Raw genomic sequence first — 458,325 nt, 5'->3', positions numbered from 1 at the left:
GAAGAATCGTAGACGCCGGCGCGCAGGGCAAGAGAGAAAGCGGCAGATAAACGGCAAAAAACGTCATTCAGTGGTTTTTCTTCGGTAAGCCCCCCGGATTCCTGCCCGGCAAAATACCTGTGGGAGCGGGCTTGCCCGCGATGAGGTCAAATCAGTCGACATCCATGCTGAATGTCAGGCCGCCATCGCGAGCAAGCTCGCTCCCAGAGGTTCATGGTGGCGTAGAATCACCACCCTGAATCAATGTTGAGGTTTTCAGTGGTGGATTTACCGCAGGGCTTTGTCCTGACCCGGCATTGGCGCGATACACCGACCGGTACGCAAGTCGAGTTCTGGCTGGCGACCGACAGCGGTCCCCGGCGCATCCGCCTGCCTCATCAGCCATCGGTGGCGTTTATTGCGGCCAGCCAGCGCGAGCAGGCCGAGGCACTGCTGCACGACGAAAAAAATGTCGAACTGCGGGAATTGGCCTTGCGGGATTTCGAGCACCGTCCGGTGCTGGGGCTGTATTGCTCGCAGCACGGACAATTGATGCGCCTGGAAACGGCCCTGCGCAGGGCCGGGGTCGAAGTGTATGAAGCTGACGTGCGCCCGCCGGAACGCTACATGATGGAGCGGTTCATCACCGCCCCTGTGCGCTTTGGCGGTACGCCGGATGCCGAGGGCCTGTTGCTCGACGCACAGATGAAACCCGATCCGCACTATCGGCCAAGCCTCAAACTGGCGTCCCTGGACATCGAAACCACCGCCCAGGGCGAGTTGTATTCCATCGCCCTGGAGGGCTGCGGCGAGCGGCAGGTGTACATGCTCGGCCCACCCAATGGCGATGACAGCGAGGTGGATTTCCAGCTCGAATACTGCGACTCGCGCACCCTGTTGCTGAAAAAGCTCAATGACTGGTTCGCCCGGCACGATCCCGACGCGATCATTGGCTGGAACGTCGTGCAGTTCGATCTGCGGGTGTTGCATAAACACGCCAGGCAACTGGGCGTGCCGCTGAAGCTGGGGCGTGGCGGCGAAGAGATGCAGTGGCGCGAACACGGCAACGGCAACCATTATTTTGCCTCCGCTGCCGGCCGGCTGATCATCGACGGCATCGAGGCGCTGCGTTCGGCGACCTGGAGTTTTCCGTCGTTCAGCCTGGAAAACGTCGCGCAAACCCTGCTGGGCGAAGGCAAGTCGATCGACAACCCCTACCAGCGCATGGACGAAATCAATCGCATGTTCGCCGAGGACAAACCGGCGCTGGCCAGGTACAACCTCAAGGACTGCGAACTGGTCACCCGAATTTTCGCCCACACCCAATTGCTGACCTTTTTGCTGGAACGGGCCAGTGTCACCGGGTTGCCGGTGGATCGCATGGGCGGTTCAGTGGCGGCGTTCACCCACCTCTACATGCCGTTGATGCATCGCCAGGGCTTCGTCGCGCCAAACCTCGGCGGGCGCCCGCCACAAGCCAGTCCCGGCGGGTTTGTCATGGACTCGCAACCGGGCCTGTACGAGTCGGTGCTGGTGTTCGACTACAAAAGTCTTTATCCCTCAATCATCCGCACGTTCCTCATCGACCCCGTGGGCTTGATCGAAGGGCTCAAGCACCCCGAGGACAGCGAGTCGGTGCCCGGCTTCCGGGGCGCCCGGTTTTCCAGAACCCGGCATTGCCTGCCCGCTATCGTGGCCCGGGTCGCCGAAGGCCGGGAAACCGCCAAGCGCGAGCACAACGCGCCGCTGTCCCAGGCACTGAAGATCATCATGAACGCCTTCTACGGGGTGCTCGGTTCCAGCGGATGCCGGTTTTTCGATACGCGCCTGGCATCGTCCATCACCCTGCGCGGGCACGAGATCATGCTGCGCACCCGTCAGTTGATCGAAGACCAGGGCCATACCGTGATTTACGGTGATACCGATTCCACCTTCGTCTGGCTGCGCCGCGCCCACGGCCAACAGGAAGCGGCACAGATCGGCGAAGCGCTGGTGGATCACGTCAACCAGTGGTGGCGCGAGCATGTGCGGCAGGAATTTGGCCTGGAGAGCGCGCTCGAACTGCAGTTCGAAACCCACTACAAGCGGTTCCTGATGCCGACCATTCGCGGTGCGGAGGAGGGCAGCAAGAAGCGTTATGCGGGGTTGGTGACGCGGGCCGATGGCACGGACGAGATGGTCTACAAAGGCCTGGAAACCGTGCGCACCGACTGGTCGCCGCTGGCCCGCCAGTTCCAGCAGGAACTATACCTGCGCATCTTCAACCGCAAACCCTATCAGGACTACGTGCGCGACTATGTGCGCAAGACCCTGGCCGGAGCGTTCGATGAGCGCTTGATCTACCGCAAGCGCTTGCGCCGCACCCTCGATGATTATCAACGCAACGTGCCGCCGCATGTGCGGGCAGCGCGTATCGCCGATGACTACAACGACCGGCAGGGTCGTCCCCGCCAGTACCAGAACGGTGGCTGGATCAGTTACGTGATCACCGTCGCCGGCCCTGAACCACTGGAGATCCGCAGCGCACCCATCGATTACGAGCATTACGTCAGCAAGCAATTACAGCCTGTGGCCGACGCGATCCTGCCGTTCGTCGACGACGATTTTTCAACCCTGATCGGTGGGCAACTGGGCCTGTTTTGAGTCCATCAGCGACAACGTCCAGTCATCCAGAATGCCGTGGAAGTATTGATTCAGGGCTTGATGGAACAGGCTGTCGTCAGGTGCGACCTGGGCGAACAGCGTCATCGACGAATGAAATTTCAGGTCATCGGGATGGCCGAAGATCTCCCTCACCGAGCGCTGCTGGATGTTCAGCACCTCTTGGGTGCACGTGCGCAGCCGCGCGCCCAGCAATGGGTGCTCAAGATAGGCTCGGGCTTCTTCGCGCGAACCGATCGCGAAGCGTTTGGACATGTCGCTGCCACCCAGCCCGGCAAACTGCGGAAAGATGAACCACATCCAGTGGCTACGCTTGCGGCCGGCATTCAATTCGGCCTGAGCCCGGTCGAACACCGGGTCCTGCGCCTGAATGAAGCGCTGCAGGTTAAAGGTGTCCAGCCGATCGGTGCTTCTCATGCGCAAGTCCTCTGACAGACTGCGATGGCTCAGACCATGGCCAACCGCTGTTTGCGTTGTGGCGCACGAAACGCTTGGTCCAGCGCCTTCAGATCCCCAGGTTCAAGCACTAACTGCGCCGCGCGTGCGTTGAGTCGCACATGCTCGGGCCGTACCGCCTTGGGGATGGCAATCACCCCGTCCTGGCGCAAAAGCCATGCCAGCGCCACCTGGGCAGGCGTGGCATCGTGACGGGCGGCCACTTGCCGGAGCGTGACGTTGCCCAGCATGTTCCCGCCCTGGCCAATCGGGTAGTAGGCCATGACCGGCATCCTGCGCTGCTGACACCAGGGCAGTAAATCAAATTCTATGCCGCGCTCTTCCAGGTTATAGAGCACTTGATTGGTGGCGCAGGCCGGCGCGGCCAGTTCCTGCAAATCATCGACGTCGAAGTTGGACACGCCCCAGCGACCGATCTTGCCCGCCGCGCGCAGTCGCTCGAAGGCCTCGACCGTTTCCTCCAGAGGATACTGGCCGCGCCAATGCAGCAGGTACAGATCGATATGGTCGGTGTTCAGGCGCCGCAGACTGCGTTCGCAGGCCTGGGGAATGCCTTGGCGGCTGGCGTTGTGCGGGTAGACCTTGCTGACCAGAAACACCTCGTCGCGCCGGCCGGCGATGGCTTCGCCCACCACTTTCTCGGCGCCACCCTCGGCGTACATTTCGGCGGTGTCGATCAGGGTCATGCCCAACTCGATCCCCAGGCGCAACGCCGCAACCTCCTCATTGTGCCGGGAGCGGTCCTCGCCCATTTGCCAGGTGCCCTGGCCGATGACCGGTACGTTGACGCCGGCCAATTCGAGAGAACGCATGCAAATCTCCTGTAAACACCCAAGCCATATTGCTATTGGCACTCAGCATAGCTTTCGGGTTCCGCGCTTAGATCAAAAGATCGCAACTTGCCGGTGATCGATTGGTGACGGCATGACTGCACTTTTGCAAAATCAATGGCTCTACTTTTGGGCAGCCTGCGGCGATCCCCTCTGCCGGCCCATGCCCAAGTTCAAGAACCCATGGCTCGAGCGTTACCTTTCAGTATCACCTCAATCCGCCGCCATTGCCTGATGCTGGTTGGCCTGTCGACGTTCTTCGTCAGCGGATGCAGCCATCAGGATGGTAACGACCTCTTGACCCAATTGCGCGAAGGCAAACCCCAGGAATTTCTGCAAACCAGTGTCGACCGCATGGCCACCCTGACCATGCGCGACAACCTCGACAGCCTCTATCTGCTGATGAGCAAGCTGTACCTGCGCAACCCCGACGAGCTGAAAAAATCCGGCTTCCTTGACGCACGCATCGCCGGCAAGCAAGTACGCATGGCCATCGAACAGCAGCAGCCGCTGCCAACGCTTGGCGGTAAAAAGGACCTCGCGGCGCTACGGTTTGCCATGAGTCCGGAATTTCTGGGCGACCGGGTCGGTGCGTTCATCTATGCCATCGGCAGCATGCTGGTCACCGCCCACGGCAATCGCCTGGAGTTCTACATGACGGACGCGATCAACCCGACGTTCGTCAGCAACGCTGCACGCAACATCGAGATTGCGACCTGGATCCTGAGTCAGCGACAAAACAAGAACGGCGAACCCATGCTGTTCTCCAACGAAATCTCGGAAGAGGGCAGCAACCTGAGCTTTGCCGTGGAGTTCGGCAAAATAGTCGCGCGCCTGGATTTGCTGACGCAGATGCTGGACGAGCGCTACCGGCGCATCGGCCTCAACTACGCCCAGAGCCTGCTGTTCCTGAATTTCCTGCCGGTGCAATAGAACGGCGGTGACTCTCCAACAAGGGTGATAGTGCATGTAGGGAATAAAGATAGATCGCATCGATATAACTGGTTATAAGAAAAATCGCTATGCTGCGGGCCAGATTTCCCTTGCAGTCTTTGTGGGCGTATCGATGGATTTAGTGAATATCGGGTTGGTCGTAGCCGGGCTGGTGGTCGGTTTCATCGTCGGCATGACGGGCGTGGGCGGCGGGTCGTTGATGACGCCGATCCTGCTGTGGTTCGGCATCAACCCGGCAACGGCGGTGGGCACCGATCTGCTGTACGCGGCCATCACCAAATCCAGCGGCGTGCTGGTTCACAAAAAGAACGACAACATTGACTGGGCCATCACCGGCTGGTTGACGCTGGGCAGTGTGCCGGCAGTGGCGTTGACCCTGTGGTTCCTCAGCAGTCTGCACAGCGCCCCCGAGGCGATGAACGCCATCATCAAGCAGGCGTTGGGTTTTGTCCTGTTCGCCACGGCGCTGGCGATCCTGTTCAAGAAGCGCCTGCTCGATTTTGCCCACAAGCGTGCCGGCGGCAACTACAACCCCAGCGGTACGCAGTTGAATGTCCTGACGGTCGTTACCGGTCTGGTGCTCGGCACCATGGTCGCGCTGACCTCCATCGGCGCTGGCGCGCTGGGCACCGTGGCGCTGTTCATTCTCTATCCGCTGCTGCCGACCCGCCGCCTGGTCGGCACGGAAATCGCTCACGCCGTTCCCTTGACCCTGGTCGCCGGTCTTGGTCATGCGAGCATGGGCAACATGGACTGGCATGTCCTTGGTTACTTGCTGGTCGGTTCGCTGCCGGGGATTTACCTGGGCAGCCATTTGACCGGTCGTATTTCCGATGAACTTCTGCGTCCTTGCCTGGCGACGATGCTGGTACTGATCGGTTACAAACTGGTGTTCTAAAATGCCGCACCGACAAAAAAGCCCCTGATGGCCAGGGGCTTTTTCTACTGAACAGCTGATTTTCGTAAAGGAAGCTTCCTTCCGGCTTTAAAGACACTTCCTACATCCATCTGTTTTTTGCCTTGTTAGTGTGCCCGCCAGTTTTCGCGAGCACGAACCAGGGACGGTTTGGACATCGCGCTCTTTTCCTCCTTTGCTTAAGGATAAGCGTATGTTCCGGTCGGCCAATGCAGCGCATTTCGTGTTGCAGATTCCTGCTATCCGTCACGACTTCAAGGTGCTGGCCTTCAATGGCACTGAAGCCATCAGCACGCTTTACAGCCTCCACATTGAACTGGTCAGCGAGTATCCGGATTTCGATCTGGAAAGCTTGCTTGGCCAACCCGCGTTTCTGCAATTCGGCCTTGATGGCGAAGGCATACATGGGCATATCGAAGATGTGCTGATGGGCGAGTCGGGTAAACGCCTGACTCGCTATCACCTGACCCTGGTACCGGCGCTGCACTATTTGCAGTTCAGCCACGATCAGCGGATTTTTCAGGGCATGAACGTGCCGCAGATCATCACCAAGGTGCTCAAGGGACATGGCATTCAGGCCGATGCCTTTACCTTCCATGTCAGCACCAGCGCGCCGCGCGAGTATTGCACTCAATACGGGGAGGACAATTTCACATTTCTCCAGCGCCTGTGCGCCGAGGACGGCATTGCCTGGCATCACCAGCACTCGGCGGACGGTCATTTGCTGGTGTTCACCGATGATCAGGTGTTCCTGCCCAAACTCGGGGCCACGCCTTATCAGCAGGACTGCGGCATGGTGGCCGAGCATCCGGTGGTCAGCCGCTTCAGCGTGCGTACCCGTACTCGCACCAGTACCGTCACCCGGCGCGACTATGATCTGAAACGCCCGAGCCTGTTGCTCGAGAGCCGTTTCAGCGCCGAATCCACCCCGGAACTGGAGGATTATCGTTACCCATTGTTGCTGGGGAACGAAAAACGCGGCGACCACCTTGCCCGTCAGGCGCTGGAGCGGCATCGCAGCGACTATGAACTGGGCGAGGGTGAGAGTGATCAGCCACACTTGCGTTGCGGCCATCTGTTCGACCTGGCCGACCACCCCCGGAACAAGTGCAACGACTTGTGGCTGTTGCTCAGTGTTTCCCACGATGGCCGACAACCCAATGTGCTCGAGGAAGCGTTCACCCATGACGTCAAGGGCGCCGACGGTTTCACCCAAGGCTACCGCAACACGTTCCGCGTGATTCCCGCACAGGTGGTTTTTCGTCCACCGCTACCGCCGCGTCGTCCTCCATTGGTCAGCCAGACGGCGCGGGTGACCGGGCCTGAACACGAAGAGATCTACTGCGATGAGTTCGGCCGGGTGAAGTGCGAGTTCCCGTGGGATCGCGCCGAACTCAACAGTGAACGCAGCAGCTGCTGGATCCGCGTTTCATCGAGTTGGGCCGGGGAAAACTTCGGTTCGGTGACCCTGCCGCGCATCGGCATGGAAGTCGTGGTGACTTTTCTGGAGGGCGATCCGGATCAACCGCTGATCACCGGCTGCGTGGCCAACAAGGTCATGTCCGCGCCTTATCCCTTGCCCGAGCACAAGACCAAAAGCGTGCTGCGCAGCCGCAGTTCGCCGCACACCGGTGGGTACAACGAACTGATGATCGAAGACCGCGCCGGTCAGGAAAAAATCTACCTGCGGGCCGAGCGCGATGTCGAACAACTGATCCTCAATGACAGCCACAGCCAGATCCGCCGCAACCGCGTCGAGCAGGTTGACGCCAACAGCACCAGCCTGATCAAGGCGGATGAACGGCACACCACCAACGGCACGCGCAACACCGTCATCGGCACCCACGACCTGCTCAACATCGCTGGCAACAGCAGTACCACGGTTGAAGGCACGTGGGTGATCCAGGCCGGTCCACAGGCGCGAGTCACCGCCAGCCAGGTGGTGATCGATGCCGAGGCGAGCCTGACGCTGTCGGCCGGCGGCCATCACCTCGTGATCCATTCGGGCGGGATCTTCAGCAGCGTGGCCATAGTCGAGGGCGGTGTGCCGATGGCGGGTGTGGCGGCGCAGGCCGCGTTGTCGGTCGCTGCCGAAGATGTGGTTGTTGAATCAATTCCGATGGAAGCCCTGCTCAAACAAGCCATCGTTTTTCGCGAGGCCGATACCGGCATTTGTCCTATATGCGATGCCGCCCGGAGGGCTGAGGCATGAACCCGGATAACTCGGACAAAGGGCTACTCCTGCTCGACGGAGGCCGTTATGCGGACGCGATGAGTTGGCTGCACGAGCACTACGGCGCGGACAATCCCCAGTCGCTGTTCAACGGCACCGCTTACGCGCCGATTAGCGCCACCGGGCCTTTTTTGCTTAACGCTTCACTCGGCAGTGCAGCGCATAACGCATGGTGGAGCGGTGCCGATCTGCAGCATGGCGTGTGGCTCGCTTCGCAAAAAAACGCCCAGCAATTGCTTCCGATGCTGCGACGCCGGATACGGATTTTTGATGAGCAGCGACAGGAATTCTGGTTGCGTCTGGCCGATGGTCCGGCATTGACCTGGGCCTGGCTGGCAGGTGCGCAATGGCCGAAAGGTTTTTGGTGCGGCGTCGAAAGCGTCTGGTTACGACACGGCAACGGGGCTGCCTGCGCTTGGGAAAACCGGCATCCGGAATACGATTTGGCGCCACAGCCCAAAGGGCTGGTCGCGCAAATAACCCTGTCTGAGTCACTGCTGCTGGCGCTCAGTCTGCCATCCCATCCGGAGACAAACCGATGAGCGCCCGCGACAATAACCGCTTTGGCACTTGCCCGCTGCTCGCTGCCGTTCTGCCCCTGCGTTACGCCGTTGGCCCGACAATGGCTGTTACTACGGATGCTTATGGTTTGCCTGCGCTGAATGGGCAGTTCCCCGAGCTTGGGCCGCGCCATCCCGACCTGACTGAACATCCCCTCAACTACACCTCTCGTTTGCTGCGTGACGGCTGGCTCTACGTCTGGGAAAGCAGGCCATCCCGACTGGTGGAGTATCAAGTCGAAAATGCTTTGCTCACGCAAACCCCGCGCGCGGGCAAAGTCATCGACACCCGGGTCAAACCGCATTTGCTGCTTCGGGCCGGTGACCCTGCCGGGCTGGTGTGGTCCCCCGTGCGTTGGAGCGAGCCACAATACGTCGCAGCCAGGACCGATGCCGCCGTGCGTCAGCGCATCATGCGCAGAGTTGTCCCAGGCGTGGCACCGTTCAGCGGTCCGGTCGAAACCGTCGCCCGGAAAATTGGCGAGTACGCCGATGCCACACGCTACGGTTGGAGCGCCCGGCCTGAAACGGAGCACGCACCTGATTGGCTGAAACTGCAGCGACAGATGAACGCGTGCGAACAACAGACCTTCGCGATGATTGATGATGCGTGGGGCGTGCTGCTCGACCTCGCCGCGCTGATCCGTGCCCGCAAGACCGCGTTCGACAGCTATCAGGAGCATCACGCCGACGATTGGGCGCTGGCCGGTGTTCTCAAGTCCCTGAGCGAAAGCGACCATCAGTTGCATGCACAACTGCCGTCCATCACCCGCTTCGACGAACTCCGGCGAACATGGAAGGATCAAGAGGCGCAGAACGAGCGATATACCGCCGACATGCGGCGCCTGGCTCAATTTTGGGTGGCGTGGTTCAACACTCAGCGAGTGAGCGGCCCATCGAGCATGGACACGGCTTGCGGCCATTTCGACATTACCCAGGCGATTGCCCGTGAAGCCTTGGAGCTGCATTTCGCCGGGGCCTGCCTGGGGCCGGCGAGTACCAGTATCGGGGCTGAGGCCATCACCCTAAGCCTGGAAGGCGACAGCGCCGGCAAGCCATGGCTGCTTTGGGCGTTGCTCGGGCTAACGTCACGATTGGGCATTGGCGAAATCAAATACCTTGTGGATTTCAGCGATCTGGCGCGCGACAACAAGGCGGCGGTGCAAGAGGGCGCCGACAGACTGGCCAGGGCCTTTGCTCATGCTGATGGGCTGAACAAAGCCGCCGACAAACTCAGGCAGCACAATCCGGCAGCCAGTATTGAACCACTGTTCCTGGCCGTCGCCCCCGTCGCCGCTCTGCAACTGCACCAGACGGACAATGCCACCGGCAACGCAGGTCCACTGTACATGGCTGCGGCGCTGGCCCGCAGCGATCAGCGCATTCAGACATTGAGCGTTACGTCGCGCCAACTGGGTGAGTGGTACAGCGATCTGATGGGCACTCGCCAGACCCCGCCCGCTCATTTGAACGTCGCCTCGCTGGCCAGCGGCGTGGCTGCGGGTATCCCGTTCATGCATCTGGTGCCGGTCAGTACAAGACTACCGCCGCTGCCGGTGAATCTCGCGGCGGGAACGGATCTGAGCAGTGTGTTTGATTTGAAAGGGGCGTTGAGTAAGGCGCCGATCAAGGTTTTGGTTGCGTTGGTTGCGGGGGGGAATTTTGTTTGGGCTGGGAATGCGTTTACTGATAATAAGGCGACCAAGAGTGGCTTGGTAGCGGTCGGAGCAGGACTTGGCACTGGTGCAGCCGTTGCTGCCGTCGCTCAGCGAGTGGCAGAGGTTAATTGGGCTTTGTCTGTTCGCCAGAGCGGAGGGGCTTCAGTACCCGCGAGGCTACTTCTTGTTAGAGCGCTGGGCGTTGCAGCGGCGGTTGCAGTGGCGCAGGCAGTTGTTCTCAGCCTTGATGCCATTGTCTATGGCATGGAAGCATTTGAGGCGTATCAGGCGGGCGACTTTGATTCCACGGTTACGAATCTGGCAATCGTCGGCGCCGAAGTGTCCAGCGTTGTGCTCTATGTAAAGCTCTTTCGGGCTTACCGTGCCGCTCAGGTGGCTGTATTGCTCGGCGAGGCTTCAGCCATTGCAGCGGGAATGGACGTTGTGCCGCATGCAGGCATAAAAATACTGGGCCTCACCGTAGTGATTGTCGCGGGCGTTATCGCCCGGCTCTACACAACAGACTCACCGTTGGAGCAGTGGGTAAAACGCGGTCGTTTCGGCATCCGCCCGGACGATACCTGGTCGAGCAGCTACACCCTGTCCATGGACAGGCTCTACCCCATCCTTTTCCCCATCAGCTTTGAAGCTTGGCGATTGTCGGAAATGCACCCGTATCAGGGCCAAGTCACTTCCACGTATCTGATGCTGAAACTGCCCGGGGAAGATGTATCGCTCACCGAGGGGATGATTCACTTCAAGGGCATCGAAGTCTGGGGCGATACCATTGGCTACCATCCCGACAAGATCAAAAAGGTCGAATGGACAGGCAAAGACTTTGCACGACATGGCGGAAGCCGCATTCCCGTTTCAAAAGGCATTACCCCTTATCGCCGTGTGTACCACGAAGATGGAGTACGAGACTTGAGGCGTATCGAGGGTGAGTTGATCTATTCCCCACAAGAAGGTCTGACGCTGCCAGCAGTTACCATCGTGGAAAGAGCATGGATATGAACAAACTGGAACAACCAGGAAGCACTAATCCGTCCACGGTATTTCTGGAAGCCGGAAAGCCCACGGGCGAACAGCCAATGGAGCTGTTTATTACCGATGAGCACACCGAATATTATTTGACGCTGCAATCAGGAGGTGATTCGGGGCGGGGATTGTGGTCAGGAATTTTGGGGGGGATGGGAGCGATTCCTTCGATAGGGCTCGGACTTTTCAGTTTCTTACAGAGTGGTGAACCGGACGGGTTGTTTATCATGCTTTGGATATGTATCCCTCCCTGCATGGCCACATTTTTATGGGAAACCATGCGTCCGTTACCGCTGCCCATCCTGTTCAATCGCCGCACCCGCGAAGTGTATTTCGATCACGACGGCGAACTGTTCCACACCCCATGGGATGGCATCTCGGCTGCAGCCAACGAATTTCAACTCGTCGGCACCCATATCGGTGGCATGCAAAGCGCTTCGCTGGAAATTCGGGTGTGGAAATTCGAAGAACCGCAAACAGCGCTCATGGTCAGTCTCGGCGCACCCTTTGGTAAAAGCCTGGAAATGCAAAAAGGCTTTTGGGAGTACATCCGCTCGTATATGAACAACGGCCCATATTTCGACGAGCAGGGAAATCACAGTGAGTCGGATGCTTTTGTAAAAAACCAGTTGGACGTGAAGCCCAATATGAGCGGCTGGTTCAAGGACACCCTCGATGACATCAAAAAGGCCAGGGACGAAAATGCTGGAAAAAACTACTTGGGTGGCACTGATGTAGTGATGGCTGTGTGTACATTTCTTCTTTACCCCTGTTTTCGAATCCAGGAACTCACCTACAGCGTTGCCAAACGCCGTTCCCGCAACCGGTGGCCCAAAGTCGTCTCTGAGCGCCTGAAAGCCGACGGCCCTGTCACGCGCCTGGTCGACCTGGAACAAGCGCAGGGATTTGGCGTATCGAGCGCCAGTTGATTCATTCCCAAGAGGAAGGGCTGATGCTGTCTCGTTGTCATTGATTCATCAGCGCCCAAGTGTCGTGTTCGGTTCTTTCCATGACCACCCGTTAAATCGAGAAGACCGCAGCCCGACGCGTCTCGATACGTTCTGGCTTCAGGGCTGCTGGTCGGGGGAGCCTGAAGAGGCATGAGTTTAGTCCGGCCTGTTGCGCTTCGACCGCCCTGACCTAAGCTTTGGACAAGGCGAACAACATTTGCGGAGCGTCACCCGGAACGATCGCCGCGATGCGCAATCATTAGAGCGTGGATATCAAAAGGAGATGCGCATGCTCATCAGGTCACTGACCCTGGCTACCCTGCTGGCAGTTGCCGGTCCCTTGTTCGCCGCTGATGGCGACTCACCGCTGGACATGGACAAGGGCAGGTCCCGGCCACTGATCGTCATCGCTCCCAGCACGGTCGACCCGACGTGGGTCAGCCTGAAAAAGTCGCTGGAAGAGCCGGATAACAAAAAGGGGTTCACCGAGCGAAACCTGGTGTTGTACACGGTGCTCAATCTGATGGGTCAACGTGATGGCAAAGACCTGGGGCCACAAGACACGGCAGCGTTGATTCGTTCACTCAAACTGGGTGCCGGGGCCAAGACCAAGGTGATTCTGGTGGGCAAGGACGGCGAGAAGAAGCTTGAACAGTCCGGGCCCGTCGAGTTGAAAGAAGTCTTTGCTGCGGTCGACCAACTCCCGGCGGCCGAGAAGGAAACGCCACCACCAACGGTAGCGCCCGCTGCCGAACCCGAGCCAAGCGCCAAGGGCGCCAAAGGCGAAAAAAACGGCAAAGCGGCCAAGCCCGCGAAGCCCGCCAAGCCGCCGGAAATGCCGGATGATTGACTTACCCCAACTCGGTGGCGAGTGAGCAGCCCCCCTCGCCACAGGTAAGCTACGTGGGGATTACTGGCTCAGCGCACTCAAAATCTGGTGAGCGATCTTGACCCGCTCTGCAATCGGGTAGTTCTTGTTGGCCAGGATCACGATGCCAATATCTTTCGACGGCACAAACATGGCGTAGGCACCGAAGCCACCGGTCGACCCGGTTTTGTTCAGCAGCAGGTTTTTCGGTTGCGGTTGAGGCGGGTTGAGCCACTGGACCTTGTGCGCCTCCATGGCCATCTGCGGCGAGTTGCCCGCCAGCAACTGATCCAGGGTGACCGGGTACTGATAGAGCTCCCATCCCAGGCCCTGGGTCATCTCGCCGACGCGGTAATAACCGGTATGGGTCAGGGCGATTGCCTGTTGTAACGGTTTTTCCAGGGAGGCGGGTTGCAGGTTCGCTTGCACATAGCCGATCAGGTCCGAGGTGCTGGTTTTCACCCCGTAAGCCTCGGAGTCCAGCGCCCCCGGCCCGACGCGCACCGGCTTGTCGTCCTTGTTGTAGCCCTGTGCATAAAAGCCCATCTGCGCCTGCGGCACTTTGAGGTAGGTGTGCTTGAGGCCGAGTTTGGGCAGCAGCGTGTGTTCCATCAATTCATCGAATGGCTGGCCCATGCTTTGGGCCGCAAGGTAGCCGAATAAACCGAGGCTCGGATTCGAGTACTGCCGGTGGGTGCCAGCGGCGTAGGTCGGCTGCCACTGCTTGAAATAGCCGAGCATCTTGTCCGCCGAGTCGGCGGCGTCGGGGAATTGCAGGGGCAGACCGCCTGCGGTGTAGGTGCCCAGTTGCAGCACGCTGATGTGATCGAACGCACTGCCGCGCAATGCGGGCCACACCTGGCTGGCCTTGTCGGACAACGACATCTTGCCGCTGGCCTGGGCGTAGGCAGCGAGGGTGGCGGTGAAGGTTTTGCTCAGGGAGCCGATTTCGAACAGGGTGTTTTCAGTGACCGGTTGCGCGTTTTCTTTCGACGCTACCCCGTAGTTGAAGTAGTGCGGCTTGCCGTTGACGGTCACCGCCACGGCCATTCCGGGAATGCCCTGGGCTTGCATGACCGGGCGCACGGCGGCATTCACCAGCGTCTCCATTTGATCCTGTGCGATGCACTGGCCAGCCGCGAGCGCCGCCACGCAAACCGCGAAGATTTTCAGTCTGTCCATGGGAATGTCGTCCTTCATCGATTCAGTTGCGCATCATGTTAGGGGGTTAATCGCTCCACTCCGAATGGTTTTTGAGCCCTGCCGGCCATCGGCGACAGGGCGGGTTGTTGGGGGGGCGTGTATCCGTCAGATCAGCGCACCAGGCACGGCCGCTTGTTGTCGAATGTCCACCCCGGAATCAAAAACTGCATCGCCACACTGTCATCCCGCGCGCCCAGCCCCATGCCTTTGTACAGTTCATGGGCCTTGGCCACCTGATCCATATCCAGCTCGATGCCCAGCCCCGGTTTCTGCGGCACCTGCACGCAGCCCTCGACGATTTGCAGTGGGGCTTTGGTCAGGCGCTGGCCGTCCTGCCAGATCCAGTGGGTGTCGATCGCCGTGATTTCACCCGGTGCGGCTGCCGCGACATGGGTGAACATCGCCAGGGAGATATCGAAGTGGTTGTTGGAATGCGAGCCCCAGGTCAGGCCCCATTCATGGCACATCTGGGCCACGCGAACCGAGCCTTGCATGGTCCAGAAGTGCGGGTCCGCCAATGGGATGTCCACCGACTGCAACTGGATCGCGTGACCCATTTCCCGCCAGTCGGTGGCAATCATGTTGGTCGCGGTTTTCAAACCCGTGGCACGCCGGAACTCGGCCATGACTTCACGTCCCGAGTAACCGTTTTCCGCGCCGCAGGGATCTTCGGCGTAAGCCAGTACCTGATGCTGGTCGCGGCACAAGCGAATGGCCTCCTTGAGGGACCAGGCACCATTGGGATCGAGAGTGATGCGTGCGTCGGGGAAGCGTTCGGCCAGGGCCGTCACTGCTTCGATTTCGGCATCGCCGCTGAGTACGCCGCCCTTGAGCTTGAAGTCCTTGAAGCCATACCGGGCGTGGGCCGCCTCGGCCAGGCGCACCACGGCGTCGGCGGTCATGGCTTTTTCGTGACGCACCCGGAACCAGTCATTGTCGGCATCCGGCTCGCTACGGTAGGCAAGATCGGTTTGCTGGCGGTCGCCGACATAAAACAGATAGCCGAGCATTTTCACTTCATCACGCTGCTGGCCTTCGCCGAGCAGGGCGGCGACGGGAACGCCCAGATACTGCCCGAGCAGATCGAGCAGCGCCGCCTCCAGCCCCGTGACGGCATGGATGGTGATGCGCAGGTCGAAGGTCTGCAGGCCACGGCCGCCGGCGTCGCGGTCGGCGAAGGTCTGGCGCACTTGATTGAGCATCTTCTGGTAGGTGCCGATCGGGCTGCCGACCACCAGGCTGCGGGCGTCTTCGAGGGTCTGGCGAATACGCTCGCCACCCGGTACTTCGCCGACGCCGGTGTGGCCGGCGTTGTCCTTGAGGATCACGATGTTGCGGGTAAAAAACGGCCCGTGGGCCCCGCTCAGGTTGAGCAGCATGCCATCGTGACCAGCCACCGGAACAACTTGCATGCTGGTGATGATCGGGGCTTTGGCGGTTTCTTGTTGGGTCATGTTCTTATCCTTTTAAACCGTGTTCTTGAAAAGTATTCAGGCGTGGTGGGGCGCCGGTTTGGCCGTTGTGGTGATGGACGCGGCCTTGGGTGTGTTGCGTGCGGCGAAGACGATGATCGCGGCGATGATCGAGGTTGCGGCCAGGCCATACAGGCCGCCCTGAATGGAGCCGGTGCGTTCTTCCAGCAGGCCGAAGGTGGTGGGCGCAACGAACCCGCCAAGGTTGCCCACCGAGTTGATCAACGCGATGACGCCAGCGGCGATGCGCGCATCCAGATAGGCCTGGGGAATTGGCCAGAACAGCGATGACGCCGATTTGAAACCCAGTGCGGCGAAGCAGATCGCGACAAAGGCGAAGACCGGCCCACCGGTGGTGGACATGAACATCCCGGCGGCGGCGATCAACAGCGCGGCGGCGACCCATGCTTGCTGGTGTTTCCATTTGGCCGACAGCGAGGCAAAGGCGTACATGCCGACAATCGACAGCAACCACGGAATCGAGTTGAACATCCCGACCTGGACGTCGCTCAAGTCGCCCATTTTTTTGATGATGCTCGGCAGCCAGAAAGTGGCGGCGTAGATGGTCAGTTGAATGAAGAAGTAGATCAGGCAGAACAGGATGATCTGGCGATCCTTGAGCAGTTTGCCCAGGGACGGTTTGATCGGCGTCGCGGCTTCGCGGGCCAGTTGCTCATCATCGATGGCCTGGACCAGTGCGTCTTGCTCGTCCCGGGTCAGCCATTTCGCGTCGTGGGGCCTGGAATCGAGCCAGAACCAGACAAACACACACAGCCCGACCGAAAACATCCCTTCAATGAAGTACATCCACTGCCAGCCGTGCATTCCGAAGCCGGTGATTTGCAGGAGCAAACCGGACAGCGGGCCGGAAATCAGCGACGCAACGGCCGAGCCACTGAGGAAAATGGCGATGGCCTTGCCGCGCTCCACACCGGGCAACCAGCGAGTGAAGTAGTAGATCACGCCAGGGAAAAACCCGGCTTCGGCCACACCCAACAGAAAACGCAGGACGTAGAAGTGGGTTTCGTTCTGGATGAACGCCATGCCTGCGGCGACCAGGCCCCAGGTCAGCATGATGCGGGTCAGCCAGAGGCGAGCGCCGACTTTCTGCAGAAGGATGTTGGAGGGCACTTCGAACAATGCGTAGCCGATGAAGAACAGACCGGCGCCGAGGCCGTAGGCGGCAGCGCCAATACCCAGGTCGTGTTCCATGTGGGCGCGGACGAAGCCGATGTTCACGCGGTCAATGTAATTGACGATGAACATGATCACGAACAGCGGCAAGACGTGACGTTTGACTTTCGAGATGGCGGACTTCAGCACCGAATCGGCGCCATCGTCCATGGCTGATATGGATGTTTTCACTGCGTTTTCTCCCACTCGTTATTTTTATGCGGGGTGCGGCTGGGTGTTGCGATGTTGATAGACATCATACAACTGCTTTTTTTTGTCCTGCAATAGCGTTCGCCGAATAAAATGGCGCGATGTCGGCAATTTTTATTCCTTTCGCTGTGACTTTTTTTCGTTTGATTGAGCTTCTATTGGCGTTTTGTTGAGTGTTGTCATACAAGTTGAACGGTGTTTTCTTGAGTTTGCAGGCGATCGCAGTGCTACGATTGCGCTAGTTCTGCTTTTGGATGAGCGCCATGCAAGAAGATCTCGACGCACCTGCCCGCAAGCGCAGCCACAACCTGGCCCATGACCTGGTGGCCAAGCTGACCCAGAGCATCCTGCTCGGCCAGATGCTGCCCGGCGCAAAGCTGCCGTCGGAGAACACGATTGTTCAGGAGCACGGTGTCAGTCGCACCGTGGTGCGCGAGGCGATTTCGAAGTTGCAGGCCTCCGGGCTGGTGGAAACCCGGCACGGCATCGGCACCTTTGTGCTGGAGCGTGCGCCGGAACAGGGCTTGCGACTGAATGTCGACACTGCGCTAGGGGTGCGCAGCATTCTGGAATTGCGCATGGGCCTGGAAACCCAGGCCGCCGCACTGGCCGCCACTCGCCGCAGCGATCAACAGTTGGCGCAGATGCGCGAGGCGCTCGACGACTATCAGCGTCTGCTGGCCAACAATGACAGCTGTGTCGAAGCGGATCGGCGCTTCCACCTGCTGATCGCCGAAGCCACGGGCAATGTGTGCTTCACCGAGATCATGCAGCACCTGGGTAGCGCCATGATTCCGCGAACCCGGGTGAATGCCGCCGAGCGCGGCGCGGTGGACCTGAGCAAGCTCGGAGAACTGGCCAACCTCGAGCATGAGGCGATTCTCAACGCCATCAAGCGCCAGGACCCGGACGCAGCGCGGGCAGCGATGTGGCTGCATTTGACCAACAGTCGCGACCGGTTTTCGCCTGCCAGCAGTTGATCCTGGTGCCGCCGCAACCCCTGTGGGATCTTCAGTGTTCAGGCGTTGGCCACTTGAACGACCACTCGCCGCTCCAGGTTCAACGCCAACACACTGATCAACACCACAACCGCTCCAACCCCAACCATCAGCGTCGGCCTTTCGCCCAGCGCAAACGACGCAATGGCCATCGCCATCGGCGGTACCAGATACAGCGTCATCGTTGCCCGACTCAAATCCACATGTGCCAATACATAGGCCCAGGCCAGATACGCCAGGGCACTGGGGAATATCCCCAGGGCAAACACTGCCAGCTGCGCGCGCAGCGGTGCCACGGCGACCTGCTCCACAAGGCCTGGCAGAAAAACCACTAACAGTAACGTCCCGGACCAGACCGTGTAACAGACCAGGGTCAAGCCGTCATAACGCCCGGTGTGGTGCTTTTGCAGGGCGAAATACAGACTCCAGGACAGCGCCGCCAGCAAGATCAGCAAGCCGTGGGCGTCGATGCTGCCCAGGCCATGATCGCCCGCCACCACGATCACCACGCCGAGCAGGCCCAATAAAATGCAGCCCCAGCGCCAGAGGCTGACCCGGTCCTTGAACGCGAAGCGCGCGAGCAAGGTGCTGAACAACGGCGTGGTTTGTGCCAGCACACTGGAAGCGCCAGCGCTGACGCCTTGCTGGCCGAAGTTGATCGCCACGTGATGCAGACTGACGGCAAAGAAACCCAGCCCGAACAGCAATGGAACATCGCGCAGTCCTGGCAGGCGAATGCCCCTGCATAACGCAACCACGGCCATGAACACCGATGCCAGCAGGAAACGCAAAAGCGCCAGATGCACGGGGTCGTAGGCGAGCAGGCCGATATGGATGCCGGTCGGGGAATACCCCCAGCAGGTCACGACAAACGCCATGGCCAGGATGATCTTCAAGGGCGAAACGGGGGCGTGTGTGAGCGGCTTCATGGTCGTGCACCGGTAGGCAGGTGCTCTGAGTATCTGAACCTGAACCATTCGCCACAACTGACTTATACTGCGCTAACCGTTCACTTTGGGTGATGTATGGAGTTGGCGCAGATTCGCATGTTCAAGACCGTTGCCGAACTGGGCAGCATCGCCCGTGCGGCAGAAGTGCTGCATTGCGTGCCGTCGAACATCACGGCGCGGATCAAGTCGCTGGAGGCGGAGTTGGGTGTCGCGTTGTTTTTGCGCGAGGGGCGCGGGCTGCGCATCAGTCCGTCGGGTCAGACCTTTCTGGCCTACGCCTCGAAAATCCTGGCGTTGACCGCGGAGGCGAAGCGGGCGGTGGACCCCGCGGCCGAGCCTTCCGGGCCGTTGCGCATCGGCGCCATCGAGTCCTCGGCCACCGGTCGCTTGCCGCGACTGCTGGCCAAATTCCACAAGCGCTTCCCGCAAGTGGCGCTGGAACTGACTACGGGCACTTGGGGGCAATTGCTGGATGACACCCTCAATCATCGGCTGGATGGCGCCATAGTTGCGGTGGATGTCGAGCGCTCGCACCTCAAGCGCACGCCGATGTACCGCGAAGACCTGTTGCTGATTGCCTCGACATCGCTGGGGCCGGTGCGTGACATGGCGGATCTGCATGACAAGACCGTCTTCATGTGGCCCCAGGGTTGTCCGTATCGGGCGGCGCTGGAACATTGGTTGTTGCGCCAGGGGCAGGCGTTGCCGATTGTCAGCCTGGCCAGTTACGGCGCGATTGTCGGGTGCGTCAGCGCCGGGGCCGGCGTGGCGCTGGTGCCCAAAGGCGTGTTCGATCAATACGCCAAGGGCGCAGGGTGCGTGGGTTACGAGTTTCCCGAGCTGACGGCGATCGAGAACTTGTTCTACTGGCATGAAAACGCCGGGGTACACCCGGCGCGAGAGGCGTTCGTGGCAATGTTGCGCGAGGAATTTGCTTAAGCGAACTGGTAGCCGTGAACGCGGATTGATCAGCTCACGCATACATCCCGCATCAACAACCCGAAACTCAAATCCACCGCATCCGGAATCGGCAGGTACACCGTATGCCCATCCCCCGGCGCGACCTCGATCGCTTCACCCCGGATGTTGTGCAATTGATGCAGATCGAAGTGGAAGTTGCCCTTGGGCGTCATCAACTCCATGTGATCGCCCAGGCCAAACCGATTCTTCACCTTCACTTCCGCCAACCGCTCACGTCGCTCGCCGGTCAGTTCACCGACGAACTGTTGCCGCTCCGACACCGAGCTGCCGTTCTGGTAGTTCTGGTACTCGTCATGCACATGCCGACGCAGAAAGCCTTCGGTGTAGCCGCGCTGAGCAAGGGATTCGAGGTCGGTCATCAGGCTGCGGTCGAAATCGCGGCCGGCCACGGCATCATCGATGGCCCGTCGGTAGACCTGCGTGGTCCGGGCACAATAGAAATGCGATTTGGTCCGGCCTTCGATTTTCAATGAGTGCACACCCATCTGCGTCAGGCGCTCGACATGCTGTACGGCGCGCAGATCCTTGGCATTCATGATGTAAGTGCCATGCTCGTCTTCGAAGGCCGGCATCAGTTCGTCGGGGCGATTGGCCTCTTGCAGCAGGAACACCTGCTCGGTGGGCGCGCCGAGACCCAGGGTCGGTTCCGGTTGGTACTGTTGGACGATTTCGCCCAGGGTGTTTTCCGTGGCCTCCTGCGCCGAATACTTCCAGCGGCAGGCGTTGGTGCAACTGCCCTGGTTGGCGTCACGCTTGTTCATGTAGCCCGACAGCAGGCAGCGACCCGAATAGGCCATGCACAGCGCACCGTGCACGAACACCTCCAGTTCCATGGCGGGAACCTGTTGGCGGATTTCGGCGATTTCTTCCAGAGACAGTTCCCGCGAGAGGATGATCCGGCTCAAGCCCTGCTGCTGCCAGAACTCGACACTGGCCCAGTTCACCGTATTGGCTTGTACCGAGAGGTGGATCGGCATCTGCGGGAAGTGCCGGCGCACCAGCATGATCAGGCCGGGGTCGGACATGATCAACGCGTCCGGCGCCATGGCGATCACGGGTTCCAGATCCTTGAGGAACGTCTTGAGCTTGGCGTTGTGCGGCGCGATGTTCACCACCACGTAGAAGCGCTTGCCCTGCGCCTGCGCTTCACGAATGCCGCGGGCCAGGTTGGCGTGATCGAATTCGTTGTTGCGCACGCGCAAGCTGTAGCGTGGCTGGCCCGCGTACACGGCATCGGCGCCGTAGGCGAAGGCATAACGCATGTTTTTCAAGGTGCCGGCGGGGGCGAGCAGTTCCGGAGCAATCTGGTTCATGGTGGGATCGATCGCAAAAGCCGCCGAGCGTATACGCCTTGCTCCGAAGGTTTATTGATCTGGATCTATGCTTGATGAAAAAAACGATGGCACTCGCGCGAGCCATGGTGGCCTAAGCATCAGGGCGCAACATTGCGTTCCGGCGGACTGACATGGATCGGACATGAACGAAGAGACATTACAAGACAAGTCACTGACGGTGTTGCTGGGGCTGGTGAGCATCGCCTTCGTCTGGATTCTGTTGCCGTTCTACGGCGCGGTGTTCTGGGCAGTGATCCTCGGCATCCTGTTTGCGCCCCTGCAGCGTCGACTGCAATTGAAGTTCGGCTGGCAGCGCAACATCACGTCGTTGCTGACGCTGAGTGTTTGTCTGGTGATCGCGATCCTGCCGGTGATCATCCTCGGTTTCTTGCTGGTTCAGGAGGGGGCGGCGCTCTACAACAGAATTGAAAGCGGCGAGTTGGACATCGCAGGCTATGTGACGCACTTCAAACACAGCCTGCCGCCGTACTTTCAGCACTTGCTCGATCGGTTCGGGATCGGCGAGTTGAACGGCCTGCGGGAGAAGATCATCAAGAGCGCGGTGACGGGCAATGAGTTTGTCGCCACGCAGGTCTTCAGTTTTGGTCAGGGCACTTTCGATTTTGTGGTGAGTTTTTTCATCATGCTCTACCTGCTGTTCTTCTTTCTGCGGGACGGTGCCGAACTGGCGCGCAAGGTTCGCTCCGCCGTACCGCTGCAGGAACACCAGAAACGTCGTCTGCAACTCAAATTCAACCGTGTGGTGCGGGCCACGGTGAAAGGCAATCTGCTGGTGGCGATCACGCAAGGCGCATTGGGTGGTTTGATTTTCTGGTTTCTGGACATCCCGAGCGCGTTGCTCTGGGCCGTGTTGATGGCGTTTCTGTCCCTGTTGCCAGCGGTGGGGGCGGGTATCGTCTGGGCGCCGGTGGCGGCGTTTTTTCTGTTCACCGGGGCGATCTGGCAGGGCGTGGTACTGGGGTTGTTCGGGGTTTTTGTGATCGGACTGGTGGACAACGTGCTGCGACCGATCCTGGTGGGCAAGGATACCAAGATGCCGGATTATCTGATCCTGATCTCGACCCTGGGCGGCCTGGCGATTTTCGGCCTCAACGGTTTTGTGATCGGTCCGCTGATTGCCGCACTGTTCATGTCGAGCTGGGCGATCTTCATCGAAACCAAGCCGCGGGTTCAGCTGCCTTAAGCGCTGAATTTGCCCGTCTGGCCAGTGCCGATACGCTCAGACAATGCCTGGGCGGCCGGCAGCGAAGTGAGCGGGCCGCTGATCTGTTCGCCATCCTGTACCAGATACCAGCAGGCGAGCAGTCCCAGCTCTCTGAGAGGGGCGGGAACGGCGCTGCCGATAACGGACATAATATGAACCTGAGACATCATCAGTACCTCCATCGATCTATGGAGATACCTTACGGGGCGGGTGCTTTTGCGGACAATCACCGTTTTCGATAGTGGTCATTGACGCCAGTGGGTGCAAATGACCGTTTGTCGGTCACCGCACCTGTCAATGTTCCTGCTGGCCGGCGATAACGTTTTCGAACGCGTCATCGCCAGCAAGCGGGCCCCTGCGGACTGTGTCAGTAGTGACCGTAACGCGGGCCATAGTAACCACGGGGTGGGCCGTAATAACCACGGGGTGGTCCGTAGTAGACCGGCGCCGGACGGTAGTAGATCGGTTGCTGCACATAGACCGGAGCCGGCTGGTAGTAAACCGGTGGCGGTGGTGCGGCATACACCGGTGCGGGTTGGGCGTAGACCGGCTGTGCATAAACAGGTTGCGGCTCGACATACACCGGCCGGTTGGCGTTGATCAGGGCCGAGCCGACGATGGCCGTACCGACGATCGCTCCAAATACCGCCGCGTCATTACCACCACCGTGGGCTTGCGCCTGTCCTGCGATAGCGAGCGCGCCGATCAGCAAGGCTACTGTGGGGATTTTACGGATCATGATAATTCCTCGGTTCTTCGACCCGGCGCTTGTGTCTGCAATAGACCCAGGGATCGTCGCGGGGATACTTCTAAGACAGCGTTTTTTTCAAAATCAGCACAGCCGTTAGGTAAATTTTGTGTAAGGTCTGTACCGGCTTGCTTACGGTCGCCCGATGCCATAAGCAGGCCCTGGAATATGATTGATCAGAACACCCTGGACTGGCTAAGCCCGTCCATCTGAAAGTGCACTGGAAGGAGATTCACATGCAGATGAACCCCAACAGAGACACCCGGCTGTGCATGTCCCTCTCCGGACGCCCCGGCAACTTTGGCTTGCGATTTCACAACCATCTGTATGAACAGCTGGGGCTGAATTTCTACTACAAAGCCTTCAGCAGTCAGGACTTGCCGGGCGCTGTCGGCGGTATTCGTGCCTTGGGCATTCGCGGCTGCGGCGTATCGATGCCGTTCAAGGAAGCCTGCATTGCGCTGGTCGATGAGTTGGACGCGTCCGCCGCCGCCATTCAATCGATCAACACCATCGTCAATACCGACGGTCATCTCAAGGCCTATAACACCGATTACATTGCGATTGCCCAACTGCTGGAAACCCACGCCGTGCCCAAGAACACCACCTTTGCCCTGCGCGGCAGCGGCGGAATGGCCAAGGCGGTGGCCAGTGCCTTGCGCGATGGCGGTTACACAAACGGCCTGATCGTGGCCCGCAACGAGCGCGCAGGCCGGGCCCTGGCTGAGTCCCTGGGCTATTCATGGCAAGCGGAGCTGGGGGAGAAACGGCCGCAAATGCTGATCAATGTCACGCCGGTCGGTATGGATGGCGGCCCGGAGGCCGGTCAGTTGGCATACGAAACCGAGGCCATTGCGGCTGCTGATATCGTCTTCGATGTGGTGGCGATTCCCTCGGAAACGCCGCTGATCGTGCGTGGTCGTGCCGAGGGCAAGCAAGTGATCACCGGACTGGAGGTGATCGCGCTCCAGGCGTTGGAGCAATTCGTGCTTTATACCGGTGTGCGGCCGACGGATGAGCAATTTCAGCAAGCGGTGGCGTTTGCGCGCAGTTGAAGGTCTTTTGCCTGCCTTAAAACAAGGTCAAGGAGGTACCCATGCATCCCCCCATTCTCAACCTGAACCAGGTCGAACTGGAGCCCCTGCCCGAAGCCTTGGCGCCCACCGGTGAAACCGCCGGCCGCTATCGGCAACGCATGGCCCGCGTGGGTCAGCAACTGGGGGCTCAGAAGCTCGGATATCGCCTGTACGTGCTGGAACCGGGGATGCGTGGCAGTCCGTTTCACAGTCATCGGGTCAACGAGGAGATGTTTTACGTCGTGGCCGGGGAGGGGGAGATCCGTCTTGGCGCCGAACGCTTCCCCATTCGCGCTGGCGACGTGATCGCCTGCCCGCCGGGCGGTCCTGAAGCGGCACACCAGATCATCAATACCAGCCTTGCAGAGTTGCGTTACCTGGCGGTCAGCACCCAGCAGTCACCGGAGATCTGTGAATATCCGGATTCCGGCAAGTATGCGGTGATGGATGACTTCAAGGTCGATGCGCAGGGTAATGCTTCGGGGTTTGTCGCGGTTGCCCGGCAGGCGGATGGGGTGGATTACTGGGACGGGGAGTGAACGGTTCCGAGATCGAGTCGGCAAAGGTGTAATTGTGGCGAGGGAGCAAGCTCCCTCGCCACAGGGTTATTTGTTCAAGTTAATGATGTTTACTCAAGCCGCGCCAAACGCTCTTCCAGTGCCGCAATCCGCGCCTCGAGCTCTTCGATGCGCTCAACCGAAACAGCGCTGCCACCACCACGTTCGACCGGGTTCTGCCGCGCCGCGAGAATCGCGTCGATATCCGCCGGGTCGCCCAAGGCATGCATATACCGGTCTTCCCGCTGCCCGGCCTGGCGCGGAATCAGCAGGGCCAGGCCACGGGCAATCAAGCGTTCAAGCTGATGCACCACCTGGTCGGTATCTTCGAAGTCATGCATGCGGCCGCTGCGGGTCAGCAACTCATTGACCGTTTGTGGGCCGCGCAGGAACAGCAGTCCCGCCAGCACCACCTGAGCCGGCACCAGTTCCAGTGCCTTGTCGACCCTGTGCTCCCAGCGATCCGCACGGCTGCCCATCACCAGTTTGGTGAAGCCGCGTCCCTCAAGGGCGCGCAAGCTCTGACCGACCTGACCCTGGGTCAGGTTCATCACCGGCTCGCGGCTGGTCTTCTGGTTGCAGGCGATCACCAGCGCATTGAGGGTCAGCGGGTAGGTTTCCGGGCTGGTGGCCTGTTTTTCGATCAGAGAGCCCAGAATACGGATTTCCGTGCTGTTGAGTCGCGGCTCGTCATAGGTCGTCTCTTGCTCGGTGATCATGGTTCTGCGTCCTTACCCGGTTCAGGTTTTCACTTGCGTGGATGCACTTTAGATTGGTGTGCGTCAATGGCAATAGAATTTGCGAACTATCTGGGCTGTTTAATGAGGCATTAACGCAATAGTAACGAATTTTTTACAATCGGATGGGCACCGTATGCGGGGCCATGGACAGGATGTCCTTGAAGTGGGGGATTTACACGTTTCTTGCATCGACAATGTCACCGGCCTTAAGCAATGGAAGATGGAGTAAGGCATGAAGTTGATGTTGGTATCAGCCAAACAAGATGTGCTCGATAGCACACGATTCGCATGACTATTTTGATTACCGGCGCTGCCGGATTCATTGGGTTTCACACCGCCCGGCGTCTATGCCTGGACGGGCATGAAGTGGTCGGCATCGACAACCTCAACGACTATTACGACGTCACGCTCAAGCGCGCACGACTCAAGGAACTGGAGTGCTTGCCGGGCTTTCGTTTCGAGAAAATGGACATAGTCGATAAGCCGGCGTTGATGGCGTTGTTTCGCGATCAGCCGTTTAGCGAAGTGGTGCATCTGGCCGCACAAGCCGGAGTGCGCTATTCGCTGGACAATCCCGACGTGTACGCGCAATCGAATCTGGTGGGCTTTCTCAATGTGCTGGAGGCCTGCCGGCACCATCGCCCTGAGCATCTAATCTACGCCTCGAGCAGCTCGGTGTACGGCAGCAACAGCAAAATGCCGTTCAGTGTCGAGGACGCGGTCGATCATCCCATTTCCTTGTATGCCGCGACCAAACGCGCCAATGAGTTGCTGGCCGAGAGTTATTGCCATCTGTACGGACTGAAGGCCAGTGGGCTGCGTTTCTTTACGGTTTACGGACCGTGGGGGCGGCCGGACATGGCGTTGTTCAAGTTTACCGAGGCGATGCTCAAAGGCCGGCCGATCGATATCTATAACCAGGGCCAGATGGCACGGGACTTCACGTACATCGATGACATCGTCGAAAGCATCGCCCGATTGCGCACGCGGCCACCGGTATCGACCGGGGCGGGCGAAGGTGTCAACCGGTTGTTCAATATCGGTCGCGGCCAGCCAGTGGCGCTGCTGGAGTTCGTCGACTGCCTGGAAGCGGCGCTGGGTATGCAAGCCCAACGCAACTATCTACCGCTGCAGGCTGGCGATGTGGTCAAGACCTGGGCCGATGTGTCGGCCCTGGCAGAGTGGGTCGATTTCAGTCCGCAGGTGCCGGTTGGCACCGGCGTCGGGGAGTTTGTGAAGTGGTATCGGCAGTTTTATCAAATTTGAAACGTTCGCCTTTGACAGCGGAAAAACCACAAGGCGAGGGAGACACCATGAGCCAGGACATTTTTGTATCGGTACTGATCCCCGCGAAGAACGAAGCGAACAATCTCAAGCCCTTGCTTGAGGAAGTCCGCGTGGCGCTGGCCGACGAGTCTTATGAAATCATCGTCGTCGACGATGGCAGTACCGACGCGACCTTGCACGAACTGCAGCAGGCCAAAAACAATGGTCTGAGCCAGTTACGCATCCTGCATCATGATCGCTCGCTGGGCCAAAGCACGTCGCTGTACCACGCGGCACAGGCGGCTCGCGGGCAGTGGCTGGCCACGCTCGATGGCGACGGGCAGAACGACCCGGCGGACATCCCGGGCATGTTGGCACTGGTGCGTAACCCGCGTGGCAGTGGCGACTTGCAGCTGGTGGCGGGGCACCGGGTCAACCGCCGCGACACCGCGAGCAAGCGCTGGGCCTCGCGTTTCGCCAATGGCCTGCGCAGCCGCCTGCTCAAGGACGCCACGCCCGACACTGGCTGTGGCTTGAAACTGATTCAACGCGCGGCGTTTTTGCGCCTGCCGTACTTCGATCATATGCATCGGTACATTCCAGCGCTGATCCAGCGCCACAATGGCCGAATGGTCGTCCATCCCGTCAACCACCGGCACCGCACCGCCGGCGTGTCCAAGTACGGCAATATCGACCGCGCCCTTGTCGGCATTCTCGACCTCTTCGGGGTGTGGTGGTTGATCAAGCGTACTCGCCTGAATACTCAGGCTCGGGAGGTTCAGGAATGAACCTTTCCCGCGAATCCTTGTGGTTGGTGGTCGGCTTTGCCGGCCAGCTCGCGTTCACCGGCCGTTTCGTCCTGCAGTGGCTGTACAGCGAATACAAAAAACGCAGCGTGATCCCGACCAGCTTCTGGTACCTGAGTATCGTCGGCAGTGCCCTGCTGCTGATGTATGCCATTTACCGGCAGGACCCGGTGTTCATTGCCGGCCAGGCTTTTGGCTTTATTGTTTATCTGCGCAACCTGCAACTGATTGCAAAAAGCAAAAACCTCAAGGAGTAAGTCATGCGCAGATCGTTGTCGCCCAGGGTCGAATGCCTGGGGTTGATGTTGCTCGCCCTGCTTTTGGTCGGTGCCGGTCTGGGCCTGCGTCAAGTGCAGAACGTCGATGAAGAACGTTTCCTCGGCGTGGCCCTGGAAATGCTGCACAACGGTTCATGGCTGATTCCCCATCGCGCCGGGGAGATCTACGGCGACAAGCCGCCGATCTTCATGTGGACGGTGGCGTTCTTCGCCTGGCTGACCGGCAAACCCAACCTTGCCCTGTTCATACCCGGGCTTTTTTCCGCGGTGACCGTCACGGCGATGGTCTATGACTTGGGCCGCCGGCTGTGGAACCAGCGCATCGGGCGCATTGCCGCGCTGTTGTACCTGGCGACCTACCAGACCTACAGCATCCTGCGCACCGGGCAGATCGACAGCTTTCTGATTCTGTTCACCACGCTGGGCCTCTACGGCCTGGCCCGTCATCTGTTGCTGGGGCCGGCATGGCGCTGGTTCTATGTAGGCTGTGCGGGCATGGGCATCGGGGTGATCACCAAAGGCGTGGGCTTTCTGCCGGCGCTGATGCTGATCCCTTATGCCTATGCGGTACGCAAGGATTGGTCGGGCGTGGTGGCCATGCCGGGCCAGGCGCGCAAATGGTGGCTCGGGTTGCTGGTGATGCTGGCGGCGATCGCGGTCTGGCTGTTACCCCTGACCTTGTCCATCGTGCTCAACGGCTCCGCTGACGAAGTGGCCTATGCCCGGGAAATCCTCCTGCGCCAGACCGCCGGACGCTACGCCGCTTCGTGGGACCACCGTGAACCGTTCTGGTACTTCTTCACCAACGTCATTCCGCAATACTGGTTGCCTTTGGTACTGGCCTTGCCATGGCTGGTGCCAGCCTGGCGCCGTCAGCTGCAAAAGCGTGACGGTCGGGTGCTGGTGCTGCTCGGCTGGGTTGCGCTGGTGGTGCTGTTCTTTTGCATCAGTGCCGGCAAACGCAAGTTGTACATCTACCCGGCGCTGCCTGGCCTGGTACTGGCCGCCGCGCCGCTGATTCCCTGGCTGCTGCAACGCTGGTTCAAGCAGCGCCCGCGCCTGCGCCGGGCATTTCCGGCCCTGGTGGCAGGCTGGTTCGTGTTGTGGTTCGCCCGTGGGTTTATCGAGCCGATCACGGACGGCGCCAATCCACACGTAGCCATCATGGAGCAAGCCGCGTCAATGACCCACGGTGCTGACCTGGTACTGGTCAACTGGCGCGAGGGACATTGGTTGTACGCCCGTCAGCCGATCGTGCATTTCGGTATGGCCGAGTCGACGGTCGAGCAGGCTGCACAATGGCTGCGCGATCACCCCAACACTTATGCATTGGTCCCGGACGAGTTGCTCGGCCAGTGCTTCGCCCCCGAGGCTGCACATGAACTGGGCGAAACGTCCCGTGCCGAGTGGTCGATCGTCGGCGCCGATGCCGATAACGGCAAATGCCATCCGGGGCAGCCTGGGCATGTCTATCGTTTCACTTGGGATTGAGAAAAATAATAATGAGCAAGGCAAGGAAAGCGGGGCTGTTGGTTGTCGTTATCGCGTTGGCACTGGTGATCACTACAGGCGTGCGTTCTGCCTGGTTCTCGCAGTTGTACGGACACTGGCACAACCAGTGGTACGGCAATCAGGCACCGGACAAAAATATCTGGGTGCCTGACTATAAGGCGGTGATCCAGGCCAAACCTGTGGAGGGTGTCACCAATTTGTCCGGCATCGCTTACGATTACGATCGTGATCGCCTGCTGGGAATCACCAATGGCGAGCACATGGGAATCGTGGTGTTGAGCCGCAACGGCGACTTGCTCGGACGCTACCCGCTGATCGGCTTCGAAGACACCGAAGGCATCGCTTACATCGGCGGTGGACGGGTGGTGATCGCCGATGAAAGACTGCAGCAACTGGACATCGTCACCTTGCCCGACACCCCTGCGCCGATCCATGTCGAACAAGCACAATTTGTTGCCATCGGCGTCAACCTGAGCCCGCACAACAAAGGGTTTGAAGGTGTGACGTACGACCGGGCCAATGACCGTGTCTTCGCCATCAAGGAGCGTGATCCGCGGCAGCTGTATTCGGTGACGGGCATGCTCCCTTCCATGGGCGGCCCTCTACAGATCCGTATCAAGGACTTGACGTCCTGGGTTAACCGCAGTGTCTTCAGCCGAGACCTCTCCGATGGCTACTTCGATCCGAAGAGCGGGCACCTTTTGTTGCTCAGTGATGAGTCCGCCAATATCACCGAGCTGGACGGGAAGGGGGACTTCGTCAGCATTCTCTCCCTGCGCAGCCAGGCGGGCGATCTTAAGCATTCGGTGCCGCAGGGCGAGGGTATGACGATGGACACCGATGGCGATCTGTACGTCGTCAGCGAGCCCAACCTGTTCTACCGATTCAGCAAGACCAAAACGCTCAAGTAACTGCTGTGGAGTAACCTTGATGGGTGTGAGCCTGACTCGTTTGTCGAACCGCAATGTCGCCTTGCTTGCGGCCATAGCCATTGCGCTGCTGTTTTTCTGGGGGCTGGGCAGCGTACCGTTTTTGAGTGTCAACGAAGCCCGGCGCGCGGTCACCGTCCGCGAAATGCGAGAAGCGGGGAGCTGGTTGCTGCCTTATATGAACGGCGATCTGTACCTGTCCAAGCCGCCGTTTTTCTACTGGGCCGGTCTCGTTTCGACCGCCGTGGTGGGCAGCTTGTCCGAGTGGAGCATGCGCCTGCCTTCGGCGCTGGCCGCAACCTTGTGCTGTGTCGGCACTTATCTGTACGGCGTCAGGCAGGCGGGGCGCCAGGTGGGGCTGTTTGCGATGGTGTTCCTGGCCGCGAACGGGGCATTCAGCCTGTTCGCCCGTCGCTCTGAAATCGAGATGCTGCTGACCCTGCTGTGTTTCGGCGCGCTGTTGGCAGCCTGGCAATTCATATTCCAGCAGGGCCGGGCCGTTTGGAGTCGACTCAGCTACGTCCTCATCGGCTGCGCGTTGTTGACCAAGGGGCCGGTGTGCCTTCTGTGGGTGACGGCGCCGATTCTGGCTTATGCCTTGATCTATCGCGATGCCCGGGCCAAAGCCTATCTGTGTGACGGTTGGGGCTGGCTCCTTGCATCGGTTCTGGGTGGTTCCTGGTATCTGGCCGTGTCCATCAACCAGGGTTGGGGTGTCTGGGCGTCGATCATCAGCGAAGACATCGTGAAGAAGATCGACGGGCAAGGCGCCGAGGCCTGGTATGCCTACCTGTTGTACCTGGCCGGTGATTTCTTCCCGTTCTGGCTGATTGTATTCGTGCAGCCGCGAAAGTTCTGGGCAATGATCCGTTCGCGCCGCGAGGCGGCCATGTTGCTGTGTTGCAGTCTGCTGCCACTGTTGGTCTTTTCTTGCTTCACCGAAAAACACGGCAAGTATTTGCTGCCGATTTACCCGTCCATGGCGCTGCTGCTGGCCATGCACTGGGCGGCCGTGCTTGACGACGCGAAGGGCCGCTGGCGTGCCTGCCTGGCCACGGTTCCCTACGTGATGCTGGCCGGCTTCGTGGTGTTTTATGCGTTCGTCGAGGCGCGGGTGCTGTCTCACCGCGTCGCTGGCCTGGAGCAGGTCGCCACGTTGGCGGCGGGGCAACCGGGCCAGAAAGTCTACACAATCGGTGAGCCGGATATCCGCCTGGTCTACTACATGGGCCGACCGGTCGCGCCACTGACGATTGATCAGTTGCAAGGGGACGCCCGGCCAGCGGGGCTGCTGTTCGTGCCGGAGCCTCTGGATCCGCAATTGCAAAACCTGGCGTCGTGCAAGGTCGGAGAAATCGATACGTATCTGAAACCGGGCCGCTCGGCGCTGTTGATCCGCATGGGCGGCGATTGCCACTGATCGGCAATCGTGATTCGCAGACTTCGTCTGCTGGTGGCCGGCTTTTACGGCTCAATGCTTGTCGCGCCTTTGCTCATGTACTCGAAGCCAGGCAGTCGAAGGCGACTGCCTGATCCGTGCGCAACAAAAGACAAGTCGCAGAAGGGGCGGTCATGGCTATAATCGGCGCACGTTCCAAAACCGATCACCTGTGGGAGCGAGCCTGCTCGCGATGGACTCAAGCGCAACGCGTTTGTCCAGAATCAACGCGTTATCGTTAACGTCCATCGCGAGCAGGCTCGCTCCTACAGGTGGTCGAAGTTTCCCTCCGACATCACACGAGACTGCCATGACCATTTCCCTGTACGACGCTTCCGTTCCTGTTTTCAAACAAATGCTCAACGCTCTGAGTGACGTGCTGAAGAAGGCCGAAGCCCACGCGACTGAAAAGAACATCGACCCGAATGCGTTCCTGCAAGCGCGCCTGTACCCGGACATGTTCCCGCTGGTGCGTCAGGTGCAGATCGCCGTTGATTTCGCCAAGGGCGTTTCCGCCCGTCTGGCCGAAGTTGAACTGCCGAAGTACGACGATAGCGAAACCACTTTCGTCGAGCTGCAAGCCTTGATCGCCAAGGTCCTGGCCTTCATCGGCGAGATCAAGCCGGAGCAGATCAACGGCAAGGAAGGCATCGAAATCGTCACGCGTCCAGGCACCCCTAAAGAGAAGCGCTTCAGTGGCCAGGCATACCTGCTGAGCTATGGCTTGCCGCAGTTCTTCTTCCATGTCACCACCGCTTACGCCTTGTTGCGTCATAACGGCGTGGAAGTGGGCAAGCGCGACTACATGGGCGCGTTCTAAACCGTCCAGATACAAAAAAGCCCCCGCAGCCTTGGGTTGCGGGGGCTTTTTCATGTGCGCGCATTTATACGCGTCACCACGAACCCTGTGGGAGCGAGCTTGCTCCCACAGGTTTTTTGTCAGGCCAAACGCTCGGCTTTCTGCTCTTTACCCAGGCAAGCCGCCGCCGTGAACAGCACATCAGTGGATGAATTCAACGCCGTCTCCGCCGAGTCCTGCAATACCCCGATGATGAAACCGACCGCTACCACCTGCATCGCGATTTCACTCGGGATGCCGAACAAACTGCACGCCAGTGGAATCAGCAACAACGAACCGCCCGCCACACCCGAAGCGCCACAGGCGCAGATCGCCGCGACAACGCTGAGCAGAATGGCGGTCGGGATGTCCACGGCAATGTTCAGGGTATGCACCGCTGCCAGCGCCAGTACGGTAATGGTGATGGCCGCACCGGCCATGTTGATGGTGGCGCCAAGCGGGATCGACACTGAGTAGGTGTCTTCGTGCAGGCCCAGGCGCTTGCTCAGTTCCAGGTTGACCGGAATGTTCGCCGCCGAGCTGCGGGTGAAGAAGGCAGTGATGCCGCTTTCACGCAGGCACATCAACACCAGCGGATACGGATTGCGACGCAGTTTCCAGAACACGATGGCGGGGTTCATCACCAGCGCCACGAACAGCATGCAGCCGAGCAGCACGGCCAGCAGATGTGCGTAGCCGATCAAGGCACCGAAACCGGAGGTGGCCAGGGTCGAGGCCACCAGGCCGAAGATCCCCAGCGGTGCGAAGCGAATCACCACGCGCACGATCACGGTGACGCCATTGGACAGGTCGCCCAGCACTTCGCGGGTGGTGTCGCCGGCGTGGCGAATGGCGACGCCCATGCCGATGGCCCAGGCCAGAATGCCGATGAAGTTGGCGTTCATCAGTGCGCTGATCGGGTTGTCGACCACGCTCAGCAACAGGCTTTGCAGGACTTCGCCGATACCGCCGGGCGCGGTGACCGCAACGTCATGGGTCGACAGCACCAGGCTGGAGGGGAACATCATGCTCGCCACTACCGCGACCACGGCGGCGGCGAAGGTGCCCAGCAGATACAGGAACAGAATCGGCCGGATATGGGTTTCCTGGCCGTGCTTGTGGTTGGCGATCGACGCCATGACCAGCACGAACACCAGAATCGGCGCGACCGCTTTCAGCGCGCTGACGAAGACCTTGCCGATAAACGCCGTGGACTTTGCCGCTTCCGGCGCGAACAGGGCCAGGGCAATCCCGGCGATCAAACCGATGATGATTTGCGTGACCAGGCTGGTGCGTTTGAGGTGTTGCCATAGAGAAGGGGATGAAGCGGTCATAAAACGGCATCTCTGATTTTTTGTAAGTGCATGGTTTCGCAGGTTTGCAGCAACAAGCCGGGCAGGCCGCAGGCCGGAAACCGTAAGGAGAAACGCGGGGGTGTAATGTCATTCAACGTGTAGAAACCTTGTGGGAGCGAGCCTGCTCGCGATGACGGTGGAACCGTCAACATGAGTGTTTGCTGACACTCCGCCTTCGCGAGCAGGCTCGCTCCCATAGGTTTTGTCACTTGAATGAGCAGCATCGAACACAGGGTGTACGTTTTTCAGGGCGCGGACTTTATCACAGCGCAGGGCCGATCCTTCAGACCTGTGACGAACTGACGCCCTGGCGTTCAACGCGATATGCAGGTTCGTGCAACCGCATCCGGAAACACTCTGTTAAGATTCGCCATCCTCTTTTTCATGTCTGCCAGTGAGCCTTCGGGCTATCGCTGGTGTTGTCGTTTTTCTGGAGTTTTGCATGCGGTTGTTGCCCATCCTTCTGTTGTCCGCCGCCGGTTTCACGGTGTTGACCACGGAGTTCATCATTGTCGGCCTGCTGCCGGCCATCGCCCGCGACCTCGAGGTCAGCATCCCGCAAGCGGGCTTGCTGGTGACCCTGTTCGCTTTTACCGTGGCCGCCTTCGGGCCATTTCTCACCGCGTATTTCGCCCGGTTCGAGCGGCGCAAGCTGTTCATCAGCGTGTTGATCATGTTCGGCCTGGCCAACACCCTCGCGGCGTTGGCGCCCAATATCTGGGTCATGGCGCTTGCTCGCTTGATTCCGGCGTTGGGCTTGCCGGTGTTCTGGGCGCTGGCCAGTGAGACGGCCGTGGACATTGTCGGGCCGGATTACGCCGGACGCGCCATCGCCAAAATCGGCTTCGGCATTGTCTGCGCCACGGTGTTCGGTATTCCGGTGGGCACCCTGATCTCCGATGCATTTGGCTGGCGCAGTGCTTTCGGCATCCTCGCGGTCATCGCGTTTGCCAAGGCGCTTTTGCTGTTCATCTATCTGCCGAAAACCAGTCTGCATCAGCATCAGGTCAGTTTCCGTTCACAGTTCAAGATTCTGCGCAGCCCCGTGATGGTCGGCCACGTACTGCTGTCGATCGTTGTGTTCAGCGGCATGTTCACCGCCTACACCTATCTGGCGGACATCCTCGAACGTTTGGCCGGATTCGATGGCTCGGTGGTTGGCTGGTGTCTGATGGGCTTTGGCGCGGTCGGGTTGATCGGTAACTCGCTGGGGGGCCGTGCGGTGGATCGGCATCCGCTGATCGCGTCGATGATGTTTTGCGCGTTCATGATTGCCGGGCTGGTGGCGCTGGTGCCGAACATCCATTCGCCTGTCGGTCTGGCGGCGGCGATGGGTATCTGGGGCATCACTCAGGCAGCACTGTTTCTGGTCAGCCATGTGCGCTTGATGAAAGCCGCACCCGAGGCACCGGCATTCGCGGCCTCGCTGAACATCGCCGGGGCCAACCTGGGGATTGGCCTGGGCGCCATGATCGGCGGCCGGGTGATCGACAGCGTTGGCCTGCAAGGCCTGGGGTTTGCGGCGGCCGCTTTTATTCTGGCATCGATCCTGTTGGCGCTTGCCCTGATGACTTTCAAACCCCGCGAAGTCTTCGCCTGAGGCTTCATAGTTCGGTAAACAATTCGCGGCGGGCACCTTCGGTAATGGCGACAATGCCGGGGTGCTTGACCTTGCGTTCCACCGAAATGGCATAGAACGACTCGCTCACCGCGTCGGTCTGGCCAATCACCTCCACGCCGTATTGGCGCCGCACTTCATCGGCGATCACGCTCGGGCCGATGAAAATCCCGCTACCGGACTGCCCGAAGGCTTGCATCAAGGCGCTGTCGTCGAATTCGCCAAGGATGCGCGGCTGGATCTGTTGCTCGGCGAACCAGCGTTGCAAGCGGCTGCGCACCACGGTTTCCGGCCCGGGGATCAGCAGCGGAGCGCCGTTGAGGCTGCGGGGGAAGTCCCCACCGTAGAGCGCTGCCAGCTCAGCGGTCGCGAAAAAACTGATCCCGCATTCACCGAGTTTCTGGCTGTAGCCCTTGATGTCCAGGTGCGACGGCATCGGGCTGTCGGAGATCACCAGATCCAGACGCTGGATGGCCAGGTCGGCGAGCAGGCGTTCCAGCTTGTCCTCGCGACAGGTGATGCGCAGGGGGTCGCTCAATTCCATGGTGGGCGCGATCAGGCGGTAGACGATGGATTTGGGGACCACATCGGCCACACCGACGCGGAACAGAATCTGCTGCTCATTGGGTTGCGCTCGCAGCATCAATTCCAACTCTCCACCCAGCTGAAACATCTGTTCAGCGTAGGGCAGGGTTTGCCGGCCAGCCTCGGTCAGCTCCAGTTGCCGACCGACCTTGCGAAACAACTCGATGCCATAGGTCTGTTCGAGCAGCGAAATCTGCCCACTGATGGTCTGGGGCGTCAGGTTCAGTTGCTCGCAGGCACGCACGATGCTGCCGGTCTTGGCCACGACCCAGAAGTAATGCAGTTGTCGATAGTTGAGCATGGGAACCTACAGTTCGTAAAAACCGAAGTATATACGCTGAAAATACGAATTTTCCTGAAGTGTTCATCTCCCTAGAATGCGTCGCTATCAACGGGCCATCGTCTCGGCGCCGTTTGTTCTATTGAAGGAGGCAACATGAAGCTTAAGACCACGGCATTGCTGATCACGTCTTTACTGGTACTGGCCGGCTGTGACCAGGCCGAAAAAAGTGCCCAGCAACTGATGGGCAAAGCCGCCGAAAGCGCCAAACAGGCCATCGACGACACCCATAAAGCCGCCGAACAAGCGCTGAGCGATGCCACTGGCGGGTTGATCAGCAAAAAAGAATCAACGGAAAAAGACGCGGAAAAAACCGAATCTTCCTCCCAGGAAATCTAAACCGTCTTACAGCGAGTCAGGACTGACCCATGGAATACCTTTTACAACTAGCTGCCAGCCCCACCGCGTGGGTTGCCCTGGCCACCCTGGTGGTGATGGAAATCGTGCTTGGCATCGATAACCTGATCTTTATTTCGATCCTGACCAACAAGCTGCCTGAGCAACATCGACAGAAAGCACGGCGCATCGGTATCGGCATGGCGTTGATTTTGCGACTGGGCCTGCTGAGCACCATTGCGTTCATCGTCCAGTTGACGGCGCCTGTCATCGAAGTGTTTGGCCAGGCCTTCTCCTGGAAAGACATGATCCTGATTGCCGGTGGCCTGTTCCTGTTGTGGAAAGCCACCACCGAGATCCATCACAGCATGGACCCGGCTCCGGAAGATCCGACGTCGGCGACCTCGACCGTGACCCTGGGCTTCGCTGCGGCGATTGGTCAGATCCTGATGCTGGACATGGTGTTCTCCATCGACAGCATCATTACCGCTGTCGGCATGACCGAGCATTTGCCGATCATGATCATCGCGGTGGTGGTGTCGGTGCTGGTGATGTTGCTGGCGGCTGATCCGCTGGCCAAGTTCATCAACGACAACCCGACGGTGGTGATGCTGGCCCTGGGCTTCCTGATCATGATCGGCATGACGCTGATCGCCGAAGGCTTCGGCGCCCACGTACCGAAAGGTTACGTCTACGCTGCCATGGCGTTCTCGGCTGCGATCGAGGTGTTGAACATGATGTCCCGCCGCGCCCGGCAGAAGCGGGTCTCCGCTGAAGCTTGATTGGCGCTGAACGAAACGGCCGCCTGCACTCGAAAGAGTCCAGGCGGCCGTTTTTTTGTAGGGGCCCAACGCTTCGATTAATGGGCTGTGGCGTGGCTCGTGGCCGGTTCTTCGGCTTTCACCAGGGGCGCCGGTTGAGCAGGGTGGTGATGGTGCCGACGAGTAATGCGCAGAACTCCCCATAGCATGGCGGTGGCAACGGCCAGCCAGCCGGAAATCAACATCACGATTGTCATTGTCAGGCTCATCGATGCCTCCTCTTTGCCCTGCGGCGGGCACACACGACTTGCAAGTGACAGTCTAGACGCTGCGGTGTTGCAGGCTATTGACCAAAGGTCGACCCGGATCAACCAGTTCGCTCTATCCAATGCAATCAACTACCGGTTAAGGCTATACCGCTGTCGCGAGGCATCCTATGATCGACGGCCAAGCCGGGAGTGCGATTGCCTGGCGTCTGAACGAAGAGAGTGATGATGGTGCGGGTAATTTCTCGAATTCTATCGGCGGCACTGATTGTGGGGTGCGTGGCTGGTTTGGCAGGTTGCGCGGGCAGTGTTGCACCTGAGATCAAGCGTCTGCCGGAGCGCGTCGAACTCAGCGGCCGCTTCTATAAGGGCGTAGCCAATCAAAGCGGGCCTCAAGTGTTGGCGAGCATGCTGTCCCAGCAGGGCGTTGTGATTACCCCGGGCTTGCTCGACAAGCCGTTGCATTTGCCGGGTGCCGAAGCGCAACTGCAACAGAACATGCAGAACCTGGCCCGTGAATACGGGATGATGGTCTATCCCCTCGACAGCAATCTGCCTGCCTTGCTGACTCAGGTCGCTGCCGGATATCCGGTCATGGTGCGCTTCACTGAGGGTTCTGCGCTGTGGGCCGAGCCGCGTTATGCCATTCTCGCCGGGTACAACCGGCAGAAACAGACGGTACTGCTGCGCGCCGGCATGAGTCAGAGGACGTTGATGAGTTTCAGCTCGTTTGAGTCGTCTTTCAAGGATGCCGGTGGCTGGGCGGTTTTGATTCAGGCGCCGACACAGGTTCCGGCCAGCGTCGATCGGCAGCGCTGGTTAAAGGCTGCAAGCGACCTCGCCCAGGCCGGCCAGGAGCAAGCGGCCGCCAGGGCGAAAAAAGCCTTGGGCGCACAGTAAGCCCGTTCGTCACCCCCATGGCACCACTGCGCATTGCCAGCCTCTGATGATTGAAGCCCGAGTTTCTCGGGCCGCGACCAGGAGGCGTTCATGGCTCATTTCAATACTCCCGCCGGTCCGCACTCGTCTGAGCATTCGTCTGGCGACGAGTTGGGGTTCGACCCCGACTCTCCGGATCTCGCCGACCCTCAGGTCGATCCCATCGGTCCGGCAAAGGCGCCACGGGATGTAAAGCCGGGCGACAATCCCAAGGCTCCGGCAAAGCCTTACGATCCACTCGGTGATCTGAAACCCTAGGTCTCATTGCCAGGTCTCATTGGAGGTGCGTATGTCTACTGATTCGAGCTTTGACGATAAACGTCCGGAAAACGTCCCGACCACCCCTGAGCAAGACGTGGATCCGGTGATGGATCCGGATAGCCCGATGAGGGATCCTCTGGCTCGGCCAACCGTGGTGTCAACCGAACATCCGAAACCCTGGAGAGACCCGAGTACCGGCGACGGGATTCCGGATGATGACCAGATGCCGCTGCCCAATGATTAAGGCGGAAAGCAAAAGCCCCGAATGATCGGGGCTTTTGCTTTCTACTGTCGTGCCGTTATTTCGACGCTTCAACCACGCCGCTTTGGCGATGTTTGAGGTTCTTTTCGGATTTGTATTGCAGGGCTACAGAGGGTACGTCTGCGCTGTGGCCGGTTTCGACCCAATTGCGGATGCGAGTGGCGTCGGCAAAGTGAGTGTACTTGCCATAAGCATCGAGGATCACCAGTGCTACCGGGCGGTTAGCCATATGGGTCACCAACACCAGGCAGTGACCCGCTTCGTTGGTGAAACCGGTTTTCGTCAGTTCGATGTTCCAGTTCGGCTTGCCCACCAGATGGTCAGTGTTGCGGAAACCCAGGCTGTAGTTGGGTTTGCGGAACGACACGGTTTTTTCCTTGGTGGTGCTCAGTTGCGTCAGCAGAGGGTATTTGTGTGCCGCGACCAGCAGTTTGCTCAGGTCGCGGGCTGTGGACACGTTGCGTGGCGAGAGGCCGGTCGGCTCGACGAAATGGGTATTGGTCATGCCCAGCGCCTTGGCTTTGGCGTTCATGGCAGCAATGAACGCCGCGTAGCCACCCGGATAATGGTGCGCCAGGCTCGCGGCGGCACGGTTTTCCGAAGACATCAAGGCGATCAGCAGCATCTCCCGTCGCGGCATTTCGCTGTTGAGCTTGACCCGGGAGAACACGCCTTTCATTTCCGGCGTATTGCTGATGTTGATATTGATGTATTCGTCCATGTTCTGCCGGGCTTCGACGACCACCAGGCCGGTCATCAGTTTGCTCACCGAAGCGATGGGGACAACGACGTCGGGATTGCTGGCGTAAATGACTTTGTTGGACTGCAAGTCGACCAGCAATGCGCTGCCGGAAGCGATCTTCAGGTGTGAGGTGTCTCGAGGCGCGGCGGTGGTTTCGCCAGCGCTGGCGATTGGCGTGATGAAAGTCCCTGTAACTGCAAAAAATAGGCTCAGGATGGAAAGACGGATTTTCACGCTGGCAGACTCATAAAATGTTGATAAGCCGTTTTGTAACGGGCTATTTCGTAAAAAGCGCGACATTCTGGAGTATGGCTGAATAACTGTCGATGGTTGTTCCGGGAAGTGGTTAAAGTCCTTTGAAACATGAAAAAAATGTCATTTTCCGGCAGGTGGTCGACATTTATCTGCGGGCAAAAAGAACCCCGCCATGGGCGGGGTTCCTTGACTTGTTGCCAACGCCGGAAACGGGACTCAGCTGTGCAGGGTTTCGGCCGCGTACAGTGTGTTTTCCAGCAGGCATGCGCGAGTCATCGGACCGACGCCGCCGGGCACTGGAGTGATCCAGCCGGCGCGGGGCAGGGCGGTTTCGTAAACCACGTCGCCGACCAGCTTGCCGTCTTCCTGACGGTTGATGCCGACGTCGATCACGATTGCGCCTTCCTTGATCCATTCACCCTTGACCAGGCCCGGCTTGCCGGCGGCCACCACGACCAGATCCGCGCGACCGACGTGGCCGGCCAGGTCTTTGGTGAAGCGGTGGGTGACGGTCACGGTGCAACCGGCCAGCAACAACTCCATCGCCATCGGGCGACCCACGATATTGGAAGCACCGACAATCACGGCATTCATCCCGTACAGATCGGCACCGGTGCTTTCCAGCAAGGTCATGATGCCTTTAGGGGTGCACGGACGCAGCAGCGGTATGCGTTGGGCCAGGCGACCGACGTTATACGGGTGGAAGCCGTCGACGTCTTTATCCGGACGAATGCGCTCCAGCAACTTGGACGCGTCCAGGTGTTCCGGTAGAGGAAGTTGAAGCAGAACACCGTCAATTGCCGGATCGTCATTGAGGCGATCGATCAGATCGGTCAGCGCTTCTTGAGTGGTTTCGGAAGGCAGGTCATAAGCTTGGGAGAGGAAGCCGACCTCTTCACAGTCTTTACGCTTGTGCGAGACATAAACCTGAGAGGCAGGATCGCTGCCGACCAGGATCACCGCGAGTCCGGGCGTACGCAGGCCTTGCTGGCGACGCTCGTTGACCCGTTGGGCGATCTGCTGGCGCAGGCTGGCGGCGATCGATTTGCCGTCGATTAGTTGTGCAGTCATTGCGCGTGATTAACCATCGAGAGGGGAAAAAAAGAGAGCGCATTCTCGCATGTCATGAGGTGAGGGCAAAGGCGCTTGGTCTGCAAATTCCCCTAACTCCTTTAATTAAATGAATTTTTTTTAAAAAGGATTTGACGACCCTCGGGGGGCTCTATACTATTCGTCGCACTTGTCGGGCACAGCCTAGCACTGGTTAAGAAGGTCGAGCGGAATCAAGGTTCTGCAAGGCTGGAAAGCATTTAGTTTGTAGTCCTCCAAGGTTACAGATTAACAAGGCGCCCGTAGCTCAGCTGGATAGAGCATCCGCCTTCTAAGCGGATGGTCGCAGGTTCGAGTCCTGCCGGGTGCGCCATTAGGCAGCTTTGGCACAAGTAGCGCGATATGGTGGGCGTAGCTCAGTTGGTAGAGCACGGGATTGTGACTCCCGTTGTCGTGGGTTCGATCCCCATCGTCCACCCCATATTTCGAAAGGCGCCAGATTAAAAGTCTGGCGCCTTTGCTTTAACAGCTTCAACCCGCGGATGTGGTGGAATTGGTAGACACACTGGATTTAGGTTCCAGCGCCGCGAGGCGTAAGAGTTCGAGTCTCTTCATCCGCACCAAATAAAGCTTCAGTCATGCCGCTTGGCTTGTTTGGGGCTGACTAAAGAAGTTGTTTGGCTTCTTTGTCATGCAATATGGTGGGCGTAGCTCAGTTGGTAGAGCACGGGATTGTGACTCCCGTTGTCGTGGGTTCGATCCCCATCGTCCACCCCATATTTCGAAAGGCGCCAGATTGAAAAGTCTGGCGCCTTTTTTGTTTCAGCGGTTCGAGTATTCAGCGGCTGCAGGTTCTGGGTCGCAGGGGCAGGGCGTTTCGTCGTATTTATGTTTCTCGATGATGCTGCGCTGCCCGCCGGCCTTGCTCGCAAGATCGGCTGTCAGGGAGATGATTGGCTGCCTCTTCTATATATAGAAGGGTTGGCGCAGAGCCCTGGCGTGATTGGCTGTATTTGCCACCGGGGCGAGGTGCATCCGTGCATTCGCACCTATAAATTGCCAGCTGCTTTTTTACCCGTTTTCAGTAGGGTGACTTCTTGAGTTTGACCCACTAGAATGCATGCCCTTGATTCTGGGGTCGGAAACGGCCGGCTAACGTCTGTGCAACGAGGAATATCCATGCAAGTTTCTGTTGAAAATACTTCTGCTCTTGAGCGCCGCATGAGCATCACCGTGCCGGCTGAGCGCATCGAGACTCAGGTCAACAAGCGTCTGCAGCAGACCGCCCAAAAGGCCAAGATTGCTGGCTTCCGTCCAGGCAAAGTGCCAATGAGCGAAATCAAGCGCCGTTTCGGCGCTGAAGCTCGCCAGGAAGCTGTAGGCGACGTGATCCAGTCCTCTTTCTATGAAGCTGTGGTTGAGCAGAAGCTGAACCCGGCTGGTTCGCCTTCGATCGAGCCTAAGTCGCTCGAAGCTGGCAAGGACCTGGAATACGTTGCTGTTTTTGAAGTGTTCCCTGAGTTCACCGTTGCCGGTTTCGAAGGTATCACCGTAGAGCGTCTGAGCGCTGACGTGGCTGATGCCGATCTGGACAAGATGCTGGACATCCTGCGCAAGCAGAACACCCGTTTCGAGGTGGCCGATCGCGCTGCTCAAAACGAAGACCAGCTGAACATCGATTTCGTTGGCAAGGTCGACGGTGAAGTGTTCGCTGGCGGTTCCGCCAAGGGTACTCAGCTGGTTCTGGGTTCCGGTCGCATGATCCCTGGTTTCGAGGACGGCCTGGTTGGCGCCAAGGCCGGCGAAGAGCGCGTTCTGAACCTGACCTTCCCGGAGGACTATCAGAACCTGGACCTGGCAGGCAAAACCGCTGAGTTCACCGTTACCGTAAACACCGTTTCCGAGCCAAAACTGCCAGAGCTGACCGAAGAGTTCTTCGCTCAATTCGGCATCAAGGAAAGCGGTCTGGAAGGCTTCCGCACCGAAGTTCGCAAGAACATGGAGCGCGAGCTGCGTCAGGCGATCAAATCCAAGGTCAAGAATCAGGTCATGGATGGTCTGCTGGCCACCAACCCGATCGAAGTGCCTAAGGCTCTGCTGTCCAACGAAGTTGACCGTCTGCGCGTGCAGGCTGTTCAGCAGTTCGGCGGCAACATCAAGCCTGATCAATTGCCGGCCGAGCTGTTCGAAGAACAAGCCAAACGCCGCGTAGTACTGGGCCTGATCGTCGCTGAAGTGGTCAAGCAATTCGACCTCAAGCCTGACGAAGCCCGCGTTCGCGAGATGATTCAGGAGATGGCTTCGGCTTACCAAGAGCCTGAGCAGGTTGTGTCCTGGTACTACAAGAACGACCAGCAACTGAACGAAGTCCGTTCGGTTGTGCTGGAAGAACAAGTTGTGGATACTGTTCTGCAGAAAGCTAGCGTGACCGACAAATCGGTCTCTTACGAAGAAGCGGTCAAGCCGGTAGAAGCTCCACAAGCCGACTGATTGTTTTTGCGGTAAGAAGCACACACCATAAGCCAGCCTTCGTGCTGGCTTATGCGTATTCAAGACATAACTATTTGGGAGTGACTGCAGAGCATGTTCCGTAATTCGTATATTCAGCAGAACTCTGATATCCAGGCCGCAGGCGGCCTGGTCCCGATGGTTGTCGAGCAGTCTGCTCGTGGCGAGCGCGCCTATGACATCTACTCGCGTCTTCTCAAGGAGCGAGTGATCTTTCTGGTAGGTCCGGTAGAGGACTACATGGCCAACCTGATCTGTGCGCAACTGCTGTTCCTTGAAGCGGAAAACCCGGACAAGGACATCCATCTCTATATCAACTCCCCGGGTGGTTCGGTGACGGCGGGCATGTCGATCTATGACACCATGCAGTTCATCAAGCCAAACGTGTCGACCACCTGCATTGGCCAAGCGTGCAGCATGGGCGCGTTTCTTCTGACGGCTGGTGCTCCTGGCAAACGTTATTGCCTGCCGAACTCACGTGTGATGATTCACCAGCCATTGGGCGGTTTCCAGGGCCAGGCTTCGGATATCGAAATCCACGCCAAGGAAATCCTCTTTATTCGTGAGCGTCTCAACACGCTGATGGCCAAGCATAGTGGTCGCACTCTTGAAGAAATCGAGCGAGACACAAACCGCGACAATTTCATGAGTGCGGAAGCCGCGCGTGAATATGGGTTGATCGATGAAGTGATCAGCCAGCGCCCTGCTTAAAATAAGCAGCTCAAAATAAGGTTGGTCGGCGGGTCCGATCACCTGCGGGCTTGAAAAAGCCCGCAATAGCCTTCATCTTGTGTTGCAAGCCTATCGGATTTGGATCGAACGAATGACTGACACCCGCAACGGCGAGGACAACGGCAAGCTGCTCTATTGCTCCTTCTGTGGCAAAAGCCAGCATGAAGTACGCAAATTGATTGCCGGCCCCTCGGTCTTTATCTGCGACGAGTGCGTCGACCTGTGCAATGACATCATCCGTGAGGAGGTGCAGGAAGCCCAGGCCGAAAGCAGCGCGCATAAATTGCCTTCGCCTAAAGAAATCAGCGGCATCCTTGATCAGTATGTGATTGGTCAGGAGCGTGCGAAAAAAATTCTGGCCGTAGCGGTGTACAACCACTACAAGCGCCTGAACCAGCGTGACAAAAAGAATGACGATGTCGAACTCGGCAAGAGCAACATCCTGCTGATCGGCCCGACAGGCTCGGGTAAAACCCTGCTTGCCGAAACACTGGCCCGCTTGCTGAACGTTCCGTTCACCATCGCCGACGCAACCACCCTCACCGAGGCGGGTTATGTGGGTGAAGATGTCGAGAACATCATTCAGAAGTTGCTGCAGAAATGCGATTACGACGTGGAAAAAGCCCAGATGGGCATTGTCTACATCGATGAAATCGACAAGATTTCGCGCAAGTCTGACAACCCGTCTATTACCCGGGACGTTTCCGGCGAAGGCGTGCAGCAGGCCCTGCTCAAGCTGATCGAAGGTACAGTCGCTTCCGTTCCGCCTCAAGGTGGTCGCAAGCACCCACAACAGGAATTCCTTCAGGTCGACACCCGTAACATCCTGTTCATCTGCGGTGGTGCATTTTCCGGTCTGGAAAAGGTTATTCAAAACCGTTCCACCAAGGGCGGCATTGGTTTCAACGCAGAAGTGCGCAGCAAGGAAGAGGGCAAGAAAGTCGGTGAATCCCTGCGTGAAGTCGAGCCTGACGATCTGGTCAAGTTCGGTCTGATCCCGGAATTCGTTGGTCGTCTGCCGGTTCTTGCCACACTGGACGAGCTCGATGAAGCTGCTTTGATGCAGATCCTCACCGAGCCGAAAAATGCTCTGACCAAGCAGTACGCCAAGTTGTTCGAGATGGAAGGCGTGGACCTGGAATTCCGGGCTGACGCACTGAAATCGGTTGCGAAACGCGCGCTGGAACGCAAAACCGGCGCTCGTGGCCTGCGTTCGATTCTCGAAGGTGTATTGCTCGACACTATGTATGAAATCCCCTCGCAGTCCGAGGTGAGTAAAGTAGTGATCGATGAAAGCGTTATAGAAGGCAAGTCCAAGCCACTGTATATCTATGAAAACAGTGAGCCTGCTGCCAAGGCCGCGCCAGACGCATAAACGTCACGCAGCCGGTACAAAGAAGGGGCCTTCGGGCCCCTTTGCTTTTGTGACAGTGGGTCTGTCGGATCGCCGCGTCGCTGCGAAGGGGACATGCCAGCCAGCCTGCCTGGTTTTTTCGCTGTATCCGGGCCCCACAGTTGCGGCCGCAAGAAGCGATCTTTTAAGTCGTACTTTTATCCGCTTGTTTTTTTCCAGATCAGCCCCCATCTTGGTTTCAAGCTTACTTCCATCTGTTTACGGCCTTATGGCCGCCGTAGAGGCGAAATCATGAAGACAACCATCGAATTGCCTCTCCTGCCATTGCGTGATGTCGTGGTTTATCCGCACATGGTTATCCCGCTGTTCGTGGGGCGCGAGAAATCCATCGAAGCCCTTGAGGCTGCGATGACGGGCGACAAGCAGATCCTTCTGCTGGCACAGAGAAACCCTGCAGACGACGATCCCGGCGAAGATGCGCTTTATCGCGTAGGTACGATTGCCACCGTTCTGCAGTTGCTGAAGCTGCCTGACGGCACGGTCAAGGTTCTGGTCGAAGGCGAGCAACGCGGCGCCGTGGAGCGTTTCAGTGAAGTGGACGGCCATTGCCGTGCTGAAGTCTCCTTGATCGACGAAGTCGACGCGCCTGCGCGCGAGTCGGAAGTGTTCGTGCGCAGCCTGCTGTCGCAGTTTGAACAATATGTGCAGCTGGGCAAGAAAGTCCCGGCTGAGGTCCTCTCGTCGCTCAACAGCATCGATGAGCCTGGGCGCCTGGTCGACACCATGGCCGCGCACATGGCCCTGAAGATCGAGCAGAAGCAGGAAATTCTCGAAATCATCGATTTGTCGGCCCGGGTCGAGCACGTTCTGGCGCTGCTGGATGCCGAGATCGATCTGCTGCAAGTCGAAAAACGCATTCGCGGTCGTGTCAAAAAGCAAATGGAGCGCAGTCAGCGCGAGTACTACCTGAATGAGCAGATGAAAGCCATTCAGAAGGAGCTCGGCGACAGCGACGAGGGGCACAACGAAATCGAAGAGCTGAAAAAGCGTATCGATGCCGCTGGCCTGCCAAAAGACGCGCTGGCCAAGGCTACGGCCGAACTGAACAAGCTCAAGCAAATGTCGCCAATGTCCGCGGAAGCGACCGTGGTGCGCTCGTACATCGACTGGCTGGTTCAGGTGCCGTGGAAGGCTCAGAGCAAAGTGCGTCTGGATCTGGCGCGCGCCGAAGACATTCTCGACGCCGATCACTACGGTCTGGAAGAAGTCAAAGAACGAATTCTCGAATACCTCGCCGTTCAAAAACGCGTGAAAAAGATTCGTGGCCCGGTGTTGTGCCTGGTGGGGCCTCCTGGGGTGGGCAAAACCTCCCTGGCGGAGTCGATTGCGCACGCCACCAACCGTAAATTCGTGCGCATGGCCCTCGGCGGCGTACGTGATGAGGCGGAAATTCGTGGTCATCGCCGTACTTACATCGGTTCGATGCCAGGAAGATTGATTCAAAAGATGACAAAGGTGGGTGTTCGCAACCCGCTGTTCCTGCTCGATGAAATCGACAAGATGGGCAGCGATATGCGTGGCGACCCGGCGTCGGCTTTGCTGGAAGTGCTCGATCCCGAGCAGAACCACAATTTCAACGATCACTATCTGGAAGTCGATTACGACCTGTCCGATGTGATGTTCCTGTGCACCTCGAACTCCATGAACATTCCGCCGGCGCTGCTGGACAGGATGGAAGTGATTCGTCTGCCGGGCTACACCGAAGACGAGAAGATCAACATCGCGGTCAAATACCTTTCGCCCAAGCAGATTACGGCCAATGGCCTTAAGAAAGGCGAGCTGGAATTCGACGCCGAAGCGATCCGCGACATCATCCGCTACTACACCCGCGAAGCCGGTGTACGGGGGCTGGAGCGGCAGATTGCCAAGGTTTGCCGCAAGGCGGTCAAAGAGCATGCACTGGAAAAACGCTTCTCGGTGAAGGTCACCGCAGACATGCTGGAACACTTCCTGGGCGTGCGTAAGTTCCGCTACGGCCTCGCTGAACAGCAAGACCAGATCGGTCAGGTCACCGGATTGGCGTGGACTCAGGTGGGCGGTGAATTGCTGACTATCGAAGCCGCCGTAGTACCGGGTAAAGGCCAGCTGATCAAGACTGGTTCCTTGGGTGACGTGATGGTCGAATCGATCACCGCTGCCTTGACCGTTGTCCGTAGCCGCGCGAAGAGCTTGGGGATCCCCCTGGACTTCCACGAGAAGCGTGACACGCACATCCATATGCCGGAAGGGGCGACCCCGAAAGACGGCCCTAGCGCCGGTGTGGGCATGTGCACGGCGCTGGTTTCGGCGCTGACGGGTATCCCTGTGCGCGCGGATGTCGCCATGACCGGTGAAATCACCTTGCGTGGTCAAGTGCTGGCGATCGGTGGCCTGAAAGAAAAACTGTTGGCCGCTCACCGTGGCGGGATCAAGACCGTGATCATTCCGGAAGAGAATGTGCGCGATCTGAAGGAAATTCCCGACAATATCAAGCAAGATCTACAGATTAAACCGGTTAAATGGATTGACGAGGTCCTGCAAATTGCGCTGCAATACGCGCCGGAGCCCTTGCCAGATGTGGCTCCGGAGATCGTCGCGAAGGATGAAAAACGCGAGTCGGATTCCAAGGAAAGAATTAGCACGCATTAGTACGTATTTGCCTGAAGGGCTTCCTTGACAGCTTTTTAGAGCCCTTGTTATAAAGCGGCTCTTAAGTGTCTGTAGGCCATTCAGCACTCGTTTTTGCTTTCACCAAAAAAACTTAGAATCATACTCAAATAGATATAAGGGGACTTAGAGTGAACAAGTCGGAACTGATTGATGCTATCGCTGCATCCGCTGATATCCCGAAAGCTGCTGCTGGCCGTGCGCTGGACGCTGTAATCGAATCCGTCACTGGCGCTCTCAAGGCCGGCGACTCTGTTGTTCTGGTTGGTTTCGGTACTTTCTCCGTAACTGATCGTCCAGCTCGCATTGGTCGTAACCCACAGACCGGTAAGACTCTGGAAATCGCAGCAGCCAAAAAACCAGGTTTCAAAGCCGGTAAAGCTCTGAAAGAAGCTGTCAACTAAGTTCGATTCAGGTTTTTGCCTATCCGGGTCGGGGTCATGCCTGACCTGGCAGCGGAGCGGTAGTCCAGTCGGCAGGTGCCGGTCCGAGACGCCGAGGCTCGCAAGTTCGAGTCATCGGTCCGCTCCGCCAGTTACGAGAAGGCGCATCCTCGGATGCGCCTTTCTTCTATCCGGATTCTACCCACGCTCCACGGTTGCCTAATTTTGAAGTTCAACCGTTTATGGGGGACGCATGCTGCAGAATATCAGGGACAATTCACAAGGCTGGATTGCCAAGACCATTATCGGGGTCATCGTTGCACTGATGGCTTTGACCGGTTTCGACGCCATTTTCAAGGCCACGACGCACAACAATGAAGCGGCAAAGGTCAACGGCGAACAAATCAGCCAGAACGAGCTGAGCCAGGCGGTCGATATGCAACGCCGTCAACTCATGCAACAGCTGGGCAAGGATTTCGATGCTTCCTTGCTCGACGAAAAAATGCTGCGCGAATCGGCCCTCAAAGGCTTGATCGACCGCAAACTGCTGCTGCAAGGCGCAGAGAGCTCGAAATTCGCTTTCTCCGAAGCGGCATTGGACCAGGTCATCCTGCAAACACCTGAATTCCAGGTGGATGGCAAGTTCAGTCCAGAGCGTTTCGATCAGGTTATTCGTCAGCTCGGCTATAGCCGCCTGCAATTCCGTCAGATGCTGGCTCAGGAAATGCTGATCGGTCAATTGCGCGCCGGCGTTGCGGGCAGCGGTTTTGTCACCGATGCACAGGTCCTGGCTTTCGCCCGTCTGGAAAAACAGACCCGCGATTTCGCTTCCCTGAACATCAAGGCTGACCCGGCGGCTGTGAAGTTGACCGACGATGAAGTCAAAGCCTATTACGACGAACACGCCAAGGAATTCATGACGCCAGATCAGGTGGTCATCGATTACCTGGAGTTGAAGAAGGCCTCCTTCTTTGATCAGGTCAGCGTCAAGGACGAAGACCTGCAAGCGGCGTATCAGAAAGAAACCGCGAACCTGTCCGAGCAACGTCGGGCGGCGCACATTCTGATCGAAGTGAACGACAAGACCACTGAGGCGCAAGCCAAGGCCAAGATCGAAGAGATCCAGGCCCGTCTGGCCAAAGGCGATAAATTCGAGGCTCTGGCCAAGGAATTCTCCCAGGATCCGGGTTCGGCCAACAACGGTGGCGATCTTGGCTACGCGGGGCCGGGTGTCTATGATCCAGCGTTCGAAAAAGCATTGTATTCATTGGCCAAGGATCAGGTTTCCGCGCCGGTTCGCACCGACTTCGGTTTCCACCTGATCAAGCTGTTGGGTGTGGAAGCGCCGGAAGTGCCGACCTTCGCCAGCTTGAAAGACAAGCTGACTCGCGAACTGAAGGCCCAGCAGGTCGAACAGCGCTTCGTCGAGGCAACCAAGCAACTGGAAGACTCTTCGTTCGAGGCGTCCGATCTGGCTCAGCCGGCGCAGGACCTGAAGCTGACCGTTCACACCTCCAAGCCGTTCGGCCGTGAAGGTGGCGAAGGTGTTACGGCCAACCGTGCCGTGGTGACCGCAGCGTTCAGCCCTGAAGTACTCGATGAGGGTGCCAACAGCACTGCCATCGAGCTCGATCCGGAAACCGTGATCGTCTTGCGCGCCAAGGAGCACCTCAAGCCTGCGCAGTTGCCGCTGGAAAGCGTCGCCGGCCCGATCCGCGAGCAATTGACCAAGGAGCACGCCAGTGCTGCCGCCAAGACCAAGGCTGACCAGCTGATCGCCAGTCTGCGTGATGGCAAGACGCCGTTGGACAAGGCGATCGACGGACAGAACTGGAAAGTCACCGCCGGCGCGACTCGCGCTCAGGAGGGGGTTGACCCAACCGTGCTGCAAGCGCTGTTCCGTATGCCGAAGCCTGTCGCGAAAGACAAGCCAGCCTTCAGTAGCGTGACGTTGCCTGACGGCAGCCTGATGATCGTGCGCCTGAACGGTGTCAACGAAGCCGCAACGCCAACCGAAGAAGAGAAGGCTCAGTACCGTCGCTTCCTCGCTTCGCGCGTTGGCCAGCAGGACTTTGCGGCTTACCGCAAGCAGCTGGAAAGCCAGGCGGACATCAAGCGTTTCTGATGCCCGACTGAGTTTTGCGCTTATCAAGAACCCCGGCCGAAAGGTCGGGGTTTTTTGTTTGTGCAATTGTCATCAATCTTCCGGGATCTTTTGCCTAATATCGGGATCAACGGACCTGTAACTGTTTTAAGACACAATCGTTGCGCCGCTAAGCATCGATCTGTTGCACAATACGCCCCGAACCGATTTCCTCAGGATGTTCAATGTTTAAATCATTTCCCATGCGTGTTGCCGGGCTGGCGCTGGTGCTGGCCGTTGCGGCCGGGTGCTCGTCGAAAAAAGCCGCCATCTACGAGCATGAGAACTTCGCCGACTCCGGTACGTTTTCCCGGAACTATCCGGTGACTGATGCGCAATCCTGTGAAGCCGCCCGTCGGGCGTTGCTTAGCCAGGGCTACATCATCACCAGCAGCGATCCGAAACTGGTCAGTGGTCACAAGAGCTTCCAGCAGACCGGTGAGACCCACATGGAGATCAGCTTCAGTGTGGTGTGTACCGATGATGGTAGCGAGGGGCACCACGCGACCATGTTCGCCAATGCCCTGCAGGACCGCTATGCATTGAAGAAGACCAACAACTCCGCCAGTCTCGGTGTCGGTGTGTTGGGTTCGGTGTCGATGCCAATAGGCTCGTCTGACGATTCGATGGTCAAGGTCGCCAGCGAAACCGTATCGTCGGCCAAGTTCTATGAGCGTTTTTTCACGCTGGTCGAGCTGTTCCTGCCACCGGAGGCGAAGAAGGCGGCACACATCACCGAAAAACCGAAAACCGATCTGGGAGTGCCTGAAGTCAAGGCTGCTCCGGCTCCGTTAGCAGCGACCCCGGCACCGGCAGCAGAACCTGCACCCGTAGCGGCCCCAGTGCCCCCTGCGCCCGCTGAAGCCGCTCCCGCAGCCTCTGAACCGGTTGCGCCGCCGGAAACCGCGCCAGTTGCGGCGACCCGGAGCGAAGAGCCGGCCGCGTCCTCGGAAACCATTGCGCCGCCGACCCATTCAAGCGACATGCCGCCGCCGACAGAACCGATTCCGGCGATGCCTGTTACCGGCCAATAGCGGGTTGCAGCGTCGCGGGTGTGAAAAACCGCTCCCTTTGCGCTGCACAGATTGACCCACGTCAAACCAGGCTGCTGTTCTGCGGCCTGTCTCGAAAAAAACGCTGATAAATGCCTGACCGCCTGCTACGTTTTATCGTAGAGCGAAGGCGTGTCGTGGCTGCGTCATTTTTCTTTCATGCGCGGACTTTATGCTCAAGTTGCTGGTCATTTATTCAGACAATTTTCAATGAGCCGTGGGGGATTCAAAATGGACGATTATCAGGAAGAGCTGCTCGAGTATCAGGCGTTTGAACTGGACCCGCTGGAACCAGCCGAAGACGCGACCGAGCTGTAAGCGTCAGGCTAACTGACGGTGGCTGCGGCGAAATTCGCCGGGGGTCTGACCGTTCCAGCGCTTGAAAGCGCGTTGAAAGGCTTCGGCTGAGGCAAAGCCCAGCAGATAGGCGATTTCTCCGAATGCCAGTTCGGTATCGCGAATGTAGGTCATGGCCAGGTCGCGACGTGTGTCGTTGAGAATTGCGCGAAATTGCGTGCCTTCCTCGGCAAGTCTGCGACGCAAGGTCCAGGTGGGCAGCTTCAGGCGTGCCGCCACTTCTTCCAGGTCGGGTTCCCGGCCGCCATTGAGCAACGGCCCCAGCAACTGAGTGATACGTTCACGCAGGCTGCGGGTGCGTGTCAGTTGCTCCAGTTCCCGCTCGCACAGTTGCAGCAAGTGTCGCCAGGTGCTTGGACAATGTTCAGGGTTTCGCTGAGCGAGACTCTCCAGGCCCAGGCGCAGCTGATTGTGTTCGCAGCCGAACTGGATCGGGCAGTCGCCCAGCACTTCATAGTCCGCGCGGTAATCGGGGGCTTCGAACTCGATCTCGATGCGCTCGGCGCGCAGTGGAGCGGGGCTGACACTGGACAATTGCTGCAACCAGCCGGCAATGATCGAGTCGACCACAAAGCGGTTATAGCTGTTGTAAGGGCTGATCGAGTAGAACCTCAGCCAGGCACCCTGGGGGTCTTCGTGAAAGCTTGACTGTCCGCGATAGTTGGAACCATACAAGGCTTCAAAACGGATCAGGCAACGTGCCGCTTCGCGCACGGTCGGCGCCTGGGAGGCGGTAACTCCGGCGAGGCCCGCCTGGCTCAAGCGACTGTATCGGCCCATGCGCAGGCCGAGTGCCGGGTTATCGGTCAACTGAATTGCGCCATGGCCCAGGCGCATGTAGCGGGGTATCGAGAGTCGGGCACACGCTTCGCCGAGTCGGGCTGCGTCGAGGCCGTATTGTTCGAGCAAGGGTTGCGGGTCTACTCCGTGGCTGCGTATGGCGTCGGCCAGACTGTGAACAAAACCCACTGACAGGTCGCCCAGACGCATCGGAAGGGATTTCATGCGCTACAACCAGAGATTCAGCAGGCGCGCACCATGCGCGTTGGCATCGACGAACTGCTGGCCGCTGCTGCTGATGAAGCTTTGTCCGGCGCTGCCCTGATCCCAGAATTGCCCGCGCAGAAACACGCTGACCCCGGCGGTGGCCTGACTGGCCGGTGCCTGCGTCGTGAGGGTCAGGTGCTGCCACGCCTGGCCTTCGCTGAGCTCTCCTGGCTTGAGGTTGACAGAGGCTGGCGTCGACGAGCCCCGGTATCCTCGCCACGGTTGATCCCAGGTGCCGCGCCCGGCCAAATAGGCCGGAACCGCAACCAGTTGCACGCGCAGATCGTCGAGCTTGCGATAATTTTCCGGATACCAGCTGTCGCGACCGATCAGCACGCCCAAGCGTCCGGCCGGTGTGTCGACCACATTGAGCGAATGCTCGCCACTGGCCTTGACCCCATCCTGCTTGGCAAACATCGGGTGCATCTGGCGTTGCGGTTGTCCGATTGGCAGGCCATCGCGGCTAAACACCACGCTGCTGTTGTAAAGCGCACCGTGGCCGATTTTCAGGGTGCCATCGATGATGCTCGGCTCGGGCAATACAATGGAACCTGCCACCAGTGTCACGTTGAATTCTTTCGCCAGGCCGCCAAACAACGCCTGGTAATCCTTGGCCATGCCTTTTGCTTTCATGCGCAGGTGAGCATCGTCCAGGCGGTTGCCGCCTTCGGCGCTGATCAAGGCACGGACAAATTTCAAGGGGTTGCTCACGGCCAGCCAGTTCATGGCTTCCTTCAACGTGCTGGCCTGATACAGCTCATCCTTCTCGCCGCTGACCATCAGCCAGGTGCCGACATGCTCCGGCAGGACCACGATGGTTTTCTCGTTCAGCAATCCCTGGTCCTTGGCTTTCTGCAAGTAGGCCGCGAGTTTGCGGTGCAGGCGTTCAGGGCTCTGATAGTCGGTGGGAAAGAGTTCGGGCTGGATGCCCAGCAGATTGCCGCGATCGGCAGGCGTGCCCTGATCGACGGCCAGGTTGATCCGCAAGTCCGAGAGGTAATGCCCCGCCGGGCGATCCGCGGCCCACATGGCGTAGGTCGTCAGGACAGCAATCAGCGCCATGGAGAAGGTCAGGTACAAAAGTTTGCGCATGGGGAAACAGTCAACGGCCGCGAGCAGGATTCGTCGACTAGGGTATGGCCCATGTCGACGCTTGCCAAGGGGTGCTGCGCATTTGGATCAATAAGTTGTCAGTTATGGTCATTGAGTGACAACGACTCGGCTCTTAGTCTGTCGAACATGACTGACGGGGGCCACGAGAGCTTCCGCATTTTTCCCGTGATCGCTCGATGTGGAGTTTCCGATGACCGCCGCCCATTACCCGCACCTGCTGGCCCCGCTGGACCTGGGTTTCACCACGTTGCGCAACCGTACCCTGATGGGGTCGATGCACACCGGCCTCGAAGAAAAACCGGGTGGGTTCGAGCGCATGGCGGCCTATTTCGCCGAGCGTGCCCGTGGGGGTGTCGGCTTGATGGTCACCGGTGGCATCGGTCCGAACGACGAGGGCGGGGTGTATTCCGGCGCCGCCAAGCTGACCACCGAAGAAGAAGCGCTCAAGCACCGGATCGTGACGCGCGCGGTGCACGAGGCGGGTGGCAAGATCTGCATGCAGATCCTTCACGCCGGCCGTTATGCCTACAGCCCGAAACAGGTCGCGCCAAGCGCCATTCAGGCGCCGATCAACCCGTTCAAGCCTAAAGAGCTTGACGAGGACGGCATCGAGAAGCAGATCCGCGATTTCGTCACCTGTTCGACCCTGGCGCAACAGGCCGAATACGACGGCGTCGAAATCATGGGCTCCGAAGGGTATTTCATTAACCAGTTCCTCGCCGCTCATACCAACCACCGTACCGACCGCTGGGGCGGCAGCTACGAAAACCGCATGCGCCTGCCGGTGGAAATCGTCCGCCGGGTGCGCGAAGCGGTCGGTCCGAACTTCATCATCATTTTCCGCCTGTCGATGCTCGACCTGGTGGAAGGCGGCAGCACCTGGGAAGAAATCGTGCAGTTGGCCAAGGCCATCGAGCAGGCCGGTGCGACCCTCATCAACACCGGGATCGGCTGGCACGAAGCGCGGATTCCGACCATTGCCACCAAGGTGCCGCGTGCGGCGTTCAGCAAGGTCACGGCCAAGCTGCGTGGGGAGGTAGGCATTCCGTTGATCACCACCAACCGCATCAACACCCCGGAAGTCGCCGAGCAGATTCTGGCCGAAGGCGATGCCGACATGGTCTCGATGGCGCGGCCGTTCCTCGCCGACCCGGACTTCGTCAACAAGGCCGCTGAAGGCCGCGCCGACGAAATCAACACCTGCATCGGATGCAACCAGGCGTGCCTGGACCACACCTTCGGCGGCAAGTTGACCAGTTGCCTGGTCAACCCGCGTGCCTGCCACGAAACCGAACTCAACTATGTGCCGGTCAAGCAGATCAAGAAAATCGCCGTGGTCGGTGCCGGTCCTGCGGGATTGTCCGCCGCGACCGTAGCGGCCGAGCGCGGCCATCAAGTGACGCTGTTCGATTCGGCCAGCGAAATCGGCGGCCAGTTCAACGTCGCCAAGCGAGTGCCGGGCAAGGAAGAGTTCAACGAGACCCTGCGTTACTTCAACCGCAAGTTGCAGACCACCAACGTCGAACTGTGCCTGAACACCCGTGTGGATGTGGCAAGACTGGTCGAGGGCGGTTACGACGAGATCATCCTGGCGACCGGCATTGCGCCAAGAACCCCGGCGATTCCGGGTGTCGAGAATGCCAAGGTCCTGAGTTACCTGGACGTGCTCCTCGAGCGTAAGCCCGTGGGCAAACGTGTCGCGGTGATTGGCGCCGGTGGTATCGGTTTCGATGTGTCGGAGTTCCTCGTTCACCAGGGCGTGTCCACCAGCCTGAACCGCGATGAATTCTGGAAAGAATGGGGCATCGATACGCACCTGGAAGCGCGCGGCGGTGTCGCCGGGATCAAGGCCACGCCCCATGCCCCGGCCCGTGAAGTGTTCCTGCTGCAACGCAAGAAGTCCAAGGTCGGCGACGGCCTGGGCAAAACCACCGGCTGGATTCACCGTACCGGTTTGAAGAACAAGCAGGTGCAGATGCTCAACAGTGTCGAATACCTGAAGATCGACGACCAAGGTCTGCATATCCGCATCGGCGAAACCGGCGAGCCGCAAGTGCTGCCGGTGGACAATATCGTGATCTGCGCCGGGCAAGACCCGTTGCGCGAGTTGCAGGAAGGCCTGGTCGCGGCGGGGCAGAACGTGCATTTGATTGGTGGTGCGGACGTCGCGGCGGAGCTGGATGCCAAGCGGGCGATCAATCAGGGTTCGCGGTTGGCCGCTGAGTTGTAATCGCAGCTGCTAAGATGCCGGCTCTTTTTCCTGGGCCGGCATCAATGCTTTCTCCTCCCGCAAACTGGCGACCCCAAGCCCCCCTCGAACCACTGCAACTCGACTGGCTCAGCATCGCCAGAATCGAAGTCGCCATCCTGCGCCTGGATCAGATCGACCCGCTGATCAGCGGCAACAAATGGTTCAAGCTCATCGAACACCTCAATGCCGCTGACCGGGCGGGTGCCGAGGGCATCATCAGCCTCGGTGGTGCGCATTCCAATCACCTTCACGCGCTGGCCGCCGCCGGCAAGCGCCTGGGTTTTGCCACGGTCGGCCTGCTGCGCGGACATCCTCAGCAAACGCCCACCGTGAAAGACTTGCAGGCGTTCGGCATGCAGCTGCACTGGCTCGGTTATGGCGGCTATCGCGCGCGGCATGAAGCGGGTTTCTGGCAGCCGTGGCAATCCCTCTACCCGACACTGCACCCGGTACCGGAAGGCGGTGGTGGTTTGCCAGGCGCGCTCGGCTGCATGTCGCTGAGAGGGCAGGTCGCTGCGCAGCTGGCCAGTGTCGGCTGGAGCGACTATGACGGTTGGTGGCTGGCCTGCGGAACGGGCACGACCCTGGCCGGCCTGGTGCTGGCTGAAGCGGGGGATCATCCGGTCTACGGCGCGTTGGCGGTGCCCGACGATCATGGGGTCGCGCAGCAGGTCGAGAGGATCGTTGAAGAAGCGGGTGAAACCACAGCAGTTTATGAACTGTTCGACGCCAGTCGTGGCGGTTTTGCCCGCGTCGATCCGCCGTTGCTCGAATTCATCGAAAAGACCGGGCAAACCAGCGGCATTCCTCTGGAACCGCTGTACACGGGTAAGGCGTTGCTGGCGCTCAAACAGCAAGTCGAGGCGGGCCGGTTTGCTCCCGGGACGCGACTGATCTTCATCCATACCGGTGGCTTGCAGGGCCTGCGAGGGTTCGGTTCGCAGCACTGAAGGGCATCAGAAACCAGTGTGGGAGCAAGCTTGCTCCCACATTCAGGTATTGCGGGTCTCAGGAATTGCGGCTCACCGTTTGGGCATCATCCGCAGCAAGGTGTTATCGCCGACCACGTAGTGATGATAAAGCCCGGCCAACGCGTGCAGGCCAATCAGCCAATAGCCGATGGTTGCGCCCAGTTCATGCCAACCCTGGATTTGTTTGGCCAGTGCTTTGTCTTCAGCGATCAGCATGGGCAGGTCGATACCATAAAACATCACTTGATTGCCTTTGGCACTGGTGACCAGCCAGCCGAGAATCGGCATGGTGATCATGAAGAGGTACAGCGCCCAGTGCATCAGCCTGGCCATCACCGTCTGCCACCGAGGGGAGGCCGGGAAGATTTGCGGCGCCGGGCCCAGGCTGCGAGCAAACAAACGCAACCAGACCAGAACGAACACGGTCAGGCCGAGCATGAAGTGCAATTCCACGATCAGTGTTCGCCCGCCACTGCCCTTGGGAAAAATCCCGCGAAATTCTATGCAGGCATAAACCAACGCCAGCAAAACCAACATCAACCAATGCAGCGCTATCGAGACGGTGCTATAGCGCGAATCGGAATTTTTCCATGGCATACGGTGTTCCTCACAGGTCAGCTCAAGCCACCGTTCTTCTTCGACGGTGTGCTTTTACTGTAATCCTGTTTCACCGTGTTTGCCTGTGGCGATCGGTCACGGGAGCACTGGTTCATCTGATTGACAGCAAAAAGCGCCGGTTCCGTTCAGACACTGGCGCTGTTTTTGGAGGTATGGCAATCAGTGGGCTTGTGGCATTTCACCGTTGGCCAGGCGCTTGTTGATATCGGCGATCACGGCCGGCAAGTCAGTGATGGTGTCGATCATGTAATGCGGGCGCGAGCCTTCGAACAGCGCATGGATACGCTTGCGTTCGCTGTCGAGTTTATCGCTGTCCAAGGCGCGATAACCCTCGTAGTCCAGGCCCAGGGCGTTGCCCGAACAGATCAGCGCCACGGTCCACATGCCGGCGCGGCGACCTTCGAGAATGCCTGGCACGGTGTCGTCGATCTTCACGCAGGCGGCGACATCGTCGATGCCCAGGGCTATCACGTTGGCCAGTGCCTGTGCCGGCCATGGGCGGCCATTCGGTACCTCGTCGGTGGCGACCACGTGATCGGCCACGTAACCGTTGGTGGCGGCCAGTTCGACCACCTTGTCCATGACCTGTTTCGGGTAACCGGAGCACGAGCCGATCTTGATCCCTTGCTGGCGCAGGTGGGCGATGGTGTCCAGTGCACCCGGGATCAGCGCCGAGTGCTCGGCGATTTTCTCGATTTGCAGCGGCATGAAGCGTTCATAGATGGCGGTGACGTCATCGTCGGTGGGCGTGCGGCCAAACACAGTGCGGTAGCGCTCGGCGACTTCCGGCTGATTGCACAAGGTGCGGATGTGGTCCCACTTGCCCATGCCCATTGGGCCACGGGCTTCATCGATGGACACCTGGACGTCGAACTCGGCGAAGGCCTCGACAAAGATCTGCGTCGGCGCGAAAGAACCGAAATCGACCACGGTGCCGGCCCAGTCGAGGATGGCGGCCTGGAGTTTGTTTGGGTTGGTGTAGTTCATGGTGATCAAGTCCTGTGGCAACTGGCTAATAGGGGCGATGCGGTGACTGTGGGAGCGAGCCTGCTCGCGATTGGGTCTGACATCCACTCATGAAGTCGACAGACAGGGCCTCATCGCGAGCAAGCTCGCTCCCGCAGGGGAAGGCGGTGTGGCTTAGATCTCTAACACTTCCATCTCGCGCAGCACGTCGCCAATCGCCGCCACCGCTTCGCGCATCTGCGCCGGGGTGACATGACCGATGCAGCCGACGCGGAAGGTTTCGACCTGGGTCAGTTTGCCGGGGTAGAGGATGTAACCCTTGGCCTTGACCCGTTCGTAGAACTCCTTGAACTGGTAGCGTGGGTCTTTCGGTGCGTGGAACGTGGTGATGATCGGTGCCTGGATGGCGGCCGGCAGGAAGCTGCGCAACCCCAGTTTGCCCATCTCTTCCATCAGCGCCTGGCAGTTGGCGGCGTAGCGCTGGTGCCGGGCCGGCAGGCCGCCTTCTTCGTTGTATTGCAGCAGGGCTTCGTGCAGCGCCGCGACCACGTGGGTCGGCGGGGTGAAGCGCCATTGGCCGGTCTTGGCCATGTAGGAGTGCTGGTCAAACAGATCCATCGCCAGCGAATGCGAGTTGCCGGCCGCGTTGGCCAGGGCTTCCTTGCGAGTGAAAACGAACCCCATCCCAGGTACGCCTTCCAGGCATTTTCCGGAAGCGGCAATCAGCGCATCGAACGGTATCTGTTGCGCGTCGACCGGCAGCGCGCCAAAGGAGCTCATGGCGTCGATGATCAGGCGTTTGCCGTGTTGCGCAACGATCCGAGCGATTTCCGGCAGCGGGTTGAGGATACCGGTGCTGGTTTCGCAGTGAATCAGCGCGACGTGGGTGATGCCGGCATCGGCTCGCAGCAGGCGCTCGACATCGGCGGCGGTGGTGGGTTCGTCTTCGGCGGTTTCGAAGGTGCTGAACGAGCGGCCGAGCACTTCGCAGATTTTCGCCAGGCGTTTGCCGTAGGCACCGTTGATCAGCACCAGCACTTTGCCGTCGCGCGGTACCAGCGTGCCGATGGCCGCTTCGACCGCGAAGGTGCCGCTGCCTTGCAGGGGCACGCAGTGATGAGTGGCGCCCCCGTTGATGATTGCCAGCAGTTGTTCGCAGAGGCTGGCGGTCAACTGGTTGAAGCGCTCATCCCATGAACCCCAGTCGACCATCATCGCCTGACGGGTGCGTGCTGAAGTGGTCAGCGGACCAGGGGTGAGCAGGATGGGGGCGGCAGTACTCATTCTCGTGTCCTCGCAATCGATGGGATGAAGCTACGGGGCCTAAATTGCAATTTGCCGAGTTATCAATCAAATTGTTTGTTGTTATGCCAGCCATCAGTGAGGCTTATTCATGAATCTGTTTCAGCTGCGTGCTTTCGACGCCGTGGCCCGCGAGGGCAGCTTTACCCGGGCGGCCGCACGGCTGTTCATCAGTCAACCGGCGGTCACCGGGCACATCAAGGCGCTGGAGGAGCACTACCAGATCAGCCTGTTGCGCCGCACCGCGCGACGGGTGGAGTTGACGGAAGAGGGCACCAAACTGGCGGCGATCACCCGGGCCATGTTCGGCCTGGCCGAAGAAGCACAGGCGATGCTGGAGGCCAACCGGCAGTTGCTGACCGGGCGCCTGGAAGTGGCGGCGGACGGCCCGCATATGGTTATGCCGATGCTCGCGAGCCTGCGGGCGCGTTATCCGGGCATCACGGTGAACCTGCGCCTGGGCAATGCTCAGGAAACCCTGGCGGCGCTGTTGTCCGAACATGCCGACGTGGCGGTGCTGACCGAAGTCGAGCCGCGCAAGGGGCTGCATCTGCAAGCGCTCAGCGAGTCACGCATTTGCGCACTGGTGCCCGACGGTCATCCGTGGGCGCAACGGTCCAATGGCGTGACACTCAAGGAACTGGATCAGGTGATCATGGTGTTGCGTGAGCCGAGTTCGATAACCCGGCGCACCTTTGATCAGGCGTGCGCCCATGCCCAGGTCAACCCAAGGGTGTTGCTGGAGCTGGACAGTCGCGAAGCGGTGACTGAAGCGGTGGCCGCCGAGTTGGGCGTGGGCGTGGTGTCTTCGGTAGAGGTGAGCCACGATCCCCGGGTGGCGGCGGTGCCGATCATTGGCGAGGGGTTGGTGAACCGGCACATGATGGGGTGCATGGAACGGCGCCGGGATTTGCGTTTGATCCAGGCGTTTTTTGAGTTGGTGCCAGGCCGATAAACCGCGATGGGGCCAGACCTGCCTACCTCAGGCTCTCGCGCACCATTTCCAGAAACGTCGCCACCACCCGCCGCGAACTCTGCTCGCGCAAGCACACCAGCGTCTCGGTCAACCGCCGTTTGCAATCGGTAATCGGCAATGCACACACACGCGAGTCCGCGCCGAACTCGGCTGCCGACACCACGCCGACACCGATCCCGACCACCACCGCTTCTCGCGCCGCCTCCCGCCCTTCGACCTGAATGGCCGGGCGGATGCGGAAGCCAGCGCCAGCCATTTCTTCTTCCAGCGTTTGCCGCGTCACCGAACCGATTTCCCGCAGCACCAGCGGCGTATCGTCCAGGTCCGCCAGGCAGATGGACTTGCGATCGGCCCATGGGTGATTGCGCGACACGAACGCCACCATCGGGTCGTTGCGCAGGGGCAACGAGAGCAGACGTTCATCACTGACATCACGGCCCAGTAACGCCAGATCGGCTTGATAGTTGAAGAGCCGCAAGAGCGACTCATCGGTGTTGCCGGTTTCGATCTTCACGCTGATCCCCGGATAACGCTCACAGAATCGGGCGATCTGCGGCAGCACATGCACCGGCGCGTCCACCGCCAGAACCAGGCTGCCGGTCTGCAAGGCCTGGGAGTCTTGCAACAGCTCCTGGGCTTCGGCTTCGATCACGAACAATTTCTGCGTGACGCCGAGCAAGCGTTCGCCCAGGTCGGTCAGGCGCACGGAGCGCTTGTTACGGTGGAACAGCAGCACACCGTAGCGCTCTTCGAGTTTGCGCACCTGGTCGGAAATGGCCGGTTGTGTGAGAAACAGTCGTTCGGCAGCTTTGGTAAAGCTTCCGTACACGGCCACGGCGTGGAAGGCTTTGAGTTGGGCGTGGGAAACCGACATGCGAATCTCCAGTAACAAGCTGAGCTTATTTTTGAAATACGATAAATCGATTTCACTTATTAATCAGTAATTGTTTTTATCCACCTCAGCCCCGGTGACTGGTCAATCGAACAGCAGCGGGTGCCATGAGCCTGTGCGTGCAACAACAGGACTCATCTGACCGGAATCGCCCACAGGGACAAGGTGATTTCGCAGTGCTCAACAATAAAAAACACAGGCGTTTTCTTTCAATTCTGCCGGCACACTCACACCCTGAGGTCAGAACCACAATGAACAAGCACATCGGCACCATCAAACGTTGGCGCGTGCAGATCTTCGCGATCACCTGGCTCGCCTACGCCGCTTTCTACTTCACTCGCAAAGCATTCTCTGTTGCAAAACTCGGGATTGGCGAAGACCCGACGTTCATGCTCGACAAAATGGCCATGGCCAACCTCGATGCTATCTATCTGACCGCATATGCCATCGGGCAATTCACCTGGGGCATCCTGGCCGATCGCTTCGGCCCGCGGGTCGTGGTGCTGGGCGGCTTGCTGATTTCTGCGGCGGCTGCGCTGGTGATGGGCAGTTTCGCCACGTTGCCGATTTTCGCCACTTGCATGTTGATTCAAGGCCTGGCGCAGTCCACCGGTTGGTCGGGGCTGTGCAAGAACCTCGGTAGTTTCTATCCCGCCGAGCAGCGCGGGCGAGTGCTGGGCCTGTGGAGTTCCTGCTACGCCTTTGGCGGTCTGGTGGCATCGCCCTTTGCCGGTTGGTGGGCCTATACGCTCATCGGCAGCTGGCATGCGGCGTTCATTTCCAGTGCGGCGGTGGTTGGGCTGGTCGCCGTGCTGTTTTTTATTTTTCAACGCAACAAACCCGAAGACGTCGGTTTGCCGGCTGTGGAGCCCGAGCCCGAGCTGACCGCTGAAGAGGCACAGGCTCAAAGCAAAATCAGCGTCCTGGAGCCGTTAAAGGAAATCCTGCGCAATCGTACGGTGCTGGTGCTCGGCCTCGCGTACTTCATGCTGAAGCCGGCGCGCTATGCGATTCTGCTTTGGGGCCCGGTGATCGTTTTCGAACAGATGCCTTCGGTGGGCAAGGTCGGCGCGGCGATCATTCCGACGGCGTTCGAACTGGCCGGGTTGCTCGGACCGATCATGATCGGCCTCGCCTCCGACAAAGTGTTCGGCGCCCGACGTATGCCCGCCTGTGTGCTCAGTCTGCTGGCGCTGACCGTGTCGCTCGCGCTGTTCATGGGTGCCCTGCACACCGGCAGTGTGCTGCTGGTAGTGGCGCTGCTGTTTGTCATGGGCCTGACGCTTTATGGACCGGATTCGATGATCAGCGGCGCGGCCGCCATCGACTTCGGCACTGCCAAGGCCGGTGCGACCGCCGCCGGTTTCGTCAACGGTTGCGGCTCGGTCGGGGCGATTCTTGGCGGGTTGCTGCCTGGTTATTTCGACACCGTGACGGTGTTCATTGTCTTCGCTGGCTGCGCGATGTTCTCCGCACTGGTGTTGATCCCGCACTGGAACAGCCGCCCCGGTGGCTTGCGAACCCACTATCCCCTCGTGCCTAACCGGCCGATAAGCGTCAAATCCCTGCGTACCTGAACCCTGTCCGTCGCCGCCTGCTGCGTTTGCGGCAGGCTGGCGTGTGGACTATCGAATGGAGAGTGATCCCATGAGACCCTTTTGGCTGGAGCAGGCCTTGAAGACCGAGACGTGCGAAACCTGTCCGGCGCTGCAAGGCGACATCCGCGCCGCCGTCTGTATCGTCGGCGGCGGTTACACCGGGTTATGGACCGCCATCATGCTCAAGGAGCAGAACCCCGGCCTGGAAGTGGTGCTGATCGAAGCCGATATCTGTGGCGCCGGCGCCAGTGGCCGCAACGGTGGTTGTGCGCTGTCGTGGTCGGCCAAGTATTTCACCCTTGAACGCCTGTTCGGCGCTGAAGAAGCGGTGCGGCTGGTCAAGGAATCCGAGCGCAGCATCCACGCGATCGGGGCCTTCTGCGAACGGTATGCGGTGGACGCCGACTACCGCCTCGATGGCACCCTCTACACCGCGACCAACCGTGCTCAGGTCGGCTCGACCGACGCGGTGATCGCCGCGCTGGAGCGCAACGGCATCAACTCCTTCAGCCAGCGGCCGCTGGTCGATGTACAGCGCATGGCCGGCTCTACCAGGCACCTGGAAGGCTGGTTTTCCCCGGCCGCCGCCAGCGTGCAGCCAGGCAAACTGGTGCGCGGTTTGCGCCGGGTGGCCTTGCAGCTTGGCGTGCGGATTCATGAAAACACCGCCATGACCGGGCTGGAGGAAGGTAAGCCGGCCGTCATCCAGACCGCCAATGGCAGCGTTCGCGCCGACCGTGTGGTGCTGGCGATGAATGCCTGGATGGCACGGGCATTCCCACCGTTCGAACGCAGCGTGGCGATCGTCTCCAGCGACATGCTGATCACCGAACCACGACCCGATCTGCTCGACGAAATCGGTTTGACCAGCGGTGTCACTGTGCTCGATTCGCGGATTTTCGTGCACTACTACCACAACACACCGGACGGCCGGATCATGCTCGGCAAGGGCGGCAACACGTTCGCCTACGGCGGGCGCATGTTGCCGGTGTTCGATCAGCCATCGCCTTATGCCGGTCTGCTGCGCAGCAGTCTGACGGACTTCTTCCCGGCGTTTGCCGACGTCAAGGTCGACGCAACCTGGAATGGTCCGTCGGATCGCTCGGTCACAGGGTTGCCGTTCTTCGGGCAGATGAGTGCCAGCGGTAACCTGTTCTATGGTTTTGGCTATTCCGGCAGCGGGGTAGGGCCGTGCCACATGGGCGGGCAGATTCTGGCTTCGATGGTCCAGGGCCTGGACAATCCCTGGACGCGCTCGCCACTGGTCAACGGACCGCTGGGCTTCTTCCCGCCGGAGCCGATTCGTTACCTTGGCTCGCTGATGGTGCGCAACGCCATTCGCCGCAAGGAGCGCGCCGAGGACCACGGGCGGCGGCCCCGGCATCTGGACGTGCGCCTGGCCAGGTTCGCGGCGGCGGCCGGCAAGGCTGACAAGGGGTGAGGCTCAGGACTCGGCATCGGTGGGGTCGATCAACCAGTCGAGCAGCAGACGGCTATCGTTCCGTGGCTCATGGCGCCGGGCGGGTCGAGGCGTGGAACGGTGTCCCGTGCTGGCGCAGAACACCGGGCGGTCGGGATCGCTGTCGAGGAAACTGACCCAGCCGTCGCTGCCGGCCATGGGCAAGCGGCCCGGATCGATGCGGGCGCCCGTCATCGCGACGGGCAGCCAGAGGCCCACGCCTTCTGCGGTTTCATTGTCCGTAGCAGGCCACACACTCACCTGTATGCGACCTTGCTCATCCAGCGCCGACTGCTGCCCGGTCTGGCCCAGCACCCGCGCTGGCTGATAACCGGGGATACGCGGCCTGGGCTGTTCGAGCGCCGGACGAAACACCGTTGACCAGGGAATCGCGCTGAATTGATTGCGGTAACGCCTGGGTGCGCCCGAGGTGCCGTGCTGCAGAATCGAACCCTGCTCGCCCTGATGACGCGCCTGGGTCACCAACCATTGATCGTTGAAACCGGTTAGTGGGTGCTCAGTCACCTGCACGATGCAGCCGCTGCGCAGTTCGCCGTGATTACTTTGGCCGTGAATCTGCATTTGCCGGCATCGCAAGCGCTCCAGGTGCCGGCGAGCGAGTTGATCGCGGTGGCGCTGTTCGGGAGCGGGGCGGGCCATGGGCGCCATGGCTTGGGTAAAGACATGATTGGCCGCGCCGTCGTCGGTGTCCATGGCGCCGCGGTCTCGGGTATCCAGCCTTGGCGAGAAGGGCCGTGAATCGTGACGCTGGAACAGCTCGCTGATTCGCCATGGGTTGCTGTCATCGGGTGCATCGCTCCGGAACGGCATCAACAACGGTTCCTGAGGGAAACTCAGGCTGTCGTCGGCGAACACCAGAACGTGCCCGTGACGGTGGTGTTCGAAGTGATAGTGAATGCCTTCCTCCTCGCACAGCCGTTGCAGCAGGGCCAGGTCGGTTTCTTCGTACTGAATGCAAAACGGTCGCAGAGGATAGTGGCCATTGGTCAGTTCGAAGCGATAGCTGTTATCGGGTAGCTCATGTTCGGCCAGCAACTGCTGCAGGATCATGGGCACGCTGGACGGCTCGAAAATGCGTCGGCAACGATGTCGGTCCAGCGATTGCAGGGAGGGGCCCAGCACCAGTTTGTAGCCGACCCGGTGCGGGCCGCGATGTTCGCGACTGACGTTGTGCAGTACGCCGTGAATGCCCTGGCCATGCCCAAGGCTCAGGAACGCCGCTTGGTGCAGTAGCTGTTGCAGCGGCATGGCCGGTGCCAGGCCAATCACTTCAATCTCGAATCGATAGGGTTGGTTGAGGGCTTCTCGGCCACTGAACTGCACGACCTGCAGGCTCAAATCGTCGTCAAGCAGTGTCAGGGTGAAGGGACTTTCCTTGTCGTTATGCATCGGACGCGCTTCTGCCATGGAGTACGGCTGCAGAGGGTACGAAACCACAGCCCTTAATGGTCATCGCAAACAGGAGTTTCAGAATCGCCCTACAACTGCCGGTGAACTTGTCGATTCGAGGTCAGAATTTTTGGTCGATTGCCAACTTTAGGCCGGGTAAACTTGCGCGATGCGTCGGCCAATAGATGTCTCGGCGCCACAGACAAGAGAGTGAGTAATGGGCGCACAGTGGAAGGTTAAACACAAAGAAGCGGCAGCCAACGCCAAGGGAAAGATCTTCGGCAAACTGGTGAAAGAAATCACCATTGCTGCGCGCAACGGCGCTGATGTCGCCACCAACGCACACCTTCGCCTGGTGGTTGAACAGGCCAAGAAAGCTTCGATGCCCAAGGAAACACTGGATCGCGCCATCAAGAAGGGTGCGGGCCTGTTGGGCGAAACCGTGCAATACCATCGTGTGACGTATGAAGGCTTCGCACCGCATCAGGTGCCGCTGATCGTTGAATGCGTGACTGACAACATCAACCGTACCGTCGCTGAAATCCGCGTCGCATTCCGCAAGGGCCAGTTGGGCGCTTCCGGTTCGGTGGCCTGGGACTTCAACCACGTGGGCATGATCGAAGCCTCGCCGGACACCCCGGACGCCGATCCGGAAATGGCCGCCATCGAAGCGGGCGCTCAGGATTTCGAGCCGGGCGAAGACGGCGCGACCCTGTTCCTGACCGAGCCTGCGGATCTGGACGCAGTACAGAAAGCCCTGCCGGGACAAGGCTTCACCGTACTGTCGGCCAAGCTGGGCTACCAGCCGAAGAACCCGGTCAGCGGCCTGAGCGACGAGCAGATGGCTGAAGTCGAAGCCTTCCTCGAAGGCCTCGATAACCATGATGACGTGCAAGACATGTTTGTCGGGTTGGCGGGTTAAGTTGTAATTCCAGTAACACCGCCATCGCGGGCCAGCCCGCTCCCACAGTATTTGTGTCGTTCGTAAAAATGCGTACGACGCTGAACACTGTGGGAGCGGGCTGGCCCGCGATTGACCGCGCAGCGGTCATCAATCTTTCAGCAGTTGAATAACCTCGTCGAACCCCGGTCGCGCCAGTACATCAGGCTGACAGCAGCGCTGCTGCAAATCCTCCAGCCGCAGACGCCCCTCGGCGCTCAACCCCGAGTCGGTCCGCTCCAGCAATTCCCCCAGCAGAACCCCGAACGCTCTGACTTCGATGCGTTGCAGTGCACGGCTTTCCAGGGTGTCCTGCGTGGCATGGAAAGACGCCGCGCCAAAGTCCCCCAACAGGCAATCACCCTGCGCGTTCCACAGAATATTGTGGCCGTAGAGGTCGCCATGGGTAATGCCCTGGCGGTGCAAGTGCTCGGCGACCGAGGCGATACCACGGGCAATGCGCAAGGCGACATCGGCCGTGAACCGGGTATCTTCGGCGTAGACATCGCGGCTGCAGGTCGCCAGGCTCGGCAGCGCGGCAAGGTTGCGGTAGCTCGGTTCGATCAGTTGCATCACCAGCCCGGCGGTGTCTTGCGGGTGATCGACTACCCGGCCTTCGACCCGGATCAGGTTGGGGTGAAGGCCAGCGGTAATACAGGCGTTCATTTCATGCAACGGCGAGCCATCACTGGTCATTTCGCCCTTGTAGAGTTTGACCGCGACTTGCGTGTCCGCGTGGCCCGGTCGTGCCCATGCCGCCCGATGAATCAACCCCGAAGCGCCTTCGCCCAGGAGCTGCTCCAGACGCAACTGCGACCAGGGGATGCTCGCCGTGGCTGCCAGGGCGGCCGCGTCGGCTTCGGTTTCCAACGGGTTACCGGCGTACGCCAGCCAGGTCAGGCTCGGCAGCGCGAGCAGCCATTCGGGTAATTGGCTGATCTGGTTGGCGGCGATGCGGATCAGCTCCAGCCGATGGCAATTGCGCAAACTTTCCGGCAAGCGTTGCAGCCGGTTACCCGCCAGCATCAGTTTTTGCAGGTAGGGGCGCTCGCCCAGCTCCGTCGGCAGTTCGCCGATGCAGTTGTCGGTCAGGATCAGCCAACGCAGGAGCGGTGGCAACGCGGCGCCCGGCACGTGCTCGATGCGGTTGGCCTTGAAGCCGATCATGGTCAGCGCCGCGCACTGGCCCACGCAGGCCGGCAGTTCGGTAAACAGATTGTCCGAGCAGAACAACACGCGCAAACGGGTCAGGCGATGCAGGTCGTCCGGGAGGCTGCTCATGGCATTGCCACTGAGGTTGAGCACTTCCAGGGAGTCCGCCAGGTCGAAGATTTCCCGGGGGAACTCTGTCAGGCCGCAGCTGAGGTCCAGACGGGTAATGCCTGCCAGTGTACCGGCGCGCAATTGTGCAAGGGTGTGCATGAACGGGGCTCGCCATCGATCAAATGAATGGCCGGCATGATAACGGGAATGAGTGTTGTCGGTCAGACCGCTTTCGCGAGCGAGCCCGCAGTCGACCCAGTTGTTTAATCGAGCGCGGACCCAATGTGGGATTGATCAGGCCGGCTCCCGGACCTCCACCAACTGCCCCAGGCGGCTGCGGGTACGTGCCAGGTCGATGGCATCGCCGTCCAGGCTTTCGCGCAATGAATGCTGCCCCATCAGCACCAGATGCTTGTCCTGGTCGTACAAAACGTCCACCAGATTGATGAAGCGTTGCTGGGCGGCGATTGAACAGTCGGCCAGGTTGGGCAATTCGTCGATGATCCAGTGATCGAATCGTCGGCACAGCTCCAGGTAATCCATGACCGCCGTGGGCTGCTCGCACAGATCGGTGAAGGTAAAACCGATGGTGCGGTCTTCGCAGAAACGGGCGGGCAGGTGGCGAGGGCCGACCGGCAGCGCAATGGCCGGTGCGTCGGCGGGTGGCAGGTTGGATGCCTGACGCTGCGACGCTGTGCCGGGCCAGATGTATTGACCCTGGGTAAACAGTTGATGCGTGTGAGTTCTGGCCTGGCTGCGGTAGTCGTGTGGCCCGCCGACCTCCATCACCTGCATGCGCGCGTTGATCAGGTCGATCACCGGTTTGAAGCGCGCGTGGTACAGCGGATTGGGCAACAGACCCTCCGGCGGGTAATTGGAGGTGACCAGCAGCAGAATGCCTCGACGGAACAGCGCTTTGAACAGGCGCGTGATCAGCATCGCGTCGCCGATGTCATGAACATGGAATTCGTCGAAACACAGCACCCGGCAATCGCACAGCAAATCATCCAGGGTGGTCGCCAGCGCGTCCGGTTGATCGCGATGGCTGAACATCCCCTGATGCAACCGGGCAAAAAACTCGTGGAAGTGCAGGCGCTGTTTTTGTTCGAGGGGAATGGCCTGGAAAAAGCCGTCGAGCAGCCAACTCTTGCCGCGACCCACGGCGCCGTGCAGATAGAGGCCGGGCAAGGGGGGCGCCGCGCTGCCCAGCAGTGCTGTGGCGTGTTGCGCCATGCAGTCGATCACGCGCTGCTGACTGTGACTGAGGGTGTAGCCCTGCGCATGAGCCTTGCGGTGAAAGTAATCGTGGATGACCCGGCCGGTTGCGGTTCCATGGGCGGGCGCAGCCGAGGCCTTGCCGAACAGGCGGCGCAGCGACGGCCAGCGCGGTGCGAGACGCGAACGGTTGGGCGGTCGAACGGCCACTGTGATGTCACCCCATACTCTTCAGGCCGGCTCCCGCGCGGCGGCGCCATAGTGTACCCAGAGGGGAGAATTTGCTTCCAGTTATGTCGATGGAATGCTGGTTTTTTTTTTGGACGGATTACTGCGGTGTGTACAACTTATTTTGAGTTGGAGTTCTGTAGAAAATCGATATAGGCCCTACAAAATCAATTCAATTGGGCGTGGATACATTTTTGTCTGGGCCGTCAGGTGGTCCACTGCAACGCGAAGATCTACGTGGGCAACGCTGAAAGAGAAAACGTATGCGAAACCCGGCAGACGCTGCCAGGCCAGCGTCTACGGGATTGATGTGGCGCTCAGAACTGAGTTGTCTGTTGGAGCATCTGCGCCGCCGGCGTATCCGCCGGGCTGACCATCGCATAGTTGTAGCCGCCCCCTGACCAGTACTCGGCCTGCAAGCCGTCATCACGCCGACTGCCCCGTGGCAGCAGGAAGTTTTTCGGCCCCGGCGGGCGCACGTAGAAGCTGATTTTGTGCCCGCCCTGATCCTCATAGACCACCATCGCCGCCGGCCCTTGCTCGGTGCTGAGCAAACGCCCGCTGACCGGTTTGAACCCGGCGCCCGAGAGATCGGGCAGGCGATTGGCCTGGGTGAAGTAGCGGTCGAGCCAGCCTTGCATGTCGCCGTCGGTGCTGACCTTGTAGTCGGCTGGCAGGATGCCTTGCTGGGCAATCAGTCGGTAGGCCTGCAGGGCATCGGTCATGGGCAGCGGGGCGCTGGCGAGGGTCATCTCCCGTGCCTGCCAGCCGCTGACCCCGCCGATGCCGACGGCGATCAGCAATACAGCGGCGCTGGCCAGGTGACGACGGGACTGGCGTTTGAGGCGTTGACGAATCATCACCGGATCGAGGTCCGGGTTGGCCGGTTGCTGCAGGGCGCCGCTCAGGGCTGCGCGCAGTTGCTGGGCGTCCTTTTGCCAGGCGCGCACCTGCTCGGCAATGGGCGCGTTGCCGGAGAGATAAGTCTCCACCAGGCGTCGGTCGTCATCGCTGAGTTGGTGGTCGACATAAGCGTGCAGATCACGCTCGCTGGGGGGCATGCTGATCATTTGAGTCTCCGCAGGGAAGGGCGGTTGATTTCACCATCGCTGAGTTGGCGCAAGGCCTGGCGGGCCCGGGACAGACGGGACATCACCGTGCCGGTGGGGACATCGAGAATCTCGGCGACCTCTTTGTAGCTCAGGCCTTCCACCGATACCCAAAGCAGCAGTGCGCGCTGTTCGGTGGGCAGTTGGTCGAAGGCGTTCAGTGTCGATTGGGCGATCACCGTGCGCTCTGCCGAGGGCTGCGCATCGTCGCGTCCGGTGAAGAACTCGAGCATTCGTGCATAGCGTCGGGAGCGCCGGTGAGCGTCGAGGAACTGCCGATAGAGAATCGAAAACAGCCAGGCACGCAGGTCTCCCTCGGGCCGCTTGTCGCCCCAGGCCGACAGTGCCCGCTCGAGGCACGACTGCACCAGATCGTCGGCACTGCTGGGATTTCGCGTCAGCGATACGGCGAAGCGGCGAAGCCTGGGAATAATTTCCCGCAATTGTTCGTCGATATCATTCATGAAGTTCTGACCAGTCACTACGCTGTGGTGAGTGTCCAGGAAGACGCATGGCAATCGAGGTTATTCCACGCCGGAAAAAATAAATACCGAACGATGGAATAAACCCTCGGGGGGATCGTCTGTCTGGTTCTTCTCACTTGTGGCCGATGGCCCTGGAGTCCTTCATGGTAGATCGATCAACACCGCCCACCCGGCCACCCCTGAGTACCGCGAGCCTGATGATGCGCCTGGCGGGCATTGCCGTGGTCGTCGCTGTTGTGGCTGGGGCGTTTGCCTACGTCAACGGCACCCTCGACCCACAACGGCTGACGCCGAAAAAGCTGATCAATGTGCTGGAAACCAACAACGGCGTGCACCCAGGGTTCCGGCGCAATCACTCCAAAGGCGTGTGCGTGATCGGCCATTTCGAGAGCAGCGGCGAAGCGCGCAGTTACTCCTCGGCACAGGTGTTCAACGAAGCGCGGACCCCGGTGGTCGGGCGTTTCGCCTTGCCGGCGGGTAATCCTTATGCGCCGGACAGTGCCGTGCCAATCCGCAGCCTGGCGTTGCGCTTCACCCAGGCCAACGGCCAGCAATGGCGCACCGGGATGAACAGCATGCCGGTGTTTCCGGTGGGCACGCCCGAGGCGTTCTATCAATTGCAACAAGCCCAGTCGCCAGACCCGGCCACCGGCAAGCCGAACCCGGCGGCGGTGCCGGCGTTCTTCGGCTCGCACCCTGAAGCCGCACCGTTCCTGGCCTGGATCAAGACCGCCAAGCCGTCGGCCAGTTACGTGACGGAAACCTACAACAGCGTCAACGCGTTTTACCTGGTGAACGCCGCCGGACAACGGCAGGCGGTGCGCTGGAGCATGGTGCCGGTGGCTCAAGATGCACCGGGCGCGACGGCCCCGGAGGGCAGCGATTATCTGGAAAAAGACCTGGTTCAACGCATCGCCGCAGGGCCGTTGCGTTGGCAATTGAACATCACCCTGGCCAACCCCGGCGACCCGGTCAACGACGCGAGCAAGGCCTGGCCCGACGGACGCAAGGTGCTGAACGCCGGCACCCTGGTCCTTGAAAGCACCCAGCCGCAGCTCAGTGGCGAGTGCCGTGACATCAACTACGACCCGTTGGTATTGCCAGCCGGGATCGAAGGTTCCGACGACCCGTTGCTCGCCGCACGTTCGGCCGGTTACGCCAATTCCTACCTGCGCCGCACCAGCGAAGTCAGCCAGTTACCCGCCGCCAAACAGGAGGCCAAGCAATGAGCGCCCAACCGAACCATTTCGCTCCCCTGGCGCGGCTGCTGCACTGGCTGATGGCGCTGATGATCATCGCCATGCTGTTCATCGGCGCAGGCATGGTGGCCTCGGTGTCCGAGCGTCATGAATGGCTGATTCACCTGCACAAACCCTTGGGCGTCGCCATTCTGCTGTTGGTGATCGTGCGTCTGCTCGTGCGGTTCTCCACGCAACAGCCGCCGTTACCCGCGGACTTGCCGGGTTGGCAAGCGCTGGCGGCCAAGGCCTCCCACGTGCTGCTGTACGCCCTGATGTTGATATTGCCGCTGCTGGGCTGGGCGATGATTTCGGCCTCGGGCGAACCGGTGATGCTCAGCAGTTCGTTGCAATTGCCGTCGATCCTGCCGGCCAACGCGCAAGTATTTGCCTTCCTGCGCAAGGCCCACGGGTATCTGGCTTATCTGCTGTTCTTGACGGTGTTGCTGCATTTGGCTGCGGCGCTGTTTCATGGCTGGGTGCGTCGGGATGACGTGCTGGACAGCATGTTGCGGGGCAAGGATCGCGGTTAGTCGCAGTTTGAAAAAAGCTCTTCCGAATGCAGTCCAAGCCTCCGGCAGCTCAGAAGAATATGGATACCTGAGCTGCCGGAGGCTGCGATTTTTTTGATATTAAAAATTATCAGCGAAACGTAACTTTGGTTGGTGGTGCCAAGGTGAATGTTCGTTAGGGATTTTTATTGCCAAACAGTATAAATAAAATATAGGGCACTGTTACTTTTGACAGGTTCTTTCTTTTACAAATGCTGATCCAATGGTTTTTAACTGCTGTGTGAATAGCGGTGTGGCTTCAGATAATTTGGATACAAGAAGGAATATGATCATGTTTGGATTAACACGATGGACGAATGCGAAGTGCGCTCTGAATATACTGTGGGTTGTTTCAGTAGCTGTATTGGTGGGGGGATGTTCATCTGTTAATCAGTCGAAATCCGTGCCGTCTTTGGCGCCAAGCCCCGAGGCCAGTAATGTGAGCCAGACTATCGTATGGCTCGGTCCTCTTGAACATCCATTTACTGTGTCATGCATGGGCAACAGCGGGGTGATGGCCGGCGACAAGTATGAAGCGCTTCGCGAAAAATACTTTGTCGGGTGTGTGACGCCTCAGTTTCAAGGTCAAAACTTGCGTCCTGCTGACTCAGAACGAATCTCTGGCGCTATGTCGATGTGTCCCGATAATAAGGTTCAAGCCGGGGAGGCAATTACATTTAACCTAAGGGGAATCATCTGCGTAAGTCTTATACAGTCGGACTCCACACCCGTGCTAATTCCAGATACAAGCCATATACCTCCCACGGGCGATATTGACCGCACCTACGTTTGCCCAGAGGGCGAATATATACGAGGTCGGCGGGTGGTTGGAGGACGAGTGGCTTACATCTGTGGGCGTCCCGAGTATGGCCCACCTCCGGCGCCAACAGAATTTCGGAAAACAGGTTCAACGGCCACCTCTATTTCGTTCGCCTGGCAAGCCTTAACACAACCAAGCGTCCGTTATGAAATTTATAAAATGAATACTATGATTCCATCAGGAACTAAAATTGGCGACACCACCGGGTTGGTCTTTACCACGAGTAAAAGTAGCAGAGAGTGGATTTACTATGTTAAAGCGGTAAGTCCCGCTGGAGTGGTTTCTCAGCGCAGTAATGTAGTTGTTGATTAACTATTATAATTTTTACTGTGACATGACTCATAAAAAGTGGAATGGCTGCATGCAATGCATGCAGCCAACGAGTTGATCAGCGCAACGTATCAACCATCTCGGCCACCGTGGTCAACACATCTTTCCCCAACTGCTTCGACCGCTTGCCCGACCAGCCTGTCAGCGGGTTCGGATGATCATCATTATCCTTGAACGGCATTTCCAGGGTCAGCGACAGGCAATCGAATTTCTCACCCACGCTGTTGCACGCCAGCGTCATGTTGGCCTTGCCCGGTTCGTCGCGGGTGTAGCCATGTTTGGTCTGGAAGTCCTTGGTCAGGTGCTTCAGATGATTGCGAAAGTGCTCTTCCAGTTTTTCGATTCGCGGTGTGTAGCCTGGATTGCCTTCGCAGCCGGCGGTGAACACGTAGGGGATTTCTTCATCGCCGTGAATGTCGAGAAACAGGTCGACGCCGTACTTTTCCATCTGTTGCTGTACAAAAAAGACTTCGGGGCTGATTTCCGGGCTGGCGCTCTGCCAGGCGCGGTTCAGGTCCTGGCCCATGGCGTTGGTGCGCAGGTGACCGTGGAAGGCACCGTCCGGGTTCATGTTCGGCACCAGGTACAGGTCGGCACTGGCCAGCAGCTTGTTCAGTACCGGATCATCGTGTTTTTCCAAACGTTCGATCACGCCTTCCATGAACCATTCCGCCATATGCTCGCCGGGATGTTGCTGGGCGATCATCCACACCTTGCGCTGGCCTTCGGCGCCCGAGCCTTTGCGCAACAGCTGAATGTCCCGACCTTCGACGCTCTTGCCGGTGGCCAGCAGTTCCGTGCCGGCCTTGGTCAGCGCCTGCTCGATCAACCAGTCGTGACGGCCACGGCTGTAGGGTTCGAAGTAGGCGAACCAGGCGTGGGTCTGGGTCGCTTCAAGACTGAAACGCAGGCAGTCGCCTTCGAAGATGGTCGGTACGCGAAACCAGTTCACATGATCGTAGGACGCCACCGCCTGATAACCGTCCCAAGCCTTGTTGTAAGAGGACTTACTGGCATTGTTCAGGCGAAACCAGTGCTCCTGTCCGACATGCAGGCCGCTGGCTTTGAAGTGGAACCATTGAAAATGCTGGCTGCGGGTGTCGGGCTTGATGGCCAGCAGCGCCTGCAGCGGGTTGCTGATGTCCAGCACTTCAATGTTGCCGCTGTCGAAGTTGGCACTGATGTCGAGAGAGGATTTAGCCACGGTTGGGTTCCTGTTTAGATTTTATGGCGGCTACTTTACACGCAAGAGAAGGGGGTTAGGAGCGACTGAAAAAACGTTTCACCCTTCCTGCGGGGCCCGTGTCCGCCACGAAGCGCTCCTTCTCAGCGTAGCGATCATCCGTGTTACCACCAGCACTGTTTTGAGGCTATCGAGTTGCAGAATGGGGGCATTTCTACGCGTTCTTCGTTTGGTGCGCTCCATGCAGCCTGCCCCTCTATATAGCCGGCCCCGATCTCAACCCGCTTTGGCGCCGTGGGCATGAGGTGTGCGGCCTGACCCGTTACGGGCGGATTCGCATATCGTGGTGTATTGAGGTCAGGAGGGCGAGGGTGTTGCATCCTCGCCTGCATACCCGCTTCAACCTGAGGGTGACGGCAAGACAGGTCATCGCAGAGACAAGGAACGGGGGGCAGACAGATGATGTAAAACGGGGGCGTCTTCCTTGACGCTGTCGCAGCTTAGAGACTGTGGAATTGATTCTCAAGTGCTATTTTTTGGTGGTGCGCCCCAATGATGCCGGGCTGCCCATGCCAGCGGACATTCTTCTGATATCGTCCGCGCCAGTGCGTGTATGCGGCACTTGAAGACCAGATCGCCAGAAAACGCGCAAAAAAAAGACCCGGCAATAAGCCGGGTCAAAAACCGTGATTAGCCTGATGAGGAGATAGACCAAAAGTCCGACCTGAGGTCCCTTGATCCATCGACTGATCTCGCGACCAGATGACGCAATAATAATCATTCTCGTTTAAGGGTCAAGCTTTTTTTGTCTTGGCATCGGAAAGTTCTTTCCGATCCTCTGTCAGCGCCTTCCTCTTATGCTTTCTGGTGCCCCTCCAGGGAGCGGGTGACCATGGCTTTGGCCATATCGATCATATGCACTGCCGAAAACGCCAGGTCCCGACTGGCGCCCTGCAGGTGATTGGCTGACTCGTAGGCGATGGCTGCGGCACAACGCAGCAGATCGGAAGCATGGACCAATGCCTCTTCACTGCTGATGTTGCGGTTCACATCAAAGAAGCGCTCCTCGACCTCGTTCTCTGAAACCGCCGGCTTCAAGTAGTAGTCCAGCGCCCGCTGGGCGGCGGCGGAGCCTTGGGGCGAGGTGAGGGAGGTGTCGATTTGCATGTCGGGCAGTTCGTTGGCCGGTTGTTGGGTCATGGTGATGGCAAGCTCCGTGATAGGTTCAGATCCGTGAGCTCATCCTAGTACGATTTGTATTTGTGACCATGGGTTTAATACTACAATTTGTGTTTTGATGGCCGGAGTTGCCCCAGTATCGTGCCGCCCATGGATAAATGGATCGAATTGGTCAAGGCCAAGATGAGTGAACTCAAAGTCACTCAGGAAATACTCGCTGAACGCCTCGGGATGTCCCAGGGCGGCATTGGCCATTGGCTGAATAAACGTCGCGAGCCGGGTGTCGAGAACATGAATCGGGTGTTGAAGGCGCTCGGCATGGACTTTTTGGAAGTGGCGCTGGTGATCCGCGAAACCACGGACGCGAAGGACGACGAAGTTTCCCTGACGCAAAAGTACAATCCGTACTTTCGTTACCCGGTCAGTGACTGGAAGGCAACCGCTGAAGTGCGCGACGGAGAACGGGCGCAGTACCGTTTTGAATTGTCGGACTACCACGCCCAAGGCTCGGCATTCTGGCTGACGGTGACCGGCGACGCGATGACCGCTCCCAGTGGCCTGAGCATTGGCGAAGGCATGTTGATTCTGGTGGACCCGGACGTGGCAGTGGAGCCTGGCAAACTGGTCATCGCGCAATGGCCGGACAGCGCCGAGGCGATCTTTCGCAAGCTGATCGAAGAGGGCGGGCAGCGTTACCTGGTCCCGCTCAATCCGACGTATCCCAAAGCCCTCTACACCGACGACTGCCGAATCATCGGCGTGGTGGTTCAGGCGACAGCCAAGTTCTGACCGGATCGGTCCTCGCAAGGCGCAGGACCGATCTTCATTTCACGCTTCTTCGAGTTCGACCAGCGCACTGCCTTCGCTGACCATCTCGCCTTCCTGGCAATACAGCGCCTTGATCACCCCGGCGTGTGGCGCACGAATGCTGTGCTCCATCTTCATCGCTTCGAGCACCACCAGTTGCGCCCCGGCTTCGACCGTTTGCCCGGCCTCTACCAGCACTCGTACGATGCTGCCGTTCATGGGAGCGGTCAGCCCGCCCTGATGGCTGTGACTGGCTTCGACGGCGCTGATCGGGTCATAGGCTTCGATGCGGCGCAACTCGCCATCCCATTGCAGATAGACCCGCTCACCACGGCGGATGGTCCGATGCTGGCGTCGCACGCCGTCGTGCTCGGTGAGCAATTGCTCACCCTTGAGTTGCGCGCCCTGGGCGTTGATGGCGCCCAGCGTCAGCGCGCGGTCCTGGCCTTCGCAACTCAAGTGCAGGGTGATTTCCGATGGCAATCCGGCGCGGAAACCGTTGCTGGCGGCCCAAGGCGAACTCGGGTCATCGAAGCGCGGTGAACGAGGCTGGCTCTGGGCAAATGCCTGGGCGGCGGCTTGCCAGAAGTCGTCGCTGAGCGCCGCCGGCGCCGGCAATAGTTGCTCCTGATAACGCGGAATGAACCCGGTATCCAGTTCCGCTGCGGCGAACGCCGGATGGGCAATGATTCGACGCAGGAAGTTGATGTTGGTCTTGAGTCCGCCAATGGCGAACTCATCGAGCATGCTCAGCAGGCGCAGACGCGCCTGTTCACGGTCCTCGCCCCAGGCAATCAACTTGCCGAGCATCGGGTCGTAGAAGGGTGAAACCTCATCGCCTTCCTCAACGCCGCTGTCGACACGACGCCCCGGTCCCTCGGCCGATTCACGATACAACTCCAGGCGCCCGGTCGCCGGCAGGAAGTCATTGCCCGGGTCTTCGGCATACAGCCGCACTTCAATGGCATGGCCGATCAGCGGAACCTGATCCTGGGTCATGGGCAGTGCTTCACCGCGCGCGACGCGAATCTGCCAGGCCACCAGGTCGAGGCCGGTGATGGCTTCGGTGACCGGGTGCTCGACTTGCAGACGCGTGTTCATTTCCATGAAGAAGAACTCGCCGCGCGCATCCAGCAAAAACTCCACGGTGCCGGCGCCGACATAACCAATGGCCTGGGCCGAGCGCACGGCCGCTTCGCCCATGGCACGCCGCAGTTCCGGGCTCAGGCCTGGTGCCGGTGCTTCCTCGACGACTTTCTGGTGGCGACGCTGAATCGAGCAGTCACGTTCGTTGAGGTACAGGCAGTTGCCGTGTTGATCGGCGAACACCTGGATTTCCACGTGGCGCGGCTTGAGCAGGTATTTCTCCACCAGCATCCGCGAATCGCCAAACGACGATTGCGCTTCACGCTGGGCCGAGGCCAGGGCTTCGGCCAGTTGGCTGACGTCCTCGACCACTTTCATGCCCTTGCCGCCACCACCGGCCGTGGCTTTGAGCAGCACCGGGTAACCGATGCGCTCACAGGCCGCGCGGAAGGTCTCGAAGTCTTGCGCTTCACCGTGATAACCGGGCACCAGCGGCACGCCAGCGGTTTCCATCAAGGCTTTGGCGGCCGACTTGCTGCCCATGGCGTCGATGGCCGAGGCGGGCGGGCCGAGGAAAATCAGGCCGGCCGCTTCGATCGCACGGGCGAACCCGGCGTTTTCCGACAGAAAGCCGTAACCGGGGTGGATGGCCTGGGCGCCGCTGGCCTTGGCGGCGGCGATCAGTTTGTCGATTTGCAGGTAGCTGTCGGCGGCTTTGCTGCCACCGAGGTCGACGCGAATATCGGCTTCGCGGCTGTGGCGGGCGTCACGGTCAGTGGCGCTGTGCACGGCCACGGTGGTCAGGCCCAGGGCCTTGGCGGTACGCATGACCCGGCAAGCGATTTCGCCACGGTTGGCCACCAGCACAGAGGTGATAACAGGTGCGCTCATCAACGGGGCTCCTTGGTGGTGGTTTCGGCCTGCCAGCTCGGCGGACGTTTTTGCAGAAAGGCGCGCAGGCCTTCCTGGCCTTCAGGGCTGACGCGGATGCGGGCAATGGCGTTCTCGGTGTAGCGACGCAATGCCGGGTTCAGCGAGCCATCGCCGACTTCACGCAGCAGATCCTTGCTGGCACGCATGGCGGCGGGGCTGTTGAGCAGCAGGTTGTCGATCCACTGTTCGACCTTTTGCTCCAGATCGATCAGCGGATAGCTCTCCGACAACAAACCGAGTTCCCGCGCCCGTTGCCCGCCGAAGCGTTCAGCGGTCAAGGCATAACGGCGGGTGGCCCGTTCGCCGATGGCTTGCACCACGAACGGGCTGATCACCGCCGGTGCCAGGCCGATGCGGACTTCTGACAGGCAGAATTGCGCGTCATCGGCACCGATGGCCATGTCGCAGCAACTGATCAGGCCCAGCGCGCCACCGAAGGCGGCGCCTTGCACCACCGCCAGGGTCGGCACTTTCAGTTTGGCGAGGTTGTACATCAACTCCGCCAGTTCCCGGGCGTCGTCGAGGTTGGTGTGGTAATCGAGTTCGGCCGATTGCTGCATCCAGGCCAGGTCGGCTCCGGCGCTGAAATGCTTGCCGCGGCCACGCACCAGCAGAAAACGCAGGCTGGCGTCGTTCGATACCTTGTCCAGCGCGAGGATCAATTCGCGGATCATCTCGGCGTTGAACGCGTTGTTCTTTTCTTCGCGGCTGAGCCACAGGGTGGCGAAACCCCGAGGGTCGGTCAGCAATTCGAGGGTGTTGAAGTCGCTCATTTTTTATTCTCCACGGCACTTGCAAGAGCGAGCCAGCTCGCGATGGACTGAAGGGCGACGCGTTTATCCGGAACACACGCGTTATCGTTAACGTCCATCGCGAGCCAGCTCGCTCCTACAGGGTCGGATCACATCCGGAACACGCCGAAGCGGCTCGGTTCGATTGGCGCGTTCAACGACGCGGACAAGGCCAGGCCCAGGACATCGCGGGTCTGCGCCGGGTCTATGACGCCGTCGTCCCACAGCCGTGCGCTGGAATAGTAGGGGTGGCCCTGTTCCTCGTATTGGTCGAGGATCGGTTGCTTGATCTCGGCTTCCTGCTCGGCGCTGAAACCCTGGCCACTGCGCTCGGCTTGCTCGCGCTTGACCTGCACCAGCACGCCAGCCGCCTGCTCGGCACCCATCACGCCGATGCGCGCGTTCGGCCACATCCACAGGAAACGTGGGTCATAAGCACGGCCGCACATCCCATAGTTACCGGCACCGAAGCTGCCGCCGATGATCACCGTGAATTTCGGCACTTTGGCGCACGCCACGGCGGTCACCAGTTTTGCGCCGTGCTTGGCGATACCGCCGGCCTCGTATTTCTGCCCGACCATGAAGCCGGTGATGTTTTGCAGGAACAGCAACGGGATGCCGCGCTGGCACGCCAGCTCGATGAAGTGCGCGCCTTTTTGCGCGGCTTCGGCGAAGAGGATCCCGTTGTTGGCGAGGATCGCGATCGGATAACCGTGCAGGTAAGCAAAACCGCACACCAGCGTGGTCCCGAACAGCGCCTTGAATTCGTCGAACACCGAACCGTCCACCAACCGGGCAATCACTTCGCGCACGTCGAACGGTTGCTTGGCATCGGCCGAGACCACGCCGTACAACTCGTCGCTGCTGTAGAGCGGGGCGATCGGTGTGCGTTGCTGAACCTCGCCCTGTTTGCGCCAGTTGAGGTTGGCGATGCTGCGGCGGGCCAGGGCCAGGGCGTGCTCGTCGCTCTCGGCGTAATGGTCGGCCACGCCCGAGATCTTGCAGTGCACATCGGCCCCGCCCAGGTCTTCGGCGCTGACCACTTCACCGGTCGCGGCTTTCACCAGCGGTGGGCCGGCGAGGAAGATCGTCGCTTGCTCGCGGACCATGATCGCTTCGTCGGCCATCGCCGGGACATAGGCGCCGCCAGCGGTGCAGGAACCCATGACCACGGCAATCTGCGGAATGCCCATGGCGCTCATGTTGGCCTGGTTGAAGAAGATCCGCCCGAAGTGCTCGCGATCCGGAAACACTTCATCCTGGCGCGGCAGGTTGGCGCCGCCGGAGTCCACCAGGTAGATGCACGGCAAGCGGTTTTGCTGGGCGATGGTTTGGGCGCGCAGGTGCTTTTTCACGGTCAGCGGGTAGTACGAGCCACCTTTCACGGTGGCATCGTTGGCGACGATCATGCATTCGACGCCTTCCACACGGCCGATCCCGGCAATCACGCCAGCGGCGGGAACGTCTTCGCCATAAACCCCGTAGGCGGCCAATTGGCTGATTTCGAGAAACGGCGAGCCTGGATCGAGCAGGCGATTGATGCGCTCACGGGGCAGCAGTTTGCCCCGCGAGGTGTGGCGTTCTTGCGCTTTCGGTCCGCCACCTTGCGCCACTTGGGCGAGCAGGGTGTGCAGGGCGTCGACCTGTTTGAGCATCGCCGCGCTGTTGGCGGCGAACTCCGCCGAACGGGGGTTGAGCTGGGTATGCAGGATAGCCATGGACAGCTCCGTTTAGCGGGTTTCGTTGAACAGTTCGCGGCCGATGAGCATGCGACGGATCTCACTGGTACCGGCGCCGATTTCATACAGCTTGGCGTCACGCAGCAGACGACCGGCCGGGAATTCGTTGATGTAGCCGTTGCCGCCAAGAATCTGGATCGCGTCGAGGGCCATTTGCGTGGCGCGTTCGGCGCTGTAGAGGATCACGCCGGCAGCGTCCTTGCGCGTGGTTTCGCCGCGCTCGCAGGCCTGGGCCACGGCGTACAGGTAGGCGCGGCTGGCGTTGAGTTGGGTGTACATGTCGGCCACTTTGCCCTGGATCAGCTGGAATTCGCCGATGCTTTGGCCGAACTGCTTGCGGTCGTGGATGTACGGCACGATCAGGTCCATGCAGGCCTGCATGATCCCGGTCGGGCCACCCGAGAGCACGACGCGCTCGTAGTCGAGACCGCTCATCAGCACTTTCACGCCGCCGTTGAGCACGCCGAGGATGTTTTCTTCCGGGACTTCGACGTCATCGAAAAACAGTTCGCAAGTGTTCGAACCGCGCATGCCGAGCTTGTCGAATTTGTTGCTGCGGCTGAAGCCTTTCCAGTCGCGCTCGACAATGAAGGCGGTGATGCCATGGGGGCCTTTTTCCAGGTCGGTCTTGGCGTAGATCACGTAGGTGTTGGCGTCCGGACCGTTGGTGATCCAGGTCTTGCTGCCATTGAGCACGTAGTGATCGCCGCGCTTGTCGGCGCGCAGCTTCATCGATACCACGTCGGAGCCGGCGTTCGGTTCGCTCATCGCCAGGGCGCCGATGTGCTCGCCGCTAATCAGTTTCGGCAGGTATTTGGATTTCTGCTCGTGGTTGCCATTGCGGTTGATCTGATTGACGCAGAGGTTGGAGTGCGCGCCGTAGGACAGTGCAACCGAAGCCGAACCGCGGCTGATTTCTTCCATGGCCACCACGTGGGCCAGGTACCCCAGGCCAGCGCCGCCGTACTCTTCCGGCACGGTGATGCCCAGCAGGCCCATGTCGCCGAACTTGCGCCACAGGTCGGCGGGGAACAGGTTGTCGATGTCGATCTGAGCGGCGCGCGGGGCGATCTCTTTGGCGACGAAGGACTGAACCTGATCGCGCAGCATGTCGATGGTTTCACCGAGGGCAAAGTTCAGGGATGGATAGCTCATGGGGCACCTTTTGGCTTTTTTGTTGGGTGGGGAGGGCAGTGATTCAGCTCTCACCTTTACGTTAACGTAAGCCTGTGACGAATGGCTGTCAATCGCCCTTTACGTTAACGTCAACTTGAGCGAGAGTAGAGTTGTTCTTACAGACTGGCGTCGCACTCTGTGGCGAGGGAGCAAGCACCCTCGCCACACATGCCGCGCACCAACAATAAAGACAATAGGGGTCGTCATGGATCAACCCAGTGCACATCCGCAGCGCAGCTACACCCGCGGTTCCCAGGACAAAGCCTTGCTGGCGATGACCATTGGCCAGGTGTTCGACAACACCGCCGCGCAGTACCCGGACGGCGAGGCGCTGGTCGTGCGCCATCAACAGCTGCGCTACACCTGGCGGCAATTGGCGGACGCGGCGGACCTGCACGCCAGAGCCCTGCTGGCGCTGGGCCTGCAGACCGGGGACCGCCTGGGGATCTGGGCGCCGAATTGCGCTCAGTGGTGCATCAGTCAGATCGCCAGCGCGAAGATCGGCGTGATCCTGGTCAACATCAACCCCGCCTACCGCAGTTCCGAACTGGAATACGTGTTGAAGCAATCCGGCTGCCAATGGCTGGTCTGTGCCGGGGCGTTCAAGTCCTCCAATTACCACGCCATGCTGCAAGGCCTGGTGCCGGAACTGGCGGAGCAATCCATTGGCAAGCTGCAGAGTGATCGCTTGCCGGCGTTGCGCGGCGTCATCAGCCTTGATGCGCAGCCACCCGTCGGTTTCCTGCCCTGGTCGCAGCTGAGCGATCTGGCGGCCGGGGTGTCGGTCGAGCAATTGCACGAGCGCCAGGACAGCCTGCATTTCGACCAGGCGGTGAACATCCAGTACACCTCCGGTACCACCGGGTTTCCCAAAGGCGCGACCCTCAGTCACTACAATATTCTCAACAACGGTTACATGGTCGGTGAAAGCCTTGGCCTGACCGCCGCCGATCGCCTGGTCATTCCGGTGCCGCTCTATCACTGCTTTGGCATGGTCATGGGCAATCTGGGTTGTATCACCCACGGCAGCACCATGATTTACCCCAGTGACGCCTTCGATCCGCTGCTGACCCTGAACACCGTCGCCGAAGAGAAAGCCACTGCGCTGTACGGCGTGCCAACCATGTTCATCGCCATGCTCGATCAGCCTCAACGCAACGATTTCGATCTGTCGACCCTGCGCACGGGGATCATGGCGGGCGCGACCTGTCCGATTGAGGTGATGCGGCGGGTCATCAGCGAAATGCACATGAGCGAAGTGCAGATTGCCTACGGCATGACGGAAACCAGCCCCGTGTCCTTGCAGACCGGGCCGTCAGATGACCTGGAGTTGCGCGTGACCACCGTCGGCCGAACCCAGCCGCAACTGGAAAGCAAAATCATTGATGAGGCGGGCAACCTGGTGCCGCGCGGCACCATCGGCGAACTGTGCACCCGCGGTTACAGCGTGATGCTCGGCTACTGGAACAACCCCGAAGGCACTGCCGAAGCAATCGATCAGGCGGGCTGGATGCACACCGGGGACCTGGCGAGCATGAACGACGAGGGTTACGTGTGCATTGCCGGGCGCAACAAGGACATGATCATCCGTGGCGGCGAGAACATTTACCCACGGGAGCTGGAAGAGTTCTTCTTCACCCACCCGGCCGTGGCCGATGTGCAGGTGATCGGGATTCCTTGCTCGCGCTATGGCGAGGAGATTGTTGCCTGGATCAAATTCCACCCCGGTCACAGCGCGACCGAGCAGGAACTGCAAGCCTGGTGCAAGGAGCGCATCGCGCACTTCAAGACACCGCGTTACTTCAAGTTCGTCGAGGAGTTTCCGATGACGGTGACCGGCAAGGTCCAGAAATTCCGGATGCGCGAGATCAGCATCGAGGAGTTGCGTAGCAATAACGACTAACGCAAACCCCTGTGGGAGCGAGCCTGCTCGCGATGGCGATAGCACATTCAACTTGGATGTCGACCGACCCACCGCTATCGCGAGCAGGCTGCTCCTACAAAGGGCGGTGAAAATACCGAATGCCAGACAGCACAAAGGGGAGCCGAAGCTCCCCTTTAATTTTTCGTTGCGCGTGCTCTTTTTTTATTATTGAGGGGCGGTCTGTTGTTGTTTTTGGTGACCGTGACCCTTTACCGCTGTTTTTTTCGATCCCCATCCGGGATCAAGAGCAAACGTATTTTTTTGAGCGCTGATCTACTTTCTCGCTGAGCGATCCAACCGATTCGGGAGCTACCTGAAGGTAGTTTTATTGTTCTCTGCCCGGTTGCGGGTAACTCCGAAAAGCACCCTGAAAAGCACACCTTCTCCAAAAAAATCTGTTAGCTGCGTCTCTGCCGTGTTGTTTTTGTTATGTCAGAGTCGTTACGTCTTGTTTTTATTGGTTGTGCCGCTTTTTTTATTCTTGTTATGCCATAGAGATAGCAGGTGTCGTGCCAACTTTTAAAAATCATTTAAAATCAACGGCTTAATAAAAGTGTAGGGTTTTTCCCTCAGGTAAACCCCGACAATTTGTTTCCGTGTTACTCGCTTTTGCCCCACGCCCAGCCGCAGCGGTAACACCCGGACACAACCGCGCCCTCACTGAGCGCTACGTGCCTTGGCCACGCGCGAACCGGTGGGCCGCCCCAGCACTGTGCAGATTTGCTGGCCGGCGAGGATCAGGGCGTCCAGGTCGATTCCCGTGTCGATACCCAGCCCATTGAGCAGGTACACCACATCTTCCGTGGCGACGTTACCGCTGGCGCCCTTGGCGTAAGGGCAGCCGCCGAGGCCGGCGATGGAGCTGTCGAATACCGAGATACCTTCCAGCAGGCTGGCGTAGATGTTGGCCATGGCCTGGCCGTAGGTGTCGTGGAAGTGCCCGGCCAGTTTGTCCCGTGGCACGACAGCGGAAACCACGTCGAACATCTTGCGGGTGGCGCCCGCGGTGCCGGTGCCGATGGTGTCGCCCAGGGATACCTCGTAGCAGCCCATGGCGTAGAGCTCGCGGGCGACCCGAGCGACTTGTTCCGGTGCGACGTTACCTTCATAGGGGCAGCCCAGCACACAGGACACGTAACCACGCACGGTCACGCCGTGTTGTCTGGCCGCCTCCATGATCGGCACGAAACGCTCCAGGCTTTCGCTGATCGAGCAATTGATGTTGCGTTGGGAAAACGCTTCGGAGGCCGCCGCAAACACCGCGACTTCCTTGACCCCGGAGGCGATGGCGTCTTCAAACCCTCGAAGGTTGGGGGCGAGCGCGCCGTAAGTCACCCCGGGTTTACGCTGGATCTGCGCGAAGACATCCGCAGAGCCCGCCATCTGCGGTACCCATTTGGGCGAGACGAAACTGCCGACTTCTATATAGCCCAGGCCGGCAGCCGTCAGCGCGTCGACCAGTTGTACCTTGTCGGCAACGCTGATGGGTTGGGCTTCATTTTGCAGACCGTCGCGCGGGCCGACTTCGACAAGGCGTACGTGGGTGGGGAGGGACATGGCATTGGACCTGTGCTGATTGTTCGGAGAACCCTGTAGGAGCGAGCCTGCTCGCGATGGGCTCCCAGGCACCGCGTTTATCCAGCAAACACGCGTTATCGTTAACGACCATCGCGAGCAGGCACGCTCCCACAAGGGGATTGTGTTGTCTTATTGAACCGATTCCTGGCTTTTGAGGGTCTGCTCCAGCGCCTGGACGCAGCGTTCTTCCGCCGTATCGAGTTCGAGTTTCATCTGCTCGATGTCCAGCAGTTGCTGTTCCAGCTGTTCCCGACGCTCGCTGATTTTCGCCAGCATGCTGTGCAATTGCTTGGTGTTACCGCTGGAAGGGTCGTAGAGCTCGATCAGCTCGCGGCATTCGGCCAGGGAGAAGCCGATGCGCTTGCCTCGCAGGATCAGCTTCAGGCTGACCTTGTCGCGGGGCGAATAGATGCGTTCCTGACCTCGCCGTTCGGGGCTGAGCAGGCCTTGCTCTTCATAGAAGCGAATCGCCCGGGTGGTGATGTCGAGCTCGCGGGCGAGGTCGGAAATGCTGTAGGTCTGGCTGCTCATGGAAGCGCTCGCAAAAGGTCATGGCGCTAAGCTAATGGCAGGTTGACGTTTACGTCAAGGGGCAGGGGATGACTGCTGTTTTTGCTGGCCCCATCGCGAGCAGGCTCGCTCCCACAACGTTTTTCGGCGTACACAATCAAGTGCATGACAAATTGACCTGTGGGAGCGTGGCTTGCCCGCAATGAACGATGACGCTGTAAAACTTCCTACGCCTTTTCCAGCTTCTTCTCGTGCGCCGTCACCTGCTGGCACAACTCGATCATCTGCTCGCGCATCCAGCGGTTGGCCGGATCCTGGTCGGTGCTTTCGTGCCAGTACAGGTGGGTTTCCACCGGCGGCACATCGTTGACCGGCAAGCTGAAGGCGTGCAGATCGTTACGACGGGCGAAGCGCTCCGGAACGGTCATGACCATGTCGGTCTGCTGCAGCACTTGCGATGCCATCAGGTAATGCTGTGAGCGCAGGGCGATCTTGCGCTGGATGCCCATCTTGCCGAGGGCCAGGTCGACATGCCCCAGACCGCTGCGGCGGCTGGAAATATGGATGTGGGTCAGGCCCAGATAATCATCGAGGGTGAATTTTTCCTTGCCCGCCAACGGATGCCCCTTGCGCATGGCGCATACATAGCGGTCTTCCATCAACTTGACGTGGCGCACTTGCGGGTCGGTGTTGAGCGGCGCATCCACCGCAAAATCGAGGCGACCGGCGGCCAGTTCCTTGGTGGTCTCGCGGCGCTTGGACAGGAAACTCTCGATGATCACCGTGGGGGCGAGACGGCGCAGGCGCTGGAACAACGGTGGCAGAATCACCGCCTCGGTCAGGTCGGTCATGCTGATGCGGTAGGTCTTGACCGCCTGCAACGGGTTGAAAATGCGGCTTTCCTGCACCGATACCCGCAGCAGGGAAAGGGCGTTGCGTACCGGGCCGATGATGTTCTGGGCCATCGGCGTCGGCACCATGCCCTGGGCGGTGCGCACGAACAAAGGGTCGTTGAAGGTTTCGCGCAGGCGGGCCAGTGCGTTGGATACCGCCGGTTGGGTAATCCCGACGATCTGCCCGGCGCGGGTCAGGTTGGCTTCGGTGTAGATCGCGTCGAAGACGATGAAAAGGTTGAGATCGACCTTGCTCAGATTCATTACGCGGCTCTCTTATTGTGTGGGCGGCTGGCCTTGAAGATCAGCCGATCATATATCGGTGATGAATGTTAATACACGCCGAGAATAGGCTAGGTAAATTTTCGTAGCTGTTCTAGCATCGATTGCATGATCTAAACAACCTCCCCCAAGAAGGTATCTTGCTCATGGATTTCGCTTATTCGCCCAAGGTTCAGGAACTGCGTGAGCGCGTGACAGCGTTCATGGACACCTACGTCTATCCCGCTGAAACCGTGTTCGAGCGCCAGGTTGCCGAGGGCGACCGCTGGCAGCCGACCGCGATCATGGAAGAACTCAAACTCAAGGCCAAGGCGGAGGGCCTGTGGAATTTGTTTCTGCCTGAGTCAGAGCTCGGTGCCGGCCTGACCAACCTCGAATACGCGCCCCTGGCCGAGATCATGGGGCGCTCGCTGCTGGGGCCTGAGCCGTTCAACTGCTCCGCGCCCGACACCGGCAACATGGAAGTGCTGGTGCGCTACGCCAACGAAGAACAGAAGCAACGCTGGCTCGAGCCGCTGCTGCGCGGCGAAATCCGCTCGGCATTTGCCATGACCGAACCGGACGTCGCATCGTCCGACGCCACCAACATGGCCGCCCGTGCCGTGCGCGATGGCGACGAGTGGGTGATCAACGGCAAGAAATGGTGGACCTCCGGGGCCTGCGATCCACGCTGCAAAATCCTGATCTTCATGGGCCTGAGCAACCCTGATGCACCGCGCCATGCACAGCACTCGATGATTCTGGTTCCGGTGGATACCCCCGGCGTAAAGATCCTGCGTCCGCTGCCGGTGTTCGGTTATGACGACGCGCCCCACGGTCACGCCGAAGTGTTGTTCGAAAACGTGCGTGTGCCGTACGAAAACGTGCTGCTGGGTGAAGGACGCGGCTTCGAAATCGCTCAGGGTCGCCTCGGCCCGGGCCGGATTCACCACTGCATGCGTTCGATCGGCATGGCCGAACGTGCCCTGGAATTGATGTGCAAACGCTCGGTGAACCGCACGGCGTTCGGCAAACCCCTGGCGCGACTGGGTGGCAACATCGACAAGATCGCCGATTCGCGGATGGAAATCGACATGGCGCGCCTGCTGACGTTGAAAGCGGCGTACATGATGGACACCGTCGGTAACAAAGTGGCGAAGAGCGAAATCGCGCAGATCAAGGTGGTGGCGCCGAACGTGGCGTTGCGGGTGATTGACCGGGCGATCCAGATTCATGGCGGGGCAGGGGTCTCCAACGATTTCCCGCTGGCCTACATGTATGCGATGCAGCGCACCCTGCGCCTGGCCGACGGCCCGGACGAAGTGCACCGTGCGGCGATCGGCAAGTTCGAAATCGGCAAGTACGTGCCAAAGGAAATGATGCGTAGCGGGCAGTAACAGGCACCGAGTCATCGTTCATCGCGGGCAAGCCCGGCTCCCACAGGTTTAGTGTGATCCTTGTGGGAGCGGGCTTGCCCGCGATGGCGTCGGCCCATTCAACACATCTACATCAAATTCAATACACCCAAACCTCAACCCGCCGATTCTTGATCCGCCCCTCATCGGCGCTATTGGCCGCCACAGGCATTTCGGCGCCAAACCCGCGAACGTCGCGCAGCACCACGCCACTTTTCACCAGTTCGCGCCGCACCGCCATGGCCCGCAGTTTTGACAGCAGGTCAGCGCGGGCCGGGTCGCTCTTGGCATCGCCAAACCCTACCAGTGTGACCTGCCGATCGGTTTTGCCGTGCTGCTTTATATAGTCGAGCACTCGGGACAGGTCCTGTCGCGCCTTGTTGTCCAGGCTGGCGCTGCCTTCCTCGAAGCGAAAGTTAACGGTCAGGCGCTGGGCGTGGCGGCTGAGTCCCTGGTAGGCCTCGGGCATCAGTGCGTTGGGTGTGACGGTCATGGCCTGCACGGTCTGGGCGATAAACCCGTTGGCCGCGACAATCGCCTGACCCTGGCCGCTTTGCGCGAACGTCACCAGCGCGTCGGCCCAGGGATTTTTCCCGTTGGGCGGCAGGTAGAGGAACAAGCGGCGGGACAGGGGATAGTCTTCCGTGGCGATCAGGCTGTTGAGCGGCAGCATGGCCTGGGATTGGCCGTCGACAATCGCCACCGGTTTGGCCGAGCGCACGTACGGCAGGCCAATGAAGCCGATGCCTTGTGGATCGAGGCTGACCGCGTCCGACAATTGCTCGCTGGACTCGAAACGTTTCGCTGCACCGCTCAGGGTTTTCCCGCGACGGCTGAGGACCAGTTCCTTGAAGGTGTCATAGGTGCCGGAGTGATCATCCCGCGCATACAGATGAATGGCGCCGCCACGGCCGCCGAGTTCTTCCCAGGTTTTGACCTCGCCACTGAAGAGGCGTGCCAGTTGCTCGGTATCGAGTTGGTTCAGCGGGTTTTGCGGGTGAAGGATAATCGCCAGGCCGTCGATGGCGATGACCTGCTCGGCGGCCGCGCTTTTCAGATCACCCAGGGATCGGAGGTCAACCAACTCGCTGTCCTTGATCGGGCGCGATGAAGCGGCCAGATCGGCCCTGCCGGCCTTCAGTGCGCTGAAGCCGGTGCTGGAGCCGTGGGCCGCGAGTTCGACCTCGACCCGGCGTCCTTGCGGGGTTTCACCGACAATCCGCAGTTCGTTGGCCTTGTCCGGCGCTTCGCTGTGCACCTTGAGCAAGCCCTGTTCGCGCAACAGTCCTTCGACCAGCGCCGGACCGAGTGCCGCTCCGATGGTATTGGAGCCCTGGATGCTTAGCACCGGGCCATGGTCGGGCACCGGCAAACTGTTGGCCGAGGTCATCAGCGGCAAGCAGGTGCACAGCATCAACAGGAACAAACCGCGCAGCGTCATGCCGGCACCTTGAATGGCTAAAGGAGGTGCCGGGAGAATAAGTCAGTAGGGTTTCAGAGAGATGACAGTTTTCCAATGTGGGAGCGAGCCTGCTCGCGATGAGGGCCTGGCATTCAATTTTCAGTTGGATGACAGTCCGTCATCGCGAGCAGGCTCGCTCCCACAGAAGAGGGTAATCAGCTCAACTCAAGCCAGATCGGCGCGTGATCGGAGGGTTTTTCCATGCCGCGCAGTTCGTAGTCCACGCCCGCGTCCTTGACCCGCGGCAACAGGCCATGGGACGCCATGATCAGGTCGATGCGCAGTCCGCGCTTGGGCTCGTCTTCAAAACCGCGGCTGCGGTAGTCGAACCAGCTGAACATGTCGGTCACCTCCGGGTTCAGGTGACGGAAACTGTCCACCAGGCCCCAGTTTTTCAGGCGGGCCATCCACTCGCGCTCTTCCGGCAGGAAGCTGCATTTACCGGTTTTCAGCCAACGCTTCATATTGTCCGGGCCGATCCCGATGTCACAGTCTTCCGGTGAAATGTTCACATCGCCCATGACCACCAACGGCTGATCGTTCCGGAACTGGCTTTCCAGCAGTTGCTGCAGATCGCTGTAGAAACGTTCCTTGGCCGGGAATTTGGTCGGGTGGTCGCGACTTTCGCCTTGAGGGAAATAGCCGTTCATGATGGTCACCGGCACGTCATTGGCGTCGGCGAACGTGCCCCAGATAAAGCGCCGCTGGGCATCTTCATCGTCGGTGGCGAAGCCTTTGTGCAGCACCAGCGGTTCTTTGCGCGACAGCAGGGCGACGCCGTAGTGACCTTTTTGTCCATGGAAATACACGTGATAGCCCAGGGCTCTGACTTCATCGAGCGGAAACTGGTCGTCATGGACCTTGGTTTCCTGCAGGCCGATCACGTCGGGCTGGTGTTTGTCGATCAGCGCCGCCAGCTGATGGGGACGGGCACGCAGCCCGTTGATGTTGAAGGAGACGATCTTCATGGTCGGCAGTCCTGGCAAAAGGGCGATGCTAGCTGACATGTCGGCATCGGGCCAGTGTCGGTGCAGCCGGCTTTTACATTGACTGACTGATCTGCGAGTCTGGTCTATACCTGTGGGGGGGAACTGTGTTGCCACCCAAAGGCTCCTACCAACGAGAGCACAGCCGTTCGAGCTGTGCCGGGGAGAATGACCGTCATGCCCGAAACGTCCACCGCCATCGCCGATATTCACATGCTCGACAGGGGCTATTCCCGCGAAGCACGTTCCCTGTTGTACCAGGCTTACCGGCACGAGCCGACATTCGGCTACCTGTTCGAAGCCGAGCGCCCCGGCTATGAACAGCGGGTGCGCGCCACGGTGCGTGAGCTGGTCAAGCAGCACTTTCTCCAGGATTTGCCGGCCATCGGCCTGCTGGTCAACGATCGCTTGATCGGCATCGCCCTGATCGCGCCGCCGCAACGGCGCCTGGGCATCACTGAAAGTTGGGCCTGGCGCCTGCGGATGGTGCTCAGTACCGGGTTTCGCTGCACCCGTCGTTACCTTGAATATCACGATGCGGTGATGGCTTGCGTGCCGTCCGACTCGGTGCACCTGCTGCCATTGCTGGGGATTCATCCGCAATTCCAGGGCAAGCACTTCGGCGAACAACTGCTGCAAGCGGTGCACAACTGGTGCGCGGTGGATGAACATTCTCAGGGTGTGGTGCTCGACACCGGCAATCCGCGTTATCTGGAGTTCTATAAGCGACAGGGTTATGAGGAAATTGGTGAGGTCGCTGTAGGACCGATCCGCGAACACGTGTTTTTTCACGCCAATCCTCAAGTCGTACAAACCGCAACGGCATAACCGTCGAACTTTTGGGGCGCACCGGGCTCTATCACGCTCCCATGTTCATCAAGCATGCTCGTGATAGCATCCGCGCCTATGAAGTTTCCAGGAAGAATTACCAGTGGCGTGCTGATGCTGATTTCCAGCTGCGCGGCACTGGCCCAAAGTGAATTGGATGTTCGGATCAAACCGTCCAACGATGAACTGAAAGCCAATATAGAGGGCTATGTCGGCAGTCTCGGCGATCGTGACGAAGAGGCCTTGCTGCGCTTCAGTCGGGGCGCCGAGGAACAGGCGCGCAAGGCCGCCCAGGCCTTGGGTTATTACCAGCCGCACATCGACAGCGACGTGAAGGGCGGCAAGACGCCACGCCTGATACTGAACATCGACCCCGGCGAACCGGTGCATCTGCGCAACGTCACCATCCGCATCGACGGCCCGGCCGCCTCGCTCAAATCCTTTCGTGTGCCCAATGACCATTCGCTGAAAACCGGTGCGGTGCTCAACCATGGCCATTATGAAGATGCCAAGCGGCTGATCCAGAACCAGGCCTCGCGCTATGGCTTTTTCAGCGGGCGTTTTACCCGTTCGACACTGTCGGTGGACCCGCGAGCCGGCGTGGCCGATATCGAGCTGGTCTATGACAGCGGTCCGCGTTACGCCCTGGGCAAGGTCAGTTTCGAAGGCGACACGCCCTTCGACGAAGACCTGCTGCAACGCATGGTGCCGTTCAAGGCGGGTGCGCCCTATGACTCCGAGCTGATTGCCGAACTCAACCAGGCCCTGCAAACGAGCGGTTATTTCGAGGGCGTGCGGGTGGACGCGGCGCCGACCGCGTCGAGGGACAACGTGATCCCGGTGGACGTCAGGCTCGAAACCCGCAAGCCGCGGACCATGGGCCTTGGCCTGGGTTACTCCACCGATGTCGGCCCGCGGATCAAAGCCAACTGGACGCGGCACTGGGTCAACCCGCAGGGGCACAGCTATGGCTGGGAAACCGAAGTCTCGGCGCCACGGCAAAACGTCGGGGTGTTCTACGACATTCCGCTGGACCCGCCACTGACGGACAAACTGCGTTTCGCCGGTGGCTATCAGAATGAAGAAATCGCGGACAGGGACAGCCTCAGCAAACTCCTGACCATCGGTCCCGAATGGCACAGCAAGTTGCCCAGCGGATGGCAGCGGGTGGTGTCGCTCAAGTGGCAACGCGAGGAGTACCGGCTCGGCGACGACTCGGGACTCAGTAACTTGCTGATGCCCGGCGTGAGCTATTCGTACCTCAAAAGCGATAACCGCATCGACCCGCACAATGGCTATCGCCTGCAATTCGAAAGCAAGGTGGCCAAGGAAGGTCTGGGCTCCGATAACAACCTGCTGTACGGCACGGCGCTGGTGAAGGGCTTGACCACAGTGTTCGACAAACACCGCTTCCTCGGTCGGGTGCAGGTCGGCGGCAGCGCCACCAACGGCTATAAGTCGGTGCCACCGTCGCTGCGCTTCTTCGCCGGTGGCGATCAGAGCGTGCGCGGCTATGACTATCAGAGCCTGTCCCCGGAAAACAACGAGGGTGACCGCATCGGTGGCCGCTACATGGTCGCCGCCAGCGCGGAGTATCAATATTCCATCGCCGAAAAATGGCGTGTCGCCACGTTCATCGACCAGGGCAATTCCTTCAATACACTTGAACTGCCGAATCTGAAGACCGGTGTCGGTATCGGTGTGCGCTGGGTTTCGCCAGTGGGGCCGATCCGCCTCGACCTGGCCCATGCGCTGGACGACGATGGCGGCATTCGACTGCACTTTTCCATGGGGCCCGAGTTGTGAAGCGTGGTTTGAAAATATCGCTGCTGGCGGTCCTGACGCTGCTGATGCTGGTCGCCCTGACCCTGGCCACGGTGTTGGGCACGGCGGCGGGCAGTCGCTGGGCGCTAGGCTTTGTGCCGGGTTTGACCCTGGACAACTTCCAGGGGCGCCTGGGCGGGCAATGGAGCGCCGACCGCGTTGTGTGGCAGCAAGACGTCAGCCAGGTCGAACTGAACAAGGTGATTTTTGCCTGGTCGCCGCTGTGCCTGACGCGAATGACCTTGTGCATCGAGCAATTGCAGGCTGATCAGGTCAGCCTGCAATTCCCGCCGGGCGGTGAAGAACAAAGCAGCGGGCCGATCAGCCTGCCGGATTTGAAATTGCCGGTGGCGCTGGAACTGGGTGACGTGCAGGTCGGCAGCTTGCGGTTCAACGGCAGCGAGCAGCTCAAGGGCTTGAAACTGACGGCGCACTGGACCGAGAAGGGGATGCAGATCGACTCGGTGAAACTGCAGCGGGACGATCTGAGCCTGAATTTGACCGGGCAGTTGCAACCTAGCGGCAACTGGCCGCTCAGCGCTGAGGGGCAATTGACCCTGTCGACGCCTGCGCCCTGGACGCTGGCCCTGAAAATCGACGGCGATTTGCTCAAGACCCTCAACCTGAAAGCCGACAGCAGCGGATACCTCAACGGCCAACTGACCGGTCAACTGCAACCCTTGGTGGAGAACCTGCCGGCCAAGGTGCGCATCACCGCTGACGGTTTCAAGCCCAGCGCCGACCTGCCGGACACCCTGCAACTCAATCAGCTTGAACTCACGGGCGACGGCGACCTGAAAAACGGCTACGCGCTGCTCGGCAAGGCCACGTTGCCGGCCGAACAAGGACCTGTAGCGCTGGTGTTGCAAGGCAAGGTCGACGCCAATGGCGCGCAGATTGCCGCGCTCGACCTGACGGCCAGCGACAAGCAAAACCTAAAACTCACGGGGCAAGTCGACTGGAGCAAAGGCCTGAGTGCCGAGGCGAAAATCGATTGGCTGGACTTTCCGTGGCACCGCCTCTATCCGCTGATCGATGAGCCGCAAGTGGCTCTGCGCAGCTTCAATGGCGAAGTTTCCTACACCGACGGCCAGTACCTCGGCCATTTCAACGCCGCGCTGGACGGCCCGGCCGGGGCGTTCAGCCTGACCAGTCCGTTCGCGGGTGACCTGACGAAAATCTACCTGCAACAGATTCAGCTCACGGCCGGCCAGGGCAAGGCCGAAGGGCATCTGAACCTGCAGTTCGCCAATGGCATCGCCTGGGATACCGCGCTGGATTTGTCGGCGATCAACCCGGCGTACTGGGTGGCGGAATTGCCCGGAACCCTGGCCGGCCCATTGCGCAGCCAAGGGGAAATCAAGGATGAAAAACTCAGCCTGAGCGCCGACCTCGATTTGAAAGGCAAACTGCGTGGCCAGCCTGCGGTGATCCAGGCCAAGGCCAATGGCGGCGGCGAGCACTGGAACCTCGATGCGCTGCAGATTCGCCTGGGCGACAACAGCATCAGCGGCAAGGGCAGCCTGCAACAGAAGGTCGCCGGGCAGATCGATATCAAGCTGCCGCGTCTGGCCCAGCTCTGGCCGCAATTGCGCGGCCAGCTCAATGGCCGGATCGATGTCGCCGGTACGCTCAAGGCACCGCAAGGCAAGCTGGACCTGCAAGGCACTCAGCTGGCGTTCGCCGACAATCGGCTGCAAAGCCTGAACCTGGACGCCACCCTCGACAGCGCACAACGGGCGAAAATCGACCTCAAGGGCAGCGGGATCCAGGCCGGCGACACCTCCCTCGGCACCCTGACCGCCAGTGGGCAGGGCGATATCAAAAACCAGAAACTGACCCTCGATCTGCAAGGGCCGAAGCTGAAACTGGCCCTCGGTCTCGACGGCATCCTGGACAAAGGCAACTGGCGCGGACGCCTGGCCAGCGGCGATATCCAGGCCGGTGGCCAGGACTGGAAGCTGCAAGGCCCGGCAAAACTGGAGCGGCTCGCGGACGGCAAGATCAACTTCGGTGCCCATTGCTGGCAGTCCGGCCCTGCCAGTTTGTGCGGCGAAGACCAGCGTCTGATGCCTGATCCGAAACTGCGCTATCACCTCAAGCAGTTCCCCATCGAAAGCCTCGCGCAGTGGTTGCCCAAAGACTTTGCCTGGCAGGGTCGACTCAACGCCGACGTGCAACTGGATCTTCCAGCCAGCGGCCCGAACGGCCAGGTCAGCCTCGACGCCAGCGGTGGCCTCTTGCGCATGCGCGAGAAAGACCAGTGGCTGGACTTCCCGTACCAGACCCTGAAACTCACCAGCAAATTCACGCCAAAACGCATCGACACCGACCTCAACTTCGTCGGCGGCAAGCTCGGCGAACTGATGGTGCAGGCGCAGATCAACCCGCTGCCCAAGAACAAACCCCTGAGCGGTTCCTTCCGCTTGAGTGGCTTGGACCTGTCGGTGGCGCGACCGTTTGTGCCCATGGTCGAAAAGCTGACTGGCCGTTTGAATGGCAGCGGTACGATTTCCGGTGGGCTGCTGGCGCCCCAGGTCAATGGCAATCTGTTGCTCAGCGATGGCCAGGTTTCCGGGCCGGAACTGCCAATGGAGATCGAGGCGTTGCAACTTCAGGCCGTCATCGCCGGCGAAACCGTGCAATTGAACGGTGGCTGGAAAAGCGGCAAGACCGGACACGGCAGTTTGAGCGGTAGCGTTGCCTGGGGTCAGGCGCTGGTGGTGGACCTGGCGCTCAAGGGCACGCAGTTGCCGGTCACCGTCGAGCCCTACGCCAAGCTTGAAGTGGCGCCGGACCTGAAGATATCGATCAAGGACGACAAGCTCGCGGTTGCCGGGAAAGTGCACGTGCCCAAGGGCGAAATCACCATTCGCGAGCTGCCGCCATCGACGGTCAAAGTCTCCGATGACACGGTGATCGTCGGCCAGCAGACCGAACAGGGCAAGCCGCCGATGGCCACGCTGATGGACATCGATGTGGTGGTCGGCGAAAACAAACTGAGCTTCGCCGGGTTTGGTCTTACGGCCAACCTGCAAGGCCACGTTCACATCGGCGACAACATGGACACCCGGGGTGAACTCTGGCTCAACGACGGCCGTTATCGCGCCTACGGTCAGCGGTTGACCGTGCGCCGGGCGCGATTGCTGTTTGCCGGCCCGATCGATCAGCCGTACCTCGACATCGAAGCCATTCGCAAGACCGACGACGTGATCGCCGGCATTCGCTTGAGCGGCAGCGCGGAGCAGCCGACCACGCAGATTTTCTCCGAGCCGGCCATGAGTCAGGAACAGGCGCTGTCCTACCTGGTGTTGGGCCGTCCGCTGAGCAGCAACGGCGAGGACAACAACATGCTCGCCCAGGCGGCCCTTGGTTTGGGGCTGATGGGCAGTTCCGGGGTCACCAGCGGGCTGGCCAAGAATCTGGGTATTCAGGACTTCCAGCTCGACACCCAGGGCAGCGGCAACACCACCAGCGTGGTGGCGAGTGGCAACCTCTCCGAGAAGCTCAGCCTGCGCTATGGCGTGGGCGTGTTCGAACCGGCGAACACCATTGCCTTGCGTTACAAATTGAGCAAAAAGGTCTACCTCGAAGCCGCTGGCGGCGTGGCCAGTTCGCTGGACATCTTCTACAAGCGGGATTTCTAGGTCCCGTTCTCTCCAAAACCTGCTCTCAACCTTCGCTGGCTTGCCAGCGAAGGCCTCACCGCGTTCGCCGTTAATATCCGACGCCGTTAGTCAACTAATTACAAAGCATGCTAACTATTGCGTTGACATTCGCTGCCTAGGCAGTAATATCTCGACATACATTCACTGCCTAGGCAGCTAACTGGTGTCCAGATGAAACATTTCACCCCAGACGATTTCCACAATTGCCACCTTGGCCTGCTGCTCGGACGCGCTGCGCTGCTCAAGGACCGGATTATCGACACCCACATGGAGCCCCACGGCATCACCGCCGCGCAGTTCAAGGTGCTGATCATCATGGCCCAGTTCGGCGTCGATACCCCGGCCGAGCTGTGCCGGCACCTGTCGTTGGACAGCGGTTCGATGACCCGGATGCTCGATCGTCTGGAACAGAAAGGTTTCCTTGCCCGCCAACGCTCCGAAGCCGATCGCCGGCAGGTCCAGCTGGTGTTGACCGAAGAGGGTCAGAAGCTGGCCGCTCTGTTGCCGCACATTGGCGCCGAAGCCATGAACGAACTGGCGGGCGGCATCACCCCTGAAGAGTTGAAGACCCTGGAACAGATCCTGAAGAAAATCCTGGTGGCAGCCGGTGACGCGATCACCTTGCTGCGGGTAGGTGACAAATGAGCAGCAAAACCCTGCGTACCGGTTTCAGCCTGGTGCTGTTGGCCATGACGCTCGCCGGCTGTGCCAATTACAGCGGCCTGAATACCGAAGGCGTCAGCCTCGAGGCGAAAAACCTCAAGGCCGGGCAATCCCTTAGTGGTGTGACTCTGTCGCCGGCGGCCTGGCCGAAAAGCGACTGGTGGAAAAGCCTCGGCGACCCTCAGCTCGACGGCCTGATTCGCGAAGCCCTGCACGACAGCCCTGACATGCAGATCGCCGACGCTCGTGCCCATCAGGCCAGCGCTGCCGCTTATGCCGCCGATGCCGCGCGGATGCCGACCCTCGATGCCAGCGCCGGCGTGACCCGTTCGCGTCTGGCCCGTGATCAAGACCCGAGCGGGCAGGGCGACAACTACTCCACCCTGCGTAACATCGGCGCCAGTTTCAATTACAACTTCGATCTCTGGGGTGGCCAGCGAGACGCCTGGGAAGCCGCATTGGGCCAGGCCCGTGCCGCTGAAATCGATCAACAGGCCGCGCAGTTGACCTTGTCCGCCGACGTGGCCCGCGCTTACAGCGATCTTGGGCAGGCGCACATCGTTTACGACCTGTCCGCCGAAGACCTCAAGCGCACCCGGCAGATGCTCGATTTGAGCCAGCGCCGCCTGAGCGCCGGGATCGACAGTCAGTATCAGTTCCAGCAGACCGAAAGCCTGGAGGCCACCTCTGAAGCGAACCTGATCGACGCCGAAAAACGCCTGCAAAGCGCCAAAATCGCGCTGGCCGTGTTGCTGGGCAAGGGCCCGGACCGTGGTAACGAGATCGCCCGGCCGAAAGTCCTTCAGGCCAGCGCCGTGGCGTTGCCGTCGGTGCTGCCGGCCGAGTTGCTCGGTCGTCGTCCGGACCTGGTGGCCGCGCGCTGGCGGGTTGAGGCGGCCAGCAAGAACATCGACGCGGGCAAAACCCGGTTTTATCCCAACTTGAACCTGAGCGCGGCGGCCGGTGCCCAATCTTTGTTGGGCGATGCGATGTTCGGTTCGGCCAGTCGTTTCTTCAATGTCGGGCCGACGATTTCACTGCCGATCTTCGATGGCGGCCGCCTGCGCGCCGACCTCGATTCCCGCGATGCCGATTACGACCTCGCGGTGGCGCAGTACAACAAAAGCCTGGTGAAGGCGTTGGGGGATGTCAGCGACAGCATCAACCAGTTGCGTGATATCGGTCGGCAAATCGCCGCCCAGCAACACGCCACGGACATCGCCCAGGACTCTTACAACACCGTGGTCCAGCGGTACGGTTCCGGCATCGGCAACTACCTGGACGTGCTCAGCATCGAGCAACAGTTGCTCCAGGCCCAGCGGCAGCTGGCCAACCTGAACGCCGAGCAGATCGACTTGTCGATCCAATTGATGCAGGCGCTGGGTGGCGGGTTTACGCCCGACAACCTCGTGTCTGCCAACACATCGCCAGCCACGCTGAGCCACTAATTCAAGGTATTTGCCATGGCCACTGCCGATACAACTCAAACTGCTGAAAACACTCCAGGCAATCCCAACGCGGGCAAGCGCAAGTTCATGCTGCTGATTCTCGCGGTGGCAGTGGCGCTGAGCGGGGCGGGCGTCTGGGCCTACCACGAGTTTTACGGTCGCTGGAGCGAGAGCACCGACGACGCCTATGTGAACGGCAACGTGGTGGAAATCACGCCGCTGGTCACTGGCACCGTGGTCAGCATCGGCGCCGATGATGGCGATCTGGTGCACGAAGGTCAGGTATTGGTGAACTTCGACCCGAACGATGCCGAAATCGGTTTGCAAAGTGCCCAGGCCAATCTGGCCCGCACCGTGCGTCAGGTGCGCGGCCTGTACAGCAACGTCGACGGCCAGAAGGCGCAGGTCAACGCCCAACTGGCGGAAGTGCAAAAAGCCCAGGACAACTTCAATCGCCGCAAGAACCTCGCGGCGGGCGGGGCGATTTCCCAGGAAGAACTGTCCCACGCCCGTGATGACCTGACCTCGGCGCAAAACGCCTTGGCCGATGCGAAGCAGCGACTGAAAACCACCAGCGCCCTGGTGGATGACACCGTGGTGTCGTCGCATCCGGACGTGATGGCCGCCGCCGCGCAATTGCGTCAGGCGTACCTGAACAACTCGCGCAGCACCTTGATTGCACCGGTCACCGGTTATGTGGCCAAGCGCACCGTGCAGCTCGGTCAGCGTGTGCAGCCGGGCACGGCCCTGATGGCGGTCATACCGCTGGACCAGTTGTGGATCGACGCCAACTTCAAGGAAACCCAGTTGCGTGACATGCGCATCGGCCAGCCAGTGGAAATCGAAACCGACCTTTACGGCAGTGCCGTGAAATACAGCGGCACCATCGACAGCCTTGGCGCCGGTACTGGCAGCGCGTTCGCCCTGTTGCCCGCGCAGAACGCCACCGGTAACTGGATCAAGATCGTGCAGCGCGTGCCGGTGCGGATTCACGTCAACGCCGATGAGCTGGCCAAACACCCGCTGCGGGTCGGCCTGTCGACCGTGGTCGATGTGAACCTGCATGACCAGAGTGGCCCGGTGCTGGCGCAACAGCCACCGCAAAAGGCGTCGTTCAGCACCAACATCTATGACCGTCAGTTGGCCGAGGCCGACGCGATGATCACGCAACTGATCCACGACAACAGCGCCGCGGTCAGCAAAACCGCGCAGCGCTGATTCGCCTGTGTGCAGCACGCCGCCCCTCTGTGGGTGAGCTTGCTAGTGATGGCGGTTTGCCAGTCAATGACTGTGTTGAATGTTCATTCGCTATCGCGAGCAGGCTCGCTCCCACAGGGTCAGCGGTGTCTGTAACAGACGCAGCGCCAACAAGGTTTCAAAGGATTCGCGATGAGCAATAACGCGTCTTTCACACCCCCCAGCCTGGTGCTCAGCACCATTGGCTTGTCGCTGGCGACCTTCATGCAGGTGCTCGACACCACCATCGCCAACGTGGCGCTGCCGACGATTTCCGGCAACCTCGGGGTGAGTTCGGAGCAGGGCACCTGGGTCATCACTTCGTTTGCCGTCAGCAACGCCATTGCCTTGCCGCTGACTGGCTGGCTCAGCCGGCGGTTCGGTGAGGTGAAGCTGTTTGTCTGGGCGACGCTGCTGTTCGTGCTTGCTTCGTTCCTGTGCGGTATTTCCACCTCCATGCCGGAACTGGTGGGCTTTCGCGTGTTGCAAGGGGTGGTGGCGGGGCCGTTGTATCCGATGACCCAAACACTCTTGATTGCGGTCTACCCCCCGGCGAAACGGGGGATGGCGCTGGCGTTGTTGGCGATGGTCACGGTGGTGGCGCCGATTGCCGGGCCGATCCTCGGCGGCTGGATCACCGACAGTTACAGCTGGCCGTGGATTTTCTTCATCAACGTGCCGATCGGTTTGTTCGCCGCGTGGGTGGTCACCCGGCAGATGAAGAAACGTCCGGTGGTCACCAGCCGCCAACCCATGGATTACGTGGGTCTGATCGCGTTGATCATCGGTGTCGGCGCATTGCAGATTGTTCTCGACAAAGGCAACGACGCCGATTGGTTCGAGTCCAGTTTCATCGTTATCGGCTCGGTGATTTCCGTGGTCGCCCTGGCGTTTTTCGTGATCTGGGAAATGACTGATGAGCACCCGGTGGTGAACTTGCGGCTGTTCGCCCACCGCAACTTCCGCTTTGGCACCCTCGTGTTGGTGCTGGGCTATGCCGGATTCTTCGGGATCAACCTGATCCTGCCGCAATGGTTGCAGACCCGCTTGGGCTACACCGCGACCTGGGCCGGTTTTGCCGTGGCGCCGTTGGGCATTCTGCCGGTGCTGCTGTCGCCTTTCGTCGGCAAATACGCACCGCGATTCGACATGCGGGTGCTGGCGGGCGGGGCATTCCTGGCCATCGGTCTGAGTTGTTTCATGCGTGCCGGCTTCACCAATGAGGTGGATTTCCAGCACATCGCCCTAGTGCAATTGTTCATGGGTATCGGCGTGGCGCTGTTCTTCATGCCGACCCTGACCATCCTGCTGTCGGACCTGCCGCCCAGCCAGATTGCCGACGGTTCGGGGCTGGCGACGTTCCTGCGGACACTGGGCGGCAGCTTCGCCGCCTCACTGACGACCTGGATCTGGATTCGCCGCGCCGACCAGCACCATGCCTACCTGACCGAAAGCATCACCCCGTTCGACCCGGCAACCCGCGAGGCATTGCATCAATTGGGCGGGGCAGGGGCCAAGGCTTATACGCAGATGGACCAAATGGTGATCAGCCAGGCGTACATCATGTCCACGGTGGACTACTTCACGCTGCTGGGCTGGATGTTCATGGGGCTGATCCTGATCGTATGGCTGGCCAAGCCACCCTTTACCGCCAAGGCTGGGCCGGCGGCCTCTGCCGGCCATTGATACAAACGCAATCCCTGTGGGAGCGAGCTCGCTCCTACAGTTTTTTTGTTGTGCAAATTAGTTGGCGGGGGCAGCCAATTGCGGCGGCGGGGCGAAATCGAACGGCGCCAACGCAAACCCGTGATCATCCACTTGCAACGCCCAACCCTGGCGATCCCAATCCCCCAGCACAATGCGCCGCGCAGCTTGATCGCCCAGTTGCAGCTTGTGCACGGCGGGGCGATGGGTATGGCCGTGAATCAGGGTTTTCACCCCGTATTCCTGCATGATTCGCGGAATTTCTTCGGGGGTGACATCAACGATGTCGTTGGCCTTCATCCGCGTTTGCGCACGGCTTTCACTGCGCAGCTTGCGCGCCAGTTTATGCCGGGTGCGCAGCGGCAGATGGCGCAGGATGAACAACGTGACGGGGTTGCGCAGGTAGCGACGCAGCTTCATATAGGCTTCGTCGCGGGTGCAGAGGCTGTCGCCGTGCATCAATAGCACCGGCTCGCCTGCCAGTTGCACGACACTCGGATCCTTCAGCAAGGTGCAGCCGGCCTGTTTGCAAAAGGCCTGGCCGAGCAGGAAGTCGCGATTGCCGTGCATCAGAAAGATGGCCGTGCCGCTGTCGCTGAGGTCGCGCAGGGCCTGGCAGATGGAGCGCTGGAACGGCGTCATGGCATCGTCGCCAATCCATGCCTCGAAAAAGTCGCCCAGAATGTACAGCGCACTCGCCGAGCGGGCGCGTCCGGCGAGCAAATCCAGAAACGCCCGGGTGATGTCCGGGCGCTCCTCTTCCAGATGCAAGTCTGAAATCAGCAATATCACTCAATGATCTCGGCTTTCTCGATGATCACGTCGTCTGCTGGTACGTCCTGGTGGCCGGCCTTCATGGTGGTGGAAACACCCTTGATCTTGTCGACAACGTCGGTGCCTGCAACGACTTTGCCGAACACGGCGTAGCCCCAGCCCTGAGTGGACTTGGCGCTGTGGTTCAGGAAGCTGTTGTCAGCCACGTTGATGAAGAACTGGGCGGAAGCCGAATGCGGCTCCATGGTGCGCGCCATGGCCACGCTGTACTTCTCGTTCGGCAGACCGTTGTCGGCTTCGTTCTGGATGCTTGGGCGCTTGTCTTTCTTTTCTTTCATGCCAGGCTCGAAACCGCCGCCCTGGATCATGAAGTTACCGATGACGCGGTGGAAAACAGTGTTTTCGTAGTGACCGGCTTTGACGTATTCGACGAAGTTGGCCACGGTGATCGGGGCTTTCTCGGCGTTCAGTTCCAGGACGATGTCGCCATGGTTGGTGGTCAGTTTGACTTGGGTCATGATTACTACTCATTCAGGGAATTCGTGGATTTCGGGACATTGCGGTCCCTTCACCGGTTCAGCCGTTTTCGGCCAAGATGCGCAGTTTAGCGTGCCAGACGCGAATTTCGAGGCTGTTTTTCATTTACGCCCCATTAAATGCGACCGTTTGCAGGCCTGCTCTGTCAGCTGCTTGACGGCATCGGCTATGATAGCGGCTTTGTTTTGTCCGGCCTTTATTACGGCCACGCACTTGTACGTTCAAGGATCCTATGAGCAAGCCCACTGTCGACCCTACCTCGAATGCCAAGACCGGCCCTGCCGTGCCGGTCAATTTCCTGCGGCCGATCATCCAGGCAGACCTGGACTCGGGCAAGCACACGCAGATCGTCACGCGTTTCCCGCCTGAGCCCAACGGCTACCTGCACATCGGTCACGCCAAGTCGATCTGCGTGAACTTCGGCCTGGCCCAGGAGTTCGGCGGCGTCACGCACCTGCGTTTCGACGACACCAACCCGGCCAAGGAAGACCAGGAATACATCGACGCAATCGAAAGCGACGTCAAATGGCTGGGCTTCGAATGGTCCGGTGAAGTGCGCTATGCCTCGCAGTATTTCGACCAGTTGCACGACTGGGCCGTCGAGCTGATCAAGGCCGGCAAGGCCTATGTCGACGACCTGACCCCGGAACAAGCCAAGGAATACCGTGGCAGCCTGACCGAGCCAGGCCGCAACAGCCCGTTCCGCGACCGCAGCGTCGAAGAGAACCTGGACTGGTTCGCCCGCATGCGCGCCGGCGAATTCCCGGACGGTGCACGGGTGCTGCGAGCCAAGATCGACATGGCCTCGCCGAACATGAACCTGCGCGACCCGATCATGTATCGCATCCGTCACGCCCACCACCACCAGACCGGTGACAAGTGGTGCATCTACCCGAACTACGACTTCACCCACGGTCAGTCGGACGCCATCGAAGGCATCACCCACTCGATCTGCACCCTGGAATTCGAAAGCCACCGTCCGCTGTACGAGTGGTTCCTCGAGAACCTGCCCGTGCCGGCCAACCCGCGCCAGTACGAGTTCAGCCGCCTGAACCTGAACTACACCATCACCAGCAAGCGCAAGCTCAAGCAGTTGGTCGATGAACAGCACGTCAATGGCTGGGACGACCCGCGCATGTCCACGCTGTCGGGTTTCCGTCGCCGTGGCTACACGCCGAAATCGATCCGCAACTTCTGCGAGATGATCGGCACCAACCGTTCCGACGGCGTGGTCGACTTCGGCATGCTCGAATTCAGCATCCGCGACGACCTCGACCACAGCGCCCCGCGCGCCATGTGCGTACTGCGTCCGCTGAAAGTCGTGATCACCAACTACCCGGAAGGCCAGGTCGAGAACCTCGAACTGCCATGCCATCCGAAAGAAGACATGGGCGTGCGCGTCCTGCCGTTCGCCCGTGAGATCTACATCGACCGTGAAGACTTCATGGAAGAGCCGCCAAAAGGCTACAAGCGCCTGGAGCCAAACGGCGAAGTGCGCCTGCGCGGCAGCTACGTGATCCGTGCCGACGAAGCGATCAAGGACGCCGACGGCAACATCGTCGAGCTGCGTTGCTCGTACGACCCGGACACCCTGGGCAAGAACCCCGAAGGCCGCAAGGTCAAGGGCGTGGTCCACTGGGTGCCGGCCGCTGCCAGCGTCGAGTGCGAAGTCCGTCTGTACGATCGTCTGTTCCGCTCTCCGAACCCGGAGAAGGCCGAAGACAGCGCGAGTTTCCTGGACAACATCAACCCTGATTCGCTGCAGGTACTCACCGGTTGTCGTGCTGAACCCTCGCTGGGCAATGCACAGCCGGAAGACCGTTTCCAGTTCGAGCGCGAAGGCTACTTCGTCGCCGATATCAAGGATTCGAAACCAGGTCAGCCGGTATTCAACCGTACCGTGACCCTGCGTGATTCGTGGGGCCAGTGATTTAGCGTCAAGGAATTAACGTGCTTACGATCTACAACACGCTCACCAAGAGCAAAGAAGTCTTCAAGCCGCTGGATGGCAACAAGGTGCGCATGTACGTGTGCGGCATGACCGTGTACGACTACTGCCACCTGGGCCACGGCCGCAGCATGGTCGCGTTCGACCTGATCACCCGCTGGCTGCGTTTCAGCGGTTACGATCTGACGTACGTGCGCAACATCACCGACATCGACGACAAGATCATCAATCGGGCCAACGAGAACGGCGAGTCGTTCGAAGCCTTGACCGAGCGCATGATCGCGGCGATGCACGAAGATGAAGCGCGCCTGAACATCAAGAAGCCGGACATGGAGCCGCGCGCCACGGATCACATCCCTGGCATGCACGCCATGATCCAGACCCTGATCGACAAGGGTTACGCCTACGCTCCGGGCAATGGCGACGTGTATTACCGCGTCGCCAAGTTCATGGGTTACGGCAAGCTGTCGCGCAAGAAAATCGAAGACCTGCGCATCGGCGCGCGGATCGAAGTCGGCGAGTCCAAGCAGGACCCGCTGGACTTCGTGCTGTGGAAGGCCGCCAAGCCGGGCGAACCAAGCTGGGAATCGCCGTGGGGCGCCGGGCGTCCGGGCTGGCACATCGAATGCTCGGTGATGTCGACCTGCTGCCTCGGCGAGACTTTCGACATTCATGGCGGCGGCAGCGACCTCGAGTTCCCGCACCATGAAAACGAAATCGCCCAGAGCGAAGCGGCCACCGGCAAGACCTACGCCAACGCGTGGATGCATTGCGGCATGATTCGTATCAATGGCGAGAAGATGTCCAAGTCCTTGAACAACTTCTTCACCATTCGCGACGTGCTGGAAAAGTATCACCCGGAGGTCGTGCGTTACCTGCTGGTGTCCAGTCACTACCGCAGCGCGATCAACTATTCGGAAGACAACCTCAAGGACGCCAAGGGCGCGCTCGAGCGTTTCTACCACGCGCTGAAGGGCCTGCCGAGCGTGGCTCCGGCTGGCGGAGAAGCGTTCGTCGAGCGCTTCACCACGGTGATGAACGACGACTTCGGCACGCCTGAAGCCTGCGCCGTACTGTTCGAGATGGTGCGCGAGATCAACCGCCTGCGCGAGAGCGATCTCGATGCGGCGGCCGGTCTGGCGGCGCGCCTGAAAGAGCTGGCCAGTGTGTTGGGCGTGTTGCAGCTTGAAGCCGACGACTTCCTGCAGGCCGGTGCCGAAGGGCGCGTGGATGCCGCTGAAGTGGAAGCGCTGATTGCTGCGCGTCTGGCGGCTCGTGCCGGGAAAGACTGGGCCGAATCCGACCGCATCCGCGACCAGCTCACCGCCATGGGCGTGGTGCTGGAAGACGGCAAGGGTGGGACGACCTGGCGCCTGGCTGACTGATTGCTTGATCGGTAAAAAACAAAACCCGCCTTGTGCGGGTTTTTGTTTTTAGGGGGCTGCTCGCTGATTCTGCGCTGACAGGACGGGCGTCATCGCTGGCAAGCCAGCTCCCACAGTGTCCGTGTCGTACACAAAGTCTATGCAGCCCGCTGCACCTGTGGGAGCTGGCTTGCCAGCGATGGGGCCCATCCGGGCAATCCATCATTCCGTCTGGCGAAGTCGTTTGTAGAGGGTGTTGCGACTTACGCCAAGCCTGCGCGCCAAATGCGAGATGTTCCCCCCAACCGCCTGCAACTGCCGACTCAACTCATCGGCATCATCAAGATCCACCGCCAACGGCTCCGGCGCCTCCACCGGCTCCATCTCCAGGTCGACAAAGAAATCATCCGGCAAATGCTCCGGCCGCACCGGTTGTTCCTCAGCCATGGCCAGCGCCACCTGCATCACGCTGCTGACCTGGCGCAGGTTGCCGGGCCACGGATGACGGCTGAACAGCTCCAGAACTTCATCGCTAAGACCCGCCCATTGGGTGGGCTCCCGATGCTGCTCCCACAAACGCTTGAACAGTGCCTGCTTGTCACTACGCTCGCGCAGCGGCGGCAACTCCAGGGTCAGGCCGCCGATGCGGTAGTACAAATCTTCGCGAAAACGCCCCAATTGCACCTGCTCGCGCAAGGAGCGGTTGGTCGCGGAGATGATGCGGATGTCCACCGGAAACAAGTCACTGCTGCCCACCGGTTGCACGCAGCGCTCCTGCAACACCCGTAGCAAGCGGGCCTGGGTCGGCAGCGGCATGTCGCCGATTTCGTCGAGGAACAAGGTGCCTTTGTCGGCCTTGCGGATCAGGCCGATGCTGCCTTTCTGGTTCGCTCCGGTGAACGCGCCTTTCTCGTAGCCAAACAGCTCGGACTCTACCAGTTCGGCGGGGATCGCAGCACAGTTGACGGCAATGAACGCTTGTTTATGGCGGGAGCTGGCTTGATGCAGGGCCTTGACGAAGACTTCCTTGCCGACCCCGGTTTCCCCGTGAATCAACAGCGGAATGTCTTTCTCCAGCAAGCGCTCGGCCTGGCGCACGGCCTTTTCCACGCGACTGTCGCCAAAGTGCAGGGTCTTCAGGCTGATGGTGGCGGGTTTAGCGTCCGCCACGGCGCTCTTGGGGTCAGCACGTTTGCTTTCAGAAAACAGCCGCGGCTGAATCGTTGCCTGCTTCGGCCGTTTCAACAGGCACTGGAAGCGGTTGCGTCCGCGAGTCTGCAGGGCGAAGGGCAGGCCTTCGGGCTGATTCAGCAGTTCCAGCAGCGAGACGTTGAACAGGCTCTCCACACTGACTCGCGACAGGCGGATACCCAACAGGTTGTCAGCCCGGCGGTTGGCGGACAGCACCTGGCCATTTTCATCGAAAATCAGCAACCCGGCCCACTGGCTGTCGAGGTTGTTCAGGCCCGTGTTGAAGGTCAACTGGAAATGCTGGCCGTGGAACAGGTTGAGGATCAGCCGGTTTTCCACGGTCTGGCTCATCATCTTGACCATGCCCAGGGTGTGGGACGGCGGCAGGTAGCTGTCGCTGGAGACATCCAGCACGGCAATGACCTTGCGCTCAGCGTCGAAAATCGGCGCGGCGGAACCGGTCATGAAGCGGTTGGCCTTGAGAAAGTGTTCATCGTGTTCGATGTGCACCGCTTGTTCGCAGGCCAAAGCGGTGCCGATGGCGTTGGTCCCGCTGCAGTGCTCCAGCCAACTGGCGCCGGCGCTGAAACCGCGGGTCAGGCTCGGTTCGATGAAGCGCTGGGTGCCCCATGACGTCAGCACCTGGCCCTGATTGTCGGCGAGCATGATCAGGCAATTGGAGTTGCTGAGGATGTTCTCGTAATACGGCAGGACTTCCTGGTGGGTGGTCTGCACCAGCGAGTGCTGGCTCTCGAGCAACTGCGCGATGCCTTCGGCGGGCAACTGATCGAACGCCGGAGCGCTTTGATGATTGAGACCGAACGCGCGGCAGCGGGACCAGGAGTCCTGGATGATGGCGTCGTGAGACAGCGGCAGGGCAGGTGGGGCCATTACAAGTCAGCCTCTGATTAACGCTTTTATTGTTGTTATCGGTTTTCCTTGTGGGAGCGAGCCTGCTCGCGAAAAGGGCTTGTCAGGCGACATGAATGTTGCCTGATCCAACGCCATCGCGAGCAGGCTCGCTCCCACAGGTTTTGCGTCCGTTTCAGGGTGCGTGAAACGGTCTGTAGAGTGTTGTTCACTAATGTTCATTGTCAATCGGTGAACTGTTCAATTGTTCACTTTCGATTGTTCATTTGTGTTCATCAACGAACGTGACTCGGTAGTCACGCTCAAGGATTTTTATCCAAATCAACGGCTTGTGATTTTTGGCATGGTTGTCGCTATGTAGCTCCGGTCGCTTGACTCCAAAAATAAAAAAGGCCGAGCCATGTCATTAACCCTGGAGCATGTCAGCCGTACCGTCGAGGGCCAGACCTGGATCGACGATGCGTGCCTGAGTTTCGAACCCGGTTCCTTCAACGTATTGCTGGGGCGCACGCTGTCCGGCAAAACCAGTCTCATGCGCTTGATGGCCGGGCTGGACAAGCCTGATACCGGGCGCATTCTGATGAATGGCGTGGATGTCACCCAACGCCCGGTGCGCCTGCGCAATGTGTCGATGGTGTATCAGCAGTTCATCAACTACCCGACCATGACGGTGTTCGAGAACATCGCTTCGCCGTTGCGTCAGGCCCGCGTGTCCAATGAGCAGATCCAGAGCAAGGTGCTGGAAACCGCCAGGATGCTGCGCATCGAGAAGTTTCTGCAGCGTTATCCGCTGGAGCTCTCCGGGGGCCAGCAACAGCGGACGGCCATGGCCCGGGCGCTGGTCAAGGACGCCGAACTGATCCTGTTCGATGAGCCACTGGTCAACCTCGATTACAAACTGCGCGAGGAACTGCGCCAGGAAATGCGCGAGCTGTTCAAGGCCCGCCACACCATCGCGATCTACGCCACCACCGAACCCAACGAGGCGCTGGCCCTCGGCGGCACCACGACCATTCTTCACGAGGGTCGGGTGATCCAGAGCGGCAAGTCTTCTGCGGTCTATCACCAGCCGCAGACCGTGCTGGCGGCCGAGCTGTTTTCCGAACCGCCGATCAACCTGATGCCGGGGCGCATCGCCGGTAACGAAGTGAGTTTCGCCAATTTCGTGCATTTCCCGCTGAACGTCGATTTGCGGCCGGTGGGCGAGGGCGAATTTCGCTTCGGCGTGCGGCCCAGCCATATCTCGCTGGTGCCGAGCAACGACGACGACCTGGAATTGGCAGTAACCGTCGAAGTCGCGGAAATCAGCGGCTCGGAAACCTTCCTGCACGTGCGCAACGAGCATTTCCTGCTGGTGCTGCACTTGCCCGGTGTCCACGAATACGACGTCGATGCGCCGATCCGCATCTACATCCCGACCCATAAACTGTTTGTGTTCGATACGCAGGGGCGGCTGGTCCAGGCGCCGGGCCGGCGTGTCGCGAGGGTTGCCTGATGGCCGAAATCCGTTTGCAGAACCTCGCCCACAGCTACACCAAAACCCCGGGCGGACCCGAGGATTACGCGATCCGCGAGATGGACCACATCTGGGAGCAGGGCGGAGCCTATGCCTTGCTCGGCCCGTCGGGGTGCGGCAAGTCGACCTTGCTCAATATTATTTCCGGGTTGCTCAGCCCGTCCCAGGGCCATGTGTTGTTCGATGGCAAAGCAGTCAATGACCTGACCCCGGAGAAGCGCAACATCGCCCAGGTTTTCCAGTTTCCGGTGGTCTACGACACCATGACGGTGTTCGACAACCTGGCGTTCCCGCTGCGCAATCAGGGCATGGCCGAGGCGAAGATTCACACCAAGGTGCAGGAAATCGCTGAAGTCCTCGACCTGCAGAACCTGCTGAGCAAAAAGGCGCGCAACCTCACCGCCGACGAAAAGCAGAAAGTGTCCATGGGCCGTGGACTGGTGCGCGATGACGTGTCGGCGATTCTCTTCGATGAACCGCTGACCGTGATCGACCCGCACCTGAAGTGGAAGCTGCGGCGCAAGCTCAAGCAGATCCATGAGCAGTTCAACATCACCATGGTCTATGTCACCCACGATCAACTGGAAGCCTCGACCTTTGCCGACAAGATCGCGGTGATGTACGGCGGGCAGATCGTGCAGTTCGGCACGCCACGGGAATTGTTCGAGCGGCCGAGCCACACCTTTGTCGGTTACTTCATCGGCAGCCCGGGGATGAACCTGATCGAGGTGCAGCCGCAACCGGGCGGCGTCGGTTTCGCTTCGACCCATTTGCCATTGTCCGCCGCCATGCAGCAACGCATCGCCGAGACCGAATGGAAAACCCTGAAAGTCGGTATCCGACCCGAGTTCGTCCATGTGTGGGAAGAGCCATTCGATGACGCGATGCGGGCTCACGTCGTACACGTCGAAGACCTCGGCACCTACAAGATCATGACCCTGAACCTCGATGGCGTGTCGCTGAAAGTACGCCTGGCCGAAGACAAACCGGTGCCTGAGGGCACGGCCTACATCAGTTTTCCGGGCCAGTGGCTGATGGTCTACGCCGACGAATTCCTGCTGGAGCCCCATGCCGTCAACGAAGCAATGGCCAATGAAGAGGCGCAGCCATGAACAAGGTGCAGAACAACAAGGCCTGGTGGCTGGTGCTGCCGGTGTTCCTGCTGGTGGCGTTCAGTGCGGTGATCCCGATGATGACCGTGGTCAACTACTCGGTGCAGGACATTTTCGACCAGTCCAGCCGCTACTTCGTCGGCGCCGACTGGTACCGGCAAGTGCTGCTCGATCCACGCCTGCATGACTCGCTGCTGCGCCAGTTCATCTACTCGGCCTGTGTGTTGCTGATTGAAATTCCCCTGGGCATTGCCATCGCCCTGACCATGCCGACCAAGGGGCGCTGGTCGTCGGTGGTGCTGATTGTGCTGGCGATCCCGTTGCTGATTCCGTGGAACGTGGTGGGCACCATCTGGCAGATCTTCGGCCGCGCGGACATCGGTCTGCTGGGTTCTAGCCTCAATGCCATGGGCATCAGCTACAACTACGCGGCGAACACCATGGACGCCTGGGTCACCGTGCTGGTGATGGACGTCTGGCACTGGACGTCACTGGTGGCGCTGTTGTGTTTCTCCGGTCTGCGGGCGATTCCGGACGTGTATTACCAGGCGGCGCGGATCGATCGGGCTTCGGCCTGGGCGGTGTTCCGGCACATTCAGTTGCCCAAGCTCAAGAGCGTGCTGCTGATCGCGGTGATGCTGCGCTTCATGGACAGTTTCATGATCTACACCGAACCGTTCGTGCTCACGGGCGGCGGGCCGGGTAATGCCACGACCTTCCTCAGTCAGACATTGACCCAGATGGCCGTAGGGCAATTCGACCTGGGCCCTGCCGCGGCGTTTTCGCTGGTGTATTTCCTGATCATCCTGTTGGTGTCGTGGCTGTTTTATACCGCCATGACTCACTCTGACGCCAACCGCTGAGGCCCGCCATGAGCAAGAGAAAGCTGATTCCGCTGCTGCTCTACATCCTGTTCCTGCTGGTGCCGATCTACTGGTTGCTGAACATGTCCTTCAAGAGCAACACCGAAATCCTCGGCGGCCTGACGCTGTTTCCCGCGGATTTCACCCTGCATAACTACAAGGTGATCTTCACCGATCCGAGCTGGTATACCGGTTACCTCAACTCGCTGTACTACGTGAGCCTGAACACGGTGATCTCCCTGAGTGTGGCGCTGCCGGCGGCCTATGCGTTCTCGCGTTACCGTTTCCTCGGTGACAAGCACCTGTTCTTCTGGCTGCTGACCAACCGCATGGCACCGCCGGCGGTGTTCCTGTTGCCATTCTTCCAGCTGTATTCGTCGATCGGGCTGTTCGACACCCACATAGCCGTCGCCCTGGCGCACTGCCTGTTTAACGTACCGCTGGCGGTGTGGATTCTCGAGGGGTTCATGTCCGGCGTGCCCAAGGAAATCGACGAAACCGCCTACATCGATGGCTACAGTTTTCCCAAGTTCTTCGTGAAGATTTTCATCCCGCTGATCGGCTCCGGCATCGGTGTCACGGCGTTTTTCTGCTTCATGTTTTCCTGGGTCGAACTGCTGCTGGCGCGCACCCTGACGTCGGTGAACGCCAAACCGATCGCGGCGGTGATGACCCGCACGGTCTCGGCGTCAGGCATCGACTGGGGCGTGCTGGCGGCGGCGGGGGTGTTGACCATTTTGCCGGGCATGCTGGTGATCTGGTTTGTTCGCAACCACGTGGCCAAGGGCTTTGCCCTGGGCCGGGTATGAGGAACTGATGATGGAATGGATGAGTTGGACGGTTCCCACCGCGGCGTTCTTCGTCGTCATTGGCCTGATTCTGGTGGGCATGACGACTTGGGAGTTGCGTTCGCCGAGCATTCTTCGGCGTGGTTTTCTGCCGATTGCCACCACCCGTGGCGACCGGCTGTTTATCGGTCTTCTCGGTAGCGCCTACCTGCATCTGCTGGTCATCGGCGTAACCGACTGGAGCATCTGGGTCGCCTTCGCGTCGTCCCTGGTGTGGCTGTTGGCTGTGATGCGTTGGGGCTAGTCGAATCGCTCGGCAATGTTGCTCCGAAACCCTAAAAGGAGGTCTCTATGTTCGACAAAAACAATAAGCTGCGACATAGCATTTCATTGGCAGCCATGCTGGCACTCAGCGGTTTGAGCGCAACGGCCTGGGCCGATGCCTATGAAGACGCTGCGAAGAAATGGATCGGCAGCGAGTTCAAACCGTCCACCCTGACGGCTGATCAGCAGCTCGAGGAGTTGAAGTGGTTCATCAAGGCCGCCGAGCCGTTTCGCGGGATGGACATCAAGGTCGTTTCCGAAACCCTGACCACCCACGAATATGAATCCAAGGTGCTGGCCAAGGCCTTCACCGAGATCACCGGGATCAAGGTGACCCACGACCTGCTGCAAGAAGGCGATGTGGTGGAAAAACTGCAGACCGTGATGCAGTCGGACAAGAGCATCTATGACGGCTGGGTCAACGACTCGGACCTGATCGGTACGCACTTCCGATACGGCAAGACTGAAGCCATCACCGACCTGATGGCCAATGAAGGCAAGAACTTCACTTCGCCGACTCTGGACCTCAAGGACTTCATTGGTACTTCTTTCACAACGGCCCCGGACGGCAAGCTCTATCAACTGCCCGATCAGCAGTTTGCCAACCTGTACTGGTTCCGCGCCGACTGGTTCGAGCGCCCGGACCTCAAGGCCAAGTTCAAGGAGAAATACGGCTACGAGCTGGGCGTACCGGTGAACTGGTCGGCCTATGAAGACATCGCCAAATTCTTCAGCGAAGACGTCAAGGAAATCGACGGCAAGCGTGTCTACGGGCACATGGATTACGGCAAGAAAGACCCATCCCTGGGCTGGCGTTTCACCGATGCCTGGTTCTCCATGGCCGGTGGTGGCGACAAGGGCTTGCCCAACGGTTTGCCGGTGGACGAGTGGGGCATTCGCGTCGAGGATTGCCACCCGGTGGGCTCCAGCGTGACCCGCGGTGGCGACACCAACGGCCCGGCGGCGGTCTTCGCCACCCAGAAGTACGTCGACTGGATGAAGGCCTACGCTCCACCGGAAGCGGCGGGCATGACCTTCTCCGAATCCGGCCCCGTGCCTTCCCAGGGCAACATCGCCCAGCAGATCTTCTGGTACACCGCGTTCACGGCCGACATGACCAAGCCGGGTCTGCCGGTGGTGAATGCCGACGGCACGCCGAAATGGCGCATGGCACCGTCGCCGCGCGGCCCGTACTGGGAGGAGGGCATGAAGCTGGGGTATCAGGACGTGGGTTCCTGGACGTTCATGAAGTCCACGCCTGAGAAGCAGAAACTCGCCGCCTGGCTCTATGCGCAGTTCGTGACGTCGAAAACCGTGTCACTGAAGAAAACCATCGTCGGCCTGACGCCAATCCGCGAGTCGGACATCAACTCGCAAGCCATGACCGACCTGGCGCCGAAGCTCGGTGGCCTGGTGGAGTTCTACCGCAGCCCGGCCCGCGTGCAATGGACCCCGACCGGGACCAACGTGCCTGATTATCCTCGCCTCGCGCAGTTGTGGTGGAGCCACATCGCCGAAGCGGCCAGCGGCGAGAAAACTCCGCAGCAGGCACTGGACGGTCTGGCCAAGGACCAGGACGCCATCATGTCCCGCCTGGAACGTTCGAAAGCGCAAACCACCTGCGCGCCGAAGATGAACCCGGAACGCGACGCGCAATACTGGTTCGACCAGCCGGGCGCACCGAAACCGAAACTGGCCAACGAGAAGCCTAAAGGGGAGACCGTGAGCTACAACGAACTGCTGAAGTCGTGGGCAGATGCGCGTAAGTAAATGACTGGAGAGTGAAAGGCGAACGGCACCGGAAGGTGCCGTTTTTTTTGCTGGCTGTGCCACCGCGTTCGCCGGCAAGCCGGCTCCTGCAGATGCAGCGCCGGCCGAAGCCCCACGATCCTTTGTAGCTGGCTTGCCAGCGATGGCGTCGTGTCGGTCAGCACGGAATGGTGAGGACAGCGCTGCCGGTCCAGCAACGGCCAGAATGCAAAAACGGCACCCGAAGGTGCCGTTTCTGTTTGCTACCGATAACGCTAAGCGATCAACCCGCCAGGCCCGATTGTTGAACCAGGCTCAGCAGCGGTTGTGGGTACAGGCCGAGGAAGAATGCCAGTACCGCGATGGCCAGCAGCATCACGCCGCCTGCTTTCTGTTCCCAGTGCAGTTGCGCATCGTGGCGACGCAGGTTCGGTTCGATCAGGTACAGGGTGACCATCACACGCAGGTAGTAGAACACGCCGATGGCGCTGCCCAGTACCAGCGAGCCGACCAGCCACCATTGCTGGGATTCGACACCGGTGGCGATGATGTAGAACTTGCCGATGAAGCCCGCGGTCAGCGGGATACCAGCCAGGGACAACATCATCACGGTCAGTACGGCAGTCAGGTACGGACGGCGCCAGAACAGGCCGCGGTATTCGTACAGGGCGTCCGCGTCACGGCCTTTGTACGGCGAGGACATCAGGGTGATCACGCCGAAGGCGCCGAGGCTGGTGATCACGTAGGTGACCAGGTACACGCCGATAGCTTCCACGGCCATGCCTTTGCTCGCCACCAGGGCGATCAGCAGGTAACCGAAGTGGGCGATGGACGAGTAACCCAGCAGACGCTTGAGGTTGCTCTGGGTCAGGGCCAGCAGGTTACCGAACAGGATCGACGCGATGGCGATGATGGTCAGTACGTTGCTCAGCACACCGCTGCTTGCCGCTGGCGAGATCTGGAACAGACGCACCATCACGGCAAACACGGCGACCTTGGAAGCGGTTGCCAGGAACGCTGCGACCGGCGCTGGAGCACCTTCGTAAACGTCCGGGGTCCACAAGTGGAACGGTACCAGCGACAGCTTGAACGCCAGGCCGATCAGCATCATGCCCAGGCCCAGTTGCGCCAGCGAGCTAGGCAGACCGGTAGCCGCCAGCGCCTGACCGATACCGACGAAGCTCAGGGAGCCGGAGTCAGCGTAGAGCAGGGCCATACCGAACAACAGGAACGCGGAACCGGCTGCCGACAGCACCATGTACTTGATGCCGGCTTCCAGCGAACGCTTGTTGAAGAAGGCGTAGGCCACCAGACCGTAGACCGGCACCGACAGCAGCTCCAGACCGATGAACAACCCGGCCAGGTGCTGCGCGCTGACCAGAACCAGGCCACCGGCGGCGGCCATCAGGATCAGCAGGTACAGTTCTTCACGGTTGCCCGGGTAACCCGAACCGCCCTCGCCGAGGTAGGCGTGGGCGAGGGTGACGCAGGCGAGGGTGGCGACCAGGATCAGCGCCATGTACAGGCAGGCAAAGGTGTCGATTTGCAGCAATGGCGTCACGGCCAGGGGCGTGACTTTCAGGGCTGGCAGGATCGACAGCAGTGCCAGGTTCAGACCCGCCACGGAAATCAGGAAGGTCTGCGAGTGGTTGCGGCGCCAGGCGATCGCCAGCATCGCCACGATGATCGTGGCGCTGGTGATCAACAACGGCGCAAGCGCGATAAAGTGTTGAGTCGTGAATTCCATAGCGCTCTTACCGTGCCGAAGCGAGTTGAGTGAAGGCGGTGCCGAGCCACTGCTGCACGCCATGCATCGTCGCGGCAGAGGTGTCGAGGAACGGTTGCGGGTAGACGCCGATGTAGACCAGCAGCGCTGCCAGACCGACCACCATGATCAGTTCGCGAGCATCCATGCCTTGCAGGACCGCGTCCGATTTGGACGGGCCGAAGTAGGCACGGTGGATCATGATCAGCGAGTAGACCGAACCGAACACCAGGCCGGACGTCGCGATCACGGTGACCCATGGAGCGCTGGCGAAGGTGCCGATCAGGATCAGGAACTCGCCGACGAAGTTACCGGTACCCGGCAAGCCCAGGGACGCGGCTGCAAAGAACAGGCTGATGGCCGGCAGGTAGGCGATCTTCGACCACAGGCCACCCATTTCACGCATGTCGCGGGTGTGGGTGCGTTCGTACAACTGACCGCTGAGGATAAAGAGTGCCGCGGCCGACAGACCGTGCGCCAGCATCTGAATCACCGCGCCCTGCAGCGCCAGTTGGCTGCCGGAGTAGATGCCGATCAGTACGAAGCCCATGTGGGAAACGGACGAGAAGGCGACCAGACGCTTGATGTCGGTTTGCGCGAACGCCAGGAACGCACCGTAGAAGATCCCGATCAGACCCAGGGTCATGGCGATCGGCGCGAACTCGGCCGACGCATTCGGGAACAGCGGCAGGGCGAAACGCAGCAGGCCGTAGGCAGCGGTTTTCAGCAAGATACCGGCCAGGTCCACGGAACCTGCGGTCGGCGCCTGGGCGTGAGCGTCAGGCAGCCAGGAGTGGAACGGTACGACTGGCAGCTTGACCGCGAAGGCGATGAAGAAGCCGAGCATCAGGACGTACTCGGTGGTCATCGACATCTTGGTTTTCAACAGGTCGGCGTAGTTGAAGGTCATCACGCCGGTGTTGCTGAAGTTGACCAGTACCAGACCCAGGATCGCCACCAGCATGATCAGGCCGGAAGCCTGAGTGAAGATGAAGAACTTGGTCGCCGCGTAGATCCGGGTTTTCTTGCCGTCCGAAGAACTGTGACCCCAGAGCGCGATGAGGAAGTACATCGGCACCAGCATCATTTCCCAGAAGAAGAAGAACATGAACAGATCGAGGGCCAGGAACACGCCGACGACACCGCCCAGGATCCACATCAGGTTCAGGTGGAAGAAGCCGACGTGGCGCTGGATCTCTTTCCACGAGCAGAGTACCGAGAGGACACCCAGCAGGCCGGTCAGCAGGATCATCAACAGCGACAGGCCGTCGAGGGCCAGGTGCACGTTGATGCCGAAGCGCTGGATCCAGACATGCTTGAATTCAAGCGACCAGGTCGGATCGGCGCCAGGCGCCGGGGCAAATGAATAATCACCGTGGGCCCACAGCCAGAGGCCGAGAGCGAGTTCCAGGGTCATGGTCAACAGCGCAATCCAGCGGGGGAGGGTGGCGCCGAAGCGCTCACCCATCCAGCACAGCAGGCCGCCGATGAAGGGGATCAGGATTAGCCAAGGCAGAATCATGACGGGCTCAATTCCTTTCGCAAGTTCGCAAGGTTCATATCAGACCGCTACCAGCACGACGGCGCCAATTACCAGCACGGCACCAGCAGCCATCGAGGCGGCATACCAACGCAGTTGACCGGTCTCGGTACGGCTCAGGGCGGTGTTGCCGCCTTTGGCCATGCGCGGGATCAGACCGATGGTCTGGTCGAGCGGGTCTTTGCGCAGGATGTGGCTGATCGCCAGGTAAGGCTTGACGAACAGTTTGTCGTAGATCCAGTCGAAGCCCCAGGCCGCGAACCACCAGGCCGACAGGAAACGGCCGATGCCGCTGTTGGCAATGGCAGTCACGAAGCGACGCTTGCCGAGGAACAGCAGCGCGGCCAGCAGGATACCGGCCAGGGCGATGGCGCCCGAAGCGAGTTCCAGACTGTGCTTGGCTTCGCCGCCGGCATGGCCGACGCTTTCCGGCAGCACGCCGTGCAGCGGTGGAACGATCATTGCGCCGACGAAAGTCGACAGGACGATCAGCACCGACAGCGGCAACCAGTGAGCAATGCCGTGACCGGCGTGGGCTTCAGTCTTCGCTTCACCGTGGAACGTGATGAAGATCAGGCGGAAGGTGTACAGGGAGGTCATGAACGCGCCGACCAGACCGGCGTAAAGCAGACCGTGGTTGCCGCTGGCGAACGCTTCCCAGAGGATTTCGTCCTTGGAGTAGAAGCCTGCAGTCACCAGTGGCAGGGCCGCCAGGGCCGCGCCGCCAACGATGAAGCTGGCGTAGGCCAGAGGCAGTTTCTTCCACAGGCCACCCATCTTGAAGATGTTCTGCTCGTGGTGGCAGGCAACGATCACCGCACCGGAGGCAAGGAACAGCAGGGCCTTGAAGAAGGCGTGGGTCATCAGGTGGAAGATCGCGCCATCCCAGGCGCCAACGCCCAGGGCCAGGAACATGTAGCCGATCTGGCTCATGGTCGAGTAGGCGAGGATACGCTTGATGTCGGTCTGTACCAGTGCGGCGAAACCTGCAAGCACCAGGGTCACGCCACCGACGATGCCCACCAGGTGCAGGATTTCCGGCGCCAGGGTGAACAGGCCGTGAGTACGGGCGATCAGGTAGACACCGGCGGTTACCATGGTCGCGGCGTGGATCAGTGCCGAAACCGGAGTAGGACCGGCCATCGCGTCCGCCAGCCAGGTTTGCAGCGGCAGTTGCGCGGATTTACCGACAGCGCCACCCAGCAGCATCAGGGTAGCCAGGACCATCCAGAAGTTGCCGGCCTGGAATTTCTGTGGTGCCAGCACCAGCAGTTCCTGGATGTTCAGCGTGCCCAGTTGAGCGAACAGGATGAACAGGCCGATGGCCATGAACACGTCACCGATACGGGTCACGATGAAGGCCTTGAGTGCCGCGTTACCGTTGTTGCGGTTGCTGTAGTAGAAACCGATCAACAGGTACGAGCACAGGCCCACGCCTTCCCAGCCGAAGTACAGGAACAACAGGTTATCGCCCAGTACCAGGAACAGCATGCTGGCGATAAACAGGTTGGTGTAGGCGAAGAAGCGCGAGTAGCCGTCTTCACCGCGCATGTACCAGGACGCGAACAGGTGGATCAGGAAGCCGACACCCACCACCACGCCGAGCATGGTGATCGACAGGCCGTCGATGTACAGGGCGAAGTCAGGCTTGAAGCCTTCGACCGCCATCCACTTCCACAGCACCAGGGTGTAGTGACCACCCTCGGGTGGCGCGACATTGAATTGCCAGATCACGTAGGCCGCGACCACGGCGGACAGGCCGATGGAGCCGACGCCGATCAGTGCCGAGAGGTTTTCCGAGAAGCGTCCGCGGGAGAACGACAGCAGGAGAAACCCGATCAGGGGAAATACGAAAGTCAGAAAGATCATGTTCATCCGCGCATCTCACTGGCAGCGTCGATATCGAGCGTGTGGAAGCGGCGATACAGTTGCAGCAGGATCGCCAGGCCGATACTGGCCTCGGCGGCAGCCAGGCTGATCACCAGGATGAACATGATCTGTCCATCCGGCTGCGCCCAGCGGCTACCGGCAACGATGAACGCCAGGGCGGAGGCATTCATCATGACCTCCAGGCTCATCAGCACGAAAAGGATGTTGCGGCGGACCATCAGGCCGACCAGACCGAGGCAGAACAGGATGCCGGCGACCGCCAGACCATGCTCCATGGGGATAGCAGGCATCGTCATTGCTCCTTGGCTTCGTTGCGGCCCAAGTGGAACGCCGTGACGGCTGCGGCGAGCAGCAGCATCGAGGCGAGTTCGACCACCAGCAGATAAGGACCGAACAGGCTGATGCCCACGGCCTTGGCGTCCACGGTGGTGTGGCCGATGGCCTGGCCGCTCTGGTGGGAGAACAGCACATACAGCAGTTCCACCAGCAGCAAGGCGGCGAGGGCGACCGGGCCGCCCCATATGCCGGGCTTGAGCCAGACGCGCTCTTGCTGAACCGAGGCCGGGCCCAGGTTCAGCATCATCACCACGAACACGAACAGCACCATGATGGCGCCAGCGTAGGCGATCACTTCCAGCACACCGGCAAACGGCGCGCCAAGGGCGAAGAACGTCATCGCCACGGAGATCAGCGAAATGATCAGGTAGAGCAGGGCGTGCACGGGGTTGGTGTTGGTGACCACGCGAAGCGTGGAGACCACAGCGATACCCGATGCGAAATAGAAAGCGAATTCCATCTTTCTTCCTTAAGGCAGCAAGCTCTTCACGTTGATCGGTTCGGCTTCATTCTGCGCGGAGCCTTTTGGCTTACCGGCAATCGCCATACCTGCAACACGATAGAAGTTGTAATCAGGGTTTTTGCCGGGGCCGGAGATCAGCAGATCTTCTTTCTCGTAAACCAGGTCCTGACGTTTGAACTCGGCCATTTCGAAATCCGGCGTGAGCTGGATCGCGGTGGTCGGGCAGGCTTCCTCGCAGAGGCCGCAGAAAATGCAGCGCGAGAAGTTGATGCGGAAGAACTCCGGGTACCAGCGACCGTCTTCGGTTTCAGCTTTCTGCAGCGAGATGCAACCGACCGGGCAAGCCACGGCGCACAGGTTGCACGCTACGCAGCGCTCTTCGCCGTCGGGGTCGCGGGTCAGGACGATACGCCCACGGTAGCGCGGCGGCAGGTAGACCGGTTCTTCCGGGTACTGCAGCGTGTCGCGCTTGCGGAAGGCGTGGCCGAAAATCATCACCAGGCTGCGAAGCTGGGTGTAGAGGCCATGCACGATGTCAAAAATGTACTTCATGATTCTCTATCCTCACTGAGCCGCGACGGCGGGCGTGTTGAGCAACACGATCGCAGCGGTCACCAGCATGTTGACGAGGGTCAGCGGCAGGCAGAACTTCCAGCTGAAATCCATCACTTGGTCATACCGTGGGCGCGGAATCGAAGCGCGCAACAGGATGAACATCATGATGAAGAACGCGGTTTTCAGCGCGAACCAGATGAACGGGATCTGCGGCAGGATGCCGAACGGACCGTGCCAGCCACCGAAGAACAAGGTCACCAGCAGTGCCGAAATCAACACGATGCCGATGTACTCGCCGACGAAGAACATGCCCCATTTCATGCCGGCGTATTCAATGTGGTAACCGTCGGCCAGTTCCTGTTCCGCTTCCGGCTGGTCGAACGGGTGACGGTGAGTCACGGCCACGCCAGCGATGAAGAAGGTCAGGAAACCGAAGATCTGCGGAATGATGAACCACAGGTGCTGGGCCTGGTAATCAACGATGTCGCGCATGTTGAACGAGCCGACCTGGATCACGATGCCCATCAGCGACAGGCCCATGAACACTTCGTACGACACGGTTTGCGCCGAAGCCCGCAAGCTGCCCAGCAGGGCGAACTTGTTGTTGCTCGACCAACCGGCGAACAGCACCGCGTAGACCGACAGACCGGCCATGGCGAAGAAGAACAGGATGCCGATGTTCAGGTCCGCCACGCCCCAGGTCGGGGTGACCGGGATGATCGCGAAGGCAATCAGCAGGGCGCTCATGGCCACGACCGGTGCCAGGGTGAAGATCATCTTGTCGGCGAACGGCGGCGTCCAGTCTTCCTTGAAGAACATCTTGATCATGTCGGCGGCGATCTGGAATGCGCCGAACGGACCGACGCGGTTCGGACCGTAACGGTCTTGCCAGAGGGCGAGCAAGCGACGCTCGACCCAGCTCAGCAGTGCACCGCAGACCACCACGGCCAGCAGAATCACCACGGCCTTGAGGACCGCGATGATGATGTCGATCACTTCAGGAGTGAACAAGGTCATTGAGCTGCCTCCTGCAGACCGTCAACGGATTTGCCGAAGATCGCTGGCGGAATGCCGGCGATGCCCGCTGGCAATGCCACCAGGCCGGCGCCCAGTTCTTCATTGATGCGCAGTGGCAGACGCAGGGTCTGGCCAGCCACGTTCAGGCTCAGCAGTGCGCCGTCGTTGACACCCAGACGGTCGGCTTCGGACTTGGCCAGGGAGACGTAGGCCGCCGGGATGCGTTCCTGAACCGGAGCGGCTTTCGAAGAGGTTTCTTCGCTGCCGAACAAGTGGAAGAACGGCACAACCTGCCAGGTGCCCTGGGCCGGGTTGAACGCGCGCGGAACGTTGGCGAACCACTTCAGCGAATCACCGGTGCTTTCGATCAGGCGGGTGCCCGGGTCGCCAGCGCGGATGTGACCACCGACTTCGTCCTGGAACTTGTTCCAGGCTTGCGGCGAGTTCCAGCCCGGAGACCAGGCGAATGGCACTTGCTGACGGGGTTCGACTGAACCCGAGTAACCTTCCATCGAGAAGGCGAACGCGGTGTCCTTGTCCTGCGGCGTGCGGGGCTCGTGCACGCTGATGTCGGCACGCATGGCGGTACGACCGGAGTAACGCAGCGGTTCGCGCGCCAGTTTCAGGCCCTTGATGCGGAACGCGGCGGACGGTGCCGCGTCGACGATGGCCGACAGTTGTGGAGTGCTCGAGGCGACCGCAGCGGTGACGTGGTCCAGCTGCGTCCAGTCGATCGGCTGGTTCAGCAGGGTCGAACGCAGGGCATGCAGCCAGCGCCAGCCTTCGTGAACCAGGATGCTGGCGTCCATGTATTGCGGGTCGAAAACCTGGAAGAAGCGCTGGGCACGGCCTTCCTGGCTGACCAGGGTACCGTCGCCCTCAGCGAAGCTGGCAGCCGGCAGGACCAGGTGCGCGCGATCGCTGGTGGCGGTCTTCTGATGGTCCGCCACGATCACCACTTTCGCGGCGGTCAGGGCGGCATCGACCTTGGCTTTGTCGGTACGGGTGTACAGATCGTTTTCCAGCACGACGATGGCGTCGGCCTTTCCGTCGATCACCGCTTGCAGGGCTGCATCGACCGATTCGCCACCGAGCATGGCCAGGCCGAGGCTGTTGGCCTCTGGCACGATCAGGCTGATGGAACCGTTCTTCTCGCGCAGCTTCAGGGCCTTGGCGATGTTCGCGGCGGCTTCGATCAAGGCTTTGGAGCCCAGGGACGTACCGGCGATGATCAGTGGGCGCTTGGCGGCGAGCAGGGCGTCGGCGATGCGCTTGGCCAGCTCGAGGGCTTCGGCGTCCAGGCCCTCAACGGCAGGAGCGCTGGCATCGAGGGCGTGAGCCACGGCGAAACCGATGCGGGCCAGGTCGTCCGGCGCGGCGTGAACGCACTCTTCGGCCACGTCGTCGAGCTTGGTTTCAGCCAGGCTGGCGATGAACAGCGGGTTCAGCGCGTGCTGACCGATGTTCTTCACCGCGGCGTCGAGCCAAGGCTGTACGCGCATGGCTTCGGCCATGTCTTCGGCCTTGCCCTTGACCGATTGGCGCAGGGCCAGGGCCATGCGTGCAGCGGTCTGGGTCAGGTCTTCACCGAGGACGAACACGGCGTCGTGGTCTTCGATGTCGCGCATGTTCGGTACAGGCAGCGGGCTGTCTTTCAGCACTTGCAGGACCAGGCGGATGCGCTCCAGTTCGGAGGCTTCGATACCGGAGTAGAAGTGCTCGGCACCGACCAGTTCGAGCAACGCGTAGTTGCTTTCGAGGCTGGCGCGGGGCGAACCGATACCGACGATGTTGCGGCCGCGCAGCAGGTCGGCGGCTTTATCCAGCGCCTCGTCCAGACCCAGCTTGGTGCCGTTGGCCAGCAGTGGCTGACGCGGACGGTCTTCGCGGTTGACGTAGCCATAGCCGAAACGGCCACGGTCGCACAGGAAGTACTGGTTTACCGAGCCGTTGAAACGGTTTTCGATACGGCGCAATTCGCCGTAGCGTTCGCCCGGGGAGATGTTGCAACCGCTGGAGCAGCCATGGCAGATGCTCGGCGAGAACTGCATGTCCCACTTGCGGTTGTAGCGCTCGGAGTGAGTCTTGTCGGTGAACACACCGGTCGGGCAGACCTCGGTGAGGTTGCCGGAGAATTCGCTTTCCAGGGTGCCGTCTTCAACGCGACCGAAGTACACGTTGTCGTGGGCGCCGAACACGCCGAGGTCGGTGCCGCCGGCGTAGTCCTTGTAGAAGCGCACGCAGCGATAGCAAGCGATGCAGCGGTTCATTTCGTGGGAAATGAACGGGCCCAGTTGCTGGTTCTGGTGGGTACGCTTGGTGAAGCGGTAACGGCGCTCGTTGTGGCCGGTCATTACCGTCATGTCTTGCAGGTGGCAGTGACCGCCTTCTTCACAGACCGGGCAGTCGTGAGGGTGGTTGGTCATCAGCCATTCGACAACACTGGCGCGGAAAGCCTTGGATTCTTCATCTTCGATGGAGATCCAGGTGTTGTCGGTGGCAGGGGTCATGCAGGACATGACGATACGACCACGGGTGTCGTTCTCGTCGGTGTACTGCTTGACCGCGCACTGGCGGCAAGCGCCAACGCTGCCCAGGGCAGGGTGCCAGCAGAAATAAGGGATATCGAGGCCTAGCGACAGACATGCCTGTAACAGGTTGTCTGCCCCATCGACTTCGAGCTCTTTGCCGTCTACGTGGATAGTGGCCATGGTTCAAAGTTCTTCGTTGGCCCGGTGTCAGCGGGCGTGGCTAATGGAATCTTGTTGTTCGTCCGAATCCAAACAGCCCTTGAAAGGCGTCATCGAACGAAAGACGAAGGGCACGGACCCTTCGCCTTTTTAAGCATTTACGCGCCGACTACGATCGGCCTTGCCAGAGGCGGGACGGCGGCGCTGGTGGGCGCGATGCCGGCTTCGAACTCTGGACGGAAGTATTTGATTGCGCTGCCCAACGGCTCCACGGCGCCCGGTGCGTGAGCACAGAAGGTCTTGCCCGGGCCGAGGAAACCGACCAGACCCAGCAGGGTCTCGATGTCGCCTGGCTGACCCTGACCGTTCTCGATGGCCATCAGGAGCTTGACGCTCCATGGCAAGCCATCGCGGCAAGGGGTGCAGAAACCACAGGATTCGCGAGCGAAGAACTGCTCCATGTTGCGCAGCAGGGACACCATGTTGACGCTGTCGTCGACCGCCATGGCCAGGCCGGTACCCATACGGGTGCCCACCTTGGCGATGCCGCCGGCGTACATTTGTGCGTCCAGGTGCTCAGGCAACAGGAAACCGGTACCGGCGCCGCCAGGCTGCCAGCACTTGAGCTTGTAACCGTCGCGCATGCCACCGGCGTAGTCTTCGAACAGTTCGCGAGCGGTTACGCCGAATGGCAGTTCCCACAGGCCTGGGTTCTTGACCTTGCCGGAGAAGCCCATGAGCTTGGTGCCCATGTCTTCGCTGCCTTCGCGGGCCAACGACTTGTACCAGTCCACGCCGTCGGCAATGATCGCCGGCACGTTGCACAGGGTCTCGACGTTGTTCACGCAGGTCGGCTTGCCCCAGACGCCAACGGCGGCGGGGAAGGGCGGCTTGGAGCGCGGGTTGGCGCGGCGGCCTTCGAGGGAGTTGATCAGTGCGGTTTCTTCACCGCAGATGTAACGCCCGGCGCCGGTGTGGACGAACAGCTCGAAGTCGAAGCCGCTGCCGAGGATGTTCTTGCCCAGCAGGCCCGCGGCCTTGGCTTCTTCCACTGCACGGTTGAGGTGCTTGGCGGCGGTGGTGTATTCGCCGCGCAGGAAGATGTAGCCACGGTAGGTTTTCAGTGCGCGGGCACTGATCAGCATGCCTTCGATCAGCAGATGGGGCAGTTGCTCCATCAGCATGCGGTCTTTCCAGGTGTTGGGTTCCATTTCATCCGCGTTGCACAGCAGGTAGCGGATGTTGATGGATTCGTCTTTTGGCATCAGGCCCCACTTCACGCCAGTGGGGAAGCCTGCACCGCCACGACCCTTGAGGCCGGAGTCCTTCACGGTCTGGACGATGTCGTCCTGGGCCATGTCGGCGAAGGCCTTGCGGGCAGCGGCGTAACCGTTCTTGGCCTGGTACTCGTCGAGCCAGACGGCTTCGCCGTCGTCACGCAGACGCCAGGTGAGCGGGTGAGTCTCGGCCGAACGCTTGATGCGGTTGGCCGGACCGAAGGAAGTCAGGGTCATACGTAGCCCTCGAGCAATTTGGCAACGCCTGCTGGCTGCACATCACCGAACGTGTCGTCGTCGATCATCAACGCCGGTGCCTTGTCGCAGTTGCCGAGGCAGCAGACCGGCAGCAGGGTGAAACGACCGTCGGCGGTGGTTTGACCCAGGCCGATGCCGAGCTTGCTCTGGATTTCGCTGACCACGGACTCGTGGCCGCCGATGTAGCAGACCATGCTGTCGCAGACGCGAATGATGTGGCGGCCAACCGGTTGACGGAAGATCTGGCTGTAGAACGTCGCCACGCCTTCAACGTCGCTGGCCGGAATGCCGAGGATCTCGCCGATGGCGTACAGGGCGCCGTCCGGCACCCAGCCACGTTCCTTCTGGACGATCTTCAGGGCTTCGATCGACGCCGCGCGCGGGTCTTCGTAGTGATGCAGCTCGTGCTCGATGGCCGAGCGCTCGGTTTCGCTCAGGGCGAAACGGTCTGTCTGGATAAGCGTGCTGTTCATGCTTAGCGGTCCACGTCGGCCATAACGAAATCGATACTACCCAGGTACGCGATCAAGTCCGCGACCATGCTGCCTTTGATCACCGAAGGGATCTGCTGCAGGTGCGGGAAGCTTGGGGTGCGAATCCGGGTGCGGTAGCTCATGGTGCCGCCATCGCTCGTCAGGTAATAACTGTTGATGCCCTTGGTCGCTTCGATCATCTGGAAGGATTCGTTGGCCGGCATCACCGGGCCCCACGAAACTTGCAGGAAGTGCGTGATCAGGGTCTCGATGTGCTGCAGGGTGCGCTCTTTCGGTGGCGGCGTGGTCAGCGGGTGATCCGCCTTGTACGGGCCTTGCGGCATGTTGCGCAGGCACTGGTCGATGATCTTGATGCTCTGGCGCATCTCCTCGACGCGCACGATGCAGCGGTCATAGGCATCGCCGTTGGCGGCCAGCGGCACTTCGAATTCGAAGTTCTCATAGCCCGAATATGGACGCGCCTTGCGCAGGTCGAAGTCGCAACCGGTCGAACGCAGGCCGGCACCGGTGACACCCCATTCCAGGGCTTCCTTGGTGTTGTAGGCCGCGACGCCGATGGTACGGCCACGCAGGATGCTGTTGTCGAGGGCGGCTTTCTGGTATTCGTCCAGGCGCTTTGGCATCCATTCGACGAAATCCTTGACCAGTTTTTCCCAGCCGCGCGGCAGGTCGTGGGCGACGCCACCGATGCGGTACCAGGCCGGGTGCAGACGGAAACCGGTAATGGCTTCGATCACCGTGTACGCCTTCTGGCGGTCGGTGAAGGTGAAGAACACCGGGGTCATGGCGCCGACGTCCTGGATGTAGGTACCCAGGAACAGCAGGTGGCTGGTGATCCGGAAGAACTCGGCCATCATGATGCGGATGACGTCGACCTTCTCGGGCACCTTGATGCCGGCCAGCTTCTCGACCGAGAGCACGTACGGCAGGTTGTTCATCACGCCGCCGAGGTAGTCGATACGGTCGGTGTACGGAATGAAGCTGTGCCAGGACTGACGCTCGGCCATCTTCTCGGCGCCACGGTGGTGGTAACCGATGTCCGGTACGCAGTCGACGATCTCTTCGCCGTCCAGCTGCAGGATGATGCGGAACGCACCGTGCGCCGAAGGGTGGTTCGGGCCGAGGTTGAGGAACATGTAGTCCTCGTTCGGGCCGGAACGCTTCATGCCCCAGTCTTCAGGCTTGAAGCGCGCGGCTTCTTCCTCGAGCTGTTGCTTGGCCAGGGTCAGGCTGTACGGATCGAATTCGGTGGCGCGCGCAGGGAAGTCCTTGCGCAGCGGGTGACCTTCCCAGGTCGGCGGCATCATGATGCGCGACAGGTGAGGGTGGCCTTTGAAGTCGATGCCGTACATGTCCCAGACTTCACGCTCGTACCAGTTGGCGTTCGGCCAGATGCTGGTGACGGTCGGCAGGCTGAGGTCGCTCTCGGAGAGGGCAACCTTGATCATGACGTCGCTGTTACGTTCGATCGACATCAAGTGATAGAACACAGAGAAGTCGGCGCCGCTCGGCAGCCCTTGACGCTTGGTGCGCAGACGCTCGTCCACGCCGTGCAGGTCATAGAGCATGACGTACGGCTTGGGCAGGTTGCGCAGGAAAGTCAGGACTTCGACGAGTTTGGCACGGGCAACCCAAAGCACCGGCATGCCGGTGCGGGTAGGCTGGGCGGTGAACGCCTCGGGGCCAAAACGGTTGTTCAGTTCGACGACCACATCCTGGTCGTCTGCCTTATAAGGCGGGATGTACAGAGCACTGCCTGTAGTCATGATTTTTTTATCGCTTTCGGTCAACGTAAAGAATGAAGCCAGCTTCTCGTTTCTTTGAAACAGCAGATCTGGATCAGACTTCGTCGGGGCTGCGCAGGTTGGTTACCTGAATACGCTGTTCGCGGCGCTTTTCCTTCTCGGAAGGCATCTCGGCGCGGTAAACGCCTTGATCGCCAACGACCCAGGAAAGTGGGCGACGCTCCTGGCCAATCGACTCCTGCAACAGCATCAAGCCTTGCAGGAAAGCTTCAGGGCGGGGCGGGCAGCCAGGCACGTAGACGTCCACGGGCAGGAACTTGTCCACCCCTTGAACGACAGAGTAGATGTCGTACATGCCACCGGAGTTGGCGCACGAACCCATGGAGATGACCCATTTAGGTTCGAGCATTTGCTCGTACAGGCGCTGAATGATCGGCGCCATCTTGATGAAGCAGGTACCGGCGATAACCATGAAATCCGCCTGACGCGGTGATGCCCGGATAACCTCGGCGCCAAAGCGCGCGATGTCGTGGGGCGCCGTGAAGGCGGTGGTCATTTCCACGTAGCAGCACGAAAGGCCGAAGTTATACGGCCACAGGGAGTTCTTGCGACCCCAGTTGATCGTGCCGTTAAGCACGTCTTCGAGCTTGCCCATGAAAATGTTTTTGTGGACTTGATCTTCTAACGGATCGGAAACGGTTTCCCGTTCGCCAATCGGATACTGCTCGTTAGGAGCATCGGGGTCGATCCTGGTGAGATTGTATTGCATTGCCAAAGCCTCATTGTTTCAGCTTCGCTTGCCGCTTGCGCCGAGCTTCCGGAGCCCAGTCAAGGGCGCCCACTCGGAATAGGTAGACAAGACCTGCCAACAGAATTGCTATGAAAACGAGAGCTTCGACGAATCCGGTCCAGCCGCTTTCGCGGACGGACACAGACCATGCAAAGAGAAAGAGGGCTTCGATATCGAAGATCACGAAGAGCATCGCGACCAGATAGAATTTGGCAGAGAGCCGCAAGCGGGCGCCACCTGTGGGTAGCATGCCGGACTCGAACGGTTCGTTTTTGCTGCGGCCCCAGGCTTTTGACCCGAGGAGGCTGGAGACGCCGAGCATGAAGGCACAGAGGCCGACTACGCCCAGAAGGAAAATGGCAAAGCCCCAGTTGTGGGCCATGAGTCCTGTCGCTTCGGGCATGCTGGTAATCCTTAACAGAGAGCAAAGGTCTCTGAGCTTGAAAAGAAACAACGCAGTGACGATATGTCGCAGCAATCAATCGCGCTGATTTTATGGCTAAACACTCGGCAAGTAAAATTCCTATAGCGAAATTATTTACCGAAATAAGGACATAGCGAGTGGCAAAAGCGCTGTGGCCCTTGCGTTACGGGCATTAGGTGGCATTTCGTCAATTATGTTTTGTAGGGATTGTAACGAACATAGTTTCATCTGAATGATAATCAATATTATTTGCGTTGGTTTTGAATCTGTTTAACGGGTCAGTGTTCGTTAAGTTGTCTTATATGCGCGTTACTTGAAGTAGCGGCGGTGATCTTTTTAGCGGATTTTTCCGATGTTGATGCCGCTCTGGATCAGTATTTTTCCAGATCGCCACCAGCCCCTGTAGGAGCGAGCTTGCTCGCGATGGTGGTCAGCGATGACGCCGGGGGCCTGACACCCTGCGGCGCCCTCGGGGTCATCGCGAGCAGGCTCGCTCCTACAGAAGGGGGCGTTCATTGAAACGCAGGCAAAAAAACGCCCCGAACCAGTCGGGGCGTCAGATGTGCAGCGCTGCGGTTAGCTTTCTATCCGGTCCGCAGCGGCTGTCATTTCAGGTGAAGCAGATCAGTGGAACTGTTCTTCTTCGGTCGAACCGGTCAGCGCGGTTACCGAAGACGAGCCACCCTGGATCACGGTGGTCATGTCGTCGAAGTAGCCGGTGCCCACTTCCTGCTGGTGAGCCACGAAGGTGTAACCCTTGGCGGCGTCGGCGAATTCCTGCTCCTGCAGTTTCACGTAGGCAGTCATGTCGTTGCGGGCGTAGTCGTGCGCCAGGTTGAACATGCTGTGCCACATGTTGTGAATGCCGGCCAGGGTGATGAACTGGTGCTTGTAGCCCATGGCGGACAGTTCACGCTGGAACTTGGCGATGGTCGCGTCGTCCAGGTTTTTCTTCCAGTTGAAGGAAGGCGAGCAGTTGTACGACAGCAGCTGGTCCGGGTATTCCTTCTTGATCGCTTCGGCGAAGCGACGAGCTTCTTCCAGATCAGGCTTGGCGGTTTCGCACCAGATCAGGTCGGCGTACGGCGCGTAGGCCAGGCCGCGAGCGATAGCCTGGTCGAGACCGGCGCGCACTTTGTAGAAGCCTTCCTGTGTACGTTCGCCAGTGACGAATGGCTGGTCGTACGGATCGCAATCGGAAGTCAGCAGGTCAGCAGCGTTAGCGTCGGTACGGGCCAGGATGATGGTCGGAGTACCGGCAACGTCAGCGGCCAGGCGAGCAGCGATCAGCTTCTGTACGGCTTCCTGGGTCGGTACCAGTACCTTGCCGCCCATGTGGCCGCACTTCTTCACCGAAGCCAGCTGGTCTTCGAAGTGAACGCCGGCGGCGCCTGCTTCGATCATGCTCTTCATCAGCTCGTAGGCGTTCAGTACGCCGCCGAAACCGGCTTCAGCGTCAGCCACGATTGGCGCGAAGTAGTCGATGTAACCTTCGTCGCCCGGGTTCTTGCCGGCTTTCCACTGGATCTGGTCAGCACGACGGAACGAGTTGTTGATGCGCTTGACCACGGTTGGAACCGAATCCACCGGGTACAGCGACTGGTCCGGGTACATCGATTCGGCGGAGTTGTTGTCCGCAGCTACTTGCCAGCCCGACAGGTAGATCGCCTGGATGCCGGCCTTGACTTGTTGCACAGCCTGGCCGCCGGTCAGGGCGCCCATGCAGTTGACGAAATCTTTCTCAGGACGGAAGGCTGGCTTGGCACCTTGGGTAACCAGGTTCCACAGCTTTTCGGCGCCCATTTTTGCAAAAGTGTGCTCAGGTTGAACCGAGCCACGCAGGCGGACGACGTCAGCAGCGGAGTAAGTGCGTGTCACGCCTTTCCAGCGCGGGTTTTCAGCCCAGTCTTTTTCGAGGGCTGCAATTTGCTGTTCGCGTGTCAGTGCCATGGAGATAAACCTCGTCGCATAGGTCTTGGGGTGGAAAATTCCTGCTCCTGCCACGTACGCATCCTGAAATTGGCGTAAGAGGCTGCTCGCTGACCAGAAGCTTAAGCGGTCAAGTCGGGTTCGGCGGGGGAGGCGACGGGATGAACGATGGGCTCGAGGGGAAGTGAGCAGGTACGGGCGGACTGCGGGCGCATTCGGGCGTCGTGGGCCTTGGTGCGAACATCAGTGTGGTGCCGGGTTACCTAATTACGCTTCCGTCCCTCGGGACAACTTCGTTCCAGTCGACAACCTCGTCAAACACACCTTGTGGGCGGTACAGACACGAATCGGCTTGCGTGGGGTAAGTTGCAAGCGGCGACTCGAAGGCCCTTGCCGGGGCCTCTGATTAGCGGGAGCGAGGCCATCATGCCTTCGGTTTTTTGGCTCGTCAAACACTTTGTAGTGCTTTTTTTCAAGCACTACATCTTTGGTCTAATACGACTTGCCAGTCAGTTTTCGGTGACTTAGTCCAAAGTATCGACTTTCACCCGTAGCGTCATGTCATCCCGGCCTTGAGTCGAGTAGCTGCGGGTATGGCCCTGTTTGTCGGCCTGTGTCTGGCTGTTCACGCCAGCCAGCAGGATCCATTCGCCCAAGTGTCCGGTGACGGTTGTGTCGGTACTTTGTACGTTCACTACATCGGGACGTTCCTGACTCATGCGGTCATGGTTGGTGCTGATCGACAGGTGAACGATGTCACCGGTGACGCTGGCGGTGACATAGAACCCCTGAGTGACGTTGCGGTATTCGGTCTGGCTGCGCAGGTCGCCGTAGGAATCGGTCTGGCTGGTGGTGAGCGGTACGCTCTGGCCGACCTGGATCAGTGCTGGCGTGCCTTCGCTGGCCTGGACTTGCTGAATGCCACCATTACGGCTGGCGGTGTTGTAACTGATGATGCGGGTCTGGTTGGGCTTGGCGCCGTTCACCGAATATCCCTGGTCGCCCTGGGTGTTGTTGTCACTGGTATCGACCGTGATCAGCAGGCGTTTTGGCGCCGTGTCGAGCTGGGAAAGAAGGGCTTTAAGTTCGTCGATCTTGCGCTGATCAGCGTTGACTATAAGCTGATTCCCGTAAGCGCTGACCTGGCCGTCCTTGCCGATGAAATCCTGTGCGACCGGCAACATGTCGGCGCTGGTGTGGTAGTTCAATGGCACGATTTCGGTGGCTGCCATGACCGAAAAACTGCAGGTCACCAACAGCGTGGTGAGCAGGGTGCGTAGGGACATATCCGTTATCTCCGCAATCAAAGGCTTGATAGTGCCACTTTGTCGGCCCGTAATGGGGCAAGTTGAATCGTAGACAGCAAAACGCCCCGGCATCCGAAAATGGCGAGGCGTTTTGTGGTGTTTGCGTGTTGCTTTTGTGGTGAGGGAGCAAGCTCCTTCACCACAGGTATCAAGCCGAATGGCGAACCATATCGACATGCGGAATCCCTGCTTCCAGGAACTCCTCACTGACCATGCTGAAGCCCAGGCGCTCATAGAACGCCGTGGCTTGGACCTGGGCGCTGAGCATCTGCTGTTTTAGCCCGCGCTTTTCGGCTTCGCCGATGACCGCTTGCATCAACGCATCGCCGACTTTCAGGCCGCGCCAATCCTTGAGTACCGACACTCGGCCAACGTGACCGTCAGGCAGCAGGCGGGCGGTACCGATTGGAAAGTCGCCTTCGAATGCCAGGAAGTGCACGGCAGTCGCGTCGTCGGCATCCCACTCAAGTTCAGGTGGAACGCATTGCTCGGCGACGAACACCGTCTCACGAATGCGCCGGATCTCGGCGTTGTCCTTTTGCCAGTCTGCGACACGTACGTGAATCTTATTCATCGGCAAACCCCAGGCTACCTTGCTTGACCAGCTCGCACAGCAGGCTGCGGCCATCTTCGTCGCTCAGCCATTGGTCGAGGTTGTCGCTGTGCAGTGCATCGGCGGCGCAGATCATCTTCAGCAGCTCGCGCAATTTGCCCGGCAGATAACGGCTCTGGCCGCTGGCGAACAGCAGCAAGTCATCATCAACTTCCGACCAGGCCAGGCGTGCGCTTGGGTTGCGGATCAGTACGGCGCCCTGTTCGAGTGCGCTGAGGACGTCTTCCTCTTCGACGTCTTCCGGGCCGACGACCAGTTCCGGATAGCGTGGCTCGGTCATGAACTGGCCGAACCAGGTCAGCAGCAGGCGTTCGTCGCTCATGTGTTCGGCCAGCAGGCCTTTCAGGCGGTCGAGGGCGTCGTGCTGGATCTGGTGCGGATCGACCGCAGGCAGGGCGTCGGCGTCGGTGTAACGCTCTTCGTCAGGCAGGAACTGGCTGAGGAAGTCAGTGAAGTGGGTCAGCACTTCAGCAGCGCTCGGTGCGCGGAAGCCGACGGAGTAAGTCAGGCAGTCATCGACCGCGACGCCGCAGTGGGCCAGGCGCGGTGGCAGGTAGAGCATGTCACCCGGTTCCAGCACCCACTCATCGGTCGCTTCGAATTCGGCGAGGATGCGCAAGTCCGCGTGCTGCAGCAGCGGGCTTTCGGAGTCGCACATCTGGCCGATCTTCCAGTTGCGCTTGCCGTGGCCTTGCAGCAGGAACACGTCGTAGTTGTCGAAATGCGGGCCGACGCTGCCACCTGGTGCCGCGTAGCTGATCATTACGTCGTCGATGCGCCAGCTCGGCAGGAAGCGGAAGTGCTCCAGCAGTTCGCCGACTTCCGGTACGAACTGGTCCACGGCTTGCACCAGCAGGGTCCACTCACGTTCCGGCAGTTTGCTGAATTCGTCCTCGGCAAACGGGCCGCGACGCAGTTCCCAAGGGCGCTCGCCATGCTCGATGATCAGGCGCGATTCGACTTCTTCTTCCAGCGCCAGGCCGGCCAATTCGTCGGCATCGAGCGGGCTTTCGAAGTCCGGGATGGCCTGACGGATCAACAGCGGCTTTTTCTGCCAGTAGTCGCGCAGGAACTCCCGTGCCGTGATGCCGCCCAAAAGTTGAAGAGGAATGTCAGGATTCATGTGTAACCTATTGAAAAAATGCACTTTTCATACGGGAATAAAAACGCCCGGCGCGGCCGGGCGTCTTAAAAGGGTCAAGCGGTCGATCAGATGCGTCTGGCTTGCTCTGCAGCGTTACCGATGTAGTTTGCCGGGGTAAGCAATTTCAGTTCGGCCTTGGCGGCGGCTGGCATGTCCAGGCCGTCGATGAAAGTCTGCAACGCTTCAGGGCTGATGCCCTTGCCGCGGGTCAATTCTTTCAGCTTCTCGTACGGGTTTTCGATGTTGTAGCGGCGCATCACGGTCTGGATGGGCTCGGCCAGGACTTCCCAGCACGCGTCCAGGTCGGCGGCGATTTTCTGCTCGTTGAGCTCCAGCTTGCTGATGCCTTTGAGGCTTGCTTCGTACGCGATCACGCTGTGGGCAAAGCCGACGCCGAGGTTACGCAGGACGGTGGAGTCGGTCAGGTCGCGCTGCCAGCGGGAGATTGGCAGTTTGCTCGCCAGGTGCTGGAACAGTGCGTTGGCGATGCCCAGGTTGCCTTCGGAGTTTTCGAAGTCGATCGGGTTGACCTTGTGCGGCATGGTCGACGAACCGATTTCGCCTGCGATGGTGCGCTGCTTGAAGTAGCCCAGGGAGATGTAGCCCCAGATGTCGCGGTCGAAGTCGATCAGGATGGTGTTGAAGCGGGCAATCGCATCGAACAGCTCGGCGATGTAGTCGTGCGGCTCGATTTGCGTGGTGTACGGGTTGAAGCCCAGGCCCAGCTCGTCTTCGATGAAGGCGCGGGCGTTGGCTTCCCAGTCGATCTCAGGGTAGGCCGACAGGTGTGCGTTGTAGTTGCCGACGGCGCCGTTGATCTTGCCCAGCAGCGGAACGGCAGCGACTTGAGCGATTTGACGCTCCAGGCGGTAAACCACGTTCGCCAGCTCTTTGCCCAGGGTGGTCGGCGAAGCCGGTTGACCGTGGGTGCGCGACAGCATTGGCACGTCAGCGAAACGGATGGCCAGTTCGCGGATGGCGTTGGCGGTCTGGCGCATCAGCGGCAGCATCACGTCATCGCGGCCTTCGCGCAGCATCAGGGCGTGGGACAGGTTGTTGATGTCCTCGCTGGTGCAGGCAAAGTGGATGAACTCGCTGACCTTGGCCAGTTCCGGCAGCTTGGCCGCTTGCTCTTTGAGCAGGTATTCGATGGCTTTTACGTCGTGGTTGGTGGTGCGCTCGATCTCTTTGACGCGCTCGGCGTGCTCCAGAGAGAAGTTTTCCGCCAGGGTGTTCAACACCGCGTTGGCTTCGGCGGAGAACGCCGGCACTTCGCTGATGGCAGGGTGAGCGGCCAGACGCTGGAGCCAGCGTACTTCAACCAGAACGCGGGCACGGATCAGGCCGTACTCGCTGAAAATTGGGCGCAGGGCCTGGGTTTTGCCGGCGTAGCGGCCGTCAACAGGGGAAACCGCAGTGAGCGAAGAGAGCTGCATGGGGTGTTCTCGGACAGTCGGGCAACGAAATGGGGCGCGTATCATACATGAAAAAATCCGCCGGTCCGTTGCCAACTGACCAGCGTATTACGCGTTACTGACTACAAAAGGGTGTTGCGGATGCGCCTCAGCTGGCGCGCATCAAGGGATAAAGCTCTTTCAGCAATTTGCGCCGGCTGATCACCAACTGCCAGCGATGGCCGCCCAGCTGCCGCCACAGGCGTGCAGAGCGAATGCCGGCCAGCAATAGCGCGCGAATTTTCGACGCGTTACTCGGTTGCTGCAGGTTGCGCATGTCGCCGTGGACCTGGATGCGTTGGCGCAAGGTGCTCAGGGTGTCCTGGTACAGCGCGCCACACGCGGCGATCACGTTTTCATGGGCCGGGCCGAAGTGTTCGACCTGGGACTGAATCTGGGGCAGACGTTTGCCGATGATGTCCAGCATGTCGCTGCGCTTGGCCAGTTGGCGCTCAAGGCCGAGCATGGCCAGCGCGTAGCGCAGCGGTTCGCGCTGCAGGGCGCTCGGATCGCGTTCGAGGGCGCCGATCAAGGCGCGATAGCCTTCGCGCAGATTGATATCGTCGCCGCCGTAGACTTCCAGGGTGTCCTTGGGGTCGCGGATCAGCAGGCTACCCAGCATGCAGGTCAGGCCAGCCTCGTTGGTCTGGCCGGTCTTGGCAATTTTATCGACCAGCACGGCGGCGAGAAACACGCCGCCCAGTGCCGTCAGTTGCTCCTGGGTCGGGCTCATTGGGGCTTCCCTTTGCCGGTGCTCTTGCTGGTCCAGGGTTCCGCCACTTCGATCACTCCGCCACCCAGGCAGATTTCACCGTCATAGAACACCACGGACTGGCCTGGAGTGACCGCGCGTTGCGGGTCGTCAAACGTGGCGCGGTAACCGGTGGCGGTTTTTTCCAGGGTGCAGGGCTGGTCGCTCTGGCGATAGCGGACCTTGGCGGTCAGTCTGCGCGGCTCGCTCAGGTCGATCGGATTGACCCAGTAGATGTCCGAAGCGAGCAGGGCGCGGGAGAACAGCCACGGGTGGTCATTGCCCTGGCCGACGATCAGTTCGTTATGTTCCAGGTCCTTGACCAGCACGTACCACGGCTCGTCGCCGGCGTCTTTCAAGCCGCCGATGCCCAGGCCCTGGCGCTGGCCGATGGTGTGATACATCAGGCCATGGTGGCGGCCGATGACTTCACCTTCGGTGGTCTTGATCTCGCCCGGTTGTGCCGGCAGGTACTGCTTGAGGAAGTCGCTGAAGCGACGTTCGCCGATAAAGCAGATCCCGGTGGAGTCCTTTTTCTTCGCGGTCGCCAGTTCGTATTTCTCGGCAATCGCGCGTACTTCCGGCTTTTCCAGCTCGCCGACCGGGAACAGGGTCTTGGCGATCTGTTCGCCGCCGACGGCGTGCAGGAAATAGCTCTGGTCCTTGTTCGCGTCCAGGCCCTTGAGCAATTCGGTGCGACCGTCGATGTCACGGCGGCGCACGTAGTGGCCGGTGGCGATCAGGTCGGCGCCCAGCATCATGGCGTAGTCGAGGAACGCCTTGAACTTGATTTCGCGGTTGCACAGGATATCCGGGTTCGGCGTGCGGCCGGCCTTGTATTCGGCCAGGAAGTGCTCGAAGACGTTGTCCCAGTACTCGGCGGCGAAGTTGGCGGTGTGCAGCTTGATTCCGATCTTGTCGCACACAGCCTGGGCATCCGCCAGGTCATCCATGGCGGTGCAGTATTCCGTTCCATCGTCTTCTTCCCAGTTCTTCATGAACAGGCCTTCCACCTCATAACCCTGCTCGATCAGCAGGAGGGCGGAAACGGAAGAGTCCACGCCGCCGGACATGCCGACAATGACGCGCTTCTTTTGTGTGTCAGAAGGGGCTGGATCACGCATAGGGATTCAATGAGTGTCTTGAAAAAGGACGCGATTCTAACAGGCTGGAGCCCGCAAGGCTAAAGAGAAGGGCGGATCAATTCGAGACCGAACTGTTTGCCGTCCAGATAGTCGTCGATACAGCGGATAATCAGCTCGCTGCGCCAGCTGTCCCTCTGCTCGATTAATTCGTCGCGGGTCAACCACTTGGCGCCGACGATGCCGTCGTCCAGCTGGTAGTCCGGGTGGTGTTTGAGTGGCTTGGCGATGAAGCAGACCCGTTGGTAGGTCACACCGTTGCTGGGAGCGGTATAGAGATAAATGCCCAGCACGCCGGTCGGCTCGACGTCCCAGCCGGTTTCCTCGAGGGTTTCGCGCACGGCGGCCTCGGTCAGGGTTTCGTTCGGGTCGAGGTGGCCGGCGGGCTGGTTGAGCACCACGCGTCCGTGCTTGAGTTCCTCGACCATCAGGAAGCGGCCGTTGTCTTCGACGATGGTGGCGACGGTGATGTGGGGTTGCCAGTCCATGAAATGCCCTCAATTTTCAAAAGGTGAAACACTATCCCTGTGGGAGCTGGCAGACCAGCTCCCACAGGGTTTTGATTCGACCATAAATCCCAAAAACACAAACCCCGGCACAGGGCCTAATGCTGTTCACTTAAGCGGAGCAGCCTTACGGTCCACCGGAAATCGGGTTTTTGAAATTTTCACCGTCCTTGGCCTTGAAGGCCTTGGGCGGTGATCCAGAAACAGCCCGGCAACGCCTTTTCTTAGTTCTGCTAACCGTCTACCCGTCGCCGAAACGGGATTGGCCGCAGCCATCACGATCAACTGCACGGCGATGTACTGGCAAGCCGGCTTGAATCGGATGTCCGACGGTGCTCGGCCAAACGCCACTGCTGCCTGACTCGCCTCCCGGCGAATCACGTTGTAAGCCAGCAACAGCCCCCATACTTCCTGGTAGATCAGGTCGACTTTTTTGCTGCGCAAGGTCACTGCGTTCTGCTGCATTGAGCTTTTGATATCCCTGAAGCCCAATTCGATTTCCCAGCGTTCTTGATACAACGCGGCAACGGCCTTTGTGCTGTAGGTCTTGGCCGGCAACGATGTCATGACTGTTTTTACTTTGCCTTGAATTTCATAACTGACTTCACGCGCCTCCCAGTGTGTAGGAAGAGTCGGATTTCGCTTTCTGGCTTGCGGCGACACTTTCATACGCACCAAACGATCGTTGTGGTTGTAACGAGCTACCTCCTCGCAAACCAATCCCTTTTTTGCCGGAATTAGCCAATGGCGGTGATTGCCGTCGCCGCTCAGGCTGAGCATGAGATCGGCGCTCCAGAATCCCTTATCGAACAGCGTCACGGAGTGGTCGGGAATCTTCTGCAAAAACTCATCGGCCAGACGCATTTCGCTGCGTCGGTAAGGGCTAAGTTGTGCATCCAGGATCAGGTGCGAACGCACATTCATCAGCGCCACCAGGCGCAGCATGGGAAAGGGAGTCTGGCGGTCGGTCGAGGTGTTTCCAGAACCGAAATGGTCTCGCAACTCAGGTGTATCCGGCGTGCGCAGAAGCGCACCATCGACCGCAAATACTTGCAAGTCCTGCCAGGCATCATCGGGATAGCGCTGCGCGCCCCATTGAGTGCCAGTTTTGCGAAACAACCACTCAACCGGGTCGGCCCCAAGCCGCTTGCGGGCCTCGGTCACACCGCTACGGGCCAACAGATGGTCAGAAGCCAGACCTTGGGCGCAGATGTTCAAACGCCGGGCGACTTCATGAACAGGTTCGTCGCGAAACAATGCCATTCCGAGCACCAGCCAGAGCACTTGGTCGGCAGGCAAGCGACGCCGCCGGATAGTGGCCTGGCTGGACAAATCCAGCGCAGACGCGACCCACTCGATGGGAATATTTTGAGTGAAAGTGCTCAAGTCACAGAAGTTGAAAAGGTCGCCGAGGTCGAGCAAGTCCTGTTGAACAGACATAAAAAATCCGATGCCAGAGGTCTGGCATCGGATTTTCTAGGAAGCCCGGCTTTGACTCAAATGCTTAAGTGAACAGCATTACGGCACAGGGCCGGGGTTTGTGATGTTCCTTGCAGCCTTAAACCAGCGCAGCAATCGCCGCGTTGAACGTGGCGCTCGGACGCATGGCCTTGCTGATCAGTTCGGCATTGGCGTGGTAGTAACCGCCGATGTCCACTGGTTTGCCCTGAACGGCATTGAGCTCGGCAACGATGGTTGCTTCGTTCTCGGTCAGGGTTTTGGCCAGGGGCGCGAACTGCGCTTGCAGGGCCTTGTCTTCGGTCTGGGCAGCCAGGGCTTGAGCCCAGTACAGCGCCAGGTAGAAGTGGCTGCCGCGGTTGTCGATGTTGCCGACTTTGCGCGATGGCGACTTGTTGTTGTCCAGGAACTGGCCGGTGGCCTGGTCCAGGGTCTTGGCCAGAACCAGCGCCTTGGGATTGTTGTAGGTCACGCCCAGGTGTTCCAGGGACGCAGCCAGTGCCAGGAATTCACCCAGCGAGTCCCAGCGCAGGAAGTTTTCTTCCAGCAGCTGTTGAACGTGCTTCGGTGCGGAACCGCCAGCGCCGGTTTCGAACAGGCCGCCGCCTTTCATCAGCGGAACGATCGACAGCATCTTGGCGCTGGTGCCCAGTTCCATGATCGGGAACAGGTCGGTCAGGTAGTCGCGCAGAACGTTGCCGGTCACCGAGATGGTGTCCTTGCCTTCGCGGGTGCGCTTGAGGGTGTACTTCATCGCGTCGACTGGCGCCATGATCTGGATGTCCAGACCGGTCGTGTCGTGATCCTTCAGGTAAGCCTGAACTTTCTCGATCACTACACCGTCGTGGGCGCGCATCGGGTCCAGCCAGAAGATCGCTGGTGTGTTGCTTGCGCGGGCACGGTTGACGGCCAGTTTGACCCAGTCCTGGATCGGCGCGTCTTTGGCCTGGCACATGCGGAAGATATCGCCGGCTTCAACCGATTGTTCCAGCAGCAGGGTGCCCTTGGCGTCGGTCACACGGACAACACCGTTGGTCTTGATCTGGAACGTCTTGTCGTGGGAGCCGTACTCTTCGGCTTTTTGCGCCATCAGGCCAACGTTCGGCACGCTGCCCATGGTGGTTGGATCGAAAGCGCCATTGGCCTTGCAGTCTTCGATCACTGCCTGGTAGATGGTGGCGTAGCAGCGATCCGGGATCACGGCCTTGGTGTCGTGCAGCTGGCCGTCGGCGCCCCACATTTTGCCGGAGTCACGGATCATGGCTGGCATCGAGGCGTCGACGATGACGTCGCTCGGCACGTGCAGGTTGGTGATGCCTTTGTCGGAGTTGACCATCGCCAGCGGTGGGCGAACAGCGTAGACCGCTTGAATGTCGGCTTCGATCTGAGCTTGTTGCTCGGCCGGCAGGGTCTTGATGCGCGCGTACAGGTCGCCGATGCCGTTGTTCAGGTTAAAGCCGATCTGTGCCAGCACGTCAGCGTGCTTGGCCAGTGCGTCTTTATAGAACTCGGCAACGATCTGGCCGAACATGATCGGGTCGGAAACCTTCATCATGGTGGCTTTCAGGTGAACCGACAGCAGCACGCCTTTGGCTTTGGCGTCTTCGATCTCGGCGGCGATGAAGCTGCGCAGAGCGTTTTTGCTCATGACCGCGCAATCGAGGATCTCACCGGCTTCTACGGTGGTTTTTTCTTTCAGGACGGTGGTGGTGCCGTCTTGAGCGATCAGTTCGATTTTCACAGCGCCAGCGGCGTCGATCAGGGCTGCTTTTTCGCTGCCGTAGAAATCGCCGGTGTTCATGTGCGCGACATGGGACTTGGAGTCGGCAGCCCAGACGCCCATTTTGTGCGGGTGTTTGCGCGCATAGTTCTTGACCGACAGCGGAGCGCGACGATCGGAGTTGCCTTCGCGCAGAACCGGGTTCACGGCGCTGCCCTTGATCTTGTCGTAACGGGCCTTGGCTTCTTTGTCGGCTTCGGTGGTCACGGTTTCCGGGTAGTCCGGCAGGGCGTAGCCCTGGGCTTGCAGCTCTTTGATCGCGGCCTGCAGTTGCGGAACCGAGGCGCTGATGTTCGGCAGCTTGATGATGTTCGCCTCAGGCGTAATCGCCAGGGCGCCCAGTTCGGCGAGGTGGTCGGCTACGGCTTTGTCGCCCAATTGCTCGGGGAAGCTGGCCAGGATACGCCCTGCAAGAGAGATATCGCGGGTTTCAACGGCGATATCAGCCGAGGCGGTGAAGGCCTCTACGATAGGCAACAGTGAATAGGTGGCGAGGGCGGGAGCTTCGTCGGTGAAGGTATAGATGATCTTCGAGCGGGTGGGCATATTCGGATTAACTCTCTCTTCTTTGCTAAAGCGTGCGCAGAAACTCGAGGGCGCCGGGTAAGCGCGTTCGTTCAAAGTCATCCATGAGCCGAATATCGAGGTTTCGTTGCTGTGATGTTGGGTGCATCAGTAGAGCGACAAGCAAGCGGGCTGCGGTAACAGACCGACTTATGCGGCGGAAAGGCTCATCATGGAGCAGTTCAGTCGTCGTGACTCTGTGGTCAGCGGGCAGCATTATACATAGGTAGCTGGCAATCTGCCGATGGTTCATACGCGACGATTGTCGTCCATTGGTCTAAAGGTCGCAGGGGCGCGTGGGGCGTAGAGTCATTCGTCGTGCTGTAGTTTGGCGCTTTTCCCTTTGCTTTCAGGCTTGTAGGCCGCCAGTTGTGCAGCTTTGCGGCACGTGGATGGAACATAGGGTTTGCGCGCAGATTTAACTGGGTTACGCTCGAATGAAGCCAGATGTTCAATCCAATCAATGGAGTTCAGCATGGGTTACAAGAAGATTCAGGTTCCAGCCGTCGGCGACAAAATCACCGTCAATGCAGACCATTCTCTCAATGTTCCTAATAACCCGATCATTCCCTTCATCGAAGGCGACGGCATTGGGGTTGATATCAGCCCCGTCATGATCAAGGTTGTCGATGCTGCCGTGAAGAAGGCTTACGGCGGCGAGCGCAAGATTTCCTGGATGGAAGTGTACGCCGGGGAAAAAGCGACTCAGGTTTACGATCAGGACACCTGGCTGCCCCAGGAAACCCTGGACGCGGTCAAGGACTACGTGGTTTCCATCAAGGGTCCGCTGACGACCCCGGTCGGTGGTGGCATTCGTTCGCTGAACGTGGCGCTGCGTCAGCAACTCGATCTCTATGTCTGCCTGCGTCCGGTGCGCTGGTTCGAAGGCGTGCCGAGCCCGGTCAAGAAGCCTGGCGACGTCGACATGACGATCTTCCGCGAGAACTCCGAAGACATCTATGCCGGTATCGAGTGGAAGGCCGGTTCGGCCGAGGCCACCAAAGTCATCAAATTCCTTAAAGAAGAAATGGGCGTCACCAAGATCCGTTTCGACGAAAACTGCGGTATCGGCATCAAGCCGGTTTCCCTGCAGGGCACCAAGCGCCTGGCGCGCAAGGCGCTGCAATATGTGGTCGATAATGACCGCGATTCGCTGACCATCGTGCACAAAGGCAACATCATGAAGTTCACCGAAGGTGCCTTCAAGGAGTGGGCCTACGAAGTGGCCGCCGAAGAGTTCGGCGCGACCCTGCTCGATGGCGGTCCGTGGATGCAGTTCAAGAACCCGAAAACCGGCAAGAACGTCATCGTCAAGGATGCCATCGCCGACGCCATGCTCCAGCAGATCCTGCTGCGCCCGGCCGAGTACGATGTCATCGCGACCCTGAACCTGAACGGCGACTACCTCTCCGACGCCCTGGCGGCGGAAGTGGGCGGTATCGGTATCGCGCCAGGCGCCAACCTGTCCGACACCGTGGCGATGTTCGAAGCCACCCACGGTACTGCGCCGAAGTACGCCGGCAAGGACCAGGTCAACCCGGGTTCGTTGATTCTGTCCGCTGAAATGATGTTGCGCCACATGGGCTGGACCGAAGCGGCTGACCTGATCATCAAGGGCACCAACGGCGCGATTTCCGCCAAAACCGTGACCTACGACTTCGAACGCCTGATGGACGGCGCCACGCTGCTTTCGTCTTCGGCCTTCGGCGATGCCCTGATCTCGCACATGTAAGCGAATCCAGGCTGCAAAAAAACGCCCGGCTCAATTGAGTCGGGCGTTTTTCATGGCTGGGGCGGTCAGCTCAGAGCTGTGCCGTGGGTGCTGGTGGAGGCGGTAGTGGTAGTCGCGGTGGTGGTTTTGGCCAGGGCGTCGTTGATCTCGACCGCATGCAGCCCCTTGGGCCCCTGGATGATGTTGAAGGTCACAGCCTGTCCGGCCTTCAGGGTTCTATAGCCATCCATTTTGATGGCCGAGTAGTGGGCAAACAGATCTTCTGTCTTGCCGTCCTCGTTGATGAAGCCGTAACCCTTGGCGTTGTTGAACCACTTGACCTTGCCGACTGCCATACACATATCCCTCTGCAACAGACTCCATCACTGGAGTATCATCCAGTTCATCCGCAGTCGCCTTTTCGAAAAAAGTTGACTCCGCGGACCTTTTTTACCCACTGTGGGCTCTATTGGTTGTAACACCGTTTTGCTGATAGTCAAGGTGACCCGGCAGTCGGAGTTGAAATTGGCCATAGCTGCCCCCACCACTGTATTTGCACAACTGACGAACCTTTCTTTCCATGCATGCAATCAGCCAGATTCGACTAACATTCAATCAGGATCGCCCTGATTTACACGACGACGATTCCGCAGGCATTGCTGTTCAGGAGGCCAAGCCTGCTCTACAGGCGCCGCCGATGTACAAGGTGGTTTTGTTCAATGATGACTACACACCGATGGATTTCGTCGTCGAAGTGCTCGAGGTGTTTTTTAACCTGAATCGCGAGCTGGCGACCAAGGTCATGCTGGCCGTCCATACAGAAGGGCGGGCAGTATGTGGAGTGTTTACCCGCGACATCGCCGAGACCAAGGCCATGCAGGTCAACCAGTACGCCAGGGAAAGCCAGCATCCGCTACTCTGTGAAATCGAGAAGGACGGTTAATCGCCGGACACTTGGGTATGAGGTGAAGCTATGTTAAACCGCGAGCTCGAAGTCACCCTCAATCTTGCCTTCAAGGAGGCTCGTTCGAAGCGTCATGAATTCATGACCGTCGAGCATCTCCTGTTGGCCCTATTGGACAATGAGGCTGCCGCCACCGTTTTGCGTGCCTGCGGCGCAAACCTCGACAAACTCAAGCACGACCTGCAGGAGTTCATCGACTCCACCACGCCGTTGATCCCCGTGCATGACGAGGACCGCGAAACCCAGCCAACCCTGGGCTTCCAGCGTGTACTGCAACGTGCTGTGTTTCACGTACAGAGCTCGGGCAAACGTGAAGTGACTGGCGCCAACGTGCTGGTCGCGATCTTCAGTGAACAAGAGAGTCAGGCAGTGTTCCTGCTGAAACAGCAGAGCGTTGCCCGTATCGATGTCGTCAACTACATCGCCCATGGCATTTCCAAGGTGCCAGGGCACGGCGATCACTCTGAGGGCGAGCAAGATATGCAGGACGACGAGGGCGGTGAGTCTTCTTCTTCAGGCAACCCACTGGATGCTTATGCCAGTAACCTCAACGAACTCGCGCGCCAGGGTCGTATCGATCCGTTGGTCGGTCGTGAGCTGGAAGTCGAGCGCGTTGCGCAGATCCTGGCGCGTCGTCGCAAAAACAATCCGCTGCTGGTAGGCGAGGCGGGCGTGGGTAAAACCGCGATTGCCGAAGGCCTGGCCAAGCGCATTGTCGACAACCAGGTGCCGGACCTGCTGGCCAATAGCGTGGTTTACTCCCTTGATCTGGGGGCCTTGCTGGCCGGGACCAAATATCGCGGTGATTTCGAGAAGCGCTTCAAGGCGTTGCTCAATGAACTGAAAAAACGTCCGCAGGCGATCCTGTTCATCGATGAGATCCACACCATCATCGGTGCGGGTGCAGCGTCCGGCGGCGTCATGGACGCCTCTAACCTGCTCAAGCCGCTGCTGTCGTCGGGTGATATCCGGTGCATTGGTTCGACGACCTTCCAGGAATTCCGCGGCATCTTCGAGAAGGACCGTGCCTTGGCTCGGCGCTTCCAGAAGGTCGATGTATCCGAGCCTTCGGTGGAAGACACCATCGGTATCCTGCGCGGCCTGAAAGGGCGTTTCGAGACCCATCACAATATCGAATACAGTGATGAAGCCCTGCGCGCCGCTGCCGAACTGGCCTCGCGCTACATCAATGACCGGCACATGCCGGACAAGGCCATCGACGTCATCGACGAGGCGGGTGCCTACCAGCGCCTGCAGCCGATCGAGAAGCGCGTAAAGCGCATCGAGGTGGCTCAGGTCGAGGACATCGTCGCGAAAATCGCGCGGATTCCGCCAAAACACGTCACCAGTTCCGACAAGGAGCTGCTGCGTAACCTTGAGCGTGACCTGAAGTTGACGGTGTTTGGTCAGGATGCTGCGATCGACTCCCTGGCGACCGCGATCAAGCTGTCCCGAGCCGGACTCAAGTCGCCTGACAAGCCTGTCGGTTCGTTCCTGTTCGCCGGTCCCACCGGTGTCGGTAAAACCGAAGCGGCGCGTCAGCTCGCCAAGGCCTTGGGTGTCGAGCTGGTTCGTTTCGACATGTCCGAGTACATGGAGCGCCACACCGTATCGCGTCTGATCGGTGCGCCTCCGGGCTATGTCGGGTTCGATCAGGGCGGCCTGCTGACTGAAGCCATTACCAAGCAGCCTCACTGCGTGCTGTTGCTCGATGAAATCGAGAAGGCGCATCCGGAAGTCTTCAACCTGCTGCTGCAGGTCATGGACCACGGTACGTTGACCGATAACAACGGGCGCAAGGCGGATTTCCGTAACGTGATCGTCATCATGACGACCAACGCCGGTGCCGAGACCGCAGCCCGTGCCTCGATTGGTTTCACCTATCAGGATCACTCTTCCGACGCGATGGAAGTGATCAAGAAAAGCTTCACGCCGGAATTCCGTAACCGCCTGGACACCATCATTCAGTTTGGTCGCCTCAGTCACGAGGTCATCAAGAGCGTGGTGGACAAGTTCCTCATCGAGCTTCAGGCGCAGCTGGAAGACAAGCGTGTGCTGTTGGAGGTTTCCGATGCGGCCCGCAGCTGGCTGGCAGCCGGTGGTTACGACGCAGCGATGGGTGCTCGACCAATGGCTCGCCTGATCCAGGACAAGATCAAGCGTCCGCTGGCGGAGGAGATTCTCTTTGGCGAACTGGCCGAACATGGCGGTGTGGTGCACATCGACATCAAGGACGGCGAGCTGACCTTCGAGTTCGAGACCACGGCCGAAATGGCCTGAGGTTAAACCGTTGCAAAGCAGAAAGGCGCCGATTGGCGCCTTTTTGCTGTCTGCCTGAAGCTCGCTCCCCGCACAAACAAAAACGCCCGGCAATGCCGTAATGCTGTTCACTTAAGCGGAGCAGCCTTACGGTCCACCGGAAATCGGGTTTTTGAAATTTTCACCGTCCTTGGCCTTGAAGGCCTTGGGCGGTGATCCAGAAACAGCCCGGCAACGCCTTTTCTTAGTTCTGCTAACCGTCTACCCGTCGCCGAAACGGGATTGGCCGCAGCCATCACGATCAACTGCACGGCGATGTACTGGCAAGCCGGCTTGAATCGGATGTCCGACGGCGCTCGGCCAAACGCCACTGCTGCCTGACTCGCCTCCCGGCGAATCACGTTGTAAGCCAGCAACAGCCCCCATACTTCCTGGTAGATCAGGTCGACTTTTTTGCTGCGCAAGGTCACTGCGTTCTGCTGCATTGAGCTTTTGATATCCCTGAAGCCCAATTCGATTTCCCAGCGTTCTTGATACAACGTGGCAACGGCCTTTGTGCTGTAGGTCTTGGCCGGCAACGATGTCATGACTGTTTTTACTTTGCCTTGAATTTCATAACTGACTTCACGCGCCTCCCAGTGTGTAGGAAGAGTCGGATTTCGCTTTCTGGCTTGCGGCGACACTTTCATACGCACCAAACGATCGTTCTGGTTGTAACGGGCTACCTCCTCGCAAACCAATCCCTTTTTTGCCGGAATCAGCCAATGGCGGTGATTGCCGTCGCCGCTCAGGCTGAGCATGAGATCGGCGCTCCAGAATCCCTTATCGAACAGCGTCACGGAGTGGTCGGGAATCTTCTGCAAAAACTCATCGGCCAGACGCATTTCGCTGCGTCGGTAAGGGCTAAGTTGTGCATCCAGGATCAGGTGCGAACGCACATTCATCAGCGCCACCAGGCGCAGCATGGGAAAGGGAGTCTGGCGGTCGGTCGAGGTGTTTCCAGAACCGAAATGGTCTCGCAACTCAGGTGTATCCGGCGTGCGCAGAAGCGCACCATCGACCGCAAATACTTGCAAGTCCTGCCAGGCATCATCGGGATAGCGCTGCGCGCCCCATTGAGTGCCAGTTTTGCGAAACAACCACTCAACCGGGTCGGCCCCAAGCCGCTTGCGGGCCTCGGTCACACCGCTACGGGCCAACAGATGGTCAGAAGCCAGACCTTGGGCGCAGATGTTCAAACGCCGGGCGACTTCATGAACAGGTTCGTCGCGAAACAATGCCATTCCGAGCACCAGCCAGAGCACTTGGTCGGCAGGCAAGCGACGCCGCCGGATAGTGGCCTGGCTGGACAAATCCAGCGCAGACGCGACCCACTCGATGGGAATATTTTGAGTGAAAGTGCTCAAGTCACAGAAGTTGAAAAGGTCGCCGAGGTCGAGCAAGTCCTGTTGAACAGACATAAAAAATCCGATGCCAGAGGTCTGGCATCGGATTTTCCAGGAAGCCCGGCTTTGACTCAAATGCTTAAGTGAACAGCATTACGGCAATGCCGGGCGTTTTGTGTTGACTTGATTAGCGAGCGGACGCTGTCTTTGCAGGAGCGAGCCTGCTCGCGATGGTCGTCAACGATGATGCGGGGAGTCTGGCTTGACGCGGTACCCTCAGGTTTTTCGCGAGCAAGCTAGCTCCTACCTTAGCGAGCGCGGTAAGTGATGCGCCCTTTGCTCAAGTCATAGGGCGTCAGCTCGACGCGCACTTTGTCACCGGTAAGAATACGAATGTAGTTCTTGCGCATCTTGCCGGAAATATGCGCGGTTACGACGTGCCCATTTTCCAACTCCACACGAAACATGGTGTTGGGCAGGGTGTCGACGACAGTGCCTTCCATTTCGAAGCTGTCTTCTTTCGACATGCAGTAAAGCCCTCGGTGTCCAATGAATGGCCCGGTGCAACTGCGCCAGGCAAAAGCGGCGTGCATTGTGCCCGAAAAGTGGGGTTCAAGCCAAGGGGTTTAGGCCGTGCTCTAGTTCAGGGCAACCCAGCGCTGGTTAATCAGCAGTTCAATGGGTCGATATTGCGTCTTGTAGCTCATTTTTTTGCAGTTCTTGATCCAGTAACCCAGGTAAACCGCGTCCAGCCCCAGGCGCCGGGCCTCGCCAATCTGCCACAGGATCGCGAAACGCCCCAGGCTTCGGCGGTCTTCGGCAGGCTCATAGAAGGTGTAGACCGCGGACAGACCGTTCGGCAGAAGGTCGGTGACAGCGATGGCCAGCAGCCGCCCGTCGAGGCGAAATTCATAGAAGCGCGAGAAAGGCAGGTCACGTACCAGGAATGTCGAAAACTGATCGCGACTCGGCGGATACATGTCGCCATCGGCATGACGCTGTTCGATGTAGCGCTGGTAAAGGTCGAAATACTCTTCACTGAAACCTGGCTTGGCCGGGCGTACTTGCAAGTCGGCATTGCGTTTGAAAATGCGCTTCTGCTGACGGTTGGGGGTGAATTGTCCTACAGGGATGCGTGCAGGCACGCACGCATTGCAGTTTTGACAATGCGGCCGATAGAGGTGATCGCCACTGCGACGAAAACCCATTTCCGACAGGTCCGCATAGACATGCACATCCATGGGCTGGCTAGGATCGAGGAACAGGGTTGTAGCCTGCTCCTCTGGCAGATAACTGCAAGAGTGGGGCTGAGTGGCATAGAACTTCAAACGCGCCAACTCGGTCATGATCAACCCTCGGGATAAACTTTTAATTAGGGGGCGTCTCTAAGTGTAAGCCACGCGCGCGAAAGTCGCTCAGCAAACCCAGGTCGCACGGCTGGGATGGTCCAGGTACTGCGACAGATAGCCGGCAAACGCGCTGCGGGGAATCGCTCGCGCACCGAGGCTATGCAGATGGTCGGTCGGCATCTGGCAATCGATCAGCACGAAACCCCAGTCTTTCAGGTGTTGCACCAAGGTGGCAAAGCCATACTTGGAGGCGTTGTCGGCGCGGCTGAACATGGACTCGCCGAAAAACAATTGCCCCATTGCCAGGCCATACAGCCCGCCAACCAGTTCACCCTGATCCCAGACCTCCACCGAATGCGCATAACCGCGCTTGTGCAGTTCCAGGTAAGCGTCCTGCATGGCTTGCGTGATCCAGGTGCCATCGGCGTAGTCGCGCGGCGCTGCGCAGGCACGGATGACGGCGGCAAAATCCTGGTCGAAGGTCACCTGATAGCGTTGTTGGCGCAGCAATTTGTTCAGGCTGCGCGAGACGTGCAGTTCGTCGGGAAATAGCACGGTGCGCGGGTCCGGCGACCACCAGAGAATCGGCTGGCCTTCCGAGAACCAGGGAAAGCAACCGTGCCGGTACGCCCGGATCAGCCGATCGGCGGACAGATCGCCGCCGGCGGCCAGCAGACCGTTGGGGTCGCGCATGGCTTTGTCCAGCGGCGGGAACGTCAGGGTATTGCGTTGTAACCAAGTCAGCATGGCGTCCGGGCTTGCAGAGAGGGGAGGGTAGTGGCGATTGTCGGCCCACCACCCAGTGTGCCGTCAAGCGATGGGAATGTCGTCGAGGTATTTTTCCGCGTCCAGCGCCGCCATGCATCCTGCTCCGGCGGAAGTGACGGCCTGGCGATAGACGTGGTCGGCCACATCGCCAGCGGCAAATACCCCGGCGATGGCCGTCGCAGTGGCATCGCCTTCGCTGCCTCCCTTGACCAGCAGGTAGCCGTCACGCATTTCCAACTGGCCGGTGAAAAGGTCAGTGTTGGGTTTGTGGCCGATGGCAATGAACACGCCAGCGAGCGGCAGCTCCTGGGTGGCTCCGGTGAGGCTGTCGCGCAGGCGCGCACCGGTGACGCCACTGGCATCGCCCAGCACTTCATCCAGATGCTGGTTCCAGTGCAGGCGGATATTGCCATTGGCGGCTTTCTCGAAGAGTTTGTCCTGAAGAATCTTCTCCGAGCGCAACTTGTCCCGACGGTGAATCAGGTGCACTTCCCTGGCAATGTTGGACAGGTACAACGCTTCTTCAACCGCCGTATTGCCGCCACCGATCACGGCGACGACCTGATTGCGATAGAAGAAGCCGTCGCAAGTCGCGCAAGCCGAAACCCCTTTGCCGGCAAACGTCTCTTCCGAGGGCAGCCCCAGGTATTGCGCGGAGGCCCCGGTGGCAATAATCAGCGCATCGCACGTATAGGTTCCGCTGTCTCCCGTGAGTTCAAACGGGCGCTGTTGCAACTTGGCCGTGTGGATGTGGTCGTAGACGATCTCTGTGTCAAAGCGTTCGGCGTGTTTTTGCATGCGCTCCATCAGGGCAGGGCCGGTGAGGCCTTCGACATCGCCGGGCCAGTTATCGACTTCGACGGTGGTGGTGAGCTGGCCACCTGCCTGTATGCCGGTAATGACAACGGGTTTGAGGTTGGCGCGGGCGGCATACACGGCTGCGCTGTAACCGGCGGGGCCGGAACCCAGAATGATCAGGCGGTGATGCTTCGCTTCGCTCATAAAAACACCTCATAAGCCTTTGTCACAAAAGAGAATGCGTGCTCAAATTGAGTCGCACGTAATGTGCTTTTGACTATGCTGAAACCTAAGGTTTCAAGCATGGCATCGGACGAACAAACCCGTACAATGCGTGGCTGTCACAGTGTTTGTAACAAAATAAGCAGTGCGTTTCGTGTTTATAAAAACCGAGGCGCAATGTTAAAAGTAGTACTTGTTACGCCCGTTAACTTTTTACCTGCCTGGATTGGGCAGTTTTTTTGGCAGTTTTTATAGTCATTCAACAGATGGACGCGCCATAGGCGCAGGAAAAGAAGCGTTTTGAAGAAATCCACCGCAGCACCTAAACCAGCCGTCGTTCCGCTCTGGCGTCAGCATTTGCACTACCGACTCAAGGAAGGTGCATTGATCGCCATTGGTGCCTTGTGCCTGTTCCTGATGATGGCCTTGTTGACCTATGGCAAGGACGATCCGGGGTGGAGTCACAACAGCAAGATCGACGACGTACAGAACTTCGGCGGGCCGGCGGGCTCCTACAGCGCCGATATCCTGTTCATGGTGCTCGGTTATTTCGCCTACGTCTTCCCGCTGCTGCTGGCGATCAAGACCTACCAGATATTCCGTCAACGCCACGAGCCATGGCAGTGGAGCGGCTGGCTGTTTTCCTGGCGGCTGATCGGCCTGGTGTTTCTGGTGCTGTCCGGCGCTGCGTTGGCGCACATCCATTTCCATGCCGCGACCGGGTTGCCGGCCGGTGCTGGCGGCGCGCTGGGGGAAAGCCTCGGCGATCTGGCAAAGAACGCCCTGAACATCCAGGGCGGAACGCTGCTGTTCATTGCGCTGTTCCTGTTTGGCCTGACGGTGTTCACCGACCTGTCCTGGTTCAAGGTGATGGACGTCACCGGCAAGATCACCCTCGACCTGTTCGAACTGTTCCAGGGCGCGGCCAATCGCTGGTGGGCGGCCCGTACCGAGCGCAAGCAACTGGTCGCGCAGTTGCGTGAAGTCGATGATCGCGTGCATGACGTGGTCGCGCCGACTGTCACCGACAAACGTGAGCAGGCCAAGGTCAAGGAACGCCTGATCGAGCGTGAGCAGGCGCTGAGCAAGCACATGTCCGAGCGCGAGAAGCAGGTACCGCCGGTGATCGCACCGGCCCCGGTCAAGGCGCCCGAGCCAAGCAAGCGCGTACAGAAAGAGAAACAGGCGCCGCTGTTCGTCGACAGCGCCGTGGAAGGCACCTTGCCACCGATCTCGATTCTCGACCCTGCGGAAAAGAAACAGCTCAACTACTCACCGGAGTCCCTGGCGGCGGTCGGTCACCTGCTGGAAATCAAACTCAAGGAATTCGGCGTCGAAGTTACCGTGGACTCGATCCATCCGGGTCCGGTGATCACGCGTTACGAAATCCAGCCGGCGGCCGGGGTCAAGGTCAGCCGTATCGCCAACCTGGCCAAAGACCTGGCGCGCTCCCTGGCCGTGACCAGTGTGCGGGTCGTGGAAGTGATTCCCGGCAAGACCACGGTCGGTATCGAGATTCCCAACGAAGACCGCCAGATCGTGCGTTTCTCCGAAGTGCTCTCGACCCCCGAGTACGACAATTTCAAATCGCCGGTCACCCTGGCCCTGGGCCATGACATCGGCGGCAAGCCGGTGATCACCGACCTGGCGAAAATGCCTCACCTGCTGGTAGCCGGTACCACCGGTTCCGGTAAGTCGGTGGGCGTGAACGCGATGATCCTGTCGATCCTGTTCAAGTCCGGCCCGGAAGACGCCAAGCTGATCATGATCGACCCGAAAATGCTGGAACTGTCGATCTACGAGGGCATTCCGCACCTGCTTTGCCCGGTGGTCACCGACATGAAGGACGCCGCCAACGCCCTGCGCTGGAGCGTCGCCGAGATGGAGCGACGCTACAAGCTGATGGCGAAAATGGGCGTGCGAAACCTGTCGGGCTTCAACGCCAAGGTCAAGGAAGCCCAGGACGCCGGCGAGCCGTTGAGCGATCCGCTGTACAAGCGCGAAAGCATCCACGACGAAGCGCCGCTGCTGCAAAAGCTGCCGACCATCGTGGTGGTCGTGGACGAATTTGCCGACATGATGATGATCGTCGGCAAGAAGGTTGAAGAACTGATTGCCCGTATCGCGCAGAAGGCGCGTGCCGCCGGTATTCACTTGATCCTCGCGACCCAGCGTCCGTCGGTGGACGTGATCACCGGCCTGATCAAGGCCAACATCCCGACCCGCATGGCGTTCCAGGTATCGAGCAAGATCGACTCCCGGACCATCATCGACCAGGGCGGCGCCGAACAACTGCTGGGCCACGGTGACATGCTGTACATGCCGCCGGGCACCAGTCTGCCGATTCGTGTCCACGGTGCGTTCGTTTCCGATGACGAGGTTCACCGGGTGGTCGAAGCGTGGAAACTGCGCGGTGCGCCGGAGTACAACGACGACATTCTCAACGGTGTCGAAGAGGCCGGTAGCGGCTTTGAAGGCAGCAGCGGTGGTGGCGACGGCGATGATCCCGAAGCTGACGCGCTGTACGACGAGGCGGTGCAGTTCGTCCTGGAGAGCCGTCGCGCGTCCATTTCCGCGGTTCAGCGCAAGCTGAAAATCGGCTACAACCGCGCTGCGCGCATGATCGAAGCCATGGAAATGGCCGGGGTCGTGACGTCCATGAACACCAACGGCTCGCGTGAAGTCCTGGCCCCCGGCCCGGTGCGCGACTGACCTGATTTTTGAAGGACGGCGTCTTGAGGCGCCGTCCGTACTCCCACGAATGTTATGAGGACTCCCATGCGTCTTATCCGCATGCTGCTGCCGGTACTGGCCTTGACCACGCTCTCGGCCCACGCCGATGAAAAGGACGTGGCGCGTCTGACCCAACTGCTGGAAAAATCCCAGACCCTGACCGCACGTTTCTCCCAGTTGACCCTCGATGGCACAGGCACCCAATTGCAGGAAACGGCCGGTGAAATGTCCCTGCAACGCCCGGGATTGTTCTACTGGCACACCAATGCGCCAGCCGAGCAGACCATGGTCTCCGACGGCAAGAAAGTGACCCTGTGGGACCCCGATCTGGAACAGGCCACCATCAAGAATCTCGACCAGCGCCTGACCCAGACCCCAGCGCTGCTGTTGTCCGGTGACGTGTCCAAGATCAGCCAGAGCTTCGACATCAGCGCCAAGGAAGCCGGCGGCGTGATCGACTTCACCTTGAAGCCGAAAACCAAGGACACCCTGTTCGACAGCCTGCGTCTGTCGTTCCGCAATGGCCTGGTCAATGACATGCAACTGATTGACAGCGTCGGTCAGCGGACCAATATCCTGTTCACCGGCGTGAAGGCCAACGAGCCGATCCCGGCCTCGAAATTCAAGTTCGACATCCCCAAGGGTGCGGACGTGATCCAGGAATAAGACACAACACCCTTGCAGGAGCGAGCCTGCTCGCGATGGGCGTTAACGATAACGCTGGCGGCCTGACACCCAGCGGTGCCCTTGAGTCCATCGCGAGCGAGCTCGCTCCTACAGAATCGGCATCAGACCCAATGAGGTTTCTTAATTAGTGATGGACCTGTTTCGCAGTGCCCCGATTGCCCAGCCATTGGCCGCCCGTTTGCGTGCGACTAGTCTGGACGAGTACGTCGGTCAGGAACACGTGCTCGCTCGCGGCAAGCCATTGCGCGAAGCCCTGGAGCAGGGGGCCCTGCATTCGATGATCTTCTGGGGGCCGCCGGGCGTGGGCAAGACCACCCTGGCGCGTCTGCTGGCGGAAGTCTCGGACGCGCACTTCGAAACGGTGTCGGCGGTGTTGGCCGGGGTCAAGGAAATCCGCCAGGCCGTGGAAATCGCCAAGCAACAGGCCGGGCAATACGGCAAGCGCACCATCCTCTTCGTCGACGAGGTGCATCGCTTCAACAAGTCGCAGCAGGACGCGTTCCTGCCGTACGTCGAAGACGGCACGCTGATTTTCATCGGCGCGACCACGGAAAACCCCTCGTTCGAACTCAATAACGCCTTGCTTTCCCGCGCCCGCGTCTACGTGCTCAAGAGCCTTGACGAAGCGGCGCTGCGCAAACTGGTACAGCGTGCGCTGACCGAAGAGCGTGGTCTGGGCAAGCGCCAGCTGACCTTGAGCGATGAAGGCTTCCAGATGCTGTTGTCGGCCGCCGATGGCGATGGCCGGCGCCTGCTCAATTTGCTGGAAAACGCCTCGGACCTTGCCGAAGACAACAGCGAGATTGGTGTCGATCTGCTGCAAAGCCTGCTGGGCGATACCCGTCGGCGTTTCGACAAGGGCGGCGAAGCGTTCTACGACCAGATTTCCGCACTGCATAAATCGGTACGCGGCTCCAACCCCGACGGCGCGTTGTACTGGTTCGCACGAATGATCGACGGCGGTTGCGATCCGCTGTACCTGGCCCGGCGCGTGGTGCGCATGGCCAGCGAAGACATCGGCAATGCCGACCCGCGTGCACTGAGCCTGTGCCTGGCGGCGTGGGAGGTGCAGGAACGCCTCGGCAGTCCCGAAGGCGAACTGGCGGTGGCCCAGGCCATCACCTACCTGGCCTGCGCGCCAAAAAGCAACGCGGTGTACATGGGCTTCAAGGCCGCGATGCGCAGCGCCACCGAGCATGGTTCCCTGGAAGTGCCGCTGCACCTGCGCAATGCCCCGACCAAACTGATGAAACAGCTGGGCTATGGCGACGAATACCGTTATGCCCACGATGAGCCGGATGCCTACGCCGCCGGCGAAGACTACTTTCCGGAAGAGCTCGAACCTCAACCCTTCTATCAGCCCGTACCACGCGGCCTGGAATTGAAGATTGGCGAGAAGCTCAACCACCTGGCGCAACTCGACCGTTTAAGCCCCCGGCAGCGGAGAAAATAGTGGTTCCCTTGATCATCGCGGTTTCCGTCGGCGGGATCGCCGGCACGCTGTTGCGCTTCGCCACCGGTAACTGGGTCAACGCTAATTGGCCGCGGCACTTCTATACCGCGACGCTGGCCGTTAATATCGTGGGCTGTTTGCTGATCGGCTTTCTATACGGTCTGTTTTTGATACGCCCGGAGGTGCCATTCGAGGTGCGCGCCGGGTTGATCGTCGGCTTCCTCGGAGGGCTGACGACTTTTTCATCCTTTTCACTGGATACGGTGCGCCTGCTCGAAAGCGGGCAGGTGCCGCTGGCCCTGGGCTATGCTGCCATCAGCGTATTCGGCGGGCTGCTCGCCACCTGGGCTGGCCTGTCCTTGACCAAACTTTGATAACGAGAGACCGACATGCTCGATTCCAAACTGTTACGTAGCAACCTTCAGGACGTAGCGGACCGCCTGGCATCCCGTGGCTTTGCCCTGGATGTCGCGCGCATCGAAGCGCTGGAAGAACAGCGCAAGACCGTCCAGACCCGCACCGAAGCCCTGCAGGCTGAACGTAATGCGCGCTCCAAATCCATCGGTCAGGCCAAGCAGCGCGGCGAAGACATCGCGCCGTTGATGGCGGACGTCGAGCGCATGGCAGGCGAGTTGAGTGCCGGCAAGGTCGAGCTGGACGCGATCCAGACCGAGCTGGATTCGATCCTGCTCGGTATTCCAAACCTGCCGCACGAGTCCGTGCCGGTCGGCAAGGACGAAGAAGACAACGTCGAAGTGCGCCGCTGGGGTACGCCGACCGCATTCGATTTCCCGGTTCAGGACCACGTGGCCCTGGGCGAGAAATTCGGCTGGCTGGACTTCGAAACCGCCGCCAAACTGTCTGGTGCGCGTTTCGCCTTGCTGCGCGGCCCGATTGCCCGCCTGCACCGCGCCCTGGCGCAGTTCATGATCAACCTGCACGTCACCGAGCATGGCTATGAAGAGGCCTACACGCCTTATCTGGTCCAGGCCCCGGCGCTGCAAGGTACCGGTCAACTGCCGAAGTTCGAAGAAGACCTGTTCAAGATCGCCCGCGAAGGTGAGGCCGATCTGTACCTGATCCCGACCGCCGAAGTGTCCCTGACCAATATCGTGGCCGGTGAAATCGTCGACTCGAAACTGCTGCCGATCAAGTTCGTCGCCCACACCCCATGCTTCCGCAGCGAAGCCGGTGCGTCGGGTCGCGACACCCGCGGCATGATCCGCCAACACCAGTTCGACAAGGTCGAGATGGTGCAGATCGTCGAGCCATCGACCTCGATGGAAGCGCTGGAAGGCCTGACCGCCAACGCCGAGAAAGTCCTGCAGTTGCTGGAGCTGCCATACCGCACCCTGGCGCTGTGCACCGGCGACATGGGCTTCAGTGCAGTCAAGACCTACGACCTGGAAGTGTGGATCCCGAGCCAGGACAAGTACCGTGAAATTTCGTCGTGCTCCAACTGCGGCGATTTCCAGGCCCGTCGCATGCAAGCACGCTTCCGCAACCCGGAAACCGGCAAGCCTGAACTGGTCCACACCCTGAACGGTTCCGGCCTGGCAGTCGGCCGTACCCTGGTGGCGGTGCTGGAGAACTACCAGCAGGCCGACGGTTCGATCCGTGTGCCTGACGTGCTGAAACCGTACATGGGTGGCCTCGAGGTCATCGGCTAAATGAACTATCTGCCGCTGTTCCATAACCTTCGCGGCAGTCGTGTGTTGGTCGTCGGCGGGGGGGAGATTGCCTTGCGCAAATCCCGCCTGCTGGCCGATGCCGGTGCGCTACTGCGGGTGGTCGCACCTGAAATCGAAACCCAATTGAGCGAACTGGTCACCCTCAGCGGTGGCGAGTGCGTGCTGCGTGGTTACGTCGAGGCGGACCTGGACGGTTGCGGGCTGATCATTGCCGCCACCGATGACGAAGCGCTGAACGCGCAAGTCTCCGCCGATGCCCATCGGCGTTGCGTGCCGGTCAATGTGGTGGACGCGCCGGCCCTGTGCAGCGTGATCTTCCCGGCCATCGTCGACCGTTCGCCGCTGGTGATTGCCGTGTCCAGCGGCGGCGATGCGCCGGTTCTGGCACGCTTGATCCGCGCCAGGATTGAAACCTGGATTCCCTCCACCTACGGTCAACTGGCCGGTCTGGCCGCACGTTTCCGTAATCAGGTCAAAGGCCTGTTCCCGGATGTGCAACAGCGTCGGGCATTCTGGGAGGACGTGTTCCAGGGACCGATTGCCGATCGCCAACTGGCCGGGCAGGGCGCCGCCGCCGAGCGTTTGCTGCAAGCGAAAATTGACGGCGAAGCGCCCGTGGCGACTGGTGAGGTGTATCTGGTCGGCGCCGGGCCGGGTGATCCCGACTTGCTGACCTTCCGGGCCCTGCGCCTGATGCAGCAAGCCGATGTGGTGCTGTACGACCGCCTGGTGGCGCCGGCGATTCTCGAACTGTGTCGGCGTGATGCCGAGCGGGTTTATGTCGGCAAGCGTCGCGCCGATCACGCCGTGCCGCAGGACCAGATCAACCAGCAACTGGTGGATCTGGCCAGGCAAGGCAAGCGTGTGGTGCGGTTGAAGGGCGGCGATCCGTTCATCTTCGGCCGTGGCGGTGAAGAGATCGAGGAACTGGCGGCCCAAGGCATCCCGTTCCAGGTCGTGCCGGGCATCACGGCGGCCAGCGGTTGCGCGGCGTATGCCGGGATCCCGCTGACTCACCGTGATTACGCGCAGTCGGTGCGCTTTGTCACGGGGCATCTCAAGGACGGTTCCACCGATCTGCCGTGGGCCGATCTGGTTGCACCGGCGCAGACCCTGGTGTTTTACATGGGCCTGGTAGGCCTGCCGATCATCTGCGAACAGTTGATCAAGCATGGTCGCGACGCCAATACCCCGGCGGCATTGATCCAGCAGGGCACCACGGTCAACCAGCGTGTGTTTACCGGCACCCTGGCCGATCTGCCACGGCTGGTGGCGGAGCATGAAGTGCATGCGCCGACGCTGGTGATCGTGGGTGAGGTGGTGCAACTGCGCGAGAAACTGGCGTGGTTCGAAGGGGCTCAGGCGCAGGTCTGAAAACCGGGTTCCTCAATCGCGAGCAGGCTCGCTCCCACAGGGGATTTGTGAACGACACAAATCAAAATGTGGGAGCGAGCCTGCTCGCGATTACGGCCTGAAAAAACCGCAAAATTCAGATCAGACTCCGGCCCTGCGCCAAACCCCTTTGCCGCTCAACCGCTCCCGATCATGGGGCACGGTGAAGTCCTGTTCCGGGCCTTTGGGCACGATGCCGGTCGGGTTGATGGTCTTGTGGCTACCGTAGTAGTGATTTTTGATGTGGGTGAAGTCCACCGTCTCGGCAATCCCTGGCCACTGATAAATCTCCCGCAGCCAGTTCGACAGGTTCGGATAATCGGCAATCCGCCGCAAGTTGCACTTGAAGTGCCCGTAATACACCGCGTCGAATCGAATGATTGTGGTGAATAGACGGATATCCGCTTCGGTCAGGTATTCCCCGGTCAGGTAGCGGTTGGCCCCCAGCAATTGCTCCAGCCGATCCAGTTCGGCGAACAATCCATCAAACGCTTCTTCATAAGCCTGCTGCGACGTGGCAAACCCGGCACGGTACACGCCGTTGTTGACCGCCGGATAAATCCGCTCGTTCAGCGCATCGATCTCGCTGCGCAGTGGCGCCGGGTAGAAGTCCAGGTCGTTGCCGGTCAATGCGTCGAACGCGCCATTGAACATGCGGATGATTTCCGCCGATTCATTGCTGACGATGCGCTGCTGTTGCTTGTCCCACAGTACCGGCACGGTGACGCGGCCGGTGTAGTCGGCGGTATCGGCGGTGTAGCGCTGGTGCATGAAGTCGAAGTGATCGAGCTTGTCGCCGGTTGAGCCGTGGGACTTGTCGAAGGTCCAGCCGTTTTCCAGCATCAAGTAGCTGACCACCGACACGTCGATCAGCTTTTCGAGGCCCTTGAGTTTGCGCAGGATCAGCGTGCGATGGGCCCACGGACAGGCCAGGGAGACATAAAGGTGATAACGACCGGCCTCGGCCGCAAAGCCGCCGACACCGGTGGGGCCAGGCTGGCCGTCGGCCGTGACCCAGTGACGGCGCTGCGCCTGTTCGCGCTGAAACGCGCCGTCCTTGCTGCTTTCGTACCACTTGTCCTGCCAGCGGCCTTCGACTAACAAACCCATGCTCAGACTCCTCAACCAATAATCGTTGGAGTGGAGTCTATTCCCATGAGTTCGAACAAAAAGCGCAAAGGTTGGGCAGTTATGATCGATTAAATCGATTTGTCCCGGGCATCCCAGTAACGCTGGGCGGTTTCGAACGCTTGCTCCCGGCTCTGTCCGAGGCCGCGCAACGCCAGGGCCATGGTGGAAATCAGGGCCATCTGCGGATAGCTGTCGACCACATCCCCGCGCCAGACGGCTTTAAGGTGCTCGGGGTCGAGGCTGGCCGGTTTGACATGGCGCTGGCTCGACAGCTGTGGCCATTCCTCGTCCCAGCTCTCGCCGCCCGTGGTGCCATACAGGTGGCTGTCGGCGTCCGGGTTGATCTCGATTTCGCCACCGTCGCCCTTGATCACAATCGCGGTGTCGCCGAGCAGGCCGCTGGCATCGCGGTGCACCGCCTGATAACCGGGATGGAAAATGCTTTGCAGGCCGCAGCGCGCACCCAGCGGATTGAGAATGCGCGTCAGGGAATGGATTGGCGAGCGCAGGCCCAGGGTGTTGCGCAGGTCGATCATGCGTTGCAGCTGCGGCGCCCAGTCCACCAACGGCATGAACGCCAGGCCGCCGTTGTCGAGCGCCTCGCCGACCTGCTGCCAGTTGCGGCACAGCGGGATCTGCAAAGCCCCCAGCAATTGTTCGCTGTACAGTCGACCCGCCGTGTGGGCGCCGGCGCCGTGCATGAAGATGCGTACGCCGTTCTGCGCCAGGCATTTGGCCGCCAGCAAATACCACGGCAGATGACGCTTCTTGCCGGCATAGGTCGGCCAGTCCAGATCCACCGCCAGTGAGGGTGGCTGCAAGCGCTCACGCAAGGCTTCGGTGAAGCCAGCCATTTCCTCGGCGCTTTCTTCCTTGTGCCGCAGCAGCATCAGGAACGCGCCGAGCTGGGTGTCTTCGACCTTGTCGTCGAGCACCATGCCCATGGCTTCACGGGCTTCCTCGCGGGTCAGGTCGCGGGCGCCGCGCTTGCCTTTGCCGAGAATCCGCACGAACTGGGCGAACGGGTGTTCGGCGGGGGTTTCGAGGGTCAGCGCTGGGTAGTCGGTCATAAGCAATTCGTCGGTTTGGGCAGGCCCGCCAGTTTCGCGGCGAGTTTGGCGGGGGTGCCTTTGAACAGTCGGTTCAGGTGCAGGCTGTTGCCTTTGGTCGGGCCGAGTTTCAAGGCGGTGTATTTGATCAGCGGACGGGTGGCCGGCGACAACTGGAATTCGGCGTAGAAACTGCGCAGCAATTCGAGAACTTCCCAGTGCTCGGGGCTCAACTCGATGTCTTCGGCCGCCGCCAGGGCGCTGGCGACTTCGGCAGACCAGTCACTCAACTCGACCAGAAAACCGTCCTTGTCCAGCTCGATGGTGCGGGCGCCGACTGTCAGGGAATTCATAGCCACGTGTTGACCTTGTCGTGTTGGATCGACAGCTCGACGAAGGCCGGGTAATCGATGGTCCTGGCCCAGTCTGGAACGTCGATGGCCCGGGCCTGGGCATCTTCGGCCAACACGTAGAGTTTCAGGCCACGGGTTTGAAGCGTGGCGAAAGGCACTGTGCCCGGCTGCAAGGCATAGGCCGCGTCGCCGGACAGCAGCAGCGCGTCGTTGGCGCCGATCACGCGCAGGCAACTGCTCAGGCGCGAGTCGCCGAAGGGGGAATGAGACAACACATGCAAAGTCGACATCAGAGGGTAATCACCTGATCGTAACGGTCAATGAGCGCAGTGATTTCGTTGGCAGTCAGCACCTGGGCTTCTTCCAGCGACAGGGCACTGGCGTCCAGGCCACGTTCGGCGGCGCTGTCGGCACAGAAAAACAGCTCCTCGACACCGAACATCGGCAGGGCCTGCAGGTTGGCGCTCAGGTCTTTCTGTTGCAGGGATTTTGCGTCCTGTCTGGCGGCGAGCTGGAACACGCCGTCATCGAGAAACAACAGGCCGATGGGCAGGTCGAAGGCACCGCCGGCCAGCACGATGTCCAGCGCTTCGCGCGCGCCGGGACCGGACCAAGGCGATTGGCGGCTGATGATCAGCAAGGATTTAGCCATCTCAAGCGCCTCCGAAACAGATCAGGCGGTCGGCATCTTGAACCGCGTCATGCAACTGACCGAGGCCGGACAATTCCCATGGTGCCTCGACGGCGACCGCTTCACGTTGATAGCGCCTGGCTTCTTCTTCGTTCAACACTCCACGGCGCAAGGCGGCGGCGATGCACACCACCGCATCGAGTCGGTGCTCGGAAATAAAGGTGCGCCATTGCTTGGGCACGTCCTGCTCGTCCTGGGGCGTGACCACGCCGCTGGAGGCGTTGTACACGCCGTCCTGGTAGAAAAACAGCCGGACAATTTCATGCCCGCCGGTCAGCGCGGCCTGGGCGAACAGCAGGGCACGGCGCGAGGAGGGCGCATGGGCAGCGGAAAACAGCGCGATGGCGAACTTCATGACGGACTCGATCAGCGAAACTGCGGCCATGATAAAGCTTTATCGGTGGGGCGGCTAAATCGATCTTGCCTAAGCGGGCCTCATCGCGAGCAGGCTCGCTCCCACAAGGGGGCGGTGTCGCCTATAAGATTGGAATCCGGCACAAAACTAATGTGGGAGCGAGCCTGCTCGCGATAGCGTCCTGACAGACGGCGCCAAACTCAGCGCGGCATGTAACCCAACTGCCAGCGCCGCGGGATCTTCAGCGACAGAAACCCCAGTCCCGCAGCGAGCAGGCCGCTGGCGTACAGCGCCTTGAGCCCCAGATGATATTCGAGCACGGCGCCCAGTACCGCACCGGCGAACATGCCGGTCCACGGAATCAGTTGCACACGCCAGCCGTTACGGCGCTCACCGAGCATCCAGCGACCCAGTCCGCGTCCGAAGCGCGACAGGGCGCCGGTGACATACGTCAGGCCCACCGGCAGACCATTGACCTCTTCCACGGCGGCGTTGAGCATGCCCATGGCAATAATGGCCGCGAGCAGGGCTGGCAGCTGTGAATCAAAAGGCCAGGCGGCGGCAGCACATAGCAACGCGGCGATGATCAGCAATAGTGGCAGCGCCCGGCGCCCACCCAGCCGGCTGACGATGATGCCCAGTGCATTGCCGACAATAAAGGTGGCGACAAGCAGCGCCAGGCGCAAGGTCAATCCCGCATCGCCAGCGCTGATGGCGACCGCCATCCGGGTGGTGTTGCCGCTCATGAACGAAACGAAGTCACCGCTGGCCATGAAACCGATGGCGTCGGTCATGCCGGCCAGCACCGAGAGCAACGCCACCAGGGTCAGGCCGATGCGCCCGCGCCATTTCTGAGTGTGCAAATGTCTGGAACTGGCGTGGGTACTTGAAGACGAAGGCAGCATCGGCAGCGGCATCCTTGAACGAGACGTTATGGGGTTAATCCATATAACTCGCAATACTCCTGCCAGTCTAGCCCGGCCATTTCCGCGACTTCCCTGTGCACGTCCAGCCGCTGGGCCTGATAATCCTCGGGTGTGGCGGCGGTCAACAGCAGCGTCAGTTCCCAGGCAAACAGACCGAGGCGCTCGGCTTCGGCCTCGAAGGCCTCATGTAACCGCTCGTCGCGATACTGCGCGAGGGTCTCGCCCTTTACCTGAGCGAGCAATGGATTCAGGTTCTCGAGTTTGACACGCAACTCGGGGCGTTCTTCGAGAAACCGCTTCAGTGCCTGTTCGTGTTGCTGCCCGGATGCCGCCATGGTCACTCCTTGGGTAGGGATTGCGAAGCCTGTTTCTTGCTGGCCTTGGCCGCTGCCGCCAGGCACTCCAGGGCAAACTGCTCGGTGTAGGTCATCTGGATCGGCGTGGTTTCACCCTTGACGGTTCTTTCGCCGTCGAGGATGTAACGAATCCGCTTGTCGGTCACGCCGATGCGCTTGGCGATCCAGGAGGGGGTCTGACCGATCTGACTGATCAGCTTGTCGGCGTATTCAGTGGTGGGTTTGTAAAACTCGGCGTTGGGTGTCATTGGGCTTCCACAATAGAGGTCGATGGGACGCGAAGGGCGCGACAGGGTGCGCGAATCGTCGCGCGGTGTCGCGGTATAAATGCAGTAAAGCAGAACGAAACGCCGTGCCACGGTGATACAGTCCGCTTTTTCCTGATGAGCGACTGCAATGCGAATTCTGATGGTAGCGCTGGCCGTGACGTTGCTGGCCGGTTGCGCGGGCTCGGTGATGAGCGATGCCCGCAGCAAACCTCCGTACAAAACCCTCAACTCGGACAAACCGGCCAGGGACGTCGCCCAGTGCGTGCAGTTTTCCTGGCAGGACGAAGCGGTGTTCGGTGTCGATGCCGCAGCTTACCTGCAGCCGGGCGAGAAGGGCGGGACGACCGTCTACACGCGTTCGGCGGAGTCGTTCGTCGACGTGACCACCGATGCCTCGGGCACCGTGTTGAGCTACTACGCGCAGCATGATGACTTTGTCGCCAAGCGGCGCCTGGCGGCGTTGGCGACCTGCCTGTGACTTGATGCACGCCCGTGCAGGAGCGAGCCGGAGTCCATCGCGAGCCGGCTCGCTCCTACACCAGGCGTGTTGATTCAGTTGTTCAGGCGCTTCTGGAAAAAGAAGTGCTTATACCCCGGCGGGTAGTCGGCAATGTGCCCGATCTCGCTGTAGCCGCATTTCTTGTAGAACTCCGGTGCCTGGAACTCGAACGTGTCGAGCCACAGGCCGATGCATTTTTTCTCCCGCGCCAGGTCTTCAGCCATCTGCATCAGCTTCGTACCCATGCCCTGTCCCCGTGCCTGCTCCGGCACCGACAGCAGGTCGATGAACAACCACTGGTAGAACAAGCGGGCGTAGAGCCCGCCGAGGATTTCGTCGTTGTCATCGCGCACCAGCAACGCAATGTGCTCGGGCACGGCACCTTCGGCCTTCGAGGCGTTATAGGCGCGCAGGGGCAGCAGGATGGCCTGGCGTTCTTCTTCCGTGGGGTTTTGCGACAGCTCGATACGCAGGGTCATGGCTATGTCCTTATGGCAGTGAAGCCGCACAATATCTTGGTCGCGGCGATTGATCTATCCCCCGGCACACGTGGAACCGTCGCCCGCGCGCAGATGTCTAGCCTCAGAGAGCGTTAATCCAGAACGCCGCCCATGAGGACACTCCGTGAATATTTTCGAAGCCTTGCGCGAAAGCCACGAACGCCAACGTACCTATGCCAAAGCGCTGATTCGCACCAGCGGCGACACCCCGGAGCGGGTCGAAGCCTACAAGCAGCTCAAGTCCGAACTGCAAGCCCACGAAACCGCTGAAGAGCGGCATTTCTACATCCCGTTGATGGAGTTCGACAACGGCGTCGACCTCAGCCGCCATGCGATCGCCGAACACCACGAGATGGATGAAATGATGGAAGCCCTGGACGAGACCGAGATGTCCAGCCCGGCCTGGCTGGCAGTCGCGAAGAAGCTGTCCGAGAAGGTCCATCACCACCTCGAAGAGGAAGAGCAGAAATTCTTCCAGATGGCCGGCAAGTTGCTCGACGATAAGCAGAAAGAGACCCTGGCCGGTGCCTATGTGAAGGAATACAAGGCTCAGCTTGTTTGAAGGATCAAACGCCGGGCGTTTTCACCTAAGATGCACAATCTCGAAAGAACAGGATGCGTTGTCATGTCGAACACAGCCGAGCGGGTCAATATTCTTGAGTCTCAGGTGTTGTCCCACGACTGGTATCTGCTGCGGAAAATCACCTTCGATTATCAACGCAACAATGGTGATTGGCAGCGCCAGACCCGCGAGGTCTATGACCGTGGCAATGGTGCGGCGATCCTCCTGTACAACCGCGAGAAGAAAACCGTGGTCCTGACCCGGCAGTTTCGCTTGCCGGTGTTCGTCAACGGCCACGATGGTCTGTTGATCGAAGTGGCGGCAGGGCTGCTGGAAGGTGCTGCGCCGCAAGAACGCATTCGTGCCGAAGCGGAAGAGGAAACCGGTTACCGCGTGCACCATGTGCAGCCAGTGTTCGAGGCCTATATGAGCCCGGGCTCGGTGACGGAAAAGCTGCACTTCTTCATCGCCGAATACGATGCGGCGTCGAAGGTCAGCGAAGGCGGCGGGCTGGAGGAAGAGACGGAAGAACTGGAAGTGCTGGAATGGGCCTTCGATGAAGCGCTCGAGGCGTTTTATCGCGGGGAAATCTGCGATGCGAAGACCATCATGCTGTTGCAGTATGCGGCGATGAAAAACATCTTCGCGGCTTAAGCCTTAACCCTTCTTTGGCGAGCGAGCTTGCTCGCGTCGGGCTGCGAAACGGCCCCGAACATCTCGGGGCCTGGCGAATATTTGCCAGCGCTGCGCACTGGAGCGGGAGCAAGCTCCCTCGCCACAGAGAACGGTGTTTACCCGAACAGGTCAGCGGTTATTCCGGCTCCGCACCATTGAGCACCTTCCAGCGTCAGCAGCTTCTCCTTCGCCTCAAGCCCCCCGGCAAATCCCGTCAGCTTCCCCGACGCACCAATCACCCGATGGCACGGCGCGATAATCGAAATCGGGTTCTTGCCATTCGCCGCACCCACCGCCCGGACCGCACTCGGGTTGCCGATCTGCTCGGCGATCTGGCGGTAGCTGCGGGTCTCGCCGAACGGAATGGTCAACAGCGCCGCCCAGACCTTTTTCTGGAATGGCGTGCCGACAAACTCCAGATCCAGCTCGAAATGATGGCGGCCGCCGGCGAAGTATTCGCGCAGTTGTTGCGCCGTGCGCAGCAGAACCGGATTGTCCGGCGCTTCGATCATCGGGCCGAGCCGCACCCGGCCTGGTTTGTCGTTTTCCCAGAGGATGGCCACCAGTCGCGAGCCGTTCGCAACCAGCTTCAACTCACCGACCGGGGACGCCAGGGTGCTGCAGGTGTAAGTCATGCCGAAGGCCACGCCGAATGGTTGAACGGGCGTTAAGGATACTGCCTCGCCGGGGAGGCGCAATACGCAATCGCGACCATACTTGCCTACGGCTCCTGAAGCGTTCCCCCTGTTCAATGACAAGAAGAGACCGACTGATGAAGTACGAACCTTTTGCCAAATCGCTGATAGCGACCTCATTGGCACTCAGCTGCCTGATGGCCCATGCAGCCTCCGTAGCCCCCGTCGCGGCCGAAAACGGCATGGTGGTCACGGCCCAGCATCTGGCCAGCCATGTGGGCGTGGATGTGCTCAAGAGCGGCGGCAATGCCGTCGACGCCGCCGTGGCGGTGGGGTACGCGCTGGCGGTGGTCTATCCCGCCGCCGGTAACCTGGGCGGCGGCGGTTTCATGACCATTCAACTGGCCGACGGACGCAAGACCTTCCTCGATTTCCGCGAAAAAGCCCCGCTGGCCGCCACCGCCGACATGTACCTCGACAAAGAGGGCAACGTTGTTCCGGACCTGAGTACTCGCGGCCACCTGGCCGTCGGCGTGCCGGGCACCGTGTCCGGGATGGAACTGGCCCTGAGCAAATACGGCACCAAGCCACGCAAGGAAGTGATCGCTCCGGCAATCAAGCTGGCCGAAGACGGTTTTGTGCTGGAACAGGGTGACGTCGATCTGCTGGACTACGCCACCGACGTGTTCAAGAAGGACATCAAGGATTCCGGTTCGATTTTCCTGAGCAACGGCGAGCCGATGCAGGTCGGACAGAAGCTGGTGCAGAAGGACCTTGGCAAAACCCTGCGGACCATCTCCGAGAAGGGCGCCGACGGCTTCTATAAGGGCTGGGTCGCCGACGCCATCGTCACCTCCAGCCAGGCCAACAAGGGCATCATCACCCAGGCCGACCTGGACAAATACAAGACCCGCGAACTCGCGCCGATCGAGTGCGACTACCGTGGCTACCACGTGGTCTCGGCCCCGCCTCCAAGCTCCGGTGGCGTGGTGATCTGCCAGATCATGAACATCCTCGAAGGCTACCCGATGAAGGATCTGGGCTATCACTCGGCCCAGGGCATGCACTATCAGATCGAAGCGATGCGCCACGCGTACGTGGATCGCAACAGCTACCTCGGCGACCCGGACTTCGTGAAGAACCCAATCGCCCACCTGCTGGACAAGCACTACGCGACCAAACTGCGCGAAGCCATCAACCCGCAAAAGGCCGGTGTGTCCCGCGAGCTCAAGCCTGGGGTCGCGCCCCATGAAGGCAACAACACCACCCATTACTCCATCGTCGACAAATGGGGCAACGCAGTGTCGGTGACCTACACCCTCAACGACTGGTTCGGTGCCGGGGTCATGGCCAGTAAAACCGGGGTCATTCTCAACGACGAAATGGACGACTTCACTTCGAAGATCGGTGTGCCGAACATGTATGGCCTGGTCCAGGGTGAAGCCAACGCCATCGCCCCCGGCAAGGCGCCGCTGTCATCCATGAGCCCGACCATCGTCACCAAGGACGGCAAAGTGGTGATGGTGGCCGGCACTCCCGGCGGCAGTCGCATCATCACCGCAACCCTGCTGACCATGCTCAACGTCATCGACTACGGCATGAACATCCAGGAAGCGGTCGATGCACCACGTTTCCACCAGCAATGGCTGCCGGAGGAAACCAACCTCGAAGCCTTCACCACCAGCCCGGACACGGTGAAGATCCTCGAAAGCTGGGGCCACAAGTTTGCCGGGCCTCAGGACGCCAACCACCTGGCGGCGATTCTCGTCGGCGCACCGTCCCTGGACGGCAAACCGGTGGGCAAGAACCGCTTCTACGGCGCCAACGATCCACGGCGTAACACCGGGTTGTCGCTGGGTTATTGAGCCTTGTGCTTGGACGGGGACGGACTTATGTTCGTCCCTGTTCCACTGACTTCTCAAGGAAGGAACCATGACTACCGCACTGTTAATCATCGACGTCCAGCAGGCCTTGTGCTCCGGCGAGTATGAGTGCTTCCAGATCAAGCGCGTCATCGACAGCATCAATGGCCTCAGCGCTAAAGCCCGACATAAAGGGCTGCCCGTGGTGCTGATCCAGCATGAAGAAAAGGACAGCCCCCTGGCGCACAACGCCGAAGGCTGGCAACTTGCCGAAGGGTTGCAAACCGCGCCTCAGGACCTGCGCGTACGCAAGACCACCCCGGATTCGTTCTACCACACCCACTTGCATGACCAGTTGCAGGAGCTGGACGTCAGCCGCCTGATCATCTGTGGTCTGCAAACCGATTATTGCGTCAACGCCACCGTGCGCCAGGCACTGAAACTGGGTTACGACGTTGTGCTCGCGGCCGACGCCCACTCCACCGTCGACAACGGCAATATGGCCGCTGAAGACATCATCGCCGAGCACAATAAAGATCTGGCGCACCTGACCAGTGCCGTCGCCCGGATCGACGTCGTCCCGGCCAACGATATCCGACCCTGAAGCCACCACATTCCCTGTGGGAGCGAGCCTGATTGGCCTAATAATTCCGGACACCTCTTAAGCGCGCCACGACATCTCGGCCCTGGCCCTCTCGACCGAGCAGCGTTCAAACGCCTGGACCGGTCCCCGTTTCAACGTCCGGGGAGGTTCAAGCGGGCGCGTAATTGCTCGTATTGTTCCTCGGGCATTTGAATCAGCAGGGGTGCCTGGCTTGTGTCCAGCCAACGGAACAGCCGAGCGATGTCGGCTTGATCCATGGCCGTACAGCCCTGCGTCGGTGAGGCAGGGCTGCGCCAGATGTGCAAGAAAATGCATGAACCCGCTGCCGGGGCGGCCGGCATGTTGTGTTCGATGACGATGCCTTTTCGATACAGCTCATCCATGCTGCGCATGTGTTCGGAGCTGCTCCAGTCCTTCGTTGTCTTCGCGCCATCGACGATCTGGTTGTAGCGTTGGGAGTGGCTGTCATCCACGCATTCAATGGTGGAGGTCAGCGCGAGGTAAGGCAGCCGGGTTTCAGCCGTCGTGTCGTAGCCAAACGCCGTCCCCAGTTTGAATATCCCGGCCGGCGCTTTTCCATCGCCTTCCTGTTTGATGGGCCCGTCGCGCTGGTCAACGGGGCCCAGGCCCTTGCCCCAGGCCAATCCGTTCTTGCCCAGCACCACATCAAACGCGGCCTGGTATTTGCCAAAGCTGTTGCCCTGTCGTTCATAACGCTGCGCGGTCGCGTGGGTGTCGGTCCAGTTGTGGCTGGTGACCACAATCAGTTGATTGCTGGTCTTGATAACGTCCTCCAGCGCCAACGGCGTAATGGGGAAATCCATGACGTCTTTCAGCGTCGCATCACCGCTGTAGGTGAAGTGCCACCACTCGGCCGAGTAGCCGCTGAAGCCTTCTTTCTCCATAGCGCGGGTGAGTCGCTGGCGATTGGCCTTGGCCGTGGCACTGATCTGCGTTGAGTCGGTGTGCGCGCGCTCATCGAAGCAGTCGAAACCGGTGCCCATGTCCACGGCACCGTCGTGCCAGCGCTGGTCGTACGGTGCCGTGCAATCGACGGCGGTGGCGGTGGGCGTCCAGGTGTCGGCGGGCAGGGCGTCCGGGCCGGTCATGGTCAGATCGACGGTGCTGCCCCTGGAGTGATTGGATACCCGGGCCACATAGCCCAGGCGCCAGAAGTCCTGCTTGTCCACCCGTGGGTAGAACTCGGCCTTGCGTGGGTCGCCCGGCTCGGTGGCGAAGCGCCCCATGTCGGCGACCGCGCGGCTGGGTCGATAGCAGTCGAAGACCTTCAAACCGTAGCCTTCGGCGCGCAAAGCCGCTTGCACCCGGGACAGGGCCTTGGCGGCGTTGACCGACAGCAGGCATTCCGGCGCCGCATAACCGTCGAGCGGGTGCCCGGTGAAGTTGTGGGCGCTGGCGTAGCGGATATCCTGCGCGATGCCCGGATCGATCGTGCGCAAGTACACCATGTGTTCGGGCCTGGTTTTGGCCGCCTCGCCGGCACCGACGAGGCAGGGCAGGGTGAGGCTCAGTGACAGGAGCAATGTTCGAACTGCAAAGGGCATCGGGCCGGGCCTCCGAAATGCATGGCAAGTCAGCCCATCATGGCGTGAATCCCGCCGCACCTCCATGCAGTTGTTGATCGGCATGATAGGACGAACGCACCAGCGGCCCGGAGGCGACGTTCTTGAAGCCCATCCGCGCGCCTTCCTCGGCGAACCGGGCAAACACGTCCGGGGGGACGAAGCGCTGCACCGGCAAATGCCCAGCATCAGCCCGGATTTGGTCAGTACGTTCGGCACCCGGTGCTTGAAGTTGCGCAGCAGGTCCAGCGACCACTCGAAATCCGAACCCGGTCGCGCGGCCTTGTACAGGCGCGGGACGGTCTCCAGGTTGTGGTTGAAAACATCGGGCGGCTCACTGGCGGTGATCGCCAGGGCCACGTCCATGCGCGGCAGCAGGGTTTCCAGTTGTATGCCCGGCGACCGTTTGCGGATCTCCTGCAGGCAATCGACAAAGTGCTGGGCGCCGCTGTCGCGCAGGTCATCGCGAGCAAGCTCCCACTGTTCATCGGTACATGGCAAAGATTTTCCGTCTGCGTTCCATTGTGGTTGCTAGGCTATAGAACCTTGAGACCGCAAAAGAGCACCCTCATGGCTATTCAGGCCCTGCGCGCCGACGCTTCCCACATCGACAAGATCGCCCCGTTATTCGACGCCTATCGCGGCTTCTACGGTCAGCCATCGAACCTGCCGCAATCCCGTGACTTCATCGCCGAGCGCATCGCCCGCGACGAATCGGTGATTTTCTACGCCGAGGACGCCAGCGGCGAAGCCCTGGGTTTCGTGCAGATGTTCCCGACCTTTTCCTCCATCAACGCACATCGCACCTGGTTGCTCGGCGACCTGTTCAGCGCGCCCGCCGCTCGCGGCAAAGGCGTCGCCACCCTGTTGATGAACACCGCCCGCGACTTTGCCCGGTTGAGCGGCGCCAAGGGCATGACCCTGGAAACCGCCACCGACAACCTCACCGCGCAGCGCTTGTATGAGTCTTTGGGGTATGTACGTGATCCGGGTTACTACACCTATTGCCTGGACTTGAAGCAGGGCTGAGCCCGGCGCTTCAAGTCGCGGATGTTCCCTAACCGAACACCGGCCGGAAGAAACTGCGCTCATAGCTGAGGATGCAGCGGGTTTCTTCGGCGTACTTGAACGCGGCAATGCACGCCGGGTCGTTCATCGACTGTTGGCGATAGGTTTCATAGGCCGCCAGGCTGGGGAAGGTGAACATCGCCAGGGCAATATTGCTGGCACCCTCGGACGGCAGGAAGTAGCCGTGATGCTGACCACCGAATTTCTCCACCAGTGGAATCCACAACTTGCCGTAGTGCTCGAACGCTTCGAGCTTGTAGGGGTCGAGTACGTATTTCAGGTAGCAAGTGACCATCTGTTTTCTCTCCTTGAGTGACATTTTCATTGCTTGCAGCAATTACCGGGCGACGCAGCATCCGGGCTCGTTTTTACCGGTTGGCGCGAACAAACTCAATGAACGCCTTGAGCGGTGCCGGAACATGGCGACGGCTCGGTCAATAAAGGTGCAATCCGGGGTAGTAGGGGCACCAGTCGGCGAGCACCTTGCCCTCGGAACTGGGGGAGTGGAATGAGCTGGCGCTGTCTATCGATTTCAAGGACTGAAGTCGGCGTTCAAAAAAACAGGCCAATCAGGGTAGGCGCCGACTTTTTGGTGATATCCAATGGCCACTATCTCCATTAGAATGCGCGCCGCCCGAGAGATGGGTCCCGGGCGCTTTCTCATGGAGTTGTACAGTGAAATACCTCAGTAAAGTCGTTGCCGGTGCCCTGTTTGGTCTGATTCTGGCAGGTTGCAGCGGCACACCGATGAACACCCGGCATTACGACAGCAGCCAGTACACCGTTCTGGGCCACAGCGAAGCGAGCGCCACGGGACTGATGCTGTTCGGCGTGATCCCGATTCGGCAGAACAGTCGTTTTGTGCGCGCACAGGACGAGGCGATCAAAGCCAAGGGCGGCGACGCCATGATCAACACCCAGGTGCAGGAACGCTGGTTCTGGGCGTGGGTCCTGAACGGCTACACCACCAAGGTGTCCGGTGATGTGATCAAGCTGAAAAACGTTCAGTAAGCACGGTAGCCAAAAAAAATCCGGCGTCCTGTAACAGGCCCCGGATTTTTTGTTTTTGAGGGGGCCGTCGCCGGTCAGTGGCATGAGGGTGGACGCGGATTTCGATGAAAGTCTTCGGTCCGTCGCCCAGTCATGATGAAATAGCCGCCACTTTTTGCTGTGCGCAAGACCCGGAGCGGTGATGAAGAAAGCTGTCTTGATGACCTTCGTGTGCATCCTCGGTGCAGGATTGCTCGCTACACAAGCCCAAGCAGCCGGCGATGCCGAGGCCGGGGGCAAACTGTTCAAGCGTATGTGTGGCGGCTGCCACCAGATCGGAGAATCGGCGCGGGCATTTTTTGGCCCGCAGCTCAATGGCATCGTCGGCCGCGCGGCCGCAAGCACCACCGATTACCAGTACTCCGACGCCATGAAGTCATCGGGCGTGGTCTGGACCCGGGAAAAGCTCGCCGCGTATATCGAAGATCCAAAGGCGGTGGTTTCCGGCACCCGGATGATTTTCTGGGGCATCAGCGACCAGGAAAAAATCGACGATCTGCTGGCGTATCTGGAGACCTTTCCGGCGCCGTGATCGGCCCGAGAAATTGCACCCCACTTGAACACCTGTTTGCGTTCGACCCGACTACCGATTGCATCGGATTTGACCCGCACGCTTTGTAACCATGATCGGCAGGGAACGGCCGGAAGCGGGTTTTCAGCCGATCAGAAAAGGACGACTGAGGCATGTGCTGATTCACCATGGGGTGACTGAATTGGGCTACCTTGTTGACGCATTGACTCATCGCTCAGGGAGAGCGCCATGGCTGTAGAAATCAAGCTATCGGAAAACGCCACTGAAGAAGAGCGGTCAGGCATTTTGACCCCGTTGCGGGCCCATAATTTCGCCAACCCTTTGACATGAAGTACACCGCCCCGGTGGAAAAATTCTCGGCTGCGCAGCTCAAACGCTATGCGCAGGTGTGCGGATGGACACTGGCCAGGGCGCATGCCAAGTCCGGAGACGCAGCGAGCATCAGCGGTTATCTGGGGGGGAGCGATACATTTGACCTGGCTCTGGCGGCGTTTGCCCAATCCTATGCGGATGAGGCCGAGCGCGATCATGCGGCCCTGGTGGAAGCTGTACGCGCGGGGCGGATACACGCGCAGATCAACGAGTAGCCCGCTTTGGTCATTGGCGGGTCAACGCAAAGGACCTTGACTGACCCCCTGTCGGGCTGACGCTCTTGAGCATAGTGCACCGAGAATCCCGGCAGTTTCCTCGGTGACCCACGCACCTGACAGCGCCGTCAAGCCCATGCAATGACACGCGGCCGGCCCTTTTGCATTTCCGCTCACTGACGCAACGACGCGCAATGATCCTGTTCCGGTTGAGCCGCCGTGTACCACACGTAATCAGCGTTCTCGGCGCTCACGGTCTTGCCCGCTTCGGCCAACACCAACACCACGTAGCCCTGGGCGGCGCCGAGGTCTTTGAGGTGCAACGGCACCCCCAGGTCCTTGCGCACATGGAACGCCCCGGCCAGCAACAGGGCAGGGGTTGGCGCGGCCAGCAGGCGCTCGGCCATGCGCCGGTCGCGCTGCTGTTGCACCGCGAGCATGGCCGGCAGCAGCGCTTCAGGCAGCAACCCGCAATGGGACCCTCGGATGTCGTCCAGCAGCGTGGCTTGAACCTGTGGCGTGGTGGAGGCTTCGCCACTCAGCGTCGGGTGCTGTTGGTAGATCTGCAGGATCTGCGAGCGGTCGAGGTTGGCCGCCAGCAGCGGGTAGGGTTGACGCAGCGCGTAGTTGACCACTGCCCCGTAAACACCCCAATCCCAATTGGCTTGCCAGGCCAGCGCCTGATAAGGATCGGCCGGCGGTTGACCGGCACGGCTGGCGGCCTGAGCCGCATCGACCCTGGCTTGTTGGTCGGGGTTGAGCATTTCCAGCAGCAGACTGCCCTGGGGACGTTGCGCCGCCAGTTCGCGCAGCAGCCAGAGTTGCAGCGCGTGGTGATCGGGGTTGTCGTGTTGTTCACCCACCAGCAGCCGGGGTGCGCCAGCCAGGTGTTCGACCAGTTCCTGCGGGGTCAGGGCGCGGCCGGTGGCCAGTTCACGGATCACCCCGAAATCGGCGTGATCCCGGCCTTGCGGAGCAATCGGTGCCGGTGGCGCTGCGGCGTGATGGGTTTGGCAGGCAGCCAGCAGGCTGAACAGGCAAAGCAACAGAATGCGCATCGGTTTTCCTTATCAGGGCCCTTGATTCACCCCCTGAGGATGGGTGATCAGCGCGCGATAATCAAAGGATGGCCACGTTCCGGGTGGCGCTGAATCAGTACCTGCAAGCCATAGACCGCTTCCAGCGCTTCGGCGGTCAGGACTTCGTCCGGGGTGCCGTAGGCGTGGGGGCGACCGTCCTGTAACAGCAGCAGGTGATCGCAATAACGCGCGGCAAGATTGAGATCGTGCAGGATCACCAGCACCGCCGCGCCGCGCCCGGCGAAGTCGCGCACCGCTTGCAGGATGGTGTGCTGGTGCAGCGGGTCGAGCATTGACGTCGGTTCATCGAGCAACAGGGTCTGCCCCTCGGCGCCCGGCCACAATTGCGCGAGCACCCGTGCCAGGTGCACGCGCTGGCGCTCACCCCCGGACAGCGCCAGATAACTGCGTCCGGCCAGGTGCAAGGCGTCGGCGGCACTGAGCGCCTCGGCGACGATTTGCGCATCGCGTACCCGGCCACTGGCATGGGGCAAACGGCCCATGCCCACGACGTCATTGACCGAAAAGGCGAAGTTCAGGCTCGAACTCTGGGGCAACACCGCCAGGCGTCTGGCCCGCTCCTGACCCGGCCAGTCGCTCAGCTTTTGCCCGTCAAGGCTGACCGTGCCCTCGCTGGGCGCAAGCTCATCGCACAAGGCCGCGAGCAAGGTGCTTTTGCCGGCGCCGTTCGGTCCCAGGACGCCGAGGACCCGGCCCGGATGCAACTGGACATCGATGCCCGCCAGCACGGTGCGACTGCCGCGCCGTACCGCCAGGTTGTTTGCGCGCAACATCAGGAACGCCCCCGCACCAGCAAGTAAAGGAAGAAGGGCGCACCGATGAGTGCCGTGACGATGCCGATCGGCAATTCGGCCGGCGCCAACAGCAAACGGGCGACCAGATCCGCCAGCAGCAACAGGCTGGCACCGGCGAGCAATGACGCCGGCAACAACACCCGATGATCCGGACCGACCAGCAGGCGCATCAGGTGCGGAACCACCAGGCCGATGAAGCCGATCAACCCCGCGGCGGCCACGGCGGCACCGACGCCCAGCGCCGTGCACAACACCAGTTCCCGTTTGATCCGCTCAACGTTGAAGCCCAGGTGACGCGCTTCCGACTCGCCCAGCAGCATCGCATTGAGTGCCGCCGCGCGACGGGGCAACCACAACGCCACGCCCACGGCCACGATCAGCAACGGCCACAAGCGTGAGTAACTGGCACCGTTGAGGCTGCCCAGGTTCCAGAAGGTCAGGGTGCGCAGCGTGGCGTCATCCGCCAGGTAGGTGAACAGCCCGACCCCGGCGCCGGCCATCGCCGTCATGGCCACGCCTGCCAACAGCATGGTCGCGACGTCGGTCTGACCATTGCGGCGCCCGAAGCGATACACCACCGCCGTGACGATCAGGCCACCGATGAACGCGCTGACCGACAGCAGATAAGGTTCGATGGCTGGCGGCAGTCCACCGATCAGGCTGCCGCCGACAATGGCGAGGGCCGCGCCCAGCGCCGCACCGCCGGACACGCCGACCAGACCCGGATCAGCCAGCGGATTGCGAAACAACCCCTGCATGGCCACGCCGGACAAGGCCAGCACCGAACCGACCGCGATGCCGAGCAAACTGCGCGGCAGACGGATTTGACCGAGGATCAGCTGCGCCTGCTGGTTGTCGGCGCCGTGAACCGGCAGTCCGAACAGCCGCAACCCGGCCAGCAAGGTATCGCTCAGCGGCAGGCTCACCGGGCCCAGGGCCAGGGACAGCCAGAACACCAGCACCAGCAACAGGCCGAGGAACGTCAGCATGGGGCGCGGCCGGACGATCGCCGTCATCGGCTGACCCCGGCTGTCTGGGGCGATGCTGACGGGTAGAACGCGTTCGACAGTGTTTCCAGTGCGTCCGGCACGCGCGGGCCAAGGCCGCCGACCAGCAGTGTCGCGTCGATCTCCAGCACCCGGCCTTCGCGACCGGCCCGGGTTTGCGCCAGGATCGGGTTCTGTTCCAGCAGGGCCGCCTTCGCGGCATCGCCTTCAAGACGGCTACTGGCGATGAGGATCACTTGTGGGTCCAGGGCCAGCATGGCCTCGTTGGACACGGGCTTGTAGCCGTTGTGTTCGGTCAGGTTCTGCCCGCCGGCCTGGGCAATCATCCAGGCCGCCAGCGTGTCCTTGCCAGCGGCCTGAAGGTTGCCGCCGGCATGGCTGAGCAGCATCAGCACCCGAGGCGCAGGCTGTTGCTGTCGTGCCTGTTCGACCCACGCGGCCTGGCGTTCCAGACGCTGCTGATAAGCGGCCATCAGCCCCTGAGCTTCTGTCTCCTTGCCGAGCCATTGCCCGATCCGGGCCAGGTTGTGTTGCAGCGACGGCACGTCCGGCTTGGCCGCGAGCAGTTCAATGCGCACCCCGGCGGCCTTGAGTTGCGCCAGCACCGGTGGCGGCCCCGTTTCGGCGCTGCCCACCAGGATGTCCGGTTTCAACGCCAGAATGCCCTCGGCCGCCAGTGCCCGCTGATAGCCAATGCTCGGCAGGCTGCGCAATGAACGCGGGTACTGGCTGGTGCTGTCGACACCCACCAGTTTGTTCTCGCCGCCAAGGGCCACCACCCATTCGCTGAGTGCTCCACCGGCGCTGACCCAGCGCTGGGGCAGGGCGTCGGCGACGGCCATCTGGCTGAGGAGCACACCGGCACAGGCCAGCAGTGTTTTCATACGCATCGGGGGGACTTCCTTGGTCGATCGGTGGCGGTATCTGCCAGGACGCCGAACAGCTGGATGAGCCGTTCAGGCACCGGAACCTTCGTAACGGGTGATGATGCCATCGACACTCGCCTTGCGCACACGTCACCGCGAGGCCACGCCGGGTTTTGAGCGGCGGGTTGAACAGACGGTCGATAACAGATTGCGCATGATAATTATTAGCAGTTGCGCGTCAAGTCGTTATCTTCATGCCCGACTGAGTCAAATGATTGCAGTCAATGCAGCGCTCACCCTCGCATCAATCGATTTCCCTGTGGCGGCGGGCTCGCCCCCACAGGTTGGGTGTGTGCTACCGATCGAGAGCGGCCAGCGCCCGGGAAACCCCTGCGCCGTAGAACGGGTCGGCCTTCGTGCAGTGGTTGATGTGGCGCTGTTGAACCGCTTGGGATACGCCGCTGAGCGAACGCGCGGTGTTTTCGAACAGCGCTTGTTTCTCCGACTCGGTCATCAAGCGGAACAGCTTGCCGGGTTGCTCGAAGTGGTCCTCATCCACACGATGATCCCAGTGCCCGGCCGCCCCCGACAGGTGCAACGGTGGCTCGCGCCAGTCGGGCTGGTCGGCCCATTGGTCCTGGCTGTTGGGCACATAGGCCAACTGTCCGCCGTAGTTGCCGTCCACGCGCATGGTGCCGTCCCGGTGGAAGCTGTGCACCGGGCAACGGGCGGCATTGACCGGAATCTGATGATGATTGACGCCCAGGCGATAGCGCGCGGCGTCACCGTAGGCGAACAGGCGCGCCTGCAACATCCGGTCAGGTGAAAAGCCGATGCCGGGCACGACGTTCGACGGGGAAAATGCAGCCTGTTCGACTTCGGCGAAGACGTTTTCCGGGTTGCGGTTGAGCTCGAAGTCACCCACCTCGATCAACGGATAATCCTTGTGCGGCCAGACTTTGGTCAGGTCGAACGGGTTGACGGCGTGGTCCCTGGCTTGTGCCTCGGACATGACCTGGATGTAAAAGGTCCACTGCGGAAAGTCGCCCGCTTCGATGCTGTCGAACAGATCCCGATGATGACTTTCCCGATCCCGGCCAATGAGATCCTGAGCTTGTTCATCGCTCAGGTTCTCGATGCCTTGCCGGGATTTGAAGGTGAACTTGACCCAATGCCGCTCGTTGTTGGCGTTGATCAGGCTGAACGTGTGGCTGCCGAAGCCGTGCATGTGCCGGTAGCTGCGCGGAATGCCGCGCTGGCTCATGACAATCGTCACCTGGTGCAAGGCTTCGGGCAGTGACGTCCAGAAATCCCAGTTGCTTTGCGCGTTGCGCATGCCGGTACGGGGATCACGCTTGACCGCGTGGTTGAGGTCCGGGAAGCGCAGCGGATCACGGAAGAAGAACACCGGGGTGTTGTTGCCCACCAGGTCCCAATTGCCTTGTTCGGTGTAGAACTTCAAGGCAAAACCCCGGATATCGCGCTCGGCATCGGCCGCGCCACGTTCGCCGGCAACCGTCGAGAACCGGGTGAAAATCGGCGTTTGCTTGCCCACTTCCGAGAACAGGCGGGCCTTGGTGTAACGCGTCACGTCGTGGGTCACGGTGAAGGTGCCGTAGGCACCGGAGCCCTTGGCATGCATGCGTCGCTCAGGGATCACTTCGCGGTCGAAGTGCGCGAGCTTTTCCAGCAGCCAGACATCCTGCAACAAGGCGGGGCCGCGTGGGCCGGCTGTCTGGATATTGAAGTTATCGGCGACAGGGGCGCCGTTGATCGAGGTTAGTTTGTTTTTTGGCATGGACTGGTCTCTTCAAGTTGATGTTTAAAGTTGCGCGGAAGATAGTCGGTTGTAACTAATTGAAGGTGTGGAAGATCCGGGTCGGTTATACGAAAGTGTTAAAGGTTGCTTGTTCTTGAAGTTGGAGGCAGAGGCTCAAGTGCGGCGTTTTTTCAATGCATTTTCAATGCACGCCACCAGTGCGTCCGTGTGGAAAGGTTTGGAGAAATATCCTTCGGGCTTTCGCACACGGGCGCTGAATGCAGGCGGCAAACCGGGCTTTCCGGTGATGAACAGCGTGGGGATATGGGTGTTTCGCGCCGCCAGCGCTTCGTACATCTGTACGCCGCACATGCCGGGCATCTGGATATCCGAAATCAGGCAGTCGGTCTGTTCAGGTCCGCTGGATTGAAGAAATGCATAGGCACTGGCGTAGGTTTTTACCGTGTAACCATAGGAACGCAATAAACTGTCCAGCGCGATAAGAATGAGTTCGTCATCATCAACAACTGAAATGATAGCTGAGTTGAACATGTAAAAACCTTGCGTCATTGCGAGTGGCGCGAAGTGGCGCCCGCCATACCGGCAAGATACGCGCTCAAAAAAAGCGGAATAGTATACTTGGGTATGTTTAATGGCTTTTCACGGGAGCAGTACCGAAGACTGCGATCATTTGAATTTCTATCGATCCTGATTCGTCTGACTATCAAAAGATCGCAGCTTGCAGCAACTTGTTGTTTGCATTCTGAAAAAGCCACCCGGGTTGTTCAGCGCAAAAGATTGTTCTCGATCAACGCGAGAAAGTACCCGTTGCGCCGAGTGCATTCTTCAAAGAAGCGTTTGCTGGCGCTGTCCTTGTTGGCGACGGCGCTCTCGCGGTAATCACGCAGCAAGGCATCGACGGCGCGCAGTCGAAGCGTCCCTTGGCCGATGCTCGCCAGGCAATCGGAAAAACACTGGGGCTCGCGAATGTCATTGAGGCTATAGAGCGCAGAGGTTTCGGTGTAGCCGCCCAGGTCGCCGATGCCGGTGGCGAGGAAGTCGGCGTAATCGGCATTGGCGCGCACCAGGCGGTTGAACAGCTGTTGGACTGGCAGGAAGCTGACGTTACGCAACGTCTGCCGTCCCCGTTCGAGCTGCGCGAGGAGGCTCAGTGCGGTGCCCATTGCGTCGGTCAATGCCTCGATGATTTCCACGCGCTCGGCCGCCGACAGGGAGGTATGCGCGCCATAGCGGCTGATGCGCAGCGGATGACTGACGATGTGCAGTTTCGATAATGCGTTCATGACAACCGTCTCCTGGCCAGCGCATCGGCGCGGTGAGTTGATCCGTTTGATGTGGCCAGCGTAAATCGACGCGTCCTCGATGACACTCCTACCTCAAGACAGCGGGCTAGCCCATGGGGCCAGGTCTTTCATACCAGGGTATGGACGATTGGCGCCCGCGAGGGTGACCTGCCGCAATGTCGATCAGGTGTTGGCGGGATACTGCGATTGCAGCAGCGGACTCCATTGTTCCTGATTGTCCGGGCGTCGGTAGTGCACCACCAGTCGCCGGGCGACCTGCATCGCCAACTCACGGCCGTCATCGGCCTCGATCAGCGCCAGGGCCAGGTCGATCCCGGCACTGACCCCGGCGCTGGTCCACACCGAATCCTGCCGGACGAAAATGGCCCCTCGGTCGAGTTCGACCTGGGGGAACAGACGCTCGAACAGGTCGGCCATCGCCCAATGGGTGGCCACGCGCAGGCCATCGAGCAAACCGGCCCGAGCCAGCAAAAAGCTGCCGCTGCACACCGACGTCGTGCGCCTGGCGGTGGCTGAAGCAATGCGCAACCAGTCCATCAACGGCGCGCTGTCGGCCATGACCTGGCGAATGTGCGCGGAGCCGGGAACGATCAGCGTATCGATCGGGCGATCGACCCACTCGTCCAGGCGTCGGGTTTCCACCACCAGACCCTCGCCGGTCTGAATCGGTCCGCCGTCCAGACTCGCGGTGTGCAGGGCATAACCGGGCAAGCCGCGTTCGTTCAGGCTGCGGGTCGCGACCCAGAAAACGGTCTGGGCACCGGTCAGGTCCAGCAGGCCCATTCGCGGATAGGCCACGAACACGACGCTGCGCGGTTGTGCTTGTGCGAGCTCGGTGCGTTCAGGGTTGCAGCTCATTGGATAGATCGACACTACAGGGTCTCCATGTCGCCGGCTCGCGGCATCGGGTGTGGATGAGGGCTATTGATCGTGTCTCAGGGCCGTCAGCGGAATCGCAAACAGGAACTGCGTCCCGACCCCCACCGTGCTGCTGACCCAGATCCGGCCGCCATGGAACTCAATGATCGAGCGACAGATCGAGAGCCCCATGCCCAGACCGTTGTGCTTGGTCGTGAAGAACGGGTCGAACAGCGACGGAAGAATGTCTTCGGCAATGCCGGTGCCGGTATCGGCGACTTCCAGCACGACTTCGTGGTCCTGCACCGAGGTGTGAATCCGCAGGGTTCGCGCTCGGTCATGCACGTTGGTCATGGCCTGGCAGGCATTGATGATCAGGTTGATGATGACCTGTTGCAGTTGCACCCGGTCGCCTTTGACATACGCGCCGGCAGCCCCCAGATGCACGTTCGGCCGCACCTGATGATTGGCGGTGTCATGTTGCATGAGAGTCAGCGAATCGTTGACGATCTCATCGAACACTTCGGCCTTGCGCTGCACATCGCTCTGGCGCGACAGCGCCCTGATGCAGGCGATGACTTTCGAAGCCCTGGTGGAGTTCTGGATGATCCGGTCCAGTGAGCGACGCGCCTCTTCGAGATTCGGTTCGGGGCGATTGATCCAGCGTTTGCAGGACTCCCCGCTGGTGCTCACCGCCGCCAGGGGTTGATTGATTTCATGGGCGATGGAAGCAGCCAGCTCGCCCATGGACGTCACCCGCGTCACATGCGCGAGTTTTGCCTGGGAGTGAAACAGCGCCTCTTCGGACTGTCGGGAAGCGGTCACGTCCATCAGCGCACCGACATATTCAAGGCGGCCACCCTGGTTTGACAGCGGGTTGGCGATCATCTGCACATGCTTGATCCGCCCATCCGGCATCAGCAGTCGATGCTCCACTTCGATCAGGTTTTCCTTGCGCGCAGCCTGTTCGAAAACGCTTTCGACAATGCTCAGGTCTTCGGGGTGGGTGCGCGCCCTGATCATGGTGGCCGTCGGTGTGACATCCATCGGGTACTCGAAAATTCGTGTGGTTTCGTCCGACCACCACACGGTTTCCTTGTCATCGAAGGTAAAGCCGATGCTGCCGGTATGGCTGAGTTTCTGGGCGCCCAAAAAGAGGGCTTCCTTGCGGCGCAACGTGTCGGTCGCGCGCTTGCTGCGCAGGGCCAGCAGGGTGATGGTGGTCAGTGCGATCAGGCAACGCACGAAACCGACGATGAGGCGGTGATCACGATAGCCTTCCTCGACAACGAAACTGGCGCTCAGCATGGCGATGCAACTCAAGGCGACAGTGAGGAAGACCGGCACAGAGAAAATGTTCGCCGACATGAATACCAGCGTGATGTAGAAGAGGGTCGGTGCGATATCCAGATCGAGGTACGAGTTGGTAATGAAAATCATGCTGCCTGCCGCAATGGCGGCCAGAAAGGCTAAGGCATCGGATAAAAAAAGTTGTTTGCAACGTTGAGTGATAGACATTTGTACTTCCAGTGTTTGCTATCGAACGGCAACTCGCACGGCCTATACCGGCAAACTCTTTGTGAGGGGCGTGAGGGGGGTGGAGCAATGGCACTACTGAAATGGGCTGTTCATCCGTCCTTTGGCGCAACTGTTCATCGGGGTTTGCGGGCGATCTGGCTTGAGAAAAAACGCCCGCCAGAAAAAACAGTGGCGGGTGCTTGGGAAAATCCCCGATCCAGCAAGGAGGGGGCTGGTCGGGATACAGGCATTGAGCTTCACATCACCGGGCGATGCCCGGCGGGTGAATGACAGACTGGCGTCGCAGCCGGTTGATCATCAGCAAGCGCAGCACGTAACCGAGTTTGATGGCTGTCGGACCGAGGATCGTCATGGCATGGGCCGCCACCAGGCTGGGCAGCGATAGATACGGGTCCAGACCATAGGCGAGCGTTGCCCCGACGAGCAGTGCAATCAACCCACCCAGCAGCAGCGCGTGGGACACCTTCAACAGCCGATGCGGATTCTCGAAAAAACCATTCATACCGGTTACCTGGGGGTTTGCGTCATGAGCTGGCGTGAGTGACCACCGCGGACGGGTTGCCGGTATGCGCCCCGGCAACCCCGCGAGGTCTGCGTCTCAAGCCACCGGAATCAGCGGGTCGGCGGCGGCCAGCGCTGCGGCACGATCAGCCGCCGGCGGATAGATCCACACGGTGTTGATCTGGGTCTTGAGTTCCTTGGCCTCGCGGCCCAACAGCTTGACCTGGCGATCCCAGCCCTCGGTGAACACCGCGCCCCAGGCACCCAGGTCCAGACAGGTCACGTACTTGGGTTGGCTGTAGGGGATCGGCGCCACGCCCAGCAGTTCGGCTGCGACGTTGTTGCCGGCGTAGCGGCCCAGGGCAATCGCATGCTGGCAGGACATCGCCGCGAAGTTGCCCAGGTCATCGGTGGCGGCATAGGCGACGTCACCGGTGGCGAACACATCGGCGTGGCCGCGCACTTTCAGGTGCTGGTCGACATGCAAGCGACCCTGATGATCACGGGTGCCCTGGATTTGCCCGGTCAGCGGGCTGGCGCGGAAGCCGACGGTCCAGATCACTGTCTTCGCCTCGATGCGCTGGCCATCGGCGAGCGTCACGCCGTTGGCATCGACCGTCGCCACGGTTGCATCGAGCACCCAGTGAATTCCCAGGTGTTGCGATGCCTCGACGATCGAGGGACGAATGGCGTCGCCCATCGCGGCGGCGATCTGTGGGCCACGGTCGACGACGATCACCCGGATATCGGCGTCGTCACCCAGGGCCTCACGCAGGCGGGCCGGCATTTCGGTCGCGGTTTCGATACCGGTGAAACCGCCGCCGGCCACCACCACGGTGTTGCGTGCCGCGCTGACCGGCAGATTCTTCAGCGACTTGATGTGGGCTTCCAGGCGTGTTGCCGCTTCAATCGAGTCAACGTCGAACGCGTGCTCAAGCATGCCATCGACCGGTGGGCGCATCAGGTGGCTGCCGGCGGCCAGCACCAGGCGGTCGTAGCTCAACTGACGCTGAACACCCTCGGCATCGGTGAAGCCGACCTGTTTGTTTTTCTCGTCGATCACCTCGGCCGAGCCCTGGACGAACTTCACCCCCACGGCGTCGAACAATTCATTCAAGGGCGCTTTCATGTTGTGCACGTTGGGTTCGTAGAAACGCGGGCGAATCCGCAACTCGGCCTGAGGAGCCAACACGGTGATCTCGACGTCATTTCGATCGTGCTGGTCCAGCAGGCGGGCAGCGCTCAGTGCGCTCCAGACACCACCGAATCCCGCACCAATTATCAAAATATGCTGTTTCATTGTTTGGCTCCTGAAGAACAAAAGGTGTTGCGATGTCAGCGCGACCGCTTTGTTTGAATGGTTGCGAAGTAACCAGGCAAAACAAAACAGACGGCCTCGGCTTGATCTGAAACAGATGTTATTAGAGGGGATATGTATCTGGCACTTCTACAAAGGGTCAGCCGGAGTATGACTAGGCATTAATAAGTTATACCAAGGTGTTAGTTGTTCGGGGTGGTCGATGTTAGTTGCATCGGCTCAAGGCCGTTTCGATACACTCGAGCAACTTTTCGGTGGAAAAGGGCTTGGGGAAAAAAAGCGATCGGTTTCATCGCGCCGGCGCTGATCGGGCGTTGTGCGTCGGGGTTTCCGGTGATGAAGATGACCGGAATGTGAAAGCCCAGGGCCGACAGTACTTCATACATTTTTATTCCGTCCATTACCGGCATCTGGATATCGGAAATCAAACAGGAAGCAGCCTCTGGACCATCGGAGAACAGGAACTCGTGGGCACTTGCGTAGGTGTGCACGCTGTATCCGCTGGAACGCAATAAACTGTCCAGTGACATTCGAACCGATTCATCATTATCGACAACGGCAATGATTTCCTTATTGCGCATAGTTGTGTCCTGCGTGGCAGCGGTAGCACTTAGAGACTGTCCGCCATCATCGCAAGATACGCCGTCCTGAATGGGTGCGCAGTATACGTGCGTATAGTCACCTGATTGCCGGCGAAGCGGAGACCACTTCGGCCATGCGCACCAGGTCGGCGAATGATCGCGCGCCCATCTTGCGCATGGCCTGGCCGCGATGGATCTTCACAGTGATTTCGCTCAAGCCGATTTCTCCGGCAATTTGCTTGTTCATCAAACCCGACGCCGCCAACGCCATGACCGTTTGCTCCCGTGCAGTCAGGGTCTGATGGCGCACACGCAAATCCTCGGCATGACGCTGGGTTTCGCGACGTTGTTTGTCTTGGGCATGGGCGGCGCACACGGCGTCGATCAAGTCCTGCTCGCGGAAGGGCTTGGTCAGGAAATCCACCGCGCCGGCCTTCATCGCCCGCACCGTCATGGCGATGTCGCCGTGCCCGGTGATAAACACGATTGGCACATTAATGCCGGCGGCGGCCAATTCCTTTTGAAAGTCCAGGCCGCTACTGCCTTGCAGCCGGACATCCAGTACCAGGCAACTGGGCGTGTCCGGTCGCTTACACTTCATGAATTCGGCCACCGAGCCGAACAACTCGACCCGCAGGCCAATGGAGCGCAACAGGCTGCCGAGGGATTCGCGCAGGGGCGCGTCGTCGTCAACGATAAAAACCATGGATTCGTTGCAGATGCTTTTATTCAGGGGATGTTGTTCGTTCATTGTTGATTCCCAAGGGAAGTGGACATACAACCGCCCTGCCGTGTTCCTTGCGATGGGCGCTACATTAAGTGCAGGCGGGGCTTGAGACACTCATACCTGTGGGCAGCCACGCCACGCCTTGGCGTGCCCCGGTCATACCTTTGTATCAGATGGCCGCTGCGTAGCCGGCGTCGTTGGCGACCCGTATCGGCAGGGCAAACAGAAACGAGCTGCCCTGGCCGGCGGCGCTGGTGGCCCAGAGCCGCCCTTCGTGGAAATCGATGATCGAGCGGCAAATGGAAAGCCCCATGCCCAAGCCGTTTTCCTTGGTGGTGAAGAACGGCGTGAACAATTGCGCCAGCACATCGGAGGCGATGCCCGGGCCTTGATCGGTCACCTCCAGCACCGCCTCGTTGTCCCTCACCCAGGTGCGTATGCACAGCGCCCGTTCGTTGGGGTCGATGGCGTCCATGGCTTGGCACGCGTTGATGATCAGGTTGATGATGACTTGCTGCAGCTGGACGCGATCGGCACTGACCTGGGCGCCGAAAGCGGCGAGCTCGATTTGCGGGGTGATCTTGTGGTGGGCCAATTCGTATCGGACCAGGCCCAGGGTCTCGCTGACGATGTCGTTGAGCGATTCGTTGCGCCGCAGCGGGTCGCACTGGCGGGCCAGGGCCCTGATCCGGCGCGTGACCTCGCTGGCGCGGTTGGCGCTGGCGATGATCCGCTCCAGTGCCAGGCGTGCTTCGACCAGATCGGGCTGCGGTCGGCTCAACCAATTGCGGCAGGCTTCGCCGCTGCTGTTGATCGCCGCCAGCGGTTGATTGACTTCATGGGCGATGGACGCCGCCAACTCGCCGAGCGACGTCACACGGGTGACATGGGCCAACTGGGTCTGGGCACGGCAGAGTGCTTCTTCAGCTTGCCTGCTGGCGGTCACGTCCATCAACGCGCCCAGGTATTCAAAACACCCGTGCCGGGTCAAGAGCGGGGTGGCGAACAGGTGCAAATGCTTGATGCGCCCGTCGGGCATCAACAGGCGGTGTTTGACCTCGATCAGGGTTTCATGGCGTGCAGCCTTTTCGAAACCGGCCAATAGAAGGGGCAGGTCATCGGGGTGCGTGCGCGACAGCAACAAAGGCACAGAAGGGCGCGCGTCCACCGGAAACTCAAGTATCTGCGCGGCCTGTTCCGACCAGGAAATTCTCCCAAGGTCTGCGCGAAAGCCGAAACAAGCGGTCTGGGTCAGGCGCTGGGCACCGACCATGTAGACCTCCTTGTGACGCAGGTTGTCGGAGACCTGTTTGCTGCGCAGCGCCAGAAAGGTAATCGCCGCCAGTACGGCCAGACTGTGCAGCAATTGCGTGGTCCAATCCCAGCTGTGAAACCCGCCCTGATAAAGGTACATCGACGTCAGCACCCCCATGCAGAACAACGCGACGATGATCACCGCGCTGATCGAAAACAGGTTGATGACCATCAGCAGTAACACGATGTAAAGCGTAGTGGCGGGGAGGTCAGTCCGGGTTTCGGCGTTGCTCAATATCCCGCTCGCCACCATCAGACCCAACAGCCACACCAGCGTGTGTTCCAGCGGCTTGAGGTTGATGCCGGTCAGTAGGCGAGAAGTCCTTTGGCCTGTTTTGTACAGCATCTTGCTGCAGGTTCCTTTCAGGAAGAGATGCGCGCTGCGTGCATGGGCAGGCTTTTCGGTTCGGGTTTCGATCATGCGCGCCTCGGTTTTTTTTCGGCTGGGGGCGGAGAATCGGTTCAGTATCCTAGGAGCGCGCCCGCCCATTCCGTTAGGACAAAAAACCCGAAAAAACTGCCATGACGATGTCGCGCCTGCCGTTCGCTGAGTTCGTGCAAGTCATTAATCACATTGGTTTTTTTCGTTGACGCTATACCGGGGTATCAGCGTGCCCACCTAACGCATGATCGTGATGTCCCCCTGTACGACAGACGTTTTTCATCCGCCGCCATAACCTGTTCACGCCACTTCCCGAACTCAATGGCCACGTGCCGGGTAGTAAACCTCATGAACAGAAACGACCTGCGTCGTGCCGATATCAACCTTCTGGTGGTCTTCGAGACAATGATGCATGAGCGAAATGTCACCCGCGTCAGCAAAAAACTGTTCCTCGGGCAACCCGCCATCAGCGGCGCCCTGAGCCGTTTGCGGGTGTTGTTCGATGACCCGTTGTTCATTCGTTCGGGACGGGTGATGGAGCCGACCGCACGGGCCGAGGAAATCTTCGCCAATCTGGCTCCGGCCCTGGACGGCATCGCCTCGGCATTGAGCCGTTGCCAGTCCTTCGATCCGTTGACCAGCGACGCGAGCTTTCATATCGGGCTTTCCGACGACGTCGAATACGCGCTGTTGCCGCGACTGTTACGACAGCTGCGTGTCGAGGCGCCGAACAGCACCTTGATCGTGCATCGCGTCGATCAGCAGCAGATGTCGCAACGGTTGACGAATGGCGACATCTCCTTGGGCATCAGCCACATCCTGGATCTGCCGGCCAACGCGCACCGCAAAGGCTTGCGGCCGATCCGGCCGATGTTGCTGCGGGCCGACACCCGATCCGGTCCGCTGGGCCTGGAGGAGTTTTGTCGCCGGCCTCATGCGGTGGTGTCGTCCATGGGCAATGCCATGGATGGCACCGACCACGCCCTTGGCCTGCTGGGCCGGCAACGCAAAGTCGTGCTGACCGTCCCGCAGTTCAGCACATTGCCGGTGTTGCTGGCGCAAAGCGACATGCTGGCCGTGGTGCCGGATTACGTCGCCAGAGCCATGACGTCTGTCGGGGGGATGAGGGCCGAGTCGGCGCCGCTGTCACTGCCGACCCGGGAACTTTCCATTGCCTGGCGCGCGGCGGTGCACAACGATCCTGGCCAGCGCTGGTTACGCTCGCGTTGCTGCGCGTTTCTTGGCGAACCGGTCGAATTGCAGGTGGTGCCGACCTATCGACCGGCGTTGCGCCATGATCAGGCCTTGCTGGCGGCCAGGTAAGCGCCCAGGCGTCGTCCCATTTCCTCGCCCAGGGCCTGCAAGCCACTGAGCGGACGAACCATCACCTCGAACTCAACGATTTTTCCCTGCTCGTTGAAGCGGATCAGGTCGATGCCTTTGAGCTGTTTCTCGCCGACCCTGGCGCTGAATTCCAGCACCACATTCAAGCCGTCGGCGGTGGCCAATTCGCGGTGGTAGGCAAAGTCCTGAAAGACGTTGAACACCGTGTTGAGAATCATCGAGACCACCGGTGCCCCGGGATACGGCGTGTGCGCCATGGGCGAGCGGAACACCGCGTTGGGGTCGAGCAAACCGGGCAGGGCACTGAGGTCGCCGCTGCGGATCATCGCGTGCCACTGCTCCAGGGACGCGGCGGCGTCGGCTTGCAGTTTCAGTTCAGACATTTTCAACTCCTTTTTTTGTTGTTGTTCAAACCTTGCCTGATGCGGTTTCTCGACGGCGCCGGGTAATGGCCTCGACGGCATCGTCCGCCCACACACTGTAGATCGCCGGGCCGGGATGAAAACCATCCCGCGCCATCGAACCGGCCACGGGCGCCAGGCGGGTGGTCAGCATCGTACAGTGATCGTTGCCAGTCGCCAGCCCGGCGAGCCGTGTATTGAAACGCGCCGCCCGATTGCCCAGGTACCAGCGCAGCGGCTGCGGCAATGCTGGAAACAGGTGCATGGGTGGAAGAGGGGACATGACGACCTGCGTCGCCGCGAATTTATCGCGCAGCACATCGATCAACCGCTGTTGCAGGGTGATCCACTGATCGACCGACAACGTGCTGGTGACATCGTTGACGCCAATGGACAGCAGCACCACATCGAAGGGTTGCGGCGGGTGCTGTTCGAGCAGATCCAGCAGCGTCCGCGAGTCCAGGCCGGAGCGCGCCCAGAGCTTCCAGAGCACCCGATGATCCTTGGCCAGACGGCTGACCACTTGACCGCTCAGGGCTTCGGTCTGAGTCGATGCGCCGACACCGGCAGCGGCGCTATCACCCAGAATCAGCACACGAAGGTCCTTGCCGGAGCCCGCCACACCTTCGCGCTCGCCCTCGGCCTCCGGGAGCTTTGGCGTAACCCGCCGGGTGTGCGCACCCTGCATGAGTAACAAGGGGCCGAGCAGGATGTGGGCCAGCGTTTCAATCTTGCTCATGCCGAGGCTCCTGAGAGAAGAGCCATAGATTCGCTTAAAAATCGCCCACGAAAAAGCCCGGCTGATCAGGCCGGGCTTTTTGCGGGTATTGCGGTGAGGCGATGTGTTCAGGCGACGGTGTTGCCTTGCAGACGGTCGGAGCCATCGGCAGCGACAGTGTTGCCTTGCAGACGGTCGGAGCCATCGGCAGCGACAGTGTTGCCTTGCAGACGGTCGGAGCCATCGGCAGCGACGGTGTTGCCTTGCAGGCGGTCGGAGCCATCGGCGGCGACGGTGTTGCCTTGCAGACGGTCCGAACCATCGGCGGCGACGCGGTTTTCGATCAGGCGGTCAGAGCCACCTTCAGCCACACGGCTTTCAATCAGGCGATCCGAGCCGCCTTCAGCGACTACAGGTTGAGCAGAGGTGGCGGCAAAAGCGTTCACTGCAAAGATCGAAAAAGCGATGCTGAGGATGGTTTGGCGTTTCATGATCGTGTGCTCCAGGGGTGTTGTTTGTTGGGTATGGAGCCCATGTTACGCCGCGGATTTTTTAAGAGAACTTCATTGAGTCAATGGTGACTATCGACGCAGTCAATGAATGGACCAAGGCGCTTTGTGCAGTCACTGGCTTGCCGGCGATGGCCATCTCAAGGGCGCCATCGCCATCCCGCTGGATATCGCTGGCCTCATTGCTCAGCGATACAAAGCTCCCCGGTGGCGCGTATCAGCGCCTGGCCATGCAGCGCATCCTTGATCAGGCCGGAACGCTGGGCGGCCAACCAGGCCGGGCAGTCCGGGTCCACGCGATAAGGCGCGAAATCGGCGTATTGCTGCAACAGTCGGTTTTGCAATTCGTCCAGTTGTGGCCTGATTTTATTGAGGTCCGGCCGTGGCACGTCAGGCGCCTTGCTCGCCGCTTGCCACTGCGCCAGCAAGCCGTACTGCACCAGTTTGTTGGCTTCGATCTGGGCGGCGATCAACTCGGCTGCGTCCTCCGGGTCCACTTTGTGTTCGATCGCCTGCCGGCGGGCATTGGCGATGACCAGCGTCTCCCGGGCGGTATCCTGGATCGGCTTGCCACTGTCCCATTTGGTCAGTGCCACCTGATCAGCAAGATTCAAGCGCTCGTTGATCGTGGCCAGCAGCGGTTGCAACGCATCGGGTGCCGGGGTGGGAGCAGCGGCCTGGGTGCCGCTGGCGAGAACGCCAAGCAGGGCTCCCGTCAGCAACTGTGAAAGGCGTGGAAAGTGGAGCATAAGCAGACCTCATCGGGCGCGGAGTTCATACAGAGGTGTTATGTAGCACAGGCGCGCCGAACGAACGAGTGGTCGCGGCGCAATCAAGCGGACTCAGGCCCGGCCAGCCGCCGCTCAATCTGCGCCAGTTCCCAAGTGCTGAGCAGACTCACCGGGTCGGTGCCGTAACGCTGCCAACCGGCGAGCGTCCGACCGTCCGAGCTGAGGCAATGCAGGCAGTGGCGCAGCTGATGCGCCTCGACCTCCAGCGTCAGGCGCCAACCCTCGATGTCTACCTGCAGCTGGCCGGCCACGGCTTGTTCGTCCAGGCGCTTTAATGTGCGAATGCCTTGGGCGACGTCACGTAATTGCTGATAAACCTCGCGGGCGGTCAAGGGGGGCACAAGTGTCTCCGACAGATACAGGGCAGGGGGGAATGGGGTGGCACAGGATAATCGATCAAGCACAAAACGGGTGCCCATGAAAAAGCCCGGCTGATCAGGCCGGGCTTTTTGCGGGTATTGCGATGAGGCGATGTGTTCAGGCGACGGTGTTGCCTTGCAGACGATCCGAGCCATCGGCAGCGACAGTGTTGCCTTGCAGGCGGTCGGAGCCATCGGCAGCGATAGCGTTGCCTTGCAGGCGGTCGGAGCCATCGGCAGCGACAGTGTTGCCTTGCAGGCGGTCGGAGCCATCGGCAGCGACAGTGTTGCCTTGCAGGCGGTCGGAGCCATCGGCGGCGACGGTGTTGCCTTGCAGGCGGTCGGAGCCATCGGCAGCGACAGTGTTGCCTTGCAGGCGGTCGGAGCCATCGGCAGCGACGGTGTTGCCTTGCAGACGGTCGGAGCCATCGGCGGCGACGGTGTTGCCTTGCAGACGGTCGGAGCCATCGGCAGCGACGCGGTTTTCGATCAGGCGGTCCGAGCCACCTTCAGCCACACGGCTTTCAATCAGACGATCCGAGCCGCCTTCAGCGACTACAGGTTGAGCAGAGGTGGCGGCAAAAGCGTTCACTGCAAAGATCGAAAAAGCGATGCTGAGGATGGTTTGGCGTTTCATGATCGTGTGCTCCAGGGGTGTTGTTTGTTGGGTATGGAGCCCATGTTACGCCGCGGATTTTTTAAGAGAACTTCATTGAGTCAATGATGACTATCGACGTAGTCAATGACTGTACGGCGGCGCTTTATGCAGGCGTCGGCTCGTTTTTTTCAAGTGCCCCCCGGTACAGATATCACCGCGCAATCGCCAACTACGAGTACCCGTCAACAACCTGCCGCGCATGACACCTGAATCAATCCGGCTGCTCGTCATCCGCAGGCACCAACTTCCAACTGTCATCCGGATCAAACAGCTTCATCGACTGCGCCAGCTTCTCACCGTCGGGTCCCAGGTCTTTCTCGAATACCTGACCGTCATGGCTGATCATGAAACTCATCACGCCGCTCTCGCCGTACTTCGCCGGCCAGGCGATCAGTGCAAAGCCCCGGCTCATCTTGTCGCCGATCAGGTAGCTATAGGCGCCGCCCGGCGCCGAAGGGCCCTGGCCATCGAGGATGCGGAAGCGGTAGCCATGCCAGTCCTGGCCGGCAATGGTCTTGCCGAACTCGGGGCCCAGCGGGCTGATCTGACCACTGTTGTCGTCCGCCCAGTAGAGCCCGTCGTGCTGGCCCGGGGTACTGAAGATTTTCTGCGCGTATTCAAGTGCGCCGTCACCGTCACGGTCCACTGACGCGTAGTCCATCTGGGCGTCGTGATAAGCCAGCGCCGATTGCACCGCGGCGAGTTCGTTGCGACCAATTTGACGAGCGCGGATCTCGGCGTTGCCGGCCTTGATGTCGAAGCGCCAACCCTGCGCGCTTTTGACCAGGGGAATAGGCAATGTCCAGTGGTCACTTCCTACCGACAGAATCGCCTTGCCGTCGCTGGTTTTCTCAATGCTGTGTTGCTCGCGGTAATGCTTCAAGAACGCATCCACATCCTTGCGCTCCGCGCCTTCGCGCGGGATGTAGGTGCGCCATTCGTTGCCCAGCAGCTCGGTCAGGCGTTTCTGATCGGCGTGTTTTGTGCCCAGGGCTTCGACGAACGCCTGGGCGGCCTTTTCCGGGGTCGGAAATGCCTGCTGCGCCATGACCATGCATGACCAGGCCAAACCGGCCGTGATCGCCAGGGCATGACCCAGCAGGCCCTTGAAAACCGGTACTCGAGGATGGTTATTCAACGGCGGCCCCCCCTTTGACGCGCTGGTGGAGTGGACGGCCGACTGATCTGTTGACCGGCTGAACGCGAAGCGCTGGGACGCTGGACGGATGCCTGACTGGCCCGGCCACGACTGGCTTGCTGGTTGGCCTGGGACGGCGAGCGCGCGCCGGCGAAGGCATTGTCGCGGGCACTGCCCCGGCTGGCGGGCTTCGCGGCCGGCCGGTTTTGCGTGGTCTGGCGTGCCTGTGCATTGCCCTGTGCGCGTTGATTGCCTTGCGCGTTCTCTTTTCTGGGCTGCTGATTGTCCCGAGTATTCCTGGCCGTGCCCTGGCTTCTGTCAGCCGCTTGCGGTCTATCCGTGGCCTTGGACCTGTCGGCTGCCTTGGGCCTGTCTGCACCGGCTTGCAACCGATTGCCCGAGTCTCGCGCCTGGGCTTCGCGGGCCCGATCCCGGGCTTCGAGGTTGCTGGTGGCGGGGCGTTCGATGCCGTGTTTGTCCATCGAGCTACGGGCCTTCTCACGCGCCTGGGCACGCTGGGCATCGTCCCCCCGGTAGGCCTGACGCTGATTGGCACCGTCCAGTTGACGGCCGTACTGTTCGCGGCTTCTGGTGTCTCGATAGGGCACGCCATTGCGATGCACGGGGTTGTGCTGCCAGCTGTTATTGGTGATTCGGTTGTTGCCGTTGATGTTGTTGTAGCGATTGACGTTGATGTCGACGTCGTTATTGCCCCAGTCGCATTCCCCCCACAACGCGCCGACGATTGCCACACCGGTCCCGAACGCCAGCCCGGCCATCAACGCCTGACCGGGGTAATAGGCCGGTGGCGGTGGATAGTAGGCCGGCGGCGACGCTGGATAAGGCCAGGTGCCGTAGGTGGTGGTCGGGTTATAGGTGGGGACGTACACCACCTGCGGATCGGCGGGCTGAATGATGATGGTGGAGCTGCTGGCAGGGGCCGGAGCGGGGGCCGAACTCGTCGCGGCGGGTGCCGGTGCCGGGGCGGGTGCCGCCACATTCTGGATCGTCACGTTCTGATACTGGTTGCTCTGCAGGTTGCCGGCGGCTTGCGCCTGACGACGCAAGCGTTGCACCCCCTCCATGACCTCGTCCGGTTGTGCCAGGAAGGCATCACCCAAGCGCTGAACCCACACCGGGTCCTGTCCCAGCGTCGCCAGCACCTGGGGGAAGGCGACCAGCGCCTGCACACTGGGGTCCCATGGCTGGTTTGCCACTTGCTTGACCGCGTCATCGCCCTTGGCGTCCGGATTGGCTTTCGACCAGGTGACCGCTTCGGCGACTTCCCCGGGGTAGGTCGTGGCCATCAGTACCTGTGCCAGCAGCGGGTCCGGGTAAAGCGCGATGGGCGCCAGCATCTGATCCAGTTGCTCCTGGGTAAACACGGCATCTTTCGCGGGCGCCGGGACCGGCGTGCCGGGGGCAGGGTTGGCGGTGGGGGTGGCGGTCTCTGCGGTCTGCGCAATGCAGGGCGCGCCGCTCAAAAACAGGAACGCTGACAACGCATAAAGAATTGGAAGACGCATCGCAGCTCCCTGTGATCTGGCGATTGGAAAGGAGTGGATCAATGCCAGGGAGGTGACAGCGGACTTTGCAAGCCACAGACCTCGATGCCGTCCAGTAATAGTAGCAAACAAAAAATATCTGCCACTGAGATCGGCGGCGCAGCGAGGGAGGGACTGACTGCGCGGTAAGCAGGTGGGCGCCAGATGGGGCAGTCGGCCGACTACCCCGAAAATCCACGAAGGTTATGCACGCGGAAAAGAGGGGCCTCAGTCGCCCGTTTTCACCTTGGGAATGTACGCGGCACTGCCGGATTCATGGGCGTGAAACAGGCGGGCGCCGTTGTCGGGCCTGGTGGTGATCAACTGATGATCGGCAGTCAGATATCCCAGCGGCAACCGATTGATGTTTTCGTACTGTTCGAAAATGATCGTGCGTTCGGGATTCCAGCGCTCGCCACTTTTCTTCTCCAGCCACGCCATGAGCGCCGTGCTGTCACCGGTTTTTGGGAGGTCCGAGTCCGGCAGTACGTAGTAGAACGGTGAGCCGTGGTTTTGCAGGTACATGGGCAACTTGTTGTCGACGTCTACCAGCACCAGGCGCCATTCGTTCCATGGCGCCGTTTTGCTGGCTTCGGCACGCACATCCCTGGTGAACTGCATGACGCCGCCGTCTCCGTCGTTGGTCCAGGGGTAGACGACACCCAGAATCAACCATAAAAAAACCGCCGCACCGGCAATACCCTTGGTCCAGCCAGGGCCGCTGACTTTACCGGCAGCCTCGCGTTCGGCCATGCGCCGGGTGACCCACCAGGCCGCCAGCAACTGGGCAAACGGCACCAGCGGCAATACGTAATAACTGCGCCGGCTGCCACTGGCGGTGAAGAACAGGAACAACAACCCCAGGCCGCCGATCAGCCAGCGAACGTTGGGCTCGGTGTGCTTCCAACTGCGCACGGCCACCCACAGGCCGAGTATCCAGCAGGGAGCCCAGGGCAGGGTGTAGACCGGCAGATAAAGCAGATAGGTGTAGATCGGGCCAAATTGGTCGAAAGGCTGAAAGAATCGGACCACATTTTCCCGAAAGACCAGCGCAAGCCCGCTCTCTCCATAGGTTGGCGTGCCATAGCGATGCGACAGCAGGAACGGCAGCATATAGAACGCACCCGCCACCAGAATCGCCAGGCACAGGCGTGGATTGAGATGGTTTTTCCAGCGCCCTTCGCCCAACAGGTGCGGCAGCAGGATAAGCCCGGGAAGAATGAACCCGATCAAACCCTTGAACAGCGAGGTCAGCGCCAGTATCAGGAGAAATACGATGTAGCGACTCAGGCGCGTGTCGTTGGGGCCGCGCCAATACCACCAGACCGCGCCCAGAACACCGCAAACCGTGAGGATGTCCGCCGTGGCGACCCGAGCCCAGAACACGAAAAAGAACGTCGTTGCCAGAAACCAGCCAGCGATCAGGCCCGTGCCTTTGCGATACAACTGTTCGCCGATCAGGTAGACCAGCCAGACGCTCAGCCACGCCGACAAGACCGAGGGCAGGCGTAGAGACCAGTGCCCGAGGCCACCCATCAAGTGGGCCGTGGCCGTGATCAACCAATAGGAGGGCAGTGGCTTGTCGTAATAGGGCATGCCCTTGAGATAAGGGTCGAAATAATCGCCAGTTTGCAACATTTGCAGGGCGATGTTGGCCCAACGGGTTTCCGGGCCCCAAAGCTCTCTGGCGCCCAGCCCGAAAAGCAACAAGAGCGCGGACATGCCCAGCAAAAGTAACAGCGCACCCTGATCACTTTTCAGAAAGCTGACTAACGATTTTTTCATGAGTTTTTCGCGCGTTGCGCTCACCGTGACGTCGGCGAAGCGGCTGAATCGTCAAGGCTATCGGTTGAAATGTGATGGAATTGTCAGTAGATCGCGAACAAATCATTGGTTGCGATTCAAGTCCAGTTAACACATGCATTAATGCAGGGCTGTGAACAACGGCATGAACAATTGTTCATGTAAGAACATTAGAGGGTGGAATTGCACCGAACACGAAAAAGCCCGGCTGATCAGGCCGGGCTTTTGCGGGGTACTGCGGTAGAGCGAATGGCTTAGGCAGCGCGGTTCTCGATCAGGCGATCGGAACCACCTTCGGCGACGGTGTTGCCTTGCAGGCGGTCGGAGCCATCGGCGGCGACGGTGTTGCCTTGCAGGCGGTCGGAGCCATCGGCAGCGACGGTGTTGCCTTGCAGGCGGTCGGAGCCATCGGCAGCGACGGTGTTGCCTTGCAGGCGGTCGGAGCCATCGGCGGCGACGGTGTTACCTTGCAGGCGGTCCGAACCATCGGCAGCGACGCGGTTTTCGATCAGGCGGTCAGAGCCACCTTCAGCCACACGGCTTTCAATCAGGCGATCCGAGCCACCTTCAGCGACAACAGGCTGAACAGAAGTCGCGGCAAAAGCGTTAACGGCGAAGATCGAAAAAGCGATGCTGAGGATGGTTTGGCGTTTCATGATCGTGTGCTCCGGGGTGTTGTTTGTTGGGTATGGAGCCCATGTTACGCCGCGGTTTTTTTAAGAGAACTTCATTGAGGTGATTGTGAACATCGACGGGATTGATAGGGCGAGCAGAACACCGCTGGTGAGCGTGATGAAGAGGCGAAGCCTATGCGGCGGCACATTGATTACATTGGGTATCAACTGTAATTCGCGATCACGTCATTATCAGTAATGCCCATCAGAAATAGAGTCCGCCTGACGATGTTGTCTTCTGCGCAGTTAAGGTGCCTCTCATGATTCAGAGCATGATCAAAACAGCGGGTCTGGCCGCCCTGCTTGTCGCAAGCGCGGCAATGCCACTCGCCCAGGCACAACCCTTGCCACTCGATAAAGTCGGTGCCTTGCATAATGAAGACGTGGAATGGCGCAACTTTCCGGCTTTCCCGAAAGAAGTGAAACTCGCTGTAATCGCCGGCGACCCCAGTAAACCCGCACCCTATGTAGTGCGAGTCAAAGTGCCCAACGGCATCAAATTAATGCCGCATACCCATCCGGAAGATCGTATCTACACCGTCATGTCTGGTGTGTTCTACATCGGCTTCGGCACTGTTTTCGATCCAGACAAACTGGTGGCCTATGGTCCGGGTAGCGTGGTGATACTCCCGGCCAATACGCCGCACTTTCACTGGGCGAAATCAGGGGAGTACATCTCGCAAGTCTACGGAACGGGGCCGTTGGGGCTTGAATACATCGATAGCCATGACGATCCGCGCAACGCGTCGAAGTGACAAAACCCCCTGTAGGAGCGAGCCCGCTCGCGAAAAACCCGAGGGCGCCGCAGGTAACCGGTTGCCAACGAAGCCGGAGCTATCAAACAGCCCGCATTTTCACACCGCCTGGTGCACCACCGAGATAAGCCCGGTGCGCCAGGCTGGATATCCGGTAATCCGGGATTACGTTGTGGGCAATTGCGCCGACCAGTGTTTCATCTCTTCGGCAATGAAATGGTTAACCAAGTCGCTATACAACTTTTCGATCGCATCCGGGCTCAGGCCTTCGGCCTCTGCCCATTCGCGACGTGTCGCGAGCATGGCATCGAATCGCTCCCGGGCACGCACCGAGGCCGCAGAGGTCTTGAATTTCGAAGCCGCAAGCACGTACTGGAAACGCTTGCCCAACAGCTTGATAACGGCCCGGTCGAGGGCATCGATCTCGCGTCTGATGTCCTCCATTCCGGCGCATTCTGAGGGTTGCAATTGATTGGAAACGTCCATGTGAGTCACTCCCTTTGCTGAAATAAATTGTGAAACGGCTAATGTGCTATTCAGGGTCTTTCTTTCCCGAGAGTCTCGAGCCGGTTACCTACCGATAAGCTCTCTCGCGGTGTCTGCCAATTGGCTACCCACCCGTGCTTTTAGCGTTTCTATGAAGCGGGTTATCTTCGCATCGACAAACTGGCGGGACGTGTAAACGGCATAAACATTGCGCTCGTAGGTATGGTACTCCGGCAAAACGCGCACGAGTTTTCCCGAGCGCAGATCGTCGATGGCCGAGAATCCGGCCAACAAGCCAATCCCCGCTCCGGATCGAACGGCGACGGCCATTGCATCCATATCATTTACGCTAAAGCTCGGCCCGGTGGGTACGAAAGTGGCGGTGCCGGATCTGCTTCTCAGTTGCCATTCATCCCGTGCGTAATCAACGGTGCCCAGCAACAGGCACTGATGATCGTTGAGGTCTTCAGGCGTCGCCGGCGGTGCATGTTGTGCCAGGTAGGCAGGGGACGCGACCAGCACGCAATGACTGACCCCAATCTTTTGACTGACGTACGCTGAATCCGGCAGCGTTCTGGCAATCAGAATTGAAACATCCAGTTGGTCTTCCAGCAGGTTCGGCATCCGTTGGGATAGCAGCAAATCGACCGTGACTTCCGGAAACTCCTTGCGGTACTCAAGGACGGCGCCGGTCACCAGATGACGCGCAAGGCCGGGCACGCTATGAACCCGTAGCGTGCCCTTGGGTTCCAGGATCGAATTACTCGCTTCGGCCTCAGCGTTTTCGAGGTCGGCCAGGATCGCCGTACAGCGTTCGTAAAATCGTCGACCGGCGTCAGTCACGGAAAGACGGCGAGTGGACCTTTGCAGCAGGCGGGCATCGAGCATTGTTTCGAGCGCGGAAACGGCACGGGACACATTGCCGACGGTCGAGTCCAGATGGTTGGCCACTGCGGTGAAAGTGCCCATCTCAACGACTTTTACGAACACAGACATATTTGAAAATTTGTCCATCCCTACCGTCCTTTTCTACCGGTTTAACGCTCAAGTTGCAGAGAGTATCCACTGAGGCTGTTCAGTGCTCGTGAGCGCAACGCCACCACTCACCGACCCCGCATCATGGACGTTGACTGTTGAGGACACAACTCAACGTCGGCGCGTGATCTTCCCTCTGCACACAACAATGATTCCCTCGTGGCTATCTAAATCAAACCTGTCGCCCTCCATAGACTGGGTTGCACGGGCCGCCTGAACCGGCTCTGTCGTAAACCACCGAAGCGAGGACTCACGCAGCGCGCTTCGGTCCGATTCCTGACAATCAAGTGAAGGCCACAACTATGAACACGCCATACGACGCGCTCTATCTTTTCATGGGTGGTGAGTGGATCAGCGCTGAAGGGCGCGACACCGCAGCCGTCATAAACCCAGCCACGGAAACTGAAATCGGACGTGTGCCGCTGGCCACTTCATCCGACCTTGACCACGCCCTTGAGGTCGCCCGGCTCAGCTTCCAGACGTGGCGCCAGACGGTGCCGGACCAGCGCGCAAAAATTCTCAAGCGTGCCGCTGATCTCATCCTCGAGCGAGCGCCGCACATCGCATCCCAGATGACGCTGGAGGAGGGCAAACCCCTTGGCGAAAGCATGGACGAGGTCACGCGTGCAGCAGAGTATTTTGAATGGTTCGCCGAAAGCGCCCGTCGTATCGATGGCCGCGTCGTGCCGGCCAACCGCCCAGGCGTGTTGCAACTGGTGAAGCGCCAGCCAATCGGCCCGGTCGCAGCCTTCACGCCCTGGAACTTTCCGGCCATTACTCCGGCGCGCAAGTTGTCAGCTGCTTTGGCGGCAGGTTGCAGCGTCATTCTCAAACCCGGTGAAGAGAGCCCTTCCACGGCGCTGGCCCTTGCTCGCGCCCTTGATGATGCGGGCTTGCCCAAAGGCGTTCTGCAAGTCGTTTTCGGTGTACCGGATCAAGTCTCCAGCCACCTGATTGCCTCGCCGATCATTCGCAAGGTGACCTTCACCGGTTCCGTACCGATTGGACGACTGCTGTCGGCCAGGGCAGCCGCAGGCGTCAAGCCAATCACTTTGGAACTGGGTGGCCACGGCCCTGTGCTGGTGTTTGAAGACGCCGACATTGAAAAGGCGGCAGTGGAAGGCGTGGCGAATCGGTTCCGGGGTACCGGGCAGGTCTGTATCTCGTCAACACGCTTCCTGATCCAGCGTGGTGCTTATCAGGCGTTCACCGATCACTTTGTCGCGGCGACCAATGCCCTGAGAATCGGCAACGGCCTGCACCCCGATACTCAGGTCGGGCCACTCGCCAACCCAAGGCAATTGTCAAAGATGGAAGAACTGGTGGCTGACGCCGTCGAGAAAGGCGCGCGGGTGCTTGCCGGCGGCGAATGCTTGCCAGGACAAGGCTATTTCTTCCAGCCCACCGTTTTGGCTGATGTGCCCATGGACGCTCGGGTCATGCATGAAGAACCCTTCGGCCCCATCGCGATTTTAATGCCCTTCGATACGTTGGCCGACGGCCTGGAAGAGGCCAACCGCCTGCCTTACGGGTTGTCTGCCTACGCCTTTACCGCTAACGCTCGAACCGCCATTGACGTCGCAGATGGCCTCGAGGCCGGAATGATCGGGATCAATCAATACCGAATTGTCGCCACTGAGCTTCCCTTTGGCGGCATGAAGGAGAGCGGTCATGGCTCAGAAGGCGGCATTGAAGGCATCGAACACTATCTGACCAACAAATTCATCAGCCAGATTTAAGGACGCCCGACATGTCGAACATCAATTTCAGCAGCCCCCGTGAAGCGGCCAGAGCGTTCACCCCAAAGCTCTCGCAGTTCGTCGACGCTACGCTCTATCCGCAAATATGGAGCGATCCGGCACTGTCTCCACGTGACCGCAGCCTGATAACGGTGGCTGCATTGATTGCCGGTGGTCACGCCGAAGAGCTGCCTGCGCACCTGCGGCGCGCGGTCAGCAATGGGGTCACCCATGACGAAATATCCGCAGCGATCACCCACCTGGCGTTCTATGCAGGTTTCCCTGCCGCCATCACCGCGTCCGCCATTGCCAATGCCACATTCACTCAATCGCAGGCGAAGCAACCATGAAAGCCATCACCATTGAAGAATTCGGCAACCCCGACGTGCTGAAGTTGAAGGACGTTCCCGACCCCGTAGTGCGTCCTGCCGACCTGCTGGTGCGCGTCTATGCAGCCGGTGTCAATCGCGCGGATCTGACGCATCGCTCCGGTGGCTACGGGCGTCCTGATTTCGGAGACTCACCCATCATCGGGCTTGAGATCGCAGGCGAGGTCATCGATAAAGGCAATGCCGTCGTTGGTTTCGAAGTGGGGGATCGGGTGATGGGCGTGGTGGGTGGCGGGGCGTATGCCGAGCTGGCACGCATTGACTACCGCATGGCCATGCCAATTCCTGCTCAGCTGGATTACGTGCACGCGGCGGCGATTCCCGAGGTGTTTGTCACCGCTCATGAGGCGCTGATGCATCTGGCTCGACTCAAGCCAGGTGACTCGGTCTTGATTCATGCCGCCGCGGGTGGTGTTGGCTCCGCTGCGGTGCAGCTCGCTTACGCCACAGGTGCGACGGTTTATGCGACAACCGATGGCAGCAAGTTATCCCGCGTCGAGCATTTGGGTGCTGATGTCGCCATCGACTACAAGAACAGTGATTTCGCCGAAGTCATCGCCAGCAAAACCGATGGCCGGGGTGTCGATGTCATCATCGATTTCGTCGGCGAACCTTATTTCGCCCGCAACCTGGCTTCACTCGCTAACGGCGGGCGACTGATCCAGGTTGGTATCCTCGGCGGTGGCGGGAAGGTCGCCCTGGAACTGGAGCACATTCTCTACCGTCACCTGCAAATCATCGGCACGGTCATGAAATCCCGTACCCAGCCGGAGAAGCACGACATGATCAAGCGATTCCGCGAGCACTGGCTTGAACGGTTCGAAGGGGGAGGAAGCCTGGAGCCGGTAGTCGACAGTACCTTCCCCCTGTCACGCGCCGCAGATGCCCATCGCAGGATGGAGTCGTCCGAAAACGTCGGGAAGATCATTCTCACGATGCAGCCTGCGGACTTGCTCTAAGTCTGGTCTTCTGCAAGCGGTGCCTGTCCAAGTTACCTTGTGTCATCCTGGCAGGCATTCACTTGTGCAGATGGCTGGCACACCCTGCTGGTCCACGACATGGCCGACGTCCCGGCAGTGCTCGATGCCGGCACAAGGCTGGTGATGACCGGCCATTCCCTTAAGCCACGCATCGAATGGCGTGGTGAACGGCTGTTCCTCAATCCAGGCAGCGCGGGGCCACGGCGGTTCAAGTTACCGGTGACGTTGGCGTTGCTGGAAGTGCAAGAGGGGGCGATTGAGCCGCGATGGGTTTCGCTTTTTGAATGAGGGGGAAGCTGAAGGCTGGTCGTTCATGTCTTTGACAGAGGAGCACCAGGTTCCGTCGAGCGAATGAGTAAAGGGGGCTGGGAAGCGTGCTGCGTCTTTTAGCGAGTGCCTGGATTGAGTCAAAACGGTTTTTTGGAAGGCAGATAAACGGGCCAGGAGCAGCCCCCGCCAGTGTCTACAATCGAGACGGAATCACTGATGTGGTCTAAAGTTGTAACGAATTAATTCATGGGTCATTACCTGTAGAGCAGATTCTTATAGGATGCAGTCCGCTTCTGCTGCTCTCCTTCAAGTCTGGGTGAACCACGATTATTGTGCATGGCAAAGCGACCTGACAAACTGGGCTCTGTAGCGGCGCAAGGTTTTCCGCGGAAGAACAAGCAAAAGCTGGATACAGGTTCAATTACGTCTAAAAATAAATACAGCACTAATGGGCACATGAACAATGAAAAATCCAGTCTTTCCAGCTGAGAGTTACAAATCCTTCAGCATTGTCATAGTGAATTACAAAACGCCCGAAATCACCAAGATATGCCTGGATTTATTGCACCAACACCTAGGTAATGACAACGTCCCAATATGGGTGGTTGACAACAATTCCGCTGATGAAAGTACTGAGTACTTACGAAGTCTCGATTGGATCAATTTAATCGAGCGCTCTGCTCCTGGACCGGAAATTGGTCACATCGCACATGGCAAGGCACTGGACCTGGTTTTACAGCGAGTTGAAACTGATTATTTATTTCTGATGCACACGGATACATTTGTTTTCGACAAAAATGTTTTCCCAATGATGTTGAGCAAGTGCTTGAAAAACCCGAAAGTCGTCGCCGTAGGTTGTGTTGAACAAATCAATCGTGGTACCGCGAGAACGCTTTGGCGCTTTAGCTCACGACTGTTCAAACATCATTACAGACGCCTGAAAATGTCCGTTGGATTACGCTCAAGAGAACCAAAGCCGTACAGGGAAGTCTACTTGAAAAGTTTCTGTACATTGTGGAACTGCAAACTTGTCAAGCAACATGACATGCATTTTTCCATGGATGAGCGTGTACCAGGATACACTCTCCAAGACCGCATGACCGAGCTTGGCTATGTCGTAGAAATGTTATCGCCGCGTAAAATATTCAGCTATCTGGATCATATTCAGGCCGGCACCGTCGCAGCAGCTGGCGGCTATGACAAGACTCATAGACGAACCAAAATGTACAACAACATCCTTAATCGCCTGAACAAGGGTGACAGAAGGATCTAAGCTACGAGCAGACGCAGCGTGTTCAAGGTTGTTTCAAGTCACCCACAAGTCTATATGTCAAGTTATTGGAGCGGTAATGGCACCCATCACTCAAGCACTACCTATCACCCTGTCACCGGAGCTTGATTTCGACCAAAACGCTGCCAGCGCCTTTGGCGACTCACTGATCAGTCACTATGTTAAGGCTACGCCATTTCCGCACATAGTCATCGACAATTTCTTGCATGAAGAGCTGATTTCGCGTATCTGCTCGCACTTCCCAAGCGAACCGACCAACAATGAAATGCTCTACGAGCGCGGCTATAAAGGTCAACTAAAGCGCCAAATCAACCCCAACGAATGCGACCCTTTCTTGAAAACTGTTTTCAACGCCTTTAACTCGGCGCCCATGTTGCAGTTTCTTGAAAAGCTCACAGGCATTCACGGCTTGATACCCGACCCCTACTTTACCGGTGGTGGCCTGCATGAAACGAAAAGCGGTGGTTTCCTGGGCGTGCACTCGGACTTCAGGCTCAACAAAAAGCTGAACATCGAGCGCAGACTGAATGTCATCATTTATCTGAATGAAGACTGGCGAGAAGAATACGGAGGCAACCTGGAGCTTTGGGATGTCGGCATGAAGACCTGTCTTAAGAAAGTTCTGCCTGTTTACAATCGCTGCGTCATTTTCAACACAGACAAAGACAGCAATCATGGACACCCGGAACCTTTGACGACTCCAGAGCACATCACCCGCAGGTCTATAGCGCTTTACTACTACACCGCCGCAACCATGGCGATCGATCCCACACAAAGAAACAAAACCCACTACAAACCAAGGCCTAAAGATCGTTTGAGCCTGAAGTACTACATCAATAAATTAATCAAGAAGAAAAACTGAAGGGTATCGCCTGACGATCGATTTCGTGCATTTTTTAGCGTCAGGTTGCAAGAATAATGGGGGCGGATTTATATAGTGCAGTGAAAAAACACATACGGCCCCATCTTCCTTGAAAGTCAGCTAACGGCCGATGCTGTTGAAAAAGTCGGCCATGGTTTGCGCAACTAAAAAGTACACCTCCGAGATTGAAATCTTCACTTTCGGCAGAGTCTTCCAGACGCAGATCTCACGTAGCGGCGTGTCAAAAAGCGGTTTCACCAATACTCAAGTCTCAGGCCGTCTGCCTGCGTATAGCGAGAATCGCAGTGCCAAATCCGATGAACGTGACTCCCACCACCCGGCTAACCCAGCGGGCCAACTCGGGTCGTACCAGCAGGCCCTTGGCACGTGAGGCCAGCGCGGCATACAGGCTCAACGACGACACTGAAAGCGCCATGAAAATCGCGGTCAGGATCATGAATTGTGGGAACAGGGCTGCGCCTTGATCGATGAACTGCGGGAATAACGCCGTAAAAAACAGAGTCGCCTTGGGGTTGGAGAGCGCGGTAAAAAACGCCGACCTGTACAGTTTTAGTCGTGTGGGTCTGCGGCTCGGGCCCTCGTGAATGCCATTAGCCAGCAGCGGCGTCTTATTGAGCAACTGCCTCACCCCCAGGTAGAACAGATACCCGGCGCCAACAATCTTCACCATGTTGAACAACCCTTCGGAGCTGGCAAGCAGCGCCCCCAACCCCAGCATTGCAGCCCCCGACAGGCAGAACAGGCCAGTGGCATTGCCCAGCGAGGACCATATCGCGCTGCGTTGTCCATGGGCGAGACTGTTGTTGATCGCCATTAATGTCGCAGGCCCGGGGCTGGCGATGGCAATCGCGGCGACCAGGGTAAAAGCCAGCATCGTGTTCGGGTCCATGGTTCCAGGCTCCTGAATAACTGAGGGTATGCTATCGAATACTTCGTTAGCTGATGACGCAAATTACTCATCATCTACAGGCGTTACCGAAGCCCCGCCAGCGACACCACGGCAATAGCCACCGCGAACAGCATTGGCAAGCGCCACGCGCTAACCTGCGAGTAATGAGTGATGAGGACGCCCATCAGCCGGTCCCGAACGCAGCTAACGGTCAAGAGCGGATATCCTTTCGACGCCAGACTATAGTGTCGAAGCGATTAACCGGTTCGACACTATCTCTCGGCTAGCTGAAAGGATTCGTATGAAGCAGAAAGCATTGTTCACTTTTTTCGCGTGCACCACCTTCACCTGCATGGCCTGTGCATATGCCGAGGAGCCGCTGCCCAAGCCAGGCGCAACGCCGGTGACGGTTGATAATTTCGTAAGGGCGGAGTCAGACCTGTACATCGGCTCACTGGCGGAACAGGGTGGCCTCGGCAAGCTGCTTCATCGTCGTGAAGCAGCCGACATCGAGCACCAGACCGTCATACGGCTCAATCGAGACACACTTTACAGCTCGGGGGTTTTCGACCTCGATGCGGGCCCGGTAACGATTACACTGCCCGATCCCGGCAAGCGCTTCATGGCGCTGCAAATCATCAACGAAGACCACTACACCCCGAATGTTTTCTACGGTGCTGGCACGCACACCCTTACCCGCGAAGGCGTTGGCACGCGTTACGTGATCACTGCGATCCGCACGCTGGTCGACCCCAACAGCCCGGATGACGTCAAACAGGTCCACGCGTTACAGGACGCTATCAGCGTGAGCCAAAAGGATCCCGGCGCGCTGGAGCTGCCGCTATGGGATGCCGGTAGCCAGAAGAAAGTCCGTGATGCGCTGCTGGTGCTGTCTTCAACTATTCCCGACTTCAGGAAGGCGTTTGGCACTCGGGCCGACGTAGATCCCGTGCGCCACCTGGTGGGCTCTGCTGCCGCTTGGGGCGGTAACCCGGACAAGGACGCGACCTACCTGAACGTGACTCCGGCCAACAATGATGGGGAAGCGGTGTATCGCCTCACGGTGAAAGATGTTCCCGTCGATGGCTTCTGGTCAGTTAGCCTCTACAACGCTGAAGGGTACTTCGAAAAGAACGCCGCCAATGCCTACACGCTGAACAATCTGACGGCGAAAAAATCGGATGACGGTTCGATCACCATTCAGTTCGGTGGCTGTGACTTGAAGACTGCCAATTGCTTGCCGACCATGAAAGGCTGGAATTACACCGTGCGATTGTATCGGCCAAAAGCGGAAGTTCTCAGTGGCACGTGGAAGTTCCCCGATGCCAGACAGGTTAACTAAGCTCTGAATAATGGGGACGGATTCATATAGGAAAAAATAGATCCGTCCCCATATTCGATGGTCCCCATATTCGATGGATGTATCAGTCGTCTCTGTCGTCACGATCGCGATAACGGTAATGACGACTATCGCGGTCATGGTCGCGATGGTCATAACCCTGATCAGAGTCATCCCTTTGGTCGTATCCGCGGCGATGATCGTGATATCGGCCATACCTTTCTCCATCATCCCAGTGAGGGCCGCAGCCTGCCAGCAAGAGCGAGCTGGAAATGGCCAGGATCATCATTACTGCGCGATTCATTTGCATGTCCTAAAGGTCAGGGGGATGAGACGGTTGGCTGCCCGAAAGTTTCGTTTGGACAGCGTTTAACCCAGGGTATGACTACTCAATAACTTAATGATTCCGTTCAGTAATACAGAGAAGCGTGTATTCACGCCGGAGGCGTGCGCAGTAGATAAAGGCCTTTCAGCGATCGATAAGATCCAGGTCCTCCTTTATGGCGCTCGGGCGCCATTCAAAAAAGCCTTGCCGTCAGAATGGCCGGGAGTCCTGAGCAGATGTCAGGGTCATAACCACCGATATGCCGGAAAAAACCGATAAATCCAATATTCTGCAGGGTCCCGCCCGGCATTTCGCACACTCATAATTGGCTTACAACAAAGGGACACCCCTAAGGAGCGTAAGCCATGTACAAAGACCATATCGTCAAGGCGCGCATGACTGACAGCGCCCTGTTCATGGGGGTAGTCGCTGCAGTCATTTTCATCATCACGCTGGTCTGCGGTGTAGGTGAAGGCCGTCTTTCCACGTTGATGGGGCCAATCGTTCTCGACCTGAAAACTCCTCTGGCGCGTGACATCGCCGTCGGGGGGACCTTCACCATCACGGCCGTGCTGAATCTGTTCATCCTTGGGCGGTTTCCCTTGCGGGCGCAGATCATTACGGTCTGGTGCGAATTGCTGGTGCTGTTCCTTTTATTCTTCGACACCTTCAATCTTTCTTACAGCTTCATCGCGACCAAAGTCGGCTTCATGATTACCCAAGGGGTTTTCACCACCGTCTACGTGTCCGCGATTTCCATTGCCATTGCGTTTGTCCTGGCATTGCTGGGAGCGACGGCCCGTTTATCTTCCAACGGTTTCGCCATTGCCATCGCGAGCTTCTACACCTCGTTTTTCCGAGGTGTTCCGCTGCTCATCCAGATCTATCTCATTTACCTGGGCATTCCTCAGCTCGGCTACGTGGTCGGTGCCGTGCCGGCAGGGATTCTGGCGCTCTCGCTTTGCTACGGCGCCTACATGACGGAGATCTTCCGTGCGGGGATCAGCAGCATCCCGCGGGGTCAGTGGGAAGCCTCCCGGGCGATTGGCCTGAATCCATTTCAAACAATGACCCGGGTCATTCTTCCGCAGTCCATGCGCCTGATCATTCCGCCGACTGGCAACCAGTTCATCTCGATGCTCAAGGACAGCTCACTGGTGTCCGTGATCGGCGTCTGGGAACTGATGTTCCTGGCGCGAACACAAGGACGCGCCGAGTTCCGTCACCTGGAAATGCTCATCACCGCAGCCGTGCTGTATTGGCTGCTGTCGATCGTGCTGGAAACCGTTCAGTCGCGTCTGGAAAAGCACTTCAATCGCGCCCACCGCTGAATCAGGAGCCTTACGATGAATCAGCCGTCAGCTTCAGCAGTCACTGCCCCGTATCCCGCCATTTCAATTCACGAGATGCAAAAATGGTATGGCGATTTTCATGTGCTCAAGGGGATCGACCTGCACATTTCCAGCGGCGAAATCGTGGTCGTCTGCGGTCCATCGGGTTCCGGAAAGTCGACATTGATTCGCTGCCTGAATCTGCTGGAAGACTTCCAGAAAGGCAAAGTGTTCATCGACGGAATCGAGTTGACCCGCAATGCCGCCTGCGTGGCCAGCATCCGGCGTCAGGTCGGCATGGTCTTCCAACAGTTCAATCTTTTTCCGCACATGACGGTGCTGGAGAACCTGATGCTGGGGCCGCGCCTGGTGAGCAGGCTCGATGAGTCGCAGGCTCGCCAACTGGCCTACGAGTACCTGGATCGAGTGCGGATCGGGAACCAGGCCGACAAGTACCCCAGCCAGCTCTCCGGCGGTCAGCAGCAACGCGTTGCCATCGCTCGAGCCCTCTGCATGCGACCACGCATCTTGCTGTTCGACGAACCCACCTCGGCACTTGATCCCGAAATGGTCAAGGAAGTGCTGGATGTCATGGGCGAACTGGCTCAGGACGGCATCACGATGGTGTGCGTCACCCACGAGATGGGGTTTGCCCGGCGGGTCGCCGACCGGATCATCTTCATGGATCAGGGTTGTATCGTCGAGCAGGCCAAACCCAATGAGTTTTTTGAGAACCCGCAGCATGAACGCGCCCGAGAGTTTCTGTCACAGATTCTCAGCCACTGAGAAGCATCGTCACACCGTCCAACGTCATCGATAAAAACAACAAAGACCTGCACTCAACTACCTGGAGGCTTACTCATGATCTCGATCACTCGCTTCTTCACCACAGCGGCTATCGCCACAGCCGTCACGATCAGCTCGGGCGCCGCCTGGGCGGGCTCGACCCTCGACCGCATCCATGAAACCAAGGTGATCAAAGTGGCCACGGCCGCCAACTGGCCACCACAATCGTTCCTGGGGCCGGACAACAAGTTGCAAGGTTTTGATATCGATGTTGCCACCGAAATCGGTCGCCGCCTGGGTAGCAAGGTCGACTTCGTCACCCCGGAATACGGGATCATCACCGCAGGGCGCTGGTCGAATCGCTGGGACTTGTCGGTCGGTTCGATGACGCCAACCACCGAGCGCTCCCGAGTCCTCGACTTCCCCGCGATCTACTACTACACGCCCTATGTATTCGCCGTGCACAAGGATGCAGCCGGGGCAAAGGCGGCGGACCTGAACGACAAGATCATCGGCGTCGAAGCAGGCACCACGTCGGAGGACTATATCAATCGCCGGCTCAAGATCGACGCCGCCGATGTGCCGGCGTTCACCTACGACGTCACACCCGGCGAGGTGAAGACGTATGGCGACAGCATGGGCCCTCTGGATGATTTGCGTATGGGCAACGGGGTCCGACTGAACGCCACCCTGTCCGCGCTTCCAACTGTTGTCGCGGCCGTCAAGAATGGCTATCCCATCGTACGCGTGGAAGGCAAACCCGCTTACTACGAACCGCTGGCCATCGCCGTGGATAAAGGCGATGAGGCGTTCAATAGCGAATTGAGCAAGGCCATTGCGCAGATGAAAGCCGACGGAACGCTCAAGCAACTTTCCGAGAAGTGGTACGGCGCCGATCTCACCCAGGTGCAATAAATCCGGGTGCAATAAATTCCAGTGCAATAAACCCAATCACTGCAGGCGCCCGTTCCAAACGCGGCGCCCTGCATGACTGCGCCGCGAAGAAGGACAGGGGACTTCATGTACACGTATAACAACAATTACTACACCGCCACGATGAACGACACGGCTGAGCGCGCGGCGCTGTCAGGCAATGTCCAGGCCGATGTGTGCGTCATCGGCGCCGGCCTGGCGGGGCTGAGCACGGCCTGGGAGCTGGTCTCACGAGGAAAGTCCGTGGTGCTGCTCGAGGCAGGCCGAGTTGCCTGGGGAGCCTCCGGCCGTAACGGTGGCTTCGTCCTTCAGGGCTGGTCCGAAGGATTGTCATCCATCGAGCGGCGCTGCGGAAAAGCGACAGCCGCCGCCCTGTTCAAACTGTCGCTTGAAGGAGTCGACACTGTTCGCGACATGATCGCCCGTCATCAACTGCCAGGTTGCTCGCCAACGCCTGGAAAATTGAGCGTGGTTCGCTACGAGGATGGCGATAATCTCAAGCGTTTGCGCGACAGGATGGCGACGGATTTCGACTTCCACCTCGACTACCTGGATCGCCAGGCCGTGCGTGAAAAACTCAAGACGGAGCGGTATTTCCAGGCTCTGCGCGATACCCATGGATTTCACTTCCATCCCTTGAACTATTGCTTGGGCCTGGGCCGGCTGATTGAACGCAACGGCGCAAAGATTTACGAACAGTCGCCCATGAGCCGTGTCGAGAGCCGAAACGGGCGACACCGAGTCATCACTGACCGGGGCACTGTCGATTGCGCCAACGTGGTGTATTGCTGCGGCGGTTATGGCGGCCCCGAGTTCGGTAAATTACGCCGCGCCTTTCTGCCCATTGCGACCTACGCGGTGCTGACTGAACACTTGGGCGAGCGCCTGGCCGATGCGGTAGGCACCACCGATGCCGTGGGTGATAATCGCCGGGCCTCAGACTATTACCGAATCGTCGAAGGTGACCGACTGCTCTGGGGCGGTCGTATCACCACCAGGAACCTGCAGGACGAAAAGCGCCTGGGGCAGTTGCTGACGGAAGACATTCTCGACGTGTATCCGCAATTGCGCGGCATCAAGATCGAAAAAGCCTGGTCGGGACTGATGGGTTATGCGCGGCACAAGATGCCTCACATCGGCCCTCTCGGGAAGGGGCTATGGGCATGTACATCATTTGGTGGCCATGGTATGAACACGGCCCCTATCGGCGGGCGCGTCATTGCCGAAGCCATTTGCGGCGAGACCCATCGCTACCGTCTTTTCGATGCCTACGGCCTGGAATGGAATGGCGGCCCGCTCGGCCCGGCTGCGGCGCAAACGGTATATGCCGGTCTGAAAATGATGGACAAGTTTCAGGAAACGCGTTCGCAACGCAGGGCGAGTCAAAAAAACTGAAAACCACAGTGAGGTCAAGGCAGTGTTGATGGATGCGCAGAATCCCGGTCCGTTGTTTAACCTGACTGATAAGGACCGGCAGTTGCTTGGCCTGCTGCAGGCCAACGCCCGCGAGCCCACGGCATCATTGGCACGTAAACTCGAGGTCTCACGCTCTTCGGTGCAAGAACGCATCGCCCGCCTGGAAAAGGCCGGGGTCATTACCGGTTACAGCGTGCGCATCGACCAGAACAGACTCCAGCAGACAATCAACTGTTTCACCATGACCTCCTGCACCAACAAGAGTTATACCGATGTCATGACCTCGCTTCGCAAGATGGATGCGGTGCAGGCGGTGTATGCGGTCTCGGGCGAATCCGACTTCATCATCCATCTCGCCACGTCGACGCTGAGTGAACTCAATGCCGAGCTTACCCGGATCAACATGATCAAAGGCGTGGCGCACACCGCGTCGCATATTGTGATGGAAACCAAATTCAGCCGGAAATTGACGGTTTAAAGCCTGCCCATCAACTCAGCGACCCAATCGATGAACACGCGCAGTTTGATGCTGATATGCCGGTTCGGGGGAAATGCCACGTAGATGGGCATCGGATCGAGGCTCCAGTTCTCGAACAGGGGCACCAATTCGCCGCGTGCTTCGAAGGTGTTGGACATGTACTTCGGCAGCCAAAGAACACCCAGCCCGGCCAGGCCGGCTGCGAGGTAGGCGTTGCCATCGTCGACTGCCAGCGCGTAGCGACCTTTGATCTGGATACGCTCAGCGTGGTTGTGCAGAGCATAGGGCACGGCTTTACCGGTGCGCGCCCACAAGAAACCGACGATACGATGCGGCGAATCTTCCAGCTCCCGCGGATGCGCTGGGATTCCGACGCGTGCCAGGTAGCTCGGCGCTGCAAAAACGCCAAGCTGGAGGTCGCCTACCTTCCGGGCCATTAACGACTGATCCTTTATCTCGCCGCCGCGCACCACGCAATCGACGTTCTCACCGATCATGTCCACGATACGGTCGCTGACGCCCATGTCGATCTGAATGTCCGGGTATCGCCTGTAAAACCCAGACAATGCGGGGACCAGAATCATGCTGGCCAGCGGGCTTGGCACATCCACTCGCAATCGGCCCCTGGGCAGCGTCGAGGCGCCGGACAGGCTGGTCTCGGCGTCGTCCATGTCGGCCAGAAACCATCGGGGGATGATCTGGTCAGTGATTACGTAAGGGAGCGGTACGGAAAGCGGTCCATCATGAACCGTTGGGCTGCAACGAGTCGCACGTCGGATCCAGGGAAACAATGGGGACTGATTTATATAGTGCAGTGAAAGAACATAGTGAATAAATAGATCCGTCCCCATTTTCGTCGTCTCCATTTTCGTCAGGGAGATGAGCCTGCGAAATCAGGGGCGATTTAAAAAGCCCTGCTCTAGAATGGCCCCCAAATGAGCGTGGATCGCTTGTCAAGTACTCATTCAAAGGATGAACACGATGGGCCGCATCGACCATATCTGCCTGATGGCGATCTATAACGACAGGATGAACGCAAAGGTTTATGAAGCGGCCAGAAGTCTGACAGATGAAGAGCTGTCAGTGGACAGGAAAGCATTCTTTGGTTCTATTCTCGGGACGTTAAACCACCTGGTGGTCGGGGACACAATCTGGCTAAAGCGATTTGCCCAACACCCAGCGAATTACTTGGCTCTGGAGCCGATTCGACAGCTTCCTGCCCCCCAAAGCCTCGACCAGTTCCTGCTCTCAAATATCCGAGAACTTTCGACATATCGCGTTTGGCTCGATCAGGTAATTGTCGAGTGGTCTCGCGCCATTACAGAGTCAGATTTAGATTACACCCTCAATTACACAAGCATGAAAGGAGCTCCCGCTGACAAGAGCTTTTATGGCTTGGTCATGCATTTCTTCAACCACCAGACTCATCACCGAGGCCAGGCTACTACTTTGCTGTCACAAGCTGGTGTCGACGTAGGCGATACTGATCTGGTAGCCCTCATTCCTTACGAGTCCCGCGCATAATCTAAAAACCAGCACTAGACCGGGATTTTCATTTCGTGTCATGCCGGCAAACCAGCGTGGCCATCTTAAATGACTGAAATGGGGGCGGATTTATATCGTGCGTGTTACCTAACGGAATTTGAACATCATCTCGTAGTGGTCCTGGCGACAAGGCTTACAGATAACGGGCACGATCTTGGCTGCGCAAGGGGATGCTGGCTTATTGTGATCTACACTCCCGGGGCGGGTGAGTTGGCGCTTCGTCGCAGGAGTTACTCAGTCGCCAGGTAAAGAGACAACCAGAGTTTCAGTTGGGGCGCGGTCTGGGTGGTGCATGCCAGTCGACAGCAAAACGTTGCTCAGAACAAACGAGGTGAAAATGAACAGGAAGTCTAACCGGGGCTGGACAATGGCTGCGGCACTCGTCGTGGTGGGTTCAACGCTTTTCACGGGGTGTGCGAGCAAGAACGACCCCATCGCACAGGCAGACAAGGCGGACGTGGCCAAGGGCGTACCCGCGCCGAGTCTCGAGCAGACCAAGGCGATCGCCGAGGAAGGCTTTATTTACGGCTTGCCGCTGGTCATGAACTACGCCGTGATGAACGAGTTCGCGGTGGACACCAAATCCAGCCAGTTCAAGGCCCCCTTCAATCAACTGCACAACGAGCATCGGGTCGCGACACCCGCTGATACTGCCGTCATTACGCCAAACAGCGACACCCCCTACTCGATACTCTGGACCGACCTGCGCGCAGAGCCCCTCGTGATCACCGTGCCGGCCGTCTCCAAAAAGCGCTACTACTCGGTGCAGCTAATCGACGGCAACACCTATAACTACGGCTACATCGGCAGCCGGGCAACTGCAAGTGCCCCCGGGAGCTATCTGATTGCAGGCCCCGATTGGAAAGGGGCGACACCGCCTGGCATCGATAAAGTGTTCAACTCCACGACTCCCTTCGCGCTGACGCTGATCCGGACCCAGTTGTTCAATCCAGCCGACATGCCCAATGTCGAGAAGGTTCAGGCGGGTTACAAGGTCCAGCCGCTTTCAGCCTTCCTCCATCAACCAGCGCCGGTCGCGGCCCCGAAGATTGATTTCGTACCGGCCACCACGGCTGGTATCAAGGACAATTTCTTCGAGTACCTGTCGGCCGCGTTGGAGTATGTGCCGCCTTCGGCCGACGACAAGGCGATTCGGTCGAAGCTGGCCAGCATCGGTGTAGGCCCCGGCCGGCGTTTCGAATTCAAAGACCTCTCGCTCGAACACAAGGCGGTGGTCCTGCTGGGGATGAAAGCTGGCGATGAGAAGGTTGACAAGTTTCTCTCGAGCGGCATGAAAAACATCAACGGCTGGAACGTCGGCGCGTTCTTTGGCGACCAGGCGTTCTACAAGGGCGACTGGCTGATGCGTGCCGGCGCCGCGAAGGGCGGCCTTTACGGCAATGACGCCGTTGAGGCGATGTACCCCTATACCCGCACCGACGGTAAAGGCCAGACGCTGGATACCAGCAAGCGCAATTACACGCTGACCTTCCCGGCGGGCAAGCTGCCGCCAGTGAATGCCTTTTGGTCGGTGACCCTGTACGACGGCAAGAGCCAGCTGCTGATCAACAACCCGCTCAACCGTTACCTGATCAATTCGCCGATGCTGCCGGCCATGAAGAAAAACGCGGATGGCTCACTGACGCTGTACATCCAGAAGGACTCCCCCGGCAAGGCAAAGGAAAGCAACTGGCTGCCGGCGCCTGACGATACGGTCTATCTGGTGATGCGTCTCTACTGGCCGAAGACCGCACCGCCTTCGATTCTTCCCGCTGGCGAAGGCAGCTGGCAGCCACCGGCGCTGGTGGTTTCGAAGTAGTGCGACCCATTGCCGACACTCGCTGCAGGTTGGTGTTGGCAGGTGCTGCTTGTCGCCAATAGCTGCCGATCATGAAGGGCAGCTATTGCTCGATTCTGTTGAAAAAGTATCTCTCCTGTTTGGCCTGCGGCAAAATACGCTTATCGGCAGGCGGGAGGGTACGCAGCATGATGGGACAGTTATCGAGTGGACAGGATCGACTGTTTTACTCGTTCAACCTCGAAGATCACATCCCAGCTAATCACCTTCTGCGCAGCATTGATCGGTGTCTCGATCTTAGCGACATGCGCCATTACCTCGCCGATTTCTATAGCCCGATTGGGCGTCCTTCGATTGATCCTGAACTGATGATCCGCATGCTGGTCGTGGGCTATTGCTATGGCATTCGCTCCGAACGGCGGTTGTGCGAAGAGGCCCATTTGAACCTGGCGTATCGCTGGTTCTGCCGGTTGAGTCTTGAGGATGAAGTACCCAATCACTCGACGTTTTCCAAGAATCGACACGGCCGTTTCCGGGACAGCGATCTGTTTCGCTGGTTGTTTAATGAAGTGCTGCGTCGCTGCATGGACGCGGGCCTGGTCAAGGGCGAAGGCTTTGCCGTGGACGCCAGCATCATCAAGGCAGATGCGAGTCGGCAGCGCGGCGTACCTGGTAATGAAGAGGCTAACTGGAGCGACCCATCGCTCAGCACACGTGCCGTCCGTGAGTACCTCGAAGCACTCGATGAAGAGGCGCTGGCTGAAGCACTTCCCAAGCGCTTATCGCTGACTGATCCTTTATCCCGTTGGACGGCCGCCCCGGGCGGCCCAGCCTTTTTTGCCTACTCCACGAACTACCTGATTGATGTCGAGCATGGCGTGATCATGGACGTAGAACCGACACCGGCTCATCGAACGGCTGAGGTCGAGAGCACCAAAACCATGATTGATCGAGTCGAAGAGTTGTTCGACATCAAACCGGATCGCTTAATCGGTGACACCGCTTACGGCACAGCACCGATGCTGGCCTGGATGGTAGAAGAGAAAGATATCGAGCCACATGTGCCGGTCTGGGATAAAACAGAACGCAAGGACGACAGTTTTTCGATCAGCGACTTCCACTGGAACAAAGACGCTGAGGAGTATCGCTGTCCTGCTGGTAAGAAATTACGTAGCGAATGGCGTGCTTTCAAGAACCTGCGCTCACACGTCACGAAAGCCAACACGGTCAACTTCCGATCTAGGCAAACCGACTGCGCGATGTGTCCGATGAAAGCCAAGTGCTGCCCGAACACTGCGTTTCGTAAGATCGCCCGCAGCGTTCACGAAGCGGCTCGTGATGTGGCTCGCCGCATCGCAGGGACGCCGGAATATGTGTGCTCTCGTCACGAACGCAAGAAGGTCGAAATGTTGTTCGCCCACCTCAAGCGCATCTTGAAACTGGATCGCTTGCGATTACGTGGCATGAGTGGCGCCACCGATGAGTTCACGCTGGCGGCAGCGGTACAGAACCTGCGTCGACTGGCCAAACTTACAGCTCAAGGGCCACCCGCCACAGGATAGGTACGCCTGTTACAAGCAAAAACCCTCAAATAAACCCACTGACAAAGCAGCAACGGTCAACGAAGGACCGAAAAGCCACTTAACAGTGGTGAATAGGTTCTCAGTTGAAGGCCAAGTTCAGTGTCACGCTTCCTGAAAAACCGACTTTTTCAACAGAATCGCTCTAAAACAGACATTCACGAAGGACCGGAAGTAATGCGGCCACCCTCACTTGTCTGTCGCCATTACATCTGTCTGCCGTTGCGCGCAGCGATCGCCACGGTGGTCGGCGAGTCAGCAAGTGAAACGAACTGTCGTGTCGCGCCATCCAGCGCATCGATGCACCCCGCCTCGATGTCGTAGACCCAGCCGTGCAGATTCATGCGCCCCTGCTCGAGCGCGAGAGCCACCGATGGATGCGTACGCAGATTCGCCAGTTGCGCGATCACGTTTTCGCGCACGAGGCCATCGAGTTTCGCGCGGGGCGTGTCGAACTCATGCGCCGCGTTAATCGCTTTCGCGGCGTCCGAGTGACGTAGCCAGTTAGCAACCGCCGGAAGATGATCCAGACACGTGCAACGTGAAATCGCGCCCATCGCTCCGCAGTCTGAGTGACCGCAGATCACGATGTCCTGTACGCCGAGTACTGCGACCGCATATTCGACGGTGGCCGAGACGCCGCCGGGTTCTGGACCATACGACGGCACAATGTTGCCGGCGTTGCGAATCACGAACAGTTCGCCCGGTTCGCGCTGTGTAAGGAGTTCGGGCACAACACGACTGTCTGAGCAGGTGACGAATAACGCCTTCGGATTTTGTGTCGTCGCGAGCTGCTTGAAAAGCTCGACGCGTTGCGGATAAACCTCGCGCTGAAAGCGCAGAAAGCCGTCAATAATGTCACGCATGGAGTCCTCCAAACCCGAATAGCGGATGGTGGCACGAGCACTCGATATGCCATCGCGCCGCAGTGGTCGTCATTATCGCAGACCTCACGCGCGTTGGCTTTACTCGATCAACGATGCACTTCGAGACACGACCAGCGCGGCGGATGTCCGATGCCTGCTGGCAGCCGCCATTGATCTTTCGCTGGCCTGAAAGGCGCGTGAATGGCCTGGTTTTTATAGGCATCCTATGACCGCTTCTGGCCGATTCTGTTGAAAAAGTCGGCCCTGATTTCCACGGTAGAAAAGTACGCGCTTGAGATTGAAATCTTTACATTGAACAGAGGATTCCGTACTCAGATTTCGCGTAGCTGCGCGCAAAAAAGGCATTTTCAGCAGTCAATACGTGGACAGTCTGGAAGGACCGACTTTTTCAACACAATCGGCCAAATGCAGTCATTCAATGTCCTAAAAAATGAGGGTTCGTTCAGACGCTCCCAGTGTCATAAAGGGCGCCCGTACAACTTGCAGACGTGTGTTGCGCCAATTGACGCCGAAAGCAGAAAGCCCGCGTTTGCGGGCTCTCTGGTCAGTTACCAAGGTAAAGTTATCGCTATAGCCTCTCACCCGGTAACGGTCTACGCATACTGGGCGTTAACCGTACACTTCTTCCACTCGGCGGGCTTTTGCGGCGAAGGCCACCAGGACTACCAAGACCGCGGCAAGTACCAACGAGGAACCTACGGTGCCAAAGTCCAGGCCGCCTTTTTCATGGGGCTTGGTCAGGAAGTCGCCGAGGGTTGCACCGAACGGACGGGTGAGGACAAATGCCACCCAGAACAGCAGGACACCGGAGATACGGGTGTAAAACCTGGCCAGCACCACGGCAATAATCGCCGAACCAATCAGCAGTGCGCCACCGGCAAAGCCCAGGCCGGAGTCATCCGCCAAATAGTCACCCAGCGCCGTACCCAGAGTGTTGGAAATCAGAATGGCGGCCCAGTAGAACAACTCACCCTTAGTGGTGTGGATGCTGTCCACCGACAGGCTTTTTTCGCTCAGGCGCCAAACCGCGAAAATCGTGATCAGCAGGCTAATCAGAATCAGCGAGCCCGAGGCATAACCCAGGCCGAGGGTGCGGTCCATAAAGTCCGACATTGTCGTGCCCGCGGTACTGGTGGAAAGAATCACGATCCAGTACAGCACCGGATTATGATTCTTGGAAAACAGCTGCAAGCCAAGCGTCACCAGAAAGGCGCTGATCAGGATCAACGAACTCATGGCGTAGCCCACATTCAGGGTCATGGACAGCAGATCACCGGCGGTTTCGCCAAGGGTGGTGGCACAGATTTTCATAACCCAGAAAGCCAGGGTTATTTCCGGCAGTTTGTTTAGATTGATATGGGTGCTCATTAAGAAAACACGCTCCTGATGAGGTAAGGGTATATGAGTATCACGCAGAGGAATCAGCCATGAGTCATGCATGGAGACAACCAGCAAGCTGTACCGCGATGTTATGGGCGGGCGCAGGTTGCACAGCGAAAGGTCAAAAAAACGTCAAAACAAAATAAAAACGCTATTTAACAAGAGTCGCTATTGGCGCTGAGTACACACGATCATTGATTTGAAACTGGAGCAAAACATCGCATGGCCATTTATTCTTCGTATCACTTCGCCATGTAACTTGAAATCAAATTGTTTGCGGGAACGTATATTTAGTTTCAGGGCAAGCTGTGCACCAGGGCAAGCGACGCTGTACTTGCGTGAAAGAAAAGATACAAGGCAATACTTAGCTGAGACTGAGGGATAGTGACGTGTCTGCCTAAGGTGCCTTTTGAGGGACACTGCGAAGTTGTAATCCACGCGACTGCCTGTTTGCATTTGACCGGCACGCTTGGTAACCATGATTGGCAGAGACAGTCGATTTTAGCCAATGCAGACCGGTAGATAAGGGGCGTTTCCGCTTCTCGCGACGCGCAGCAAACAGCCAAATGCAGCCAATCAGATATGTTTAGGGAATCAGGGGGAAAAATGGTGACGGCTTTATATCGTGCAGTGAAGAAATAGATCCGTCCCCATTTTCCCGTCATCAATCAACGACAGGTTGCGAGGGGAACCTGCGGATATGGATTTGCTCGAGCACGCCGTTAGCCTGTATACGCCGATAGCCTTCCTCATAGATCTTCAATGCCCGCAATCCGTCAGGGTGAGTCAGGCTAAAGCCTATGGTCGCGGTCACCACCCCACAACTGAAGGCAAACCGAACAGCGTCTTCTGTGCCCGCCAGTTTGGCCTTCTGCTCTTTTGCTTCCAGGTCACTGGTCACTATCAAGGCGGCAGACAGGCGGCGAGCAGCGAGCTTCTGAAGGTTCTGCCCATCAGATTCGGCGCTCTCAAACACTATTCCCGAGGACCGTAGCGCTGTGGCTTGGGTCGAGTACTCGTAGTCTCTGACCGAGCCCACTACCGTGCCGGGCGGCAAGGTGCATGTGCCTTTGCTTGGCTTGGGCAAGGGCGCGTTCACCTGTTCGAAAATGTCATTGTTAACCGTATAGATGGGTTGCGCGGCCAGTTTGACCTTGCCCTCGAATTCGGGCGACCAACTCATGTTGAAGCAAGCCATGTTCGTGCCATTGAGCACCATGTACTTGCAACGGGCGTAAGGTACGACTTTGAGCTGAACGTCGACCGCCATTTCCTTGAAGGCGGCGACCACTACGTCATTGGCGTAACCCGTGCCGTCATGCTTCGACCATGGCGGGGCTGCATCCTCTGCCAGGATCGTCATCGTCTCACGCGTTTCCAGCGCAGCGACGGTGCTCGGAGCCAGCAGATAAAGAAGGCACATCAGCAGCATCGGTCTGGACTGCCACTTGCTTGAGTTCATCTTTGCTGAATGCATGTTTCCTCATTGAACGGTCGTCCCTCATAACAGTAGGTCGATACCTCGAGCACAGGTCGATCGCAGCCCCACTTCCCAGTCGACGATCAATAGCCGCTAATGGCTATCGATGGAAACGCCCGGCAAGACTATGCAGATACTTGGCCTTGTTCAAGAACCGGGGGCATTTTCACCCTGGCGACCCGCAACGACGGCCTGCTTTTTTGGCCCAGATAAAACGAAACCAACGCCCGTCTGCTGTCAGGTCGCCAAACCCGAATCGCCATGTGGGCGACGGCGCAGACTATAAGCGGCATGGTATCCGCGCGGGAGGTGAGCCATTCCGAGCTTTTTGTAGGACCCTCGACGACAAAACCTCAGACTTTTCCCCCCAGTGCCAGAAATCCAAACCCAACCCCGAAATGTTCGTTGCCCCTTACGCGTAACTCACCGAAGCTATCCCTATCAATCCTCACGCCGTCGAGATGGACCTCCACCCCATGCAAACCCCCACCCAACCCCAACGCCCCCTCTGGAAAACCTACCTCCTGTTTCTCGCCCCCATGGTCCTGTCGAATTTCCTTCAGGCCATGTCCGGCACCGTCAACAGCATTTACATTGGCCAAATGCTCGGCACCCAGGCCCTGGCCGCCGTGTCCGGCATGTTCCCCATCGTGTTTTTCTTCATCGCCCTGATCATCGGCCTCGGCGCGGGGGCGGGGGTGTTGATCGGGCAGGCCTGGGGCGCGCGGGAGAAGCATTTGGTGAAGGCCATTGCCGGGTCGACCTTGTCGTTGGGCTTGTTGATCGGTCTGGTCGCGGCGGTGGTGGGGAGTGTGTTTGCGCGGGCGTCGCTGGTGGGGTTGGGGACGCCGGCGGATGTGCTGGACGATGCGGTGGCGTATGCCCATGTGATGTTGTGGTTCATGCCGACGCTGCTGGTGTTCGTGCTGTTCACCCAGTTGCTGCGCGGGGTGAGCGATACCTTGTCGCCGCTGCTGGCGCTGGTGGTCTCGACCTGTATCGGGTTGGCGCTGACGCCGGCGTTGATTCGCGGCTGGGTGGGGTTGCCGCCGATGGGGATTCAGAGTGCGGCGTTTGCCGGGTTGGTCAGTAACCTGGCGGCGATGGGCTGGCTGGCGTGGCGCCTGATTCGCAGGGGGCATCCGTTGGCGCCGGACCGGGAGTTTTTCGCGGCGATGAAGCTGGACTGGGCGATCCTCGGCAAGGTGCTGCGCATCGGCTTGCCGACCGGGTTGCAGATGGTGGTGTTGTCGCTGTCGGAGCTGGTAATCCTGGCGCTGGTGAACCAGCACGGTTCCCAGGCGACGGCGGCGTATGGCGCGGTGACGCAGATCGTCAATTACGTGCAGTTCCCGGCGCTGTCGATTGCGATCGCGGCGTCGATCCTCGGCGCGCAGGCGATTGGGGCAGGGCGCATCGAACGCATCGGCTCGATTTTGCGCACGGGGCTGATGATCAGCCTGTGCCTGACCGGCGGCCTGGTGGTGTTGAGTTATGTGCTGTCGCACTGGTTGCTGGGCCTGTTCCTCACCGAAGAGGCGACGCGAACCATGGCCAAACACCTGTTGCACATCATGCTCTGGAGCCTGCTGGTGTTCGGCTTCCAGGCGGTCATTGGAGGCATCATGCGCGCCAGTGGCACGGTGATGGTGCCGGTGGGGATTTCCATTGTGTGCGTGGTCGGCGTGCAGTTGCCGGCGGCGTACGTGCTGGATGCGCGGTTCGGGCTGCCGGGGGTGTGGATGGCGTTTCCGCTGGCGTACCTGGGGATGCTGGCGTTGCAGACGCTGTACTACAAACAGGTGTGGAAGCATCAGAAGATTGAGCGGTTGGTGTAGGTATGTCAGGAATACGCCTGACGTCTGGCGCATCGCGAATGCTGGCGATCCGCCACAGCGGGTATGAGGTGGAATAAAGCGCCGTTCTTTGCTTTAGTCCTTCTGTTGCCGGCAGGCGTGCGCTGGCCACCTCAACCCCTGAGGAGGCTCTGGCCCGGAGCGTTCCATGAACTTTCGATTGCCTCGTTTCACCCTCCTGGCGGCCATCTTTGCGGCGGGCGTGCAGTCCGTCGCCGAGGCGGCGGAGTACGCCGATGTCAACACCACGGCCAGTACCATCAGCTTTACCTATGACCAGATGGGGTCGAGCGTGTATGGCACCTTTGCCAGGTTTGAAGGCACCCTCTATTTCGACACGGACAGGCCCGAATCGGCCCATGCCAGGTTGATCATCGAGCTCGACAGCATCGATGCCGGCAGCAGCGACGCCAACAGCGAATTGAAGAAAACCGCCTGGTTCGATACGGCGGTTTATCCGCAGGCGATGTTTGAGTCGAACGGCGCCAAAGACCTGGGCAACAACCGCTATCAGATCACCGGTCACCTCACGCTCCGGGGGCAAACACGGGAGGTGGTGGTGCCGGTTCTGCTGAAGGCGGAGAACGCCATCGGCATCTTCGACGGTCAGTTAACGCTTAAACGCAGTGATTTCAACATCGGCGAAGGGGAGTTCGCCAGCGGTGTGGTTTCCGACGACATCAACATCCGGTTTCGCATGGTTGCGCCGCAACGCAGCGATCAAGCAATGCCCGTTACTGAAGGGAGATAGTCATGCCAAAAAAAATCATCATCGCCTTTGACGGTACCTGGAACCTGCCGGATCAGGCGCCGGAAATCGACGGCGACTCCAGCACCAACGTCGTTAAATTGCATGATGCGATCCTGCCCGCGCACAAGGACGGCACGGTCCAGCATGCGGTGTACATCGCCGGTGTGGGCACCGATTGGTACGACAAACTTGAAGGCGGGGCATTCGGGGTGGGCCTGTCGAAGAAGATCAAGGAGGGTTACCTGGCCCTGGCCAAGAGTTACGAAGACGGTGATCAGGTGTACATCATCGGCTTCAGTCGCGGCGCTTATTCGGCGCGAAGCCTGGTGGGGCTGATTCGAAACGTCGGGTTGCTGACCAAACGACACCTCAATCGTATCGATGAGGCCTACAGCCTGTACCGCACCCGCGACTCCAGTGCCGACACCGAAAACGCCCAGTACTTTCGACAAAGTTACTCGCGGGAAATCGAGATCCACTTCCTGGGCGTCTGGGACACGGTCGGGGCGTTGGGTGTTCCGTTCAAATCGGCCGAGTGGTTCAACCACAAATATTACGAATTTCACGACACGGAGCTCAGCGGGATTGTGCGCAATGCCTTCCATGCCGTGGCCATCGATGAGCATCGGGAAAATTACGAATGCACGCTGTGGGACCCGATCGCCAAGCCCAATCAGGTCATGGAGCAGCTGTGGTTCTGTGGGGCCCATGCCAACGTGGGCGGCGGCTATACCGACAATACGCTGTCGGATATCCCGCTGCGCTGGATGGCCAACAAGGCCATGGACTGCGGGTTGGAGCTGGACCCGATGAAAATTCCCCGGCAGCCCAAAACCCTGCCTGATATCACCGACTCCTACAGTGATTTCCTCGGTGGAACCTACCGCTTGCTCAACGCCCGGTATTTTCGGCCCGTCGGCACTAAAACGTTCGGCGAGGAATGCATCGATGACAGCGTGCAGCAGCGCGTAACGACCGTGGCCACGTATCGGCCCAAGAATCCGGTAGGAGTGTTTTTATCGGGTGATTACCGGCCGGTGAACAAGATCAGTTGATTCAGGGGGGCGATGGACGCGGGGGGCGGCGTGCGGCTGATTGAGCATGTCAGCCCCGATACCGCAACGCCTCCAGCCGATCGTTCAACGCAGGCCAGTAATGCGCCCGGGCACGTTATGATAGGCAGCCCCGCGATCAACGCTTCACCCCAGCCCCCGGAGTCAGCCCGCGCAATGCCCCAGATCAGCCACTTCAAAACCCCGTGCCCCGAGCACATCAACAGCCAGATCCTGCAGATGGTGGTCGATAACCTGACCGACATCAGCATGGTCGCGATCCCGCCCAGCAACCTGTTGTACAACGTCTACCAGTATGCGATCGGCTATGAGGTGCACCTGTATCTGGAGGCGTTGAACGGGGCGAAAGGAATTGATGTGGAGTTGCTGGTCGCCACCGATCTGGACGACCCGGACAAGGTCATCGGCTTTTTGCTGTACTTGCCGGTCAAGGATGATCCCGAGGCATGCGGCGTGGCTTATATGGCGGTGGATGCCGGCCATCGGCGCCAGGGCGTTGCGCGCAAGATGCTGCGCGAGATGGTCGGTCGTTATCCCCATGCCGAGCTGACCTGCGCGGTGGCCAAGGTGCCGTACTTCGAAGCGATGGGCTTTCAGGTCGTGGGTGTGCGCGCTACCCAGGTGCTGATGAACACCCGCGACCACGGCAGCGACGGCCTGATGGCGTTGCTGGATGTGGCGTCGATCTACAGCTCCCTGGAGGTGCGGCAGATTCATACCTACCTGCTGCAAAAGCATGGCAAGCGCGCCATGCTCGACGCGGAAAAACAGCGTGACCGGCATCTGGATCAATTGACGCGCAAGGCCAACGAGTTTGTGCGGGAACGCTTGGGGGAAGACGCGGTGCCAGCCATTGGCCCACGCTTGCGCCTGGTCTGACAACCCGATCAAAACTGTAGGAGCGAGCCTGCTCGCGAAAAGCGCGCAGACAACACGGGCATTCAGACAGCCGGCGTTATCGTTGACGTCCATCGCGGGCAAGCCCGCTCCCACAAGGATTTGCGTGGAACCCAAACCTGTAGGAGCGAGCCTGCTCGCGAAAAGCGCGCAGACAACACGGGCATTCAGACAGCCAGCGTTATCGTTGACGCCCATCGCGGGCAAGCCCGCTCCCACAGGGATTTGCGTGGAACCCAAAACTGTAGGAGCGAGCCTGCTCGCGAAAAGCGCGCAGACAACACGGGCATTCAGACAGCCAGCGTTATCGTTGACGCCCATCGCGGGCAAGCCCGCTCCCACAAGGATTTGCGTGGACCCCAAAACTGTAGGAGCGAGCCTGCTCGCGAAAAACGTGCAGGCAACACGGGTATTCAGACGGTCGGCGTTATCGTTGACGTCCATCGCGGGCAGGCCCGCTCCCACAAGGATTTGCGTGGAACCCAAAACCGTAGGAGCGAGCCTGCTCGCGAAAAACGCGCGGGCAACACGGGCAATCAGACAGCCGGCGTTATCGTTGACGCCCATCGCGGGCAGGCCCGCTCCCACAAGGATTTGCGTGGAACCCAAAACTGTAGGAGCGAGCCTGCTCGCGAAAAGCGCGCAGACAACACGGGCATTCAGACAGCCAGCGTTATCGTTGACGCCCATCGCGGGCAAGCCCGCTCCCACAAGGATTTGCGTGGAACCCAAACCTGTAGGAGCGAGCCTGCTCGCGAAAAACGCACGGACAACACGGGCATTCAGACAGCCAGCGTTATCGTTGACGCCCATCGCGGGCAAGCCCGCTCCCACAAGGGGCGGATTTCAGACGGCACAAAGCCCGGCCATTTGCCGGCCATTTGCCGGGCTTTTTCTGGTCTGGAAGTCGCGCAGTTAAAAAAGAGCCTCAAAGCTCTTTGATGGGGAGGAAGTGGAGCCATTGAGGCTCAATATGCGCGTGAAGCAGGCGGTGAGCTTGATAGGGGTTCAGTACACTCACCACCTGCGCAACGGCTTGGGCAAGCAAGCGGCTGCGCAGAATCATCGTAGAAAGTTGGGGGTTCGACCTCAAGTACCGCTAGTCGAGTCACCCCCATAATTGTCAGCTTTTACCCTGCCGGGCGCCCGGCCAACCGGCCTGCTGCAAAGCGTCGAGCAGCGTCCGGGCATCCAGTCCCGGTACGGCATGCCCATTGCCTTCGGCGCTGTCGGCGGCCAGCAGGGCGTTGATGATGGCTTCTTCCACCGCTTCGGTGGCCGCCAGGAACAATTCGCTGATGTGATCGTTGTTGACCATGCTCAGGTTGCCCGTGGTGGGCGCGCGTTTGCTCTCGTAGGCGGCGGGCGGCACGTGCGGGTTGCCGGTGGAAAAGGCGATGAAGATGTCACCGCTGTGGTCTTCGTTGCCACCGCCGGTGCGAGCCAGGCCGAGGCTGGCACGCTGGGCCAGGCGTGTGCATTGGTGCGGCAGCAACGGTGCATCGGTGGCCAGGCACACCACGATCGACCCCATGCCCGGGTGCGGCAGCGACGCCTTGAGGAACGGCGAATCCACCTGTTCCATGTAGCGCCCGACCGGGTAGCCATCGACGCGCAACTCCCCGCGAATGCCGTGGTTGGCCTGAACGATGGCGCCGACCGTCCAGCCGCCCTGAGCACTGTTCAGCCGTCGCGAAGCGGTGCCGATACCGCCCTTGAATTCATGGCAAATCATGCCGCTGCCACCACCGACATTGCCCTCGGCCACCGGGCCGCTTTCTGCGGTGCGCAGGGCCTGGGCCACGTGCTCGACCTGCACATGGAAGCCGTTGATGTCATTGAGCAGACCGTCGAAGGTCTCCAGCACCACCGGCATGTTCCAGTAGAGCCGGCCGTCGTCCGGTTGCTGCTCGCGGTCCAGCACGATCAGCGCATCACGCACCACGCCCAGGCTATGGGTGTTGGTGAAGGCGATCGGACTGGTCAGCAGACCCGCTTCGCGTATCCATTCCAGACCGGTCGCGTCGCCATTGCCATTGAGCACATGGACGCCGGCAAAGCACGGTTGCAGGCTGGTAGAACCGGCACGCGGTTCGATCACGGTGACACCGGTGAGGATGTCACGACCCTTGGCACTGCGGCCGCGCACATTGCTGTGGCCGACGCGCACACCGGGGACGTCGGTGATGGCATTGAGCGGGCCGGGTTGCAGTTGGCCAAACTGGATATTGAGGTCGCGGGCACGTGGTTTCATCGGTTTACTCATCTTCGAATCCGTGGGGGTAAAAATGTCTGACTAACAGCGGTGATCCACTTGTGGGAGCGAGCCTGCTCGCGAATGCGGTGTATCAGGCAAGGTGATGTCGTCTGACCCGACGCCTTCGCGAGCAGGCTCGCTCCCACAGGATTAGTGATTGGTTACTGGCCGTTCTTGACCTTGCTCCAGATCCGCGTCCGCACCCGTTCGGTGGCCGGCGGCAAGGGTTGCAGGGTGAACAGGGTGGCCAGGGCCTCGGCCGACGGGTAGACCGCAGGGTCGTTGCGGGTCGCCTCGGCCACCAGGGCCGTCGCGTTGCGGTTGCCGTTGGGGTAGTTGAGGTGATTGCTGACCGGGGCAATGACGTCGGCACGCATCAGGTAGTCGATGAAGGCCAGCCCTTGTTGCGGATGCGGGGCATCCTTGAGCAACACCAGGGTGTCGAACCACACCGGCGCACCTTCCTTGGGCAGGCTGTAGGCGATCTTCACGCCATTGCCGGCCTGCTCGGCGGTGGCCTTGGCTTCCAGCATCGCGCCGGACCAGCCCACCGCGACGCAAATGTTGCCGTTGGACAGATCGCTGATGAATTTCGACGAATTGAAGTAGGCGATGTGCGGACGCAGCTTGAGCAGCAGCGCTTCGGCCTTCTTGTAGTCCTCGGGGTTGGTGCTGTTGGGCGGCAGGCCCAGGTAGTGCAGGGCGACCGGCAGCATTTCCGAGGGCGAATCGAGCATCGCCACGCCGCACTGGCCGAGCTTGGCCAGGTTCTCTTCCTTGAACACCAGGTCCCAGGAATCCACCGGCGCCTTGTCACCCAGGACAGCGCGGACCTTGTCGACGTTGTAGCCGATGCCGTTGGTGCCCCACAGGTACGGCATGGCGTACTGGTTGCCCGGATCGTTGTGGGCCAGTTTCGCCATCAGATCCGCGTCCATGTTGGTGAAATCCGGCATCCGGGCGTGAGGCAGCGGGGCGAGGGCGCCGGCCTTGATCAGGGTCGGCAGGCTGAAGTTACTGGCCACCACCACGTCGTAGCCGCTGCGGCTGGTCAGCAGTTTTCCTTCCAGGACTTCGGCGCTGTCGAAGGTGTCGTAGACCGGCTGGATACCGGTGTCACGCTTGAAATCATGCAGGGTGTTCGGGCCGATGTAGTCGTACCAGTTGTACACGTGCACGGTCTCGCCATCGGCGGCGACCGCCGACAACGAGATCGCCAGACAGGCGCCAAGCCCCAGATTGAAATACGAGCGTTGACCACTCATGATGCGGCACTCCTGGCCTGCTGCAGGCCGGTGATAATCAGGAGTCTGCAGCGTATCGACCGGGGTGGCCGTTACCCATTCCCATCATGGGTTACTCGAAAGGGGTAGTGCGTGGACGCGTTGTTGAAAGAGTTACCGCTGCACCAGGGACTGGCGCGGGTATTTGGCACCGTGGGCCAGCAAGGATTCTGGCGGGCGCTGGTCGACACCCTGCGTTTGCTGGTGCCGCTGGACAACGCGCTGGTCGCGGTGATGCAGGCGGGAAGGGTGCCCAGCCTGCTGATCGATTTCGACTCGCGGGGCGGTGCCGACGAGCATGAAGAACTGGCGGATTACCGCGCCGGCATGTACCTGCTCGATCCGTTTTACCTGGCGGTGTGCGCGGGCATCGCCGATGGCTTGCACAGCCTCGACTCGGTGGCGCCCGACCAGTTCCAGCAGAGCGAGTACTACCTGACTTACTTCTGCACGGTGGTTGGCGGCGACGAATTGCAGTTCATGCTCAACGTTGACGGCGCCGTGCTCGGCTTGTCACTGGGGCGTTCGACACGCTTCAGCCTCGAAGAGCAGGGGCGCCTGCTGTGCGTGCGCGATTGGGTGCTGGCCGCGATGCGTCGACATACGCAACTGCTGCCGCTGCAAGGGCCGGCCGCCGAGGCGGTGGCCGGTGATCTGGCGACCTTGCTGGACCGCTTCGACGCACGCTTGTCGGCACGGGAAATCGAAACCGCGCGCCTGATTCTCCAGGGCTTCTCCAGCAAGGCCATCGCCCAGCAAATGGGCATCTCGCCGGAGACGGTGAAAGTGCATCGGCGCAACCTCTATCACAAGCTCAACGTGAACGGGCATGGCGAGCTGTTCGCGCTGGTGTTGCGGCCGCGCTGACGCTTTCGCTTTTGCAGGAGCCGGCTTGCCGGCGAAGGTGTTTTCAGCTCTTCAGTTTGAACACCAGCGCCTTCAACCCGCATTCGATGTCGGCATCCGGAAACTCCGGCGGGTTCTCCAGCCGCTCTATGAATTGCAGGCTCGGCGCTTCGCGGGTGACGCCGTCGATCAGGAAGTCGGCACCGAAGGCCGGGTCGTTCATACACGCCAAGACAGTGCCGTTTTCAGCGAGCAATTCCGGCAGGCGGCGCAACACGCGCTGGTAGTCCTTGGTCAGCAGGAAGCTGCCTTTCTGGAACGACGGCGGGTCGATGATCACCAGGTCGTACGGGCCTTTGCCGATGACTTTGCCCCAGGACTTGAACAGGTCGTGGCCGAGAAACGTCACCTTGCCCAGTTCATGGCCGTTGAGCCGATGATTGTCGCGACCACGGCTCAGGGCCGGGCTGGACATGTCGAGGTTGACCACGTGGGTCGCGCCGCCCTCGATGGCGGCGACAGAGAAGCCGCAGGTGTAGGCGAACAGGTTCAGCACCCGTTTGCCCTCGGCGTTGGCCCTTACCCAGTCGCGGCCGTAGCGCATGTCCAAGAACAGGCCGGTGTTCTGTTTGCGCCCCAGGTCCACCCGGTACTTCAGACCGCCCTCGACAATCGTCAGCTCGTCGATTTCTTCCCCGAGCAACCATTCGGTGGTGCTTTGCAGCAGGTAGCGATGTTGCAGCAGCAGGGTGTGCGCGCCGGATTGCGCCCAGGCACCTGACTGCGTGAGTTCCAGCAGTAGCTGTTTCAACGCCTCCAGCTGCGCCGCTTCCGGCTCCTTGAACAACGCCACCAGCACCACGCCTTGCAACCAGTCCACGGTCAATTGCTCCAGCCCCGGCCAGCAGCGGCCACGGCCATGGAACAGGCGGCGGGTTTCGGCGGGGGCGGCCGCCAGGGCGGTCAGCAAATGTTCGCGGAGGGTGGCGAGGGCTTCAGGGTTCATCGGGTCGGGTCGGTCATTTGAAGGGGGCGGCATTTAACCATAGTTGCGGCCCGTCCGGATCACCCATCCCCTGTAGGATCGGGTGGGCAGTTATCACGATTTATTTAACTTTACGTGAGGATTTGGCGACCTTGTGCCTCCCATACTCGGCCCCAACGAACAACAACAGCCGGGAGCCCGTCATGTCGCCGCTACCTGCCTCACCCAGAGCCAGCCATCCACGATGGCTAAGGCTGACCCACTGGCTCAACGCCCTGGCGGTGCTGGTCATGGTCACCAGCGGTTGGCGCATCTACAACGCCTCGCCGATCTTCGATTTCAGCTTTCCCAAGTCGATCACCCTCGGCGGCTGGCTCGGTGGTGCGCTGCAATGGCACTTCGCGGCCATGTGGTTCCTGGCGATCAACGGTCTTGTCTATCTGGCGTTCAACCTGTTCAGCGGGCGCCTGAAACGACGGTTTTTCCCGGTCTCGCCCAAAGGCGTGATGCATGACCTGTGGGCCGCGTTGCGGGGCAAACTCGGTCACGCCGACCTCAGCCATTACAACCAGGTGCAGCGCGTGGCCTACCTGTTCGTAATGGTCGACATCACGCTGCTGGTGCTCTCCGGGCTGGTGCTGTGGAAGTCCGTGCAGTTCCCGCTGTTGCGTGAACTGTTGTGGGGCTACGAAGGCGCACGACGTGTGCACTTCTTCGCCATGGCGCTGTTGGTCGCGTTCGTGGCGGTGCATCTGGTGATGGTCGCACTGGTGCCAAAAACGCTGGTGGCCATGATCGTTGGCCGTAAGGAGCACGTATGAAAAAGCGCATTCAAGGATCGGGACTGGATGAGTCGTCCATCCTGACCGACGCCCGGAAAATCCTCGCCCCGCAGATCGAAGACCGCTCGCGCCGTTCGTTCCTGCTGCGCGGCCTGACCCTCGGTGGCGTGGCCATGTTGTCCGGCTGCAACCTCACCGACAACGAAAGCGTCGACACCGCGTTGTCGTCGATGTCGCGCTTCAACGATCGGGTGCAGGGCTGGCTGTTCAACCCCAACGCCATGGCGCCGACCTATCCGGAATCGATGATCACCCGACCGTTTCCTTTCAACGCCTTCTACGGCATCGACGAGGCACCGACGGTGGACGAGGAGAGTTATCGCCTGGAAGTGACTGGCCTGGTCGCCGACAAGCGCAGCTGGCGCCTCGAAGAGCTGCGTGCGATGGCGCAGACCGACCAGATCACCCGGCACATATGCGTCGAAGGCTGGAGCGCGATCGGCCGCTGGGGGGGTGTGCGTTTCAGCGATTTCCTCAAGCGCGTGGGCGCCGACACCGATGCCAAATACGTCGGCTTCAAATGCGCCGACGACTACTACACCAGCATCGACATGGCCACGGCGCTGCATGCGCAAACCCTGCTGACGCTGACCTACGACGGCGCGGTGTTGCCACGCGAGTACGGCTTCCCGATGAAGCTGCGCATGCCCACCAAGCTCGGCTACAAGAACCCGAAACACATCCAGGCGATTTTCGTCAGCAACACCTACAGCGGTGGCTACTGGGAAGACCAGGGCTACAACTGGTTCGGTGGCAGCTGACGGGCGCCCGGCCTTTTCCTTTGTACACACCCCACGCATCAAGGAGTTTCATCATGAAGAAGCTGACCACCGTTGTTCTGTCCATGTGCCTGGCCGTCGGCGCCGCCAGCGTGTTTGCCGCCGATACGATGAGCAATGACAGCATGAGCAAAGACTCGATGTCCAAGGACGCCATGTCCAAGGATGCGATGAAAAAAGACGCGATGACCAAGGATTCGATGTCCAAGGACGCCATGTCCAAGGACACGATGAAAAAAGATGCCATGTCCAAAGATGCGATGAAGAAAGACGCCATGTCCAAGGACGCGATGAAAAAGGACGCCATGTCCCAGTAAGCCCGTACAGCTGTAATCCCTGTAGGAGCGAGCCAGCTCGCGATGGACGTCAACGAAAACGCGGGGAGTCTGATACCCCGCGGTGTTCTCAAGTCCATCGTCGGAACGCCGCCCGGAGCCTGCTCGCTCCTACAGGTTTATCACCCTATGACTTGAAGTCATGCCCATGTCATTGCCTGGTTTTCCCCTTTGCTTGTATCAAAAATGAATTTCCGCCCACTCCGCTGCTCCTACCTGTAGGCAGCGGCGTTGAGCCCGCGAATTCATTGAAGCAATCAGGGAGCGGCACGGTCATGAGTCAAGTACCGACGGCGGGCGCACACCTTCCCGGCGGGTTGATCCTGGTGGTTGAGGATGACCCGCTGATTCTGGAGTTTCTCTGTGAAATCCTGCAGGACGAAGGTTTTGTGGTGCAGCCGCAGACCAGTGCGGACGCTGCAGCGCAGTATCTGGAGCAGCATGCGCAGGAGGTGCGGATGCTGCTGACCGACATCACCATGCCGGGCAAGCTCAATGGTGCGGACCTGGCCAACCTGTTCGGTGATCGCTGGCCGGACAAGCCGATCATGATCATGTCCGGCTATGAAACCCCCGAAAGTTCAGGCGTGCGGCATGCGGTTTCGTTCATCAAGAAACCCTGGGCCCTCGGGCAGTTGCTCGACTGCGTACAAAACGCATTGCAGGCTGATCCTCCGCCGCATTGATCCTGTACATTGGCCGTCACACCCGCCAGATCCATTAGACAGGAAGGTCCGCCTTGTCCGCTCAAACCTCCGTTTTCCATAACCCGTACCGCGCCTTCCTGTTCGATATGGACGGCACCGTACTGACGTCCATTGCGGCCGCCGAGCGCGTCTGGGCGACCTGGGCCATGCGTCACGGCGTCGATGTCGAGACCTTCCTGCCGACCATCCACGGTGCCCGTGCCATCGACACGATCAGCCGTCTGGCGTTACCCGGCGTCGATGCCGAAGCCGAAGCGGCATGGATCACCCAGGCGGAACTCGAGGATGTCGACGGGGTGGCTGAGGTGGTGGGTGCGGCGGGGTTTCTCAAGTCATTGCCGGCCCATCGATGGGCCATCGTCACCTCGGCCCCCAGAGCGTTGGCGTTGCGCCGCATGGCCGCCGCCGGGATTCCCGAGCCGCAGGTGATGGTCACGGCCGAAGACGTCAGCGCCGGCAAACCTGATCCGGCCGGTTATCGATTGGCGGCCCGGCGACTGGGTGTCGAGATCACCGAGTGCCTGGTGTTCGAAGACGCCACCGTTGGCATTCTCGCGGCCGAAGCGGCGGGAGCGGATTTGCTGATCGTCACGGCCACCCATGATCAGCCGATTCAGACGGCGCACGCGACCCTGGCCGGTTATGACCGGATTGTGGCCAGACTGAACGACGACCTGATCCAGCTGCAGCTTTTGTGAGTGATAGCGCCTTCCAATGAAGAAAGGCCCGCCAGCAGGTTCTGCTGAAGGGCCGCCAGGTGAGCGTTCAGGGGAGCGTTCGCGCCGCTGCCGGCGTCGCCTCGCCAGTCGGGTTGCGGGTGCAGGCCTTGAGCTACTTCTGCGCAACGCCTTGCTTGATGTCGCCACAGAAAATATCGACATTGCCGTCGGTCGCCGCAGTACGCACGACAATGGAATACTCACCGGCCAGCAGCACGGACAATTCGACGGGGGCGCTTCGGCTGAACGCCCAGCCGCGTACGGCCTGGCGTTCGGTATTGACCTTGTCGTTCATGGCGTAGGCGACGGGCCCGGGTTTTGCGCAACTGCCCTTGTTGATGAACGAATAGAGGCGCAAGGGCAACACCGCTCCGGTTGGAACACCACTGATGAAGAAGCTGAGGCCGGTCTGTTTGCCCCAGTCGGACAAGGCGACATTGCCGATCTGACCAGTGTTTTGCCGGGTGGCAACCAACGTAACGGACACGCTCTGGTTTGATGAAGTGGCGCAGCCGAACAGACTGGTCATGACCATGAGCGCGGCAAGTGAGTTTCTGAATTTCATTGCCAACCTCCTGCACAGAAGAACCGCAATGGGTGATTAAGGGGTATAGCTCATTAATCGCTGTCCGGGACTGCAATGCAGTCCACTCAAGGTCGAACACTGACTTGTGGCGAGGAAGCAAGCTCCCTCGCCGCAGATTAATGATTACGACGCTTGCTTCAGTACCGGCGCGCGCTTGCCCAGTTTCATCAGCCAGAAGTAGCTCAAGGCCGGCACCAGCAACCCCACCAGCCAGGCCAGGTCGACGCCGTCGAGCGCCGTGGCGACCGGGCCGACGTAGAGCGTGGTGTTCATGAACGGAATCTCCAACGCAATCGCCAGCACAAAACTGCCGCAGGCGATCCCGTTGACCCGGCCATAGATCCCGTTCACGTCGAAAATGTCATCGATCCGGTACTGACCTTTGCGCAGGCAGTAGTAGTCCACCAGATTGATCGCCGTCCACGGGATCAGGAAGTAGCTCATGAAGAAAATGAAGTTGAGGAAAAAGGTGATGAAGTCGTCCTGACTGATGGTGCACAGGGCCGTGGCCACCAGGCTGATCACCAGCATGAACAGGCCGCGCACCCGGGGTGTCACTTTCAGGCGGGCGAAGGGTTCGATCACGGTGATGGTCGACATGAAGGCGCCATACAGGTTGAAGACGTTGATCGACACCTGGCCATAGACGATGAAGGCGAACAGCAGCAGGGCGCCGCTGCCGAACAGGCCAGCGACATGGCCGCCGACGTTGCTGGAGAAGTCGCCGATGCCGACGCTCAGGATCGCCCCGAGAATCATCATCCACGCACCGCCACTGACCGTGCCGGCGTAGCTGTACCAGAACACCTTGGCGGTCGGCGTTTGGCTGGGCAGGTAGCGCGAATAGTCGGCGACATAAGGCGCATAGGACAGTTGCCAGGTGACGGCAATGCTCACGGCCACCAAAAATTTCGACAGCGAGAACCCGGTCGGCAGCCATTGCTCGGGCGGAATCGACAGTTGCAGGGCGAACAGCGTGGCGACGACGAACACCAGCAGCGAAAGGATCGACAACAGCTTCTGCAAGCGGTGAATCAAGCGATAGCCGTAGAGCGCGACGACGAAGCACAAGGCGCCGATCAGGTAGATGTTGCCGTTGGCGGGCAACGGGCTGACCGACTCCAGCGCCTGGGCGGCGAGCAGGGTGTTGCTGACGAAGAATCCGAGGTAGATCAGCATCACGAACAGCAGCGGCAACACCGCCCCGAGCACGCCGAACTGGGCCCGGCTCTGGATCATCTGCGGGATGCCCAGTTTCGGTCCCTGGGCGGAGTGGGAGGCCATGAATATCGCCCCGATCAGCGAACCGATGATGATCGCCAGGGCGCTCCAGAACAGGTTGAGCCCCATCACCACCGGCAGTACGCCGGAGGCGATGGTGGTGATGTTCATGTTGGCGCCGAACCAGATGAAAAACAGCGAACCCGGCCGGCCATGACGTTCGGCTTCGGGGATGAAATCGATGCTTCTTTTTTCAACTTGCATGGCGATCACTCCTGAGTCCGGACGAGGTGGGTTTGCAGGCGGGCGATGGTGTTTTGCAGTTCGTGGGGCTGGTGGGCGAACAGGTCCGGGTGTTCGGGACTCAGGCTCACGTAGTCACGGTTTTCCAGGGCGCGGCGGCATTCGCCGGTGGTGAGGATTTCCAGGGAGTAGACCCAGTTGGCCATGATCAACAGCGCCGAATAGTGCCCGGCCTGGGTGGTCGTGGTGCACGCATCGCTGACCAGGCGAATGTGGTAGCCGAGGGCAAAGGCATCGAACACTGTGGTCAACACGCAGACATCGGTCAGTACGCCGCCGATGATCAGCGTGTCGACGTCCAGTGCCTTGAGCCGGGCATCGAGGTCGGTACGGTGGAAAGCGCTGTAGCGGCCTTTATCGACGACGGCTTCATCGGGCTGCGGGGCAAGGCTTTGGATGATCTCCACTTGCCGCGTGCCGGCGCGATAGCCGCTCGGGCCGCCATCGGCGGCGCGGGGTTCGCCCGGTGGCAGATCACTGCCGTCGGCCTGGTTGATATGGCGGGTATAGATAACGGGGACCCGCTGCTGGCGGGCGCTTTCGAGCAGTGTGGCGGTGTTGGCCAGCACCGAATCGAAGTGTTCGAGGACGAAACCGTCCTCCTGTTGCAGGTCGATGATCAACAGTGCGTTTTTATTGTTTATGGAGCAAACCTGATCATGGGCCGGACACTGTTGCGTCCAGCCAGCCCGATAAACATCGGGCCGAAGCACAATGCACCGCAAACGCGAGGCTATCGCCTGACGCCGAGGTACGTGGATTCCTGTTCGGGAGTGCTCAGTGAACTATTTGCCAGAAGCCGTTCTGCTTGGCCGAAACACTGGCGCGCAGACGCTTGAAATGCAGGTGCGAAGCGGTCCATTCACCGCGCAAGTAAGCCCGCGCGGCGCCGGAGGGAAGGGCGAGTGATTGGAGACGACCATTGAACATGGGAATCAACCCTGTAGGAGCGAGCCTGCTCGCGAGAAACTTAAAGGCACCGCGTTGATTCAGAATGCACGCGTTATCGCTGACATCCATCGCGAGCAAGCTCGCTCCTACATAAAGCAACTCAGAGGACTCAGCGGAACGCCGGGACCACGTGTTTGATAAACAGCTCCAGGGACTTCTTCTTCTCGGCGTGCGGCAAGCTGTTGTCGCACCAGAAGCTGAACTCGTCGACGCCCAGTTCCTGATAGTACTTGATGCGCGGAATGATCTCTTCCGGGGTACCGATCATGGCGGTCTTGTGCAGGCTGTCCAGTTCGAACTCCGGACGGCCGGCGAATTTCTCTTCCGGGCTTGGCGCCAGGAAGCCGTTGACCGGGGTTTCCTTGTTGCCGAACCAGGCATCGAAGGTGCGATAGAACTTGGCGATCGCCTTGGCCCCGACCTTCCAGCCTTCGGGATCATCGACTGCGTGAACATGGGTGTGACGCAGCACCATCAGTTGCGGGCGCGGCACGTCCGGGTTGTTGTCCAGTGCGGTCTGGAACTTGTTCTTCAGGTCCAGTACTTCTTCGTCGCCTTTCATCAGCGGCGTCACCATGACGTTGCAGCCATTGGCCACGGCGAAATTGTGCGAGTCCGGGTCACGGGCGGCGATCCACATCGGCGGGTTCGGTTTCTGAACCGGCTTGGGCACGCTGGTGGAGGTCGGGAATTTCCAGATGTCGCCGTCATGGGCGTAGTCGCCTTGCCACAGCGCGCGGACCACCGGAACCATTTCCCGCAGTGCCTGGCCGCCGCTTGAGGCTGGCATGCCGCCGGCCATGCGGTCGAATTCAACCTGGTAAGCGCCACGGGCCAGGCCCACTTCCATGCGCCCGTTGCTGATCACGTCCAGCAACGCACATTCGCCGGCGACCCGGATGGGGTGCCAGAACGGCGCGATGATGGTGCCGGCGCCGAGGTGGATGGTGGTGGTCTTGGCAGCCAGGTAGGCCAGCAGCGGCATCGGGCTCGGCGAGATGGTGTATTCCATGGCGTGGTGTTCACCGATCCAGACGGTGCTGAAACCACCGGCCTCGGCCATCAGGGTCAGCTCGGTCAAATCTTCGAACAGCTGGCGATGGCTGATGCTTTCGTCCCAACGTTCCATGTGTACGAACAGGGAAAATTTCATGACGCTTACCTCGGATCTTTTGTTGTCGGCCTGTCGACTGCGGGCCTGTTGCCTGGAATGAGCGCAGGGCTCCCCGGTGTTCTCGCCAGTGTAAAGCGCGTTCCTGAGTACGGCTGTTCGGCTGATTGATTATTGGTATACCATAATACGGAATATCCGCAAAATATTTCTCTCAGGCGGTCACATACCAAGAGTCACTCGGCTTATGCCTATCTGTCCCTGGGCACACAGGAGGGCGGTTATGTATTCCGGCGCGGACAACACGGGCATTCAGACAGCCGGCGTTTTCGTTGACGCCCATCGGGGGCCCGCTCCCACAAGGATTTGCGTGGACCCCAAAACTGTAGGAGCGAGCCTGCTCGCGAAAAACGCACGGACAACACGGGCAATCAGACAGCCGGCGTTACCGTTGACGTCCATCGCGGGCAGGCCCGCTCCCACAAGGATTTGCGTGGAACCCAAGACTGTAGGAGCGAGCCTGCTCGCGAAAAAGCGCGCGGGCAACACGGGCATTCAGCCGGTCGGCGTTATCGTTGACGCCCATCGCGGGCAAGCCCGCTCCCACAGGGATTTGCGTGGAACCCAAACCTGTAGGAGCGAGCCTGCTCGCGAAAAACGCGCGGACAACACGGGCAATCAGACAGCCGGCGTTATCGTTGACGTCCATCGCGGGCAGGCCCGCTCCCACAAGGATTTGCGTGGAACCCAAGACTGTAGGAGCGAGCCTGCTCGCGAAAAACGTGCAGGCAACACGGGTATTCAGACGGTCGGCGTTATCGTTGACGTCCATCGCGGGCAAGCCCGCTCCCACATGAATTGTGCGATAGCAGAATTGTTTGAAGTCAGGCGAGAACGGGCAGGGCGCCCATCTTGCCGTGGCAATACACCAGGGGGCCGGTATTCTGCCGGGGCACGATCAGGTTCTTCACGGCGCCGACCATGATCGCGTGGTCGCCCCCTTCATATTCGCGCCACAGTTCGCATTCGATGACCGCCGTGGCGTTGGCCAGGATCGGATTGCCCAGCTCGCTCAATGTCCACTCGATGCCTTGTGCCTTGTCTTTGCCCTTGCGTGCGAAGGCATAGGCTTCGCTCTGCTGCCCGCCGGAAAGCACATGAATGGCAAAGCGTTTGTTCTTGATCAGAACCGGGTAGGAGTCGGAGCTGTAGTTGGGGCAGAACAGCACCAGGGCCGGGTCCATGGACAGCGAGCTGAACGCACTGGCCGTCAGGCCGACGATTTGCCCGTCGTCATCGAGCGTGGTGATCACGGTTACGCCGGACGGGAACGAGCCCATGACTTGTTTGTAGATGGCGGCATCGATCATTGGACTGTCCTCGGGTGTGGTGCGTGGTTTTTATGAGTTTGTAGGTCTGATGGTATACCGTAATACATCGTTTGCAAGGGCTTTTTCTACTGACCGATAAACGTACACCTCTGGTCTTGAGGGCAATAAATACAGGGCTTTCAGCCAGGCTGAGGGCGGGGTTTTGCGGCAGGATTGCAGATCAGATGGGCTTGCAAAGACCGAATCAGCCTTGTGAAAAGTTTGGAATACCATAATATGGTGTTCATCTGAGGGGCGGCCAGAGAGTCCCCCCGGTTTGGCTTCATACAAAGATAAGAACAGACAAACTCGAGTTCATGCATATGTCCCAGATGTCCCGGCAAGACCCGTTGATCGAGAATCACACGGTCGACTACGTTCCACTCGCAGAGCGCCACGGGAAGGCCCGCGATCTTTTCACCCTATGGTTCAGCACCAACATTGCACCACTGCCCATCGTCACCGGTGCCATGGTGGTTCAAGTGTTCCATCTCAATTTGTTCTGGGGGCTGCTGGCGATTGCATTGGGGCACATGGTCGGTGGACTGGTGATTGCCCTGGCGTCGGCCCAGGGCCCGCGCATGGGCATCCCGCAAATGGTCCAGAGCCGGGGTCAGTTCGGCCGCTATGGCGCGCTGCTGATCGTGTTCTTTGCTGCCCTGATCTACGTCGGTTTCTTCATTTCCAACATCGTGTTGGCCGGCAAGTCGATCGTCGGCATCGTGGCTTCGGTCCCGGTGCCCGCCAGCATCCTGATCGGCGCCCTCAGCGCTACCGCCATCGGGGTGATCGGTTACCGCTTCATCCATACCCTCAACCGCATCGGCACCTGGGTGATGGGCAGCGCGCTGCTCGCCGGTTTCCTCTACATCTTCGCCCATGACTTGCCGGTGGACTTCTTCACCCGTGGCGGTTTCAACCTGTCCGGCTGGTTGGCCACCGTGTCCCTGGGAATCATCTGGCAGATCAGCTTTTCGCCTTATGTGTCGGACTACTCGCGCTACCTGCCGGCGGATATCGGCATCACGCGTCCGTTCTTCGCCACCTACCTGGGCGCGACCCTGGGCACGATCCTCTCGTTCACTTTCGGCGCGGTGGCGGTCCTGGCAACCCCGGAAGGCACTGAAGCGATGGCTGCGGTCAAGCAATCCACCGGTTGGCTGGGGCCGATCCTGATGGTGCTGTTCCTGCTCAACATCATCAGTCACAACGCCTTGAATCTGTACGGTGCGGTGCTGTCGATCATCACCTCGATCCAGACGTTTGCCAGTCAGTGGACGCCGAGCATCAAGGTGCGCGTGGTGTTGTCGAGCGTGGTACTGACCGGCTGCTGTGTGGTGGCGCTGGGCGCTTCGGCGGACTTCATCTCGCAGTTCATCGGGCTGATTCTGGCGCTGCTGTTGGTACTGGTGCCGTGGGCATCGATCAACCTGATCGATTTCTATGTGATCAAGCGTGGGTGCTACGACATTGCCTCGATCTTCCGTGCGGATGGCGGGATCTATGGACGGTTCAATCTGCATGCGATCGTGGCGTATTTCATCGGGATCATTGTGCAATTGCCGTTCGCCAATACGTCGCTGTACGTCGGGCCTTATGCCAATCTGGTTGAGGGCGCGGATCTGTCGTGGCTGGTGGGGTTGGTGGTGACGTGTCCGCTGTATTACTGCCTGGCGACCCGTGGGCAGGCCCGGTTGAGCGGGGTGGCGCGGTTTGGTTTTACTGACTGATTGTTGATTGGCGATGTTTGTCTGGAATGCCCGGCTTTTTGCCGGGCATTTTTGTTTTTGGCTGTGTGCATATCCGTTGCTGCGGTAATGGTCGCTGGCGGTTTCGCTCTTACAGCGAGTCCCTTTTTCAAACGCAGTAAAGGAACCAAAAGGCTTTGCCCCGCCACTGCGCAATGCCTGCGTTCGGCCATCGTGGTTTAGCGGTACCCCACGATCAAAAGCAAGCGAGGCGGCCTGACAGCCGACCTGACTTTTACGGCTGTACCTGATCTCCAGTGGGAGCGAGCCTGCTCGCGATGGATGTTAACGATAACGCGTGCTGTCTGGATGATCGCGTTGTCTGGACGTTTATCGCGAGCAGGCTCGCTCCTACAATGGAATCGGGGACAAGCCTGCAATCAGGTCGGCTGTCAGGCCGCCTCGCTTTTGCTTTTGATTTTCTTGCCCCATCGAGAGGCCGAGTGGAGGCCCACGGAGCTGGACTGGAGAGAGGGCATGCCGAGCCACAGCGAGGCACCGAACGCCAGGGGCAAGAGCCCTTGGTTACTTGGGGCTTTTCCAAGTGACTCGCTGTAAGAGCGAAACCATAAGTGGCCGTCATCGAAACAACGGATATGTCCCCAATCAAAAAGCAAAAAAAAGGCCACCACAACCCGACGTTGCGGTGACCCGAGGGTGACAAATATCTACCGCTCCACTGGCATGGAGCTCAAAAAATCAATGGGCCCCAGCCGCCTTGTTCAAATCGCTCTCAGCCCACTCCGTATAAACGCAAGCATCCGCCGTCGCCCAGCGCACACGCACCGGATCCCCCGCCTTCATGGGCATGCCGGCGGCAGACAGCGCCTTGACCGTCATCGACGTGCCGCCCGAGGTCACCACGCTGCAGGTCTGGCTCTCGCCCAGGAACAGCACTTCCACGACCTTGGCCGAGACTTCATTCCAGCCGGCGGCCAGTGGCTCTTGGGCCGCTTGCTCAACACTCAAGGCTAACGCCTTTTCCGGACGCACCATCAGCAGTACATCCTGGTTGGTTTGCAGCCCGGCGGTCAGGCGGATCGACAGTGACTGCCCTTCAAACGAAGCCGCCGCATTGCCCTGGGCCTTGAGCTTGAGGAAGTTCGAGTTGCCGAGGAACGAGGCGACGAAGGCATTCGGCGGGTTCTGGTACAGGTCGTAGCCGCTGCCCAGGCCAACGATCTTGCCGTGGCTGAAGATCGCGATGCGCTGGGACAAACGCATGGCTTCTTCCTGGTCGTGGGTCACGTAGACGATGGTGATGCCCAGGCGCCGATGCAGCTGGCGCAGTTCATCCTGCAAGTCCTCGCGCAGTTTTTTGTCCAGTGCGCCGAGCGGTTCGTCCATCAGCAGGATGCGTGGCTCATAGACCAGTGCCCGTGCGATGGCGACCCGTTGCTGCTGGCCGCCGGACAGTTGCGAAGGCCGGCGGTGGGCGAATTGCTCCAGCTGTACCAGCTTGAGCATCGCATCGACCCGGCGTTCACGTTCGGCCGCGGCCAGTTTGCGAATCGTCAGCGGGAAGGCGATGTTGTCGCGCACCGACAGATGCGGGAACAGCGAATAGCGCTGGAACACCATGCCGATGTCGCGCTTGTGCGGTGGCACGTTGACCAGCGACTGGCCATTGACCAGGATCTCGCCGCTGCTTGGGGTTTCGAAGCCGGCGAGCATCGACAGGGTGGTGCTTTTGCCGGAGCCGCTGGAGCCGAGGAAGGTCAGGAACTCACCGTCCTTGATGTCCAGCGAGATGTTGTCCACGGCGGCGAAGTCGCCGTAGTACTTGTTCAGGTTGCGCAGGCTGACCAGCGGCTGGTCGTTTTGCTGGGCGCTATCTTTGATCACTGCACTCATGTCGTTCTCCTGCGCGCTCAGGCGCTGATTTCGTTGCGCCGGCGCAGTGCGGCGGCGATCACCATGACCAATACCGAGAGGCCGATCAGCAGCGTCGAAGCGACGGCGATCACGGGCGTCAGGTCCTGGCGCAGGGTGGTCCACATTTTCACGGGGAGGGTTTGCAGGGTCGGGCTGGCCATCATCACGCTCAACACCACTTCATCCCACGAGACGAGGAAGGCGAAGAGGGCGCCGGCCACCATGCCGGGACGAATCGCCGGGAAGGTCACCTTGAACACCGCTTGCAGGCGCGAGGCACCGCAGATCACCGCGGCATCCTCGATCGACTGGTCGAACAGCTTCAGCGAGTTGATGATCGAGATGATGGTGAACGGCAACGCGACGATCACATGGCTGACCACGAACGCGAACATCGTCCCGGTATAGCCCAGTTTCAGGAACAGCGCGTACACCGCCACGGCGATGATCACCAGCGGCACGATCATCGGCAGGGTGAACAGGCCGTAGAGCATTTCACGGCCAGGGAAGCGGCCGCGCACCAGGGCGAACGCCGTCGGCAAACCCAGGGCCACGGCGAAGAACGTGGTCAGCACCGCGACCTTGAGGCTGGCCATGGCCGCGTTCATCCAGTCGGCGTTGGAGAAGAACTGGACGTACCATTTCAGCGTCCAGCCCGGTGGCGGGAACACCAGCCATTGCGACGATCCGAACGACAGCAGCACGATGAACACGATCGGCAGCAACAGGAACAGACCGATCAGCCCGGTGGTGGCGTACAGGCCGAAGCGCATCCGGCGGCTCATGGCATTGGGGGTCAGGAGCATGACGGCTTACCTCGCGTTACTGGCGCCAACCGGGGATTCCGGCTGAAGCTTCAGGTAGAAGTAGAACAGCACCAGCGTAATGACGATCAGCAACGCGGCGCCGGCGCTCGCCAGGCCCCAGTTGAGGAACGACTGCACCTGCTGAATGATGAACTCGGGCAGCATCATGTTCTGCGCACCGCCCAGCAGGGCCGGGGTGACGTAGTAACCCAGCGACATCACGAACACCATCAGGCCCCCGGAGAACAGGCCCGGCCGGCACAGCGGCAGGAACACCCGGAAGAAGTTGGTCCATGGGCTGGCACCGCAGATCGAACCGGCCTGCAGGATCATCGGGTCGATGGCCTGCATGGTCGCCTGCAGCGGCAGCACGATGAACGGGATCATGATGTAGCTCATGCCGATCACCACGCCGGTCAGGTTGTGCACCATTTCCAGCGGCTGATCGATGATGCCCATGGCCATCAGCGCCTTGTTGATCACCCCGGAGGCTTGCAGCAGCACCAGCCAGGAGTAGGTGCGGGCGAGGAGGCTGGTCCACATCGACAGCAGCACGATGTTGAGGATCCAGCGACCCCAGCCGCGCGGCACCAGGGTGATCGCCCAGGCCAGCGGGAAGCCCAGCAGCAGGCTGAACAGCGTGACCAGGCCGGCCACCGAGAAGGTGTTGAGCAACACCCGGGCGTACGCCGAGTTGGCGAACAACTGTTCGTAATTGCCCAGGCCCGGCACCGGTTCAAGCACGCCACGCAACAGCAGGCCAATCAACGGCGCGAGAAAGAACAGGCCAAGGAACAACAGCGCGGGGATCAGGTTGCTTGCACCACGCCAGCGCTGCGCCAGGGTCGGGGATTGCGTCATCGCAGCGGCCTTGCCGGCAGCGCCGGAGGCGCTCCCGACGGGCGTGGATGGACGGGACGCGGTTACCGTCATTTTCATTTGACCAGCCATTCGTTCCACCGTGTCGCGATGGCCGGACCGTTCTTGGCCCAGTACGCGAAATCAAGAGTGATCTGATCCTTGACGTAGGCGGTCGGCAGATTAGGGGCGAGCACCGAGTCCAGGCGCGCCACGCTGTCGACGTTGACCGGGGCGTAGGCGGTCAGGTTGGAGAAGTCGGCCTGGCCCTTGGCACTGCTGGCGTTGGCCAGGAACTTCATCGCCGCGTCCTTGTTCTTCGAACCTTTTGGAATGACCAGGATGTCGGCCATGACCAGGTTCTGCTTCCAGCTTACGCCCACCGGGGCGCCGTCTTCCTGCAAGGCGTGGATCCGGCCGTTCCAGAACTGACCCATGCTCGCTTCTCCGGAGGCCAGCAACTGTTGCGACTGCGCGCCACCGCCCCACCAGACGATGTCTTTCTTGATGGTGTCGAGTTTCTTGAAGGCGCGGTCCAGGTCCAGCGGGTAGAGCTTGTCGGCGGGCACGCCATCGGCCAGCAGTGCCAGTTCCAGAACGCCTGGGCTTGGCCATTTGTAGAGGGCGCGTTTGCCGGGGTAGGTCTTGGTGTCGAACAGCGCGGACCAGTCCTGGGGTTTGGCGGCGCCGAGCTTGCCTTCGTTGTAGCCGAGGACGAAGGAGAAGAAGAACGACCCGACACCGTGATCGGAGACGAACCGCGGGTCGATCTTGGTGCGATCGATGACTTTGAAATCGAGGGGTTCGAGCAAGCCTTCAGAGGCGGCGCGCAAGGCGAAGTCAGCTTCGACATCGACCACGTCCCATTGCACGTTGCCGCTTTCGACCATGGCTTTGAGCTTGCCGTAGTCGGTCGGGCCATCCTGGACCACCGTGATGCCGCTGGCCTTGCTGAACGGGTCGGCCCAGGCCTGCTTCTGCGCGTCCTGGGTGCTGCCGCCCCAGCTGACGAAGTTGACGCTTTCAGCCGCCATTGCCACGTGACTGGCCGTGGCCAGCAAACCCGCGAACAGTACTGCGGTTGCACGTTTGTTCAACACCATTTTCACGCCCTCATTTGTTGTGTTTTTGAGCGGGCTTTGTATTGCCCGCCTATCGGGAGCAGTAGGTCCATCTGGCCTCTAAAGGCGACCGTGCCAAGGGCTGTTATTGGTGCTTTCCCTGTCGGGCGCACTTGGCCAAATCGTTCGGTCTATGGAATATCATATTATGGTATTCCAAACTTTGTGCAAGCATTTTGCCTTACCGGCTATCCGCCGAATCAGTTTTTTTGGAAAACTTCGGTGCCTCTGATCCGCACAATCCCACCGCGGCAAATTCCGCTCGGGTCACTGGGTAAACGCAATACTCTCCACCACCTCCAGGTCGTACCCGGTCAAACCGGCGTATTTCAACGGCGGCCCGAGATGCCGCAGCTTGCCCACGCCAAGGTTCTGCAAGATCTGCGCCCCGGTGCCGACTTCCGAATAGATCCGCGACTGCGAACGGCTGAACTGCCGTGGCGGTTGGGTCAATTGCGGTACGCGCTCGAGCAACGCTTGCGAGGATTCGTGATTGGCTAACACCACGACCACGCCACATCCTTCTTCAGCCACTCGCTGCAACGCCGCCCACAACGTCCAGTTGGACGGCCCGCTGTACTCGGCACCGACCAGGTCGCGCAACGGGTCGATCACATGCACGCGCACCAGCGTCGGTTGTTCGCGACGCACGTCACCCATGACCATTGCCATGTGCACACCGCCTTCGATGCGATCCTCAAAGGTGATCAGACGGAAGGTGCCATGCACCGTGGGCAGTTCGCGCTCGCCGATGCGTACGACCGTGTGCTCGGTACTTAAACGATAGTGGATCAAATCGGCGATGGTGCCGATCTTGATCCCGTGTTTGCGCGCGAACACTTCCAGATCCGGGCGACGGGCCATGGTGCCGTCGTCGTTCATGACTTCGACGATCACCGAGGCAGGGGTGAAGCCGGCCAGGCGCGCCAGGTCGCAACCGGCCTCGGTATGCCCGGCGCGGGTCAGGACGCCGCCTTCCCGGGCGCGCAACGGGAAGATGTGACCCGGTTGCACGATATCGGCGGCACTCGCGCCGTGGGCGACGGCGGCGGCTACGGTACGCGCCCGATCGGCGGCAGAGATGCCGGTGGTCACGCCGACGGCGGCTTCGATCGACACGGTGAACGCCGTGCTGAACACGCTGCCATTGCTCGGCACCATCTGTTCCAGGCCAAGGCGCTGGCAGTGCTCGTCGGTCAGGGTCAGGCAGATCAGCCCACGTGCTTCGCGGGCCATGAAGCTGATGGCCTCGGCGCTGCAACGGTCGGCGGCGAGCAACAGGTCGCCTTCGTTTTCCCGGTCTTCGTCGTCAACCAGGAGCACCATCTTGCCTTGGCGGTAGTCTTCGATGATTTCTTCGATGCTGTTGAAGGCCATGTAAGGATTCTCGGTGTTTGGTGGGAATATATTGTGGTATACCATAATACAAAATAACCGGAGAGATCACTATGACGGCGTACTGGATTGCTCACGTGGATATCACCGACCCCGATCAATACAGCCACTACACCCAGCGGGCGCCCAAGGCGTTTGCCGAGTACGGCGGACGGATATTGGCGCGCGGTGGGCGTAGCGAGGCGATGGAAGGGCGGCCGACACCGCAACGCAGTGTGGTGATCGAGTTTGATTCCTATGACCAGGCGATGGCCTGTTACCGGTCGGATCTTTATCAGGAGGCCAGGGGGCACCGCGAGGGTGCGGCTCGGGCCGAGGTGATTATTGTCGAGGGGGTGGTGCCGGTTTGAGGAGTGGATGGATACTCTTCAGGTGTCCCCGGATCGACTGTAGGAGCGAGCCTGCTCGCGATGGACTTGAGAACACCGCGGGGTGCCAGACTCCCCCGCGTCATCGTTGACGTCCATCGTCGGAACGCCGCCCGGAGCAGGCTCGCTCCTGCAAGGGCGCTAGCGGATGAAGTGAATCTTGCCGGTATCGTCGTTGCCGATGTAGATGCCGTAGACCCCAGCCTGCCGCTCTTCGATATAGCGCTCGAGAATCTGCCGGATTGCCGGGTAATAGATGCTGTCCCAGGGAATGTCCTCGGGCGCGAAGAATTTATAGTCGAGGGTTTCCGGCCCGTACTGGCCGGTGATTTCCAGGGCGATGGCGCGGAAGATGATGTACACCTCGCTGATCTTCGGCACGCTGAAGATCGAGTACGGCGAGAGGATTTCCGCGCGTACGCCGCTTTCTTCCCAGACCTCGCGCAATGCCGCCTGTTCGGTGGTTTCGCCGGCTTCCATGAAGCCCGCCGGTAGCGTCCAGGTGCCCGGACGCGGCGGGATTGCGCGTTGGCACAGCAAATACTTGCCGTCCTGCTCGATGATGCAGCCGGCGATGATTTTCGGGTTGACGTAGTGGATGTAGCCGCAGCCGCGGCACATCAGGCGCTCGTGCGTATCGCCCGGCGGCAGCTGTTGACCCAGGTCAGGGCTGCCACACTTCGGACAAAAGCTCGGGCTGAACATGATCAACGACCTATACGGGGTTCTTTGAGGGCGATGGGCTGGGTGATCTCGGGGATCGCCCCGGTCTCTTCCTGCTTGCGCTTGAGATAGTCTAGGGCCACGGTGGCGGCGGCGCGGACGTGGTCGACGCAGGCCTGGTGAGCGGCCAGCGGATCACCGCTCTTGATCGCCTCGACCATGCGTTCCATTTCCTGGTTACTGGCGCCACGACGGTTTTCCTGGGACACCGAGGTCGCACGCAAGTAGCTGATGCGTGCCTGCAACTGGCGCAACTGGGTGGCCGCGACATGGTTGCCGGAGCCTTCGAGCAACACGTCGTAGAAGCCTTGCACGGAGTCGATGACCTGTTGCAGTTCACCTTCCTTCAAGGCCTGGCGGTTTTCTTCCAGGGCTTTTTCCAGGGCCTTGATATCCTTGGCCTTGGCACGCAGGGTGAACAGCTGGACGATCAGGCCTTCGAGCACGCAACGCAGCTCATAGATATCGACCGCGTCGGCCAAGGTGATGATCGCCACGCGTGGGCCCTTGGCGTCGGCGAATTCCACCAGGCCTTCGGATTCCAGGTGGCGCAGGGCTTCGCGCACGGAGGTACGGCTGACGCCCAGGCGATCGCACAGATCGCGTTCGACCAGACGGTCTCCCGGCAGAAGCTGGAAGTTCATGATGGCGCTTCGCAATTTATCCAGCACGATTTCGCGCAGGGTAACGGGGTTGCGATTGACCTTGAAGCTGTCGTCGAGTGGCAGGCGTTTCATGGGGTCCGCTCTGATTGTGGCTGTCCATGCAAAAAAAGCACTTCGATTGCAGCAATCTCCGTGCTCGTCAGATCAAACAGCCAAGGGGTTAACTGGAGGCCTCGGCATCGGCTTCGGCGAAGGCTTCTCGGGCGAGCCGGAAACTGTCGACGGCGGCGGGAACACCACAATATATGCCGACCTGAAGCAGAATTTCGCGTATTTGCTCACGACTCAAGCCGTTACGCAAGGCGCCGCGCACATGCAGCTTGAGTTCGTGAGGCCGGTTGAGCGCCGAGATCATCGCCAGGTTGATCATGCTGCGCTCCTTGAGGGACAGACCCTCGCGCCCCCAGACGTGACCCCAGCAGTATTCGGTGACCATTTCCTGCAGGGGGCGGGTAAAGTCGTCGGCGTTCTCGATGGAGCGATTGACATAGGCTTCGCCCAGCACCTGGGTGCGGATCTGCAAGCCTTTCTCGTACTTCTCGTTGTTCATAGCGATGATCTCCGTGGACCAATAGCCCTGTATGGAATCAGAGCCCGCCCATCAGGGTGTATTTAAGTTCAAGGTAGTCCTCGATGCCGTACCTGGAGCCTTCACGGCCCAGACCCGAGGATTTGATCCCGCCAAACGGCGCGACTTCGGTGGAGATCAGCCCTTCGTTGATCCCGACCATGCCGTACTCCAGCGCTTCGCTCATGCGCCAGGCACGACCCAGGTCGCGGGTGTAGCAGTAGGCGGCCAGGCCGAATTCGGTGTCGTTGGCCATGTGCACGGCCTCGGCTTCGCTGTCGAAGCGGAACACCGCCGCCAGCGGGCCGAAGGTTTCTTCCCGGGCGACTTTCATCTGCGTGGTGACGCCGGCCAGCACGGTCGGCTGGAAGAAGCCGTTGCCCAGCGCATGGCGTTCGCCGCCGCACAGCAGGCGGGCGCCCTGGGCCAGTGCGTCCTGTACGTGGTCTTCCACCTTGGCCACGGCGCGTTCGTTGATCAACGGACCTTGAGTGATGCCCGACTCGAAACCGCTGCCGACCTTGAGCTGCGATACGCGCTCGGCCAGCCGCGCGACAAAGGCGTCGTGAATGCCGTCCTGCACCAGGAAGCGGTTGACGCAGACGCAGGTCTGTCCGGCGTTGCGGAACTTGGCAATCAGCGCGCCTTCCACGGCACGCTCCAGGTCGGCATCGTCGAAGACGATGAACGGCGCGTTGCCGCCCAGTTCCAGCGACACCTTTTTTAGCGTCGGCGCGCACTGCGCCATGAGCAATTTGCCAATCGCCGTGGAGCCGGTGAACGACAGTTTGCGCACCAGGGGACTGGCGGTCAGTTCGCCACCGATGGCAATGGCGTCGCCGGTGATCACGTTGAAGATGCCAGCAGGAATGCCGGCCTGTTCAGCCAGCGCGGCCATGGCCAGGGCCGAGAACGGCGTTTCCGGCGCCGGCTTGACGATGCACGGGCAGCCAGCGGCCAGTGCCGGGCCGGCCTTGCGGGTGATCATTGCCGCCGGGAAGTTCCACGGCGTAATGGCCGCGACCACGCCAATCGGCTCTTTGCTGACGACGATGCGTGCATCGCCCTTGTGGCTGGGAATGGTGTCGCCGTAGATGCGCTTGGCCTCTTCGGCGAACCACTCGATGAAGCTGGCGGCGTAGAGGATTTCACCCTTGGCTTCAGCCAATGGCTTGCCTTGTTCGAGGGTGAGGATTTCGGCCAGGGCGTCGGCGTTTTCCAGCATCAGGGCGTGCCAGCGCTTGAGCGTGTTGCTGCGCTCCTTGGCGGTCAGTGCACGCCAGGCCGGCCAGGCGTTGTTGGCGGCTTCGATGGCCAGGCGCGCATGCTCGGCACCGAGGTTCGGCACCCGACCGATGAGTTCACCGGTGGCCGGGTTGAAGATGTCCTGTTGCGCGCCGTCGGGTGCATCCAGCCATTGGCCGTTGATGTACGCCTGCTGGCGGAACAGTGATGAGGCTGCTGGGCTCATGCCGGCTCCTGAGTAAAAGGTGGGATGCCTGTGGGAGCGAGCCTGCTCGCGAAAGCGGCATATCAGTCGACATGGATGGTGAATGTCAGACCGCATCGCGAGCAGGCTCGCTCCCACATGGAATTGTGTGAATGCGTCAGCCCAGCGCGGGCAGGGGACCCAGCTTGCCTTTGTGGTAGACCATCGGCGTCACCGGTTGCTCGGGCAGAATCAGGTTCTTCACCGCGCCGACGATGATGGCGTGATCGCCGCCGTCGTATTCGCGCCACAGTTCGCACTCGATGATCGCCGTGGCCTTGGCCAGCAACGGGTTGCCGAGTTCGCTCAGGTGCCAGTCGATGCCTTTGGCCTTGTCCTTGCCCTTGCCGGCGAAGGCATAGGCTTCGGCGGTCTGGTCGGCGGACAGCAGGTGAATCGCGAATTGCTTGCTGTCGCGCAGCACCGGGTAGGTGTCCGAGGCATAGTTAGGGCAGAACAGCACCAGCGCCGGATCGATCGACAGCGCACTGAATGCGCTGGCGGTAATGCCGACGATGCCGCCATCCGGGTCCAGGGTGGTGACCACCGTGACGCCGGACGGAAACGAACTCATGACGTCTTTGTAAATGCCGGGTTCGATCATTTCTCTGGACTCCTAGCGCATCACGAACGGGTCAGGCATTGGCGCCTGGGAAAGGTTGATCCACACCGTTTTCAGCTCGGTGTAGGCCAGCACCGAATCGATGCCGCTTTCGCGTCCATAGCCACTGTTCTTGAACCCGCCGATCGGCGCCATGGCCGAAACCGCGCGGTAGGTGTTGACCCAGATGATCCCCGAACGCACGTCACGGGCCAGACGATGGGCGCGGCCCAAATCGCGGGTCCAGATGCCGGCGGCGAGGCCGAACTGCGAGTCGTTGGCAATCGCCAGGGCTTCGGTTTCGTCCTTGAAACGAATGACCGAGGCCACCGGGCCAAAGACTTCTTCCTGCATGATTTTCATCGAGTTGCGGTCGCATTCGAACAAGGTCGGCTCATAGAACCAGCCCTCGCCGAGATGCTGCGGACGCTTGCCGCCCAGGCGCAGGCGCGCGCCTTCGGCAATGGCATCGGCAACCAGGCCTTCAACCACCGCCAGTTGCTGCGCAGTGGCCATCGGGCCCATTTCGCTGCTGTCTTCCTGCGGGTTGCCGATGCGGATGCGCTGGGCGCGCTCCACCAGGCGACCGACGAATTCGTCGTAGATTTCGTCCTGCACCAGCAGGCGCGAACCCGATACGCAGCTCTGCCCGGAGGCGGCATAGATCCCGGCGATGGCGCCGTTGATCGCGCTGTCGAGGTCGGCGTCGGCGAAAATGATGTTCGGTGATTTGCCGCCCAGTTCCAGGGACAGCTTGGCGAAGTTTTCGGCGCTGCTGCGCACCACATGCCGGGCCGTGGCCGCACCGCCGGTGAAGGCGATTTTGCGGATCAGCGGATGGCGGGTGAGGGCGGCGCCGGTGCTTGGGCCATAGCCGGTGACGACGTTGACCACGCCCGGCGGAATCCCGGCTTCCAGCGCCAGGCGCGCCAGCTCCAGAATGGTCGCCGAGGCGTGTTCGGACGGCTTGATCACGATGGTGTTGCCCGCCGCCAGGGCCGGGGCGAGTTTGATCGCGGTCAGGTACAGCGGGCTGTTCCACGGAATGATCGCGGCGACCACGCCCATGGCTTCATGCACGGTGTAGGCAAACAGGTCCGGCTTGTCCAGCGGCAGGGTGCCGCCTTCGAGCTTGTCGGCCAGGCCTGCGGTGTAGTGGAAGAACTCCGGCAGATAGCCGACCTGACCGCGGGTTTCGCGGATCAGCTTGCCGTTGTCGCGGCTTTCCAGCTGCGCCAGTTGTTCCTTGTTTTCGGCGATCAAGTCGCCCAGGCGCCGCAGCAGTTTGCCGCGGGCGGTGGCGGTCAGGCCACGCCAGGCCGGGCTGTCGAAAGCGCTCTGCGCGGCCTGCACGGCGCGCTCGACGTCGGCTTCGTCGGCATCGGGCAGTTCGGCCCAGGGTTCGGCCAGGGCCGGGTTCAGGCTTTCGAAGGTCTTGCCGGACAGGGCATCGACCCATTCACCGCCGATGCACATCTGGAAGCGTGCGAGTGTCATGCAACGATCCCCTTGATTTGGTTTGGTCGGGAGTGCGCTTTATCGAGAAACTCCAGCAACAGCTGGTTGACCAGGCGCGGCGATTCTACGGGCATCATATGCCGCTGTTCGGCGAGTACGGCAACTGCCGCGCCGGGAATGCGCTCGGCCAGTTGCCGGGCCATTTCCGGCGTCGAGCCAGGGTCCAGTTCACCGGTGGCGATCAGGGTCGGCACCTGGATGCCGGGCAGGTCCTCGGCGCGGTACATGTCCTGGGTTGCAAACAGCTCATAGGTGGTCAGGTAGCCCTGGGGGTCATTGCCTGCCAGCGTCTGGCGGATCGCGGCGATCTGCGCCGGATTGGCCGCCTGGTATTCGCGGCTGAACCAGCGCGACAACGCCGCTTCGGCGTTGGCGTCCGGTCCATGCTCGGCCGCCTGGCTGGTGCGGGCGATCACACCGGCGCGCTGTTCGGCGCTGCGGTTGAACACGCTGTTGAGCACCACCAGACTTTGCAAGCGTTGCGGGTAATGCAGGGCGAAGGCCCGCGCCACCAGCCCGCCCATGGAAAAACCGATCACCGCCGCCTTGGGCAATTGCAGGTGATCGAGCAGCTCCAGCAACTGGTCGGCATAGCCGAGCAGGGGCGTGCCGCTTTCCGGGCGCGGGCTGGCGCCATGACCGAGCATGTCGTAGGCGATGACCCGGTACTGGGTGGCCAGGCCAACGATCTGGCCGCCCCACATTTCTTTGTTCAGGCCCACGCCGTGGATCAAGACCACGGGCTGGCCTTGGCCGGTCGCCAGGTAACTGGTGCCAGCCGGGGTGAGTTCAGCGGTGAGCCGAATCATGGAGCGCTCCTGCAAACCTTCTTGTTGTAGTGACCGACCGTCTTACTGGGCTTTTTCGGCCGCCAGTTCTTCCAGGTCGATGTAGCGATTGCCGATGCGTGGGTGCAGGCGGCCGCCATCGGCGCAACCCAGGACCACGACTATTTCGTCGGCACGCGGTGCGTCTTCGATCTGCATTTCCAGGGTGATGTAGTGCGAACGCAGGCCTTCATCGTCCTTGTGCATCATCGGGATCTGGATCGAGGTGCCCGGGCCGCCGCGTTTGTTGGTGAAGCTCAGGTAGCTCTTGGCTTTCACGGCTTCGCGGTAATGGTTGCCGAAGCGCAGGGTGTGGATCACGGCCGAGGCGTGTTCGATTTCGCCATCGGCACCGACCACGGCAGCCTTGCCGTAGGCTTCGATCTTCTCGGCACCGCCGATGAGGCCCACCAGGCGTTCAACCATCATGGCGCCAAGGTCGGAGCAGTTGGCGCGGATTTGTGGTTTCAGGTCTTCGACAAAGCCGTTGCCCACCCAAGGGTTTTTCATCACCACGGCCAGCCCGACCATGGTCACAGGCTTGTCACTGGCCTTGCCGCCTTCGATAAAGGTTTCTTCGATGTAGCTGACGATCTTGCGGATTTCAAAACTCATGAGCGGCTCCATTTCAGCGTGAAAAGTGTCTGTGCGTCTGATGGTATACCATAATACCGGTAGCGCAAGACCCTGAATGGAGTTTCTGGTCGGAAGGTGCGCAAACCCGCCAGCCATTGATCGGATGCCGGTCTTGAACAGTTGAAAAAGGGGGAACAGCCATATCCCTGACACGCCGAGCGGTGGCAGGGGATTGCGGCGCTGCGTTGGGCAATGCGTTGAGGTGAACGGTGACGTTATGCGGCGAAGCCTGAACGCGGCGTTGAAGGACCCGCGTCAGGCTTCAATGTATGGCCGGTCAGTGATCAGGCCGCCATGCCGTCGCCGAGCGACTTCTTGTAAGAAGCTTTCATTGACTCCATTTGTGCCCCCAGTTCATCCAATTGCGCTTTGCCCAACAGTTTTTTGGCCTGAGGAAACATCTCCGTTTCTTCTTCTTCGATGTGATGCTCAAGCAACTCCTTGACCACCTTGGCGCGTCCGGAAAACTCCACGCTGGCCGGGTCTGTGGCCTTCAGGTCAGGCAGCACCAGGGAGTCGACCGTGCGGTGCTCTTCCTTGGCCTCGTAGTACATTTTTTCCTGTTCTTTACCGCCGGCTTTTTTATAGGCCGGGTAGAGAATTTCTTCTTCAAGCTTGGTGTGGAGGGTGATCTCCATTTCCAGTTTGCCAATCAGCTCGGCGCGTTTTTTTACCGCGCGCTCGGTGGAGTCGTTCAGCTGGGTCAGGATGGCTTTTACTCGTTCATGGTCGGCTTTCAGAATGTCGATGGCGTTCATGGTTCAGCCTCTGCTGTCACGGGAAGTCAGGACCGGTCGTTGCCGGCAATCTCTGTGGTTGCCCCAGGACAGGAGCATGAGCTGTGCCAATCTGGTTGCGCGAAAAACGCCATTGAGATCAATGATTTGGCGGAGGAAGTGGCGAAAAGCCTCATGCAGCTTGCCCGAGTGCTGTCGTGCCGGCATTGCAAATCGCGGACAGGGGCACAGGGGCGAAGGTGTTGGTGCAGTCCCCGGCATTGCCACCGGTCCATGGGCCGGGAAAGCCGATGGAATTTTCCGTGGCCGGTCAAATCTCCTGTTCAACGAGTAGCGTTTCATTTGATCGCCACCTGATGTCAGGGGCAGGCGAAATGCAATGCCCAGGAGAATGACCTCATGACCGTGTTCAAAGCTTTGTCCGGCACATCCTCGACACTGGCTGATTCAAGCCATGAACAGTACCGCGACCTCTATGGCGTGTTGTGGTGTCGGCGCGTTGATCGTCGCCCGTGCCCGACGCGACGCCCAGGTGCTGGCCGTGGACATCAACCCTCGGGCGCTGCGACTGTCGGCCGTCAACGCCGAGTTGGCCGGCGCCAACAACATCACGGTCTATCACAGCGATGTGCTGGGCAGCGTCGAAGGTGCGTTCGATCTGATCATCGCCAACCCGCCTTATATGAATGACAGCCAGCACCGCGCCTATCGCGATGGCGGCGGCGCCCTCGGCGAAGCCCTGTCACTGCGCATCGTTCGCGAAGCGTTGCCGCGCCTGCACTTGGGCGGCAGCCTGGTGCTGTACACCGGCGTGGCGATGGTGGCCGAGAGCGATCCGTTTCTGGAGGCCGTGCTGCCCATGCTGTCCGGTGACACCTTTGCCTGGACCTATCGGGAGCTGGACCCTGATGTGTTCGGCGAAGAATTGCTCAAGCCCGGTTATGAACGGGCCGAACGCATTGCGGCCGTGGCGCTGACCGTTACCCGCAGACGCGAGGCGTGACCATGAGCCTGGCGCCCCGGTTTGGCATCGAGGAAGAATATTTCCTCACCGATTTCAAGACCCGCCAAATGCTCGCTGAACCCGGCGCCGAGCTGCCGGGCGCCTGTCGCGAGGCCATTGGCGAGGGAGTTGCCAGAAAGCCACGGCTGACGCCGGCGCTCAATTGCCATCAGCCACCTTGCGCTCGATTTCGGCCACCTTGCGCCGCTGCTCCTCAAGCTTTTGCTCCTCGGTCAGCGGTTGCGTCGGCGGATTGGCTTCATCCCGACGCTTGGCGTCATCTGACTCGGCAGGGTTGATCAGGTCATCGTCGTTCATGATGCTTTTCCTCCAGTGTCTGCACATTGGAGGAGGCGTGATGGCAGGAGTTCGGGTTTTTTCCGAAGGTCGGAGCGCCGGTCGCAAGGCGTGGCGCATTGCGCGGGAATCGGGGTTGGCTGAGTGCAACCCCTGCCGGTCAATGAGCCGCCTCGGGGGATGAGGCGGCCGGCACATCATTGCATCTTGCTGTGGTCCATCATCTTGCTGTGATCCATGGTGCCCAGCGCCCTGGCTACAGCTTCGACGTTGATCGTTTCTTTCTCGCCCCTGGCGTTTTCCACGACCAGGGTCAGCGGCACTTTGCTGCCTTCCTGAACCTGGGCAGTCAGGTCCATCAACATGACGTGGTAGCCGCCCGGATCGAGGCTCACCGGTTTGCCGGCCGGCAGCTCGACGGACTCGACCTGACCCATTTTCATCACGTCGTCTTTCATGCTCATCTGGTGGATTTGCACGGTCCTGGCGACGGGCGACTGTACGCTCAGCAGTTTGCTGTCGGTGTCCGCCTGCAGGGTCATGAAGGCCCCGGTCGAAGGCTGGCCAGCCACCGTCGCGCGAACCCAGGCGTCGTTGACCAGGGTTTGCGCCGACGCTTGCCAGGCCATGCCGATCAGGGACAGGCCCAGGGCCAGTTGTTTAAAACGCGTTGCGTGCAACGAAGTCATCAGCAGACCTCCATGACGGTGAGCAGGTCTTCTGCGCACTCTTTTGCGGTAAGGGACGCGGACAGCCCGAGGCGCAAGTTGCCCCTGGAGTCGAAGACGTAGCTGGTCGCGGTGTGGGAGAGGGTGTAGGTGTCGCCGCTCGGGACCTTTTCATAAAACACGCCGAACTCCTTGGCGGTGGCGGCGGTTTCTTCCAGGGTGCCGTACAGCGCCTCGAAACTCGGGTCGAAGGCCTTGACGTATTTGTCGAGCATTTGCGGGGTATCGCGCTCGGGGTCCAGGGTGATGAAGATCACTTGCAGACGTTCGCCGTCGCGGCCCATCAGCTTCTTGGCCTGGGCGGCGCGGGCCAGTGTCGTCGGGCACACCGCAGGGCATTGGGTGAAACCGAAGAAGATCATCGGCATCAGGCCACGGTAGCTGCCGAGCATCCGGGTCTCGCCCTGGGCGTCCTTGAGCTTGAAGTTACGCCCCATGATCTTGTCGCTCAGATCCTTGCCGTACTTGAACGACAGCTTGCTGCTGTCATCACAGCCGGCGAGCAGGCCAAGGCTCAGCAGGCCCATGCCGTGCAGGACGGTGCGACGGGTATACAACGTACTCATGGAAAAAAGCTTCCTGTGTCACCACTGAAAAACCACAGTGCCTGACGCATCAGGCGAAAAAAAGCGCGTGGATGTTAACAAACTGTTGCCCTGTGGCGCTCAATCGGTCGCCCGCCGGTCATGCGCCAAATGGTCGCGGTCAGCCGTTCACACCCCGGCTAATCGCGCCTTTGCGGACACCGTGCGGATACATGAGTGCGCTTGGATTGGGCGTGTTCGTCGTCTTCTGTGGCGCGGGGCCTACAGTATTGGACATTTGAGTCAAGCTCAAATGCCGGGGTGTTTTCGGCTATATAACGAGCCCGCTCAAAGCGACTAAGGCATCTGCTTGTAATAAGCCTGAATTGTTGCAGGAATTGATAATTACTTTCACGGGAAACCGGATCAATGTTTCGGCGCGAAAGTGCTATAAGTCTTTCGCCTTAGGGCCTGCCATGTAATAAAAAATAAACCGTTATAAAACGGTGTATCACTCTGCGCAGTCAAAAGATTGCGACTAGAGCTCTTTTTTTCTTATCTGCCATTGACTTACAACTGTTCGCTTTTGACGGCCTGACTTCAGGGGGCACCCTGTTGACTGCGCATTGAGAGACGAGGCAGTTCTATTAAAAAACAGGGGAACGAACAATGTCTTTGAAGTGGAATTTGGTGGCGCTAGGTGTCTCACTGGGTATTAGTCAACTAGCGTCAGCCGCTGGTGTGGAAGACCAGGCGACTGCCAAGGGGTTTGTTGAAGGCAGCAGTTTGAACCTCCTACTTCGCAACTTTTATTATGATCGTGACGGTAAGAATTCGGCGGGCCGCAAACAGGACTGGCTGCAAGTGACACAAGGCAACTTCAGCTCCGGCTTCACCCAAGGCACCGTCGGCTTTGGTGTGGATGCGTACGGATACTGGGGGGTGAAGCTGGACGGTGGCAAAGGCGATGCGTACTCGGGCAACTTGCCGGTCGACAACAGCGGCCGGCCGAAGGATGATTTCAGCAGCGCAGGCGCGTCGATCAAGGCCCGGTTCTCCAAGACTGAACTGCACTATGGCAACTTGCAGCCAAACAACCCGGTCCTGGCCACGGCGGGTACTCGCGCCACGCCTCAAACGGCGACCGGTTTCAACCTGTTGAGCAGTGAAATCGAAGGCTTGAACCTCGACGCCGGGCACTTCACCGCCAGTAACGGTCCGGCCACAACCAACAATAGCCATGAACTGTATGCCGGTTATGCAAACGTGGCGGCCAAGAGCATTGACTACCTCGGCGGCAAGTACACGCTGACCGATAATTTTTCGATGAGCTTGTTTGCGTCGGACCTCAAGGACGTCTGGCATCAATACTATGGCAATGCCAACTACACGATCCCGTTCACTGCCGATCAGTCACTGAACCTGGACTTCAATATCTACCGCACCCTCGATTCCGGTCAGTCCAATGCCGGTGCCATCGACAACACCACCTGGTCGTTGGCGGCGGCGTACTCTTTCCTGAGTGCTCATACCGTCACACTGGCGTTCCAGAAAGTTCACGGCGACACCCCGTTTGACTATGTGGCCGTGGGTAATAACAAGTCGGGTGATTTGGCCGACTCCATCTTCCTGGCCAACTCGGTTCAGTACTCTGACTTTAACGGCCCTGGCGAAAGATCCTGGCAGGCCCGTTACGACCTGAACATGGCGGCCTATGGCGTGCCGGGGCTGAGCTTCATGACGCGCTACCTGAACGGCGACAATATCGACGGCACCCACATGCCGGTTGGCAGCGCCTATCAGGCCTATGGTTATGGATCTGACGGCAAGCACCACGAAACCAACTTCGAAGCCAAATACGTAGTGCAGACCGGTCCAGCCAAAGACTTGTCGCTGCGACTGCGCCAAGCCTGGCACCGCGGCAACACCGATCAGGCGGAAGGGGATTACAACGAAACCCGTCTGATCGTGGATTACCCGATCTCGATTTTCTAAGCGCAAGACCGCCGGTCAGGCCCGAAGGGCGCACCGCGTTGACGGCCAGTTCCAGCCCTGCTGAAGCTGGCCGTTTTGTTTGGATGAAGCGCTTCCCTGGATGCACTTTTAAAGCGCCGTGGCTGACGACGTGCACCAGTGCGAGGCGATTTGTCGGGTGCTCCGGCGTCACGTATCACTCGCCGTCAGAACCCTCTCATCCCGCAGGGAACGCCTCTAACCCACCCTTGCACGGCCATTTCCATCGCGTGATGGTCCAGTTTCGCCTGTCGCGCAAAGCGTCCGTCACCAACTGGCACAAAGGCTGCATTGATCCCCTCAAGTCCATCTGAACAAGAGGGACAGCCCTCTCGGTCAACGACGATCGACTGGCCGCACAGGTCGTGGGCTACATCGGTGGATCAGGCATAGCCGTCTGGTTTCAACACCGCAAAAGAACAGGCAAAGACGCCTGGAACCGCAAGGTTTCAGGCGTTTTTTTTTGCTTTTTTTTACCGTGATTGGCTTTGGCAGGTGTCGTTTATGAATTCCAATGTAGCCACGTTGAACAAGCTGCAAACGCTGGTCGTGATCGGCAACGGCATGGTCGGACATCATTGTGTGGAACAGTTGATCGAGCGCGGAGCCCTTGACCGCTATCGCTTGCACGTCTTCAGCGAAGAGCCGATGCGCGCTTACGACCGTGTGCACCTTTCCGAATACTTCTCCGGTCGCGACGCCGAGTCGCTGGCGCTGAGCGATGCGTCGTTGTACCAGACGCCCGGCGTCACCCTGCACCTGGGTGCGCCGGTGCTGGAAATCGACCGCGAGCGTCGTCAGGTCATCACCGCGCAAGGGTGTGTCAGCTACGACAAACTGGTCCTGGCCACCGGCTCCTACCCCTTTGTGCCGCCGATTGAAGGCGCTGAAGGCGATTCGCGCCTGGTCTATCGCACCCTCGACGACCTCGATGCCATTCGAGCGGCGGCGGTCAATGCCCGGCGCGGCGTCGTGGTCGGCGGTGGCCTGCTCGGCCTGGAAGCGGCCAATGCGCTCAAGAGCCTGGGCCTTGAAGCCCACGTCGTGGAGTTCGCCCCGCGCCTGATGCCGGTGCAACTGGACGATCTGGGTGGCCTGGCGCTCAAGGCACAAATCGAACGCCTGGGCGTCGGCGTGCACCTGTCCCGCGCCACGCAATCGATCAGCGCCGGTGAGGACTATCGCTATCGGATGAATTTTGCCAACGACGAATTCCTCGAAACCGACCTTGTAGTGTTCTCCGCCGGTATTCGCGCCCAGGATGCGCTGGCTCGCCAATGTGCGCTGGAGATCGGCCCCCGCGGTGGCGTGGTGATCGACGACAGCTGCTTGAGCTGCGACCCGAACATCTACGCCATCGGTGAGTGCGCATCCTGGAATGGCAGCCTGTTCGGTCTGGTCGCGCCCGGCTATCAGATGGCGCGCAGCGTCGCCGCGCGGCTGTGCGATGACGTGGCCGAGCCGTTCCAGGGCGCCGACATGTCGACCAAACTCAAACTGCTGGGCGTCGACGTCGGCTCCATCGGCGATGCCCACGCCCATACGCCGGGCGCCCGCAGCTACCAGTTCATCGACGAGACGAGCGCCGGCTACCGGCGCCTGGTGGTGGACGCCACCGGTAAGCGCGTGCTGGGTGCGGTGCTGATCGGCGACAACAGCTACTACGACACCCTGCTGCAATACATGCAGAACGCGATTGCCTTGCCGTCCGAACCGGCCGCGCTGATTCTGCCGTCGTCCGAAGGCGCTCCAACCCTGGGGCCGGGCGCCTTGCCGGAAGCGGCGACGATCTGCTCTTGCCACAACGTGACCAAGGGCGCCATCTGCTCGGCCATCGACGGCGGTTGCACCGACCTCGGCCTGCTCAAGTCACAGACCAAGGCCTGTACCGGCTGCGGCGGTTGCGCCGGTCTGCTCAAGCAAGTCTTCGAGCATGAGTTGATCGCCCGGGGCGTCAGTGTCGACAAGAGCCTGTGCGAGCACTTCGCCTACACCCGCCAGGAGCTGTATGCGCTGGTGCGGGTGGAAGGGGTGATCACCTTCGAAGAACTGCTGGCCAAACATGGCCGGGGTCACACCGGTTGCGACGTGTGTAAGCCGGCCGTGGGCTCGATCCTCGCGTCGTGCTGGAACCAGCCGATCATGGACCCGTCGCTGGTGCCGTTGCAGGACACCAACGACACCTTCATGGCCAACATGCAGAAGAACGGCACCTATTCGGTGGTGCCGCGCATTCCCGGTGGCGAGATCACCGCCGACAAGCTGATTGCCATAGGCGTGGTCGCGAAGAAATACGACCTCTACACCAAGATCACCGGTGGCCAGCGCATCGACCTGTTCGGCGCCCAGTTGCATGAGTTGCCGGACATCTGGGCCGAGTTGATCGAAGCCGGTTTCGAAACCGGCCACGCCTACGGCAAATCGACCCGTACGGTGAAATCTTGCGTCGGCAGCACCTGGTGCCGCTACGGCGTGCAGGACAGTGTGCAAATGGCCCTGACCATTGAAGGCCGCTACAAGGGCCTGCGTTCGCCGCACAAGCTCAAGTTCGCGGTGTCCGGTTGCACCCGCGAGTGCGCCGAGGCGCAAAGCAAGGACGTCGGCGTGATCGCCACCGAGAAAGGCTGGAACCTCTACGTCGCCGGCAACGGTGGCATGCGTCCGCGTCACGCCGAACTGTTCGCCACCGACCTCGACGATGAGACCCTGATCCGCTACATCGACCGCTTCCTGATGTTCTACATCCGCACCGCCGACAAACTGCAACGCACCTCGGTCTGGCGCGAAAGCCTGGAGGGCGGCCTGGATTACCTCAAGGACGTGATCATCCACGACAGCCTGGGCCTGGGCGCCGAACTGGAGTCGCAGATGCAGCTGGTGGTCAACCGCTATGAATGCGAGTGGGCCAACGCCCTCAAGGACCCGGAAAAGCTCAAGCGCTTCCGCACCTTCGTCAATGACAAACGCCCGGACCCGGACATTCACTTTGTCCAGGAACGTGGTCAACGCCGGCCGATCATGGCGGCCGAACTCAACCTGATCCCTGTTACCGAGGAGACTGTCTGATGACTCAGTCCAATACCCAACGCGTTGAAACCGGTGCCTCAGCCGTCTGGCAATCGGTGTGCAGTCAGCAGGATCTGGTGAATGACTCCGGTGTGGTGGTGTGGCTGGACGGCGCGCAAGTGGCGCTGTTCTACCTGCCGGGCGTTGAAGGCAAAAACCTCTACGCCATCGACAACCACGACCCGCAATCGGGGGCCAATGTCATCGGTCGCGGCCTGGTCGGCAGCCTCAAGGGCGATCTGGTGGTGGCGTCGCCGATCTACAAGCAGCATTTTCGCCTGGAGGACGGCACCTGCCTGGAGTACCCGCAACAGCGTCTGCGGGTCTGGCCGGTGCGGTTGAACGATGGGGTCGTGGAGGTCGGGGTGGCCTGACGGTTCAGGCCATTCACACCAGGAGTCGGATATGAAGACAGCCGCACAGTTGCTCAAGCTCAAGGTCGTGGAAAACCAGCAGGTGCACAGCATCGCGCCGGACGCCATGGTGCTCGAGGCCGTGAAGAAAATGGCCGAAAAGAACGTCGGTGCTCTGCCGGTGATCGAAAGGGGCGAAGTCGTCGGGGTGATCAGCGAGCGCGACTATGCGCGCAAGGTCGTTTTGCTGGGGCGTTCGTCAGTCGGCACGCCGGTCCGGGCGATCATGAGTTCCCCGGTGATTACGGCCGATAGCCAACAGAGCATCGAGCATTGCATGGCGGTCATGACTGACAGCCATTTGCGTCACTTGCCCGTGGTCGAGAATGGCGAGCTGATTGGTTTGCTGTCGATTGGCGATCTGGTCAAGGAAGCGATTGTCGAGCAGGCCGACTTGATCCGGCAGTTCGAACACTACATCCGCGGGCATTGATACCGGAGCTGGCTTGTCGGGTCGCCGCATCGCAGCGAAGGCGTCAGCACATCCACCATCAATGCTGGCAGAGCCGACGCCATCGCGAGCAAGCTCGCTCCCACAATGGTCATTGGTCGAGCCGGAAATCCGGGGCACAGGGCGGCTTTAGAGGTATTTGTCCGTGACGGCACCTTCAGAGGCGCTGGACACGGTCTTCGCGTACTTGGCCAGCACCCCGCGTTTGTACTTCGGCTCTGGCCGCACCCAACGGCTCTTGCGTTCGGCCAGGTCGGCATCGGATACATCGACCGTGATCTGTCGGGTTTCGGCGTCGATGGTGATGTTGTCACCGTTTTCGACCAGCGCAATCGGCCCGCCGTCAAACGCCTCGGGCGTGATATGCCCCACGACAAAACCGTGTGAGCCGCCGGAGAAACGGCCGTCGGTGATCAGCGCCACCTCCTTGCCCAATCCCTTGCCCATCACCGCCGAGGTCGGCGAGAGCATTTCGCGCATGCCCGGCCCGCCCTTGGGGCCTTCGTAACGGATCACGATCACGTCGCCAGGTTGCACTTCACCGTTGAGGATGCCCGCCAGCGCATCTTCTTCGCCGTGGTAGACCCGTGCCGTGCCTTCAAAGCGCAGGCCTTCCTTGCCGGTGATCTTGGCCACGGCACCGGTGGGGGAGAGATTGCCGCGCAGGATCACCAGGTGCGAGTCCTTCTTGACCGGTTGGTCGAAGGGCAGGATCACGTCCTGGCCGGCGGGGTAGTCGGGGACGTGCTCGAGGTTTTCGGCCAGGGTCTTGCCGGTGACGGTCAGCACATCGCCATGCAGCATCCCGGCTGCCAGCATGCGTTTCATCAAGGGTTGAATGCCGCCGATGGCCACCAGTTCGCTCATCATGTATTTGCCGCTGGGGCGCAGGTCGGCGACCACGGGAGAAACCTTGCCCAGTTCGACGAAGTCATCGAGGGTCAGTTCGACATCGACCGCGTGGGCCATGGCCAACAGGTGCAACACGGCGTTGGTCGAGCCGGCGAGGGCGATCACCACGCGGATGGCATTTTCGAAGGCCTTGCGGGTCATGATGTCGCGCGGTTTGAGGTCAAGCCTGAGCAGTTCCATGACCTGCTGGCCGGCCCGGAAACTGTCCGAAGCCTTGTCGCTGCCGATGGCGTCCTGGGAGCTGGAACCGGGCAGGCTCATGCCCAGTGCCTCGATGGCCGAAGCCATGGTGTTGGCGGTGTACATGCCGCCGCAGGAACCGGGGCCGGGAATGGCCACTTCCTCGATCTGTTTGACCTGGATCTCGCTGATATCGCCGCGCGCATGCTGGCCCACGGCCTCGAACACGGAAATGATGTCGGTGTGCCCGGCACCGGGGCGGATGGTGCCGCCATAGACGAAGATCGACGGCCGGTTCAGCCGCGCCATGCCGATCAGGCATCCCGGCATGTTCTTGTCGCAACCGCCCAGGGTCACCAGTCCGTCGAAGCCTTCGCAACCGGCCACCACCTCGATGGAGTCGGCGATCACCTCACGGGACACCAGCGAATATTTCATGCCTTCGGTGCCATTGGCGATGCCGTCGGAAATGGTGATGGTGTTGAAAATCACGCCCTTGGCACCGGCGGCATTCGCGCCTTTTTCGGCTTCGATCGCGAGTTTGTCGATGTGCATGTTGCAAGGTGTGACCATCGCCCAGGTGGAAGCAATGCCGATTTGCGGTTTCTTGAAGTCTTCGTCGGTGAAGCCCACTGCACGGAGCATGGCGCGGGCGGGTGCGGCTTCCACGCCGTCGATGACTTGAGAGGAGTATTTGCGCAGGTCGTCTTTATCGCTCATGGGCGGTTCCTCACAGGCTCAACGGATGACCAGTGAGTATAGTCGCCCCTGCACCGCAAGCCGGGCTCCCGCAGATCCATCAACCGCGGGTTTGCCATGTCGTGATATTCTTCGCGCCAACTTGGTTTGACCTATTCGGTTTTCCTGTTCTTGAGACAGGCGAACGGAATCACTGTCGCTCAAGTAGCTGAAGCCAAAAAAGATAAAAAGTCAGTTCAGAAGGGACATATAACTGGGGTCGATACAGTCGGCCTTGTGTGCCCACCCTCCGGATGTCATGCGCGAGAACCTGTGGCAGCCTGCCTGAATGCCGTGAATCAAGGCTCGTGAGTGACGATGGAAGGGCGGATTGCGTTTTATCATAGGTGCTACAGATGTTTAAAAAAGTGAACACGGCCCTGCTGGGGCTGGCCCTGTCGTTGGGGATGACGACGGCCCAGGCCGAAGAAGCCAGGAAAGTCGACGTGCTGCTGATTGGTGGCGGCATCATGAGTGCGACCCTCGGCGTCTGGCTCAATGAGCTGGAACCCGGTACCTCTATGGAAATGATCGAGCGTCTCGATGGCGTCGCCCTGGAGAGCTCCAACGGCTGGAACAACGCCGGTACCGGTCACTCCGCCCTGGCCGAATTGAACTACACCCCGGAAGACGAGAACGGCAAAGTCTCGATCCCGAAAGCCGTTGAAATCAACGAAGCTTTCCAGATCTCCCGTCAGTTCTGGGCCTGGCAGGTTCAGCAAGGCGTGCTGAAAAACCCGCGTTCGTTCATCAACTCCACGCCGCACATGAGCTTTGTGTGGGGCGATGACAACATCAAGTTCCTGAAAAAGCGCTACGAAGCCCTGCAAGCGAGCCCGCTGTTCGCCGGCATGCAGTACTCCGAAGACCCGGCGGTGATCAAGAAGTGGGTTCCGCTGATGATGGAAGGGCGTGACCCGAACCAGAAAGTCGCGGCCACCTGGTCTCCGATCGGCACCGACGTGAACTTCGGCGAAATCACGCGTCAATTCGTGGCTCACCTGCAAACCACGCCGAAATTCGACTTGAAGCTGTCCAGCGAAGTGCAGGACATCACCAAGAACGCAGACGGCAGCTGGCGCGTCAGCTACAAAAACCTCAAAGACGGCAGCCAATCCGAAACCGACGCCAGGTTCGTGTTCATCGGCGCTGGCGGCGGTGCCCTGCACCTGCTGCAGAAGTCCGGCATTCCTGAAGCCAGGGAATACGCAGGCTTCCCGGTGGGTGGCTCGTTCCTGGTGACCGAAAACCCGGCCATCGCCGAGCAACACCTGGCCAAGGCCTACGGCAAAGCCTCCGTGGGCGCACCGCCGATGTCGGTCCCGCACCTGGACACCCGCGTGCTGGACGGCAAGCGCGTGATCCTGTTTGGCCCGTTCGCGACCTTCTCGACCAAGTTCCTCAAGGAAGGCTCGTACCTGGACCTGCTGACCACCACGACCACGCACAACGTGTGGCCAATGACCAAGGTCGGCATCAAGGAATACCCGCTGGTCGAGTACCTGGCCGGTCAACTGATGCTGTCGGATGAAGATCGCCTCAATGCCCTGAAGGAGTATTTCCCGAACGCCAAGGCCGAAGACTGGCGCCTGTGGCAAGCGGGCCAGCGCGTGCAGATCATCAAGCGTGATGAGGCTGCCGGTGGCGTGCTGAAACTGGGCACCGAGATCGTTGCTTCCCAGGACGGCACCATCGCCGGCCTGCTGGGCGCATCGCCAGGCGCTTCGACCGCTGCACCGATCATGCTGTCGGTACTGCAGAAAGTCTTCAAGGACAAGGTCGCGACCCCGGCCTGGCAAGAGAAGCTGCACCAGATCGTGCCGAGCTACGGCACCGCGCTCAATGCCAGCCCCGAGAAAGTGGCGCAAGAGTGGGCCTACACCGCCAAGGTGCTGGAACTGACTCCGCCACCGGTGATCGGTCAGGTTGCTGCTCCGGCTGTCGAGGCTGAAAAGCCGAAGGCGCCAAAGGAGAACGCCTCGACGGATATGGCGTTGTGATCCGCAGGTCCCGTCGTTGTGAACGGGACGCCCGGATGAGCTGATCCGCGATAAAGAAAGCCCGCTGAACCGGTGACGGTCAGCGGGCATTTTTTTAACGCCTGTAGGTGGCTTGCCTGCGAAGGCGGCCTGACAGCCGACCAATCACTCGCAGATGCGCCCGATCCATTGTGGGAGCTGGCTTGCCAGCGATGGTCGTTAACGATAACGCGTGTGGCCCGGTTAAACGCGGCGCACTGGAGTCCATCGCCAGCAGGCTGGCTCCTACAAGACGGTGCCACACCCTCTGCGCCCGACCCAAATCCCCTGTGGGAGCTGGCTTGCCAGCGATGGTCGTTAACGATAACGCGTGTGGCCCGGTTAAACGCGGCGCACTGGAGTCCATCGCCAGCAGGCTGGCTCCTACAAGACGGTGCCACACCCACACCCTCTGCGCCCGACCCAAATCCCCTGTGGGAGCTGGCCTGCCAGCGATGGTCGTTAACGATAACGCGTGTGGCCCGGTTAAACGCGGCGCACTGGAGTCCATCGCCAGCAGGCTGGCTCCTACAAGACGGTGCCACACCCTCTGCGCCCGACCCAAATCCCCTGTGGGAGCTGGCTTGCCAGCGATGGTCGTTAACGTTAACGCGTGTGGCCTGGTTAAACGCGGCGCACTGGAGTCCATCGCCAGCAGGCTGGCTCCTACAAGACGGTGCCACACCCACACCCTCTGCGCCCGACCCAAATCCCCTGTGGGAGCTGGCTTGCCAGCGATGGTCGTTAACGTTAATGCGTGTGGCCTGGTTAAACGCGGCGCACTGGAGTCCATCGCCAGCGGGCTGGCTCCTACAAGACGGTGCCACACCCTCTGCGCCCGACCCAAATCCCCTGTGGGAGCTGGCTTGCCAGCGATGGTCGTTAACGATAACGCGTGTGGCCCGGTTAAACGCGGCGCACTGGAGTCCATCGCCAGCAGGCTGGCTCCTACAAGACGGTGCCATACCCACACCCTCTGCGCCCGACCCAAATCCCCTGTGGGAGCTGGCCTGCCAGCGATGGTCGTTAACGATAACGCGTGTGGCCCGGTTAAACGCGGCGCACTGGAGTCCATCGCCAGCAAGCTGGCTCCCGCAGGTTGTGCGTTTGCCGGGCTCGCGTGCAGAGCCTTGTCCTGGGCGGATGTTCATCTGATCCGTATTTTTCTGCGCTTTCTGCCTCTGTAACGTACTCAGCTGGCGCTCCACAATAACGGTACGGTCGGCAGTCGCCGCCGTGATTGCACCGTACTTTCAAGCTGGAGGAAGACTTATGGGCAAGATGGCATTTTTTCTCGGTGGCTTTCTGATACTGACGATCCTGATCGGCGTACTGGCCACTATTTCACCGGTTTAACGCAGCCTGTGTCATGACTCCCTGCCTTGATCTTGAATATCGCAATATAAAAAGATATACAGCGATCACATGCGCGGTCTTAAACAAGGAATGACTCATGACCATGGCCCTGAGCGGTAAAGAGGCGGTAGGCGAACGTTACCAACTGGAATCGATGCGCCATGCGCAGCACATGACCTGGAAGGCGATCGATCAGATTGCCCGCGTCATCACCCCGGGCATGCGCGAGTCCGAGGCGCAGTCGCTTGGCAAGCAGGTGTTGTCCGAACTGGGCATGGATCGAATCTGGCATCCACTGCTGGTGCGCTTCGGTGCCAATACGCTCAAGACGTTCAAGCAGCGTTCCGATGGCGACCCGCAGTTGGGCGAAGAGGACATTTTCTTCATCGACATGGGCGTGGTCTGGCAGGGCCACGAAGGGGATGCCGGCGCGACATTCACCACCGGTTCCGATCCGCAAATGATCGCCTGTGCGGCGGCGGCCAAGGATCTGTTTGACCGGGTCGAAAGCTTTTGGCGCAGCGAGCGGGTGTCCGGCGTGGTGCTTTATGACTATGCCGCCGCTCAGGCAACGGCCATGGGCTGGAGGCTCAATCTGGACATCAAGGGTCATCGGGTCAGCGATTTTCCCCATGCGATCTACCGGGGTGGCGACCTCGGGGACCTGGATCAATGCCCGAATACCGGCCTGTGGATTCTGGAAATCCAGATCGCCCATCCCGAGCGTCCCTTCGGCGCGTTCTATGAGGATTTGCTGATTTGACCGTCGAGTGAAGCGGCGTCCCGGAAAATTGCGCTATTGTCGCTGGCCAGCACTGGAGCGATTTACAAGGGACGAAGCACATGACATTGACGGTCGAAAGCCTGGTCAGCATCGCAATGACCAATCCAGTCAACGCTGAATTGACCGCACGTTTGCCTGCACTGGGTTTGTCCGAGTGCATGCTCACGGCCGGTTGCCTGTTCCAGGCTGTATGGAACCATCAAGCGCAGCGGCCGGCCGCATGGGGCGTGAAGGACTACGACGTCTTCTACTTCGACGAGGATCTCTCCTGGGAAGCCGAGAATGAGGTCATTCAGTGCGCGCAGCGCCTGTTCCGGGACCTGGACGCCAACGTCGAAATCAGGAACCAGGCTCGCGTGCACCTGTGGTACGGCCAGCGGTTTGGCGGGGCCTATCCTCAGCTTCAGTCGGCCAGGGACGGAATCGATCGCTACCTGATCGCCGGCACCTGCATCGGTCTGGATGTTGAAACCGGCGAACTCTACGCCCCCAACGGCCTGGCCGACACCGAGCACGGTCTGCTGCGTATCAATCGCAAGAATCCCAAGCCAGACCTGTTCGCGCAAAAGGCGAAAAGTTATCAGGCGCGCTGGCCCTGGCTCAGGATCGTTGAACCTGATAGTCCATGACCCTTTGCGCAGGCGAGAAGCGCTGGCAGAGTCTCCATCGAGCCTCTGCCGGCGACTTCAGATCCGCGCCAGCGCCTGAGCCAGATCCCCACGCAGGTCTTCGACATCCTCGACCCCCACGGACAAGCGCACCAGCGCATCGCCGATACCCAACTGTGCACGGGTGTCGGCTGGGATGGTGGCGTGGGTCATGATCGCCGGGTGTTCGATCAGGCTTTCCACACCCCCCAGGCTTTCGGCCAGGGCAAAAATCCGGACGTTTTCGAGGAAACGCCTGGAACCGGCCAGGTCGGTGTTGAGGTCGAGGGAGATCATCCCGCCGTAACCGCGCATTTGTCGCCGCGCCAGCTCGTGCTGCGGATGCGATGCCAGGCCCGGATAGTAGACGCGCGCCACCTGCGGCTGGTGCTCCAGCCATTGCGCCAGCGCCAGCGCATTGCTGCAGTGACGCTCCATGCGCAGCGCCAGGGTCTTGACCCCGCGCAGGGTGAGGAAGGCGTCGAACGGGCCGGCAATCGCGCCCACCGCGTTTTGCAGGAAGCCCAGGCGCTCGGCCAGTTCGGCGTTCTGCCCGACCACCGCGATGCCGCCGATCACGTCGGAGTGGCCGTTGAGGTACTTGGTCGTCGAGTGCAGCACGATGTCGAAACCCAGCTCCAGCGGGCGCTGGATATACGGGCTGGCAAAGGTGTTGTCGGCCACGCAGATAATGCCCCGGGCACGGCAGATGCGGGCGATGGCGGCGAGGTCGGACAGGCGCAGCAGGGGATTGCTCGGCGTCTCGACCATGACCATCCGGGTGTTGTCTTGCAGTGCCGCCTCGAACGCTGCCAGGTCGGTCAAGTCGACGAAGCTGAAGCGATGCCCGGCGCTGCGCTGGCGCACCTTGTCGAACAGGCGGAAGGTCCCGCCGTACAAATCATTGCCGGAGACCACGTGCGAGCCGGCGTCTAGCAGCTCCAGCACGGTGGAGATCGTTGCCAGCCCGGATGCGAAAGCGAAGGCCTGGGTGCCACCTTCGAGATCGGCCACGCAACGCTCCAGTGCCCAGCGCGTCGGGTTGTGCGAGCGTCCGTAGTCGAGGCCTTTATGAACGCCGGGGCTTTGCTGCAAATAGGTGGAGTTGGCATAAATGGGCGGCATCAGCGCCCCGGTGGAAGGGTCCGGCGCCTGTCCCGCGTGGATCACCCGGGTGGCGAAGCCCTGTGGCGCGGCGTCTTTATCGTGCTGGCTCATGCAAGGGATCTCCGTAAGTGATTGAGCATGTCGAACCGGGTAATCAGGCCATGAAAGCCCGACGCGTCGGCGATGATGGCCACCAGGCCGCGGTCGAGCTCTGCCTGCAGCTCGGCCAGGCTGGCGCCGGGCGGCAGGGTTTGCAGTTTGTCGGTCATCGCGCCGGCCACGGTCAGGCGAAATTGCGAAGCGTCCTGGTGCACCCGCAGCAGAATGTCGGATTCGTCGATCACCCCGATCAGCCGCTGGCCATCGACCAGCACCGGCAGTTGCGACACATCCGCCAGGCGCATGCGCTGGAAGGCGGTGAGCAGGGTGTCATCGGGTCCGACGCTGATCACCCGGCCATCTTCGAAACGCCGCGCGATCACGTCGCGCAGGTCGCCGTAGCGCTTGCTCTGCAGCAGGCCCTGATCGGACATCCACTGGTCGTTGTAGATCTTCGACAGGTAGCGGGTGCCGGTGTCACAGACGAAGCTGACCACCCGTTTCGGCTTGGTCTGCTCGCGGCAGTAACGCAGCGCCGCGGCCAGCAACGTGCCGGTCGAGGAGCCACCGAGGATGCCTTCGGCGCGCAGCAGTTGCCGGGCGTGATCGAAGCTTTCCTCGTCGCTGATCGAGTAGGCGTGGCGCACGCTGGAAAGGTCGGCAATCGAGGGAATGAAGTCTTCGCCGATGCCTTCCACCGCCCAGGACCCGGGCGTCGGCAGGGTGCCGTCGCGGCTGTATTGGGCCATCACTGAGCCGACCGGGTCAGCCAGCACCATCTCCAGGTCGGGCTGCACCCGTTTGAAGAAACGCGTCAGCCCGGTCAGCGTGCCGGCCGAGCCGACGCCGACCACGATGGCGTCCAGATCATGCTGGGTCTGCGCCCAGATCTCCGGGGCGGTGCTGCATTCGTGGGCCAGCGGGTTGGCCGGGTTGTTGAACTGGTCGGCGAAGAAAGCGTCGGGAATATCCTTTGCCAGCCGCGCGGCGACGTCCTGGTAGTACTCGGGATGGCCCTTGCCGACGTCGGAGCGGGTGATGTGCACTTCGGCGCCCATGGCCTTGAGGTGCAGGACTTTTTCCGTGGACATTTTGTCCGGCACCACCAGCACCACCCGGTAGCCCTTGGCGCGACCGACCAGGGCCAGGCCGAGGCCGGTATTGCCGGCGGTGGCTTCAACGATGGTGCCACCGGGCCGCAGGCGGCCATCGCGCTCGGCGGTATCGATCATCGCCAGGCCGATGCGGTCCTTGATCGAGCCACCGGGGTTCTGCGATTCAAGCTTGAGGAACAGGGTGCACGGGCCGGTATCGAAACGGCTGACACGCACCAGGGGCGTGTTGCCGATCAGTTCGAGTACGGCGGGGCGGGAGTCGTTTGGCATGTCGTCACCTCCTGTGGAAATTCGCAGTGGAAAGACAGAAACCAGCGGCGCGTCATCGCGCCATTTGTGGCAAATCTTCGTTTGGACCATAGGCCGGGAATGCCGGAGCCGCAACCTGAGGCGGCCAGTCGGTCATGTCGTCTGCGAGTGTCAAAGGTCCCCGACTGTGGGGGAAATTCCTGTGTTTGGGCGGTTTTTGGGGGGAGAGGGGAACAGCGCTCGGGCGTTGGTTTTACCCCAGGATTCATCGCCTACAGGGTTGCTGCGATCATGACCAGGTTCAACGCCTGCATGAACGGCGTGATCGTCGCCAGGCCTGTGGCCTGTAGGGCGATCATGATTATCGTCTGCGCCGGATTCAGCGCCAGAGCGGCCAGCAGCTGAATGTCCGTGGCGACCTGCTCGGCAATGCCGATGGCCGTGGACGTTGTCGAGCTCAGCAATGACGTGGCCGACAACGTCGCCAGGACGATCACCCCTGCCACGGCAAGGATGAATACTGCCACCCATGCTTGCGCCCCCATGTCTACCTCCGCTGCCGATTGTGCCGATGCGCACCATCAGCCAAAGCAAGGGGCGGGCCAATGCCGGGCAGCGGCTAGCGAAACCGCTGCGGGATGGCCTCGGCAAACGGATAGAGCGAAAAGTAAGGCCGGGCTTCGTCGATGACCCGCTGGAACGACGGCCGCTGGGTCAACCGTTCGAAATACCCCTGCAAGTGCCGGCAGTCCTCGGGAAACGGCAGCAAGGTGCTGGCATAGAAAAGTGCCGGGCAGGCGGCGCAATCGGCCAGGCTGAAGTCCGGGCTGGCCACCCAGGTACGACCGGCCAACTGGCGTTCGAGCATGCCATAGGCGGTCATCAGCGCGGCGCGTTCGCGGGTCAGGTCGCCATGGGCCGCACGCATCCGATCGGCAACGATCTGCTGCATCGGGGTCTGCACATGAAGGTCGAAGAAGCGGTCCCACAGGCGCACCTCCAGCGCGGTGTCCCAATCAGCGGGAATCAGCGGGTGCTGGCCAGCATGGAAGTGGTCCAGGTACTCGATGATGACACTCGACTCCGCCAGGTTGCGCTGGCGCCCGTGATCGCGGATGACCGGGAACTTGCACGGCGGCCAGAGCGCCTGGAGCACTGATCGGTCCGCCTCGCTGGTGAGGTCGATGATCTTCTTCTCGAATTCGATGGCCTGTTCATAGAGCGCGACCAGCACTTTGTGGCAGTACGACGACAGCGGATGGTAGTAAAGAGTCAGCGGCATCTTTCAACTCCGGCTTGCAGGGCGACCCTTGCAGTATTGGCCAGGGTCCGACAACACGCTTCTGTCACGCCTCGAATTGTTTTAAGCGTTTCGCCGAGCGCCAGCCGCCAACACCGTAATCCGTCACTTCCCGGCCTTGATACCCATGGCCATTCATCGGGCGCGTACTCGTGCGTGCGGAAGTTGGCGGCGAAAAAACCGAATAACGATAAGAAATCACCAGGAACACCCCCAGGGGTATCGGGCAGTGGGTGGCGGGCACGTTGAAGAACGTCGGCTTCTCGCTGCGCAATGGCCAGTCGAACACCGAAGCCGGCCGCGACGTTGATCGGAGCCGCTTCATCGTCATCTACACGCTGTCGCTGTTGTGTGTCCAGGGGGATTTTTTCAGGCGGTACGCCAGCGCGGGTCGGGTCAGGCCCAGCAGGCGGGCCGCCTCCGAGACGTTGTGCTGGCTGCGTTCCATAGCTGCCTGAATCAACGCATCTTCCACGCCATCCAGGCCGATACCGCTGTCGATGATGCTGTCGATCCAGTCCTGGCCGCTGGCGAGCGTCGATTTGACCAGGCGTCCATCGCTGGCCAGGCCAATGCTTTCGGCCAGTTGCGGTGAATGCGGGAAGAGGGCGTCGACGGTGATGCTCTGGTTTTCGTCGGTGATGATCACGCCGCGCTCCATCAGGTTTTCCAGCTCGCGGATATTGCCGGGCCAGTCGTAGTGCAGGCACACCTGCAGCGCCCGGTCCGACAGGCCGAGGGTTTTTTTCTTGTAGCTGGCGTGCAGTTTTTCGAGGAAGTGTTCGATCAGCAGCGGGATGTCTTCGCGGCGTTCGCGCAAGGCCGGAATGCGCACCGGGAACACGTTCAGGCGGTAGAACAGGTCCGCCCGGAAACGCCCTTGCTTGACCGCGTTTTCCAGGTCTTCGTGGGTCGCGGTGATGACCCGCACGTCGACCTTGCGGGTCTGCGAATCACCGACCCGTTCCAGTTCCTCTTCCTGCAAGACCCGCAGCAGCGAGGCTTGCGCGCGCGGGGTCAATTCGACGATTTCATCGAGGAACAACGAGCCGCCATTGGCCCGCTCGAAACGCCCCATTCGCGATTGCTGGGCACCGGTGTAGGCGCCTTTTTCCACGCCGAACAGCTCCGCTTCAATCAGGTCTGGCGGGATGGCCGCGCAGTTCAGCGCGACAAAGGGCCCGCCGGCCCGTTCGCTGCGCAGGTGCAGGCTGCGGGCGATCACTTCCTTGCCCACGCCGGTCTCGCCCAACAGCAACACCGAGGCCTTGCCCAAGGCGACCTTGTCGATCAGTGCGCAGGTCCTGCGGTACACCGCCGACTGGCCGATGCCGTAGAACTTGCCGGCTTCAATCTGCAAGCGCTGGCGCATGTTGGCCACTTGCACCTGCAGCGCTTGCAGTTCATCGATGATCGGGTCGCTCTGGAAGTAGCGCATGATCTCTTCGGCGTCGTCCCACTGCTCGGCGGGCTTGCCGATGATCCGGCAATGCGCGTCGCCGCAACCGCGGCAACTGACCTCCTTGTAGATGATCTGCCGACCAAGGAAAAACGAGCTGTAGCTGATGGCATAACCGAGCAGCATCCAGCACACCGGCTGATCGGAGTGGAGGTTCTCGGTCTGGCAGTTTTCCACTTCGAAGGAGTCCTGCCATTCGATATCAGCATAGAACTGGCCGTTCTCCAGATCGATATCGATGGTCTGCGGACGCACGTTGACCATGCCCTTGAGCGAGTGCAGTTGCGGGCCGGTGAAGAACATGTCCACATCACTGCCCTGGGGCCGCAATTTGCGCGCCAGCTCCGCATCCTTGAGCCCGGACTGATAGCCCAGGCGCAGGAAAAATCCCTTGGCGCGCTCGACGCCGAGCATCTCGATCAACTCGCGTCTGCAGGACGCCATCATCGAAACCTGGATCAACAACATGCGTTGTTCGTCCAGCCAGATTTTCCCTTCGCTGCCGAGAAAGCGCACCTGGTCGCTCAGATCCTTGAGCGACGGCGGGTGCTGGGTAGCCTTGTACGTGGTGATCATTCAGTGCGCCCCTGATTTGTAGTTATTGGGGTGGCGATGCGGTCCGCTCAGGCTTTTGGCGGATTGTTCCGGGCATCGTAGCGACCTCGGTTTTTCAGGCAAGGCAGGGTCGCTTTTTCTTTTTCTAAGCGGCCTGAAAGCGGACCAAAAGTCAATCGCCGGATGATTGCTCATTTGCTCGAAGGGGCCGGGGGCGATTGATCAAATGATCAATTTGCCGCTGCCGAGGTCTTGTCCGGCAGCCGGTCTTGAACCCTGCAAGGTGGTCGGTGCGTGCGTTTAACTGTTTGTTTTTAAACAAATAAAAAATCAATTTCGAACGATTTTTCGTCGCTGGCACCCTTGTTGCTCCGTACCCCGACCATAACAAGGGAGTACCCGAGCATGAGCCAACCTGGCAGCACCTTCGATCAGATGCCGCGCTACATCCGTGTACGCAGCGAGCCTGACGCCACCTTCGTCGAATTCGATTTCGCCATCGGCTATCCCGACCTGTTCGTCGAGTTGGTGCTGCCGCGTCAGGCGTTCCGGCAGTTTTGCGAAAACAACCGCGTGCAGCACATGGACGCCCGGATGTCCGAGGCCCTCGACGCCGATGCGCAGAAGTGGCGCTACGGCGAAACCCGCGACGCTGATCAGGTCGCCGCCCACCCAACACAACAAAAACCACAGGAGTCCACTCCATGAGTGTCGAGATCAAGACGACGACCGTCGAGACGATCCGCAACACCTTCAGCCACACCCGTCGCCGCTTTGGTGACAAGGTGGCCAGCCGTTATCAGGAAGCCAGTTTCGACCTGGAGTCGGCGACCAATTTCCATTACCGGCCGCTGTGGCAGCCAGACAAGTTGCTCAACGACGCCACCCGCACTGCGGTGGTCATGGCCGACTGGTACGCCGTCAGCGATCCGCGCCAGTACTACTACGGCGCCTACGTCCAGGCCCGGGCCAAGATGCAGGAAAACGCCGAGCACGATTACGCGTTCTGCGAGAAGCGCGACATGCTCGCCGGTCTGTCCAGCACCAACGTCCAGCTGATCAGCAAGCTGTTGTTGCCGCTGCGCCACGCCGAGATGGGCGCCAACATGAACAACAGCAACATCGCCGCCGATGGCTTTGGCACCAGCGTGACGCAGATGCACATGTTCCAGGCCATGGACCGCCTGGGCATCGCCCAGTACCTGTCGCGCATCGGCCTGATGCTCGACGACGGCGATGTCCAGTTGCTGGCCCAGGCCAAGCAGCAATGGCTGAACGACCCGGCATGGCAGGGCATGCGCCGCTACGTCGAGGACACCCTGGTGGTGCGCGACTGGTTCGAATTGACCGTGGCGCAAAACCTGGTCAGCGACGGCCTGGTGTACCCGCTGCTGTTCCACAAACTCGACGAACAACTGACGGCCAACGGCGCCGGCCAGGTCGGCATGCTGACCGAATTCATGCGCCTGTGGTTCGCCGAAAGCCAGCGCTGGGTCGATGCCCTGCTCAAGACCGTGGTCAACGAAAGCGCCGCCAACAAGGCACTGGTGCAAGGCTGGATCGATCACTGGAGCCATCGCTCGGTCGAGGCGCTGCAAGCGCTGGCGGCCCTGGGCCTCGATCAATCGGCACTGGATGCGGTGTGCAGCGAATTCGACTCGCGCCTGAAAAAGCTCGGCCTGACAGGAGCCCAAGCATGACTTCCCTCGTTTACATGAACCTGCAGGACACCGACTACGCGCGCTCGATCGTCGACGCCATCGTCCAGGACAACCCCCATGCCGAGATCCAGCACCAGCCTTCGATGATCCGCATTGAAGCCCAGGGCCGGCTGGATATCCGCCGCGAAACGGTCGAGGCGCTGACCGGCAGCGTCTGGGACATTCAGGAAATGCTGATGTACGTGATCACCCTGGGCGGCAACGTCGTGGAAGAGGACGACAGTTTTTCCCTGTACTGGAACAGCTGATCCGTCGCCGACAGCCGTTTGATCCATCACAAGAATTCGGGAGTGCCATCATGGCCGTGAAAAAACGCCTTAATGCCAAAGAAAAATACCGCTGCATGACCCGTGACCTGGACTGGGAGCCGAGCTACCAGACCCACGAGGACATCTACCCCCATGAGCGTTTCGAAGGGATCAAGATCACCGACTGGGACAAGTGGGAAGACCCGTTCCGCCTGACCATGGACACCTACTGGAAGTACCAGGCCGAGAAAGAGAAAAAGCTCTACGCGATCTTCGATGCGTTCTCGCAAAACAACGGCCATACCACGCTGTCGGACGCCCGTTACGTCAACGCGCTGAAGCTGTTCCTGTCCGGTGTCACGCCGCTGGAATACCAGGCCTATCAAGGTTTCGCCCGGGTCGGGCGGCAGTTCAGCGGCGCCGGTGCACGAATCGCCTGCCAGATGCAGGCCATCGACGAACTGCGCCACGTGCAGACCCAGATCCACGCCATGAGCCACTACAACAAGCACTTCAACGGCCTGCATGACTTTGCGCACATGCACGACCGTGTGTGGTTCCTCTCGGTGCCCAAGTCGTTCTTCGAAGATGCACGCACGGCCGGGCCGTTCGAGTTCCTCACGGCGATTTCGTTTTCGTTCGAGTACGTGTTGACCAACCTGCTGTTCGTGCCGTTCATGTCCGGCGCGGCGTTCAACGGCGACATGGCCACCGTGACCTTCGGCTTCTCCGCACAGTCCGACGAAGCCCGGCACATGACCCTGGGCCTGGAAGTGATCAAGTTCCTGCTCGAGCAACACGAAGACAACGTGCCGATCATCCAGCGCTGGATCGACAAGTGGTTCTGGCGCGGCTACCGCCTGCTGACACTGGTGGGGATGATGATGGACTACATGCTGCCGAACAAAGTCATGTCCTGGTCCGAAGCCTGGGGCGTGTATTTCGAAGAGGCCGGCGGTGCGCTGTTCAAGGACCTGGAGCGCTACGGCATCCGCCCACCCAAGCACGTCGAAGAGGCCAACATCGCCAAGGATCACGTCAGCCATCAGGCCTGGTCGATCTTCTATCAATACAGCCAGGCGACCAACTTCCACACCTGGATGCCGACCGACGAGGAACTGGACTGGCTTTCGGAAAAGTACCCGGACACCTTCGACAAGATCTATCGCCCACGCTTCGAACACTGGCGTGCGCTGCAGGAGAAGGGCGAGCGTTTCTACAACCCGACCTTGCCGATGCTCTGCCAGATCTGCCAGATCCCGCTGTCGTTCGGCGAGCCGGATGACCAGACCACCCTCAGCCATCGCAGCGCCGAGCACGAAGGCGAGCGCTATCACTTTTGCTCCCAGGGTTGCTGCGACATCTTCGAATACGAGCCGACCAAGTACATCCAGGCCTGGTTGCCGGTGCATCAGATTCTGCAGGGCAACTGCGGTGGCGCGGACGTCGAATCGGTGGTGCGCGATTACTACAACATCAATCCCGGCCAGGACAACTTCGAATACCTGGGTTCCACCGAGCATCGGCGCTGGCAGGACTGGCACCCGAACGATCGCAACAGCGCCCCGGCGGCACCGGTCGACCCGGACCTGCTCAAGGCCAGCTGACGCCGCGTACTCCTGTGGGAGCGAGCCTGCTCGCGAATGCGATTTCACATTCGACATTGCGTGGCTGACACACCGCCTTCGCGAGCAAGCCCGTTCCCACCAATCAACCGACAATAAGAAGGACAAGATCATGCCTGTGACTGCCATCGGCGCCTACGACGCCCAAGCCCTGGATCGCCAGGAAAATTTCCATGGCCTGCAACTGGTGTACCTGTGCTGGGAAAGACACCTGATGTTCTGTGCGCCGTTTACCTTTCCGCTGCCCCCGGCGATGCCGTTCAGCGACTTCATCGAGCAGGTGGTCAAGCCCTCGATTTCCCGGCACCCGGATGCGCCTCGGGTCGATTTCGCCCAAGCCCTTTGGCGCCTCAACGATCAGCCATTCACGCCGGACCCTGGCGCGAGCCTGATCGCCAATGGCATCGACCACAAGAGCCTGCTGCACCTCGATACCCCTGGCTTGAACGGCATTGCCGGCAGCTTCAACTGAGGACACGGTGATGAGCTACCAAGTAACCATCGAACCCACTGGCGAGCAGATCGAAGTGGAAGAGGGCCAGACCATCCTGCAGGCCGCGTTGCGTCAGGGCGTCTGGTTGCCGTTTGCCTGCGGTCATGGCACCTGCGCCACTTGCAAGGTCCAGGTGCTGGAAGGCGAGGCGGACCTCGGCGCGGCCTCGTCTTTTGCGCTGATGGATATGGAGCGCGATGAGGGCAAGGTGCTGGCGTGCTGTGCCATTCCGCAGAGCGACATGGTGATCGAGGCCGATATCGATGCCGACCCGGATTTCCTCGGGCATCCGGTCGAGGACTACCGCGCAGTGGTCAGCGCGCTGGTGGACCTGTCACCGACCATCAAGGGCGTGCACCTCAAGCTTGACCGGCCCATGGCCTTTCAGGCGGGGCAGTACATCAACCTGCAATTGCCCGGCATCGAAGGCACGCGGGCCTTTTCCCTGGCCAATCCACCGAGCCGTGCCGATGAAGTTGAACTCCATATACGGCGGGTCGACGGCGGCCTGGCCACGGGCAAGATTCACGACGACTTGAAGGTCGGCGATACGGTGGATCTGTCCGGACCTTACGGCCAGTTTTTTGTGCGCACCTCGCAAAGCGGCGACCTGATCTTCATCGCCGGCGGCTCCGGTTTATCGAGCCCGCAGTCGATGATTCTCGACCTGCTGGAAGCCGGCGATAGCCGCCAGATCGTACTGTTCCAGGGCGCGCGCAACCGCACCGAACTCTACAACCGCGAACTGTTCGAGGCGCTGGCCCGGGAGCACGCCAACTTCACCTATGTGCCGGCGCTCAGCCAGGCGGACGAGGACTCCGACTGGACGGGGTTCAAGGGCTACGTGCATGACGCCGCGAAGCAGCATTTCGATGGGCGCTTCAGCAGCCGCAAGGCTTACCTGTGCGGGCCGCCGGTGATGATCGACTCGGCCATCACCTGCCTGATGCAGGGGCGGTTGTTCGAACGCGACATCTTCATGGAGCGCTTCTACAGCGCCGCCGACGGCAGTGAGCAAACCCAGCGTTCGGCTTTGTTCAAACGCATTTAAGACAGCCCCCACGATCCACAGTGGGAGCGAGCTTGCTCGCTCCAGCCAGCAATGGAACCTGCCTTCTCGACACCCTACGAGCGGGCAGGGCGTGCCCGACCGATAACAACAATAAAGGTTGAAACGAATGACTCGCAGAACAAACAAACTGCTCGTGATCTCCACCCTTGCCAGCGTCAGCGCGGCGCTCTCTGTCCCGGTGCACGCCACCGAAGGCGGAGGAACGTCCTACCCCTTGGGCGCGGAAAACTACATGTCCGGGGCGATGCCGCCACCGGGTTTCTACGGGCAACTTTTCGTCAATCACTATGAGGCCGACAACCTGCGCGGCAACGACGGCAAGAAACTCCCGGTGGATTTTCGCGTACGCGCCAACGCCATCACGCCACGGCTGATCTGGGTCAGCGACTACACCCTGTTCGGCGCCAGCGTGGCGCTGCACGCGATCGTCCCGCTGGTGGACCTCAAGGTCGAACTCAACGGTCAGTCGCAAAGCAAACAAGGCCTGGGGGACGTGATCTTCGGACCGGCACTGGGCTTTCACCACAGCGAGAAATTCCACAGCATCCTCGCCCTGGACATGATCGCCCCCACCGGGCGCTACGACCGGGGTGACCTGGCCAACACCGGGCGTAACTACTGGGTGATTGAACCGGTCTACGCCATGTCCTACGTCGACCCGAGCGGGCTCAACCTCGACGCCAAGGTGATGTACGACTTCAACCGCGAGAACCCGGCGACCAACTACCGTTCGGGGCAGGAGTTTCACGTCGACTATGCCGTGGGCTGGGGCCTGGGTAATGGCTGGGTGTTGGGTGTCGGTGGCTACTACTACCGGCAGACCACCGATGACCGTCAGAACGGCGAGACGATCAAAGACAACAAGGGCCGGGCGCTGGCCATCGGGCCGTCGATCAAATACACCAGCAAGGAGGGCTGGTTTGTCACCGGGAAGTGGGAGCAGGAAACCGAAGTGCGCAACCGGGCGCAGGGCAATGCGTACTGGATGAAGCTGACCGTGCCGTTCTGACAGGGTACAACTCTGTGGGAGCGAGCCTGCTCGCGATGACGGATGTATGGCCGACAGGCATCATCGACTGACATTACGCCATCGCGAGCAGGCTCGCTCCCACCCTTTATTTTTCTGCGGACAGCGGCGGCGTGCGTGGCGGGATCAGGCGCTTGGACCCGGTCGACTCGAACGCCGAAGCAAAACGCAGCAGGGCCGAATCGTCATAGGCGCGACCGGCGAAGGTCAGGCCGACCGGCATGCCAATGTCGGGCATCACACCCATCGGTACGGTGACCGTCGGCACGCCCAGGTGGCGGATGGCGAGGTTGCCGTTGGCCACCCAGATGCCGTTGCTCCAGGCGATATCCGCCGACTGCGGGTCGACATCGGCATTGGCCGGCGCCACATCGGCGACGGTCGGGAACAGCACCGCGTCGAGCCCCAGGCGATCCATCCACTCCTCGAGATCGATCCGCCGGGTCTGTTCAAGACCACGCAGGCCGTCAGGCACGGTGCTGATCTGGTCCCACGGGGTAATGCCGCGCTCGGCCATCTTCACGTATTCATCCATGCCGGCGGCCAGGTCGCCCTCACGGTTGGGCAGCGTGCCCGGGTCGTGCGGGAAAATCAGCGGCCCGTCGACGTCGACCAGGCGGTTGAGTTTCGGGTCGCCGTTGGCTTGCAGGAAATCATCGAAGGCCCAGGCCGTCAGGTCCCACAGTTCGTGGTGCAGGAACTCTTTGGAGACGATGCCGCGGTTGAACACGGTCGGCGCACCCGGGCGATCACCTTCGCAATTGGAAACCAGCGGGAAATCCACTTCGAGCACTTCGGCGCCAGCGGCTTCCAGGGCCTTGCGCGCTTGCTGCCACAGCCCAATGACCGAGTCACGGGTGATGATGCGTTGCCCGGTCGGCCCGCCGATACCCGGTGCATCGCTGGTGCCGGTTTCGGCATCGGCGTTGATGTACATGCGCGGCACACCGAAACGCTTGCCCGCCAGCGAATCGGACTTTACGGCAAGCTCCAGATAGGAAGCCGGACGCACCGAGGCAACGCTCGGAATCGGCACCCAGGGTTGCAGGCGCCACAGATCGCCACGGGTGTCGGGATCTTGCGCCACCACCACGTCGAGGACCTCAAGCAGGTCGGCCATGGTTCTGGCGAACGGCACGACCACGTCCATGGTCGGCGTCAACGGCCAGTTGCCGCGCACCGAAATCACCCCGCGTGAAGGGGTATAGGCGCACAAACCGTTGTTCGACGCCGGGCCACGGCCACTCGACCAGGTTTCTTCGGCAAGGCCGAAGGCGGCGAAGCTGGCAGCGGTGGCCGTGCCGGCGCCGTTCGACGAACCGGAGGCGAAAGGGGCGGTGAGGTAGTCGGCGTTGTACGGGCTCTCGGCACGGCCATAGACGCCACGCTGCATGCCGCCATTGGCCATCGGTGGCATGTTGGTCTTGCCCAGGCAGATCGCCCCGGCGGCACGCAGACGCTCGATGGTAAACGCGTCGCGATAGGCAATCAGGTCCTTGAAGGCCGGGCTGCCCGAAGCCGCCGTGAGTCCCTTGACCAGATAACTGTCCTTGGCCGTGTAGGGAATGCCATCGAGCGGACCCAACGTCTGGCCCTTGGCCCGACGGGCATCGGAGGCCTGCGCTTCAGCGAGCGCTTCAGGGTTGCGCACCACCACCGCATTGAGGGCGGTGGGCGTGTCGGTGCCATCGTACGCATCGATCCGCGCGAGATAGGCCTGGACCAGCTCAACCGCCGTGGTCTGGCCGGACTCCAGCGCAGCACGCAGTCGGGCGATGGAAACTTCAGTGACCTCAATCATGCTGCCACCGCCGCTTGCTGACGGGCGACTCGGTAATGGCGGCCATCACACAAGGTCTTGGACACAGCGACATCGCTTTTCTGAAAATGGGTGTTCATATCGGTTCTCGTTGCACGGCGTTCCGCGACGCGGGCTGTTTTTATGGCTGAGCGCTGTATTTTGCACCAAGTCGGGGGGAGGGCAATCGCCGTGATGGGATGTGTGCTGATTCAAGGGGCTGAACGAGGATCTGTATTCGCTTGGGGGCGTTGGCAATTTTTGTGCATCGAAGATGCCTGAAAACTGCAAATGTTCAGACCGTGAAAGTTAACGCGAAACCTCGTGAAACACATTGTGTAACTGGTGAGAAAACAGCTGTGCTGTATTCGTTAATTAATTTTTCAAGGGATAATGGCAAGGAGGTGTGCATGTTTTTGCGCACTGGAGTGCTAAATTTTAGTAATTTTGTAGCTTGCGTCTCTACATCATGTAGGAAGATTCCCAAGGTTGCATCGGGGTGTGGAAAGTTGGCGTGGGATAGTTCAATGTTGTCGAGATGTTAAGGGGCGTGACTTTTGAAGGACTTCACGCTTGTTCAATTTAAATGGAATTTATGCTTTGTGGCTGACAGTTTATTGTGTCGGGCTATTTAGAGTCATGAGTTCCAGTCTTACATGAATTTTGTAGCGGCTTCGAATGTTTGCTACTTAGGTCTGGAGGAGTTATGGCTTCAAATAGTTTTCAAAATGAAGTGCCCAAGGCTCGGGTCAATATAAAGCTCGATTTGCATACCGGTGGTGCGCAGAAAACCGTCGAATTGCCTCTGAAGTTGATGGTCATGGGCGATTACAGCAACGGCAGGGAGCAGCGTCCGTTGTCGGAGCGAACCAAAGTCAGCATAAACAAGAATAACTTCGACAGTGTGCTGGCTGATTTTTCCCCGGCCTTGAAGGTTTCGGTGGAGAACGTTTTGGCCGATGACGCCACCGATACATCGGTCGAGTTGAATTTTCAGAGCATGAAAGACTTCGAGCCAGAGCAAGTCGCCCGGCAAATTCCACAGCTGCGTGCCTTGCTGGCAATGCGCAACCTGTTGCGCGATCTCAAGTCCAATCTGTTGGACAACGCCACCTTTCGTTATGAGCTTGAGCGTATCCTCAAGGATGATGCGCTGAGTGATGAGCTCCGAGCCGAATTGGCCGCCCTGGCTCCGGCAGAAGTCAATTAATTTAATTCGGTTCATCTAAAGGGAAGTTTTCGCAATGACCTTAGAAAGTTCTAACGTGCAATCGCGCGGCGCTACAGTGTTGTCCGAAGAAAATGCAAGCGTGTATGGCGCATTGTTTGGAAAAATCAATCTCAGCCCTGTTGAAACATTGGCGGACATTGAAGCGTTCCAGAATTCCGAGGCGCTTTCGGACGTGACGACCGATGAACGGGTGACGGCCGCCGTCAGTGTGTTCTTGAAGTTGCTTAAACAATCGTCGCAGAAAATCGAACGCCTGGATAAAACGCTGCTGGACGAGCATATCGCATCGCTGGATGCGCAGATCAGCCGGCAGCTCGACGCGGTCATGCATCACCCTGATTTCCAGCGGGTCGAGTCAACCTGGCGCGGCGTCAAATCGCTGATCGACCAGACCGATTTCCGCCAGAATGTGCGAATCGAACTCCTGGATATCAGTAAGGATCACCTGGTACAGGATTTCGAAGATGCGCCCGAGATCGCTCAAAGTGGTCTGTATGTGCACACCTACACCCAGGAATACGACACGCCGGGTGGCGAGCCGATTGCCGCGGCCATTTCCAACTTCGAGTTCGACCGCAGCCCGCAGGATATTGCCCTGCTGCGCAACATTTCCAAAGTGTCTGCCGCCGCGCACATGCCATTCATTGGTTCCGTCGGGCCGGCGTTTTTTGGCAAACAGTCGATGGAGGAGGTTGCCGCCATCAAGGACATCGGCAACTACTTTGATCGTGCCGAATACATCAAGTGGAAGTCATTCCGCGACAGCGACGATGCCCGCTACATCGGTTTGCTCATGCCGCGAGTATTGGGTCGCCTGCCCTATGGCCCGGACACCATTCCGGTGCGCAGCTTCAACTACGTCGAAAGCGTCAAAGGGACTGACCACGATAAATACCTGTGGACCAATGCTTCGTTCGCCTTCGCTGCAAACATGGTCAAGAGCTTCATCGCCAATGGCTGGTGCGTGCAGATTCGCGGGCCGCAGTCGGGCGGCGCGGTCACCGATCTGCCGATCCATTTGTACGATCTCGGCACCGGCAACCAGGTGAAGATCCCTTCGGAAGTGATGATTCCAGAGACCCGGGAATTCGAGTTCGCCAACCTTGGTTTCATCCCGCTCTCGTACTACAAGAATCGTGACTACGCGTGCTTCTTCTCGGCCAACTCCGCACAGAAGCCGGCGCTGTATGACACCGCCGACGCCACTGCCAACAGTCGGATCAATGCACGCCTGCCTTATATCTTCCTGCTGTCGCGCATTGCGCATTACTTGAAGCTGATTCAGCGCGAGAACATCGGAACGACCAAAGACCGTCGTGTGCTGGAGCTGGAGCTGAACAAGTGGGTCAGTGGGCTGGTCACCGAAATGACCGATCCAGGGGACGACCTGCAGGCTTCGCACCCACTGCGTGAGGCGAAGGTGACCGTCGAAGACATCGAGGATAACCCCGGCTTTTTCCGCGTCAAGTTGTACGCCGTGCCGCATTTCCAGGTGGAAGGCATGGACGTCAATTTGTCGCTCGTTTCGCAGATGCCCAAGGCGAAAGCCTGAGTCTCTTCAAAACCAAGCCATTTCGTAGGGAAACGTCCTCATGAAGATCGACCGCCCCTTGTGGGCCGCGGGGGCTCTATTGTCTCCGCAGCAGTTCCAGCAGCAGGCGCGTTGGGAAGCCTGGGCCAATGAGCGATTGGCTCATTTATCCCTGGTGCACCCTTGGGGCATCCAGGCCGTGGGCTTTGATATGGAAGCCTTGCGCCTGGGTAAACTCAAGGCGACCTTGCTGCGTTTGCGCATGCCTGACGGCACCCTGATCGATTCCGATCTTGTAGATCGGTTGCCTGACGGTCTGGAACTGGGTCGATTACTGCCCGATGAGGTTCAGGTCGCGACGTTGCTGCTGGCGTTGCCGCTTGAGCAGGCCAACGGTAACAACTGCCTGTTCGATGCAGCCAGGGCCGATCGCCCGACTCGCTATCGCCAGGACTGGCGACAGGTCCAGGATATTTACGCCGATGAGGTGCAATCGGTCGGGGTCCTGGAGCATGTACTGAGCCTGCGTTTTGATCGCGACGAAAACGGTGACTACCTGACTTGCCCGATCGCGCGCCTGGTGCGCGACGGGCAGGGCGCCTGGAGTCTTGATAGCAGCTACGTGCCGCCTCTACTGCATTTCGCGGCCCACCCGGGGCTCCTGACACAGCTGGACAATCTGCTGACCCAGTTGTCGGCCAAGCGCCAGCGATTGATGGGCATGCGGCGCGAGAGTAACCAGCGGATGGCCGACTTCGCCGTAGCTGACGTTTCGCTGTTCTGGCTGCTCAATGCCTTGAACACCTACCAACCGGTGCTGGCTGACCTCAAGGCCTGGCCGGCACGGCATCCCGAGCAGGTCTATCAGGAGCTGACAAAGCTGGCCGGCAGCCTGCTGACGTTCTCGCTCGAACACGATATCGAGCAGATCCCGGCTTACAACCACGAACATCTGGAAACCGTATTCCCGCCGCTGATGCGCGTGATTTCCACGCTGCTGGAAGCCAGCCTGCCGTCGCGGGTCATTGCCCTGGAGCTTGAAGAAAAGGGCGTGAACCGTTGGCAGGTCACGCTCAACGATGCGCGTTTGCGCGAGCGCGACGGCGCCGATTTTTATCTGTCGGTGCGCAGTCGTTTGCCGGCCGCGCAGTTGCAGAGTCAGTTCCCGCGCCTGTGCAAGATCGGTACGCCGGATGAGGTGAATCGTCTGGTCAACGCCGCGCTTAACGGTGTGCCTTTGCAGTCGCTCAGCCACGTGCCGGCGGCTATCCCCCTGCGCCTGGAAAACCAGTACTTCGCCCTTGATCTCAACGATGCCAAAGGGCAGGCCATGCTGGCCGAAGGTGTCTGTGCTTTCTACGTTCCGAGCACGCTGGCCGAAGTCAAACTTGAACTATTCGCGGTATTACGCGCATGAACCTGAACACTTCCAAAAAACACACGGCAGCGGTGGTGGATATCGACGCGCTGTTGCAGGACAGCTTCCTGTTGGTGGTCCAGTTGCGACAAGGAGCGTCGGCGCACAACGGCGAGCAACTGAAAGCGCTTTGCGTGAAACAGGTCGAGCAGGTCAGCCAGTCACTCAAGGATGCCGGCCTGAACCAGCGCAGCATCGACCATATCTGCCACGCACAGTGCGCGTTGCTGGACGAAACCATGCTCAATTGTGCCAAGGACGATGCTGAGGCTCATGCCCATTGGGCCAGCGAGCCGTTGCAGGCGAAGTTCTTCAATCGTCACCAGGCCGGTGAGTTCCTGTACGAGGACATGCGCGAGGTATTACTTGAACCCGCGCCGGATCTGCACGTGCTGACCGCATTCCAGCGGGTGTTGATGCTGGGTTTCCAGGGCCGTTATCGCAACGCCAATGACCCAGAGCGTTTGCAGCTGCTGGCCGACCTGAATACTCGGGTCAACCCTCTGAAACTCCGTCAGACATTAGCCGGACAGGTCCTCGGTCGTCAGGCGGTGAAGGGACTCGATCGGTTGCACTCACCGCTGTTCCACCTCCTGGCGGCCAGCTTGCTGCTGGTGGGTGTGTGGTGGGGGCTGGATCACCTGTTGGGTGGTCTGGTCGCTACGTTGTTACCCGCAGGTGCCTGAGGTGGGGCCAATGACGCTCAAACTCAAACAAGGCCTCTGGCTATGGGCCGCCGCTCTGGCGCTGGTGTTGTTGGCCATTATCCCGCTGGCAGGATGGTTGCGCGCTGTCATGGCGTTGACCGTGGCGTACTGTGTCGCGGTGGCCTGTATCCGGGCGGGACGCCGAGCCGCATATCAGCGTGAGCAATTGCAGCTGACCGATCAGATGGCCTTGCCTGCGGTGTCGTACCGGCAACCCGTGGTACTGGTTTGCGGCGATGGCTTGGCCGGCCTGTTTGGTCCGACTCCCGCTGACCAGCCTGCGCTGCGGGTAACCGACCACGGTTGCTATCTACGGGTTTCGCGAGTGGAACAGCTACCGGGTTCGATCGAACGCCTCATGTCCTTGCGTCCACAGTGGGGCGGCCAGATCAGCGTGATGTTCGTCGTCAACCCGGGTGAGCATGCCGATGCCGCAGTGCTCGCCGGACAAGTACGCGCCCTTGACTATCAGATCGCGTTGATTCGCAAGCGGGGCATGGCGCTGCCATTGATGTTGGTGAGCTACCAGCAGGCAGCGCGGGCCGAAGGTGCCTGGTTCAGTTGGGAAACGGGTCAGGGAGACTGCAACGTTCGCGAAAGCGGTGCCTGCATCAGCAGCGATGATTGGCAACGGCTGAGCACCGACAATGCCATGCACGCCGAGCGGATGCAGGCCAGCGTCCAGATCAATAGTGCCGCAGCCTGGCTGGCTGAAATCGTCATGCCGCACCTTATGCCCCGTGGAACCCGCCATGCCGTGGGCATGCCGGTGGTCTGCACCATTACCCTCGTCCCGCAACTGCACGGGGTGGCATCCAGCCTGTGGCAACGATGGCTGCGTGACAAGACCGGGTTGCTGGACACCAATGCTGTGGAGCAAGCGGCGGATGCGCCCTTGCCATTCCCGGATCCGTTGCTGCACTTGCTGCCGATCCAGGCTCAGCACTCCCCGATGCGTCGCGCGAGTGTGATCGCCCTGTGGCTGTTCGCGGTCGCCGGCATCGTTGCCCTGCTCAATTCGGCCTGGCAGAACAGGTTGCTGCTACGCGAGGTCAGTGATGACCTGCGCCGTTACACAGCCATTGCCGCACCCAAGCGTATCGACCAGCCCCAGTTCGCCGAGCGGGAAGAGGCGTTGAATGTGCTGCGTCAGGACGCCGAACGTCTGGACCGCTACTACCGAAAGGGTGAACCCCTGGCGCTGGGCCTGGGCCTGTATCGCGGCGAAGTCTTGCGCGCGCAGTTGCTGTCGACGATCGCCGGTCACAGCCAACCTGCAGCGGGGCCGAAGGCGGCCAGGACAGTGCGCCTGGACAGCCTGTCGTTGTTCGGCACCGGAAGCGCCGAGCTCAAGCCAGAGTCAACCAAAGTGCTGATCGACGCCCTGGTCGGCATCAAGGCGCAGCCCGGCTGGCTGATTGTCATTGCCGGGCATACCGATGCCGTGGGCAGCGACGAACACAATCTCCAATTGTCCCGTGCCCGCGCTGCTGCAGTGCGCGAATGGATGCAACGCATGGGCGACCTTCCCGACAGCTGTTTCGCGGTGCAGGGCTTTGGCAAAAGCCAGCCGATCGCCAGCAATGACACCGAGGCGGGGCGCAAAGCCAACCGTCGCGTCGATATCCGTCTGGTGCCGGAAGCGGGGGCGTGCGCGTTCCCGTTGGCCGGAGCGGACGTACAACCCCCTGTCGCAAACGCGGCATATGTGTTTTGAGAAAAGGAGCTTCAAATGGCAATTCCCGTTTACCTGTGGCTGAAAGATGACGGCGGCGCGGACATCAACGGTTCGGTGCAGGTGCAACAGCGCGAAGGCAGTATCGAGGTGGTCGCTCAGGACCATAATGTGTACATCCCAACCGACAACAGTACCGGAAAATTGACCGGTGCACGGGTGCATACACCGTTCCTGTTCACCAAGGAAATCGATGCCTCCAGCCCGTACCTCTATAAGGCGGTGACCACCGGCCAGACTCTCAAAAGCGCTGAGTTCAAGTGGTATCGCATCGACGACGCCGGACAGGAAGTCGTGTACTTCATCACCAAACTTGAGAACGTCAAAGTGGTGAAGGTCGCGCCGAAAATGCACGACGTCAAAGACGCATCCAAGGAGAAACATAACCACCTGGAGCAGGTCGAGTTGCGCTACGAGAAGGTCTCCTGGACCTACAGCGACGGCAACATCATTCACACCGATTCCTGGAACGAGCGCCAAAGCGCCTGATGCCGAACAACCAGCAGGCAGGCTCCTGCCTGCTGGTTCCGGTGCGCTGGGTTGAGCGTCTGTTCGCAGACTTTCAACCCAGTACATCGCCACGCTTTGTACTGACCCATCCGACTACCCGCTGAAGATCCCGCTCAAGGACGTCCCCGCATGACACACAACTCCACGCGTTTGCTGCGTCGCCTCAACCCCTATTGCGCCCAGGCGCTGAGTGCGGCGGCGTCGCTGTGTCAAAGCCGCGCCCATGCCCGGATCAGTATCGAACACTGGTTACTCAAGTTGCTGGAGCAGGGGGAGGGTGACCTGACGCTCATCGCGCGCCGCTACGAATGGGATATGGACGCGCTCTGGCGAGGGTTGCTCGACCACCTCGATTCGCTGCCGCGCACGGTGCAAGGCAAACCGCAGTTGTGCGGAAAGTTGCAGAAACTGATCGAGCACGCCTGGCTGCGTGCGTCGCTGGACGGTAACGAAAACCTGCGTTCGGCGCACCTGCTCGGCGCCTTGCTGGCAAGCCCGAACCTTCTGGCTTGCGAAGCGGCCTGGCCGCTGCTGAGTCTCAGCGAAAGCCAGATGCAGGCATTGATGGCACTGCTCGATCAACACTCCGAAGAACGACCTCAGGTGCAGCAGGAAGCGGCCCTGGACTCAACCACTCCAGCTTCCGGCACCGTTCCCCGCGATGCCCTGCAAGCGGTGCTGGATAAGTTCACCCAAGACGTCACCGCCAAGGCGAGGGCAGGGCAGATCGATCCCGTGTTCGGTCGTGATGATGAAATCCGCCAGGTCATCGACATCCTCAGTCGCCGGCGCAAGAACAATCCGATTCTGGTTGGCGAACCCGGGGTGGGCAAGACCGCGCTGGTCGAAGGACTGGCTTTGCGCATCGCCGAAGGCAATGTTCCGGACAGCCTCAAGTCGGTCAGCGTACGCAACCTCGACCTGGGCCTGTTGCAAGCGGGTGCCGGGGTCAAAGGGGAATTCGAACAACGCTTGAAAAATGTCATCGACGCCGTGCAGCAGTCGACCGATCCGGTGCTGCTGTTCATCGACGAAGCCCATACCCTGATCGGCGCCGGTAACCAGGCGGGCGGGGCGGACGCAGCGAATTTGCTCAAGCCGGCCCTGGCCCGCGGTGAATTGCGCACCATCGCCGCGACCACCTGGAGCGAGTACAAGCAGTACTTCGAGCGCGACGCCGCGCTGGAGCGTCGCTTCCAGAGGGTCAAGGTCGACGAGCCGGACGATGCCAGCGCCTGCCTCATGCTGCGAGGGCTCAAGGCTCGCTATGCCAGCCATCACGGCGTGCACATTCAGGATGCGGCGGTGCAGGCTGCGGTCAGCCTGTCGCGACGCTACCTGACCGGTCGACAATTGCCGGACAAGGCCGTCGACCTGCTCGACACCGCCAGCGCCCGCGTGCGCATGAGCCTCGACTGCGAACCCCAGGCACTGGTCCGGCTCAAGGCCCGGCAAGCGGCTCTGGACCTGGAACGCCAGGCACTGCAAGCCGATCAGCAACTCATCGGTCGTAGTGCTGAAGAACGTCTGGCGACGATCGCGGCGCAACATGCCGAACTGGATCGCCAGCAAATTGAATTGGCGCGGCAATACCGCCTTGAGCTGGACCTGACCCGGCAACTGCTCGATGAACGTCAAGCCGAACCGCCACGGCTGGATAATTGCGCGCTGTTGCAACAACGCCTGATCGAAGTTCAGGGCAGCCAGCCATTGCTTTCCCTCGACGTCTGCGCGCGCAGCGTGGCCGAAGTGATCGCCGACTGGACCGGCGTGCCCCTCGGCAGCCTGCTCAAGGATGAACAGGCCAGCCTGCTGGCGCTCGAACAGCAATTGGCTGAGCGGGTGATTGGCCAGGAGCATGCCCTGACCGCCCTGGCCCAGCGACTGCGCGCCGCCAAGACCGGTCTGACCGAAGAACAGGCGCCGCTCGGTGTGTTCCTGTTGGTGGGCACCAGTGGCGTCGGCAAAACCGAAACAGCCCTGGCGCTGGCCGACTGTCTGTTCGGTGGCGAAAAGTCGCTGATCACGCTCAACCTGTCCGAGTATCAGGAAGCCCACACTGTCAGCCAACTCAAGGGGTCGCCGCCTGGCTATGTCGGTTACGGCCAGGGTGGCGTGCTCACTGAGGCGGTGCGTCAGCGACCTTACAGCGTGGTGCTGCTCGATGAGGTGGAGAAAGCCCATCGCGATGTGCTCAACCTGTTCTACCAGGTGTTCGATCGTGGCTTCATGCGCGATGGCGAAGGGCGCGAAATCGATTTTCGCAACACCGTCATTCTGATGACCTCCAACCTCGGCAGCGATGAACTGCAAACCGGTCTGCAGCAGCAACCGGAAGCGGCCGACAGTGCCCTGCACGAATGGCTGCGACCGATCCTGCGCGAGCATTTCCAGCCAGCCTTGCTGGCCCGTTTTCAAACCCTGATCTATCGCCCGCTGCAAGCCGACGCCCTCAAGCGCATCGTTGTGCTCAAACTGGCCCGGGTCGCCAAGCGCCTGCAGCGTCACTACGGCCTGACCTGCCAGATCGACGACGCGCTCAGCGATGCGCTGGTTGCAGCCTGCCTGCTGCCCGACACCGGCGCCCGCAACATAGACAGCTTGCTCAACCAGCAGATTCTGCCGGTTCTTAGCCAGCAGATCCTGCAACGTCAGGCAGCGCAACTGAAAACCCTCGGCGTCACCCTGGGCTACAGCGACGAGGAGGGCATCACCCTGCAATTCGTCGACGCAACGGACGCCATCCCTCTCATTGCCAAGGAGGCCTGAGCATGTCCAGTCAATTACGCACCTTCTTCGACCACAGCCGCCACAAACTCCAGGTCCGCGACCTCAAGGCCACCCTCGACGTACTCGCCTTCGAAGGCCAGGAACGCCTGAGCGAGCCCTTCCTCTACACCATCGAATTCACCAGCACCGACCTCGACCTCGGCGCCCCGCAATTGCTCGGCCAGGACGCGCGTTTCAGCCTGCACGCGCCGCCGATCAAGCCCTTGCCGGGGCTGAAATTGCCCGAGGTCAAGCCGTTGCGCACCGTGTTTGGCGTGGTCAGCGGCTTCAAGCGCTTGTCCGCATCGGTGGACGAAGCGCGTTACGAAATCACCCTGCAACCGCGCCTCGCCCTGCTCGATCGCGGCCGGCAGTACCGCATCTACCAGCAGCAATCGGTGCCGGAAATCGTCGAGAGCATCCTGCGCAGCCGCCACGGCTTCCGGGGGCAGGATTTCTTCTTTCGCCTGGTGCGCGAGTACCCCAGGCGCGAGCAGGTGATGCAATACAACGAGAGCGACCTGATGTTCATCAGCCGCCTGCTGGCCGACGTCGGCATCTGGTACCGCTTCACCAGCGACGAGCGCCTGCGCATCGACGTGGTGGAGTTCTGCGACGACCAGCGCGGCTACCAGTTCGATGTGCGCCTGCCGCATCATCCCCCCGCCGGCCTGAGCAGCAGCGACGAGGACGGCGTCTGGGACCTGCAAACCCGCCATCAGGTGGTGGAACGGCAGGTCAACGTCCGCGCCTATCATCACCGCGATGCCCACGCCTACCTCCAGGACGAAGACCTGCAAAGCGAAAGCGGCTACTTCTATGCGCGCCTGCGCCACGAGCGCTACCTCAACGACCAGACCCTGCTCAGCGGCGTCAGCAGCAGCGCCACCCTGGCGCCCGGCCAGGTCCTGAAAATCACCGGCGGCGCGCCCCAGGCCTTCGCTCCCGGCGCGGTCATCACCCGACTGGTCACCCGCGCCGCCCGCGACCGCAGCTTCGAAGCCCGCTTCGAGGCCATGCCCTATGCCGAGACCATCTGCTTTCGGCCGCCGCTGGTGGACAAACCGCAAATCGCCGGCACCGTCCCGGCGCGCGTCACCAACCCCCAGGCCAACGACCCCTACGCCGAAATCGACCTCGAAGGGCGTTACCGGGTCAACTTCCTGTTCGACCGCGACACCTGGAAACCCGGCCAGGAAAGCATGTGGCTGCGCCAGGCACGCGCCTACGCCGGCGACACCCACGGCCTGCACCTGCCGCTGATTGCCGGCACCGAAGTGGCCATCGCCTTCGAACAAGGCGACCCCGACCGCCCCTACATCGCCCACGCCCTGCACGACAACCAGCACCCCGACCCCGTCACCCTGGCCAAGCGCGACTACACCCGCAACGTGCTGCGCACCCCGGCCAACAACAAGCTGCGCATGGAGGATCGGCGCGGGCAGGAGCACGTCAAGCTCAGCACCGAGTATAGCGGCAAGAGCCAGCTGAACCTCGGGCATCTGGTGGATGCGAAGAAGCACAAGCGCGGGGAAGGGTTTGAGCTGAGGACGGATGATTGGGGGGCGATTCGTGGGGGCAAGGGCATTTTTATCAGCGCCGATGGACAGCCCAAGGCGCAAGGCCCGGCGCTCGAAATGGCCAGCGCCGTGGACCGTCTGCAACAGGCCGGCGAACAACTGCAACAACTCTCGGTCGACGCCCAGGCCGCCAGCGCCGAACCGGCGGACGTGGCCGCGCAACTGCAGCTGCTAAGGCAGGACCTCGAACAGCTCAAGTCCCAAGTGCTGCTGCTCAGCGCCCCCAAAGGCATCGCCCTCACCAGCGGCCAGCACCTGCAACTGGCGGCCCAGCACAACCTGATGCTCAACGCCGGCGGCGAAGCGGACCTCAGCGTGGTCAAGCGCCTGTTCATCGGCGTGGGCCAGGGCTTGAGCCTGTTCGTGCGCAAGCTCGGCATCAAGCTGATCGCCAACCAGGGCGCGGTGCAGATCCAGGCGCAAAACGACAAGCTGGAGTTGATGGCGCGGCATGGTCTGGACATCACCAGCACCGAGGACGAAATCCGCATCACGGCGAAGAAAAAAATCGTTCTGAATGGCGGTGGCAGTTACTTCACGCTGGACGGGGTCGGCATCGAGTCGGGCACGGCGGGGGATCACAAGGTCAAGTCGGCGCATTACCAATATCTGCCAAGCAAAGCCACTCAGGCGGCAGCCATACCGACGCTGCCACCGCTCATCAACCCGCCACTGATGTTTGATGAGCAATTCCGGATATTCGCCAGCAATGGCGAACAACCCTGGGCCAACGTGCCGTACAAGATCACCAGCGCCTCCGGTAAGGTCTGGAAGGGCACCACCGACAGCCAGGGCTTCACCGAAAGGGTTTACACCGCCAAGCCCGAAGAGCTGTCGCTGATCTACGACATGGAAGAGGAGGAAGAGGAAGAAGAGCTAGAAGGCATCACCCTGCGCCTGGGGCTGTTCTTTGACGGGACGGGTAACAACCTGGCCAACGTTGCGGCCACGGAACAATGTCGACGTGAGGATCTGGCGCTGTTCGATGAAAGCGAGCTGGCGAGCATCATTGATCATTGCAAGGGTTACGGGTTTGGTGAATTCGATGGCGAGGCCTTCAACAGCGCGCCGGACAACAGTTATGGGAATGCGCCGAGTAATGTGGTGCATCTGTGGGACCTGTATCCAGATCATGCTACTGATGCCCTCCCGTCGGGTGCTGATATTGGCTATGTACCGGTCTATCTGGAGGGTATTGGTACCCGTAGTACCGGGAAGGATTCACTTTATGGCATGGGTATGGGGCTGGGTGAAACCGGAGTCGTGGCGCGAGTTAAACAAGCACCGGCTGCCATACAAAAACAACTGAACAGCTTTCAGCAAGCCAATCCTGGCCTATACATCCAGAAAATCGAGTTTGATATTTTTGGCTTCAGCCGCGGTGCCGCCGCCGCGCGGCACTGTGCCAATGAGTTGCTCAAACCGGGGCGTGGTCTGTTCAAAGAGTTGCTACAGGCCGGCCGTTTCACACTATTGACCACGTTCGACCCGGCAGTGGATATCAGCCTCAACTTCATCGGCTTGTTCGACACCGTCGCCGCCATCGGTGGCCTTGACCTGAGCGTGGCGAATGATCACAACCCCGGTGTGAACCTGTACCTGCCGCCCGGTTGTGCGCGCCAGGTCATCCAGTTGCAGGCCCGCGACGAGTGTCGGAACAATTTTGCGCTTAACAGCGTGCTAAAGGGCCACCGGCAAATCAGCCTGCCTGGAGTGCATTCGAACATCGGCGGTGGCTATTTGCCGCGCATCCGTGAACGGCTTTGGTTGACCAGGCCGAGCCGCGTCACCCTGCGCCACAATCAACCCGTGCAATCCACAACGGAGTGGATAAAAAACCTGCCTAAGGTCCAGGCGCTCCGTGACAGCGGTATCGCCGGTGACGGTCGCATCGACATCAAGAGTTGGCACGTCCCCACAGCCGCCCGTGGCGGTCCGGAGCCTAAAGATCAGCTTCATATGTTGACCATTGAACTCGACCGGACCGTGCGTGGTGAGTTGGCGCTTGTTTATTTGCGGCTGATGCGAGAACTGGGGGTGCGCCATGGTGTGCCGTTTGATGTCATTGACGAGCAGGACCGGCGTTTTCAGATGCCAGAAGAATTGCAGGCCATCGCCGCCCGGATTCTCGAGCAGGCACTGGCGGGTGTCGAGGTCAACCTCGATGCCGAGCAGGAGCGCCTACTGCGTCAGCGATATATCCATCAGTCCGCCCATTGGGTCGCCAGCAAGGGGCTTCTTATCAGCAAACCGGCGGAAAACAACAAGCGTAACGTCTACGACAACCTGCCACAGAAGGGCTATCCGCAATGAAGCGCCTGACGCTAATCGTCGGCCTGTTGTTCAGCCTGTGTGCCTGTGCCAGTGGTCCTAAGCCTTACCCGCCGCCCAAGCTGCCCTACCACAGTTGGTATGTTGGCCTCGCCGCACCGCGCCATATGGAAGTATGGGTCGAAACCGTGGATGTGCTTGATCAGCGTGGCTTGCCATTTTTTCGCGTCTCTGCCGGCGTGGCTGGCTACACCAGCAAGCCAGAAGGCTGGCACAAAGGCGGGGGGAAGATGAAACCTGTGAATAACGTCGATCTACCCGAGCGAATCTTCCTGCGCTGGCAATCGCTGGTGGAGCCGCAGGCCTACAAAATTCGCATTCCGATCCCGCAGTGGGTACGCGATGAAATGGTTAAGCGAGAGCGTGGATTTTGTCACTGGTCCAAAACGTGGGAAGACGACTATCGGGACTCCATCACTCTTGGTATGGCCCCCGGTGGCATCGTCAAGGTCTGGGTCGGAGGGGCATGCCTGGGCTTCAAGGAAGTCGGGCGCTTTCAGGCCGAGGTGGAGCCGCTAGGGCCTCACCGGAACGGCAACGGTATCTATTACCGAGCACCGAACCCTGAAGCGCAGGCTTACATCGATAAGCACGGGATTCCCTATGGCACTTGGTAAGGGGCTATCCGCAATGAAGCGCCTGACCCTGCTCGTCAGCCTGTTGTTCAGCCTGTGCGCCTGTGCCAGTGGTCCCAAGCCTTACGCGCCGCCCAAGCTCCCCTATAACAGCTGGTATATCGGATTGGCTGCGCCGCGCCATATGGAGGTGTGGGTCGAGACCGTCGATGTGCTCGATCAGCGTGGGCTGCCATTTTTCGAAGTGCACGGAGGGGGCGCAGGCTACACCCGTAAGCCGGAAGGCTGGCATAAGGGAGGGGGTAAAATGATGCCGGTAAACAACGTCGACCTGCCGCAACGGATCTTCCTGCGTTGGCAGTCGCTGGTGGAGCCACAAGCCTACAAGATCAGAATTCCGATTCCGCAGTGGGTACGCGATGAAATGGTTAAGCGAGAGCGTGGATTTTGTCACTGGTCCAAAACGTGGGAAGACGACTATCGGGACTCCATCACTCTTGGCATGGCCCCCGGCGGCATCGTCAAGGTGTGGGTCGGAGGGGCATGCCTGGGCTTCGAGGAAGTCGGGCGCTTTCAGGCGGAAGTGGAGCCACTTGGGCCCTACAGAGGCAAAAGCGAAGGCCAATACATCCCACTCGAGCCTGAGAACAAGGCTTACATCGATAAACACGGGATTCCCTATGGCACTTGGTAAGGGGCAATCCCCAATGAAGCGCCTGACCCTGCTCGTCAGCCTGTTGTTCAGCCTGTGTGCCTGTGCCAGTGGTCCCAAGCCTTATCCGCCGCCCAAGCTGCCCTACCACAGTTGGTATGTCGGCCTCGCTGCACCGCGCCATATGGAAGTGTGGGTCGAAACCGTGGATGTGCTGGATCAGCGTGGTTTGCCGTTTTTCCGCGTATCTGCCGGGGTACCCAGTTATACCGGCAGAGTGGAGGGCTGGCACAAAGGCGGAGGGTCGATGATGCCAGTGAACAACGTCGACCTGCCGCAACGGATCTTCCTGCGCTGGCAATCGCTGGTGGAGCCTCAGGCCTACAAAATTCGCATTCCGATCCCGCAGTGGGTACGCGATGAGATGGTCAAGCCAGAGAAGGTGTATTGCCCCGGTTCCCAAAAGTGGAAGGTTGACTATCGGGACTCCATCACTCTTGGCATGGCCCCCGGCGGCATCGTCAAGGTCTGGGTCGGCGGGGCCTGTCTGGACTACAAGGAAGTCGGGCGCTTTCAGGCCGAGGTGGAGCCACTAGGGCCTCACCGGAACGGCAACGGTATCTATTACCGAGCACCCAACCCTGAAGCGCAGGCTTACATTGATAAGCACGGGATTCCCTATGGCACTTGGTAATCGTTAGTTAAACCGATTTTGTTAATAGCTATAAAACGTTTTTGAACCAACTCGCGCGTTATTACAGGGAGGGGCGATGCCATGCAGCAAGTAAAGCATGCAGGTAGCACGAATAATACGGACGGTACCGTCACCAGGGTTGTGTCCTCGGACAGTTCACTAACCTGGCTGACACCGGTCGAGAATGCGGTGTTCAGAATTACGCAGGATGCACAGTTGCCAGATATTGTTTTCGAGTTTCGAACTCAAGTCGCCGGAAATTACAAGTGGTCGTGGACCATTGAGTGGGAGGCCAAAGTCAGTGGGCTGAGGGAACGCGCACGAAAAGGCAATGCTCTACAAACTTTTAAGGAAACGGGTTCATTTGTCAGCAGTACCCCATCGTGGACAGTTGGTTTTTCCGAGAAAGTGCTGGGCGGAACTCTGACAGTTGAAGTGAATGTTAATGAAAAGACCCTGACCAGAACTGTTGTTATAAAAGGGCAAAATCCATCTGAACAAAGCGTGGCGGCCTATATAGCAGGTCTGGAGGGTTTAACTGGCTTCGATAAACTCCTGGAGCAAGAAACCCGCTCAAAGCACTTCATAGACCTGGATGGCGAGCCCATCGTTGCCTTTGATAAAGGCTACGGCATCACGCAAATGACCAATCCGGCGCCGACCTACGAACAGGCATGGAACTGGAAAGCCAACATCCTGGCGGGATCTTCCATTTATAAAGACAAAGTTCGTATTGCCAAAAAATACCTTGGGCAGGCGGGCAGAACCTATACCGACGATCAACTGCTGCACGAGGTTTTCAGTCGCTGGAACGGCGGTTCGTATCATGAGTGGAACACGGTCACCGCTTCCTGGGTCAGGAAACAGAACACTTTGTGCGATACCAATACCGGCAACATTGGGTGGTCGATGGATAAAGAAAAAAACAAGGACAAGACCGAAGCTGAATTGCGCGAGCGAGACAAAGACACCTACTCGAAGGGCACAAAGGGACAGTCCGATGAGCACCCCTGGGAATATAAGGGGGTGTGTTATGCAGATCACGTGCTGGGCCAGTAAATTCACAAGGGTACTGTTCTTTTTACTGCTTGGATCCGGGCTGGTGAGTCATGCGCATGCCGGCACCGAGACATTCTGGGCGAAAAATAATAGCGGGCAGGTGCATCTTTCAATGACGGACGGAACAGCCTACGACGTGAAGTTACTTCCCAGCGTAGATGGTGTGTTCTATGACAAAAGAAAGCACGAACTTGGCGAGATTGAGTATGTTTCGCTGTTTCAGGTCTCACCCTCTAACGCTGGAAATCCGTTAGGACTTTGTGGCGCAGGAAACGAAATATGGCTTCATGTTTATCGAATAACCGGCACGGCATTGACTGAGATAACCAGGACGCTGGTGAGCAGTTGTTTGCATTCGATTTCAATGACAAGTCAGAACTCGGGGACGGCGATGCAAGACCAGGACTTCTCTTCGGTGCAGTGGAACTTGCAGGGGTTTTCCATTGAGTGGTTCGAGCAGCGTGATGCGGCTGGGCGCTCTTTGCAGTTTTCGAATTTCGTATTGCATGACGGCGTTTTTTTACAGCAAGACGTAGTGAGTCAAGAGCACTCGAATCAGTAATTATCGATTAATAAAAAGGAGCAGGAATATGCAAGGCATCATTCGCGTGGGAGACAAAAACACCGGCGGCGGCACCGTACTGTCGGGCTCATCCGACATGCTGTTTGACGGCATAGGTGTGGCGCGTGAGGGCGATCCGGTGCGCTGCCCGGTTCCGGGTCATGGCCGCACAGTGATCGCCGAGGGGCACCCGGCGTTTCGCGACAATGGCGTGCCGGTCGCGTTCGACGGTCATCGCTGCGCTTGCGGCTGCGTGTTGATTTCCTCACTGCCTGTCGCGGGCGCGAACTAGCCATGCCGATCAGACTGGATCAGATCCCTGCGCCGGCGTCGCGACCGGCACCTCCTCGTGTCTGGCTTTGGCTAGTTTTACTTCCGCTTTTTTTGCTGGTGGGTATTGGGGTGGCCTGGGTGTTCGCGCCTCCAGCGTGGCGCGAGCAGCCAATGATGTTGTGGGGGGCGGCGTTGGGCGTGCCTTTGGCGGGGTGGTGCTTGCTGGGTTTCGGGCGGACGGCGCTTTACCTGGGTCAACATCGGGTCGCTGATGGCTGGGATGAAGCGCGTCAGGACGATCTGATCAGCCAAACCCGGCAAGGGCGACGTTCTCAGCAAATACTGGGCGTGAGTTTATACACCGCGCTTCGAACTCCGGGGTCGCCGCCAACCGGCCAGCTCGATGCCTTGCTGGATGGAAACGCCTCACTTGAGGCTCAACCGGCCAGTCAGGGTGAATTACCCCTGCGGCACAGTCGTTTGCCTGGCGACAGGAAAGATCCAGAGCTCGCGTTGCTGAGGATGCTGCTGCAGGTCCTCGAAGACCTGAGGCAAACCCTGGAGCCGTTACCGGACGCTACGCCGCTGGCATTGTTGCTGGAGGTCGATAGCGGTTTGCCTGACAGCACGTTGCAACGCCTCTGGCGAAAGGCCTGGAGTGAATGCGGCATCCGCCAATCGACGGTCGCCGTCGAGGGCCATGGCCTGGCTGCGGTGGATCAATGGCTCGACCAGCGCATTAACGATCAGGCCCTGCTGATGGTGGTGGCGGCGCAGTTCGCACCGGAACAGGCCGAAGGCACGGCGGAAGCAGCCGTTGGCCTGTTGTTCGGCAACCGCCTGACGCAAACCACCCTGGCGCCGATCGCCTATCTGCATCGCCCTGAGCAGGAGCGCACACCCACCGGTGCCGATCTGCTGTACGCCGCGCGTCAGGCGCTCGACTGGGTGCCGTTGCCTGCGCCGTCGATCGAACAGGTCTGGCGGGTCGGTATCGATGCGCAACGTCGTGCCGACCTGGCAACGGTATCGGCCGACGTTCCTCTGCCAGCCAAGCCCAAGCAGGGCTTGTGCGACCTCGATGACTTGCTGGGCCATCCCGGGAAAGCCTCACCCTGGCTGGCGATCGCCGCCGCGACGCAGACGATTGAACGCGGTGCCGGAGCGCAATTCATTTTCAGCGGGGGCGATGTCGCTGCTGGACTCTGGAGCACGGTGTTAATGCCCGTGTCACCCCTTTCGAAACAGGAATAACGAATGCAGTTGCGACGCGCGGTAGGATTTTATGGGCTGTTTGGCGTGCTGTTACTCACGGGTGTGGTGTTGGGCGTTTTGGTCTGGTATCACCCTGAATCCTTGGGCATGGCTGCCGGCAGCGTGCGGCAAACCCTCTGGTTTTCCGTGATCTCGGCCACCACCTTTGTGCTGCTGGCGTTCCTGGGGGGGTATTACCTGCTGGGGCGCCCGTTGGGGCGCTCGGTGTATCGTCGGCCAGATGCGGATGATGTGCGCCAGCCTGCGCAAACGTCCCCAGACAAATCCGTCGATACGCCGGCAGCGCGAACCTTAGCGGCGATCAAAGCCCGTCAGAGCAAAAACCACGGCCCCTTCTGGCGCCGCAAGACCCGGATCTTTCTGCTCATCGGCGAACCCGAACAGATCAACGCCATCGCCCCCAACCTGAGCCCGACACATTGGCTGCAAGGCCACGACACCGTGCTGCTCTGGGGCGGCAGCGTGCAGGGCAGGCTCGACGATTCGGTCATCGACCTGTGCCGTCGCTTGACCCGCTGGCGCGCCCTCGACGGTGTGGTCTGGGCATTAAGCCGCGACCAGAGCGCCGATCAGCGAGCCGTCAGCCTCGGCGTGAATCACCTGCAATCCCTCGCCCGTGAGCTGAAATGGCCCTTGCCCCTGCACCTGTGGCAGGTCTGCGACAGTCAGTGGGCGCAGGACGGTCGCCCGGTCCAGCCCGTCGGTTGCCGGCTGCCAACCGACCTGACACCCGAAGCTCTGGACACGGCGCTGGCCAGCCTGCTCGAACCGCTGCGCCGCGAAGGCCTGGCGCAGATGAACGAGCAGCGCCGGTATGACTTTCTGTTGCGTCTGTCCCGTGATTTGCAAGTCGAGGGCATGGCCCGCTGGCGCCAGGCGCTGACGCCGGTATTCGGTGTGTTGGCTCAGGAGGTGCCGTTGCGCGGGCTGTGGTTCAGCCTGCCGTTGGCGGGTGGGTCGGATGCTTCCGAGCACCATTGGCCCCTGGAGCCGGCCTGGGAAGGCGTGCTTGGCGACCGGGCGCGCCAGCGTCGGCGCCTGGGCTGGAGCGCCCCGCGCATCGCCTACGTGCTGGTCCTGGGCCTGGCGTTGTTGTGGGGCGCCGGGTTGCTGTTGTCGTTCGTCAGCAACCGCGTGCAGATCGCCCAACTGCACAGCTCGCTGGCGGCGCTGCAGCCGTCGGGCCAGGGCGATGAGCAGTTGCACGCGCTCAACGAACTGGCGCGTGAATTGTCGCGCCTGGATTACCGCGCCGAACACGGCGTGCCGTGGTACCAGCGCTTTGGCCTGAACCAGAACGATGCGCTGCTGACCGCGCTGTGGCCGCGTTACGTCGAGGCCAATCAGCGGCTGCTGCGCGACCCGGCCGTGAGCCAGCTGGAGGCGCAGCTCGACCGCCTGATCAAGCTGCCGGCGGACAGCCCCGAGCGCGCCCGACGTGCCGGTGCGGCCTACGACCAGCTCAAGGCCTACCTGATGCTGGCGCGTCCGGACAAGGCCGATCCGGGTTTTCTCTCCAAGACCTTAATGGCGGTCGAGCCGCCGCGCGGGATTTCGCCGGGGCTCTGGCAGGCGCTGGCGCCGACCTTGTGGCAGTTTTACGCGCAGCAACTGGCCGCCCACCCGGACTGGCGCATCGAGGCCGACCCGAAGCTGGTGGCCCAGGCCCGGCAGGTGCTGCTCGGCCAGTTGGGCCAGCGCAATGCCGAGTCCAGCCTGTACCAGAGCGTCATCGACGCCTCGGCCAATCACTTTCCGGCGTTGAGCCTGCCGCAGATGGTCGGTGATACCGATGCCGCAGCGCTGTTCTCCAGCAAAGCCCAGGTCCCCGGCGTGTTCACCCGTCAAGCCTGGGAAGGCCAGGTGCGCCAGGCCATCGACGAGATCGCCGAGGCGCGCCGCGAAGAAATCGACTGGGTGCTCAGCGACAACCCCACCGACATCGCCGCCGAACTGACCCCGGATGAACTGCGCCAACGCCTGACCGAACGCTATTTCCAGGACTACGCCAACGCCTGGCTGGACTTCCTCAACCGTCTGCGCTGGCGCCAGGTGCAAAGCCTGGGCGAGGTCATCGACCAATTGGCGCTGATGAGCGATGTGCGCCAGTCGCCGCTGATTGCCCTGATGAACACCCTGGCGTATCAGGGCCAGGCCGGCATGCGCGGTCAGGCGTTCGCCGATTCGCTGGTCAAATCGGCGCAGAAACTGATCGGGCAGGACAAGGTGCCGGTGATCGACCAGCAGCCGCAGGGCCCGGTCAGTCCACTGGACGCCACCTTCGGGCCGTTGCTGGCGCTGCGGGCAAGGACACCGAGAGCCGCAACGACAGCGACCGCCTGAGCCTGCAAGCCTTCCTCAACCGCGTCACCCGGGTGCGCCTGAAACTGCAACAAGTGAGCAACGCCGCCAACCCGCAGGACACGACCCAGGCCTTGGCGCAGAGTGTGTTTCAGGGTCAGAACGTCGACCTCACCGACACCCAGTCCTATGGCAGCCTGGTCGCCGCCAGCCTCGGCGCGGAGTGGGACGGGGTCGGCCAGACCCTGTTCGTGCAGCCGCTGGAACAGGCCTGGCAACGGGTCCTGCAACCCTCGGCCGCCGGCCTCAACAGCCAGTGGCAACGGGCGATCGTCGACGAATGGCGCGGCGCCTTCGCCGGCCGCTTCCCCTTCGCCGCGACCCCCAGCGACGCGTCGCTGCCGATGCTGGGGCAAATGATTCGGGCCGACTCCGGGCGCATCGAACAGTTCCTGCAGCAGCAACTGGGCGGGGTGCTGCGCAAGGAAGGCCAGCGTTGGGTGGCCGATACGCGCCATAGCCAGGGCCTGCATTTCAACCCGCAATTCCTCAGCGCGATCAACCAGCTCAGCCACCTGGCCGACGTGCTGTTCACCGACGGCGGCATGGGCCTGAGTTTCGAACTGCGGGCCAAACCGGTGCGCGACCTGGTGCAGACCACCTTCATCCTCAATGGCGACAAACATCACTACTTCAACCAGAAAGAGCGCTGGCAGCGCTTCAGCTGGCCCGGTTTCACCAGCCACCCGGGCACCAGCCTGACCTGGACCAGCGTCGTTGCCGGCGAACGTCTGTTCGGCGACTACCAGGGCACCTGGGGCCTGATCCGCCTGCTGGAACAGGCGCGGATCACGCCCTTGAACGACAGCGACAGCCACTACCAGGTGCAACTCAAGGCCCCGGACGGCATCGACCTGACCTGGCACCTGCGCACCGAGCTGGGCGCGGGGCCGATGGCGCTGCTCAAGCTGAGGGGCTTTGAATTGCCGACGCAGGTGTTTGTGGTTGAGGGCACCAAAGCGCAGAAGGGGAAGTTAAAATGAGCTTGCAAACATTGATCGACCGGTGCCTGGGTGAGCGTGATGTCTTGTCCTTTGCCCGGGAGCAAGGCGAGCGCTGGCAGCCCTGGTTGCAACCCATCAGCGCCGATTCACCGGTGGGCGAAGATCCGGGTTACGACGATGACTTCCAGCGCATGCGCGAAGAGGTCAACAAGCTCTCCGGGGTGGATGTCGAGCAGGTGGTGCAACTGGCGGAGAAACTGCTCGGCCAGCGCTGCAAGGACCTGCGCGTCGCCACCTACTACTTGTGGGGGCGTTTGCACGCGGACGGTGAGCCCGGGTTGGCCGACGGCCTGAGCTTGCTCGCCGCGCTGGTCGAGCGTTACGCCGGGGACGTGCTGCCCGTACGGCCCAATAGCCGCAAACTGGCCCTGGAATGGCTGGCCAGCGGCAAAGTGCTGGACTGCCTTTTGCTGTATCCGGAAGTGGTGAAGGCCGAGGCGGAGCGCACGGTGGCGGCGCTGGCCTGGCTGGAACATGGGCTGGAGGCCTGGCCGCAGGATCAACGGCCGGAACTGGGTACGCTCCATGCGGCATTGTTCGCCCGACTGGCGCAATCCGGTGGGGTGGATGCTTTGGTTCCGCAGCACAGTGCCACTCAACCGGCCAGTGCTCAGTCCACCATTACCACTGAGACCGCGATCAAGTCCGGGCGCGATCTTCTGGGCGGTGGCCGAGCCTTGGCCGAGTACCTGCGCGAAAAGCCTGAGGGTTGGCTCGCGGCCCATCGTCTGATGAAGAGCCTGCGCTGGGATACCCTGCAAAATACGCCGCCCCATGACGCAGACGGCTCGACGCTCCTGGCGCCTCCCCGCAGCCAATATCGGGCACAACTCAAGCGCCTCTATCAGCAAAACAGTTGGAACGAACTGCTCGATCTGGTCGAGCGCATATATGCCGAAGGCGTGAACCATTTCTGGCTGGACCTGCAATGGTGTGCGTATCAGGCCCTGAGCAAACTGCCTGCGCCACAGGACAGCTGGGCCGATATCGTCATGCGTGATCTGGGCATGTTCATCGAGCGCCTGCCGGGCGTGGAATTGCTGAACTGGAACGATGGCTCCCCGTTCGCTGACGATGTCACTCGCGAATGGATAGCCCGGCACGTCAGCGGCAATCGTCCGCAGCAATGGCTACCGGCCCCGGTGGCTGCCCCGACCGGCGCCGATGGCGAGATCCTGTCCCTGGAGAGCGAAGCCCTGGCACAAGCTGACAGTGATGGCGTGGATAAAGCGCTGGCCTGGCTGGCGCAGCGTCCGGGCATTGAGACCGGACGGCAGCGGTGGTTGCTGCGCCTGTTGATGGCGCGGGTGGCTGAGCAATGTGGCAAGAGCGACCTGGCCATGCACTTGCTCGGTGAGCTGGATGCCACGGCACAACGTCAGGCGCTCGCCGAGTGGGAGCCGGAGCTGAATTTCGAAGTCAAGGCACGCCTGCTCAAGCTGTTGCGCCTCAAAGCACAGCGCAACGATACGGACAGGCCCACGCTTTCGCGACGCATGGAGGCGCTGCTGTCGGAGCTGGTCGCCATTGATCCGGTACGTGCTGCAGTACTTTGCGGCTGAACCTCATTCATCAGGATTCTTTCTTTGAGCATGGACAATCTGACACTGCATTATTTCGACGCCGAGATGCGCTACCTGCGCGAGGCCGGGCAGGAGTTTGCCGAAGCCTTTCCGGACCGGGCGGCGCAACTGAACCTGGATAAACCGGGCGCACGCGACCCCTATGTGGAGCGCCTGTTCGAAGGCTTTGCCTTCTTGATGGGGCGCTTGCGCGAGAAGCTCGACGACGACCTGCCGGAGCTGACCGAAGGACTCGTCAGTCTGCTGTGGCCGCATTACCTGCGCACCATTCCATCACTGTCCATTGTCGAGCTGGCGCCGGACGTTGCGCAGATGAAGCGCAACGAGCTGATCGCGACTGGCTTCGAAGTGCTGTCGCAACCCATCGGTCCACGGGGCACCCGCTGCCGTTACACCACCACCCAGGACCTGACACTGCGACCTCTCGATCTGGAGTCCGTGCGCCTGGCCCATGAGCCCGACGGGCGCTCGTTGCTGCGCCTGCGTTTTGCCTGTGGCGCATTGACCGACTGGAACCAGTTCGACCTCAGTCGCCTGCCGCTCTACCTGAATGCCGATGCGCCGCTGGCCAGCGCACTGCATCAAGCATTGACCCTCAATACTCAAGCGCTGTTCGTGCGCCTGCCGGGCGAGTCGAGCCGTCGTCCATTGGCGGGTCATTTTGCGCCCAAGGGATTCGCCGATGAGGATCGCTTGTGGCCCAAGGGCGACAGCGCCTTCAGCGGTTATCAGTTGCTGCTGGAGTACTTCACCTTCCGTGAGAAGTTCATGTTCGTGACCCTCTGCGGACTGGAACATCTGGACCTCCCGCCGGGCACACCCTGGTTCGACCTGGAGGTGGTGCTGCGCGAGCCATGGCCGCCAGCGTTCAACCTGAGTGCCGAGCACATCCGCCTGCATGCGGTGCCGGTGATCAATCTGTTTGTGCTGGAATCCGACCCGTTGACCCTGGCGCCGTTGCAAACCGACTACCTGCTTCGTCCCATGCGTTTGCAGGACGGTCATACCGAAATTTATTCAGTGGACCGGGTCACGGCATCTAAGAACGCCGAGCGCCATGACTATGTGCCGTTCACCAGTTTTCGCCACAAGGGCGGCATGCTGCGTGACGAGGCGCCCGAGCGGTACTTTCATACGCGCCTCAAGCGTGGCGCGAATGGCTTGCACGACACCTGGCTGATCCTGGGGGGCGAAGGCTTTGACCTGGATCGGCTGCACGACAACGACAGCCTGTCGCTGCAGTTGACCGGCACCCACGGCCAACTGCCGCGCAAGGCGCTGCAAAGCACCTTGCTCGATACGGCGGTGCGTTCCTCTCAGACGAGTTTGCGGGTACGCAACCTGTGCGCGCCGACCTTGCCGTGCTACCCGCCGAACCGCGACCGCTTTCACTGGCGGGTGCTCAGCCATCTGGGGTCGAACTTCCTGCCGATGCTCGACAACGCCGAGGTGCTGCGCGGCACGCTGGCGTTGTACGACTGGACGGACAGCGAGCTGAACCGACGTCGCCTGGCGGCCATTGTCGAGGTCAATCACCACCTGGTGCAGCGCTTTGAAAAAGGCTTTCTGCTGCGCGGCGTGGACATCGAAGTCACGCTGGATGCCAACGGATTTTCCGGCGAGGGCGACATCAGCCTGTTCGGCGAAATGCTCCATCGCTTCTTCGCGTTGTATGCCGACATTCACCTGTACAACCAGCTCACGCTGATCCTTCAACCTACTGGAAAGTGCCTGCGATGGAACGAGAATCACAGCCAGCGTATTCCCGGCTGAACGCCAGCGGATTACTCGAGGCACTGCAAGGGCGGGTGGCCGAGGCCAGTCTGTATCGCATCTGTCAGTTGCTGGAAAAGGCAATGCCCGATCACCCGCCACTGGGCAGCACCACGCACCCGGCGGACGATCCGGTTCGCTTTCGCCCCGACCCGGGCATGGGATTTCCTGCCGCTGAACTCAAGGCGATCGAAACCGATGAGCGGCATCCGCAGCGTCCGGCGACGGTGCGCACGCGGCTGCTCGGGCTTTACGGTGTGGATTCGCCGATGCCGACGGCTTTTGTCGATGACATTGCCCAGCGCCGGGAAGGGCATGAAGCGCTGGAGGCTTTCCTCGATATTTTCAACCACCGGATCTTCACCCAGTTCTACCGGATCTGGCGCAAGTACTCGTACCCGGTCAACTTCGAAGCGGGCGGTAGCGATGCGACTTCGCAGTGCCTGCTTGGCTTGATCGGCCTGGGGATTCCCGGTACCGCCCAGCGAATCGCCACGCCGGTATCGCGGTTTCTTGCGCTGCTCAGCGTGATGCGCCTGCCGACCCGCAACGCCGAAGGCATCATGGCGCTGGTGACGCTGCTCGCGCCCAACACCCGGGCCAGGATAACCCCGCACTGGCCGCAGAAAGTCGCCTTGGTAATGCCGGCGAGTCTATCCACGCAGCACCCGGTGAGCTTGTCCCAGGGAACGCCGCTTGGCCCTGTCGGGTATGACGCCAATAGTCAATTGCATTTGGCGTTGTTCACCGAGGATCAGGAAGAAGCCCGTGGCTGGTTGCCGGGAGGGCAGTTGCACAACGACCTGCTGGTGCTGTTGCGGGTATACCTGGGATGGCGCTGCACCGCGAAGCTGCAGTTGTCGCTGCCGGTGCGCAGCCTGCCACAACCGGTCCTGGGACGTGCGCCGCTCTTGCTGGGAATGACCGGCATGCTGGGCTCGGAGTGTGACGCCGGGCAGTGTGCGGAACACGACACGATCACGATCAATCTGGGCCGTTACCAGGGCCTTTCGAAGAACCCTCAGAACAGGGAGGTACAGCATGTCGCGTACCGTTTTTAACTCACTGATGCTGGCGACCGTTGCTACGCTGCTCACCGGCTGTGGCGCGACCCAGTCAGTCAGCGACTCCACCGCATCCACCGCCAGGGCGATTTTCTATAAGCAGGTGAAAACCCTGCACCTGGATTTCAGTGCCCGTACCGCGATCAACACCGATATGAAAGACATGAATGCCATGTCGGTATCGACACTGGTGCGGGTGTATCAACTGAGCGACACCAAGGCGATGGACAAGGCCACCTACGACAGCTTGCTCGACGATGACGACAGCGTGCTCGGCAGTTCGCTGCTGGACAAGCGCACGGTGGTGGTCAAGCCGGGCGAGGGCGCGCAGCTGGATGTGCCGATGGCAAAGGATGCGCGCTTCGTTTCGGTGGTCTCGTTGTTCCGTCACCCCGAAATGAACGTGAACACCTGGCGTCAGACCCTGACACGCGAGGAGCTGGACCCGGACCGGGCGCGGGTCATCGAGTTGGGGGAAAACCAGATGTCCTTGCGCCCATTGGCCAAGGAGTAACGGATGACCGAGTTCAATCCCTCGCTCTATGAAATGCTATTGCAAAACTTCGATGGCGACCTGGACCTGCATCAAATCAGCGAAGAGGATCAGCACACCCTGTCGGTGCTGGACAACATGCAACGCATCCTCAACAGCCGCGCCGGTACGCTCGCTCACCTGCCGGATTACGGCCTTCCCGATATGGGGCAGATTCTGCAAGGACTGCCTGCCACGGCGCACGGGCTGATGAGGACCATGGAAGAGACCCTGACTCGGTACGAACCCCGTCTGGCGGCAGTGAACATCCAATTGCTGCCGCAGACTCAACCGGGTCACCTGGAGTACAGCCTCGACGTGCAATTCAAAAGCGGCCGGCAAGTGATGTTCGGCACCACCCTGGCGGCAGAAGGAAAAATTCTGGTACGCCACCTCAAGCGCCAGGAGTGGGTGTCTTGACAGGTCATGCAATGGAGGCGGGATGACGGTTTTTTTTGAAATGCGTATTCGTGTGGGCGGCGATCCGCGCGGTTTCGCCGAGTTTGTGGCGTTGAATGCCGAGCTGGCCAAGTTGAGTCACCCGGCCTGTCCCGACGTGGACTGGGCCAGGGTCGAACAATGGTGTCAGGGCTTGTTCGAGCAGAACGGCGCGGATCTGCAAACGGCAGCGGCGTTTGCCCTGGCGCGAAGCCAGCGCCGTGGCCTGGAGGGCATGGGCCAGGGGGTAGCGCTGATCGATGCGCTGGGCGGGCAATGGACGAGCTTGTGGCCCGCCATGTCATCCGTTCGGCTGGACATCCTCGCCTGGCTGTTCATGCAATGGCAGCCGTTACTGCGCGGCATGACGCTGAATGCGCAGAACGTACCTGCACTTGTCCAGCTGGATAGCGCACTGTTGCGCTTGCAACGGCGTCTGGACGATCAGGTGCACATACCTGTGCCCCCGTTGCAGGTCCTGCGCCAGCAGCTGGAAAGCCTGATCCTGCGTCTGCAGCACAGCACCACAGTGGTCGAACCGCTGCTGCTGCCGCACAGGGAGTCGGCATCACCGCTCGCGATGCCGATGATCATTTGGCCCGCGAGCCCGCCGCCTGAAATGCAGCGAAGCAAGCCTCGTACCGTCAAATGGGCGTGCGCAGCGGCGGCCATGATCATGCTGGCCGGTGGAGTCTGGTGGGCTGTCTCGGTAGCGAACATAGAGGGTATGCAGCGCGTTGCCGGCGTTTTCCAGCAAGCGCAGCCGGTGCCCGCGCCTGTGCGTCTGGACAGCCTGTTACTGTTCGGTCCAGGCAGTGCCGAGCTCAGGCCTGACTCGACCAAAGTGCTCATCAACGCCTTGATCGATATCAAGGCCCGGCCAGGCTGGCTGATCGTCATCAGCGCGCACACTGACAATTCCGGTGACGCTGAGCGAAACCTTCGGTTGTCCCACGCCCGTGCTTCCGCCGTGCGCGACTGGATGCAGCGCATGGGCGACATCCCCTCCAGCTGTTTTGCCGTCCAGGGCTTTGGTGCCAACCAGCCGGTTGCGAACAATGACACCGAAGCCGGGCGCATCGAGAATCGTCGGGTGGATATTCGCCTCGTTCCCGAAACCAATGCCTGTCCGGTTTCTGCGTTGGCTCCGGTCGCGTAGCGCCATCCGTGGCTGTTGGGCTCCCAGCCTTCATGCGTGGATACCGCGCTGCTGCAAACCTCGGTCTCAATACACCTGAGGCACGATGATTTCCGGCGGCGTGGGATTGCGCGAGTAGTCTTCCTGGCGCACGCGTTCAGGCAGTTCGATGGCCGGCATTTCCACTTCTTCATAGGGCATTTGCCCGAGCAGGTGGTGGATGCAGTTGAGTCGGGCCTTCTTCTTGTCGTCGGCTTGCACCACCCACCAGGGCGCTTCGGCGATATGGGTGCGTTCGAGCATGATTTCCTTGGCCTTGGTGTAGGCCTCCCAGCGCCGGCGGGATTCCAGGTCCATGGGGCTGAGTTTCCATTGCTTGAGCGGGTCGTGAATGCGGCTGAGAAAGCGCAGGTGCTGTTCCTGATCGGAGATCGAGAACCAGTATTTGATCAGCTGGATCCCGGAGCGGGCGAGCATGCGCTCGAACTCCGGCACGGTGCGGAAGAACTCTTCGTACTGGTCGGCGTTGCAGAGCCCCATGACCTGTTCAACCCCGGCGCGGTTGTACCAGCTGCGGTCGAACAGGACGATTTCACCTGCGGCCGGCAGGTGTGAGACGTAACGCTGAAAGTACCACTGGGTGCGTTCGCGGTCGTTGGGGGCGGGCAGGGCGGCCACCCGGCACACGCGAGGATTGAGTCGCTGGGTAATGCGCTTGATCACGCCCCCTTTGCCGGCGGCGTCGCGGCCTTCGAACAGGATCACCACCTTGTGGCCGGTTTTCACGACCCAGCTCTGCAACTTCACCAGTTCGCCCTGCAGGCGGAACAGCTCGCTGAAGTAGCGTCGCCGCTCTTGCTTTTCGGGGGTGTCGCTGAGGTGATCGTCAAACAGCGCATTGAGGTCGTGTCCGTCCTCCATCAGTTCCAGTTCCAGTTCTTCGTCACTGTGATCGAGCAGCTCGCGATGAATGCGTTGCATCAAGGTGTCGTTGGTCAAAAGCATGATGGGAACTCCCGACGAAGGTGGAAGTGCCGATGCTAGCCCTGGGGATGTGACGGCCTGGTGACGACGGGATTCAGCAGAAAATAATCCCGGTGTCATCTGACTGTCACCGAGCCCATGGCAACATCTTCGCACTCCGCGTTGAGCGGCCCATGGGCTGTCGAATTTGCCAGGGAACCCCCACCATGAAAGGCGATGCCTCACTCTTTGCCGCTATTGATCTGGGCTCCAATGCGTTTCGCCTGATGATTGGCCAGTCGGTCACGCGCAATCAGCAATTGATGATCCAGGAAGTGAAAACCCTGCGCGAGCCCGTTCGTTTGGCCGAGGGTTTCCAGGGCGGCGCGCTCGACGAACTGGCGCTGGACCGAGGCTGGCAGGCGCTCGCGCGCTTCGGCAAAAAACTGCGTGGCTTCGAGGCCGGGCGAGTGCGGGCGGTGGCGACCAGCGCGGTTCGCCAAGCCGACAACGCCCCCTTGTTTCTGGCCAGCGCAGAGCGGCACCTCGGGTTTCGCATTGATGTCATTTCCGGGCACGAAGAGGCCCAGCTGGTGTACGCCGGCGTCGCCCATACCCTTCCTGACACCCAGCGCATGCGCCTGGTGGTGGATATCGGCGGCGGTTCGACCGAACTGATCCTGGGTCAGGGCGCACAGCCATTACTCACCGAGAGCGTAGCCGTTGGCAGCGGCACCGTGGGCGCGCGTTACTTTCCGGGAGGGGCGATCAGCGCACGGGCGTTGCTGGAAGCCGAGCGTGTCGCCACCCTGCAATTCGAAAGGGTGGCGCGCCGTTACCGTGCCAAGGGCTGGCAGCAGGTCATCGGCTCTTCAGGCACGGCACGGATGCTGGCCAAAGTGCTCAAGGCCAACGGGCTGAACGACGACGGTCAAAGCGGCGTGACCTATGGCGGTCTCTTGCGCCTGTCGTTGCGCCTGCTGGAAGTCGGGCATGTCAAGCAGCTCAAGCTGGCGGGTTTACAGGCTCATCGTTTGAGCATCCTGCCGGGTGGTCTGGTGGTCATGCTGGCGGCGTTCAAGGTGTTTGGTGTCTCACACATGACGCCGTCCGAGCCAGGGTTGAGGTTTGGTGTGCTGCATGGGTTGATGTCCAGACACTGATCACCTCGATCCCCTGTGGGAGCCGGCCTGTCGGGTCGCCGCATCGCAGCGATGGTTGTCAACGATAACGCCGATTACCCGGATAAACGCGGCGTACTTGAGTCCATCGCCAGCAGGCTGGCTCCTACAGGGGTTGAGGATGCTCACATATTTGTGGCGCGATACAGCTTGCCAGCGATGGTCGTTAACGATGACTCGAATTACCCGGATAAACGCGGCGTACTTGAGACCATCGCCAGCAGGCTGGCTCCTACAGGGGTTGAGGATGCTCACATATTTGTGGCGCGATACAGCTTGCCAGCGATGGTCGTTAACGATGACTCGCATGATCTGGATAAACGCGGCGTACTTGAGACCATCGCCAGCAGGCTGGCTCCTACACGTTGCACAAACGCCCTGATGCCTCGCCCTCAAAGATGATCGGCATCGATCACGGCCCTGGCGAACGCTTGCGGATCTTCCTGCGGCAGGTTGTGGCCGATGCCGCCGTTGATCAGGCGGAACTCGTACTTGCCGGTAAAGCGCTTGGCGTAATCCTCGGGGGCAGGGTGGGGCGCGCCGTTGGCATCGCCTTCCAGGGTGATGGTCGGCACGCCGATGGACGGCGCGGTGGCCAGCTTCTGCTCCAGGGCTTCGTAGCGGGATTCGCCTTGAACCAGCCCCAGGCGCCAGCGGTAGTTGAATACGGTGATGTCGACATGGTCGGGGTTTTCCAGCGCCTTGGCGCTGCGGTCGAACGTGGCGTCGTCGAACGCCCATTTCGGCGACGCCGTTTGCCAGATCAACTTGGCGAAATCGTGGGTGTTTTTCTCGTAACCGGCACGGCCGCGATCGGTGGCGAAGTAAAACTGGTACCACCACTGCAATTCAGCCTTGGGCGGTAGCGGGTTCTTGCCGGCCGCCTGGTTGCCGATCAGATAGCCACTGACCGACACCAACGCCTTGACCCGTTCCGGCCACAGCGCCGAGACGATGTCGGCCGAGCGCGCGCCCCAATCATAGCCACCGAGCACGGCTTGCTTGATCTTCAGCGCATCCATGAAGTCGATGACGTCGCTGGCCAGCGCGGCCGGTTGACCGTTGCGCAGGGTTTTATCGGACAGGAAATGCGTATCGCCATAGCCCCGTGCATAGGGCATCAGCACGCGGTAACCCTTGGCGGCCAACAAAGGGGCGACCGCGTCATAGCTGTGAATGTCGTACGGCCAGCCGTGCAGGAGAATCACCACCGGCCCGTTGGCCGGGCCCGTTTCGGCATACGCGACGTTCAGCAGCCCGGCGTTGACATGCTTGAGCGGACCGAACGGCGAGGGCGCCGCGTAGGTGGCGCTGGCATCGGTCGCGGCTGGCTGAGCGGCGACGCTCGATTGCGCGTGGGCCGTGCCGAGCACGCCGAGCAGGCTGAGGGCGAGGAGCGATGCGCCGACCAGGTGACGGCGGGTCTTCCCGTTTTCGTGGTTTCGCAGTGCCATCGTCATGTGGATGTCTCCGTTGCAAGCCGTTGGTCAGGGGTTCTGGATGATCCCCTTCAAACCTTGCCTGCATTTGAGCGCGGCGATGTATCTGGCCTGTGTCGGTGGGCAGGCCAGATGCAAGCGGATGTATCGCGATGTCACCCGGATACACTGTGATACATCATTGCGCACCCGGTCATTCTGTCTGGAATGGCAAAAAACACCGTCGAGGGTGTTGCGTTTAACCTTGTTTAATAATAACTGGCTGTTTTCAAACAAATATTTTCTGTTTGGGCTTCACAGGTGCCAAGAAAGTTGATAAATTCCCGCCCACTCTCGCACAGGGCCTCACGGGCCTTTAAGTTGCAGATACAGGGGCGTCGCCAAGCGGTAAGGCAGCAGGTTTTGATCCTGCCATGCGTTGGTTCGAATCCAGCCGCCCCTGCCATATTCCTGATGCTCATCCAGGTACAACTCAGTCAGCAGCCAAGGCGCGAGTTGAGGATGATCATGAAAAAACGCCAGTCCGAATCGGTCTGGCGTTTTTTTTGTCCGCGACAAAACCCTCCTCTGAGCATCCTTCGTTTCCCTGCGGCCACCGATAATGGCCATTACGATCCCCTTTTGGCCAATGCCACGCTATGAAGCGTCCAGCCTGTCAGCAAGAATCGGAGCCAGGCTGCCGACCCGGCGCCCCTCGAATCCATAACCAGAATCTTTGATCTTCCTTGCCCTTGGCTATTTGCGGGCCACTGCCGTCTCAAAACATAAAAACCAGAGCTGACATTGGGGAACTGATCCATGGACACTATGAAACGCATTTTGGGCGCCACGGTTTGTGGGCTGACGTTGCTGGCCAGCGCCGTGCACGCCGAACAGCGCGAGTTGAGGGTGTACAACTGGGCGGACTACATCCTGCCGTCCGTGCCCAAGGACTTCGCCGCGCAAAGCGGCATCAAAGTCACCTGGGACACCTTCGACACCAACGAGTCCCTGGAAGCCAAGCTGCTGACCGGCAACTCCGGGTACGACCTGGTGGTGCCGTCGAACCAGTTCATCGAAACCCAGATCAAGGCCGGGGTGTTCCAGAAGCTGGACAAGTCCAAGCTGCCCAACTGGAGCCATCAGGACCCGGCGTTGCTCAAGCTGTTGGACAAGAACGACCCCGGCAACCAGTACGGCGTGCCCTACATGTACGGCACCGTGCTGATCGGTTTCAACCCGGCCAAGGTCAAGGCCGCCTTGGGTGAGAACGCGCCGGTGGACAGCTGGGATCTGGTGTTCAAGCCCGAGAACATGAAAAAGCTCAAATCCTGCGGCGTGGCGATGCTCGACTCGCCGTCGGAAATCCTGCCCCTGGCCCTGCATTACCTGGGGCTGGACCCGAACAGCCAGAACCCGGACGACTACGAAAAAGCCAAGGCCCTCATGTTGAAGATCCGGCCTTACGTCACCTACTTCAACTCCGCCAAATACATGACCGACATCGCCAACGGTGACATTTGCGTGGCCATCGGTTACTCCGGCAGCTTCTACCAGTTCGGTAATCGTGCCAAGGAGGCGGGCAACGGCGTGGTCGTCGATTGGCGCTTGCCGAAGGAGGGCGCGCCGATCTGGTTCGATACCTTCGCCATTCCTAAAAGCGCGAAGAACGTCGAGGAAGCCCACGAATTTCTCAACACCTTGCTGGACCCGAAAGTCATCGCCCCAATCAGCGATTTCCTCGGTTATCCAAATGCCAACAAGGATTCGATTGCCCTGATCAACAAGGACATCACCGGCAACCCCAACCTGACGCCCACCTCCGAAGCCCTGAAAACCCTGTACGTCTTGCAACCTCTGTCGCAAAAGCTTGAGCGGGTGCGCACTCGGGTCTGGACCAGCATCAAGTCGGACAAGTAGCCGAGCCACGGTGGGAGCGAGCCGGCGCGCTCCCTCATTTACCTGCCGGCGTGGGGCGTTCGAGTCCGGTGATTGGGGTGTTTTTGCGAGGCGTCAGCGCGGAAACAGCAAGGTCACCGCCGCGCGAAAGCCCCAGCCTTGAGCCCCGTCTTCCGGACTGTCGAGCCAATAACGTGGCCCGGCCTGGATCGTCAGCGGCTGGCCACCGATTCTCAGCAGTTGAGTGACGGTCAAGTTGATCGGCACCGACCATTGCCGGGTTTGCCAGTCGTAGGTCGACTCGGTGTTTACCCCGTACGTGGTGTAGGTCTGGGTGGTGTATGAAAGGAACGGCTGGAGGAAGGTCTGGTTGACCTTGTCCTTGTTATCCGGCGGACTGTCTTCCAGGCCCCAGATATGGTTGGCGAGAATGCCACGGGTCCAGCCATTCGATTGTTTGAGCGCGACCGCTGTCGGCCCGAGGCCCCATTGCTTGCTGCTCAGCAGCTTGTCGCTACCGGTGGGAATCAGCAGCGCAGGGCCCACACCGAGTATCCAGCCGCTGTCGGTGGGTTTCTTCGGCGAAAAGAAAAAGCTCTGGGTCACATCACCGATACCTGACTGGTCTGCCGCGCCATTGGGTGCCAGGCCATGCTGGTCGATGACCGGCAGGATCGTGCGCGAGATCAGGTTCCAGTCGTCATTCAGACTGAACGGCAGCACCGGCTGAATATTGGTGACACTGTGCATGCCGTCGCCCGTGGGCCCCAGCTTCTGATCCCAGTTGTATTGCACGGGCAGGCTGTACATCGCCGCGACCGGGTTGAGTGCCTGTTTGGCCAGCTCTGCCGAATCGTCGGCCAGGCTCAAGCCACTGTGCGTCGAGGCCACCAGGGTCCAGAACAGCGTGAGTTGTACTCGTGACATGTTCATTCCTTGTTGGCAATTATCCGGGTGAGCCTTGCACAAGCCTTTTTGGCCGCCTGAAGCCGCCGCCTGTCGCTTGCGACCGTTCAACCCTAGAACGTGCAGAAGGCATCGGAAAACACCACCCGACCGAATTGCGCATTGGCATCGAGGGGGGTGATGGCCAGCAATTGGTCCAGGCGAATCTCCTGTTGTCCGTCATCCGTCTCAAGGAGGATGAACTCTTCCTTCTCGCTCGAGGTGCGCGTGGTCAGCGCCCTGGCGACCAGGCGTGCGCCGTCCTTCAACTCGATATCCAGTCGATAACCGCGCATGCAGGCGATTTCCAGAAAGTCATACAGGTCGCAACTCATGGGCTGGTATTCGTTCATGTCGATTCTCCTGGCAACGTTGCGGTTCGATTGAGCATAGACAGGATGAGTCAGTAACGATAACGCGTGTGGTCTGGATAAACGCGGCGTACTGGAGTCCATCGCCAGCAGGCTGGCTCTTACAGGACTGTGCCGTGAGATAGACTCAACCCGGGTCTTCTGAACGCAGGAGTGACACGCGTGGCAGGATTTCAATGGACTCGCTGATCACCGCCGCGGCGCAGGCGCTGGCGGCGGGTGACCCGCTCGGCGCGCTGAACCGGGTGGCGTTGCGTGAGGATGCGCCGGCGCTGGCGCTGCGCGGTATCGCCATGGCGCAACTGGGCGATCTGGCGCGGGCCAAGGCACTGGTGCGCAGGGCGGCGCGGGCCTTTGCGCCGAAAGAGGCCGTGGCGCGGGCGCGCTGCGTGGTCGCTGAAGCCGAGATCGCCCTGGCCTCGCGGGAGCTTGGCTGGCCGGTGAAGGCGCTCGACGCCGCGCGGGTCACGCTGGTGGCCCACGGCGATTCCGTCAACGCGGCCCATGCGCGCTATTTGCAGATTCGCCGCTTGCTGCTGATCGGCCAGCTCGATGAGGCGCAGGCATTGCTCGCCGACCTCGATCCGGCCATCCTGCCTCCCGCGCTACGGGCTACCCATGAACTGGTGGTGGCGGGGATTGCAATGCGGCGTCTGCATTCCCAAGCCGCACGGTCGGCGCTCGTCAGGGCCGAACTCGCCGCTCGCCAGTCCGGCATTCCTGCGCTGTACGCGGAAGTGGAAAGCGCGACGCTGATTCTGAGCAGTCCTGCCGCGTGCTTGATCGCCCAGGGCGAAGTACGCCCCCTGTTGCTCGACGAAGTGCAAGCGCTGCTGGCTTCGACGTCGCTGGTCGTGGACGCTTGCCGCTCTGTCGTGCGCGGTGCGGGCATGTCGGTTTCCCTGGCCACGCGCCCGATCCTCTTCACCCTGGTACGAACCCTCGCCGAAGCCTGGCCGGCTGACGTGTCGCGGGAAACACTGATCGCCAAGGCCTTTCGCCTGAAGCTCAGCGATGAATCCCATCGCGCCCGATTGCGCGTGGAAATCGGGCGCCTGCGCGCGGCACTCAACCCCCTGGCCAGCGTGACCGCCAGCAAACGCGGATTTGCCCTGGTCACCGAGGTTGCAACCGATGTGGTGTTGCTCGTGCCACCGGTCGAAGCGCGGCATGCGGCGGTGTTTGCCTTGCTCGCCGACGGTGAGGCCTGGTCGAGCTCGGCCCTGGCATTGGCGCTGGGCAACAGTCAGCGCAGTGTGCAAAGGGCACTCGACACACTGGCCATGGCAGGCAAAGTGCAGTCGTTTGGTCATGGCCGGGCCCGACGCTGGATGACCCCGCCGGTGCCCGGTTTCGCGACGACCTTGTTACTCCCCGGTCCGCTGCCCGGTGGCTAGGATGAACGCCACAACCCCTAGCGAGGAACACCCTCATGAAACAGTCAGCCGCCGAAATCCTCCGTGAATATGGTCCTTTTGCCGATGTCGACAAGGTGCATGGCCTGACCTGGGACGGTCAGCAGGTATGGTTTGCCAGCGGAGAAAAAATCAACGCCCTCGACCCCGACACGGGCAAGACCCTGCGCTCGATCGACGTTGCCGCCCACGCCGGCACCGCCTTCGATGGTGAACACCTGTTCCAGATTGCCGAGGATCGCATCCAGAAAATCGACCCGCGCACCGGCCGGATACTCAGCACCATCCCGGCCCCCGGTGGCGGCAACGACTCGGGCCTGACCTGGGCCGAAGGCACGTTGTGGGTGGGGCAGTATCAGGCGCGGAAAATCCATCAGATCGACCCCGAGAACGGCGCGATTCTGCGCACCATCGAGTCCAACCGATTCGTCACTGGCGTGACCTGGGTTGAAGGCGACCTGTGGCATGGCACCTGGGAAGCCGAAGAGAGCGAACTGCGCCGCATCGATCCGCACTCGGGCGAGGTCCTCGAAAGCCTGAAGATGCCGGCCGGTATCGGCGTGTCGGGGCTGGAGTCCGATGGTGGCGCGCGGTTCTTTTGCGGCGGAGGCATGAGTGGGAAGGTGAGGGTGGTGCGACGGCCTTCCTGACGCGTCGAGTCTGCGCCGGGTCAGGGCAATCGTGGGTGTGAGTCTGCTGTTTCGTACCCACTCGCCCTCGGACGGTGAATAGCCCTCGAGCGTCTGGGCGCCAGCGAATGAATGGGTGTTTAAAGGCGTCCTGCCATTTGTGTTTCCTCCGACATTGTTCCAGGAGATTTCCCGCCGAAGCGCCGGAGCCGTCCGGTTTTTGTGGTGAGGGTGATTGATTAGAGTGTTCGAGACTAACGGATAATTGATGCCTGAATAGTGGCTAATTAGTATCCGGCCATCATTGTGCTATCACTTGCCATTTCGAGGGATCGAACATGCAACCACCCGCCCTTGTGGCGAGGTTGGGCCTGGCTTTGCTATGCCTTTCTCCACTCAATACCGTCCACGCCGCGCCCACTCCCGGTGATACCGACCTGATCCGTGAGCGTCAGGATCGCTTGCTCGAAGAGCAGCGCCGGCGCCTTGAAGAGCTCAAGGAGTTGCCGGGCAAGCCCGCCAAGCCGGTTCAACCGGCAGCCCCGGCCGACGCCCGTTGTTTCCCCATCAAGGACATCGAACTCAAGGGTGCCGACAGCCTGTCCGCTGCCGAGCGCGAGCGTTTGCTCAAGCCGTACATCGGCCAGTGCCTGGGCGTTGCGCAGCTCAATGAGCTGCTCAAGGTCATCACCGACCACTACATCGAAAAAGGCCTGGTCACCAGTCGCGCCTACCTGCCGCAGCAGGATCTGTCCGGCGGGCATCTGAAGGTGCTGGTGGTCGAGGGCCGGCTCGAAGGGTTGAAGGGCGCGCAGGGCAGCCAGCTGTCGGAGCGGGAACTGGGGATGGCTTTCCCCGGTAAGCGCGGTGATCTGGTCAATCTGCGGGAAATCGAGCAGATGGTGGATCAGTTGAACCGCTTGCCATCGAATCAGGCGCAGATGGAATTGTCCCCGGGGGAGAACGTCGGTGGCAGCGAAGTGTTGGTCAAGAACACCCCGCAGAAGCCGTGGCGTGCCGGGTTGTCCCGCAGCAATGACGGCCAGCGCAGCACCGGTGAGCAGCAATGGGGCACTACCTTTGACTGGGACAGTCCGCTGGGCCTGGCCGATCAACTGATGCTGCGCGGCGGTCACGATGCAATGACCGATCACCAGCACACCTCCAGCAACGCGATGCTCTCTTACAACGTGCCGTGGGGCTGGTGGAACTTCAGTTACACCTACAGCCAGAGCGAGTACCGCTCGCAGATCGCTGCCAATGGTTACAACTTCAAGCAGACCGGCGACAGCGAGAACCATCAACTGCGCGCCGAGCGAGTGATCCATCGCGATGCGGTGAGCAAGACCTCGCTCAACGCTGGCTTGTCCTACCTGCGCACCAATAACTTCATCGAAGACAGCAAGCTCAAGCTGAGCAGCAACCGCATCAGCGAAATGCAGTACGGCATCAACCATGGCCGTCGGGTCGGCAGCGCTTTTATTAACCTCGACCTCGGCATGCAGGAAGGTATCGGCGCGCTGGATGCCCAGGGCAATCACCATCCGGGACCGGGTGAGCCGAACGCGCGCTACCGCAAATACACCGCCACAGCGACATACCAGCAGCCGTTCAAGGTCTGGGGCGAGTCCTTCAATTTCACCAGCCTGATGACTGGCCAACGCAGTGAGGATGTGCTGTTCAGTCCGCAACGCACCAGTCTCGGCGGGCTGTCCTCCATTCGTGGCTACAAGGACCAATCGCTGTCCGGCGACAGCGGTGGATACTGGCGCAACGACTTGCGCTGGACCCGCCCCGTCACCCTGGAATGGCTGCACCCGGTGTTCGCCGAGTACGGCACCAGCCTCGGTTACGACCAGGGAGTGATCAGCGCCAATCGCTACAACGGCGATCAGCACGGGCGCATGTCCAGCAACTCCGTGGAGCTGTTCGCCCGAGGTCAGCATGTGGCCGCCAGCGTGACCTTTGCCCACTCCCTTGAGCGCCCGGACGCCCTGACCGAGCGTGAAGCACCGATCTATTTCAGTGTGGATTTTTTCCTCTGATAACGACTCTTTGAGACCTCGACATGGATGTTCGCCACTTCGCTTTTCTTGCTCGCCAGCCATCTGCCGTGGTGAAAACCCGTGAACGCTTCTGCGGCATGCCCAAACGCGGGCTGGCGTTCCTGTTGGCCAACGTCATGTTCTGGCAACCGGTCTGGGCGCAAGCCGACGGCATCGTGGTCGCCACGCCCGGCACCACGCTGGATCATGCTGGCAACGGTGTGCAGATCATTAACATCGCCACCCCCAATGGCAGTGGCCTGTCCCATAACCAATTCGTTGAATACAACGTCAGTGCCCAGGGGCTGATTCTCAACAACGGCTCAACCCAGACGTCGGCCACGCAGTTGGGCGGCATCATCATCGACAACCCGCACCTGAAAAACAGTGGCTCGGCGCAGGCGATCCTCAACGAAGTCATTGGTGGCAGCCCCAGTCAGTTGCGCGGTTACACCGAAGTCGCGGGGCAGTCGGCACGCGTCATCGTTGCCAACCCCTATGGCATCACCTGCAACGGTTGCGGTTTCATCAACACCCCGCGGGTCACGCTGACCACCGGCAAACCGGTGCTCGATGGCGGTGGACGCCTGGACCGCTTCCAGGTCGATCAAGGCAGTGTGTCGATCGAGGGTGACGGCCTGAACGCCGACAACATCGACCGTTTCGAAATCATTACCCGCAGCGCGAAAATCAACGCCGAGATCCAGGCAAAGAACCTGACCATCGTCACCGGCCGCAACGACGTCAACGCCGACAGCCTCAACGCCACCGCCCGCGCTGAAGACGGCAGCGCCAAGCCACAACTGGCCATCGATTCCTCGGCACTGGGCGGCATGTATGCCGGGGCGATCAAGCTGGTGGGCACCGAGGCGGGTGTCGGGGTGAAGCTGGCCGGCAACCTGGCGGCCAGTGGCGGTGATATCCAGATCGACGCCAATGGTCACCTGAGCCTCGTGCAGACCTCGGCTGCCGGTGCAGTCAGTGTCAAAGCTGCCAGCCTGGAGACTCAGGGGGCGGTGTATGGCGGCAGCTCCGTCAACGTTCAAACTCAAGGCAACCTGACGATTCAGCAAACTGTTGCAGCCCGGGACAGCGTTGCCCTGAGCGCCGGTGGGCAGTTGACCAATAACGGCATCATTGAAGCCGGGGTCAATGCCGATAACAGCCGTAACGCCAATGGCGATGTCAGTCTGAGCGCGCAGACGCTCGACAATACCGGCAAAACGGTGGTGGCCAGCCGCAACCTGACGGTCAATACCGCGCAGACGTTGACCAACCAGGGCGGTACGTTGAGCGCCGCGCAAGCCGCAAACATGACCGCCGGAACTCTGGACAACCAGAACAATGGCCGGGTGTTGAGCAATGGCAGCCTCAACCTCACGGCCAATCAGGTGCTCAATGGCAGCGGTCTGATCACCAGTACCGGCCAACTCAGTGCAACCCTTGGCCACCTGAACAATCGCAATGGTGAATTATCGAGCCTGGCCACCGCGACGCTGCGCATGGCGACTCTGGATAACGTGGCGGGACTGGTGAACGCCGGTCAGGTTCTGAGCATCAACGCCACGGGGTTGGTGAACAACCAGAACGGCAAACTGACCAGCCTCGACAGCCTGAACGTCAACGCCGGTAAGGTCGATAACAGCAACAAGGGTCGGATCGCCAGCAACAAGGCCCTGACGGCCACCGTCAACAGCCTCGACCAACACGATGGCGGACAACTCACCAGTGGCACGTTGCTGACCCTGGATCTGAATCACGGCGAACTGAACAACCAGAACGGTTTAATCAACGCCCCGGTGCTGGTGCTGAAAAATCTCGCGCAGGTGGACAACCGCAGCGGCGAAATTTCCAGCGCCCAGGCTTTTACGCTGGCGGCCGACAGCCTGGACAACAGCAACGGCAAACTGGTCGGCAATCAGGCAGTGACCCTGCGCGTGCAGCAGGCGCTGACCAATCTCAAAGGTCTGATCGCTGCGGCCAACGTCGACGTACAGGCCGGCAGCCTGAACAACAACGGCGGCACCCTTACCAGTCGGGCCGACGTCGCCCTTCAGGTTAACGGGCAGCTCGACAATCAGGACCAAGGACTGATCAACGCCGCCCACAACCTGAGCATCACCGCCGCCGGCTTGAATAACCAGAGCGGCGGCTCGTTGCTGGGCAGCGCGATAGCCATCGATTTCAGCGGTGCCATGGGCGATCTGAATAATGCCAAAGGCCTGATCACCACCACCGGCCAGTTGAGCATCCGCAACCTGCGGGACCTGAACAACCAGGGCGGCGAACTCTCCAGCAGTCAAAGTTATACGTTGACCGGGCGTAATCTGGACAATAGCGACGGCATGCTTTTCAGCCGTCAACAACTGGACGTCACCGCCGAGACCACCACCAACCTCAATGGCCTGATCTCTGGCTGGCAAGGCGTGAGCCTTTTGGGCGGCAGCCTCGACAACCGCAATCGCGGCACGTTATCGAGCCGTGACGGTGACGTGCTGGTAGATCTCACCGGCGCGGTGCGTAACGGCAATGAGGGGGCCTTGGTCAGTCACGGTACGCTGAAGGTCACGGCGGCCAGCCTCGACAACAGCGAAAAAGGCATTCTATCCAGTGGCGGTGCGCAAACCTTCGTCATTGCCGGGACACTGGATAACAGTCAGGGTGGCCTGATCGACAGCGGTGCCGGTCTGGGTATCCAGGCCACCTTCCTCAACAACGCCAATGCCACCATCAATGCTCAGGAAGGCATCAGTTTTACCGGTACGGACCTGAACAACGGCGCTGGCAGCCTGGCTGGCAATGGCGCGGTCACCCTTGATCTGCTCGGCACCTTGACCAATACCAACGGCCAATTGGCCAGTCTCGGCCCGCTGGTGATTACCCGCGCCAATCAGATCGACAACCAGGGCGGCAAGCTGGCCAGCCAGGGACTTCTGAACCTGTTGACCGGCGGCCTCGACAACCGCAATGGCGGTACTGTTGCAGCCAACAAACTGCTGACCCTCACTGCCAGTGGTACGGTGCAAAACAGTGCGAACGGTCTGATTTTCAGCCGCGACGCTGGCCTGACCTTGAATGCCGCCAGCCTCGACAACGCCAAAGGCAGCCTGCAAAGCCAGGGCGATCTGACAGTAAAAACCAGTGGTGCCATCGATAACCAGAGCGGGCGCATCGTCGCCAAGGACGGTAACCTCGACATCACCGCTGCCAGCCTCGACAGCCGCGGCGGCGTGCTCTCCAGCCTGCAAGGCGCCTTCAGCAGCCACATCACGGGTGTACTGCGCAACGGCTATGACCTGAACAACAATCGTCAGGGCGGGATCATTCAGGCCCAGAGCCTGGACCTCAAGGCACTGGCCGGCATCGACAACTACGGCGGGCGGATCACCGCGCAAACCGGTGATGCCATCGTCGATGCCGGCACCAACGGCAACTTCGACAACCGCAATGGGGGTCTCTACGCCAAGGGGTTGGTCAGCGTCACGGCTAAAGACTTCGACAACAGCGGCGACAACGACGGGCAGATTGCCGGGCAGCAGGTCGATCTGAGCCTGCGCGGCGCATTGAACAACCGCCTGGGCATCATCGAAAGTGAAAGCACACTGACCATCACCGCTGCCAGCCTCGACAACCATAACGGTCAACTTCGCGCGCTGGGTAGCAATGGCAAAACCTCATTTACCATCGGCGGCCTGTTCGACAACCGCAACGGCACGGTGGAATCCGCCAACAACGACCTGACCCTCGGTGCTGGTGGTTTGTTGAACGTCGGCGGCAATGTGCTGCATGTCGGCACCGGCATTTTTGATATCGCCACCGGACTACTGGGCAGTGCCGGCGGCAACTTCGTCACTCGCGCTGGCCTGACCCTGACTGCTGACAGCTGGACCAACAGCAGCGTGATTCAGGCCGATCGGCTGACCGTCAACATCAACAGCCTCAACCAGACGGCCAGCGGTCAACTGCTGGCCGTCAGCACACTGACCGGTAACGGCGGTAACTGGAATAACGATGGCCTGATCGCGAGTGACGACAGCCTGAGCCTGACGCTCGGTGGCACGTACTCGGGCAATGGCCGGGTCAGCAGCCTGGGAACGTTTGGCCTTAGCGCTGCACAACTGAACGTCAGCGCGGCCGCCAGCATTGCCGGTGGGGGGGACACCACCGTGTCAGTGGGTGGCCAACTGAACAACGCCGGTCGCTTGACGTCTGCTGCCAACCTTACCGTGAACGCCGGCGGCCTCTATAACACGGGGACCCTGGGCAGTGGTCAAGGGTTGACTGTGACCACCGGGTCGGTGGTCAATGATCACGGGCTGATCTTCAGCGGCGGCAACATGAGCCTGCGGGTCAATGCGCTGAACAACAGCTACGCCAACATCTACAGCCTGGGCAATCTCACGATTGACCGTAACGGGCAAGGCGCCCAGGCCGACAGCATCGTCAACAGTTCGGCGTCGATTCAAAGCGACGGCAGCATGAGCCTGGCGGCGAGTACGATCCAAAACATCCGCGCAGTGCTGACCACCAGCAACCAGGGCATCTACACCGCCAAAATTGACGAAATCACCTGTATCGAAGGGGTCAATGCCGGTGATTGCAGCGGCAAGCAAAACCATGTCTGGGAGATCGTGCAGCGCGACAAATTCGAAGTCACTGAGGCCAGTGCCGCGTCCAGCATCACGGCGGGCGGGAACCTTGCCCTGAGCGGTGGTGACCTGCTGAACCAGAGCAGCACCATTGCCACCGGCGGCAATCTGAGTGCCTCGCTGGTCAACCTCACCAACAGCGGCATCGAGACCGGCGAAACCGAGACCACCCGGGTGTTTCGCTCCGAACGCACCCGCAACGCCAGCGGATGGTACAGCGCGGCCAGTAATTTCACCGACAAGTACTGGTTCGAAAGCGCGGGCTATAACCCCAACGACGTGGGTGGTCTTGAGGCCGGATTGGCCAACTTTATCGGCATGACCGAAATGGAGTATCCGAACTTAGGCAGCTCCACGAAAATCGCCTCCAGCGACCAAAGCTACGCCGCCGTGATCCAGGCTGCGGGCGCGGTCAACATCAACGCCCAGAACAATATCGATAACAGTGTCGTACGCCCTGGCTACACCTATGTGGGCAGTGGTCCGCGCACCGGCACCGGTGCTTCGGGCAGCCAGTTCTCCACCCGCATCACCCTGAACCAACAACTGCCGCCCGACCTGGCTCAACAGCAGGTCAACCCGGTCAGCCTGCCCACCAGCCAGAACGGCCTGTTCCGTCTGAGCCAGGAAAGCAGCACCACCCCGACCGGCACCGGCCCACAAAGCTGGACCCTCACCGGCGCCACCGTCACCTCGTCCACCAGTACACCGGTCACGATCAACCGCGTGAAAGGCCTGCCGAGCAACGCCGGAAAGTCCCAGCCGCACAAGTACCTGATCGAAACCAACCCGGTGCTCACCGACCTCAAGCAATTCATGAGCTCGGACTACCTGCTGTCCAACCTGGGTTACGACCCCGATCAAAGCGCCAAACGCCTGGGTGACGGTCTTTATGAACAACGCCTGATCCAGCAAGCCGTGGTTGCCCGTACCGGCCAGCGCTTCATCGATGGCCAGACCTCCGACGAGGGCCTGTTCAAGTACCTGATGAACAACGCCATCGCCAGCAAACAGGAGCTCAACCTGTCGCTCGGCGTCAGCCTGACCTCCGAACAAGTTGCGGCCCTGACCCACGACATTGTCTGGATGGAAAACGCCGAAGTGAACGGCGAACAAGTGCTGGTGCCGGTGCTGTACCTGGCCAACGCCAACAACCGCCTGGCCGCCAACGGCGCGCTGATCCAGGGCAGCGACGTGACCCTGATCGCCGGCAAGGATCTGAACAACGCCGGCACCTTGCGCGCCTCCAACAACCTGTCGGCCACCGCCGGCAACGACCTGGTCAACAGCGGGCTTGTCGAAGCGGGCAATCGCCTCGACCTGCTGGCCGGCAACAACCTCACCAACAAGGCCGGCGGCATCATCGCCGGTCGTGACGTATCGGTGGCCGCCACCCGGGGCGATGTGATCAACGAGCGCACCGTCACCACCCACGAAAGCAGCAGTGGTTATCGCAGCGAGCGCACCGACTTCGTCGACAACGCCGCGCGCATCGAAGCGGCCAACAGCCTGACGATCAACGCCGGGCGGGACATCAACAACGTTGGCGGCGTAGTGAAGAGCGGTGCTGATACCACGATTAGTGCCGGTCGCGACGTCAACCTCACATCAGCCGAACAGATCGTCAGCGGCGAGCGCGGGCGGCATCGGGATCAGACCATTACCCAATATGGCTCAGACGTGGATGTGGGGCAGGACCTGAAGGTCAACGCCGGCCGGGATATCACCGCCATCGCCAGCCAGATCGAGGCCAAACGCGATGTGAGCATGAGCGCTGTTGGCGATCTGACACTGGCTTCGGCGGCGGATGAGCAGCATTCGTATGACAAGACCAAGAAGGTGACGAGTCAGGAGGATCATGTTCAGCAGATTTCCACCACTGTTAATGCGGGGGGCAGCATCGCCCTCGGCGCGGGCAAGGATCTGGACCTGATTGCCAGCCGGGTGAGTGCGGGGGATGAAGCCTACCTATACGCCGGCGGTGATGTGAATCTGGAAACAGCAGACGACGTTGACTACTCCTACTACTCGAAAACTAAGAAGGGCTTGTTCGGCAAGAAAAAGTCGAAGCTGACCGAGAGCGAAGCAGACGTATCCGTCAGCTCGAGTGTTTCGTCCGAGAAAAAACTGGTGATCTCTGCCGGTGAGGATTTCAACGCCATCGGCGCCAAGCTGAACAGCGATGGAACGTTGCTCGTCACAGCGGGTGGTGACATCAATCTCGATGCCGCCGAAGACTACGCAAGCCAGGCTAATGCATCGTCCAAGAGGGGATGGTCCTCCAGTAAGTCCAGCAGTTCGGAAGTCACGCAGACCCGTTTGAACAGCACCGAGCTGGTCGCCAAAAACATCGAGCTGAAAGCTGACAACGACATCTCGCTGACGGCCGCTGCACTGCGTGCTGAAGAAGCGGTGAAACTCACCGCCGGCAACGACGTATTGATTGGTGCCGGCGAGGAAACGCAAACAACCGCACAATCGAAAAGCTCCAGCAAGACCGGTGCAACGTTCACGGGCTTGCTGTCTTCCACGCAAAAAACGCAGCAAAGGCAAACGACCTCCACCCAAAGCATCGGCAGTGATATCAGTGGCGGCAGCATTCAGATCAAGAGTGGCCGCGACACTGTTGTCGAAGGCAGTACGCTGGTGGCCGACAAGAACATCGGCATCGATGCCGGTCGCAATCTGGAGATCACTAGCGCTGAAAATACCGAGACTTCGAGCTCCAAATCCGGCAGTAAAAAAGTCGGTGAAATAGGCTCCTGGTGGCAGGGTGCGACGGGGATCGTCAAGCAGAAAGAAGCCAATCAATACACCTCGACCCGCCAGTCGGGCAGCCAGGTCGCATCGCTGGGCGGCAATATCAGCCTGACCGCGGGTGACCATTACACCCAAACCGCCAGCCACGCAGTCGCGCCTCAAGGTGATATCGGCATTTCCGCCAAGCATGTCGATGTCGTGGCCGGCTACGACACCTTGAAATCCACTAAAACCGCCAGCACGAGCCGCACGGCGATCGGCGGAACGGTGAGTATTCCGTTGCTTGATGCACTCCGTGGCATTCAGAAGATGGGGGAGGCGGCGCAGAAAACCAGTGATGACCGAATGGTTGCTTTGGCTGCCGTGAATGCGGCGATGAGTGCCAAACAGGCTGTGGACGCCGGGCGGGCACTGATGAACGCCCCGAAAACCGCAGTCAAGATCAGCGTCAATCTCAGTGACAGCCGCAGTCATAGCAAAAGCAGCCAAAGCGGTCGCAATGTAGTGGGCAGCGATGTAGTGGCTGGCGGTAACGTCAAGGTCGTTGCCACTGGTGATGGTGCGAACAGCGATATCAACGCAGTCGGCAGCCGGATCGAGGGCGGCGGTGATGTCAGTCTCAAGGCTGACGGTGAGATTAACCTGTTGTCGACGCAAAACACGGCGCATCAGGAAAGCGCCAATAGCAATTCTGGCTGGAGTGCCGGAATCGGGATTGCTTTTGGTGGGACGCAAAACGGCATTTTGTTCGAACTGGCGGCCAATGCCGGGCGTGGTATGGCTGACGGCGACGACGTCACTCAAACCAATACACATATCAAGGGTGGCAACAGCGTCAAACTGGAGAGTGGTGGGGACACCAACATCAAAGGTGGGGTCGTCTCCGCTGACCAGGTCAAAGTCAAAGTGGGTGGCGATCTAAACGTTGAGAGCCTGCAGGACACCAGCACCTACACCTCCAAACAATCGAGCGCAAACGTCGGTGTCAGTATCTGTGTTCCCCCATTCTGTAATGGCATCAGCAGTGTCAGTGCCGGTGTCGCTACGCAACATATGCACAGCGATTACGCCAGCGTCAGCGAACAGTCAGGAATCAAGGCCGGTAATGGTGGCTTCCAGGTCGAAGTCGCAGGCAATACCGATCTCAAGGGGGCCGTCATCGCGAGTACCGATAAAGCGGTGGCTGATGGCAAAAACACCTTGGAAACCGGGACGCTCACTACCTCTGACATCAAAAACAAGGCCGAGTACGACGCCACAAGCGTCAACTTGAGTGGTGGATACGGCGGTCAGATAGGCCAGGATGACAAAGGCAATGCCAGCTCAACGGCCAACGCAAATGGACCCAGGGTGCCAAGTAAAGATGGGTGGAGCGCGAATGCACCGGTGGTGCTCTATGCCGGTGACAACTCCAGCAGCACCACCTACAGCGGGATTAGCGACGCGGCCGTCACCATCACCAATACCACCAAGCAACAAGCGTTGACCGGTCAGACAGCAGAGCAGGTGGTCGCGGCAATCAACACCAATGTCTCTAGTGATCGGGACGGCAGTAACAACCTCAAGCCGATCTTCGACGCGCAAGAAATCGGCGTGGACTTCGAAATTGTCGGCAAGTTTGTGCAGAACGTTTCTCAGTACATCGCGAGTCGGGCGCTAGAAATTGATCAGAAGAAGGAGCAGGCCACCAAGGAAAAGGTCGCAGCTGATAACGAAAGTTTGCCTGCTGCTGAGCGGATCGCGCACCACGAGAACTACCTGCTACTCAATCAGCAGATCAAGGAGATCGGCGATGACTGGGGAGCCGGAGGCACTTACCGGCAAATCGCAACAGCCCTGGTCGCCGGTATCAGCGGAAATGTGGCCGGAAGCGGCGCGCAGTTTGCCCAAAACATGGTGGTCAACTACGTACAGCAGCAAGGTTCGGCGTATATCGGCGAACTGGTGAAAAAGGGCCTGAAGGAAGGCAGTCCTGAGCACGCAGCCCTACATGCGATTCTCGGCTGTGCAGGTGCTGCCGCCAGCAACCAGAGCTGTTCGGCTGGAGCCTTGGGCGGCTCCGCCGCCAGCCTGCTGGCAGGTTTGTTTGCGGATGCTGATCCAAACGAAACCGCTGTGGAGCGTGAAGCCAAACGCAACATCATCACCAGCCTGGTGACCGGTATTGCGGCCATGAGTAACCCCAACGGTGCGGCGACCGCCAACAATGCGGCCATGGCGAACGTTGATAACAATTGGTTGGCGACGCAGCAATACGTGCAGGCAAAAAAAGAGATTGACGCCGAACCCAGTATTCTCAAAAAACTGGCGATCGCTGGAAAGTGGCAGATCACTTCACTGCGGCAGGATCTGCTGACAGGCTCGGGCGCCCTCAAAGGCTTCACGGACGGCATGGCGGGCGCAGGCTTGGGTACTTTGGATAGTGCCGTCACACTCTTGACTGATCCTGTACAGAGTTGGGAAGCCGTCAAAGAGTTTGCATCCTCCAAAGAGGCGAGGGCGTTGCTGGGTGATGCAGTCGCCGCTGCGTTCAAGTCTCAAGTTGACCAGATTGGAAAGGCGGTCGTCGAAGGCGGCGACGAAAATGCGGAAAATCTCGGCAAGCAAATGGGTCAAGCGGTGGCGCTTGTTGCTCAGATGATGATTGGCGGGGGGAGCAGTTCTGCGGAGAGTGCGCTTGCTCTCTCGCGAATGGGGATCGATGTTTCGGTCGACACGGTCAAAAAAATCGGTGCATCGTTTGATATCAACGTTGTCAAAAATGATATAAACAAGCTGCAGGATTTGATGCCGGATTCGGATGTGCCGGTGCTTGATCCGACGAAGCCGGTAACGCCGCCTAAAACCGCAGGTGGTGCAAAAGACGGAATCAGACTGGCTAGTGTTGAGGTCGATGTAGCCAAAGCCAGTAAAGGAACACCCGAATACAAAATACTGAATGATCCGCCACCCAATAGCCAAGTCAAGCTAAGCAATGGCACTGAGTTCAAGACCAATTCAAGCGGTTACGTCGATGAAATCACCTACAGTCCATCGTTGGATAAAGGGGGCCGTGATTCGCGCCAAACCGCAGTCGGTAAGGAAGGGTTGCCAACGGATGTTGGGGGGCACATCCAGGGTTGCCAATTTGGTGGTACCTGTGACCGATTCAACCTCTTTCCGCAGGATGGAAATTTCAATAATTCTGCCTACAAGCGGTGGGAGACGGAAATCAAGAGCGGATTGAATAACGGCGATCAGGTAGGCTCCGTGACAGTGCGCTTTTCTAGAACTGATCCCACGTCAGCAAGACCAGATTCACTAGTTATTGACTACTCGATCAATGGAACAAAAATGCGTAAGTCGTTCAGGAATGAGGCCGGGCAATGAGTATTGAACAACAAGTACAAGTCTTGAATGCTCTCACGCAGATCATGCATGACTCTGCGTGTGGGCAGTACGAAGAGATGCGCTGTGAATTTGAGTATGAAGTTTACGACGGAGGATGGTCTGTAGGTTCTAAATATTCGTTCGTTCGAGATGGCTTTCTTTTCAGTGAACTTCTGGCCGACCCTGAAGATAGAGCTTCCGGGTTCGTACATAAATTGCACGAGCTGATGAAGGCGCACACGGGCGGCGATTGGAAAAAATTTGTACTTGCTATCGACTCTAGTGGTAAAGCGAATACCAAATTCACTTATTAAGTAGGTGCAAAAGGTGGTGAGGCGATTCCAGATTTTTACACGAGAACATCTGGAGAAGCTATTCCTTCAACCGGATATAGGTATGTTTCGTCTGATGCTCCATACCTTCAAGAATTGCTCTCCTCGGGCACAATCCCCGCGAACAGCCGAGGCACTTATATTTCTTTTGATAACCTTGGCTCTGGGGCTGCTGGGAAATTGCAGGTTCCACATGATGCTGCTATTAAAATTGAGTTTGATACAAAGCAAATACTGGATGACGTTAAAATTCCTCAAGGGCAATGGGGCAAAGCTGATCACCTTGAACCTATCACTACGGACTTTCCACAATTTGGACCTGGCGGAGCAACTCAGGCGGTTACCACAAAACCCATCCTCGTTAATAAGGTGATTGATACAAATACCGGGAAGGTGCTTTATGAACGTGGAAAATAGACATGATTGGGAGATTGCCTTCAGAGGGCTAGAGCGATTCTTTGATGAAGGCATGACTTTGTGGCCGAAAGATAAATTTTTCTTACTGTTTCCAAGCGAAACTATCGCAAATAGTCGTTATGTATTGGAGCAGTTGATTAATCTCGAAAAACAAGGAGCCATCTCTTTTGTAGGTACTGACGAGCTGTATATTAAGGTTCTGAATATTTAGACGGTGCAAAAGCGGCAGGGGTTGCGGACGAAACTGCCGGTTCAATAAGGAACGTCAATCCAGGTTATCCAGACGCTGGGCGAACTCATAACTGCGTTAATTGTTCAATTGCTACTGATGCAACACTGGCAGGTAATCCAGCATCTGCATTGCCGATAAACTCTACCAAGGGTGTTCCGTTGACCGTGCTGGAGAAGCAATATGGAGCTAAGTTTAGCGGTGTGTCTTCACCCGAAACCATCACCCAGCACATGATTGATGGTGGGGACGGCGCACGTGGGATTGTGTTTGGCTCCTATGGTCCAGGTCAGCCAGGCCATGTATTCAACGTGGTTAATCAGAATGGGGCTATTCGTTATCTCGATGGGCAGACTGGAAAGCCGGCAAATATGAGTAATTTTAAGACATTGCAGTTACTGAGAACTAACTAATGATTACCTACGAATACGCTTTGGAAAGAGCTAAGGAATATTTGAAAGACTCTGAGATTGCTTTGCAGCTAACACATGAGGGCGAGTTCTCTGAGGGATGGTTTTTTTGCTATCAATCTAAAGAGTATGTGGAGACAGGGAACCTGTCGGCTCAACTGGCTGGAAACGGACCATTCCTGATTGATAAGGAAACTGGAGAGCTTCATGTTTTAGGGACCGCCAAGCCGCTGAAAGAATACCTTGATCACTATGTAATCAGTAAGTCAAAAAAATAAGATTGGTTTTTCGGTGCAAAAGCTACTGGTGGCGCTGCTGGAAAGGTAGATGATCTTGCCTCTACTGGGACACCTGTTCGTCCCACACCCCAAAAATCTGAAATTGATGTCGACGCTGATCTTGGTGCTGGAGCTCGCCCACAAGTCAGTTATAAAAATGGACAAGAAGTTCCTTACGGCACTTCGGGTAGTGTTCGTCCAGACTGGTGTGTAGGTAACGTATGCAGTGTTGAAGTGAAGAACTACAACATTGCAAAAAATCAAAGCGGATTGATTAGTAATGTTTCCAAGCAAGCCATCCAGCGAGCTGAAAACTTACCGCAGGGAATGCAGCAGCAAGTCGTTATTGATGTGCGTGGCCAGATGATAACTGTAGACCAAGAAAGAAATATAATTAAAGGTATTGTTCAGAAGTCGAATGGAGCAATCAAGCCAGAAGCCATTGAATTTAAGAGGAACTGATGAAGCGTGTAGGTTTTCAAGGTGGTAGCTCAATTTTTGAGCTTGGCATGGCTTCGGATATGGTTTGCTTTTTTTCTGTGATTAGAGAAAAAACTGAGCTGTCAGGAAGTGATCTTCTTATATTAGATCGACTGTTTCGTCGCTATTTGCGCCTTGAGGATTTAAAGGGGGCGACGATGTTTATGTTGAAGTCCAAAGAGTGCTTGTCTGGTATTTCTAACTGCATTATTGAGTTGGAAAGCTTGGGGTGGAGTTCAAATAATAGTTGCTTAGATACGACATGCTTAAGTTATGCGGAAGTATTCATTAAGTATTTCGAAGGCTTTGAATATTGCGTTGAATCAGCTAAGGGATTCTATGAGGACTGGGGAGTATACAAACCTGTCAGAACGATTGTTTGTGATATGCCTGATTACATGGTGGAAAAACTTCGTCCATTAGATGAGTATGATAATCTTGGCCCCAATGATCCTCCATTCTGGCTGCGTTAGTTTTTAGGTGGCCATTTCTATGCTGACACCGGCCTTGCGCCGGTGTTTTTGCACCCTATCTGCACCCTGATTGCACTCTTTTTGCATCCTATTTGCATCCTTTCAGCTAGAAAATAAATCTGTCCCCTTTTTTCGAGGTCTTGATCGTGATGAGTATCCACCTGCAATGTTCCAATAAGGTGGCCAAGGGGCCTCTGTAAGACATATCAACCCTAGCGACAATCGTGGGGCTGGTGCTTGTATTGGTGCTCAATGTAGAGGGTTGCCAAACGGAGCGAAGGTTCGAATAGACGTGGTGGATTAGAATATGGCTAGTTTGGATAAATTGTTATCGAACGCAAGTTCATCTTTGAGCGAGCATGAGCCGGAAATGTTAGGGCAATCGCGCAGATTGGCAGGCACTTTAGCTGATCAACTTTTGGGGATGCTGTGTCAGCGTAATGGTTTTTATGCTCTAGAAAGTGCTTTGCATGTATTTCCAACACACTCTAGTCAGAACGAAATTGGTATTTGTGATTGGAACGAGAGTGCTCTGTGGCGCAGTGACTACAAAGGCCTGGCCGATGGTTGCCTTTTTTTTGCTGAAGATGTTTTTGGTGGGCAGTTCTGCATTAAAGATAGCAAGGTCTATACCTTTGACCCAGAAACAGGCTCGTTAGAGTACTTGGCTGATGATATTGAAAGCTGGGTGCAAATGCTCCTCAGTGATTATGAGGTACTTACGGGCTATCCGTTAGCGCATCAATGGCAAAAGCAGAACGGTCAGCTTCCTGCCGGGAAGCGTTTGTTACCTAAGGTGCCGTTCGTACTGGGTGGTGAATTTGTGCTGGATAATTTGTACTTGGCTGATGCTGTAGAGGGGATGAGATTTAGAGCTGATATAGCCATTCAAATTAAAGAGCTGCCGGACGGTGCCCGGATTAGATTAAATATTGACAGCTAATTTTTGATAACGGGTAACAGATTTATATAAAATCATACTCGATCTGACACCGGCCTCGTGCCGGTGTTGTTTTATCTGCTTACTGCAAAACCTCCCGTCCTTCGCTGCTCGCTTTGGTCGTGGCCTGAGCGATCAAGGCATCAAGCATCTGCGCAACGAATTTCTGTTGGCTCTTAGGTAGCTGGTCGATGGCTTCCAGTTGCTGTTGCCATTTCGGAGCGGGGCCACGTTTACGCACAGTGGTTTCCTGCTGCTGACCAAACAGCTCTTCGAGTGTGGTCGAAAGGAGCCGGGCCAGCTCTGGCAACGCCGCTACCTGGATACGCCGCTTGCCGGACTCATAAGTGGAAAAAGGGGACAGATTTATTTTTTCCATTTTTTCTTCTTTGCTACGCTGAAAGCTTCCATGGAAGGAGGAGTCAGACATGCCCAGAATGGGACGTGTTGTATTACCAAACTATCCGCACCACGTTGAAATACAAAACGCCCGATGCGATGCATCGGGCGTTGGGGTGAAACAGGTGTAAACCTATTTCAGGACTAGACAGGTTAGAAAAATAAATCTGTCCCCTTTTTCGCTTTTTCGGTCCCCTTTTTCGTCCCTTTTTCGTCCGTCCCCTTTTTCGTCCAGAGCAGATCAAGCTATGCCAAGGTTGTCATTCGCCATCCGAGTTTTGTTCGCCTTTTGTCTTTTGATCGCTACCGCCAATCACATCCGAGCAGATTTTCAGCATGGGTTGTTCTGGGACTACGGCTATGGGGATAGCGCCTACTGGGCTAGCCGTGTTTTCTGGGGGGCGCTGACTTTTTTTGACCCGCTGGCGGTAGTGCTCCTTTTCATAAAACCAAGGATGGGAATAATCCTCACAGCAGCAATTATTTTGGCTGACGTGGCCCATAACACCTATTACGTCGCACTGAAACAGCAGTGGCTGGAGCCGTTCTATCTGTCGCAAGTGGCGTTTCTTATTGCGGTGTTTCTACTCTCACCTATCGTCTGGAGACGCACCATTCGCCGCGTAGCACTAGCCAACACGATTCGATGGTGAAGCACTCCAATGGCGGGGTAGAAGCTCCCCGATTTCACTTGCCCGCTGGGCGGTAAAAAGGGGCCGGATTTATTTGTTTAGGTAAAAAGGGGACGGATTTATTTGTTTAGCTAGAAAATAAATCTGTCCCCTTTTTTCTCCCAATGGGAACAAATCAATAGAGCCATTGAATATGGTCAGAGCAAAGGCATTACGGTAAAAATTACCAAGGTGAATTAAGATGAACGATGTCGTGAAAACAGCCTGGGCGGATGCAGGAGTCAATAAGGAATTTATTTACGTTAAAACTTATTCTGGCTATCGGAGTAGTCGAGCTGATCCACAGGGTGTCGAGCATCACGCCAGCCCTGAAATCAGTGATCAAGAGTTAGGTGTTGTGGTATTGGATGCGTTGGCCCATAGCCGATTTGTGCTTCCCGAGCCGCGTAAGGATGTCTGGATTCATCCTGAAGCTACGTTTGATATGGATTTATACGACTACGACTTGACCAGTCAACGATATGATCAATGGGTTAGCAGTACTTTGGAGCGCTATGGCTACAAAAATAAGCGTGCATTATTTAAAGATATGAAAAAATGCAGTATCGAAAGTAAGGGGGGCCAGATAACTATTCGTCCTAGCCATCACGAAAAGCTAGAAGCCTGGAGTGGTAAGGGACTAAGTGAGAGTGACTATGTCATTATCCCCAGCGGTAGTAGTCCTTCCGATGTAGGTGCGGCCTTACGCTTGGCTTTTAGTCGGTGCACCTAATGTGTAGGTAAAAAGGGGACGGATTTATTTGTTTAGCTAGAAAATAAATCTGTCCCCTTTTTCTCCTCAGCATTGATTAGTGCTTGCCCCACGACGCAATGCCGAGACGAAATCAAAGCCAACACCATTTCGATCGATGATCCTGTTGCGAAAGAATTGCTGGATGTTTTTAAACATGCGATCTCATACGACATGGTGGGGTTGCTCACCGGTGACCCAAGCAAAATAGCAGTTCCTTCACAGGGGGTTGATAACTGGGGAAGTACCTTTGTCACTGATGATCAGGTTATTCTGGCGCTAAAAATCGCCGAAGGTTCTCTAACGCCTGAAGAAAATGGGAATTTAAAAACATGGGATGAGCAAACGTCCTGGATGGATCGGGCTGCTGGCCGAAAGCTGTCACTTCAAGAGAAGGCTTCCCTTCTCACCGAGCTAACATCTACTGCGGGAATGGCTATACTTGGTGGTGCAAAAGGCATTGGAAGCGGGGCGAGATTTGCCGACAAATCCAAGCTTGATGACCACTTTGCCCGTCATGGCAGTGACTTTGGCGCGAAAAATGCGCTTGAATATCAAGCACAAGCCGATAAATTCTTAACAGCCTCAAAGCCTGCGGGCGTACTTGAAAAAACAAGGGCTAATGGAGACATCGTACGTTACAACCCTGGCACCGATGAATTTGGCGTCGTATCAAGTGGGGGAAGTATTCGCACGTACTATAAGCCTGATCCTGCAGTGCATGGTAAGGGCTCAAATTTGGACTATTTCAATGCCCAATAGTAATCAATCATATGTATGTCCCGTGTGCGGATATCCTGATCTCAATGAGCCGGCGTATGACAGTTTCGGCTGTGCCTCGTACAATATTTGTCCATGCTGTGGGACGGAATTTGGATATGATGATTCGACAGCCGCTCACTCCGACTTACGTAGAAAGTGGATTTCTGAGGGGATGCATTGGTGGAGTAAGCATCAACTCAAACCTAATGAATGGGATCCGGTCAGGCAGCTAAAAAACAATTAAATTCTTATTTATTGGTGAAAAAGGCGCAGTTGGCGCAGTAAGCCTAACGAATGCCACTAAGCTTCGCGGGAAAATTACTGAGCAAGAAATATCAAGTGGCGATGCATTTGAAAACCATTCAGTTCATGTGACATTTCACAATAGACACAACTATTTCGAAACAAATGCAACTGATGCTGTTGATAGAAGCGCGACTAACTATCTCCCAACACTATACTAAAAAGGGGACGGATTTATTTGTTTAGCTAGAAAATAAATCTGTCCCCTTTTTTTCTCCTGTTAAATAGAGAAGTTTTATATGTTGTGTCCAAGGTGTGAGCAGGGAGATATTGTCAAGGCTAAAATTATAGCTGACGACACTTGCTTGTTCGTATGTCAAGAGTGCGAGGCCTCATGGTTTTTATACAAAGACATTGGGGTTAGGGACTTTTTCGACTATGGGACTTATATGGAAAGTCTAGGGCTGAAACCACTATGGAGTGAGTTGCAAATCATTCCTGAGTAGGTGCAAAAGGCGCAGGTACATCCTTAGAGCGAGGTCTTGCCTATGAGGAAAAAGGGGACAGATTTATTTTTTCCATTTTTTCTTCTTTGCTACGCTGAAAGCTTCCATGGAAGGAGGAGTCAGACATGCCCAGAATGGGACGTGTTGTAGTACCAAACTATCCGCACCACGTTGTGCAACGTGGTCATGACCGTCAGGTGGTATTTGCAGCTGCCGAGGATTATCAGCGTTATCTCACGGATCTACGTGAACTCAAAGATGTCACCCAGCCTCAGCAGCGTATTCCCGTGGCGAGCGTACCTGCAGTGTGAAGAGGATTTAGCTATTGTTCACAACATGAAACGGGCGACCCAAAAGGTCGCCCGTTTTCATTTATCCCGCAACCTGCGCCCGCAGCCGCCGACCAATTACATCCATCAAATCACAACCATCACGCAACGGAATGACCGTAACCGCTCCACAAACCCCACATTCAAAATCATCACCTGATCCCCGATGCTGTGCTCCCGATTCCTTTACGAATAAAAAGGAATAAAAAGGGGACGGATTTATTTGTTTAGCTAGAAAATAAATCTGTCCCCTTTTTTCCTAAACAGTTCTTCGAGTGTGGTCGAAAGCAGCCGGGCCAGCTCCGGCAACGCCGCTACCTGGATACGCCGCTTGCCGGATTCATAGGCTTGAATGGTCTGCTGGGACACGCCCAGCCGTTCGGCCAGTTGGGTTTGGGTGATTCCGTGTTCTTTGCGTAGGCGGGCAATCCGCTCACCCAGGGCAATGAAAAATTCACGTTCTTCGCTGGTGATGCTCATGGCTGTCGTCGACGAGATCTGTCGTAAAAAGGGGACGGATTTATTTGTTTAGCTAGAAAATAAATCTGTCCCCTTTTTTTCGCCTTTTTTTCGAGTTGGGTTTGGGTGATTCCGTGTTCTTTGCGTAGGCGGGCAATCCGCTCACCCAGGGCAATGAAAAATTCACGTTCTTCGCTGGTGATGCTCATGGCTGTCGTCGACGAGATCTGTCGTAAAAAGGAGACGGATTTATTTGTTTAGCTAGAAAATAAATCTGTCCCCTTTTTTTCGATGTTCAGGGTTCGCCACTTACTGTGCCCCTGCCTGATACACGGCATTTGGACGCGCATATGCCAGGAGGATTTAGATATAATCCGGGCGGTCCAGGGTCAGCTCTCCCGGCATACCCTCCGAAAAAAGGAGCTGAGTAATGCATTCCATACCGCTAGAGCTTGCGAAGCAAAAGTTAATTTTTTACGTGGCTCAGGATTTGGACCAGATCTATTAGATCTAATGTGCAGCAGCTTGTGAATGAGGTTGCTGCGTCAAGAATATGGAGCGTTACTCCGCCAAGCTTTATTGACGAGATAGACGAGAGTGGTACGGAAGTAGTAGGTGGGATTTTGGAAATTTATTCGGCTTTGCCGCCAAACCTACTTCCTATTGAGATGGACTCAAAAAACCTAGATGATGTAGAGGCGCTGGTAGGTGCCGTAAAAAAACTATCTGAAAATGAAAGTCTTTCCTTTGAGTTTCAGTTAGATACTACTTATGTTGGCGCTATTGAGGACGGTGTTATTGATCGAGTCCTGCTGGACGGTTTGCTAGTACCGTGGCGAAATCACCTCAAAGGGAAAATTTGAGTTGGTGCAAAAGGCGCAGGTGAGGTTGCCTCTATAGGCGGAAAGACCTGTGTTTATAATTGCGTGGTTGATGGCGTGACTCGTTATGTTGGAATAACCGACGACGTAGTTAAGCGCGGTCAAGCTCACCTCAGACAAAAAGGCATCACGATTGACAGCGGGAAAAAGGGGACAAGGGAAAAAGGGGACAGATTTATTTTTTCCATTTTTTCTTCTTTGCTACGCTGAAAGCTTCCATGGAAGGAGGAGCTAGACATGCCCAGAATGGGACGTATTGTATTACCAAACTATCCGCACCACGTTGTGCAACGTGGTCATAACCGTCAGGTGGTATTTGCAGCTGCCGAGGATTATCAGCGTTATCTCACGGATCTACGTGAACTCAAAGATGCATTGGGTGTAAAGGTCTACGCCTATTGTTTGATGACCAATCATGTTCATCTGCTGCTCGCTCCTGGTGACTCGACTACTGGGCTGGGGCAGTTAATGAAAGGCCTTGCGGCGCGTGCGACGCGTTATCGCAATCGACTGGAAGGGCGTTCAGGCACTCTGTGGGAGAGTCGTTACAAATCCAGTGTGGTGCAATCAGACTCCTACTTGCTTGCTTGTTGTCGTTACATTGAATTGAACCCTGTACGCGCTCGAATGGTGGCCGATGCCGCGGATTATCCGTGGTCCAGCTTTGGAATCCGAATCAGTGACAGACCTGATGACCATTGGCTGGATGTTGATCCATGCTTTGCGGCGTTGGGTAACACATCAATGGAGCGGTGCAATCAATACGAGTCATTCATACGCCAAGCTATTCCCGATGAGGAGATCAGATTAATTCGAGATGCCTTGCAGCGTGGTCAGTTGACAGGGACAAGCCGTTTTGTTGACGAAGTGGAGCGGATTGTGGGTTTACGAATAGAACAGCGTGGTCGAGGCCGGCCAAGAAACGGGTTAGAAAAATAAATCTGTCCCCTTTTTTTGGTCCCCTTTTTTTGCTTTTTTTTAAGTGGTTGTTAAAGAATTCAAGTGAGACCAGAAAAGATGAAGCGATTCAAGTTTGTTTTTGATGTCGAGTCGATCAGTGGTTTGCAGATGCTGGCCTTGGTTGAGGAGCTTTTAAATAAGTTTTCTTCCCCCACGGTTTTTTTTCTGCATGGGGTTAAGGTTGATATTAAAACTCTTGAAAAGAAAATATTGAAAAAAAAATCTTGGCCTAGTGGTTTGATGTCTGGTGGGTTTGAGCTCCGATTCGGGTTGCTTCCAGCACTGGGTTATTGCTTTTTGGTGCTAGAAGAATCAGAGGGTCATAGTAATACTAAGTTGGAAGAGGAAATAGGGCCTATTCTCAGTGTTGAAGGTTTTATTCAGGCATGGGTTTCTGATGTCGAATATGATTTTTGGCAGAACGCTACAGACCCTCTAGAGTATGAATGCGTGGGGCGCCCTCTTTCAGGTCTTCCAATGAAGTCTAATGGCTTGCCTCCCCCCTTGGATCAAATGGAAATTGATACCTCAGGGAATCCTGGCCGTAACGTGCTCAGGCAAGGATATATTGAGGCGATTGGAAGCACTATGTGGCTAGGAAACCTCTTCTGGGAGAGAGCTGGTGTGGATAGATTTGCTAGCATTTCGTTGTTGGAAAGCCAGGGATTTAAAGTTTATGAGTGTGGTAATTTTTTTAAAGTTGTAACGTCTGATAAGGTTTTTTCTGATGGTTCAACCCTAGAAAAACAACGTGCTCTCAGGCGGATTTTATTTGGATTAAATTGACGCTTTAGTTGGTGGGGCGAAAAAGGGGACGGCGAAAAAGGGGACAGATTTATTTTTTCCATTTTTTCTTCTTTGCTACGCTGAAAGCTTCCATGGAAGGAGGAGTCAGACATGCCCAGAATGGGACGTGTTGTATTACCAAACTATCCGCACCACGTTGAAATACAAAACGCCCGATGCGATGCATCGGGCGTTGGGGTGAAACAGGTGTAAATCTATTTCAGGACTAGACAGGTTAGAAAAATAAATCTGTCCCCTTTTTCCCGTCCCCTTTTTCCCCTTTTTCCTTTTTCACTATTCACTTTTTCAAGGAGCGGGTTAGAAAAATAAATCTGAGAATCATCTGGCCGGCCTCCCTGACGTGTCGAGTCTGCGCCGGGTCAGGGCAATCGTGGGTGTGAGTCTGCTATTTCGTACCAACTCGCCTTCGAGCCGACACAGCCGTGTTTCTGCTTTCGCACCGTAAACGGCGTATCCAGCGTCCCGAGGGCTATCGAAATCCACTGGGAAAACGAACTCTTTGAATCAGACCAGAACAACGAAGAGCCACAGTTGGAACAGAACTGGCGCAGGACTCCCTCGGACGATGAATAGCCCTTGAGCGTTTCTGCGCCAGTCACGATCGAAAGCGCCGACGCAGAAGCGCTCCCATAGGTCGCGAACGCGGCGCCATGGCCTTTTCGACACTGACTGCAATGGCAATGCGTGACGGCTTTGAGTTCGCCCGAAACGCAATATTTAACGGTGCCGCACAGGCAACTGCCTTGATGCAATTCATCCATGTTCGGTGGTTTCCTCAGATTGTCGCGCGCACTGTAGCGGCCGCCGTCAATCCTGGCGAATAAGTGCGTGTTTAAAGGCGTGCTGCCATTTACTCAGCATCCCGCTGTCCTGAAAATGTACGCCTATGTACAGGCCATGTACGCAATGGAACCTGAGGTGTACAGTTGAGCGCAATTCCCAGGTAAAGGCGCCAGTCAAGATGTCGCAGACAGGAAAGGTGAAAACCAAGGCTCAGGATGCAGGATGGCGGGGCTCCGTCGATGGCTGGCTGGACGCTGCCTACGACGCGTTGAAGGAATCCGGTGTCGATGCGGTGCGGGTGATGCCGCTGGCCAAGCGCCTGAATTTGTCGCGCACCAGCTTCTATTGGTTCTACGAAGATCGCGAGCAATTGCTGGCGGCACTGCTGGCCCGTTGGCGGGACAAGAACAGTGGCGGCCTGATCGGTCAGTGCGAAAGTTACGCCGAGAGTATTTGCGAGGCGATCCTCAACGTCTTCGAGTGCTGGTTGAACCCCGAACTGTTCGACTCGCAATTTGAATTCGCCGTGCGCAGCTGGGCCCTGCAATCGGCGGAGGTCACCGCAGAAATTGCCCTGGCCGATGAGGCGCGCATCAATGCCCTGACCGCGATGTTCCGCCGGTTTGGCTACGAAGCCGAGGCCGCCGACGCGAGGGCCCGGACGATCTACCTGACGCAGATCGGCTACATCTCGATGAAAACCAATGAGGACATCGTGGTGCGTTTTCGCCGCATCCCCCAGTACGTCACCGTGTTTACCGGCAAGGCACCGAAGCGGCGTGAACTGGATCGTTTCTTCGGCAAGTTCGGTTACGCGGAAAAAGAACCCGGCGTGTTCGGTCCGCTGGTTGAAACCTTCGAGGAGCCGACAGCCGATGAACAATAAAACCCTGGGCATTATTGGCGGCACCGGCTGGCTGGGCCGCGCGATCGCCGAGGCGCTGCTCGACAGCGGTTTCATCGAACCTGCCCGGTTGCTGGTTTCCAACCGCTCGGGCCGCAGCACGTTGCGAGCGGATGTGCGGGTGCTGGCCGACAACCAACAGTTGGTGGCGCTCAGCGATGTGCTGGTGCTGTCGATTCGTCCGGAGCAGTTTCGTGAACTGCGGATAGACGCCAGGGGCAAACAGGTGATTTCCCTGATGGCCGGGATCCCGGCCGCCGTCATCAGCGCCGCCACCGGTGCGCAGACGGTGGTGCGGGCCATGCCGAACGCGGCCGTGGAGATCAGGCAGTCGTATACCCCGTGGTACAGCACCGGCGCGCTTGGCGACAGGGATCGTCAGTGGCTGCAGCAGTTGTTCGAATGCGTGGGCGCGGCGGATGAAGTGCCGAACGAAGACTGCATTGATTACCTCAGCGCGCTGTCCGGCACCGGGCCGGCGTTCCCCGCTTTGCTGCACCAGGCGCTGGCCAGTCAGGCGGTGGCGGCGGGTATTCCCCAGGACATTGCCCAACGTGCCGCCCGAGGCGTGGTGGTCGGGGGCGGGCAGATGCTTGCCAGTCGTGATCCGGGGCAAATGATCGACGCACTGATGGCTTACCGGGGCGTGACGGCGGCGGCCTTGCAGTCGATGACCGAGCAGGGCATCGATGCCATCGTCGGGCGGGCCTTGCAGGCCGGTGCGGAGGTTGCGCGGCGGGGGATGTAGGGAATTCCGATAACGGGTCTGTGGCGAGGGCGCAGGCTCCCTCGCCACAAGTGAATCGCAGGATCAGAGATCCTTCACCAGCCGCAACGCATCGTAGATCGCCGCGTGGGTGTTGCGCGCGGCCACGGCGTCACCAATCCGGAACAGCTGGAATGGCCCCTGGGGGTTGGTGACGATGTTTTGCGCCTTGCCGGCGATGAGGTCGTGCTGTTCCACCGCGCCGCCGTTGCTCGAAAGCGGGCGAAGCTCGAAGTACAGATCGTCCAGGGGCAGGGTGCCGTGGTTGACCACCACCTGATCGACGATGCGCTGCTTGTGCACCTGGCCGTAATCGCTGCCGAAGGTCGCGAGCAGGCGCCCATCGCGTTTCTCGACCGTCTCGACGCGGTAGGTCACGGTGAAGGTGACGTCCAGATCCTGCAAGCTGCGCATGTAGGGCACCAGGTTCATGGCCATGACTTCCGGCGCGAACGAACGGTCAGGCGTCACGATCTCCACGGTCGCGCCGCTTTTGGCGATGACTTCGGCCGCCTGCAACGCGGCATGGTCACCGGCATCGTCGAAGATCAACACATGGCGGCCGGGCTTGATGTCACCGGAAATGATGTCCCAGGTCGACACCACCAGCTCGTTGCCTTGGGTCAGCACTTCGGTGTGGGGCAGGCCGCCGGTGGCGACGATCACCACATCCGGCTCGTGGGCCAATACCGTGTCGGCTTCGGCCCAGGTGTTGAAGTGGAACTTGACCCCCAGGCGCTCGCACTGGGCCATGCGCCAGTCGATGATGCCGATCATTTCGCGGCGTCGCTCATTGAGGGCCGTCAGGCGGATTTGCCCACCGGGTTGATCGGCGGCCTCCAGCACTGTCACTTCATGCCCGCGCTCACCCGCGACCCGCGCCGCTTCCAGACCCGCAGGGCCGCTGCCGATCACCAGGACTTTGCGCTTGACTGCGGCCTTGGGAATCTCGTGGGGCATGGTGGTTTCCCGGCCGGTCGCCGGGTTGTGGATGCAATAGGCCGCGCCGCCCTGATAGATGCGATCCAGGCAGTAGTTGGCGCCGACGCAAGGGCGAATGTCTTCCTCACGTTTTTCGATGATCTTGCGCACGATGTGCGGGTCGGTCATGTGCGCACGGGTCATGCCCACCATGTCGACCTTGCCCGAGGCAATCGCGTAGCGCGCGGTGGCCACGTCCGGAATCTTCGCGGCGTGGAAGGTCGGGAAACCGGTGGCCGAGCGAATTTCCCCGGCGAAGTCCAGGTGCGGTGAATTGCGCATGCCCTGGATCGGGATGACATCGGTCAAACCGGCGTCGGTGTCGATGTGGCCGCGCACCACATTGAGGAAGTCCACCAGCCCGCTGTCCTTGAGCAGGTGCGAAACCTGCAGGCCTTCGCTGGCATTGAAGCCTCCCGGCAGTTGCTCGTCGCCGGTGTAGCGCACGCCGAGCAGGAACTCTTCGCCCACCCGCTGGCGAATGCCCCGCAGGATGTCGAAGGTAAAACGCATGCGGTTTTCCAGCGAACCGCCATAAGGGCCGTCGAGTTCGTTGGTCAGCGGTGACCAGAACTGGTCCATCAAATGCCCGTAGGCCTGCAGTTCCAGGCCATCCATGCCGGCCGCCTTCATGCGTTCGGCCGCGTCCACGTAGTCCTTGATGATCCGCTCGATGTCCCAGTCTTCCATTTTTTTCGGGAAGGAGCGGTGCGCCGCTTCGCGGTGGTGCGAGGGCGACACCACGGGCAGCCAGTCGGCCTTGTCCCAGCGGGTGCGCCGGCCCAAGTGGGTCAACTGGATCATCACCGCCGCGCCGTGTTCATGGCATTCGTCGGTCAGGTCCTTGAGCCATCCGACCACTTCGTCCTTGTAGGCCAGCACGTTGTTGAACACCGGCGGACTGTCGCGCGAGACCGCTGCGGAGCCGGCGGTCATGGTCAAGGCGACACCGGCCCTGGCACGTTCGACGTGATAGGCGCGATACAGGTCCTTGGGCATGCCGTCCACCGGATAGGCCGGTTCGTGGGAGGTGGTGATGATGCGGTTTCTGAGGGTCAGGTGCTTGATCGTGTACGGCTGCAGCAAGGGATCGCTGGACATGGTGGTGCGCTCCAAAGTGGGCTTCATCAGGCTCGGCGACTTGAAATTAGGATAACTGTACATGTGTGTCAATGCTTCATGACACATGTGTACATTTTGCTTGCGCGGGATAAAAGTCGTGGATAAGATCGGCCCACAAGGAGAAGGGATCGGTCAAACCGACCTGCCGCGCAAGGCTGCATTTTTCACGACCGTAAGGCCGTTCAAATTAAGACAAACCTGCCAATGACAACCAAAACAGGAAGACGCTTGATGAACGCTCATTCGCCGTATCGAAAAACAATCTGTGCCGGATTGATCAGTGTTGCGCTCGCCGCCGGCGCTGCGCTGGCGCAAGCCGCGGAACCTGCGCCGGTGCGTATTGGCTGGGTCAACTGGTCGGACACCGAGATCACCGTCAAGCTGGCCACCACGGCCCTGGAGGACCATCTCAAGCAGCCGGTGAAACTGGTCATGGCCGACATCGGCATCCAGTTCCAGGCGTTGGCCAACGGCAATATCGACCTGATCCCGATGGTCTGGCTGCCGAGCACCCACAAGGCCTTCTACGACAAGTACAAGGACAGGCTCGAAGACCTCGGCGTGCTTTACGAAGGGCGAATCGGCATGGCCGTGCCCACCTCGATACCGGTCAGCGAGGTGGCAAGCGTGGAGGATCTGAACAAGCCCGAAGTCAGGGCGAAATTCGACGGCAAGATCCTCACCTCAGAGGTGGGCAATGGCCAATACAAGCTCACCGTCAAAGCCATCGACGAATACAAGCTCGACGGCTACAAGCTGGTGGCGTCTTCGGAAACCGGCATGCTCAACGAGCTGGACCGCAACCTCAAGCGTGACAAATGGTCGTTGGTCAATGCCTGGAGCCCGCACTGGATGTTCTCCAAGTGGTCGCTGCGCTACCTCGATGACCCCAAGCAGATCTTTGGTGGCGCCGAACAGATCCACGCCATGGCCCGCAAGGGTTTCAGCCAGGAATATCCCGAGGTGGCGTACTTCTTCGCCCACTACTCGATTCCCCGGGCCGACCTGGAAGCGCTGATGATGCAGTCGCGGCAGAGTTCTCCCGACAAGGTCGTTGCCGACTACTACGCCGCCAACAAACTGCGCTTCGAAGCGATGTTCGAGGGCAGCGAGCAGCGGGTCAGCAGTCGGCAGCCTTGATGGCGCTTTCACCGCCACGCCGGCTTCCGCACTCCTTTACTGCGCGCCAAACACCATCGTCCAGTAAACCCCCTCGTCACTGCGCGCGTCCGTGGCATAGGCCGCGCCGACCTGGGTGAACATCGGGTTCATCAGGTTGGCGCAATGCCCGGGACTGGCCAGCCAGCCAGCCATGGCCTTGCTCGGTGAACCCTGGCCGGCGGCGATGTTTTCGCCGATCTGCCGGCCACGGTAACCGGCGGCTCTTGCGCGGTCGGCGGGCATGTCGCCATCGGGGTCCTTGTGCGCGAAATAGTTACCGTAGGCCATGGCCTTGCTGTGGCCTTGCGCCGCCGCGCCAAGGCTGGCATTCCACGACAGTGGCCGTGCGGCGGCAAAGCGCTGGCGCCCGCAGAGACGTGGTTTTGCGCGGGCGGCATTGACCTGCGCGAGCAAGGCTTTGCTGACCGATCGCGTATCGTTCAACTGACGGTCCAGCACAGGTTGCGCCATGACCACTTGCCATTCGCTGCGGCTGCGACTCACACCGATGTCGGCGTATTGGCTGTCCAGCAGCGCCGAGCAATGCTCGCTCTGAAACAGGTCGAACGCCTCTTCGGCGTCCTGCGCACCGACCACACGGATGGAGCGGACGGCCACCGCTTGATAGCCATTGGATTTCAACCGGTCGCGCAAGTCACCGCCGTAGCCCACGGGCAGGGCCAGGCTGGACTTCAGCGCCAGTGGCGACAGGCGTTGAGCGGGACGTCGCTCACAGCGCTGGGGGTGGGCTCGATAATCGTTGATCGCTTCCACCAGTTCCCGCTCGGCACTGGCGTGGGCGGGACTGGCGATAAGGGGAAGCAAGGTAAACAGGCACAGTGAAGAAAAGCGCAAGACAAGGGCGGTTTGGCGCATGGTGCGGACAGCTCTGATGAGATGACAACGATGAGGGGAGGATTTGGCGCCGCTCTAAGACTGGCGCCCCGGGACTTGGTTCACGGGGCGTGAGGGCATTTTTGCGCGTGGAGAGGAGCATCCGACGGACGTAGCGAATGATGCTTTTTTGCCTGTACGGGGATCAGACCGCCTGGGTGTCACGCGGGACGATTTCACGTTCGCCGGATCAACGGTCGTTAAACCTCCTGCCGCTACAAACCATCCCCCAACGCCTTTAGATACTCCGGGCTGTCGCTGATCGAGTTGTGTCCCGTGCCCGCAATCACCTGAAGTGAAGCCACGCCCCGGGCGAAATGGCTGTAGAGCAGCCGCGTGCTTGAGCCTGGCACCACTTCGTCATGTTCGGCCGCGATCAACCGCGTCGGCACCGTGATGCGCGGGGCATAGCGCCAGGACTCAAATTTGTCCTTCAACAGCCACTTCACCGGAAACCAGCGGAACTGGCGGGCGGCGAGGCCCTCAAGGCTGTTGTAGGGTGTGATCAGCACCAGCCGTGCCGCCGGGCGTTGGCTGGCCAGGCGCACGGCCACCCCCGAACCGAGGCTGCGCCCGACCACCGCCACATGCCCATGGCTGGCCTGCACTTTGTCGAACAAGGCCAGGGCGTCGCGGGCGATGGCCTCTTCCGAGGGCGAGCCGGTGCTGCCGCCGTAGCCTCGGTAGTGCAGCAAATACAGGGCATAGTCGGGGAACGCCTGGCTGAAGGGCGGCAGGCTGCGCGAGACGTCCTCGGCGTTACCGCCAAAATAGATCAGCGCGTTGGGGCCGTCGTGGGCCCGGACGGAGACCTGCAACTGCGCATCGTCGACGGGCAGGGTGAGCAGTGACGCGGCGGTCCCGACGGCGCGGGGTTGCGGGTAGTAGATCAGCGCGCGTTGAAACACATACAGCGCTGCGCAGAGCGTCAGGTACAACGCGGCCAGGACGACGACAAGCAGCATCAGGTTGTGTGACATTCGGCTAACGTTAGTGGACGGCATTGATGGCTCGGGGGTGAACACGGCTACGCTGGATCGCTGCCAGAGTGTAGTCAATCGCCAGCGGGGCACGCCGGCCGTCTGCCGAGGTCATGCTCATGCAGCATCCAGAGGGGTTCACCCGCAGGAAAATACTCACGCTGGCTGCCGGTGCCTCGGCGGTCTTCACGTTCGGTCCGGCCGCCGCGCCCTCAGCGCCGTCGACCGCAACAGGAGGCAAGACCATGCAGACCCGCGCCATTCCTTCCAGCGCCGAATCATTGCCTATCGTTGGGCTGGGCACTTATCGCGGCTTCGACGTGGCCCCCTCCGATGCCGCCTACAAGCAATTGCCCGCGGTGCTGCGCGCGCTGTTCGAGAAGGGCGGGACGGTGATCGACAGCTCGCCGATGTACGGTCGTGCCGAGCAGACGACCGGCGAGTTGCTGTCGATCCACGAACCTCGGTCCCCGGCATTTCTGGCGACCAAGGTGTGGACCCGTGGCCGCGAAGAGGGCATTGCGCAGATGGAGCGGTCGTTTGCGTTGTTGCAGACCGATTGCATCGACCTGATGCAAATCCACAACCTGCTGGACTGGCAAATCCACTTGCCGACGTTGCGGCACTGGAAGGAACAAGGGCGTATTCGTTACATCGGCATCACCCATTACACCCCGTCGGCGTATGACGAAGTGGAGGCGGTGCTGAAGGCCGAGCCACTGGATTTCCTGCAGATCAACTATGCGCTGGATGATCGCGGCGTCGAGAAACGCATCCTGCCGCTGTGTCGCGAACGGGGCGTGGCGGTGATCTGCAATCGGCCGTTCGGTGGCGGCGGGCTGCTCGAACGACTCAAAGGCAGGCCGTTGCCGGGTTGGGCGGCGCAAGTCGGGGTCAAGGGCTGGCCACAACTGGCGCTGAAATTCCTGCTGTCCCATTCGGCGGTGACCTGTGTCATCCCCGGTACCGGCAACCCGCGCTACATGGCGGAAAACGCCGGGGCCGGTTTCGGTCCGATGCTCACCGATGCGCAGCGTCATCAGTTGATAGCACTGGTGGAGTGACGGGCGGCGGGCTCTGGAAGCTCTCCTATACTGTTCGCGTCAAACGTCTTCCCCATGCCGTTGGAACCGCAGTCGGCCCTCTGACGGCTTCTTTATCCAACACTGCAAGGAGTTCGAAAATGTCCATCCGCATTGGCGACGAAGCACCGGATTTCACCGCCGAAACCACCGAAGGCACGATCAACTTCCACCAATGGATTGGCAATGGCTGGGCCATCCTGTTTTCCCATCCGAAGGATTTCACCCCTGTCTGCACCACCGAGCTGGGCTACCTGGCCAAGCTCAAGCCGGAATTCGACAAGCGCAACACCAAGGTTCTCGGACTGAGCATCGACCCGGTCAGCGACCACAACAAGTGGGTCGGTGACATCGAGGAAACCCAGGGCACGGCCGTCAACTATCCGCTGATCGGGGACGAAAACCTGGTGGTGGCCAAGCTCTACGACATGATTCACCCGAACGCCAGTGGCGGTTCGCGCACGGCGGTGGACAACGCCACGGTGCGGTCGGTGTTCATTGTCGGCCCGGACAAGAAGGTCAAGGCCATGCTGATCTACCCGATGAGCGCCGGTCGCAATTTCGACGAAGTGCTGCGGCTGCTCGACGCGCTGCAACTCAATGCCAGGCACACCGTGGCCACCCCGGTGAACTGGCGTCCGGGTGAAGACGTGATCATTCCGACATCGGTTTCCGACGAGGATGCGAAGAAGAAATACCCTGACGGCTTCAAGACCCTGAAGCCGTATCTGCGCACCGTGGCGCAACCGAAGTAACCGCCTCGGCAGCACGGTCATCCCAAAGCGGGTCTTCGGGGTGACCGATGGTCGGTACGACCTTCCTCCGCAGGTTCTTCAGAAATCCGCTATCCGGTCGATACAGCGTCAAGGACATGAGCTTTTTCGGAGGGAGCGTGAAGATGAGCCGTCTGCGTATTTCTATCGCAATGGGGCTGCTGGTCAGCCTGAGTGGAACCTGTTTCGCCTCGCCAGGGGTTATCGCCTTCCGTGGCGCCATTGTGGAATCGCCTTGCCCGGTTTCGACGTCGGCTGAAGGGTTTGCCCTGCATGGCTGTCCTGCCAGGACTGCCGGCCAGGACGGCAGTGCCCACAAAGTGCAGCCACTGCGATCAGTGCGCTCAATCGACGGTTCGACCGCCCAGGTCAAGCTCATCGGCGAAAACAGTGACGAGAGCGGCGTGCTCCGTCAGCAGTACGCCTTGGTGGACGGCAAAGGCCGGGCGCTGACCTCGGGCAATTACGTGGTGACCCTGACTTACCCGTAATGCTGTTCATTTAAGCGATAGAGCGAGCAATCAGTAACCTGTGGCGAGGGTGAACAATGCGGCGCGGTCGAGAAACTCGCGGCGATTGATCAGGCCGTGGGCGTAGTAGTCATAGAGTTCCAGCAATGGCGGGGCAAAGTCTTTCGCGGTGAGACCGGTCATCGATGCGCTTCCTTTTCGGCGAATTGAACACGATCCCGGTGGGGCCTGCTGGTGGGAATGGACTTGATGAGGCGGTAAACATTGCCATTGCAGGAGACACGAACCCTGTGGGAGCGGGCTTGCCCGCGATAGCGGTATGTCTGATACGTGGATGCCGGATTTGCCGCCATCATCGCGGGCAAGCCCGCTCCCACAATGTGCCGTTCATTTCAGGCTCCGCGCCCCGACCTTCGCCACCTGCGCATCCTGCTCGGCCTTGACCCCGGACACCCCGACCGCGCCAATCACCTGGCCGTCGACGATGATTGGCACGCCACCTTCCAGGGACGTCAGCAAGGGTGCCGACAGGAAGGCGTGGCGCCCGCCGTTGACCATGTCTTCATAGCCCTTGGATTCGCGCCGGCCCAAGGCCGAGGTGCGGGCCTTTTCGGTGGCGATGTAGGCGCTGATGGGCGAGGCGCCATCAAGGCGTTCGAGGGCCAGCGGATGGCCGCCGTCATCGACCACGGCAATGGTCACCGGCCACTGGTTGTTTTGCGCCTCCTGCCGGGCGGCAGCGAGGATCTGGCCGACTTCGGCCTGACTCAGCATGGCTTTGCTTTTCATGGGGTTCTCCAGGGCTCGTTAAGGCAGGGCGGCTTCGACCAGTTCGATCCAGTGCCGGACCGGAGTGCGACCGGCGCCATCAAGGTGCGACTGACAGCCGATATTGGCGGTGACGATCACCTCGGGATAGCCGCTTTCCAGTGCATTCATCTTGTTGTCGCGCAGTTGCCGCGCCAGCTCCGGTTGGGTCAGCGAGTACGTGCCCGCCGAGCCGCAGCATAAATGGCCGTCGGGCACGAACGTCAGGTTGAAGCCCAGGCGTATCAGCAGCGCTTCCACCGCGCCACCGAGCTTTTGCGCGTGCTGCAACGTGCACGGGCAATGGAACGCCAGGCGCTGGGCACTGTGTATGCCGAGTTGCTCGAGGGGTTCGTCACGCAACACTTCGATCAGGTCCTTCGCCAGCGCGCTGACGGTTCTGGCCTTCTCGGCATAGGCCGGGTCGCTGCGCAGCAGATGGCCATAGTCCTTGATGAAGGCACCGCAGCCGCTGGCGGTTTGCACGATGGCCTCGGCGCCTTTTTCGATGCTCGGCCACCAGGCGTCGATGTTGTGGCGGGCGCGATCCAGGCCAGCGGCCTGGGCGTCCAGATGATAGTCCACGGCGCCGCAGCACCCGGCCTCGCGGCTCGGCGTGACGCTGATCCCCAATCGATCCAGGACCCTCGCGGCGGCCGCGTTGGTGTTGGGCGCAAGACCCGGCTGTACGCAGCCTTCGAGCATCAGCACCTGCCGGGCATGGCGGGTGGTGGGGCGCGCTTTGCCTGGCGGCGCGCTGCGCGGCAGTTTGCTTTGCAGGGGGCCGGGCAGCAGCGCGCGAAACACCTGGCCGCCGCTGACCAGTCCCTTGAACAGGTGCGCGTGCGGCACCAGCGTGCGCAAACCTTCGCGCAGCAAGCGCTGGCCGACCGGGCGCGGCACCGCTGCGTCGACCACGGCGCGGCCGATGTCCAGCAGGTTGTGGTAATCGACCCCGGACGGGCAGGTGGTTTCGCAGTTGCGGCACGACAGGCAGCGGTCCAGGTGCTGCTGGGTTTTCTGCGTGACTTCGTTGCCCTCCAGCACCTGTTTGATCAGGTAGATGCGCCCGCGTGGGCCATCCAGTTCATCGCCGAGCAGTTGGTAGGTCGGGCAGGTGGCATTGCAGAAGCCGCAGTGCACGCAGGTGCGCAGGATGCCGTCGGCTTCTTCGGCTCGGGGCAGTTGGCGGGCACTCTCGCTCAATGTGGTCTGCATGGCTCAAAGCTCCGCGTACAGGCGACCGGGGTTGAAGACGCCCCGGGGATCGAGTTGCTGCTTGAGGCTCTGATGCAAACGCATCAGGGCGCCGGGCAGCGGCTGGAACGGGCTGTCGGTGAGCCCGTGGCTGTAGCAGGTGACATGGCCGTCGACCTCATCGACGACCTGGCGAATGAACGCCGCCTCGGCGTCTGACTTGAGCCAGCGCTGGGCGCCGCCCCAGTCGATCAACTGACGGCCGGGCAACGACAGTTTTGGCGTGTTGTTGGGCAGCGACAGGCGCCACAGGGGCTGGTCTTCGTCGAAGAAACTCAAGCGCTGTTCATTGAGGTCGGCCCAGTACGAGGCGTCCAGCAACTCGCCGCCCAAGCGGTCGTGGGCCGCCGCCACCGATCCTTCACCGCCCTCGAGCCGCAGGTGCAGGCACTGGCCGTCATGGCACGCGGCACTGATCGGCAAGGGTTGCTGGCCCCATTCAGCCAGGCGCAACAGGGCGCGTTCGCTGTCCATTTCCAGGCTGATGCTCAAGGCTTGCCGGGGTTTGGGCAGGACCTTGAGCGAGACTTCGGTGATCACCCCCAGGGTGCCGTAGCTGCCGGCCATCAGGCGCGACAGGTCGTAGCCGGCGACGTTTTTCATGACTTCGCCGCCAAAGCGCAAATGCTTGCCGTGGCCGGTGATCACCCGGGTGCCGAGCACGAAATCCCTCACCGATCCCGACCAGGGGCGACGCGGTCCCGACAGGCCACAGGCAATCATGCCGCCCACGGTGGCGCCATCGCCAAAGGCGGGTGGTTCGCACGCCAGCATCTGTTGCGCGGCGTCCAGTGCTTGCGACAGCTCCGCCAACGGCGTGCCGCAGCGGGCGGTGATCACCAGTTCGGTCGGGTCGTAGCTGACGATGCCCCGGTGCGAACGGGTGTCGAGTATTTCACCTGCGGTCACCCGTCCCAGGAATCCCTTGCTGTTGGAGCCCTGGATGCGCAGGGGCGTGGCGTTTTGCAGCGCCTGATTGACCTGCTCCAGCAGCAGGCGGCTGTCGTCGCAATCGCCGGTGCCGTGCATCAGAAACGCTCCAGGTCGGGGAAGGGCAGTTGCCCGCCATGCACGTGCATGGCGCCGAACTCGGCGCATCGGTGCAGGGTCGGAATGTTCTTGCCGGGGTTGAGCAGGCCGCTGGGGTCGAACGCCGCCTTGATTGCGTGAAACAGGGTCAGTTCATCGCTGTTGAATTGCGCGCACATCTGATTGATTTTCTCGCGGCCGACACCGTGTTCCCCGGTGATGCTGCCGCCGACCTTCACGCACAGTTCCAGAATCCTGCCACCCAGCGCCTCGGCGCGGTCGAGTTCGCCCGGTTGATTGGCGTCGAACAGGATCAGCGGATGCATGTTGCCGTCGCCGGCATGGAACACGTTGGCCACCCGCAGGCCGTATTCCGCCGACAGCGCGGCGATGGCGTGCAACACGCCGGGCAACGCGCGGCGCGGAATCGTCCCGTCCATGCAGTAATAGTCCGGCGACAGACGGCCCACCGCCGGGAAGGCGTTCTTGCGCCCGGCCCAGAAACGCACGCGCTCGGCTTCGTCCCTGGCCTGGCGTACTTCGGTGGCGCCAGCCCGTTCCAGTACTTCACGCACGCGGTGGCAGTCGTCATGGACGTCGGCTTCAACGCCGTCGAGTTCGCACAGCAGGATGGCCTGGGCGTCGACCGGGTAGCCGGCGTGGATAAAGTCCTCGGCGGCGCGGATGGCCAGGTTGTCCATCATTTCCAGGCCACCGGGAATGATGCCGGCGGCGATGATGTCGCCGACGGCGCGGCCAGCCTTCTCAACGGAATCGAACGCCGCCAGCAGCACTTTCGCGGTTTGTGGTTTGGGCAGCAGTTTGACCGTGACTTCGGTGATCACCCCGAGCATGCCTTCGGAGCCGGTGAACAAGGCCAGCAGATCAAGGCCGGGCGAGTCCAGCGCGTTCGAGCCCAGGCTCAGGTATTCGCCGTCGACGGTAAGGATGTCGACCTTCAGCACGTTGTGCACGGTCAGGCCGTACTTCAGGCAATGCACGCCGCCCGCGTTTTCGGCGACGTTGCCGCCGATGGAGCAGGCGATTTGCGAGGAGGGGTCCGGCGCGTAGTACAGGTCGTAGGGGGCGGCGGCCTGGGAGATGGCCAGGTTGCGCACGCCGGGCTGGACCCGCGCAGTGCGTGCGGCGGGGTCGATGTGCAGGATCTGATTGAAGCGCGCCATCACCAGCAGCACGCCCTTTTCCAGCGGCAGCGCCCCACCGGACAAACCGGTACCGGCACCGCGGGCGACCACCGGCACCTGACGCTCATGACACAGGCGCAGCACGCCCTGGACCTGCGCAATGTCACGGGGCAACACCACCAGCATCGGCGTCGTACGGTAGGCCGAGAGCCCGTCGCACTCGTACGGCTTGAGTTCTTCCTGCTGATGCAGCACTTCCAGGTCCGGCCACTGCGTGCGCAGAGCCTGTAACAATCCGGCCTTGTCCACGTCGGGCAGCACGCCATCGACGCGTTCATCGTAGAGAATGTTCATAGTCGCTTTACGATACTCCCTTCATGAAAAGCCCGGACGATTGCCCGGGCATTTCGAGGCTGGCCAGGACCTTGGGCGATCAATGGCTGCCCACCACCATGTGGCTGAACGGCACCACATAGGCCTGCAACGTCACCAGCCCGCCGACCAGGATCGCCAGGATGATCGAGTGGAAGAACACGTAGCGCAGGATTTCCCCTTCATGGCCGTACCAGCGGGTGGCGGTGGAGGCGACCACGATCGACTGGGCATCGACCATCTTGCCCATGACCCCGCCGGAGCTGTTGGCGGCGGCCATCAATACCGGGCTGAGCCCCAGTTGCTCGGACGTGACCCGTTGCAAGCCGCCGAACAGCACGTTGGAGGCGGTGTCGGAGCCGGTCAGGGCGACGCCGAGCCAGCCGAGCAGGGTGCCGAACATCGGGTAGAAAATCCCCGTCGCCGCGAACGCCAGGCCCATGGTGGCGTCGAGTCCCGAATAACGCGTGAGAAAGCCGAGGGCGAGCATGGCGGTGATGGTGATCAGCGAATAGCGCACCACCCACAGCGTTCGCAGGTATTGGCTGATCAGCTGCGGGATGCTGTAACCCATCAGCAATCCGCCGAGAATCGCCGAGAGCAGGATGCCGCTGCCGGTGGCGGTGAACCAGGTGAACTTGTACACCGCGTCCTCGGTTTTCGGTGCCGGCACCACCGGCGGCACTTTCTCGATTTGCTGGTGGATGGTGGTAAAGGTCAGGACCGGCGCGAATATCGGATTGGCTTCAGACAACGGTTTGCCCTGTGGGTCGAGCTTGGCCGAATGGGTGGCCGGATCGATCGCAGGGCGTGTGTCGAACAGGTTCTTGAAGCCCTGGGTGCCCCAGGCGAAGACGAAGATGGTCAGGATGATCCACGGCATCCACGCGCGCATCACCGCAGGCTTGGCCTCGCTGGCAAAGGTCGCGGTCGGCTCGGTTTTGCTCTCATGCTCGGTATCGATTTTCGAGTGGTCGACCCGTCCGGACAGGGCAGCAGAGGTATGCACCGTGGCCGGTTTCCAGACCTTGAGGAAACCGGTCAGGCAGGCCATGGAAATCAGTGCGGCAATCACATCCACCAGCATGGGCCCGTGATAGTTGGACACCAGGAACTGCGGCACGGCGAAGGTGACCCCGGCCACCAGGATCGCCGGCCAGATTTCCAGCATCTTGCGCCAACCGGCGAAGGCCCAGATCAGCCAGAACGGCACGATCACCGAGAAGAACGGCAGTTGCCGGCCAACCATCATCGACAGCTCCATTTCATCCAGCCCGGTGACTTTGGCCAGGGTGATGATCGGCGTGCCGAGGGCACCGAAGGCCACCGGCGCGGTATTGGCGATCAGCGCCAGGCCAGAGGCGGCCAGCGGTGAGAAGCCCAGGCCGATCAGGATCGCCCCGGTCACCGCCACGGGCGTGCCGAAACCGGCCGCCCCCTCGAAGAACGCGCCGAAACAGAAGGCGATCAGCAACAGTTGCAGGCGGCGGTCGTCGGTGATTTTCGCCAGGGAATCCTGCAGCACTTTGAACGAGCCGTTTTCGGTGGTCAGCCGGTGCAGGAAGATGATGTTCAGCACGATCCAGCCAATCGGCAGCAGACCATTGGCGGCACCGTACAACGCTGCCGACCCGGCCATGTTGGCGGGCATGCCAAAGGCGAAGATCGCGATCAGCAAGGCCGAGGTGAGGGCGAGCAGCGCCGCCAGGTGCGCCTTGACGTGAAAAAAAGCCAGGGAGGCCAACATCACCACCACTGGCACGGCTGCCATGAGGGTTGAAAGCACCGGGTTGTTGAACGGATCGTAGACTTGCTGCCAGACCATGTTCCACCTCTGCTTTTTATTGTTGGAAGTGCAGACCCCTGAGGGGAGGTGGCTTGTAGTATAGGTGGCCTTACGCCGCTGTCAGGGTACGCCTCTGGTCCTGTGAGTCAGCGCTGTTTGGCGGGGCTGAGCTAGCATGGCGGATAGGGTCCACATCCAGTACGGAGAGGAATGCCGCAATGACTGAGCGCCATCTGATTCACAAGGAAACGCTGTCGAATGGATGCAGCATCGAGGTCAAGGCCGAAATCCTCAGGGACGGCTCGCTGGGGATGTTCATCGGTGTTTACCGGCCGGACGGCACGGTCATTGAAGAGAACCCTGATCCCAAGCCGCACATGCTGGACATGGAAGCGGCGATGGATTGGGGGATCGATATTGCCAAGGGCATTGGCAATAGCCAGCGCACGTTGTAGAGGTGGGGGCCGCACAATTGCGCAGGACACAAAACCCGTAGGAGCTGGCAAGCCAGCCCCTACAGGTCGGTTACAGGTCGTAGAGGGTCAATGGCCTCAAGGCTGTTGCAGCGTTGCGCCGGTCACTCCCGTCGCTTTGGCCTTGGGTTTGGAGAACTTCCACGCGTCACCCGCCGGCGCCGTGCCCTTGTCATAAGGTTTGCCCAGCAGCATGTAGACCAGCCCGGCGCCCATCACCACCAGCGTGGTCAGGATCATCGAGTAGTTGATGTACCACGCGGCATCGGGCGAGCGCGGCCAGACCATGTTGACGATGGCGCACACACCGTAGACCAGCGCGGCCAGGTTCACCCACAGGCCCCAGGCGCCGAGGGTGAATTGACCGTTCGGACGCCAGCCCTTGGCCCGGGCGATCAACGCGGCGACCACGATCAACTGGAAGGCCACGTAGATACCGATCGCGGCAAAGCCGACGATGGTGGCCACGGCATCGGCCATGAACATGCCCAGGCAGACGATCGCTGCCGGTACCAGGCCGCTGACCAGCAGGGCGAACGACGGCACATGGTTGGCCGACAGGCGCTTGAACAGCGAACTGCCGACGATCATTTCGTCGCGGGCGTAGGCGAACAGCAACCGGCTGGCCGCCGCTTGCAGGCTCAACACGCAGGAAATGAACGACACCATGACCACGGCCATGACCAGGCGGGAACCGACCGGGCCGAAGGCATTGGCCAGGATGGTGGCGACCGGGTCGGTGTCTTCACCGGCCAGGACCTTGGCCATGTCCGGCACCGAGAGGATCAGCGCCAGGCAGGCAAACATCGCCGCCGCACCGCCGATGTAGATGGTCATGCGCATGGCTTTGGGAATGCGCTTGCCCGGGTTCGGTGTTTCTTCGGCGACATCGCCGCAGGCCTCGAAGCCGTAGTACTGGAACAGACCGGCCAGGGACGCCGCGAGGAATGCCGGCAGGTATGAACCATTCACCTCAAGGTTGAAGGTGTTGAACAACACGCTGAGCGGCTGGTGACGTTCGAAGATCAGCAGGTAGCCGCCGACCAGAATCGCGCCGACCAACTCGCACAGAAAGCCGAACATCGCCACCCGCGCCAACAGTTTGGTGCCCACCAGATTCAACGCCGTGGAGAGCAGGATGATCGCCAGGGCGATGAGGATGTTGGCCTCGGGACCGGGCTTGTAGCCGAGCATGATCGCCAGGTAAGGCCCGGCACCCACCGCGACCCCGGCGATGGTCGCGCACAAGGCCCAGGCATACACCCAGCCGACCATCCACGCCCAGCGCTTGCCTACCAGCCGGCGGGCCCAAGGGTACACGCCGCCGGAAATCGGGAATTGCGATACCACTTCACCGAAGATCAGGCACACCAGCATCTGCCCGGCGCCGATCAGCAAATAAGACCAGAACATCGGCGGGCCGCCGGCGGCCAGGCACAAACCGAACAGGGTATAGACGCCGACGACCGGCGACAGGTAGGTAAAACCCAGGGAGAAGTTCTCCCACAGGCTCATGCTGCGATTGAAATCCGAACTGTAGCCGAGGGCGCGGAGCTGTTCCGCATCCTGGTCGTCGCTGACGCTTGCACGCGCGTTAGGTGAGCCACTCATGTTATTTCCTCATTATCAATGGCAGTGATTGGGTTCTGACGTTTGTTTCGCCTTGGTTCCCTTGCAGGAGCGAGCGTGCTCGCGATGGAGGCCAACGATGACGCGACCGGTCTGGGTAAACGCGGTGCAATTGAGATCATCGCGAGCGGGCTCGCTCCTACAGGGATAAAGGCGTTATTTTTTTTTAGGCCTGCTTTGTCACTTCGCTGTCGCGCCCGTCGTCGTATCGCGACAACCACTCCACCGCCGCATCGCGATAACGGCTGAAGCCCTTGTAGTCGACCAGTTGCTGATCCAGGTCGCGCAGCACCCGGTGCATGCGCCGGGCCCAGGCCGGGTTGGTGGCGATGTCTTCGAGGCTGAGCAGGTAGGTGCGGATCGGGAACAGGATGGCGTTGCTGCGCGGCAGGCGATGCAAGGGTTGCAACTCAATGCGCAGGTAAACCAGTTTTCCGGCATTTTCCGCCGTCACGATGGTCCGGTCCGGCGCCCATTCCGGCAGGCTTTCGGCCGAGACTTCGAGGCGCGGGTTGACCGTCAGCGACCAGTTCAGGCGCCGCACCGGATGCCCGGTGCGCAGGCGCAGCAGGAACTTCAGCGCACGGTCGAGCATGCCGATTTCTTTCACCAGCGGCACCGGGCCGTGGAATTCTTCCCAGCTCATGCCGAGGTTGAATCGCAGCGAATAGTCGGCGCGCTGGGTGGCGATGCCCGCCCCCCAGTACAGTGTGCCGTCGCGTTCCTCTTGCAACACCCAGTCGCCCTGGGCCTGACGGGTCACGTACTCCATCGGCTCGTAGGGCAGGGTGGTCGGGTCACCGAAGGTGAAGCGGTCGTCAATGTCCAGCAAGCGGTTGGTCCAGTGCCACTGGCGGCCTTCACGCTCCAGGCTGAAGTACTGCGGGTAGTCCCGGGCGTAGGATTCCATGATCAGTTCGAGCAAATCCCATTGCGCCTCCATCATGTGCGGCGCCGAGACATAGTGCATGCCCGGGTCTTTCTCCAGGGTGATCGCCCGGTCGCGGCATTCGCTGATGTAATGCTCGTCGATATCGAACGCGGCGCGCAAGGCACCGTCTCCCACCGAGACATGGGGCTCGAGGTTCATCGAGTACATGTAATTGTCATCGGGAAACGGGAAGGGCGCGCGGGCGATGCATTCCGGGCTGTTGGCGAAGGTGTAGTCGTCGCGGTAGGTTTCGTCGGGATTGAATGGGATGTTCATTGTTTTTTTTCTCCGTCGATCAGAGGTCGATGACCAGGCGATTGCATTTGGCGCGGGACACGCAGGGCATGATTTTCTTGCCGCTGGTTTTGTCCTCGTCGGACAGCCAGTCATCGGTGTGCAGCAGCTCGCCGTCGAGCTCCAGCACCTCGGTTTCGCAGTGGCCACAGGCGCCGCCACGGCACAGGTAAGGCATGCTGTAACCGGCGGCTTCCACGGCTTCGAGCATGGTCTGGTCGGGCGAGACCTCGATGGTCGCGCCACTGCGGCCGAGGGTGAAACTGAAGGCTTCGCCGCCGCTGCTTTGCTCCAGGAAGCGTTCGAAGTGCACGTGGCTGTCGGTCCAGCCCAGTTCGCGGGCGCAGGCCAGGGTGGCATCGATCATGCTGTCCGGGCCGCAGGCGTACACGTGACTGCCGAGCGGGCGATTGGCCAGGACCCGGCCGATGTCCATGCGCGCTTCGATGCCCTTGCGATACAGGTGAACCTTGTCGCCGTAGGTCGCCTGCAGCTCTTTGCCAAGTTGCGCATGTTCTTCGCCGCGCACCGCGTAGTGCAGCTCGAACGGCACCTTGCTCAGGCGCAACTCCTCCAGTTGGGAAATCACCGGGGTAATGCCGACGCCGCCAGCGATGAACAGATGCAGGCGTGCCTGTTTGATCAGCGGAAACAGATTGACCGGCGGCGTGACTTCGATCAGATCGCCTTCATTGACGCTGTCGTGCAGGGCCACCGAGCCGCCACGACCGCTTTCCACGCGGCGTACGGCAATCTGGTAGCTGCTGGTGTCGTAGGGCGAGCTCAGCAGCGAGTAAGGGTTGCGCAAGGTGTTGCGGTCGTTGGCGATCAGCACCACCACATGGCTGCCACCGGAGAACGCCGGCAAGTGCTCGCCGGTCGGTGAGACCAGGGTGAAGCGCTTGATTTGCTGGGTCACCGATTCGATTCGGGCCACGCGCAGATTCAAAGTCCCAGTGTTCTGGCTCATGTGTCGAGCTCCTCGGCGGGCGGCAGTTCGCCCGGTACTTCGGCATCGGCCTTGACCGCCTGAAACGCTGCCAGCCGCCGGGAATAGTGATCGCGCACCACCAGCGTCAGGCCGCAACCGGGGCAGTCGTAGACACGTTGGGTGACGTTTTCGGTATAGGTGTCGCAGTGCACGCACCAGACCCGGCGCACCAGCGTGCCGGAATGTTCGCGCAGCACTTCATCGCGATTGAGGTCGTAGCGGGTGGCCACTTGCATGGCGCTGCCCAGGAAGCTTTCGGACCCGGCGAGGTACAGACGGGTGCCCATTCGCGCATCGAAGAGCAGGTCGTTCAGGTCATCGATCAACGCCTGGTTGCTGGCGTACAGCTTCAATTGATGGCCTGGATGCTCCTGCAATTGGGCGACAAAGTCCTGCCCGGAAAAGGATTCGCGGGAATACAGCAAGGTGATGGGCCGGTCCAGGCCGGCCATTTCGTCGAGCAGGCGCAACATGGCGCGCCCGCCACTGCCTTGCCCCGCAATGATGTGCCGCGTACCGCCCGGCAGCGGTTGCAACTGGTCATAGACCGGTCGGCTTTTGATCCCGGTGATCAGCATTCTTGTTTTTTCTCCTGACTATCGGCTCGGCTGATGAAAGCCGGCTGTGATGCAACGCCCAACGACGGTGGGTTGCGATAGCAGGAGCACAGGGCGTGCCAGTTATTCAAGTTATTGAAATTAAAGGGTTTTATTGTTTGTTGAGGGCGGCTTGGGGGTAAAAATAACGATGGGTGTAGGCATTTTTGCAGCATTCAGGCGGGAAGCCACATCACCCCCTGCAGGCGTGAGCGTGCACCCACAGGGTTGTGTATGGCGGGAATCAAGGCATCAGTCACGCTGCAATTTGCGAATCAACGTACCGATATCGATACCCAGATGCTGCGCCGCCTTGCGTTTGCTGCCGCACAGTTCCACCGCCTCGAGGATGACCTGGCGTTCGAACTGCTGGACCTGAAGTTTGAGGTTCTGCTCGGCGCTCTGATCGGTGGCGCCCTGAACGACGGCGGGTTTCAGTCGTTGCGCTTGCAGCAGCTCCGCGGGCAAATGATGCTCTTGCGCCTCGTCGTCGGCGAGAACCGCCAGGCGTTCGAAGATGTTGACCAGTTCGCGAATATTGCCCGGGAAGTCATAGCTCATCAGGCGCTTGCGGCAACCGGCCGACAGGCTCAGGGAAGGCTCGCGATCACCGTTGATGCGGCTGAGCAGGATGTCGATGAGAAACGGCAGGTCAGCGCGATGCTGGCGCAGTGGCGGGATTTCAACCGGCAGCACGGCCAGGCGATAGTAAAGATCGGCACGAAATTCACCGGTGCTCACCAGGTGGCGCAGATCCTTGTTGGTGGCCGCGATCACTTGCACTTGCACGGTCTTGCTCAGGGGCGAGCCGACCGATTGAATGGTGCTGTCTTCGAGAAACTTCAGCAACTTGGCCTGTACATGCAAGGGGATCTCGCCGATCTCGTCGAGGAACAGCGTCCCGCCGGAGGCCGCCTCGATGTAGCCTTGCTTGCCTCCTTGCAGCGCACCGGTAAAAGCGCCGCGCTCGTAACCGAACATCTCCGACTCGAACAGGCTCTCGGGAATGCTCCCGCAGTTGACATGAATGAACGGTCGATCACCCCAGCCGGCCGCACGGTGAATATGTCGGGCAATGGCCGTCTTGCCGACGCCGGGCTCGCCCAGGAGCAACAGTCGCGCGCGCCGGCGGAACGCGCGCACGCCGGTGTCGGCGATGCTCGACAGTTGAGGCGAGAGGTGCAGGGCGTTGTCCTGTGGATCGCGCAGGCCTTGCGGTTCCGCCGGTCGATTGCCGAGTGATGCCCGCCGTTGCGGCTGGCTGCCGTCGAAGTCTTTCTGGGTCAGCATCCTGAACGGTTTTTCATAGGCCCCGGTGGGGATGGCATGGGTGCTGCTGAGCAGTACCCGACCTTCCCGGGAACGGGTCAGGGCGCTGTTGCCTCCGCGATTGAGCGCGGCCAGCAAGTCGTCGTAATTCAGGGCCGAGCGCTGGAAGAAATCGCGCTCGGACAACCCGATGGCTTGCTGTTTCGACAAGCGGTTGACCCGCTCGGCGGCGAGGTTGAGAAAACGCACCCGACCTTCGCCGTCAGTGACGATCAGTGCTTCGCTGAAGCTGTCGAGCAAGGCGTGCAGTGCCGGGGTTTCCAGCAAGGCCCCCAGCACTTCACTGCTGGCATTGACCGAAGAACGCATGCCCATCTGCAACAAGGGCGGCAGGTTCGAGTCGTTCATGGATGCAAATCCTGGACGCGACGCCCCTGGCATTCGCGAAACACCGCCACCCGCCACGCCACACCCTCACGGACCAGGATGCGCGAGCAATGCACATTGAAATTGCGGTCGCGCCCATGCCAATCAGGTAGCGGCAGGCTGTGCCAGGTCCGTTCGGGCAAGGCCATGTCCAGCAGCAACTGTGCGATCCCGGCGCCATGGGTGATGCCGAACGTGTCTTCGAACGCTGCATTGCGCCATTGCGGCTGCAGGTGTTCATCGATCACCAGCACGGCGTCGGGCACCGCATCGAACACCCGGCGCAACGCTTCGATGCGCTGCTCGGCGTCGTGCTGCATGCGCAATTCCTGGCTGACGTCGCGAATGCTGCCCCACATCCGCAGCAGTTGCCCGTTGATGATGGTTGCCCGCACATCGTTTTCGACGTAGGCCGGCGAGCCGTCGTGGCGACGGTCCACCGAGAGGGCGCAGTCGACGCTGAACCCGGCCTCGATCAAGCGCCGCACGAATGCTTCGTTGGCCGGGCTGCGAGGCCAGTACAGGCGGACGGGCTGCTGATTGAAATCGACATCCGACGGCATCTCGTAGACATCGGCCATGGCGCGGTTGCACAGGCGCCAGTGGGAGTCGTTTTCAAAGACCTGGCGGACAATTTCGTCCGGGGTATTGTTGATGTTCACCGCTTCGGCGAATTCGATGCACCAGTACGCCACCTTTGCGCTCTGCAGCATCTGACTCATCACTTCGTTGGCGTTGTGCATTTCCCGCAGCCGGTGGCCCAGTGATCCGAGGGGGATTTTCACCAGGTGCAGGCGCGCCGGTTGCATGGTCCGCCATTCCAGCAGGCCACTGGCGATCACGTGCAGCAGGCCGCCATTGTGGCGAATCAAGGTGAGCTCCAGGCTCGGGATGAGTTCGTCGGCAGGCGGGTTGGCGAACAGCGACTGCAAGGCACGCACCGACTCGACGCTGAAAATGCGTTCGATCGGTTGCGCCAGCAGTTCCTCCAGCGCATAGCCCAATTGATTGCTCAGGCTGGCGGACAGGTTGAGCAGTTGCCCGTCGGCGCTGACGGAGCTTGCGAGGGGCTGGGCTTTCTTGGCCAGCAAATTCAGGATATCCATTGATGGATCGGCTCGATATTGGCGTTTGAGTATTTGGATACGGCACATTGCATGCCAATCGAAACGCTTATAAACATTGACGTTCACGAAGGCCTGTCTGGCTGAGTGCTGTGATAATGCAGCAGTTCATGCATATTTACAGCACTTTGCCGGGCCGGACACGCTATCCGATGAATGACCCTGTCGCGGCTGATCGCTGGAGCGGTGAGGGCGATAGCATTTTTCCATCCAGCCGCGTGTTTCCCAGGATGAAATCGGTCTAAAAACGCCGACCCATTCCCTGAGTGCTTTGCTAATCTGAAGTTGTAGGTGAAAACGCAGACTGATGCGCAAGCGGATAGCGAGGAGGCGTGGGGCGCGCTCCGAAGGGTACACGGTTAGAAAGATCTCCGCGCTGAGATCCAGCCCTTATGCCGTGTGAAGCAGGACAGTGTTTAGTTGCATCATGGTTACATGACTGTTCTGTGGGAGGCCTGATAAACCTTGTAAGCCAGAGACCAGCGCTGGCCACCTACTTAACCTTCGAAGCCCGCCTTGAGCGGGCTTTTTAATGGTTCTTCACGGATTACCGGGAAAGACGCTCTTGATCTTCATGAAAAAGAATTCGCTATCCCGGTAACCGTACGCCATCCGCTTAATGACCTTTATTCGATTGTTGATGCCTTCCAATTGGCCCGTATGCATCGGCCAGCGAACACGACTGACGATGCCTCGCCAGTAACCCTTCAGTCGTTTGGCAAACTGGATCAGAGGTGGTATTTGGCTTTCATGAGCGTGGCGCAACCATTGCTGCCAGGCTGATCGCCAGCCCCAAGCGGTGCTCGGTGCCCAAAGCGTTTTGAGTTCAGCCTTCATCAAATAGACCGTCATCAACGCTTGGTTGGCCGCCAGCAGATCCTCCAAACGGACCTGTTGCTCCGGCGTTTTCAGGTTCTGCGGGTTGCGCAGCAACAGCCATCGCGCTTGCTTGATGACCTTTCGGGCAGGCTTGTCATGACGTAGCCGATTAGCTTCATCGACGCGGACTCGATCAATCACCTCTCGGCCATATTTGGCCACCACATGAAAGAGGTCGTAGACCACGCGCGCTTTTGGGCAGTGCTGACGAACCTCCAGGTCAAAGGCGGTGTTCATGTCCATCGCCACCGCTTCGATGCGAGCGCAACCCTCTGGCCCCAGCTCTTCGAAGAATGGCCTGATCGCCGCGCGGCTGCGACCTTCGCCAATCCAAAGCACTCGCCGGGTATCGGCGTCCAGCACGACGCTGGCGTAACGATGACCTTTGAACAGAGCGAATTCATCCATCACCAAGCGCCGTGGCTGCGCCTTTGGCAAAACACTCAACGCCACTTGCAAGGCTCGACGCTCTAGCAACCGAACGCTGTCCCAATGCAGACCGAACAGTTGAGCCACGTGTTTTGTGGGGAGACGCTCGCAGGCTTGAATGACCGCCTCGGCCAGGCGGCGCGTCATGCGGGCATAGCGATCCAGCCAACTGACCGCTTCCATGCGTTTACCACAGTCGCGACACCCAACACGCCGAAGCAAAACGCTGAGGCGCACTGCTCGGCCAAGAATGGGCAGATCGCGGATGACTCGTTGGCAATACTCATGCGTGGTCGAGCACGGTTTTTGGCAGCCGCTACAAGAGGGGAATTGGGTGGCGTGGGGTGTCAGGTCGATCTGTAGCGCATCGCCATCGGGCTTGATGGTGACGACAGAAAAGCCCTCCCAAAAGGGAAGGAAAGTATTAATATCGCGCATAAGAACGCCGGTTTGTTAGATGTGTTTGCTCGCACGAACATCATCAATCAAATCGGCGTTCTTGTTTCTGTGTTTCCCGGGATTCCGTGAAGAACCTTTTTAATGCCATTCACGCCCCTGTAGGAGCGAGCTTGCTCGCGATGGACTCAAATACGCCGCGTTTAACCTGGCCACACGCATCATCGTTAACGACCATCGCTGGCAGGCCGGCTCCTACAGAGCGATGTACCCCCAGGCATAGGTAACGCAATCCGACTGGCAGGGCTCGCCGGCTGTGCTAGCGTCTTGAGGTCAACCCTCATTTGCGAGCTCCCCCCATGGACGAGACTATCGTTGATGTAACCACTGCCAAGTTCAACGCCCTCATCGCTATCGTTCAGGCCTACGGGGCCGCTTTCGCGGTCAAGATTCTCACCGCTATCGCGTTCTGGATCGTCGGGCGCTGGCTGATCGGCTTTGCCGTCCATATGGTGCAAAAGGCCCTGGGCAAGCAGAAGGTCGACCCGACCGTGTTGCGCTATGTGGGCTCGGCGATCACGGTGACGCTGAACATCATCCTGGTGATCGGCATTCTCGGTTACCTCGGCATGCAGACCACCACCTTTGCCGCGCTGCTCGCCGCGGTCGGCCTGGCAATCGGCATGGCCTGGTCGGGGTTGCTGGCCAATCTGGCGGCCGGTGCCTTCATCATTGTCCTGCGCCCGTTCAAGGTGGGCGATTTCATTTGCGCCGGCGGGGTAACTGGCACGGTCACCGAGATCGGCCTGTTCGCCACGGCGATCAATACCCCGGACAACGTGCTGACCCTGGTGGGCAACAACAAGATCTTCAGCGACAACATCCAGAATTTCACCCACAATCCGTTCCGCCGTGTTGAACTCAAGGCACAGCTGTCCGGCGCCGCCGACTGGAAGGCAGCGGCGGCCTTGCTCAAGGAGAAAATCGCGACCATCCCCAACGTGCTCTCCGAGCCGGCGGTGGATGTGGAGATCCTGGAGTTCAATCTGGTAGGGCCAGTGTTGGCGGTGCGTCCTTATTGCCACAATGAATACTATTGGCAGGTGTATTTCGACACCAATCGCACCATCAAGGATGCACTCGGCGAGGCGGGCTTCCCGGCACCGATGCCGGCGCAAACGGTGATTTTCCAGCAGGGCGCTACCTTGCCCGGAGCGCTGGCCAAGGAATGACGGCGTCAGTTCGATTGCGGTCATGGGTACCGGGTCGCAATCGACTTCATGCGGAGCAGGATCAATAAATGCAGGATGTTCGCCCCAACCCAACGCTGACCCTGGAATATTGTGTCGAACGTCCGATATTCATGGACTTCTTGCAGTACGCGAACCGTACACCCGATGCAACCGCTGTCGTCTCCCACGATGCATCGTGCAGTTATCGTCAACTTGAGCGCATAAGCCGGGGCATTGCCGGCTTTCTGATCGAAAAGGGCGCCCGCGAGTCAGACCGGGTGGTCATCGTTTCCAATCGCTGCGCGGGCCTGGTCTACGCCATGCTCGGCGCCTCGCGGGCCGGGTTGACGTTCAGCGTCGCCGACATGGCCTATCCCGCTGCGCGCATCGACCAGATCATTCGCATCCTGCAGCCCTCGTTTGTGTTGCTTTGCGGCGGGGCGACCTTCGATCCTGGGCCTGTACAACCGGGGCAGGGCACTGCTCATCCGCAGGTGGTGCAGATTCCCGAATCGCCTGACGAATCCCTGCAAGCGTTTGCCATCGCTCCCGTGGATTTGCCGGACGTCGACCCGGCTCATCCGGCCTACATCACCTTCACATCGGGCAGTACCGGTGAACCGAAGGGGATTGTCACCCACCATGCGCCGCTGGTTCATTTCATCGAGTGGCATACCCGGCATCACTCGCTATCGGAAAACGATTGCTTTTCCCTGTTGTCCGGACTGGGCCATGACCCCGTCTACAGGGACGTCTTCACGCCGCTGTCCATCGGCGCGAAAGTGGTCATTCCGGCGCAGTCGCTGGTTATCGATCCATCGGCCCTGGCCACATGGCTGCACGAGCATGCCATTTCGGTGATTCACCTGACGCCGCCCCTGGGCAAGCTCATTGAAGCGGGCGCAAAGATCAATGGAACCCGATTCAACGATTTGCGCTATCTGTTTTGGGGTGGCGACGCCCTGAGCGATACCTTGTACAAACAGATGCGCGTCATTGCGCCCGATGCAAAGAGCGTGAACTTCTACGGTACGACGGAAACGCCACAGGCCATGGCGTTTCACCTGCTCGACCCCGCCGCCGACAATTCGCGGATACCGCTGGGCAAAGGCATAGACGGGGCACAACTGCTGGTCGTGAATGACGCCGGTCAGCTGGCCGGCATTGGAGCAGTGGGGGAAATCCTGATTCGCAGCCCCTATCTGTCATTGGGTTACTGGGGCGACGCGGCGAAGACCCGGGATAGTTTTGTGGTCAATCCCTTCACCCGTGTCCCGGATGACATTTGCTACAAGACCGGCGACCTCGGCACGTACCTTCCGGATGGCAGTGTCATGTTTCTGGGGCGCGGTGACAGTCAGGTCAAGATTCGCGGGCACCGAATCGAACTGACTGAAATCGAAGGCGCCATTTCACGCCATCCTCGCATCAAGCAGTGCGTTGTGCTGGCGGCGAATGATCGTTCCAGCGTGAGGCTGGTGGCCTATTGCGTTTCAACCCAGCCTGTTTCGTCGGTTCAATTGCGCGAGCATGTCAGCAAGGCACTTCCCGACTATATGGTGCCGGCGTTGTTCGTGTTTCTGGACGCCATTCCACTGACGCCCAATGGCAAGATCGATAAGCGGGCGCTGACTGCAGCGGGCGCCTCGACGGAAGCGGCGTCCCCGGGCTCGAACCAGAATCTGTCGCCGATCGGGCTCAAGCTGGTGGACGCCTGGTCTGCAATCCTCGAAGTCCCGCATATCGACGCCAACCTGTCGTTCGTGGAGCTGGGCGGCGATTCGCTGTCGTTCGTCCAGGCATCAATGGTCCTCGAGCGGTTGATCGGGCATCTGCCCGAGCGATGGGAAATGCTGCCGGTCCGTGATCTGGGTGAGCTGGCCAATACGGCCAAACCGTCGAGGCTGGCCGTTCGGGCGATGGAAGTACCCGTGTTGCTGCGGGTCATGTCCATCGTGATGATCGTGGTCGGGCATTTTCAACTGTTTAAGGATTGGGCGTTTTTCGGCGAAACGGCCGTGTTGTTCGCCGTGTCCGGTCTCAGCCTGGCGAGGTTCCAGGTTCAAGCCATCAATGAGCGCGGTAACGCCAGCACGCTCCTCAAGTCCATGGCCAGTATCGCGGTGCCCACCGTCCTGTATACGGTGTTGACCCAGGTGCTTTTCGACAGGGTTCACTGGCCGTCAGTGCTGATGATTTCCAACTGGTTTCCACCCAAGGAAATCGGCAACTTCACCTATTGGTACATCGAGGTGCTGTTGCAGATGATCCTGATCATCGGGATCGTGTTGTCGTTCGAGCGCGTCAGGCAAATCATCCTTTCCAATCCGTTCCGTTATTTGCTCATGGCGTCCTGCCTGCTGGCGGTGGCTGACCTGTTGATCAGTGCCTATGTGTTTGACGCTTCCGCGCTCAATAACCGGGTGCCGCAGCACTACCTGGCGATCATGGTGCTCGGCATGGCCATTCACTATGCCGACTCCACCCGGCGCAAATGGATGGCCAGCGCGGTGGCGGTCATTGTGGTGGGCGGGCGAGATTTACTGGAGTTCTACGGGCATGGATTGCCTGCGGTTGGCATGAGCGAATACATCGATGTGGCGGTGCCGGCGGTGCTCGCGGTGATCTGGATCCGCTCGGTGCCCGTGCCAGGACTCATCGCGCGGGGGCTCGCCGCCATCGCGGCGTCAACGCTGTACATCTATCTGACGCACTTCCAGTTCCAGTCCGTGGCCCGTCGCCTCAATGACAGCCCTGTACTGGCCGTGGTGATCGCCATCGTCGGCGGGATCGTGGTCGGTTATGCCTGGAACAAGTTCGTGCGAATCGTGTTGATGCGCTTCAACGGCGCCGAGAAGAAGCGCCGTGCGCAAAAGATTGAACGGGTGGCCTGACGCCAATGTTTTCGTCAGGTCGCCACTTCACGGCTATCCTGATTTCCATGTTCTTGATGCTGTTGCGCTTCGTTAACCGGAATCAACTGTTGCCTGGATGATGGGTCCCTTCTGGCAGGGAAGGGTCTTTCGGCGTTCCACTGGCTTTTCTGGATGAAAAGCGGTGGTTGCACGGATAAATGTGGCAGCGATGAACACAAGGGTCGAACTGGCAAGAGACGAAGCGGCTCCAGGCGTCTTGGTGCAAACACTGGAGCAGGCTATCGACGCCGTGGTGGTCGTGGATGCGCAGGGCCTCGTGGTGTTTTTCAATGCCGCTGCCGAACGCTTTTGGGGCTGTTCGCGCATTGAGGCGCTGGGCGGTAACTTCAGTGCCCTGATTCCCCGGGGGCTTGACCCCAACCCTGACGGTTCTGCCAGCGAGCACGCGGACGGCGGCGTCCATCACCTGGCAGGCAGCAGTCTGGATACGCGGATCGTGCGCCAGGATGGTCAGGAACGCTGGGGCGTGATGTCCGTCTCGACAATCGTCATGCACGATCAGACCCTGCATGCGGTATTCCTCAAGGATGTCACGCACCTGCGCGTGCAAGATCTCGAGCACCGGTTGCTATCGATGTCGATCAACGCCACGCATTCGGCGACGTGCATCGTCGACGCCCATCAACAGCTTATCTACGTGAATGACGGACTGATCCGCTTGCTGGGGTATTCCCGTGAAGAGGTGATCGGGCAGTCACCCTTGCTGTTTTTCGTGCCCGACGCTCGGGCCGAGACGCAAGCGGAGCCGGAGCTGGAAGCCATTCTCTGCGGCCAGCCTCACGAGTTCAGCGCCCTGATCAGCAAACGCAGTGGCCAGCGCCTGTGGGTGCATGTGTCCTCGACACCCGTCTTCGACGCTCAAGACCAGCTCGAACACGTCGTGATCGTGCTGACGGACATTACCCAGTCGAAGTTGCATGAGGTGCTGCAGAACAAAGTCATTGGCGCATTGCTCAAGGAGGAGTCGCTGGAGAGCGTGCTGACGCTGTTGTGCCATGAAATTGAACGCATCGCCCCCGAAGTCATCGTGTCGATCCTGAGTGTCGATCCGCAAGGAATTCTGCATCCCCTGGCCAGCCCCGGCTTGCCGGTCGAGTACTCCAGGGCCATCGAGGGTCTGGCCATCGGCCCCACGACGGGGTCCTGCGGTACCGCCGCCTACCGGGGCGAACCGGTGCTGGTGACCGACATCAACAACGACCCGCTGTGGGCGGACTACAAGCAACTGGCACAACAGTCGGGTTTGCAGGCCTGTTGGTCGATGCCGGTACGCAACGGTTCCGGGCGCATCGCCGCGACCTTTGCCCTGTATTTCCGGGAAAGCCGTGGACCGGACCCCTTGCATGGCCACTTGGTCAAAGCGGGCACGCATCTTTGCATGTTGGCCCTCGAACGCGAGCAAGCCCGCCAATCCATTCGAAAAATGGCCTTTTACGATGGATTGACCGGCCTGCCCAATCGCAGTTATCTGCTCGCCCAGGCGCAACGCACCCTGGGCGAAATGGCGCGAGAGCAGGCGGAGCTGGCCGTGCTGTTCGTCGACCTGGATCGTTTCAAGCAAATCAACGATGCGTTGGGCCATGCCTCGGGTGACGAATTATTGCGCGTCATGGCGCACCGGCTGCGCAGCCTGTTGCGAGAGTCCGACCTGGTCGGGCGTTTGTCCGGCGACGAATTCGTCCTGGTGCTGCCACGCATGAACGCGACGCAGGTCGCGACTTTTCTGGAGCGGATGATGATGCTCCTGAGTCGTCCGATGACGATCGCGGGCATGTCGGTGGTCGTTTCGGCCAGCATTGGCATCAGCCTGTTCCCCGGCGATGGGCGGGACATGGAGAGCCTGCTGCACCGAGCCGACATTGCGATGTATCAGGCCAAGCGCATCGAACGCGGCAGCTTCAGCTTTTTTGTCGAAAAGATGAACCGGATCGCTCAAGACCGATTGGTGCTGGAAACGGCGCTGCGCAACGCCATGGCCACCGGCAACCTCGAGTTGTTCTACCAGCCGCAGATCGACCTCAAGAGTGGCAGGCTGGTGGGTGTCGAGGCGTTGGCACGCTGGGCGCATCCGGCCCTGGGCGACATCTCGCCAAGGCAATTCATACCGCTGGCCGAGGAGTGCGGGCTGATCAATGACCTGAGTCAGTGGGTGCTGCAAGCGGCATGCGAACAACTGGCCGGCTGGCGTCGGCAGGGATTGGCGATTGCGTCGCTTTCGATCAACCTGTCGCCGATCAACTTTCATAACCTCGATCTGGCTGAACTGATTGCCGGCCAATTGCAGCGAAACGGTTTGCAACCCGCCGACTTGTGCGTGGAAGTGACCGAGGGCGTGGTGCTTTCCAACAGTCCTGGCACCTGTAAAACCATCCGCGACCTGCACGCATTGGGGGTGCGGCTGGCCATCGATGATTTCGGCACGGGCTATTCCAGTCTGGGGTATTTGCGGCATCTGCCGATCAGCGAGCTGAAACTGGACAAGAGTTTTGTCGACGACCTGGAGCACGACACGTCTTGCCGGGCCCTGAGCGAGTCGGTCATCGGCATCGGCAAGAGTCTGTCGCTGACCGTGGTGGCCGAAGGCATCGAGTCCTCTGTCCAGCGTGACATCCTCAAGGCCCAAGGGTATGAGGTCGGCCAGGGCAATTTTTTCTCGGTGCCACTGACTGGCCAGGCGTTCGTGCAATTCATTGATTCGGTGAATGCGGGCGCGGCGGCGTGTAACGGGGCAGGGCCCCTCTGCGTGGGGGCGGGGTTTTCGAGCTGATTCAGGGACGGCCTGACGATGGCACTGTAAACTGGCCGCCCGGTTTCGACCGACCCTTTACCCCTCGAGCAAGAGTTTCCCATGGCCAATCAAGACATCATCTTCGTTCCTGACCCCGATGCCGATTCCATCTCCTCCGACGTTGCCGGTTTTGGCGGCCTGCTGGTCTCCACCCAGATCCCTACCCGCGCGGACGGCAGCCTGGAGCTGGGCGACATCACCCTCCAGAGCGAATGCACCCTGCAGGCGCTGAAGGTTGCGCTGGAGCGTGCCGGCAGTTCCATGGACCGGGTTCTGCACCTGACCATCTACCTCACCGACATGGCCGACCGCGCCGCCTTCAACGAGGTTTATCAGCGCTTTTTCGCCAAGCCATGGCCGGTACGCGCCGCCGTTGGCGTGGCCGCCCTGGCGGTCGAAGGCATGCGCGTGGAAGTCACCGCGATGGCCGCCAAGGGCTGAAAACACCCCATGTGGGAGCGAGCCTGCTCGCGATAGCGGTGTGACAGTCAGCACCGTTGACGACTGATAAGCAGCCATCGCGAGCAGGCTCGCTCCCACAAAGAACTCAGGCCAATCCGTTCAGGCAGGCGCCATCGGGCAGCCTGTGGGTGCCGGTCAAGGGTTTCGCCGCTACAATGCGTGCCTTGATCGTGACAGGCCAGACTAAAAACACATGTCCCTACCCAAGCATCACCTCGAATTGCTCAGCCCCGCCCGCGACGTCGCCATCGCCCGCGAGGCCATTTTGCATGGCGCCGACGCCGTGTACCTGGGGGGGCCAAGCTTCGGCGCCCGCCACAATGCCTGCAACGAGGTGAGCGACATCGCCCAATTGGTGGAGTTTGCCCATCGCTACCACGCCCGGGTGTTCACCACCATCAACACCATCCTGCACGACAACGAGCTGGAGCCGGCGCGCAAGCTGATCCACGAACTCTACGATGCCGGGGTCGACGCGTTGATCGTCCAGGACCTGGGCGTGATGGAACTGGATATCCCGCCGATTGAACTGCACGCCAGTACCCAGACCGACATCCGCACCCTGGCGCGGGCGAAGTTCCTCGATCAGGCCGGTTTCTCGCAACTGGTGCTGGCCCGCGAACTGAACCTGCAGGAAATCCGCGCCATCGCCGACGAGACCGACGCGGCGATCGAGTTCTTCATCCACGGCGCGCTGTGCGTGGCCTTCTCCGGCCAGTGCAACATTTCCCACGCGCAGACCGGCCGCAGCGCCAACCGGGGCGACTGCTCCCAGGCCTGCCGTTTGCCGTACACCCTGAAAGACGAAAAGGGCGGGGTGATCGCCTACGAGAAGCACCTACTGTCGATGAAGGACAACAACCAGAGCGCCAACATCCGCGCCCTGGTCGAAGCCGGCGTGCGCTCGTTCAAGATCGAAGGGCGCTACAAGGACATGGGCTATGTGAAGAACATCACCGCCTATTACCGCCAGCGCCTGGACGATGTGCTCGAAGACCGCCCGGACCTGGCCCGCGCCTCCAGCGGCCGCACCGCGCACTTCTTCCTGCCCGATCCGGACAAGACCTTCCACCGCGGCAGCACCGACTACTTCGTCAGCGAACGCAAGATCGACATCGGCGCCTTCGATTCGCCGACCTTCACCGGCCTGCCGGTGGGTGTGGTGGAAAAAGTCGGCAAGCGCGATCTGCTGGTGGTCACCCACGAGCCGCTGTCCAACGGCGACGGCCTCAACGTGCTGGTCAAGCGTGAAGTGGTGGGCTGGCGGACCAACATCGCCGAGCCCAAGGGCGAGTTCGAAGAGGACGGCGAGAAGCGCTACCGCTACCGCGTCGAGCCAAACGAGATGCCCAAAGGCTTGCACCAGTTGCGTCCGAATCACCCGCTCAGCCGCAACCTGGATCACAACTGGGCCCAGGCGCTGCAAAAGACCTCCGCCGAGCGCCGGATCGGCCTTTCGTGGGTCGCGCGACTGCGTGAAGATCGCCTGGAACTGACCGCCACCAGTGAAGAGGGCGTCAGCGCCAGTGTTGCCCTGGACGGACCGTTCGGTGTGGCCAACAAACCGGAACAGGCCCTGGAGCAACTGCACGATCTGCTGGGCCAACTGGGCACCACCGAGTACCACGCCACGGACATCAAGCTGGACGCCCCACAGGCCTGGTTCATCCCCAACTCGCAGCTCAAGGCCTTGCGCCGCGAAGTGATCGAAGCGCTGACCGTGGCGCGCATCGCCGCACACCCACGGGGCGCTCGCAAAGCCGAGACCACTCCACCGCCGGTGTACCCGGAATCGCACCTGTCGTTCCTGGCCAACGTCTACAACCAGAAGGCTCGTGATTTCTATCACCGTCACGGCGTCAAGCTGATCGATGCGGCCTACGAGGCCCACGAAGAGACGGGCGAAGTGCCGGTGATGATCACCAAGCACTGCCTGCGTTTTTCCTTCAACCTCTGCCCGAAACAGGCCAAGGGCGTCACCGGCGTTCGTACCAAGGTCGCGCCGATGCAACTGGTGCACGGTGATGAAGTGCTGACGCTGAAGTTCGACTGCAAACCCTGCGAAATGCACGTGATCGGCAAGATGAAGGGCCACATCCTGGATCTGCCGCAACCGGGCAGCGTTCAGTCAGTGGTCGGCCACATCAGCCCTGAAGACCTGCTCAAGACCATCCCGCGCGCGCCTCACTGAGTGACGGGCGAGCACGACGCCATGGCGTCCTGCTCGCCCCCGACTCAGGCGGGGTCGCCGCGGCGGCTGGCCAGGGCGATCAGGCAAGCGATACCGATCAGCCCCCACGCGACCCTGAACGTCACGCGCATGCCGCTGGCAACCGCCTCGGGAGGCGCGGTATTGATGTCGACCGAATTCGATGCCAGTGCAAACACCGCGCCCAGCACCGAGGCCCCGGTGATCAGCCCGAGATTGCGCGACAGGTTGAGCAACGCGGACACCACGCCCCGCCGGTCTGGCGCCACATCGCTCATGACAACGGTATTGTTGGCGGTCTGAAACACCGCGTAACCCAGGGTGATGATGACCATGGGCGCGAGGTAGCCGCCGATGCCGAACGTCCTCGGCAGCGCCGACAGCGTGAAGCAGCCCAGCCCCAGGGCGATGAGCCCGGCGAAGGTCATGCGTCGCGCGCCGAAGCGATCGGCCATGCGCCCGGCGGGCACGCCGGACAGTGCCGCCACCAGTGGCCCGACCGACAACACCCATCCGACCCCGACCGCCTCCAGCCCGAGCGCCCGGGCCAGGTAGAACGGCCCGACCACCAGCGTTGCCATCATCACCGTCGTCACCAGCAGGCTCATGGCCAGGCTGGTGCTCAGCTGTGGATCGCGGAACATCCCCAGGCGAATCAGCGGCGCAGCGACCCGTGCCTCCACCCGAATGAACAGGCCGATGCCCACGCACGCGGCCAGCAACAGGGCGATGTTCAACGGACCAAAGTCGCCACGACCGAGGGTCATGGCCAAGGCATAAGCGCCCAGTGTCAGGCCCAGCAACAGGCTGCCCAGCGGATCGAAACCGCTGCCCACGGTGTCCGCCTTGCGCCGATCGGCCGGCAAATGGCGATAAGCAAGCAGCAGCGTCACCAGGCCCAGAGGCAGCATCATCAGGAACATCGCCCGCCAGCCGAATCCGCCGATCAGCAGGCCACCGAGCGAAGGCCCCATCGCGGTGCCAATCGCCGACATCGTCCCGAGCAAACCCATGGCGCTGCCGGTCTTCTCCTTGGGCACGGTCTCGCTGACGAAGGCCATGGTCAGGGCCATCATGATCGCCGCGCCCAGGCCTTGCAGGACCCTCGCGCCGATCAGCAGGCCGAGGGTCGGTGCCAGGCCGCACAAGGCCGAAGCCAGGGTGAACACGCCGATCCCGCCCAGGAGCAGGCGCCGCCGTCCGACCAGATCGCCGAGCCGGCCGACGCTGACGATCAGCGTGGTGATGGCCAGCAGATACGCGAGGACGATCCATTGCACCTGCTGAAAGGAGGCCTCGAACACTTGGGCCAGCGTCGGCAAACCCACGTTGGCGATGCTGGTGCCGAGGGCGGACAGCAGCATCGACATTGACAGGCTGGCCAGCGCCCACCTGACGGATCCTGTTCGTTGCGCGCCCTCTGTCATGGTCGTTGCGGAATTCATGGGGTCCCCCTGTCGTGGCCACTCCCGATTGGAGCTATCGGAAATCTACGCCCGCGCCTAACATGGCGGAAGACGCACCCTTTGCACTCAATACATGCGTTCAACGCCCTATAAGCTCGCCACGAGGCATTGCATGTCCAGCGCCGATTTCAACTTGCTGATCACCCTTGATGTGCTGCTGGCAGAAGGCAGCGTGGCCCGCGCCGCCAAGCGCTTGCGCCTGAGTCCGTCGGCGATGAGCCGGGCGCTGGCGCGATTGCGCGAGACCACTGGCGACCCGCTGCTGGTGAGGGCGGGACGCGGTCTGGTGCCCACGCCCCGGGCGCTGGCGTTGCGTGAGCGGGTCAGTCAACTGGTGCAGGAGGTCGAAGCGGTGCTGCGTCCGGCCGAGCAGCCGGACCTCACGCAATTGGTTCGCACGTTCACCCTGCGCACCAGTGAAGGCTTTGTTGAAAATTTCGGCGCCAGGCTGATTACGCGCATCGCCGAACAAGCGCCCGGTGTGCGCCTGCGCTTTGTGCACAAACCGGACAAGGACAGCACGTCACTGCGTGACGGCACGGTGGATCTGGAAACCGGGGTGGTGGGGAAGGGGGCCGGTCCGGAATTGCGTACCCAGGGTCTGTTCCGTGACCGATTCATCGGCGTGGTGCGTTCGGGGCATCCGTTGAGTCAGGGCCCGATCAGCGCTGCGCGTTTCGCTGCGGGCCGTCACATCGGCGTGTCGCGGCGCGGGCTGGACAAGGGGCCGATCGACGATGCGCTGGAACGGCTCGGATTGGAGCGCGAGATCGCCACCATCGTCGCCGGCTTTTCGACGGCACTCTCGCTCGCCCGGACCAGTGATTTGATCGTCAGCGTGCCGGAGCGCCACACGGCCGACTTGCGCGAAGGCATGCACAGTTTCGAGCTTCCCTTGTCATTGCCTTCTTTCACCGTGGCCATGCTCTGGCACCCTCGACTGGATGCCGATCCGGTGCATCGCTGGTTACGTGAATGTCTTCGAGTGGTTTGTTCGCAATAGAAAGGAAGCCAGCCTGTGTCGCCCTCTCAGACGTACTGATGGCGGCGCGCAGTCGCGGCGACTTCGGTCGCCAGCAGATGCTCGGCCAGCACATCGTTCAGGAACCTGAACTGATCGTTGAGCCCGACCACTTCGTTGTTGAAGTGATTGGCGGCCGCCGGAATCAGCAGCGCTTCGAATTTTTTGTCGAATACCAGGGTCAACACTTTACGAGACTCGAAAGGTTGCGAGTAATAGTTGTTGCCAAACACCGGGAAGCTCACGGACAGGGTGACTTCGTTGATCATGACGTGCGCTCCTCGGAGAGGACGAACCAGCCGAATGCACTCAACGTGAAGGCCGTCAGGGCCAGACAGGTCAGGAGATGGATAAGCATGATTCGACCCTCCGCTACAGGGTTTCGTGTTGGGTTGGAGCCGATCCTACGCTGACGGCGGCGGGGCGGAAGAAATTCGTGGCGATGGTGAATATCGACATAAGTGATGGTCGGTTTTTGCGGTGTTTCCGAGGGCTGGCGACCCGCCACGCTCAGCCGACAATGGCAGCCACCTATACTCAATTCAGGGGCTCTTGAACACCGAACATCCCGCTCGGAGCCGACTCTAGGAACCGCGATCTTGAACCTGCGTTGGTTGATCGTCGCCATGCTGGTGGTATTGGCCGGATGCGCCATGTCACCGCGCGCGCCGGTGGAAGCACCGCAAGTCGTGATTTCCCCCAGCACCTGGCAACAAGTGGATCGGGAGATCATCCAGGCGTCGCAATCGGCGACCGAGCAGACAAAAATCTACGCCCACGGCGCCATGGATTACTGGCGCACCCGGGTCTATGAGTTGACCGAGCAGAACTTCATTCCCTGGTTCAGCAGTTACTGGACCCAGGAATGGCTGTCGATGAAGGTCAGCTGGTACACCATCAGCGCCAAGGGCGAGCAGGACACCACGGAAAAGCGTCTGGCCGCATATCTGCTGGAGCAGTACCAGGAAAAGGTCCTGGCGCCGGTGGCGGTGGAAATAGACCCCGATGCGATTCTCAGCCTGGCGGCAGCTTTCTACGTGGACATTCTCAAGGAAGAACTGCAGAAAATTTCGCAACGCCATGGCGTGCCGATGGCGCAACTCAATGGCCGTATCCAGAAAATCCCGGCCATTGCCCTCGGGCCGCCACCGGCACGGGACGCCTCGCTCTACCAAGTCGTTCACACTGAACAATTGAACACCTTGCCGGCCTACGCGGCGTTGATCGACAAGATCCACAAGGCAGGCGGCGATAAAGGCGTTGGCTCGACCGACACTGCCATGGCGCCGGTGGCCAGGCGCGCCAGCCAGCGGATGGAGGCCGAAATGGCCCCTCGCGGGGCGGCCAGTGCGGTGGCCGCGGCGGCGGGCAAACTCGCCGGCGGGTTGATCACCGTAGGGGTCGCGGGGATTCGCGCATTGATTCAGAGCGCCGACCGGCCGGACAGTGAAGCGTTGATTCGCAGCAGCCTGGGCAACACTTTCGATAAAGCCTGGACCAAGCTGGTGCAGAACCCGACCACCGGTGTCATGGCCGGGACCCTGTACATGGCGGCGCAAATCGAAGGCAGCCTGGCACAGCGTGCCGAACCGCCGGTCGGCTCAGGCGTGGGGACTGTCGATTGGAGCCCGACGGATTCGACTAATCAGCAGATCCACCCATGACTCAAGGAGAACCCCCATGTCCTATGTAGATGGTTTTATCGCGGCAGTGCCCACCGCCAATCGCGAAAAGTTCAAGAAACACGCCGAAATCGCCGCCGTGATCTTCAAGGAAAACGGCGCGCTGAGCCTGGCCGAGTGCTGGGGCGATGACGTGCCGGAGGGCAAGGTCACCTCGTTCCCGATGTCGGTAAAACTCAAGGACGACGAGACCGTGGTGTTTGGCTGGATCATCTGGCCGGACAAGGCCATCCGCAATGCCGGGATGGAAAAAATGATGCAAGACCCGCGCATGAAGCCGGACGTCAATCCGATGCCGTTCGATGGCCAGCGTATGGTATTCGGCGGTTTCGAACTGTTCGTCCAGGCCTGAGGCGGGCTCCAGGGTCACTCCGCCGTCGGGGTGATCCTGCAGCTTTTACGATGGAGGATCTCGTCATCGGTCGGCCGTACCCTGATGAATTCGAAACGCGGCTCGCCTTCGCTGTAGTGCACCAGCCAGCCCCATTCCAGTTCGAATTCATCCTGGCCGGGCCTGGGCGGCTCGGCCCACCATGGTTCCTTGCTGATGATCTGGCGCATGACCCCTCCGGTTGAATCGCTCGCCTCAACTATAGACCCGTGGCGAGGACGCTTGCCGACACGTCACAGGTTGTACACTCATGCGGTCTCCCGCCGAGGTGTCCTGCATGAATGACGAATCCCGCGAACCGTTCAAACGGCTGTTTTTTGCCCTGGATTGCGCCCCCGCGCAACGCAAGTCCATCGCCCAGTTTCGTAGCGCGCTGCAACTGCGCAGCGGGCGGCCGGTGCCGGTGGAGAACTTTCATCTGACCCTGAAGTTTCTGGGTGCGGTGGCGGTGGGGCAGATTGCGGACATTTGCACGGCGGTCGCGTCCGTACGCACACCCGACGCGCGTTTGACCGTGGCGCTGGACCGGCTGGATGTCTGGCGCAGGGCAGGGGTGTTGGTATTGGCGCCGGAACAGGCACCGCCGGCGCTGTTGCGCCTGGTGTATGACCTGGAACAGGCCTTGTTGCCGTTTGGACTGGAGGATGCGCCACGGGAGTTTCGTCCGCACCTGACCCTGGCCCGCGACTATCGGGCGCCGGTGCCGGAGTCCACCTCGCCACCTGAGTTTTTCCTGCGCGCCGACCGCTTCACCCTGTTCGAATCCCATAAGGGCCGCTACCGGGCGCTGGCGGATTGGCCGCTGGGGGCGGCGTAAGCCCCTACAGCAGACAAAAGGAATAAAAGGGGCATTGCGACGTGGGCACCGTCCTTTGTGGGAGCGAGCCTGCTCCGGGCGGCGTTCCGACGATGGTGGTCAACGATGACGTTGGGAACCTGACACCCCGCGGTGTTCTCAGGTCCATCGCGAGCAGGCTCGCTCCTACAGGTATTGCGTTGGTTTTGTATCCCGGGATTCCGTGAAGAACCAGAAAAAAAGGCGCCCGAGGGCGCCAAAATTCACCTTAACCGAGGGAGCCAGGTGAGTGATGCAGCGGTGGTAAGGCGCTGCATGAACGTAAATCGGAAAATCAGATGTCAACCAGCACACCCTACGTGTGGGAGCGGGCTTGCCCGCGATAGCGTCGTCACAGACAGCATCCGTGGCGGCTGACCCATTGCAATCGCGGGCAAGCCCGCTCCCACAGGGTGATGCGTTATTTACCCAGCTTCACCTTGGTCCAGCCCCGGGTCATCACCCGCTGCACACCGATCGGCATGTCGGGAATGGCATACAGGGTCGCCATCACTTCCTGGGACGGGTACGAACCCGGATCGTTGCGAATCGCTTCATCCACCAATGGCGTAGCGGCCGCGTTGGCGTTGCTGTAGCCGACGTTGTTGGTGATCTCGGCGATGATGTCCGGGCGCATCAGGAAATTCATGAACAGGTAGGCGTTCTCGACGTTGGCGGCATCACGCGGGATGGCGACCATGTCGTAGAAACTGCCAGCCCCTTCTTTGGGGATGCTGTAGTCGATCTTCACCTTGTCGCCGGCTTCCTGAGCGCGGGCCTTGGCTTGCAGCACGTCGCCGGAGTAGCCGACCGCCACGCAGATGTTGCCGTTGGCCAGGTCCGAGATGTATTTCGACGAGTGGAAATACGCCACCGACGGGCGAATCTTCATGAACAGCGCTTCGGCTTCGGCGATGTGTTGCTTGTCCTGATCGTTCACCGGGTAGCCCAGGTAGTGCAGGGCGGCCGGGAGCATCTCGGTCGGCGAATCGAGGAAACTGATGCCGCAGGCTTTGAGCTTTGCGGCGTTCTCCGGTTTGAACAGCAGGTCCCAGGAATTGGTCGGGGCATTGGCGCCGAGCACTTCCTTGACCTTGGCCGCATTGAAACCGATACCGATCGAGCCCCACATGTACGGGAACGCGTGGCTGTTGCCAGGGTCGCTGGCGGAGGCGTTCTTCAGCAGGACCGGATTGAGGTTTTTCCAGTTCGACAGCTTGGATTTATCCAGTTCCTGATAGACCCCGGCCTTGATCTGCTTGGCCAGGAAACTGTTGGACGGTACGACGATGTCGTAACCGGATTTACCCGCCAGCAGACGTGCCTCAAGGGTTTCGTTACTGTCGAACACATCGTAGGTCACCTGGATGCCGGTCTCGTCTTCGAACTTCTTGACGGTGTCCGGGGCTATGTAATCCGACCAGTTGTAGACGCGCAGTACCTTGTCATTGGCCTGGGCGCCGGTGGTCATCGCGCCCAATAAGGACAGTGTCAGCAGAGTCCTGCCAAGCGTTTTCATCGGTACAACTCCATTTCTTTTCTTATTCAAATACACAAAGCAAAAATGCAGTGGCGCTTGTGTTCCCTGTAGGAGCGAGCTTGCTCGCGATGGACGTCAACGATGACGTGGGCTGCCTGAATTAACGCGGCGTCCTTGGGTCCATCGCGAGCAAGCTCGCTCCTACAGGTCGGCGGCACTAGGCCGTCGCTTCTACCATTTTCTTCTCAGGTGCCTGCCACGATTCGCTGGCAGTCTGGTCCATCGCTTCCTGGATCGCCCGCTTGCGGGTGGCTTCGGCACGGCGGCTGAAGTACCAGACCATGAAGGTCACGATCGAGACCGCCAACAGGATCAGGCTGGCCACGGCGTTGATCTCCGGCTTCACGCCCAGGCGCACCGCCGAGAACACTTCCATCGGCAGGGTCGTGGAACCCGGGCCGGAGACGAAGCTCGCCAGTACCAGGTCATCCAGCGACAGGGCGAACGACATCATGCCGCCGGCTGCCAGGGATGGCGCGATCATCGGAATGGTGATCAGGAAGAACACCTTGAACGGCTTCGCACCCAGGTCCATGGCCGCTTCTTCGATGGACAGGTCCAGCTCGCGAAGGCGCGCGGAGACTACCACTGCCACGTAGGCGGCACAAAAGGTGGTGTGGGCGATCCAGATCGTCACGATGCCGCGTTCCATCGGCCAACCGATCAGCTGCGCCATGGCCACGAACAGCAGCAACAGCGACAGACCGGTGATCACTTCCGGCATCACCAGCGGTGCGGTGACCAGGCCGCCGAACAGCGTGCGACCCTTGAAGCGGGTGACGCGGGTCAGGACGAACGCCGCCAGTGTTCCCAAAGCCACGGCCGCCAGCGCGGTGTAGCAGGCGATCTCAAGCGAACGCACCACCGAACCCATCAACTGGGTGTTGTCGAGCAGGCCGGCGTACCACTTGAACGACCAGCCACCCCATACCGTCACCAGTTTCGAGGCGTTGAACGAGTAGATCACCAGAATCAGCATCGGCAGGTAGATAAACGACAGGCCGAGCACCAGCATCATTTTTGAGAAGCCGAAACGTTTCATCCCCGTGCCTCCATTTCTTTGGCCTGACTGCGGTTGAACAGCAGGATCGGCACAATCAGGATCAACAGCATCACCACCGCCAGGGCGGACGCCACCGGCCAGTCGCGGTTATTGAAGAACTCTTGCCACAGCACGCGGCCGATCATCAGGGTCTCGGGACCGCCAAGCAGTTCCGGGATCACGAACTCGCCCACCACAGGAATGAACACCAGCATGCAACCGGCGATGATGCCGTTCTTGGCCAGCGGCACGGTGATTTTCCAGAAGCTGTTGAAGGTGCTCGAACCCAGGTCCGAAGCGGCTTCCAGCAAGCTCTGGTCGTGCTTCACCAGGTTGGCGTACAGCGGCAGGATCATGAACGGCAGATACGCATACACCACGCCTATATAGACGGCGGTATTGGTGTTGAGGATCTCGATCGGGTGCGACGTCAGCCCGGTCCACATCAGGAACGCGTTGAGCAAACCGTTGTTGCTGAGGATGCCCATCCATGCGTAGACGCGGATCAGGATCGCGGTCCAGGTCGGCATCATGATCAGCAGCATCAGGACGTTTTGCGCTTCCTTGCTCGCCTTGGTAATGGCGTAGGCCATCGGAAAACCGATCACCAGGCACATCAGTGTGCTGAACAGCGCGACCTTCAACGAACCCAGGTAGGCGGAGAGGTACAGCTCATCTTCGCCCAGCAAGGTGTAGTTGCCGATGTTGAGCAACAGCTGGAATTTCTGCTCGGCGTAGGTGTAGATCTCCGAGTAGGGCGGAATGGCCAGGGCCGCTTCCGAGAAGCTGATCTTCATGACCAGGAAGAACGGCAACAGGAAGAACAGGCACAGCCACAGGAAAGGAATCCCGATGACGAGTTTTCGTCCGCTGGGCACCAGGCGCAGGAATTGCTGATTGAAGGTTCTCATGCGCGCAGTACCACGCCGCTGTCGTCTTCCCACCACACGTAGACCTGATCGTCCCAGGTCGGGCGTGCGCCACGGCGTTCGGCGTTGGCCATGAACGACTGCACAATCTTGCCGCCAGGCAACTCCACGTAGAACACCGAGTGGCCACCGAGGTAGGCGATGTCATGCACCTTGCCGCTGGACCAGTTGTAGCGGGCCTCTGGCTTGGTGGTGCTGACCAGCAGTTTTTCCGGGCGGATGGCGTAGGTGATCGACTTGTCCTGCACCGAAGTGCTGACGCCATGACCGACGTAGATCTTCTGTTCCAGGTCCGGGCTGTGAATGATCGCGTAACCTTCCAGGTCTTCGACGACGGTGCCTTCGAAGGCGTTCACGTTGCCGATGAATTCGCAGACCATGCGGCTGACCGGCGCTTCATAGATGTCCACCGGGCTGCCGATCTGGGCGATCCAGCCCAGGTGCATGATGGCGATGCGCTGGGCCATGGTCATGGCCTCTTCCTGGTCGTGGGTCACCATCACGCAGGTCACGCCCACGCGCTCGATGATTTCCACCAGCTCCAGCTGCATCTGCGAGCGCAGCTTTTTATCCAGTGCGCCCATCGGTTCGTCGAGCAACAGCAGCTTCGGCCGCTTGGCCAGGGAGCGGGCCAGGGCCACGCGCTGACGCTGTCCGCCGGACAACTGATGGGGTTTGCGCCTGGCGTATTGGGTCATGTGCACCAGGCGCAGCATTTCTTCCACGCGGGCGTCGATTTCCGCGGCTGGCAAACGGTCCTGCTTGAGGCCGAAGGCGATGTTCTGCGCCACGGTCATGTGCGGGAACAGCGCGTAGGACTGGAACATCATGTTGATCGGCCGCTCGTAGGGCGGCATGTCGGTGATGTCGACACCGTCGAGCAGGATCCGGCCTTCGGTCGGCCGCTCGAAGCCGGCGAGCATGCGCAGCAGCGTCGATTTACCGGAGCCGGAGCCACCGAGCAGGGCAAAGATTTCGCCCTGATGGATTTCCAGGGACACATCGTCCACAGCGGTGGTTTCGTCGAATTTCTTGGTGACGCGGTCGACTTTCACCAACACCTTTTTCGGTGCCTGGTGACCTTCAAGAGCCTTCCTGTAGATGCTGGAGGCGTTTGCCATTTGAAACTCCCAACAGGTTTCAGTCGTCGGGCCAACGCGGCCTGACTTAATAGTTGATTGCAAACCCGTATCGGGGACTTCGCTCAGAACGCGCTCCCACATGGAATTGCATTTGCTGATCGAACTCACCCATACCGCTCGGGTTTATTCGGCGCCGCCGTCCTGGCTGCCTGGTAGTGCTTGTTGTTATTGCAGTGTGTTGTTGTCGTGAGGGACCGGCGCGCACAAGCGCGCCCGCCTGACTCACGGGGGCAGTGAAATCGTTGAATCGTGTTTGGGTTCGTCAGTCAGCGCCCATGACGCAGCGCCGCCCGTTGCCGGCACGCGTCGCCAAACGCCTGGAAAATGCTCAAGTAAGGAGGATTCGACAGGACCTGCCATTCCGGGTGCCATTGCACGCCGAGGGCGAAGGCCTTGCTGTGCTCGACCGAGATCGCTTCGATCAGGCCGTCCGGCGCGAGCGCTTCGGCCCGCAGGCCGGGGGCGAGTCGGTCGATGCCCTGGCTGTGAATCGAATTGACCTGGAATTGCGTGGGCAGGTCCAGCGCCTGGAACACGCCGCCCGGTTGCACGTCGACTGTGTGCGCCGGTGCGTATTGCACCGCCAGGTCAGGGTGGTTGGCTTCGCGATGATCAAGGAAGCCGGGCAGTTCATGGACCTTCTGATGCAGGCTGCCACCGAACGCCACGTTCATCTCCTGGAAGCCACGGCAGATGCCGAGCACCGGGACGCCAGCCGCGATGGCCGCACGAATCAGGGGAAGGGTGGTGCGATCCCGCTGGGGATCGTGTTCCGTGCCGGGAGCGCTGTCCGGGCCTTGATAGTGGAAGGGTTCCACGTTCGAAGGCGAGCCGGTCAGCAACAGACCGTCGAGCTGCGGCAGCAGGTCCTCGATTTCGATCAGTTCAGCCAGGGAAGGAATGACGACGGGCAGCCCCAGTGCCGCAACGCTGACAGCACGCAAGTACTTGTCGCCGCTGACATGGTAGGGGTGCAGGCCAATCTGTTTGACGCATGCAGTAACGCCGATCAATGGCTTGAATGCCATTTTTATCACCTCGAAGTTTCACACTTGAACGAGCTTTTCCGGAGCTTAGCCTTGTTGATTTTAATTAACAACTCTCATGTAAAAAATTCTAAACGCCGTACGTCTGAAGATCAGGATTTACCTGCGTTCGAGGGATGATATGGCACTCTCGTGCCGCTGAGAGGCCCTAAAATAAACGTTGAAAGGCTGAGTGTTCGCTATTGACTTCACTTTGTCTTTCGGATTGACTGGGCTCGTGAAAGGGCGGTGAACATAATAATTAACAGTAAAAAATAGGTGCATCATGTCGGTCCCTCTGCGTACCGTTCAACTCAACGAAGCAAACGCATTCCTTAAGAAATATCCTGAGGTTTTGTACGTCGACCTTCTGATTGCGGATATGAACGGTGTGGTGCGCGGCAAGCGCATCGAACGCACCAGTCTTCATAAGGTTTACGAGAAAGGCATCAACCTGCCGGCGTCGCTGTTCGCGCTGGACATCAACGGCTCGACGGTGGAAAGCACCGGCCTGGGCCTGGATATCGGCGACTCTGACCGAATCTGCTACCCGATCCCCGGCACCCTGAGCATCGAGCCTTGGCAGAAGCGCCCGACCGCGCAACTGTTGATGACCATGCACGAGCTGGAAGGCGAGCCGTTCTTCGCTGACCCGCGTGAAGTGTTGGCCAATGTCGTGCGCAAGTTCGACGACCTCGGCCTGACCATTTGCGCCGCGTTCGAACTGGAGTTCTACCTGATCGACCAGGACAACGTGAACGGTCGTCCGCAGTCGCCACGTTCGCCGGTATCCGGCAAGCGTCCGATGTCGACCCAGGTCTACCTGATCGACGACCTCGACGAATACGTCGACTGCCTGCAGGACATCCTCGAAGGCGCGAAAGAGCAGGGCATCCCGGCCGACGCCATCGTCAAGGAAAGCGCCCCGGCGCAGTTCGAAGTGAACCTGCACCACGTGTCCGACCCGATCAAGGCGTGCGACTACGCGGTCCTGCTCAAGCGTCTGGTGAAGAACATCGCCTACGACCACGAGATGGACACCACCTTCATGGCCAAGCCGTATCCGGGCCAGGCAGGTAACGGTCTGCATGTCCACATCTCGATTCTCGACAAAGAAGGCAAGAACATCTTTGCCAGCGAGGATCCCGAGCAGAACGCCGCACTGCGTCACGCGATCGGCGGTGTGCTCGAGACCCTGCCGGCGCAGATGGCCTTCCTCTGCCCGAACGTCAACTCCTACCGTCGCTTCGGCGCACAGTTCTACGTGCCGAACTCGCCGAGCTGGGGCATCGACAACCGTACCGTGGCAGTGCGCGTACCGACCGGTTCGGCAGACGCCGTGCGCATCGAACACCGCGTGGCCGGTGCCGATGCCAACCCGTACCTGCTGATGGCCTCGGTCCTGGCGGGCGTGCACCACGGTCTGACCAATCAGATCGAACCGGGCGCCCCGGTGGAAGGCAACAGCTACGAGCAGAACGAACAGAGCCTGCCGAACAACCTGCGCGACGCACTGCGCGAGCTGGACGACAGCGAAGTCATGGCCAAATACATCGACCCGATGTACATCGACGTGTTCGTGGCGTGCAAGGAAAGCGAGCTGGCCGAGTTCGAGAACTCCATCTCCGACCTTGAGTACAACTGGTACCTGCATACCGTCTGACGGGCAGAACCCAATGCAACACCTGTGGGAGCGAGCCTGCTCGCGATAGCGGTGGATCAGTCGGCATTAATGCCGTCTGACACTCCCTCATCGTCGGAACGCCGCCCGGAGCAAGCTCGCTCCCACAGGGGACTGCATTTCAATGCCTTGATTGGCTGGCATTCAGCCCGAGACCACCTATTCCCCTGCGTCGAGTCACAACAATGACAATTACTCGCAGCGACTGGGAGCAACGCTTCCAGTCCCTAACCATCGAAAGTCGCGCCTTCATCGACGGCCAGTACTGCGCGGCCGCCAGTGGCGCCACGTTCGAATGCATCAGCCCGGTGGACGGTCGCTTTCTGGCGAACGTCGCCAGCACCGACGAAGCCGATGCCAACGCCGCGGTCGCCGTTGCCCGTCGTACTTTCGAGTCCGGTGTCTGGTCCAGGCTGGCCCCGGTCGAGCGCAAGCGCATCCTGATCCGTTTCGCCGATCTGATCCTGGCCAACCAGGAAGAACTGGCGCTGCTCGAAACCCTCGACATGGGCAAGCCGATCAGCGACTCCATGAGCATCGACATTCCGGCGACCGCCAACGCGATCCGCTGGACCGCCGAAGCCATCGACAAGATCTACGACGAAGTTGCCGCCACGCCCCATGATCAACTCGGCCTGGTCACCCGTGAACCGGCAGGTGTGGTCGCGGCCATCGTGCCGTGGAACTTCCCGTTGATCATGGCCAGTTGGAAGTTCGCCCCGGCCCTGGCGGCGGGCAACTCGTTCATCCTCAAGCCTTCGGAAAAGTCGCCATTGACGGCGATCCGCATCGCGCAACTGGCGCTGGAGGCGGGCATCCCCAAAGGCGTGTTCAACGTCCTGCCGGGCTTCGGCCACACCGTCGGCAAGGCGCTGGCGTTGCACATGGACGTCGATGTGCTGGCCTTCACCGGCTCCACGGCGATCGCCAAGCAACTGATGATCTACGCCGGGCAGAGCAACATGAAGCGCGTCTGGCTGGAAGCCGGCGGCAAGAGCCCGAACGTGGTCTTTGCCGACGCACCGGACCTGCGCGCAGCCGCCCAGGCGGCAGCCAGTGGTATCGCCTTCAACCAGGGCGAAGTCTGCACCGCCGGCTCGCGCCTGCTGGTGGAGCGTTCGATCCGCGATCAATTCATCCCGCTGTTGGTCGAAGCCCTGCAAGCCTGGAAACCGGGGCATGCGCTCGATCCTTCGACCACCGTCGGCGCCGTGGTCGATCAGCGTCAGCTGGACAATGTGCTGCGCTACATCGGCATCGGCAAGGAGCAGGGCGCTCAACTGATCGCCGGCGGCAGCCGTACCCTCGAAGACACCGGTGGCCTGTACGTGGAACCGGCGATCTTCGACGGCGTGACCAACGCCATGACCATCGCCCGTGAAGAAATCTTCGGCCCGGTGCTGTCGCTGATCACCTTCGACACCGTCGAAGAGGCCCTGGCGATTGCCAACGACAGCATCTTCGGCCTGGCGGCCGGGGTCTGGACCCGCAACCTGAGCAAGGCCCACACCTTCGCCCGTGGCCTGCGCGCCGGCAGCGTCTGGGTCAACCAGTACGACGGCGGCGACATGACCGCGCCGTTCGGCGGGTTCAAGCAGTCGGGTAACGGTCGGGACAAATCGCTGCATGCGTTCGACAAGTACACCGAACTCAAGGCGACCTGGATCAAGCTCTAAGCCCTTTTAAGCGGCGGTCGCCTGCACGTTGCCGGCGACCCTCGGAGAAACCTATGAAACAAGCACATGTAAACAGCTACTACGCCGCCACCCGCAACTTCACCGGCGACTTCCCGGTGCTCGAAGAACGGGTGGAATGCGACGTCTGCGTGATCGGCGCCGGCTACACCGGCCTGTCCTCGGCACTGTTCCTCGCCGAAGCGGGCTACAGCGTCACCGTGCTGGAAGCCGCCAAGGTCGGCTTCGGCGCCAGCGGTCGCAACGGCGGTCAACTGGTCAACTCCTACAGCCGCGACGTCGATGTCATCGAAGAGCGCTATGGCGACAAGACGGCCGAAGTGCTGGGCAGCATGATTTTCGAAGGCGCCGACATCATCCGTCAGCGCATACAGCACTACGACATCCAGTGCGACTACCGCCCGGGCGGTATCTTCGCGGCGATGAACAAGAAGCAACTCAAAGGCCTGGCCGAGCAGAAAAAAAGCTGGGAGCGCTACGGCAACAAGAACCTGAAAATGCTCGACGCGGCCGACATCAAGCGCGAAGTGGGTTCCGACGCCTACGTCGGCGGCCTGCTGGACATGCAGGGCGGCCATATTCACCCGCTGAACCTGGCACTCGGTGAGGCTTCGGCAATCATTGGCCTGGGCGGCAAGATCTTCGAGCAATCGGCGGCGGTGGAAATCACCTACGGCGAACCGATCACCGTGCGTACCGCCAAGGGCGTGGTTCGCGCCAAGTACCTGCTGATCGCCGGTAACGCCTACCTGCCGCAAGGCCTGGACAACCGCGTGACCAGCAAGAGCATGCCGTGCGGTTCGCAGATCGTCGTGACCGAGCCGTTGACCGAGCAACAGGCGCGCAGCCTGATCAAAAACAACTACTGCGTCGAAGACTGCAACTACCTGCTCGACTACTACCGCCTGACCGCCGACAACCGCTTGCTCTACGGCGGTGGCGTGGTTTACGGCGCCCGCGAGCCCAATGACATCGAGCAACTGATCCGCCCGAAAATCCTCAAGACCTTCCCGCAATTGAAAGACGTGAAGATCGATTACCGCTGGACCGGCAATTTCCTGCTGACCATGTCGCGTATGCCGCAATTCGGCCGCATCGAGAAAAACGCCTACTACATGCAGGGCTACAGTGGCCACGGCGTCACCTGTTCGCACCTGGCCGGCAAACTGATCTCGGAAATGATCCGCGGCGACGCCGAACGCTTCAACGCGTTCGCCTCGTTGCCACACATTCCAATGATCGGCGGGCGCACCTTTTCGGCACCGCTCACCGCCATGGGCGCCGTGTATTACTCGCTGCGCGACCGTTTCGGTATCTAAGCTTTACCTCGCCGGCGACCACCCCAAAAGGTGTCGCCGGCTTTTTAACCTGTGGGAGCGAGCCTGCTCGCGATGGCGTCAGCTCGGCCAACATCGAAGTCGCCTGACACACCGCAATCGCGAGCAGGCTCGCTCCCACAGTGTGTACTGCATCAAGGCATAGGCCATTTTCGACCACCGTTTATCGAACCTGCTGAGCAACACCAACAAACGTGATTTAATAGCCGCCTTTCACGGTTCAGGGACAGGGAAAACGGCAGGATCCGCGCCTGTTTTCCACCCCCATTACCCTTAAGTCGTTCTTGCATAAGGCTGTCATGGATACGGGTTCTCGACTCAAATTAGTACGCGAAAGCTACAAACTGTCCCAGCGCGAGCTGGCCCGGCGTAGCGGCGTCACCAATGCCACCATCTCCCTGATCGAACAGAATCGCGTCAGTCCTTCCGTCAGCTCGCTGAAAAAGCTGCTCGAAGGCATTCCCATGTCCCTGGCGGACTTCTTCACCTTCGATCAACCCCCGCGCGAGCATCAATACGTGTTCCGCGCCAACGAACAGCCAGACCTGGGCCGTAACGGCCTGCGCCTGCTGCTGATCGGCGCCTCCGTGCCGAGCCGGCAGATGCGTCTGCTGCGAGAGCAATACGCGCCGGGCGCCAGCTCCGGGGAAGAACCGATTGTGCATTCGGAAGGCGAAGAGTGCGGGCTGGTGACGCGGGGAACGGTTGAGCTGACCGTGGATGGGCAGATCAGCGTGCTCAACGCCGGGGATGGCTATTACTTCCCGACGACCTTGCCCCATCGATTCCGCAATATCGGGGCGGATGAGGCGGAGATCATCAGTGCGAATACGCCGGCGAACTTCTGATGGGAAAGCAATAGGTAAAGTGTTTTTTCCTTTAAGCTGCCAGTGATCATTTCAACAAGATATAGCGACAATGAACGTTTGGTTGGGTGAGAAAAAAAGATTGAATCTTACAGCCATAAGTTGAGCTGATAACCAAGCGATAAACACATAGCTAATCTGACTTTATCAGTCACATGCATGAGCTCAATCAGTGGACGACAGCAAAAAATTAAGTATCAAGGATTTGCTTAAAGGTGCCGAAAAACGCCGGGTGCTCACTTCTATTGGTCCCCTGTATGTCCGCCATCTCACCTATGGCGACCACAAAAAAATCGGAGAAACGGGCGCTTTTGAAAGAGCTGATGCGCACGAAGTTGGACGCTTGGTCGTGCAATTGTTCAGTTCCTCTAACATGGATTCAGGGGTATGGACTGGACTTTCGGATGATGAGTTTGCTCGGCTCGAGAGGGAGGACATCGAGGAGTTAGCAAAGGCTGGAGTCGAAGGTGCAGGATATGAAAATTCCAGTGATTTGTTATCGGCACTTGGCAAAGGAGTCATGGCCGAGCACTCGAATTTTCAGCAGATGAATAAAAAAATCTCTGATCAATTCCGTAGCAATTATGAATTTCTGAAGCCTGGCGCCATTGAGTCACTGACTTCCTCCATCGCAGCGATTGACAATGCCAGCCAGTGGTGGCGACAAAAGTTTTCGGATAAAAAGTGGAGCAAGGTGGGAGATGCTGTGCGCGCGCAAGCGATCCATTCGCCAAGATTGCACCAGCCAAAAGCTGAGGCGATTGAGGTGCGGACAGCTCCCTTTCTAGACTTTTCTACGTCACCTCAGGCTAGAGCCGCGAACGCCTCTGAAGAAGCTGCTGAAACGCTTAGTACCGTCGCAGTACATATGGGCGACATGTTGAATCATGTAGCGTCTCTTTCTACGACGTTAGTTTCGGACGCCATTCCACAATGGATAAAACAGCAGGACGAAGATAAAGCAAAGGCTGAGGCTTCGTTAAAGGGAGCCGCAAAAAGCCTATGGTGGACGAAGTGGGCGGTAATCATAAGCGTAGTAACGTCAATTGGAATTGCTTTAGCCCAAGCCTATTTTACTAAAAGGGATGGAGCTGAAGAATCTCGGCTTAATGAAAAAATGCAAGTGGAATGGCAGAAGCAAGCAGAACTGAGCCAAGAGCTGTTGCGCAAACAGATATTAGAAACGCAATATTTACGCACGGAGTTAAAAGCACTAAATGCCAAATTTGAAAGAAGTCAAGGTGCAACCGTATTTGCTGTAGAGCGAGCACGAAATTTGGAAAAAAAGATCGGCTCGAAAAAGATGGAAAGTCGAAATAGTAAATAGATCTGTAACTTTTGCTTGCTGGTCGCAAGCCTGATTCGTACGGCGGCCGTCCTAGCTATTTGTTTCTTGTTGTCTTGGGATTGTTGTGCGTTCTAATCTCATATTGCTGATTGTTCGGGGCGGGGAGTCTTACGGTATGTTTTTTAGAGCGTTTTTTTATGGCGTGAAATCTTATCTTCCACTGCTGGCTAGTTTGAGCTCAATGTTGACTGTGGTGATTGCTGGTCTTGCTCTTTATGTTGCTATAGGTCAATTGAGTTCTTCAGATAGCTCAGCTGCCAAAGGAATATACAAAGAGTACTTGGCACTTGCATTTTCTAATCCGAAATTTTCAGCCGCGTCTTATCCGTTGGGAGATCCTGTTTTTTTAAAATTTAAAATTGGAAGCGAGGAGTTTGAAAGGTACGAGTATTTTGTTTCGCTATTATTGTTTTCAGCAGATGAAATTTTGTCGTTGGATCTAGAGGATGAGGAAAGATGGATTGTCACACTTGAAACTCAAATGCGATACCATGCATTGTATCTGAGTAGTGATTATTTTGATGCGTCATCATATTCTGATGTTACGAAGGAGCTTATAATGGCCTCGTTGAAAAGTTATGGGTCATGTCAAGCGAAGTATAGTCTCGCTTTGAAGCCCATAATAAATTTTGGCGAAGAAGAATGCCCCTTCAGTTGGAAGTGAGGTTAGAGCTAAAAGGTGGCAGTTTTTAAATGCGTCTGTAACCTTTCTTATAGGGCACAAAATAGTGCAGGTTTAAGAGCTGAAGTTTGTGGGCGCTAACGTCTATGAGTTACCGTACCTGCATGCTCAAGAAAGCATTGGTGCCCCCTTCGCCGCGAAGTGGCTTTCATACGAAAGTTTTAATGACGAAACGCCGTTGGTTTCTCATGGACTTTACGAGTTGCTGCAGAGGATTGTGTTGAAGGACCGAAACCGCTGATTAATTTGGTTGTGGCGCAAGGGCAACAGCTTCGACTACAACTGCTCGTCCGACTCTTTGAACGGATGAGTCAGCGACGCTCGCAGGAACCGCAGACTTATTGATTTCGATCGTATTATTTCTGATCAGTGCGGGTTTAAAGCGAGAAACTTTATCTTAAGTGTTTCTCGAAAATTAGATTGGAATTTGCTCTGCACTCAACGAGGGTCGGGGTATATGAAGGATGTGTGGTGGTGATAGTTAATAATTCAAAGATTATCAATGTCATTTATGCATGTTTATAATGTTGATTATATTTTTTTTGATAGATGACTTGTTATAGTTGTGGTTCTTCATTTTCTTCATGAATTCCTCATCAGAATGTTCGTTATTGAGGATTGCTCGTTCTATTAGTCTCTCGGTCCAATAATCTATCCCTTCGATTAGTTTCCAATTCGTAAGGCCGCCAGCGACTAATTTGATAGGGAGTTTAAGAATTTTTTTGCAAGCTTTATTTATAGCTAGTATGTCGAGGTCAGGAATTTTTTTGCTTGTTAGTATGGTTGGTTTGCTTCTTCTATAGAGGTATTTTCCTTCTCTAATGCAGAGCATTGTGTAAATATCATTATCTGATAAGCCAAATTTAGATAGCGCATCTAAGTATCCAAAAGCATACTGGTCATTCAAAGCGTTTATGCAGTATATGCAGGTTCGTAGCGAAACGTATAATGCGTCACAAACCCATAGCTGGCCGATATAACTATCTGGGTACCACTCCAAGTTTAGAATAAATTTTCTAGCGGACTGATATTGTAGATTTATTTGATGTTGTGAGGGGCGGAATCCTTTAATTTCATTTAATAATAATGCATCTCCGGTCAAGCATATTCCATCGATGTCTAGGTGAGTTATAAATAACGAGCCTTTCTGTTTCATCCTTCTGATAGTTTCTAGGGAGTAGAATGTTACGCCGCCATGCATTGCAGAAATTTTTTTGTAATCTGGTTTAGGCCCAGACCAAATGCATACCAAGTCAATGTCGCTATTGATGTTCGCATCGCCTCGTGCAGAGGATCCACACTGAATAATGACCAAAGACACTATTTTACTATCCTCTTAACAATGATTGCTGTCACTACTGCACACCATCCAACCGACCCCAAAAGAAATAAAATGGTTAGCGCGAGAGGGAGTGTTTCATGTAGTGGGGTTACTTCGCCATACCCTACAGTTGTAAAGGATACTATGGAAAAATAGAGCGCTTCAAAAAAACTGCCGTTTTCTTTGAGGTTTCCTTCGATAAAAAATGCAAAGATGAGTATATATAGAGAAGTAATTATGAGTGCGTTTACTATGCCGTAGCCATATCCTAAAGCATAATCGAAAATTAAACTGCTTATGAAGCGATGCGGTTTTGGATTTGTCCCTCGTAGGTGCTGGTATCTACGATAAAATTGAAATTTTCTGTCTGCATGCATCGCGAATTCATCTTGATGCATATCCTTCGAGTTTCTATAAAGTGTTTGGAAAAGTCCTGCGTTTACGTTTGCTAGGTCCCATTCCCATTTGTCAGAGAACAAAAATGATTTTGGGTCTATATAGGTGGATTGAAATTTCGTTTTATAAAAAAAGCATTCGTCAAATGTACAGTCGTGAAATTCCACTTTACTTATATTGGCGCCGTTAAAAACACACGTGACAAATTTGCAATTAGTGAAGCTAAAATTGTTTATTTCTTGTTGGGAAAATATGCATTTGAAAAAAACCTTGTCGCGAATTCGACTTTCTTTGGACGACAACCCCTCTGTGGGGAATTCAATAATAGATAGCTCAATATTTGCTTCAGTAAGAGCATTAATATTAATTTTTTGAGTGATTCTTTCATCTATCGTGAGCATTGGAGGGCGATCAGGTTTTCTTTTCCAGTGCCTCAGCCGGACTAGATTTTTTAGGAATCGTGATGTTCCATTTTTTATGTGTTCAAGCATTTACGTTGTACCACAAAAATATTTTAGGCTGATATGCAACACTATACCAAGTTCTCCTGCAGATTAGTCCAGTGAGCCCTGTAAGCTTGATCCGAATCGTCCCTTCTGTGTAGGTGTACTGATCATTTCACTGCTAATGCGGTCAGAAAAGCCCGCAGTACTGCGGGCTTTCACGCCTATGAATCTATGTCACATGTCTTTGGGTATATCAAATGAACGCTGCTCAATCACCCGAAACACATCGCTCACATCCTGGACCATGATCCGGGCGATGTTGGTGATGGTGTTGATGTCGTTCTCGGCGGAGTCGGGGAGGCTGGTGCAGGCCATGAGGTGCAGGTATTGGAGGACGGCGTTGAGGCGTTCGCTGACGCAGTTGTGCAGTTCGCGCAGCGGGGCGTCGCTGTCGATGAGCAGGACGGGGTAGTGGGTGGCGAATTGGGACATGGGGGTGAAGCGACGGGGTGGGTGTTGATTCGACATGGTGATAATCCTGATAAAAAAAGAATTGCCACCTTTCTGCTGCGAAACAAATGGGTGGCAGCTGTGCGCGGGTTCGCAGACCGGGGACCCACACCAAAAACCCGGCAGACCCGAAGGTCTCCCACACACAACCGCCATGAAACTAATGCAACCAAAAGCGGCCGCATCATGCCTGACGGTTCTTCGGTGTCAATCCAGAGGGCTGCGAAACCCATCGCTATTTGTGTCAGCGGCGAGGCGAATATAGGCGCCCATTTTCATGCTCACAACCGGGCTGTAGGACGCTTTGGCGAGCGTTTTGGCAAGGCGGATAGCCAATGTTTACGGGCTTTTGCGGTATTTCGGACAGTGCGCAGGGTCTTGGGAAATCGGGGGCAGGGGTTGGGGCCGCTTCGCTGCCCAACGGGGGCAAGTCCCTTCGCCACAAGAGGTAATTTCCTACAGGATTTTCGGAAGCCCAAAATCAAAGGTACGTCCGACTGGGGCCGTCGTCTTCGACGGCTTCCATGCGGATTCGGTTGTGAGAAAAGGCAAAGCTCCGATTGATCGGCAAAGCTGTTTGGTTATGTACGAACACAGTATGTGTGGGAGCGAGCTGGCTCCTACAGGTATTGCATTAGCTTTGTATCCCGGGATCGCGTGAAGAACCTCATTTTATTGGGGTGCAAAGCTCCACCAGCGTTCCGTCCGGGCAGCGCACGTAGGAGACGGTCTGGCCCCAGGGTTTGATCAACGGGGCGGCCACCTCGCTGGCCCCTGCGTTCAGGGCTTTGGCGTGGGCGGCGGGGACGTCGTCGGTGACGAGGCCGACTTCCATGCCCAGTGGTTTCACGCTGGTGTGGGCGCTGATGTGGCCGCCGTTGAAGTTCATGGCGGCCAGTTCGTCGGCGGCGAACGCCAGGGCGGTTTCACCGGTTTCGAGTTCGCCGTAGGTGTTGGATTCGTGAAGGAATCGGGTGGTGAGGCCGAACGCGGTTTCGAAGAATTGCAATGAGGCGGGGACGTTGGCGACGTAGACGATCAGGTAGCCGAATTTCATGGGTGAACATTCCTTGTCTGGGTATTGACGGCGGAATGTAGCAGATTCGGCGGGCTTGCTCGCAAAGGGCTGGACAGTCGACATGGATGTTGAATGTCAGGTCCTCATCGCGGGCAAGCCCGATCCCACAGGGTTCTTTGGGGGGGATGCTTGTGATTCAACTGATCGACAGCAGCATCCTTTGCAGCATTTCATCGCAGCCGTTCAATTGCTCCAGGCTGACGAATTCGTCCGGTTTATGCCCCTGATCCATGCTGCCGGGGCCGCACACGACAGTGGGGATTCCTGCGGCATCGAATAGCCCGCCCTCGGTGCCGAAGGCCACCGTACCGAACGCTCTGCAACCGGAAAACGCGGCGATCAGCTCGGCGGCTTCGCTGTGGGCATCGGTCGCCAGGCCGGGATACGCCGACAACTCGCTGAAGCGAATCTCGCTCTGTTCGCTCACCGCGCGCATGCGCGGCAATACCTGCTGCTCGGCGTAGGTCTTCAGCTCTTGCGCAACTTCGCTGGGGTCGTGGAAGGGCAGGGTACGGATTTCAAAGTCGAAGCGGCAATCGGCGGGGACGATGTTCAAGGCCTTGCCGCCGGAAATGACGCCGGTTTGAACGGTGCTGAACGGTGGGTCGAAGCGTGCGTCGTGATGCTCGGGGGCTTTGAGCCGGTGGCCAATACGGCCCAGTTCGCCGATCAGTTCGGCGGCGTATTCGATGGCATTGACCCCCTGCGGCGCATAGGCGGAATGGCAGGCCTGGCCGTGAATATCGCAGCGCATCGCCAGTTTGCCCTTGTGGCCAAGCACCGGTTTGAGCTCGGTGGGCTCGCCAATGATGCAGAGCATCGGTTTGATCGGGCGCTGCTCCAGGGCTTTGAGCAAGGACCGCACGCCGAGGCAGCCGACTTCTTCATCGTATGACAGTGCGATGTGCACCGGCCGCCGCAGGTCGGCCTTCACCAGCGCCGGCACCAGCGCCAGTACACAGGCGATGTAGCCTTTCATGTCCGCCGTGCCGCGACCGTAGAGTTTGCCGTCGCGCTCGCTGAGTTCGAACGGCGCGACAGTCCACGGCTGGCCGTCCACGGGCACCACATCGGTATGCCCCGACAGCACGATGCCCGGACGATCCGCCGGGCCGAGGGTCGCGAACAGATTGGCCTTGCTGCGCTGCTCGTTGTAGATCAGTTCGCAAGGCACATCGAAGCGTGCGAGGTAATCGCGGACAAACTCGATCAGCTGCAGGTTGGATTCGCGACTCGTGGTGTCGAAGGCCACCAGGGTTTGCAGCAAATCGCGGCTGCTGCTCATCGGTCGTCTCCGGCCACCCCGTAGCCCGGCGACTTGTCGGGGGCGAGGGCGCGGTCGATGTAGTCCTGAACCTGCGGGCGATAGGCGTCCCAGAGCTTTTCCAACTGACCGATCGGGTTTTCGTCATCCCAATCGACTCGCAGGTTGATGATCGGCCAGGTCAGTTCACCCACCACCACCATCGCCGCCGAATGCACCGGCCCGGCTTCGCCACCTGCGGCAATGGCCGCTTTCATCGCGGCGAGCAGGCGGTCGGCGAGTTGACCTTCACCGTGCTCGAACGCCTGGACCATGGCCTCGATCACCGCACGATCGGCCAGCATGTTGCCCGCCGCCACGCATTGTTCGCCGGACACGGCATTGTGGTTGCCCAGGGTTTGCGCGCCGCTGAAGTGCGCGGTGCGGCCGAGGTGGTCGATGGCGGTGACCTGCCGATACTGGCTGTAACCGTTGCGGGTCAGCACCTTGTCCAGCGCCTCGGCCGGCGCGAGGCCTTGTTCCATGAGGGCGAGGACTTCCGGGCCGAGGGACGGCAGGGTGATGTTTTGCGTGGACACCGCGCCGACACCGGGCAGCAGCCAGGGGCAGCGGGCGCCGACGGCGATGCTCGAGGAACTGATCGCGATGCCGAACTGACCGGTTTCGGGGCAGCGTGCGGCGATGGAAAAGGTCATGGGTGTGCTCCTTGGTGTGCCTTGTCGAATGGGGTGTCTGGGCGGGCCCCATCGCGGGCAAGCCCGCTCCCACAGGTATCTTCAGTGGTCACAAAGTCGTGTTCAGCGCAGATCAACTGTGGGAGCGAGCCTGCTCGCGATGGCCGCGACTCGGTCTACTCGGGAATCACCGCAATCACATCAATCTCCATCAGCCACTGTGGCTGCCCCAGGGCCGACACCACCAACCCGGTGGAAATCGGGAACACGCCTTTGAGCCACTTGCCCACTTCCTGGTAGACCGGTTCGCGGTAACGCGGGTCGATCAGGTAGGTGGTGGTTTTCACGATGTGGCTCAGGTCGCTGCCGGCCTCTTCCAGCAACTGTTTGACGTTGCGCATGGCTTGCTCGGCTTGCGCCCGAGGATCACCCAGGCCCACCAGGTTGCCTTCGAAATCAGTACCGACCTGGCCGCGCACATAGACGGTGTTGCCGGCCCGGACCGCTTGGCACAGGTCGTTGTCCAGGCTCTGGTTCGGGTAGGTTTGCTTGGTGTTGAACATGCGAATGCGGGTATGGGTTGGCGTGGACATTTGATGCTCCTGACAGAAAAAGGCTTAGGCACTGACCGTGGTTTCAAGGGCAACCGGGGCCGCTTCGGCCTGCCGTTGCGCCGCATCGTGGTAGTCGAGGTAGGAACGCTGGATGGCGATCTGGTCAGCCACGTACTTGGCGTCGTGCCAGACGCCCCAGATAAACGACGAACCGCGTCGCGACTGCCACGGCAGACCGAGGAAATACACCCCGGGCTCGCTCGATACGCCGCGCTGGTGCTGCGGCTTGCCGTTGGCGTCGAAGGCGTTGACCTTCAGCCAGCTGTAATCGGTGGCAAAACCGGTGGCCCAGATGATCGAGGTCACGCCGGCCTTGGCCAGGTCCAGCTGCAGGATCGGATGGGTCACGCACTCGGGATCGGGGAAGGTAATCCGTGCTTCCGGTTCTTGCGGCAGGTCCAGGCCGTTGCGCTCGATGTAGGCGTCGGCGGCATCGAGCAGCGCCAGATAGTTCTCATCGCCCCGGGCCAGGTTCTCGGCCAGGTTCGGCTGGAAAGTCGCCACGCTGCCGTCGAACGACTGGGTCAGGCCGACCAGGGTCATGCCGCGATGGGCAAGCCCGCGAAAGTCCACGGTCCGCCCGCCATGGGCACCGCTGACGGCAATGGTCACGTGTTCCCGACCGGGCTTCATCGCCGCTTGGTCCCACTCGCCCAGCACCCCCAGCCACCAGCAGAAATCACGGTTGCGGTAGGCGCGGGGAGGGCGATCGTGGGCGCCTACCGAGAGGTAGACCTGCTTGCCCGTACGCTGCAACTCGTCGGCAATCTGCACCCCCGACGAGCCGGCGCCGACGACCAGAACGGCGCCCTCAGGCAATTGCCCAGGGTTGCGGTAATCAGCCGAGTGCATCTGTAGCAATGGCTGATCTTTCGGCGCGATCGGCGGGATGACCGGGTTTTGGAAAGGACCGGTGGCGGCGACCACGCGGGCGGCTTCGATCACGCCTTCGGAGGTTTCGATGGTGAAACCGGGGCGACCGACATTGCGCTCGACCTTCAACACATCGACGCCGGTGCGGATCGGCGCGTTGAATTTTTTCGCGTAGGCTTCGAAGTAGTCGGCCACCCGCTCTTTCGGGGCAAAGCTGTCAGGGCTCAGGTCGTCGAATGCCAGGCCGGGAAAACGGTCGTGCCAGGCCGGGCCATTGGCCACCAGCGAATCCCAGCGGCCGGAGCGCCAGCGTTCGGCGATGCGGTTACGCTCCAGCACCAGATGCGGCACACCCAGTTTGCTCAGGTGCTCGCTCATGGCCACACCCGCCTGACCGGCGCCCACAATCAGCGTATCTGTTTTTATTTTTACAGTGGTCATCTCAATACCCTTTGAAGTTGGATTCAAACCGCATGTGGCCTGCCATCTCTTGGGGTCAAGACTAGGGATCACCCTGATATCGGTAAAATATTATTAAGCTGGCATTTGAGTATAAATAACTGATGCAGTGCCTTTGGCCCCGCAGCTTGGGGCGCGTGATTCCGCCCAGGGCAAACCGCTTCCACCCGGCGTCCCGAGTGGGCGATGAGGCAATGGGGCCGTCTATCGTCAAACTTGAACTGCCGGGGGGATATCGCGTCATAAAGGTCGCGATATCAACCCCCTACGGAAGCAATCATGCTTTTAAAAAACAAGAGTCTTGTAGCCGTCATGTCCTGCGCCTTGATGTTGGCGGCCGCCCCTTTACTCCCGAATGATCTGTCGGTCATCAACACCGCTTCCGCCAGGGAAGGGGGTGGACACGGCGGTGGCAATGGCGGTGGCAACGGTGGCGGTCATGGCGGTGGAGCGGGCGGTGGTGCAGGTGGCAGCCACGCCGGCTCAGGCCACGCCGACAGCAACGGCCGCGCTAACGGGCTGGACAGCGACCACGCCGGCAAAGCCGTTCGCGACCATGGCATCAGCGGCAAGCACTATGGCAGTGAGCGAAATGATGATCGCGGTCATGGCAGCACGACCTCAGGTGTCGCCCATTCCAAAGACACCCGCGGCATAACCAAGGCCACCGCGATCTCGGCTACCACGCCCGGTGATCACAACACCAAAGGGCTGAGTCATGCCGGGCCATCGGGAACAAAAAAATCCCATTGATCGGCAGTTGAAGCGATCAGCTTCAGCCCCAGAGAAAGCCCGCAGTCCTGCGGGCTTTTTTTCGTCTCAAGGTTGCCCGTAGCCCTTGGGCACTGCAAATCCGCGCGGCTCGATCAACCGAATGATCGTCATTGGCCGTTGTGACGAAATGTCTGCAATTTTTGCAGACCGCCAGATCAGGCCTGAAGGGGGGCACTGTCGTCGGTAGCGCAGGGTCCTGATGGCAACCATTCATTTGGTCGATATTCATCATTAAAGAATGCAAGTTCTGTTTTTCTGTCATTGGAGGAGGATAGCGTTATACCGATCTCGCCTTTGAAGGAATCAGCGCGATGAGAATTTCAAACCTGCTGGCTTTTGTCGCCGTGTTCACCGGCAGCGTTGCCGCCACCGTCCCGGCCGTTGCCGCCGATTTGTCCTGCCATTTCCCGCCGATCACCGACAGCGTCGCCAGCCTGCAGCACGCGCAATCGGTGGCGGTGCTTTACAGCGAAAACACCGTCAACACCCAGCAATACCTCGAGAGCTACCACGCCGTTGCGATCAATGGCGCGAAGAACCCGCAGATGAATCCGCAGATCGGCAAGGCGTTCGTCGACAGTTCCGATCCGCAGCGTGCGATCAACTGGTTGATGGGGTCGCTGCAGAAACAGTTCGCCTCGGTGACGGTCTACGACAACCTCGACGCCGCCGTGCAGGCGCATCCCGATGTGGTGGTGATGCTCGACACCTACAGCCGCCTGGTGTCCAAGCGCAACGACCAGGTCGAAGCGCGGTTTGTCGCCAGGTTCTACGATGCGAACCTGCAATACATCGGCCAGGCTGAAGGCTCACGCGCCAAGCAAATGCCCTCGGTGTGGGTGCATGGCAAAGCCGCTCCGCAGATTGCCGCGCAAATCAACGAGCAAACCGAGTTGCAGGTGAATGCGCTGAAACAGTTCGATGCGTCGCTCAAGGCGCTGGTGATGACTGGCAACGTGGATCACGTTGCCAGCAACTGAGGCTGTCAACCCTCTGGGTGTCCTCTAAACAGCACACCGCTTGTGCTTCAACCGCGTTTTTTCTCCCCTCTGCGTATCAAAAACGCAGCGTGTACCCTTGTCTTACCCCATGCAGTGAAAAACCGTCACGGGCCTGTCGCCCGGGCTGACGCCTGCCTATTCGCGCGTGAATGCCGGGCAAGCTGAGGCGAACAAACACGTTGTGTCAGCGGGCTTTTGAGGGGGGTGTTTCGAGGCGGGTTCGATCATTCTTGCGCACGCGCGCGCGACAGGGCTGGCGCCGCGTGCATGGTTTGGGTGAGGTGCCAGCCAGCGAAGTGGTATCCGGCTGTTCCGGGAACAGGAAGCAGCCGTACGCTAACAGGGAAAAAGCGGGGCTCGACGCTGCATGACGCAGTGAGCGTTGTCGCAGATCAGGCGTGGCCCAGCGCAATGGCAAACGAGACCACGATCATGCAGGCGAAGGCGAAATTGAGATTCATGAGATGTCCATCCGTTGCTTTTTGTGATGGCGCTCATCTTGAACAGGTCACGCGCAAATAAGAAATTCGCCTTTATGATTTGAAAGATTGAAATAATTGATACTTGGCCTCGTCCTGTTTGTGTTTCAGGCACTGTTTGACTAATCTCGCACAAACACGCATCTAATCGCATAAACAGGCAAAAACATGCATGATCAGCATTCCGCGGCCGAACTCCCTCATGTGCGCCGGCAGAAAATCCTCCTGATCCTCGAGCGCGACGGCAAGGTCATGGCCTCCGGGTTGAGCCAGCATTTCGCGGTGTCCGAAGACACCATTCGCCGCGATCTCGCAGAGCTGGACAACGCCGGCCTGGTGCAGCGGGTGCACGGCGGGGCGCTGCCGCGACCCAAGGACACGGGCAAGGATTACTTCACCCGCATCAGCGAAACCGATGAGGTGAAAACCCGACTGGCGCAGCTCGCCGCCGAAAGGGTGGAGGACGGCCAGATCGTGATGTTCGATTCGGGCACGACCACGCTGCAGATCGCGCGCTCGCTGCCCTCGGACATTTCCATCACCGCCATCACCACTTCGCCGATGACCGCGATCACCCTGGCTGAATACAAAGGCATCAAGGTCATTCTCGCGGGCGGGCAACTCAACCTGGCGACCCTGTCCGTCAGTGGCCACGAGACCCTTCGCTTGCTGCAGGGAATCAAGGCTGACCTGCTGTTCACCGGGGTCTGCGCGATTCATCCCGAGGTGGGCATCAGCTCGCTGCATTTCGATGAGGTGCCGGTGAAACAGGCGCTGATCGACAGTGCCTCGCAAGTGATCGCAGTTACCACGGCGGACAAACTGGGCGCGGTCGAACCCTTCATCGTCGCGCCCTGCAACCGCGTGCACACGTTGATCACCGAGCGTCATGTGGCGACGGGCAACATCGAGGATTACCGCAGGCTGGGCATCGAGGTGGTGCAGGTGGAGGCTTGAGCAAACTATGGGAGCAAGCTGGCTCCCACAGCTGATTCAGGTGTATCCCGTGGATGCTTCAGCGCAGGCGTTCGAGCATTTGGTAGTACCACATGCCGGCGGCGAGCATCGGGTTGCCGAGCAGGTCGCCCATGGGCACGCGGATGTGCTGGCAGGCGGCGAAGGTGTCGAAGTGCTCCAGTTGTCCGGTGATCGCGCGGCCCATGATTTCGCCCATGATGTGCGTGGTGGCGATGCCGTGCCCGGAGTAGCCCTGGCAATACCAGACGTTGTCCGAGAGCTTGCCCAGTTGCGGGATGCGGTTGATCACGATGCCCATCGCGCAGCTCCACTGATAATCGATGGCCACGCCCTTGAGCGCCGGGAACGTTTGCTCGATGCAGGGGCGCAACTCGGCCGCGATGTCCCGTGAATCCTTGCCGCTGTAATTGGCGCCGCCACCGAACAGCAAACGACCGTCCGCAGTCAGGCGGTAGTAGTCGAGGACGAAGCGGCAGTCATAGACGGCCAGGTCTTCGGGGTTGATCTGTCTGGCCAGGTCGCCCAGCGGCGCGGTGGTGACGATGCCGCCCATGGCCGGGAAGATCTTGCCCTTGAGTTGGCCCGGTTCCAGTTTGTGGTAGACGTCGCCGGCCAGCAGCACCTGGTTGGCGTCGATGCGACCCTGGGCGGTGCGTACGCCAGGACTCTTGTTCAGGCCATCGCCGTGAATGATCTCCAGCACTTCGCTGTTTTCGAAGATCAGCGCGCCCAGGCTCTCGGCCGCGCGGGCTTCGCCGATGCACAGGTTCAGCGGGTGCAGGTGCATGTTTCGGGTGTTCTTGATCGCACCGTGGTAGAGGTCGCTTTGCAGCAGGTCGCGTACCTGGCTGCGGTCGAGCAGGCTGACCTCGTCGCCCATGCCACGGCGCACGGCTTCGTCGTAATCCTTGCGCAAGCCCGCCATATGGCCTGGCTTGTAGGCCGCGTGCAGGTGACCGTGCTTGAGGTCGCAGGCGATGCCGTATTTTTCGACCCGTTGCCGGATGATCTGGTGCCCGCGCCAGCGCAGGTGCCAGATGAAATCGTCGACGTCTTCGCCGAGGGTGCGGCGCATCTGCTTGCGCATGGCTTCGTCGCCCGAGAGGCTGCCGGTGACCTGGCCACCGTTGCGACCGGTGGCGCCCCAGCCGATCTTGTGGCTTTCGACGATGGCGACTTTCAGGCCTTTTTCCGCCAGTTCGACGGCGGTGGCGACGCCGGTGAAGCCGCCGCCGATGATCACCACGTCAACCCGGTGTTGGCCTTGCAGGGTCGGGTAATCGGTGTCCTGGTTGAGGGTGGCGGTGTAGTAGGAATTGCAGCGTTGGTTAGTCATGTCAGGGTCCAGGCAAAAATGAAGAGCCGTTAGCGCGACCCCTGTGGGAGCGAGCCTGCTCGCGATAGGCCATGTCAGTCATCTCAGTGGTGAATGACACACCGCCATCGCGAGCAGGCTCGCTCCCACAGGGGGTGGGGGCTGATTGGGCTCACGCCTCAGTCAGATACCAGCGCCAGTCCTGCTCACCCACTTCGCCCATGAACTGCCGATACTCGGCACGCTTGATCGCCAGATAAACCCCTAGAAATTCCTGACCCAGTGCATCCCGCGCCCAGGCCGAGTTCTCCAGTGCCGTCAGGGACGTCAGCCAGTCGGTGGGCAGCAATTGCGTGGCTTGCGCGTAACCGTTGCCTTGCACCGGTTCGCCCGGATCGAGGTTTTCACGGATGCCGCGATGAATGCCGGCCAGGATTGCCGCCGCCGCCAGATACGGGTTGGCGTCGGCGCCGCAGATGCGGTGTTCGATGTGCCGGCTGTTGGCCGGGCCGCCCGGCACGCGCAGGCTGACCGTGCGGTTATCGACGCCCCAGGTCGGTGCCAGGGGCGCATAGCTGTTGGCCTGGAAACGCCGGTAGGAGTTGGCGTTGGGGCAGAACAGCAGCAACGAATCGAGCAGCGAGGCGAGCATGCCGCCGATGGCAGTACGCAGCAGCGGGGTGCCGGCCGGGTCCTCGGAGGCGAACAGGTTGCGACCTTCGGCGTCGGCGATGCTGACGTGCATGTGCATACCGGTGCCGGCCAGGTCGTCGAACGGTTTGGCCATGAACGTCGCCTGCATGCCGTGCTTGTGGGCGACGGCTTTCACCAGCCGCTTGTACCGCACGGCCTGGTCCATCGCCAGCAAGGCATCGCCGTGTTCCAGGGTGATTTCCACCTGGCCCGGGGCGTATTCGGAAATCGCCGTGCGCGCCGGAATGTCGTGCAGTTTGCACGCGGCATAGAGGTCGGCGAGGAACGGTTCGATCTGTTCCAGCTCGCGCAGGCCATAGACCTGAGTGTGCCGTGGACGACCGCCGTCAGCGTCCAGCGCCGGTTGCGGGCGACCGTTGTGATCGCGCTTGCTGTCCAGCAGGTAGAACTCCAGCTCGCAGGCCATCACCGGGTGGTAACCCTCGGCTTTGAGGCCGTCGATGACCTTGATCAGCAGGTGACGCGGGTCGGCGATGCTCGCCGGCATGCCTTCTTGCGGGTGCATGCTGACCTGCACCGCCGCCGTCGGAATCTGCCGCCATGGCAAGCGCACCAGGCTGCCTTCGAGCGGGTAGGCGCGGCAGTCGATGTCGCCGACGTCCCACACCAGCCCGGAGTTCTCGACGTCTTCGCCCTGCAAGGTCAGGCCGAGGATGGTGCTGGGCAGCGGACGACCGCTTTCATACACCGCCAGCAGTTCTTCGCGGTGCAACAGCTTGCCGCGTGGCACGCCGTTGGCATCGAGGATGAACAGCTCGATCATGTCGATATCGGGGTTGTTCGCCAGAAAGCGTTGGGCATCTTCAAGGGCTGCGAATTTCATGGTTCGTCACTCACGTTGGCGTCCCGCGGACGCACGGATTCGGGCCGCGGCACGGGCACGGACAAAGATCCGTTGCGTGCGGGCAGCGATAGCAAAAAGGCTGGGGGCTCGATGCGTCGAAGACGCGATCAGGCGAGCAGGGCGCTATCCGGCGGGCGTGCGGAGTGACGCAGTTTTGAGCGGCGCAGGGCCATGGGGAGGTTGACGATGCGTTTCATCAGGCAATGCCATCCGCGACCAGCCGCGAGGGGGTCAGGATCGAGACATCCAGCAAGTGGGGCTCTGACGGCGAAGTGCGCATGACTCATGTTTCCAGAAGGAAAACGTCGGTGGCCGGTAAACAGCCATCCGGGGATGGCTGGATACTAGGGGTGAACGGGGCACATGTAAATCTTTGATTCAGCGCAGCAGGTGCACGACCAGTCCGATCAGGCCACAACCGAACAACACTTCGATGACCCCGCGCTTGAACCGAAGCAAGGCGATGGCGGCCGCGATGGCGATCAGCAATGAAGGCCAGTCCAGTTGCCCGGCGAAGCCCTTGGGCCACAGCACGTGATAACCAAAAAAGCACGCCAGGTTGAGAATCACGCCGACCACCGCGGCAGTGATCGCCGTCAGTGGCGCGGTGAATTTCAGTTCGTTATGGGTGGACTCCACCAGTGGCCCGCCGGCGAGGATGAACAGGAACGAAGGCAGGAAAGTGAACCAGGTCACCAGCGTGGCCGCGAGGGCGCCGGCGACAAAAGCCTGATCAGGGCCGAACACTTGATGGACATAGGCACCGATAAAACCGACGAAGGCCACGATCATGATCAGCGGCCCCGGCGTGGTTTCGCCCAGCGCCAGGCCGTCGATCATTTGCGTCGGCGTCAGCCAGCCATAGTGGCCGACCGCGCCCTGATACACATAGGGCAGCACCGCGTAGGCACCGCCGAAGGTCAGCAGTGCCGCTTTGGTAAAGAACCAGCTCATTTGCGTCAGCGTGCCTTCCCAGCCGAACAGGGCGGTGAGGGTCGCCATCGGCAGGGTCCACAACACCGCGCCGATCAGCGCCAGGCGCAATAGGTTCCAGCGACTGAAACGGGCATGTCCGGGGGGCGGCGTGTCATCGTCGATCAACGCCGGGCCGAAGGATTTTTTCGCGGCGCCGTGGCCGCCCGTACTGAATTTCTCCGGTGCCAGGCGTCCGCCGAAGTAACCGATGATGGCCGCGCCCAGCACGATCAGCGGAAACGGCACGTTGCCTAGGAAGATCGCGGCGAATGACGCTGCGGCGATCGCCCACATCCAGCCGTTCTTCAGCGCACGGGAGCCGATCCGGTGCGCGGCTTGCAGCACAATGGCGGTCACCGCCGGCTTGATCCCGTAAAACAGCCCGGCCACCACCGGCACTTCCCCGAAGGCGATGTACACCCAGGACAGGGCAATCAGGATGAACAGCGACGGCAGCACAAACAGCGCACCGGCGATCACGCCACCCCAGGTACGGTGCATCAGCCAGCCCAGGTAAGTCGCCAGTTGCTGGGCCTCGGGGCCGGGCAGCAACATGCAGTAGTTGAGGGCATGCAGGAAGCGTCGCTCGGAGATCCAGCGGCGGCGCTCGACCAGTTCCTGGTGCATGATCGAAATCTGTCCGGCCGGCCCGCCGAAGCTGATGAAGCCGAGCTTGAGCCAGAATCGGAACGCTTCACCGAGGCTGATCGGCGCAGGCTTGGTCAGTTCGGGGGCGCTGTTGGGGGCGGGCGTGAGGCTCAAGCGAATGTTCCTTGTGCTGGGGCGCTTTGAGCCGGTGACTGTAGCCATGAAGCGGCGCTTTGAACAGTCGGTTTTACCCGACCGCCATCGCGGGGAGCCCGCGCTCCCACAGGTTTGCTTTTCAGTTCAGGACAAAATCCACCGGTTCCAGTTGTGGCGGCAGTTCCGTCACGCCCAGTGCGTCGAGGACGTCGCGTTCGATGTTGCGCACGATGGCGTCGGTGGGCAGGTCGTGGCCAACCTGCGTCAGTGTTTGCCCGCTGAACCTTGGAAAAGTAGCTGGGGTGCAGCGTTTCGATCAGCACGATGGCCGAGGCCAGCAACGTCACCATCAGGCTGCGCAGGGCAATGCGCTTGGCGATCGACCCCTTGAGTGACGTCAGGACACCGATCAGGTTGGGTTTGGGTCTGACGATCATGGTCTTTCAGCCGCCTGTCATGTTCATGAAGCGAACCACCTGGACATCGTCGTTCACTTCGAAATGGTGCCGATAAGGTTTGAGTTTCATCGCCTCGATGATGGCGTGTTCCAGGCGTTCGGGCTGGCCGGGGTGGCTGCGCAAGACAGCTTTGAGGTCGACGGCGTGCTCGTTGCCCAGGCACAGCAGCAGGCGTCCCTCCACGGTCAGCCGTACCCGGTTGCAGGTGCCGCAAAAGTTGTGGCTGTGGGGCGAAATGAACCCCAGGCGAATGTGCGGCGCTTCGGCCAGGCGCCAGTAGCGCGAAGGGCCCTGGGTCGACTCGGCGGAATCAATCAAAGTGTACCGTTCGGCGATTTTTTCACGTACCTGGGCGCTGGAGAAAAACGACTCGGCGCGGCTGTGTTCGTGGAGGGTGCCCAAGGGCATTTCTTCAATGAAGGAGATGTCCAGGTTACGGTCGATGGCAAAGCTCACCAGGTCATTGATCTCGTGATCGTTGCGGCCCTTCATCACCACGCAGTTGAGCTTGGTGTTGCGAAAACCGGCCTTGTTGGCGGCGTCGATGCCTTTGATGACCTGCGCCAGGTCACCGGTGCGGGTCAGTTCGCGAAAGCGTTGCGGGTCGAGGCAATCGAGGCTGATGTTGAGGCGCTTGACCCCGGCCTCGAACAGCGGATCAGCCAGTCTGGCCAACTGCGAACCGTTGGTGGTCATGCACAGTTCGCGCAGGCCGGGCAGGGCGGCGATCTTCTGGCACAGTTGCACCACACCCGGGCGGATCAGCGGTTCGCCCCCGGTCAGGCGGATCTTGCGGGTGCCCAGTGCGACGAAGCTGTGGGCCACCTGATAGATCTCTTCCAGGGTCAGCACTCGCTGCCGGGGCAGGAACTGCATGTCCTCGGCCATGCAATACACGCAACGGAAATCGCAGCGATCGGTGACCGACATGCGCAGGTAGTCCACCCGCCGGGAGAACCCATCGACCAAGATTCGCTCTGACATGATTTCCTCATACGCATTGAATGAGTAGCCGCAAAACCTGCAGCAGCGAGCTCGCTCCTGCAGTGACGAATGACGTGATGTGCGGATTTGTTGAGGGGAGGCTAAGTGCAACTCGGGAGAACGTCCAATCACTCTGAGTAACCGGTTGATCGACGGCATCTATGAAGCGCTGTTTTCCTTCAATAATTGGCTTTTCAATTGTTTAAGTTGTTGATAAATAACGATAAAAAATCCTCTGGGTTATCGTCGGCAGCGGGCTCGCAACGAGCGATAACGCGATATTTAACGCGCATTCCTGGTCTTTTCTTCATTAAACGATCGATGACCTCAATCAGGTCACCGTCAACGTCCGGCGCGAGAATCGATGTGGGAGCGGGCTTGTCGGTGATAACGGTCCGACAAGCTCCCTCGCCACAGAGGTCGTTTCAGGTTCGGTTCTTATTGCGCCCCGAACATCACCGTCCAGTAAATTCCCGCATCGCTTTTCGGATCGGTCGCGTAGGCCGCGCCGAGATCCCGGAACAGCGGGTTCATCACGTTGGCGCAATGGCCGGGGCTGGCCATCCAGCCATCGACCACCTTGCGCACGGTGTCTTGCCCGGCGGCGATGGTCTCGCCGATCTGCTGGAAGTCGTAGCCCGCCAGTTCCGCCCGGTCGCCCGGTGTGCGGCCATCCGGGTCCTTGTGGTCGAAGAAGTTTTTATTGGCCATGTTGCGCGCGTGCGCTTCGGCGGCGGTCGCCAGCGTGGCGTTCCAGGTCAGCGGCGCGGTGGCGCCGAAGGGCTGCGTGCCACATTGGCGCGCTTTGCTGCGAGCGATGTTGAGTTCGGCCAGCAGTTTCTGGCCTTCGGTCTGCCAGTCACCCAGGCGGGCGCTGAGCAACGGACGGGCGACAACGATTCGCCAGTCACGGTCCTGATGGCTGACACCGACATCGACGAATTGCGGGTCCAGCACGATCTGGCAAAAACTCTCCTGTATCGCTTTCATCGCCGAGGCCGCATCACGGGGCCCGGACAGGCTGATCGCCTGCACGTTCTTCATGGGGTAACCGGCGGTCACCATGGCCTGCTGCAAATTGCCGATGCTGGTGGCGGACAGCGCCAGGCGCGGGTCGGCCGACAGCGGCGGCAGCTCCGACGACACTGAACCGGCGCACCGTTGCAGCTGGCTGCGGTAGGCATTGATCGATTCGATCAGCTGTGACTCCTCACCCGCCATCGCGGTGGAGACAAACAGCAGACCCAGTGACAACCCGGCAAAGCGCATTGCGGATGATAGTGAACGCATGGAAATCCCCCTAGAGCTGACTGCGCCCATGATGCGCGAAGTTACCCCATCAAAGGCAATGGATTTTCCAGAATGTTGTGGGGGGCATGCAATCCGTTCACTACTACACTGAGTCGATACTGCCCACTGAGTTCTTCCCATCATGCGCCTCGACTGGATTGCAACCTGCCTCGCAATAACGCTGCTGGTCGGCCCGGCCTTCGCCGGTGATCAGGATCAAAAACAACAAGTCGCCAAAGACAAGGCCGAGGTCCTGGAGCAAAAGGCCGCGGATAACAGCAGCCCGGCACCGGCACCCAAGTCTCAAGCCATTACTCAACCTGAAGTCCAGGCGGTCGATCCGGCGGGCAAAGCACCCTTGGACGACGCGATCACCTGTCTGGCCCGTTCCATCTACTGGGAGGCCAAGGGCAAGGACTCCACCGACATGGAGGCCGTCGCCAATGTGGTGATGAACCGACTGGGTCACGAAGGCTTCCCGGATACGGTGTGTGCCGTGGTCAAGCAAGGCTCGGAAACCAAGAGCTGCCAGTTCTCCTGGTGGTGTGACGGCAAGCCCGATTCGGCTCAGGAGGAGGCTCCCTACGCGATCGCCAAGGAAATCGCACGCAAGGCGCTGAACAAACAATTGCCGGACCACACGGGCGGCGCGTTGTATTTTCACGACCGTACCGTCAAGCCCGACTGGGCTGACAAGTACGTCAAAACCGCTGAAATCGGCTTGTTCCGGTTTTATAAGCCCCGTGACGGGGATGCGAAATAATCCGATTGACGCGTAAAAAAATCCTTCGAAGTTTTTCTGAACCACCGAAACTGAAACATTTCTGTTTTACAAGCTTCATGACGGAGTCACGCATTAGAAACGTCATGGGCAGGAACAGAAGCATGAAGCAGGCGTGGGTATTGAGCAGCAACACTGCACCGGTCGGTGCGTCATCGTGGCGTACTGGCCGGTGACGGTTCTCGTCACCGGCGTCGCCGGGTTCATTGGATTTCACACCGCCCGGCGTCTATGCCTGGACGGACATGAAGTGGTTGGCATCGACAACCTCAATGACTATTACGACGTCACGCTCAAGCGCGCACGACTCAAGGAACTGGAGTGCTTGCCGGGCTTTCGTTTCGAGAAAATGGACATAGTCGATAAGCCGGCGTTGATGGCGTTGTTTCGCGATCAGCCGTTTAGCGAAGTGGTGCATCTGGCCGCACAAGCCGGAGTGCGCTATTCGCTGGATAATCCCGATGTTTACGCGCAATCGAATCTGGTCGGCTTTCTCAATGTGCTGGAGGCCTGCCGGTACCATCGCCCTGAGCATCTGATCTACGCCTCGAGCAGCTCGGTGTACGGCAGTAACAGCAAAATGCCGTTCAGTGTCGAGGACGCGGTCGATCATCCCATTTCCTTGTATGCCGCGACCAAGCGCGCCAATGAGCTGCTCGCCGAGAGCTATTGCCATCTATACGGATTGAAGGCCAGTGGGCTGCGTTTCTTTACGGTTTACGGACCGTGGGGGCGGCCGGACATGGCGCTGTTCAAGTTTACCGAGGCGATGCTCAAAGGCCGGCCGATCGATATCTACAATCAGGGCCAGATGGCACGGGACTTCACGTACATCGACGACATCGTCGAAAGCATCGCCCGATTGCGCACGCGGCCACCGGTATCGACCGGGGCGGGCGAAGGTGTCAACCGCTTGTTCAATATCGGTCGCGGCCAGCCAGTGGCGCTGCTGGAGTTCGTCGACTGCCTGGAAGCGGCGCTGGGTATGCAAGCCCAACGCAACTATCTACCGCTGCAGGCTGGCGATGTGGTCAAGACCTGGGCCGACGTGTCGGCCCTGGCAGAGTGGGTCGACTTCCGCCCCCAAGTCCCGGTTGCAGCCGGCGTCGGGGCGTTTGTGAAGTGGTATCGGCAGTTTTATCAAATTTGAAACGTTCGCCTTTGACAGCGGAAAAACCACAAGGCGAGGGAGACACCATGAGCCAGGACATTTTTGTATCGGTACTGATCCCAGCGAAGAACGAAGCGAACAATCTCAAGCCCTTGCTTGAGGAAGTCCGCGTGGCGCTGGCCGACGAGTCTTATGAAATCATCGTGGTCGACGATGGCAGTACCGATGCCACCTTGCACGAACTGCAGCAGGCCAAAAACAATGGTCTGAGCCAGTTACGCATCCTGCATCATGATCGCTCGCTGGGCCAAAGCACTTCGCTGTACCACGCGGCACAGGCGGCTCGCGGGCAGTGGCTGGCGACCCTCGATGGCGACGGGCAGAACGACCCGGCGGACATCCCGGGCATGTTGGCGCTGGTGCGTAACCAGCCAGCCAATGGTGATTTGCAACTGGTAGCGGGCCACCGGGTCAACCGCCGCGACACGGCGAGCAAGCGCTGGGCTTCGCGTTTCGCCAATGGCCTGCGCAGCCGCCTGCTCAAGGACGCTACGCCAGACACTGGCTGTGGCTTGAAACTGATTCAACGCGCGGCGTTTTTGCGCCTGCCGTACTTCGATCACATGCATCGGTACATTCCAGCACTGATCCAGCGCCACAATGGCCGAATGGTCGTCCATCCGGTCAACCACCGGCACCGCACTGCCGGCGTGTCCAAGTACGGAAATATCGACCGCGCCCTTGTCGGCATTCTCGACCTCTTCGGGGTGTGGTGGTTGATCAAGCGCACGCGGCTGAACACCCATGCCCAGGAGATCGAGGGATGACCCTGTCGCGCGAAGTGCTGTGGCTGGTGGTCGGCTTTGCCGGGCAAATTGCGTTCACCGGCCGTTTCGTTCTGCAGTGGCTGTACAGCGAGTACAAAAAACGCAGCGTGATTCCGGTGAGCTTCTGGTACTTGAGTATTGTCGGCAGCACCTTGCTGTTTGCTTACGCCATTTACCGACAGGACCCGGTGTTCATTGCCGGTCAGGCCTTTGGCTCCATCGTGTATCTGCGCAACCTGCAATTGATTGCGAAAAGCAAACACCTCAAGGAATAAATCATGCGTCGAACCCTGTCGCCCCGCGTCGAATGCCTGGGCCTGATGCTGCTCGCCCTGTTTTTGGTCGGTGCCGGCCTGGGGCTGCGTCAAGCGCAGAACGTCGATGAAGAACGTTTCCTCGGCGTGGCCCTGGAAATGCTGCACAACGGTTCATGGCTGATTCCCCATCGCGCCGGGGAGATCTACGGCGACAAGCCGCCGATCTTCATGTGGACGGTGGCGTTCTTCACCTGGCTCACGGGTAAACCCAACATCGCGTTGTATATTCCGGGGCTGTTTTCTGCGGTGACCGTCACGGCGATGGTCTATGACCTCGGCCGCCGGCTGTGGAACCACCGCATCGGGCGCATTGCCGCGCTGTTGTACCTGGCGACCTACCAGACCTACAGCATCCTGCGTACCGGGCAGATCGACAGCTTTCTGATTCTGTTCACTTCCCTGGGCCTGTACGGCCTGGCCCGTCATCTGTTGCTGGGGCCGGCATGGCGCTGGTTCTACGTAGGCTGTGCGGGCATGGGCATCGGCGTGATCACCAAAGGCGTGGGCTTTCTGCCGGCGCTGATGCTGATCCCTTATGCCTATGCGGTACGCAAGGATTGGTCGGGCGTGGTGGCCATGCCGGGCCAGGCGCGCAAATGGTGGCTCGGGTTGCTGGTAATGCTGGCGGCGATTGCGGTCTGGCTGTTACCCCTGACCTTGTCCATCGTGCTCAATGGCTCCGCTGACGAGGTGGCCTATGCCCGGGAAATCCTCCTGCGCCAGACCGCCGGACGCTACGCCAACTCGTGGCATCACCGTGAACCGTTCTGGTACTTCTTCACCAACGTCATTCCGCAATACTGGCTGCCTTTGGTACTGGCCTTGCCATGGCTGGTGCCAGCCTGGCGCCGTCAGTTGCAAAAGCGTGACGGCCGGGTGCTGGTGCTGCTCGGTTGGGTGGCGCTGGTGGTGCTGTTCTTTTGCATCAGTGCCGGTAAACGCAAGTTGTACATCTACCCGGCGCTACCGGGGCTGGTACTGGCGGCTGCGCCGCTGATTCCCTGGCTGCTGCAGCGCTGGTTCAAGCGGCGTCCGCGCCTGCGCCGGGTATTTCCGGCCCTGGTGGCGGGCTGGTTCGTGCTGTGGTTCGCCCGCGGGTTTATCGAACCGTTCGCCGATGGCGTCAATCCGGATCAGGCGATCATGGCCCAGGCCGCGACCATGAGCCACGGTGCGGACCTGGTGCTGGTCAATTGGGAGGAGGGGCACTGGTTGTTCGCCCGTCAGCCAATCGTGCATTTCGGCATGGACAACTCCACGGTCGAAAGGGCCGCACAATGGCTGCGTGAACATCCTCAGGATTATGCCCTGGTGCCGGACGAAGTCCTGACCCGGTGCTTCAAGCCCAAGGCCGCCCATGAACTGGGCGAGAACTCCCGTGCACAGTGGTCGCTCGTCGGCGCCGATGCCGATAACGGTCAATGCCAGCCAGGACCGTCCCCCAGGTCCTATCGGTTCGAATGGACGCCAGTCGCGGTGAAATAATCAGGGGACATGAGCCTTGCGATTGCTGCGCAACAGCAATCGCAAGGCTTCCGGTCCGAGGGGCTTACCCTCAGAACTTCGCAAAATTCAACGCATCGACAATCGCCGAACCGCCAATCCCGGTCAGCGACAACAGCAAGGCCTTGATCAGCGGGTCTTCGGCATAGCGTGAGAAGGAGCCGGTATTGAGCGTCGCCACCCGCTCGCGGATCATCTTGAACTTGCCGTAGCAGGGCGTGGTTTCCTGGGTTTCCAGCAGGTAGGCGTCGAGTCGTTGCAAGGCCCGGGTGCGGGCCTTTTCGGCGGCGCGTCGCAGCGACAGCGCGGAACCGAGCAGCAACAGCGCCGTGACCAGGTACGAAATGACCAGGCCGGGCGGTGTCGGCCAGTTGTCGAACAGGCTGCTGCGTGAGGCCACCAGGATCAACATGACCACCGTCGGCGCGTAGATCAGTCGGTTGACGGCCGAGGTGCGCTTGGCGATCAGCTGCATATCCACCCACTCATCGATGCAGGGGTGCTTGAGCGTTCCGAAGATTTTCTTGTGCTCGGCCTGCAACGAACCCGGCCAGATCGCGTGATGCTCGCTGAGATGGCGGATAAATCGGGTCAACAGCAGATTGGCGTCCATGACCCAGAACACCAACACCTGGAAGGTCAGGGTGGGAATCAGCCAGCTCACCATCCACCAGATCGATTGACCGCGAACGGGCATGCCTTCCATGGGCCAGACGACAAACAGCACGCTGGTCACGACCACGTAAAACCAGGTCGCGAGTCCCGCCCGCAGCATGCGCGCACCGAATGAACCACAGATGCAATGCTCACCCCAGAACCTTGCAATGGAGATCATCTTGCGCCCGTCGGTGCAATTGACCTGGGCCGACGCACAGGGTTTTGACCAGTCTTCGCTGGCGCTCATCAACGGGAAAAATATCAGCAGCAACCAGTGACCCAGTTCATTGCACCAGCGCCGCACGCTCCAGCCTCTGCCTCGGCGCAGCAAGCGTCGGACCTGACCCCATAAGGTCATCTCGTATTTGCGCATGTGCAGGCGCAAATGGAAGGTGGTTTCGATCTCGGCGCGGTTGATGCGCAACTTGCGCCAGCCCCAGGTCAATGCCGAGATGGATATCAGCACCGCCAGCAAGCGCAACGCCACGGTCGGCCAGGCACTGATGCCTTCGAACAGGAACATCGGCTCGCCCAGGCCATTGTCGGTCAGGGTGCTGCGCATCTGGTACGCCAGCATCAGCGCGAGGATGAACATCACCAGCGGAACCACGATGTACCACACCCAGGCGTCGTAGAAGGCCGGGACAGGACTGGCCATCGGATCTTCGGCCAGCGCCAGTTTTCGGGTGGAACGCCGGGTCAGGTTCAATGACAGGATGCCCAGCAGGATCAACACGAAGGTGAACCAGAGAAACTCCGCATGCCAAAACCGTGTGGCGATGAAGGCGCACACCGCCGCGACCATGAACAGGCTGATCGGCACGCCGCGCACCCAGGCCAGCCGCGTGTCGTGATCGTCCTGCGGACCTTCGATCCGCCACCAGAGGATAAAACTGGCGATCATCAGCAAGGAGAACGTCAGCGGCCCGGCCCAGAAAAAGGACTGGGTTTGTTTGAAGCGCTCGCGGATCGACGGCGACGGTTCGGGGTAGGGCGGTGGCGAAGGGTCCTGGAGGCAGCGCAGGGCCATCAGGTCGTGGGGGCGGATGCCGCGATCGGATTGCGATTGGGTCGGCGCCTGGCAATTGACCGGGCGTGAGGCGCTAAGCCGGGTCGCCAGTGGAATGAAACCACTGATGCCGACTTCATAAATGCCCGGCGAAAGCAGCTCCGATTTGGAATAGTCGAACTTCGCGCGCTTGACCTCGAACGACTGCGGCGCCAGCGCCGCCAGCACCGAGACAAACACCGCGCTTTGCAGGCTGTCGCGGAACGGCGGCACGTCTTGTTGCAGGGCGCGAGTCAGGGTGAGGCCGTAAGGGGCCGCCAGGATCAGGTTGCGGGTGGTCTGCGCCTGGCCCCGTTGCAGCATGCGGGCATCGAGGTCGGTGGAAAAGTACAGTTTGTAGGGCATCCGGCTCTTGAGTGCCTGCAACACCAGCAGCTTGTCGTAGGCATCGACGCCCAGGATGCCGATGGCACCGATGCCGCTTTCGCCATTGCGTCGATAGGCCTCGTCCTCGCGGGCGATGTGGTCGGCCAGGCGCCGCAGGTAGTCGAGCTGAGAATTGCCGTCGGCCTTTTCCAGCGGGCTGAGGTCGATCGGGGGGCTGCCCAGTGTGTTTTTGCCGGCATCGCTGCTGGCGGTCTTGTCGGTGCTCGCCGACTCCTCCGGCAGGCGCCCATCCAGGCCGCGTAAATAGCTGAAGCGCAAAATCCATTGATCGACCGCTTCGCGCTGGTTCTTTTCGCTGTCATTGAGGTGCGCGTCCCGGGCCACTTGCAGCTTGAAGCTTTCGATCAGCGCGCGGCTGTAGAAACTGTCCCACTCGGAAATCAAGGCGATGCGGTTGTCGCTGCGCCGCAGCGTGCGCGTGCAGGGTGAATCGACCCGGCGCTGGGTACCGTCGCTACAACGCACGCCGGCGGCCGGATCGACGCGGCGCAGCTTCAGCTCGTCGAGCATCAATTGGGTCATGGTGCCGTCGTCGCTGACGGTGCGCAGCAACTTCATGGGTTGCCGATTGACCAGCGGCGGCGACAGCCGTTGGTAGCCGCGATCCAGCGTTTCGTTATCGGCGGTGGCCAGCGGCGAGTAAATTTCGACATTCGGCGTGGCCTTGCCGATGTCCTGGTCCTGGAACATGTCTCGCAGCACGGTCGAGGTCGAAGGGCCGATGACCTTCAGCACGGCGCGTTCCGGTTGTTCGGAGCAGTCTGTGGGCGCGCACGCCGCAGCGACTTTGTGGTTCAGGGTCTGGCGCAGGGTTTCCAGGTTTTGCAACGGCGTCGGACCGAGGGCGTCCTGTTTCAACCAGAACACGATCGTGCGGTCCGCAGGTGGTGAGGCGCCTTCCAGCGCGGTCGGCGGATCGAAGGGGTTGGAGATGAACACTTCGTAGGGCGCGTCGACGAAAGCGTTTTTCTGCGGCGCATCGGGGGACAGGTTGTCGGCGAGTCTCAGGCAGTGGATGTACTGCTCCTGATCCGGCACCCGATGGGAATTCTTGAAGCCGGCGAGCAAGGCATAGCGAATGCGCCGGCGTCGCTCGACCTCATCGGCATAGGGGCCGCCCTCGACCAGCGCGACCATGATGTCGGGCGCCTGTTTTGCGCCGGACAGTGGCGAAAGGTCGGGGCTGCACACGTTCTCGGCATCGGGGTTTTTGCTGTCGCCGAGCTTTTTGCGATAGCGCTCCACCGCGTCGAAAGGGTCCTGCCAGAGCCGTGCTTCGATAGGCAGTTGCGCCTGGAACTGCGCACCGATGGGGCGCGGTTCGAGGAAGGGTTCGCGGTTGAGGGCGAACATCGATACCACCAGACTCAGGATGACCGCACTGCCTGGCAACCAAAAGGCCAGGTTCGTGCCCGAACCCTTGCTGTCCACGGCCTGTGCCTCTTGTTGTCGGCCCACTGCGTACAGTTATGTATAGACCCAATCAGGCACGGAGCTTGGCCTGAATGGACGATTATTTGCCCGATTTGCCGCTGATTGACCTCTGTAGGAGCGAGCTCGCTCGCGATGGACGTCAACGATAACGCGTGTGATCTGGATGAACGCGGCGTACTTGAGTCCATCGCCAGCAGGCTGGCTCCTACAGGAATTGCGTGACCCATGCCTGGGCATGGTCTCTTGTAGGAGCGAGCTCGCGATGGACGTCAACGATAACGCGTGTGATCTGGATGAACGCGGCGTACTTGAGTTCATCGCCAGCAGGCTGGCTCCTACAGGAATTGCGTGACCCATGCCTGGGCATGGCCTCTTGTAGGAGCGAGCTCGCTCGCGATGGACGTCAACGATAACGCGCGTTATCTGGATGTACGCGGCGTACTTGAGTCCATCGCCAGCAGGCTGGCTCCTACAGGAATTGCGTGACCCATGCCTGGGCATGGTCTCTTGTAGGAGCGAGCTCGCTCGCGATGGACGTCAACGATAACGCGCGTTATCTGGATGAACGCGGTGTACTTGAGTCCATCGCCAGCAGGCTGGCTCCTACAGGAATTGCGCGACCCATGCCTGGGCATGGTCTCTTGTAGGAGCGAGCTCGCTCGCGATGGACGTCAACGAAAACGCGCGTTATCTGGATGAACGCGGCGTACTTGAGTCCATCGCCAGCAGGCTGGCTCCTACAGGTGTTGATTTAGACAGGGCTTCGGCGCCAGAAGCATCGGGCCAGCAGCGCATCGAGACTGAACTTGCCAGGGCCTGACAGCACCAGTGGTACCAGCGCGGCAAGGTAGATCAGCGGCAGTTTGAAGTTGCCGTAGCCTTTGTTGGTGATCGAGTAACCCTGGGCCAGATCGCTCAAGGTCGACCAATCGGCGGGCCAGTGAACGGCGGCGGTGGCGACGATGGTGACCACGATCAGGCTGATCGCCGAAAAGCGTGTGGCCAGGCCCACCAGCAAGGCGAGGGCGCAGATCAATTCCACCCACATCGACAGTTCCCAGTTCAACGTGGCCGGCAGGTGGTTGAACGGAAACAGGAAGCGGTCCTGGATGTCGGCGAACCAGTTTTCGCCATTGAATTTTTCCAGACCGGATTCGAAAAACTCCCAGGCCAGAAAAATCCGCAGGGTCAAAGGCGCGATCCAGGTGCCGGCGCGGTCAAGGTTCAGGTGCAGGCCTTTGACGGTGGATGAAATGAAAGTGCTCATGGACATGGATCTCCTACAGATCAGGGATGTCGGGCGACTGTGCGCCCGTTCGGCGCAAGGATCGGCTTGGCCAATCGACAGGCGCATTTCATCAACCGGGTGTATCTGCGGTGTGTCTTTGGGGTGGGGTTTTAAGTGCGGGGTGTGTCTGGGGCAGGGCTGTACACACTTTGATACGTACATCGCAGAACGTTAAACCAGGGCAATGCCCTTGTGGGAGCGAGCTCCCACATTGTTAACCGGCCCCGTTCAGCGACATGCCCTGGCGCACTTGCGGGGCAGTTTGCGTGGGCATCGAGTCAGTCCGATAACGCCAGGACCCGGCTGCGCAAATGTTCCAGGGTTTCGTCGTTGAGCACCGTGGTCGAGTCCAGTCCTTCCTTGGCCTGGAACAGGTTCATTGCGTCACGGGTCTGCTTGCCGACGATGCCGTCGATGGCGCCAGGGTGCCAGCCCAGGTACGTGAGGTAGGTTTGCGCCATGCGGATGCGCAGGTCCGGCGTGCCTCCATAAGAGAACTTTTGATACGCGGCGCTGAGTCGCAAGTCGTAGTTGTTGATGGCGTAGTTGGGGCCGTTGTAACGACGGGCGAAGTTCGCCCAGTCCTTGGCCCGCAGCGCCGCGACCGATCCCCCCTCGATCAGTTGGTTCACGGTGCACAGCAGTTGTTCGTTTTCGGATGCAACCATGCGCTTGATCATCGCCTCGACATCCGCCGACCTCGTTGCGGCGAAATTGAAGCCCATCGTCTGGCCGAGTCCCCAGGAAGCGCTTTGCAGGGCCGCGTTGCGGTTCAAGCTGATGGCCTGATTCAGCCGATCATATTGATGCGCTCCCGTTGCGCCGTAGCTGCCGGGGGATTTGCTGCTGATATCGGGGTGTTGTGCGTCAAACGCCTGATGGGTCAGGCGGCTGAAGACGTGACGTTCGTAAAGGATTTTCGGGCGCCGGTCGGAAAAGAATCCGTTGCCGGAGGTTTCTACTGCTAGCACAGCCCAGAGTTGCGCAGCGCTGACTTTGGCCAGATCCAGGGCATTTTCCATTCCTTCGTCGTCAAGCGCTGCGCCATGGCTGGTGAATTCATCGCTCATGACGGCCTCCGTCGAAAACAGGAAACGCGGGTACGCGCTTTAAGCGTAGGCGGGCCGGGCCGGGGCAGAGGGTTTTACGATCATCGGTGCCGGCCAGCGGCGGATGACGCTCAGGGACTTTTGCTATACATTTTCCGCCCGCCCATTGCATGGTGATACTGCTTCATGTCTTTCGCGCTCGAACGTCTAGTCGCTGGCACGCCGATCCCTTTCGCCGGTAATCGTGTCACTGTGGTCAGCCCCGAACTGGCGGCACGCTTCCAGCCCGGTGACCACCTGTTGGTGGAGCAGGTCAGCGGTGAACTGCTGCTGATTCCAGTGGCTGACCAGCAGGCGGCGTCCGTCGCGATTGCCCGTGCCGAAGCGGCGTTTACTGCAATGTCGTTGGTGTCGGATCAAGCCATCAGCACCTTCTTCGATCTGTTTGCCCAACGTCTGGAGACCCCGGACTGCTGGGCCTTGATCGAGGCGGCCAACCTGGCTGACATCGAACGGGCCAAGGCTCGCGGTCGTTCGACCACCCGTTTGCTGGCCGATGAGCGCATGCGTCGCGACATGATTGCCGGCCTGCGCGCCTGGCGCGATGCCGCGGCCACCCGCGGCCAAGTGGTCAGCTGCGTCGAGCATGACGGCTGGAAAGTCGAGCAGGTGGTTTCTCCGCTGGGCATTGTCGCGTTCGTCTTCGAAGGCCGGCCGAACGTCTTCGCCGACGCCGCCGGTGTGCTGCGCACCGGTAACACTGCCGTACTGCGCATTGGCAGTGATGCCTTGGGCACGGCCCAGGCCATCGTCACTCACGCGTTGAATCCGGCGCTGGCCGACGCCGGCCTGCCGACCGGTGCGGTGTCGCTGGTGGAGAGCGTCAATCATGCCGCCGGTTGGGCAATGTTTGCCGACCGCCGTCTATCGCTGGCCGTGGCCCGGGGTTCAGGTCGTGCCGTCAGCCAGTTGGGCAGCATCGCGCAACAGGCCGGCACCGCCGTCAGCCTGCACGGCACCGGCGGCGCCTGGTTGATCGCCCACAGCGACGCCGACGCCACACGTTTCGCCGCGGTGGTGCGCAACTCCCTCGACCGCAAGGTCTGCAATACCCTCAATGTCTGCCTGATCCATCGCGACCGCGCCGCCGAACTGGTGCCGCTGTTTCTGGACGCACTGCAACAGGCCGGCAAGGCACGGGGCCAGGGCTGCAAGTTGCACATCGTAGAAGGCAGCGAAGCCTATCTGCCAGCGGAGTGGCAAAACGCGACCGTCGAGGTCTACCGCGCTGAAGGCTATCGCACCGAGCCCCTGGCCGAGCCGCTGCCGGAAGAGCAACTGGGCCGCGAGTGGGAATGGGAAGAAACCCCTGAAGTGAGCCTGAAGATCGTTGACGACCTGGACAGCGCCATCGCCTTGTTCAATCGCTACAGCCCTCAGTTCACCGTATCGCTGCTCAGCGAAGACGCGGCGACCCAGGAGCGTTTCTACAATGCGGTCAACGCGCCCTTTGTCGGCAACGGGATTACCCGTTGGGTCGATGGCCAGTACGCGCTCAACAAGCCCGAGCTGGGCCTGTCGAACTGGGAAAGCGGACGCCTGTTTGCCCGTAGCGCGATTCTCTCGGGCGATGGCGTGTTCACCATCCGTAGCCGCATGACCCAGACGAATCTGTCGGTGAAACGTTAAAAACGCCTGACGCGGCGGCCGTTGCGGTCTGCCAGGCATAAACAAAGGGCCTGCTCCTTATCGGGAGCAGGCCCTTTTTTATGGGTCAGTCAGTGATGACGCTTGCTGATCAGTAGAACCGGTCAATCACCCGAACTTCGTTCTGGTTCTGCATCGATGCCCAGGTCTGTTTCAGCGTTTGCAGAACATTACCGATGAAGTCCTTGTCGGCCGCTGCTTTCTTGCCGACATAGCCCTGGCCGCGACGGTACATCTTCAGTCGGGCGAGCAGGTTCTGGTTGTTCTGGTCAAACTCCGTTTCATGGGCATGTGGCGACAGGCAGTCGATATGAACCTGGCCCGACTTGCTGATCCACAGAATATGGCTGTCGTGGCTGTCTTTTTGCGCAGCGAACATACGAGCCAGTTCTTCGATAGTTGGTTGATTGTTCAGATTCATTTTAAAACCCCTTGACCATTTGGTGATCTTTCAAAGTTGATTCGCTAATACAAGTAGCCCATCGGTTAGTTGATCCCTGGCACCGAAACCAGGACGTCAGCAGTCGTCCGCCATATTCGACGGGGTCCCGCATCTGTTGCATGTAGTCGTGTTGAATAACTGCTACGCGTTAGCGTCACAACGAAGAGAAGCAGCGAATACCTTCAGGCCACTGCCGACGTTTTCAGGGTCGGGCACAAGCGTCATGAGGATGGATCGCTAGCGCTTCTCGTCCTTGTACTGGACGTTCAGGCCAGGTCAGCTTCTTCAATCTGCCTTGTGGGCAGGGTGTATCCGGGAAAAAACAGCTCGGCGGTCAGACGAGCTTGCTCAAGCGTGTTGCGTGTACTCCCGATCGGGGAGACGTCTGCATCATGCAAGGGCAAATCGAAGGCGTCAACGGTTTTGTAGTGAATATTTTTCGTCACTACATATTGTCTGACAAAGCTGTTTGGAATTAGCGCAAAGGGTGTGGGGGGCTGTGGGGCGGATGGATCGCCGGGATCTGAGCCTTTGGCGGTTCTACGGGATTGGGCCTGGTGCTGGCGAAGGTGGCGATTTTTCAAAGCGGTAAAGGGTGCATGGATAACCGCCAATCGACGGGTGATGCAGGCTGTACTCGCCACCCGTGAGATCGGGCATGACCGCAGCCCAGAACAGTCGCGCCGGTTGGTTCGCCTCGATGTGGAAAATCTGCCATTGACCGGGGAAACGGCTCAAGAGGGTGGAAACGACAAACTTCGCGACACCCTGGCCACGAAAGCGCCGGGTCACGAACAGGTAACCGATGTTGTGCTCGATACCGGGCCGATGGGTTTCATCGTCCACGGTCACGAACCCGGCCAATTCCCCGTCCACCCTGATGAGAAAAGGCCGGGTCGCGGGTTTTCGCCAGTAATCGGTCAGGGGCAGGATCTTGAAGAAACCGTGTTCAGCCAGTTTCAACGGCAACCACTCGCTGAAGTCATAGGTATAGAACTGCATCAGGCATTCAATGGTTTCCAGATCGTCGCGCTGTGCGGCGTGCAGCTTTATCGAAGGCATCACCGGTGGCTCCTGATATCCGTCCGTCAAGGATAGTTGGAACGGCGAGTGAACCGTGGCGAGGGAGCAGGCTCCCTCACCCGGGTTGTGGCGATGCCACGTCTGTCTGAATTCAGTTCCGGGACAATGGGCGTAAACCTCGGCCTACCAGAACTTGAACGTGTAGGCGACGATCAGGCGATTTTCATCCACATCGGTCGTTTCGCTGCCGCGATAAGTGACATTGCGCCAGCGCAGGCTCAGGTTTCGTAAAGGCCCGCTCTGGATCACGTAGGCAATGTCGGTATTGCGCTCCCACTCTTTGGCCGCAACGCCTCGAATCTCGAAATCATTGCCTCGCATATAGCGGGTCATCAATGTCAGTCCGGGCAGGCCCATGGGGGCAAAGTCATAGTCGTAGCGCAATTGCCAGGAGTCTTCCCTGGCCCGGACAAAGGGTTGGTAAGTGCCGTTGTTCAAGGCCCAGGGATCGGCAACCAACAGATAGGGAAGTCCGGTGTCACCACTTTGGTTTTGATAACCAAGGCCCAGGGAATGGCCACGGCTGCTCACCGTGAACATGCCACCCAGATAGCGGTTGTCGACGTTGGTATGGCCTTCGTTATCGCTGCCGAAGTAGCGCAGGTCGGCCTTGAAGTTGACGCTTTCGGTCAGGGCCGACTTGTATAAAAGGCTGGCGGCATTCTGGCTGTAATTGTCCTTCAGTTCGGCGCGGTAAAACGTGGCGCTGAGATTGGGCTGGAGGGCGTAGGTCGCGCCTGCGTAGTTGAAACGGTCTGTGGGCACGCCGCCGGTGGAGCCATCGGCCGCCATGCGCATGTCTTCGTAGTCGGACGAGTCGCGCTGATGGGCCTGGCGAAACTGTCCGGCGGTGAGGCTCAGGTTCTGGATGTCAGTGGAGACGACCTGGCCACCCTGATAGGTTTGTGGCAACAGGCGTGTGTCATTGCGGAACAACACGGGCATGACCGGTTCGTGGTTGCCGAGGGTGACCAGGGTCTTGGCGACTTTGAGCTTGGCGGTCGGCGCCAGGAAGCTGTACTCGTCGACGGGCTCGCCGGTCCGTTGATTGCGCTGCAGGACACCCGTACCACTGCTGCCGCCGCCGGAGTCGAGCTTGACGCCGACCAGCCCCAGGACATCCAGGCCAACGCCGACCGTACCCTCGGTGAACCCGGAGTTACCGCGCAAAATGAAGCCTTGTGCCCAGTCTTCGGCCTTGCTCTGGGGCTTGCCATCATGGCGCGGTCCGTCGGACAGACCCGCATCCCGGTAATCGCGATTCATGTAGAAATTTCGTGTGTCCAGGCTCAAGTGACTGTCGGCGACCAGGTCTGCATGGGCCTGTGTCGCGAGCAATAACGCAGACACACAAGTGGCTTTCAAGGAATACCGGGCGCGAGTCGGCCCGGCCAGATGCCCAGTGACGGGATTGGCTATACGCATGATGTGATGTTCCTGCCTGCCGTGAGTTGTTTTTGTTGTTCAGCCAGCCCCTGGAAAGGGCTGTTCAGGGTTTTATGAACAATGACGCTTCGGCGAGGGCAGGAAGGTTGGGATCAGCCTACTGCGCCTCGTCGTCTTGCTGCTCGCTACCGAGCGATATGGCGGCCATATCGCCCTGTAGTTTGTTGAGGTAATGCAGCAGGCTGACGCTGTCGTCGAAACTGAAGCCTTTCAATGCCTGCTGGTAAAACGCCTGGATCCGCTCCTGCAGAGAGTCCCAGAATGCCCTGCCGGTATCGGTCAACTGCACCAGGCGGGCACGTCCGTCATCCGGGTGGGGCACGCGCAGCACATGGTTGTCGCGCTCCATGCGTTTGAGTACACCGTCCAGGCTCTGGCGACTGACGAACAGGTATTCGGTCAGTTCAAAGAACGAAATACCCCCTTCATAACGTTCGCGTGACAGTGCGCCGAGCACGGCCCATTGCACCGTACTGATGCCCATCTCTTTCTGGACTTGCCTTTGCAGCACGTTACCGGTCTGGAACAACCGGAAAAACAGCGTATTGGGTACGGATCGGGTATCGCTATTGTTCATCAATGTTCCTTGTCGGCTCCGTAAGGACGAGCGCGGCTGTATGAGCGCCCGGCCTGGCGGAGCAGGCAGGGCATCAGTTGGGGACAAATTCGCGCGCGATGATATTTTTCATGATCTGCGCGGTGCCGTCACCGATTTGCAGGCCAAGTACATCGCGCAAGCGTTGGGCGAACGGCAGGTCCTCGCCGTAACCGGTGTGCCCATGGGCCAGCAGACACTGCTTGACCACATCGAACGCCAGTTTCGGTCCCCACCATTTGTTCATGGCCGCCTCGGCATTGTGCGGCTGCTTATTATCCTTGAGCCACAAGGCGTAATAGCACTGCAGGCGCGCAGCATGCACGTAGGTCTGCAATTCTGCCAGTGGGTGGGTCAAACCCTGAAAGGAAGACAACGCCTGGCCGAAGGCCTTGCGTTCGGTCAGCCATTGCCAGGTTTCATCCAGCGACTGCTGGGCCAACGCCAGGCACTGCAGACCGATCAGGGCGCGGCTGTAGTCGAAGCCCTGCATCACCTGTTTGAACCCCTTGTTTTCATCGCCCAGGCGATGGCTGACCGGCACTTCGACGTTATCGAAGAAAATCGACCCGCGGCCAATGGCACGCTCGCCGGCATCCTCGAAACGGGTGGTGCTGATGCCCGGCAGGTTCATGGGCACCAGAAAAGCGCTGATACCGCTGGCGCGTTGCTCAACGGTGCCCGTGCGGGCGAAGACCACGGCGACATCCGCCTGATCGGCCATGGAGATAGACGTTTTCTCTCCGTTGAGCACATAGACGTCGCCTTTGAGTTCGGCCTTCAGGCGCAAGCTGGCAGCGTCGGACCCGCCGCCGGGTTCGGTCAGGGCAATACAGGCGACCTTGCGCCCGGCCGTCATTTCACCCAGCCATTCCCGGGCCAGCGAGGCGTCGGCGTATCGGGCGATGATCTGGCCGTTCAACGACGTCAGCAGGGGGATGTACGCGACGTTGAAGTCGCCACGGGCCAGTTCTTCGATGATCAGGCCGGCGGTGACACAGTCCAGGCCGCTGCCGCCGAACTCCTCCGGCAGTTCGCCGCCGAGCAGGCCCATTTCGCCCATTTGGGCAATGACTTCACGCTCGATGCGGCCATCGCGATCCCGTTGGCGGTAACCGGGGGCGAGGACGTCAGCGCTGAATCGTGCAACGCTGTCGCGGATGGCATTTTGTTGTTCTGTGAATGCGAAATTCATGATGCTCTCCAGGCCATTCGGGTGCTGGGCCGGCAGCGCGATGGCTACCGGCGCAGGGGTCATTTGTAAAATTTACGGAACTCGGGCTTGCGCTTTTCCTTGAACGCCGCGACGCCTTCCCTGGACTCTTCAGTGTCGTAGTACAGACTCAGGGCCTGCATGCCGAGGCCGCCGATGCCGCCGATGTTGGCGCTGTCGGCATTGAACGAGCGCTTGGCGATGGACAGCGCGGTAGGGCTCTTCTCGAGAATTTCCTCGCACCACTTCTGTACTTCTTCATCGAGCTGTTCGTGGGGTACCACGGCGTTGACCAGCCCCCAGTCAAGCGCCTGACGGGCGCTGTACTTGCGGCACAGGTACCAGATTTCGCGGGCGCGTTTTTCGCCGATCAGGCGCGACAGGTAGGCGGTGCCGTAGCCCGGGTCGACCGAGCCGACCTTGGGGCCGACCTGGCCGAACACCGCGTTTTCGGAGGCGATGCTCAGGTCGCAGACCACGTGCAGCACGTGCCCGCCACCGATGGCGAAGCCGTTGACCCTTGCGATCACGGGCTTGGGCACTTCGCGAATCAGATTCTGCAGTTCTTCGACCGGCAGGCCGATCAGGCCGCGGCCGTCGTACTGGCCTTCATGGGCGCCCTGGTCGCCTCCGGTGCAGAATGCCTTGTCGCCTGCGCCGGTGAAGACGATGACGCCGATTTCCTTGTTCCAGCCGGCGCGGTTGAACGCGTCAAGCAGCTCCATGCAGGTCTGGCCGCGGAATGCGTTGTAGCGCTCGGGGCGGTTGATGGTGATGGTCGCGACACCGTTGAGTTCCTGGTACAGGATGTCTTCGTAGTTCATTGCATGCTCTCCCCTATGAGTGTCGTCTGGCTTAGCCAGCCATCGTCAGGCCGCCGGACACGCTGATGACTTGACCGGTGATGAAATTGGCATCGTCGCTGGCGAGCAGGGCGATGATTCCCGGATAGTCTTCCGGTTGGCCGAGGCGGCGCATCGGCACGGCATTCTTGAAGGCTTCCAGGAGCTTTTCCGGGTTGCTGGAGGTTTCGGCCACGCTTTTGAGCAGTGCGGTGTCGGTCGGACCGGGGCAGACCACGTTGACGTTGATGTTCTTGGTCGCCAGCTCTCGCGCCAGGGTTTTGCTCAAACCCACCAGGCCAGCCTTGCAGGCTGCGTAGACCGCCTCGCCCGACGAGCCGACCCGGGCGGCATCAGAGGCAATGTTGATGACTTTGCCGCCACCGGCCTCGAGCATTTTCGGCAGCACCACGTGGTGCATGTTCAGGGCGCCGGTCAGGTTGATCGAAATCAGCTGCTCCCAGAGCTTTGGTTCGGTCTTGAGGAATGGCATGAAGCGGTCGAACCCGGCGTTGTTGACCAGTACGGTCGGCACACCCAAGTCTTTTTCGATGGTCGCCACGGTCTGGGTGATGGCGTCGTAGTCGGCGATGTCGGCGGCATAGGCGACCGCTTTTCCACCGGCTTCGCGGATCAGGTCGACGGTGGTCTGCGCCGCAGCGCTGTCGCGATCCAGCACCGCCACCCGGCTGCCTTCGGCGGCGAAGCGCTGGCACACTGCGCGGCCGATGCCGCCGCCACCGCCAGTGATGATCACGGTTTTTCCACTAAGGCCTTTCATGGGGGCATTCTCCAAGTCAGTTGAGTTGCGTGTATCGAGTGTGTTGATCAGCGGCGCTTGGCCGGGTCGATGCGAATGTTCGCGGCCCGCTCGTGCAGCTTGAATTTCTGGATCTTTCCGGAGGGCGTGCGGGGCAGGGCAGGCAGCACCTCCAGGTACTCGGGCAAATAGTTGCGCGACAGACTGTGTTCGAGCAGAAAGGTCACCGCGTCATCGAGGCTCAGCTCCGTATAGCCGTCATGCAACGTGACGTAAGCGCAGACACGCTCACCGAGACGCTCGTCGGGGCAGCCCACCAGGGCCACCGCCGAAATGGCCGGGTGCTTGTAGAGCAGGTTTTCCACCTCAACCACCGGAATGTTTTCGCCGCCGCGGATGACGACATCTTTTGTTCGTCCGGTGATGCGGATGTAGCCCTGGGCATCCATACGGGCCAGATCGCCGGTGGCGAACCAGCCCTGCGCGTCGACGCCATAGAGATCGGGGCGCTTGAGGTAACCCACGAACAGGCTCGCGCCGCGGACCTGAAGATGGCCTTCGCTGCCGGCGGGCAGCGCAAGCCCTGCATCATCGACCACCCGCACATCCATGAGCGGCAGCACCACGCCGTCGCTGTAGATGGCCCGCTCGGGATCGTCCTGCGGACGCGTCATGGTGGAAGCGCCGGTTTCGGTCATGCCCCAGGCCGAGATGATTTTCGCGTTGATGCTGTTGCCAGCCTTTTCCACCAGGCTTTCCGGAATGGGCGCGCCGGCCGAGACAAAAAAACGCAGGCTCGTGAGCGCGTCACCGTTGTCCGGTGCGAGCTCGATCAAATCGGCGAGAAACGGTGTTGAGGCCATCGTGAAAGTTGGGCGCTCGGCGGCGGCGATCCTAATGGCGGTGCGCGCATCCCAGACGTCTTGCAGTACCGCTGCCGCGCCGAGGTAGATGGGCATCAGCAGGCCGTAGAGAAAACCGGTCTGGTGAGCCATGGGCGAGGCCATGAAGATGATGTCTTCGTGGCCAAGCCCCAGGCGCTCGGCATAAGGAATGATATTGCTCAGCAGGGTCCTGGAGGTGTGCAGCACCCCTTTGGGTTCACCCGTGGTGCCGGAAGTGAACAGCAGCTGGAGAATATCGTCGGCCTGGGGGCGTCGTTCTGCGAACAGCGCCTGGGTATCGCAGTCCTTTTCCCATTCCCGCTCGAGCAGTTGCTGTTCAAAGCTGTTGTGACCGTCCCCCCCTATAACCAGTACATGGCGCAGTTCCGGCAGGTCGGTGCGCAAGTCTTCGGCCATGCTGGCGTAATCGAAACCCCGGAAGTGCTTGGGCACGACCAGCAGATGACTGCGGGCGTGGCCGAGCATGAAGCGCAGTTCGCGTTCCCGAAAGATCGGCATCAGCGGGTTGAACACCGCGCCGACACGGGCGCAGGCCAGGAACAAGGCTGTCATCTGCCAGCCGTTGGGCAACTGGCAGGACACCACACTGCCTTTTTCCACACCCAGGGCGGCCAGGCCGGCACCCATGCGGGTGACCACGGCATCCAGTTCGCCGTAGGTAAACGAGACGGGATTGTTCTCGCCTGCCTGGTAGCTCGACAGGGCGCGGCAATCTTTGCCTCGTGCAACCTGTATACCCCAGTAATCTGTAATGATCATGTCACTGATGGCGCTTGTGGTGGGCGCTTCCGGATGACGATCTGGTGGTGTGCCTGTCCAGGTGTTCATTTATAAGTATCGACTCTTAAGGGTTGGAATTGTTGTTTTCTTACGATCTGGTATTGCCCTTTCGATGAGCTGAAGATAAGGCTTTCAAAATTAATGTGTCAACATGTTGTCTTTAATTTTTTCTGTGGATATATTCGAAACCCATACCGAATAACAAGAGGTGGGTGACATGGCTTTCCTGAATATCCTTGTCGAGCAGCGTGCAGCCGTCGGCCTGATCCGTTTGAATCGCCCGGCTGTCCATAACGCCCTCAATGACGCCTTGATGACCGAGCTGGGCCAGGCGCTGCTGGCCTTCGAGGCCGATGAGCGGATTCGGGCCGTCGTCATTACCGGCAACGACAAAGCCTTCGCGGCGGGTGCCGATCTCAGCGAATTGCAGTTCAAGGGTTTTGCCGATGTGTACCTGGAGGATTTCGTCACGGCCAACTGGGAAACCGTCACCCGCTGCCGCAAGCCGGTGATCGCCGCGGTTGCCGGCCTGGCGCTGGGCGGGGGCTGCGAGTTGGCGATGATGTGCGACATGGTCATCGCCGCCGACAACGCTCGATTCGGCCAGCCCGAAGTCAAGGTCGGCACGTTGCCCGGTGCCGGCGGCACCCAGCGCCTGACCCGCGCCATCGGCAAGGCCAAGGCCATGGACCTGTGCCTGACCGGGCGCTTCATGGAAGTCGATGAGGCCGAGCGCTGCGGTTTGATCAGTCGTGTGGTGCCCCTGGCAGACCTGCTGGATGAAGCCCTGGCCGTGGCCGCGCAAATTGCCGCTCACCCGGCGATCGCGGTGAAACTCAATAAAGAAGCGGTCAACCGTGCCTTCGAAACCACCCTGGCCGAGGGTGTGCAGTTCGAGCGGCGATTGATGCACGCCAGTTTCGCCAGTCAGGACCAGAAGGAGGGCATGCAGGCCTTCGCTCAGAAGCGCCAGCCGGTGTGGACCCATCGCTGAGAAACGCGATCGATTGGCAAGCCGCATAAATACAAGAAGAGGAGCTGTCCGATGACTTCAGTCGTACAAATGACCCGCGAGGCAGGCGTGGCCTTGATCCGGGTCGACAACCCGCCGGTCAATGCCCTCGGTCACGCCGTGCGCGCCGGGCTGTTGCAGGCGTTTATGGCGGCCGAGCGGGACGGGCAGGTCGAGTTGATCATGCTCTATTGCGCAGGCAAGACCTTTATTGCCGGTGCCGATATTCGCGAGTTCGGCCAACCGGCCCAGGCGCCGATCCTGCAGGAACTGACCCTGGCCATCGAGAACGGCAGCAAGCCTTCGCTGGCGGTGTTGCACGGTTCAGTGCTGGGCGGCGGGCTGGAAGTCGCGCTGGGCTGTCACTACCGCATCGCTCACCGTGCCACCCGGCTCGGCCTGCCGGAAACCCGTCTGGGTTTGCTGCCCGGTGGTGGTGGCAGCCAACGCCTGCCGCGTTTGGTGGGCGTGGAAAGCGCGCTGGACATGATCATCGGCGGCGAGCCGATCGAGGCAACCCGGGCGCTGGAGCTCGGTCTTGTAGACGCACTGTTCGACGATGCGCCTCTGGTTGCAGGCCTTGCGCATGCGCGGCAACTGTTGGCCGAGCGGGTGGGCGTGCGGCGCGTCGGCCAGATGACGATGCCAACGACATCTGCCGAGGCCGGCGCATTGATTGCGGCCCGGCGCAGCGAAATCGGCCGCACCCAAGCTGATTCGTTCTCGGCACCGCGCTGCCTCGCTGCGATCGAAGCGGCGATCCATATGCCATTGATCGAAGGGTTGCAGCGCGAGCGCGCGCTGTTTCTCGAATGCATGGCATCGCCCCAGCGTGCAGCGCTGATCGAAGATTTCTTTGCCCGGCGCCAGACAGCCAAGAACGGCCAACGCTGAACCTGCGGCCAGCCTGGTGTTGGCCTGACCATCGACCGAGGACTTTGCATGGACATCCACTACACACCCGCCGAGCTTGAGTTCCGCACCGAGGTGCGTGCTTTCCTTCGTGACGCGCTGCCGGCGGACATCGCCAGTAGCGTTCGCCTGGGCAAGCGTCTGAGCAAGGACGACCACCAACGCTGGCAGCGCATCCTTGCCCGGCGTGGCTGGTACGCGGCCAATTGGCCGGTGACCTTTGGTGGCACCGGTTGGAGCGTGGTGCAAAAACACATTTTCGAGGAGGAGTGCGCCGCCTTCGGTGCGCCGCGCCTGATCTCCTTCGGCGTCAATATGGTTGCGCCGGTGATCATGAAATTCGGCAGCCCGGCGCAGCAGGCGCATTACCTGCCACGCATCCTGAGCGGAGAAGACTGGTGGTGCCAGGGCTACTCGGAACCGGGTGCCGGTTCGGACCTGGCCAGCCTCAAGACTCGTGCCGTGCGCGAGGGCGATCACTATGTGGTCAATGGCCAGAAGACCTGGACCACCCTCGGCCAGCACGCCAACATGATTTTCTGCCTGGTGCGCACGGACAGTGAAGCCCAACAGCAGCGGGGCATTTCCTTCCTGCTGATCGACATGACCACGCCAGGCATCAGCGTTCGCCCGATCATCACGCTCGAGGGCGAGCATGAGGTCAACGAAGTGTTCTTCGACAACGTCCGCGTGCCAGTGGAAAACCGGGTGGGCGAAGAGAACCAGGGCTGGACCTGCGCCAAATACCTGTTGACCCATGAGCGCACCGGGCAGGCTGGCATCGGCCAATCCAAGGCAGCCTTGGCGCACCTCAAAGAGGTCGCCCGGCAGGAGTTGCGCAACGGCCGGCCGTTGCTGCAGGACCCGCAGTTTCGCCTGCAGGTCGCCGAGGTGGAGATTGAGCTGCTGGCCATCGAGATGAGCACCTTGCGCATCCTCGCGGCTGCCCAGGCCGGCGGTGTGCCCGGTGCCGAAAGCTCGATCCTGAAAATCAAAGGCTCGGAGATTCGCCAGGCCATCAGTCACCTGTTGCGCAAGGCGCTGGGCGCCAAGGCGTTGCCTTTCGTCGAAGCGCAATTGAACGACGGCTTTACCGGCACTGCGCTGCACAACGACTACAGCGCCGCCCCCGCCAGCCAGTATTTCAACCTTCGCAAGCTGTCTATCTACGGCGGCTCCAATGAAATTCAAAAGAACATCATCGCCAAGATGATTCTTGAGCTTTAAGGAGGCACGCAATGGACTTCACACTCAGTTCCGAGCAGCAAATGCTGCAAGACACCGTGGCCCGACTGGCCCGCGATCACTACAGCTTCGAAGCCCGCGAAGGCTACTACCACAGCGAAGCCGGCATGAGCCCGGTGTTCTGGAACCAGATGGCAGAACTGGGCCTGTGTTCGGTGCCGATTGCCCAGGAACATGGCGGCTTCGGTGGCAGCGGCGTGGACAACCTGCTGATCATGACCGAGCTCGGTCGCCACCTGTGCCTTGAGCCCTTCCTGCAGTCGCAGATTCATGCGGCCGGCCTGCTGCAGCAACTCGGTGATGCCAGCCAAAAGGCAGACCTGCTGCCGCGGGTGGCCGAAGGCTCGCTGCAACTGGCGGTGGCTCTGGAAGAACTGCAAAGCCATTACCAGCTGCACGATGTGCAGACCCAGGCGCGCCTGGTCGAGGGTGCCTGGTGCCTGTCCGGGCGCAAGATCTGCGTGGTGGGTGCGGCCAGTGCGGGATTGATCCTGGTGTCGGCGCGAACCAGCGGTGATACACGTTGCGAACAGGGCATCAGCCTGTTTCTGGTCGAGGCGCAAGCCCATGGGTTGCAGCGTCGCGATTATCCCTGCATTGATGGCCCGCGAGCCAGTGATCTGATTCTCGACGATGTCTTTGTGTCCCGGGGGGCTTTGCTCGGTGACATCGGCGAAGCCTTGCCGGCGTTGCGTTATCAGCAGGGGCGGGCCATTGCCGGGCAGTGCGCCGAGGCCGTCGGCGGCATGCAGGAAGCCTTTCGCCTGACCCTCGACTACCTGAAGACGCGCAAGCAGTTCGGCACGCCAATCGGCAAATTCCAGGTGCTGCAACATCGCATGGCCGACATGTGCGGCGAGCTGGAAATGGCCACCTCCATGGCCATCCTTGCCGCCTGCGTGGCTGATCAAGCCGATGGCGATGAACGCAGCCGGCAACTGGCCGCCGCCAAGTTCGTGGTGGTCCGCGCCGCACGCCTGATCGCCGAGCAAGCGATCCAGTTGCACGGCGGTATCGGCATGACCTGGGAGTACAGCCTGGCCCATCACGCCAAGCGCCTGGTGATGCTGAGTCATCAATTGGGCGATGACGATCACCATTTGCAGGTCTACGCCGAGTTGCTGCACAGCGCCTGACCGATCACTGCACTCACACGGGAACACACTATGAAAGTACTGGTTGCGGTAAAGCGTGTGGTTGATTTCAACGTCAAGGTTCGCGTGAAGGCGGACCACTCCGGCGTTGACCTTGCCAACGTCAAGATGGCGATGAACCCCTTCTGCGAAATCGCCGTGGAAGAAGCGGTGCGCCTCAAAGAACAAGGTGTTGCCAACGAGGTGGTGGTCGTCAGCATCGGCAGCAGTGCGGCACAGGAGCAACTGCGCACCGCGCTGGCGCTGGGTGCCGACCGCGCCATCCTGGTCGAATCCGACGAGGATCTGACTTCCCTGGCCGTTGCCAAACTGTTGAAAGCGGTGGTCGACAAGGAACAGCCTCAGCTGGTGATCCTTGGCAAACAGGCCATCGACAGCGACAACAATCAGACGGGCCAGATGCTCGCTGCGTTGAGCGGTTACGGTCAGGGTACGTTCGCGTCCAAAGTCGAAATCAGCGGCGACAGCGTCGCGGTGACCCGTGAAATCGACGGCGGCGCGCAGACCGTTTCCCTGAAACTGCCAGCCATCGTCACCACCGACCTGCGGTTGAACGAGCCGTGCTACGCGTCGCTACCCAACATCATGAAAGCCAAGAAGAAGCCGCTGGAGGTGCTCACGCCGAACGCCCTGGGCGTCAGCTGCGCTAGCACCGTGCACACCTTGAAAGTCCAGGCACCGGCCGCGCGTAGCGCCGGGATCAAGGTCAAGTCGGTGGCCGAACTGGTCGAAAAACTGAAGAACGAGGCGAAGGTAATCTAATGGCTATCCTGGTTATCGCTGAACACACCAACACAGCACTGGCGGCTGCCACCCTCAACACCGTGACGGCTGCGCAGCAGATCGGCGGCGATATTCATGTGCTGGTCGCCGGTCAGGGCGCAGGCGCCGCGGCAGAGGCGGCGGCGAAGGTGGCAGGCGTGACGAAAGTGCTGCTGGCCGACAACGCTGTCTACGCTCACCAGCTGCCGGAAAACGTTGCGCCTCTGGTTGTTGCTCTCGTTCAAGAAGCCGGGGCTGACAGCTACAGCCACGTCCTGGCTGCCGCCACGTCCAACGGCAAAAATATCCTGCCGCGCGTTGCCGCCGCACTGGACGTCGACCAGATCTCCGAGATCATCGCGGTCGAAAGCGCCGATACCTTCAAGCGCCCGATCTATGCGGGCAACGCCATCGCGACGGTGCAGTCCTCTGCCAGCGTGAAGGTGATCACGGTGCGCGGCACCGGATTCGATGCCGCTGTCGCCGAAGGGGGCAACGCCGTCATCGAAGCGCTCGCCCTGGTCACCGACAGCGGTCAGTCGGTCTTCGTCAGTGAACAATTGGCCAAGTCCGATCGCCCGGAGCTGACCGCCGCGAAGATTATCGTGTCGGGTGGCCGTGGCATGCAGAACGGCGACAACTTCAAACACCTCTATGCGCTGGCCGACAAGCTCGGCGCGGGCGTGGGTGCATCGCGTGCCGCGGTCGACGCAGGTTTCGTACCCAACGACATGCAAGTCGGGCAGACCGGCAAGATCGTCGCGCCGCAGTTGTACATCGCGGTGGGCATCTCGGGCGCGATCCAGCATCTGGCCGGAATGAAGGATTCCAGGGTCATCGTGGCGATCAACAAGGACGAAGAGGCACCGATCTTCCAGGTCGCCGACTACGGCCTGGTGGCGGATCTGTTCGACGTCGTGCCGGAACTGGAACGGGCGATTTGAGGAGGTGCTTGTGAATACGTTCAAACAGATCGGTGTGATCGGCAGCGGCGCGATGGGCCGGGGGATCGCCCAGTTATTCGCCAGCGCAGGCGTTCCGGTGTTGCTGTATGACAGTCGCAGTGAGGCGACGCAGGAAGCGCTGCAAGCCAATCGGGCGTTGCTTGAGCGTGCCGCCGCCAAGGGCAAGTTGAGCAGTGAAGCACTGGCCAGCGCACTGGCTTGCATGGGCGCGGCCACTCACCTTGAAGCCCTTGCCGATTGTGATTTATTGATCGAGGCGATCGTTGAAAACCTTGAGGCCAAGCAGGGGTTGTTCCGTGCGCTGGAGCAAGTGGTCAGGGCCGACGCGGTACTGGCGACCAACACTTCATCCTTGTCGGTGAGCCTGATTGCCAGTGCCTGCCGACATCCCGAGCGGGTGGCCGGGTTTCACTTTTTCAACCCGGTGCCACTGATGAAAATCGTCGAAGTGGTGCGTGGTGAACTGACCGACCCGCAGGTGGTTCAGCGCCTGGCGGCGTTGGCCGGGCTCGCCGGTCACTTTGCCGCGACGACGCCCGATTCTCCGGGCTTCCTGGTCAATCATGCCGGGCGGGCCTTCGGTCCGGAGGCCTTGCGCATCCTGGACGAGGGGATCGCCACCCCGGCGCAGATCGATCGCATTCTCAAGGACAGCCTCGGCTTTCGCATGGGGCCGTTCGAGCTGTTTGACCTGGTTGGCCTCGACATTTCCCATGCGGTGATGGAGTCGATACACGCGCAGTTTTATCAGGACCCGCGCTACACCCCATCGGCACTGGTGCCACCTCGCCTGGCCAGCGGTCTGCTGGGGCGCAAGACAGGGCAGGGCTTCTATCGCTATCAGGACGGTAGCGTGGTCGAGGAAGCGCAGCAGGTGCCGTCGCAGGTGGCCATCACCCAGCCATTCTGGCTGGACTGCGACGACTCGGCCATGCGCGAGCGGATAGCTGCAGTACTGTCCGTTGCCGGCGTTGTGCTGGAGCAGGGCGATCATCCCAGTGCGAGCGCCATCTGCCTGGTGACGCCGCTGGGCGAGGATGCCAGCAGCGTGATCACCCGCAAGCGCCTGCCGTCGCGACGCAGCCTGGCGCTGGAAACCTTCGTCGGCTTCGACACGCGTCGCGTACTGATGCGTCAACCGGCGCTCGACGCGCAGGTTCTGGCTCAGGCGTGCCAGGCCCTGGGCGCCGATGGCGTGCCGGTGGAAGTCATCAATGACTCGCCAGGCTTTATCGCCCAGCGTGTGCTCGCCGGGATCGTCAACCTGGGATGCGAGATCGCCCAGCGACGCATCGCCGAGCCCGCCACCCTGGACCGTGCGGTGCAGTTGGCCCTCGGTTACCCCCATGGTCCGTTGGCGTTTGGTGACCATTACGGGGCGTTGCAGATCCGGCAGATCCTGCACCAACTGCATGAGCTGTATCAGGAACCACGCTATCGGGCCAGCCCCTGGCTGCGCCGCCGGGTCCAGCTTGGCCTGCCCCTGACCACCCCCGAGGATCCAGCATGACGGCTTATATCTACGATGGTCTGCGTTCACCCTTCGGTCGCCACGGTGGCGCGTTGGCCGGTGTGCGTCCCGATGACCTGCTGGCCTGTGTGGTGCGCGCCCTGGTGGCGCGTAACCCGTTCGAGGTGCGCGACTATGAAGACTTGATCGCCGGCTGCAGCAGCCAGGCAGGTGAGGACGGGCGCAACCTGGCGCGGCATGTTGCGTTGCTGTCCGGCTTGCCGACGGCCGTTGGCGGTTTGACCGTCAATCGTCTCTGCGGCTCCGGCCTGGCGGCTGTACTGGATGCGGCTCGCGCCGTGCGCTGCGGCGAAGGCGAGCTGTTTATCGCCGGCGGCGTGGAGAGCATGAGTCGGGCGCCGTTCGTGGTGGCCAAGGCGCAAAGCGCCTGGTCCCGTGACTTTCAAGTGTACGACAGCACCCTCGGCCCGCGCTTTCCCAACCCGAAGGTCGAGTCCGGGTTCGGTGCCGACTCGATGCCGCAGACAGCGGACAACGTCGCTCATGAACTGGGCATTACTCGCGAACAAGCCGACCGCTATGCCGCACGCAGCCAGGCGCTGTTCGACGCGGCGGTGCGGGAGGGTTTCCAGGCCGGTGAAATCCTGCCGATCGAAGTGCCGTCAGGGCGCAAACAGCCGCCGAAGATCGTCGACCGTGACGAGCATCCGCGTCCACAAAGCAACTTCGAGGCGCTGTCGGGCCTGCAACCGCTGTTTGACGACGGCGTTGTCACCGCAGGCAACGCCTCGGGCATCAATGATGGCGCGGCCGCGCTACTGATTGGCTCGCGGGCCATGGGTGAGAAGGCTGGTCTGAGGCCTCGTGCGCGCATTTTGGCCGGAGCCGTGGCGGGGGTCGAACCACGATTGATGGGCCTTGGCCCGGTGCCGGCCTGCACCAAGGCCTTGCAGCGCGCAGGTTTGAGCCTGGCCGACATGGACCTGATCGAAATCAATGAGGCGTTTGCCGCGCAAGTGCTCGGCTGTGCCCGGCAACTTGACGTCGCCTTCGATGATTCGCGCCTGAACCCCAACGGCGGTGCCATTGCCATTGGCCACCCGCTCGGTGCTTCCGGCGCCCGCCTGGCCTATAGCGCGGTGCGACAACTGGAACGCAGCAGCGGGCGCTACGCCCTGGTCAGTCTGTGCATTGGTCTGGGCCAGGGCATTGCGTGCGTGATCGAACGCCTCGACTGACCAAACACCACCATAAAGAACCCGGAGAAATCACCCATGACCAACAAGGCAAGCTTCAACTGGATCGACCCGCTGCTGCTGGACCAGCAACTCACCGAAGAAGAGCGCATGGTGCGCGACAGTGCCCGGCAGTTCGCCGCCGACAAGCTGGCGCCACGGGTGCTGGAGGCTTTTCGTCATGAGCAGACCGACCCGGCCATCTTTCGCGAGATGGGCGAGACCGGCCTGCTCGGTGCCACCCTTGCGCAAGCCTACGGCGGCAGCGGTCTGAACGCTGTGTGCTATGGCCTGATCGCTCGGGAAGTCGAGCGCGTGGACTCTGGCTACCGTTCCATGATGAGCGTGCAGTCCTCGCTGGTCATGGTGCCGATCAATGAGTTCGGTAACGAAGCCACCAAACAGAAGTACCTGCCGAAGCTGGCCAGCGGTCATTACATCGGTTGCTTCGGCCTGACTGAGCCGAACCATGGCTCCGCCCCGGGCTCGATGATTACCCGGGCGAGAAAAGTCGAAGGCGGCTACCGTCTCACCGGGAACAAGATGTGGATCACCAACAGCCCCATCGCCGATGTCTTCGTAGTCTGGGCCAAAGACGATGAAGGGCAGATTCGCGGCTTCGTCCTGGAGAAAGGCTGGCAGGGCCTGAGTGCGCCGGCGATCCATGGCAAGGTCGGGCTGCGTGCATCGATCACCGGCGAAATCGTCATGGATAACGTGTTCTGCCCTGAAGAGAACGCTTTCCCTGAAGTGCGCGGTCTGCGCGGCCCGTTCACCTGCCTGAACTCGGCACGCTACGGGATCGCCTGGGGCGCGCTGGGTGCGGCTGAGGACTGTTGGCACACTGCGCGCCAGTACGTGCTGGATCGCAACCAGTTTGGTCGCCCGTTGGCTGCCAACCAGTTGATCCAGAAAAAGCTGGCGGACATGCAGACCGAAATAACCCTGGCCTTGCAGGGTTGCCTGCGCCTGGGACGGATGAAGGACGAAGGCACTGCCGCGGTTGAAATCACTTCGATCATGAAGCGCAACAGCTGCGGCAAGTCGCTGGACATCGCGCGCCTGGCGCGGGATATGTTGGGCGGTAACGGCATCAGTGACGAATTTGGCGTGGCCCGTCATCTGGTCAATCTGGAAGTGGTCAATACCTACGAAGGCACCCACGATGTGCATGCGCTGATCCTCGGCCGTGCGCAGACCGGTATCCAGGCGTTTTTCTGATGGTTGCCTGAAAAGCATCCCTTGGGTTTGTTTGCCGGGCGTTTGCCCGGCCAGTCTGAAGCGGTACTGCCTTGGGTGATCTCTCAGGGGTAGTGGGCGACAGAAAGCGCATGATGTTGTCTTCGTTTTGGTGTGTGCCCGGCTTGTAGAAGCGTCGCATATCCGCCTCGACAAGCCGAAGGTGCCTTATGCCTGCGCTGGCTGACCGGCCAGTGTTTTTCCTGCGATGTACCCAAACGTCATGCCTGGTCCCAGGGTGATGCCGCCGCTTGGGTAGTACCCGTTCATGATGCTGTTCATGTCATTGCCCACGGCAAACAGCCCCGGGATCGGCGTGCCGTGTTCGTCGAGGGCGCGGGCGCAGGCGTCGGTGTTCAGGCCGGTGAAGGTGCCGAGGCTGCCGGGGACCAGTTTCACCGCATAGAAAGGCCCTTCGCGCAGGCTGCCCAGGGACGGGTTCGGCTCGTGCAGTGCTTCCCCCTGCGCTTTGTTGTACAGGGACTCTCCACGCTGAAACAGCGGATCTCGACCTTGCTCTGCACCCTGATTGAAGGCACTGACGGTGGCTTCGAGTTGTTGCGCGTCGATACCGCATTGGCGTGCCAGGTCACTCAAGGTCGCGGCTTTGAACAGGTAGCCGCCGCGCACATGGGGCGCTGTCGGAAACGGAAAGGGTTTCGACCAGCCCAGCCCATAGCGGCGCTGGGCGCGGTGATCGCAGATCAGCCAGGACACCGGGGGTTCTTGCGCACCTGAGGCTTTGAACAGCGCGCCCATATAGTCGTGGTAGGAGTCGGCCTCGTTGACGAAACGCCGACCATCCTGACGCACCGCGATGAAACCGGGTTTGGCCCGTTCCATCAGGTGGGGAAAACCACTGAAACCACCGTCCTCCCGTGGCACCCGGGATACCGGGGCCCAGGCAGCGGCATGGGGCAATCCGGTTGCAACGCATCCACCGACGCTTTCGCCCAGGCGCAGCCCGTCACCGGTATTACCCTTGGGCGCCGCGCTCAAATGTTCGGTGCCATTGGGCGCGTGCTTGAACAACTGCGCGATGCGCCGCTGATCGTGGGGGAAGCCACCACAGGCCAGCACCACACCTCGCCGGGCGCGAACATCGATCCGTTGCCCCGCGGATTCGACACGCGCGCCCACCACCCGGTCGCCCTCGCGTAGCAACGTGCGCACGGGGGTTTCAGTCAACAGGCGTACCTGGCGGTCCACTGCGCTTTTGAGCAGGCGGGCGACCAGGGCATTGCCATTGACCAGGTGCATGCCTCGACCATGCCGCAGCAGGTCGCGGGTATGGCGCAACACCCGTCCGGCGCTGTAAAGCAGCGAGGACGGCGAGTGCCGGGCATTGAGGAAATGATTGAGGTCGGTGCCGCCGGCGATGCCCATTCCATACAGGCTGATGAGGTCGAGCGGACGCCGCAGCTTGTTGATCCAGGGCCCGAGGCGACGACCGTCGAAGGGTTGTGCGCAGACCGAGCGCCCCCCTTTGGCGTGGCCTTCGCTGGCGTGAAAGTCCGGCATCTTGCTGCCGGAGAAAAACTGTACTTCGGTATGGCGCTGGAAAAATTCGACCATCTTCGGCCCTTGTTCGAGGAACATCTCCACGCGCGCGTCGAGCGCTTCGTTGTGCAGTTCCCGACGCAGATAAATGCGCGCTTGTTCAGGGTCTTCGACGATGCCGTCGGCGATGGCCAGCGGATTGCGCGGGATCCACAGCCAGCCGCCGGACCAGGCGCTGGTGCCGCCCAGATGCGGCTCTTTTTCCACCACGATGACATCCAGACCGAGTTCAGCGGCGGTCACCGCCGTCGCCAGGCCGGAAGCGCCGGAGCCAATGACCAGAACGTCACAAAGCAGGGGATTGCTGATGTGCATGGGGATTACCGCGAGAAAGGATGAGGGCCGCTTCGAAGATCGAAGCGGCGCGACCGGGTTTACTTGAGGGGGGAAAAGTCTGTCGGGCGCAGCAGTCGTGATTCCAGGGTCACCACGGCGTCCAGTTCCTTGTTCTGCCGTGCGAACGCCTGCCAGCGCGGATCGGCCGCCATGGCGTTGCGGCGGGCCATGCGATCGTCAAGGCTGGTGTAGCCCCAGATGTGCACCACTTGATTGGCTTCGCCGATTTCAGTGGTGAAGAAACCGATCAGGTTGCCCAGGTGCTCTTGCTGGACGGCCAGTGCGGCGCTTTTGTACAGGGACAGCCAGTCGCCGAGCCTGGTCGGTTTAATCGTGTAGGTGCGCAGTTCGTAATACATGCTGTTCTCCAGTGCGGGATGGTTGTGCGGGGTGTTGATCGAGCCGGCCGGCGATGTCGCTGGCGGCGAGGTAACCGAAGGTGATGCCGGGGCCCAGGGTGATGCCGGGGCCGGGGTAGGTGCCGTCCATGATCGAATTCATTTCGTTGCCGGCGGCGTACAACCCGGGAATCGGTGCGCCGCTGCGATCCAGCACCCTGGCCTTGCCGTTGGTGACCAGCCCGCGGGCCGAGCCAAGGTCGCCGGTAAACAAACGGACGGCGTAGAACGGCGCCTTGCGCAACGGCTTGAGGCACGGATTGGGCTGGTGCAGCGGGTCACCCATGTACCGGTTGTAGGCCGTGCTGCCCTTGCCGAACTGGCGGTCGACACCGTGTTCGGCATCGGTGTTGTATTGCGCCAGGGTCTGCTCCAGGGCGGGGGCATCGATGCCGGTGATCCGGGCCAGTTCGGCAAGGCTGTCGGCGCGCAGCAGGTAACCGGCGTCAATCAGTGCGCCGTTGTCGACCGGTCGTGGACGGGCCAGTCCCATGCCGTAGTTGTTCATGGCGTCGCTGTCGCAGATCAGCCAGCAGGGCGCATTGGCACCGCCGTTGGCGAACATACCTTCGACGAAACAGTGGTAGGAGTCGGACTCATTGACGAAACGCTGCCCGGCGCGGTTGACCGCGATCACGCCCGGCTTGGCGCGGTCGGTGACCAGGTGCGGAAAGCGTTCGACGCTGCCATCGGCCTTGTGCAGCACCGAGACCGGCGCCCAGAAGAAGTTCGCCGAGAGGTGGTCGCCGAGCGCCGCGTTGACTGACGCGGCCAGGCGATGTCCGTCACCGACGTTGGCCGGCGGTGACATGGTCCAGTGCTCCGAGTCGGTGACCGGCCGCTGCCCGGCGGCCTGGTCGCCAGCGGCAAAACCACCCGTGGCCAACACGACGCCGCCGCGCGCCCACACCGCACGGGTCGCGCCGCGCCAGGCAATTCGCACGCCCTTGACCGCTCCCTGTTCAACGATCAACGACTCCGCCGACGCTTGCAGCCAGAGGTCGACGCCATTGGCGAAGGCGGTGCTGGCCAGGCGCGCGATCAAGGCGTTGCCCACGGTCAGGCGGGTGCCGCGTGGATGGCTGAGCCGGTCGACGGCGTAGCGCCCCATCAGTTTGAGGCAGTGCCAGAGGGATTTCGCCGAGCGCTTGAAACTGAGGAAGTGTTGGATATCGACACGATTGACCATCATGCCGCCGAACAGCAGCATGCCGTCCGGTGGCCGTTTCAGGTGCTTGAAATGCTCGCCCAGCCGGCGCCCGTCGTATTCGTCGATTTCCAGCGCTCGGCCGGTTTGTGTGCCACCGGGCAGGTTGGGGTAATAGTCGGGCGACAGCGGCCGCAGGCTGTAACTCAGTTCGCTGTGGGTTTCCAGGTAGCACAGGGCTTCGCGACCCTGTTCGATAAAGGCGTCGATCAGTTCCGGGTTGTAGCCGGCGCCGATGACCTCCTTGAGGTAACGGCGCATTTGCTCGGCGGGCAGGTGATGCCCGGCGGCCCGGGCCTGATCGGTATCGTGCAGCCAGACCGCGCCACCGGAAATCGCCGACGTACCGCCAAAGGCCTCGGTCTTTTCCACCAGCAAGACCTTGAGGCCTCGGCAACTGGCCGTCACGGCGGCGGCGAAACCGGCCGCGCCGCTGCCCAGGACAATCACGTCATAGGTCAGGTCGGCGTTGGCAGCGGGCAGGGAAGTCGTAGTGTTCATTGTCTATTGCCTGTTGAGGACGTGGCTGGATGTTCAGATGTCCAGCGGCGTCACGCCCATGAAATGACCGAGGTTGCCCAGTTGCGCCAGGGCCATCTCCGGCCCGGTCTGAATCGTGCAGCCCAGGCGTCGGGCGCAGGCGAGAAAGGGCGTGACCTGCGGCGAAGTCACGACATCGGCCACCAGGGCGGTGGCGCTCAAGGTTTCCATCAGCGCACTCGGCAACGGCATCGGGCCGTCATCGGTGGCAGCGCCCATGCCAACCGGTGAAGCGTTCACCACCAGATCAAAGTGCTTCAGGGTGAGCGGATTGGCGCTGATCACAATCTCCGGGAAGGCGCTGCGCAACAGCTCGCCCAGCACTTCGACGCGCTCCTGGCTCAGGTCGCTGATGACCAGGTGACTGACGCCGGCCTGGCACAACGAATAGGCGATCGCGCTGCCGACGCCGCCCGTGCCGATCACCAGCGCCTGCTTGTCCTTGGGATTGAACGCGTGTTTGCGCGCAGCATTGAGAAAGCCTTCGCCGTCGACGATATCGCCCACCAGCCGCCCGTCGGCCTCGCGGCGGATCACATTGACCGAACGCAGGGCTGCCGAACGTTCGCTGAGGCTGTCCAGGCGGCTGGCCAACAGTTGTTTGTAAGGGACGGTCACCACGCAACCGCGCATGTTTTGCCAGCCGCGCAGGGTCTGGATGAAGTTCTGCAATGCGGTCGGTGCGAGGTCGATGGCCAGCATCGCAACGTTTTGCTGGTGGTCGG

General features: G+C 59.9%; 407 protein-coding genes, 5 tRNA genes and 11 pseudogenes (1 of these 423 only partly in view). 210 read left to right on the top strand and 213 right to left on the bottom strand.

The features are described from left to right. The first annotated feature begins 261 nt into the window (after positions 1-261). The gene (locus ACX3YF_RS28585) at positions 262-2,622 is read left to right on the top strand and encodes a DNA polymerase II (RefSeq protein WP_458945644.1); all 2,361 of its coding nucleotides are present in this window, start codon (positions 262-264) and stop codon (positions 2,620-2,622) included. Here ACX3YF_RS28585 and ACX3YF_RS28580 read toward each other — a convergent pair. Both ACX3YF_RS28580 and ACX3YF_RS28575 read right to left on the bottom strand, forming a co-directional pair. Beyond that, positions 2,587-3,057: a DUF1810 domain-containing protein gene (locus ACX3YF_RS28580; protein ID WP_196587167.1), complete on the bottom strand. Its 471-nt coding sequence runs from the start codon at positions 3,055-3,057 to the stop codon at positions 2,587-2,589. The genes ACX3YF_RS28585 and ACX3YF_RS28580 overlap by 36 nt on opposite strands. Before the next feature lie 29 nt (positions 3,058-3,086). After that, positions 3,087-3,908, bottom strand: a complete 822-nt coding sequence (locus ACX3YF_RS28575; protein WP_458974694.1) for an aldo/keto reductase — start codon at positions 3,906-3,908, stop codon at positions 3,087-3,089. 201 nt (positions 3,909-4,109) lie between these two features. On the opposite strand from ACX3YF_RS28575, the gene ACX3YF_RS28570 reads away from it, so the two are divergent. From ACX3YF_RS28570 to ACX3YF_RS28540, 7 genes are all read left to right on the top strand, one after another. Next, a complete protein-coding gene (locus ACX3YF_RS28570; protein WP_130211000.1) occupies positions 4,110-4,859 on the top strand; it encodes a hypothetical protein in 750 nt (249 codons plus the stop codon). 133 nt (positions 4,860-4,992) lie between these two features. After that, a complete protein-coding gene (locus ACX3YF_RS28565; protein ID WP_130210999.1) occupies positions 4,993-5,778 on the top strand; it encodes a sulfite exporter TauE/SafE family protein in 786 nt (261 codons plus the stop codon). Positions 5,779-5,989: 211 nt separating this feature from the next. Beyond that, entirely contained in the window at positions 5,990-8,008 is a 2,019-nt protein-coding gene (gene tssI, locus ACX3YF_RS28560) for a type VI secretion system tip protein TssI/VgrG (protein ID WP_458974693.1), read from the top strand. Beyond that, positions 8,005-8,571 (top strand): DUF4123 domain-containing protein, encoded by a 567-nt coding sequence (locus ACX3YF_RS28555; protein WP_458974692.1) that lies wholly within the window; start codon positions 8,005-8,007, stop codon positions 8,569-8,571. The genes tssI and ACX3YF_RS28555 overlap by 4 nt, the downstream gene beginning before the upstream one ends. After that, positions 8,568-11,261 carry a toxin VasX gene (locus ACX3YF_RS28550; protein WP_458974691.1) on the top strand — a complete coding sequence of 898 codons (2,694 nt, stop codon included), beginning with the start codon at positions 8,568-8,570 and terminating at the stop codon, positions 11,259-11,261. Before ACX3YF_RS28555 ends, ACX3YF_RS28550 begins: the two co-directional genes overlap by 4 nt. Then, positions 11,258-12,214: a hypothetical protein gene (locus ACX3YF_RS28545; protein ID WP_458974690.1), complete on the top strand. Its 957-nt coding sequence runs from the start codon at positions 11,258-11,260 to the stop codon at positions 12,212-12,214. Before ACX3YF_RS28550 ends, ACX3YF_RS28545 begins: the two co-directional genes overlap by 4 nt. Positions 12,215-12,524: 310 nt before the next feature. Further along, positions 12,525-13,085: a DUF4174 domain-containing protein gene (locus tag ACX3YF_RS28540; RefSeq protein ID WP_130210997.1), complete on the top strand. Its 561-nt coding sequence runs from the start codon at positions 12,525-12,527 to the stop codon at positions 13,083-13,085. A 60-nt stretch (positions 13,086-13,145) separates the two neighbouring features. Here ACX3YF_RS28540 and ampC read toward each other — a convergent pair whose 3' ends face one another. From ampC to ACX3YF_RS28525, 3 genes are all read right to left on the bottom strand, one after another. Further along, positions 13,146-14,285, bottom strand: a complete 1,140-nt coding sequence (ampC, locus tag ACX3YF_RS28535) for a class C beta-lactamase (RefSeq protein ID WP_448646187.1) — start codon at positions 14,283-14,285, stop codon at positions 13,146-13,148. Positions 14,286-14,416: 131 nt separating this feature from the next. Continuing rightward, positions 14,417-15,760, bottom strand: a complete 1,344-nt coding sequence (gene gudD, locus ACX3YF_RS28530; protein ID WP_458974689.1) for a glucarate dehydratase — start codon at positions 15,758-15,760, stop codon at positions 14,417-14,419. Positions 15,761-15,796: 36 nt separating this feature from the next. Further along, the gene (locus ACX3YF_RS28525; RefSeq protein ID WP_458945629.1) at positions 15,797-17,143 is read right to left on the bottom strand and encodes an MFS transporter; all 1,347 of its coding nucleotides are present in this window, start codon (positions 17,141-17,143) and stop codon (positions 15,797-15,799) included. A gap of 281 nt (positions 17,144-17,424) precedes the next feature. Here ACX3YF_RS28525 and ACX3YF_RS28520 point away from each other — a divergent pair, with 281 nt between their 5' ends. Then, on the top strand, positions 17,425-18,141 hold the full coding sequence (locus ACX3YF_RS28520; protein WP_448646188.1) for a FadR/GntR family transcriptional regulator: 717 nt from the start codon (positions 17,425-17,427) through the stop codon (positions 18,139-18,141). Between the two features lie 38 nt (positions 18,142-18,179). Here the strand turns inward: ACX3YF_RS28520 and ACX3YF_RS28515 are convergent, their stop codons facing one another. Next, a complete protein-coding gene (locus tag ACX3YF_RS28515) occupies positions 18,180-19,088 on the bottom strand; it encodes a DMT family transporter (protein ID WP_458974688.1) in 909 nt (302 codons plus the stop codon). Between the two features lie 96 nt (positions 19,089-19,184). Between ACX3YF_RS28515 and ACX3YF_RS28510 the strand changes: the two genes are divergently transcribed. Further along, positions 19,185-20,048 (top strand): LysR family transcriptional regulator, encoded by an 864-nt coding sequence (locus tag ACX3YF_RS28510; RefSeq protein ID WP_103406009.1) that lies wholly within the window; start codon positions 19,185-19,187, stop codon positions 20,046-20,048. 29 nt (positions 20,049-20,077) lie between these two features. On the opposite strand, the gene trhP is transcribed toward ACX3YF_RS28510, so the two are convergent. Next, positions 20,078-21,403, bottom strand: coding sequence for a prephenate-dependent tRNA uridine(34) hydroxylase TrhP (gene trhP / locus ACX3YF_RS28505; protein ID WP_458974687.1), 1,326 nt, complete (start codon positions 21,401-21,403; stop codon positions 20,078-20,080). A gap of 163 nt (positions 21,404-21,566) precedes the next feature. On the opposite strand from trhP, the gene ACX3YF_RS28500 reads away from it, so the two are divergent. After that, a complete protein-coding gene (locus tag ACX3YF_RS28500) occupies positions 21,567-22,628 on the top strand; it encodes an AI-2E family transporter (RefSeq protein WP_458974686.1) in 1,062 nt (353 codons plus the stop codon). On the opposite strand, the gene ACX3YF_RS28495 is transcribed toward ACX3YF_RS28500, so the two are convergent. Together ACX3YF_RS28495 and ACX3YF_RS28490 are read right to left on the bottom strand one after the other, a co-directional pair. Then, positions 22,625-22,816 (bottom strand): hypothetical protein, encoded by a 192-nt coding sequence (locus ACX3YF_RS28495; RefSeq protein ID WP_130210988.1) that lies wholly within the window; start codon positions 22,814-22,816, stop codon positions 22,625-22,627. The genes ACX3YF_RS28500 and ACX3YF_RS28495 overlap by 4 nt on opposite strands. Before the next feature lie 200 nt (positions 22,817-23,016). Beyond that, positions 23,017-23,388, bottom strand: coding sequence for a hypothetical protein (locus tag ACX3YF_RS28490; RefSeq protein ID WP_130210987.1), 372 nt, complete (start codon positions 23,386-23,388; stop codon positions 23,017-23,019). Positions 23,389-23,633: 245 nt separating this feature from the next. Between ACX3YF_RS28490 and ACX3YF_RS28485 the strand changes: the two genes are divergently transcribed. Further along, positions 23,634-24,452 (top strand): shikimate 5-dehydrogenase, encoded by an 819-nt coding sequence (locus ACX3YF_RS28485; protein WP_130210986.1) that lies wholly within the window; start codon positions 23,634-23,636, stop codon positions 24,450-24,452. 41 nt (positions 24,453-24,493) lie between these two features. Continuing rightward, on the top strand, positions 24,494-25,012 hold the full coding sequence (locus ACX3YF_RS28480) for a cupin domain-containing protein (RefSeq protein ID WP_103406005.1): 519 nt from the start codon (positions 24,494-24,496) through the stop codon (positions 25,010-25,012). A gap of 89 nt (positions 25,013-25,101) precedes the next feature. Here ACX3YF_RS28480 and ACX3YF_RS28475 read toward each other — a convergent pair whose 3' ends face one another. Beyond that, a complete protein-coding gene (locus ACX3YF_RS28475; protein WP_458974685.1) occupies positions 25,102-25,749 on the bottom strand; it encodes a YceH family protein in 648 nt (215 codons plus the stop codon). Positions 25,750-26,058: 309 nt separating this feature from the next. On the opposite strand from ACX3YF_RS28475, the gene ACX3YF_RS28470 reads away from it, so the two are divergent. The 7 genes from ACX3YF_RS28470 to ACX3YF_RS28440 all read left to right on the top strand — a co-directional run bounded on the left by ACX3YF_RS28470 (position 26,059) and on the right by ACX3YF_RS28440 (position 32,819). Then, entirely contained in the window at positions 26,059-27,036 is a 978-nt protein-coding gene (locus ACX3YF_RS28470; protein ID WP_458974684.1) for an NAD-dependent epimerase/dehydratase family protein, read from the top strand. Positions 27,037-27,083: 47 nt separating this feature from the next. Beyond that, on the top strand, positions 27,084-27,824 hold the full coding sequence (locus tag ACX3YF_RS28465; protein ID WP_458974683.1) for a glycosyltransferase family 2 protein: 741 nt from the start codon (positions 27,084-27,086) through the stop codon (positions 27,822-27,824). Continuing rightward, a complete protein-coding gene (locus ACX3YF_RS28460) occupies positions 27,821-28,099 on the top strand; it encodes a lipid-A-disaccharide synthase N-terminal domain-containing protein (RefSeq protein ID WP_103406001.1) in 279 nt (92 codons plus the stop codon). Before ACX3YF_RS28465 ends, ACX3YF_RS28460 begins: the two co-directional genes overlap by 4 nt. Positions 28,100-28,102: 3 nt before the next feature. Further along, positions 28,103-29,611 carry an ArnT family glycosyltransferase gene (locus tag ACX3YF_RS28455; protein ID WP_458974682.1) on the top strand — a complete coding sequence of 503 codons (1,509 nt, stop codon included), beginning with the start codon at positions 28,103-28,105 and terminating at the stop codon, positions 29,609-29,611. A gap of 11 nt (positions 29,612-29,622) precedes the next feature. After that, positions 29,623-30,543 (top strand): SdiA-regulated domain-containing protein, encoded by a 921-nt coding sequence (locus ACX3YF_RS28450; RefSeq protein ID WP_448646197.1) that lies wholly within the window; start codon positions 29,623-29,625, stop codon positions 30,541-30,543. Between the two features lie 19 nt (positions 30,544-30,562). Further along, positions 30,563-31,981, top strand: a complete 1,419-nt coding sequence (locus ACX3YF_RS28445; protein WP_448646198.1) for an ArnT family glycosyltransferase — start codon at positions 30,563-30,565, stop codon at positions 31,979-31,981. Between the two features lie 328 nt (positions 31,982-32,309). Next, positions 32,310-32,819: a DUF1993 domain-containing protein gene (locus ACX3YF_RS28440; RefSeq protein ID WP_458974681.1), complete on the top strand. Its 510-nt coding sequence runs from the start codon at positions 32,310-32,312 to the stop codon at positions 32,817-32,819. Positions 32,820-32,938: 119 nt separating this feature from the next. Here ACX3YF_RS28440 and sstT read toward each other — a convergent pair whose 3' ends face one another. Next, on the bottom strand, positions 32,939-34,171 hold the full coding sequence (sstT, locus tag ACX3YF_RS28435; protein WP_458945614.1) for a serine/threonine transporter SstT: 1,233 nt from the start codon (positions 34,169-34,171) through the stop codon (positions 32,939-32,941). 463 nt (positions 34,172-34,634) lie between these two features. Between sstT and ACX3YF_RS28430 the strand changes: the two genes are divergently transcribed. Continuing rightward, positions 34,635-35,792 carry an MFS transporter gene (locus ACX3YF_RS28430; protein ID WP_448646200.1) on the top strand — a complete coding sequence of 386 codons (1,158 nt, stop codon included), beginning with the start codon at positions 34,635-34,637 and terminating at the stop codon, positions 35,790-35,792. Positions 35,793-35,796: 4 nt separating this feature from the next. Here the strand turns inward: ACX3YF_RS28430 and nhaR are convergent, their stop codons facing one another. Then, the gene (gene nhaR / locus ACX3YF_RS28425; protein WP_458974680.1) at positions 35,797-36,696 is read right to left on the bottom strand and encodes a transcriptional activator NhaR; all 900 of its coding nucleotides are present in this window, start codon (positions 36,694-36,696) and stop codon (positions 35,797-35,799) included. Between the two features lie 135 nt (positions 36,697-36,831). On the opposite strand from nhaR, the gene ACX3YF_RS28420 reads away from it, so the two are divergent. Together ACX3YF_RS28420 and ACX3YF_RS28415 are read left to right on the top strand one after the other, a co-directional pair. Beyond that, entirely contained in the window at positions 36,832-37,074 is a 243-nt protein-coding gene (locus ACX3YF_RS28420; RefSeq protein WP_090468342.1) for a hypothetical protein, read from the top strand. Positions 37,075-37,103: 29 nt separating this feature from the next. Further along, entirely contained in the window at positions 37,104-37,853 is a 750-nt protein-coding gene (locus ACX3YF_RS28415; protein ID WP_047527520.1) for a TerC family protein, read from the top strand. A gap of 77 nt (positions 37,854-37,930) precedes the next feature. Here ACX3YF_RS28415 and ACX3YF_RS28410 read toward each other — a convergent pair whose 3' ends face one another. Further along, positions 37,931-38,101 carry a hypothetical protein gene (locus tag ACX3YF_RS28410; RefSeq protein WP_189340410.1) on the bottom strand — a complete coding sequence of 57 codons (171 nt, stop codon included), beginning with the start codon at positions 38,099-38,101 and terminating at the stop codon, positions 37,931-37,933. A gap of 167 nt (positions 38,102-38,268) precedes the next feature. On the opposite strand from ACX3YF_RS28410, the pseudogene ACX3YF_RS28405 reads away from it, so the two are divergent. The 3 genes and pseudogenes from ACX3YF_RS28405 to ACX3YF_RS28395 all read left to right on the top strand — a co-directional run bounded on the left by ACX3YF_RS28405 (position 38,269) and on the right by ACX3YF_RS28395 (position 39,542). Further along, a pseudogene (locus ACX3YF_RS28405) lies at positions 38,269-38,998 on the top strand (cysteine peptidase family C39 domain-containing protein). 90 nt (positions 38,999-39,088) lie between these two features. After that, entirely contained in the window at positions 39,089-39,295 is a 207-nt protein-coding gene (locus ACX3YF_RS28400) for a DUF6021 family protein (RefSeq protein WP_047527521.1), read from the top strand. A gap of 31 nt (positions 39,296-39,326) precedes the next feature. Continuing rightward, positions 39,327-39,542 (top strand): hypothetical protein, encoded by a 216-nt coding sequence (locus ACX3YF_RS28395; RefSeq protein WP_047527523.1) that lies wholly within the window; start codon positions 39,327-39,329, stop codon positions 39,540-39,542. A gap of 55 nt (positions 39,543-39,597) precedes the next feature. Here ACX3YF_RS28395 and pbpG read toward each other — a convergent pair whose 3' ends face one another. Beyond that, entirely contained in the window at positions 39,598-40,536 is a 939-nt protein-coding gene (gene pbpG / locus ACX3YF_RS28390) for a D-alanyl-D-alanine endopeptidase (RefSeq protein ID WP_047527524.1), read from the bottom strand. Between the two features lie 237 nt (positions 40,537-40,773). Further along, complete coding sequence (folD, locus tag ACX3YF_RS28385) at positions 40,774-41,628, bottom strand: bifunctional methylenetetrahydrofolate dehydrogenase/methenyltetrahydrofolate cyclohydrolase FolD (RefSeq protein ID WP_198132714.1); 855 nt, start codon at positions 41,626-41,628, stop codon at positions 40,774-40,776. 275 nt (positions 41,629-41,903) lie between these two features. Between folD and ACX3YF_RS28380 the strand changes: the two genes are divergently transcribed. The 12 genes from ACX3YF_RS28380 to ACX3YF_RS28325 all read left to right on the top strand — a co-directional run bounded on the left by ACX3YF_RS28380 (position 41,904) and on the right by ACX3YF_RS28325 (position 52,803). Next, positions 41,904-41,980: transfer RNA gene (locus tag ACX3YF_RS28380), tRNA-Arg, on the top strand. 32 nt (positions 41,981-42,012) lie between these two features. Further along, a tRNA-His gene (locus ACX3YF_RS28375) sits at positions 42,013-42,088 on the top strand. Positions 42,089-42,145: 57 nt separating this feature from the next. Then, positions 42,146-42,230: transfer RNA gene (locus tag ACX3YF_RS28370), tRNA-Leu, on the top strand. Between the two features lie 78 nt (positions 42,231-42,308). Beyond that, positions 42,309-42,384, top strand: a tRNA-His gene (locus ACX3YF_RS28365). Positions 42,385-42,786: 402 nt separating this feature from the next. Continuing rightward, positions 42,787-44,097 (top strand): trigger factor, encoded by a 1,311-nt coding sequence (tig, locus tag ACX3YF_RS28360; RefSeq protein ID WP_047527526.1) that lies wholly within the window; start codon positions 42,787-42,789, stop codon positions 44,095-44,097. Positions 44,098-44,190: 93 nt separating this feature from the next. Beyond that, positions 44,191-44,826, top strand: a complete 636-nt coding sequence (clpP, locus tag ACX3YF_RS28355) for an ATP-dependent Clp endopeptidase proteolytic subunit ClpP (RefSeq protein WP_090468346.1) — start codon at positions 44,191-44,193, stop codon at positions 44,824-44,826. A gap of 112 nt (positions 44,827-44,938) precedes the next feature. Continuing rightward, positions 44,939-46,222, top strand: a complete 1,284-nt coding sequence (gene clpX, locus ACX3YF_RS28350) for an ATP-dependent Clp protease ATP-binding subunit ClpX (RefSeq protein ID WP_047527529.1) — start codon at positions 44,939-44,941, stop codon at positions 46,220-46,222. A gap of 270 nt (positions 46,223-46,492) precedes the next feature. Beyond that, on the top strand, positions 46,493-48,889 hold the full coding sequence (gene lon / locus ACX3YF_RS28345) for an endopeptidase La (protein WP_130207731.1): 2,397 nt from the start codon (positions 46,493-46,495) through the stop codon (positions 48,887-48,889). Between the two features lie 149 nt (positions 48,890-49,038). Then, a complete protein-coding gene (locus ACX3YF_RS28340; protein ID WP_002552737.1) occupies positions 49,039-49,311 on the top strand; it encodes an HU family DNA-binding protein in 273 nt (90 codons plus the stop codon). Positions 49,312-49,543: 232 nt separating this feature from the next. Then, positions 49,544-51,415, top strand: a complete 1,872-nt coding sequence (locus ACX3YF_RS28335) for a SurA N-terminal domain-containing protein (RefSeq protein ID WP_458945608.1) — start codon at positions 49,544-49,546, stop codon at positions 51,413-51,415. Between the two features lie 203 nt (positions 51,416-51,618). Further along, positions 51,619-52,467, top strand: a complete 849-nt coding sequence (locus tag ACX3YF_RS28330; RefSeq protein WP_448646203.1) for a DUF2242 domain-containing protein — start codon at positions 51,619-51,621, stop codon at positions 52,465-52,467. Positions 52,468-52,617: 150 nt separating this feature from the next. Further along, positions 52,618-52,803, top strand: a complete 186-nt coding sequence (locus ACX3YF_RS28325) for a hypothetical protein (RefSeq protein WP_130207725.1) — start codon at positions 52,618-52,620, stop codon at positions 52,801-52,803. 3 nt (positions 52,804-52,806) lie between these two features. Here the strand turns inward: ACX3YF_RS28325 and ACX3YF_RS28320 are convergent, their stop codons facing one another. Together ACX3YF_RS28320 and ACX3YF_RS28315 are read right to left on the bottom strand one after the other, a co-directional pair. After that, positions 52,807-53,847, bottom strand: coding sequence for an AraC family transcriptional regulator (locus ACX3YF_RS28320; protein WP_130207723.1), 1,041 nt, complete (start codon positions 53,845-53,847; stop codon positions 52,807-52,809). Between the two features lie 3 nt (positions 53,848-53,850). Beyond that, entirely contained in the window at positions 53,851-54,981 is a 1,131-nt protein-coding gene (locus tag ACX3YF_RS28315; protein ID WP_130207721.1) for a nitrilase-related carbon-nitrogen hydrolase, read from the bottom strand. Positions 54,982-55,192: 211 nt separating this feature from the next. Here ACX3YF_RS28315 and ACX3YF_RS28310 point away from each other — a divergent pair, with 211 nt between their 5' ends. Both ACX3YF_RS28310 and ACX3YF_RS28305 read left to right on the top strand, forming a co-directional pair. Next, positions 55,193-57,232: an oxidoreductase gene (locus ACX3YF_RS28310; protein ID WP_448646294.1), complete on the top strand. Its 2,040-nt coding sequence runs from the start codon at positions 55,193-55,195 to the stop codon at positions 57,230-57,232. 44 nt (positions 57,233-57,276) lie between these two features. After that, positions 57,277-58,203, top strand: coding sequence for a 1-aminocyclopropane-1-carboxylate deaminase/D-cysteine desulfhydrase (locus ACX3YF_RS28305; protein ID WP_130207717.1), 927 nt, complete (start codon positions 57,277-57,279; stop codon positions 58,201-58,203). Between the two features lie 72 nt (positions 58,204-58,275). Here ACX3YF_RS28305 and ACX3YF_RS28300 read toward each other — a convergent pair whose 3' ends face one another. The 3 genes from ACX3YF_RS28300 to ACX3YF_RS28290 form a co-directional block, all read right to left on the bottom strand. Further along, positions 58,276-58,821 (bottom strand): cytochrome b, encoded by a 546-nt coding sequence (locus tag ACX3YF_RS28300; protein WP_458974679.1) that lies wholly within the window; start codon positions 58,819-58,821, stop codon positions 58,276-58,278. Positions 58,822-59,001: 180 nt separating this feature from the next. Continuing rightward, positions 59,002-59,829 carry a phosphonoacetaldehyde hydrolase gene (phnX, locus tag ACX3YF_RS28295; RefSeq protein WP_130207713.1) on the bottom strand — a complete coding sequence of 276 codons (828 nt, stop codon included), beginning with the start codon at positions 59,827-59,829 and terminating at the stop codon, positions 59,002-59,004. A gap of 153 nt (positions 59,830-59,982) precedes the next feature. Further along, positions 59,983-61,092, bottom strand: coding sequence for a 2-aminoethylphosphonate--pyruvate transaminase (locus tag ACX3YF_RS28290; RefSeq protein ID WP_458974678.1), 1,110 nt, complete (start codon positions 61,090-61,092; stop codon positions 59,983-59,985). A 109-nt stretch (positions 61,093-61,201) separates the two neighbouring features. On the opposite strand from ACX3YF_RS28290, the gene ACX3YF_RS28285 reads away from it, so the two are divergent. Continuing rightward, positions 61,202-62,065, top strand: a complete 864-nt coding sequence (locus tag ACX3YF_RS28285) for a LysR substrate-binding domain-containing protein (protein WP_458974677.1) — start codon at positions 61,202-61,204, stop codon at positions 62,063-62,065. 22 nt (positions 62,066-62,087) lie between these two features. Here the strand turns inward: ACX3YF_RS28285 and ACX3YF_RS28280 are convergent, their stop codons facing one another. Next, on the bottom strand, positions 62,088-62,960 hold the full coding sequence (locus ACX3YF_RS28280; protein ID WP_130207707.1) for a LysR family transcriptional regulator: 873 nt from the start codon (positions 62,958-62,960) through the stop codon (positions 62,088-62,090). 269 nt (positions 62,961-63,229) lie between these two features. On the opposite strand from ACX3YF_RS28280, the gene ACX3YF_RS28275 reads away from it, so the two are divergent. Beyond that, positions 63,230-64,555 carry an MFS transporter gene (locus ACX3YF_RS28275; RefSeq protein WP_047527566.1) on the top strand — a complete coding sequence of 442 codons (1,326 nt, stop codon included), beginning with the start codon at positions 63,230-63,232 and terminating at the stop codon, positions 64,553-64,555. 70 nt (positions 64,556-64,625) lie between these two features. Beyond that, on the top strand, positions 64,626-66,017 hold the full coding sequence (locus ACX3YF_RS28270) for an FAD-dependent oxidoreductase (RefSeq protein ID WP_454837956.1): 1,392 nt from the start codon (positions 64,626-64,628) through the stop codon (positions 66,015-66,017). A 3-nt stretch (positions 66,018-66,020) separates the two neighbouring features. Here ACX3YF_RS28270 and ACX3YF_RS28265 read toward each other — a convergent pair whose 3' ends face one another. Then, positions 66,021-67,445, bottom strand: coding sequence for a type VI secretion system Vgr family protein (locus ACX3YF_RS28265; RefSeq protein ID WP_448647699.1), 1,425 nt, complete (start codon positions 67,443-67,445; stop codon positions 66,021-66,023). A 217-nt stretch (positions 67,446-67,662) separates the two neighbouring features. On the opposite strand from ACX3YF_RS28265, the gene ACX3YF_RS28260 reads away from it, so the two are divergent. After that, positions 67,663-68,367 (top strand): YebC/PmpR family DNA-binding transcriptional regulator, encoded by a 705-nt coding sequence (locus ACX3YF_RS28260; RefSeq protein ID WP_090323589.1) that lies wholly within the window; start codon positions 67,663-67,665, stop codon positions 68,365-68,367. A 129-nt stretch (positions 68,368-68,496) separates the two neighbouring features. Here ACX3YF_RS28260 and ACX3YF_RS28255 read toward each other — a convergent pair whose 3' ends face one another. The 4 genes from ACX3YF_RS28255 to ACX3YF_RS28240 form a co-directional block, all read right to left on the bottom strand. Further along, on the bottom strand, positions 68,497-69,807 hold the full coding sequence (locus ACX3YF_RS28255) for a leucine-rich repeat-containing protein kinase family protein (RefSeq protein WP_448646297.1): 1,311 nt from the start codon (positions 69,805-69,807) through the stop codon (positions 68,497-68,499). Positions 69,808-69,942: 135 nt separating this feature from the next. Next, the gene (gene zapE / locus ACX3YF_RS28250; RefSeq protein WP_288099789.1) at positions 69,943-71,073 is read right to left on the bottom strand and encodes a cell division protein ZapE; all 1,131 of its coding nucleotides are present in this window, start codon (positions 71,071-71,073) and stop codon (positions 69,943-69,945) included. Between the two features lie 335 nt (positions 71,074-71,408). After that, positions 71,409-72,161 carry an anti-sigma factor family protein gene (locus ACX3YF_RS28245; protein ID WP_130207697.1) on the bottom strand — a complete coding sequence of 251 codons (753 nt, stop codon included), beginning with the start codon at positions 72,159-72,161 and terminating at the stop codon, positions 71,409-71,411. Beyond that, positions 72,158-72,664: an RNA polymerase sigma factor gene (locus ACX3YF_RS28240; protein WP_130207695.1), complete on the bottom strand. Its 507-nt coding sequence runs from the start codon at positions 72,662-72,664 to the stop codon at positions 72,158-72,160. The genes ACX3YF_RS28245 and ACX3YF_RS28240 overlap by 4 nt, the downstream gene beginning before the upstream one ends. A 164-nt stretch (positions 72,665-72,828) precedes the next feature. Here ACX3YF_RS28240 and ACX3YF_RS28235 point away from each other — a divergent pair, with 164 nt between their 5' ends. The 3 genes from ACX3YF_RS28235 to ACX3YF_RS28225 all read left to right on the top strand — a co-directional run bounded on the left by ACX3YF_RS28235 (position 72,829) and on the right by ACX3YF_RS28225 (position 75,606). Beyond that, the gene (locus tag ACX3YF_RS28235) at positions 72,829-73,914 is read left to right on the top strand and encodes a catalase family peroxidase (protein ID WP_448646300.1); all 1,086 of its coding nucleotides are present in this window, start codon (positions 72,829-72,831) and stop codon (positions 73,912-73,914) included. Next, the gene (locus tag ACX3YF_RS28230; protein WP_130207691.1) at positions 73,911-74,456 is read left to right on the top strand and encodes a cytochrome b; all 546 of its coding nucleotides are present in this window, start codon (positions 73,911-73,913) and stop codon (positions 74,454-74,456) included. Before ACX3YF_RS28235 ends, ACX3YF_RS28230 begins: the two co-directional genes overlap by 4 nt. A gap of 310 nt (positions 74,457-74,766) precedes the next feature. Beyond that, entirely contained in the window at positions 74,767-75,606 is an 840-nt protein-coding gene (locus ACX3YF_RS28225; RefSeq protein ID WP_130207689.1) for a hypothetical protein, read from the top strand. A 76-nt stretch (positions 75,607-75,682) separates the two neighbouring features. Here ACX3YF_RS28225 and ACX3YF_RS28220 read toward each other — a convergent pair whose 3' ends face one another. Continuing rightward, on the bottom strand, positions 75,683-76,828 hold the full coding sequence (locus ACX3YF_RS28220) for a M14 family metallopeptidase (RefSeq protein WP_130207657.1): 1,146 nt from the start codon (positions 76,826-76,828) through the stop codon (positions 75,683-75,685). Positions 76,829-77,662: 834 nt separating this feature from the next. After that, positions 77,663-78,007: a DUF6124 family protein gene (locus ACX3YF_RS28215; RefSeq protein ID WP_448646302.1), complete on the bottom strand. Its 345-nt coding sequence runs from the start codon at positions 78,005-78,007 to the stop codon at positions 77,663-77,665. A 129-nt stretch (positions 78,008-78,136) separates the two neighbouring features. Between ACX3YF_RS28215 and ACX3YF_RS28210 the strand changes: the two genes are divergently transcribed. After that, positions 78,137-78,775, top strand: a complete 639-nt coding sequence (locus tag ACX3YF_RS28210; RefSeq protein ID WP_130207651.1) for a LexA family protein — start codon at positions 78,137-78,139, stop codon at positions 78,773-78,775. Positions 78,776-78,814: 39 nt separating this feature from the next. Here ACX3YF_RS28210 and ACX3YF_RS28205 read toward each other — a convergent pair whose 3' ends face one another. From ACX3YF_RS28205 to ACX3YF_RS28190, 4 genes are all read right to left on the bottom strand, one after another. Continuing rightward, a complete protein-coding gene (locus ACX3YF_RS28205; protein WP_458974676.1) occupies positions 78,815-80,770 on the bottom strand; it encodes an acetyl/propionyl/methylcrotonyl-CoA carboxylase subunit alpha in 1,956 nt (651 codons plus the stop codon). After that, positions 80,770-81,585, bottom strand: coding sequence for a gamma-carboxygeranoyl-CoA hydratase (locus ACX3YF_RS28200; RefSeq protein WP_448646304.1), 816 nt, complete (start codon positions 81,583-81,585; stop codon positions 80,770-80,772). The genes ACX3YF_RS28205 and ACX3YF_RS28200 overlap by 1 nt, the downstream gene beginning before the upstream one ends. A gap of 128 nt (positions 81,586-81,713) precedes the next feature. Further along, positions 81,714-83,321, bottom strand: coding sequence for a carboxyl transferase domain-containing protein (locus tag ACX3YF_RS28195; RefSeq protein WP_454837958.1), 1,608 nt, complete (start codon positions 83,319-83,321; stop codon positions 81,714-81,716). A gap of 12 nt (positions 83,322-83,333) precedes the next feature. Then, positions 83,334-84,497: an isovaleryl-CoA dehydrogenase gene (locus ACX3YF_RS28190; RefSeq protein ID WP_008031893.1), complete on the bottom strand. Its 1,164-nt coding sequence runs from the start codon at positions 84,495-84,497 to the stop codon at positions 83,334-83,336. A 226-nt stretch (positions 84,498-84,723) separates the two neighbouring features. Between ACX3YF_RS28190 and ACX3YF_RS28185 the strand changes: the two genes are divergently transcribed. After that, positions 84,724-86,421, top strand: a complete 1,698-nt coding sequence (locus tag ACX3YF_RS28185) for an AMP-binding protein (RefSeq protein ID WP_130207641.1) — start codon at positions 84,724-84,726, stop codon at positions 86,419-86,421. Positions 86,422-87,099: 678 nt separating this feature from the next. Here ACX3YF_RS28185 and ACX3YF_RS28180 read toward each other — a convergent pair. The 3 genes from ACX3YF_RS28180 to ACX3YF_RS28170 form a co-directional block, all read right to left on the bottom strand. Further along, positions 87,100-87,999 carry a hydroxymethylglutaryl-CoA lyase gene (locus tag ACX3YF_RS28180; protein WP_103405041.1) on the bottom strand — a complete coding sequence of 300 codons (900 nt, stop codon included), beginning with the start codon at positions 87,997-87,999 and terminating at the stop codon, positions 87,100-87,102. Positions 88,000-88,149: 150 nt separating this feature from the next. After that, positions 88,150-88,551 (bottom strand): MerR family transcriptional regulator, encoded by a 402-nt coding sequence (locus ACX3YF_RS28175; protein WP_007992801.1) that lies wholly within the window; start codon positions 88,549-88,551, stop codon positions 88,150-88,152. Positions 88,552-88,757: 206 nt separating this feature from the next. After that, complete coding sequence (locus tag ACX3YF_RS28170) at positions 88,758-89,687, bottom strand: LysR family transcriptional regulator (protein WP_130207635.1); 930 nt, start codon at positions 89,685-89,687, stop codon at positions 88,758-88,760. A 164-nt stretch (positions 89,688-89,851) separates the two neighbouring features. On the opposite strand from ACX3YF_RS28170, the gene ACX3YF_RS28165 reads away from it, so the two are divergent. Continuing rightward, entirely contained in the window at positions 89,852-91,081 is a 1,230-nt protein-coding gene (locus ACX3YF_RS28165) for an acyl-CoA dehydrogenase (RefSeq protein WP_130207633.1), read from the top strand. 118 nt (positions 91,082-91,199) lie between these two features. Here ACX3YF_RS28165 and ACX3YF_RS28160 read toward each other — a convergent pair whose 3' ends face one another. Beyond that, positions 91,200-92,540 carry a substrate-binding domain-containing protein gene (locus tag ACX3YF_RS28160; RefSeq protein WP_130207631.1) on the bottom strand — a complete coding sequence of 447 codons (1,341 nt, stop codon included), beginning with the start codon at positions 92,538-92,540 and terminating at the stop codon, positions 91,200-91,202. A gap of 176 nt (positions 92,541-92,716) precedes the next feature. Beyond that, complete coding sequence (gene xthA, locus ACX3YF_RS28155; protein WP_130207629.1) at positions 92,717-93,529, bottom strand: exodeoxyribonuclease III; 813 nt, start codon at positions 93,527-93,529, stop codon at positions 92,717-92,719. Positions 93,530-93,724: 195 nt separating this feature from the next. Between xthA and ACX3YF_RS28150 the strand changes: the two genes are divergently transcribed. The 7 genes from ACX3YF_RS28150 (at position 93,725) to ACX3YF_RS28120 (ending at position 104,900) form a co-directional block, all read left to right on the top strand. Beyond that, a complete protein-coding gene (locus tag ACX3YF_RS28150) occupies positions 93,725-94,375 on the top strand; it encodes a GNAT family N-acetyltransferase (protein ID WP_047538431.1) in 651 nt (216 codons plus the stop codon). Between the two features lie 78 nt (positions 94,376-94,453). Further along, entirely contained in the window at positions 94,454-96,181 is a 1,728-nt protein-coding gene (locus tag ACX3YF_RS28145) for an autotransporter assembly complex protein TamA (RefSeq protein ID WP_458974675.1), read from the top strand. Next, positions 96,178-99,846: a translocation/assembly module TamB domain-containing protein gene (locus ACX3YF_RS28140; RefSeq protein WP_458974674.1), complete on the top strand. Its 3,669-nt coding sequence runs from the start codon at positions 96,178-96,180 to the stop codon at positions 99,844-99,846. Before ACX3YF_RS28145 ends, ACX3YF_RS28140 begins: the two co-directional genes overlap by 4 nt. Before the next feature lie 192 nt (positions 99,847-100,038). Further along, complete coding sequence (locus ACX3YF_RS28135; protein WP_130207621.1) at positions 100,039-100,512, top strand: MarR family winged helix-turn-helix transcriptional regulator; 474 nt, start codon at positions 100,039-100,041, stop codon at positions 100,510-100,512. Continuing rightward, the gene (locus tag ACX3YF_RS28130) at positions 100,509-101,978 is read left to right on the top strand and encodes an efflux transporter outer membrane subunit (RefSeq protein ID WP_458974673.1); all 1,470 of its coding nucleotides are present in this window, start codon (positions 100,509-100,511) and stop codon (positions 101,976-101,978) included. The genes ACX3YF_RS28135 and ACX3YF_RS28130 overlap by 4 nt, the downstream gene beginning before the upstream one ends. Positions 101,979-101,993: 15 nt before the next feature. Further along, entirely contained in the window at positions 101,994-103,196 is a 1,203-nt protein-coding gene (locus tag ACX3YF_RS28125; RefSeq protein WP_458974672.1) for an HlyD family secretion protein, read from the top strand. Positions 103,197-103,367: 171 nt separating this feature from the next. Beyond that, positions 103,368-104,900, top strand: coding sequence for a DHA2 family efflux MFS transporter permease subunit (locus ACX3YF_RS28120; protein WP_130207615.1), 1,533 nt, complete (start codon positions 103,368-103,370; stop codon positions 104,898-104,900). A gap of 57 nt (positions 104,901-104,957) precedes the next feature. On the opposite strand, the gene lpxH is transcribed toward ACX3YF_RS28120, so the two are convergent. Beyond that, positions 104,958-105,710 (bottom strand): UDP-2,3-diacylglucosamine diphosphatase, encoded by a 753-nt coding sequence (lpxH, locus tag ACX3YF_RS28115; RefSeq protein ID WP_103405050.1) that lies wholly within the window; start codon positions 105,708-105,710, stop codon positions 104,958-104,960. Further along, positions 105,707-106,210 carry a peptidylprolyl isomerase gene (locus ACX3YF_RS28110; RefSeq protein WP_458974671.1) on the bottom strand — a complete coding sequence of 168 codons (504 nt, stop codon included), beginning with the start codon at positions 106,208-106,210 and terminating at the stop codon, positions 105,707-105,709. The genes lpxH and ACX3YF_RS28110 overlap by 4 nt, the downstream gene beginning before the upstream one ends. A gap of 251 nt (positions 106,211-106,461) precedes the next feature. Between ACX3YF_RS28110 and ACX3YF_RS28105 the strand changes: the two genes are divergently transcribed. Beyond that, positions 106,462-108,159 carry a glutamine--tRNA ligase/YqeY domain fusion protein gene (locus ACX3YF_RS28105; RefSeq protein WP_448646307.1) on the top strand — a complete coding sequence of 566 codons (1,698 nt, stop codon included), beginning with the start codon at positions 106,462-106,464 and terminating at the stop codon, positions 108,157-108,159. A 20-nt stretch (positions 108,160-108,179) separates the two neighbouring features. Continuing rightward, a complete protein-coding gene (gene cysS / locus ACX3YF_RS28100; protein ID WP_130207609.1) occupies positions 108,180-109,562 on the top strand; it encodes a cysteine--tRNA ligase in 1,383 nt (460 codons plus the stop codon). Between the two features lie 201 nt (positions 109,563-109,763). Here the strand turns inward: cysS and ACX3YF_RS28095 are convergent, their stop codons facing one another. Then, complete coding sequence (locus ACX3YF_RS28095) at positions 109,764-111,623, bottom strand: sigma-54-dependent Fis family transcriptional regulator (protein ID WP_448646308.1); 1,860 nt, start codon at positions 111,621-111,623, stop codon at positions 109,764-109,766. Between the two features lie 379 nt (positions 111,624-112,002). Here ACX3YF_RS28095 and ACX3YF_RS28090 point away from each other — a divergent pair, with 379 nt between their 5' ends. From ACX3YF_RS28090 to ACX3YF_RS28065, 6 genes are read left to right on the top strand one after another with little or no spacing between them, the layout of a single operon-like run. After that, positions 112,003-113,097, top strand: a complete 1,095-nt coding sequence (locus tag ACX3YF_RS28090; RefSeq protein WP_047527632.1) for an ABC transporter ATP-binding protein — start codon at positions 112,003-112,005, stop codon at positions 113,095-113,097. Beyond that, positions 113,097-114,230 (top strand): ABC transporter ATP-binding protein, encoded by a 1,134-nt coding sequence (locus ACX3YF_RS28085; RefSeq protein ID WP_448646309.1) that lies wholly within the window; start codon positions 113,097-113,099, stop codon positions 114,228-114,230. Before ACX3YF_RS28090 ends, ACX3YF_RS28085 begins: the two co-directional genes overlap by 1 nt. Next, on the top strand, positions 114,227-115,093 hold the full coding sequence (locus tag ACX3YF_RS28080) for a carbohydrate ABC transporter permease (protein WP_196586120.1): 867 nt from the start codon (positions 114,227-114,229) through the stop codon (positions 115,091-115,093). The genes ACX3YF_RS28085 and ACX3YF_RS28080 overlap by 4 nt, the downstream gene beginning before the upstream one ends. Before the next feature lie 8 nt (positions 115,094-115,101). Further along, on the top strand, positions 115,102-115,902 hold the full coding sequence (locus tag ACX3YF_RS28075; RefSeq protein WP_047527637.1) for a carbohydrate ABC transporter permease: 801 nt from the start codon (positions 115,102-115,104) through the stop codon (positions 115,900-115,902). A 10-nt stretch (positions 115,903-115,912) separates the two neighbouring features. Next, positions 115,913-116,185, top strand: a complete 273-nt coding sequence (locus ACX3YF_RS28070) for a DUF2160 domain-containing protein (protein ID WP_130207599.1) — start codon at positions 115,913-115,915, stop codon at positions 116,183-116,185. 47 nt (positions 116,186-116,232) lie between these two features. After that, on the top strand, positions 116,233-117,975 hold the full coding sequence (locus ACX3YF_RS28065) for an ABC transporter substrate-binding protein (RefSeq protein WP_130207597.1): 1,743 nt from the start codon (positions 116,233-116,235) through the stop codon (positions 117,973-117,975). A 262-nt stretch (positions 117,976-118,237) separates the two neighbouring features. On the opposite strand, the gene nuoN is transcribed toward ACX3YF_RS28065, so the two are convergent. From nuoN to ACX3YF_RS27950, 23 genes are all read right to left on the bottom strand, one after another. Next, entirely contained in the window at positions 118,238-119,701 is a 1,464-nt protein-coding gene (nuoN, locus tag ACX3YF_RS28060; RefSeq protein ID WP_448646310.1) for an NADH-quinone oxidoreductase subunit NuoN, read from the bottom strand. Between the two features lie 7 nt (positions 119,702-119,708). Beyond that, entirely contained in the window at positions 119,709-121,241 is a 1,533-nt protein-coding gene (nuoM, locus tag ACX3YF_RS28055; protein ID WP_196586663.1) for an NADH-quinone oxidoreductase subunit M, read from the bottom strand. Between the two features lie 39 nt (positions 121,242-121,280). Continuing rightward, positions 121,281-123,134: an NADH-quinone oxidoreductase subunit L gene (nuoL, locus tag ACX3YF_RS28050; protein ID WP_448646311.1), complete on the bottom strand. Its 1,854-nt coding sequence runs from the start codon at positions 123,132-123,134 to the stop codon at positions 121,281-121,283. Continuing rightward, on the bottom strand, positions 123,131-123,439 hold the full coding sequence (gene nuoK, locus ACX3YF_RS28045) for an NADH-quinone oxidoreductase subunit NuoK (RefSeq protein ID WP_007946416.1): 309 nt from the start codon (positions 123,437-123,439) through the stop codon (positions 123,131-123,133). Before nuoK ends, nuoL begins: the two co-directional genes overlap by 4 nt. A 2-nt stretch (positions 123,440-123,441) precedes the next feature. Further along, a complete protein-coding gene (gene nuoJ, locus ACX3YF_RS28040; RefSeq protein ID WP_047527652.1) occupies positions 123,442-123,945 on the bottom strand; it encodes an NADH-quinone oxidoreductase subunit J in 504 nt (167 codons plus the stop codon). Between the two features lie 9 nt (positions 123,946-123,954). Then, positions 123,955-124,500, bottom strand: a complete 546-nt coding sequence (gene nuoI, locus ACX3YF_RS28035) for an NADH-quinone oxidoreductase subunit NuoI (RefSeq protein WP_204149909.1) — start codon at positions 124,498-124,500, stop codon at positions 123,955-123,957. A 12-nt stretch (positions 124,501-124,512) separates the two neighbouring features. Next, positions 124,513-125,520, bottom strand: coding sequence for an NADH-quinone oxidoreductase subunit NuoH (gene nuoH / locus ACX3YF_RS28030; RefSeq protein ID WP_130207587.1), 1,008 nt, complete (start codon positions 125,518-125,520; stop codon positions 124,513-124,515). Next, on the bottom strand, positions 125,517-128,231 hold the full coding sequence (gene nuoG, locus ACX3YF_RS28025) for an NADH-quinone oxidoreductase subunit NuoG (protein ID WP_458974670.1): 2,715 nt from the start codon (positions 128,229-128,231) through the stop codon (positions 125,517-125,519). Before nuoG ends, nuoH begins: the two co-directional genes overlap by 4 nt. A gap of 137 nt (positions 128,232-128,368) precedes the next feature. Further along, a complete protein-coding gene (gene nuoF, locus ACX3YF_RS28020) occupies positions 128,369-129,724 on the bottom strand; it encodes an NADH-quinone oxidoreductase subunit NuoF (protein ID WP_130207583.1) in 1,356 nt (451 codons plus the stop codon). Next, entirely contained in the window at positions 129,721-130,218 is a 498-nt protein-coding gene (nuoE, locus tag ACX3YF_RS28015) for an NADH-quinone oxidoreductase subunit NuoE (protein ID WP_007970445.1), read from the bottom strand. Before nuoE ends, nuoF begins: the two co-directional genes overlap by 4 nt. Positions 130,219-130,220: 2 nt before the next feature. Then, a complete protein-coding gene (gene nuoC, locus ACX3YF_RS28010) occupies positions 130,221-132,005 on the bottom strand; it encodes an NADH-quinone oxidoreductase subunit C/D (RefSeq protein ID WP_288097440.1) in 1,785 nt (594 codons plus the stop codon). A gap of 73 nt (positions 132,006-132,078) precedes the next feature. After that, positions 132,079-132,753 carry a NuoB/complex I 20 kDa subunit family protein gene (locus ACX3YF_RS28005; RefSeq protein ID WP_047527662.1) on the bottom strand — a complete coding sequence of 225 codons (675 nt, stop codon included), beginning with the start codon at positions 132,751-132,753 and terminating at the stop codon, positions 132,079-132,081. A gap of 10 nt (positions 132,754-132,763) precedes the next feature. Beyond that, a complete protein-coding gene (locus ACX3YF_RS28000) occupies positions 132,764-133,177 on the bottom strand; it encodes an NADH-quinone oxidoreductase subunit A (RefSeq protein ID WP_003223812.1) in 414 nt (137 codons plus the stop codon). A gap of 645 nt (positions 133,178-133,822) precedes the next feature. Then, positions 133,823-135,148 (bottom strand): isocitrate lyase, encoded by a 1,326-nt coding sequence (aceA, locus tag ACX3YF_RS27995; RefSeq protein ID WP_103405058.1) that lies wholly within the window; start codon positions 135,146-135,148, stop codon positions 133,823-133,825. A gap of 503 nt (positions 135,149-135,651) precedes the next feature. Further along, a complete protein-coding gene (locus ACX3YF_RS27990; RefSeq protein ID WP_130207577.1) occupies positions 135,652-136,413 on the bottom strand; it encodes a secretin N-terminal domain-containing protein in 762 nt (253 codons plus the stop codon). 169 nt (positions 136,414-136,582) lie between these two features. After that, positions 136,583-137,008, bottom strand: coding sequence for a GNAT family N-acetyltransferase (locus ACX3YF_RS27985; RefSeq protein ID WP_047527672.1), 426 nt, complete (start codon positions 137,006-137,008; stop codon positions 136,583-136,585). Then, entirely contained in the window at positions 137,001-138,170 is a 1,170-nt protein-coding gene (locus tag ACX3YF_RS27980) for a ribosomal protein uL16 3-hydroxylase (protein ID WP_130207575.1), read from the bottom strand. The genes ACX3YF_RS27985 and ACX3YF_RS27980 overlap by 8 nt, the downstream gene beginning before the upstream one ends. An 86-nt stretch (positions 138,171-138,256) precedes the next feature. After that, positions 138,257-139,627, bottom strand: coding sequence for an adenylosuccinate lyase (purB, locus tag ACX3YF_RS27975; protein ID WP_103405060.1), 1,371 nt, complete (start codon positions 139,625-139,627; stop codon positions 138,257-138,259). Between the two features lie 127 nt (positions 139,628-139,754). Next, positions 139,755-140,378 (bottom strand): high frequency lysogenization protein HflD, encoded by a 624-nt coding sequence (hflD, locus tag ACX3YF_RS27970; RefSeq protein WP_090468415.1) that lies wholly within the window; start codon positions 140,376-140,378, stop codon positions 139,755-139,757. Next, complete coding sequence (gene mnmA, locus ACX3YF_RS27965; RefSeq protein ID WP_458974669.1) at positions 140,375-141,520, bottom strand: tRNA 2-thiouridine(34) synthase MnmA; 1,146 nt, start codon at positions 141,518-141,520, stop codon at positions 140,375-140,377. The genes hflD and mnmA overlap by 4 nt, the downstream gene beginning before the upstream one ends. Positions 141,521-141,579: 59 nt before the next feature. Then, the gene (locus ACX3YF_RS27960) at positions 141,580-142,026 is read right to left on the bottom strand and encodes an NUDIX hydrolase (RefSeq protein WP_130207571.1); all 447 of its coding nucleotides are present in this window, start codon (positions 142,024-142,026) and stop codon (positions 141,580-141,582) included. Between the two features lie 126 nt (positions 142,027-142,152). Next, complete coding sequence (locus ACX3YF_RS27955) at positions 142,153-143,484, bottom strand: IS4 family transposase (protein ID WP_454838281.1); 1,332 nt, start codon at positions 143,482-143,484, stop codon at positions 142,153-142,155. A 118-nt stretch (positions 143,485-143,602) separates the two neighbouring features. Beyond that, on the bottom strand, positions 143,603-145,828 hold the full coding sequence (locus ACX3YF_RS27950; protein WP_130211200.1) for an NADP-dependent isocitrate dehydrogenase: 2,226 nt from the start codon (positions 145,826-145,828) through the stop codon (positions 143,603-143,605). Positions 145,829-146,321: 493 nt separating this feature from the next. Between ACX3YF_RS27950 and icd the strand changes: the two genes are divergently transcribed. Further along, positions 146,322-147,578, top strand: coding sequence for an NADP-dependent isocitrate dehydrogenase (gene icd, locus ACX3YF_RS27945; protein WP_047527687.1), 1,257 nt, complete (start codon positions 146,322-146,324; stop codon positions 147,576-147,578). 65 nt (positions 147,579-147,643) lie between these two features. On the opposite strand, the gene cspD is transcribed toward icd, so the two are convergent. Next, positions 147,644-147,913 carry a cold shock domain-containing protein CspD gene (gene cspD / locus ACX3YF_RS27940; protein WP_130211201.1) on the bottom strand — a complete coding sequence of 90 codons (270 nt, stop codon included), beginning with the start codon at positions 147,911-147,913 and terminating at the stop codon, positions 147,644-147,646. A 224-nt stretch (positions 147,914-148,137) separates the two neighbouring features. On the opposite strand from cspD, the gene clpS reads away from it, so the two are divergent. Next, complete coding sequence (gene clpS, locus ACX3YF_RS27935; protein WP_015094394.1) at positions 148,138-148,500, top strand: ATP-dependent Clp protease adapter ClpS; 363 nt, start codon at positions 148,138-148,140, stop codon at positions 148,498-148,500. A gap of 30 nt (positions 148,501-148,530) precedes the next feature. Continuing rightward, entirely contained in the window at positions 148,531-150,801 is a 2,271-nt protein-coding gene (gene clpA, locus ACX3YF_RS27930; RefSeq protein ID WP_047527693.1) for an ATP-dependent Clp protease ATP-binding subunit ClpA, read from the top strand. A gap of 107 nt (positions 150,802-150,908) precedes the next feature. Here clpA and ACX3YF_RS27925 read toward each other — a convergent pair whose 3' ends face one another. The 5 genes from ACX3YF_RS27925 to trxB form a co-directional block, all read right to left on the bottom strand. Then, on the bottom strand, positions 150,909-152,240 hold the full coding sequence (locus tag ACX3YF_RS27925; RefSeq protein ID WP_458974668.1) for an IS4 family transposase: 1,332 nt from the start codon (positions 152,238-152,240) through the stop codon (positions 150,909-150,911). 233 nt (positions 152,241-152,473) lie between these two features. After that, positions 152,474-152,692, bottom strand: a complete 219-nt coding sequence (infA, locus tag ACX3YF_RS27920; protein ID WP_002553999.1) for a translation initiation factor IF-1 — start codon at positions 152,690-152,692, stop codon at positions 152,474-152,476. Between the two features lie 111 nt (positions 152,693-152,803). Then, positions 152,804-153,511, bottom strand: a complete 708-nt coding sequence (locus ACX3YF_RS27915; protein WP_047527699.1) for an arginyltransferase — start codon at positions 153,509-153,511, stop codon at positions 152,804-152,806. Positions 153,512-153,580: 69 nt separating this feature from the next. Beyond that, positions 153,581-154,261 (bottom strand): leucyl/phenylalanyl-tRNA--protein transferase, encoded by a 681-nt coding sequence (gene aat, locus ACX3YF_RS27910; protein ID WP_130211202.1) that lies wholly within the window; start codon positions 154,259-154,261, stop codon positions 153,581-153,583. A gap of 63 nt (positions 154,262-154,324) precedes the next feature. Further along, a complete protein-coding gene (gene trxB / locus ACX3YF_RS27905; protein WP_130211203.1) occupies positions 154,325-155,284 on the bottom strand; it encodes a thioredoxin-disulfide reductase in 960 nt (319 codons plus the stop codon). A gap of 318 nt (positions 155,285-155,602) precedes the next feature. Here trxB and ACX3YF_RS27900 point away from each other — a divergent pair, with 318 nt between their 5' ends. The 6 genes from ACX3YF_RS27900 (at position 155,603) to cysG (ending at position 163,240) form a co-directional block, all read left to right on the top strand. Continuing rightward, a complete protein-coding gene (locus ACX3YF_RS27900; RefSeq protein ID WP_130211204.1) occupies positions 155,603-158,014 on the top strand; it encodes a DNA translocase FtsK in 2,412 nt (803 codons plus the stop codon). Positions 158,015-158,080: 66 nt separating this feature from the next. Further along, the gene (lolA, locus tag ACX3YF_RS27895; protein WP_047527704.1) at positions 158,081-158,701 is read left to right on the top strand and encodes an outer membrane lipoprotein chaperone LolA; all 621 of its coding nucleotides are present in this window, start codon (positions 158,081-158,083) and stop codon (positions 158,699-158,701) included. 151 nt (positions 158,702-158,852) lie between these two features. Continuing rightward, complete coding sequence (locus ACX3YF_RS27890) at positions 158,853-160,175, top strand: replication-associated recombination protein A (RefSeq protein WP_448646319.1); 1,323 nt, start codon at positions 158,853-158,855, stop codon at positions 160,173-160,175. Further along, the gene (gene crcB, locus ACX3YF_RS27885) at positions 160,175-160,549 is read left to right on the top strand and encodes a fluoride efflux transporter CrcB (protein WP_130211205.1); all 375 of its coding nucleotides are present in this window, start codon (positions 160,175-160,177) and stop codon (positions 160,547-160,549) included. Before ACX3YF_RS27890 ends, crcB begins: the two co-directional genes overlap by 1 nt. A 15-nt stretch (positions 160,550-160,564) precedes the next feature. Continuing rightward, a complete protein-coding gene (gene serS, locus ACX3YF_RS27880) occupies positions 160,565-161,845 on the top strand; it encodes a serine--tRNA ligase (protein WP_130211206.1) in 1,281 nt (426 codons plus the stop codon). Next, the gene (cysG, locus tag ACX3YF_RS27875; RefSeq protein ID WP_130211207.1) at positions 161,846-163,240 is read left to right on the top strand and encodes a siroheme synthase CysG; all 1,395 of its coding nucleotides are present in this window, start codon (positions 161,846-161,848) and stop codon (positions 163,238-163,240) included. A gap of 120 nt (positions 163,241-163,360) precedes the next feature. Here cysG and ACX3YF_RS27870 read toward each other — a convergent pair whose 3' ends face one another. The 9 genes from ACX3YF_RS27870 to ACX3YF_RS27830 all read right to left on the bottom strand — a co-directional run bounded on the left by ACX3YF_RS27870 (position 163,361) and on the right by ACX3YF_RS27830 (position 168,367). Then, positions 163,361-164,368 carry a glutathione S-transferase family protein gene (locus tag ACX3YF_RS27870; protein WP_196585533.1) on the bottom strand — a complete coding sequence of 336 codons (1,008 nt, stop codon included), beginning with the start codon at positions 164,366-164,368 and terminating at the stop codon, positions 163,361-163,363. A gap of 89 nt (positions 164,369-164,457) precedes the next feature. Then, complete coding sequence (locus ACX3YF_RS27865; protein ID WP_103405070.1) at positions 164,458-165,459, bottom strand: glycosyl transferase family protein; 1,002 nt, start codon at positions 165,457-165,459, stop codon at positions 164,458-164,460. Next, positions 165,456-165,791: a TusE/DsrC/DsvC family sulfur relay protein gene (locus ACX3YF_RS27860; protein ID WP_130211209.1), complete on the bottom strand. Its 336-nt coding sequence runs from the start codon at positions 165,789-165,791 to the stop codon at positions 165,456-165,458. Before ACX3YF_RS27860 ends, ACX3YF_RS27865 begins: the two co-directional genes overlap by 4 nt. Beyond that, positions 165,788-166,081 carry a sulfurtransferase complex subunit TusB gene (gene tusB, locus ACX3YF_RS27855; RefSeq protein WP_448646321.1) on the bottom strand — a complete coding sequence of 98 codons (294 nt, stop codon included), beginning with the start codon at positions 166,079-166,081 and terminating at the stop codon, positions 165,788-165,790. Before tusB ends, ACX3YF_RS27860 begins: the two co-directional genes overlap by 4 nt. Continuing rightward, on the bottom strand, positions 166,081-166,443 hold the full coding sequence (gene tusC, locus ACX3YF_RS27850; RefSeq protein WP_130211211.1) for a sulfurtransferase complex subunit TusC: 363 nt from the start codon (positions 166,441-166,443) through the stop codon (positions 166,081-166,083). Before tusC ends, tusB begins: the two co-directional genes overlap by 1 nt. Before the next feature lies 1 nt (position 166,444). Beyond that, positions 166,445-166,837: a sulfurtransferase complex subunit TusD gene (gene tusD / locus ACX3YF_RS27845; RefSeq protein ID WP_448646322.1), complete on the bottom strand. Its 393-nt coding sequence runs from the start codon at positions 166,835-166,837 to the stop codon at positions 166,445-166,447. Positions 166,838-167,037: 200 nt separating this feature from the next. Then, positions 167,038-167,742, bottom strand: coding sequence for a YoaK family protein (locus ACX3YF_RS27840; RefSeq protein ID WP_130211213.1), 705 nt, complete (start codon positions 167,740-167,742; stop codon positions 167,038-167,040). Positions 167,743-167,768: 26 nt separating this feature from the next. Next, positions 167,769-168,098 carry a DUF6388 family protein gene (locus tag ACX3YF_RS27835; protein ID WP_458974667.1) on the bottom strand — a complete coding sequence of 110 codons (330 nt, stop codon included), beginning with the start codon at positions 168,096-168,098 and terminating at the stop codon, positions 167,769-167,771. A gap of 2 nt (positions 168,099-168,100) precedes the next feature. Next, positions 168,101-168,367, bottom strand: a complete 267-nt coding sequence (locus tag ACX3YF_RS27830; protein ID WP_047527719.1) for a hypothetical protein — start codon at positions 168,365-168,367, stop codon at positions 168,101-168,103. A gap of 148 nt (positions 168,368-168,515) precedes the next feature. Between ACX3YF_RS27830 and ACX3YF_RS27825 the strand changes: the two genes are divergently transcribed. Continuing rightward, positions 168,516-168,866, top strand: coding sequence for a hypothetical protein (locus tag ACX3YF_RS27825; RefSeq protein ID WP_090468442.1), 351 nt, complete (start codon positions 168,516-168,518; stop codon positions 168,864-168,866). 74 nt (positions 168,867-168,940) lie between these two features. On the opposite strand, the gene ACX3YF_RS27820 is transcribed toward ACX3YF_RS27825, so the two are convergent. After that, positions 168,941-169,366: a GNAT family N-acetyltransferase gene (locus ACX3YF_RS27820; RefSeq protein WP_288097506.1), complete on the bottom strand. Its 426-nt coding sequence runs from the start codon at positions 169,364-169,366 to the stop codon at positions 168,941-168,943. A 145-nt stretch (positions 169,367-169,511) separates the two neighbouring features. Here ACX3YF_RS27820 and ACX3YF_RS27815 point away from each other — a divergent pair, with 145 nt between their 5' ends. Beyond that, entirely contained in the window at positions 169,512-169,949 is a 438-nt protein-coding gene (locus ACX3YF_RS27815) for a hemerythrin domain-containing protein (protein WP_103405076.1), read from the top strand. Positions 169,950-170,012: 63 nt separating this feature from the next. Further along, positions 170,013-170,603, top strand: a complete 591-nt coding sequence (locus ACX3YF_RS27810; RefSeq protein WP_448646323.1) for an NUDIX domain-containing protein — start codon at positions 170,013-170,015, stop codon at positions 170,601-170,603. Between the two features lie 137 nt (positions 170,604-170,740). On the opposite strand, the gene ACX3YF_RS27805 is transcribed toward ACX3YF_RS27810, so the two are convergent. Continuing rightward, complete coding sequence (locus ACX3YF_RS27805) at positions 170,741-171,259, bottom strand: methylated-DNA--[protein]-cysteine S-methyltransferase (protein WP_458974666.1); 519 nt, start codon at positions 171,257-171,259, stop codon at positions 170,741-170,743. A gap of 137 nt (positions 171,260-171,396) precedes the next feature. Here ACX3YF_RS27805 and ggt point away from each other — a divergent pair, with 137 nt between their 5' ends. Both ggt and ACX3YF_RS27795 read left to right on the top strand, forming a co-directional pair. Then, complete coding sequence (gene ggt / locus ACX3YF_RS27800; protein ID WP_448646325.1) at positions 171,397-173,124, top strand: gamma-glutamyltransferase; 1,728 nt, start codon at positions 171,397-171,399, stop codon at positions 173,122-173,124. Positions 173,125-173,191: 67 nt separating this feature from the next. Then, positions 173,192-173,725: a cysteine hydrolase family protein gene (locus ACX3YF_RS27795; RefSeq protein ID WP_130211219.1), complete on the top strand. Its 534-nt coding sequence runs from the start codon at positions 173,192-173,194 to the stop codon at positions 173,723-173,725. Positions 173,726-173,856: 131 nt separating this feature from the next. Here ACX3YF_RS27795 and ACX3YF_RS27790 read toward each other — a convergent pair whose 3' ends face one another. Together ACX3YF_RS27790 and ACX3YF_RS27785 are read right to left on the bottom strand one after the other, a co-directional pair. Continuing rightward, complete coding sequence (locus tag ACX3YF_RS27790; protein WP_458974875.1) at positions 173,857-175,194, bottom strand: M15 family metallopeptidase; 1,338 nt, start codon at positions 175,192-175,194, stop codon at positions 173,857-173,859. A gap of 133 nt (positions 175,195-175,327) precedes the next feature. Then, positions 175,328-175,776 (bottom strand): annotated as a pseudogene (locus tag ACX3YF_RS27785) (lipoyl synthase); the annotation flags it as partial. A 102-nt stretch (positions 175,777-175,878) separates the two neighbouring features. Between ACX3YF_RS27785 and ACX3YF_RS27780 the strand changes: the two are divergent. Further along, entirely contained in the window at positions 175,879-176,337 is a 459-nt protein-coding gene (locus tag ACX3YF_RS27780; RefSeq protein WP_458945555.1) for a GNAT family N-acetyltransferase, read from the top strand. A gap of 28 nt (positions 176,338-176,365) precedes the next feature. Here ACX3YF_RS27780 and ACX3YF_RS27775 read toward each other — a convergent pair whose 3' ends face one another. Next, positions 176,366-176,671 carry an NIPSNAP family protein gene (locus ACX3YF_RS27775; protein WP_196585519.1) on the bottom strand — a complete coding sequence of 102 codons (306 nt, stop codon included), beginning with the start codon at positions 176,669-176,671 and terminating at the stop codon, positions 176,366-176,368. Positions 176,672-176,744: 73 nt separating this feature from the next. Then, a pseudogene (locus ACX3YF_RS27770) lies at positions 176,745-176,861 on the bottom strand (LysR family transcriptional regulator); the annotation flags it as partial. A 190-nt stretch (positions 176,862-177,051) separates the two neighbouring features. Between ACX3YF_RS27770 and ACX3YF_RS27765 the strand changes: the two are divergent. The 3 genes from ACX3YF_RS27765 to ACX3YF_RS27755 all read left to right on the top strand — a co-directional run bounded on the left by ACX3YF_RS27765 (position 177,052) and on the right by ACX3YF_RS27755 (position 178,545). Further along, positions 177,052-177,387, top strand: a complete 336-nt coding sequence (locus tag ACX3YF_RS27765; RefSeq protein ID WP_130211174.1) for a hypothetical protein — start codon at positions 177,052-177,054, stop codon at positions 177,385-177,387. 181 nt (positions 177,388-177,568) lie between these two features. After that, positions 177,569-177,958 carry a c-type cytochrome gene (locus ACX3YF_RS27760; RefSeq protein ID WP_130211175.1) on the top strand — a complete coding sequence of 130 codons (390 nt, stop codon included), beginning with the start codon at positions 177,569-177,571 and terminating at the stop codon, positions 177,956-177,958. Between the two features lie 326 nt (positions 177,959-178,284). After that, a complete protein-coding gene (locus ACX3YF_RS27755) occupies positions 178,285-178,545 on the top strand; it encodes a DUF2252 family protein (RefSeq protein WP_448646327.1) in 261 nt (86 codons plus the stop codon). A 173-nt stretch (positions 178,546-178,718) separates the two neighbouring features. On the opposite strand, the gene ACX3YF_RS27750 is transcribed toward ACX3YF_RS27755, so the two are convergent. The 14 genes and pseudogenes from ACX3YF_RS27750 to ACX3YF_RS27685 all read right to left on the bottom strand — a co-directional run bounded on the left by ACX3YF_RS27750 (position 178,719) and on the right by ACX3YF_RS27685 (position 192,580). Beyond that, positions 178,719-179,603, bottom strand: a complete 885-nt coding sequence (locus ACX3YF_RS27750) for a ChaN family lipoprotein (RefSeq protein WP_458974665.1) — start codon at positions 179,601-179,603, stop codon at positions 178,719-178,721. Positions 179,604-179,650: 47 nt separating this feature from the next. Continuing rightward, entirely contained in the window at positions 179,651-180,418 is a 768-nt protein-coding gene (locus ACX3YF_RS27745; RefSeq protein WP_458974664.1) for a heme ABC transporter ATP-binding protein, read from the bottom strand. Continuing rightward, positions 180,418-181,401: a FecCD family ABC transporter permease gene (locus ACX3YF_RS27740; protein WP_458946332.1), complete on the bottom strand. Its 984-nt coding sequence runs from the start codon at positions 181,399-181,401 to the stop codon at positions 180,418-180,420. Before ACX3YF_RS27740 ends, ACX3YF_RS27745 begins: the two co-directional genes overlap by 1 nt. Before the next feature lie 50 nt (positions 181,402-181,451). Then, positions 181,452-182,336, bottom strand: a complete 885-nt coding sequence (locus ACX3YF_RS27735; RefSeq protein WP_458945553.1) for a heme/hemin ABC transporter substrate-binding protein — start codon at positions 182,334-182,336, stop codon at positions 181,452-181,454. Between the two features lie 331 nt (positions 182,337-182,667). Then, positions 182,668-184,110 (bottom strand): catalase, encoded by a 1,443-nt coding sequence (locus tag ACX3YF_RS27730; RefSeq protein WP_458974663.1) that lies wholly within the window; start codon positions 184,108-184,110, stop codon positions 182,668-182,670. Positions 184,111-184,245: 135 nt separating this feature from the next. Then, a complete protein-coding gene (locus ACX3YF_RS27725) occupies positions 184,246-184,623 on the bottom strand; it encodes a response regulator transcription factor (protein ID WP_288101170.1) in 378 nt (125 codons plus the stop codon). A 233-nt stretch (positions 184,624-184,856) separates the two neighbouring features. After that, positions 184,857-185,375 (bottom strand): hypothetical protein, encoded by a 519-nt coding sequence (locus ACX3YF_RS27720; protein ID WP_288101171.1) that lies wholly within the window; start codon positions 185,373-185,375, stop codon positions 184,857-184,859. A 183-nt stretch (positions 185,376-185,558) separates the two neighbouring features. Next, complete coding sequence (locus ACX3YF_RS27715) at positions 185,559-186,269, bottom strand: AraC family transcriptional regulator (RefSeq protein WP_448646332.1); 711 nt, start codon at positions 186,267-186,269, stop codon at positions 185,559-185,561. 48 nt (positions 186,270-186,317) lie between these two features. Beyond that, positions 186,318-187,772, bottom strand: a complete 1,455-nt coding sequence (locus tag ACX3YF_RS27710; RefSeq protein WP_458974662.1) for a sensor histidine kinase — start codon at positions 187,770-187,772, stop codon at positions 186,318-186,320. A gap of 262 nt (positions 187,773-188,034) precedes the next feature. Continuing rightward, a complete protein-coding gene (locus ACX3YF_RS27705) occupies positions 188,035-188,295 on the bottom strand; it encodes a transmembrane sensor/regulator PpyR (protein WP_448646334.1) in 261 nt (86 codons plus the stop codon). Between the two features lie 96 nt (positions 188,296-188,391). Further along, a complete protein-coding gene (locus ACX3YF_RS27700; protein ID WP_458945550.1) occupies positions 188,392-189,594 on the bottom strand; it encodes an NAD(P)/FAD-dependent oxidoreductase in 1,203 nt (400 codons plus the stop codon). 223 nt (positions 189,595-189,817) lie between these two features. Next, positions 189,818-190,193: pseudogene (locus ACX3YF_RS27695) on the bottom strand (response regulator transcription factor). Between the two features lie 97 nt (positions 190,194-190,290). Beyond that, positions 190,291-190,944: a response regulator transcription factor gene (locus tag ACX3YF_RS27690; RefSeq protein WP_458974661.1), complete on the bottom strand. Its 654-nt coding sequence runs from the start codon at positions 190,942-190,944 to the stop codon at positions 190,291-190,293. A gap of 145 nt (positions 190,945-191,089) precedes the next feature. Beyond that, positions 191,090-192,580 (bottom strand): sensor histidine kinase, encoded by a 1,491-nt coding sequence (locus tag ACX3YF_RS27685; RefSeq protein ID WP_458974660.1) that lies wholly within the window; start codon positions 192,578-192,580, stop codon positions 191,090-191,092. A 384-nt stretch (positions 192,581-192,964) separates the two neighbouring features. Here ACX3YF_RS27685 and ACX3YF_RS27680 point away from each other — a divergent pair, with 384 nt between their 5' ends. Further along, positions 192,965-193,939, top strand: a complete 975-nt coding sequence (locus ACX3YF_RS27680) for a LysR family transcriptional regulator (protein WP_458974659.1) — start codon at positions 192,965-192,967, stop codon at positions 193,937-193,939. Here the strand turns inward: ACX3YF_RS27680 and ACX3YF_RS27675 are convergent. The 10 genes from ACX3YF_RS27675 to ACX3YF_RS27630 all read right to left on the bottom strand — a co-directional run bounded on the left by ACX3YF_RS27675 (position 193,915) and on the right by ACX3YF_RS27630 (position 202,537). Next, a complete protein-coding gene (locus tag ACX3YF_RS27675; RefSeq protein WP_448646339.1) occupies positions 193,915-194,343 on the bottom strand; it encodes a nuclear transport factor 2 family protein in 429 nt (142 codons plus the stop codon). The genes ACX3YF_RS27680 and ACX3YF_RS27675 overlap by 25 nt on opposite strands. Before the next feature lie 25 nt (positions 194,344-194,368). Further along, positions 194,369-195,100 (bottom strand): SGNH/GDSL hydrolase family protein, encoded by a 732-nt coding sequence (locus ACX3YF_RS27670; RefSeq protein ID WP_458945546.1) that lies wholly within the window; start codon positions 195,098-195,100, stop codon positions 194,369-194,371. Positions 195,101-195,207: 107 nt separating this feature from the next. Further along, on the bottom strand, positions 195,208-195,570 hold the full coding sequence (locus ACX3YF_RS27665) for a hypothetical protein (protein ID WP_449105199.1): 363 nt from the start codon (positions 195,568-195,570) through the stop codon (positions 195,208-195,210). 197 nt (positions 195,571-195,767) lie between these two features. Further along, positions 195,768-196,337: a chorismate mutase gene (locus tag ACX3YF_RS27660; protein ID WP_130211194.1), complete on the bottom strand. Its 570-nt coding sequence runs from the start codon at positions 196,335-196,337 to the stop codon at positions 195,768-195,770. Positions 196,338-196,420: 83 nt separating this feature from the next. Further along, positions 196,421-196,720, bottom strand: a complete 300-nt coding sequence (locus ACX3YF_RS27655; protein WP_196585512.1) for a DUF7693 family protein — start codon at positions 196,718-196,720, stop codon at positions 196,421-196,423. Positions 196,721-196,856: 136 nt separating this feature from the next. After that, positions 196,857-197,375, bottom strand: a complete 519-nt coding sequence (locus ACX3YF_RS27650) for a hypothetical protein (protein ID WP_458974658.1) — start codon at positions 197,373-197,375, stop codon at positions 196,857-196,859. A gap of 232 nt (positions 197,376-197,607) precedes the next feature. Beyond that, positions 197,608-198,450 carry a DUF2950 domain-containing protein gene (locus ACX3YF_RS27645; RefSeq protein WP_130211199.1) on the bottom strand — a complete coding sequence of 281 codons (843 nt, stop codon included), beginning with the start codon at positions 198,448-198,450 and terminating at the stop codon, positions 197,608-197,610. Between the two features lie 80 nt (positions 198,451-198,530). After that, positions 198,531-200,060, bottom strand: a complete 1,530-nt coding sequence (locus ACX3YF_RS27640; RefSeq protein ID WP_458974657.1) for a DUF3300 domain-containing protein — start codon at positions 200,058-200,060, stop codon at positions 198,531-198,533. 246 nt (positions 200,061-200,306) lie between these two features. Further along, entirely contained in the window at positions 200,307-201,863 is a 1,557-nt protein-coding gene (locus ACX3YF_RS27635; protein WP_458974656.1) for an ArnT family glycosyltransferase, read from the bottom strand. 272 nt (positions 201,864-202,135) lie between these two features. Next, entirely contained in the window at positions 202,136-202,537 is a 402-nt protein-coding gene (locus tag ACX3YF_RS27630) for a hypothetical protein (protein WP_458974655.1), read from the bottom strand. A gap of 278 nt (positions 202,538-202,815) precedes the next feature. On the opposite strand from ACX3YF_RS27630, the gene ACX3YF_RS27625 reads away from it, so the two are divergent. Beyond that, a complete protein-coding gene (locus ACX3YF_RS27625; RefSeq protein WP_103406909.1) occupies positions 202,816-203,310 on the top strand; it encodes a cupin domain-containing protein in 495 nt (164 codons plus the stop codon). A gap of 165 nt (positions 203,311-203,475) precedes the next feature. On the opposite strand, the gene ACX3YF_RS27620 is transcribed toward ACX3YF_RS27625, so the two are convergent. Continuing rightward, positions 203,476-203,796 carry an isochorismate lyase gene (locus ACX3YF_RS27620; protein ID WP_196586400.1) on the bottom strand — a complete coding sequence of 107 codons (321 nt, stop codon included), beginning with the start codon at positions 203,794-203,796 and terminating at the stop codon, positions 203,476-203,478. 84 nt (positions 203,797-203,880) lie between these two features. Next, positions 203,881-204,810 (bottom strand): LysR family transcriptional regulator, encoded by a 930-nt coding sequence (locus ACX3YF_RS27615; RefSeq protein ID WP_130211573.1) that lies wholly within the window; start codon positions 204,808-204,810, stop codon positions 203,881-203,883. 323 nt (positions 204,811-205,133) lie between these two features. On the opposite strand from ACX3YF_RS27615, the gene ACX3YF_RS27610 reads away from it, so the two are divergent. From ACX3YF_RS27610 to ACX3YF_RS27585, 6 genes and pseudogenes are all read left to right on the top strand, one after another. Further along, complete coding sequence (locus tag ACX3YF_RS27610) at positions 205,134-206,570, top strand: NAD-dependent succinate-semialdehyde dehydrogenase (RefSeq protein ID WP_448646346.1); 1,437 nt, start codon at positions 205,134-205,136, stop codon at positions 206,568-206,570. An 11-nt stretch (positions 206,571-206,581) separates the two neighbouring features. Then, positions 206,582-206,920, top strand: a complete 339-nt coding sequence (locus ACX3YF_RS27605; RefSeq protein WP_196586397.1) for a carboxymuconolactone decarboxylase family protein — start codon at positions 206,582-206,584, stop codon at positions 206,918-206,920. Continuing rightward, positions 206,917-207,918, top strand: a complete 1,002-nt coding sequence (locus ACX3YF_RS27600; protein ID WP_130211570.1) for an NAD(P)H-quinone oxidoreductase — start codon at positions 206,917-206,919, stop codon at positions 207,916-207,918. The genes ACX3YF_RS27605 and ACX3YF_RS27600 overlap by 4 nt, the downstream gene beginning before the upstream one ends. Positions 207,919-207,987: 69 nt before the next feature. Beyond that, a pseudogene (locus tag ACX3YF_RS27595) lies at positions 207,988-208,227 on the top strand (metallophosphoesterase family protein); the annotation flags it as partial. A 445-nt stretch (positions 208,228-208,672) separates the two neighbouring features. Next, positions 208,673-209,482 (top strand): glycosyltransferase, encoded by an 810-nt coding sequence (locus ACX3YF_RS27590; RefSeq protein ID WP_130211569.1) that lies wholly within the window; start codon positions 208,673-208,675, stop codon positions 209,480-209,482. Between the two features lie 76 nt (positions 209,483-209,558). Further along, on the top strand, positions 209,559-210,362 hold the full coding sequence (locus ACX3YF_RS27585; RefSeq protein ID WP_458974654.1) for a 2OG-Fe(II) oxygenase: 804 nt from the start codon (positions 209,559-209,561) through the stop codon (positions 210,360-210,362). Positions 210,363-210,633: 271 nt separating this feature from the next. On the opposite strand, the gene ACX3YF_RS27580 is transcribed toward ACX3YF_RS27585, so the two are convergent. Further along, a complete protein-coding gene (locus tag ACX3YF_RS27580) occupies positions 210,634-211,272 on the bottom strand; it encodes a LysE family translocator (RefSeq protein WP_458974653.1) in 639 nt (212 codons plus the stop codon). A 301-nt stretch (positions 211,273-211,573) separates the two neighbouring features. Between ACX3YF_RS27580 and ACX3YF_RS27575 the strand changes: the two genes are divergently transcribed. Then, positions 211,574-212,614, top strand: a complete 1,041-nt coding sequence (locus ACX3YF_RS27575) for a DUF1254 domain-containing protein (RefSeq protein WP_448646351.1) — start codon at positions 211,574-211,576, stop codon at positions 212,612-212,614. Between the two features lie 82 nt (positions 212,615-212,696). Here the strand turns inward: ACX3YF_RS27575 and ACX3YF_RS27570 are convergent, their stop codons facing one another. Continuing rightward, positions 212,697-212,915: a hypothetical protein gene (locus ACX3YF_RS27570; RefSeq protein ID WP_448646352.1), complete on the bottom strand. Its 219-nt coding sequence runs from the start codon at positions 212,913-212,915 to the stop codon at positions 212,697-212,699. A 386-nt stretch (positions 212,916-213,301) separates the two neighbouring features. Here ACX3YF_RS27570 and ACX3YF_RS27565 point away from each other — a divergent pair, with 386 nt between their 5' ends. The 5 genes from ACX3YF_RS27565 (at position 213,302) to ACX3YF_RS27545 (ending at position 217,880) form a co-directional block, all read left to right on the top strand. Beyond that, positions 213,302-214,267 carry an amino acid ABC transporter permease gene (locus ACX3YF_RS27565; RefSeq protein WP_448646353.1) on the top strand — a complete coding sequence of 322 codons (966 nt, stop codon included), beginning with the start codon at positions 213,302-213,304 and terminating at the stop codon, positions 214,265-214,267. 15 nt (positions 214,268-214,282) lie between these two features. Then, on the top strand, positions 214,283-215,053 hold the full coding sequence (locus tag ACX3YF_RS27560) for an amino acid ABC transporter ATP-binding protein (protein ID WP_130211582.1): 771 nt from the start codon (positions 214,283-214,285) through the stop codon (positions 215,051-215,053). Positions 215,054-215,128: 75 nt separating this feature from the next. Continuing rightward, the gene (locus ACX3YF_RS27555; protein WP_047527816.1) at positions 215,129-215,968 is read left to right on the top strand and encodes a transporter substrate-binding domain-containing protein; all 840 of its coding nucleotides are present in this window, start codon (positions 215,129-215,131) and stop codon (positions 215,966-215,968) included. A 105-nt stretch (positions 215,969-216,073) separates the two neighbouring features. After that, a complete protein-coding gene (locus ACX3YF_RS27550; protein ID WP_448646354.1) occupies positions 216,074-217,381 on the top strand; it encodes an NAD(P)/FAD-dependent oxidoreductase in 1,308 nt (435 codons plus the stop codon). 28 nt (positions 217,382-217,409) lie between these two features. Continuing rightward, positions 217,410-217,880, top strand: a complete 471-nt coding sequence (locus tag ACX3YF_RS27545) for an Lrp/AsnC family transcriptional regulator (protein WP_130211579.1) — start codon at positions 217,410-217,412, stop codon at positions 217,878-217,880. Here ACX3YF_RS27545 and ACX3YF_RS27540 read toward each other — a convergent pair. Then, a pseudogene (locus ACX3YF_RS27540) lies at positions 217,877-218,560 on the bottom strand (LysR substrate-binding domain-containing protein); the annotation flags it as partial. The gene ACX3YF_RS27545 and the pseudogene ACX3YF_RS27540 overlap by 4 nt on opposite strands. A gap of 301 nt (positions 218,561-218,861) precedes the next feature. On the opposite strand from ACX3YF_RS27540, the gene ACX3YF_RS27535 reads away from it, so the two are divergent. The 3 genes from ACX3YF_RS27535 to ACX3YF_RS27525 all read left to right on the top strand — a co-directional run bounded on the left by ACX3YF_RS27535 (position 218,862) and on the right by ACX3YF_RS27525 (position 222,785). Continuing rightward, positions 218,862-219,404, top strand: coding sequence for a DinB family protein (locus ACX3YF_RS27535; protein WP_458974652.1), 543 nt, complete (start codon positions 218,862-218,864; stop codon positions 219,402-219,404). Between the two features lie 388 nt (positions 219,405-219,792). Beyond that, entirely contained in the window at positions 219,793-221,244 is a 1,452-nt protein-coding gene (locus ACX3YF_RS27530; protein ID WP_458946330.1) for a DUF1254 domain-containing protein, read from the top strand. Positions 221,245-221,411: 167 nt separating this feature from the next. Next, entirely contained in the window at positions 221,412-222,785 is a 1,374-nt protein-coding gene (locus ACX3YF_RS27525; protein WP_458974874.1) for a transposase, read from the top strand. Between the two features lie 224 nt (positions 222,786-223,009). Here ACX3YF_RS27525 and ACX3YF_RS27520 read toward each other — a convergent pair whose 3' ends face one another. The 3 genes from ACX3YF_RS27520 to ACX3YF_RS27510 all read right to left on the bottom strand — a co-directional run bounded on the left by ACX3YF_RS27520 (position 223,010) and on the right by ACX3YF_RS27510 (position 226,547). Then, complete coding sequence (locus tag ACX3YF_RS27520) at positions 223,010-223,669, bottom strand: carbonic anhydrase (protein WP_103406840.1); 660 nt, start codon at positions 223,667-223,669, stop codon at positions 223,010-223,012. A gap of 630 nt (positions 223,670-224,299) precedes the next feature. Further along, a complete protein-coding gene (locus ACX3YF_RS27515) occupies positions 224,300-225,058 on the bottom strand; it encodes a COG4705 family protein (protein ID WP_196585082.1) in 759 nt (252 codons plus the stop codon). Between the two features lie 676 nt (positions 225,059-225,734). Further along, the gene (locus ACX3YF_RS27510) at positions 225,735-226,547 is read right to left on the bottom strand and encodes a type 2 periplasmic-binding domain-containing protein (RefSeq protein WP_130211641.1); all 813 of its coding nucleotides are present in this window, start codon (positions 226,545-226,547) and stop codon (positions 225,735-225,737) included. A gap of 479 nt (positions 226,548-227,026) precedes the next feature. Between ACX3YF_RS27510 and ACX3YF_RS27505 the strand changes: the two genes are divergently transcribed. From ACX3YF_RS27505 to ACX3YF_RS27490, 4 genes are all read left to right on the top strand, one after another. After that, positions 227,027-228,388, top strand: a complete 1,362-nt coding sequence (locus tag ACX3YF_RS27505; RefSeq protein ID WP_458974651.1) for an MATE family efflux transporter — start codon at positions 227,027-227,029, stop codon at positions 228,386-228,388. Positions 228,389-228,554: 166 nt separating this feature from the next. Continuing rightward, positions 228,555-229,157 (top strand): YceI family protein, encoded by a 603-nt coding sequence (locus ACX3YF_RS27500; protein WP_458974650.1) that lies wholly within the window; start codon positions 228,555-228,557, stop codon positions 229,155-229,157. Positions 229,158-229,159: 2 nt separating this feature from the next. Further along, positions 229,160-230,212: a DUF2235 domain-containing protein gene (locus tag ACX3YF_RS27495; protein WP_288099346.1), complete on the top strand. Its 1,053-nt coding sequence runs from the start codon at positions 229,160-229,162 to the stop codon at positions 230,210-230,212. A gap of 174 nt (positions 230,213-230,386) precedes the next feature. Then, a complete protein-coding gene (locus ACX3YF_RS27490; RefSeq protein WP_130211461.1) occupies positions 230,387-231,109 on the top strand; it encodes a GNAT family N-acetyltransferase in 723 nt (240 codons plus the stop codon). 1,141 nt (positions 231,110-232,250) lie between these two features. Here the strand turns inward: ACX3YF_RS27490 and ACX3YF_RS27485 are convergent. After that, positions 232,251-233,381: a DmpA family aminopeptidase gene (locus ACX3YF_RS27485; RefSeq protein WP_458974649.1), complete on the bottom strand. Its 1,131-nt coding sequence runs from the start codon at positions 233,379-233,381 to the stop codon at positions 232,251-232,253. Between the two features lie 164 nt (positions 233,382-233,545). Continuing rightward, on the bottom strand, positions 233,546-234,649 hold the full coding sequence (locus ACX3YF_RS27480; protein ID WP_458974648.1) for an extracellular solute-binding protein: 1,104 nt from the start codon (positions 234,647-234,649) through the stop codon (positions 233,546-233,548). Positions 234,650-234,760: 111 nt separating this feature from the next. On the opposite strand from ACX3YF_RS27480, the gene ACX3YF_RS27475 reads away from it, so the two are divergent. Next, positions 234,761-235,534, top strand: coding sequence for a helix-turn-helix transcriptional regulator (locus ACX3YF_RS27475; RefSeq protein WP_458974647.1), 774 nt, complete (start codon positions 234,761-234,763; stop codon positions 235,532-235,534). 43 nt (positions 235,535-235,577) lie between these two features. Here the strand turns inward: ACX3YF_RS27475 and ACX3YF_RS27470 are convergent, their stop codons facing one another. Further along, positions 235,578-236,519, bottom strand: coding sequence for a class I SAM-dependent methyltransferase (locus ACX3YF_RS27470; RefSeq protein ID WP_458974646.1), 942 nt, complete (start codon positions 236,517-236,519; stop codon positions 235,578-235,580). A gap of 182 nt (positions 236,520-236,701) precedes the next feature. Here ACX3YF_RS27470 and ACX3YF_RS27465 point away from each other — a divergent pair, with 182 nt between their 5' ends. The 5 genes from ACX3YF_RS27465 (at position 236,702) to ACX3YF_RS27445 (ending at position 239,859) form a co-directional block, all read left to right on the top strand. Next, the gene (locus tag ACX3YF_RS27465; protein ID WP_288099355.1) at positions 236,702-237,319 is read left to right on the top strand and encodes a cytochrome b/b6 domain-containing protein; all 618 of its coding nucleotides are present in this window, start codon (positions 236,702-236,704) and stop codon (positions 237,317-237,319) included. Further along, positions 237,316-238,101, top strand: coding sequence for a molybdopterin-dependent oxidoreductase (locus tag ACX3YF_RS27460; protein WP_130211454.1), 786 nt, complete (start codon positions 237,316-237,318; stop codon positions 238,099-238,101). Before ACX3YF_RS27465 ends, ACX3YF_RS27460 begins: the two co-directional genes overlap by 4 nt. Before the next feature lie 53 nt (positions 238,102-238,154). Further along, the gene (locus ACX3YF_RS27455; protein WP_448646370.1) at positions 238,155-238,436 is read left to right on the top strand and encodes a pentapeptide MXKDX repeat protein; all 282 of its coding nucleotides are present in this window, start codon (positions 238,155-238,157) and stop codon (positions 238,434-238,436) included. A gap of 293 nt (positions 238,437-238,729) precedes the next feature. Then, positions 238,730-239,140 carry a response regulator gene (locus ACX3YF_RS27450; protein ID WP_448646371.1) on the top strand — a complete coding sequence of 137 codons (411 nt, stop codon included), beginning with the start codon at positions 238,730-238,732 and terminating at the stop codon, positions 239,138-239,140. A gap of 53 nt (positions 239,141-239,193) precedes the next feature. Further along, positions 239,194-239,859, top strand: a complete 666-nt coding sequence (locus tag ACX3YF_RS27445; RefSeq protein WP_196585096.1) for an HAD-IA family hydrolase — start codon at positions 239,194-239,196, stop codon at positions 239,857-239,859. 133 nt (positions 239,860-239,992) lie between these two features. On the opposite strand, the gene ACX3YF_RS27440 is transcribed toward ACX3YF_RS27445, so the two are convergent. The 6 genes from ACX3YF_RS27440 to ACX3YF_RS27415 form a co-directional block, all read right to left on the bottom strand. Further along, positions 239,993-240,445 (bottom strand): hypothetical protein, encoded by a 453-nt coding sequence (locus ACX3YF_RS27440; RefSeq protein WP_130211450.1) that lies wholly within the window; start codon positions 240,443-240,445, stop codon positions 239,993-239,995. A 144-nt stretch (positions 240,446-240,589) separates the two neighbouring features. Continuing rightward, a complete protein-coding gene (locus ACX3YF_RS27435; RefSeq protein WP_448646372.1) occupies positions 240,590-241,951 on the bottom strand; it encodes a purine-cytosine permease family protein in 1,362 nt (453 codons plus the stop codon). A gap of 5 nt (positions 241,952-241,956) precedes the next feature. Next, positions 241,957-242,634 carry a cysteine hydrolase family protein gene (locus ACX3YF_RS27430; protein ID WP_458945509.1) on the bottom strand — a complete coding sequence of 226 codons (678 nt, stop codon included), beginning with the start codon at positions 242,632-242,634 and terminating at the stop codon, positions 241,957-241,959. A 133-nt stretch (positions 242,635-242,767) separates the two neighbouring features. Next, positions 242,768-242,920, bottom strand: coding sequence for a hypothetical protein (locus ACX3YF_RS27425; RefSeq protein ID WP_167361809.1), 153 nt, complete (start codon positions 242,918-242,920; stop codon positions 242,768-242,770). Between the two features lie 130 nt (positions 242,921-243,050). After that, complete coding sequence (locus tag ACX3YF_RS27420; protein WP_130211446.1) at positions 243,051-244,094, bottom strand: LLM class flavin-dependent oxidoreductase; 1,044 nt, start codon at positions 244,092-244,094, stop codon at positions 243,051-243,053. Positions 244,095-244,936: 842 nt separating this feature from the next. Continuing rightward, complete coding sequence (locus tag ACX3YF_RS27415) at positions 244,937-245,422, bottom strand: flavin reductase family protein (RefSeq protein WP_448646374.1); 486 nt, start codon at positions 245,420-245,422, stop codon at positions 244,937-244,939. Between the two features lie 323 nt (positions 245,423-245,745). Here ACX3YF_RS27415 and ACX3YF_RS27410 point away from each other — a divergent pair, with 323 nt between their 5' ends. Further along, on the top strand, positions 245,746-247,152 hold the full coding sequence (locus ACX3YF_RS27410; protein WP_458974645.1) for a purine-cytosine permease family protein: 1,407 nt from the start codon (positions 245,746-245,748) through the stop codon (positions 247,150-247,152). 717 nt (positions 247,153-247,869) lie between these two features. Here the strand turns inward: ACX3YF_RS27410 and ACX3YF_RS27405 are convergent. The 5 genes from ACX3YF_RS27405 to ribBA all read right to left on the bottom strand — a co-directional run bounded on the left by ACX3YF_RS27405 (position 247,870) and on the right by ribBA (position 253,207). After that, positions 247,870-249,024 (bottom strand): ABC transporter ATP-binding protein, encoded by a 1,155-nt coding sequence (locus ACX3YF_RS27405; protein ID WP_130210449.1) that lies wholly within the window; start codon positions 249,022-249,024, stop codon positions 247,870-247,872. Positions 249,025-249,041: 17 nt separating this feature from the next. Next, positions 249,042-249,851, bottom strand: coding sequence for an ABC transporter permease (locus tag ACX3YF_RS27400; RefSeq protein ID WP_047527863.1), 810 nt, complete (start codon positions 249,849-249,851; stop codon positions 249,042-249,044). Positions 249,852-249,857: 6 nt separating this feature from the next. Continuing rightward, on the bottom strand, positions 249,858-250,790 hold the full coding sequence (locus tag ACX3YF_RS27395; RefSeq protein WP_047527865.1) for an ABC transporter permease: 933 nt from the start codon (positions 250,788-250,790) through the stop codon (positions 249,858-249,860). Continuing rightward, entirely contained in the window at positions 250,787-251,812 is a 1,026-nt protein-coding gene (locus ACX3YF_RS27390) for an ABC transporter substrate-binding protein (protein WP_103404891.1), read from the bottom strand. Before ACX3YF_RS27390 ends, ACX3YF_RS27395 begins: the two co-directional genes overlap by 4 nt. Positions 251,813-252,097: 285 nt before the next feature. After that, on the bottom strand, positions 252,098-253,207 hold the full coding sequence (gene ribBA / locus ACX3YF_RS27385; protein WP_130210451.1) for a bifunctional 3,4-dihydroxy-2-butanone-4-phosphate synthase/GTP cyclohydrolase II: 1,110 nt from the start codon (positions 253,205-253,207) through the stop codon (positions 252,098-252,100). A gap of 71 nt (positions 253,208-253,278) precedes the next feature. Here ribBA and ACX3YF_RS27380 point away from each other — a divergent pair, with 71 nt between their 5' ends. Continuing rightward, entirely contained in the window at positions 253,279-253,575 is a 297-nt protein-coding gene (locus ACX3YF_RS27380; protein WP_458974644.1) for a DUF1330 domain-containing protein, read from the top strand. Between the two features lie 159 nt (positions 253,576-253,734). Here the strand turns inward: ACX3YF_RS27380 and ACX3YF_RS27375 are convergent, their stop codons facing one another. The 9 genes from ACX3YF_RS27375 to ACX3YF_RS27335 all read right to left on the bottom strand — a co-directional run bounded on the left by ACX3YF_RS27375 (position 253,735) and on the right by ACX3YF_RS27335 (position 261,378). Further along, the gene (locus tag ACX3YF_RS27375; RefSeq protein WP_090319567.1) at positions 253,735-254,298 is read right to left on the bottom strand and encodes an NUDIX hydrolase; all 564 of its coding nucleotides are present in this window, start codon (positions 254,296-254,298) and stop codon (positions 253,735-253,737) included. A gap of 2 nt (positions 254,299-254,300) precedes the next feature. Next, positions 254,301-255,053: a GntR family transcriptional regulator gene (locus ACX3YF_RS27370; RefSeq protein WP_020800935.1), complete on the bottom strand. Its 753-nt coding sequence runs from the start codon at positions 255,051-255,053 to the stop codon at positions 254,301-254,303. 88 nt (positions 255,054-255,141) lie between these two features. After that, positions 255,142-255,531: a carboxymuconolactone decarboxylase family protein gene (locus ACX3YF_RS27365; protein WP_130210457.1), complete on the bottom strand. Its 390-nt coding sequence runs from the start codon at positions 255,529-255,531 to the stop codon at positions 255,142-255,144. A 37-nt stretch (positions 255,532-255,568) separates the two neighbouring features. Next, positions 255,569-257,020, bottom strand: a complete 1,452-nt coding sequence (locus ACX3YF_RS27360; RefSeq protein ID WP_130210459.1) for an NAD-dependent succinate-semialdehyde dehydrogenase — start codon at positions 257,018-257,020, stop codon at positions 255,569-255,571. A gap of 136 nt (positions 257,021-257,156) precedes the next feature. Beyond that, positions 257,157-257,642, bottom strand: a complete 486-nt coding sequence (locus ACX3YF_RS27355) for a flavin reductase family protein (protein WP_130210461.1) — start codon at positions 257,640-257,642, stop codon at positions 257,157-257,159. Positions 257,643-257,654: 12 nt separating this feature from the next. Beyond that, positions 257,655-259,136 (bottom strand): aldehyde dehydrogenase, encoded by a 1,482-nt coding sequence (locus ACX3YF_RS27350; RefSeq protein ID WP_458974643.1) that lies wholly within the window; start codon positions 259,134-259,136, stop codon positions 257,655-257,657. Beyond that, positions 259,133-259,966 (bottom strand): alpha/beta fold hydrolase, encoded by an 834-nt coding sequence (locus tag ACX3YF_RS27345; protein WP_130210465.1) that lies wholly within the window; start codon positions 259,964-259,966, stop codon positions 259,133-259,135. Before ACX3YF_RS27345 ends, ACX3YF_RS27350 begins: the two co-directional genes overlap by 4 nt. Before the next feature lie 42 nt (positions 259,967-260,008). After that, complete coding sequence (locus tag ACX3YF_RS27340; RefSeq protein ID WP_047527885.1) at positions 260,009-260,599, bottom strand: amino acid synthesis family protein; 591 nt, start codon at positions 260,597-260,599, stop codon at positions 260,009-260,011. Positions 260,600-260,904: 305 nt separating this feature from the next. Continuing rightward, positions 260,905-261,378 (bottom strand): hemerythrin domain-containing protein, encoded by a 474-nt coding sequence (locus tag ACX3YF_RS27335; RefSeq protein WP_103404886.1) that lies wholly within the window; start codon positions 261,376-261,378, stop codon positions 260,905-260,907. 460 nt (positions 261,379-261,838) lie between these two features. On the opposite strand from ACX3YF_RS27335, the pseudogene ACX3YF_RS27330 reads away from it, so the two are divergent. Next, positions 261,839-262,360: pseudogene (locus tag ACX3YF_RS27330) on the top strand (methyltransferase); the annotation flags it as partial. Between the two features lie 159 nt (positions 262,361-262,519). Here ACX3YF_RS27330 and ACX3YF_RS27325 read toward each other — a convergent pair. From ACX3YF_RS27325 to ACX3YF_RS27315, 3 genes are all read right to left on the bottom strand, one after another. After that, a complete protein-coding gene (locus tag ACX3YF_RS27325) occupies positions 262,520-262,678 on the bottom strand; it encodes a hypothetical protein (RefSeq protein ID WP_189340472.1) in 159 nt (52 codons plus the stop codon). 176 nt (positions 262,679-262,854) lie between these two features. Beyond that, a complete protein-coding gene (locus ACX3YF_RS27320; protein WP_458974642.1) occupies positions 262,855-263,346 on the bottom strand; it encodes a copper chaperone PCu(A)C in 492 nt (163 codons plus the stop codon). Continuing rightward, entirely contained in the window at positions 263,346-263,951 is a 606-nt protein-coding gene (locus ACX3YF_RS27315) for an SCO family protein (protein WP_130210470.1), read from the bottom strand. Before ACX3YF_RS27315 ends, ACX3YF_RS27320 begins: the two co-directional genes overlap by 1 nt. Before the next feature lie 627 nt (positions 263,952-264,578). On the opposite strand from ACX3YF_RS27315, the gene ACX3YF_RS27310 reads away from it, so the two are divergent. From ACX3YF_RS27310 to ACX3YF_RS27295, 4 genes are all read left to right on the top strand, one after another. Next, positions 264,579-265,904, top strand: coding sequence for an OprD family porin (locus tag ACX3YF_RS27310; RefSeq protein WP_130210472.1), 1,326 nt, complete (start codon positions 264,579-264,581; stop codon positions 265,902-265,904). 522 nt (positions 265,905-266,426) lie between these two features. Beyond that, a complete protein-coding gene (gene nirB, locus ACX3YF_RS27305) occupies positions 266,427-268,988 on the top strand; it encodes a nitrite reductase large subunit NirB (RefSeq protein ID WP_458974641.1) in 2,562 nt (853 codons plus the stop codon). Then, positions 268,988-269,362, top strand: coding sequence for a nitrite reductase small subunit NirD (gene nirD / locus ACX3YF_RS27300; RefSeq protein WP_103404881.1), 375 nt, complete (start codon positions 268,988-268,990; stop codon positions 269,360-269,362). The genes nirB and nirD overlap by 1 nt, the downstream gene beginning before the upstream one ends. A gap of 31 nt (positions 269,363-269,393) precedes the next feature. Further along, the gene (locus tag ACX3YF_RS27295; RefSeq protein ID WP_130210476.1) at positions 269,394-269,834 is read left to right on the top strand and encodes a CBS domain-containing protein; all 441 of its coding nucleotides are present in this window, start codon (positions 269,394-269,396) and stop codon (positions 269,832-269,834) included. 147 nt (positions 269,835-269,981) lie between these two features. Here ACX3YF_RS27295 and ilvD read toward each other — a convergent pair whose 3' ends face one another. After that, positions 269,982-271,664 carry a dihydroxy-acid dehydratase gene (ilvD, locus tag ACX3YF_RS27290; protein ID WP_458945505.1) on the bottom strand — a complete coding sequence of 561 codons (1,683 nt, stop codon included), beginning with the start codon at positions 271,662-271,664 and terminating at the stop codon, positions 269,982-269,984. Between the two features lie 374 nt (positions 271,665-272,038). Here ilvD and mqo point away from each other — a divergent pair, with 374 nt between their 5' ends. The 3 genes from mqo (at position 272,039) to ACX3YF_RS27275 (ending at position 276,469) form a co-directional block, all read left to right on the top strand. Further along, entirely contained in the window at positions 272,039-273,682 is a 1,644-nt protein-coding gene (gene mqo / locus ACX3YF_RS27285; RefSeq protein ID WP_130210480.1) for a malate dehydrogenase (quinone), read from the top strand. Between the two features lie 1,471 nt (positions 273,683-275,153). Beyond that, the gene (locus tag ACX3YF_RS27280; RefSeq protein WP_448646382.1) at positions 275,154-275,819 is read left to right on the top strand and encodes a M24 family metallopeptidase; all 666 of its coding nucleotides are present in this window, start codon (positions 275,154-275,156) and stop codon (positions 275,817-275,819) included. Between the two features lie 80 nt (positions 275,820-275,899). Further along, positions 275,900-276,469: a nucleotidyltransferase family protein gene (locus ACX3YF_RS27275; RefSeq protein WP_458974640.1), complete on the top strand. Its 570-nt coding sequence runs from the start codon at positions 275,900-275,902 to the stop codon at positions 276,467-276,469. Positions 276,470-276,526: 57 nt separating this feature from the next. Here ACX3YF_RS27275 and ACX3YF_RS27270 read toward each other — a convergent pair whose 3' ends face one another. The 6 genes from ACX3YF_RS27270 to ACX3YF_RS27245 form a co-directional block, all read right to left on the bottom strand. After that, entirely contained in the window at positions 276,527-277,705 is a 1,179-nt protein-coding gene (locus ACX3YF_RS27270; RefSeq protein WP_449105235.1) for a trans-sulfuration enzyme family protein, read from the bottom strand. Beyond that, positions 277,702-279,078, bottom strand: a complete 1,377-nt coding sequence (locus ACX3YF_RS27265) for a pyridoxal-phosphate dependent enzyme (protein WP_458945503.1) — start codon at positions 279,076-279,078, stop codon at positions 277,702-277,704. The genes ACX3YF_RS27270 and ACX3YF_RS27265 overlap by 4 nt, the downstream gene beginning before the upstream one ends. A gap of 251 nt (positions 279,079-279,329) precedes the next feature. Then, positions 279,330-279,602 (bottom strand): hypothetical protein, encoded by a 273-nt coding sequence (locus ACX3YF_RS27260; RefSeq protein WP_130210492.1) that lies wholly within the window; start codon positions 279,600-279,602, stop codon positions 279,330-279,332. A 74-nt stretch (positions 279,603-279,676) separates the two neighbouring features. Further along, entirely contained in the window at positions 279,677-280,339 is a 663-nt protein-coding gene (locus ACX3YF_RS27255; RefSeq protein WP_448646386.1) for a glutathione S-transferase family protein, read from the bottom strand. A gap of 64 nt (positions 280,340-280,403) precedes the next feature. After that, a complete protein-coding gene (locus tag ACX3YF_RS27250; RefSeq protein WP_458974639.1) occupies positions 280,404-280,688 on the bottom strand; it encodes a hypothetical protein in 285 nt (94 codons plus the stop codon). Further along, positions 280,689-282,392, bottom strand: a complete 1,704-nt coding sequence (locus ACX3YF_RS27245) for a sigma-54-dependent Fis family transcriptional regulator (RefSeq protein WP_130210498.1) — start codon at positions 282,390-282,392, stop codon at positions 280,689-280,691. 384 nt (positions 282,393-282,776) lie between these two features. On the opposite strand from ACX3YF_RS27245, the gene ACX3YF_RS27240 reads away from it, so the two are divergent. From ACX3YF_RS27240 to ACX3YF_RS27210, 7 genes are all read left to right on the top strand, one after another. Continuing rightward, positions 282,777-283,079, top strand: coding sequence for a phenol hydroxylase subunit (locus tag ACX3YF_RS27240; RefSeq protein WP_448646387.1), 303 nt, complete (start codon positions 282,777-282,779; stop codon positions 283,077-283,079). Beyond that, a complete protein-coding gene (locus ACX3YF_RS27235; protein ID WP_458974638.1) occupies positions 283,076-284,071 on the top strand; it encodes an aromatic/alkene monooxygenase hydroxylase subunit beta in 996 nt (331 codons plus the stop codon). The genes ACX3YF_RS27240 and ACX3YF_RS27235 overlap by 4 nt, the downstream gene beginning before the upstream one ends. Further along, the gene (locus tag ACX3YF_RS27230; protein WP_090468604.1) at positions 284,068-284,340 is read left to right on the top strand and encodes an MmoB/DmpM family protein; all 273 of its coding nucleotides are present in this window, start codon (positions 284,068-284,070) and stop codon (positions 284,338-284,340) included. The genes ACX3YF_RS27235 and ACX3YF_RS27230 overlap by 4 nt, the downstream gene beginning before the upstream one ends. Positions 284,341-284,390: 50 nt before the next feature. Beyond that, positions 284,391-285,947 carry an aromatic/alkene/methane monooxygenase hydroxylase/oxygenase subunit alpha gene (locus ACX3YF_RS27225; RefSeq protein ID WP_130210504.1) on the top strand — a complete coding sequence of 519 codons (1,557 nt, stop codon included), beginning with the start codon at positions 284,391-284,393 and terminating at the stop codon, positions 285,945-285,947. 130 nt (positions 285,948-286,077) lie between these two features. Next, positions 286,078-286,437, top strand: coding sequence for a phenol hydroxylase subunit P4 (locus ACX3YF_RS27220; protein WP_130210506.1), 360 nt, complete (start codon positions 286,078-286,080; stop codon positions 286,435-286,437). A gap of 10 nt (positions 286,438-286,447) precedes the next feature. Continuing rightward, positions 286,448-287,509 (top strand): NADH:ubiquinone reductase (Na(+)-transporting) subunit F, encoded by a 1,062-nt coding sequence (locus tag ACX3YF_RS27215; RefSeq protein ID WP_448646389.1) that lies wholly within the window; start codon positions 286,448-286,450, stop codon positions 287,507-287,509. A 127-nt stretch (positions 287,510-287,636) separates the two neighbouring features. Continuing rightward, positions 287,637-288,539 carry a SphA family protein gene (locus ACX3YF_RS27210; protein ID WP_130210510.1) on the top strand — a complete coding sequence of 301 codons (903 nt, stop codon included), beginning with the start codon at positions 287,637-287,639 and terminating at the stop codon, positions 288,537-288,539. 106 nt (positions 288,540-288,645) lie between these two features. Here the strand turns inward: ACX3YF_RS27210 and ACX3YF_RS27205 are convergent, their stop codons facing one another. Then, a complete protein-coding gene (locus tag ACX3YF_RS27205; RefSeq protein WP_458974637.1) occupies positions 288,646-290,358 on the bottom strand; it encodes an amidase in 1,713 nt (570 codons plus the stop codon). 703 nt (positions 290,359-291,061) lie between these two features. On the opposite strand from ACX3YF_RS27205, the gene tssB reads away from it, so the two are divergent. The 22 genes and pseudogenes from tssB (at position 291,062) to ACX3YF_RS27095 (ending at position 319,170) form a co-directional block, all read left to right on the top strand. Further along, positions 291,062-291,565: a type VI secretion system contractile sheath small subunit gene (tssB, locus tag ACX3YF_RS27200; protein ID WP_448646391.1), complete on the top strand. Its 504-nt coding sequence runs from the start codon at positions 291,062-291,064 to the stop codon at positions 291,563-291,565. A 34-nt stretch (positions 291,566-291,599) separates the two neighbouring features. Continuing rightward, positions 291,600-293,138: a type VI secretion system contractile sheath large subunit gene (gene tssC, locus ACX3YF_RS27195; RefSeq protein ID WP_458974636.1), complete on the top strand. Its 1,539-nt coding sequence runs from the start codon at positions 291,600-291,602 to the stop codon at positions 293,136-293,138. Between the two features lie 40 nt (positions 293,139-293,178). Next, positions 293,179-294,534, top strand: coding sequence for a type VI secretion system baseplate subunit TssK (tssK, locus tag ACX3YF_RS27190; RefSeq protein ID WP_458974635.1), 1,356 nt, complete (start codon positions 293,179-293,181; stop codon positions 294,532-294,534). Then, complete coding sequence (tssL, locus tag ACX3YF_RS27185) at positions 294,531-295,220, top strand: type VI secretion system protein TssL, short form (RefSeq protein ID WP_458974634.1); 690 nt, start codon at positions 294,531-294,533, stop codon at positions 295,218-295,220. The genes tssK and tssL overlap by 4 nt, the downstream gene beginning before the upstream one ends. 10 nt (positions 295,221-295,230) lie before the next feature. Beyond that, the gene (locus ACX3YF_RS27180) at positions 295,231-296,958 is read left to right on the top strand and encodes an OmpA family protein (RefSeq protein WP_458974633.1); all 1,728 of its coding nucleotides are present in this window, start codon (positions 295,231-295,233) and stop codon (positions 296,956-296,958) included. 15 nt (positions 296,959-296,973) lie between these two features. Beyond that, positions 296,974-297,465: an Hcp family type VI secretion system effector gene (locus ACX3YF_RS27175; protein WP_458974632.1), complete on the top strand. Its 492-nt coding sequence runs from the start codon at positions 296,974-296,976 to the stop codon at positions 297,463-297,465. Between the two features lie 150 nt (positions 297,466-297,615). Continuing rightward, entirely contained in the window at positions 297,616-300,255 is a 2,640-nt protein-coding gene (tssH, locus tag ACX3YF_RS27170) for a type VI secretion system ATPase TssH (RefSeq protein ID WP_458974631.1), read from the top strand. Positions 300,256-300,257: 2 nt separating this feature from the next. Next, positions 300,258-304,148 carry a type VI secretion system tip protein VgrG gene (gene vgrG, locus ACX3YF_RS27165; RefSeq protein WP_458974630.1) on the top strand — a complete coding sequence of 1,297 codons (3,891 nt, stop codon included), beginning with the start codon at positions 300,258-300,260 and terminating at the stop codon, positions 304,146-304,148. Beyond that, on the top strand, positions 304,145-304,783 hold the full coding sequence (locus ACX3YF_RS27160; RefSeq protein WP_458974629.1) for a DUF2931 family protein: 639 nt from the start codon (positions 304,145-304,147) through the stop codon (positions 304,781-304,783). Before vgrG ends, ACX3YF_RS27160 begins: the two co-directional genes overlap by 4 nt. 13 nt (positions 304,784-304,796) lie before the next feature. Continuing rightward, positions 304,797-305,435, top strand: coding sequence for a DUF2931 family protein (locus tag ACX3YF_RS27155; protein ID WP_458974628.1), 639 nt, complete (start codon positions 304,797-304,799; stop codon positions 305,433-305,435). Positions 305,436-305,448: 13 nt separating this feature from the next. Continuing rightward, a complete protein-coding gene (locus ACX3YF_RS27150; RefSeq protein ID WP_458974627.1) occupies positions 305,449-306,087 on the top strand; it encodes a DUF2931 family protein in 639 nt (212 codons plus the stop codon). 81 nt (positions 306,088-306,168) lie between these two features. After that, positions 306,169-307,146, top strand: coding sequence for a hypothetical protein (locus tag ACX3YF_RS27145; RefSeq protein WP_458974626.1), 978 nt, complete (start codon positions 306,169-306,171; stop codon positions 307,144-307,146). Continuing rightward, a complete protein-coding gene (locus ACX3YF_RS27140) occupies positions 307,121-307,708 on the top strand; it encodes a hypothetical protein (protein ID WP_458974625.1) in 588 nt (195 codons plus the stop codon). The genes ACX3YF_RS27145 and ACX3YF_RS27140 overlap by 26 nt, the downstream gene beginning before the upstream one ends. Before the next feature lie 28 nt (positions 307,709-307,736). Continuing rightward, complete coding sequence (locus ACX3YF_RS27135; RefSeq protein ID WP_448645551.1) at positions 307,737-308,000, top strand: PAAR domain-containing protein; 264 nt, start codon at positions 307,737-307,739, stop codon at positions 307,998-308,000. 119 nt (positions 308,001-308,119) lie between these two features. Then, positions 308,120-309,235 carry a hypothetical protein gene (locus ACX3YF_RS27130; protein WP_458974551.1) on the top strand — a complete coding sequence of 372 codons (1,116 nt, stop codon included), beginning with the start codon at positions 308,120-308,122 and terminating at the stop codon, positions 309,233-309,235. Positions 309,236-309,238: 3 nt separating this feature from the next. Beyond that, a pseudogene (locus tag ACX3YF_RS27125) lies at positions 309,239-312,600 on the top strand (ImcF-related family protein). Continuing rightward, a complete protein-coding gene (tssA, locus tag ACX3YF_RS27120) occupies positions 312,597-314,183 on the top strand; it encodes a type VI secretion system protein TssA (RefSeq protein WP_448646406.1) in 1,587 nt (528 codons plus the stop codon). Before ACX3YF_RS27125 ends, tssA begins: the two are co-directional and overlap by 4 nt. 24 nt (positions 314,184-314,207) lie before the next feature. Next, the gene (gene tssF / locus ACX3YF_RS27115) at positions 314,208-315,977 is read left to right on the top strand and encodes a type VI secretion system baseplate subunit TssF (RefSeq protein WP_458974624.1); all 1,770 of its coding nucleotides are present in this window, start codon (positions 314,208-314,210) and stop codon (positions 315,975-315,977) included. Beyond that, positions 315,941-317,038 (top strand): type VI secretion system baseplate subunit TssG, encoded by a 1,098-nt coding sequence (tssG, locus tag ACX3YF_RS27110; protein ID WP_448646408.1) that lies wholly within the window; start codon positions 315,941-315,943, stop codon positions 317,036-317,038. Before tssF ends, tssG begins: the two co-directional genes overlap by 37 nt. Beyond that, positions 317,019-317,555, top strand: a complete 537-nt coding sequence (gene tssJ, locus ACX3YF_RS27105; RefSeq protein WP_448646409.1) for a type VI secretion system lipoprotein TssJ — start codon at positions 317,019-317,021, stop codon at positions 317,553-317,555. Before tssG ends, tssJ begins: the two co-directional genes overlap by 20 nt. Before the next feature lie 3 nt (positions 317,556-317,558). Further along, positions 317,559-317,993: a type VI secretion system baseplate subunit TssE gene (gene tssE / locus ACX3YF_RS27100; RefSeq protein WP_458974623.1), complete on the top strand. Its 435-nt coding sequence runs from the start codon at positions 317,559-317,561 to the stop codon at positions 317,991-317,993. Positions 317,994-318,015: 22 nt separating this feature from the next. After that, positions 318,016-319,170, top strand: a complete 1,155-nt coding sequence (locus ACX3YF_RS27095; RefSeq protein WP_448646411.1) for an OmpA family protein — start codon at positions 318,016-318,018, stop codon at positions 319,168-319,170. Positions 319,171-319,236: 66 nt separating this feature from the next. Here ACX3YF_RS27095 and ppk2 read toward each other — a convergent pair whose 3' ends face one another. Beyond that, complete coding sequence (gene ppk2 / locus ACX3YF_RS27090; protein ID WP_458974622.1) at positions 319,237-320,154, bottom strand: polyphosphate kinase 2; 918 nt, start codon at positions 320,152-320,154, stop codon at positions 319,237-319,239. A 185-nt stretch (positions 320,155-320,339) separates the two neighbouring features. Here ppk2 and ACX3YF_RS27085 point away from each other — a divergent pair, with 185 nt between their 5' ends. Further along, positions 320,340-321,275, top strand: coding sequence for a Ppx/GppA phosphatase family protein (locus tag ACX3YF_RS27085; RefSeq protein WP_198132032.1), 936 nt, complete (start codon positions 320,340-320,342; stop codon positions 321,273-321,275). 410 nt (positions 321,276-321,685) lie between these two features. Here the strand turns inward: ACX3YF_RS27085 and ACX3YF_RS27080 are convergent, their stop codons facing one another. Continuing rightward, complete coding sequence (locus ACX3YF_RS27080; RefSeq protein ID WP_458945497.1) at positions 321,686-322,753, bottom strand: alpha/beta fold hydrolase; 1,068 nt, start codon at positions 322,751-322,753, stop codon at positions 321,686-321,688. Positions 322,754-323,102: 349 nt separating this feature from the next. Between ACX3YF_RS27080 and ACX3YF_RS27075 the strand changes: the two genes are divergently transcribed. Next, positions 323,103-323,177, top strand: a tRNA-Gln gene (locus ACX3YF_RS27075). 353 nt (positions 323,178-323,530) lie between these two features. Further along, positions 323,531-324,631, top strand: a complete 1,101-nt coding sequence (locus ACX3YF_RS27070; protein WP_130210522.1) for a polyamine ABC transporter substrate-binding protein — start codon at positions 323,531-323,533, stop codon at positions 324,629-324,631. A 93-nt stretch (positions 324,632-324,724) separates the two neighbouring features. Here the strand turns inward: ACX3YF_RS27070 and ACX3YF_RS27065 are convergent, their stop codons facing one another. Next, positions 324,725-325,543, bottom strand: a complete 819-nt coding sequence (locus tag ACX3YF_RS27065; RefSeq protein ID WP_130210524.1) for a transporter — start codon at positions 325,541-325,543, stop codon at positions 324,725-324,727. 86 nt (positions 325,544-325,629) lie between these two features. Next, entirely contained in the window at positions 325,630-325,908 is a 279-nt protein-coding gene (locus tag ACX3YF_RS27060; protein ID WP_458974621.1) for a Rho-binding antiterminator, read from the bottom strand. A gap of 194 nt (positions 325,909-326,102) precedes the next feature. Here ACX3YF_RS27060 and ACX3YF_RS27055 point away from each other — a divergent pair, with 194 nt between their 5' ends. The 11 genes from ACX3YF_RS27055 to ACX3YF_RS27005 all read left to right on the top strand — a co-directional run bounded on the left by ACX3YF_RS27055 (position 326,103) and on the right by ACX3YF_RS27005 (position 344,355). Continuing rightward, entirely contained in the window at positions 326,103-327,323 is a 1,221-nt protein-coding gene (locus ACX3YF_RS27055; RefSeq protein WP_458974620.1) for a helix-turn-helix domain-containing protein, read from the top strand. A 35-nt stretch (positions 327,324-327,358) separates the two neighbouring features. Then, positions 327,359-327,991, top strand: coding sequence for a Vgb family protein (locus ACX3YF_RS27050; RefSeq protein ID WP_130210530.1), 633 nt, complete (start codon positions 327,359-327,361; stop codon positions 327,989-327,991). A gap of 317 nt (positions 327,992-328,308) precedes the next feature. Beyond that, positions 328,309-330,015, top strand: coding sequence for a ShlB/FhaC/HecB family hemolysin secretion/activation protein (locus tag ACX3YF_RS27045; protein ID WP_458974619.1), 1,707 nt, complete (start codon positions 328,309-328,311; stop codon positions 330,013-330,015). 23 nt (positions 330,016-330,038) lie between these two features. Beyond that, positions 330,039-340,793, top strand: a complete 10,755-nt coding sequence (locus ACX3YF_RS27040) for a hemagglutinin repeat-containing protein (protein ID WP_458974618.1) — start codon at positions 330,039-330,041, stop codon at positions 340,791-340,793. Next, positions 340,790-341,107, top strand: a complete 318-nt coding sequence (locus ACX3YF_RS27035; protein WP_458945493.1) for a hypothetical protein — start codon at positions 340,790-340,792, stop codon at positions 341,105-341,107. The genes ACX3YF_RS27040 and ACX3YF_RS27035 overlap by 4 nt, the downstream gene beginning before the upstream one ends. Before the next feature lie 418 nt (positions 341,108-341,525). After that, the gene (locus tag ACX3YF_RS27030; protein ID WP_458974617.1) at positions 341,526-341,753 is read left to right on the top strand and encodes a hypothetical protein; all 228 of its coding nucleotides are present in this window, start codon (positions 341,526-341,528) and stop codon (positions 341,751-341,753) included. Between the two features lie 44 nt (positions 341,754-341,797). After that, positions 341,798-342,184 carry a toxin glutamine deamidase domain-containing protein gene (locus ACX3YF_RS27025; RefSeq protein WP_458974873.1) on the top strand — a complete coding sequence of 129 codons (387 nt, stop codon included), beginning with the start codon at positions 341,798-341,800 and terminating at the stop codon, positions 342,182-342,184. Continuing rightward, positions 342,184-342,459, top strand: coding sequence for a YrhB domain-containing protein (locus ACX3YF_RS27020; RefSeq protein WP_458974616.1), 276 nt, complete (start codon positions 342,184-342,186; stop codon positions 342,457-342,459). The genes ACX3YF_RS27025 and ACX3YF_RS27020 overlap by 1 nt, the downstream gene beginning before the upstream one ends. Positions 342,460-342,693: 234 nt before the next feature. Then, positions 342,694-342,921, top strand: coding sequence for a hypothetical protein (locus ACX3YF_RS27015; protein WP_175437652.1), 228 nt, complete (start codon positions 342,694-342,696; stop codon positions 342,919-342,921). After that, on the top strand, positions 342,921-343,412 hold the full coding sequence (locus tag ACX3YF_RS27010) for a hypothetical protein (protein ID WP_458945494.1): 492 nt from the start codon (positions 342,921-342,923) through the stop codon (positions 343,410-343,412). Before ACX3YF_RS27015 ends, ACX3YF_RS27010 begins: the two co-directional genes overlap by 1 nt. A gap of 307 nt (positions 343,413-343,719) precedes the next feature. Continuing rightward, complete coding sequence (locus tag ACX3YF_RS27005) at positions 343,720-344,355, top strand: SMI1/KNR4 family protein (RefSeq protein WP_223272692.1); 636 nt, start codon at positions 343,720-343,722, stop codon at positions 344,353-344,355. A gap of 79 nt (positions 344,356-344,434) precedes the next feature. Here the strand turns inward: ACX3YF_RS27005 and ACX3YF_RS27000 are convergent, their stop codons facing one another. Then, positions 344,435-344,782 (bottom strand): transcriptional regulator, encoded by a 348-nt coding sequence (locus ACX3YF_RS27000; RefSeq protein WP_130209042.1) that lies wholly within the window; start codon positions 344,780-344,782, stop codon positions 344,435-344,437. A gap of 217 nt (positions 344,783-344,999) precedes the next feature. On the opposite strand from ACX3YF_RS27000, the gene ACX3YF_RS26995 reads away from it, so the two are divergent. The 4 genes and pseudogenes from ACX3YF_RS26995 to ACX3YF_RS26980 all read left to right on the top strand — a co-directional run. Continuing rightward, on the top strand, positions 345,000-345,404 hold the full coding sequence (locus ACX3YF_RS26995; RefSeq protein ID WP_130209040.1) for a hypothetical protein: 405 nt from the start codon (positions 345,000-345,002) through the stop codon (positions 345,402-345,404). A 220-nt stretch (positions 345,405-345,624) separates the two neighbouring features. After that, positions 345,625-346,155, top strand: a complete 531-nt coding sequence (locus ACX3YF_RS26990) for a contact-dependent growth inhibition system immunity protein (protein WP_458974615.1) — start codon at positions 345,625-345,627, stop codon at positions 346,153-346,155. Between the two features lie 156 nt (positions 346,156-346,311). Continuing rightward, positions 346,312-346,935, top strand: a complete 624-nt coding sequence (locus ACX3YF_RS26985; RefSeq protein WP_458945489.1) for a hypothetical protein — start codon at positions 346,312-346,314, stop codon at positions 346,933-346,935. 874 nt (positions 346,936-347,809) lie between these two features. Then, a pseudogene (locus ACX3YF_RS26980) lies at positions 347,810-347,944 on the top strand (transposase); the annotation flags it as partial. Between the two features lie 300 nt (positions 347,945-348,244). Here ACX3YF_RS26980 and ACX3YF_RS26975 read toward each other — a convergent pair. Both ACX3YF_RS26975 and ACX3YF_RS26970 read right to left on the bottom strand, forming a co-directional pair. After that, complete coding sequence (locus tag ACX3YF_RS26975; RefSeq protein WP_458945488.1) at positions 348,245-348,493, bottom strand: helix-turn-helix domain-containing protein; 249 nt, start codon at positions 348,491-348,493, stop codon at positions 348,245-348,247. Further along, positions 348,490-348,681 carry a hypothetical protein gene (locus ACX3YF_RS26970; protein ID WP_458945487.1) on the bottom strand — a complete coding sequence of 64 codons (192 nt, stop codon included), beginning with the start codon at positions 348,679-348,681 and terminating at the stop codon, positions 348,490-348,492. Before ACX3YF_RS26970 ends, ACX3YF_RS26975 begins: the two co-directional genes overlap by 4 nt. A gap of 306 nt (positions 348,682-348,987) precedes the next feature. Between ACX3YF_RS26970 and ACX3YF_RS26965 the strand changes: the two genes are divergently transcribed. The 3 genes from ACX3YF_RS26965 (at position 348,988) to ACX3YF_RS26955 (ending at position 351,099) form a co-directional block, all read left to right on the top strand. Beyond that, complete coding sequence (locus ACX3YF_RS26965; protein ID WP_458974614.1) at positions 348,988-349,335, top strand: hypothetical protein; 348 nt, start codon at positions 348,988-348,990, stop codon at positions 349,333-349,335. Between the two features lie 255 nt (positions 349,336-349,590). Further along, on the top strand, positions 349,591-350,292 hold the full coding sequence (locus tag ACX3YF_RS26960) for a transposase (RefSeq protein WP_196585002.1): 702 nt from the start codon (positions 349,591-349,593) through the stop codon (positions 350,290-350,292). Positions 350,293-350,370: 78 nt separating this feature from the next. Continuing rightward, complete coding sequence (locus tag ACX3YF_RS26955) at positions 350,371-351,099, top strand: hypothetical protein (RefSeq protein WP_458952460.1); 729 nt, start codon at positions 350,371-350,373, stop codon at positions 351,097-351,099. 380 nt (positions 351,100-351,479) lie between these two features. On the opposite strand, the gene ACX3YF_RS26950 is transcribed toward ACX3YF_RS26955, so the two are convergent. Beyond that, complete coding sequence (locus tag ACX3YF_RS26950) at positions 351,480-351,881, bottom strand: GFA family protein (protein WP_458945484.1); 402 nt, start codon at positions 351,879-351,881, stop codon at positions 351,480-351,482. A 200-nt stretch (positions 351,882-352,081) separates the two neighbouring features. On the opposite strand from ACX3YF_RS26950, the gene ACX3YF_RS26945 reads away from it, so the two are divergent. Then, positions 352,082-352,789: a TetR/AcrR family transcriptional regulator gene (locus tag ACX3YF_RS26945; protein WP_448646419.1), complete on the top strand. Its 708-nt coding sequence runs from the start codon at positions 352,082-352,084 to the stop codon at positions 352,787-352,789. Next, a complete protein-coding gene (locus tag ACX3YF_RS26940) occupies positions 352,779-353,555 on the top strand; it encodes a pyrroline-5-carboxylate reductase family protein (RefSeq protein WP_130209036.1) in 777 nt (258 codons plus the stop codon). Before ACX3YF_RS26945 ends, ACX3YF_RS26940 begins: the two co-directional genes overlap by 11 nt. 63 nt (positions 353,556-353,618) lie before the next feature. Here ACX3YF_RS26940 and ACX3YF_RS26935 read toward each other — a convergent pair whose 3' ends face one another. Next, on the bottom strand, positions 353,619-355,655 hold the full coding sequence (locus tag ACX3YF_RS26935) for an NADH:flavin oxidoreductase (RefSeq protein WP_130209034.1): 2,037 nt from the start codon (positions 355,653-355,655) through the stop codon (positions 353,619-353,621). A gap of 252 nt (positions 355,656-355,907) precedes the next feature. On the opposite strand from ACX3YF_RS26935, the gene ACX3YF_RS26930 reads away from it, so the two are divergent. Next, on the top strand, positions 355,908-356,816 hold the full coding sequence (locus tag ACX3YF_RS26930) for a glycine betaine ABC transporter substrate-binding protein (protein WP_448646420.1): 909 nt from the start codon (positions 355,908-355,910) through the stop codon (positions 356,814-356,816). A 36-nt stretch (positions 356,817-356,852) separates the two neighbouring features. On the opposite strand, the gene ACX3YF_RS26925 is transcribed toward ACX3YF_RS26930, so the two are convergent. The 3 genes from ACX3YF_RS26925 to ACX3YF_RS26915 form a co-directional block, all read right to left on the bottom strand. After that, positions 356,853-357,713, bottom strand: a complete 861-nt coding sequence (locus ACX3YF_RS26925) for a CAP domain-containing protein (protein ID WP_448646421.1) — start codon at positions 357,711-357,713, stop codon at positions 356,853-356,855. 233 nt (positions 357,714-357,946) lie between these two features. After that, positions 357,947-358,735, bottom strand: coding sequence for an alpha/beta hydrolase (locus ACX3YF_RS26920; RefSeq protein ID WP_448646422.1), 789 nt, complete (start codon positions 358,733-358,735; stop codon positions 357,947-357,949). Further along, positions 358,722-358,958: a hypothetical protein gene (locus ACX3YF_RS26915; protein WP_223272695.1), complete on the bottom strand. Its 237-nt coding sequence runs from the start codon at positions 358,956-358,958 to the stop codon at positions 358,722-358,724. The genes ACX3YF_RS26920 and ACX3YF_RS26915 overlap by 14 nt, the downstream gene beginning before the upstream one ends. Here ACX3YF_RS26915 and ACX3YF_RS26910 point away from each other — a divergent pair. The 3 genes from ACX3YF_RS26910 (at position 358,957) to ACX3YF_RS26900 (ending at position 361,057) form a co-directional block, all read left to right on the top strand. After that, entirely contained in the window at positions 358,957-359,775 is an 819-nt protein-coding gene (locus tag ACX3YF_RS26910; RefSeq protein WP_458974613.1) for an aldo/keto reductase, read from the top strand. The genes ACX3YF_RS26915 and ACX3YF_RS26910 overlap by 2 nt on opposite strands. Positions 359,776-359,894: 119 nt before the next feature. Then, positions 359,895-360,548: a peroxiredoxin gene (locus ACX3YF_RS26905; protein WP_196584982.1), complete on the top strand. Its 654-nt coding sequence runs from the start codon at positions 359,895-359,897 to the stop codon at positions 360,546-360,548. A 143-nt stretch (positions 360,549-360,691) separates the two neighbouring features. After that, positions 360,692-361,057: a type 1 fimbrial protein gene (locus ACX3YF_RS26900; RefSeq protein ID WP_288097917.1), complete on the top strand. Its 366-nt coding sequence runs from the start codon at positions 360,692-360,694 to the stop codon at positions 361,055-361,057. 48 nt (positions 361,058-361,105) lie between these two features. On the opposite strand, the pseudogene ACX3YF_RS26895 reads toward ACX3YF_RS26900, so the two are convergent. The 6 genes and pseudogenes from ACX3YF_RS26895 to ACX3YF_RS26870 all read right to left on the bottom strand — a co-directional run. Next, positions 361,106-361,219 (bottom strand): annotated as a pseudogene (locus ACX3YF_RS26895) (YghX family hydrolase); the annotation flags it as partial. Positions 361,220-361,423: 204 nt separating this feature from the next. Beyond that, positions 361,424-361,825, bottom strand: a complete 402-nt coding sequence (locus tag ACX3YF_RS26890; RefSeq protein WP_288097916.1) for a heme-binding protein — start codon at positions 361,823-361,825, stop codon at positions 361,424-361,426. Between the two features lie 18 nt (positions 361,826-361,843). After that, positions 361,844-363,061, bottom strand: coding sequence for a glycolate oxidase subunit GlcF (gene glcF, locus ACX3YF_RS26885; protein WP_449105275.1), 1,218 nt, complete (start codon positions 363,059-363,061; stop codon positions 361,844-361,846). A 3-nt stretch (positions 363,062-363,064) separates the two neighbouring features. After that, positions 363,065-364,129, bottom strand: a complete 1,065-nt coding sequence (gene glcE / locus ACX3YF_RS26880; RefSeq protein ID WP_458945478.1) for a glycolate oxidase subunit GlcE — start codon at positions 364,127-364,129, stop codon at positions 363,065-363,067. Then, complete coding sequence (gene glcD / locus ACX3YF_RS26875; protein ID WP_458945477.1) at positions 364,129-365,628, bottom strand: glycolate oxidase subunit GlcD; 1,500 nt, start codon at positions 365,626-365,628, stop codon at positions 364,129-364,131. The genes glcE and glcD overlap by 1 nt, the downstream gene beginning before the upstream one ends. Before the next feature lie 79 nt (positions 365,629-365,707). Next, entirely contained in the window at positions 365,708-367,471 is a 1,764-nt protein-coding gene (locus ACX3YF_RS26870) for an L-lactate permease (RefSeq protein WP_458974612.1), read from the bottom strand. A 179-nt stretch (positions 367,472-367,650) separates the two neighbouring features. Here ACX3YF_RS26870 and ACX3YF_RS26865 point away from each other — a divergent pair, with 179 nt between their 5' ends. Continuing rightward, a complete protein-coding gene (locus ACX3YF_RS26865) occupies positions 367,651-367,887 on the top strand; it encodes a hypothetical protein (RefSeq protein ID WP_047527965.1) in 237 nt (78 codons plus the stop codon). A gap of 96 nt (positions 367,888-367,983) precedes the next feature. Here the strand turns inward: ACX3YF_RS26865 and ACX3YF_RS26860 are convergent, their stop codons facing one another. The 7 genes from ACX3YF_RS26860 to ACX3YF_RS26830 form a co-directional block, all read right to left on the bottom strand. Then, on the bottom strand, positions 367,984-369,516 hold the full coding sequence (locus ACX3YF_RS26860) for an APC family permease (protein ID WP_130209010.1): 1,533 nt from the start codon (positions 369,514-369,516) through the stop codon (positions 367,984-367,986). Positions 369,517-369,700: 184 nt separating this feature from the next. Continuing rightward, positions 369,701-370,741, bottom strand: a complete 1,041-nt coding sequence (locus ACX3YF_RS26855) for a heme-dependent oxidative N-demethylase family protein (protein ID WP_130209006.1) — start codon at positions 370,739-370,741, stop codon at positions 369,701-369,703. Positions 370,742-370,760: 19 nt separating this feature from the next. After that, complete coding sequence (locus ACX3YF_RS26850) at positions 370,761-371,729, bottom strand: PDR/VanB family oxidoreductase (protein ID WP_458974611.1); 969 nt, start codon at positions 371,727-371,729, stop codon at positions 370,761-370,763. After that, complete coding sequence (locus ACX3YF_RS26845; protein WP_047527973.1) at positions 371,726-372,328, bottom strand: dimethylamine monooxygenase subunit DmmA family protein; 603 nt, start codon at positions 372,326-372,328, stop codon at positions 371,726-371,728. The genes ACX3YF_RS26850 and ACX3YF_RS26845 overlap by 4 nt, the downstream gene beginning before the upstream one ends. Before the next feature lie 270 nt (positions 372,329-372,598). Further along, complete coding sequence (locus ACX3YF_RS26840) at positions 372,599-374,023, bottom strand: sigma-54 interaction domain-containing protein (RefSeq protein WP_288097909.1); 1,425 nt, start codon at positions 374,021-374,023, stop codon at positions 372,599-372,601. Beyond that, on the bottom strand, positions 374,020-375,147 hold the full coding sequence (locus ACX3YF_RS26835) for a PAS domain-containing protein (RefSeq protein WP_448646431.1): 1,128 nt from the start codon (positions 375,145-375,147) through the stop codon (positions 374,020-374,022). The genes ACX3YF_RS26840 and ACX3YF_RS26835 overlap by 4 nt, the downstream gene beginning before the upstream one ends. Positions 375,148-375,705: 558 nt before the next feature. Continuing rightward, positions 375,706-376,911, bottom strand: a complete 1,206-nt coding sequence (locus ACX3YF_RS26830; RefSeq protein ID WP_130211659.1) for an ISL3 family transposase — start codon at positions 376,909-376,911, stop codon at positions 375,706-375,708. Positions 376,912-377,228: 317 nt separating this feature from the next. Here ACX3YF_RS26830 and ACX3YF_RS26825 point away from each other — a divergent pair, with 317 nt between their 5' ends. The 5 genes from ACX3YF_RS26825 to ACX3YF_RS26805 all read left to right on the top strand — a co-directional run bounded on the left by ACX3YF_RS26825 (position 377,229) and on the right by ACX3YF_RS26805 (position 386,478). Then, complete coding sequence (locus ACX3YF_RS26825; RefSeq protein WP_130208998.1) at positions 377,229-378,101, top strand: mechanosensitive ion channel family protein; 873 nt, start codon at positions 377,229-377,231, stop codon at positions 378,099-378,101. Between the two features lie 68 nt (positions 378,102-378,169). Continuing rightward, on the top strand, positions 378,170-380,995 hold the full coding sequence (locus tag ACX3YF_RS26820) for an amino acid adenylation domain-containing protein (protein WP_458974610.1): 2,826 nt from the start codon (positions 378,170-378,172) through the stop codon (positions 380,993-380,995). A 190-nt stretch (positions 380,996-381,185) separates the two neighbouring features. After that, positions 381,186-383,804 carry an EAL domain-containing protein gene (locus ACX3YF_RS26815; protein ID WP_448646433.1) on the top strand — a complete coding sequence of 873 codons (2,619 nt, stop codon included), beginning with the start codon at positions 381,186-381,188 and terminating at the stop codon, positions 383,802-383,804. An 81-nt stretch (positions 383,805-383,885) separates the two neighbouring features. Beyond that, on the top strand, positions 383,886-384,266 hold the full coding sequence (locus ACX3YF_RS26810; protein WP_458974609.1) for a RidA family protein: 381 nt from the start codon (positions 383,886-383,888) through the stop codon (positions 384,264-384,266). A 214-nt stretch (positions 384,267-384,480) separates the two neighbouring features. Continuing rightward, complete coding sequence (locus tag ACX3YF_RS26805) at positions 384,481-386,478, top strand: peptidase U32 family protein (protein WP_130208992.1); 1,998 nt, start codon at positions 384,481-384,483, stop codon at positions 386,476-386,478. Between the two features lie 44 nt (positions 386,479-386,522). On the opposite strand, the gene ACX3YF_RS26800 is transcribed toward ACX3YF_RS26805, so the two are convergent. Beyond that, positions 386,523-387,941, bottom strand: a complete 1,419-nt coding sequence (locus ACX3YF_RS26800; protein WP_458974608.1) for an MFS transporter — start codon at positions 387,939-387,941, stop codon at positions 386,523-386,525. Between the two features lie 133 nt (positions 387,942-388,074). Here ACX3YF_RS26800 and ACX3YF_RS26795 point away from each other — a divergent pair, with 133 nt between their 5' ends. After that, positions 388,075-388,965 carry a LysR family transcriptional regulator gene (locus tag ACX3YF_RS26795; RefSeq protein ID WP_196586247.1) on the top strand — a complete coding sequence of 297 codons (891 nt, stop codon included), beginning with the start codon at positions 388,075-388,077 and terminating at the stop codon, positions 388,963-388,965. Between the two features lie 26 nt (positions 388,966-388,991). Here ACX3YF_RS26795 and ACX3YF_RS26790 read toward each other — a convergent pair whose 3' ends face one another. Continuing rightward, a complete protein-coding gene (locus tag ACX3YF_RS26790; RefSeq protein WP_130208978.1) occupies positions 388,992-389,252 on the bottom strand; it encodes a hypothetical protein in 261 nt (86 codons plus the stop codon). A gap of 330 nt (positions 389,253-389,582) precedes the next feature. On the opposite strand from ACX3YF_RS26790, the gene ACX3YF_RS26785 reads away from it, so the two are divergent. Together ACX3YF_RS26785 and ACX3YF_RS26780 are read left to right on the top strand one after the other, a co-directional pair. Further along, complete coding sequence (locus tag ACX3YF_RS26785; protein ID WP_196586246.1) at positions 389,583-390,647, top strand: hypothetical protein; 1,065 nt, start codon at positions 389,583-389,585, stop codon at positions 390,645-390,647. Between the two features lie 16 nt (positions 390,648-390,663). After that, a complete protein-coding gene (locus ACX3YF_RS26780) occupies positions 390,664-391,017 on the top strand; it encodes a DUF1428 domain-containing protein (RefSeq protein WP_458974607.1) in 354 nt (117 codons plus the stop codon). Between the two features lie 14 nt (positions 391,018-391,031). Here ACX3YF_RS26780 and ACX3YF_RS26775 read toward each other — a convergent pair whose 3' ends face one another. Further along, positions 391,032-391,226, bottom strand: a complete 195-nt coding sequence (locus ACX3YF_RS26775) for a hypothetical protein (protein WP_130208972.1) — start codon at positions 391,224-391,226, stop codon at positions 391,032-391,034. 107 nt (positions 391,227-391,333) lie between these two features. Between ACX3YF_RS26775 and thpR the strand changes: the two genes are divergently transcribed. Next, on the top strand, positions 391,334-391,873 hold the full coding sequence (thpR, locus tag ACX3YF_RS26770; RefSeq protein ID WP_448646440.1) for an RNA 2',3'-cyclic phosphodiesterase: 540 nt from the start codon (positions 391,334-391,336) through the stop codon (positions 391,871-391,873). A 439-nt stretch (positions 391,874-392,312) separates the two neighbouring features. Here the strand turns inward: thpR and ACX3YF_RS26765 are convergent, their stop codons facing one another. From ACX3YF_RS26765 to ACX3YF_RS26745, 5 genes are all read right to left on the bottom strand, one after another. Beyond that, positions 392,313-393,410 (bottom strand): polyamine ABC transporter substrate-binding protein, encoded by a 1,098-nt coding sequence (locus tag ACX3YF_RS26765; protein WP_448646441.1) that lies wholly within the window; start codon positions 393,408-393,410, stop codon positions 392,313-392,315. 178 nt (positions 393,411-393,588) lie between these two features. Beyond that, complete coding sequence (locus ACX3YF_RS26760) at positions 393,589-394,473, bottom strand: ABC transporter permease subunit (RefSeq protein WP_130208966.1); 885 nt, start codon at positions 394,471-394,473, stop codon at positions 393,589-393,591. Then, entirely contained in the window at positions 394,470-395,351 is an 882-nt protein-coding gene (locus tag ACX3YF_RS26755) for an ABC transporter permease subunit (protein ID WP_167361848.1), read from the bottom strand. The genes ACX3YF_RS26760 and ACX3YF_RS26755 overlap by 4 nt, the downstream gene beginning before the upstream one ends. 29 nt (positions 395,352-395,380) lie before the next feature. Then, on the bottom strand, positions 395,381-396,523 hold the full coding sequence (gene potA / locus ACX3YF_RS26750) for a polyamine ABC transporter ATP-binding protein (protein WP_103404197.1): 1,143 nt from the start codon (positions 396,521-396,523) through the stop codon (positions 395,381-395,383). A 287-nt stretch (positions 396,524-396,810) separates the two neighbouring features. Next, positions 396,811-397,572 carry a gamma-glutamyl-gamma-aminobutyrate hydrolase family protein gene (locus tag ACX3YF_RS26745; protein WP_458945472.1) on the bottom strand — a complete coding sequence of 254 codons (762 nt, stop codon included), beginning with the start codon at positions 397,570-397,572 and terminating at the stop codon, positions 396,811-396,813. Between the two features lie 283 nt (positions 397,573-397,855). Here ACX3YF_RS26745 and ACX3YF_RS26740 point away from each other — a divergent pair, with 283 nt between their 5' ends. From ACX3YF_RS26740 to ACX3YF_RS26715, 6 genes are all read left to right on the top strand, one after another. After that, positions 397,856-399,232 (top strand): glutamine synthetase family protein, encoded by a 1,377-nt coding sequence (locus tag ACX3YF_RS26740; protein ID WP_090468691.1) that lies wholly within the window; start codon positions 397,856-397,858, stop codon positions 399,230-399,232. Positions 399,233-399,435: 203 nt separating this feature from the next. Next, positions 399,436-400,926 carry an aldehyde dehydrogenase gene (locus tag ACX3YF_RS26735; protein WP_130208962.1) on the top strand — a complete coding sequence of 497 codons (1,491 nt, stop codon included), beginning with the start codon at positions 399,436-399,438 and terminating at the stop codon, positions 400,924-400,926. A gap of 53 nt (positions 400,927-400,979) precedes the next feature. Further along, positions 400,980-402,263 carry an NAD(P)/FAD-dependent oxidoreductase gene (locus ACX3YF_RS26730; RefSeq protein ID WP_458974606.1) on the top strand — a complete coding sequence of 428 codons (1,284 nt, stop codon included), beginning with the start codon at positions 400,980-400,982 and terminating at the stop codon, positions 402,261-402,263. 317 nt (positions 402,264-402,580) lie between these two features. Next, positions 402,581-403,129: a cupin domain-containing protein gene (locus ACX3YF_RS26725; protein ID WP_130208958.1), complete on the top strand. Its 549-nt coding sequence runs from the start codon at positions 402,581-402,583 to the stop codon at positions 403,127-403,129. 190 nt (positions 403,130-403,319) lie between these two features. Beyond that, positions 403,320-404,474 (top strand): hypothetical protein, encoded by a 1,155-nt coding sequence (locus ACX3YF_RS26720; RefSeq protein ID WP_458974605.1) that lies wholly within the window; start codon positions 403,320-403,322, stop codon positions 404,472-404,474. An 85-nt stretch (positions 404,475-404,559) separates the two neighbouring features. Continuing rightward, complete coding sequence (locus ACX3YF_RS26715; protein ID WP_458974604.1) at positions 404,560-405,159, top strand: hypothetical protein; 600 nt, start codon at positions 404,560-404,562, stop codon at positions 405,157-405,159. A gap of 523 nt (positions 405,160-405,682) precedes the next feature. On the opposite strand, the gene ACX3YF_RS26710 is transcribed toward ACX3YF_RS26715, so the two are convergent. From ACX3YF_RS26710 to ACX3YF_RS26675, 8 genes are all read right to left on the bottom strand, one after another. Next, positions 405,683-406,498 carry a nucleotidyltransferase domain-containing protein gene (locus ACX3YF_RS26710; protein WP_458974603.1) on the bottom strand — a complete coding sequence of 272 codons (816 nt, stop codon included), beginning with the start codon at positions 406,496-406,498 and terminating at the stop codon, positions 405,683-405,685. After that, positions 406,498-407,385, bottom strand: a complete 888-nt coding sequence (locus ACX3YF_RS26705) for an ion channel (RefSeq protein WP_458974602.1) — start codon at positions 407,383-407,385, stop codon at positions 406,498-406,500. The genes ACX3YF_RS26710 and ACX3YF_RS26705 overlap by 1 nt, the downstream gene beginning before the upstream one ends. A gap of 189 nt (positions 407,386-407,574) precedes the next feature. Beyond that, positions 407,575-407,868: a fructose-bisphosphate aldolase gene (locus ACX3YF_RS26700; RefSeq protein ID WP_458974601.1), complete on the bottom strand. Its 294-nt coding sequence runs from the start codon at positions 407,866-407,868 to the stop codon at positions 407,575-407,577. A gap of 649 nt (positions 407,869-408,517) precedes the next feature. Continuing rightward, the gene (locus ACX3YF_RS26695) at positions 408,518-408,907 is read right to left on the bottom strand and encodes a VOC family protein (protein WP_196586683.1); all 390 of its coding nucleotides are present in this window, start codon (positions 408,905-408,907) and stop codon (positions 408,518-408,520) included. A gap of 157 nt (positions 408,908-409,064) precedes the next feature. Further along, a complete protein-coding gene (gene argE, locus ACX3YF_RS26690) occupies positions 409,065-410,213 on the bottom strand; it encodes an acetylornithine deacetylase (protein ID WP_458974600.1) in 1,149 nt (382 codons plus the stop codon). Continuing rightward, positions 410,210-410,887, bottom strand: coding sequence for a DUF1028 domain-containing protein (locus ACX3YF_RS26685; protein ID WP_448646445.1), 678 nt, complete (start codon positions 410,885-410,887; stop codon positions 410,210-410,212). The genes argE and ACX3YF_RS26685 overlap by 4 nt, the downstream gene beginning before the upstream one ends. Positions 410,888-411,042: 155 nt before the next feature. After that, positions 411,043-411,459 carry a RidA family protein gene (locus tag ACX3YF_RS26680; protein WP_047528033.1) on the bottom strand — a complete coding sequence of 139 codons (417 nt, stop codon included), beginning with the start codon at positions 411,457-411,459 and terminating at the stop codon, positions 411,043-411,045. Positions 411,460-411,483: 24 nt separating this feature from the next. Beyond that, the gene (locus ACX3YF_RS26675) at positions 411,484-412,794 is read right to left on the bottom strand and encodes a flavin-containing monooxygenase (protein WP_458974599.1); all 1,311 of its coding nucleotides are present in this window, start codon (positions 412,792-412,794) and stop codon (positions 411,484-411,486) included. Positions 412,795-413,091: 297 nt separating this feature from the next. On the opposite strand from ACX3YF_RS26675, the gene ACX3YF_RS26670 reads away from it, so the two are divergent. From ACX3YF_RS26670 to ACX3YF_RS26660, 3 genes are all read left to right on the top strand, one after another. Further along, positions 413,092-413,565, top strand: a complete 474-nt coding sequence (locus tag ACX3YF_RS26670; protein ID WP_458945468.1) for a hypothetical protein — start codon at positions 413,092-413,094, stop codon at positions 413,563-413,565. Between the two features lie 332 nt (positions 413,566-413,897). Next, the gene (locus ACX3YF_RS26665; protein WP_458974598.1) at positions 413,898-414,566 is read left to right on the top strand and encodes an ATPase; all 669 of its coding nucleotides are present in this window, start codon (positions 413,898-413,900) and stop codon (positions 414,564-414,566) included. Positions 414,567-415,234: 668 nt separating this feature from the next. After that, positions 415,235-416,023, top strand: coding sequence for a DeoR/GlpR family DNA-binding transcription regulator (locus ACX3YF_RS26660; protein ID WP_448646449.1), 789 nt, complete (start codon positions 415,235-415,237; stop codon positions 416,021-416,023). Positions 416,024-416,081: 58 nt separating this feature from the next. Here the strand turns inward: ACX3YF_RS26660 and ACX3YF_RS26655 are convergent, their stop codons facing one another. The 6 genes and pseudogenes from ACX3YF_RS26655 to ACX3YF_RS26630 all read right to left on the bottom strand — a co-directional run bounded on the left by ACX3YF_RS26655 (position 416,082) and on the right by ACX3YF_RS26630 (position 423,368). After that, complete coding sequence (locus ACX3YF_RS26655; protein ID WP_458974597.1) at positions 416,082-417,380, bottom strand: NAD(P)/FAD-dependent oxidoreductase; 1,299 nt, start codon at positions 417,378-417,380, stop codon at positions 416,082-416,084. 151 nt (positions 417,381-417,531) lie between these two features. Continuing rightward, the gene (locus ACX3YF_RS26650; protein WP_458974596.1) at positions 417,532-418,896 is read right to left on the bottom strand and encodes a glutamine synthetase family protein; all 1,365 of its coding nucleotides are present in this window, start codon (positions 418,894-418,896) and stop codon (positions 417,532-417,534) included. Between the two features lie 399 nt (positions 418,897-419,295). After that, positions 419,296-420,654 (bottom strand): chromate efflux transporter, encoded by a 1,359-nt coding sequence (chrA, locus tag ACX3YF_RS26645; RefSeq protein WP_458945464.1) that lies wholly within the window; start codon positions 420,652-420,654, stop codon positions 419,296-419,298. A 263-nt stretch (positions 420,655-420,917) separates the two neighbouring features. After that, positions 420,918-421,073 (bottom strand): annotated as a pseudogene (locus ACX3YF_RS26640) (bestrophin family protein); the annotation flags it as partial. A gap of 6 nt (positions 421,074-421,079) precedes the next feature. Then, positions 421,080-422,078 (bottom strand): GTP 3',8-cyclase MoaA, encoded by a 999-nt coding sequence (moaA, locus tag ACX3YF_RS26635; RefSeq protein ID WP_130209169.1) that lies wholly within the window; start codon positions 422,076-422,078, stop codon positions 421,080-421,082. 438 nt (positions 422,079-422,516) lie between these two features. After that, entirely contained in the window at positions 422,517-423,368 is an 852-nt protein-coding gene (locus tag ACX3YF_RS26630; RefSeq protein ID WP_458974595.1) for a CAP domain-containing protein, read from the bottom strand. A 142-nt stretch (positions 423,369-423,510) separates the two neighbouring features. On the opposite strand from ACX3YF_RS26630, the gene ACX3YF_RS26625 reads away from it, so the two are divergent. The 5 genes from ACX3YF_RS26625 to ACX3YF_RS26605 all read left to right on the top strand — a co-directional run bounded on the left by ACX3YF_RS26625 (position 423,511) and on the right by ACX3YF_RS26605 (position 427,889). Further along, positions 423,511-424,131, top strand: coding sequence for a cell wall hydrolase (locus ACX3YF_RS26625; RefSeq protein ID WP_458945461.1), 621 nt, complete (start codon positions 423,511-423,513; stop codon positions 424,129-424,131). 190 nt (positions 424,132-424,321) lie between these two features. Next, complete coding sequence (locus tag ACX3YF_RS26620; protein ID WP_458974872.1) at positions 424,322-425,299, top strand: NAD-dependent epimerase/dehydratase family protein; 978 nt, start codon at positions 424,322-424,324, stop codon at positions 425,297-425,299. A 47-nt stretch (positions 425,300-425,346) separates the two neighbouring features. Continuing rightward, positions 425,347-426,087 (top strand): glycosyltransferase family 2 protein, encoded by a 741-nt coding sequence (locus ACX3YF_RS26615; protein ID WP_448646453.1) that lies wholly within the window; start codon positions 425,347-425,349, stop codon positions 426,085-426,087. Then, positions 426,084-426,362 carry a lipid-A-disaccharide synthase N-terminal domain-containing protein gene (locus ACX3YF_RS26610; RefSeq protein ID WP_454838018.1) on the top strand — a complete coding sequence of 93 codons (279 nt, stop codon included), beginning with the start codon at positions 426,084-426,086 and terminating at the stop codon, positions 426,360-426,362. The genes ACX3YF_RS26615 and ACX3YF_RS26610 overlap by 4 nt, the downstream gene beginning before the upstream one ends. Positions 426,363-426,365: 3 nt before the next feature. Beyond that, positions 426,366-427,889: an ArnT family glycosyltransferase gene (locus ACX3YF_RS26605; protein ID WP_458974594.1), complete on the top strand. Its 1,524-nt coding sequence runs from the start codon at positions 426,366-426,368 to the stop codon at positions 427,887-427,889. Positions 427,890-427,959: 70 nt separating this feature from the next. On the opposite strand, the gene ACX3YF_RS26600 is transcribed toward ACX3YF_RS26605, so the two are convergent. The 3 genes from ACX3YF_RS26600 to ACX3YF_RS26590 all read right to left on the bottom strand — a co-directional run bounded on the left by ACX3YF_RS26600 (position 427,960) and on the right by ACX3YF_RS26590 (position 433,812). Continuing rightward, positions 427,960-431,451, bottom strand: coding sequence for a hypothetical protein (locus ACX3YF_RS26600; protein WP_458974593.1), 3,492 nt, complete (start codon positions 431,449-431,451; stop codon positions 427,960-427,962). Between the two features lie 754 nt (positions 431,452-432,205). Further along, the gene (locus tag ACX3YF_RS26595; protein WP_448646456.1) at positions 432,206-432,721 is read right to left on the bottom strand and encodes an HvfX family Cu-binding RiPP maturation protein; all 516 of its coding nucleotides are present in this window, start codon (positions 432,719-432,721) and stop codon (positions 432,206-432,208) included. A 299-nt stretch (positions 432,722-433,020) separates the two neighbouring features. Next, positions 433,021-433,812 carry an N-acetylmuramidase domain-containing protein gene (locus ACX3YF_RS26590; RefSeq protein WP_458974592.1) on the bottom strand — a complete coding sequence of 264 codons (792 nt, stop codon included), beginning with the start codon at positions 433,810-433,812 and terminating at the stop codon, positions 433,021-433,023. A gap of 165 nt (positions 433,813-433,977) precedes the next feature. On the opposite strand from ACX3YF_RS26590, the gene ACX3YF_RS26585 reads away from it, so the two are divergent. After that, positions 433,978-435,480, top strand: coding sequence for an aldehyde dehydrogenase family protein (locus ACX3YF_RS26585; protein ID WP_458974591.1), 1,503 nt, complete (start codon positions 433,978-433,980; stop codon positions 435,478-435,480). Between the two features lie 109 nt (positions 435,481-435,589). Here the strand turns inward: ACX3YF_RS26585 and ACX3YF_RS26580 are convergent, their stop codons facing one another. The 9 genes from ACX3YF_RS26580 to ACX3YF_RS26540 form a co-directional block, all read right to left on the bottom strand. Then, positions 435,590-435,919: a hypothetical protein gene (locus tag ACX3YF_RS26580; protein ID WP_047528094.1), complete on the bottom strand. Its 330-nt coding sequence runs from the start codon at positions 435,917-435,919 to the stop codon at positions 435,590-435,592. A gap of 287 nt (positions 435,920-436,206) precedes the next feature. Then, entirely contained in the window at positions 436,207-436,386 is a 180-nt protein-coding gene (locus tag ACX3YF_RS26575) for a hypothetical protein (RefSeq protein WP_458974590.1), read from the bottom strand. A 94-nt stretch (positions 436,387-436,480) separates the two neighbouring features. Continuing rightward, positions 436,481-437,002, bottom strand: a complete 522-nt coding sequence (locus ACX3YF_RS26570) for a GNAT family N-acetyltransferase (protein WP_458945456.1) — start codon at positions 437,000-437,002, stop codon at positions 436,481-436,483. A 144-nt stretch (positions 437,003-437,146) separates the two neighbouring features. Then, positions 437,147-438,448 (bottom strand): OprD family porin, encoded by a 1,302-nt coding sequence (locus tag ACX3YF_RS26565; protein ID WP_196586259.1) that lies wholly within the window; start codon positions 438,446-438,448, stop codon positions 437,147-437,149. Positions 438,449-438,566: 118 nt separating this feature from the next. Then, positions 438,567-439,046, bottom strand: a complete 480-nt coding sequence (locus ACX3YF_RS26560) for a MarR family winged helix-turn-helix transcriptional regulator (protein WP_130208770.1) — start codon at positions 439,044-439,046, stop codon at positions 438,567-438,569. Between the two features lie 73 nt (positions 439,047-439,119). Next, entirely contained in the window at positions 439,120-440,259 is a 1,140-nt protein-coding gene (aliB, locus tag ACX3YF_RS26555) for a cyclohexanecarboxyl-CoA dehydrogenase (RefSeq protein WP_196586261.1), read from the bottom strand. 59 nt (positions 440,260-440,318) lie between these two features. Next, positions 440,319-441,101, bottom strand: a complete 783-nt coding sequence (locus tag ACX3YF_RS26550) for an enoyl-CoA hydratase-related protein (RefSeq protein WP_448646460.1) — start codon at positions 441,099-441,101, stop codon at positions 440,319-440,321. Between the two features lie 31 nt (positions 441,102-441,132). Further along, complete coding sequence (locus tag ACX3YF_RS26545) at positions 441,133-441,900, bottom strand: SDR family NAD(P)-dependent oxidoreductase (protein WP_130208764.1); 768 nt, start codon at positions 441,898-441,900, stop codon at positions 441,133-441,135. 47 nt (positions 441,901-441,947) lie between these two features. Then, complete coding sequence (locus ACX3YF_RS26540) at positions 441,948-443,612, bottom strand: AMP-binding protein (RefSeq protein ID WP_458974589.1); 1,665 nt, start codon at positions 443,610-443,612, stop codon at positions 441,948-441,950. A 169-nt stretch (positions 443,613-443,781) separates the two neighbouring features. On the opposite strand from ACX3YF_RS26540, the gene ACX3YF_RS26535 reads away from it, so the two are divergent. Genes ACX3YF_RS26535 through ACX3YF_RS26495 form a run of 9 tightly spaced genes read left to right on the top strand, consistent with a single transcriptional unit; the run spans position 443,782 to position 453,541 of the window. Further along, a complete protein-coding gene (locus tag ACX3YF_RS26535; RefSeq protein ID WP_047528107.1) occupies positions 443,782-444,558 on the top strand; it encodes an enoyl-CoA hydratase in 777 nt (258 codons plus the stop codon). A 51-nt stretch (positions 444,559-444,609) separates the two neighbouring features. Next, positions 444,610-445,470: an enoyl-CoA hydratase/isomerase family protein gene (locus ACX3YF_RS26530; protein WP_458974588.1), complete on the top strand. Its 861-nt coding sequence runs from the start codon at positions 444,610-444,612 to the stop codon at positions 445,468-445,470. A gap of 48 nt (positions 445,471-445,518) precedes the next feature. Then, the gene (locus ACX3YF_RS26525) at positions 445,519-446,715 is read left to right on the top strand and encodes an acyl-CoA dehydrogenase family protein (RefSeq protein WP_458974587.1); all 1,197 of its coding nucleotides are present in this window, start codon (positions 445,519-445,521) and stop codon (positions 446,713-446,715) included. An 11-nt stretch (positions 446,716-446,726) separates the two neighbouring features. Further along, positions 446,727-447,869: an acyl-CoA dehydrogenase family protein gene (locus tag ACX3YF_RS26520; protein WP_458974586.1), complete on the top strand. Its 1,143-nt coding sequence runs from the start codon at positions 446,727-446,729 to the stop codon at positions 447,867-447,869. 30 nt (positions 447,870-447,899) lie between these two features. Continuing rightward, complete coding sequence (locus ACX3YF_RS26515) at positions 447,900-448,649, top strand: electron transfer flavoprotein subunit beta/FixA family protein (RefSeq protein ID WP_458974585.1); 750 nt, start codon at positions 447,900-447,902, stop codon at positions 448,647-448,649. Then, positions 448,649-449,593: an electron transfer flavoprotein subunit alpha/FixB family protein gene (locus tag ACX3YF_RS26510; RefSeq protein ID WP_449105301.1), complete on the top strand. Its 945-nt coding sequence runs from the start codon at positions 448,649-448,651 to the stop codon at positions 449,591-449,593. The genes ACX3YF_RS26515 and ACX3YF_RS26510 overlap by 1 nt, the downstream gene beginning before the upstream one ends. A 10-nt stretch (positions 449,594-449,603) precedes the next feature. Next, the gene (locus tag ACX3YF_RS26505) at positions 449,604-451,124 is read left to right on the top strand and encodes a 3-hydroxyacyl-CoA dehydrogenase (protein WP_458974584.1); all 1,521 of its coding nucleotides are present in this window, start codon (positions 449,604-449,606) and stop codon (positions 451,122-451,124) included. After that, the gene (locus ACX3YF_RS26500) at positions 451,121-452,323 is read left to right on the top strand and encodes a 3-oxoadipyl-CoA thiolase (RefSeq protein ID WP_448646468.1); all 1,203 of its coding nucleotides are present in this window, start codon (positions 451,121-451,123) and stop codon (positions 452,321-452,323) included. The genes ACX3YF_RS26505 and ACX3YF_RS26500 overlap by 4 nt, the downstream gene beginning before the upstream one ends. A 36-nt stretch (positions 452,324-452,359) precedes the next feature. Then, positions 452,360-453,541, top strand: a complete 1,182-nt coding sequence (locus ACX3YF_RS26495; RefSeq protein WP_458974583.1) for an acyl-CoA dehydrogenase — start codon at positions 452,360-452,362, stop codon at positions 453,539-453,541. A gap of 186 nt (positions 453,542-453,727) precedes the next feature. On the opposite strand, the gene ACX3YF_RS26490 is transcribed toward ACX3YF_RS26495, so the two are convergent. The 4 genes in view from ACX3YF_RS26490 to ACX3YF_RS26475 are tightly spaced (at most 59 nt apart) and all read right to left on the bottom strand, a layout consistent with a single transcriptional unit that may run on beyond the window. Beyond that, positions 453,728-455,434, bottom strand: coding sequence for an FAD-dependent oxidoreductase (locus tag ACX3YF_RS26490; protein WP_458974582.1), 1,707 nt, complete (start codon positions 455,432-455,434; stop codon positions 453,728-453,730). Between the two features lie 59 nt (positions 455,435-455,493). Further along, positions 455,494-455,814 carry an NIPSNAP family protein gene (locus ACX3YF_RS26485; protein WP_047528121.1) on the bottom strand — a complete coding sequence of 107 codons (321 nt, stop codon included), beginning with the start codon at positions 455,812-455,814 and terminating at the stop codon, positions 455,494-455,496. Beyond that, the gene (locus ACX3YF_RS26480; protein ID WP_458974581.1) at positions 455,783-457,561 is read right to left on the bottom strand and encodes an FAD-dependent oxidoreductase; all 1,779 of its coding nucleotides are present in this window, start codon (positions 457,559-457,561) and stop codon (positions 455,783-455,785) included. The genes ACX3YF_RS26485 and ACX3YF_RS26480 overlap by 32 nt, the downstream gene beginning before the upstream one ends. A gap of 33 nt (positions 457,562-457,594) precedes the next feature. After that, positions 457,595-458,325 carry the 3' portion of a shikimate dehydrogenase family protein gene (locus tag ACX3YF_RS26475; RefSeq protein ID WP_130208742.1) on the bottom strand. The gene runs 88 nt beyond the window's last position, so the window shows 731 of its 819 coding nt (coding positions 89-819); its start codon lies off the right edge, out of view — the gene reads right to left on this strand; the stop codon is at positions 457,595-457,597.

The organism is Pseudomonas fluorescens group sp. PF-69 (genome assembly GCF_054481235.1).
This window is presented reverse-complemented; position numbering and strand designations above follow the sequence as displayed.

Excerpts from the sequence above, each read along its gene's own strand:
- ACX3YF_RS28580 (WP_196587167.1), bottom strand. The coding sequence starts at position 3,057 with ATGAGAAGCACCGATCGGCTGGACACCTTTAACCTGCAGCGCTTCATT.
- ACX3YF_RS28575 (WP_458974694.1), bottom strand. The coding sequence starts at position 3,908 with ATGCGTTCTCTCGAATTGGCCGGCGTCAACGTACCGGTCATCGGCCAG.
- ACX3YF_RS28570 (WP_130211000.1), top strand. The coding sequence starts at position 4,110 with ATGGCTCGAGCGTTACCTTTCAGTATCACCTCAATCCGCCGCCATTGC.
- ACX3YF_RS28565 (WP_130210999.1), top strand. The coding sequence starts at position 4,993 with ATGGATTTAGTGAATATCGGGTTGGTCGTAGCCGGGCTGGTGGTCGGT.
- tssI (WP_458974693.1), top strand. The coding sequence starts at position 5,990 with ATGTTCCGGTCGGCCAATGCAGCGCATTTCGTGTTGCAGATTCCTGCT.
- ACX3YF_RS28555 (WP_458974692.1), top strand. The coding sequence starts at position 8,005 with ATGAACCCGGATAACTCGGACAAAGGGCTACTCCTGCTCGACGGAGGC.
- ACX3YF_RS28550 (WP_458974691.1), top strand. The coding sequence starts at position 8,568 with ATGAGCGCCCGCGACAATAACCGCTTTGGCACTTGCCCGCTGCTCGCT.
- ACX3YF_RS28545 (WP_458974690.1), top strand. The coding sequence starts at position 11,258 with ATGAACAAACTGGAACAACCAGGAAGCACTAATCCGTCCACGGTATTT.
- ACX3YF_RS28540 (WP_130210997.1), top strand. The coding sequence starts at position 12,525 with ATGCTCATCAGGTCACTGACCCTGGCTACCCTGCTGGCAGTTGCCGGT.
- ampC (WP_448646187.1), bottom strand. The coding sequence starts at position 14,285 with ATGGACAGACTGAAAATCTTCGCGGTTTGCGTGGCGGCGCTCGCGGCT.
- gudD (WP_458974689.1), bottom strand. The coding sequence starts at position 15,760 with ATGACCCAACAAGAAACCGCCAAAGCCCCGATCATCACCAGCATGCAA.
- ACX3YF_RS28520 (WP_448646188.1), top strand. The coding sequence starts at position 17,425 with ATGCAAGAAGATCTCGACGCACCTGCCCGCAAGCGCAGCCACAACCTG.
- ACX3YF_RS28515 (WP_458974688.1), bottom strand. The coding sequence starts at position 19,088 with ATGAAGCCGCTCACACACGCCCCCGTTTCGCCCTTGAAGATCATCCTG.
- ACX3YF_RS28510 (WP_103406009.1), top strand. The coding sequence starts at position 19,185 with ATGGAGTTGGCGCAGATTCGCATGTTCAAGACCGTTGCCGAACTGGGC.
- trhP (WP_458974687.1), bottom strand. The coding sequence starts at position 21,403 with ATGAACCAGATTGCTCCGGAACTGCTCGCCCCCGCCGGCACCTTGAAA.
- ACX3YF_RS28500 (WP_458974686.1), top strand. The coding sequence starts at position 21,567 with ATGAACGAAGAGACATTACAAGACAAGTCACTGACGGTGTTGCTGGGG.
- ACX3YF_RS28495 (WP_130210988.1), bottom strand. The coding sequence starts at position 22,816 with ATGTCTCAGGTTCATATTATGTCCGTTATCGGCAGCGCCGTTCCCGCC.
- ACX3YF_RS28490 (WP_130210987.1), bottom strand. The coding sequence starts at position 23,388 with ATGATCCGTAAAATCCCCACAGTAGCCTTGCTGATCGGCGCGCTCGCT.
- ACX3YF_RS28485 (WP_130210986.1), top strand. The coding sequence starts at position 23,634 with ATGCAGATGAACCCCAACAGAGACACCCGGCTGTGCATGTCCCTCTCC.
- ACX3YF_RS28480 (WP_103406005.1), top strand. The coding sequence starts at position 24,494 with ATGCATCCCCCCATTCTCAACCTGAACCAGGTCGAACTGGAGCCCCTG.
- ACX3YF_RS28475 (WP_458974685.1), bottom strand. The coding sequence starts at position 25,749 with ATGATCACCGAGCAAGAGACGACCTATGACGAGCCGCGACTCAACAGC.
- ACX3YF_RS28470 (WP_458974684.1), top strand. The coding sequence starts at position 26,059 with ATGACTATTTTGATTACCGGCGCTGCCGGATTCATTGGGTTTCACACC.
- ACX3YF_RS28465 (WP_458974683.1), top strand. The coding sequence starts at position 27,084 with ATGAGCCAGGACATTTTTGTATCGGTACTGATCCCCGCGAAGAACGAA.
- ACX3YF_RS28460 (WP_103406001.1), top strand. The coding sequence starts at position 27,821 with ATGAACCTTTCCCGCGAATCCTTGTGGTTGGTGGTCGGCTTTGCCGGC.
- ACX3YF_RS28455 (WP_458974682.1), top strand. The coding sequence starts at position 28,103 with ATGCGCAGATCGTTGTCGCCCAGGGTCGAATGCCTGGGGTTGATGTTG.
- ACX3YF_RS28450 (WP_448646197.1), top strand. The coding sequence starts at position 29,623 with ATGAGCAAGGCAAGGAAAGCGGGGCTGTTGGTTGTCGTTATCGCGTTG.
- ACX3YF_RS28445 (WP_448646198.1), top strand. The coding sequence starts at position 30,563 with ATGGGTGTGAGCCTGACTCGTTTGTCGAACCGCAATGTCGCCTTGCTT.
- ACX3YF_RS28440 (WP_458974681.1), top strand. The coding sequence starts at position 32,310 with ATGACCATTTCCCTGTACGACGCTTCCGTTCCTGTTTTCAAACAAATG.
- sstT (WP_458945614.1), bottom strand. The coding sequence starts at position 34,171 with ATGACCGCTTCATCCCCTTCTCTATGGCAACACCTCAAACGCACCAGC.
- ACX3YF_RS28430 (WP_448646200.1), top strand. The coding sequence starts at position 34,635 with ATGCGGTTGTTGCCCATCCTTCTGTTGTCCGCCGCCGGTTTCACGGTG.
- nhaR (WP_458974680.1), bottom strand. The coding sequence starts at position 36,696 with ATGCTCAACTATCGACAACTGCATTACTTCTGGGTCGTGGCCAAGACC.
- ACX3YF_RS28420 (WP_090468342.1), top strand. The coding sequence starts at position 36,832 with ATGAAGCTTAAGACCACGGCATTGCTGATCACGTCTTTACTGGTACTG.
- ACX3YF_RS28415 (WP_047527520.1), top strand. The coding sequence starts at position 37,104 with ATGGAATACCTTTTACAACTAGCTGCCAGCCCCACCGCGTGGGTTGCC.
- ACX3YF_RS28410 (WP_189340410.1), bottom strand. The coding sequence starts at position 38,101 with ATGAGCCTGACAATGACAATCGTGATGTTGATTTCCGGCTGGCTGGCC.
- ACX3YF_RS28400 (WP_047527521.1), top strand. The coding sequence starts at position 39,089 with ATGGCTCATTTCAATACTCCCGCCGGTCCGCACTCGTCTGAGCATTCG.
- ACX3YF_RS28395 (WP_047527523.1), top strand. The coding sequence starts at position 39,327 with ATGTCTACTGATTCGAGCTTTGACGATAAACGTCCGGAAAACGTCCCG.
- folD (WP_198132714.1), bottom strand. The coding sequence starts at position 41,628 with ATGACTGCACAACTAATCGACGGCAAATCGATCGCCGCCAGCCTGCGC.
- tig (WP_047527526.1), top strand. The coding sequence starts at position 42,787 with ATGCAAGTTTCTGTTGAAAATACTTCTGCTCTTGAGCGCCGCATGAGC.
- clpP (WP_090468346.1), top strand. The coding sequence starts at position 44,191 with ATGTTCCGTAATTCGTATATTCAGCAGAACTCTGATATCCAGGCCGCA.
- clpX (WP_047527529.1), top strand. The coding sequence starts at position 44,939 with ATGACTGACACCCGCAACGGCGAGGACAACGGCAAGCTGCTCTATTGC.
- lon (WP_130207731.1), top strand. The coding sequence starts at position 46,493 with ATGAAGACAACCATCGAATTGCCTCTCCTGCCATTGCGTGATGTCGTG.
- ACX3YF_RS28335 (WP_458945608.1), top strand. The coding sequence starts at position 49,544 with ATGCTGCAGAATATCAGGGACAATTCACAAGGCTGGATTGCCAAGACC.
- ACX3YF_RS28330 (WP_448646203.1), top strand. The coding sequence starts at position 51,619 with ATGTTTAAATCATTTCCCATGCGTGTTGCCGGGCTGGCGCTGGTGCTG.
- ACX3YF_RS28320 (WP_130207723.1), bottom strand. The coding sequence starts at position 53,847 with ATGAAATCCCTTCCGATGCGTCTGGGCGACCTGTCAGTGGGTTTTGTT.
- ACX3YF_RS28315 (WP_130207721.1), bottom strand. The coding sequence starts at position 54,981 with ATGCGCAAACTTTTGTACCTGACCTTCTCCATGGCGCTGATTGCTGTC.
- ACX3YF_RS28310 (WP_448646294.1), top strand. The coding sequence starts at position 55,193 with ATGACCGCCGCCCATTACCCGCACCTGCTGGCCCCGCTGGACCTGGGT.
- ACX3YF_RS28305 (WP_130207717.1), top strand. The coding sequence starts at position 57,277 with ATGCTTTCTCCTCCCGCAAACTGGCGACCCCAAGCCCCCCTCGAACCA.
- ACX3YF_RS28300 (WP_458974679.1), bottom strand. The coding sequence starts at position 58,821 with ATGCCATGGAAAAATTCCGATTCGCGCTATAGCACCGTCTCGATAGCG.
- phnX (WP_130207713.1), bottom strand. The coding sequence starts at position 59,829 with ATGAACTACACCAACCCAAACAAACTCCAGGCCGCCATCCTCGACTGG.
- ACX3YF_RS28290 (WP_458974678.1), bottom strand. The coding sequence starts at position 61,092 with ATGAGTACTGCCGCCCCCATCCTGCTCACCCCTGGTCCGCTGACCACT.
- ACX3YF_RS28285 (WP_458974677.1), top strand. The coding sequence starts at position 61,202 with ATGAATCTGTTTCAGCTGCGTGCTTTCGACGCCGTGGCCCGCGAGGGC.
- ACX3YF_RS28280 (WP_130207707.1), bottom strand. The coding sequence starts at position 62,960 with ATGTCGGTTTCCCACGCCCAACTCAAAGCCTTCCACGCCGTGGCCGTG.
- ACX3YF_RS28275 (WP_047527566.1), top strand. The coding sequence starts at position 63,230 with ATGAACAAGCACATCGGCACCATCAAACGTTGGCGCGTGCAGATCTTC.
- ACX3YF_RS28270 (WP_454837956.1), top strand. The coding sequence starts at position 64,626 with ATGAGACCCTTTTGGCTGGAGCAGGCCTTGAAGACCGAGACGTGCGAA.
- ACX3YF_RS28265 (WP_448647699.1), bottom strand. The coding sequence starts at position 67,445 with ATGCATAACGACAAGGAAAGTCCCTTCACCCTGACACTGCTTGACGAC.
- ACX3YF_RS28260 (WP_090323589.1), top strand. The coding sequence starts at position 67,663 with ATGGGCGCACAGTGGAAGGTTAAACACAAAGAAGCGGCAGCCAACGCC.
- ACX3YF_RS28255 (WP_448646297.1), bottom strand. The coding sequence starts at position 69,807 with ATGCACACCCTTGCACAATTGCGCGCCGGTACACTGGCAGGCATTACC.
- ACX3YF_RS28245 (WP_130207697.1), bottom strand. The coding sequence starts at position 72,161 with ATGATCAGCATGCCCCCCAGCGAGCGTGATCTGCACGCTTATGTCGAC.
- ACX3YF_RS28240 (WP_130207695.1), bottom strand. The coding sequence starts at position 72,664 with ATGAATGATATCGACGAACAATTGCGGGAAATTATTCCCAGGCTTCGC.
- ACX3YF_RS28235 (WP_448646300.1), top strand. The coding sequence starts at position 72,829 with ATGGTAGATCGATCAACACCGCCCACCCGGCCACCCCTGAGTACCGCG.
- ACX3YF_RS28230 (WP_130207691.1), top strand. The coding sequence starts at position 73,911 with ATGAGCGCCCAACCGAACCATTTCGCTCCCCTGGCGCGGCTGCTGCAC.
- ACX3YF_RS28225 (WP_130207689.1), top strand. The coding sequence starts at position 74,767 with ATGTTTGGATTAACACGATGGACGAATGCGAAGTGCGCTCTGAATATA.
- ACX3YF_RS28215 (WP_448646302.1), bottom strand. The coding sequence starts at position 78,007 with ATGACCCAACAACCGGCCAACGAACTGCCCGACATGCAAATCGACACC.
- ACX3YF_RS28210 (WP_130207651.1), top strand. The coding sequence starts at position 78,137 with ATGGATAAATGGATCGAATTGGTCAAGGCCAAGATGAGTGAACTCAAA.
- ACX3YF_RS28205 (WP_458974676.1), bottom strand. The coding sequence starts at position 80,770 with ATGAGCGCACCTGTTATCACCTCTGTGCTGGTGGCCAACCGTGGCGAA.
- ACX3YF_RS28200 (WP_448646304.1), bottom strand. The coding sequence starts at position 81,585 with ATGAGCGACTTCAACACCCTCGAATTGCTGACCGACCCTCGGGGTTTC.
- ACX3YF_RS28195 (WP_454837958.1), bottom strand. The coding sequence starts at position 83,321 with ATGGCTATCCTGCATACCCAGCTCAACCCCCGTTCGGCGGAGTTCGCC.
- ACX3YF_RS28190 (WP_008031893.1), bottom strand. The coding sequence starts at position 84,497 with ATGAGCTATCCATCCCTGAACTTTGCCCTCGGTGAAACCATCGACATG.
- ACX3YF_RS28185 (WP_130207641.1), top strand. The coding sequence starts at position 84,724 with ATGGATCAACCCAGTGCACATCCGCAGCGCAGCTACACCCGCGGTTCC.
- ACX3YF_RS28180 (WP_103405041.1), bottom strand. The coding sequence starts at position 87,999 with ATGTCCCTCCCCACCCACGTACGCCTTGTCGAAGTCGGCCCGCGCGAC.
- ACX3YF_RS28175 (WP_007992801.1), bottom strand. The coding sequence starts at position 88,551 with ATGAGCAGCCAGACCTACAGCATTTCCGACCTCGCCCGCGAGCTCGAC.
- ACX3YF_RS28170 (WP_130207635.1), bottom strand. The coding sequence starts at position 89,687 with ATGAATCTGAGCAAGGTCGATCTCAACCTTTTCATCGTCTTCGACGCG.
- ACX3YF_RS28165 (WP_130207633.1), top strand. The coding sequence starts at position 89,852 with ATGGATTTCGCTTATTCGCCCAAGGTTCAGGAACTGCGTGAGCGCGTG.
- ACX3YF_RS28160 (WP_130207631.1), bottom strand. The coding sequence starts at position 92,540 with ATGACGCTGCGCGGTTTGTTCCTGTTGATGCTGTGCACCTGCTTGCCG.
- xthA (WP_130207629.1), bottom strand. The coding sequence starts at position 93,529 with ATGAAGATCGTCTCCTTCAACATCAACGGGCTGCGTGCCCGTCCCCAT.
- ACX3YF_RS28150 (WP_047538431.1), top strand. The coding sequence starts at position 93,725 with ATGCCCGAAACGTCCACCGCCATCGCCGATATTCACATGCTCGACAGG.
- ACX3YF_RS28145 (WP_458974675.1), top strand. The coding sequence starts at position 94,454 with ATGAAGTTTCCAGGAAGAATTACCAGTGGCGTGCTGATGCTGATTTCC.
- ACX3YF_RS28135 (WP_130207621.1), top strand. The coding sequence starts at position 100,039 with ATGAAACATTTCACCCCAGACGATTTCCACAATTGCCACCTTGGCCTG.
- ACX3YF_RS28130 (WP_458974673.1), top strand. The coding sequence starts at position 100,509 with ATGAGCAGCAAAACCCTGCGTACCGGTTTCAGCCTGGTGCTGTTGGCC.
- ACX3YF_RS28125 (WP_458974672.1), top strand. The coding sequence starts at position 101,994 with ATGGCCACTGCCGATACAACTCAAACTGCTGAAAACACTCCAGGCAAT.
- ACX3YF_RS28120 (WP_130207615.1), top strand. The coding sequence starts at position 103,368 with ATGAGCAATAACGCGTCTTTCACACCCCCCAGCCTGGTGCTCAGCACC.
- ACX3YF_RS28110 (WP_458974671.1), bottom strand. The coding sequence starts at position 106,210 with ATGACCCAAGTCAAACTGACCACCAACCATGGCGACATCGTCCTGGAA.
- ACX3YF_RS28105 (WP_448646307.1), top strand. The coding sequence starts at position 106,462 with ATGAGCAAGCCCACTGTCGACCCTACCTCGAATGCCAAGACCGGCCCT.
- ACX3YF_RS28095 (WP_448646308.1), bottom strand. The coding sequence starts at position 111,623 with ATGGCCCCACCTGCCCTGCCGCTGTCTCACGACGCCATCATCCAGGAC.
- ACX3YF_RS28090 (WP_047527632.1), top strand. The coding sequence starts at position 112,003 with ATGTCATTAACCCTGGAGCATGTCAGCCGTACCGTCGAGGGCCAGACC.
- ACX3YF_RS28085 (WP_448646309.1), top strand. The coding sequence starts at position 113,097 with ATGGCCGAAATCCGTTTGCAGAACCTCGCCCACAGCTACACCAAAACC.
- ACX3YF_RS28080 (WP_196586120.1), top strand. The coding sequence starts at position 114,227 with ATGAACAAGGTGCAGAACAACAAGGCCTGGTGGCTGGTGCTGCCGGTG.
- ACX3YF_RS28075 (WP_047527637.1), top strand. The coding sequence starts at position 115,102 with ATGAGCAAGAGAAAGCTGATTCCGCTGCTGCTCTACATCCTGTTCCTG.
- ACX3YF_RS28070 (WP_130207599.1), top strand. The coding sequence starts at position 115,913 with ATGGAATGGATGAGTTGGACGGTTCCCACCGCGGCGTTCTTCGTCGTC.
- ACX3YF_RS28065 (WP_130207597.1), top strand. The coding sequence starts at position 116,233 with ATGTTCGACAAAAACAATAAGCTGCGACATAGCATTTCATTGGCAGCC.
- nuoN (WP_448646310.1), bottom strand. The coding sequence starts at position 119,701 with ATGGAATTCACGACTCAACACTTTATCGCGCTTGCGCCGTTGTTGATC.
- nuoM (WP_196586663.1), bottom strand. The coding sequence starts at position 121,241 with ATGATTCTGCCTTGGCTAATCCTGATCCCCTTCATCGGCGGCCTGCTG.
- nuoL (WP_448646311.1), bottom strand. The coding sequence starts at position 123,134 with ATGAACATGATCTTTCTGACTTTCGTATTTCCCCTGATCGGGTTTCTC.
- nuoK (WP_007946416.1), bottom strand. The coding sequence starts at position 123,439 with ATGCCTGCTATCCCCATGGAGCATGGTCTGGCGGTCGCCGGCATCCTG.
- nuoJ (WP_047527652.1), bottom strand. The coding sequence starts at position 123,945 with ATGGAATTCGCTTTCTATTTCGCATCGGGTATCGCTGTGGTCTCCACG.
- nuoI (WP_204149909.1), bottom strand. The coding sequence starts at position 124,500 with ATGAAGTACATTTTTGACATCGTGCATGGCCTCTACACCCAGCTTCGC.
- nuoH (WP_130207587.1), bottom strand. The coding sequence starts at position 125,520 with ATGACCTTGTTCACTCCTGAAGTGATCGACATCATCATCGCGGTCCTC.
- nuoG (WP_458974670.1), bottom strand. The coding sequence starts at position 128,231 with ATGGCCACTATCCACGTAGACGGCAAAGAGCTCGAAGTCGATGGGGCA.
- nuoF (WP_130207583.1), bottom strand. The coding sequence starts at position 129,724 with ATGACCCTGACTTCCTTCGGTCCGGCCAACCGCATCAAGCGTTCGGCC.
- nuoE (WP_007970445.1), bottom strand. The coding sequence starts at position 130,218 with ATGAACAGCACGCTTATCCAGACAGACCGTTTCGCCCTGAGCGAAACC.
- nuoC (WP_288097440.1), bottom strand. The coding sequence starts at position 132,005 with ATGACTACAGGCAGTGCTCTGTACATCCCGCCTTATAAGGCAGACGAC.
- ACX3YF_RS28005 (WP_047527662.1), bottom strand. The coding sequence starts at position 132,753 with ATGCAATACAATCTCACCAGGATCGACCCCGATGCTCCTAACGAGCAG.
- ACX3YF_RS28000 (WP_003223812.1), bottom strand. The coding sequence starts at position 133,177 with ATGCCCGAAGCGACAGGACTCATGGCCCACAACTGGGGCTTTGCCATT.
- aceA (WP_103405058.1), bottom strand. The coding sequence starts at position 135,148 with ATGGCACTGACACGCGAACAGCAAATTGCAGCCCTCGAAAAAGACTGG.
- ACX3YF_RS27990 (WP_130207577.1), bottom strand. The coding sequence starts at position 136,413 with ATGTCCCTACGCACCCTGCTCACCACGCTGTTGGTGACCTGCAGTTTT.
- ACX3YF_RS27985 (WP_047527672.1), bottom strand. The coding sequence starts at position 137,008 with ATGAATAAGATTCACGTACGTGTCGCAGACTGGCAAAAGGACAACGCC.
- ACX3YF_RS27980 (WP_130207575.1), bottom strand. The coding sequence starts at position 138,170 with ATGAATCCTGACATTCCTCTTCAACTTTTGGGCGGCATCACGGCACGG.
- purB (WP_103405060.1), bottom strand. The coding sequence starts at position 139,627 with ATGCAGCTCTCTTCGCTCACTGCGGTTTCCCCTGTTGACGGCCGCTAC.
- hflD (WP_090468415.1), bottom strand. The coding sequence starts at position 140,378 with ATGAGCCCGACCCAGGAGCAACTGACGGCACTGGGCGGCGTGTTTCTC.
- mnmA (WP_458974669.1), bottom strand. The coding sequence starts at position 141,520 with ATGCGTGATCCAGCCCCTTCTGACACACAAAAGAAGCGCGTCATTGTC.
- ACX3YF_RS27960 (WP_130207571.1), bottom strand. The coding sequence starts at position 142,026 with ATGGACTGGCAACCCCACATCACCGTCGCCACCATCGTCGAAGACAAC.
- ACX3YF_RS27955 (WP_454838281.1), bottom strand. The coding sequence starts at position 143,484 with ATGTCTGTTCAACAGGACTTGCTCGACCTCGGCGACCTTTTCAACTTC.
- ACX3YF_RS27950 (WP_130211200.1), bottom strand. The coding sequence starts at position 145,828 with ATGCCCACCCGCTCGAAGATCATCTATACCTTCACCGACGAAGCTCCC.
- icd (WP_047527687.1), top strand. The coding sequence starts at position 146,322 with ATGGGTTACAAGAAGATTCAGGTTCCAGCCGTCGGCGACAAAATCACC.
- cspD (WP_130211201.1), bottom strand. The coding sequence starts at position 147,913 with ATGGCAGTCGGCAAGGTCAAGTGGTTCAACAACGCCAAGGGTTACGGC.
- clpS (WP_015094394.1), top strand. The coding sequence starts at position 148,138 with ATGCATGCAATCAGCCAGATTCGACTAACATTCAATCAGGATCGCCCT.
- clpA (WP_047527693.1), top strand. The coding sequence starts at position 148,531 with ATGTTAAACCGCGAGCTCGAAGTCACCCTCAATCTTGCCTTCAAGGAG.
- ACX3YF_RS27925 (WP_458974668.1), bottom strand. The coding sequence starts at position 152,240 with ATGTCTGTTCAACAGGACTTGCTCGACCTCGGCGACCTTTTCAACTTC.
- infA (WP_002553999.1), bottom strand. The coding sequence starts at position 152,692 with ATGTCGAAAGAAGACAGCTTCGAAATGGAAGGCACTGTCGTCGACACC.
- ACX3YF_RS27915 (WP_047527699.1), bottom strand. The coding sequence starts at position 153,511 with ATGACCGAGTTGGCGCGTTTGAAGTTCTATGCCACTCAGCCCCACTCT.
- aat (WP_130211202.1), bottom strand. The coding sequence starts at position 154,261 with ATGCTGACTTGGTTACAACGCAATACCCTGACGTTCCCGCCGCTGGAC.
- trxB (WP_130211203.1), bottom strand. The coding sequence starts at position 155,284 with ATGAGCGAAGCGAAGCATCACCGCCTGATCATTCTGGGTTCCGGCCCC.
- lolA (WP_047527704.1), top strand. The coding sequence starts at position 158,081 with ATGCGTCTTATCCGCATGCTGCTGCCGGTACTGGCCTTGACCACGCTC.
- ACX3YF_RS27890 (WP_448646319.1), top strand. The coding sequence starts at position 158,853 with ATGGACCTGTTTCGCAGTGCCCCGATTGCCCAGCCATTGGCCGCCCGT.
- serS (WP_130211206.1), top strand. The coding sequence starts at position 160,565 with ATGCTCGATTCCAAACTGTTACGTAGCAACCTTCAGGACGTAGCGGAC.
- cysG (WP_130211207.1), top strand. The coding sequence starts at position 161,846 with ATGAACTATCTGCCGCTGTTCCATAACCTTCGCGGCAGTCGTGTGTTG.
- ACX3YF_RS27870 (WP_196585533.1), bottom strand. The coding sequence starts at position 164,368 with ATGGGTTTGTTAGTCGAAGGCCGCTGGCAGGACAAGTGGTACGAAAGC.
- ACX3YF_RS27865 (WP_103405070.1), bottom strand. The coding sequence starts at position 165,459 with ATGACCGACTACCCAGCGCTGACCCTCGAAACCCCCGCCGAACACCCG.
- ACX3YF_RS27860 (WP_130211209.1), bottom strand. The coding sequence starts at position 165,791 with ATGAATTCCCTGACAGTCGGCGCCCGCACCATCGAGCTGGACAAGGAC.
- tusB (WP_448646321.1), bottom strand. The coding sequence starts at position 166,081 with ATGTCGACTTTGCATGTGTTGTCTCATTCCCCCTTCGGCGACTCGCGC.
- tusC (WP_130211211.1), bottom strand. The coding sequence starts at position 166,443 with ATGGCTAAATCCTTGCTGATCATCAGCCGCCAATCGCCTTGGTCCGGT.
- tusD (WP_448646322.1), bottom strand. The coding sequence starts at position 166,837 with ATGAAGTTCGCCATCGCGCTGTTTTCCGCTGCCCATGCGCCCTCCTCG.
- ACX3YF_RS27840 (WP_130211213.1), bottom strand. The coding sequence starts at position 167,742 with ATGCTGCCTTCGTCTTCAAGTACCCACGCCAGTTCCAGACATTTGCAC.
- ACX3YF_RS27835 (WP_458974667.1), bottom strand. The coding sequence starts at position 168,098 with ATGGCGGCATCCGGGCAGCAACACGAACAGGCACTGAAGCGGTTTCTC.
- ACX3YF_RS27830 (WP_047527719.1), bottom strand. The coding sequence starts at position 168,367 with ATGACACCCAACGCCGAGTTTTACAAACCCACCACTGAATACGCCGAC.
- ACX3YF_RS27825 (WP_090468442.1), top strand. The coding sequence starts at position 168,516 with ATGCGAATTCTGATGGTAGCGCTGGCCGTGACGTTGCTGGCCGGTTGC.
- ACX3YF_RS27820 (WP_288097506.1), bottom strand. The coding sequence starts at position 169,366 with ATGACCCTGCGTATCGAGCTGTCGCAAAACCCCACGGAAGAAGAACGC.
- ACX3YF_RS27810 (WP_448646323.1), top strand. The coding sequence starts at position 170,013 with ATGTCGAACACAGCCGAGCGGGTCAATATTCTTGAGTCTCAGGTGTTG.
- ACX3YF_RS27805 (WP_458974666.1), bottom strand. The coding sequence starts at position 171,259 with ATGACTTACACCTGCAGCACCCTGGCGTCCCCGGTCGGTGAGTTGAAG.
- ggt (WP_448646325.1), top strand. The coding sequence starts at position 171,397 with ATGAAGTACGAACCTTTTGCCAAATCGCTGATAGCGACCTCATTGGCA.
- ACX3YF_RS27795 (WP_130211219.1), top strand. The coding sequence starts at position 173,192 with ATGACTACCGCACTGTTAATCATCGACGTCCAGCAGGCCTTGTGCTCC.
- ACX3YF_RS27790 (WP_458974875.1), bottom strand. The coding sequence starts at position 175,194 with ATGGTGTACTTGCGCACGATCGATCCGGGCATCGCGCAGGATATCCGC.
- ACX3YF_RS27780 (WP_458945555.1), top strand. The coding sequence starts at position 175,879 with ATGGCTATTCAGGCCCTGCGCGCCGACGCTTCCCACATCGACAAGATC.
- ACX3YF_RS27775 (WP_196585519.1), bottom strand. The coding sequence starts at position 176,671 with ATGGTCACTTGCTACCTGAAATACGTACTCGACCCCTACAAGCTCGAA.
- ACX3YF_RS27760 (WP_130211175.1), top strand. The coding sequence starts at position 177,569 with ATGAAGAAAGCTGTCTTGATGACCTTCGTGTGCATCCTCGGTGCAGGA.
- ACX3YF_RS27755 (WP_448646327.1), top strand. The coding sequence starts at position 178,285 with ATGAAGTACACCGCCCCGGTGGAAAAATTCTCGGCTGCGCAGCTCAAA.
- ACX3YF_RS27750 (WP_458974665.1), bottom strand. The coding sequence starts at position 179,603 with ATGCGCATTCTGTTGCTTTGCCTGTTCAGCCTGCTGGCTGCCTGCCAA.
- ACX3YF_RS27745 (WP_458974664.1), bottom strand. The coding sequence starts at position 180,418 with ATGTTGCGCGCAAACAACCTGGCGGTACGGCGCGGCAGTCGCACCGTG.
- ACX3YF_RS27735 (WP_458945553.1), bottom strand. The coding sequence starts at position 182,336 with ATGCGTATGAAAACACTGCTGGCCTGTGCCGGTGTGCTCCTCAGCCAG.
- ACX3YF_RS27730 (WP_458974663.1), bottom strand. The coding sequence starts at position 184,110 with ATGCCAAAAAACAAACTAACCTCGATCAACGGCGCCCCTGTCGCCGAT.
- ACX3YF_RS27725 (WP_288101170.1), bottom strand. The coding sequence starts at position 184,623 with ATGTTCAACTCAGCTATCATTTCAGTTGTTGATGATGACGAACTCATT.
- ACX3YF_RS27720 (WP_288101171.1), bottom strand. The coding sequence starts at position 185,375 with ATGAACGCATTATCGAAACTGCACATCGTCAGTCATCCGCTGCGCATC.
- ACX3YF_RS27710 (WP_458974662.1), bottom strand. The coding sequence starts at position 187,772 with ATGTCTATCACTCAACGTTGCAAACAACTTTTTTTATCCGATGCCTTA.
- ACX3YF_RS27705 (WP_448646334.1), bottom strand. The coding sequence starts at position 188,295 with ATGAATGGTTTTTTCGAGAATCCGCATCGGCTGTTGAAGGTGTCCCAC.
- ACX3YF_RS27700 (WP_458945550.1), bottom strand. The coding sequence starts at position 189,594 with ATGAAACAGCATATTTTGATAATTGGTGCGGGATTCGGTGGTGTCTGG.
- ACX3YF_RS27690 (WP_458974661.1), bottom strand. The coding sequence starts at position 190,944 with ATGAACGAACAACATCCCCTGAATAAAAGCATCTGCAACGAATCCATG.
- ACX3YF_RS27685 (WP_458974660.1), bottom strand. The coding sequence starts at position 192,580 with ATGCTGTACAAAACAGGCCAAAGGACTTCTCGCCTACTGACCGGCATC.
- ACX3YF_RS27680 (WP_458974659.1), top strand. The coding sequence starts at position 192,965 with ATGAACAGAAACGACCTGCGTCGTGCCGATATCAACCTTCTGGTGGTC.
- ACX3YF_RS27675 (WP_448646339.1), bottom strand. The coding sequence starts at position 194,343 with ATGTCTGAACTGAAACTGCAAGCCGACGCCGCCGCGTCCCTGGAGCAG.
- ACX3YF_RS27670 (WP_458945546.1), bottom strand. The coding sequence starts at position 195,100 with ATGAGCAAGATTGAAACGCTGGCCCACATCCTGCTCGGCCCCTTGTTA.
- ACX3YF_RS27665 (WP_449105199.1), bottom strand. The coding sequence starts at position 195,570 with ATGAAACGCCAAACCATCCTCAGCATCGCTTTTTCGATCTTTGCAGTG.
- ACX3YF_RS27660 (WP_130211194.1), bottom strand. The coding sequence starts at position 196,337 with ATGCTCCACTTTCCACGCCTTTCACAGTTGCTGACGGGAGCCCTGCTT.
- ACX3YF_RS27650 (WP_458974658.1), bottom strand. The coding sequence starts at position 197,375 with ATGAAACGCCAAACCATCCTCAGCATCGCTTTTTCGATCTTTGCAGTG.
- ACX3YF_RS27645 (WP_130211199.1), bottom strand. The coding sequence starts at position 198,450 with ATGGTCATGGCGCAGCAGGCATTTCCGACCCCGGAAAAGGCCGCCCAG.
- ACX3YF_RS27640 (WP_458974657.1), bottom strand. The coding sequence starts at position 200,060 with ATGCGTCTTCCAATTCTTTATGCGTTGTCAGCGTTCCTGTTTTTGAGC.
- ACX3YF_RS27635 (WP_458974656.1), bottom strand. The coding sequence starts at position 201,863 with ATGAAAAAATCGTTAGTCAGCTTTCTGAAAAGTGATCAGGGTGCGCTG.
- ACX3YF_RS27630 (WP_458974655.1), bottom strand. The coding sequence starts at position 202,537 with ATGAAACGCCAAACCATCCTCAGCATCGCTTTTTCGATCTTCGCCGTT.
- ACX3YF_RS27625 (WP_103406909.1), top strand. The coding sequence starts at position 202,816 with ATGATTCAGAGCATGATCAAAACAGCGGGTCTGGCCGCCCTGCTTGTC.
- ACX3YF_RS27620 (WP_196586400.1), bottom strand. The coding sequence starts at position 203,796 with ATGGACGTTTCCAATCAATTGCAACCCTCAGAATGCGCCGGAATGGAG.
- ACX3YF_RS27615 (WP_130211573.1), bottom strand. The coding sequence starts at position 204,810 with ATGGACAAATTTTCAAATATGTCTGTGTTCGTAAAAGTCGTTGAGATG.
- ACX3YF_RS27610 (WP_448646346.1), top strand. The coding sequence starts at position 205,134 with ATGAACACGCCATACGACGCGCTCTATCTTTTCATGGGTGGTGAGTGG.
- ACX3YF_RS27605 (WP_196586397.1), top strand. The coding sequence starts at position 206,582 with ATGTCGAACATCAATTTCAGCAGCCCCCGTGAAGCGGCCAGAGCGTTC.
- ACX3YF_RS27600 (WP_130211570.1), top strand. The coding sequence starts at position 206,917 with ATGAAAGCCATCACCATTGAAGAATTCGGCAACCCCGACGTGCTGAAG.
- ACX3YF_RS27590 (WP_130211569.1), top strand. The coding sequence starts at position 208,673 with ATGAAAAATCCAGTCTTTCCAGCTGAGAGTTACAAATCCTTCAGCATT.
- ACX3YF_RS27585 (WP_458974654.1), top strand. The coding sequence starts at position 209,559 with ATGGCACCCATCACTCAAGCACTACCTATCACCCTGTCACCGGAGCTT.
- ACX3YF_RS27580 (WP_458974653.1), bottom strand. The coding sequence starts at position 211,272 with ATGGACCCGAACACGATGCTGGCTTTTACCCTGGTCGCCGCGATTGCC.
- ACX3YF_RS27575 (WP_448646351.1), top strand. The coding sequence starts at position 211,574 with ATGAAGCAGAAAGCATTGTTCACTTTTTTCGCGTGCACCACCTTCACC.
- ACX3YF_RS27570 (WP_448646352.1), bottom strand. The coding sequence starts at position 212,915 with ATGAATCGCGCAGTAATGATGATCCTGGCCATTTCCAGCTCGCTCTTG.
- ACX3YF_RS27565 (WP_448646353.1), top strand. The coding sequence starts at position 213,302 with ATGTACAAAGACCATATCGTCAAGGCGCGCATGACTGACAGCGCCCTG.
- ACX3YF_RS27560 (WP_130211582.1), top strand. The coding sequence starts at position 214,283 with ATGAATCAGCCGTCAGCTTCAGCAGTCACTGCCCCGTATCCCGCCATT.
- ACX3YF_RS27555 (WP_047527816.1), top strand. The coding sequence starts at position 215,129 with ATGATCTCGATCACTCGCTTCTTCACCACAGCGGCTATCGCCACAGCC.
- ACX3YF_RS27550 (WP_448646354.1), top strand. The coding sequence starts at position 216,074 with ATGTACACGTATAACAACAATTACTACACCGCCACGATGAACGACACG.
- ACX3YF_RS27545 (WP_130211579.1), top strand. The coding sequence starts at position 217,410 with ATGGATGCGCAGAATCCCGGTCCGTTGTTTAACCTGACTGATAAGGAC.
- ACX3YF_RS27535 (WP_458974652.1), top strand. The coding sequence starts at position 218,862 with ATGGGCCGCATCGACCATATCTGCCTGATGGCGATCTATAACGACAGG.
- ACX3YF_RS27530 (WP_458946330.1), top strand. The coding sequence starts at position 219,793 with ATGGCTGCGGCACTCGTCGTGGTGGGTTCAACGCTTTTCACGGGGTGT.
- ACX3YF_RS27525 (WP_458974874.1), top strand. The coding sequence starts at position 221,412 with ATGATGGGACAGTTATCGAGTGGACAGGATCGACTGTTTTACTCGTTC.
- ACX3YF_RS27520 (WP_103406840.1), bottom strand. The coding sequence starts at position 223,669 with ATGCGTGACATTATTGACGGCTTTCTGCGCTTTCAGCGCGAGGTTTAT.
- ACX3YF_RS27515 (WP_196585082.1), bottom strand. The coding sequence starts at position 225,058 with ATGAGCACCCATATCAATCTAAACAAACTGCCGGAAATAACCCTGGCT.
- ACX3YF_RS27510 (WP_130211641.1), bottom strand. The coding sequence starts at position 226,547 with ATGCATTCAGCAAAGATGAACTCAAGCAAGTGGCAGTCCAGACCGATG.
- ACX3YF_RS27505 (WP_458974651.1), top strand. The coding sequence starts at position 227,027 with ATGCAAACCCCCACCCAACCCCAACGCCCCCTCTGGAAAACCTACCTC.
- ACX3YF_RS27500 (WP_458974650.1), top strand. The coding sequence starts at position 228,555 with ATGAACTTTCGATTGCCTCGTTTCACCCTCCTGGCGGCCATCTTTGCG.
- ACX3YF_RS27495 (WP_288099346.1), top strand. The coding sequence starts at position 229,160 with ATGCCAAAAAAAATCATCATCGCCTTTGACGGTACCTGGAACCTGCCG.
- ACX3YF_RS27490 (WP_130211461.1), top strand. The coding sequence starts at position 230,387 with ATGCCCCAGATCAGCCACTTCAAAACCCCGTGCCCCGAGCACATCAAC.
- ACX3YF_RS27485 (WP_458974649.1), bottom strand. The coding sequence starts at position 233,381 with ATGAAACCACGTGCCCGCGACCTCAATATCCAGTTTGGCCAACTGCAA.
- ACX3YF_RS27480 (WP_458974648.1), bottom strand. The coding sequence starts at position 234,649 with ATGAGTGGTCAACGCTCGTATTTCAATCTGGGGCTTGGCGCCTGTCTG.
- ACX3YF_RS27470 (WP_458974646.1), bottom strand. The coding sequence starts at position 236,519 with ATGAACCCTGAAGCCCTCGCCACCCTCCGCGAACATTTGCTGACCGCC.
- ACX3YF_RS27465 (WP_288099355.1), top strand. The coding sequence starts at position 236,702 with ATGTCGCCGCTACCTGCCTCACCCAGAGCCAGCCATCCACGATGGCTA.
- ACX3YF_RS27460 (WP_130211454.1), top strand. The coding sequence starts at position 237,316 with ATGAAAAAGCGCATTCAAGGATCGGGACTGGATGAGTCGTCCATCCTG.
- ACX3YF_RS27455 (WP_448646370.1), top strand. The coding sequence starts at position 238,155 with ATGAAGAAGCTGACCACCGTTGTTCTGTCCATGTGCCTGGCCGTCGGC.
- ACX3YF_RS27450 (WP_448646371.1), top strand. The coding sequence starts at position 238,730 with ATGAGTCAAGTACCGACGGCGGGCGCACACCTTCCCGGCGGGTTGATC.
- ACX3YF_RS27440 (WP_130211450.1), bottom strand. The coding sequence starts at position 240,445 with ATGAAATTCAGAAACTCACTTGCCGCGCTCATGGTCATGACCAGTCTG.
- ACX3YF_RS27435 (WP_448646372.1), bottom strand. The coding sequence starts at position 241,951 with ATGCAAGTTGAAAAAAGAAGCATCGATTTCATCCCCGAAGCCGAACGT.
- ACX3YF_RS27425 (WP_167361809.1), bottom strand. The coding sequence starts at position 242,920 with ATGTTCAATGGTCGTCTCCAATCACTCGCCCTTCCCTCCGGCGCCGCG.
- ACX3YF_RS27420 (WP_130211446.1), bottom strand. The coding sequence starts at position 244,094 with ATGAAATTTTCCCTGTTCGTACACATGGAACGTTGGGACGAAAGCATC.
- ACX3YF_RS27415 (WP_448646374.1), bottom strand. The coding sequence starts at position 245,422 with ATGATCGATGCCGCCATCTACAAACAAGTCATGGGCTCGTTCCCGTCC.
- ACX3YF_RS27410 (WP_458974645.1), top strand. The coding sequence starts at position 245,746 with ATGTCCCAGATGTCCCGGCAAGACCCGTTGATCGAGAATCACACGGTC.
- ACX3YF_RS27405 (WP_130210449.1), bottom strand. The coding sequence starts at position 249,024 with ATGAGTGCAGTGATCAAAGATAGCGCCCAGCAAAACGACCAGCCGCTG.
- ACX3YF_RS27400 (WP_047527863.1), bottom strand. The coding sequence starts at position 249,851 with ATGCTCCTGACCCCCAATGCCATGAGCCGCCGGATGCGCTTCGGCCTG.
- ACX3YF_RS27395 (WP_047527865.1), bottom strand. The coding sequence starts at position 250,790 with ATGAAAATGACGGTAACCGCGTCCCGTCCATCCACGCCCGTCGGGAGC.
- ACX3YF_RS27390 (WP_103404891.1), bottom strand. The coding sequence starts at position 251,812 with ATGGTGTTGAACAAACGTGCAACCGCAGTACTGTTCGCGGGTTTGCTG.
- ribBA (WP_130210451.1), bottom strand. The coding sequence starts at position 253,207 with ATGGCCTTCAACAGCATCGAAGAAATCATCGAAGACTACCGCCAAGGC.
- ACX3YF_RS27380 (WP_458974644.1), top strand. The coding sequence starts at position 253,279 with ATGACGGCGTACTGGATTGCTCACGTGGATATCACCGACCCCGATCAA.
- ACX3YF_RS27375 (WP_090319567.1), bottom strand. The coding sequence starts at position 254,298 with ATGTTCAGCCCGAGCTTTTGTCCGAAGTGTGGCAGCCCTGACCTGGGT.
- ACX3YF_RS27370 (WP_020800935.1), bottom strand. The coding sequence starts at position 255,053 with ATGAAACGCCTGCCACTCGACGACAGCTTCAAGGTCAATCGCAACCCC.
- ACX3YF_RS27365 (WP_130210457.1), bottom strand. The coding sequence starts at position 255,531 with ATGAACAACGAGAAGTACGAGAAAGGCTTGCAGATCCGCACCCAGGTG.
- ACX3YF_RS27360 (WP_130210459.1), bottom strand. The coding sequence starts at position 257,020 with ATGAGCCCAGCAGCCTCATCACTGTTCCGCCAGCAGGCGTACATCAAC.
- ACX3YF_RS27355 (WP_130210461.1), bottom strand. The coding sequence starts at position 257,642 with ATGATCGAACCCGGCATTTACAAAGACGTCATGAGTTCGTTTCCGTCC.
- ACX3YF_RS27350 (WP_458974643.1), bottom strand. The coding sequence starts at position 259,136 with ATGACACTCGCACGCTTCCAGATGTGCATCGGCGGTGAATGGGTCGAT.
- ACX3YF_RS27345 (WP_130210465.1), bottom strand. The coding sequence starts at position 259,966 with ATGATTCGGCTCACCGCTGAACTCACCCCGGCTGGCACCAGTTACCTG.
- ACX3YF_RS27340 (WP_047527885.1), bottom strand. The coding sequence starts at position 260,599 with ATGAGTTTTGAAATCCGCAAGATCGTCAGCTACATCGAAGAAACCTTT.
- ACX3YF_RS27335 (WP_103404886.1), bottom strand. The coding sequence starts at position 261,378 with ATGAACGCCATCGACATTCTGAAAGCCGACCATGAACGAGTAAAAGCC.
- ACX3YF_RS27325 (WP_189340472.1), bottom strand. The coding sequence starts at position 262,678 with ATGAACGACGATGACCTGATCAACCCTGCCGAGTCAGATGACGCCAAG.
- ACX3YF_RS27320 (WP_458974642.1), bottom strand. The coding sequence starts at position 263,346 with ATGACTTCGTTGCACGCAACGCGTTTTAAACAACTGGCCCTGGGCCTG.
- ACX3YF_RS27315 (WP_130210470.1), bottom strand. The coding sequence starts at position 263,951 with ATGAGTACGTTGTATACCCGTCGCACCGTCCTGCACGGCATGGGCCTG.
- ACX3YF_RS27310 (WP_130210472.1), top strand. The coding sequence starts at position 264,579 with ATGTCTTTGAAGTGGAATTTGGTGGCGCTAGGTGTCTCACTGGGTATT.
- nirB (WP_458974641.1), top strand. The coding sequence starts at position 266,427 with ATGAATTCCAATGTAGCCACGTTGAACAAGCTGCAAACGCTGGTCGTG.
- nirD (WP_103404881.1), top strand. The coding sequence starts at position 268,988 with ATGACTCAGTCCAATACCCAACGCGTTGAAACCGGTGCCTCAGCCGTC.
- ACX3YF_RS27295 (WP_130210476.1), top strand. The coding sequence starts at position 269,394 with ATGAAGACAGCCGCACAGTTGCTCAAGCTCAAGGTCGTGGAAAACCAG.
- ilvD (WP_458945505.1), bottom strand. The coding sequence starts at position 271,664 with ATGAGCGATAAAGACGACCTGCGCAAATACTCCTCTCAAGTCATCGAC.
- mqo (WP_130210480.1), top strand. The coding sequence starts at position 272,039 with ATGTTTAAAAAAGTGAACACGGCCCTGCTGGGGCTGGCCCTGTCGTTG.
- ACX3YF_RS27280 (WP_448646382.1), top strand. The coding sequence starts at position 275,154 with ATGACCATGGCCCTGAGCGGTAAAGAGGCGGTAGGCGAACGTTACCAA.
- ACX3YF_RS27275 (WP_458974640.1), top strand. The coding sequence starts at position 275,900 with ATGACATTGACGGTCGAAAGCCTGGTCAGCATCGCAATGACCAATCCA.
- ACX3YF_RS27270 (WP_449105235.1), bottom strand. The coding sequence starts at position 277,705 with ATGAGCCAGCACGATAAAGACGCCGCGCCACAGGGCTTCGCCACCCGG.
- ACX3YF_RS27265 (WP_458945503.1), bottom strand. The coding sequence starts at position 279,078 with ATGCCAAACGACTCCCGCCCCGCCGTACTCGAACTGATCGGCAACACG.
- ACX3YF_RS27260 (WP_130210492.1), bottom strand. The coding sequence starts at position 279,602 with ATGGGGGCGCAAGCATGGGTGGCAGTATTCATCCTTGCCGTGGCAGGG.
- ACX3YF_RS27255 (WP_448646386.1), bottom strand. The coding sequence starts at position 280,339 with ATGCCGCTGACTCTTTACTACCATCCGCTGTCGTCGTACTGCCACAAA.
- ACX3YF_RS27250 (WP_458974639.1), bottom strand. The coding sequence starts at position 280,688 with ATGACGATGAAGCGGCTCCGATCAACGTCGCGGCCGGCTTCGGTGTTC.
- ACX3YF_RS27245 (WP_130210498.1), bottom strand. The coding sequence starts at position 282,392 with ATGATCACCACGTACAAGGCTACCCAGCACCCGCCGTCGCTCAAGGAT.
- ACX3YF_RS27240 (WP_448646387.1), top strand. The coding sequence starts at position 282,777 with ATGAGCCAACCTGGCAGCACCTTCGATCAGATGCCGCGCTACATCCGT.
- ACX3YF_RS27235 (WP_458974638.1), top strand. The coding sequence starts at position 283,076 with ATGAGTGTCGAGATCAAGACGACGACCGTCGAGACGATCCGCAACACC.
- ACX3YF_RS27230 (WP_090468604.1), top strand. The coding sequence starts at position 284,068 with ATGACTTCCCTCGTTTACATGAACCTGCAGGACACCGACTACGCGCGC.
- ACX3YF_RS27225 (WP_130210504.1), top strand. The coding sequence starts at position 284,391 with ATGGCCGTGAAAAAACGCCTTAATGCCAAAGAAAAATACCGCTGCATG.
- ACX3YF_RS27220 (WP_130210506.1), top strand. The coding sequence starts at position 286,078 with ATGCCTGTGACTGCCATCGGCGCCTACGACGCCCAAGCCCTGGATCGC.
- ACX3YF_RS27215 (WP_448646389.1), top strand. The coding sequence starts at position 286,448 with ATGAGCTACCAAGTAACCATCGAACCCACTGGCGAGCAGATCGAAGTG.
- ACX3YF_RS27210 (WP_130210510.1), top strand. The coding sequence starts at position 287,637 with ATGACTCGCAGAACAAACAAACTGCTCGTGATCTCCACCCTTGCCAGC.
- ACX3YF_RS27205 (WP_458974637.1), bottom strand. The coding sequence starts at position 290,358 with ATGATTGAGGTCACTGAAGTTTCCATCGCCCGACTGCGTGCTGCGCTG.
- tssB (WP_448646391.1), top strand. The coding sequence starts at position 291,062 with ATGGCTTCAAATAGTTTTCAAAATGAAGTGCCCAAGGCTCGGGTCAAT.
- tssC (WP_458974636.1), top strand. The coding sequence starts at position 291,600 with ATGACCTTAGAAAGTTCTAACGTGCAATCGCGCGGCGCTACAGTGTTG.
- tssK (WP_458974635.1), top strand. The coding sequence starts at position 293,179 with ATGAAGATCGACCGCCCCTTGTGGGCCGCGGGGGCTCTATTGTCTCCG.
- tssL (WP_458974634.1), top strand. The coding sequence starts at position 294,531 with ATGAACCTGAACACTTCCAAAAAACACACGGCAGCGGTGGTGGATATC.
- ACX3YF_RS27180 (WP_458974633.1), top strand. The coding sequence starts at position 295,231 with ATGACGCTCAAACTCAAACAAGGCCTCTGGCTATGGGCCGCCGCTCTG.
- ACX3YF_RS27175 (WP_458974632.1), top strand. The coding sequence starts at position 296,974 with ATGGCAATTCCCGTTTACCTGTGGCTGAAAGATGACGGCGGCGCGGAC.
- tssH (WP_458974631.1), top strand. The coding sequence starts at position 297,616 with ATGACACACAACTCCACGCGTTTGCTGCGTCGCCTCAACCCCTATTGC.
- vgrG (WP_458974630.1), top strand. The coding sequence starts at position 300,258 with ATGTCCAGTCAATTACGCACCTTCTTCGACCACAGCCGCCACAAACTC.
- ACX3YF_RS27160 (WP_458974629.1), top strand. The coding sequence starts at position 304,145 with ATGAAGCGCCTGACGCTAATCGTCGGCCTGTTGTTCAGCCTGTGTGCC.
- ACX3YF_RS27155 (WP_458974628.1), top strand. The coding sequence starts at position 304,797 with ATGAAGCGCCTGACCCTGCTCGTCAGCCTGTTGTTCAGCCTGTGCGCC.
- ACX3YF_RS27150 (WP_458974627.1), top strand. The coding sequence starts at position 305,449 with ATGAAGCGCCTGACCCTGCTCGTCAGCCTGTTGTTCAGCCTGTGTGCC.
- ACX3YF_RS27145 (WP_458974626.1), top strand. The coding sequence starts at position 306,169 with ATGCAGCAAGTAAAGCATGCAGGTAGCACGAATAATACGGACGGTACC.
- ACX3YF_RS27140 (WP_458974625.1), top strand. The coding sequence starts at position 307,121 with ATGCAGATCACGTGCTGGGCCAGTAAATTCACAAGGGTACTGTTCTTT.
- ACX3YF_RS27135 (WP_448645551.1), top strand. The coding sequence starts at position 307,737 with ATGCAAGGCATCATTCGCGTGGGAGACAAAAACACCGGCGGCGGCACC.
- tssA (WP_448646406.1), top strand. The coding sequence starts at position 312,597 with ATGAGCTTGCAAACATTGATCGACCGGTGCCTGGGTGAGCGTGATGTC.
- tssG (WP_448646408.1), top strand. The coding sequence starts at position 315,941 with ATGGAACGAGAATCACAGCCAGCGTATTCCCGGCTGAACGCCAGCGGA.
- tssJ (WP_448646409.1), top strand. The coding sequence starts at position 317,019 with ATGTCGCGTACCGTTTTTAACTCACTGATGCTGGCGACCGTTGCTACG.
- tssE (WP_458974623.1), top strand. The coding sequence starts at position 317,559 with ATGACCGAGTTCAATCCCTCGCTCTATGAAATGCTATTGCAAAACTTC.
- ACX3YF_RS27095 (WP_448646411.1), top strand. The coding sequence starts at position 318,016 with ATGACGGTTTTTTTTGAAATGCGTATTCGTGTGGGCGGCGATCCGCGC.
- ppk2 (WP_458974622.1), bottom strand. The coding sequence starts at position 320,154 with ATGCTTTTGACCAACGACACCTTGATGCAACGCATTCATCGCGAGCTG.
- ACX3YF_RS27085 (WP_198132032.1), top strand. The coding sequence starts at position 320,340 with ATGAAAGGCGATGCCTCACTCTTTGCCGCTATTGATCTGGGCTCCAAT.
- ACX3YF_RS27080 (WP_458945497.1), bottom strand. The coding sequence starts at position 322,753 with ATGACGATGGCACTGCGAAACCACGAAAACGGGAAGACCCGCCGTCAC.
- ACX3YF_RS27070 (WP_130210522.1), top strand. The coding sequence starts at position 323,531 with ATGGACACTATGAAACGCATTTTGGGCGCCACGGTTTGTGGGCTGACG.
- ACX3YF_RS27065 (WP_130210524.1), bottom strand. The coding sequence starts at position 325,543 with ATGAACATGTCACGAGTACAACTCACGCTGTTCTGGACCCTGGTGGCC.
- ACX3YF_RS27060 (WP_458974621.1), bottom strand. The coding sequence starts at position 325,908 with ATGAACGAATACCAGCCCATGAGTTGCGACCTGTATGACTTTCTGGAA.
- ACX3YF_RS27055 (WP_458974620.1), top strand. The coding sequence starts at position 326,103 with ATGGACTCGCTGATCACCGCCGCGGCGCAGGCGCTGGCGGCGGGTGAC.
- ACX3YF_RS27050 (WP_130210530.1), top strand. The coding sequence starts at position 327,359 with ATGAAACAGTCAGCCGCCGAAATCCTCCGTGAATATGGTCCTTTTGCC.
- ACX3YF_RS27045 (WP_458974619.1), top strand. The coding sequence starts at position 328,309 with ATGCAACCACCCGCCCTTGTGGCGAGGTTGGGCCTGGCTTTGCTATGC.
- ACX3YF_RS27040 (WP_458974618.1), top strand. The coding sequence starts at position 330,039 with ATGGATGTTCGCCACTTCGCTTTTCTTGCTCGCCAGCCATCTGCCGTG.
- ACX3YF_RS27035 (WP_458945493.1), top strand. The coding sequence starts at position 340,790 with ATGAGTATTGAACAACAAGTACAAGTCTTGAATGCTCTCACGCAGATC.
- ACX3YF_RS27030 (WP_458974617.1), top strand. The coding sequence starts at position 341,526 with ATGAACGTGGAAAATAGACATGATTGGGAGATTGCCTTCAGAGGGCTA.
- ACX3YF_RS27020 (WP_458974616.1), top strand. The coding sequence starts at position 342,184 with ATGATTACCTACGAATACGCTTTGGAAAGAGCTAAGGAATATTTGAAA.
- ACX3YF_RS27010 (WP_458945494.1), top strand. The coding sequence starts at position 342,921 with ATGAAGCGTGTAGGTTTTCAAGGTGGTAGCTCAATTTTTGAGCTTGGC.
- ACX3YF_RS27005 (WP_223272692.1), top strand. The coding sequence starts at position 343,720 with ATGGCTAGTTTGGATAAATTGTTATCGAACGCAAGTTCATCTTTGAGC.
- ACX3YF_RS27000 (WP_130209042.1), bottom strand. The coding sequence starts at position 344,782 with ATGTCTGACTCCTCCTTCCATGGAAGCTTTCAGCGTAGCAAAGAAGAA.
- ACX3YF_RS26995 (WP_130209040.1), top strand. The coding sequence starts at position 345,000 with ATGCCAAGGTTGTCATTCGCCATCCGAGTTTTGTTCGCCTTTTGTCTT.
- ACX3YF_RS26990 (WP_458974615.1), top strand. The coding sequence starts at position 345,625 with ATGAACGATGTCGTGAAAACAGCCTGGGCGGATGCAGGAGTCAATAAG.
- ACX3YF_RS26975 (WP_458945488.1), bottom strand. The coding sequence starts at position 348,493 with ATGAGCATCACCAGCGAAGAACGTGAATTTTTCATTGCCCTGGGTGAG.
- ACX3YF_RS26970 (WP_458945487.1), bottom strand. The coding sequence starts at position 348,681 with ATGAGCATCACCAGCGAAGAACGTGAATTTTTCATTGCCCTGGGTGAG.
- ACX3YF_RS26960 (WP_196585002.1), top strand. The coding sequence starts at position 349,591 with ATGCCCAGAATGGGACGTATTGTATTACCAAACTATCCGCACCACGTT.
- ACX3YF_RS26955 (WP_458952460.1), top strand. The coding sequence starts at position 350,371 with ATGAAGCGATTCAAGTTTGTTTTTGATGTCGAGTCGATCAGTGGTTTG.
- ACX3YF_RS26950 (WP_458945484.1), bottom strand. The coding sequence starts at position 351,881 with ATGGATGAATTGCATCAAGGCAGTTGCCTGTGCGGCACCGTTAAATAT.
- ACX3YF_RS26945 (WP_448646419.1), top strand. The coding sequence starts at position 352,082 with ATGTCGCAGACAGGAAAGGTGAAAACCAAGGCTCAGGATGCAGGATGG.
- ACX3YF_RS26940 (WP_130209036.1), top strand. The coding sequence starts at position 352,779 with ATGAACAATAAAACCCTGGGCATTATTGGCGGCACCGGCTGGCTGGGC.
- ACX3YF_RS26935 (WP_130209034.1), bottom strand. The coding sequence starts at position 355,655 with ATGTCCAGCGATCCCTTGCTGCAGCCGTACACGATCAAGCACCTGACC.
- ACX3YF_RS26930 (WP_448646420.1), top strand. The coding sequence starts at position 355,908 with ATGAACGCTCATTCGCCGTATCGAAAAACAATCTGTGCCGGATTGATC.
- ACX3YF_RS26925 (WP_448646421.1), bottom strand. The coding sequence starts at position 357,713 with ATGCGCCAAACCGCCCTTGTCTTGCGCTTTTCTTCACTGTGCCTGTTT.
- ACX3YF_RS26920 (WP_448646422.1), bottom strand. The coding sequence starts at position 358,735 with ATGCCGTCCACTAACGTTAGCCGAATGTCACACAACCTGATGCTGCTT.
- ACX3YF_RS26910 (WP_458974613.1), top strand. The coding sequence starts at position 358,957 with ATGCAGACCCGCGCCATTCCTTCCAGCGCCGAATCATTGCCTATCGTT.
- ACX3YF_RS26915 (WP_223272695.1), bottom strand. The coding sequence starts at position 358,958 with ATGGTCTTGCCTCCTGTTGCGGTCGACGGCGCTGAGGGCGCGGCGGCC.
- ACX3YF_RS26905 (WP_196584982.1), top strand. The coding sequence starts at position 359,895 with ATGTCCATCCGCATTGGCGACGAAGCACCGGATTTCACCGCCGAAACC.
- ACX3YF_RS26900 (WP_288097917.1), top strand. The coding sequence starts at position 360,692 with ATGAGCCGTCTGCGTATTTCTATCGCAATGGGGCTGCTGGTCAGCCTG.
- ACX3YF_RS26890 (WP_288097916.1), bottom strand. The coding sequence starts at position 361,825 with ATGAAAAGCAAAGCCATGCTGAGTCAGGCCGAAGTCGGCCAGATCCTC.
- glcF (WP_449105275.1), bottom strand. The coding sequence starts at position 363,061 with ATGCAGACCACATTGAGCGAGAGTGCCCGCCAACTGCCCCGAGCCGAA.
- glcE (WP_458945478.1), bottom strand. The coding sequence starts at position 364,129 with ATGCACGGCACCGGCGATTGCGACGACAGCCGCCTGCTGCTGGAGCAG.
- glcD (WP_458945477.1), bottom strand. The coding sequence starts at position 365,628 with ATGAACATTCTCTACGATGAACGCGTCGATGGCGTGCTGCCCGACGTG.
- ACX3YF_RS26870 (WP_458974612.1), bottom strand. The coding sequence starts at position 367,471 with ATGGTCTGGCAGCAAGTCTACGATCCGTTCAACAACCCGGTGCTTTCA.
- ACX3YF_RS26865 (WP_047527965.1), top strand. The coding sequence starts at position 367,651 with ATGACTGAGCGCCATCTGATTCACAAGGAAACGCTGTCGAATGGATGC.
- ACX3YF_RS26860 (WP_130209010.1), bottom strand. The coding sequence starts at position 369,516 with ATGAGTGGCTCACCTAACGCGCGTGCAAGCGTCAGCGACGACCAGGAT.
- ACX3YF_RS26855 (WP_130209006.1), bottom strand. The coding sequence starts at position 370,741 with ATGAACATCCCATTCAATCCCGACGAAACCTACCGCGACGACTACACC.
- ACX3YF_RS26850 (WP_458974611.1), bottom strand. The coding sequence starts at position 371,729 with ATGAGCCAGAACACTGGGACTTTGAATCTGCGCGTGGCCCGAATCGAA.
- ACX3YF_RS26845 (WP_047527973.1), bottom strand. The coding sequence starts at position 372,328 with ATGCTGATCACCGGGATCAAAAGCCGACCGGTCTATGACCAGTTGCAA.
- ACX3YF_RS26840 (WP_288097909.1), bottom strand. The coding sequence starts at position 374,023 with ATGAACGACTCGAACCTGCCGCCCTTGTTGCAGATGGGCATGCGTTCT.
- ACX3YF_RS26835 (WP_448646431.1), bottom strand. The coding sequence starts at position 375,147 with ATGGATATCCTGAATTTGCTGGCCAAGAAAGCCCAGCCCCTCGCAAGC.
- ACX3YF_RS26830 (WP_130211659.1), bottom strand. The coding sequence starts at position 376,911 with ATGCGCGATATTAATACTTTCCTTCCCTTTTGGGAGGGCTTTTCTGTC.
- ACX3YF_RS26825 (WP_130208998.1), top strand. The coding sequence starts at position 377,229 with ATGGACGAGACTATCGTTGATGTAACCACTGCCAAGTTCAACGCCCTC.
- ACX3YF_RS26820 (WP_458974610.1), top strand. The coding sequence starts at position 378,170 with ATGCAGGATGTTCGCCCCAACCCAACGCTGACCCTGGAATATTGTGTC.
- ACX3YF_RS26815 (WP_448646433.1), top strand. The coding sequence starts at position 381,186 with ATGAACACAAGGGTCGAACTGGCAAGAGACGAAGCGGCTCCAGGCGTC.
- ACX3YF_RS26810 (WP_458974609.1), top strand. The coding sequence starts at position 383,886 with ATGGCCAATCAAGACATCATCTTCGTTCCTGACCCCGATGCCGATTCC.
- ACX3YF_RS26805 (WP_130208992.1), top strand. The coding sequence starts at position 384,481 with ATGTCCCTACCCAAGCATCACCTCGAATTGCTCAGCCCCGCCCGCGAC.
- ACX3YF_RS26800 (WP_458974608.1), bottom strand. The coding sequence starts at position 387,941 with ATGAATTCCGCAACGACCATGACAGAGGGCGCGCAACGAACAGGATCC.
- ACX3YF_RS26795 (WP_196586247.1), top strand. The coding sequence starts at position 388,075 with ATGTCCAGCGCCGATTTCAACTTGCTGATCACCCTTGATGTGCTGCTG.
- ACX3YF_RS26790 (WP_130208978.1), bottom strand. The coding sequence starts at position 389,252 with ATGATCAACGAAGTCACCCTGTCCGTGAGCTTCCCGGTGTTTGGCAAC.
- ACX3YF_RS26780 (WP_458974607.1), top strand. The coding sequence starts at position 390,664 with ATGTCCTATGTAGATGGTTTTATCGCGGCAGTGCCCACCGCCAATCGC.
- ACX3YF_RS26775 (WP_130208972.1), bottom strand. The coding sequence starts at position 391,226 with ATGCGCCAGATCATCAGCAAGGAACCATGGTGGGCCGAGCCGCCCAGG.
- thpR (WP_448646440.1), top strand. The coding sequence starts at position 391,334 with ATGAATGACGAATCCCGCGAACCGTTCAAACGGCTGTTTTTTGCCCTG.
- ACX3YF_RS26765 (WP_448646441.1), bottom strand. The coding sequence starts at position 393,410 with ATGAAAACGCTTGGCAGGACTCTGCTGACACTGTCCTTATTGGGCGCG.
- ACX3YF_RS26760 (WP_130208966.1), bottom strand. The coding sequence starts at position 394,473 with ATGAAACGTTTCGGCTTCTCAAAAATGATGCTGGTGCTCGGCCTGTCG.
- potA (WP_103404197.1), bottom strand. The coding sequence starts at position 396,523 with ATGGCAAACGCCTCCAGCATCTACAGGAAGGCTCTTGAAGGTCACCAG.
- ACX3YF_RS26745 (WP_458945472.1), bottom strand. The coding sequence starts at position 397,572 with ATGGCATTCAAGCCATTGATCGGCGTTACTGCATGCGTCAAACAGATT.
- ACX3YF_RS26740 (WP_090468691.1), top strand. The coding sequence starts at position 397,856 with ATGTCGGTCCCTCTGCGTACCGTTCAACTCAACGAAGCAAACGCATTC.
- ACX3YF_RS26735 (WP_130208962.1), top strand. The coding sequence starts at position 399,436 with ATGACAATTACTCGCAGCGACTGGGAGCAACGCTTCCAGTCCCTAACC.
- ACX3YF_RS26730 (WP_458974606.1), top strand. The coding sequence starts at position 400,980 with ATGAAACAAGCACATGTAAACAGCTACTACGCCGCCACCCGCAACTTC.
- ACX3YF_RS26725 (WP_130208958.1), top strand. The coding sequence starts at position 402,581 with ATGGATACGGGTTCTCGACTCAAATTAGTACGCGAAAGCTACAAACTG.
- ACX3YF_RS26705 (WP_458974602.1), bottom strand. The coding sequence starts at position 407,385 with ATGCTTGAACACATAAAAAATGGAACATCACGATTCCTAAAAAATCTA.
- ACX3YF_RS26700 (WP_458974601.1), bottom strand. The coding sequence starts at position 407,868 with ATGTCGAATCAACACCCACCCCGTCGCTTCACCCCCATGTCCCAATTC.
- ACX3YF_RS26695 (WP_196586683.1), bottom strand. The coding sequence starts at position 408,907 with ATGAAATTCGGCTACCTGATCGTCTACGTCGCCAACGTCCCCGCCTCA.
- argE (WP_458974600.1), bottom strand. The coding sequence starts at position 410,213 with ATGAGCAGCAGCCGCGATTTGCTGCAAACCCTGGTGGCCTTCGACACC.
- ACX3YF_RS26685 (WP_448646445.1), bottom strand. The coding sequence starts at position 410,887 with ATGACCTTTTCCATCGCCGCACGCTGCCCCGAAACCGGTCAGTTCGGC.
- ACX3YF_RS26680 (WP_047528033.1), bottom strand. The coding sequence starts at position 411,459 with ATGTCCACGCCAACCCATACCCGCATTCGCATGTTCAACACCAAGCAA.
- ACX3YF_RS26675 (WP_458974599.1), bottom strand. The coding sequence starts at position 412,794 with ATGACCACTGTAAAAATAAAAACAGATACGCTGATTGTGGGCGCCGGT.
- ACX3YF_RS26670 (WP_458945468.1), top strand. The coding sequence starts at position 413,092 with ATGCTTTTAAAAAACAAGAGTCTTGTAGCCGTCATGTCCTGCGCCTTG.
- ACX3YF_RS26665 (WP_458974598.1), top strand. The coding sequence starts at position 413,898 with ATGAGAATTTCAAACCTGCTGGCTTTTGTCGCCGTGTTCACCGGCAGC.
- ACX3YF_RS26660 (WP_448646449.1), top strand. The coding sequence starts at position 415,235 with ATGCATGATCAGCATTCCGCGGCCGAACTCCCTCATGTGCGCCGGCAG.
- ACX3YF_RS26655 (WP_458974597.1), bottom strand. The coding sequence starts at position 417,380 with ATGACTAACCAACGCTGCAATTCCTACTACACCGCCACCCTCAACCAG.
- ACX3YF_RS26650 (WP_458974596.1), bottom strand. The coding sequence starts at position 418,896 with ATGAAATTCGCAGCCCTTGAAGATGCCCAACGCTTTCTGGCGAACAAC.
- moaA (WP_130209169.1), bottom strand. The coding sequence starts at position 422,078 with ATGTCAGAGCGAATCTTGGTCGATGGGTTCTCCCGGCGGGTGGACTAC.
- ACX3YF_RS26630 (WP_458974595.1), bottom strand. The coding sequence starts at position 423,368 with ATGCGTTCACTATCATCCGCAATGCGCTTTGCCGGGTTGTCACTGGGT.
- ACX3YF_RS26625 (WP_458945461.1), top strand. The coding sequence starts at position 423,511 with ATGCGCCTCGACTGGATTGCAACCTGCCTCGCAATAACGCTGCTGGTC.
- ACX3YF_RS26615 (WP_448646453.1), top strand. The coding sequence starts at position 425,347 with ATGAGCCAGGACATTTTTGTATCGGTACTGATCCCAGCGAAGAACGAA.
- ACX3YF_RS26610 (WP_454838018.1), top strand. The coding sequence starts at position 426,084 with ATGACCCTGTCGCGCGAAGTGCTGTGGCTGGTGGTCGGCTTTGCCGGG.
- ACX3YF_RS26605 (WP_458974594.1), top strand. The coding sequence starts at position 426,366 with ATGCGTCGAACCCTGTCGCCCCGCGTCGAATGCCTGGGCCTGATGCTG.
- ACX3YF_RS26595 (WP_448646456.1), bottom strand. The coding sequence starts at position 432,721 with ATGAGCACTTTCATTTCATCCACCGTCAAAGGCCTGCACCTGAACCTT.
- ACX3YF_RS26590 (WP_458974592.1), bottom strand. The coding sequence starts at position 433,812 with ATGAGCGATGAATTCACCAGCCATGGCGCAGCGCTTGACGACGAAGGA.
- ACX3YF_RS26585 (WP_458974591.1), top strand. The coding sequence starts at position 433,978 with ATGTCTTTCGCGCTCGAACGTCTAGTCGCTGGCACGCCGATCCCTTTC.
- ACX3YF_RS26580 (WP_047528094.1), bottom strand. The coding sequence starts at position 435,919 with ATGAATCTGAACAATCAACCAACTATCGAAGAACTGGCTCGTATGTTC.
- ACX3YF_RS26570 (WP_458945456.1), bottom strand. The coding sequence starts at position 437,002 with ATGCCTTCGATAAAGCTGCACGCCGCACAGCGCGACGATCTGGAAACC.
- ACX3YF_RS26565 (WP_196586259.1), bottom strand. The coding sequence starts at position 438,448 with ATGCGTATAGCCAATCCCGTCACTGGGCATCTGGCCGGGCCGACTCGC.
- ACX3YF_RS26560 (WP_130208770.1), bottom strand. The coding sequence starts at position 439,046 with ATGAACAATAGCGATACCCGATCCGTACCCAATACGCTGTTTTTCCGG.
- aliB (WP_196586261.1), bottom strand. The coding sequence starts at position 440,259 with ATGAATTTCGCATTCACAGAACAACAAAATGCCATCCGCGACAGCGTT.
- ACX3YF_RS26550 (WP_448646460.1), bottom strand. The coding sequence starts at position 441,101 with ATGAACTACGAAGACATCCTGTACCAGGAACTCAACGGTGTCGCGACC.
- ACX3YF_RS26545 (WP_130208764.1), bottom strand. The coding sequence starts at position 441,900 with ATGAAAGGCCTTAGTGGAAAAACCGTGATCATCACTGGCGGTGGCGGC.
- ACX3YF_RS26540 (WP_458974589.1), bottom strand. The coding sequence starts at position 443,612 with ATGAACACCTGGACAGGCACACCACCAGATCGTCATCCGGAAGCGCCC.
- ACX3YF_RS26535 (WP_047528107.1), top strand. The coding sequence starts at position 443,782 with ATGGCTTTCCTGAATATCCTTGTCGAGCAGCGTGCAGCCGTCGGCCTG.
- ACX3YF_RS26530 (WP_458974588.1), top strand. The coding sequence starts at position 444,610 with ATGACTTCAGTCGTACAAATGACCCGCGAGGCAGGCGTGGCCTTGATC.
- ACX3YF_RS26525 (WP_458974587.1), top strand. The coding sequence starts at position 445,519 with ATGGACATCCACTACACACCCGCCGAGCTTGAGTTCCGCACCGAGGTG.
- ACX3YF_RS26520 (WP_458974586.1), top strand. The coding sequence starts at position 446,727 with ATGGACTTCACACTCAGTTCCGAGCAGCAAATGCTGCAAGACACCGTG.
- ACX3YF_RS26515 (WP_458974585.1), top strand. The coding sequence starts at position 447,900 with ATGAAAGTACTGGTTGCGGTAAAGCGTGTGGTTGATTTCAACGTCAAG.
- ACX3YF_RS26510 (WP_449105301.1), top strand. The coding sequence starts at position 448,649 with ATGGCTATCCTGGTTATCGCTGAACACACCAACACAGCACTGGCGGCT.
- ACX3YF_RS26500 (WP_448646468.1), top strand. The coding sequence starts at position 451,121 with ATGACGGCTTATATCTACGATGGTCTGCGTTCACCCTTCGGTCGCCAC.
- ACX3YF_RS26495 (WP_458974583.1), top strand. The coding sequence starts at position 452,360 with ATGACCAACAAGGCAAGCTTCAACTGGATCGACCCGCTGCTGCTGGAC.
- ACX3YF_RS26490 (WP_458974582.1), bottom strand. The coding sequence starts at position 455,434 with ATGCACATCAGCAATCCCCTGCTTTGTGACGTTCTGGTCATTGGCTCC.
- ACX3YF_RS26485 (WP_047528121.1), bottom strand. The coding sequence starts at position 455,814 with ATGTATTACGAACTGCGCACCTACACGATTAAACCGACCAGGCTCGGC.
- ACX3YF_RS26480 (WP_458974581.1), bottom strand. The coding sequence starts at position 457,561 with ATGAACACTACGACTTCCCTGCCCGCTGCCAACGCCGACCTGACCTAT.